This window comes from Mitsuaria sp. PDC51 (assembly GCF_900113225.1).
Lineage (GTDB): Bacteria > Pseudomonadota > Gammaproteobacteria > Burkholderiales > Burkholderiaceae_C > Roseateles.
The window spans coordinates 167791-623547 of sequence record NZ_FOZE01000001.1 but is presented as its reverse complement, the minus strand read 5'-3'; the positions used below and the strand labels follow the sequence as shown (position 1 = coordinate 623547).

The following is a 455757-nucleotide window of genomic DNA, read 5'->3' as shown; positions in this document are numbered from 1 at the left end:
CGCAGCAGCCGCTTGGCGACGAACTCCAGCGGGTGCACGTGCACCAGCACCTGCTTGCCGATGAAGTAGCCGGATAGCACGAAGAACAGCGCCATGCCCAGCATGCCGACCGATTCGTTGAGCCGGGGCCGCAACGCGTTGAGCGGCAGCCAGTGGGCGACCAGCACGGTCGCGATGCTCAGCCCGCGCACGCCGTCCAGGACCGCGGACCGGGTGCCGCCGGCGCTCATGCCGGCCTCACCGACCAGGGACGCGCGCGCCGGCCCAGTGTCCGCGGCGCCCGATGCCCGACATCGGGCCGGACGCGGCAGACGATGGCGCAGCCCGCGCCCATCACGAACCAGAAGAACCAGTTGAAGACGAGGTAGCTCAGCATGTTGTCCGACAGCGAGACCACCACGTAGCCGATGAGCAGCGCGATGAACATCGCCGACAGCAAGGCATCGTCGCGGCGGAAGCGCCAGAAGATCTGCGCCGCGCGCAGGTACTTCCAGTAGTAGGTGGCCAGCCCCACGACGCCGACGTCGAACAGCATCTGCACCGCCACGCTGTGCGCGCCGGTGGTCATGCCGCCGCTCAGGCTGAAGAAGGTCGGCGAGTTGAAGAAGAAGCCGCCCGAGCCGTAGCCGAACAGGTAGCGGGCCGGCGCCATCCAGCTGACGGCATCGGCCCAGAGCACGCGGCGCCAGGTGAAGGAGTTCAGCTTGGCGTACTGCACCACCACGTTGCCCTGGCCGATGTCCAGCACGCGGTCCCGGATGTCGGGCACCAGCAGCGCCAGCAGCGGCACCAGCATCAGATAGAGCAGGAAACGGCGCTCGAAGAGCAGCCCGTACAGGAAGAACATCGCGCCGGCGGCCATCCAGGCGCTGCGGGTCTTGGTCGCCGCCAGCAGCGCCAGCAGGACCAGCAGGTAGCCCGCCATGGCCAGCCGCGTGGCGGTGGTGGTGGTGGCGAGCGTGCGGGCGTTCTTCCACAGGTACAGCAGCACGCCCTGCATCAGCACCAGGTAGAAGGCCAGGATGTTGGGATGGGAGAACGGGCCCTTGTAGCGGCCCATGGCCGCGGGATCGTTGGTGACGTGCACGTCGCCGCGCGCGATCGCGATCAGCGTGTAGATCGCCACCGGCACCGAGGACCAGATGACCAGCTTCAGGATGCGGTCGAACGAGCTCCAGTCGTCCACGACGTAGAAGGCCACCACGAACATCGCCATCGTGCTCAGCGTGCCGAGGAAGGTCCGCAGCTCGGGCAGCTTGTCCGGCGAATAGAGCAGCCCCACCGCCTGCATCGCGATGAAGGGCAGCCACACCATCCACGCCACGCGCGGGATGCGCCGCGGCTCGCGCATCCAGAAGACCGCCGCCAGCAGGATCACCGCCAGGTTCACCAGGCCGCCCAGCCCACCGAAGCTGGCGAAGCGCGCCTCCTCCAGCACCGGGTTGGCGATCGCGCGCAGCAGCAGGATGGTCAGCAGCAGCGCCTTCGGATTGGCCACGAACATGAAGGCGACGATCAGCGCCACCGGCAGCACGACGAAGAACACCGGCTTCTGCGCCACCATGTCGCCCATCACGACGCAGACCAGCCCCATCACCACGCAGCCCGCGGCCAACGCCGCCGCCGCGAACAGGGTGCGCCAGCCCGGCCAGCGCGACGGGCGGTCGTTGCCGTAGGGATTCAGGCCCTGCGGCCGCGGGGTGCCCTTGAGCGGGCTGCTCGTCGCGCTCATCGGACCAGCATCCCGCGGGAGGGCGCCGGCACCGCCGCGACCAGCTCGGCCAGGAAACGCGCCATCAGGCGCTGCGAGCCCGGGGCGGCCGAGGCCTGCGCCAGGCGCTGCGACGCGCGCACCAGGATGCCGTCGGGAATGCGCCCGGCCAGCCCCTCGTTGAGGATGTACCAGCGCGCGCCCAGCCCGTCGCCCCCGTAGTTGTCGCCGATGCGGATCCAGTAGCGCACCGCCTCGAAACCACCGCCACGGGCCTCGGCCAGCAGCTCGGTCGTGGGCACGGGCCTGGCGCGGCCCTCGGTGGCGATCGGCGGGCCCGCCTCGACCCGGCGCAGCGCGAAGCCCTGCGCCGGATAACAGACCTCGGGACGGTGCACCTTGACGTCCTGGCGCTGGCGCTCGCCCCAGGCCAGCGCGAGCATCACCTGCTCGCCCTGGCCGTTGGCATAGGTCCGCATCACGGTCTGGTCGTAGGGCTGCTCCAGCACCGTCTCCACGCCCTGCGCCACGTCGACCTGCGTGGTCGCATCGGCGATCACGCGCCAGTCGCCGAAGGCCTTGGGCACGATGGCGTCCAGGCTGGGCGCGCCGGTCACGGCCTGCAGCCGCGGCGTGGCCAGCCACGCGCCGACCGCGGCCACGCCCATCAGGGCGGCGCCGCCCAGGCAGGCGCGGCGCGACAGGCGCGGCAGCGCGTCGGCCGGGTCGGGCATGCCGGGGGCCACGCCCCGGGGCGTCGGCACGGGGGGATGCAGGGGCGTGCTCATCGCGCCGCCTCCCGACCGCTCAGGCGGTCCCAGCGCGCCGACAGGCCGCGCAGCAGGGTGTCCACGCCCACGATCAGCATCAGCGCCGTCAGGAACAGCGCCATGCCGGAGAACTCGTGCATGAAGCCCTGGCCGACGTCGTCGCCCAGGTGGTAGGTCAGCAAGGCCAGGATCAGGATGCGGATCACGTTGGAGCAGTAGGAAATCGGCACGATCAGCAGCGCCAGCGCGATGTTGCGGAACACCGATTCATGACGCACGACATTCATGTAGAGCAGGCCCAGGGCCTCCAGCGTGAACAGCGAGTTCAGGCCCGCGCAGGCATCCGCGACCATCAGCTGGTACGGGCCGATCTGCAGGATCACGCCGGCCCGGGCGATCGGGTAGCCCAGCGCGTACATGAGGTACTCCGCGCCCCAGGACGCGGCCAGCTTCATCGGCTGGGTGATGACGTCGACGATGGACGCCGGCAGCGGCACCGCGAACAGCAGCAGGAAGAACGCGAAGCCGTAGCGGCGCGCGATCGTCGGCCCGAGCAGCAGCAGCGCCAGGCCCAGCAGCACCGGCATCAGCGAGCCCATCTCCAGCAGCGCGATCGACTGCGAGCGGCCCAGCACGTAGCCCAGCAGCCCCAGCACGATCAGCGTCCAGCCGGCCAGTGGCGCGGGCCGCGGACGGAAGGACTGGCCCTGGCGCGCCATGCGCCGGGTCTGGAAATAGAAGTACCAGGCCGACAGCGCCAGCACGATCGGGCCGTGGGAATTGCGGTCGCCACGCCACGGGCCGCGCATGAAGTCGACGATCGTCGGCACGTAGAGCGCGACCAGGCCGATCGCCAGCGCGATCAGCGCGATCCGGTTGGCGGCCCAGAAGGCCGCGCCCGGGTGACCCGGCGCGCCGGGGAGGACGTTCTGCGACATGGTGTTCACTGCGATCCCTGCTGCTGATTCCGGACATGCGGCGGCGTGGCCTCGCGGCCGTGCCGGTGGTCGATGCTCGCGGCTCTGGCGGCCGCTGTGCCGTCTCGCCCGGGGCCCGGTGTCAGTACTGGTTCATCACGGTGCCCACGAGGGTCGTGGACACCCCGTCCAGGCTGTCGGTGAGGTCCTGCAGCGCGCTCACCCGCGACTGGTTCTGGCGCGCCAGGACCAGTGCCGCGCCGCAGCGCGACGCGACGATGGCCGCGTCCGCGCCGTACCGGCTCGCGGACGTGTCCACCAGGACGTAATCGAACTTGCCCGCCAGCTCCCGCATCAGCATGCCGAACGCAGGGCGCTCGAGCAGCTCCACCGGGTTGGGCGGGACCGCCCCCACCGGCAGGATGAACAGGCTGTTCATGCCCTCCACCTGCTGGATCACGCGCGGCTCGCTGCGCCCGGACAGGATCGAGGACAGCCCGGCCTGGTTGCTGACGTCGAAGATCTCGTGCTGCCGCGGCCGGCGCAGGTCGGCGTCCACCAGCAGCGTGCGGCCGCCCAGCTGCGCCAGCGTCACCGCCAGGTTGGCGGTGAAGTAGCTCTTCCCGTCCAGCGTGTCCGGGCTGATCACCGCCAGCGCGCGGCGCGGTTCGCCTTCGCGATAGAGCCGCATCGTGATCTGGCTGCGGATGCCGCGGAAGACTTCCGACTGCGACGAGAACGGCTGGTTCAGGGCCACCAGTTCCGGGCTGCGGGTCTTGCGCTCGTTCGGGGCGTAGGGGTAGTGGAACTGCTTGGACAGCGCCTCCAGCACGTCCTCGGCGTTCGCGTAGCCCAGCGCCACGGCGGCCTCGCCGAAGCGGATGCCGCGCTCGCGCTGGTACTGCAGCACGCGCTCGACCTGGTCGGCGCTGAGGTTGCGGGTCTCGGCGATGATCGCGCCGATCGAGCGGTCGTGCACGCCGGCGCCGCTGCCGGAAGGCTTGTTCAGAGGTCCGTCCACGGGTTTGCTTTGCGCCAGGGGAATGGGTTCCTTGAGGTCCGACATCAGGCGGCTCCTCGGCTCGCGGCGCCGGGTGCGCCAAGTAGTCGCCGCTCGGCGGACGGAAGCGCCTGCGCGCGCTTGCCGGGCGCGGGCAGCACGCCCAGCATCGGCAGCGGCAGCACGGCCATGACGTCGTCGGCGTCGCGCACCTTGCGGTCACGCAGTTCCAGCAGCAGCGCCAGGCCGATCGCCAGCACCAGGCCGGCCACGAAGGCCAGCGCCGTGTTCAGCGCCACGCGCGGCGAGGCGGGCTTGAGCGGCGGCGTCGCCTCGGCGAGCAGGTTCACGTTGCTCTGCGTCGACTGGCTCTCCAGGCTGGTCTGCGTCAGCCGGGTCGTGATGTTCTCGTAGGCGCGCTGGGCGCTCTCGACCTCGCGCATCAGGCCGCTGGCCTCGTCGCGCGCTTCCTTCAGCTTGATGACCTTGGCGCGCTGCGCCTCCAACTGCGCGCGGGTCTCGGCCTCGCGCTGGCTGTTGATGGTGCTGGTCACCGCCACCGAGCCGGTCACGCGGCGGATTTCGGCGTTGAGCTTGGCGCGGGTGTCGGCCACCGAGGCCTTGGCCTCGATCACCTGGGGATGGTTGTCGCCGTAGCGCGTGCTGAGCTGCTGCAGGTTGGCCTCGGCACGGCTGACGTCGGCCTTGAGCTGCGACACCACCGGGTTGGCCAGCACGTCGGGCAGCTGGTCGCCGCCGCGCGCGGCCTGGCCGGAGCGGCTGCGCGACTCGGTCGCCAGCGAGGACAGCGCCACCAGCTGCGAGGACAGCTCGTTCAGGCGCGCGTTCTCGACGTCCAGGCGCTCGTCGGAGGCCAGGATGCCGTGCTCGCGTTCATAGGCGGAGAGCTTGGTGCGCGCCTGCTCCAGCCGGTCCAGCGCCGCCTTGGCCTGCTGGTCGAAGTAGCCGGCGTACTGCCGCGCGGGTTCGACGCGCAGGTCCAGCGTGGTGGCGATGTAGGCCTTGACGAAGGCATTGGCCATCTGCGCGGCGACCTGGGCCGACGGCGACCGGTAGTTGACCGTCAGCACGTTGCTTTCCTTGGAGGGCTTGACCTCCATGTTGGCCTGCAGGAAGGTGGCGACCCATTGCTCCATCGAGCCCTCGGCGCCCTGCGCCTGCCATTGCTCGCGCAACTCGGGCAGCTCGGTCAGGCGCAGGTCGCGCACGACGCGCAGCGCGACGCGATCGCTGGCGATCACGTCGACCTGCGTGTTCATGTAGGCCGGCGAGGCCATGCCGGGATAGATCAGGGCCGACACCGGGTCGGGCTTGGCGTCAACGACCACCGAGGCGCTGGCCAGGTAGCGCTTGGGCAGCACGAGGCTCACCCCGAGCGCCGTCAGCGTGGTCACCACGACCACCAGCAGCACCAGCTGCCAGCGGGCCAGGATGATCGACATCAATTTGCTGGGCGTCACCATGCACTCCTTCACCGGGACGGGTGCCCGGGGTTACTGCGTCAGAACAGGCTCTCGCGGACGAAGATCACGTCGCCGTCCTTGAGCGGCTCGTCCATGCCGGGCTTGATCTCCTGGACCTTGCCCGACGCATCCTTGCGGTGCACGCGGATGCCGCGGTCGGTGCCGCGCAGCGTCAGGCCACCGCCGGCGGCCAGGCCCTGCAGCAGCGTCATGCCGCGCTCCAGGCGGATCTGGCCGGGCTTCTGGACCTCGCCGTAGATGTAGATCATCGGGAAGCGCTCGACCCACAGCACGTCGCCGTTGAGCACCACCACGTCCTGCTCGCGGCCGTTGGGGCCGAACAGCGTCGGCAGGTCGACCTCGAGACGGAAGGGCTTGCCGCCGCGCTGGCCGGTCAGCACCAGCAGGTCGCCGCCCGCGGGCGAGACGCCGCGCGCGTTGGCCAGCAGGTCGGTCAGGCGGGTGTCGGCGACTTCCAGCGGATAACGCCCCGGCTGGTTCACCTGGCCCAGCACGCTGGCCTGGTTGCCGGTGACCTTGAGCACCAGGATCGTCACCTGCGGCTGCTTGACGAAGTTGCCCTTGCGCAGGCCCTCGGCGATGCGGCTCTCGGCGTCGCTGACGGACAGGCCGCCGATGCGCACCACGCCCAGCAGCGGGAAGCTGATCGTGCCCGCCTCGGACACGCGCGTCTCCAGCGTCATGTCCGGGTTCTGGAACACGCTGATCTTGATCGCGTCGCCCGATCCCAGGCGGTATTCGGCGGCGGCGCCGGTGGACAGGCCGGTCGGCGCCGGCGCGTTGCCGGGACGGGCGGGCGTCTGGGCGACGGCGCCGGTGGCGAGCGAGACCGCCAGCACGGCCGAGATGGCCGTCGAGACGAGCGGGAGGATCGGGAAGCGACGCGTGTTCATCATTTGATGCCGAGGCCCTTGGCGAGTTCGTTGTTGTCCACCGGGCCGCTGGCGCCGGTGGGGCTGTCGGACACGGCGGGCGCTGGGGCCGCCGCGGGCGGGGTGCCGGCGGGCGCGGAGGCCGCGGCCTCGGCGAACTTGCCGACGTATTCGATCTTGGCGTTGTCGCGCATGGACTTGATGTCCTTGGCGACCAGCTCGGCACGGCGCTGGTTCAGCAGGAACATCTCGATCGACGCGCGTGCCTGCGCCTCGGTCGCGGGCTGGCGCTGCGAGCCGGCGAGGAACAGCACGGTGAGGCCGTTGGGATGGCCGTTCATGATGAACTGGCCGTCCTTCAGGCGCGCGATGGCGTCGAGGTTGTTGAGCGGGATCTGCTCGGCCGAGCGCACCATCTGCGAGCCGACGAACTTGAAGTTGTCGGCCTTGAGCGCTTCGAGGAAGTCGGGGAGGGTCTTGGCACCCTGCAGCTTGGCGCGGATCGATTCGAATTGATCCGGCTTCGCCTCGATGTTGATTTCCTGCAAGTTGTAGATACGACGCTCGGCAAAAAGTGCCGGCTTGTCGTTGTAGTACTGCTTGATTTCCTGGTCGGTCGGCTTGGCCGCCGTCTCGCCCAGATGGTCAGCATAGGCCCTGGCGATGATCTCCCGCTTGGCGGTTTCGATCTGTTGCACCACCCGCGGATCGCGATCGAGCTTGAGGTCCTGGGCCTTCTGCACCGCCAGTTCCTGGTCGATCAGGCGCTCCAGGATCTGGCGCGACGCCGCGTCCACCTGCTCGGGCTTGATGTTGGGCTGGCGCTGCAGCACGAAGTTGATCTGGTGGACGGTGATCTCTTCCTTGTTCACCTTGGCCGCGGTCTGCGAGGCCTTCGCGCCGCTGCCGCCGCCGCAGGCGGTGAGCAGGATTGCGGCAAGAACGGCGGTGAAAAACGCGCCGACCGGAGCGGCGCGTCGCGCTGGAATACCGTGGACCCGAGTCCGCTTCACATGCATGTTTCGACCTTGTTTGTTGTGTCTGTCCCGCAGGCCTGTCGAGGGCGGCCAGCGGGCGCTCGCGAGCGGCGAGTGTAGCCCTGCACCATGACGGAACTGCCTCATTCCAGGGGGTCTGGAGGCCTCCATCCCGGGTTCGCAGGGGTCCATAGCAAGAATGGGTCCTGCCCTCGTCGCCATCGGCCTTCCGGCCCCCGCAAACAAGGGGGAGATGACCCGCAAAAACGCGGAGCGGCCGTCTTTGCAACCGCTTGAAAAACGCGCTTGAAAATGCAGGCCGCGCTTCACGCGGGCCTCACATCGCGGCGATCAGGTCGCGGCGCTCGCCGCGCTGCGCCGCAGCGCGCCGGGCGGCTGCCCGACGATGCGCTTGAAGGCGCGGCTGAAGGAGGCTTCCGAGTCGTAGCCGAGCCGGTCGGCCGCCACCGCCACGCGCATCCCTTCCTGTGCGATCCAGCGGCGCGCCTGGAACATCTTGACCTTGGCCACGTATTTGGCGGGGCTCTCGCCGACGGTGCGAGTGAAGGCCTCGGCGAAGCGCGAGCGCGAGGCGCCCATCAGCCCGGCCAGCTCGGGCACGCGCCAGTCGCGCTCCGGCTCGGCATGGATGGCCGCGATGACCTTGCCGATGCTGGGGCACTGCACCGCGGCGATCCAGCCGCTGGCGTCGTTGCAGGCGCACTCGACCCAGGCGCGGATGATGCTGGCGGCCAGCACGTCGGCCATGCGCGCCAGGATGCCGCAGGCGCCGATGCGGTCCATCGCCACCTCGCGCTCCATGGCCTCCAGCAGCGCGGGCACGGTCGGGTCGCGGCGCGCCAGGTCGTTGGCGCGCATCGCGTCCGGCATCATCGCCAGCAGCGGATGCAGCGGGTCCAGGTTGAAGCGCATCGCGCCGCAGAACATCACGTCGACCGGCTCGGCGGACGGCATCGCCTTGGCGGCGGCCTCGGCCTCGGCGCCCACCAGGTAGATGTCGTCGGCGACGGCGCGACGCGACAGCGAATCGATCTCCACCGTCGGCAGGTCCGGCGCGCTCGCCAGCACGTGCGCGCTGCCGCGCGGCAGCAGCACCGCGTCACCGGCATTGAGCCGCACCCATTCGGTGCTGCCGCCGGTCTTCAGCCAGCAGCCGCCGCGCGCGACGAAATGGAAACGCGCCTCGGCCCGCGCCGGAAAGGCGACGGCCCAGGGCGCGCGCAGCAGGCAGCGGCCGTACTCGACGCCTTCCAGTCGCAGGCCCAGCAGGATCTGCGTCAGCAGGTCGGCCGGCTTGAGCGGCGTGGGCGGCAGCGGCCCGGTCACGGGAACGTGAACCGGGGCATGACGGGGGGCACGGACGGCGGCAACGCTGGAGGATTCGTCAAGCATTTCGGCTCTTCCGTCATGGAAACGCCGGGATGCTATCCGTAAGCTGAAAGCCATTGCCACTGACCTGTCTTCCGCCGTGACTTCCCACTGCACCGACTGCCTCGACGCCCGCTCGCCGGTTTCTCCAGCGGCGGCCCCTTCACCCGCCCTTCCCGACGACGGCCACGCCCATTGGAGCGCCATCGCCTCGCTGACGCTGGGCGTCTTCGGCCTGGTCACCGCCGAGTTCCTGCCCGCGAGCCTCCTGACGGCGATGGCCGCCGACCTCGGCATCAGCGCCGGCGCGGCCGGCCAGACGGTCACGGCCACGGCGCTGGTGGGCGCCGTCGCGGCGCCGTCCATCCCGCTGCTGACGCGGCGTTTCGACCGGCGCGCGGTCATGGTCGCGCTGACGCTGCTGCTGGTGCTGTCCAACCTGCTGGCGGTGACCGCGTCCTCGCTGGGCGTGCTGCTGGCCGCCCGGGTGATCCTGGGCGTGGCGCTGGGCGGCTTCTGGTCGATGGCCGCGGCGCTGGCGATGCGGCTGGTGCCCGAGCGCCTGTTCGCCCGCGCGATGTCGGTGATCCTGGCCGGCGTCTCGGTGGCGACCGTCTGCGCCGCGCCGCTGGGCGCCTGGATGGGTGAGGTCTGGGGCTGGCGCAGCGCCTTCGTCGCCGCCAGCGCGCTCAGCCTGGTGACGCTGGTGACGCAGGTCGCGACGCTGCCGGCGCTACCGCCCAAGGACAACCCGGACCTGCGCGTGCTCGGCGAGCTGCTGACGCGACCCGGCGTGCGGGTGGCGCTGCTGGCGGTGCTGCTGGTGATCTCCGGCCACTTCGCCGGCTTCACCTACATCCGGCCGCTGATGGAGAACGTGACCCACCTGCCGGTGTCCGCGATCACCGCGATCCTGCTGGGCTACGGCATCGGCGGCTTCTTCGGCAACCTGGCCGGCGGCCTGCTGGCCGAGCGCAGCGAGCGGCGCGCGATCGTCGCGGGCGGCAGCCTCATCGTGGTGCTCGCCGCCAGCCTGCTGCTGGCCGGATCGTCGACCTGGGTGACCGCGGTGGCGGTGGTGCTGTGGGGCTTCGCCTTCGGCGCCTTCCCGGTGGGCTTCCAGACCTGGATCGTGCGGGCCGCGCCGGACCAGGCCGAGGGCGCCGGCGGCCTGCTGGTCGCCGCGTTCCAGATCGCCATCGCCAGCGGCGCGATCGGCGGCGGCATGCTGGTCGACCACATCGGCGCGCTCGGCGGACCGACCTTCGCCGCCGCCGCGATCACGCTCGGCACCCTGCTCACGCTGCGCCACGGCCCGCGCGCCGCCGCCTGAGCGACGTCCTCACCCCTTTTGAAGGAATCCCGCATGACCACGCCCGTCAACCGCCGCATCGTGCTCGCCGCCCGCCCCGCCGGGCGCCCGGTGCCGGAGGACTTCCGCCTCGAGACCGTGCCCGTGCCGGCCCCCGGCGCGGGACAGGTGCTGCTGCGCACGCTGTCCCTGTCGCTCGACCCGTACATGCGCAACCTGATGGAGGAGGTCGGCCCCGGCTACGCGCCGCCGATCGGGCTGGGCGAAGTGCTGGTCGGCGGCACCGTCAGCCGCGTGGTCGAGTCGCGCCATCCGGACTGGCGCGCCGGGGAGCTGGTGCTGGCGAACGGCGGCTGGCAGGACTACGCGCTGTCGGACGGCCAGGACCTGGTGCCGCTGGGCGACATCAGCCGGCCCTCGCTGGCGCTGGGCGCGGCGGGCATGCCGGGCTTCACCGCGCAGGTCGGCCTGTTGGACATCGGCCGGCCCCGGCCCGGCGAGACCGTCGTGGTCGGCGCGGCGACCGGTGCGGTCGGCGCGATGGTCGGCCAGCTGGCGCGGCGGGCCGGCGCGCGCGTCGTCGGCATCGCCAGCGGCGCTGAAAAGGTCCGGCACCTGGTGGACACCTTCGGCTTCGACGCGGCGGTCGACCGGCGCGATCCGCGCTTCGCCGAGCGTCTGCGCGAGGCCGCGCCCGCCGGCATCGACGTCTACTTCGAGAGCGTCGGCGGCGAGGTGCTCGACGCGGTGTTGCCGCTGCTCAACCTCGGTGCGCGCGTGCCGGTGTGCGGCTTCATCGCGCATTACAACGAGGCGGGCAAGGACGAGGTCCCGGCGCCGGACCGGCGGGCGGCCTTGCTCGCGACGCTGCTGCAGAAGCGCGTCCGCATGGAAGGCTTCATCGTGCTGGACCATTACGGCGACGGGCTGTCGCGCTTCAAGGCCTTCCAGCGCGAGATGCTTGCCGCCATCGCGGCGGGCGAGGTCCGGGCGCTCGAGCACGTCATCGACGGGCTCGAGCTCGCGCCCCGGGGCCTGATCGACCTGCTCGATGGACGGCACCTCGGCAAGGTCGTCGTGACCGTCGCCGCGCCGTGACCGACGGGCCGCGCTGACGGCCTTCAGCGCCTTCAGCGCCCTCAGCGTCCTCGGCACACAACGGGCGGGCGGCCCCGTCCGTGCGGCGGACTTACCCCAGCCGGAACCGCGCCACCGACTGCACCAGCGCATCGGCCTGCTGCCGCAGGCTTTCGGCGGCAGCCGCGGATTCCTCCACCAGCGCGGCGTTCTGCTGCGTCACCTGGTCCATCTGGCTGACCGCCTCGCCGACCTGGTGGACGCCCTGCGACTGCTCGCGCGTCGCGCTGCTGATCTCGCCGACGACGTCGGTGACGCGCCCGATGGCCGAGACGATCTCCTCCATCGTCGCGCCCGCCTCGGCCACCAGGCCGGAGCCCTGCTCGACGCGCTCGACGCTGGTGCCGATCAGCGTCTTGATCTCCTTGGCCGCCTCGGCGCTGCGGCCGGCCAGCGCGCGCACCTCCGACGCCACCACCGCGAAGCCCTTGCCGTGCTCGCCGGCGCGGGCCGCCTCCACGGCGGCGTTGAGCGCCAGGATGTTGGTCTGGAACGCGATCCCGTCGATGGTGCCGATGATGTCGGCGATGCGGCGGCTGCTCTCGTCGATGCCGCGCATCGTGTCGACGAAGCGCGCCACCACCGCACCGCCGCGCTGCGCCACCTCGCTGGCCGAGCGCGCCAGGCGGTCCGCCTGCTGCGCGTTCTCCGAGGTCTGCTGCACCGTCTCGCCGAGCTCGGTCATCGTCGCCGCCGTCTGCTCCAGCGCGCTGGCCTGTTCCTCGGTGCGCTGGCTCAAGTCGCTGTTGCCCATGGCGATCTGCGCGCTGGCGCTGGCCACCGACTCGCTGCCCTGGCGCACGCCGCCCACCACCTGGCGCAGGCTCAGCTGCATCGCATGCAGCGCCGCGATCAGGCTGCGCTGGTCACCGGGACGCACGCGGATGTCGCCGCTGAGGTCGCCCTCGGCGACCTGCCGCACCAGCCGGGCCGCCTCGGCCGGATCGCCGCCCAGCAGGCGGCGGACGTGCCCCAGCAGCAGCAGCGCCAGGCCGACGGCCACCAGCACCGACACCAGCGTCAGCGACACGCTCCAGCCGTGCCCGGCCGCGTAGTCCGCCTCCGCGTCCTTGCGCGACTGCTCGCTGCCGGCGGCGTTGTAGTCGGCGCTGCGCTCGATCGCCCGCACCCAGGCGTTGAAGCTGCTGCGCGACTCGGCGCGGAAGAAGGCCCGCGCCTCCGCGTCGGAGTTCTCGCCGCGCGACAGGTGCAGCAGCTTCTCCTGCGCCTTGAAATAGGTGTCGCGCGCGGCGACCACCTCGGCATAGAGCCGACGCTCCTCGTCGTTGGTGATGAAGGGCTGGTAGGCCTGCTCCGCGGCGGCCAGCTCCTTGCGGGCGTTGGCGATCGCGCCTTCGATCTGGGCGCGCTCCTGATGGTCGTCGGAGAGCAGATGGTCCGGCTCCATGCGACGGATCTGGTTGGCCTTGACCCGGATGGCGGCCATGCTCTGGATGCTGGGCAGCCAGTCCTCCGCGATCTCGGTCGTGTTCTCGTGGACCCGGTTGAGCTGCAGCAGCCCCATGCCGCCGACCAGCGCGCACAGCGCCACCAGCAGCACGAAGGACATGGTCAATTGCGTCGACAGACGCCAGGCGCCGATGTTCATGTGATCCCTCCTCCTGGACAGACTGGATGAATTCCCCCTGGCCGCGGGCGTGGGCTAGCCACCACCCGCCGGGGGTGTTTCCCCCCACATCGGCAGATCCTGCCCGGAAGTTGAGCGCAAGGTGGCGTTGGCCGCCACGCCTGTCGCCCATCGGAGGGACCCGCCGCCGGATTGGCGCGGGGAACGCGGGCGGCGCGACAGGCACAGCAGGCCCGACGGCGCCGCGCCGCACGCACCGGCCCGGCAGGCGCGCAGCACCGGTGCGGGGATGCGGGCGACGCGGGGGCTCATGCGGCCACGGCCCATTCGGAATGCGCGTGGCCGGCGATCTGGATCTGGCCCTTGCCGGTGCGCTTGACCGCGTACATCGATTCGTCGGCCGCGTGGAGCAGCTCGCGGCAGTTGTCGCCGCCGCCGCCGACCACCGCGCCGATGCTGGCGCCGACCGAAACCTTCTCGCCGCAGTCCAACGTGATGCGGCGCTGGATCGAGAACAGGCAGCGCTGCAGCGTCTGCTCGACATCCTCCGGACGCGCGATGCCCGAGAGCAGGATCGCGAACTCATCGCCGCCCAGGCGGGCGACCACGTCGTTGCCGCGCACCAGGGTCTGCAGGCGCTGGCCGATCTCCATCAGCACCTCGTCGCCGGCCTCGTGGCCGTGCTGGTCGTTGATCGCCTTGAAGCCGTCCAGGTCCAGGTAGCAGACCGCGAAACCGCGGCCGGTGCGGCGCGCGCCCTGGATGGCGTCGCCGACCTTCTCCTCGAACAGGCGGCGGTTGGGCAGGCCGGTCAGCACGTCGCGCAGCGCCAGGTGCTGGGCCTGCTCCTCGCTGCGCTTGAGGCCGTCGATGTCCACCAGCATCCACATCGATTCGGTCTCCGAGACGACGGTGCCGTGCAGGTCCACCCAGAACTCGCTGCCGTCCTGGCGGCGCATGCGCAGCTGCGTCTGGAAGCGGCCGCCGGCCCGCATCGTCGCCAGCGCGGTGTCGCGCACGCGGGCATGCTCCTGCGGGCTGAGGAACAGCCGGATGGCAGCCTGGCCGACCATCTCGCCGGGGCCGTAGCCGAACATGCGCTCCAGCGCCGGGTTGCTCCAGACGGCGTGGCCGTCGCGCACGCGCACCATGCCGATCAGGTCGTTCTGCAGCATCGCGTCCTGCTCGCGCGCCAGCTTCGCCAGCGCCTCCCGCGAGCGGCGCTCGCCGCGGTGGATGCGGTGGATCAGCCCCGAGGCGGCGGCCAGCGCCAGCGCCACCAGCGCCGCCAGCAGCGATTGCCGCACGACCTGGGTGCGCCAGCCCGCCAGGAAGTAGTCGCTGCTCATGCCGGTGAACAGCGTCATCGAATACCCCGGCACCTTGCGGTAGGCGGTGATGCGGTCGACCTGGTCGATCGCCGTCGGCGTGATGTAGACGCCGCGTTCGGGGTTCTGCTCGAGCGAGCGCTGCGCCTGCTCCGACAGCGACCGGGTGCCGAAGCCCTTGGTCGAGTTGGGTTCGCTGGCGGAGTAGCGCGCCACCAGGTTCATCGCCTCCGAGCGCAGCGACACCGCGCCGGACGGGCCCAGGGCCACGCCGCTGAAGCGGTCGACGAAGTGCTTGGCGGTGACGACGGCGTACACGATGCCGTCGAAGTTGCCGTCGTGGTCGATCAGGCGGCGGGCCAGGATGATGCACCAGTGGTTCTGGGCGCGGCTGTTCAGCGGCTCGGAGATGACCATCGCGTCGGTCGTGCGGGCCTGCGAGAAATAGGCACGATCGCCCACGTTGAAGGGCCGCTCGCCGGGCATCAGGCCGGTGGTGACGGTGCCGTGGATGTCGGCGATGCGCAGCGCGGTGACCTGCGGCAGCAGGCCGCGCTGCTCCTGCAGCAGCTTGGCGACCATCGCCGCCTGGTCCGGCGACTGGCGCGCGCTGCGGTAGCGCAGCGCGATCGTGGCCAGCGCGTTGTCGGTGTTGCGCAGCTCGGCGTTGATCTCCACGGCCATGTTCTGCGCCAGGTTCTCGACCACGTCGCGGGCGCGGTCGGTCTCGGTCGCGCGGTGGCTCCAGAGGCTCAGCGCCGTCATCCCGACCAGCGCGACGACCACCAGCAGGTTGCCGACCACCAGCCAGGACGCCATGGCGCCGCGCGGCGACCAGGACAGCCTGGGCAGCGTCGGCAGCGGAATGCGGGGCAGCGTCATTGCGAGTTTCATGGCGGGTCCTCCCTGGTGGTCCGGGTCGCGCGGCCTCAGCCGACGGCGACGGCGCGGGGGCCGTCGCTGGTCGGGGCGTGCATGGGAGCGTTGGCCGCGCCGCGCTTGCACAGCTCGTGCAGGTCGCTGAGCAGCTGCTCGAAATCGAAGGCCTTGTCGTAGAAGGCGTCGGCGCCGCGGTGGCGGCACAGGCCGGCGACGACGCCGGAGGATTCGCCGCTGAGGACGAAGACGCGGCCGGGGTAGGCCTGGCCGCGCAGGCGCGTCAGCACCGACAGGCCGCTGCCCTGCGCCAGGCGCAGGTCCAGCAGGACGACGTCGGGGGTGGTGGCCATCACGGCGTCCACCGCCTCGTCCTCGCCGGAGGCCTCGGCGACGACCGTCAGTCCCTCCAGCTTGAGGGCGCGGCGCACCAGCAGCTGGCGCACGGGAACATGGTCTTCGATGACAGCGACTTTCATGGACGCCATGGTCCGCTTCCGTCGCCGCCGGCGCCAGCAAGCGGCTGCCACTCCCCATGAACGCCGCTTGCGGCAGCTGCTGTAGGGACATGCCCTACAGCGCGGGCGCGGCGACGGAGGCCGACATCGCGACGGCGCGGTCGCGTGACATCCTGCGCATCCGAGGGCCCGGCGAGGCAAGCCGCATACCCACCGCCCTCCTGATTTCCCCTCCGTCCCGGCCACGGCGACGGCCGGCATAGTCGCCGGCTCATGCCTCGCACAGAGTCGCCGCAGCGACCACCCGACCTCGGGATCACGGAGACAAGAGATGACCCAGGCCCACCCCACCCCGCGCCGCGCGGACCGTTCCTGGCGCGCGCGCGGCCGCGCGCTGCTGGTCGGGCTCGCCGCCGCCGGGGCGCTTCAGGCCGTCGCGCAGACGACGACGCTGGGCACGCGCGGCACGCTCGCCGCGCCCAATCCGGCGGTGACCGCCAATGCCGGCGCGAGCTGGCCCGCCACCGCGTACACCCGCGCTCCCGACCACCCGCGCGCCGTGACGCTGCCGCTGCGGTTCATCCCGCTCTCGTCGGGCAAGCAGCTGGCGGTGCTGGTGTCGATGCCGGCGGACTTCCTCGGCATTCCCCGGTCGGGCCGCTACCCGGTGGTGCTGACGCAGACGGCCTATCGCATCGATGTCGGCCAGTTCCTGGGCGTCTTCACCCCGGCTGGCGGCAACACGCTGCTGATCGGCGGCCTGGACCAGTTCATGGTGCGCCGCGGTTATGTCACCGTCGCGATCGACGCCCACGGCACCGGCATGAGCGGCGGCGTGACGCAGCTGATCGGCGAGGAGGAACAGCAGGCCTACCGCGAGGCGGTCGAGTGGGTGACGCGGCAACCGTTCTTCAACGGCAGCATCGGCGTGGCGGGGACCTCCTACCTCGGCATCAGCGCGCTGCTGACCGCCGGCCAGCAGCACCCGGCGGTGAAGGCCGCCTTCGCGCAGGTGCCGATGGGGGACGCCTACCGCGGCGTCGCGGCCACCGGCGGAATGTTCAATGCGCAGTTCCTGAGCACCTGGCTGCCGCTGACCCAGTCGCTGAGCGTGGCCAACGCGCCGGAGCTGCTGCTCCATCCCTGGTACGCGAGCCAGATCAACGCCGCGACGGCGGACCACGTCGCCGCGATCGACGGCTGGTACGCGCCGACCTTCGACGGCTTCGTCGGTGGCGCGAGCGGCATCGCCACCGACGACGGCGGCTTCTGGGCCGGCCGGTCGCCGGTGGAGAGCGCCGGGAAGATCCGGGTGCCGACCTTCATCGTCGGCGCGTCGCTGGACATCTTCCAGCGCGACCAGCCGCTGCTGTACGAGCAGCTCAAGCGCAACGTGCCGGCCAAGCTGGCGATCCTGCCGGGGGCGCATCTGCAGTCCGTGCAGGCGGGCATGGGCGGCTATGGCGGCGCGCCGTCGTTCGGGCCGCCGAGCACGACCTCGCTGCTGCTGCAATGGTTCGACCAGTACCTCCAGGGGCGCGAGACCGGCGCGCAGGCGCTGCCGACGGTGACGCAGTTCGTCGACGGTTATGGCGCCGGCGACACGCCGCGCTTCGCGACGGCGAGCGACTGGCCGCATCCGCGCATGGCGCCGCAGCGCTGGTACCTGCAGCCCGACGGCAGCCTGGCCGCGCGCATCCCGGCGGAGGCGGCGGGGCGGACGCTGGCCGAGCCGCCGGCGCCGACCGCCACCCGCGGCACCGCGCTGGGGACGCTGTTCACCGCGAGCGTCCAGGTGCGCGACCACAGCGACTGCTCGGCGAGCCAGGTGCAGTGGACCCTGGGCCTGGCGGGGCTGCTGCCGCGGCCGTGCTACTCGGACAGCGCGCGCGTCGAGTCGCTGCAGGGCGCGGCGGTCTTCGAGACCGCACCGATGGCGCAGGACCTCTACCTGAACGGGCCGATCCAGGCGGACCTCTGGATCTCGACGACGCGCACGCAGGCGGCGCTGTCGGTGCGCATCGACGATGTCGACCCGGCCACCGGCACGGTCAAGCCGCTGACGCACGGGCTGATGTCGGCCGCGCACCGGGCGGTGGACACGAGCCGCTCCCGCTTCGTCAACGGCACGATGATCCAGCCGTGGCACCCGTTCACCACGGCCGCGATGCTGCCGGTGGTGGCCGGCGAGCCGATGCTGGTGCCGGTGGAGGTGTTCCCGGTCGCGGCGCTGATCCGCGCGGGGCACCGGTTGCGCATTGCGATCAGCGCGAGCAACCAGGCCCAGGGCATCTGGCCGGCGCCGCTGCAGCGCCAGGCCGAGGGCAACCTCACGACCCTCCACGCAGGCCCGCTGCGGCCGTCGAGCGTCGTGCTGCCGGTGGTGCCAGCGGGCGAGCTCAACTGAGCATGCGGGTCAGGCGAGCCCTGACCCCGCGGCGTCCATCCCCACTATCGATATGCGTCGGGGGACCGACCTACTCGAACCGGCATCCCCCGACGATGCGCTCTTCCGAGGGAGTGCCTTCCGCCTCGCGCCGATCCAGACTGCAGGCCTTCGGGATGGGTTTGCAGTTTGGAAAGGATCGAGGCGATGAATGCAGTGATCAATGCATGGACGGACCGGGTACCAACGCGGACGCCAGCGGGCGACGACATGCGGGCGAGCGAAGCCTGGGACGCATGGGTGGAGCCACTGGTCGACCTGTTGAAGTCGCCGGCCTCCCGGCTCATCCATCTGATCAGCGAGCGGCCGGCGCCCAGCGCCGCCACGCCGGACTGGGCGTCGATCGCCGTCCAGCTGCGGCACGCCTTCAATCGCAACGAGGTCAGCAGTCGTGAGGCTTATGTTCGGCTGCGCCTGGCGCTGGGCGTGCTCTGGATGCAGCAAGTGCCAATCTGCCAGGGGCCGGCCGGCATCCGGTTCTACGAGGACGACTGCCTCGACGCCCATGTGTTGGTGACCCTGCACGTCGACGTCGATCCCCGCCGTGCCTACGATCTTGGCGGCGAGTTGCGCACGCTGGCCAGCGCCTGCGACGCTTGCGTCCTGGGTTTCCTGGTGCTCTTCCAGTCGATCCATCCGGCCCCTCCTTCGCCCCGCCTGCAGCGATCGGAAGACGACGGGGAGCTCGATGCGCCCGACGAGGTGTTCGAGAAGTGCGCCGCCCCGAACACCTGATTCCGCGCGTTCGCCTATGCTTGCGCCGTCCGGCTGCTCCCGCGGCCGGACCGACTTGCCCATGGACGGTCCTATGCGCCACAGCTTCTCTCACCTCTCCCGCTTTTCCCTCGCCCTTGCCGCCGCCGCCGCGGCCACTGCCCTCATCACCACGCCCGCCCGCGCCGACAGCCTGGTCACCTCGGCCTCCAGCGCCGGCTCGGTGTCGTCGAAGCAGCTGTCCGATTCGATCGGCCAGTCGAGCGACAGCTCCAGCAAGGACCGCAAGGTCGCCGAAGGCGAATACAAGGTCCTCGCCGTCGAAGATGCCGCCGGCCGCGCCGACACGACGCGCCTGCACCTGCAGCCGGTGCGCGCCGAAGGCGGCACCGATTTCTTCCTCTACGTGCCCAAGCAGGCCGTCGCCGCCCAGCCGCTGCGGGTCGGCGACCATGTGCTGGCCCGCCAGCGTGACTACGGCTACGAGTTCGCCCGCGCCGAGAACCGCCAGGCCTTCCTGCTGGCGCTGCGCGACGACTGGCACCGCGAACTGGAATCCCATCCGGTGACCCTGTGACCCCGCGACGGCCGCGCCGCGCCGCGATCCCCGCCGCGGCCGGCCTCGGCCTCGGCCTGCTGGCCGCGCTGGCCCTCGGACTCACGCTCGTCACGAGCGCCCGCGCCGCGACCTTCTGCGACCGCGGCGGCGAGGTCCCCGCCACCGAGCAGGACCGCCAGCTCCAGGTCGTCGCGGTCGCGCGCCGCGAGCTGGTGGCCAGCGGCGTCGACGCCGCGCTGGTGTCGCGCTCCGGCACCGACCTGAGCCGCTTCCAACTGCAGTACTCCCACAGCGGCCTCGCGCTGAAAGACAGCCGCAACAGCCCCTGGTCGGTGCGCCAGCTGTATTACGCCTGCGACGAGTCACGGGCCCGGCTCTACGACCAGGGCCTGGCCGGCTTCCTGCTGAGCGCGGGCAAGACCGCGCCGATCCGGCTCGCCATCGTGACCCTGCCTGGCGAGGCCGGCAGCCGGCTCGCCGCGCGCGCCTTGGACAACCGCCTGGCGCTCGCGTTGCTGTCGCCGCGCTACAGCGCGAGCGCCTATGCCTTCGCCACGCGCTACCAGAACTGCAACCAGTGGGTCGCGGAGTTGATGGGCTTCGCCTGGCAGCCCCGCGAGGACGACGCGTCGACGCCCGACCGCGCCCAGGCGCAACGCGCGCTGCGGGCGCTGGGCTACGACCCGACGCCGGTGGTCGTGCCGTCGCATGCGATGATGTTCGCCGCCCAGTTCGTGCCGCTGATCCACAGCGACGATCACCCGCTCGATGACCTCTACGCGATGCGCCTGAAGGTCTCCACCCCGGCGGCGCTCGAGGCCTTCGTCCACCAGCGGGTGCCTCAGGCGCAGCGCATCGAGCTCTGCGCGACCGGCGGCGAGATCGTCGTGCGACGCGGCTGGGAGCCGCTGCCACCGGACTGCCGCGCCGCGCCAGGCGACGAAATCCTGCCCCTGGCCTCCTGAGCGCCAGCCGCTCAGCGCCCTCCCCCGCCCTCCTCCCCTGTAAGACCTGTTTCAGGGGACTTCCCGCGGTGGGGAGATCATCAAATCTTCATCCGTCAGCGCCTACCCTTCGAGCGCTTCACGTTTCGACCACGCGACCGTCACATCGGCCCGACAGCCTCTGCGCTGGCGGACCTTCGTGACTCGCCCCAACGACACCATCCGCTCGAAGGAGACCCTCGCATGAAGCTGCTCCGTTCCACCCTGCTCGCCGCCGTCGCGGCCGCCTCGCTGGCGTCCACCGCCTGCGCGCACGAGGCCTACCACCCGCCGCGGGCCAAGGAGCCGCTGCTGATCGCGCACCGCGGCGCCAGCGGCTACCTGCCGGAGCACACGCTGGCCGCCTACTGGCTGGCCATCGAGCAGGGCGCGGATTACGTCGAGCCCGACCTCGTGCTGACCAAGGACGGCGTGCTGGTGGCGCGCCACGAGAACGCGATCGCGATCCTGAATCCGGACGGCTCGGTGCGCGAGGCGACGACCGATGTGGCCGAGCGGCCTGAATTCGCCTCGCGCAAGACGACCAAGAGCATCGACGGCGTGGCCATCACCGGCTGGTTCACCGAGGACTTCACGCTGGCCGAGCTCAAGACGCTGCGCGCCCGCGAGCGCATCCCGCAGATCCGGCCGGCCAACAGCCGCTTCAACGACATGTTCGAGGTGCCAACCTTCGAGGAAGTGCTGCAGCTGGTGCAGCAGGCCAACGAGCGCCGCCGCGAGGAGGCCAGCCGCGACGGCCGCGACGGCCGCTGGGGCCACCGCAAGGTCAAGCCGATCGGCGTCTATCCGGAGACCAAGCACCCGAGCTACTTCGCCGGCATCGGCCAGCCGCTGGAGGAGCCGCTGGTGCGCCTGCTCCACAAGTACGGCTACCGCGGCCCGGACGCGGCGGTCTTCATCCAGTCCTTCGAGGTCGGCAACCTGCGCAAGCTCAAGCGCATGACGCGCGTGCCGCTGGTGCAGTTGCTCAGCGCCACGGGCCAGCCCTACGACTTCACGCTCAGCGGCGACAAGCGCAGCTACGCCGACCTGGCCAAGCCGGCCGGCCTGGCCGAGATCTCCAGCTATGCGCAAGGCATCGGCGCCAACACCAACCTGATGATCCCGCTGGTGGCCGGCCGCCTGGGCACGCCGACGACGCTGGTGAAGGACGCGCATGCGGCGGGGCTGATCGTGCACGGCTGGACCTTCCGCGCGGAGAACAGCTTCCTGCCCAACGAGTTCGACAGCAGCGACGACCCGGCGGCGATCGGCAACCTCGCCGGTCAGATCGATGCCTTCCTCAAGCTCGGCATGGACGGCCTGTTCAGCGACCAGTCCTTCCTGGCGCGCAAGGCGATCGACGCGTACGTGAAGCGCTGAGGACCGGCGCGGCGGGGGCGTCGCGCCACTTCGCTAGACTCCCTCCATTCCACTGGAGCCGTCCCGCATGTCCGCCCCCGCGCCCCTGCTGCTGCCCCCGCCCGAATTGAAGGGCGTCGACGAGGTCGTCGCCGACCCCTTGCGATTCAAGGCCAAGCTCGCCATCGGCGAGGCGGCCTATGCCTCGCTGCGCATGATCAAGCGCGGCCGCGAGGTGTGGGACGTCCTCGGCGCCGCCGGCGCGGGCGCGGCGGTCGCCAAGACCGGCATGGTCGCGTCGCTGCTCGGCGCGTCGGCCACGCCGATCGGCTGGGTGGCCTTCGCGGCGCTCGCCTCGGGCGGCGCCTGCTACGGCATGTACCGCCTGCTGAGCTCGACCAAGGGCGACCGCGTCATCGAGATCCCCAAGTACCTCAACACCCCACTGGACACGCTGGGCCTGGCGCTGTTCGACCTGATCGCGCCGCTGTCGCTGCGGCTCGCTGCTGTCGACGGCGCCATCGAGGCCGCCGAGCGCCAGTACCTCGTCGACCACCTGATCGACGACTGGGGCTTGAACCGCGCCTTCGTCGAGCAGTCCGTCGCCGCCGTCGAGGCGCGGCTGGGCGGCAGCGACCTGGCCGCGATGGCGGCCGAGGGCGCCGAGTTCCTGCACCTGAATCCCGACTGCAACCATGCCGCCATCGCCAAGGACCTGGGCGTCTTCATGCGCGGCATGCTCGAGGCCGGCGGGCCGCTGACGCCGGCCGAGGCCGAGGCGCTCGACACCGTCGTGCGGCTGCTCGCCACCGCGCCGCCGGGCGAGCTCTCCAAGCGCTGGAACCAGACCATGGGCCTGGCCGGCGGCGCGGCGGGCCAGGTGCGCACCGTGCTGGTCGACGCCGCCGACTGGACCCAGCAGCGCCTGCCCAGCGCCGACCAGGTGCGCGCGACGACGGCCACCGCCGCGACGACCGCCTGGGACGCCGCGCGCAAGGCCGCGGACTGGACGCAGCAGCAGCTGCCGACCATCGACCAGGTGCGCGCGCAGGCCGGCGACGCCGCCACGCAGGCGGCCGACGCGGCGCGCAAGGCCGCCCAGTGGACGCAGGAGCGGCTACCCAGCGCCGAGCAGGTCCGCAGCACCACCGCCGAGGCCGCCAACCAGGCCATGGGCGTCGCGAAGAAGGGCTTCGCCTGGGCCAAGGACCTGACGACGCGCGCACCCGAGGCCCCCGGCGCCGATCAGCTGCCGCGCGGCGACGTGCCGCCGGCCAAGCGTTAGGCGACGACGACGGCGACCGCGGCGCTGCGCTGCGCTGAGCCGCGGCCGCGATCGTCAGTCGAGGTCGGACAGCTCGCGGCGCCGGATCAGCGTCAGCCCGATCAGCCGCGACACGACGGCCGCCAGGTACATGACGCCGACGAACATCTCGACCGTCGTGACCGCGCGCGCCAGCGGCTTGACCGGGATCACGTCGCCGATGCCGGTGCTGGACAGCAGCGCGAAGCTCAGGAACATCAGCTCGGTCCAGGTGCGCGGCGACTGCGGATCCACCGCCGCCGAGAAGCTGCCCGGATACAGCGCCTGCACCACGACGAACAGGTGGGCGAAGCCCCAGGCCAGCAGCGTGAAGGTGGCGCCGGCGGCGAAGAGCTCGTCGGTGGTCGCATGCCAGTCGCTCATCATGTAGGCGATCAGGCTGGCGGCGGCATAGAAGTAGAACAGCGCCTCCAGCGCGGCGGACCACGGCAGCAGCTGGTCCATGCCCCGGAACGCCTGCAGCAGCAACAGCGCGATCGCCGGCAGCGCGATGGTCACGCTCAGCCAGGTCAGCCCCGGCGTGCTGCGCACCATGCGCGTGGTGAAGACCAGCACCACGATGCCGAAGGCGCTGAGCGCCAGCGGCGCGGCGCGGCTGGACTCGATCAGCGGATACAGCAGCAGTCCCAGCAACTGCACCAGCAACAGGATGGCGGACGGATGGCGCCGCGTCAGGACGAGGACTCGAAGGACACGCATCGACGCATTCTCCACGGGCGCGTGCCGCGAGCCGGGCCTCGGGCCGGCGTCGTCGCCAGAATGCGGTGCCGTCCTACTTGCGCCGCCGCCGGCTTGAGGTCCAATGAGCCACCCCGGCGGGATGGGCGCGAAGCGACGCGGCCGCCGGTCAATCCCTATCGCAAGGACTGGAGGACGTCATGGGTGGCATTCGTTGGGTGGGCGTGATCCTGATCGCAGCGGGCGTGCTCGCGCTGGTCTACGGTGGCTTCTCGTACACGAAGGAGAACACCGCCGCCAAGCTGGGCCCCATCGAGCTCAAGGTCGAGGAGACCAAGCGCGTCAACGTGCCGATGTGGGCCGGCGTGGCCGCCATCGCGCTGGGCGGCGTGGTGCTGCTCGGCGCCGGCCGCAAGTAAGCGGCCCGCGGCTCAGCGCCGGCCGAGGTTCATCAGCGCGGTGCCGGCGATCGCCATCGTGCCGCCGACCAGCAGCGACGCGTCCACGACCTCGCCCAGCCACAGCGCCGAGAACACGACGCCGAACACCGGCACCAGCGTGATGTAGCCGGACGCCGCGCCAGCGCCCAGCGCCTTCACGCCGTCGAAGTACCAGGCGTAGGCCAGCGCCGTCGAGCCGACGGTGATGCCCGCCATGCACAGCCACGCGTTGCGCGGCGCGGCCAGCACGCCGGCCAGGCCGGCCGTGCCGTCGACGGCCAGCGTCAGCGCCAGCAGCATCACCGCGCCGATCGCGGCGGTGACGGCGGTGGTGGTCAGCGCGTCGACGCCGGCCATCACCTTGCGACCGATCAGCGTGTAGGCCACCCAGCAGCCGACGCAGCCCAGCAGCAGCAGCTCGCCGATGCCGACGCGCCCGTCCAGCACATGCCAAGGCTCGCCGCGCGTGATCACGACGGCCGCGCCCACCGCCGCGAGCGCCATGCCCAGGCCGATGCGCTTGTTCAACCGCTCATGGAAGATCCAGGCCGCCAGCAGCAGCGTGATCACCGGGTTCAGCGTGATCACCAGCGCGCCCTTGCCGGCCGGCACATGCTTGAGGCCGCTCATGAAGAAGGTCGCGTAGCCGAAGACGCCGAAGCTCGCCGCCAGCACCATGCCGGCCCAGCGCGAGGCCGTCCAGCTGCGCAGCGCGGCCAGGCGGCCGGTGCTCGCCAGCCACAGCATCAGGATCGCGCCGGCGATCAGGAAACGGCAGGCGGCCGCTGCCAGCGGCGGCATCGCCTGCGCCAGCACCCGCCCCCACGGCCAGGACGCGCCCCACAGCACCGCCATGCCGACCAGGCGCAGGTGGGTGGAGAGATGCGAAGGGGCATGGGTCATCGGGGCGGCGCTCATGGGTGGGAACTATCGGCGTTCGGCGTCACGGGCCGGGCGATGCGCGCCCGTGCCGCGAGGGGTGCCGGAAGGCATGCCGCGGTGAGCGGTGAGCGCCAAGCCTCAATGCGGATAGGCCATCCGTTTCTCCATCCACTTCTGCACCTGCTCGAAGGCGAAGCTCAGCAGCCAGTAGATCGCCGCGGCCGCCATGTAGAGCGGGAAGGGCTGGAAGGTGGTGGAGATCAACTCCTTGGTGGCCAGCATCAGCTCGGTGACCGCGATCACCGACACCAGCGAGGTGTCCTTGATCAGCGAGATGAGGCTGTTGGACAGGCTGGGCACCGCCGCGCGCAGCGCCTGCGGCCCGATCACGAAACGCAGCGTCTGATGGCGGCTCAAACCCAGCGAGGTGCCCGCCAGCCACTGGCCCTGCTCCACCGCGCCGATGGCGCCGCGCATCGTCTCGCTCATGTAGGCGGCCACGTTCAGCGTCAGCGTCAGCACGCCGGCGACCAGCGGGGAGAACTCGATGCCGATGCTCGGGAGGCCGTAGTAGACGATGAACACCTGCACCAGCAGCGGCGTGCCGCGCATCGCGCTCACGTAGACCGCCATCAGCGTGTCCAGGACCGGCACGCGCAGCACGCGCACCAGCGTGATCAGTCCCGCGAGCGGCAGGCCGAAGATCATCGCCATCACCGCGAATAGGAGCGTGTAGCCGGTGCCCTTCAAGAGCACCGGCCAGGCCATCTCGGCCAGGGAAAGCAAGGACGGGAGATCCATGGAGTTCTTCGGGAGCAGCGCGCCTCGCGGCGGAAGTGGCGATGTTGCCATCTTCTCCTCGCCCCCTCTCCGCCTCTGTCGAACTCCCTCTCCCGCTTGCGGGAGAGGGGTGGGGGTGAGGGCCAGCGGCCGTCGCAGGAACCCTCACCCCTTCCCTCTCCCGCAAGCGGGAGAGGGAGTCGGTACAGCCAGGCCTGCGGTCAGTACGCGAGCGCGCGGACCTTGCCCTTGAACACGCGATAGGAAAACAGGCTGTAGGCCAGGATCACCGGGAGGGTCAGCGCCGCGCCGACCAGCAGGAAACGCAGCGACTCGTCCGCCGCGGCGGCCTGCCACAGCGTGATCCGGTCGATCACGACGAACGGATAGAGGCTGTAGGAGAGCCCGAAGAAACTCAGCGTCAGCACCACCACCATCAGCGCGAACGGCGCCCAGCACAGCTTGCCCAGCACGCGATGCGAGTTCAGCAATCCCCGCAGGGCCGCGAGCGCGAGCACCGCCGTCAGCGGCAGCGGAGCCAGCGCGATGATCCCCGGCAGCTCGAACCAGCGCGCCCGCACCGTGCCGCTCAAGCACGGCGAGGCGACCGACACCAGCACCAGCCCCGCGATGACCGCCGGCCACACGCGCCTGGCCCAGACGACGGCGCGCCGCTGGAGCTCGCCCTCGGTCTTGATCAGCAGCCAGCCGGCCCCGAGCGGCGCATAACAGGCCGTCAGCGCCAGCGCGATGCCGGCCGCGAAGACCCGCGCTCCCGCGCCGTCGTCGAAGCCGGTGACGTAGCGGCCCAGCATCCAGCCCTGCGCCAGCGCGGCCAGCGCCGAGCCCCCGGCGAAGGCGGCATCCCACCAGCGCTTGTGCGCCGGGTCGCCCTTGGCGCGGAAGTCGAAGGCCGCGCCGCGCAGGATCAGCCCCAGCAGCATCAGCACGACCGGCGCGTACAGCGCGGTCAGCACCACGCCCTGCGCCTTCGGGAAGGCGATCAGCAACAGCCCGACAGCGAGCACCAGCCAGGTCTCGTTGGCATCCCAGAACGGTCCGATCGACGCGACCATCCGGTCGCGGTCGGCCTCCGGCGCCACCGCGGTCAGCAGGCCGACGCCCAGGTCGTAGCCGTCCAGCACCACGTAGAGCAGCAGCGACACGCCCATCAGGGCCATGAAGATCACCGGCAGCACGCTGCCCTCGACCAGTGGCGTTGCGGCGAGCGCGTTCATGCGAAGGTCCTCGAGATGACGGGAATGCCGGCGCCGTGCGAGGCGCTGCCGGGCTGCGGATCGTCCTGTCCGAGGTGCGCGGGCGCATCGGCGGGACGCTTCTCCGCCATCCGCTTGATGGCGGCGACGTAGGCGATCAGCAGCGCCAGGTAGACGGTAGCGTAGCCGGCCAGCGACGCGGCGATCATCGAGCCGGGGTTGTGCGCCGCCACCTCCTGCGTCCGCAGCAGGCCGTGGACGATGAAGGGTTGCCGGCCGATCTCGGTGACGTACCAGCCGGCGACGGTCGCGATCCAGCCGGAGAAGCTCATCAGCGACAGGCCCCACAGCCAGGCGCGCGGCAGGCGCCGCCAGCCCGAGCGGCGGAACAGCCACCAGCCGCCCCAGGCGAAGCCCAGCATCAGCACGCCCATGCCCACCATCACGCGAAAGCCGAAGAACAGCGGCTTGACCGGCGGATGCGCGCCTTCGAATTGATCCAGGCCGCGGATCTCGCCGTCGGCGTCGTGGGTGAGGATGAGGCTGGCCAGGCGCGGAATGCCGATGGCCAGGCGGTTCTCCTTCGCCTGCTCGTCGGGCAGCGCGAACAGCAGCAGCGGCGCACCGCGCTCGGTGTGCCAGATGCCCTCCATCGCGGCGATCTTGGCCGGCTGGTGCTTGAGCGTGTTGAGGCCATGCAGGTCGCCGGCCAGGATCTGCAGCGGGATCAGCACCGCGCCCAGCGTCAGCCCGAGACGCATCACCCGCCGCGTCTCCGCCCGCTCGACGCCCTTGAGCATCTGCCAGGCGCTGAGGCCGCTGAGCAGGAAGGCCACGGTCAGCCCGGAGGCGAGCAGCTTGTGGGCCAGCCGGTAGGGGAAGGAGGGGTTGAAGATCACCGCCCACCAGTCCACCGCATGCAGGATGCCGTCGCGCATCTCGTAGCCGGCCGGAGTCTGCATCCAGGAGTTGAGGCTGAGGATCCAGAACGCGCTCAGCGTTGTGCCGAAGGCGACCGTGGCTGTGGCGATGAAGTGCAGGCGCGGGCTGACGCGCTCGCGGCCGAACAGCATGATGCCGAGGAAGCCGGCTTCCAGGAAAAACGCGGTGAGGACCTCGTAGCCGAGCAGCGGGCCGGCGATGTTGCCGGCGCGTTCCATGAAGCCGGGCCAGTTCGTGCCGAACTGGAAGCTCATCGTCACGCCGCTGACCACGCCGAGGGCGAAGCTCAGCGCGAAGACCTTGGTCCAGAACTGGTAGGCCGCGAGCCACGCGGCCTCGCCGCTGCGCCGCCAGCGCCAGAGCATGAAGAGCACCACCCAGCCCAGTGCGATGGTGATCGTCGGGAAGAGGATGTGGAAGGTGATGTTGAGCGCGAACTGCATGCGCGCCAGGATGAACGGGTCCATGGCCGCGCAGTGTTGGGCATTGCGCGATCGCAAGGAAGGGACAGATCGTCCTAGGACAGATCGCCCTAGGACAAATTGCCCTCATGCCAAGGCCGCTGGCCCTCACCCCAGCCCTCTCCCGCAAGCGGGAGAGGGAGTCCGCAGGCGCAGTGGCTTCTTCAGCACACGCTCGGTGGAACACCCTCTCCCCCGGCGGGGGAGAGGGAGGGGTGAGGGGTCTCGTCCCGCGTCACCAACCTCCGTCGCCGTCGCGATGCGGCTCGAAGCGCGCCATCAGGAAGTCCACCAGCGCGCGCGTCTTCGCTGCCAGTTGCGCGCGCGGCGGATAAATCAGGTGGATGTCCGCCGGCGGCAGTTCCCAGTCAATCAGCAGCGGCCGCAGCCGCCCCGAGCGCAGCATCGGCGCCGCCTCCCACCGCGAGCGCATCAGCACGCCGTGCCCATCCAGACCCCAGGCCAGCACGCTCTCGCCGTCGTTGGCCGCCAGCGGTCCGCGCACCTTCACCGTCTCCTTGCGCGCTCCCTGCTGGAAGTGCCAGGTGCCGAAGGTCTCGTCGCTCTCGCGGATGAAGAGGCAGGCGTGTCGCGCGAGCTCGCGCGGCGTCGCTGGCTCGCCAGCGCGCTTGAGGTAGGCCGGCGCGGCGCACAGCACGCGACGGTTGCGCGCCAGCAACCGCGCGGTCAGGCGCGCATCCGGCGGCGTGCCGACCAGGACCTGCAGGTCCACGCCCTGCTCGATCAGGTTGACCGACCGGTCGGTGAGTTCGAGCTGCACCTCCACGTCCGGGAACTGCCGCGCGAAGCGCGACAGCGCCGGCGCCACATGCTTGCGACCGAAGCCGAAACTCGCCGACACCCGCAGCAGCCCCTTCGGCGCCGCCCGGCTCCCGGCCACCGTGCGCTCCAGCGCCTCGAGTTCCTCCAGCACGCGCGCGCCGTCAACGAGGTAGGTCTCGCCCTCCGGCGTCAGGCCGATGCGGCGCGTGGTCCGCTGCAGCAGCTGGACGCCCAGCCGGCGCTCGATCGCGGCCAGCCGCTTGCTGACGGCCGGCGGCGTGACGCCCATCTGCTGCGCCGCGGCGGCCAGGCTGCCCTGTTTCACCAACAGCGCGAAGAAGGCCAGGTCGGAGAAGCCGTCCATTAATGAACTCCAGGAATGAAAGAACTTCCAAACCGGAAATTATGTGCCTGCGATTCACTTCCAGAATCGGGGCCGACATGGACCATCGACCGCTGCCCGTCGACCGTCAATCCTCGACGGCGACCCCCTCTGGAGACCGCATGCCGCCCTTCCCCGTCATGGACACCCCACCGGCTTCATCGGCCTTCACCGGAGCGCCGGAAACCATCGCCGGCCGCGGCGCGCTCGACGCGCTGTTCCCCGGCTTCCACCACATTCGCGTTGCCACCGCCAATGGCGTGCAGGTGGAAGCGACCGTCGGCGGCTCGGGCCCGCCACTGCTTCTGCTGCATGGCCATCCGCAAACGCGCGCGATCTGGCACAAGGTCGCGCCGGCGCTGGCGGAGCGTTTCACCGTCGTCGCCGCCGACCTGCGCGGTTATGGCGATTCATCGAAGCCGCCAGCGTCGACATCGACATCGACATCGACATCGGCGTCGACATCGACATCGACATCGGCGTCGGCGTCGGCACCAGGCTCGGCGACCGACGCATCCGCCTACAGCAAACGGACGATGGCGGCCGACATGCTGGCGGTGATGCGGGCGCTCGGTCACCCGCGCTTCGACGTGCTGGCGCACGACCGCGGCGCGCGCGTCGCCCACCGGCTCGCGATGGACGCCCCGACGGCCGTGCGTCGGCTGGCGCTGCTGGACATCGCGCCGACCCTGGACATGTACGCCGGCGCCAACGACGCCTTCGCGCGCGCCTACTGGCACTGGTTCTTCCTGATCCAGCCGGCACCGCTGCCCGAGCGCCTCATCGAGGCCGATCCCGCCGCCTATGTCCGCGACGTGATGGGCCGCCGCAGCGCGGGCCTGGCGCCCTTCGATCCGCTGGCCCTGTCGGAGTATCAGCGCTGCCTCGCACTGCCGGGCACCGCCCGCGGCCTCTGCGAGGACTATCGCGCCAGCGCCGGCATCGACCTGGTCCACGACCGCGAGGACCGCGACGCCGGACGTCGGCTCACCATGCCGCTGCTGGCGCTGTGGGGCGAGCACGGTGTCGTGCATCGCTGCTTCGATCCGCTGGCGCTGTGGCGACCGCTGGCGACGGACCTGCGCGGCGAGGCCCTGCCCTGCGGCCACTACATCCCCGAGGAAGCGCCGCAGGCGCTGCTCGATCGGGTCCTGCCCTTCTTCACCGCGCAGGACCGCGACATCGCCGCCGAAGAGGAGCGCCAGCCATGACCGCCATCAACGCCGTGACCGGCGCGATCCGCGCCACGGGCGCTGCTGACGCCACTGACGCCGCGGACGCAAAGGCCGTCAGCGGCTCGCCCGTCGCGACGCCCGATCCCAAGCCCTCGAACGCCCCGCCGCGCACGCTCTACCGCAAGCTGGTCGACAGCCACACGGTGGCGACGCTCGACGCGCAGAACGTGCTGCTGTTCTGCGACCTGCACCTGATGAACGAGTACACCAGCCCCCAGGCCTTCACCGGCCTGCGTGAGCAGGGCCGCGGCGTGCCGATGCCGGGACAGCAGGTCGCGGTGGTGAGCCACATCATCCCGACGCATGCGGTGCCATCGGCCCTGCGCGTGATCGCCGACCCGCCTTCGGCACTGCAGGCGAGCAACCTCAAGGCCAATTGCGACCGTCACGGCATCCGCCTCTTCGACACGACCGACGCGCTGCAGGGCATCGAGCACGTGGTCGCGCCGGAACACGGGATGATCCGCCCCGGCATGGTCGTCATCTGCGGCGACAGCCACACCACGACCTATGGCGCGCTCGGCGCGCTGGGTTTCGGCATCGGCACCACCGAGGTCGAGCATGTGCTGGCGACGCAGACGCTGGTCTACCGGGTCGCCAGGGACATGCGGATCCGCGTCGACGGCCCCCTCCCCGCGGGCACGACGGCCAAGGACCTGGTGCTGGCGATCATCGGCCGCATCGGCGCGCAGGGCGCGCGCGGCTACGTGGTCGAGTTCTGCGGGACGACGATCGACGCGCTGTCCGTCGAGGCGCGCTTCACGCTCTGCAACATGGCCGTCGAGGCCGGCGCGCGCGGCGCGCTGATCGCGCCCGACGCGACGGCGATCAACTACGTGCTGGCCCGCAGTCCCGACCTCGCCGGCGAATGGCGCGAGCCCGCGCTCGCGCGCTGGCGCACGCTGCGCAGCGATCCGGGCGCCCGCTTCGATGCCGAGCACCGCTTCGACGCGGCCGACATCGGGCCGCAGGTCACCTGGGGCACCAGTCCCGACCAGGTCGCGCCGATCGACGGCCACGCGCCCGACCCGGCCCGGATGGCCGTCGGCCCGGCGCGCGACAGCGCCGAACGCGCGCTGCGCTACACGCGGCTCGAGGCCGGCGCGGCGCTGGCGGGCACGCCGATCCAGCATGTCTTCATCGGCTCCTGCACCAATGGCCGCATCGAGGATCTGCGCGCCGCCGCCGCCGTGCTGCGCGGCCGCCGCGTCGCGCCGGGCGTGCGCGCGATGGTGGTGCCGGGCTCCGGCGCGGTGCGCGCGATGGCGGAGGCGGAAGGCCTGGATCGCGTCTTCCTCGACGCGGGCTTCGAATGGCGCCAGCCCGGCTGTTCGATGTGTCTGGCGATGAACGACGACGTGCTTGCCGACGGCATCCGCTGCGCCTCGACGACCAACCGCAACTTCGAGGGCCGGCAAGGGCGCGGCGCGATCACCCACCTGATGAGTCCGGCGATGGCCGCCGCCGCCGCGGTCACCGGCCGCCTGACCGATGTCCGCCGACTGCCGCCCGTCCTCGGCAAGGAGAGCCCGCGATGAATCCCGTCCGCCGCATCGAGGGCCGCAGCGCGGCCCTGCGCCTGGAGAACCTCGACACCGACCAGATCATGCCCAAGCAGTTCCTGCGCGGCATCGACAAGCAGGGGCTGCGCCAGGGCCTGTTCCACGACCTGCGCTTCGACGGCGAGGGCCGCGAGCGGCCCGGCTTCGTGCTGAACCAGCCCGCCTACGCCGGGGTGTCCGTGCTCATCGGCGGCAACAATTTCGGCTGCGGGTCCAGCCGCGAGCACGCCGTCTGGGGCCTGCAGCAGGCGGGCATCCGCGCTGTCGTCGCGCCGGGGTTCGGCGAGATCTTCTATTCGAATGCGATGGGGAACGGGCTGCTGCTGGTGACGCTGCCGGAGGCCGAGGTGCGCCGGCTCATGGACGAGGCGGACGCGGTGCCGCGGAACACCGTCGAGATCGATGTGGAGACGCTCACGCTGCGGAGCGCCGGGGGCGTCGAGGCGCGCTTCGAGATGCTGCCGCGGCACCAGCGGATGCTGCTCGAGGGGCTCGATGCGATCGGGCTCTCGATGACCTACCGCGATCGGATCGAGGCCTTCGCGGCCGCGCACTGGGCGGCGCAACCGTGGCTCAAGGACGTGGCCCGGGCCAGCGGCGGTGGCCGCTGAAGCCCTTCGATGGAAAAGTCAGGCCGCAGTCAAGCCGGGAACGGCAGGCTGCGCCAGCGCTTGCCGGTGAGCGCCGCCACGGCGTTGGCGATCGCGGGCGCGATCGGCGGCACGCCGCATTCGCCCATGCCGGTCGGGGGATCCGCGGAAGGCACGATGTGCAGGTCCACCGGCGGCGCGTCCACATGGATGGGCACCCGGTAGTCATGCCAATTGCTCTGCTCGACCTCGCCGTTCTTCAGCGTGATCGCCGCACCGGGCAAAGTCATGCCGATGCCCATCACCAGCGCGCCCTGCACCTGCGCCTCGATCGTGCGCGGGTTCACCGCGAGGTTGCAGTGCACCCCCGCCGTGACCCGGTGCAGCACCGGCCGCCCGCCCTTCATCGAGACCTCGACGACATAGGCCACCACCGTGTTGAAGGACTCATGCACCGCCACGCCCCAGGCCCGTCCCTTGGCGAGCGTGGCCTTGCCGTAGCCCGACTTCGCCACCGCCAGGTCCAGCGCCGCCAGATGGCGCGCATGCTTGGCCAGCAGCTGCCGCCGGTAGGCCACCGGATCGAGCTTGCCGGCGCGCGCCAGTTCGTCCACCAGTGTCTCCATCACGAAGGCGGTGTGCGTGTGCCCCACCGAGCGCCACCACAGCACCGGCACGTTGGCCTTGGGGTGATGGACCTCCAGCGCGATCGGGAAGGGATAGGCGCTCTCGGCCACGCCCTCGGTCATCGTCGCATCCGCGCCGTTCTTCACCATGAAGTCCGCGAAGGGCGTGCCCATGGTGATGGACTGGCCCACGATCACATGCTTCCAGGCCAGCACCCCGCCCTGCCGGTCATGCGCGATCTCGACGCGGTGCAGGTGCGTCGGGCGGTAGTAGCCGCCGCGCACGTCGTCCTCGCGCGTCCAGATCATCTTCACCGGCCCGGGCTTGCCCGCGGCATGGCGCGCCTTGGCCACCTGCGCGGCCTCGACGACATAGTCCGAGGTCGGCGTCGCCCGCCGTCCGAAGCCGCCGCCGGCGGTCATCGTGTGCAGCGTGACCTGCTCCGGCTTGAGCCCCAGCACGCCGGCGACCTGCGCCTGGTCCACCGTCTGGAACTGCGAGCCGACCCACACCGTGCAGCGATCGCCCCGGAAGTCGATGGTGCAGTTCAGCGGCTCCATCGGCGTGTGCGCCAGGTAGGGGAAGGTGAACTCGGCGGTGATGAGCGCCGGCGCCGGCTTCGCCGTCAGCGCCGCGGTGTCGGCCCGCTGGACCGCGATGCCCGGCTGCCTGGCCAGCGCGCGGAACTGCGCCAGCTGCGCCGCGCTGTCGACGCGCTCCACCCCGCTCAGGTCCCACTCGACCTTGACCAGCTCGCGCGCCTTGCGCGCCGGCCAGAAGCCGTTGGCCACGACGGCCAGGCCGGTCGCGCCGCCGCTCAGCGGCACCTGCAGCACCTCCTCGACGCCCGGCACCGCGAGCGCCGGCGCCGCGTCGAAGCGCGCGACGCGGCCGCCGAAGACCGGCGGATGGACCATGACGACGGTGCGTTGCCCCGGCAGCTGCAGGTCGATGCCGAAGTCCTGGCGGCCGCTGGACTTGGCGCGCGCATCGAGCCGGTTGACCGGCTTGCCGATCAGCTTGAACTGCGACGGATCCTTGAGCGCCACCGACGCCGGCACCGGCTCGGCGAAGGCCGCCTGCGCCAGCGCGCCATACCCCAGGCGACGGCCGTCCGGCGTGACGACGCTGCCCGACTCGGTGCGCAGCTGCGCGGCTGGCGTGTTGAGCTGCTTCGCCGCGGCGGCGACCAGCATCGCGCGCATGCGGGCGCCGATCTCGCGGTACTGCTGCCAGGACGCCTTGATGCTGGTCGAGCCCCCCACCATCTGGATGTGGAAGAACGGATCCTTGTAGGCCTCGCCCGCCGGCGCGAGCTCGCAGCGGACCTTGCTCCAGTCCGCGTCCATTTCCTCGGCCACCAGCATCGGCAGCGCGGTCTGCACGCCCTGGCCGAAGTCGATCTTGCCGATGGTGACGGTGACGATGCCGTCCGCGTCGATCGCGACGAAGGCCGACGGCTGCTGGAAGGGCTTGAGCGGCTCCGGCGCGCCCGGCGCGGAGCCGCCCACCGACGCGTCCTGCGCGCCGCCGGGCGCCGCGTACAGCGCGAAGCCGACGGCCAGGCCCAGCTTGAGGAAGACGCGGCGACCGAGGCCGCCCTCGCCCGGCGCGGCCGGGGACTCGGGCGCCTCGGCCAAGGCCGCGGGCAGTTCACCGCTGAGGTACTGGAACATGGGGCGCATGGGAGGCTCCTTCAGGCGAGCGAGCGGGCCGCGTCCTTGACGGCGGCATGGATCCGCACGTAGGTGCCGCAGCGGCAGAGGTTGGCGCTCATCGCGGCGTCGATGTCGGCGTCGCTGGGCTGGGGCCGGTGCCGCAGCAGCGCGACCGCGGCCATGATCTGGCCGCTCTGGCAGTAGCCGCATTGCACGACGTCGTGCTTGACCCAGGCCTCCTGCACCGCCTGCCCGATGCGGTCGCCGCCGATGGCCTCGATCGTGGTGATCTGCTGGCCGGCGACGGACTCGATCGGCGTGACGCAGGCGCGCCGCTGCTCCCCGTCCACATGCACCGTGCAGGCGCCGCAGACCGCGACGCCGCAGCCGAACTTGGTGCCGGTCATGCCCAGCGTGTCGCGCAGGACCCAGAGCACCGGCGTATCGCCCGGCACGTCGACTTGCTGCGCTTGGCCGTTCAGGCGGAACGAGATCATGGTTGGCTCCTGCTCACCGTGGCGGTGGCGCTGGTGGGGATGAGGGTGTCGGCCGGGGCGGCGGCGCCGGCCATCGCGCGCAGGTGCTCGACGACCTCGCGCGTCGATGCGGCCTTCGTCGATCCGATGGACTTGCGCAGCGGCTCGGTGGCGTCGCAAGGGGCGCCGTTGCGGATCCAGGCGCGCACCTGCGTGTCGAAGGCCGCCTTGTCCAGCGGCGGCAGCGCGCGGCCCGGCCCCGGCTGCCAGCCCCAGGCGACGAGGTGGTCGGTGACCAGGTGCTGCTCGATCATCGCCAGCGAGCGGTGGCCGTTGGTCGCGGGCTCGCGGAAGACCTTGCACAGCGCCGTGCCCTTCAGGCCGAGCCAGGACATCTTCATGGTCTCGGGCGGCATGTGCCAGCCCGGCTTGCCGTCGGTCTCCAGCCCCGGCGGCGCGTGCTGGAGCGGGCTGTTGCGCGTCGAATGGCAGGTCGCGCACTGCAGCGGCGCGACGCCCTTGCCGTCCGCGCCGCGCTGCACCGGCGGATAGTGGACCCGGCTGAAGTCGCCCTGCAGCGGCGCATTGGGCACATGACAGTTCAGACATCGGGGATGGAGCAGCACGCGCTCGAGCTGCGCGAAGGCGGCCAGGCCTTCCTGCCGGTTCGGCGTGGCCGAGATCGGCGTCGGCTGGAAGGCGGCACCGTCGGCCGCGCTCGCCGGCGCCGCCGCGGCCATGAGGGCCGCCATGCCCATCGCGCCCACCGCGCCCAGCACCGCCGAGCACGCCAGCCTGCATGACGCGGGCATCGAGACATCCGCTGCGAAGCGATCACCCATGTCGACCTCCTGATGGCTGCGTCGGGTTGCCCCGCAGTCTAGAAAGGCGACGGGCGACGCGGCTTGCCTGATCCGACGGAAGACTTGCCCATTTCGACGGCGCGGTCCACGAGCGTTCAGCGGGGGCGCGAGAAGCGGCGCGCGCCCGCCACGCATCCGATCACGGCGACGGTGACCGCGAGCATCGCCGGACTCACCGCTTCCCGCAACAGGCCCGCGGCCAGTGCCAGGCCGAACAGCGGCTGCAGCAGCTGCAGCTGTCCCACCGCGGCGATGCCGCCCTGCGCCAGGCCGCGGTACCAGAAGACGAAGCCGATCAGCATGCTGAACAGCGACACATACCCCAGCCCCGCCCAGGCCGCGGCGCCGACCGGCGCGAAGCTGGCCGGCACGCGCCACGCGGCCAGGGCGAGCATCGGCGGCAGCGCCAGCACCAGCGCCCAGCAGATCACCTGCCAGCCGCCGAGCGTGCGAGAAAGCCGGGCGCCCTCCGCGTACCCCAGGCCGCAGACGAGGATGGCGCCCAGCATCAGCAGGTCGCCCAGCGGCGCGGCGCGCAGGCCCTGCCCCGCCGCGAAGCCGATGACGCACAGGCTGCCCAGCACCGAGAAGATCCAGAAGGCCGCGCGCGGGCGCTCGCCGCCGCGCAGCACGCCGAAGGCGGCCGTCGACAGCGGCAGCAGCGCGATGAACACGATCGAATGGGCCGAGGTGACATGCCGCAGCGCCAGCGCCGTCAGCAGCGGGAAACCGATCACGACGCCGGCCGCGACGATCGCGAGCGGCCCGGCCTGCGCGCGCGTGGGCCGCGGCGCGCGCAGCAGGCGCAGCGCCGCCAGCGCGATCAGCCCGGCGATGGTGGCGCGCGCGGCGGTCAGGAACACCGGGTCGAAGTCGGCCACCGCGACCCGCGTCGCCGGCAGCGAGCCACTGAAGATCAGCACGCCGATGAATCCGTTCAGCCAGCCTCGCGATGCGGTGTCCATGTCCCCGGTGCCTCGATGGAAGAAGGACCGCAGGGTAAGCGGGCTCATCAATACAATCAAAAAATTGTCATGGATACAGGCGATGGCGCATGGCGGAGCCCAGGTACAAGGCGGTGGTGGACCGGCTGGCGGCGGAGATCCGATCGGGCGCCCTGCCCGCGGGCGCGCGGCTGCCGACCCATCGGGACCTTGCGACCCGCGAGGGCTTCGCGCTGGTCACCGCGACCCGCGTCTACGCCGAGCTGCGGGCGATGGGACTGATCAGCGGCGAGACCGGCCGCGGCACCTTCGTCAAGGAGACCGCGCTCGCGCCCGGCCAGGGCGTAGACCTGGACGCGGTGGCGGCGGACATGGTCGACCTCAGCTTCAACTACCCGTCGCTGCCCGGTCAGGCGGAACTGCTGCGCGGCGCCTTGCGCCAGCTGGCCGGCGCGGGCGACCTGGAAGCGCTGCTGCGCTACCAGCCGCATGGCGGCCGGCCCACCGACCGCGCCGCGATCGCGCGCCATCTGCGGCGACGGGGCCTCGAGGTCGAAGGCGACCGGGTGCTGGTCGTGGACGGCGCGCAGCACGGCCTGGCGGTGACGCTGATGGCGATGCTGGAGCCTGGCGACGTGGTCGCCGTGGATGCGCTCACCTATCCCGGCTTCCGCCTCGTGGCCGGGATGCAGCGGCTGGAACTGGCGCCGGTGCCGGCGGCCGGCGCGGGGCCCGACCTCGACGCACTGGAGGCGCTGTGCCGGCGCCGCCGCGTCAAGGCGATCTACACGATGCCGACGCTGAACAACCCGCTCGGCTGGGTGATGGTGGCCACGCGCCGGCGCGAGCTGGTGGCGCTCGCGCGGCGACACGACCTGCTGATCATCGAGGACGGCGCCTACGCCTACCTCGCCGACCATCCGCCGCCGCCCCTGGCGATGCTGGCGCCCGAGCGGACCGTCTACGTGTCGGGGTTCTCCAAGAGCGTCGCGGCGGGGCTGCGGGTGGGGTTCGCCGTCGCGCCGGCCGCGCGGGTCCACGCGCTGGAACGGGCGATCCGCGCGACGACCTGGAACACGCCCGGCGTGATGACGGCCATCACCACCGGCTGGCTGGAGGACGGCACCGTGGCCCGGCTCGAGGCGCACAAGCGCGAGGACGCGCGACGCCGCCAGCGCCTGGTGGCGGAACGCCTCGGGACGATGAAGCGCATCGCGCATCCGTCGTCCTACTTCGTCTGGTTGCCGCTGGGCGAGGCCGTGCGCGCCGACCAGGTGGCGATGGCGCTGCAGCGCGAGCGGGTGTCGGTGTCGACGGCCGAGCCCTTCGCCACCACGCCGCAGGCGCCGCATGCGATCCGGCTGGCACTGGGGTCGGTGGACCTGGTGCGGCTGGGCGCGGCGCTGGACCGTGTCAGGGCGGCGATCGAGGCCAGGACCTTCTGACCGCGGCCGCCCCGCCCGTCAGGCCGCCGGCTGCCGGTAGACGAGCACCTTCAACGACCGCTCCTCCGACTCGTCCGCGAAGGCCGGCGGGTTGGCGACGCGTTCGATGAAGGCGAGTCCGGGCGCCTCGGCGGCGACGAGCTCGCGCAGGAACGCGGTATCCAGCTTGGGCGTGTTCAGGCACACGAGCGCGTGGCCGCCCGGCGCCAGCAGTTCCGGCAGCCGTCGCACCAGGCGGGCGTAGTCCTTGGTCGCGACGAAGCTGCCCTTCTGGTAGCTCGGCGGGTCCAGCACGACCAGGTCATAGGGACCGCCGCGGCGGATCTTCCCCCACGAGCTGAAGATGTCGTGCGCATGGAAGGCGGCGCGCTCCTGCACGCCGTTGAGCTGGTGGTTGCGGCGACCGGTGGAGAGCGCGCCGCGCGCCATGTCGTAGTTCGCCACGGTCGCGGCGCCGGCCTGCAGCGCGACGACCGAGAAGGCGCAGGTGTAGGCGAACAGGTTGAGCACCCGCCCGCCCGGATGCGCCGCCGCCCAGCGCCGCACCCAGCGGCGGCCTTCGGCCATGTCGAGGAAGAAGCCGTGGTTCTGTCCTTGCGCCAGGTGGACCACGAAGCGCGCGCCGTCCTCCTCGACCACATGCTCGTCGGGGATGGCGCCGGCCATCAGGCGGTTGGTGGGACGGTGCTCGTCGCGGTGCTGGAACATCCAGTTCAGCGGCTCGCCCGGCGCGACCTCGGCCCAGCGCGCGGCCAGCGCCGCGCCGATGCGGGCCAGGTCTTCGTCGCTCACCGGCGCGAAGCTGGTCAGCAGCCAGACCGGCGGATAGGCATCGAGGACCCACTGCTCGCAGCCGGGAAACAGGCCGCCGCGACCGTGGAAGAAGCGGCCGGGGCCGCTGGGCCGGGGCAGCGTGGCGATGACGTCGAGGAGCGCTTGCATGGGGAGTCCGGGAACGGGGGCGCCAGTGTAGACAGGCGCCCCGCCATCGTGGGCCTCACGCCACATCGCGCGCCGATTTCGATCACGCCGTGCAGCTGCATGCACCCGGCCTCCCCTTCCACAGCTTGTGGAGACTGCTGCAAATGCGGGAGCACTTCGCCAGGGCCGACCGACAGATCGAAGCATCGATACACCTGCATCCGGCAGTGGGCTGATCAACGCGAGTCAGCCGAAGGCCCGTCCTGTTCGCCGTGCATGCCGCCGCGGCGAAATCAATCCTCATTCGGAGCCACCCCGTCGCCGTCGCGGCCGAGGCCCGCGGTCACCAAAGAATCCTTTCCATGCCGCACCAGCGGCGTCATCGGCGAAGGAGCGGCACATGTTTCGAGCGGCGGTCCAGGAGTTCCAGCAAGCGCCATGGATGGGCACCATCCGCGTCGCGCAGCGGCCGGCCTTCCAGGTGGTGGCCGCGGTGGCGGTGCTGCTGGCGACCGCGCTGATCGCTTTCGCGCTGATCGGCCAGGTCTCGCGCAAGGCCCGCGTGCCGGGACTGCTGATGCCGGTGGGCGGACTGCTGCAGGTGTCCTCGCCGCTGGCGGGGCAGGTCGAGGCGGTGCTCGTCGGCGAGGACGACGAGGTGCGCCAGGGCCAGCCGCTGCTGCGGGTGCGCAGCGAGCGCCGGGTGGACGGCAGCGACATGACCGCGCTCAACCTGCGCGCGATCCAGACGCGCGCCGGCAGCCTGGAGACCGAGCGCCAGCTGCAGCGTCGCCAGGCCGGGGACAGGCAGGACACGCTCAGCGACCGCCTGCGCAGCCTGCGCCTGGAGGCGACGCAGGCGGGCGAGGAGCTGGACATGGTACGCGCCCGCGTCGCGCTGGCGCAGCGCAGCCGGTCGCGTTACGCCGCCCTGGCCGAGAACGGCTTCGTGCCCGACACCCAGGTGCAGCAACGGGACGAGGAACTGCTCGACCTGCGGGCGCGGGAACGCGGCGCGCAGCGGTCGGTCGAGAACCTGAGCCGCGAGGCGCGCGCCATCGAGGCGGAACTCGTCGCGATCCCGACGACGCTGGCGACCTCGCTGGCGCAGCTGGACCGGGCCGCGGCGCAACTCGAGCAGGAGCGCGCGGAGCTCGAGGCCCGGGCCGGTCTGGAGGTGACGGCGCCGCGCGATGGCCGCGTCAGCGCGCTGCCGCTGCATGCGGGCCAGGCGGTGCAGGCCGGCCAGACCCTGGTGACGCTGACGCCGGTCAGCGCCGCGACGACGGACGCCGACGTGCTGGTGGCGCAGCTCTATGCCCCGAGCCGCACGGTCGGCTTCATCCAGCCCGGACAGCAGGTCTGGCTGCGCTACGCGGCCTACCCGTACCAGAAGTTCGGCATGGCGCTGGGCCAGGTGGCCCACGTCAGCCCGACGCCGATCGCGCCGCAGGACCTGCCGTCCGGACAGGCGCAGGCGCTGGTCAGCGCGGCCCAGGCCAACGAGCCGCTGTACCGCATCGACGTGCGCCTGGAGCGCCAGGCGATCGCCGCGTATGGCCGCGATCTGCCGCTGCGCGCCGGCATGGCGCTCGACGCCGACGTGACGCTGGAGCACCGGCGCATCTGGGAGTGGCTGCTGGAACCGCTGCTGGCGACGGCCAGGCGGATCTAGCGGGACATCGATCTTCCGGCGGCGAGTGATCGACGCTGGGGAAACGGCGGCCGACCGTTCTCGGCCCTTCAACTGACGGAGATTGAAATGACGGAACTGACCCAAGACGAGATCGATCAAGTGCATGGCGGCGGCGGATTCCTGTCCAAGTTCGCCAAGTTCATGGTCCGCTGCGCCGCGTCCTACCTCGGCGCGCACTTCGGGCTGGTCGGCCCGGCGGCGGCGCGCATCAGCTGATGCGCCTGCCCAGACCTTGCGTTGACTCGACCTCACCCGCGGCCGGCCACCACCGTGGCCGGCCGCTCACAGCGTCGCGCCGCGACGGCGCATGACAGCCTCCAGCAATGAAACGCACCCTGTTCACCGGCCTGCTCGGGCTGATCGGATTCGCGGTCCTCGGCGGCGCTTCGGCCGAGCCCGAGCTCCGGGACCCGATCCCGCTCCCCCGGTCTGAGATCTCCGGACAGTCCGTCCATCGGCATCACATTCCCTTTCGCGGGGCGGGCCAGGCTCTGGCCTTCGTCAAGTCCTACCCGGGCCCGCAGGACCGGGTGCAGTGGTACCTGCGCCTGCTGCCATCGGATCCCGCCAACTTCTCCTTCGAGCAGCTCGCGCTCGCGGTCGAGGACGCCGACACCCTCATTCCCATCCCGACAAGAAAAGGATGGGCCCCGTTGCCCGCCGCATTCGCGGTCGACGCCGCGAAGGCCCGATTCGTCGTCAATCGGCCGAAAGGCAGCGTGTCGCTCGAATACTGGATTGCGATCGCCCCGCGCGCCGATGACCGCTACCCAGTCGACCTGCTCCGCGAGGCCTGCGCACAGGCGGTGGCCATGTTCAAGGCCCAGGGCTGGCTGCAGGCGCTGCAAGCGCGAGACCTGCAGTGCGCCGATGTGACCTTCCTGCCGCTCGACGATGCGCTGACCGTGACCGGACGCGATGCCAGCGGCGCGCCCGTGAACCTCGAGGTCCGGCGGACCGCCCGCGGCCCCGCGGTGGTCGTGCCTCTGGAGGAACAGGTCCATGAGGTCACGGTGACGCCGGGCGGCGGCTCGTACGTCATCGTCGTGCGGCAGGAGGATTCATGACCCGGCCCACCCCGATCCTTCAATCCGAGGTGGCCGAATGCGGCTTGGCCTGCCTGGCGATGATCGCGACGGCCCATGGCCAGGCCACGACGCTGCAGGACCTGCGCCGGCGCTTCCCGGTCGCGCTCAAGGGCATGAAGCTGCGCGACCTGCTGGAGGTGGCTGCGGGCATTGGTTTCTCCGGCCGGCCGCTGAAGCTGGACCTGCCCTTCCTCGCCAAGCTGTCGCTGCCCTGCATCCTGCACTGGGACATGAACCACTTCGTGGTGCTGGCCCGGGTCCGCCGCGGCAGCGTGACCGTGCTCGACCCGGCCGTCGGCGAGCGCCGGCTGAGCCTGGACGAGGTCTCCGCGCATTTCACCGGCGTCGCCGTCGAACTGACGCCCAACGCCGACTTCAAGCCCGCCGCGCCGCCGCCGCGGGTCTCGCTCGCAGCGCTCACCGGCAAGGTGCTCGGCCTGCGTCGATCGCTGGTGCAGATCCTGCTCGTCGCGCTGGTGCTGGAGCTGTTCGCGATCGTCGCGCCGCTGTGCAACCAGCTCATCATCGACGACGTCCTCACCTCGGGCGACCGCGACCTGCTCAAGGTGCTCCTGATCGGCTTCGGCCTGCTGCTGGTGACCCAGACGGCGCTCGGCCTGGCGCGTTCGTGGATGCTGGTCCTGCTGACGCAGACGCTGTCGCTGCAATGGCGGGGCAACACCTTCGCGCATCTGCTGCGGCTGCCGGTTGGATTCTTCGAGCGGCGCCACCTCGGCGACATCACCTCGCGCTTCGGTGCGGTCGACGCGATCCAAAAGACGCTGACCACCGCCGCGATCGAGGCCCTCCTCGACGGCCTGATGGGTGTGGCCGCGCTGGTCATGATGCTGATCTATGCCTGGCCGCTGGCGCTGGTCGTGATCGCCGCCGTGCTGCTGTACGGCCTGCTGCGCTGGGCCGCCTACCGGCCGCTGCGCGACGCGGCCGCCGAACGGCTGGTCGTCGCCGCGCGGGAAAGCACGCACTTCCTCGAGACCCTGCGGGCGATGACGCCCCTGAAGCTCTTTGGCCGCGAGCAGGAGCGGCGCGCGCAATGGCAGAACCTGATCGTCGAGGTCCAGAACCGCGATGTCCGCACCGCCAAGCTGTCGATGGCGATGAGCACCGCCAACACCTTCCTCTTCGGCGTGGAGAACCTGCTGGTGCTGTTCCTCGGCGCCGGGCTCATCCTGGACGGGCAACAGGCCGGCACGGTCACGATGACGGTGGGCATGCTGTTCGCGTTCCTCAGCTACAAGGGCCAGTTCACCGGCCGCGTGTCGGCGCTGATCAACTACGCGGTGGAACTGCGGATGCTGGGCCTGCATGCCGAACGCCTGGCCGACATCGCGCTCGAGCCGCCCGAACCCGACGAGGTGCCGGACCATGACCTCGCGCACCTGGAGGCCAGCCTGGAACTGCGCGACGTCAGCTTCCGCTACGGCGAGCGCGAGCCCTGGATCCTGCGCCACGTGAACCTGACGGTGCCTGCCGGCCAGAGCATCGCGATCACCGGCCCGAGCGGCTCGGGCAAGACGACGCTGCTGAAGGTGCTGCTGGGGCTGCTGGCGCCCGAGGAGGGCGAGGTGCGCTACGGCGGCATGCCGATGCGGCAGCTCGGATTGAGGAACGTGCGCCGGCAGATCGGCACGGTGATGCAGGAGGATGTGCTGCTGACCGGCTCGCTCGCGGACAACATCGCCTGCTTCGACACGCAGCCCGATCCGGAGCGGGTGCAGGCCGCCGCGATGCTCGCGCAGATCCACGAGGACATCTGCCGGATGCCGATGGGCTACCAGACCCTGGTCGGGGACCTGGGCAGCGGCCTGTCGGGGGGGCAGAAGCAGCGGCTGCTGCTGGCGCGGGCGATCTATCGGCGGCCGAGGATCCTGGCGCTCGACGAGGCGACCAGCCACCTCGACGTCACCCGGGAGCGCGCGGTGACCGCCAACCTGGCCCGGTTGCCGCTGACGCGATTGATGATCGCGCACCGGCCGGACACGATCGCGGCCGCGGAGCGGGTGATCGTGCTGGAGGGCGGCGCAGTCGACGAACTGCCGCGCCCGGCGGTGAGAGACACGCTGGCCACCTGAGCGATGACCATTTGAGCGATGGGCACCCGAGCGATGGTGACCGGAGCGACGGCCACCTGAACGACAGCCAATTGAGCGACGGCCGGCGCCGGCCGGCAGGCGGCGTGGACCGCGCGCCGGCCAGGGATCACTTGTTGTCGATGGGCTTGCTCACGTCGCGCTCGAACCACTTGGTCGAGATCCGGGCGTAGGTGCCGTCGGCCTGGAGATCGGCGATCGCCTTGTCGATGGCGGCCTGGAACTTCGGGCTGCCCTTGCGGAACGGGATCGCGTTGGTGGCGGGCTTGCCGATGGCGGCGCCGGCCTTGATCGGCAGCTTGGTCTTCTCCTTCAGGTAGGGGATGAGCAGGCTGTCGTTGAGCGCGGCGTCGATGCGGCCGGTGGCCAGGTCCTGCAGGTACTCGGTGGCGCCGGGATAGGTGCGCACCTCGGCGCCGTCCCAGGTCTTGGCCAGGTCGGCGAAGTTGCTGCCCTGGCCGACGCCGATCTTCTTGCCCTTGAGGTCGGCCGGCGACTGCAGCGGCCGGGTCTCGTTGGCGCGCACGATCAGTTGCGGATAGGAGGTGACGTAGGGCGCGCTGAAGTCGAAGGTCTTGCGGCGCTCGTCGGTGGCGGCGACCTGGTTGACGATGACGTCGTACTTGCCCGCCTGCAGGCCGGCGAGGATGCCGCTCCATTCGGTGGTGGTGAATTCCGGCTTCACGCCCAGCTTGGCGGCGATCGCCTTGGCGATGTCGACGTCGAAGCCGTCGAGCTGGCCCTTGGCGTCCTTGAAGTTGAACGGCGGGTAGGTGCCCTCGACGGCCACCCGCAGCGTGCCGCGCGACTTCACGTCGTCGAGCAGGTCGGCGGCCTGGGCCGCGAGGGAAGCGCCGGCGAGCAGCGCGGCGGCGATCAGGGAAGTGCGGAAGGCTTTCATGAGGCCCCTCGTTGTTCGTAGGAGGGGCCGATGTTGCCACCAGTCGTCGGCATTCCCCCGCATATGGATATGCCTGGCCGCAATGAGGGACAGGGGCCGCCCGAGGCGCTCACTGGCTCACGCAGAGCACGACCTGCTCCTTCGCAAGCAGGTCCTTGCGCGTCACCACCTGGTTGATGTGCAACAGAAAGGCCTCGTCCCGCTCGTGCTTCGCCAGCAGGGTGTCGTTGACCATGGTCGCGGGAAAGGACTTGAACACGCAGCCTCGGTGCTGGAGCGTCGCCACAGCGGCCTCGATCGCCAAGGTGCCGGCATCGGGATGAAGGGTCCGGTAGAGCAGGAAGCCCGCCATGGCGGCCGCAGCCACCACGCTCCCGATGGCGGCCGTCATCAGGAGCGCCTCCCCGGGCGATCGCTTGACGAAGCCCGCAGTACGCATGCCCCGAGACAACAGCCGGTCTCCGATGATGACCTGCGGCTCCGTGAATCGATGGGCTTCGTCGGGGAGCAGATGGATCGCGATGAACAGCTGCTCGTCCGGATCGAGCTTGTCCAGCCGGAACTCGCTGACCGGGCGGTCGTAGGCCACGGCCATGGCCACGGAGCGGCTCGAGCCTTCGACGTTGGGCTCGTACTCGGGCGCGAACGGCAGTTTGATCCGCACGTTCCTGAGGACGACGGAAGACAGATTGGTGAGGCTGAGCCAGGCCAGCAGGAAGCCCTTCTGACTGTGAATCTTCTTCAAGGCCACGTCGGGGACCCATTGATATCGGGGCTCGACGAAGGTGTAGGCGATCGGCGGCGGGGCTTTCCCGAGTAGGGGGATCAACGAAACGACGGTGTCTACGAGGGCCATGGGTTGCGTGTCGGCAATGCGGGGCGGCCAGTGTCCACGTCGGCCCGAGGCTCGCTCCGCCCGCAAACCCTCACGCGGCCGAATGCCGGCAAGTTTTCACGCCCCTCGGAAGGGTCGACGCCCTGCGTCGATCGGTGCCGCGGAGCCGGTGGGGTGCGCCCGATCCGGGATCAGCGAATCAGAACGCGTGCCGCAGTCCGAGCGCGACCACCGTCGGCTTCTCCCCCGCGCCCACGCCCAGCGGGTTGATGGCGAAGTCGTAGGCCGCGCGGGCCTGGTTGTCGATGCGCGAGACATACGCATAGAGGCCGGTGCGCGGCGAGAGCGTGTAGTCCGCGCCCAGCGTCCATTGCCGTGCACCGGTGGCGTCGCCCGCCGAGACGAAACCGATCCGCGCGCCCGCCGGCCCCTTGCCGTCGGCGGCGTCGGTGAAGCTCGCGCGCAGGTTGAAGCGGTCGACCTGCCAGGTGGCCGCCATGAAGAGCGCGGTGCGGGTCAACGGGCCGAGTGGCGTCTCGTACCGGAGGCGCTCGATGGCGCCGGTCAGGCGGGCCGGACCGACGCGATACGCGGCGCCGAGTTTGGTCGCCGTGTCCGTGCGACCAGGGCCCTGGTAGCCGCGGTGCTGTTCGTGCGCGAGGGAGACGTTCCACGGGCCGTCGTCCCAACTGAGCGAGGCGGACCACAGGTCGGGCTTCGAGCCACCGGGGCCAATCTCGCCGTCGTTGAGGGCGTAGGCGACGCGTCCGGTGAGTCCCTGCCAGGTCGGACTCCAGTACTGGACGATGTTCTGCTGGCGCCGGTCGAAGGACGCGGTGTTGCCGAGGTGGTTGGTGGTGGGCGCGGAGCCGTTGGCCATCAACGCCATGCAGCCGGCGGTGGTCGGGTACCAGGGGTCGAGGGCGCTGGTGGCCAGCAGATACGGCGTTCCCCAATGACCGGCGAAGACCAGCCCGTAAGGCGTCTGCAGGCCGACGCGCGTGTCGCGGTTGGCGAGCGATGTCCCGGCGCCGGTGTCGAGCGCCAGCGAGCCTTCGATCTGGAACACCGCCTGGTAGCCGTCGCCCAGGTCCTCGGCGCCGCGAAAGCCGATGACGGAGCGGTTGTTGGACTCGCGGTTGACCGCGCGATCGCGTGGCGCGCGGGCGGCATCGGCGTGCTCGAGGGAGACGTTCAGTCGGCCGTAGATCGTGACGCTGGATTGGGCCTGGGCGCCAGCCGCGATGAGCGCGAGACCCGCGTGCATGAGCCAAGGGAGGAAGCGGTACTGCATCGGAACGAGGGAGGTGAGGTCATCCCGATGTTGATTCGGCGGCGGCGATTGCGGCTCTCTCGTTCGGGGGAGCGGTGATGGCGCGCCTGCTTGGGCGGCGATGCCAGCACTCGCCCGCGAACGTGGGCCGCAGTGGCTGGCCGGTGAGGTCCTCGTCATCCCGCGCATTGCGGATTCGGAACCAACCGGAGTCGCTCGCGGTGATCTCGACACGGATGCGGATCCAGGTGCCCGAGGCCTTGTCGACCCACACGGGCGGCAGCGTGCCCAGCACGCGGACTTTCGCATTCGGCGCGGCGCGGACGTTCAGGCCGGCGGGGTCGGTTTCCTCGACGAAGGCGACGATCGAGCAGGGCGTGGCGGGCGACGGTGCGTCGGCCCGAGCAGCACCGGCGAATGCAGCGAGCGAGAGCGTCGTGAGGACGCGCAGTGAAGATTCAGCGGCAGTCGACCAGGACATGGAAGAACTTGGGGCATCGCACCGGGCAAGGCAATCACGATGTTTTCAGGCGGATGACTCGTGATGAAGAGCACCGCCCTCCGCGAAACGAGAACTCCATAACGGTCCATTCGCCTCCTCCACGCGCCGGGGCGGCTTCAAGACCACGGTGCTCGCTATGCTTGCCCGAGATCTTCAGGGAGAGAGCCGAATGGCCAGAAAGAAGAAGAGCGACGCGGAGACGGTCATCGACCTCTTCGCGTTGATGCCGTGGTGGGCCTGCGTGGCTCTGGCGGCGGTGGCGTACGTGGCGCTGCATGCGTTGGCGTCGAAGGCGCCGGCGACGGTGGATCCGGCGCAAGCGCTGAATCAGATGGACAAGCTCCTCGTCGGCGCGGCGCTTCGGGGTCTCGCGACCTTCGGGCAGTACCTCGTACCGGTTTTGCTGCTCGCGGCGGCGGCGGTGTCGGCGGTGCGTCGATACCGGCGCGGGAAGCTGCTCGAGGAGGCGCTGCGGTCGCAGGACGCCGCGGCAGTGGACGGCATGACCTGGCACGAGTTCGAGCTGCTGATCGGCGAGGCGTTCCGGCGCAAGGGCTATGCCGTGGTGGAGACGGGCGGCGGCGGCCCGGATGGCGGCATCGACCTGGTGCTCCGCAAGCCGGTCACGAACGGCAACGAGACCTACGTCGTGCAGTGCAAGCACTGGAAGGCCCAGAAGGTCGGCGTCGACGTGGTGCGGGAGCTCTACGGCGTGATGGCGGCCCGAGGCGCGGCGGGCGGGTTCGTGGTGACGTCGGGGAGGTTCACCACCGAGGCGATGGCGTTCGCGCAGGGGCGGAATGTCAGGCTCGTCGATGGGGCGAGGTTGAAGGAGCTGCTGGAAGTCGCGAGGACGGGTGGGCCTGGGAAGGCGGGCACTGTGCGCGATGAGCGGGCGAACGCGGAGATGACGATGGTCGTCTGCCCGCTGTGCTCAAGCGCAATGGTCAGGCGAGTCGCGAAACATGGGCCCAACGCCGGTGAGCAGTTTTATGGGTGCTCGACGTATCCGGTTTGTAGGGGGACGAGGGCGGCGTGAGGCCGGCCCTCGACGATTAAGGCCAAGTGCCTCGGGCGATTGAGAAAGAATCGCCGAAACAGTTCGTCCAACAGGGAGTGACATGAAGAAGAAGCCTTTCAGCTGGCTAGGCGCCAGCATGGTGTTTGCGATCGGCGCGGTCATCGTGCTCGTGCTGGCCATGTTTCTCGGACGCGGCCTCTCGATGAACACCAAGACAGGCGAAATCAAGGTGGATTCGAAACAGGCGGCGGAGGGTCAGCCTGTTGCCGAGACGTTCGGCAAGGCGTCGCCCATCGCGGGCGAGAAAGGCGCATCCGTCGAGGCGTCGATGACCTCCGAAAGCGCCGCCCCGTCCCGCGCCCCAGCAGCCAGCAGCTCGGCCAAGTTCGTCACGCATGGCGACGCATCGCCCATCGCGGTCGGCCCCGAGAGCCACGCCAGCGCAACGCTCAAGACCAAATGAAGGCCTTGCTCCTTCGAGCGATCGCGCTCGCCTCGCTCGCGCCGCTGCTGGCACACGCGGAACCTCAAGTCAGTACCTCTGGGCCGTGCTCGCCGATCGGCGCCTCCGGCGGCTCCGCGGAAGTGCGTTGCACCTTCGCAGCCCCCGCGCCAAAGCGCGCCAAGGTGGTCATCAAAAATGCTTGGCTGCGCCCTTCTCCGGGGTTCATGGTGCCCAGGACCTCTCACTCGAACGAGATCGCGTTCCTCACGGTGGTGTTGAGAAACCTGTCCGACAAGGACATCCTGCTGACCTCCGCCAAGCTGGAGGTCGTCGGGGCGGCGGGGGCGACCCTGCAGGGGCGGCACTTCGGGGCCGGAGTGCTTCAGCCCAGCATCGGAGACACAACTCCGATCCGCGTCCCGGCTGGCGACACCGCGCAAATCACGTTCGGCGACTCCATCGCCTTCCCTGGCTTGCTCGCGTCAATCGAAAAGTCGATCGATACCTCACAGATCATGGTGATCGAGGGCCTGAAACCGCCTCGAAGCAATGGAGATGAATTCTCTGAACAGCTCGCCGGCCTGATCGCGGAGAGCTACGGCAAGAACGCGTTCCTTCGCGCCTCCGTGTTCACGGAGGACTATCAGCTTCTTGAGGCTTTCAAGATTCCGTTGGGCAAGAGTTCGTCGTTCTTCTACGACGGCGAGCGGGTCAACAAAAAGACCGGCCGGCATGTGTTTGAGCCGCTCATTGCTTATGACGCGTTCCTCGGCTGCTACCTGAAGCTGAAGGCGCTGTATTTCCCCGACTTCAAAATCGCGGAGACACCGACAACATGCCTGGAAGGCATCCCCGACGACACGAAGCCCTTCGGCTATCGGTATCAGCAAGGCGAATGTAGGGCTGAGAAGAAGAGCGCGTCTGAAAAGCGGCTTCCGCCAGGATGCTGAAGGCGGGAGGGCTCGAAGAGGTCCATCTGCACTTGCTTGTGTAAGCCAAGGGCCATTTCGTTGACCCATTGATGCTAGTTGGACGCTACATTCGGCTCCCAAGGGAGCAAAAGAATGTCAGAGAGACCAAAGGCGCATTGGTGGGTCAATCACAAGCAGACCTTCGAGCAGGAGTTTGAGGGCGGCTACCTGTGGAGCCCAAAGACCTCGGCGTCCGGCGCGACGAACCAGTTCTACAACAACATGCGGCGCGCCAAGCCAGGCGACGACGTTGTTTCGTATGCCGACGGCCGTATCCGAGCTCTAGGAGTCGTCACGGACACCGCCACCACGGCGCCCAAACCGGCGACCTTCCGATCTGTCGGATCGAATTGGTCGGAATGGGGATGGCTTTTGCCTGTCCAGTGGCAATCCGTTCGAGTTGAAGCGCGGCCCACCGATGATCTCGTGCGCCTCTTGCCGGCCTTACCTCAAAAGTACTCGCCGCTGAATACTGCAACGGGCAAGGGAAATCAAAACGCCTATTTGTCGGAGATCAGTCCGGGCCTCATGGCATTAGCCCTGGAGTGGGCACAAGGCGTCAGCGGCCCGGTACGTCCCCCGTGCGAAAGTGGGGTGATCCTGGACCAGCTCGAAGAGAAGGAATGCGAGGAGATTCAGCGCGACTCCGCGCTATCGCAATCAGAGCGGGAGACGCTCATCCTTGCTCGGAAAGGCCAAGGGGCCTTCCGGGATCAAGTGATCCGTCAGCATGCGCAATGCGTGGTGACAGGCGTCAAAGATCTTCGCCTTCTTCGAGCAAGCCATATCAAACCTTGGCGCTTGTGCTCGACATCAATCGAGCGATTGGATCCTCGCAACGGGCTACTCCTTGCGCCCAATCTGGATCAGCTCTTCGATAAAGGCTTGATCTCTTTCGGAGAGGATGGCTCGTTGTTGGTGTCTTTAACACTGGATGCACAAGATGTGAGTGCATTGGGCCTCGTTCAGCATAGTAATGCCAAGGTTTCACTTGTCCCGCATTCACAATACATCGTCTACCACAGGACACAAATATTCATTCCATAGCATCCATGCTGCTCGCATTGATCGCAATGCAAAATCATCCACCAACGCAGCACGCCGCCGACTTTACGAAAACTTGGCCAATGGTCAAAGATCGCAAGCCCACGAACGTTACTGCATAGTGTCGCGCCGGGGAGGCCGAATGTCGAAACACCACTTCAAGATTTACTTCTCCGATATCTTTGAGGTATCACCCGAGAGCCTCGAAGACTACGGCGCCTTCAACATCTCACTTATTAACGACTTGCCGCTCTTCGTTGATCCATTCCTACTTTTCAATAGCAAGCACCAGGAGTACCAACGCCTTCATTCCGAGATGATTAAATACATGCTCTTTTTGAAGGAGAATTCCAACAACGACTTACCTCCGGGACTCATTAGGGCTTGGTATTATTTTCCGGAAGTTAAGGAAAACTGGTTCGGCTTCAGCGAGAAGGGCAATGGTGGCCGAGGTCTCGGAGCAGACTTTGCGAAATCACTGAAACGAAATATGACCTCGGTTTTTCGAGACTTCGGAGACGAAAAATCGACCGGCACGCATCTTGGTAAACTAACCCTCATCAAGAATGGCGTAGGAAAGGATCAAATTAGCGATTTCACTTGCAATCTCATACGCGGATTCCTTGCAAGTTACACTGAGACATTCGCCACGAAGCACATCGACCGGAAATATTTGCAGCGCTTTAATATTCCCAAAGTTGATTTCAATTACACAACGAGAACATGGGCTTCAGGCCAATACCTCCTTCCAAAGTTTGGAAATGAATTCGTTCTTTTAACTCCAGTCGATATCTTAACCAAGGATGAGGCTTGGATTTCTCACAAAGGATTTGTGGAAGATTTCTCGGCCATCATGTCGAGTGTGGATAACGAGACGCTTAGAAGCCAGATTGAACAATATTTCGTGCAGCAATTGCCTACAGAGGCCACTCGAAGAGAAGTAGAAAAAGCTATCGAGACCGTGGTTAGCAAATACCCCGAACTTCTCGACGTTTATGTGAAGCGCCAAGAAGACGCGGGCGCTCAAGCAACATCAAGCTCCGCGGGAAAGGTTCAAGCAGCTCAACAGTTATTTGTTAAAAGTCTAAAAGCGCTTGTTGAACTCCTCGACAAGACCCAGTTCTATCAGACGGGTCGTACGAGTTACGAAGAGGGGATGCAGCGCGTTCTTTTTCTTAAGCACGTAATTGAAAAGCAGGATGGCTATCGGATCTTCTACATAAAGGGAAAGCCAATAAAACGTGAGAAAGATCTGCAGATCATGTTTAAGCTGACGTGGTTCGCTTCCGACTTTAGCGCTGACGCCGAAGTCAACAACGGGCGAGGGCCAGCCGACTTTCAGGTATCTTATGGAAGTGCCGACAAATCGATAATCGAATTCAAGCTGGCTTCCAATAGTCAAATTGAAAAGAACCTAAGAACCCAGGCCGAAATTTATTCCGACGCTTCCCGAGCGACACATCCCCCGATTAAAGCGATCCTGTACTTCAAGCTTGAGGAGCTTGCCAAGGTTCAAAGGATAATGCGGGACCTGAAACTTGAGAAATGCAAAGACATAGTGTTCATCGATGCCACAGAGAAGGAATCAGCATCAAAGAGCTGACGGGCAAGTCTGAGCCATCTGTCTATCCCGCGCTAGAAGAGTCGTGATACACAGTGCAGTCCCAGATCACATCGCATGCCTGCGAAGAGCTCCCCCGCTCAGTTCCGTACACGAAGTTTGAGCCGGTTCGCTATCGCGCTTGCTTCAGCTCTAGAGTAATCGCTATTCGGCACTAGGACATGGCGCGAAAGGGCAGCGCTATCAGCGTCTTTCACGCCCCAATCGGCCTTTCGAAAAGGCTCGTCGAACTGTGCTGCAACACACATTCACATCGAACCTAATGACGAAGGGTTGAAAATCTATGTTGCGGCGCCATTTCCACAGCTCAGCAGAATAACGGCTCGGCGTCGGATTCCGTCCAAGCGATTCAATAGTTTCATCCGCTGAATGCGTTAACCGCCGGTTGACCGTTAAACACCCCGTCATTGTTCGAAGCGCATGAAAGTGATTTATCGAACTGGTAGGCCGTACAGGACTTGAACCTGTGACCAAAGGATTATGAGTCCTCTGCTCTAACCAACTGAGCTAACGGCCCCCTGGGGGTAATGCGCATATACGAACCCTGGCGGATTCGCGTGTTCCGGCTTTGCACCGGAGGCGCGGATTGTAAGCATGCTTAAGCGCCGCGCTTGAGCATGCTCACTTCTGCGACAACGCATTGCTCACCATCCTCGACGTGATGTCGACGATCTCGATCATCCGGTCGTAGGCCATCCGCGTCGGGCCGATGACCCCCAGCGTCCCGACCACCTCCCCATCGACCTCATACGGCGCCGACACGATGGACAGCTCCTCCACCGGCACCACCTGGCTCTCGCCGCCGATGTAGATCCGCACCCCCTCCGCGCGCGAGGACACATCCAGCAGCCGCATCAGCTGCGTCTTCTGCTCGAAGAGGTCGAACATCCTGCGCAGGCTGCCCATGTCGTGGCTGAAGTCCTGCACCGTCAGCAAGTTGCGCTCGCCGGAAATGATCATCGGCTCGTGCTCCTGCAGCCCCTGCTGGCCCACGTCCACCGCCGCGCTCATCAGCTTGGCGATCTCCCCGCGCAACTGATCCACCTCCAGCCGCAGGCGGTCCCGCACCACGTCCAGGCTCAGCCCCGCGTAATGCGCGTTCAGCCGGTTGCTCGCCTCCGTCAGGTCCGACTGCGACAGGTCCTGCGCCGTGAACACCAGCCGGTTCTGCACGTCCCCGTCCGGCGACACCATGATCACCAGCACCCGGCGCTCGCCCAGCCGCAGGAACTCGATGTGATGGAACACAGCCGTCTTGCGCGGCGACGTCACCACCCCCACGAAACTCGACAGGCTGCTCAGCAGCTGCGCCGCGTTCGCGATCACCCGTTGCGGTTGATCCGGCAGCAGCTGGCTTTCGAAGGACCCCGCCTCGCGCGGCATCCCCGGCTTGGCCGTCAGCAGCGTGTCCACGAACAGCCGGTAACCCCGCGCCGTCGGAATCCGCCCCGCGCTGGTGTGCGGGCTGGCAATCAGACCCAGCTCCTCCAGGTCGGCCATCACGTTGCGGATCGTCGCCGGGCTCAGCTCCAGCCCGGACGCCTTCGACAGCGTGCGGGAGCCCACCGGCTGGCCATCGGCGATGTACCGCTCCACCAGAGCCTTCAGCAGTGTTTTCGCGCGGTCGTCGAGCATGTTTTTCATTCTAGTGAAGCCACCAGCGGCACCCCTTCCCAGCCCCCCGGCCCCGCCACCTCGCTGTGGTGTAATTCCGCGCTATGTCCAAGCGCTTCCGTCACGTGGCCATCGTCGGAAAACCCCAGTCCCGGGGCATCCGGCCCATCCTGGAAGAGATTGCCGATTTTGTCGCCTCCCAGGGATTGGATGTTTCCCTCGAACAGGAAACCGCCGACAGCACCGGCATCACCGCCTTCCCCGCATTGACCCACGCCGAACTCGGCACCCAGTGCGACCTGGCCATCGTGGTCGGCGGCGACGGCACCATGCTCGGCTTCGCCCGCCAGGTCGCCCGCTACGGCCTGCCCCTGGTCGGCATCAACCAGGGCCGCCTGGGCTTCATCACCGACATCTCCGCCGACCAGTTCCGCGACGCCCTCGCCCCCATCCTCGCCGGTGACTTCGAGATCGAGCACCGCTCCCTGCTCGAAGGCGCCGTCTTCCGCGACGGCGAACAGATCTTCTCCGGCGTGGCCCTGAACGACGTCGTGGTCTCCCGCGGCGCCACCGCCGCCATGGTCGAGCTGCGCGTGGACGTCGGCGACGAGTTCGTCGCCAACATGCGCGCCGACGGCGTCATCGTCGGCACCCCCACCGGCTCCACCGCCTACGCGCTGTCCGCCGGCGGCCCCATCCTCCACCCCGGCATCGCCGGCTGGGTGCTGCTGCCGATCGCGTCCCACGCGCTCTCCAACCGCCCCATCGTCCTGCCCGACAGCGGCGAGGTGCGCCTGACCATCGTCGCCGGCCGCGATGCCTCGGTGAACTTCGACATGCAATCCCTGGCCTCGCTGCTGCACGGCGACTGCATCACCGTGCGCCGCTCCCAGCACCGCGCACCCTTCCTGCATCCGCGCGGCTGGTCCTACTACGCCACGCTGCGCCGCAAGCTCCGCTGGAACGAAGGAAACACCTGATGCTGCGCCGCCTGAGCCTCAAGGACTTCGTCATCGTCCCGGCGCTGGAGCTGGATTTCGCCGCCGGTTTCTCCGCCCTCACCGGCGAGACCGGCGCCGGCAAGTCCATCCTGATCGACGCGCTGCAGCTGGCCCTGGGCTCGCGCGGCGACGCCGCCGTCGTGCGCGAGGGTGCCACCCGCGCCGAGATCTCCGCCGAGTTCGACCGCCCCGCCGCCCTCGCCGCCTGGCTGGAGGAAGCCGGCTTCGACACCACCGACGGCGCCGAGGACACGCTGCTGCTGCGCCGCGTCATCGACGCCCAGGGCAAGAGCCGCGCGTGGATCAACGGCGGCACCGCCACCGTCGCCCAGCTGCGCGAGCTGGCCGAACACCTGCTCGACATCCACGGCCAGCACGCCTGGCAAGGCCTGACCCGGCCGGCCAGCGTGCGCGAGTTGCTGGACAGCTTCGCCCAGATCGAGACCCGGTCGATGGCCGCCGCCTTCAGCGAGTGGCGCCAGGCCAGCGAGGCGCTCGGCGCCGCGCAGTCCAGGCAGGCCGACCTGGCGCGCGAGCATGAGCGCCTGAGCTGGCAGATCGGCGAGGTCGACCGCCTCGCGCCCGGCGCCGACGAGTGGGACGAACTCAACGCGGAGCACCAGCGCCTGTCGCATGCGCAATCGCTGATGGACGCCGCGCGCGGCGCGCTGGAGCGCATCGCGGAGGCCGAGATCAATGCCGAGTCGCTGACCGACGAAGCGCTGTCCGCGCTGCAGGACGTGCTCGGCTACGACGCCGGGCTGCAGGACACGGTCAACGCGCTGCTGGGCGCGCAAGCCCAGTTGCAGGACGCCGCGCACAGCCTCGGCGCCTACCTGCATGCCGCCGACCTCGATCCGGACCGGCTGCGGCAGCTCGACGACCGCCTGTCCGCCTGGGTCACGCTCGCCCGCCGCTATCGCCGCCAGCCGGCCGAGCTGCCGGCGCTGCTGGCCGAATGGAAGGCCGAGCTCGCGCAGCTCGACGCCGCCTCCGACCTCGACGCGCTGCAGGCCCGCCAGGCTGACGCGCTCAAGCGCTACCAGAAGGAAGCCAAGGCCGTCAGCACCGCGCGCGCCAAGGCGGCGCCGGCCTTGTCGAATGCGGTGTCGCAGGCGATGCAGCAGCTCGGCATGGCCGGCGGCCGCTTCGAGGTCGCGCTGCTGGCGCAGGACGAGCCGCAGGGCTTCGGGATGGAATCGGCCGAGTTCCTCGTCGCCGGCCACGCCGGCAGCACGCCGCGCCCGCTGGCCAAGGTCGCGTCGGGCGGCGAGCTCTCGCGCATCGCGCTGGCCATCGCCGTCACCACCAGCCAGCAGAACAGCGGCGCCGGCACGCTGATCTTCGATGAGATCGATGCCGGCGTCGGCGGCGCGGTCGCCGAAACCGTCGGCCGCCTGATGAAGCAGCTCGGCCAGCGGGTGCAGGTGCTCGCGGTCACCCACCTGCCGCAGGTCGCCGCCTGCGCCGATCACCACTTCCTCGTCGCCAAGGCGCTCAAGGACGGCAAGACCAACTCCGAGGTCCGCCCCATCGCCGGCGAGGCCCGCACCGCCGAGATCGCCCGCATGCTCGGCGGCGAGCGCCTGTCGTCGACCTCGCTGGCCCATGCGCAGGAGATGCTGGACCTGTCCGCCAAGTCCACGCCTGCCGCGGCCGCCACGCCCGCCGCGCCCGCGGCCGCCGGCAGGAAGGTCAAGCCATGAGCGCGCCCCACACCGCGCCGGTGCCGGCGCCTCAGGCCACGCCCAATGCCAACTCGCCGCGCGGCGAGGTGGTGCTCGTCACCGGCATGTCCGGCGGCGGCAAGTCGATCGCGATGCATGCGCTCGAGGACGCCGGCTTCTTCTGCGTCGACAACCTGCCGCCCGAGCTGCTGCCGCAGTTCCTCGACCTGGAGCGCCAGCGCGGCTGGCGCCGCGTCGCCATCGCGGTGGACGTGCGCAGCGCCGGCTCGCTGCCGCAGCTGCTGGGCCACATCAAGACCATGCGCCAGGAAGGCGTGTCGCTGCGCTCGATCTTCCTGGACGCCGACGACGACACGCTGCTGCGCCGCTTCTCCGAGACGCGCCGCCCGCATCCGCTGCGCGTCGGCAACGAGGACAGCGACACCCACCGCGCGCTGCAGGAGGCGATCGCGCTGGAGCGCGAGCTGCTGACGCCGCTGCGGATGGAATCCACCGTCATCGACAGCAGCCAGCTCCGCCCGGCGCAGCTGCGCGGCTGGTTGCGGGACCTGGTGCATGTCAGCGGCGCCTCGCTGACGCTGGTGTTCGAGTCCTTCGCGTTCAAGCACGGCGTGCCCAGCGACGCGGACTTCGTCTTCGACGTGCGCGTGCTGCCCAACCCGTATTACGACCGCGAGCTGCGGCCCTTCACCGGCCGCGACGAGCCGGTCGCGGCCTATCTGGAAGGCCAGCCGGAGGTGCGCTTGATGCTGAGCCAGATCGGCGCCTTCATCGCGCAGTGGCTGCCCAACTTCGCGCAGGACCAGCGCAGCTACCTGACCGTGGCCATCGGCTGCACCGGCGGCCAGCACCGCTCGGTCTATCTCGTCGAGACGTTGGCCAAGCAGTTCGCGTATCACGGCCAGGTGCTGAAGCGGCACCGCGAGCTGGACGCCCGCTGAGCCGTCCGCTCAGACGGCGCTCGCGCCGCCCTCCTCGCGTGCCTGCTCCATCTCCTGCACCTGGTTGAACAGCAGGATGCCCAGCACCACCGAGGCGAAGGGCATCAACACCAGCATCAGCAGCAGCCACAGCACCACGTTGCGCCCGGCGCGCTTGAGCGCGATGCCCATGTAGGCGAAATGCGCGCACAGGCCGGCGAACAGGCCCAGGCCGAACATGGTCAGCTTGGCGGGATCGCCCTCCCCGGGCACCTGCGTCTCGCTGATCAGGAACCACAGGCACACGCCGCTGGCGAGCACCGCGATGAAAGCCGATTCCAGTGCGCTCTTGAGGGCCGCGGCCCGGCCCGGCTTGACGTCGTTCGACATGGTGTCCCTGAATGCGGTGGTGGCGTGCGCGGGCCTGTCGTGGCCCGTTCTGGCAATCGCGGGAGCATAACGGAGCGGCGCCCGCCGGGAACCGGCGGAACCCCGCGCCCGACCCGGAAACCGGGGGTCGCCGCCCAGCGCGCGGCCGCCTCAGTCCAGCAGCTTCTTCAGCGGCGCCGGCAGCGCGTACTCGCCCAGCCGCTCACGCGCGACCCACACGCCTTCGCCCGCCGGCCGCGTCTCGCGCGGCAGCAGCGCCCGGCGCGGATGCAGCAGCCAGTCGAAATGCGTCAGCACATGCTTGACCCGCGGCAGCGGTTCCGGCGCCGCCACGCCCAGTGCAGCGCTTTGCGCGGTCAGCGTGGCCTCGTCGTCGAACAGCGGCAGCGTCCAGAGCCCGCCCCAGACGCCCTCGGCCGGCCGCTGCTGCAGCCAGACGCGGCCCTCGTGCTCCAGCCACAGCCACCAGCTCTCCCGCTGGCCGCGCTTGAGCTTCTTGGTCTTGACCGGATAGCGGGTGGGCTCGCCCTGCGCCAGCCCGGTGCACAGCGCCGCCACCGGGCACAGCAGGCACTGCGGGCTGCGCGTCGCGCACAGGCTGGCGCCGAGGTCCATCAGGCCCTGCGTGTACGCGGGCATGTCCTCGGGCGACGACGGCAGCAGCGCCTCAGCCTGGCGCCACAGGCGCTTCTCCTGCGCGGCCGAGGACTGGTCGCCGTCGAAGGCCAGCAGCCGGCCCAGCACGCGCTTGACGTTGCCGTCCAGGATGGCCACGCGCTCGCCGAAGCAGAAAGACGCGATCGCCGCCGCCGTCGAGCGCCCGATGCCCGGCAGCTCCGCCAGTTCGGCGGCGCTGCGCGGGAAGGCCCCGCCATGGCGCTCGACGACCGCCTGCGCGCACTTGTGCAGGTTGCGCGCCCGGCTGTAGTAGCCCAGCCCGGCCCAGGCGGCCATGACCTCGTCGCTGGGCGCCGCGGCCAGCGCGGCCACGTCGGGGAAGCGCTCCAGGAAGCGCTTGTAGTAGCCCAGCACCGTCGTCACCTGCGTCTGCTGCAGCATGATTTCCGACAGCCAGACCCGGTACGGGTCGCGCGTGTTCTGCCACGGCAGGTCGTGCCGCCCCTCGCGGCGCTGCCACGCGAGCAGCCGCGGGGCGAAGTCGCCGCGCAGCGCCGCCACGCGGGCGTCCAGGTCGGCATCGGGGATCGGGGAGTCGGGCGTCGTTCTCAAGGCTTGCTTCTTGGCTGGCGTACTGGCGCTCATCGCTTTGGCGCTCATCGCTTCTGGCAGACCGGACAGAAGAAGGTCGAGCGCTGCCCCTGCACGATGCGCCGGATCGGCGTGCCGCAGGCGCGGCAGGGTTCGCCCTCGCGGCCATAGACGCGCGCCTGCATCTGGAAACTGCCCGCCACGCCGTGCGCATCCTTGAAGTCCCGCAGCGTGCTGCCGCCGGCCTCGAGCGCCTCGCCCAGCACCTGCCGCAGCGCCGCCGCCAGCTTGGCGGCGCGCGGCCGGCTCAGCTTGCCCGCCGCCAGGCGCGGATCGACGCCGGCCAGGAACAGCGCTTCGCACGCATAGATGTTGCCCGCGCCGACGACCACGTCGCCGGCCAGGATCGCCTGCTTCACCGCCACGCGCCGGCCGCGGAAACCGTCATGCAGGTAGGGGCCGTGGAATTCGATGTCGAAGGGCTCCAGCCCGATCCGGGCCAGCAGCTTGGCCGCCGGCTCGACGGCCAGTCCGTCCGACCAGACCACCGCGCCGAAGCGCCGCGGATCGGTCAGGCGCAGCACGCCGCGGTCGGTGACCAGCTCGAAGTGGTCGTGCGGCCCCGCGGCGGGGGGCTGCTCGCGGAAGGCCAGCGAGCCCGACATGCCCAGGTGTAGCAACAGGCCGCCGCCGCTCTCGTCCGGATGGCCGGGCTGCTCGGCCGTCGCCACCAGCGGCAGCCAGATGTACTTGCCGCGGCGCTGGGCCTCGCCGACCCGGCGCCCCACCAGCCGTTCCGCCGCCACGCCCAGCGGCCAGCGCAGTGGTTTTCCCAGCCGCACGTCCAGCACGCGCGCGCCGGCGATGGCCGGCGCAAAACTTCGTCGTGTAACTTCAACTTCCGGTAACTCGGGCATCCCGGAATCATAGGCGCGGCGCCCGCGCCGCTTCCCTAGAATGGTCCGCGGCTTGCCCGTCAGGCCTTCCCGCCCAGTTCAGGAGTTCCTCATGCCCGCCCTCGTGCGCCACCGCTGGTGGCTCCCAGCCGCCCTCGCCCTGAGCTGCGCCGCCCACGCCCAGACCCAGCCCCCGCAAGCGCCGGCCGCGGCCGACGCGCCCGCCTCCGCCGCCTCGGCGCCGGTCGTCAATTCCGACCTCGACGCGCCGATGTTCTACCAGCTGCTGATCGGCGAGCTCGAGCTCCAGGGCGGCCAGGCCGGCGTCGCCTACCAGGTGCTGCTCGACGCCGCCCGCCGCAGCAACGACGAGGAACTGTTCCGCCGCGTGGTCCAGATCGCGCTGCAGTCGCGCGCCGGCGACCAGGCCGCCATCGCCGCCCGCGCCTGGCGCGAGGCACTGCCGACTTCGCTGGAGGCGCACCGCACGCAGATCCAGTTGCTCGCGCTGCTGAACCGCCCGGCCGAGATCCCGCCGGTGCTGCGCTCGCTGCTGGCGCTGACGCCGGCCGACGGCCGCGGCGCGCTGATCGCGGCGCTGCCGGCGCTGTTCCAGCGCAGCCCGGAACCGGCGCGCGTGCTGGAGGCCTTCGAGCCGCTGCTGCGCGAGACCGCCGCGAAGCCGGAGACGCGTTTCTCGTCGCTGCTGGTGCTGGCCCAGCTCGCCAAGAACGCGGACCGCTACGAGACCGCGCTGATCCACGTCCGCGCCGCCGCGAAGGACTTCCCCGAGCGCGAGGAACCGCTGCTGATGGCGCTGGAGCTGCTGCCGCGCCGCCCCGAGGCCGAGGCGCTGGTCACCGCCGAGCTGCAGGCCAAGCCCGACAAGCAGGCGCTGCGCCTGGCCTACGCCCGCGCGCTGGCACGGGCCCAGCGGCCCGGCGACGCCGCGCGGGAGTTCCGCGTGCTGACGCAGGAGTCGCCCGAGGACGCGTCCCACTGGCTGGCGCTGGGCGCGCTGGAGCTGGATTTGCAGCATCCCGACGCGGCCGAGACCGCGCTGCAGCGCTATCTGAAGCTGGTGGACAAGCCCGGCGGCGACTCGTCCTCGCTGGCGGAGCGCGCGATCGCGGCAGCCGGCCTGGACAAGGCCGACAAGGAAGCCCGCCTGCAGGGCCAGCTGCTGCTGGCACAGGCCGCGGAGATGCGCGGCGACTTCAAGACCGCCGAGAAGCGCCTGGCCGGCATCGAGGCCGCGCCGGGCAACCTGGACATCGCCTACCGCCGCGCCTCGCTGCTGGCGCGCCAGGGCCGGCTCGACGAGGGCCGCGAACTGCTGCGGCAACTGCCCGCCGACCGCGACCAGGACCGCCGCGCCCGCGTGCTGGCCGAATCCCAGCTGCTGCGCGAAAACAAGCAGTGGCAGGCCGCCTACGACCTGCTCGGCCAGGCGATCAAGCAGTCGCCCGAGGATGCGGACCTGATCTACGAGCAGTCGATGATGGCCGAGAAGCTCGGCCGGGCGCAGGAGATGGAAGCGCTGCTGCAGAAGGTCATCCAGCTCAAGCCGCAGCACTACCACGCGTACAACGCCCTGGGTTACTCGCTGGCCGATCGCAACGAGCGGCTGCAGGAGGCGCGCGACCTGATCTCCAAGGCGCTGAGCTTCGCGCCGGGCGAGCCCTTCATCGTCGACAGCATGGGCTGGGTGGAATTCCGCCTCGGCCGGCTGGGCGAGGCCGAGCGGCTGCTGCGCCAGGCCTACGGCTCGCGCCCGGACGCGGAGATCGCCGCCCACCTCGGCGAGGTGCTCTGGGCCGCCGGCCAGCAGGACGAGGCGCGCCGCGTCCTCGCCGATGCCGCCAGACGCGATCCGCGCAACGAGGCGCTGCAGTCGGTGATGCAACGCCTGCAGGTCCGTCCCTGATGCGGCGGCGGCAATTCCACCTCGGCGCGCTGGCCGTTCTCGGGGCGACGGCGCTCGCCGGTTGCAGCTCGGTGCCCCGGGCCTCGGGCGCGGACGCCGCCGCGCTGGCGCAGGCGCCCCGCCTGACCGGCAAGTTCGGGCTGATCGTGCCGGCCGGCCCCGGTGGCCAGCCGCGCGGGCAGAACGTCAACGCCAGCTTCGAGCTGCTCGGCGATCCCCGCCGCGGCCAGCTCGAAATGAGCACGCCGATGGGCAGCCTGGTCGCGCGGGTGTCGTGGCAGCCGGGCTCCGCCTGGGTCAAGACGCCCGACGGCGACCGCGCCTACGACGACATCGACGCGCTGACGCAGGAGCTGCTCGGCGAGGCGCTGCCCGTGCAGGCCCTGTTCGACTGGCTGCGCGGGCGGCCCTGGCCGCAGGCGCCGTCGCGGGCGGCGGACGGCACCGGCTTCCAGCAACTGGGCTGGCAGGTGGACCTACGCCGCTTCGGCGACCAGCTGATCTCCGCCCAGCGCCTCAACCCGAATGGATCCGAACCGCTGGCGACGCTGCGCCTGAAACTCGACGCGCCCGTCAGCCCTTGATATCCCGGCGTGGCGCCGGGGTATTTTTCGAGCACTTTTCACGAGGGAATCGCGCGCGGCTCGTTAATCGCACGCACGGCCCCTGAATACTCGGCGGCATACTGCGCCGCCATGTCGACGCCCATGATCCCGATTTCCACCGCTGCGCCCTTGAAGGCGCTCTACGACGTGCCGGCGCCGGCCAAACTCAACCTGTTCCTGCACGTGGTGGGCAAGCGGGCGGACGGCTATCACCTGCTGCAGTCGCTGTTCGTGCTGGTCGACTGGACTGACACGCTGCATTTCGAGCGCCGCGAGGACGGCGCGCTGCGCCGCCACGACCGCGGCGACGCGCTGCCGGCGGACGACCTCTGCCTGCGCGCCGCGCGTGCGCTGCAGCAGGCCAGCGGCTGCGCCTTCGGCGCCGACATCCACATCGAGAAGCGCCTGCCCTCGGGCGCGGGCATGGGCGGCGGATCCTCGGATGCCGCCAGCACGCTGCTGGCGCTGAACCGGCTGTGGGGGCTGAACTGGTCCCGTCGGCGGCTATTGCCGATCGCGCTCCAACTGGGCGCAGACGTGCCGTTCTTCGTCGGCGGGCGCAATGCCTTCGTCGAAGGCATCGGCGAGGTCCTCACCCCGGTGGCGGTGCCCGAGTTGCGCCTGGCGGTGGTCAAACCCGCGGTCAGCATCGGCACCAAGGAAATTTTTTCGAGCCCGCTGTTGCAAAGGTCGGAAAGCGTGGCTATAGTAGCGGGCTTTCCTGCAGCGAACGGCAGACGCAGCGAAGATAGTCTGGTTACCCCGGTAGCGGATTTTCCAAGCGACGAAGCCAATAGCTCGGGTGAACGCAAAGGCAATATCTGCCGCGATCACCAAACGCAAGAAATACCCGTGCAGCAGTTGTACGAAGGTTGGGGCAGAAATGATCTGCAACCGCCCGCGGAAGCTGCCAGTCACGAAGTATCGACAGCGCTTGAATGGTTGCAAACCCGCTACGAAAATTCTCGGATGACGGGTTCAGGCAGTGCGGTTTTTGCTATAGTTCGGCCCTCGCGAATTGCAACGCAAACAGCAGTGCAAAACGCGGTGCAGGAAAAGGACACGGTCACCGGCCTGGAGAGCAATCTCAAGGCGACACCGGAAGGTGAGTTCCAGGAACTCCCGGACGGTTGGGTCGGAAGGATGTGTCGCAGTCTGTCGGTCCACCCTTTGCGGGGCTGGGCGGAAGACTGAAGGTTGTAGGGTGTTGTTCCTCGAACAATGTCCTGTGTAGGGGAGTCGCCAAGTTGGTTAAGGCATCGGATTTTGATTCCGACATGCGAGGGTTCGAGTCCTTCCTCCCCTGCCAAATTCTCAGTTTCAATCCGGGACCCGCTGGGTTGGCCACCGGGCCATAAATCTAAGGATGGCCCGTCGTGCTGCTCAATACCGTCCTCTTCACGGGTAACGCTAACCCGTCCCTCTCCAAGGAAATCGCCTCGCATCTGGGCCTCGAGCTCGGCAAGGCCGTGGTCGGTCGTTTTTCCGACGGTGAAGTGACGGTCGAGATCCAGCAGAACGTCCGCGCCCGCGACGTGTTCGTGATCCAGCCCACCTGCGCGCCCACGAACGAGAACCTGATGGAGCTGCTGATCATGGTCGATGCGTTGAAGCGCGCCAGCGCGCGCCGCATCACCGCCGTGATCCCCTACTTCGGTTATGCCCGCCAGGACCGCCGTCCGCGTTCGACGCGCGTGCCCATCTCGGCCAAGGTCGTGGCCAACCTGCTGGAGACCGTCGGCGTCGAGCGCGTCCTGACCATGGACCTGCACGCGGACCAGATCCAGGGCTTCTTCGACATCCCGGTCGACAACATCTACGCCTCGCCGGTGCTGCTGTCGGACCTGAAGGCCCGCAACTACAGCGACCTGGTGGTGGTCAGCCCCGACGTCGGCGGCGTGGTGCGCGCCCGCGCGCTGGCCAAGCAGCTGGGCTGCGACCTGGCGATCATCGACAAGCGCCGTCCGGCGGCCAACGTCTCGGAAGTGATGCACGTCATCGGCGAGATCGACGGCCGCAACTGCGTGATCATGGACGACATGATCGACACGGCCGGCACGCTGGTGAAGGCTGCGGAAGTGCTGAAGGACCGCGGCGCCAAGAGCGTCTTCGCCTACTGCACCCATCCCATCCTGTCGGGCCCGGCGATCGAGCGCATCGCCGGCTCCCACCTGGACGAAGTCGTCATCAGCAACACGATCCCGCTGTCGGAAGCCGCCAAGGCCTGCGGCAAGATCCGCCAGCTGTCCGTTGCCTTCCTGTTCGCCGAAACCATCCGCCGCATTTCGGACGGTGAATCGGTGACCTCCCTCTTCAGCGAGCAGAACAACAACTTCTGATCGCGTTGCCAGTTCCGGCCGCTGTTCGCGAGGACAGCGGCCGTTTCGTGAAGGTGCCTGGTCGCGGGGCCTTCAACCGGAGCGCCATGGGGGTGCTCCGTCAATTTGGAGTCAGATATGAAATTCGTCGCTTTCGAGCGTAAGCAGCAGGGGACCGGAGCGAGCCGCCGCCTGCGTTTCGCCGGCAAGGTGCCCGGCATCGTCTACGGTGCTGGCGAGCCGGCCCTGGTCGAGCTGGACCACAACGCGCTGTACCACGCCATGAAGAAGGAAGCTTTCCACAGCTCCATCCTCGACATGGAAGTGGACGGCAAGACCACGCAAGTGCTGCTGCGTGACTTCCAGATGCACCCGTACAAGCAGCAAGTGCTGCACGTGGACTTCCAGCGCGTCGACGCCACGACCCGCATCACCAAGAAGGTGCCGCTGCACTTCGTCGGTGAAGCCGAGTCGCCGGCCGTCAAGACCGACAAGGGCACCGTGAACCACGTGCTGACCCAGCTGGAAATCACCTGCCTGGCGCAACAGCTGCCCGAGTTCATCGAAGTGGACCTGAGCAACCTGACGATGGGTCACTCGATCCATGTGAACGACCTGAAGCTGGCCGATCACATCAAGGTCGTGACGCACGGCAAGCCGAACCCGGTCGTCGCCACCCCGGTGCCCCCGGTCGTGGAAGAGATCGTGGTGGCCGCCGCTCCGGCCGCGGACGACAAGAAAAAGAAGAAGAAGTAATTTCTTCCTCTGCGACGGGCATGCAGCTGACGAGGCACGTGTCCATCGCCCCGAAGAAGGCCCCGCTTGCGGGGCCTTCTGCATTTGGGCTCGACGCTGATAATTCCTCCCCATGATTCGTCTCTTTGTCGGCTTGGGCAATCCCGGCCCGGAATATGAGGACACGCGGCACAACGCCGGGTTCTGGTGGATCGACGCGCTGGCGCGCGGCCTCAAGGTCACGCCGCAGCTGGACACCAAGTACTTCGGCCTGGTGGCGCGCGTCAACGATGCGCCGGGCGCCGCCGGTCCGATCTGGCTGCTGCAGCCCATGACCTACATGAATCTCTCCGGCAAGTCGGTGGCGGCGCTGGCGCGTTTCTTCAAGATCGCGCCGGAGGAGATCCTGGCGATCCACGACGAGCTCGAGATCGCGCCGGGCGAGCTCAAGCTCAAGCAGGGCGGCGGCAACGCCGGCCACAACGGCCTGAAGGACATGCAGGCCCAGCTGGGCAGCGCGAACTTCTGGCGCTTGCGGCTGGGCATCGGCCATCCGGGCCACAAGGGCGAGGTTGCCGGCTACGTGCTGCGCAAGCCGCCGCTGGCGGAGCGCCAGGCGGTGGAGGACAGCATCGCCAAGTCCTTCGAGGCCTTCAAGCTGATGACCGCCGGCGACATGGCCAAGGCCGTGGCGCTGCTGCATGCCAAGCCGCCCAGACCCAAGCCCCCCCGCCCCGCCCACCTGCCGCCGAAACCGGGCGCCCCGACAGGCGCCCCGGCGGACGCCCCACCGATGGGGGCGTCGGCCGCCGCCACGCCGGCGACGTCCACTCCCCCCGTTCCCGATCCCGTTCCCCCGACCTCCGGAGCCTGACATGCCGACGCGCGCCCCCTCGATCCTGATGACTGTTGTGCTGGTCCTCATGTTCGGCGCGGCGCACGCGCAGCCCGAGAGCGCCAAGCCCAAGCCCGCGCAGGAACGCACCTTCGGCTACTACCGCTGCGGCCCGCAGGGCCTGGACCTGCGCGACAGCCCCTGCCCCGACGGCCCGTCGCAGGCGCTGGACCTGCCGCAGGACCGCGTCGATCCGAAGGAGGCCGCCGCCGCCCGAAAGCGCGCCGCCGACGAGTCCCGCGAGCTCGCAACGCGGCAGCGCGAACGCGAACGCCTCGCGGCGCAATCGCCCGCGCCCGCCGCCGCCGGCATCGACGGCTCCATCGAACCCCGGCCGCCGAAGGCGTCGACGCGCCCCTCCAAGCCCGCCGATCCGAAGAAGCCCAAGCCCAAGGATCCGAAGCAGCCGCCCAGGAAGAAGCCCAAGCTGCCGAAGTCGCCCGACCCGTCGCTGCCGCCCAAGCCGACGACCAAGCCCGGCAAGAAGGCGCCCGCGATGGTCGGCGATGGCGCGCTCCAGCCACTGCCCAGACGCGGCGAGGCGGAAACACCTCGCTAGAATGCGCGCCGTTGGTGCTCGCGCGGACATTGCGTCCGTGCAGTTAAACGGGAATCAGGAAGCGGGCGCATCGCCGATGCGCGAGCCAACCTGAGCTGTCCCCGCAACGGTAAGTGGCCGCCGGCCGCGCGCCCCGGATCCTGACGAAGGACCCGGCGCGCCGCCGGCACTGCCTGTCCCCATGTCCACTGGCGCGCCCGCGCTGGGAAGGACACAGGCAGCGGCCACCAGCCCGGATACCGGCCAACAGGTGGTGCCCGCCAGCCGATCCCGACCCGCCCACCCGGTGGATCGACGACGCAGCCGGCGGCATCGTTCCTCAGACGTCCTGCGGGTGAGCAGGGCCCTGAACCCGTCGTTGGTCCGTTCTCATGCTTCCGTTCGTTTCGCGCGCGCGCGCCGGTGCCCGCTCGCTGCTCGCCTTCACGCCGCTGGCGCTCGCCGCCACGGCCTTCGCGCAGTCCGCGCCCTCCTCCACCCCGGACGTTTCCTCGGCCGACGCCACCGCTCCCGCGAGCCGGCTCGACGAAGTCACCGTCACCGGCTCGCGCAGCCCGATGCGGCTGGGCGACATCGCCGCCGACCTCGCCGTCATCAACCGCGACACCATCGAGCGCCAGGGCTTCGGCAACGTCGCCGCGCTGCTGCGCAACGTCGCCGGCCTGCAGATGACCAACAACGGCGGGCCGGGCAACACCACCTCCGTCTTCATCCGTGGCGCCGAGACCCGCCACACCGTCGTCCTGATCGACGGCGTGCGCATCGACGGCCAGTCCACCGGCGGCGCGCGCTGGGAGAACCTGCCGGTCTCGCTGATCGATCGCGTCGAGGTGCTCAAGGGCCCGGCCAGCGCGCTGTACGGCTCCGACGCCATCGGCGGCGTGGTGCAGATCTTCACGCGCCAGGGCAGTGGCCGGCCGCAGCTGGACCTGGGCGTCGGCGGCGGCAACCTCGGCCAGGTCAAGGCCGACGTCTCGCTGCTGGGCGGCAGTGCGGACTTCGACTACGCCGGCTCGCTGGCCGTCGACCGTGGCACCGGCTTCAACGCCTACGGCCTCACGACCAGCAGGAGCTTCAATGCCGACAAGGACGGCTGGCGCAACTACAACGGCAGCCTGCGCCTGGGCGGCCGCATCGCCGAGGGCCAGCGCCTGGAGCTGCTCGGCCTGAAGAGCCGCAGCGACATCGGCTACGACGCCGGCAAGAACGCCGACGACCGCGGCATCACCGAATCCATCGCCGCCAAGCTCAGCCTGAAGTCGGTCTGGTCGCAGGCGCTGTCGACGCAGCTCTCCGTCGGCCAGTCCGAAGAGAACTACGAGACGCGCCCCAGCGCCCCCTACCTGACCAGAACCCGCATCCGCAGCGCCTCGCTGCTGGGCTTCTACCGGATCAATGCCGCGCACCAGCTCAATGGCGTGCTGGAGCGTCGTGAGGACCGCCTCGTCAACGCCGACCTGGTCGGCGGCGGCGCCGGCACGCGCAGCCAGAACGCGATCGGCCTGAGCTACCTCGGCACGCTGGGCGCGCTGAGCCTGCAGGCGCACGGTCGCCATGACGACGACAGCGAGTTCGGCGGCATCGACACCGGCAGCCTGGCGGCCGGCTACCGGCTCGGTGGCGGCTGGCGGGTGACGGCCTCGGCCGGCAACGCCTTCCGCGCGCCGACGCTGTTCCACCGCGGCAGCGTCTACGGCCCGGACATCAGCCGGGGCTTCCCGGAACTGCGGCCGGAGCGCGGCCACAACCGCGAGGCCGGCCTGGCCTGGGCCCAGGGCGACCTGGACTTCGCCATCACCACCTTCCGCAACCGCGTCAGCGACCTGATCGCCTTCGGCGCCGCGGGCAGCTGCCGCTCCACGACCGGCTGCTACACCAACGTCGCGCGCGCGATGCTCAAGGGCACCAGCCTGAAGGGCGGCGCGACCCTGGGCGCGGTCAAGCTCAGCGCCACCGCCGACTTCCTCGACCCGACCGACGCCAACACCGGCCGCCAGCTGCAGCGCCGCGCCAAGCGCTTCGGCACGCTGCGCGCCGAAACGACGCTGCGCGCCTGGACGCTGGGCGCGAACCTGGTCGGCTCCGGCGAGCGCTTCGACGACGCCGCCAACAAGACCCGGCTCGGCGGCTACGGCCTGCTCAACCTGGACGCGCAGTTCGCGTTCGCCAAGGACTGGCGCCTGCAGCTGAACGTCGACAACGCGTTCAACCGCCAGTACCAGACGGCGAACTTCTACAACCAGGCGGGCCGGACCTGGTTCGTGATGCTGCGCTACGCGCCCACGCTGTGAACGCTGCCCGCCTCGACCGTCGTTCCCCGCCACGCGGACCCTCGCGGTAAGGTCCGCACTTCCCCTTCGCCCCGGAGCCTCGGATGCCTGCTCATCACCTGATCGTCGGCGGCCAGCGCAGCGGCAAGTCGCGCCATGCGGAGCGCCTCGCGCTGCGCTGGGCGCGCACGCCGGGCCATCGGGTCACGGTGGTCGCGACCGCCGAGGCCCATGACGACGAGATGCGCGAGCGCATCGCCCGCCACCGCGCCGACCGTCCGGCCGGCTTCGACACCGTCGAGGCGCCGCTGCGGCTGTGCGAGGCGCTGCGGGCGGCGGCATCGCCCCAGCGGCTGCTGGTCGTCGACTGCCTGACGCTGTGGCTCACCAACTGGCTGATGCCGATGGCCGGCGCGCCGCGCCTGGACGACTGGCGCGCCGAGTGCTCCGGACTGCGGCGCCTGCTGCCGACGCTGGCCTCGCCGGTGATCTTCGTGTCCAACGAGGTCGGATGGGGCGTGATGCCGATGGGCCGCGAGGTGCGCGCCTATGTGGACGAACTCGGCCGGCTCAACCAGCAGGTCGCGCGGCAGTGCGGCGAGCTGACGCTGATGGTGGCCGGCCAACCGTGGACGCGTCCGGTCGAGCCGCTCGACGAGGACCAGGACGACAACGAGGCCGCCGCCCGCGAGCGCGTCGACGCCACGGACAACGAGGAGAACAAGCGATGAAGTCGATGGGACCCCTGAGCCGCGCCGCGTTGTCGCTGGCCACGCTGGTGCTGACCGCGACCTCGGCGGTCGCCGCGCCGATCACGATCCAGGACGACCGCGGGCACACGGTGACCTTGCCGGACGTGCCGCGGCGCATCGTCAGCCTGCTGCCTTCGCTGACCGAGACCATCTGCGAGCTGGGCGATTGCGCCAAGGTCGTGGGCGTCGACCGCTTCTCCAACTTCCCCGCCAGCGTGCAGAAGCTGCCCCGGCTCGGCGGCCTGGACGACACCAGCATCGAGGCCCTGGTCGCGCTCAAGCCCGACGTCGTCGTGGCCGGCGTCTCGGCGCGCGTCATCGATCGCCTGGAGGGCTTGGGCCTGCGTGTCCTGGCGCTGGAGCCCAAGAGCATGAACGACGTCCAGCGGGTGCTGGGCAAGATGGGCCGGCTGCTCGGCAAGGAGGACGACGCGCGCCGCCTGTGGAACCGGGTCGACGGCCACATCGCGCAGAGCGCCGCCACGCTGCCGCCGGCCGCGCGCGGGCTGAGCGTCTATTACGAGGTCGACGCCGGACCCTATGGCGCCGGCACCGCCTCCTTCATGGGCGAGATCCTGGCCCGGCTCGGCGCGAAGAACATCATCCCGGCCGAGCTCGGGCCCTTCCCCAAGCTCAATCCCGAGTTCATCGTCCGCGCCGACCCGCAGGTGATCATGGTCGGCCAGCGCAACGCCGCGGGCCTGCCGCAGCGGCCGGGCTGGTCCGCGATCCGCGCCGTCAAGCAGCAGCGCATCTGCGTCTGGGTGCCGGCCGAGTCCGACGTGCTGGTGCGCCCCGGCCCGCGCATGTCGGAAGCCGCGGCGCTGATGGCGCGCTGCCTGCGCGAGGCGGCGCAGGGGCCGGTGGCCTGGCCGACCACGCCCTTCAACGCCCCGCCCGGAGGCATGCGCTGATGCGCGCCAAGTCCGCTCCGTCGGCTGCATCGGCCGCATCGGCCGCGTCCGCCAGGACCGCCGCGCAGTTCGTCGCGCTGCTCGTGCTGGGCGCGGTGCTGCTCGCGCTGGGCCTGGCGATCGGCAGCCTGGGCTGGAGTCCCTGGACCGAGGCCGGCGACACGATGCGGCTGATCCTCTGGGACATCCGCGCGCCGCGCTCCCTCGGCGCCTGGCTGGCGGGCGCGCTGCTGGCGCTGGCCGGCGCGGTCGCGCAGGGCCTGTTCCGCAACCCGCTGGCCGATCCCTACCTGCTCGGCTGCTCCGCCGGCGCATCGCTGGGCGTGGCCGCGCTGCTCTTCGTCATGGGCATCTCGCCGGCGGCGGCGGCGCTGGCGCTGCGCGTCGGCATGACCGGCGCGGCCTTCGTCGGCGCCATCGGCGCGGTGCTGCTCACGCTGGTGCTGGCGCGCGGCGTCACGCAGAGCCTGCGCCTGCTGCTGGCCGGGGTCGTCGTCGGCGTGGTGCTGGGCTCAGGCGCCGCGCTGCTGACGCTCATGAACCCCGACATCCTGCGCGCGATGCAGGCCTTCATGCTGGGCAGCACCGGTTATGTCGGCTGGAGCGCGGTGCAGGTCATGGCCGTCGCCCTGGGCCTGTGCCTGCTGACGGCGCTCGGCTGCAGCCGCACGCTGGACGCGCTGACGCTGGGCGAGGACACCGCCCGCTCGCTGGGCCAGCGCCTCACGCTCATCCGGCTGCTGCTGATCGCGGCGCTCTCGCTGGCGACGGGCGCGGCGGTCGCGCAGTGCGGGCTGATCGCCTTCGTCGGCCTGGTCGCGCCGCACCTGGTGCGCAGCTGGGGACCGACGACGCATGGCGCGCTGCTGCTGCTGTCCGCGCTGACCGGCGGCGCGCTGCTGCTGGCGGCCGACATCGCCGCCCGCTGGGTCATCGCGCCGCAGGAACTGCCGGTGGGCATCATCACCGCGCTGCTGGGCGGCAGCTACCTGCTGTGGCTGATGCATAGACGCAAGGCGCATTTCGGCGGCGCGGGAGGCGGCCAATGAGCGCCGCCCGATTCGACGACGGCGGCCGGCCAGGCGCTGGCGGCGTGCCCACAAGCTCTGGCGCATCCTTCGCGACCGGGGACGCGAGCACGTCCGCGACCGCGGCCGATGTCGCGTCCGCCACCGTCGCCATGGATGCTGGCCTCACCGGCGGTGCCGCGACGGCGCCCGACGCCGTGACGCTCGGCCACGTGCCCGCGCTGCGCATCGAGCTCCGCGCGCTGTCGCTGGGCCACCGCCAGGTCCTGCACCCGCTGTCGCTGGCGCCCGCGCCGCGCGCGTGGACGGCCATCGTCGGCCCGAACGGCGCCGGCAAGTCCACGCTGCTGCGCGCGATCGCCGGCCTGCTGCCCTTCGACGGCACGCTGACGCTGGACGGCAAGCCGTGGCCGACCTGGCCGGCGAAGGCGCGTGCGCGCCAGGTCGCGTGGCTGGGCCAGAACGAGACCGCGTCCGAGGACCTGACCGCCTACGACATCGCGATGCTCGGCCGCCTGCCCCACCAGCCCTGGCTGGCGCCGGCGAGCGCGGCCGACCATGCCGCGGTCGAGCATGCGATGCGCCAGACGCAGAGCTGGGACTGGCGGGACCGCGCGCTGGGCAGCCTCTCCGGCGGCGAGCGCCAGCGGGTGCTGCTGGCGCGGGCGCTGGCGGTGCATTCCGGCGTGCTGCTGATGGACGAGCCGCTGGCCCACCTGGATCCGCCGCACCAGAGCGACTGGGCGCGCATCGTGCGCGGCCGCGTCGCGGCGGGCGGCGCGGTGGTCAGCGTGCTGCATGAACTCAATGTCGCGCTGCAGGCGGACACGCTGGTCGTCATGGATGGCGGCCGCATCGTCCACCAGGGCCCGCCCCACGACCCCGCCACGCACGACGCGCTGCAGCGCGTCTTCCACCACCGCCTGCTGATCCTGCAGGTGCAAGGCCGATGGGTGGCGCTCAATGCATGAACGACGCGACAACGACGGAGCCGATGCCGCGATGACCGACTGCCCCGCCTTCCTGATCAGCGCGCCGGCTTCTGGCCAGGGCAAGACCAGCGTCACTGCGGCCATTGCGCGCTCGGCGCGCCGGCGCGGCCTGCGCGTGCGCGTCTTCAAGACCGGCCCGGACTACCTGGACCCGATGGTGCTCGCCCGCGCCAGCGGCCACACCGTCTACCAGCTCGACCTCTTCATGGGCGGCGAGGCGCACTGCCGCGAGTTGCTGGCGCAGGCGTCGCGCGAATCGGACCTGGTACTGGTCGAGGGCGTGATGGGCCTGTTCGACGGCAAGCCCAGCAGCGCGGACCTGGCGGCGGCCTTCGGCCTGCCGGTGATCGCGGTGATGGATGCCTCCGCGATGGCGCAGACCTTCGGCGCGCTGGCCACGGGCCTGGCGCGCTTCCGCGACGACATCCAGGTCGTGGGCGTGATCGCCAACCGGGTGGGCAGCGACGCGCACGCGCGCATGGTCGGCGAGTCCCTGCCTGCCGACCTGCCGCTGATTGCCGCGCTCAAGCGCGACGCGTCGCTCTCGCTCCCCGAGCGCCACCTGGGCCTGGTGCAGGCGCTGGAGCTCCCCGACATCGACGCGCAACTGGACACCTGGGCCGATGCCTGGGACGCAGGCACCGTCCTGGCTGCCCCCGCGGCTGCCGCCCGCACATCGACATCCCTGCCCGTCGCCGCACCGGCCCACGCGCCTGCCACGTTGACCGGCGAAGTCCTCGATGGTGGTGGGACGGGCGACCGGGGGCCCCTTTTCGGAACTCAAGGGAGGAATTTGCTTGCCGGTAGGCAAGCAAAGGTAGGAGATGGAGAAAAGGGGCCCCCGGTTGCCTGTCCGTCGCTCGATCCCGTGCAGCCCGGACTGCCGCTCACCGGCCGACGCATCGCCGTGGCGAGCGACGCGTGTTTCTCCTTCATCTACCCCGCCAATCTCGACCTCCTTCGCGCGCTTGGCGCGGAGGTCCTGACGTTCAGCCCGATCGCCGGCGAGCCCTTGCCCGCGTGCGAGGCCGTGTGGCTGCCGGGCGGTTACCCCGAGCTGCACGCCGCGGCGCTGCGTGCGCATGCTGGCTTCTTCAGCGACCTGGCCGCGCACCTGGCGGCGGGCAAGCCGCTGCTCGCCGAATGCGGCGGGATGCTGGTGCTGCTGGATGAGCTGGCCGATGCCGACGGCGTAGCCCATCCGATGGCGGGCCTGATGCCGGGCCGTGCCTCGATGCAGAAGCGGCTGGCTGCGCTGGGCTTGCAGTCGCTCGACTGGCCGGAGGGCGAGTTGCGGGGACACACCTTCCACTACTCGACGATGGCGACGCCGTGGTCGCCGGTGGCCACCGCGCGCAATCCCAACGCGGGTCGCGCGGCCGAGGCGCTCTACATCGCGGGCTCGCTGCGCGCGAGCTACGTGCATCACTACTTCCCTTCGAACCCGGCCGCGGTCGCCGCGTTCTTCGGCGGCGCCACCGCGGCCGCTGCCACGACCGCCGCCACCGCCGAGGCGGCCCCCGCCCACCCCCATCCTCTTGCCACGAACTGAGTTCCCCATGCTGCTCGAATCCGGATTCGCCCACATCGCGCAGGCCCTGCTGTGGCCGGTGCTGATCCTCGTCGCCCTGGGCTTCGTCTATGCGCTGTGGAGCGCCGGCGCCACGCTGATGGAAGCCGTGCAGCGGCGCCGTCCCGGCTACCGGCTGCTGCAGGTGCCGGCCGGCAGCTCGCTCGAGACGCTGGAGCTGCAGGTCGTGCGTCGCCTGGAGGCACCGCGCCTGCTGGGCCGCGTCGCCCCGCTGCTGGGCCTGATCGCGACCATGGTCCCGCTGGGCCCGGCGCTGCAGAGCGTCGCGGCCGGCCAGGGCCAGCAGGCGCTGGCGGTGTTCAGCTCGGCCTTCTCGGGCGTCGTGCTCGCGCTGGCCGCGGCGGCGATCGCGCTGGTCGTGTACTCGATCCGCCGCCGCTGGCTGCTGGCCGAGCTGCTGGCGATCAAGACCGAACAGGGCTGGGCATGAGCACCGGCCGCCGCCTGTCCATCCTCGCCGAGGAGGACGACGACCCGATGCTGTCCGCGGTGAACCTGGTGGACGTGTTCCTGGTGCTGGTCGTCGCGCTGCTGACGGCGGTCGCGCTGCAGCAGCAATCGCATGCGAACGAAACGGTGATCCGCAACCCCGGTCAACCGGGCATGGAGATCGTCGTCCGCAAGGACGGGCAGGAGATCAAGTACCGCGGCAACGGCGGCAGCGCCGAAGGCCAGGGGGAGCGCGCCGGCGTCGCCTACAAGATGAAGGACGGCTCCATCATCTACGTGCCCGAAGCCGGTGAGGCTGGCGCGGCCGGAACGCCGGGCGGCTCGCCCGCGGCCACGCCGGCCGGTCCCACGGGCCCTGCTGCGGGCGGCGGTCGCGGCGCCGCGGCGGCCCCCGCGCCGACGACGGCCGGAACGCCTCAGCCATGAGCGTCCGCGCCCTGCTGGCCCGCTGCCTCGCGGCCGCGGCCGCGGCCCTGAGCTTCTGCGCGGCGGCGTCGTGCGCGCCCGCGACCGCGGGCAGCGCGGCCGCGGGCACCCCGGTGCTCTTCCTCAGCGTCGACATCACGCCCGCGGCCAAGCATGCGCTGCTCGAGCGCGAGGGAAAGGCCGCCGGCTTCGCAGTCCGGCAGATCGAATACCCGCTGCGCGGCGCGCCCATCGAGCAGGATCCCGCGCTCGACCGCGCGCTGCGCGAGGCCGCGCTGGTCTGGGTCGACATCCCGCATGCGACCGCCGAGGCGCGGCTGCGCCCGATCGTCGATGCCGCGCTGCGGCGCGTCGGCAAGCCGGAGGCGCAGGTGCTGTGGATCCCCGCCGGCGAACCCACCCCTAGCGACCGCAGCCTGCGCGCCTACCTGCAGGCCGGCGGACCGAGCAACACGCGCACCGCCTTCGCGCTCGCGCGGGCGCAGCTCGCGGGCGCGCCCGCACCCGACCTCGGCCCACCGCAGTTGATCCCGCAGCGCGGCATCCACTACCCCGGCGCGCCGCGGCTCTTCGCCGACGCCGCCGAGTTCCGCGCCTGGGCCGCGCAGCAGGGCCTGCGCGGCGAGCCCGTGGCGCTGCTGCTGCACCGCTACCACTTCGTCCAAGGCAACACCGCCTGGCTGGACCGCTGGCTCGCGATGTTCCGCGAGCGCGGCCTGCTCGCCTACGCCGCCTTCAGCGGCCAGCTCAGCGACCAGCCGCTGTCGGCGCTGCTGGAGCGCGACGGCCAGGTCCAGGCCCGCGTGATCGTCAACCACAGCCTGCTGCCGCAGGGCGCCAGCCTGCAGCCCACCTTCGAGCGCTGGGGCGTGCCGGTGCTGCAGACGCAGCCCTACCGGCAGGACCAGGCCGCGGCCTGGGAAGGCAGCGAGACCGGCCTCTCGCAAGCCGACATTCCGTTCTACTTCGCGCAGCCGGAGGCGGCGGGCCTGATCGATCCGGTCGTCGTGGTCGCCCATCCGAAACGCGGCGAGCCTGAACTCATCGACCGCCAGGCCGCCAGCGTCGCCGGCAAGGCCGCGCGCTGGATCGCGCTGCAGACCCGGGCCAACGCCGACAAGCGACTGGTGGCCTTCGTCTACAACTATCCGCCCGGCGGCAGCAACTTCGGCGCGTCCTTCCTCAACGTGCCGCGCAGCCTCGCGCGCGTCAGCGAGGGGCTGAAGGACGCCGGCTACGCCGTCACGCCGAAGGCGGAGGCGGACTGGATCGCCGGCCTCAAGCCGCTGCTCTCGGCCTACTACCCCGGCACCGACCTGCAGGCCCTGCTCGACGCCGACCAGGCCGAAGCCTTGCCGCTCGCGCGCTACACCGCCTGGTTCGACGCGCTGCCCGCCGCGGTGCGCGATCCCATCGTCGCCAAGTGGGGCCCGCCCGCGAGCAGCCGCTATGTCGTGCGGCAGCGCGGCGAGCCGGTCTTCGTCATCCCGCGCCTGAAGCTCGGCGCGCTGACCGTGCTGCCGCAGCCGCCGCGCGAGGAGACCCTGCGCAACGGCCAGGATCCTTTCATGCATCGCAGCCGCACGCCGCTGTCGCATCACTACCTCGCCACCTACCTGTGGGCGCGGCAGGCCGACGCGATCCTCCATTTCGGCACGCACGGCACGCAGGAGTGGGCGCCGGGCAAGCTGCGCGGTCCCGACGTGTGGGACCCGGTCTGGCTGCCGCTGGGCGACACGCCGGTGATCTATCCCTACATCGTCGACAACCTCGGCGAGGCGCTCACGGCCAAGCGCCGCGGCCGCGCGCTGATGGTGAGCCACCGCACGCCGAGCTTCGCGCCGGCGGGCTTCAACGCGGGCATGGCCCACATGCATGAGCTGATGCACGAGTGGGAGACGGTCGATCCCGGCCCGACGCGCCAGGGGCTGGAGCGCCGCATGCTGCAGCAGTTCGTCGAGCACAACCTGCACCGCGACCTGGGCTGGAGCGCCGAGCGGATCGCGGCCGACTTCAGCGGCTTCCTGGAGCTGCTGCATCCCTACCTGGACCGCCTGGCGCAGAGCTCGCAGCCCAAGGGGCTGGCGGTCTTCGGCGTGGTCCCCGACGAGGACCAGCGCCGCGGCTCGATCCTGCAGCTGCTGCGCGTGCCCTTGATCGAGGCGCTGGGCGAGGACATCGACGAGGCCTTCCTCATCAACCACGAGGGCGTCGCGAAGGCGCGACCGGCCCGCTGGCTCGATGTCGCGCTCAAGGACGCGCAGGCGGCGAGCCAGCTCGACCTGCGGCCCTCCGCCTGCGTGGCCGTCGGCACGCCGGCGGCGGCATCGGCGGCATCGGCCGTGGCGGCCGAGGCGAAACACGCGGCGTCGGCTGCGGCGTCGACACCGGCGGGCAGCGCCAGCGCCGCGCACGCGCTGCCGGTGACCTGCGGCGACGGCTTCGTGCCCAACCGCGCGGCGCGCAAGCCGATCGACCAGGCGGCGCTGTACCAGCTCGCGCTGCGGGCGCAGGAGATGGCCGCGCGGCTGTCGACCGAAGGCGAGATGCCCGGCCTGCTGCGCGCGCTCGATGGCCGCTTCATCCCCGCGGCCTACGGCGGCGACCTGCTGCGCAATCCGGAGAGCCTGCCGACCGGCCGCAACCTCACCGGCCTCGACCCCGCGCGGCTGCCCACGCGCCAGGCCTTCGAGGCGGCGCAGGCGCTGTTCAAGCGCTGGTACGAGGAGCAGGCCCGGGCCGGCGCGGCGCCGACGCGGCTGGCGCTGTCGCTGTGGGCCGGCGAGACCTTGCGCCATCAGGGCGTGATGGAGGCGCAGGCGCTGGTGGCGCTGGGCGCGACGCCGGTGTGGGACGCCACCGGCCGTCCGACCTCGATCCGGCTGCTGAGCCTCGCCGAGCTGGGCCGGCCTCGGGTGGACGTGCTGCTGTCGATCACCGGCTCCTACCGCGACCAGTTCCCGGCGCTGATGAAGCTGGTGGACCAGGCGGTCGCCGCGGCCGGCGAGGCCGAGGCGGACAACGCCATCGCCGCCAACAACCGCGTCATCGCGGCCGAGCTGCGCCAGGCCGGCGTGCCGGCGGCGCAGGCGCGGACGCTGGCGCAGGCCCGCGTCTTCGGCAACCCGGCCGGCGACTACGGCACCGGCATCGCCGACGCGGTGCAGGACAACGGCCTGCAGGGCGGCGATGGCCGACCCGATCCGCGACTGGGCCAGCTGTTCCTCTCGACGATGAGCCAACCCTATGTCGACGGCGAGCCGCTCGCCGTGCCCGCGGGGCAGGCGCGCCAGGCGCTGGGCGCGCACCTGCGTCACACCGACGCGGCGCTGATGTCGCGCAGCAGCCACCTCTACGCGATGGTCAGCAGCGACGATCCGTTCCAGTACCTCGGCGGGCTGGCCGCGGCCGCGCGGGTCGCCGGCAACACGAAGGGCCTGGCCCTGCACGTGAGCCAGCTGCAGGACGCCGCCGAGGCGCACACCGAGACCGCCACACAGGCGATCGCACTGGAGATGCAGAGCCGCTACCTGCATCCCGGCTGGCTGAAGGCGCAGCAGGCCGAGGGCTGGGCGGGCGCGCTGCAGGTGCTCAAGGCGGTGCAGTACAGCTTCGGCTGGCAGAGCATCGCGCCGGGCACGGTGCGCGCCGACCACTGGCAGAGCTTCTACGACGTGCTGGTGAAGGACAAGCACCAGATCGGCGTGCCCGCGTGGCTCAAGCAGAACCCGCAGGCCTACGCGCAGGCGCTGGAGCGGCTGGTGCAGGCCGAGCGCATGGGCTACTGGCAGCCGGACGCGCAGACGAAGCAGGGGCTCGCCGCGCTGTACCGCGAGCTCACGAAGGACGCGCCGCTGAGCAACGAGCTGGCGGCCGTGCGGCGCTGGACGGCGGATCAACTGCCGCAGGCGGTGCCCGCGCTGCCGGTCGCGCCGGCGGCCGCGCCTCGCCCCGCGGCGAAGGCGCCCGAGCGCGCCCCCGCGGCCGTGCCGCCGACGCCGCCAGTGCCGACCGTGCGCGGCCTCGCGCTGCAGCGCGTGCCCGACGCGCCGAAGCCCGAGCCGCGTGCGGCGACGCAGCGCTCGCTCGAGCAGGCGCTCGCGTGGGTCGCGATGGCGCTGCTGATGAGCGCCGGCGCGATGTGGCAGGCGCGACGGGCGACGAACAACGACAACAACTTGAGCCCACAGGGGACTGCATGAACGCCAACGACTCCCACACACTGCGGGCACATCGCCCGACCGCCGTGGCCATTGCCATCGCCATCGCGATCGCAACAACGGCGACGGGCGCCGCCGCGCAGGCCGACCCATCGGGCACGCTGGACACCGTCCGCATCAGCAGCCGCGCGCAGCTCGGCGAAGCGGGCAGCGCCTCCGAGGGCGAGGTCGGCGTCGAGCGCCTGGCGCTGCGCCCGCTGCTGCGCCCGGCCGAGCTGCTGGAGGCGATGCCCGGCATGACCGTCACCCAGCACAGCGGCGACGGCAAGGCCAACCAGTACTTCCTGCGCGGCTACAACCTCGACCACGGCAGCGACTTCGCGACCTTCGTCCTGGGCATGCCGGTGAACATGGCCAGCCACGCGCACGGCCAGGGCTACATGGACCTGAACTTCCTGATCCCCGAGCTGGTCGAGAGCCTGCGCTACCGCAAGGGCGCCTTCGCCGCCGAGGACGGCGACTTCGCCACCACCGGCGCCTCGCGCATCGGCTACCTGGGCGAGATCGAGCGCCCCTATGCGCAGCTCACCGCCGGCCCCTACGGCTACCAGCGCGCGCTGGCCGCCGGCAGCGCGCGGGCGGGCGGCGGCTGGACGCTGCTGGGTGCCGTCGAGGGCAGCCGGTACGACGGCCCCTGGGACCAGCCCGAGGACCTGCACCGCCGCAACGCGGTGCTGCGGCTGACGCGCGGCGACGAGCGCAACGGCGCGCAGGTCGACCTGCTGAGCTACAGCGCCGGCTGGCGCGCCAGCGAGCACGTGCCCGAGCGCGCCATCGACAGCGGCGAGATCGGCCGCTACGGCACGCTCTCGCCCGACGACGGCGGCCGCACCCACCGCCACAGCCTGAGCGGCGCGCTCGCCTACAACCAGGGCGGCGGCCAGTGGACCGCGCAGGCCTGGGTGATCGATTACGCGCTCAACCTGTTCTCCGCGCCGTCGGGTTTCATCAACGGCCCGGACGGCGATCAGCACGAGCAGGCGGACCACCGCCGGCTCTGGGGCGGATCGCTCAAGCACCAGTTGCCGGCCGCCTGGCTGCCCGCCGACCAGACGCTGACCTGGGGCCTGCAATGGCGCCATGACCGGATCGGCACGCTCGGGCTGTACGACACCGTCGGCCGGGTCCGCACGCACACCGTGCGCGAGGACCGCGTCACGCAGGACAACGCCGGCGCCTTCGTCGAATGGGGCAGCCGCTGGACCGGCTGGCTGCGCAGCACCGTCGGCGCGCGCTGGGACACGATGCGGGCGACGGTCACGCCCACCGGCGGCGAATTCAACCTCGGCAATGGCGGCAAGGCGAGCCAGTCGCAGTTCAGCCCGAAGCTGGGCCTGATCGCGCGGGTCGCCTCGGACACCGAGCTCTACCTGCACTGGGCCCGCGCCTTCCGCTCCAACGACGCGCGCGGCGCGACGACCACGACCAATCCTGCCGACGGCAGCCCGGCCGACACGCTGCCGCTGCTGGCCCGCACGCAGAGCACCGAGCTGGGACTGCGCACCCGGCCGGCGTCGGGCTGGACCACCAGCCTGGCGCTGTGGCAGGCCCGGCTGGCGTCGGAGCTGGTCTTCGTCGGCGACGAGGGCGTGACCGAGGCACGCGGCGCGTCGCGGCGACTCGGCCTGGAGTGGTCCAACGACGTGCAGGTCGGCCGCGACTGGCTGATCGACGCGGACCTCGCCTGGTCGCGGGCGCGCTTCGTCGAAGCGACCTCGAATGAATTCGGCAGCGGCCGGCGCGTGCCCAATGCGGTGCCGGTCTCGGCCTCGCTGTCGGCCAACTGGGCGCCGGCGGGACGCTGGTCCAGCGGCGTCAAGCTGCGCTACCTGGGAGCCTATGCGCTCGAGGAGACCGGCACGCAGCAGTCCAAGGCGGTGTTCACCGCCAACTGGCGGCTCGGGTACCAGGTCAGCGAGCGCTGGCAGGTGGGGCTGGATGTGCTGAACGTCTTCAACACGAAGGCCAACGACATCGAGTATTGGGGCGCCGCCTGCACGCGGGCCGAAGGCGCGGGCTGCAATGGCGGTGCGGGGATCGACGGCCGGCTCGTCCATCCGATGGAGCCGCGCACCTTCCGCCTCAGCCTGCGGGCGCGGATCTGATCGCTTGAGGAGTCCTCCGCCCTTCCACCACCGCTGGCCCTCACCCCTTCCCTCTCCCGCAAGCGGGAGAGGGGGTTCACCGAGTCAATCGTCGATGACCTCGTTTCCGGCAAGCGGGAGTGGGGTCACGGTCTCTCTCTTTCGGAGCACGACATGGAAATCGAACAACTGCCCGTCGACCGCGAACGCATCATCCCCAGCGGCGAGCGCCGCGGCCTGGTGCTGGTCCACACCGGCAACGGCAAGGGCAAGAGCACGGCCGCCTTCGGCCTGGCGCTGCGGGCGCATGGCCGCGGCAAGCGGGTCCACATCTACCAGTTCATGAAGGTGCCGAGCGCGCGCTTCGGCGAGCACCGGCTGTTCGAGCAGATCGGCGTGCCGATCGAGGGACTCGGCGACGGCTTCTCGTGGAAGAGCAAGGACCTGGATCACTCCGCGCAGCTGGCGCGCGACGGCTGGGAGCGCGCGAAGGCGACCATCCTGGGCGGCGAGCACTTCCTGGTCGTGCTGGACGAGATCATGTATCCGCTGCGCTACGGCTGGCTGCCGCTGGAGCCGGTCCTGCAGGCGCTGCGCGAGCGGCCGCCCCATGTGCATGTCTGCCTGACCGGTCGCGGCGCGCCGCAGGAGCTGATCGACCTGGCCGACACCGTCACCGAAATGACGATGGTCAAGCATCACTTCAAGGCCGGTGTCCCCGCCCAGCGGGGCATCGAGGATTGACGGCTAAGCTGCGCGCCTGATTTCGCCCGCCCGCGCCAAGATGTCCACGCTTCCCATGCCCTGGCTGCTCGCTCTCGCGATCCCGATCGCCCTGCTGGTCGACCGCTGGTTCGGCGAGCCACCGGCCGCCGTGCATCCCGTCGTCGGCATGGGCCGCTTCCTGGCGCTCTTCGGCGACCGGCTGTGCGCGATGTCGGCCAAGGCCGCCTTCCTCGGCGGCGCACTCGCCTGGACGATCGGCCTTCTCCTCGCCGCCCTCACCGCCTGGGCCATCGAGCACACCATCATCGCGGGCCTGGAACCGTGGCTCGGCGGCTGGCGCCTGGGCGCCGCGGCGCTGCTGGTGGGACTCGCGCTCAAGCCGATGCTGGCCTGGCGCATGCTGCGCGACGAGGTCGGCGCCGTCGAGACCGCGCTGGCGCGCTCGCTCGACGACGGCCGCGCGCGCCTGTCCCGCCTCGTCAGCCGCGACACGCGCGCGCTCTCGCCGGTGCAGGTGCGCGAGACCGCCATCGAGACGCTGGCCGAGAACCTCAACGATTCGGTCGTGGCGCCGCTGTTCTGGTTCATGGTCGCTGGACTGCCCGGCGCGGCCGCCTACCGCTTCGCCAACACCGCCGATGCGATGTGGGGTTATCGCGGTCGCTGGGAATGGGCCGGCAAATGGGCCGCGCGCGCCGACGACCTGCTGTCCTGGATCCCCGCGCGGCTGACCGGCCTGGCCCTCATCGCGCTGCGGCCGGCGCTGCTCGCGTCCCTGCGGCGCGAAGCCGCCCGCACGCCCTCGCCCAACGGCGGCTGGCCGATGGGCGCGATGGCCTTGCGGCTCGACCGGCTGCTGAGCAAACCCGGCCACTACACCCTGAACCCGTCCGGCACGCCCGTGGTCGCCGGCGACATCGGCGCCGCACAGCGCCTCGCGGCCGGCGCGCTGCTGGGCCTGGCGGCGCTGCTGGCGCTCGGCGCCGCGGCGCTGCGCGGCGCGTTCGCGCCGGGCCTCGGCCTGGCCCTGATCCTCGGAGGCCCGCGATGAGCCGCTTCCCCCTGCCGCTGCACGGCGGCACCGACGCCGGCCCGCCCGTGCGCCACGACTTCTCCACCAACGCCCATCCGCTCGGCCCGCCGCCGGCCGCGCTCGACGCGGTGCTGCGCGCGGACCGGCTGCGGTATCCCGATCCCGCCTACGCGGCGCTGCGCGCGCGCCTGGGCGACTGGCACGGCGTCGACGCCGACCGCGTGCTGCCGGCCTCCGGCGGCTCGGAGGCAATCCGCCGCCTGACGCTGGCCGCGATGCTGTCCGGCGTGACCCGCGTGTGCGTGCCGCAGCCCGGCTTCGGCGACTACGCCGCCGCCGCGCATGCTCTCGGCCTGCAGGTGTGCGGCTACGAGGACGCCTTCCAGCTCGCCGACACGCTGACCCTGCCGTCGCTGGTCTGGGTCTGCGATCCCAACAATCCCACCGGCGCCAGCTTCGGCGCGGCCGAATGGACCGCCGTCGCGCTCGCGCTCGGCCACAGCGGCTCGCAGCTCGTCGTCGACCAGGCCTACGGCGCGCTGCGCCTGGGGGGCGGCTGCGCGCTGCCGCAGGCGATCGCCGACGGCGCCTGGCGCCTGGTCTGTCCCAACAAGGCGCTGGGCATGACCGGCGTGCGCGGCGCCTACCTGCTCGGGCCGCGCGACGGCCTCTGGGTCGACCGCGTCGCGGAACTGGCGCCCAGCTGGGTGCTGTCGGCCGAGGGCCAGGCGCTGCTCGAGGCCTGGACCACGCCGGCGATCCGCGACGAGCTCGAGGCCTCGCTGCCGCTGCTGCGCGAGTGGCGCGCCGCGCAATGGGACCGGATGGCGGCGCTGGGCTTCGACCAGATCGACGGCGGCGTCGCCAACTTCTGGCTCGCGGCGCTGCCGGCGCCCTGGCTGGCGACGCCCGAGCCGCTGCTCGAAGGCCTGCGGGCGCTGGGGATCAAGCTCCGCGACGCCAGCTCCTTCGGCCTGCCGGGCCTGGTGCGGGTGTCGGTGCAGGCGCCGGAAGCCGTCGACGCGCTGGCGGCGGCGATGCAGACCTTCGGCGGGCATCGGGCGCTGCCCGCGGCGCCGTCGGTGCATGGCGCGTTCGACACGACCGTGCCAGTGGAGACCACGCAATGAGCGGCGGCGACAACGACCGCCCCCGCGCGACCACCGGCCGCGGCCGCGCGGTCATGGTGCTGGGCACCACCAGCGGCGCCGGCAAGAGCTTCCTCACCACGGCGCTGTGCCGCTGGTATGCGCGCCAGGGGCTGCGCGTCGCGCCGTACAAGGCGCAGAACATGAGCAACAACGCGCGCGTCGTGCCCGGCCTCGGCGGTCGGCAGGGCGAGATCGGCGCCGCGCAGTACTTCCAGGCGCTGGCCGCCTGCGCCCGGCCCGAGGTGCGCATGAATCCGGTGCTGCTCAAGCCGGAGAAGGACACAGCCTCGCAGGTGGTGGTGCTGGGCGAGGTCGACGAGGCGCTGAGCCGCGCGCCCTGGCGCGAGCGCAGCGAGGCGCTCTGGGTCCGCGCGCGCGGCGCGCTGCACGCGCTGCTGGACGAGAACGACGTGGTCGTCATCGAAGGCGCCGGCTCGCCCGCCGAGATCAACCTGCACAGCAGCGACTACGTCAACATGCGTACCGCCCGCGAGGCCGGCGCGGCCTGCCTGCTGGTGACCGACATCGACCGCGGCGGCGCCTTCGCGCACCTGTACGGCACGCACCAGCTGCTGCCGGCCGAGGAGCGCGCGCTGATCCGCGGCTTCGTGCTGAACCGCTTCCGCGGCGATGCGTCGCTGCTGTCGCCGGGGCCGGAGATGCTGGCGCAGGTGACGGGCGTCCCGACGCTCGCGACGCTGCCGATGTGGCGCGGCCACGGGCTGCCGGAGGAGGACGGCGTCTTCGACGACCGCGCCACCGGCGGCACCGGCGGCACCGGCGGCGGCCGCGCGCTGCGCATCGCGGTGGTCGTTTATCCGCGCCTGTCCAACCTGGACGAGTTCCAGCCGCTGCGCAACCTGGCCGACGTGCGGCTGAGCTGGGCCCGCTCGCCGGCCGAGCTCGACGGCGTGGACTGGATCGTGCTGCCGGGCTCGAAGGCGGTGGCCGCGGACCTGGCCTGGCTGCGCGCGCAGCGGCTGGACGTGGCGATCTCGGCGCACGCGGCGGCCGGCCGGCCGGTGCTGGGCATCTGCGGCGGCCTGCAGATGCTGGGCGAGGCGCTGGTCGACCCGCATGGCCTGGACGGCAACGCCCCGGGCCTGGGCCTGCTGCCGCTGGTGACGCTGTTCGAGCGCGACAAGCTGCTGCGCGAGAGCCGCTGCCGCTTCGCGCCGGCGCTGGCGGCGCCGTGGTCGGCGCTTGGCGGACAGCCGGCGCGCGGCTACGAGATCCATCACGGCCGCACCGCGCAACACCCGGCCCTCCCCGAGGCGCGGCCGGTGCTGTTCGACGACCTCGGCGAACCGGTCGGCTGGCAGCACGGACCGGTGCTCGGCCATTACCTGCACGGCCTCTTCGAGGACGAGCGGGTCCTGACCGCGCTGTTCGACCGGCCGGTCCGCCCGCTCGACCGCGTCTTCGACGAACTGGCCGACTACGTCGATCGCCACTTCGAACCCGGCGCGCTGGCGGGGCTGCTGTCGTCGACGCCTCCCGCCTCATCGCCCTCGTCGCTCCCGTCGACGCCGTCGCCCGCGGCCTCACGCTGAGCGACGCACCCCTCTTCCTTGACGTCACAAGAAGTCCGCATGACCACGCAAGACCTGATCCCCGCGATCCCTTCGCTGCACGACGACGCGCTGGCCGCGGCGCTGCGCCACCGCATCGACCGCAAGACCAAGCCGCTGGGCTCGCTGGGCCGGCTGGAGGCGCTGATGCTGCGCCTGGGGCTGATCCTGGGCACGGAGCAGCCGCGGCTGGTCGATCCGCAGCTGATGGTCTTCGCGGCCGACCACGGGCTGGCGGCGCACGGCATCTCGGCCTACCCGCCGGACGTGACCTGGCAGATGGTGGAGAACTTCCTGGCGGGCGGCGCGGCGGTGTCGGTGCTGGCGCGCCAGCACGGGCTGCAGCTGAGCATCGTCGATGCCGGCGTGCGCCATGTCTTCGAGCCCCGGCCGGGCCTGCTGATCGCGAAGATCGGCATGGGCAGCCGCGACATGCTGGACGGCCCGGCGATGACGATGGACGAATGCGCCACCGCGATCGCGGCGGGCAAGACGCTGCTGCAGAAGCGCCCGGGCAATGTGCTGCTGCTGGGCGAGATGGGCATCGGCAACACCTCGTCGGCGGCGCTGCTGCTGTCGCGGCTGGGCGGGCATGCGCTGGCGGCCTGCGTCGGTCGCGGCACGGGCCTGGACGACGCGCAGCTGCGCCACAAGCTGGAGGTGCTGACGCGCGCCCTGGACAAGCATCCGCGCGCGACCGAGCCGCTGGCCGCGCTGGCCGCGCTGGGCGGCCTGGAGATCGCGATGATGGTCGGCGCGGTGCTGCAGGCGGCGCAGGAGCGCCGGGTGATCGTGGTGGACGGCTTCATCACCGGTGCGGCGGTGCTGGTGGCCTCGGCGCTGCAGCCGGCGGTGCTGGAGCGCTGCGTCTTCGCGCACCGCTCCAACGAACAGGGCCATCGGCTGATGCTGGACACGCTGCAGGCCGAGCCGCTGCTGGACCTGGGCCTGCGCCTGGGCGAGGGCTCCGGCGCGGCGCTGGCCTGGCCGCTGCTGGCATCGGCCTGCCGCCTGCTCGACGAGATGGCGAGCTTCGACTCGGCGGGGGTGAGTGACAAGGCGTGAGCGACAGGGCCTGAGCGGCGCGGCCGGTATCCTCGCCTCTCCGCATCCCGCCTGACGCCTGACGCCCATGCCCGATACCGACCGCTCCCTGCTCGACACCCTCCGCGCGCTGGAGGTCGAGCTGCACCACCCCGGCGTGCGCTGCAGCGCCGAGCGGCTCTCTCAGCTGCTGCATCCCGACTTCCACGAGGTCGGCCGCTCCGGTCGCCAGTACGACCGGCCGACGATCATCGCGTGGCTGGCCGACGACCATGAGCCGCCCAAGGTCGTGCCCGACGACTTCCGCCTCGCGCCGATCTCGCCGGAAGCGGCGCTGCTGACCTACCGCTCGGCGCATCGCCAGGAGGACGGGACGCTGGTCCACCACACGCTGCGGTCCTCGCTGTGGCTGAAGACCGCCGACGGCTGGCAGATGCGCTACCACCAGGGCACGCCGGCGGCGCAGCCCTGGTAAGGGCGCCACTTGGCCGCGAGGCCGCGAGACCCCGAGGCGGCAAAGCCCGAAGGCTCGTGACGACGCCAACTTCCGCGCGCGACACGCCGGCCGCAGGGAGATTGCGGACCTCCCCCGACGCGATGGAATAATCGCCAGCCCCGCCAGCCAACATGAGTGAGCCAGCCGTCGCCTGTCACAAGGACCGCTCCTCATGTCCCGACCGCCCCTGGCGCGCCCCTCGCGGGCGCTGGCGCTGAGCCTGTTCGCCGGCACGTCCGCGTGGGCCGCCGCCGACACCGCGCTCGCCGATCCCCTTTCCCTCCCTCATTCCCTGCTCGCCGCGCCGGACGCGGCGGCCGTGCTGGCCTCGGTCGTCGGCCTGGCCGCCGCGATCGCGCTCTACCGCGCCAGCAGCCACCAGCGCCTCTGGCCCCGCAGCGCGCGGCCGCGCGGCTGGCGCTTCGCCGCGCTCGCGCTGCTCGTGGTCGCCACGGTGCTGGCCGTCCCCGCGCTCGGCGTCACCGCCGCGTTCTCGGTCGCGCTCAGCGCCGCGATGCTCGGCGCGGTCGCCCTGCCTTTCGTCAACGCGTGGCGCGTCCACGCCCAGGGAGGCAGCGATGTGGGCTAGATCCCTGGCAGCCGGCCTGCTCGGCCTGCCGCTGACCGTCGGCGTGGTGGGCCTGGCCGCGCTGCTGTGGCCCGGCCCGCTGCGCGACCACACGCTGGTGCTGCTGGTCTGCGCCTGCCCGATCTGGGTCGGCGCGCTGGCCCTGCCCTTCCAGCTGCGCAGCGCGACGCGCGCCTGGATCGTCATGACCGCGATCACCGCGCTGTGCTTCGCGGCGATCCACGGACTCAAGTTCATCGGCTGGGTGCGCATCGCATGAACGCCAAGACCCTCAAGACCTGGCTCTCGGTGCACAGCGGCATCGGCATCGCCGCCGGCCTGCTGCTGTTCATCGCCTTCTACGCCGGCGCGCTGACGCTGTTCCATCACGAGATCGAGGAATGGTCCGCCGCCGCCGAGCCCCCGGCCGGCCCGCCGCCCACGCTGGCCGACGCGCAGCGGCTGCTGAACGGCGTGCTCGCGCAGGCGCCGAAGATGGCCGCCGACATCCGCCTGCAGCTGCCCCACGACGGCCACGGCCTGCGCGCCTACGGCCAGGATCCCTCGACGAAGACCTGGCGGTCGTTCGAGCTCGGCGCCGATGGCCAGCCCCGCGAGCAGCGGGAGCGCGGCGAGCTCGGCGAGTTCATCTACCGCCTGCACTACACCGTCGGCATTCCCGGCGCCTGGGGCACCTACACGATGGGCGTGGTGTCGCTGCTCTACGGCCTGGCGCTGGTCAGCGGGCTGGTGATCTACCTGCCGGTGCTGGCGCGCGATCTCTTCGCGCTGCGCTGGGGCCGCAACCTGAAGCGGCTCTGGCAGGACGCGCACAACGCCGTCGGGCTGCTCTCCCTGCCTTTCCACATCGTCTTCGCCTGGAGCGGCGCGGTGCTGTGCATCGGCACGCTGCTGCTGGCGCCGTTCCAGTTCCTGGTCTTCGAGGGCAAGCTGCTGGCGCTGATCGGCCCGCAGGCCGGCTTCTCGCGGCCGGTCCAGGCCAGCGGCACGCCGGCATCGCCGCTGAACGTGGAGCAACTGGTCGCCGCGGCCACCCGGGCGGCGCCCGGACTGGAAGTCGAACGCCTGCACATCCGCCATCACGGCGACGCCGCCGCGCAGGTGGAAGCCGACGGCGTCGTGCACGAACGCCACCTCAGCGGGGCCACGCGCGTGGAGCTGTCCGGCACTACTGGCGCGCTGCTGCATCCGGTCCAGCGGCCCACGAGCTACGGCAGCGGCACCGCCCTGCTGCGCGGCTTGCAGACCCTGCATTACGGCGACTTCGGCGGACTGGCGCTGCGCTGGGTGTACTTCGTGCTCGCGCTCGCCGGCGCCTTCCTCTTCTACAGCGGCAACCTGCTGTGGGTCGAATCGCGCCGCAAGCACCGGCAGGCGGCACAGCCGCGCCGCGCCAGCGTGATGGCGCGGCTGACGCTGGGCGTGGCGCTGGGCTGCATCGCGGGCATCTCGGCGCTGTTCGTCGGCACCCGGGTGCTGGGGCCGGACCGTTTCGCCGACGCGGTGCAGCCGGTCTACTTCGCGGTGCTGGGCCTGTGCGTGCTCTGGACGCTGGTCCGCCCGCTGCCGAAGGCAGCCTTCGAGCTGTGCGTCGCCGCCGCGGCGCTCACCGGCTGCATCGCGCTGGCCGACGCCGCGATGCTCGGCCCGCGCCTGCTGCGCGGCGACCTGCTGCTGTGGACCGTCGACCTGACGGCGCTGCTCGGCGCCGCGCTGCTGCTCCTGCTGGCCCGCGCGACGCGGCATCGCGCCCGCAACGGCGCGCCGCACAGCGTATGGGCGCTCGGCGCATGAGCGCATGAGCGCATGAGCGCATGAGCGCGCGACCGGCATCGGCATCGGCATCGGCATCGGCATCGGCATCGGCATCGGCATCGGCGTGAGGGCCGGGCCGGGCCGGGGCCGGGGCCGGCTTCCGGCAGCCGACGGCCGGGCTACTTCGAGTAGCCCGTGTCCTTGATGAACACCGACCGCCGCTCCGGGCCGCTGAAGGCGAACAGCACGCGCTGCTGCTCGCCGTTGTCGCGCTCGACGACCATGGCCCAGCGCTCGAGCCGGTAACGTCCGGTGAAATCGGCCCCGTTGCGGCGCTGCGTCGTCCCGCCGCCGGCGCCGGCGCCGACGGCGCTCACCGACGAGGTCCCCGTGCTGCCGCCGCGCGAGTAGGACGTCGTCGCCATGCCGGTCACGCCGGCCGCGGCGGCCATCGAGCCGGTGCCGAACACCGCGCGGCCGCTCTGCTCGAACTGGCCGTCGCCATGGAAGTGGAAGCGGTTCTGCGAGCTGCTGCCGCCCAGGATCGAGTACCACGAGTGGGTGAAGGTGCCGTCCACGCGCTGCCCCGCCTCGGCGGGCTGCGCCGGCCGGCCCTGCACCGTGCGCCAGTCCTTGTCGTCGTGGTCGCGGATCTGCCACTCGCTGCCCTGGCGGCGCCATTGGATGACGCGCTCGGGCTGGAAGCGGCGCGCGCCGGCCATGTCGAGCTCGTCGGGCGGCAGGTCCAGCCGTTGGTAGCCGGTGCCGTCCTTGAGCAGCAGGTGCACGTGCTCGACCAGGCTCTCGCCGCTGGGCTGGTACCAGGTCCAGAGCAGGAAGGCGATGTCCTTGTCCGCGACGCCCTTGCCCGGCGCGGCCCGGATCGCGCGCTCGGCGGCGGCGCGGCGCTCCAGCGTGGCGCTGCGCTCCGCCTCCTCGCGCCGGCGGCGGTCGTCACCGGCCAGCGCGCGCAGCGTCGACCACAGCTCGTTGGACTTGCCCGTGATGGACTTCAGGCCGTCGCCGTAGCGCTGCAGCAGCGCCTCCTCCTGCGAAAACGCGATGCGCAGCCATTCGACCTTGCCGTCGCGCGGCGGGCGCATGTAGACCTGGGTCTCGACGGCGGCGCCCGCCACCGTCACCACGCAGCTCTGCACCACGACGCCGGCGGTCAACGTCTCGGGCGCGCGGCAGGCGGGCTGGCCGCTCGCGCCCAGCCCGCGCAGCGGCTCACGGATGCGCGCGAAGGCGTCCAGGCCCTGGGCGCGTCCGACCTCCAGCGGCGGCGCCGCCCACAACTGCATCACCTTGCCCGGCGGCAGGTCGGCCGGCTGCTGCAGCAGCCCGTCATCGACCACGCGCATCGTCCAGCCGGTCGGGGCGTCGTACGCGCGGGCGGGCGAGGCGAGCACGAGGAGCATCAGGCCCACCAATGACAACAGCGGCATCGACCGCATCGACGGCATCGACGACGTCGGCGGCACCCGCGACATCCACGACATCAGGCAACGGCGGAAGGCATCCAGGCGCATGACGATCCTGCGGCAATGAGGAGCGCGCAGTGTCACGGCGATGCGTCCGTCCGCCTCTCCCCAGCCCTAGGGAGTGCCAGAAATGCAAAGCGGGCCCTCAGGCCCGCCGGAGTTCCTCGAGCGACGCTCGCGGATCAGATGGAGTAACCCAGCAGCATCGCCACGCCGGCTTCCTTGTTGGGACGCTTGAAGCCGTCGCGGGTCAGGCGGTTCATCGGGATCGACAGCGACGAGGTCTGGAACCACTTGGCGTAGAGCTGGTCGATCTCGCCGCTGGCGTAGATGCGGCTCAGCACGCGGTCCACGATCGAGCCGAGGCGGGTGTCGCCCTTGCGCATCATGATCCCGTAGGGCTCGACCGAGAACGCCATGCCGCCCAGGCTCAGGCTGTCCTGCGCCTTCTCCTTCGAGGTCAGGCCCAGCAGCAGCGCGTCGTCCTGCGCGAACGCGCGGGCCTTGCCCTCGCGCAGCGCCTTGAAGGCGTCGCCGTTGCTGGCGTACTGCACCAGCTGCATCTTGGCTTCGCCCGACTTGTTCAGCTGGTTGAACAGCTTCTCCGACGTCGTGCCCTTGGTCAGCGCGATCGTCATGCCGTCCAGGTCCTTGGTCGTCTCGACCCGGGTGCCGTTGGGCAGCAGCACCCGCATGCCGGCGACGAAGACGGTGTAGCTGAAGTCGACCTGCTCCTGCCGCGCCTTGGTGTTGGTCGTGGAGCCGCACTCCAGGTCGATGTCGCCCTTCTGCAGCTTGGGGATGCGGTCGGCGCCCGAGACGACGACGTACTCGACCTTCAGCTCGGGCAGCTTGAGTTCCTTCTTGATCTCGTCGACGGCCGCCAGGCACAGCTCGACGGTGTAGCCCTGGCCCTGCTTCTGCTCGTTGACGAAGGAGAACGGACGGGACGTCTCGCGCACGCCCAGCGTGATCGTGCGGGTCTCCTTGATGCGGGCCATCGTGTCGATGGTGGAGCCGGCGGCGGTGGCCGACAGCGACGTCAGCGCGGCGGCGGACATGACAAGGACGCCGCTCAGGCGCCGGATCGCGGAGGACATGGTCGAAGTTCGGGTCGGTGAAAACCCTGAATTCTAGGGATACGTCCTCACCGAAGCGTCACCAGCCACCGCCGCTCGACCACCGGTTCCCTACCGCCCAGGCGCAAGCCGAACCCTTCCGTGAAATCAATCACGGGTCGATAACCGGACTCACCGTGAAGGCGCCGTCAAGGGCGCGCCGCCTGCCGGCTGGCCGCGCACCAGCTGGCGCATCAGCAGCGCGGCCACCAGCGTCGATCCGATCACGACGTAGCCCACCTGGCCGAAGTCCTGGACGTGGCCGTCCGGCCCGATGTGGACGATGTGGCCCGCCACCAGCGAGGCCACCCCGCCGGCGAGCTGCTGCAGCGCCGAATTGATCGCGTTGAACGAGCCGCGCTGCTCCGGCGCGGGCACGCCGGCGAGGGTCGCCTGGGCCGGGATCATGCGCGAGAAGATGCCCACGAACATCACCACGTTCACCAGGATCAGCAGCCACAGCGGCGACGGGCCCAGGTGGGTGTAGACCGCGACGGTGGCGATGGTGATGGCGCAGCCGGCGTAGAACACCGGCATCGTGCCGACGCGGTCGGCCATGCGGCCGATCAGCGGCGAGAACACCAGCGTGCACAGGCCGGTCACCAGGTAGATCACCGGCAGGTGGTCCAGCGGGATGCCGACGTTGTGCACCACGAAGGCGCTGGCGAAGGGCATCAGCATGAAGCCGCCCGTCGTCAGCAGCGCGGTCAGCGCGAAGGCCAGCTGCTGGCGCGACACCCGCACCGTCTGCAGCAGGTGCCGCCCGGCGCTGTGCCGGCCGGTGCCGGCCGCGCCGAGGTGCGCATTGACCGGCTGCAGCCGGGTCGCGATCACCAGCGCGGCGAGCAGCCCGAACAGCACGATCGCGATGAACGGCGCATGCCAGTCGAAGCGCGAGGCCAGGAAGATCGAGAACGGCAGCCCCAGCACCTGGCTGGCCGCGAAGCCGCCCTGCAGCAGGCCCATCACGCGGCCGCGCTGCGCGGGCGGGAACAGGTCGGCGGTGATGGCCATGACGATGGAGCCGATGACGCCGCCGAACAGGCCGGTGACGATGCGCGCCGCCAGCAGCGACACGAAGCTGGTGGCCAGCCCGCACCACAGCGTGCCCAGCAGGAAGCCGCCGAAGAAGAACAGCAGCAGCCGCTTGCGGTCGAAGCGGTCGGCGAAGCCGGCGGTCAGCAGGCCGGCGATGCCGGCGCTGAAGGCGTAGGCCGAGACGGCCGTGCCGAACTCGCCGGCGCTCATCCGCAGTGCCGGCATGATCATCACGCCCAGCGGGGACATGATCATGAAGTCCAGCACGACGGCGAATTGCAGCAGCGCCATCAGGCCGGCGGCCAGGCGCTGGTAGGGCGTGAAGGGCTGCATCGCGGCGGGTGGGGCCGTGGATGTCGCCGTGGATGTCGCGGCGGGTGTGCCGGCGGGAGCGGATTGGTGGTCAGGCATGGGGCGCGATTCTGCGCACCGCCTGTCCCGACTGCGTAAAGACATGGCGTAAAGACATCGCCGGCATCCGGAGATTGCCGCGGGCGGGCGGACGTCAACCCCCTTTTCACCAGAAACAGGGGATGAATCGCGGCGGCACGAGGTCTAGACTGGCGCCACGCCGGCAAGGTGGTGCCGCGCATCGACGCACGACAGTGCGCGCGCGGCGGCCGGCAGGGCCAGGGAGCGGTTCTCTTCGGGGCGTTCGATGCCGAGCCGGGAAGCGCTTCTCCGCATCATCGAGATCCACAGCCAGGTCGCCCAGCTGGGACTGGACCTGGCGGGCGTGATGTCGCTGTCGGTCCACGGCACGCTGGAGCTCGTCGACGCCGACGGCGCCGCGATCGAACTGGCCGAGGGCGAGGACCTGGTCTACCGCGCCGTCGCGGGCGCCGCCTCCCACCAGCTGGGCGTGCGGGTGCGGCGCGACGGCAGCCTCTCCGGCACCTGCCTGCGCCAGGGCATCCCGCTGATCTGCGAGGACGTCGAATCCGACAGCCGGGTCGACCTCGAGGCCTGCCGCCGCGTCGGCCTGCGCTCGATGGTCGTGCTGCCGCTGTCGCACCAGGGCACGCCGGTGGGCGTGCTCAAGGCCTTCTCCGCCCGCACCCGTAACTTCGGCAACCGCGAGGTGGAGGTGCTCTCGCTGATGTCCAAGGTGCTGGGCGCCGCGATGTACTGGGCCACGCGCTACGGCCGCGACGACCTCTTCCACCGCGCCACCCACGACGACATGACCGGCCTGGCCAACCGCTCCCTGTTCATGGACCGGCTGCGGCACGCGACCGCGGAGGTCGAGCGCGGCGATCCGCCGATCGCCGTGCTGCTGCTGGACATGGACGGCCTGAAGCTCATCAACGACAGCCTCGGCCATGCCGCCGGCGACGCCGCGCTGATCGAGTTCAGCCGCCGTCTGGCCATGGCCACGCGGGAGTCGGACACGGTCGCGCGGCTGGGCGGCGACGAGTTCGCCGTGCTGCTGACCCACGCGGGCTCGGCCACGACGCTGGCGACCACGCTGGACCGCATCCAGACGGCCGTCGAGGGGCCCTTCGCCTACCTGGACCGCGTGCTGCGGCTGCGCGCCAGCATGGGGGCCTCGCGCTGCCCGGAGGACTGGCGCGATGCGACGGCGCTGATGGAGTGCGCCGACATGCGGATGTACGAGGCCAAGCGCACCCGCCAGGGCCGCGACCGCACCGGGCCCGTGCCGCTGGACCCGCCCTGCTGACCGCGCGCTGGCGGCGGGGCGCCGCGTCGAGCGCCGAAACCGTGCGGGCGGTCACGCGGCGCGCCGCGCCCGCGTGCATGTCCGCATTCCCTTGTCGCGGCCGCTGCTGATAATGCCGGCACATCAAGAGCCCGCAGGGAGGGACCGATGACCGACATGGTGTTCGCCGACGAGCTGCCGGAACCGGGGGAGGAGAGCCGGACCCGCGTGCTCGATCCGTGGGTGGTGATGATCGTCGACGACGATCCCGCCGTGCACCAGGTCACGCAGCTGGTGATGGCGGACTTCGAGTTCGCCGGGCGCCGGCTCCAGTTCCTGAATGCCTACAGCGGCAGCGAGGCGCGCGACGTGCTGCGCGACCGCCACGACATCGCGCTGATCCTGCTGGACGTGGTGATGGAGTCGGAGCACGCCGGGCTGGACGTCGCGCGCTTCATCCGCGAGGAGCTGCGCAACACGCAGGTGCGCATCGTGCTGCGCACCGGACAGCCGGGCCAGGCGCCCGAAGAGCATGTCATCAAGACCTACGACATCAACGACTACAAGGAGAAGACGGAGCTGACCAAGCGCAAGCTGATCACCGTCTTCTACTCGGCGCTGCGTTCCTACCGGGACATCGTGATCCTGTCGCAGTCGCGCGCGGCGCTGCGGCGCTCGATCGATGCGATCACGCAGATCCACGACTCGAGCAACCTGCGCCACTTCGCATCGGCGCTGCTGGAGCAGGTCGGCCACATGCTGGGTTACCAGGCGCAGGGCCTGTGCGCGAGCCGCATGTACGCGGCCTCGCATGCCGAGGGCCGGCTGCAGGTGCTGGCCGCCACCTCCGAGTACCAGGGGCTGCTGGCCGGCAACCGCCTCACCGACCTGCCGCCCGACGTGCGCGACGCGCTGGACCAGGCGCTGGTCACGCGCGAGAGCCGCTTCGAGGACGGGCGCTTCATCGGCTACTACCAGACGCACTCGGGCAACGAGAGCCTGCTGTACATGGTGCTGTCGGATCCCATCGACGACGAAGGGCGCGAGATGCTGGACATCTTCTGCGCCAACGTCGCGATCGCCTACGAGGGGCTGCTGGCACGGGATGGCGCGCGCTGAAGCGGCCTATCATCGCGGCCGCTTTCCCGGCATTCCGGGGGTCCGCGGTTCCGTGTCCATGCATCAGCTTCGCCTCTTCTTCATCGCCCTGCAGTTCTTCACCCGCGTGCCGGTGCCGCGCTGGGTCGGCTTCGAGCCGGCCTGGCTGCAGCAGTGCGCGCGCTACTTCCCGCTGGTCGGCGCGGTGGTGGGCGGCTGCTCGGCGCTGGTGCTGTGGGGCGCGATGCAGCTGTTCCCGGCCACGGTGGCGGTGGGGCTGGCGATGGCCGCCAGCGTCTGGCTGACCGGCGGTTTCCATGAGGACGGGCTCGCCGACAGCTGCGACGCGCTCGGCGGCGCGGTGTCGCGGGAGAAGGCGCTGGCCATCATGAAGGACTCGCGCATCGGCAGCTATGGCGCGCTGGGGCTGATCCTGGTGCTGGGCCTGAAGGCGGCGGTGCTGCTGGGCCTGGCGGACACCGATCCGGCGCTGGCGGCGCTGGCGATCGTGTGGGCGCATGTGGCGTCGCGCGCGGCGCCGGTCTGGCTGCTGCATGCGCTGCCCTATGCCGGCGATGCCGACCATGCCAAGGCCAAGCCGCTGGCGACGCAGATCAGCGGCCCGGGACTGGGCATCGCGCTGGGCCTGGTGGTGCTGGCGACGGCCGTCGGCGCCTGGCTGACGCCGGAGAACGTGCCGCTGATGCTGGGCGCGGTGGTGGTGGCGGCGGGGCTGACCTTCTACATGCAGTCGATGCTCGAGCGCCGCCTGCACGGCTACACCGGCGACACGCTGGGCGCGACGCAGCAGGTCGTGGAGCTGGGCGCGCTGCTGGCCTTCCTGGCGCTGGCGCCGCTGTTCCCGGTGGACTGACGATGGGCGGCGGTGTCGACGCCAACGCCCGTGCTGGCGTCCAGGCGCGTGCGCAGGCGCAAGCCCATGCCTATTCCGATGCCTATTCCCATGCCCAGGCCCGCGCCGACGGGGCCGTCGTTGTCTGGCGGCATCCCCGTCCGGAAGGCGCGAGCGGCCTGTGCGTCGGCGCGCGCTGCGACCTGCCCGTGGCGCGGCGCCGGGCCAAGCGCCTCGCGCGGCGCATCCAGGCCCATGCGCGGCGACACCGGTTGCCGCATGAGGTGTGGACCTCGCCGCTGCGGCGCTGTGCCGACGTCGGTCGATGGCTGAAGCGCTGGGGCTGGCGGCATCGGGTGGATGCGGCGCTCGCGGAACTCGACTTCGGTGAATGGGATGGCCGGCCGTGGGCCGGGATCCCGAAGGCGGAGATCGACACCTGGGTCGCGGACTTCGCGCGCTACGCGCCGGCAGGCGGCGAGACGCTGGTCGCGCTGCTGGCGCGCGCGTCGGGCTGGTCGGGCGGCGCGCTGGTCGTCAGCCATGGTGGCTGGATGCTGGCGCGGCGCTGGTCCATGGCGCATCCCGGAGCACTGCCGCGTGCCGATCAATGGCCACGACCGCCGGCCTACGGCGAGCGCTGGGCGCTCTGAGCGCCGCGGCCGGTCAACGCGGGCTCAGGCGGCCTGCTGGGTCAGGCGGATGTACTTCTGCATCAGGGTCTCGCGCGATTCGACGTGCGCCGGATCGACCGGGATGCAGGCGACCGGGCACAGCGTCGCGCACTGCGGCTCGTCGAAGTGGCCGACGCATTCGGTGCACTTGCCCGGATCGATCTGGTAGTACTCCTCGCCCATCGAGATCGCGTGGTTCGGGCACTCGGGCTCGCACACATCGCAATTGATGCATTCATCCGTGATCATCAACGCCATGGCTTTACTGCTCCATGCGGTTCTTGGCGATGCGGTCTTCCAGCCGTTCGCGCACCAGCGGCGAGACGAACTTGGAGACTTCGCCGCCCAGCGTGGCGATCTCCCGGACGAAGGTCGAGGAGATGAACTGGTAATGGTCCGACGGCGTCAGGAACACCGTTTCCACCTCGGGCATCAGCTGCCGGTTCATGCCGGCCATCTGGAATTCGTATTCGAAGTCCGACACCGCCCGCAGGCCGCGCACCACGACCTTGCCGCCGTTCTCCATCACGAAGTCGCGCAGCAGCCCCTTGAAGGCGACCACCTCGACATTCGGATACGGCGCCACCAGCGCGCGGGCCATGTCCAGCCGTTCCTCGACGCTGAACATCGTCTTCTTGTGGTGCCCGGCCGCGACAGCCAGCACCAGGCGCTCGAACAGGCGGCTCGCGCGACGCACCAGGTCCTCGTGGCCGAGGGTCATCGGGTCGAAGGTGCCGGGGTAGACGGCGGTCAGCAGGGTCTGCGAAGTCATGGGCGCGGATTATCCGCCGCGTCGCAACAGGCGGTAATGCACCGCCCCGGCCCGCCCTTCCTTCCACACGGACAAGCCCAGCGCCGCGGGCGCTTCCACCGGATGCGGCGATTCCAGATAGATCAGCCCGCCCTGCGCCAGCAGCGGCACCGCGGCGGCCAGCGCGGGGAGGAACAGGTCCTGCGCGAACGGCGGATCCAGGAACACCAGGTCCAGCGACGCCGGCGCCGCGCGCCGCATCCAGGCCAGCGCATCGGCGTTCTCGATCACCATCGGCACGGTGCCGTCCTTGTCCAGCCGCTTCAGGTTGGCGCGCAGCGCGCTGGCCAGCGTCGCATCGCGCTCCAGCAGCGTGACCTGCGCCGCGCCGCGCGAGGCGGCCTCGAAGCCCAGCGCCCCGCTGCCGGCGAAGGCATCCAGCACGCGCCAGCCGGCCAGGTCCTGGCCCAGCCAATTGAACAGCGTCTCACGCACCCGGTCGGGCGTGGGCCGCAGCCCCGGGCTGAAGGGCACCGGCAGCTTGGAGCGCTTCCAGACGCCGCCGACGATGCGCACCTCGCCCGGACCGGCGGCCTTGGGCGGACGCGGCTTCACCGCGCCTTCGCCCACCGTCACGCGGGGACCGGGACGGCCGGCGCGGCGCAGGCCGTCGGGCGCAGTCGCCTTGGCGGCGCTCATTGACGCACCGGGATGCCCTGCGACGCCATCAGCGCCTTGGCCTCGCCGACGGTGTGATCGCCGTAATGGAAGATGCTCGCGGCCAGCACCGCATCGGCGCCGCCCTGCGTGATGCCGTCGGCCAGGTCCTGCAGCGAGCCCACGCCGCCCGAGGCGATCACCGGCACGCTCACCGCGTCCGACACCGCGCGCGTCAGCGCCAGGTCGAAACCGTTGCGGGTGCCGTCGCGGTCCATGCTGGTCAGCAGGATCTCGCCGGCGCCGAGCTCGGCCATCTTCGTGGCCCACTCGATCGCGTCCAGGCCGGTGTTCTTGCGGCCGCCATGCGTGTACACGTCCCAGCCGGTACTGCCGTCGGCGTTCTGGCGCCGCTTGGCGTCGATCGCCACGACGATGCACTGCGCGCCGTACTTGTCGGACGCGGCGCGGATCAGCTCGGGATCGGCCACCGCGGCGGAGTTGAAGCTGACCTTGTCCGCGCCCGCGTTCAGCAGCCGCCGCACATCGGCGACCGAGCGCACGCCGCCGCCCACCGTCAGCGGGATGAAGACCTGCGAGGCCACGCGCTCGATGATGGGCAGGATCAGGTCGCGGCCGTCGCTGGTGGCGGTGATGTCCAGGAAGGTCAGCTCGTCCGCGCCCTGCTCGTTGTAGCGGGCGGCGATCTCGACCGGATCGCCCGCATCGCGCAGCTCGACGAAGTTGACGCCCTTCACGACGCGACCGCCGGTCACGTCCAGGCACGGGATGATCCGCTTGGCCAGCACCGCTCAGCCCCCGTTCAGCTCGTCGGCGCGACGCTGCGCCGCGGCGAAGTCGAGGTCGCCGGTGTAGATCGCGCGGCCGCAGATCACGCCGCCCACGCCGTCGGACTCGACCGCGCACAGCGCCTCGATGTCGGCGATGTTGGACAGCCCGCCCGAGGCGATCACCGGGATGGACAGCGCCTGCGCCAGCTTCACCGTCGCGTCGATGTTGATGCCGGTGAGCATGCCGTCGCGGCCGATGTCGGTGTAGATCACGCCTTCGATGCCGTAATCCTCGAATTTCTTCGCCAGGTCGATGACCTCGTGGCCGGTCAGCTTGCTCCAGCCGTCGGTGGCGACCTTGCCGTCCTTGGCGTCCAGGCCCACGATGATGTGGCCGCCGAAGGCCGAGGCCGCGTCCTTCAGGAAGCCCGGGTTCTTCACCGCCGCGGTGCCGATGATCACGTACGAGAGACCGTCGTCCAGGTAGCGCTCGATCGTGTCCAGGTCGCGGATGCCGCCGCCCAGCTGCACCGGGATGTCGTCGCCGACCTCGCGCAGGATGGCCTTGATCGCGGCCTCGTTGACCGGCTTGCCGGCGAAGGCGCCGTTCAGGTCCACCAGGTGCAGGCGACGCGCGCCGGCGTCGACCCATCGTCGCGCCATCTGCGCCGGGTCTTCACCGAAGGTCGTGGAGTCGTTCATGTCGCCTTGCTTGAGGCGGACGCACTTGCCGTCTTTCAGGTCGATCGCGGGAATCAGCAGCATGGCCCGGGGAGCTAGGGGTGGAGGAAGGGGAAGAGAGGGAGGGACGCTCGAGAAGGTGTCGTGCGACGCAGGACCGGAGGCCAGGCCTCAGGGCGTCCAGTGCAGGAAATTGCGGTACAGGGCGAGCCCGGACGCGGCACTTTTCTCGGGGTGGAATTGGGTGGCAAAAATGTTATCCCGCGCCACCGCACAGGTAAAGCGCAGGCCGTAGTCGCTCTGGCCGGCGCTGTCGCGCGGGTCCGACGTCTCGGCATAGAAGCTGTGGACGAAGTAGAACCAGCTCTCGTCCGGCACCTCGCCCCAGACCGGATGCGCCCGCGTCTGGTGCACGCGGTTCCAGCCCATCTGCGGCACCTTGTAGCGGCTGCCGTCGGGCTGCAGCCGGCCCTCGAGCCGGAAGCGCTTCACGCGGCCGGGGATCAGCCCGAGGCCGGGCGTGTCCTGCTCCTCGCTGTGGTCCAGCAGCATCTGCATGCCGACGCACACGCCCATCAGCGGCTTGCGCGCGGCGGCGTCCAGCACGGCTTCCTTCAAGCCGCTGCCCTCCAGCTCGCGCATGCAGTCGCGCATCGCGCCCTGGCCGGGCAGCACGATGCGCTCGGCGGCGTAGACCTCGTCGGGCTCGGCGGTGATGAGCACCCGCACGCCCTGGTCCTGGGCCGCGGCCATCACCGCCTGCGACACCGAGCGCAGGTTGCCCATGCCGTAATCGACGACGGCGACCGTCCTGGGCATGACGCTCACAGCGTGCCCTTCGTCGACGGGATCACGCCGGCCGAGCGCGGATCCGGCGTCATCGCCATGCGCAGTGCGCGGCCGAAGGCCTTGAAGATCGTCTCGCACTGGTGATGCGCGTTGTGACCCTTGAGGTTGTCCACGTGCAGCGACACCAGCGCGTGATTCACGAAGCCCTGGAAGAACTCGTAGGTCAGCTGCGTGTCGAAGGCGCCGACCGATCCGGCGGTGAACTTGACGTCCATCGCCAGCCCCGGACGGCCGGAGAAGTCCACCACCACGCGCGACAGCGCCTCGTCCAGCGGCACGTAGCTGTGGCCGTAGCGGGTGATGCCCTTCTTGTCGCCGATCGCCTGCGCTACCGCCATGCCCAGCGTGATGCCGACGTCCTCGACGGTGTGGTGGCCGTCGATGTGCAGGTCGCCCTTGGCCTCGATGTCCAGGTCGATCAGCCCGTGGCGGGCGATCTGGTCGAGCATGTGGTCGAAGAAGCCGATGCCGGTGTTCAGCGTGGCCTGGCCGGTGCCGTCCAGGTTGACGCGCACGCGGATCTGGGTTTCCTTGGTGTCGCGGCGGACTTCGGCGATGCGTTCGGAGCTCATGGGGATTCCACAGGGATCAGGAAAACAGGGGACCTGCCGGCAGGCGCCAGTCTGGCATCAGCCGGAAACCAGCGCGGCGAGCGAGGCTTCGAGCGCCGCCAGCATCGCCGCGTTCTCGTCGGCCGTGCCGACCGTCAGCCGCAGGCAGCCCGCCAGCAGCGGATGCATGCCCGAGACATTCTTGACCAGCACGCCGCGCGCCTTCATGTCGGCATGCAGCCGGTCGGCCTCGGGCACGCGCACCAGGATCATGTTGGCCTCGCTCGGGTAGGCCCGCACACCCGGCAGCCGGGCCAGCGCGGCCTGCAGCGCGGCGCGCCCGTCGCGCAGCGCGGCGGCCTGGCGCTCGTAGACCTGCGCATGCTCGAGCGCGAACAGGCCGGCTTCCGCGTTCAGCACGCTGACGTTGTAGGGCGGGCGCAGCTTGTCGATGTGATGGATCAGCTCGGCATGGCCCATCAGGTAGCCGATGCGCACGCCGGCCAGCCCGAACTTGCTCATCGTGCGCATGATCAGCACCTGCGGATGACGCGCCATCAGCGCCATCGCGTCGCGCGCGGCAAAGGGCTGGTAGGCCTCGTCGATCACGACCAGCCCCGGCGCAGCCTCGGCGATGCGCTCGATGACGGCGTCGTCCCAAAGGTTGGCGGTGGGGTTGTTCGGATAGGCCAGGTAGACGATGGCGGGCCGGTGCTCGGCGATGGCGGCCAGCATCGCCGCTTCGTCGAGCTCGAAGTCCGCCGTCAGCGGCACGCCGACGAAGTCCAGGTGCTGGTAGGCCGAGGACAGTCCGTACATGACGAAACCGGGCAGAGGCGCCAGCACGGCGACGCGCTGGCCCGGCTTGCTGACGGCCATCGCCAGCAGCGAGATCAGTTCGTCCGAGCCATTGCCCAGCATCAGCGCCTTGCCCTCCGGCAGGCCGGCGTGCGCCGCCAGCGCGCGCGCCAGGTCCTGCGTGCGCTCGCCGGGATAGCGGTTGATCGCGACCGCGCCCAGGCGCTCGCCCAGCGCCCGCTGCAGCTCGGCGGGCAGCCGGAAGGGGTTCTCCATCGCGTCCAGCTTGATCAGGCCGGCGGACGGATGCACCGCGTAGGCGTGCATGGCGCGCAGGTCGTCGCGCAGGACACCGAGGGCTCGATCGAGGGCAGCTTTCATGGGGCGACCGCCAGCGGCGGCGGGGTATCGGAGAGGGGATCGGGATCGAAGGCCGCGCCCGCCGGCAGCGCGCGCAGCGGGTCGACGATCAGGACGCTGTCGTAGAGCTGGCCGTGCGGCAGCGCCAGGCTGAGCAGCGTCTCGCAGCCCTGCGCCTTGGCGGCGGCGACGATCAGCGCATCGGCATAGGGCAGCGCGAAGCGGCTTTCCAGCGACCAGGCGGACTCGACGGTGGCGTGGTCGGTCGACCACGGCGCCCAGCGCTGGTAGCGGCGCACCTCGGCCCGGGCGTCGCCATTGGGCATGGCGGGCGCGATGCGCGTGGTGACGGCGCGGTAGAAGTCGTTGAGCACCTGGCTGGAGGTGCGGCCCAGACGCTGCTGCCACAGCACGCGCAGCCAGCGCATGGCCTGCGCGCGGCGGCCTGGGTCGGCGCCGTCCTCGCTCAGGATCAGCACCGAGGTGTCCACGAACACCGGGGCGGTCAGCTCCAGGCCCGCGCTCACAGCAGCTCCCGGCCCGGATAGGGCTGGCCGTCGGAGGACCAGGTGCGCTCGCGGTGCAGCCAGTCCTGCAGGGCGCGCTCATAGGCGTCGTCGTGACGCATCTTCTCGGCGAGGAGCTCGCCGACCAGCCGCGAGACGCTGGTGTTGCGCCGCGCCGCCTCCAGCCTCGCCCACTCGGCGACGCTGTCTTCCATGGTGACGGTGACGTTCTTCATGAAGGCCGCAGGGTAACACGAAGTTCGTGTTCCACGAACTTCGTGTCCTCGTCAGCCTTCGGGACTTGATGCTCGGCCGTCGCCCGGATGGGGCGGGATTCAGCCGTGCAGACGGAATTGCGCGACCACGTGCTGCAGGCTGCCCGCCTGCTCGCGCAGCGATTCCGAGGCGGCCGAGGATTCCTCGACCAGCGCCGCGTTCTGCTGGGTGACCTCGTCCAGGCGCCGCACGGCCTGGCCGACTTCGATCAGGCTGGTGCTCTGCTCCTGCGTGGCCGAGGAGATCTCCTGGATGATGTCGGTCACCCGCTGCACGGCGGCGACGATCTCGCGCATCGTCTCGCCGGCGTCGCCGACCAGGCGGGCGCCCGCCTCGACGCGCTCGACCGAGGAACCGATCAGGCCTTTGATCTCGCGCGCCGCTTCGGCGCTGCGCTGCGCCAGCGAGCGCACCTCGCCCGCCACCACCGCGAAGCCGCGGCCTTGCTCGCCGGCGCGGGCGGCTTCCACCGCCGCGTTCAGCGCCAGGATGTTGGTCTGGAAGGCGATGCCGTCGATGGTGCCGATGATGTCAGCGATCTTGCGCGAGGACGCATTGATCTGGTCCATCGTGCTGACCACCTCGGACACCACCACGCCGCCGCGGTCGGCGACCTGGCTGGCGTTGAGCGCGAGCTGGCTGGCCTGGCGCGTGGCGTCCGCGTTCATGCGCACCGTGTCGGTCAGCGCCTGCATCGTGGCCGAGGTCTCCTCCAGGCTGGAGGCCATCTGCTCGGTCCGCGCCGACAGGTCGCTGCTGCCCGCGGCCACCTCGCCGCTGGACATCGCGATGCTCTCCGCGCTGGTGCGCACCGTCGACAGCGAGCGGTTGAGCGCCCCCTGCATCGCCGAGAGCGCCTGCGCCAGCTGGCCCAGCTCGTCGCGGCGCGAGGTGTCGATGTCGACGGTCAGGTCGCCCTCGGCGACGCGACTCGCGACGCCGACCATGTCGGTGAGCGGCTTCACCGTGCTGCGCGTCAGGTAGATCGCGATGGCGATGCCGGCGGCCAGCGCGCTGACGATCAGCACCGTCATCGTCGTCAGCACCGCCTTGTAGGCCAGGCGCGATTCCTCGACGCTCTGCCGGCCGCCTTCGGTGTTGATGTCGACCAGCTTCTGCACCGCGCCGACCACCTCGGCGAAGGCGGCGCCGGACTCGCCGGAGACGGTGGCCAGGTACTCGCCGCGATTGCCGGCCTTGCGCGCGGCGATCAGCCGGTCCTGGATGCCCAGGTAGGCGGCGTACTGCGCCTTGGCGTCCTTCCACTGCTCGGACTCCTGCGGCGTGCTGACCATCGTCTCGTAGGTCTTGGCCAGCTCGGGCAGCGTCTTCTCGCGCAGCGTCTTGATGCGCTCCTGCTGCTCCTCGACCTCGAGGACCACTTCCTTCAGGCACATCGACATCTCGGCGCGCCGCAGCTCGTTGAGCTGCCCGCGCAGCGCGTTGATGGCGTTGATCGACGGGATCCAGTCCCCGCCCATGTCCTCGACGTTCTTCTGAATCGCCTGCATGCGGTTGATGGCCACGATGCCCACGAGCACCGTGGCCAGCAGCACCGCTGCAAACCCCAGGGAGATGCGCACACCGACGCGCAGATCGGAGACCTTCATGCTTCGCCGTCCTCTTGTGGAGATGTCGGCGAATCCTAGAACGTCCGCCCCGGCGGGCGAACCTCAAAACAGCGTCAAAAGTGGCGGCTTATCCGCGAGCCAGGGTTTGCCCGGCGCCGCCGCGTGAAATCTGCGCAGGCGGCGGCCTCAGCGCTTGAGCCGGAACTCCGCCGCCTGCGCATGCGCCTGCAGTCCTTCGCCGTAGGCCAGCGTCGCGGCGATCGGGCCCAGCACCTGCGCGCCGGCCTCGCTGACCTCGATCAGGCTGGAGCGCTTCTGGAAGTCGTAGACGCCCAGCGGCGAGGAGAAACGCGCCGTGCCCGAGGTCGGCAGCACGTGATTGGGGCCGGCGCAGTAGTCGCCCAGCGACTCGCTGGTGTAGGCGCCCAGGAAGATCGCGCCGGCGTGGCGCAGCAGCGGCTCCCAGCGATGCGGGTCGGCGCTGGAGACCTCGAGGTGTTCCGGCGCGATGCGGTTGCTGATCTCGCAGGCCTCCTCCATCGAGCGCGTGTGGATCAGCGCGCCCCGCCCTTCCAGCGACGCGCGGATCACGTCACGCCGCGGCATGCCGGGCAGCAGGCGCTCGATGGCCTCACGCACCTGCGCGATGTAGGCGGCGTCCGGGCACAGCAGGATGCTCTGCGCGAGCTCGTCGTGCTCGGCCTGGCTGAACAGGTCCATCGCGACCCAGTCCGGCGGCGTGGTGCCGTCGGCGAGCACGAGGATCTCGCTCGGCCCCGCGATCATGTCGATGCCGACTTGGCCGAAGACATGTTTCTTCGCGCTGGCGACGTAGGCGTTGCCCGGTCCGGTGATCTTGTCCACGCGCGGCACGGTGGCCGTGCCGTAGGCCAGCGCCGCCACCGCCTGCGCACCGCCGATGGTGAAGGCGCGGTGCACGCCCGCCACGTAGGCCGCCGCCAGCACCAGCGGATTCTTCTCGCCGCGCGGCGTGGGCACGACCATGACGATCTCCGGCACGCCGGCGACCTGCGCGGGGATCGCGTTCATCAGCACGCTCGAGGGATACGCGGCCTTGCCGCCCGGCACGTAGATGCCGACACGATCCAGCGGCGTGACCTTCTGGCCCAGCAGCGTGCCGTCCTCGTCGCGATAGCTCCAGCTCTCGCCGCAGGCCTGCTTCTGGCGCTCGTGATAGCGGCGCACCCGCTCGGCGGCCTGGGTCAGGGCTTTCGCCTGCTCCGCGGGCAGGCCGTCGAAGGCGGCCCTCAGCTCCTCGCGCGTCAGCTCCAGCGCGCCGAGCGTCGCGGCGTCCAGGTGGTCGAAGCGGGCGGTGTACGCCAGCACCGCGGCATCGCCACGGGCGCGCACGTCGGCCAGGATCTCGGCGACGCGCGACTCGATCGCGGCATCGGTCTCGGCGGACCAGTGCAGCACGCGCTGGAACTGCGCGTCGAAGTCGACGTCGGTGGTGAAGAGGGTGCGAAGTTGAAGGGCTGGGCTCATGGCGGGGCTCCGGGCAGGCGTCGGGGGCGGTCGGTCGGACGGTCGATCAGGCGTTCGATCAGGCGTTCGGGACGGCCGACCCGATCGCGTCGATCAGCGGCTTGAGCGCCTCGCGCTTGAGCTTGAGCGCCGCCTGGTTGACGACCAGGCGCGAGGAGATGTCCATGATCCGCTCCACCTCGACCAGCCGGTTGGCCTTGAGCGTGCTGCCGGTGGAGACCAGGTCGACGATGGCGTCGGCCAGGCCGGTCAGCGGCGCCAGTTCCATCGAGCCGTAGAGCTTGATGAGGTCCACGTGCACGCCCTTGTCGGCGAAGTGCTGGCGCGCGATCGAGGTGTACTTGGTCGCCACGCGCAGCCGCGAGCCCTGGTGCACGGCGTTCTCGTAGTCGAAGTCGTCCCGCACCGCGACGCTCATGCGGCACTGCGCGATGCGCAGGTCCAGCGGCTGGTACAGGCCCTGGCCGCCGTGCTCGATCAGCACGTCGCGGCCGGCCACGCCCAGGTCAGCGCCGCCGTATTCGACGTAGGTCGGCACGTCGGTCGCGCGCACGAGCACCACGCGCACCTCGGCCTGGTTGGTCGGGAGGATCAGCTTGCGGGAGCTGTCCGGGTCTTCCAGCACGGAGATGCCCGCGGCCGCCAGCAGCGGCAGGGTCTCTTCGAAGATGCGGCCCTTGGAAAGTGCCAGGGTGATCATGCGGTGTCCTCGGTGAACGCGCGCTCCACGCGGAAGCGCTTCGGGCTGTTCAGCGGGACGGCAGCGGGTTCACCGGACGGGCCACACCGCCACCCGCCTCGCAGCCGGGTGGCTTTCAGTGATGGTGATGCGCGCTGCCTTGCTGCGCGAACTCGGCGGGGGTCAGCGTCTTCATCGACAGCGCGTGGATCTGCTCGCGCATGCGATCGCCCAGTGCCTGGTACACGCGCTGGTGGCGCTTGATCCGGCTCAGGCCCTCGAACTCGGCCGACACGATCGTCGCGAAGAAATGGCGTCCATCGCCCTCGACCTGGAGCTCGCTGCAAGCGAGACCCTGGGCGATGTAGCTCTGGACTTCTGCGGGGGTCGGATCGGCCATGATGGGGCGGGATTCTACTCGGGCGCCTCGCGCGGGCGCTTTCGTGCTTGGAGAGGCCCGGCTTGCGAGGGCCGGGCCGGCGCGGTCGTCGCGACGGTTCAGTGGCGGATCTTGTAGCCGCGGCGCAGCAGCTCCAGCGCGACGGCGGCCACCGCGGCGAAGGCGATCGCCACGACGCCCAGGCTCACCCACGGCGAGGCGTCGCTGACGCCGAAGAAGCCGTGGCGGAAGCCGTCGATCATGTAGAAGAACGGGTTCAGGTGGCTGACGCCCTGCCAGAACGCGGGCAGCGAATGCACCGAATAGAACACGCCCGACAGGAAGGTCATCGGCATCACGATGAAGTTCTGGAAGGCGGCCATCTGGTCGAACTTCTCCGCCCACAGGCCGGCGATCAGGCCGAGCGAGCCCATCAGCCCCGCGCCCAGGATCGCGAAGGCCAGCACCCACAGCGGCTTGGCCATGCCCGGCGGCGCGAACCACACGGTGGCGACGAACACGCCCGCGCCGACCATCAGCCCGCGGATCACCGACGCGCCGACGTAGGCCAGGAACCAGGCCCAGTGCGACAGCGGCGTGACCAGCAGGAACACCAGGTTGCCGGTGATCTTGCTCTGGATCAGCGAGGAGCTGCTGTTGGCGAAGGCGTTCTGCAGCACGCTCATCATCACCAGGCCCGGGATCAGGAAGCTGGTGTAGCCCACGGTGCCGTAGACCTTGACGTGGTCCTCCAGCACGTGGCCGAAGACCAGCAGGTAGAGCACCGCGGTCAGCACCGGCGCGCCCACGGTCTGGAAGCCGACCTTCCAGAAGCGCAGCACCTCCTTGTAGAAGAGCGGACGGGCGCCCTCGAGGCGGATCGGGAAATGGCTGGCGCTCATGCGCGGCCCCCTTGCATGATTTCCAGGAAGACGTCCTCGAGGTCGGCGCGGCCGATCTCCAGGTCCTCGATGGGCACGGCGGCCTGGCGCAAGGTGGCCAGGGTCTGCTCGACCTCGGCCGCGTCGTGCGCGGTGAGCTGGACGATGCGGCCGGTGACGCGGGCGCGCTCGGCCAGCGCCAGCGGCAGCGCGGAGTCGGTCTTGAACTGCAGCATGGTCGAGGCAGTGCCGGCGAGCAGCTCGGAGGTGCGGTTCAGCGCGACGATCCGGCCCTGCTTGAGCATCGCGATGCGGTGGCACAGCGCCTCGGCCTCCTCGAGGTAATGCGTCGTGAGCAGGACGGTGTGGCCCTCGCGGTTCAGGCGCGCGATGAACTGCCACAGCGTCTGGCGCAGCTCGACGTCGACGCCGGCGGTGGGCTCGTCCAGCACGATGACCGGCGGGCGGTGCACGAGCGCCTGCGCCACCAGCACGCGACGCTTCATGCCGCCGGAGAGCTGGCGCATGTTGTTGTGGGCCTTGTCGGCCAGGCCGAGGTTGAGCAGCAGCTCGTCGATCCAGTCGTCGTTGTGGCGCACGCCGAAGTAGCCGGACTGGATGCGCAGCGTCTCGCGCACGCTGAAGAACGGGTCGAAGACCAGTTCCTGCGGCACGATGCCCAGCTTCTTGCGGGCGTTGGCGTAGTCGTCCACGACGTCATGGCCCAGCACCGACACCTGCCCGCCGCTGGCGCGCGACAGGCCGGCCAGGATGCTGATCAGGCTGGTCTTGCCGGCGCCGTTGGGGCCGAGCAGGCCGAAGAACTCGCCGGGCTGGATGTCGAAGCTGACGCCGTCCAGCGCGCGGAACTGGCCGGCCCGGTAGGTCTTGCTGACGTTGCTGAATCGCAGGGCGGGCGGACCGCCGGCCGGCGCGGGCATGGCGGCCGGCTGTTGTTGGGGACTTGCGGGCATGGGCGCGGATTGTAGGGAGCGGGGCCGTCCCGTGCCCGCCTGGGGTCATGACAGAATGCGCCCACCTCCCCCCACCACGCCCACGGGCCCATGGCCACCAAGAAGCCGCGCCGCACCGCCGAACGCATCCTCGAAGTCACGCTGGACCTCTTCAATCGCTTCGGCGAGCCGAACGTCTCGACCACGCTGATTTCGGCGGAGCTCGGCATCTCGCCCGGCAACCTGTACTACCACTACCCGGCCAAGGACGAGTTGATCAACGCGCTGTTCAACCGCTACGACAAGTCGCTGTCGGAGCTGCTGGGCGCGGTGGGCAATGTGCGGAACGTGGAGGATGCCTGGCTGTTCTTCCACATGCTGTTCGAGCTGATCTGGCAGCACCGCTTCCTGTACCGCGACCTCAACGACCTGCTGTCCAAGAACCGCAAGCTGGAGACGCACTTCCAGCATGTGCTGGAGCAGAAGACGCAGGCGATGGTGGGCCTGCTGGGCGGGCTGCAGGCCAGCGGCGCGCTGACCATGCAGGTGCGCGAGGCCGTGCCCACCGCCAACGCGATGGTGGTGCTGCTGAGCTACTGGCTGAGCTATGAATACGTGCGCGATCCGCGCAACGCGCTGGAGCCCGACCGCGCCGGCGAGGCGCTGATGCGCGGCGCCTTCCACGTGCTGGGGCTGCTGCTGCCCTACCTGGAGCCGACCTCGCGGGACCACCTGTTCCAGCTGGCGGGCAAGTACCAGGCGCCCGCGGACGGCACGGCCTGACCCCCGGGAGCCGCCCTAGCGCTTCGGCGGACTAGCATCCGGTCCCGCGGCGGGCCTCCGAGGAAACCCTGGCATCGTGCGCGGCCAGCCCCCCCTGGTCGCGGTTGGCGTCGAAAAACGACACCCTATAAATTAGGGATATCGCATTCAACGACCTCTAGGGACCGACTCCATGACGCGCATCCTGATCTCCGCCGCCCTGCTGGCCCTGGCCGCCCCGATGGCGCATGCCGCCGCCGCCTCTGCCGAGAATGCCGACGCCAAGGCCCTGCGCGCCGAGTGCGCCAGCCAGCACGCGGTGCGCTTCGAGCAGCCGGCCGCCGCCAACGAGTACCGCTTCGTCTACAACCGCGGCGAGTACCGCGGCGAGGCCACTTCCGGTCAGCCGGTCGCCTGCGCCCAGACGCAGTACGCCGAGTACCTGGCCAGCGCCGACCCGGTCAAGGTGATGTCCGCCTACCCGACCGCCGCCGGCCGTCCGCAGCCGGCGAAGAAGGCCGCCAAATAAGGCGTCCTGCCCCAGCGACGAACGCCGCCCCCGGGCGGCGTTCTGCATGGCGCGGACGGCGGGCCGGCGCTCAGTCCTTCGTCTCCCACGGGAGCATCAGCGCCAGCGTGAGCAGGTGCTGGAACTCGGGCTCGAAGTGGGCCACGATGGCCTGCGGATCGGGGCACAGCCCGGCGTCGGCGATGAGGCCGAACTGCACTTGGCCGGCGTAGGTCAGGATGCTGATGCCCAGGCTCATGTCGCCGGCCTGCGGCGCCCAGAACATGACGCGCTCGACCGCCGAGTCGCACAGCCGCAGCGTCTGCGCCGGGCCCGGCACGTGGGTCATCAGCGCCGTCGCCTTGCGCGACAGGGTCTTGAGCATCGCCCGCTGCGCCGCCTTCTCCACCGTGCCGGAGGTCGCCATCAGCCCCAGCGACAGCGCCGGCTGCAGGCTGTTCTTGAGCGCCTGCGTCTGCGCGTGCACCGCGTAGAGCCGCTTGACCGGATTCGTGATGCCCACCGGCATCGGCAGCGGCACCATGCCGAAGCGGTTGCCCAGTTGCCAGGCCGTCTCCAGCGGCCGCAGGTTGACCGGCACCAGCGCGCGGATCTCCTGGCCCTCGGTGTCGTCGCCGTGGCCGCGCAGGTAGAGCCCGATCGCGCCGGCGACGCAGCTCAGCAGCACGTCGTTCACCGACACGTTCATCGACTTGCCCACCGCCTTGACGGCGTCCAGCGCCAGAGGCGCGCCCCAGGCCACCCGCTTGGCGCGGCCGGCCTTGCCCTTGAGGCGGGTCTTGGCGTCATCGGGCGCCTCGGTCAGCGCCGCCGCGTCCTCCAGCACCTGGCGGCCGAGCCGCTCGGCCGGCGAGGCGGCCGCGGCGCCCGAGCGGTCCGAGCCGGCGCGTTCCTGGATCTCGCGCACCGTCCAGGCATGGATCGGTTTGACCATCGCGTCGGCGAGCCATTCGGGCTCGGCGTCCTCGGCGCTCGCGACCGAGCCGGCCTTCGCCTTCGCCGCCTTCGCCGCCTTCCCCGCCGGGGTCTTCTTCGGTGCCGCCGCCTGCGCCGGCGGCACCGCGCCGCCATCGGTGATCGACAGCAGCACCGCGATCAGCGCGATGCCGTCGGCGATGCAGTGATGCACGCGCGCGATCAGCGCGCTGCTGCCGTCGTAATGCTCGATCAGGTGCAGCTGCCACAGCGGCCGCGACGGATCGAGCGGCTCGGCGGCCAGCTCGGCCAGGCGGTCCTGCAGCGCGCCTTCCAGCGGTCGGCCGCGGCGGCGCGGCAGCGTCTCGGGCACCACGTGGCGGGCGATGTCGACCTCGGCGTCCTCCACCCACCAGGCGCTGTCGCCGGTTTCGACGACGCGCTGCCGGAAGCGCGGGAAGCGCAGCAGCCGCTCGGCGACGCGGCGACGCAGGTCCTCGAGCGCGATGGTCGGCTTCAGCAGCAGCACCCCGTGGATGACCATGCGGTTGGCCTCGGTGTCCAGGCGCAGCCAGGCGGTGTCGACCTTGGACATCGGCTCCGCGTCACGCGGGAGGCCGGCAGGCTTCGCGGCCCTCGCGGACGACGCCGACCGCGCGGGCGGTGCGGCCGTCTTCGACGGCGTGGACTTGGCGCTCCGGCGGGAGGGCGACGGGCGCGACGCGGCGGAAGTGGGCAATGCGGTCTCCTGGCGGAAGGGGTTCTGGCGGCGGGCGATGCGCTCCCGATGATGCGTCATCTAGAGAGGCGGCCCCAGTCCGCGCCGGGAGGTGGGCTGGGTAACATCGCGGCCGTCCGTCCCGATTGTCGCCAACGGGACGCCCTGCTCATCGCCATGGGAGACACACATGAGCCTCAAGGACCAGTTCGACGCGGCCGTCGCCGATTCCAAGACCCTGCCCGAGCGGCCGGACAACCAGACCCTGCTGAAGCTGTACGCGCTGTTCAAGCAGGCCACCGCCGGCGATGTCGAGGGCGATCGCCCCGGCATGACGGACTTCGTCAACCGCGCCAAGTGGGACGCCTGGAAGACGCTGGAAGGCAAGACCAGCGACGAGGCGATGCAGGACTACATCGACCTGGTCGAAGGCCTGAAGTAAGCAGCCTCGCAAGCGGCTCTCCAAGCGGCTTCGGCCTCAGCGGGACAGCGCCGCCCGGCGCTCGTCCTTGGGCAGCTTGGCCAGTCGCTGGACTTCCGCGTAGAAGCGCGGCCAGTCCCCGTCCAGGCGCTCGAACAACCGGAGGAAGTCCGGCACCAGGTCCGTGTAGCTGCCCTGGATCGCCAGCGCCGGCGTGTTCAGGCCCGAGACCCAGCGATCGAAGCGCGTGTCGCCGCCCCAGCGGTCCCGCTTCATCGCCTCGTAGTCGGCGCGCAGCCGCGCGAAGGCCGCGGCCTTGCCGGCGCGCTTCTCGTCGTCGCTGGCGGCGCTGCGGAAGACCTCGCGCAACTGCTCGCGTGTCGCCTTGAGCAGCGCCTGGACCTCGTCCTGCCGGCTGCGCGACTGCTCGTCCACCCGCAATGCGTCCGGACGGTCCTTCAGCCAGCGCGCGACGCCGATCTGCTCGACCGCGGTCGCGAAGCTCTCGTTGAAGGTGGTGTCGTCATTCGCGTAGGCCACCTGGTGCGCGAGCTCGTGGAAGATCATCCGCGCGAGCTGCCCCTCCGGATACCGGATGAAGGTGTTGAGCAGCGGATCGCCGCCCAGCCAGTTGCTCCAGCCCAGCGAGGAATAGGCCGGCACGCCGTACACATAGGGCTCGTAGCCGTCCTGGCGCAGCTGCTGCGCGAGCGCGCGCGCGGCCTGCGGATCGAAGTAGCCGCGGTAGCCGGCGCAGCCCATGATCGGGTAGCACCAGGTCTTCAGCTGCAGGCTCAGCTCCGGCGTCGCGACGACGTTCCACACCGCGGCGCCGCGCTTGAGGTCGGCGTAGCGGCGGTAGCTGTCGTTGTCCGGCAGCTTCAGCTCCGACGACGCATAGGCGCGCAGCGCCTGCGACAGCACCAGCTGCTGGCGGACTTCCGGATCCAGGTCGGGCTGCGCGAGCCAGTCGTCGACCGGCTTGGCCGCGCGCACCAGCGACAGATGGCCCGACAGCGACTGCCCGTAATAGGACAGCTGCGCGCAACCGCCCAGCGCGAACAGCGCCAGCAGCAGCGGCGCGAGGCACAGCGCCTTCAGTCCGCGAGGGATCCGCGTCGCGATCGGCGTCGTGATCCGCGTCGTCATCGGCGTCGCCGTCCGTGCGCGGCGCTCAGGCCGCGGCGACCTCGACCAGGCAGTCGTAGAAGCACGGCGCGCGGCCCATGTCGGTGAGCCGCTGGTGCGTCACCTCGTTGACATTGCGGCCGTCGGCGCCGAGCTTGCGCCACCAGATGCCCAGTCCGTGCACGACGCCCTCGCGCGCGCGGGCGCTGACGTCCAGCCGGCAGGCATAGCTGCCGCGGTCGTTGAAGACCCGCACCAGCTGTCCATCGGCCAGGCCGCGCGCGGCGGCGTCACCGGCGCTCATCTCGAGCACCTGCTCGCCTTCGATGTCGCGCAGGCTCTTCACGTTCACGAAGGTGCTGTTCAGGTGGTTGCGCGCCGGCGGCGAGATCATCGCCAGCGGATACCGCGCCGCCAGCGCCGGCGCGCTGGACCGGCTCTCGTAGTTGGCCACGTAGTCCGCGCCGCGCGCATCGGCCTTGCCGCTGGCCGACGGGAAGCCGCCCTCGGCGAACGGCGCCTCCTTGAGCGGCAGCTTGAACCAGCCGCGCTCGCGCAGCTGGGCCAGGTCGATGTCGTCGCGGAAGGCCTGGCGCAGCAGCGCCTCGTCGTCATCGTGGAAGGCGGGCTCGTCGAAGCCCATCGCCGCGGCGAGCTCGCGGAAGATCCGCGTGTTGGACCGCGACTCGCCCAGCGGCGCGACCGCCGGCTCGTTGACCAGCACGTCGGTGTGGCCGTAGCTGGTGTGGATGTCCAGGTGCTCGAGCTGCGTGGTCGCCGGCAGCACGTAGTCGGCCAGGTCGGCGGTGTCGGTCAGGAAGTGTTCCAGCACCACGGTGAACAGGTCGGGCCGCTGGAAGCCCGCCACCACCTTCGGCGACTCCGGCGCCACCGCCACCGGGTTGCTGTTGTAGACGACCAGCGCCTCGATCCGCGGCCCGAAGTCGGGCGAGGCCTCGCGCAGCAGGTCGTCGCCGATGGTGCTCATGTTGATCGTGCGGGAGGGCCGGCCGGCGCGCAGCTCGGGACGCTCCAGCGCCGGGTTCTTGAAGGGCGCGAACCAGCCCGAGCTCGACAGCAGCAGCCCGCCCGCGCGATGGCGCCAGGCGCCGGTCAGGCAGGGCAGCAGCGCGATCAGGCGCACCGCGTTGCCGCCGCCGCGCACGCGCTGCATGCCGTAGTTCAGCCGGATCGCCGCCGGCGCCAGCGTCGCGTAGTCGCGCGCCAGGCCGCGCACCTCGTCCGCGCTCAGGCCGCATTCGGCGGCCGTGCGCTCGGGGGGCCAGGCCAGCGCCTTGGCCCGCAGTTCGTCCCAGCCGTCGACATGCCGGGCGATGTAGTCGTGGTCCAGCCAGTCCTGGGCGATCAGCTCGTGCATCAGGCCCAGCGCCAGCGCGCCGTCGGTGCCGGGCAGCAGCGCCAGATGCTGGTGGCACTTGTCCGCGGTCTCGGTCTTGCGCGGGTCGATGCAGACCAGCTTCGCGCCCTCGCGCTTGGCCTGGTTGGCGAAGGTCCAGAAATGCAGGTTGGAGGCGATCGAGTTGCTGCCCCAGATGAGGATCAGCTTCGATTCGGCGAAGTGCGGCAGGTGCATGCCGACCTTGTGGCCGTAGGTCGCGGCCAGCGCCGCGCCGCCGGCCGAAGCGCAGATGGTGCGGTCCAGGCAGGACGCGCCCAGCCGGTTGAAGAAGCGACCCGCCATGGCCTCGCCCTGCAGCAGGCCCATGGTGCCGGCATAGCTGTAGGGCAGGATGGCCTGCGGGTCGCGCGCCGCGATCGCCTTCAGGCGGCCGGCGATCTCGGCGATCGCCTGGTCCCAGCCGATGCGCTCGAAGCGCGGCGGCTCGTGCTTGGCGTTGACGCGCTTGAGCGGGTGCAGCACGCGCTCCGCGTGGTAGGTCCGCTCCGGGTAGCGCGACACCTTGGTGCACAGCGCGCCGTGGGTGCTGGGATGGTCCGGCTGGCCCTGCACCTTGACGACCTTGCCGTCCTCGACGGTGATGCGCAGGGCGCAGGTGTCGGGGCAGTCGTGCGGGCAGGCGCCCTTCACCACCCGCGACGGCGGTGCGGGCGTCCGGGCGAGGGCCGGATCGTCGTGGTGATGGGCCGGTGGCGGAAGATTCACGGTCGGTTCTTGGAGAGCGGGCGAGGAACGTCAACTATTGCACAGGCGCCACACGCTTTCGCTTTCTTACCGAACATGGTGACGACGCTTGGCGCACGAACCGCTAAGCTCGCTTGTTGGGGGCCGAAATAGGTCGTGTCGAGCCTCCTGGCGTCAGTCGCTCAGGCAGGCGCCACAACATCTATCGCACCCCCTGGGAGCCTCTCTTGGATCGCCGCCAACTCCTCGCCTCCGCCAGCGCCCTGGGCGCGCTCGCCACCCTGCCCATCCCGACGGCCGTCCGCGCGCAAGGCAAACGCCTCGTGCTGGGCCAGTCGGCGCCGCTGACGGGCGCGGCCTCGCAGCTGGGCCTGCAGATGCAGGCCGGCGCGAAACTCTTCTTCGACGCGCAGAACGCCGCCGGCGGCATCAACGGCACCCTGATCGAGCTGCGCACGCTGGACGACGGCTACGAGCCGGACCGCTGCAAGGCCAACACCGAGAAGCTGATCGCCGACGACGTCTTCGCGCTGTTCGGCTATGTCGGCACGCCGACCTCGCTGGCCGCGCTGCCGCTGGTCAACCAGGCCAAGATCCCGTTCGTGGCGCCCTTCACCGGCGCCGAGGCGCTGCGCGATCCGTTCAGCCCCTGGGTCTATCACGTGCGCGCCTCGTATTACGACGAGACCGCCCTGATCGTGAAGCAGCTGGCCCACCTGGGCCTGATGCGGATCTCCGTCTTCCACCAGAACGACGCCTACGGCAAGGCCGGCCTGGACGGCGTGCTGCGCGCGATGAAGCCGCTGTCGATCCAGCCGCTGGCCACCTCCACCGTCGAGCGCAACAGCGTCGACGTCGCCAAGGCGGTCAAGGACCTGGTGCAGAACGGCGCGCCACCCGAGGCCATCGTCATGATCAGCGCCTACAAGAGCTGCGCCGCCTTCATCCGCGCCGCGCGCAAGGCCGGCTACGGCGGCGTGTTCTACAACGTCTCCTTCGTCGGCACCCAGGCGCTGCTGGAGGAACTGGGCAAGGACGCGATGGGCGTGGTGGTCAGCCAGGTCATGCCTTACCCGTTCGGCACGCAGGTCGGCGTGGTCCACGAATACCAGCAGGCCGCCACCAAGGCCGGCCAGAAGTTCAACTACACCGCCATCGAGGGCTACATCGGCGCCAAGGTCATCAGCGAGGGCATCCGCCGCGCGACCCGCCCGACCCGCGAGGGCCTGGTCGCCGGGCTGGACAGCCTGCAGAACTACAACCTCGGCGGCTTCAACGTGAACTTCCGGCCCAACAAGCATGTCGGCTCGAGCTTCGTCGAGATGACCCTGCTGACCAGCGACGGACGCGTGAAGCGTTGATCCGGCCTTGATCCGGCAGTGACGCGGCGCTGATCGCCCGGACGGGCGCGGCGGCGTCGGGCACCTTCGCGGTGCGGCGGGTACACTGGCCCGACACAGCGGCGCCGCCCTGAGCGGCGCCGCCGTCTTTCTGGCTCGCGGCAAGCCCGACGCGCTGTCGCGATGACATCGGAGTGCCCGCCCATGAAGCTGATCGAACCCATCCTGGCCGACGCGCCGGCCATCGCCAAGCTGCGACGAGACCTGCACGCGCATCCTGAACTCTGCTTCCATGAAGACCGCACCTCGGACGTGGTCGCGAAAGCGCTGACCGACTGGGGCATCGAGGTCCACCGCGGCCTGGGCAAGACCGGCGTGGTCGGCATCATCCCGGGCCGCGACGGCGGCAGGAGCGGCCGCACGCTGGGCCTGCGCGCCGACATCGACGCGCTGCCCATCACCGAGCACAACACCTTCGCGCACGCGAGCAAGCATCCCGGCAAGATGCATGCGTGCGGCCATGACGGCCACACCGCGATGCTGCTGGCCGCGGCCAAGCACCTGGCCGCGCATCGCGACTTCGACGGCACCGTCTATGTCGTCTTCCAGCCCGCCGAGGAGGGCGGCGGCGGCGCCCGCGAGATGATCAAGGACGGCCTGTTCCGCAAGTTCCCGATGGAGGCCATGTTCGGCGTCCACAACTGGCCGGGCATGGCCGCCGGGCAGTTCGCGCTCAAGACCGGACCGGTCTTCGCCTCGAGCAACGAATTCAAGATCGTGATCAAGGGCAAGGGCGCGCACGGCGCGATGCCGCACCTGGGCACCGACCCGGTGGTCGTGGCCGCGCACCTGGTGCAGGCCTTCCAGACCATCATCACCCGCAACAAGCGGCCGATCGACGCGGGCGTGATCTCGGTGACGATGATCCACGCCGGCGAGGCGACCAACGTGATCCCCGAGCGCTGCGAGCTGCAGGGCACGGTGCGGACCTTCACGCTGGAGACGCTGGACCTGATCGAGCGCCGCATGCGGCAACTGACCGAGGCCACGGGCACCGCCTTCGAGGTCGAGTGCGAGTTCGGCTTCCACCGCAACTACCCGCCGACGATCAACCACCCGGCCGAGACCGAATTCGCCCGCGGCGTGCTGACCGAGATGCTGGGCGCGGCCAACGTGCAGGAGTTCGAGCCCACCATGGGCGCCGAGGACTTCAGCTACTACCTGCAGGAAGTGCCGGGCTGCTACTTCCTGATCGGCAACGGCGACGGCAGCCACCGCGAGGGCGGCCACGGCCTGGGGCCCTGCATGCTGCACAACCCGAGCTACGACTTCAACGACGAGCTGATCCCGCTGGGCGGCTCGATGTGGGTCCGACTGGTCGACGCCTGGTTCAAGCGGCCGCGCCCGGCCCTGGCCTGAGGGCAGCCGCCGCCCTCCGCGCCCCGCCCTCTTCTTCGACTCCAGCCCCACGCCCGATGACCGCCCCGATCGCGCCCGACCAAGAGAAGACCGTCCGCGAGGACACCCAGCGCTGGCTGCAGCGGGCCGTGATCGGCCTGAACCTGTGCCCGTTCGCCAAGAGCGTGGAGGTCAACCAGCGGCTGCGCACCGTGGTCAGCGCGGCGCACACGCCGGAGGAACTGCTCAAGGACCTGGCGCGCGAGCTGCTGGCGCTCAACCGCGCCGATCCGGAGGAGACGGAGACGACGCTGCTGGTCCATCCGTGGGTGCTCAACGACTTCCTGGACTTCAACGACTTCCTGGGCGCGGCCGACGCGCTGGTCGAGGACCTGGACCTGGACGGCGTGCTGCAGGTCGCCAGCTTCCACCCCGACTACCAGTTCGAGGGCACCGACGCGGACGACGTCGACAACTTCAGCAACCGCTCGCCCTACCCGACGCTGCACCTGCTGCGCGAGGAGAGCATCGAGCGGGCCGTCGAGACCATGCCGGACACCGACGCGATCTACGAGGCCAACATCGACACGCTGCGGCGCATCGGCCGCAAGGGCTGGGACGCGCTGGACCTCGAGGCCAAGCTGCCGCTGGCCCAGCGCACCACGCGCGAGGACTGACCGGTCGAGTGGCGAGGCGCCGCGCCGCCTTGCTCCCTCTCCCGCTTGCGGGAGAGGGGCGGGGGTGAGGGCTGCGATCGTGGCACGTCCGATGTCCTGATTTGACCGCGACTGGTCCTGCGACGGCGCGACGCCGCGCACCTGCGCCGGCACGATGGCGTCCATCACCCACTGCTCGATGGAGCCCTCGATGACCGCCGCCACCGCCTTCCGCCCCGACGCCGACACCGCCGTCCTGCTGATCGACGTCCAGGAATCCTTCCGCCACCGCCCCTACTGGGACCCGGCCGGCTTCGAGCCCTACATGGCCCGCACCAGCGCGCTGCTGACCGGCGCCGCCGCGCGCGGCCTGCCGATCGTGCGCATCCTCCACACCGACGGCCCGGCCACGCCGGACAACCCCTTCTCGCTCGTCAGCGGCCATGTGCGTCCAATGGCCGAGCTGGCCAACGTGCCCATCGCCGCCGAGTTCCTCAAGCGCCGCCACAGCGCGCTGGCCGGCACCGGCCTGTCGATCTGGCTGACCGAGCACGGCATCCGCCGCCTGATCGTCGCGGGCATCCGCACCGAGCAGTGCTGCGAGACGACGACGCGCCACGCCAGCGACGAGGGCTGGACCGTCGACTACGTGACCGAGGCGACGCTCACCTTCCCCATCCGGCATGCCAGCGGCGTGGTCGTCGGCGTGGACGAGCTCAAGCTGCGCACCGAGGTGGCGCTGCAGGACCGGTTCGCGCAGATCGTCGACGTCGAGGCGGCGCTCGATCGCGCCACCCAGCGCAGCGCCGTCGCGGCCTGATGGTCGGGGGGTCCACGGCGCGGCGCGCTCGCCCGCGCCGGGAGCCCGCTCTCCCTTGAGCCCCATTCCCGAATGCCCCGGGGGCATACTGCCGCGATGTCCTTTCCTGACTCTCCCCTGGCCGGGCGCCGACCGGACGACAACCCGGTCGACGTCTGGATCCTGGTCGAGCGCCACACGCTGCTGCTGGACCTGGCCGGCGCGGCCGAGGCGCTGCGGCTCGCCAACCAGGCCTTGCGCCGCCGCGGCGAGCCGGAAGCCTTCCGGCTGCGCTACTGCGCCGCGTCGCCGACGGCCTCGAGCTCGGTCGGCCTGACGCTGGCCGCGCTGGAGCCGCTGCCGGCGCTGGGGCCGCGCGACTGGCTGATCCTGAGCGGCCGCCGGCATGCGCATCCGGACGACCCGGCGCCGGGCGCCGTCGAGCGCGAGGAGGAACTGCGCATCGAGCGCTGGCTGCATCGCGAGGGCACGGCGCTGCTGGCCGGCGGCGAAGGCCGGCTGCTGAGCATCTGCGCCGGCGCCCTGCTCGCGGCCCGGGCCGGGCTGCTCGAGGGCCGGCGCTGCACCACGCACCATGAATCGCTCGACGCGCTGCGCGCCGCCGCGCCCGGCGCGGACGTGCAGGCCAACCGGGTGTTCGTGCTCGACGGCCCGCTGGCCAGCAGCGCCGGCATCACGGCCGGCATCGACCTGGTGCTGGCCCTCATCGCCGAGCACTGCGGCGAGGCGCTGGCCGCGTCGGTGGCGCAGGTGATGGTGGTCTACCTGCGGCGCGGCGCGCAGGACCCGGAGCTGTCGCCGATGCTGGCGCACCGCCACCACCTGCATCCCGCGCTGCACCGGGTGCAGGACGCGATCTGCGGCGACCCGCGCGCGGACTGGAGCCTGGCTCGGATGGCCGAGGTCGCCCATGTCACGCCGCGCCACCTCACCCGGCTCTTCACCCAGCACGGCGGCACCACGCCGCTGGACTACCTGCGCGCGATCCGGCTTGAACTGGCCCGGCGTGAGCTGGCGCGGGGCCAGCGGCCGGCGCAGGCGGCACTGGCTGCCGGCTTCAGCTCGGACCAGCAGCTCCGGCGCACGCGACGACGGATGAGCGCGCCGGCCTGAGCCGCTGCGTTCCCCACCGGAGCGGGTCCCGCGCCGGCCCGCTGCGAGTCCGGCCCAGGGCGGGCCCCCGAGGCCCCCTCCGGCCTGCGGATTGCCCGCAAGTTGCGAGGGATTGCCGGCCGTTGACCCGCTGAAGGCCGGTCGATCGCCTCACCCCGCTTAGCACAAACCCGAGAAAGCCAAGTCAAGCGGGATTCGTGCACATCTGTTAACTTGCGCGCCCACATCGAACGAGGAGCGGGTTTTGAGCGATTGGCTGAAGCGACTGGAGGCCCTGGATCCGGCCCGTCTGGCGGGCATGCGCCGCGGCGTGGAGAAGGAAAGCCTGCGCGCGCTGCCGACCGCCGCCTCGCTGGCGCTGACGCCGCATCCGACCGCGCTCGGCTCCGCGCTGACCCATGAGACGGTCACCACCGACTTCAGCGAGTCGCAGCTGGAGCTGATCACCGGCGTGCATGCCTCCGCCGAGGCCTGCCTGGCGCAGCTGACCGAGATCCACCAGGCCGTCTACCGCAGCCTGGGCGAGGAGCTGATGTGGGCGTCGAGCATGCCCTGCCTGCTGCCCGCCGATGAAACCATCCCCATCGGCCGCTACGGCGCCTCCAACATCGGCCGCGCCAAGAGCGTCTACCGCATGGGCCTGGGCCACCGCTACGGGCGGCGCATGCAGACCATCTCCGGCATCCACTACAACTGGTCGATGCCGGGCCTGGACAACGCCGACCACTTCGCGCTGATCCGCAACTTCCGCCGCCATTCCTTCCTGCTGCTGACGCTGTTCGGCGCGTCGCCGGCGCTGTGCGCCAGCTTCGTCGCCGGCCGCGAGCACGGCCTGCAGCCGCTGACCGACGGCACGCTGCACATGCCCCACGGCACCTCGCTGCGCATGGGCCGCCTCGGCTACCAGAGCGACGCGCAGGCCTCGCTGGCGGTCAGCTACAACAGCCTGGACGGCTACGCCGCCTCGCTGCAGGACGCGCTGACCCGCCCCTACCCCGCCTACGAGAAGGTCGGCGTGGTCAATCCGGGCGGCGAATACAACCAGCTGTCGACCACGCTGCTGCAGATCGAGAACGAGTTCTACGGCACGATCCGCCCCAAGCGCACCATCCGCTCGGGTGAGCGTCCCCTGCATGCGCTGCGCGAGCGCGGCGTCGAATACATCGAGGTCCGCTGCATGGACCTGGACCCGTTCGAGCCGGTCGGCATCGCCGCCAGCACGATGCGTTTCCTGGACATCTTCCTGCTGCACTGCTGGCTGACCGACAGCCCCAACGACACGCCGGACGAACTCGGCGCGCTGGCCCGCAACCAGCACCGCACCGCCTCGGCCGGACGCGAACCCGGCCTGAAGCTGGAGCGCCGCGGCGGCGAGATCGCGCTGCGCGACTGGGGCCGCGAGCTGCTGACCGACTTCGCGCCGATCGCCCGCAAGATCGACGAGGCGCTGGGTGGCTCGCTCTACCGCGAGGCGCTCGCCCAGGCCGTCGAGCGCTGGGAGCGGCCGGACGAGCTGCCGTCGGCGCGGGTGCTGGCGGCGATGAGCGCCGGACACCGGTGCTCGCACCTGGACTTCGTCGCGGCCCGCTCCGAGGCCGCCCGCGCCCATGTGCTGGCGCAGCCGATGCCCGAGGGCCTGATGGCCCGCTTCGAACAGTCGGCGCGGGCCTCGCTGGAGACGCAGGCGGCGATCGAGGCGGCCGACACGGTCGACTTCGAGACCTTCCGCCAGCAGTACCTCGATCCGGCGCAGCTGCGCGGCTGAGGCCGCCGGCTCAGCCCGGCAGGGTGGAGCTGCGCAGCTCGTCGTGCCGGCGCTGCAGTTCCTGGCGCAGCTTCTTGCGCTCGATCGCGGCTTCCCAGCGGCGCTTCTCGTCGGGGGAACTCGGCGACAGCGGCGGCACCGGCACCGGCCGGCCGTCCTCGCCGACGGCCACCATCGTGAAGAAGCAGCTGTTGGCATGCCGCACCACCTGGTCGCGGATGTTCTCGGTGACGACCTTGATGCCGATCTCCATCGACGAGGTGCCGGTGTAGTTCACCGAGGCCAGGAAGCTGACCAGCTCGCCGACATGGATCGGCTGGCGGAACATCACCTGGTCCACCGACAGCGTCACCGTGTAGCGGCCGGCGAAGCGGCTGGCGCAGGCGTAGGCGACCTGGTCGAGCAGCTTCAGGATGGTCCCGCCGTGCACGTTGCCGGAGAAGTTGGCCATGTCCGGCGTCATCAGCACGGTCATCGTCAGTTGGTGGGAAGGCAGGTCCATGGCGAAGGCTCCGGAACGGATCGTGAAGGAAGGCGCGGCCGCCATGGTGCCAGAGTCGGCCACCGCCACCCTCCCCCGGACGCGCAGCGGCCGTCCGTCCCCCGCCCGGCGCCGCGCGCCGCGCTCTCCCGTCCGGCGCTTGCCGCTGGCCCGCCCGTCGGTTAGGGTGCGCGCCAGGAGGTCCCATGGCCCAGGTCCAGCAGCCCAGCATCGCCGACACGCGCGGTGCCCAGATGTTTCCCACGCTCGGCGTCGCCGACATCGCGCGCGTCGCGCGCTTCGGCCGGTTCCGGCGCTATTCCCAAGGCGAGTGGGTCGTGCGTGCCGGCGATGCCGGCATGGGCATGACCCTGATCCTCAGCGGCGAGATCACCGTCTCCCAGCGTGACAGCCTCGGCCACGTGACGCCGATCCACCGGCACGGCCCGGGCGGTTTCCTGGGCGAGGTTGGCCAGCTCAGCGGCCGGCCCTCGTTCATCGACGCGATCGCGGAAACCGAGGTCGAGGCGGTCGAGGTCAGCCCGCCGCAGCTGCGCGCGCTGCTGATCGCCGAGGCCGACCTGGGCGAGCGCCTCACCCGCGCCTTCATCCTGCGCCGTGTCGGCCTGATCGAGGCCGGCGCCAGCGGCGCGACGCTGATCGGACGGGCCAAGGCCGCGCCGGTGATGCGGCTGCGCAGCTTCCTCGGCCGCAACGGCTATCCGCACCAGCAGCTCGAGCCCGACCAGAACGACGACGCCAAGGCGCTCGCCGACCAGTACATGACCGAGGGCGTGCAGATGCTGGTCATCTGCCCCGGCGGCGACGTGCTGGTCGACCCGACCGACGAGGAGGTCGCCCGCTGCATGGGCATCGTCGACATGCGCGAGCGCCCCGAGCTCTACGACGTGGCCATCGTCGGCGCCGGCCCGGCGGGCCTGTCGGCCGCGGTGTACGCGGCGTCGGAGGGGCTGTCGGTGCTGGTGATGGACTGCCGCTCGTTCGGCGGCCAGGCCGGCGCGAGCTCGCGCATCGAGAACTACCTCGGCTTCCCGACCGGCATCTCGGGCCAGGCGCTGGCGGGCCGGGCCTTCGTCCAGGCCCAGAAGTTCGGCGCCGACATGCTGATCCCGGCCAAGGTCACCGAGATGAGCTGCGAGCGCCACGGCGAGGACGACGAGCTGCGCCTGGCGCTGGAGGACGGCCGCACGGTGCGGGCGCGCACCGCGGTGATCGCCACCGGCGCGCGCTACCGCCGGCCCGACCTCGACGCGCTGGCGCGCTTCGAGGGCCGGGGCGTCTGGTACTGGGCCTCGCCGATCGAGGCCCGCATCTGCAGCCGGCAGACGGTCGTGATCGTCGGCGGCGGCAACTCGGCGGGCCAGGCGGCGGTGTTCCTGGCCAACCACGCGGCCAAGGTGATCATGCTGGTCCGCGGCCCGGGGCTGGCGGCGACGATGTCGCGCTACCTGATCGACCGCATCCAGGGCACCGCCAACATCGAGCTGCTGCCGCACCAGGAGCTGTGCGAGCTCGAAGGCGGCGACTCGCTGGAGGCCGTCTGCTGGCGCGACCGTCGCAACGGCCAGCAGCGCCGGCTGGCACTGCAGCACCTGTTCATGTTCATCGGCGCGGAACCCGAGACCGGCCTGATCTCGCAGTGCGGCCTCGAACTGGACCAGGCCGGCTTCATCATCACCGGCCGCGCCTGCGCCTGCCCGCTGTCGCAGTACAAGCCGGAGCTGCTCGAGTCGAGCATCCCGGGCGTCTTCGCGGTCGGCGATGTGCGCTCGGGCTCGGTCAAGCGGGTCGGCGGCGCGATCGGCGAAGGCGCGCAGGTGGTGGCCAGCATCCACCAGTACCTCGCCCGCCAGGACGCCGAGCGCGCCGAACGCACCAGCCCGGCGGCGGCCGCCCGCGCGACCGTCTAGCGGTCGCCCGGCCTTCGCCCCCCCTGCCGCCCCCAAAAGGGACGGCAGCGCTTTCAGCCTCCGCTTTCCCACCGCCCAAACGGGAGATCCCGCCACCCAGCCGGGCTGCGCTTCGCTCTAGAATGCGAATAATTGTTATTTGCAAGCTGAGCGTCCGCCGATGTGGTCTCCCGAATCCCGCCGTCTCTGGTCCTGGCCGATCGCGCTGGGCGTGCTGAGCACCTCCGGCCTGCTGTCGGCGCTGGTGTCGGACGCCTGGGGCGACGTCTGGTCGTGGATCGGCCTGGGCGTGCCGGTGGCGGTGATCGCCTGGTTTGCCTGGCGGCCCCGCAAGGCGGCCTGACGCCCGTCACCCATACCGTGCCGGCCCGGCGCCGGCCGCTGTCCCTCCCCGAAGAAGAACTCCCTCCAGGTCCCCGTCCCATGAATCACTTCCCGAAGCGCCCGCTGGCGCTCGCCATCGCCCTGGGCCTGTGCGCCCTCGCCGCCCCTGCCGCCTTCGCGCAGGACGCTCCCAAGGACAAGGACGGCGACGCGCCCTCCCAGTTGCCGGTGGTGACCGTCAGCGCCACTGCGGACAAGCAGGGCCTGTCCAAGGCCTATGCCGGCGGCCAGGTGGCGCGCGGCGGGCGCGCCGGGATCCTCGGCACCAAGGACAACCTCGAGACCCCGTTCTCGATCACCGCCTACACCAACGAGCTGATCCAGGACCGCCAGGCCAGGAGCGTCGCCGAGGTGCTGCAGAACGATCCCGGCATCCGCGCCGCGCGCGGCTTCGGCAACTTCCAGGAGGCCTACTTCATCCGCGGCTTCATCCTGAATTCGGACGACGTCGCCTACAACGGCCTCTACAGCCTGCTGCCGCGCCAGTACATCGCCTCGGAGCTGTTCGAGCGCGTCGAGGTGCTGCGCGGCGCCTCCGCCTTCCTGATGGGCGCGAGCCCCAACGGCAGCGGCATCGGCGGCAACATCAGCCTGCTGCCCAAGCGCGCGCCGGTCGAGCCACTGACGCGCCTCACGGTGAACGCCGGCAGCGGCGGCGCGGGGGGCGCGGCGCTGGACGTGGCGCGGCGCTTCGGTCCGGACAAGGCCACCGGCGTGCGCTTCAACGCCGCCTACCGCGACGGCGGCACCGCGGTCGACGACGAGAAGGCGCGGACCAGCGTCGTCGCGCTGGGCGTGGACTGGCGCAGCCGCGACGTCCGCCTGAGCGCCGACCTGGGCTGGCAGGACAACCAGCTCACCCGCACGCGCCCCAGCGTCACCGTCAACGGCCTGAGCGCGATGCCGGCGCTGCCGGACAACAAGGCCAACTACGCCCAGCCCTGGACCTATTCCAACGAGCGCGACACCTTCGGCACGCTGCGCGGCGAATGGGACCTCAACGACGCCGTCACCGCCTGGGCCGCCTACGGCGCGCGCCGCAGCACGGAAGCGAACCGGCTGGGCAACCTCACGGTCACCGACGCCGCGACCGGCGACGGCACCTTCTACCGCTTCGAGAACGGCCGCAAGGACAGCGTCGACACCGGCGAGGCCGGCCTGCGCGGCAAGCTGCGCACCGGCTCGGTCGGGCATGAATGGGTGGTCTCGGCCGCGGTGTTCTCGCTGGACACGAAGAACGGCTACGCGATGGACTTCCTGAACACGCAGCCGACCAACCTCTACACGCCGGCCCGGAGCGCGCTGCCCGCGTTCTCGGACAGCGTGTACGTCGGCAACAGCGTCGACGACCCGCGGCTCAACACCCGCATCCGCAACCGCAGCGTCGCCATCGGCGACACGCTGTCGCTGCTGGACGACTCGTTGCTGATCACGCTGGGCCTGCGTCACCAGACGCTCAAGGTCGACTCGATCAGCGCCACGGTCCGCTTCCTGGACACGATCACGCCGGGCGGCGTCGTCACCACCTACGACCGCAGCAAGACCAGCCCGGTCGCCGGCGTCGTCTATCGCCTGTCCAGGCAGCTGTCGGTCTACGGCAACTACATCGAGGGCCTGAACAAGGGCGACAGCCTGGCCGCGCAGAACGGCCTGCCGGCGCGCGACCTGGCGCCCTACGCCTCCAAGCAGAAGGAAGTCGGCCTGAAGTACGACGGCGGACGCCTGGGCTTCGGCGCCTCCTACTTCACCACCGACAAGCCGCGCGCGGTCCTGGCGCAGGACACCGCCCAGGGCGAGGACCGCCATCGCGGCGTCGAGCTGACCGCCTTCGGCATGGCCACGCGCGAGCTCAAGGTGCTCGGCGGCCTGACCTGGCTGGACGCCAGGCAGCACGGCACCGGCGTGGCCGCCACCGAAGGCAAGCGCACGCTGGGCATCGCGCGGGTGCAGGCCAACCTGGGCGCCGAATGGGAAGTCCCCGCGCTGCAGGGCCTGGCGCTGGACGCGCGCGTCGTGCACACCGGCCAGGTCTTCGCCGACAGCGCCAACACGCTGCGCGTGCCGGCCTGGACCCGGCTGGACGCGGGCGCGCGCTATCTGTTCGAGGTGCAGGGCACGCTGCTCACGCTGCGTGCGCGGGTCGACAACCTCACCAACCGCAAGTACTGGGCGTCCGCGGGCGGCTATCCGGACCAGAGCTACCTGGTCGTCGGCCAGCCGCGCAGCGTCAACCTGAGCCTGGCGGCCGACTTCTGAGGACACGACGATGCTGAGCTCGCGCGCCATCCGCGTCTGGAGCTGGTTCCACAAGTGGACCAGCCTGGTCTGCACGCTGTTCATGCTGCTGCTGTGCCTGACCGGGCTGCCGCTGATCTTCCATCACGAGATCGGCCACCTGCTCGGCGACGAGATCGAGGCCCCCGTGCTGCCCGCCGCCATGGACGCGCAGCGGGTCTCGCTGGACGTCATGGCCAAGGCCGCGAACGCGGTGCATCCGACCCGTGTCATCCAGTACGCCGGCGAGAACGAGGACGACCCGCGCCTGTGGTGGTTCACGCTCGCGCCGACGCCGGCGCCGACCGAGGACTTCAAGTCCGTCGCCGTCGACGCCCGCACCGGCCTGGTGGTGCGCGAGTACCGCGTCGGCGAGGGCTTCATGGACCTGATGCTGCGCCTGCACGTGGACATGTTCGCGGGCCTGCCGGGCAAGCTCTTCCTCGGCTTCATGGGCCTGCTGCTGCTGATCGCGCTGGTCAGCGGCGTGGTGCTGTATGCGCCGTTCATGCGCAAGCTGGACTTCGGCGCGGTGCGCAAGGACCGCTCCACCCGCGTCAAGTGGCTGGACCTGCACAACCTCGTGGGCATCGTCACGCTGGTGTGGTGCTTCGTCGTCGGCGCGACCGGGATGATCAACACCTGGGCCGACCTGCTGGTGAAGTACTGGCAGTACACCGAGGTCTCCACGCTGCTGGCCCCCTACCAGGGCCAGCCGCTGCTCGCGGCCAGGGACCGCGGACCGCTGCAGGCCTCGCTCGACACCGCGATGCATCACGGCCGGCAGCGCAAGGTCTCGTTCATCGCCTTCCCGGGCACGGCCTTCTCCAGCCCGCACCACAACACGATCTTCCTGAAGGGCACCACGCCGCTGACCTCGCGGCTGCTGCAGCCGCTGCTGGTGGACGCCCGGACGGCGCAGCTGACAGCGGCGCCGGAACTGCCCTGGTACCTCACCGCGCTGCTGGTCTCGCAGCCACTGCACTTCGGCGACTACGGCGGCACGCCGATGAAGATCCTGTGGGCGCTGCTAGATGTGGCGACCATCGTCGTGCTGGGCAGCGGCCTCTACCTGTGGCTGCGCAAGCCGCAGGGCGCCCGCAAGGGCGCCCCGGGCGGCGCCGCGGCCGACGCCTCGCCGGACCCGGACGACGCCCAGAACCCCGAAACCGCGGCCGCCTGATCGCCAGTCCGCAACTGCCCTGCCCGCCCATGCCCGACTCGCACAAGCCCGACTCCCCCAAGCACCAGATCGAGAGCCTGCAATCCAGCGGCCTGAAGGCGACGCTGCCCCGCATCAAGGTGCTGCAGATCTTCGAGCAGTCGAACCAACGCCACCTCAGCGCCGAGGACGTCTACCGCCAGCTGCTGCTGGAGGAGGCCGACATCGGCCTGGCGACGGTGTACCGGGTGCTGATGCAGTTCGTCGAGGCGGGGCTGCTGGCGCGGCAGCATTTCGAGTCCGGCAAGGCGGTGTTCGAGCTCAATTCCGAACAGCACCACGACCACATGGTCTGCCTGGCCTGCGGCCGGGTGGAGGAGTTCTACGACGCCGGCATCGAGCAGCGCCAGCGCGAGATCGCCGAGGAGCGCGGCTACGAGCTGGTGGAGCATGCGCTGGCGCTGTATGGCCTGTGCTCCAACCCGGCGTGCCGGGCCCGGCGCCAAAGGTGATGGACGCGTCGGTCGGCGGGTCGCCGTGGCGCGAGGCGCACAATCCGGCGATTCCCTGTTGAATACTGTATGGGCATACAGTACATTGCCATCCATCGCAGCCACTTCCGGCTGCAGCAGGAGATGGCAATGCAAATGCTCAAGCAAACGGTCTGGACCTCGTTGAACAACGCGGATGCCTGGGTGGTCTGCATCGGCGTCATGTCCTGCGTGGGGTTGGCGACCGGTCTGCTGGGTTGACAGCCTAGCGTCCGCCGCCGCCTTCGTTCCGTCCGCGGAGCCGGGGTCCCCTGTCCAGGGGACCTTTCTTTTCAGTTCTCAAGTCTTCGTCCGCTGCCCCCCGGGGCCGCGGACTTTTTTTTGGCGGCTTCAAAGCGGCGTCAGCACGGCTTCGCCCGCCTCCCAGCGCCGGGCGTTCTCGAGGAACAGGTCGACGGTCGCCTGCACCGACTCGGGCGACCATCCGGCGATGTGCGGCGTGAGGATCACGTTGGGGAAGCCGAGCAGGGCCTCGGGCGGTTTCGGTTCCGATTCATAGACATCGAGCGCCGCGCCGCCGAGCTCGCCGGCCGCAAGCGCCGCAGCCAGCGCGGCGGTGTCGACCAGGCTGCCGCGCGCGATGTTGACGACGTGCCCCTGCGGCCCGAGCGCCTTCAGCACCTCGGCGTTGACGATGTGCCGGGTGGCGGGGCCGCCGGGCGCGGCGACGATGAGGAAGTCGGCCCACCCGGCCAGCGCCAGCGCCGAGTCGAAGTAGCGCGAGCCCAGCGCGTCATGGCGTTCCCGGCGGTTGTGATAACCGACCTCCATGTCGAAGGCCAGCGCCCGCTTGGCGATGCGCAGCCCGATGGTGCCCAGGCCCAGGATGCCCAGCTTGCGCCCGTTGACGCTGGGGCGCAGCGGGAGCGCGTCGCGCCAGAGGCCAGCGCGCAGCGCGCCCTCCTGCTGCGGGAGCGCCCGCACCGAGGCCAGCAGCAGCGCCATCGCATGGTCCGCGACGCAGGAATCGTTGGTGCCCGCGCCGTTCCAGAGGGTGAGGCCGCGGGCCCGGGCGGCCGTCAGGTCGATGGCCTCGTAGCCGGCGCCCTGCGCCGCGACGGCGCCCAGCCGGGGCATCGCCGCCATCTCGTCGGCGCGCAGGCCGACCGCGCCGATGGTCACGACCAGCTCGATCTCCGCGCCCTGCCCGGCGACCGCCTGGGCGCGCGCCTCGGCGGTCGGCGCATAGATCACGTCATAACGCTGGCGGAACTGGGCCAGATGCTCCTCCGCCGTCGGCATCAGCACCAGCAGCTTCCGGCGCGAGGACGTGGGGGCAGGCATCGAGGGATTGGCGGACACGGCGACCTCATGGGGCTGGAAGTTCGCCGGCCATGATAGGAGCGCCCATCCCCCGGGCCGCCGGAGCACGGACGCGTTTCGCACGCGGGGCGCCGGGATGGCCGGCCCGTTCAGGGTGGATCAGCGCTGGACAGGGCCAATCAGGGCCGCTCGCCGCGCGCCATCCGGGCCTCGATCTCCGCGAGCGCCCGCGGCAGCTGCGCGACCGAGTCGATCACCAGGTGCGCGCCCGAGGCCGTCAGCCGCCGCGCCGCGGCGTCACGGCGCGCGGCGAGCTCCGCGTCGGGCAGCGCCCGCAGCTGATCGAGCGTCAAGCCGGTCTCGTTGCCCGACAGGCTCAGGCCCACCGTCCACATGCCGGCCCGCCGGCCTTCCTCGATGCCGGGCGTCGTGTCGTCGACCTTCACGCAGGCGCGCACGTCGCCGATGCCCAGCGCCAGCACGTTGGCCAGGGCCATGAACGGGCCCGGGCGGCCGCCCGCGGCCAGCTCGTCGCCGGCGACGACGTGGTCCGCCCAGACGCCATCGGCCTTGGCCTGCGGCAGCAGCACGTCCATCACCTGGCGCGGATAACCCGAACACGAGCCGATCTTCAGCCCCGCGCCGCGCAGCGCGGCGAGCACCTCCACCGCGCCCGGGATCGGCGCCGAGTAACGACCGACATGCGCGATCTGCATCGGCATGAAGCGCTCATAGATCGCGTCGATGTCGGCGTCGCTCGATGCGCGGCCGAAACGCGCCCGCCATTGCGCCTGCAGGCCGTCGTCCTCCAGCAGCGTGCGGATGTGGTCGCGCTTGGACAGCCCCATCGGGCCGCGCGCCTCGTCCAGCGTCAGTGTGATCCCGAAGGTCGCGAAGGCGTCGACGAAGATCTGCGTCGGCGCCAGCGATCCGTGGTCGACCAGCGTGCCGGCCCAGTCGAAGATCACCGCCTGCAGGCGCGGGTGGCGCTGGGCCTCGGCGGTCGTGGTGCTCGACGCGGCGTGGCTCGTCGAATCCGTCGAATCCGTCGAGTGCGTCGGAACAGGGTTGGCAATCGAAACGTCGTTCATGCGAGGGCCTGGATGAAGTTGCGTCCGCGAGGGCCGCGCAGCGCTTGCGCGACGCGCGAGTCCCAGTCGTCGGGGGAGATGCCGTAGTCGGCGGGATCGGTGGACACGCCAAGCGCGGCCAGGAAACGTTCCAGCGCGGCGACCGCGCCGTCCGCATCGGCCGCGTCGAAGATCGACAGCAGCCGCGCGTCCAGCGTCGCGTCGCGCCCGAAGGCCAGGCGCATCACGCGCGGCAAGCTGAACGAACAGGCGATGCCGTGCGCCGTGCCGCGCGTCAAGGTGATGTCGTAGGACAGCGAATGCGCCAGCGCGGTCCGGGTGTTGGAGAAGGCCATGCCGGCCTGCAGCGCCGCGACGGCCAGCGCCTCCCGCAGGTCGAGCCGGCGCGGCTCGCGCAGCAGCGCCGGCAGCGTCGCGACGATCGCCCGCGCGGCGCTCGCCGCCAGGCTGGAGGACACCGGATTGCGATGCACGTTCCACAGCGCCTCCAGCGCATGCGACAGCGCGTCCAGTCCGCTCGCGAGCGTGGCGCCCACCGGCAGGCTCACCATCAGCGACGGATCGACGATCGCCGCCTCCGGCCAGGTCCAGGGCAGGTGCAGCGAATGCTTGCGGCCGCGCGCGGCGTCCCACAGCGTCGCCCAGGGCGTGACCTCGCTGCCGGTGCCGGCGGTGGTCGGCACCGCGATCAGCGCGCGATGCGGCGCATCCGCCGACAGCGGCGCCGCCTTCGGGTCGACCAGGTGATCGAGCAGTTCATCGAAGCGGCCCGAGGGCGTCGCCGTCAGCATCGCCTTGGCGCAGTCGATGCTGCTGCCGCCGCCCAGCGCGATCACGCAGCGCGCGCCGCGATGCTCGCGCCAGAGTCGCTCGTACAGCGGCGCGAGCCAGCGCAGGTCGGGATTGGGGCGGATGTCGGTCTCGACCGCGACGAGGCGATCGCCGAGCAGCTCGCGCACCCGGCCGACGAGACCGAGCGCCTCGGCCTCCGGGAAGGCGATCAGCAGCGCGTCGCGCGCGCCGACCAGGCGCGGCAGTTGCGCCAGCGCGCCGTTGCCGGCCCGCACGTCGACGGGGTTGTGGAAGGTCCAGGGGGTCATGGGCGGGTCCTCGCGCTCGATGACGGTTCAATGCCGACCGGCATCCTGGATCGCGCGGCGCAGCCGGCTCGACACCAGGTCGGCGCTGACGACCATCGCCGTGATCACGAGGATGCAGGTCGCGGTCTCGGGATACTTGAAGAGCTTGAGGCTGCCCACCAGCTCGAAGCCCAGCCCGCCCGCGCCCACCATGCCCAGCACCGTCGCCGAGCGCAGGTTGACCTCGAAGCGATAGAGCACCACCGCGATCCAGGCGGTGATCACCTGCGGCAGCACGCCGAAGGCGATCACCTGCAGCGGCCGGGCGCCGGTGGCGCGCAGCGCCTCGAGCGGGCCGTCGTCGATCTCCTCGATGGCCTCGGCGAAGAACTTGCCCAGCATGCCCGCGCCATGCACCGCCAGCGCCAGCACGCCGGGGAACGGTCCCAGTCCCACGGCCGACACGAACACCAGCGCCAGGATCAGTTCATTGATGCTGCGCGCCACGTTCAGGCCCTGACGCGTGAGGTGATACAGCCAGCGGGGTCGCTGCAGGTTGCGCGCCGCGAGGAAGGACACCGGGATCGCACCGATCACGCCCAGCAGCGTGCCCCATACGGCGATCTGGACCGTCTCCAGCGCCGGCGCCCACAGCCGCTCCAGGATGCGCCAGTCCGGCGGCCAGGTGCGGCCGAGGAAATCGACGATCTGCGGCAGGCCGCTCGCCAGCTCGGCCGGGCTCAGCTGCGCGCCCCGGGCGCTCCACTGCAGCGCCCACAGGCCCGCGACCACCAGCGCCAGCAGCTTCATCCAGCCGCCCGGCGTCGTGGGCAAAGCCACCAGCCAGCGGGTGCGATCGCGGGCGGCGCGGTCCACAGCGGTCATCGTCGTCATGCGGTTCTCCAGGTCGGGGCGGTAGCGGCCGGCGGCGCCGACGCGGCCATCGAGGCGATGCGCTCCGGGTCATTCGCTGGCGCATTCATCGAGGCATTCACCGGCACGTTCACCGGCGCGATCAGCTGCAGGCCCGCCTGCGCGGCGCTGCCCGCGTAGAGCGCCTCGAGTTCCGCCTCGGAGAGCTCCCGCGGCAGCCGGTCGAAAAGCACGCGCCCCTGCGAGAGCCCGACGATGCGATCGCCGAATTCGCGCGCGTAGTCGACCTGGTGCAGGTTGCAGACCACGGTGATGCCGAGCTCGCGGCAGGCCTGCTTCAGGTAGCCGAGCGCCTGGCGCGCGGTGTGCGGGTCCAGGCTCGCGACCGGCTCGTCGGCCAGGATCACCTGCGGCTGCTGCGCCAGCGCGCGGGCGATGCCCACGCGCTGCATCTGCCCGCCCGACAGCGCGTCGGTGCGCGACGCCGCCTTGTGGACGAGGCCGACGCGGTCCAGGCAGGCCATGGCCAGCGCGATGTCGGACGCGCGGAACAGCTGCAGCACCGAGCGCCAGACGGCCATCGCGCCGAGCCGCCCGCTGAGCACGTTCTTCAGCACGCTGAGCCGCGGCACGACCTGGTGGTGCTGGAACACCATCGCCACGCGCCGACGCAGCGCGCGCAGCTCCGTGGCGCGTTCGGCGCCGCGCGCGTCCAGGCCGGCGATCGTCATCGTCCCGCCGTCGGCCTGGACCAGGCGGTTCATGCAGCGCAGCAAGGTGGACTTGCCGGCGCCGGACGGGCCGAGCACCACCAGGAACTCGCCGGGCCGCACGTCCAGGTCGACGCCGCGCAGCACGTCGTTGTCGCCGAAGCGCTTGGTGACGCCACGCAGCGCGATCACTTCATGCCCCGCAGGTCGAGCTTGAGCACCTTGGCGGTGTCGCGGACCACGTCGTAGGCGGCGTCGCTGGTCGGCTGGAAGCCGTTGAGCACGCCCTGGTCGCCCCACTTCACGTCCTTGAGGTTGGCGAGCGCCTTGGCGAGCTTCTCCTTGAGCGCCGGGTCGAGGTCCTTGCGCCAGACCATCGGCGATTCGGGAATCGGCCTGGAGGACCACAGCACGACGAAGTCGTCCTGCTTGACCGTCCCCTTGGCGACGGCGCTGTTGAAGATGCGGTCCGCGACGGCGGCCGCGTCGACCTTCCTGTTGGCCACCGCCAGGATGCTGGCGTCATGCGAGCCCGAGAACACGACGCGGCCGAAGTAGGTCTCCGGATCCAGCCCCGTCTGCTGCAGTCCTGCCTTGGGGAACAGATGGCCGGAGGCGGAACTCGGATCCACGAAGGCGAAGTTGCGGCCCTTGAGCTCGGCGACGCTGCGCAGGCCGCTGTCCTTGCGGGCGAGGATGACGCTCCGGTAGGCGCTCTGGCCGGTCTTCTTCGTCACCGCGACGGAGAAGGCCTCGACCTCGGCCACCGAGCTCGCCAGCACGTAGGAGAACGGGCCGAGGTAGGCCACGTCCAGCTTCTTCGCGCGCAGCGCCTCGATGACGCCGTTGTAGTCGGTGGCCACGAAGGGCTTCACCGGCATGCCCAGCTGCTGCTGCAGCGCGTCCAGCACCTGCCGGCTGGACTCGATCATGGCCTGGGAGTCCTCGGCCGGGATCAGGCCGATGGTCAGCGCCCGCTGCTGGGCCGATGCGTGCTGCGGCAGGCCCGCGCAGACGGTCAGGACCAGGGCGGCACCCAGCGCGGTGCGGCGCGCGGCGGAGAAGCGGGGATGGGACATGGCGGCATCCAGGAGTGGTGAGCGGATGCCGGCACTCTATGAATCCAACATGACAGCAGATCCATCGATCCCATGTTGATTTCTCGACCGAAGCATTCATGCGATCTATGGATCGTCCGCTCGGCCCTCCGGGCGGCGCCGCAGGGCCGGAGCGTCGAAGGGCCGGAGGGGCCGCGCCTCCTCCGGCCCTTCGTCGGCTTGCCTTCAGCCGGCGCCTTCAGTGGCTGCCGCAAGCGGGGTGCTTGCTTCCGGCCGTGTCGTTGACCAGGCCGAGGAAGTCCAGCACGTGAGGCGTCAGCGCGCCGGTCTGGGGCAGCGGCGTGCCGGTCAGGTCGCCCTGGCAGTAGGCCGGCTTGGTGGGATTGCGGTAGCGGTTGGTCATCACCAGCGCCGCATCGCGCTCGCCAGCGCTCTGGCCGCCATGGCCGCTGCCGGTGCCGCCGTGGTCGGAGACGACGACGATCAGCCACTCCTCCTGCGCATAGGTCGGCCGCGCCGCGAGGGCGTCCAGCACCTGCTGGATCTGCGCGTCCTCGCCGGCGATCTTGGACTGGTAGTACGCGTTGTAGGGGTCGTAGCTGGCGGCGTGGATGTCGACGTTGTGCAGGTAATAGAAGATCGCGGTCGGCGGATTCGTCCACGACAGCCAGCCCTTGACCGCATCCGTCGCCTGCTGCGAATTCTTCGCCGCGTTGGCCACGACGAAGTCCGCCCCCACGGGCTTGAGGTTGCCGGTGATGTTGGCCCAGTCACCGACCACCGCGATCGTGGCGGTCGGATAGGCCAGCTTGATGCGGTCGAAGACATGCGGCTTGCGCAGCGGCAGGCTGGCGTCGTTGCCGGTGACGCCATGCTGGTCCGCCCAGTAGCCGGTGAACAGCGTGCCCCAACCCGGGCCGCTGTAGGTGGACTGCGAACCGCCGGCCAGCACGTTGCCGTGGAAGGCGCCCACCGCGGCGAGCTGGCTCAGCGCCGGCGTGGTCGCGCAACCGGCGCAGAACAGCGCGTCGCCACGCAGGCCGTCGATGCCGATCACCAGCACATGGCGCCGGCCGTAGGGGCCCACGATCGGGTTGGGCACGCCGGGGCCGGGGATCAGCGCGTAATGGTCATACGGGTTGCCGGCGTAGTCGGTCTTGAGCCCGCCCACGTCGGCCGCGCGCTTGTCGCTGAGGTCGCACTGCTGCGAGGCCTTGTAGTAGTCGAAGCTCACGCACCACGACTTGCGCGCATCGGCCAGGCAGGCCGCGGCGCAGGCCTCGGGCGAGACGCCGTTCAGGTGCTCGCGGTTGTAGCCGGAGATCGCGGCGTTGAGCGTGCGCGTGAACGAGGCCAGCGGGCTCGGGGCCGATTGCGCCTGCGCGGGCGGCGGGGCCATGGCGAGCAGCGCCGCGATCGACGCGGTGAACAGGGCGGTGGACAGCGCGGCGAAGCGCGCAGGCGAGCGATGCGCCGGCGGGCGCGGGAAACGGGTCCGGGTCATGGGCACTCCAGGTCGGGTTGAGGGGGAACTGCCCGCGCAGCGTAGGAACGTCACGTGACCGTCACTCGATCGAATCAATATGACCAACCGCAAGAAATCATCGAGAGCGTCTATACATGTCCGCCGCCAAGCTCCGCGCCTTCCTCGCCGTCGCCCGCCATGGCAGCTTCAGCGCGGCGGCGCGGGCGCTCGGGCTCTCGCAGCCGACCCTGACAACGCAGGTGCAGGGCCTGGAGCAGCAGCACAAGGTGGAGCTCTTCCACCGCCGCGGCCATCGCATCGAGCTGACCAGCGTCGGCCACCAGCTGCTGCCGATCGCCCGGCAGCTCGCCGCGCTGGAGGTCGAGGCCTACAACCTGCTGCATGACTGCGGGGAGCTCACCCGCGGGCAGCTCAAGCTCGGCGCGGTGGGTCCCTTCCACGTCATCGAGATGGTCGACGCCTACCGCCAGCGCTATCCCAAGGTGGACGTCTCGATCCGGCTGGGCAATTCGGCGCAGGTCTTCGGCGACCTGGAGAACTACGTGATCGACGTCGGCGTGCTGGCGCGCTTCCACGACGCGCCGGGCTTCGAGACCATGGCCTACGCGCGGCACGCGATCATCCTCTTCGTCCACCTCGACCACCCCTTCGCCGCGCGGGAGCACGTGTCGCTGCGGGAGCTGGCCGAGCAGCCGCTGCTGCAGCGCGAAGCCGGATCGAGCACGCGCCGCGCGCTCGAGTCGGCGCTGCGCCAGGCGGGCATCACGCCGCGCGTCGCGATGGAGATCGGCAGCCGCGAGGCGCTGCGCGAGGCGGCCGCGCGCGGCATCGGCATCGGCGTCGTGTCCGAGGCGGAATTCATCCCCGACGCGCGCTTCCGCCCGGTGCGCATCGAGGGCGACCCGGCCTTCACCGAGACCCACCTGTACTGCCTGAAGGAGCGCCGCGACAGCCTGCTGCTCGGTTCCTTCTTCGAGGTGGCGCAAAGCCTGCGCCGCTGAGGTGCGGGCGGCGCGCGGGTAACGCGCGGGTAGCGCGCGGCCAGACAGCGGACAGACAGCGGACAGGTTTCTGAAGGCCGCCCCAGGCATCCTGCGGACCTTCGCGCGGGGGGCCCCAGGGGGTCGTCTGTTCCCTGGAATCCATGTAGAGAAGAGAGCGCGCATGGACCGCCGCCAATTCTTCCCCCGCCCCGTGGTCGAGGCGGGCACCAATCGCTGGGACTGGGCGCTGCTGCCGCTGGTGCTGGGCCTGCTCGTGCTGCTGGCCTACGGCGCGGCGCAGATGACGCGTCCCTTCGCGCTGGGCGATCCGCTGCCCCTGTCGCTGGACCCGTCCCACCTGCCCTACTACCTGCTGCGCACCAACCTTCGGATGCTGGCCGCGATGGTGCTGGCGCTGCTCTTCAGCGCGGTCTTCGCGGTGCTCGCGGCCAAGGTGCGCGCCGCCGAGAAGGTGCTGGTGCCGATGCTCGACATCCTGCAGTCCATCCCCATCCTGGGTTTCCTGTCGATCACGGTGACCGGCTTCATCGCGCTGTTCCCCGGCAACCTGCTGGGTGTCGAGTGCGCGGCGATCTTCGCGATCTTCACCTCGCAGGCCTGGAACATGGCCTTCAGCCTCTACCAGTCGCTGCGCACCGTGCCTTCGGAGCTCGACGAAGCGGCGCGGGTGTTCCAGCTCTCCGGCTGGCAGCGCTTCTGGCGGCTGGAGCTGCCCTACGCGATGCCCGGGCTGCTGTGGAACATGATGATGTCGATGTCGGGCGGCTGGTTCTTCGTCGTCGCGTCGGAGGCCATCTCGGTATCCGACCAGAGCATCAAGCTGCCCGGCGTCGGCTCCTACATCGCCATGGCGATCGAGGCGCGCGACCTCGGCGCGATCGGCTGGGCGATCGTGGCGATGCTCGTGGGCATCGTGCTCTACGACCAGCTGGTGTTCCGGCCGCTGGTCGCCTGGGCCGACAAGTTCCGCTTCGAGGACAGCGGCACCGACAACGCGCCCAACTCCTGGATGCTGAACTGGCTGCGCCGCACCGCGTTCACGCGCCGCGCCGCGGCGTGGCTGGTGGACCGGCTCGAGGGCAGCCTGATCTGGTTCCGCCGGCACCATGACGGCACCTCGCTCCGCGCGCGCCCGCGCATCGCCGTGGCCGCTTGGCAGCGCGCCTGGGATGCGGTGCTGGCCGCCGCGGTGATGGTGGCGCTGTACCAACTGGTGCGCTTCGTCCATGCCGAGGTCGGCTGGTCCGAGGCGGGCCATGTGCTCGGCCTGGGCCTGGTGACGCTGGCGCGGGTGCTGGTGCTGATCGCGCTGGCGGCGCTGGTGTGGGTGCCGGTGGGCATCTGGATCGGGATGAATCCGCGCTGGTCCGGCCGCCTGCAGGCGGTGGCGCAGTTCCTGGCCGCCTTCCCGGCCAACCTGCTGTTCCCGGTGGTCGTGGTGCTGATCGTGCGCTGGAAGCTCGATCCGGACGTGTGGCTCTCGCCGCTGATGATCTTCGGCACGCAGTGGTACCTGCTGTTCAACGTCATCGCCGGCGCCTCCAACATCCCGGCCGAGTTGCGGCACGCCGCACGCAACCTGGGCCTGAGCGGCTGGCTGAAATGGCGCCGTTACCTGCTGCCGGCGGTCTTCCCCAGCTTCGTCACCGGGGCGATCACCGCCAGCGGCGGCTCGTGGAACGCCAGCATCGTGGCCGAGTACGTGTCCTGGGGCGACACCACGCTCAAGGCGCATGGCCTGGGCAGCTACATCGCGGAGATGACGGCCAAGGGCGACTTCCCGCGGATCGCGCTGGGCATCGGCGTGATGTGCGTCTTCGTGATGGGCCTGAACCACTTCGTCTGGCGCCGCCTGTACCGGCTGGCCGAGGACCGCATGCATCTGTGAGGAGCACCGCATGACCGCATCCATCATCGAACTCCATGGCGTCGGCAAGCGCTTCCGCTCGGCCGACGGGCATCCGCGGCCGGTGCTCGCGGACGTGGACTTCCACCTGCGCGAGGGCGAGATCGTCGCGCTGCTGGGGCAGTCGGGCTCGGGCAAGAGCACGCTGCTGCGCATCATGGCCGGGCTGGTGCCGGCCGATGCCGGCCAGGTCCGTTATCGCGGACAGCCGCTGTCGGGCCCGGCGCGCGGCATCAGCATGGTGTTCCAGTCCTTCGCCCTGTTCCCCTGGCTGACGGTGCAGCAGAACGTCGAGCTGGGCCTGGAGGCGCGCGGCGTGGCCAAGGCCGAACGCTCGGCCAAGGCCGAGGAGGCGATCGCGCTGATCGGCCTGTCCGGCTTCGAGGGCGCCCTGCCGCGCGAGCTGTCGGGCGGCATGCGGCAGCGCGTGGGCATCGCGCGCGCGCTGGTGACGGAGCCGGACGTGCTGCTGATGGACGAGGCCTTCTCGGCGCTGGACGTGCTGACCGGCGAGCGGTTGCGGGAGGACATCCTGGAGTTGTGGGACGGCGGGCACATGCCGACGCAGGCGATGCTGGTGGTGTCCCACAACATCGAGGAGGCCGTGATGATGGCCGACCGCGTGCTGATCTTCGCGAGCGATCCCGGGCGCATCCGCTGCCAGCTGTCGGTGCAGCTGCCGCGACCGCGCGATCCCGAGAGCGCCGACGTGCGCGCGCTGATCGACGAGGTCTACGCGCTGATGACCGCCGGCGCGGCGCGCCCGACGCGCGCGGCCGGCACGGTGGATGCGGCGGCGGCCCCGGCCCCGCTGGCCGAGCGCCTGCCCGCCGCCGACGTGGCGCGCATGGACGGCCTGCTGGAGCTGCTGGCCGATCCGCCCTTCGACGGCCGCGCGGACCTGCCGCAGCTCTGCGAGGAAGCCGGCCTGCCCGACGCGGAGCTGCTGCCGGTGGCGCACGCGCTGGCGCTGCTGGGGCTGGCGCAACTCGACAGCGGCGACCTGCAACTCACCTCGCTGGGCCGGCGCTACGTCGAGGGCTCGCATGGCCTGCGGCGCGATCTCTTCGGGCAGCAGCTGGTCACCCACGTGCCGCTCATCGCGCACATCCGCCACAGCCTGGAGCAGGAGCCCAGCGGCGAGATGCCCGACAAGCCGGTGCTGCGGCTGCTGAGCGAGCACCTGGACGATACCGAGGCCGGCGCCGTGCTGCAGACGGCGGTCAGCTGGGCGCGGCATGGCGAGGTGTTCGAGTACGACTACAACACCGGCGCGCTGCGCCTGCCGACCGGCGAAGAGGAGACCGCGACGCGGTGAGCGGCCGCCGGCCTCGCCAGAAGGCCGGCGGTCCTTGCCACCCGGATGAGCGGCAGGCCCGCGGCGCCGGGCTCGGTAGAGTCGGGGCACTGCGACCGCGAGTCCCTTACCGATGAAGCGCACCGCCCGCCCCCGTTGGAAGTCCCTCGGTGTCGATCGCCTGCTGCGCCATGCGCTGCGGCACTGGCACGCCGACGAGGGCTGGCGCGCGATCGAAGCCCTGCAGCGACGCGGATCGCCCGCGCTGCTGGCGCGGGTCGTCGCGCTGTGCGCGAGCCCGAACGTCCGGCGACGGGCCGTGGGCGTCTCGATCGCCGCGCAGCTCAGTCGCCACACGCAGGCTGGGCTCGCCTTGTACGCCGAGGAGGAGACGCAGCGCCTGCTGCTGCGCGGCCTGGCCGATCCGCATCACGACGTGGTCCGGGCGGCGGTGGGCGGGCTGGGGCTGCGGCCGCATGGCGAGAGCGTTCAAGCGCTGCTGCGACTGGCCTCGCATCCCGACGCCAGGATGCGCTGGCAGGTCGCGGTGGCGCTGGGGTCCTACGAGGAACCCGAGACGATCGCGGGGCTCATCCGCCTGAGCGCGGACCCGTCGGACGAGGTGCGCGACTGGGCCACCTTCGCGCTCGGCTCGCTGCGGATGGAGGACTCGCCGGAGATCCGCGCGGCGCTGCGGCGCAACCTCGACGACGCCGACCTCGACGTGCGCGGGGAAGCGCTGGTCGGCCTGGCCCGGCGGCGGGACGACGGGATCGTCGACCGGCTAATCGAGCGGCTCACGCCCGATTGCCATGTCTATGAACTGGATGCTGCGGAGGCGCTCGCCGATTCACGGCTGGTCGCGCCGCTGCAGACGCTGACGAAGTCCGCCGGCCCGTCATCAACGACCGCGTACTGGCGGGCGCGGCTGGATGATGCGCTGGAGTCCTGTTCGGGTCCGATCACGGGCCGACCTCAGCCGGAGACCTCGCTATAGCGGATTTCTCCGGATGCACGGTTTCTCTAGCAAAATGCCTGATCCTCTAGCGGATTTCACGTGATGGCCGACGTCCACATCGGGTTTCAGCGATTGGCAGAGCAGCGTCTGATCGACGCGGTCAAATCCGCCTTCGAAGGCACCTGACCCATGCTCCCCCGCATCAGCGAAGAGATCACCTTCCGCAAGCTCGAGATCCTGATCACGTTCCTGGAGAGCGGCAGCCTGGCGCGCGCCGCGGAGCGGCTGGGCACGAGCGCGGTCAGCGTGCATCGCGCGCTGCATTCGCTGGAGGCCGGCACGCGCTGCGCGCTGTTCCGGCTGGAGGGCCGCAACCTGCAGCCCACCGACGCGGCCCATGCGCTGGCCGACGTCGCGCGCGAAATCCTGCAGCGCATGGACGAAGGCATCAATGCCACGCGCGCCATCGCCGGCTACGGCGCCGAGCGCATCCGCATCGGCTCGCTGTACTCGCTGACCAGCGGCACCGTGCCGTCGATGATCATGGCGCTCAAGGCCCGCAAGCCCGAGGTGCAGGCCGAGCTGATCCTGGGCTCCAACTCCGACCTCACCCAGCGCCTGCGCGACGGCACGCTCGACGCCGCCGTCATGGGCCTGCCCGAGTCCGCACCGGAACTCGAGACCCACGCCCTCTTCGACGACGACGTCTTCTTCGCCGCGCCGGCCCAGTCGCCCTACGCCGCGCTCGCCGCCATCGACCTGCGGGACTGCGCCGAGGAGCGCTTCGTCAGTCTGCAGGAAGGCTTCGTCACCTACAGCCGCTTCGTCGACGCCTTCCGCATCGCCGGCTTCGAGCCGCAGATCGTGATGAAGACCAACGACATCTTCTCGTTGATGAACCTGGTCGGCGGCGGCATCGGCTGCACGCTGCTGCCCGGGCGCGTGCGCGCCGTGCTGCCGCCCAGCGTCCGGCTGATTCCCCTCCAGGAACGCTACGCGGTGCGCCAGACCATCGCGCTGTGTTTCCTCCGCGCCCGCGAGCGCGACCCCAACCTGCTGGCCCTGCTCGCCGCCAGCCGCACGCTGCGCCTGGGCGGGCACTGAGCCGTCCCGGACGGCCTCGATCATTCCGCTGCGCGTAATCGTCAGGCGCGGCGGTTGATTGATCGGGCGCGGCGGCGCCCGTACCGTCCGTGCCCATGGACCGCATCAACCTGGACACCAAGGCCCGCGACCGCGCCGCGCGGATCGGCGCGGCACGCGAGGCGCTCGGCGCGCGCCTGACCGGCAAGCAGGTCGAGACCGACGCCATCGTCGACCTGCTGCACGCGGTGCTCAAGCCCGGCGACCGCGTCTGCCTCGAAGGCAACAACCAGAAGCAGGCGGACTTCCTGGCCAAGGCGCTTGTGCGCCTGGACCCGGCCCGCATCCACGACCTGCACATGGTCCAGTCGGTGCTCGCCCTGCCGGAGCACCTGGACGTCTTCGAGCGCGGCATCGCCAGCCAGCTGGACTTCAGTTTCTCCGGCCCGCAGGGCGCGCGGCTCGCCAAGCTGCTGTCCGGCGGGCGCGTGCGCATCGGCGCGATCCACACCTACCTGGAGCTGTTCTCGCGCTACTTCGTCGACCTCACGCCCAAGGTCTCGCTGATCGCCGCGCACGCCGCCGACGCGCAGGGCAATCTCTACACCGGCCCCAACACCGAGGACACGCCGGCGATCGTCGAGGCCACCGCGTTCTCCGGAGGCCTGGTCATCGCGCAGGTCAACGAGCGGGTGCCCGACGGCACGCCCCTGCCCCGCGTCGACGTGCCGGCGGACTGGGTCGACTTCGTAGTGCAGGCGCCCACGCCCAACTTCATCGAGCCGCTGTTCACCCGCGACCCGGCGCAGATCAGCGAGATCCAGGTCCTGATGGCGATGATGGCCATCAAGGGCATCTACGCCGAGTACGGCGTGCAGCGGCTCAACCACGGCATCGGCTTCGACACGGCCGCGATCGAGCTGCTGCTGCCGACCTACGGCGAATCGCTCGGCCTGAAGGGCAGGATCTGCCGCCACTGGGCGCTGAACCCGCACCCGGCGCTGATCCCGGCGATCGAGGCGGGCTGGGTCGAGTCCATCCATTCCTTCGGGTCCGAGCTCGGCATGGAGGACTACATCCGCGCGCGCTCGGACGTCTTCTTCACCGGGCCCGACGGCAGCCTGCGCAGCAACCGGGCGTTCAGCCAGGCCGCGGGCCATTACGCCTGCGACCTGTTTATCGGCTCGACGCTGCAGATGGACCTTCTGGGCAACAGCTCGACGGCGACGCTGGGCCGCATCGCCGGCTTCGGCGGCGCGCCCAACATGGGCGCCGACGCGCGCGGGCGCCGGCATGCGAGCCCGGCCTGGCTGAAGGCCGGCGAGGAGGCCCGCAGCCATCGCAGCGGCGCGGCCGCGACGCCGCGCGGGCGCAAGCTGGTCGTGCAGATGGTCGAGACCTTCCGCGAGCACATGCAGCCCGCCTTCGTCGAGCGCCTGGACGCCTGGGAACTGCAGCGCCAGGCCGGCATGGACCTGCCGCCGATCATGATCTACGGCGACGACGTCACCCACGTCCTCACCGAGGAGGGCATCGCCAACCTGCTGCTGTGCCGCAACGACGAGGAGCGCGAACAGGCGATCCGCGGCGTGGCCGGCTACACCGCGGTCGGTCTGGGCCGCGACCGCCGCGCGGTCGAGCAGTTGCGCGAGCGCGGCGTCATCCGGCGCCCCGAGGACCTGGGCATCGATCCACGCGACGCGACCCGCAACCTGCTGGCCGCGCGCGGCATGCGCGACCTGGTGCGGGCGTCCGGCGGGCTGTACCGCCCGCCCAAACGCTTCCGCAACTGGTGAGCCACCCGACGGCGCGAGACGCCTCAACGGCACGACTGAAGCCACGCCCCACGACGAGGACTCCCATGACAGCCATCCCACCGGGTCTCGAGACCCTGGACTTCCGCTTCGCCGGCACGCGCGCCGTGCCGGCCTTCGCGCCGGTGCTGGTCGGCGTGGTCGGCTCCGGCAACCTCGAGGTGATGCTCGAGCCCGGGGACGGCGGCGACTGCGCGGTGCATGTGCAGACCTCCGCGCGCGGCTTCGCGCCGGTCTGGCAGGCGGTGCTCGACGACTTCCACCATCGCCACGACCTGGCCGGCGTGCGGGTGTCCATCAACGACATGGGCGCCACACCCGCCGTCGTCAGCCTGCGCCTGGATCAGGCGGTGCGGGAGCTGCAGCCATGACGGCGACGACGCCCATCGCCCGCGCAAACGCCGTGGCCGCGAGCGCCGCGTCCACCAGCGCCGTGGCCGCGAACTCCTACGCCGAATGCAGCGCGCGCGAGCGACTTGCACAGCTGCTCGATCCCGGCAGCTTCCACGAATGGCTGCCGCCCGCCGAGCGCGTGATGAGTCCGCACCTGGCGCAGCTTGGCGTTCCCTCCGCCTTCGACGACGGCGTGGCGATCGGCCGCGCGCGGCTCGACGGACGGACCGTCTTCGTCGCCGCGCAGGAAGGCGCCTTCATGGGCGGTGGCGTCGGCGAGGTGCATGGCGCCAAGCTCGTCGGCCTGCTGCGCCGCGCACTGCGGGAGCGGCCCGCCGCGGTGCTGCTGCTGCTCGATTCCGGTGGCGTGCGACTGCACGAGGCCAACGCGGGCTTGATCGCGGTCTCCGAGGTGATGCGCGCCGTGCTCGATGCGCGCGATGCCGGCATCCCGGTGATCGCGTTGATCGGCGCGGCCAACGGCTGCTTCGGTGGCATGGGGATCGTGGCGCGCTGCACCGATTTCGTCGTCATGAGCGACCTCGGCCGCCTGGCGATGTCGGGGCCGGAGGTCATCGAGGCGTCCCATGGGGTCGAGGAATTCGACGCCCACGATCGCGCGCTGGTCTGGCGCACCACGGGCGGCAAGCATCGCTGGTTGAGCGGCGACTGCGACGCGCTGGTCGAGGACGAGGTCGCCGCCTTCCGCCGCGCGGCGATCGACGCCATGGACGCGCTGCCCACGGCGCGCGCCGTGACGCTAGAGGCGCTCGAGGCGGAACATGCGCTGCTGGCGCGACGGCTGGCGCTGCTCGATGCGCCGGTCTCCGGCGACGACGCGCTGGCGCTGTGGCGCCGGCTGGGGGTCGAGGACGCCGTGAGCGTGCCGGACCTCGACGTGGCCGAGGTCCTTGCGCTGCGCACCGGCGCGGCCGTCCCCGAGCATCGCTGAGCCGATGAGCCGCTGAACCGCAAAGGAGTTCGAACATGGACTGGAAGACCTTGGCCGAGGCGCTGTTCGGCTCGGACCGCGGGCTGACGCTGGACGGCGAGCTGCTGCACGGCGAAGTCGCGCTCGACGATGAACCGCTGACCGTCGTCGGCACGACCGGGCATGCGCCGATCGGCGTTCGGCTCGCACTGGCGCAGGCGCGCGTGGTGCTGGACACCGTGGCCCGCCATCCGGGCCGGCCGATCCTGCTGTTGATCGACACCCAGGGACAGCAGTTGCGGCGGCGCGATGAGCTGCTGGGCATCAACCGCGCGATGGCCCATCTGGGCATGAGCATCGACCTCGCGCGCCGGCGCGGGCATCGCGTGCTGGGCCTGGTCTACGACCAGGCGCTGTCGGGCGGCTTCATCACGTCGGGCCTGATCGCCGACGCCTGCGATGCGCTGCCGCAGGCGGAGATCCGCGTGATGCGCATTCCAGCGATGTCGCGGGTGACCAAGCTGCCGGAGGCGATGCTGACCGAGCTGTCCCGGACCAACCCGGTCTTCGCGCCGGGCGTCGAGAACTACGTCGCGATGGGCGGTGTGCGGCGCGTGTGGACCGGCGACCTGCGGGCCGCGCTGCGCCAGGCGCTGGCCGATGCACCGACCAAGGACCGCCGCGCGCTCGATGGCGCACAGCGCGGCGGTCGCCGGCTCGCTGCGGCCGTGATGGACCGCGTGCTGGAGGCGCCATGACCCGCCTGCATCGACATCAACTCGTGCATCCGTCGCCCGCGGCCTGGGAGCGCCTGCGCGCGGGCGCTCGCGACGCGGTCGAGCGGGAATGCATGACGCTGTGGGCCGCGCGTGGCCTGCCGCTGGTGGTCACGCAGCAGCGCTGCGACGCCGGCCCGGCCGCCGACTCGACCGCCAGCGGCATCGCGACGGGCCTGTCCGCACCGCTGCGGTGGGAATCGCGCCGGCTTGGCGTGATGCTCGCGCGGAGTGAGGTGCTGTTCTTCGACGAGTTCCCCGTCGCGCGCGCGCTGACCAAACTGCTGCCCACCGCGGCGCGGCCCGCGTGGGATCGGCTGTGCCGGTCCGCCGCCGCGGACGGCGTCCAGTCGCGCGTCTACGGCAGCTACGGCTGGCAGGCCTTGACCGGCATGGCGCATGTGCGCGCGGATTCGGATGTGGACCTCTGGGTGGGCGTCCAGGATGCGGCCCAGGCCGACACGATCGCCGCCCTGCTCGCGCGCACCGAGATCCCCGGGCTGAGGCTCGATGGCGAGCTGATCTTCGACGGCGACACCGCGGTGTCATGGCGCGAGTGGTTGACCTGGCGCGCCGGCGGCAGCCGCTCGATCCTGGTGAAGACCCTCAGCGGCAGTCGACTGGCCAGCGGTCTGGGCGAGATCGTCCGCGACTTGAAGGTGGCGGCATGAGCGCGCCAGCGCAGCAGAGGCCGCAGGGCCGGCGCCCACGCGACGCCGACGCGATCCTGGCGCCCGTGGCCCGCGACCTCGGCCGCGCCGCCGCAGCCGCGCTGTACGACGAGCTGGCGCTGTCGCCCAAACCGGGTCTAGTCACCCTGATCAGCAACGGCAGCCATGACGACATGGACGCGAGGACCTTCTTTCGCAGCATCGCCGCGCTGCGCGGCTACTTCGTCCGGATCGCCAGGCTGGGCATGGCCGGCGCGGACTTCGAGGCCCTGGAGCGAGCCGGCATCGAGGCCGAGGCCCGCATGCTCGCGGCGACCGGAGGCATCAACACCCATCGCGGCGCGATCTTCCTGCTGGGGCTGCTGTGCGCGAGTGCTGGCGCGCTCGTCGCCGCCGGCCAACCGCTGACGCCGGCGGCGCTGCAGGCGATGCTCGACGAGCGTTGGGGCGCGGCGCTGCATCGGCGCGCGCAGCGTCCGTCGATGTTGCCCGGCGGCATGGCCGCGCGGCGGCACGGGCTTCGCAGTGCGTCGGAAGAAGCGGCGCTCGGATTTCCCGCTGTCTTCGACGTGGGCGTGCCCGCGATGCGGTCGGCGCGCACGCGCGGCCTGTCGCACGAGCGCGCACAGCTCGACACCTTCTTCCATTTGATGGCTGCCCTCGACGACAGCAACCTCGCGCATCGCGGCGGCCTGGAGGGTCTGCGATTCGCGCAGCAGACGGCGCGCGGATTCCTCGCCGACGGCGGCGCCGCTCATCCCTTTGCCACCGCACGGGCTGAGGCACTCGGTCAGGAATTCGAGGTGCGCCGGCTATCGCCCGGCGGCTCCGCCGACATGCTGGCCGCCGTCTGTTGGATGGTTCGCATCGGCGCGGTCGATGCGGTCGATGCGGTCGACGGCCGGTGAACACCTCGGGCAGTGCTCGTGAGCGTCGCGATCGTCTTCAGCGGGCAAGGCCACCAACATCCGGCGATGCTGCCGTGGTTGCGGCATGACGCGGCGATCGCCGCGATGGCGGCACGGCTCGACGTCGACGACTGGCGAGGCGCGCTCGCCGACGAGGCATGGGCTCACGCGAACCGACATGCGCAGGTGCTGATCACCGCGACCGCAGTGTCGGCCTGGACTCAACTCCATGCGGCGTTGCGCGTCGCGTCAATCGAGGTCGACGCCCTCGCCGGTTACAGCGTCGGCGAGCTTGCCGCCTGTGCGGCGGCCGGCGTGTTCAGTCCAGAGCGAGCGGTCGCGCTGGCGGCGCGTCGGGCCGCGCTCATGGATGCCGCGGGCAGCGTGGGACGCGGTGGCCTGTGCGGCGTCACCGGCCTCGGCGCGGCCGCGGTGGACGAACTCCTGCACGGCTCGGCGGTGACCGTCGCCATTCGCAATGGCGAGGATTCGGTGGTGATCGGCGGTCCGCTCAGCGACTCGCATGCACACGGACCTGGGGCGATGCCTCCGTCGGACGGATCGCTCGACGCGGTCGAAGCCGCGCTGACTGAACGCGGCGCGCGCTGCACGCGCCTGGCGGTCACGGTGGCGTCGCACACACCGCTGATGCGGACAGCCGCCAAGGCTTTCGCCGTCGAGCTGGCAGGCGCGGCGATCGACGCGCCCACGCTGCCGGTGTTCGACAGCGACGGCAATCGCAGTTGGACCGCCGAGCAGGCGCGTGACGGGCTGTCGCGGCAGATCGCCACGACGGTGCGATGGGATGCGGTGATGGACCAGTTGGCGGCGCGCGCGCCGTCGTGCGTGCTGGAGATCGGCGGCGGCCAGGCGCTTGCTCGGCTCTGGCAGCGGCGTCATCCGGCGATCCCCGCGCGGTCGGCGGACGAGTTCCGCACCGTCGACGGCGTGATCGCGTGGATCGAGCGTTGCAACACCTGAGCGGGGATCAGCGAATGGCAGCCAGCGGTCGACGGTCGACGGTCAACGGTCGGCGATGCGACATGCGAGCAGTGAGCGGTGAGCGGCGACCTGCGCGCGGGTTCACCCTCGATCGTTGCGGCGCGCGTAACGGTCCGCTTGGGAGCTTGATTGAAGCGGGCTCGCGCGCTGGATACCGTGCGACCCGATGAGAAACCGATGAAGAACGGAGCGGCCGGTGCTCGACATGCCGGACCGCCGCAACAGGAGACAGCGATGACCACACACTGGATGTCGATCCTTCCGCTCGGGGCCATGTTCGTGGTGGCCACCGCCCTGCCCATCAACATGGGCGTGCTCGCCTTCGTCGGCGCCTTCCTGGTGGGCACGCTGGTGGCCGGCATGAGCGCGAAGGCGATCATGGCCGGCTTCCCCGCCGAGCTCTTCCTGACGCTCGCCGGCATCACCTACCTCTTCGCCCTCGCGCAGAACAACGGCACGATCGACTGGCTGGTGCGACTGGCCGTGCGCGCGGTGCGGGGCCGCATCGCCGCCATCCCGTGGATCATGTTCCTGGTGGCGGCGCTGCTGACCTCGGTCGGCGCGGTGAGCCCGGCGGCGGTGGCGATCATCGCGCCCATCGCGCTGGGCTTCGCGGCCCGCCACGGCATCCATCCGCTGATGATGGGCCTGATGGTGATCCACGGCGCGCAGGCGGGGGGCTTCTCGCCGATGAGCATCTACGGCGGCATCACCAACAAGATCGTCGCGAAGGCGGGTCTGCCGCTCAGCGAGATCACCACCATGCTGGCCAGCTTCGGCGTGAACTTCGCGGTCGCGCTGGGGCTGTTCGTCGCGCTGGGCGGTTTGAAGCTGATGCGACGGGGCCGAGTCGAGGAGGACGGCGAGCTGGCGCCGATTCCTCCGGTGGCGCGCCCGCAGGGCGGGCCGCAGGTCTTCGGCGGTGCGGAGGCCGAGTCGTATGGTGAAGGGCGGCGTGTCGCGGCGAGTCGTTCGTCGATGCTGGGCCAGGTGCAGACGCAGACTTTCCAGGCCACGAGCGTGCACCAGGTGATCACGGCGCTGGGTCTGGTGCTGCTGGCGGTGCTGACGCTGGGCTACAAGCTGGACATCGGTTTCGTGTCGATCACGATTGGCCTGGTGCTGAGCCTGATGCAGCCGCGGCTGCAGAAGAGTGCGTTGGGCCAGGTGTCGTGGCCGGAGATCATGTTGATCGTCGGTGTGAGCACGTATGTGGGCGTGATGGAGAAGATGGGGACGATCGACTACGTCGGTCACAGTGTCGCGAACCTGACGTCGCCGCTGATGGCTGCGCTGCTGCTGTGTTTCGTGGGCGCGGTGGTGTCGGCCTTCGCGTCGTCGACGGCGGTGCTGGGCTCGTTGATTCCGCTCGGTGTGCCGTTCCTGACGGGAGACAACGCCGGCATGGCGATTGGTTTCATCGCTGCGATGGCGGTGTCCTCGACGATCGTCGACGTGAGCCCCTTCTCGACGAACGGTGCGCTGGTGCTGGCCAATGCCAAGGGCATGGACCGCGACCGCTTCTTCCGCATGTTGCTGCTCTACGGCGCTGCCGTGACGGTGATTGCCCCGATCGTCGTCTGGTCCCTCTTCGTCCTGCTCTGACCACCGCAGTCCGTCGGGTGCTTGGCGGGGCCGCCGGCGAAGCCGAAGCTTCGTCATCTGACTGGGGCGCCGTCTGTCTGAGCAGAGCGAGCCGAAGGTGAGCGTCGCGAGTTGGCGCCCTGAGCTTCGGCTTCGCCGGCGGCCCCGGCCAAGCGCCGAGCTCCTCGCGCTGTGCTTCCCGATCAAGCGTCCACAAACGCCGCCGCGATCATTTCCCCTGCGTTGATGGGTGACGGCTCATCGACCCTCGGTGTGTAGATGAGGTCCCCCGCGCGAATGCTGGCGCCGCTGAGCACGCAGATGCCATCGCGTTTGGACGGCACCATGTCCCAGATTTGATAGCCGTAATGGCAGGCGCCTGCGTCGGACCACGAGATGGCGGCGGTGCGCGGCGTGGGTCGGTCGAGGACGTGGATGGTGGGGGGAGGCCGCAGGGAGAGGCTGGTGCTGTCGTGGTTGCGGTTCGAGCGGGACTTGGAGGATGAGGGGTGAGGCGTATCGGGCACGCCGCCGTTCCCGAGCCAAGACACCGTGCGCAGCCAACCCTCGCGCGTTGGATCGTTTGCCAGATTGCTGTGCATGCCGCACCGCCTTTCACGTCCGCCGACAATCGGCGTCGAAGCCTGAAATAATTCAACGAGTGATGAATATAACAAAGGCAGCCAGCGCATGAACAAGACCCCAAGGACCGTCGGGGCGCCGCGGCGTCGCGGACGGCCGAGCGCGGATTGCGCCCGCGGCGCCGATGAACTGCTGCGCGTCGCGCGGCGCACCTTCGCGCTGCGGGGATATGAAGCCACCAGCGTCCGTGAGATCGCGCGCCAGGCCGAGGTCGATCCGGCGCTGATCGCCCATCATTTCGGATCGAAGGAAGCGCTGTGGCTCGCGGTGGTGGAGCAGATCAGGGAGCTCCTCGAGCCGATGCTGGAGACGACGGCGGCGCTGCGCGCCGACGCCTCGCTGGGACCGCGGCAGCGGGTCGAGCACTGCCTGCTGGCGTTCATCGACCGCGTCTTCGAGCACCCGGACATCGGCATCTTCTTCTCGACGGCGGCGACCGAGGAAGGCGAGCGGCTCAACGTGCTGATCGACGTGATGGTGCGGCCTTTCCACGCCGTCTGCCTGCCGCTGTTCAGCGACGCGATGGATGCCGGCGAGCTGCGCCGCTGCGATCCGGCGCTGCTGTTCTCGGTGCTGATGCAAGGCATCAGCAAGACGGTGGCGTATGCGCATGTGCTGCGCGCGGTCTCCCCGCTGCCGGACGACCCGGGCCGCTTCAAGCGCGAGCTCACGGACGTGGCACTGCACCTGCTGCGCTGATCGCACGATTGCTCAAGCGGGGCGATGTGTCGCTGTCGCCAGTGCGGTGATGTGTCCTCGCGCATCGGATCGTCTTTCCTTCCCAGGCCGGATACACGGGCATACGAAAGCCGTATCGCCCATCGGCCCGCGCTCGAAGAATCCGCTCCATCGCAGCCTCCCGCTGCTGGCCTGGAAAGGATTCCCCATGCGATCGATCTCCCGACGTTCCCTGCTCCCGCTGGCGCTGGCCGGTGCCGCCGCCGCGGCCACCGTGGCACTCTCCCTGCCGAAGATGTCCACCGACGCGGCGGCCGCCTCGCTGCTGGGCGGCGGCGGCATGACCGGCAAGCCGGCGCCCGCCTTCGCCGGCATCAACAGCTGGGTCAACAGCCCACCGCTGAAGATGGAGGAGCTGCGCGGCAAGGTGGTGCTGGTCGACTTCTGGACCTACACCTGCATCAACTGCCTGAACGCCCTGCCCTACGTGAAGGCCTGGCATGAGAAGTACAAGGACCAGGGCCTGGTCGTCGTCGGCGTGCATTCGCCCGAATACGAGGAAGAGAAGTCGCTGGCGGGCTTGAAGGAGGCCATCACGCGGCTGGGCATCACCCATCCGGTGGCGCAGGACAACGACTTCAAGACGTGGAAGAACTACAGCAACCGCTACTGGCCGGCGCTGTATCTCGTCGACAAGCAGGGCAAGGTCGTCTACACCCACTTCGGCGAAGGCGCCTACCAGCAGACCGAAGCGCAGATCCAGGCGCTGTTGAAGCAGCCCGGCTGAGCGTCACAGCCCGCTCCTATACTCGCGCCCCAACAGCGGGCGGGCTGCTTTGACGGACCTCCCCACAAGAATCTTTCAACGGGGAGGTCCCATGGTCTTGAAGACCCACAAGCACGTCGTCGCGTTGGCGGCCCTGTCGGCCCTGCTTGCCGCCTGCGGCGGCGGCAGCGACGGCGGAGTTTCGGAGAAGGCGGGTGCCCAGGCGGCGGACACGCCAGTGCTGAGCGCCAATCAACAGGCCTTCGAGAGCCTGATGCTCGCGCCGGCTTCCGGCAGCTACCTGATGCATTGGAACCTGGCCTACGCCGGCAACCAGACCAGCGGCACGCACTACGCCTACTCGGACGCCAGCGTCATGTCGGCCTCGCCACTGACGAACGGCCCGCAGATCGTCACGCAAGGCGCGCCGCAGAACCTCGCCACCACGCTGGCGCTGGTCGCGCCGGCGCCGACCCGCGTGCTCAAGAACGGCGTGGTCCTGGTCGTCCCGGAGAACGGCGCGGCCAGCAAGGTGAGCTACGTCGGCAACGACGTGCGCGTGGACTCGCTCGCCGCCGATAACGTGACGGTGGCGTACTCCGTCGTGCGCAGCGACTACGAGACGGTCGCGCTGACCGGCACCGTCGGCACGACGCCGGCCGACCTCGCGCACTTCCTGAATTCGTTCTTCTCGAATCCGTCGGTGCTCGATGCGGCCACCAGCTATGCCGCGGGCGCGAGCTACCTGAAGTTCACGCAGAAGAACCTGGACGACCGCTACAACGTCTTCGACTGCACCACGGCCACCACCACCGCCAACGTCACGCCCTGCCGCACCGGCACGACGCTGAACGCGGTGCTGACCAGCGGCATCGCGTCCAACAGCGACGGCACGACCTACCGCTTGGCCGACGGCGCCACCAGCACCGTGGGCGGCGTGCCGGTCTGGGTCGCCACCAAGCCGCGCCCGCTGTCCGCCACGCTGAGCACGACGGTGCAGTACCGGATCTACTTCGAACTGGGCGGCAACGTCTACACCGGCGCGCTGATCAAGGACGGCACGGCGATGGGCGGCAGCTACTACGTCTCGAATCCGAATGGCGCGACGGTCACCGACCGCCTCACCTTCCTGCCCTTCCACATCCGCATGAACAAGGCCGCGCGCGACAGCCTGGCCGCGGCGATGAAGATCTGACGAGCTCGGCCGGCGCCTGCCTGGGAAGGCGGGCGCCGGCCTTGGGATCGATCTCTCAGTCGCGACCCTCGACGGCCATCGACAGCACGTAGCCCTCGCTGCGGACCGTCTTGATGTATTTGGGCTCGCGCGCGTCGTCGCGCAGCCGCTGGCGGATGCGGCTGACGAGCAGGTCGATCGAGCGCTCGAAGAGCTCGGCCTCGCGCCCCTGCGTGAGGCCGAGCAGCTGGTCGCGGCTCAGCACCCGCTGCGGATGGTCCAGGAACACGCGCAGCAGCCGGTACTCCGCGCCGCTGAGCGGCACCACCGTGCCCTGGGCATCGACCAGGTGACGCTCGATCGTGTCCAGCACCCAATCGCCGAAGGCCAGCCGCGGTGACTCGTCGGACGAGCGCATGTTGGGCGGCAGCATGCGCGCGCGCCGCAGCACCGACTTGATCCGCGCCAGCAGCTCGCGCGCCGCGAAGGGCTTGGCCAGGTAATCGTCCGCGCCCATCTCCAGGCCGAGGATGCGGTCGGCCTCGTCGCCGCGCGCGGTCAGCATGATGACCGGCGTCGCCTTGTGCCGGCCGGCGCGCAGGTCGCGGCACAGCGACAGGCCGTCCTCGCCCGGCAGCATCAGGTCCAGGATCACCAGGTCGAAGGGGCCGCCCGTCTCCATCGCGATGCGCATGTGCCGGCCGGTCGGCACGGCGGTGGCGCGCAGGCCGTTGCGGGTCAGGTAGGTGGTGAGCAACTCGCGGATCTCGCGGTCGTCGTCGACGATCAGGACATGGTCCTGGGTGGGCGCGGTCGTCTGCATGGGCGTGGAAGGCGGAACGCTGGGACGGGATGAGCCGGAATGTAGCGGCCCGCGGCCCGCGTGGCGTCGGCCGGGGCAATGTTGTGTCTCCGGTGCGGGACGCGGATACACGCCCATACAAAGCCCGCCACAAATCGGAGCCGCGCGCCTATAAACCAGCCTGCGGCGCCGCCGCCGCCCTTCGACCTCATCCCCAGCGTCACCGCACCGGAGATCCCCGTGAGCCGCGTCATCGACTACTTCCTCGCTCCCCACAGCCCCTGGACCTACCTCGGCCACGAGCGCTTCGTCGCCATCGCGCGCGAGGCGGGCGCCACGGTGCGCCCGATCCCGATCGACCTGCTCAAGCTGTTCTCGGTCTCCGGCGGCCTGCCGCTCTCACAGCGCCCCGCCCAGCGCCAGGCCTATCGTCTGCTGGAGCTGCGGCGCTTCTCGCGCCATCTGGGCATGCCGATGCATGTGGAGCCAACGTTCTTCCCCGTCGTGCCGCATGCGGCGGCGCGGCTGATCATCGCGGTCGACGAGGCCGACGGCGCGGAGGCGGCGCTGCGCCTGACCGGCGCGTTGCTGCGTGCGGTCTGGGAGCAGCAACGCGACATCGCCGACGCCGCCACGCTGACCGCGATCCTGGGCGAGCAAGCCTTGCCTGCCGAGCGCCTGGCCCGCTCCGCCGCCGACGACATCGGCGCGCGCTACGACGCCAACACGCAGCGCGCGATCGATGCCAGCCTGTTCGGCGCCCCCAGCTACGTCATCGATGGCGAGCTGTTCTGGGGCCAGGACCGGCTGGACTTCGTGCAGCGCGCACTGGCCGCCGACCGGCCATGAGCGCCCTCCGCGCTCCGGTCGGCGCCAGCGCGAACCCGCCGCCGCGACCGCGCCGCTTCGGGCCGCGCACGCTCTTCGCGCGCGTGTTCTGGATGATGGTGCTGGGCATCGCGATCGCACAGGCGCTGGCCTACGTCGCGATCCGGCAGGAGCGCTCGATGGCGCTGCGCTCGCTGATGATGTCGGGCATCGAGCGCGACATCGCCACCGGCGTCGCCGTCCTCGACCGCCTGCCGCCCGCCGAGCGCGCCGCGTGGCTGAACCGCCTGGAGCGGCCCAACTTCCGCTTCGCGCTCGCCGACGAGATTGATGCGCAGGCGGGACCGGTCGATCACACCGAATTCAGCGGCGCGTTCGTCGACGCGTTGACGCAGGCGTTGCGGCCCTTCCGCATCGAGCGCGTCGCGCAGGTCGGCGCGCGGCGCTATCAGTTGCTGGTCCGCCTGGGCGACGGCACCGCCGTCACCGTGCATGCACGCCGCGTCGACATGCCCATCCCCGAGTGGGTCACCTGGGTGCTGGTGGCGCAACTGGTCGTGCTGACCTTCTGCACCTGGATGGCGGTGCGGCTGGTGACGCGGCCGCTGAACGCGCTGGCGACGGCGGCCGACGATCTCGGCCCGGACCTCACGCCGCGCCTGATCGCCGAGGACGGCCCGGCCGAGGTGGCCCATGCCGCGCGCGCCTTCAACGCGATGCAGCAGCGCATCGCCGGCTACACCGCCGAGCGGGTGGAGATCCTGGCGGCGATCTCGCACGACCTGCAGACGCCGATCACGCGGATGCGGCTGCGGGCGGACCTGATGGCCGACGAGGCGCTGCGCGACAAGTTCCGGCAGGACCTCGACGCGATGCACGCGCTGGTCCGTGAAGGCGTGACCTACGCGCGGACGCTGCACGGGACTTCCGAGCCGACCGCGCGCCTGGACACCGACGCATTGCTGGCGAGCATCGTCGGTGACTACGAAGACGCCGGCGAATCCGTGACGCTCGACGGCGCGGCGGGCGCGCCCATCGTGGCGCCGCCGCAGGCGCTCAAGCGCATCCTCGTCAACCTGATCGACAACGCCCTGGCCTTCGGCGGCGCGGCGGAGATCCAGGTCCGGCGCGATGACGCGCAAGGCCCGGCCCCGCGCTTGACCATCGCCGTGCTGGACCGGGGGCCCGGCATCCCGGAGGACCAACTGGGCGAAGTCTTCAAACCCTTCCACCGGCTGGAAACCTCCCGCAATCGCGAGACCGGCGGCACCGGGCTCGGGCTGGCCATCGCCCAGCAACTCGCCACCGCGATGGGGGGACACCTCTCCCTCCGCAACCGCCCGGGTGGGGGCCTGGAGGCCAGGCTGAGCCTCCCCGCCTCGCCGCCGACGGCACTGTCCACGACTTCTGTGGACAAGTCTGTTGGCTCAACGGGCAGGGATGGTGCAAGCCGTTGATTCATCACGGAATTCATTGCACTGCCGCGAAATGAGGCAGTGATCCGAATGAGCCATACGGAACGACCCGCGACGGTGCTGCGGCTATCCCCGCGCGCTGTGGACAAGCCTGTTGGCTGCCGCTGCAGGAGCGACGCAAGCTCTTGTCATGCCAGGGAAATTCTTGCTTCGCCTTAAAAACAGGCAGGCCGGCGAGCGGGGCGATCGACGAGCGTCAGGTCTTGACGGCCGGGCCGGGAACCTTGAGCAAGCCACGTTCCCGTCCTGGAGTTGCTCACAGTGCCCACCGGTTGTGCACCGGCGGCTCAGTCTGTCCACGGCTGCTGTGGACAACTCTGTTGGCTGCCCGCGCACGGATGTCGCAAGTGCTTGTCACGGCAAGGAAATGATTGCGGTGCTGCGGAATGAGGCAGCCCCCACAACGGTGGCGTCGGACGCGCGTCTCCCCGCTCGTCAGGCGGTATCGCCAGTCAGCGACTCGACGATCAGCTGCAGGCCCTTCAGCGCCGGCGCGGGATCGTCCGCGAACTGCGCCTGCACGATCGCGCCATCGACGGCCAGGGCGAGCGCGGCCGCCAGCTTCCGGCGTTGCCGCGAAGCGGGCAAGCGCCCGACGATCGCGTCCGTCATGTCCTGCTTGTGGCGCCGCGTGATCTCGACCACCTCCGGCAGCGCGGGTCCCATCTCGCCCACCCCGTTGAGGAAGGCGCAGCCGCGGTAGTCGCCCAGGGCCTCGCCACGGAACCATTCACCCATCGTCGGCACCAGCGCGAGCGCGCCCGGGTGCCTGTCGCCGTGGCGAGCGAGCGCCTCGCTGAACCACGCCATCCAGCGCGCGTGCCGCATGTCGAGGTAGGCCACGATCAGGTCGTTCTTGCTGGGGAAGTGCCGATAGAAGGTGACCTTGGTGACGCCGGACGCGGCGATCACGCGGTCAATGCCGGTCGCGCGGATGCCCTCGCCATAGAACAGGTCGTGGGCGGTGCGCAGGATGCGATCGCGGGCGGGCAGCTCGCCGATGTCCACGCTGCCATCGATGTCGTTCATGCGGCTATTGTAGACAGACCTGTCTACCTCCGACAGAATGCCGACGTAGACAGACCTGTCTACATGATGTCTCCCAATGAAAGGCCAACAACATGGACTCCCGCCCGCCCCTGCCCCCGTTCACCCGCGACACCGCGATCCAGAAGATCCGTCTGGCCGAGGACGCCTGGAACAGCCGCGACCCGGCGCGCATCGTGCTCGCCTACAGCCCGGACACGCAGTGGCGCAATCGCGCCGAGTTCCCGCGCGGCCGCGCGCAGGCGCAGGCCTTCCTGGAGCGCAAGTGGACGCGTGAACTGGACTACCGCCTGATCAAGGAACTGTGGGCCTTCGAGGGCCACCGCATCGCCGTTCGATTCGCCTACGAATGGCGTGACGACGCCGGCAACTGGTTCCGCAGCCACGGCAACGAGAACTGGGAATTCGACGCGCAAGGGCTGATGACCCACCGCCACGCCAGCATCAACGATCAGCCGATCCAGGCCGCGGACCGCAAGTTCTTCTGGCCGCAGGGCCGCCGCCCCGACGACCATCCCGGCCTGAGCGACCTGGGCCTGTGATCCACGGCGACGGCACGCGGCCATCATCAGCGGCCGCGGCCGTCAGCGTCCGCCGCCGTGCTCGCGCCATTCGGTCGGCGCGCGCCCGGTGTGCTTCAGGAAGAAGCGCGTGAAGTAGGCCGGATCGGCGAAGCCCAGGCCGTCGGCGATCTGTCGGACCATCAGGTTGGTGTAGCCCAGCTCGCGCTTGGCCTCCAGCAGCACGCGCTGGTGCAGGACGGCGAGCGCCGAGCAGTGCAGATGGCGACGACACAGGCGGTTCAGCTGCGTCGGCGTGATGCCCAGCGGCGCCGCCAGCTCGGCCACCGGCGGCTGACGCCGGTAGTGACGCTCAACCTGCTCGCGATAGCGGGCCAGGTGCTGCAAGGCGCGGCCCTCGCCGGCCGCATGGGTCGCCGGCTCCGCGGCGCCGAAACGCGCCGCCTGCGTCGCCAGCAGTGCCACCGCGTGGTCCAGCGCCGGACCGCGCCAGGCCGCCGCGCCGGCGTAGTCTTCCCTCAGCCCATGGCCGACCGCGAACAGCGCGCGCGTCACCGTCGCGCCGCGTTCCAGCGGCACCAACCGCGGCTCGGCGAGGCTCTCCAGCAGGTCCGGCAGGTGATCGAGCAGGTCCCGCAGCCGGCCCTGGTCCAGCGTCACGACCAGCCCTTCCGTCTCCGGCGCGAAGCGGAAGCCGTGCACCGCCAGCGCCGGCACCCACACCAGCGCGGGCGCACGCAGTTCTCGCTCGTCCTCGTCCATGCGGACCACGACCCGGCCGCGCTCGATCAGCAGCAGCTGCACCAGCGCGCCGTGCCGATGCGGCTGGATTTCCCAATTGTGCAAGCGGCTGCGCTCGGCGATCGATTCGAGGTGCAGCCCGTCCAGGGCGGGCGCTTGTCCTTCCTCGCCGTAGAGGGAATACACCGGCGTCGCGCCGGCGCGTGATCGGGAAGAGGACTTCGGGCGCGATTCGGGCATAGGTTCGGATTGTGCAAGCGCGCGTCGGCGCCGTCCATTCACCGCGGATCGTCCGCGCCGTAGGCTGCGCCCATCGGAGACAACACCACGCGCCTCGCCAGAAGGCCGGATTGCCATGAAGACCTTGCGAACCCAGGTGCTGATCGTCGGCGCCGGACCCTCGGGCCTGCTGCTGGGCCAGTTGCTGCACCGCGCCGGTATCGACACGCTGATCGTCGAGCGCCAGACCGCCGACCACGTGCTCTCGCGCATCCGGGCCGGCGTACTGGAGCAAGGCACCGCCGACCTGATGGACGACGCCGGCGTCGGCGCCCGCATGCATGCCGAGGGGCTGGTCCACGACGGCTTCGAGCTGGCGGTCGGCGGCGTGCGGCACCGCATCGACCTGCGCCAGCTCACCGGCGGGCATGGGGTGCTGGTCTATGGCCAGACCGAGGTCACCCGCGACCTCATGGCCGCACGTGACGCCGCCGGGCTGCCCACGCTGTACGAGGCGGCAGAGGTCCGCATCGACGGTTTCGACACCGCGGCGCCCCGCGCCCGATGCACGGTGCGCGGCGAGGCGGTCGAGATCCATGCCGATTTCATCGCCGGTTGCGACGGCTTCCACGGCGTGTGCCGCGCGAGCGTCCCGCCGGACGCGATCCGCCTCTACGAGAAGGTCTATCCCTTCGGCTGGCTAGGCCTGCTCAGCGACACGCCGCCGGTGGCCGACGAACTGATCTACAGCCGCCATGCGCGCGGCTTCAGCCTGTGCAGCATGCGCTCGCCGACCCGCAGCCGCTATTACCTGCAGGTGCCGCTGGGCGAGCGCGTGGAGGACTGGACCGATGCCCGCTTCTGGGACGAACTGCGCCTGCGGCTGGATCCCGAGGCGGCGGCCGCGCTGGTCACCGGTCCGTCGCTGGAGAAGAGCATCGCGCCGCTGCGCAGCTTCGTCGCCGAGCCGATGCGCTTCGGCCGCCTGTTCCTGGCCGGCGACGCGGCCCACATCGTGCCGCCGACCGGCGCGAAGGGACTGAACCTCGCGGCCTCCGACGTCCGCTACCTGTCGCAGGCCCTGATCGAGCACTACCGCGAGCGCAGCGATGCCGGGCTGGACCACTACTCCACCCGCTGCCTGGCCCGCGTTTGGAAAGCCGAGCGCTTCTCCTGGTGGCTGACCAGCCTGATGCACAACTTCGACCAGGAACCGGCCTTCCAGGCCAAGCTGCAGGAGGCGGAGCTCGACTACGTCCTCGGGTCGGAGGCCGCCCGCCGCGTGCTGGCCGAGAACTACATCGGCCTGCCGTTCTGACCCACGCGCCGGGCAGTCCCCGATCAGTCCTCGATCAAGCCGAGGAAGTGATCGAGGATCACGAAGTGGTCCTCGAACAAGCGCGACTCCATCGCCGCCAACTCATCGCGATGGAACCAGCGCGCCTCCTTCACGTCGTCGCAGCCGACGACCTCCGGCAGCGTGCCCATGGCCGGGAACTTGAAGTGGTGGGCCATCGTGATCAGCCGGCCGCGCGCGCTGCGCAGCGGGTCCTCGAAGGTGGCGACCCCGTGCAGCGCCGCGAGGATGGAGGCGGGCAGCAAGGGGAAGCGCGTCTCCTCGATCAGCTCGCGGATCGCGCAGGCCACCAGCTTCTCGCCGCGGTCGAGGTGGCCGCCGGGCACGGCCCAGAGGTCCTCGCCGAAGGGGCCCTTGCGCCGCACCAGCAGCACATGGTCGCCGACGGTCACCACCGCGTCGCCGGTCATGTACGCGACCGCGGTGTACTTCTTCCGATAGCTCGCCACGGCCGCATGCTCGGCCTTGCGCCGCGCGTATTCGGGCAGGCGGCTCCAGGCCTGCAGCCATGCGCGCACCGGCGCGCTGACGTAAGGCGTCATGACGGTCAGCGCCGCGTCCGGATCCTCGGCCTCGAAGAACACCTGCCGCATCGCCGTGGCGTCGACGTCGGCCAGGCGGTCCACCAGCTGCTGCCGCCAGCGCGGGAAATTGTTCAGGTAGTAGCTGGTGTGGTCCTTGCGATGCCCCACCAGCACGATGTCGGCCTCCTCGCCCGCCAGTGCCCTCACGCCCAGGGTCACGGCGGCGTTCCAGCGCCGGTCGTCGAAGTAGTCGCGCACCGGCAGCACGTGCAGCCGTTGTCGCTGCGCCTCGCTCAGGTTGGCCAGCAGCATCTGGCGGCGCTCCTCGTGCACGAAGGGATTGCGCGGATCACGCGCCTTGTGCGAGGAGCCCAGCACCGCGATCACCTCGTCCGCCAGGCCGAAGGCGGCCTGGAACAGCGCCTCCTGCCCCTGGTGCACCAGCTGCCAACGGCCCACCACCACGGCGACGGTCTTGCGGGTCATGCCTTGTCCTTTCCCTGGGATTCGACGCGCGCCGATGCGGTCATCGGCGCTTCGGTTCAATAGTGCCGCGCCGCGATCGGCAACTGCCGGCCGCTGCCGAAGGCCCGGGCGCGCAGCCGCACGATCGGCGGCGCCTGGCGGCGCTTGTACTCGTTGCGCGCGATCATGCCCTTGATCCGCGCGAGCAGCGCCTGACCTTCGTCGCTTCCGCGCAGCGCGGCGACGGCCGCCTCGGCCGCGGCGCGTTCGTCGACGGCCAGCCGCTCGCCTTCGATCAGCAGCTTCAGCACCTCGTCCAGCAGCTCGTAGGGCGGCAGGCTGTCGGTGTCGCGCTGGTCCGGCGCCAGCTCGGCGCTCGGCGGCTTGTCGAGGATGGCGGCGGGGATGAGCTCGCGGCCGGCCACCTCGTTGAGGTGGCGGCTCAGCGCGAAGACCTCGGTCTTGTAGAGATCGCCGATCAGGCCGAGGCCGCCGTTGGTGTCTCCGTAGAGCGTGCAGTAGCCGACGGCGATCTCGCTCTTGTTGCCGGTGGTCAGCAGCAGGTGGCCGCGCGCGTTGGACACGGTCATCAGGAGCGTGCCGCGCACCCGCGCCTGCAGGTTCTCGAGCGCCAGGCCGGACGGTCGCAGCGCCAGCGTGCTGGCGGCCAGGGTCTCGTCGACCTGGCCGACGATGTCTTCGATCGGGCAGACCTCGAGCGCGATGCCGAGCCGATCGCACAGCGCCTTCGAATCGTCGACGCTGCCGCTCGACGAGAAACGCGACGGCATGGTGATGGCCATGACCCGGTCCGCGCCCAGCGCCTCGACGGCCAGCGCCAGCGTCAGCGCCGAGTCGATGCCGCCGGACGCGCCGACGACGACGCGCTCGAAGCCGCAGCGCCGCGCGTAGTCCCGCAGTCCCAGCACGATCTGCCGGCGATAGAAGGCCATCGTGTCCAGGCCGGTGGCCGCCGGCGGCAGCGCGCCGCCGTCGAGCGACGCGAAGTGGCCGCGGTCGACCTCGAAGCCCAGGGTCACGACCTGCTCCTCGAAGCGTCGGGCCTCGAAGACGACGCCCGGCTCGGGCTCGATCGCGAAGGATGCGCCGTCGTAGACCAGCTGGTCGTGCCCGCCGATCTGGTTGACGAAGACCAGCGGCAGCCGATGCCGCCAGCAGGCGGCGCGGAAGACCTCGTGGCGGAGCTCGCGCTTGCCGACGTGGCTGGGGCTGGCGTTGATCGACACGATCAGGTCGGGCGCCGAATCCGCCAGGCGCTGGAACGGATTGACGGTGTAGTCCTTGCCGTCGTCGTTCCAGCCGTCCTCGCAGATCATGAAGCCGACCTGCGCGCCGCCGATGCGCAGCACGCGGGCGACGTCCGGCCCGGGCTCGAAGTGCCGGCGCTCGTCGAAGACGTTGTAGGTGGGCAGCAGCTGCTTGTGATAGTCCAGCAGCAGCTCGCCGTCGCGGATCACCAGCAGCGAATTGCGGAAGGCCTTGCCGGCGCCCGGGTTGCGGGTCGGCGCGCCGACGACCCAGTGCAGCGAGCTCACCTCGCGCGTGGCCGCCAGCAGCGCCGCCATCGCGCGGTCGAGGCGCTCGCGGAAGTCTTCGTCGTCGAGCAGGTCGGCCGGGTAGTAGCCGGTCAGCGACAGCTCCGGAAAGACGACCAGGTCCGCGCCGTCGTGCCGGGCGCGGCGCGCCGCGTCCAGGTGCAGCGCCAGGTTGCCTTCGAGGTCGCCAATGGTGGGATTGATTTGCGCGATGGTGATCTTGAGCATGACTTCGCTCCTCAGCTGGCCCTCACTCGAAAGACCTGCCGCAGGTAGTTGAGGAAAGTCTGGTCGTCGCACAGCGTCTTGCCGGGCGCATCGGACAGCTTGGCCACCGGCTGGCCGTTGCAGCGCACCAGCTTCATGACGATGTTCAGCGGCTTGGGCCCGAGGTCGTTGGTGAGGTGCGTGCCGATGCCGAATCCGACCGGCACGCGCCGGGCGAAGTGCGCATGCAAGCGGAAGGCCTCGTCGGTGTCGAGCCCGTCGCTGAACACCAGCCGCTTGGTCCGTGCATCGATGCGCAGCGCCGCGTAATGCGCGAGCGCCTTCTCGCCCCATTCGACCGGATCGCCCGAGTCGTGCCGCAGGCCATCGAAGAGCTTGGCGAAGTAGAGGTCGAAGTCGGCCAGGAAGGCGTCCATGCCGATCACGTCGGTCAGCGCGATGCCGAGGTCGCCGCGGAACTCCTGCACCCATCCCTCCAGCGCCGCCCGCTGCGACAGCCGCAGCTGCACGCCCACAGCCTGCCAGGTCTGCAGGTACTCGTGGGCCATCGTGCCGATCGGCACCAGCCCGTGACGCCGGGCCAGCGCCACGTTGGAGCTGCCCTTGAAGACCTGCGGGGCCTCGCGCTTGAGCGTGGCGACGACCTCGTCGTGCCAGGCGCCGGAGAAGCGGCGGCGCAAGCCGAAGTCGAAGCACTCGAAGGGATGGGCTTCGGCGCCCAGCGTCGCGGGCACGGCCGCGGCGTAGTCGCGCAGGCGGGCCGCCTTTGTTGCGAGCCGCGCGCGGCCCTCGACGAGCACCTCGCGCTCGCGGCCCGCGCACAGGCGGCGGAAGTAGAGCTCGTTGACGATCGCCAGCACGAAGATCTCGAAGCCCATCACGTGGACCTGCGGCCCCTTGGCGACGACGACCAGCTGCCCGGCCTCGGCGCCCTCGCCCGGCCGCGCTTCGATGAAGCGCCGCTGGAAACGGAAGATGCGCAGGAAGTCGATGAAGTCGGCCTTCATGAAGCGCAGTCCGCCCAGGTAGGCGAGTTCCTCGTCACTGAAGCCGAGCGTGCAGAGGTGGTCGAGCTCGCGGTTGACCGCCTCGCAGAGCTCGCTCAGCGGGAAGGCGGGCGTGTTGCGGCAGACGAAGCGGTACTCGGCATCGTTGGCCGGAAATGCGTGCAGCAGCGTCTGCCACATCGTGAACTTGTAGAGGTCGGTCTCCAGCAGGGAGTGGATGACAGGCGTGTCGTTCATGAAGCCACCCCGCTCAGGCAGAGAGCAGGCCGAGCGCCTGCGCCGCCGTCATCGTCCGCACGCCCAGCGCGCGGGCGCGCTCGACGAAGGCCGAGGCGCCGGCCTCGAAGCCGCCCACCGCGCTCATCGCATCCTCGATCAGCACGACCCGCGCGAGCCGCTCGGGCGTCATCGCCGCGAAGAGGTCTTCCGCCGTCGCCGCGACGCAGTGGCTGCTGGCCTCGCCGGCGATGAAGCTCAGGCCGGGGAAGTCGACGATGCGGTCCACCAGCGCCTGATTCGTCTGCGTGCGCGGGTCGCCGTCGACCGGCACCTCGGCGCGCACCGCGCTGTACTGCTCCGTCATCGGATTCAGGCCCTTCAGCACCTTCTCCACCGTGCGCAGGCGCGCCGATTCCCAGCGGCCCAAGGCGTCGGCCAGCGCGCCATGCAGGTTGTGGCCCCAGGTGCCGACGACGCAGTGGGTCGGCCACACCATCAGCACGTACTTCCTCGGGCTGGCCTCGAGCGCGTCGAGATAGCGCAGCACCGCATCCCGCAGCGCCGGGTTACGTGGGGCGTAACGGCCCTCGCGCACGTCGGCCGCGCGGATCTGCGTGAATGGCGCGACCGGCTGCGGCACGCCCTCCGCGCCCGGCTGTTGCCAGAAGGCCGGGCGCTCGATCGCGTAGACCGGGTGCGAGTCCAGCGTCACGACGATGTCGCCGATCGCGTCGCCGGCCTGGTCCACCAGCGCGGCCAGGCGCTTCATGTCCGCGTCCGCGCCGGTCACCGGCAGCGCGGCGCCAGGGATGTCGCAGAAGTCGTTCTGCGGATCGACGATGAGCAGTTGGGCTTGGCGGTCCATGGGAACTCCGTTTCGGTCTTTGTGATGTCGTGGCGACAGCATACCGCTCTTCGTGCTTGTTTGCACTAAGTCGATATCGCAGACGGCGGATCAGAAGCCACGATTTGTATCCGCATATTTCCTGTGTTCCAGGAAACGGTTTGACGTCTGAGGATGTGACCGCCCATAATTCGTGCCCTTTCGCACTAAGCTTGGCGCCGTGGACTTCGAACGCCCCATCGTCACCGTCGACATCGTGCTGCTGACCCTGCTCGACGGCGCGTTGCACGCCGGCCTGGCACGCCGCGACAAGGCGCCGGCGCTTGGCGCCTGGACGCTGCCCGGCGGCTGGGTGCACACCGACCAGGACCAGGACGCCGACGAGGCCGCGGCGCGCATCCTGCGGGACAAGGCGGGGGTGGTCTCGCCCTACCTCGAGCAGCTCAGGACCTTCTCCGGCATGCATCGCGATGCGCGCGGGTGGTCGTTGTCGGTGAGCTACTACGCGGTCGTGCCGGCGCCGGTGGGCGAGCCGTCGGGCGGGCGCTTCCGCTGGGCGCCGGTCGACGGCCTGCGCTCGCTGCCCTTCGACCATGCGCAGATCCTGCGCACCGCCGTCGAGCGCGTGCGGTCGAAGACGCTGTACTCCTCGCTGCCGGTGCACCTGATGCCGGCGCAGTTCACGCTCGGCGAGTTGCAGCGCACCTATGAGCAGGTGCTCGGCGCGGTGCTCGACAAGCGCGGATTCCGCCGCCGCATCGAGGAGCTCGATGTCATCGAGGAAATCCCCGGCGCCTTCACCAGCGGCGGCAGCCACCGGCCGGCGCAGCTCTACCGCAAGAAGGCCCACGCCCCGGCGCTGAAGACGGCGCCCAGCAACCTGCCGGTCAGCTGAGCGGGCGCGCGCGCCGGGATGTCGGCGAGGCCTCGATCCATTTCCGGGTCTTCATCGGGCGGCGAGTCCCTTCAGCAGCGCCTCGTGGAACTCCTTCGGCGACTCGACCTGCGGCGAGTGGCCCAGCGCCGGGAACTCGACCAGCGCGGCGCCGGGAATCATCTTCGCGGTCGTGCGGCCGAGCGTCGCGTAATCGCCCAGCTGCTCGGCGATCGCCTTGGGCGCGCGGTTGGCGCCGGGCGCGGTGCGGTCCTTGCCGCCGATCATCAGCAGCGTCCGCACCTGCAGATGGGGCAGCTCGTGCACCACCGGCTGGGTGAAGATCATCTCGGAGGTCTGGGCCTGGTTCCAGGCGACGAGCTCACGTCCCGGACCGGCATACAGGCCGGCGGCCATCTCGACCCAGCGGTCGTAGGCCGGCTTCCACTGGCCGTTGTAATAGAAGCGCAACTGATAGGCCTTGATGCTGTCGGCCGTCGTCTTCAGTTCCTGCGCGTTCAGCTGGTCGATGGTCGCGTACGGCACGCCCGCCGCCTGCCAGTCCTCCAGCCCCAGCGGGTTGACGGCGACGAGCTGCTCGACCTGCGCCGGGTACTGCAGCGCGTAGCGCATCGCCAGCATGCCGCCCATCGAGTGGCCGATCACCGTCGCCTTGGCGATGCCCAGCGACTGCAGCAGCGCCTGCGTGTTGGCGGCGAGCTGGTTGAAGCTGAACTGGTAACCGCCCGGCTTGGTCGAGGCGCAGAAGCCGACCTGGTCCGGCACCACGACGCGGTAGCCCGCACCGGCGAGCACCGCGATCGTCTCCGCCCAGGTCGCGCCGCAGAAGTTCTTGCCGTGCAGCAGCACCGCGGTCCGGCCATTGGGCGGCGTCGTCGGCGCGACGTCCATGTAGACCATCTCCAGCGCCTGACGCTGCGAATTCAGCTTGAAGCGCTGCTGCGGGTACGGGTACTCGAAGCCCTCGAGCCGGGCGCCGTAGCTGGGAGCGGCCTGCGCCGACGTGGCAAGGGAGAGCGCCGCGAGCGCGGCGGCGAGAAGCATCTTCATCGGGGACTCCAGTGACGGGGAACGGGCGCGCCGAAGCGAGCAAGTGTCGTTCCCTCCGCCCCGCGTGCCGTCTTCAATGCGGATCGAGATATCCGAAGGTGCCGTGGTCGCGGATCTCCTCGGCGGCCAGGCGGGCCGCCTTCATCGCATGCCGGAACAGCGACATCGCCAGGCTCACGCGCTTGACGCCCGCCTCGCCCAGCTCGCGCACGCTGAACGAGCGTCCCGGGATGCCGGCCATGAAGTTCACCGGCCTGGACACCGACGCGCAGACCTGGCGCACCGCGTCCAGGTCGGGCAGCAGCGGCGCGAACAGCACGTCGGCGCCGGCGCGCTCGAAAGCCTGCAGGCGCCGGATCGTGTCCTCGAGGTCGTTCACGCCGTGCAGGAAATTCTCCGAGCGCGCCGTGACCAGGAAGGGGACCGGCAAGGCCCGCGCGGCCTCGACCGCGGCGGCGACGCGCTCGACGGCCAGGTCGAAGTCGAGGATGGGCGCGCCGCCCTCGCTCGACGCATCCTCGATCGATCCGCCGACCGCGCCCGCTTCCGCCGCCAGGCGGATCGTCAGCGCGCAGTCCTCGGGCCGGTGGCCGAAGCCGTTGCCCAGGTCGGCGCTCAGCGGCAGCGGCGTCGCGCCGGCCAGTCGGCGGATGTGGGCCAGGGTCTCGTCGCGGGTCAGCTGGCCGTCGCGCCGGCCGATGGCTTCGGCGGCCGCGGCGCTCGAGGTCGCCAGCGCGGGAAAGCCCGCCGCCTCCAGCATCCGCGCCGACGCGATGTCCCAGGCGTTAGCGATGACGAAGGGACCCGGGCGCTGATGCAACGCGAACAGGGCGGCGGACTTGTCGGCGGCGGTGGGGGATGCGGTGCTCATCTTGAGGGCCTCGTGAAGGGTGTATGGGGCGGTCTTCGGTGGGAAGAACGGCGCATCCTAGGCCCGGGCCCCTGCCGCCGTCTGGCAGGAATCGGACGTCTTCCGACCCCCTCGCTCCCCGCCCCGTTCGCGACGGCCGGCCCGGAGACCCTCGAAACGGTGGTGCTGCCGCCACGGTTTCGTTGCGATTCCACCCGATCGGGGTGCCCGCGCGCGTCCTGCGCACGAAATCCGGCGACCCGAATGTTGCGAACTATTCGCATTTGATAACGTATCGCGTTAGCTGAGCACGCACGGCCCATCGCCGCGCCGCGGGCCACCCCGGCCCGCCTCCGAATCCCTGATCTCCGGTCCCCCCGGTCCACGTCCATGTCGTCCACCGCGTCCCGCGGCGCCTCGCCGCGCCGGTCCCTGATTTCCCTCTCCGTCCTCGCGCTGCTGGCCCCGCTGGCGGCGGCCGCGCAATCCGCAGCGCCATCCGACGGGCCGACGACGGACGCGACAGCGCCCGCCCCCCGCCCCGCCGCCGACGGCCCGGCGCCGGCCAAGCTGCTGGACGAGGTCACGGTCAACGGCGTGCGCAAGAAGACCTTCGCGCCGACGACGGTGCGGGTCGGCGCCTTCCGCGACCAGGACCCGCTGGACGTGCCGCTGACCAACAGCGTGATGTCGCGCGACCTGCTCGACGCGCAGGCCGCGCAGGGCCTGTACGACGCGTTGAAGAACACCGCCGGCGTGACCCGCTCGCAGGTCAGCGGCTCGACCTACGACAACCTGTCGATCCGCGGCATCGTCGTCGAGAACCGCGGCAACTACCGCCTCAACGGCAACCTGCCCATCGTCAACCTGATCGACATCCCGCTCGAGAACAAGGAGCAGGTGGAGGTGCTGAAGGGCGCGTCGTCGATGTACTACGGCATGGTGCCGCCCTCGGGCATCGTCAACTTCGTGACCAAGCGGGCCGGCCCGACGCCGGTCACCTCGCTGACGACCACCTTCAACGACCACGGCGGCATGAAGGCCCACGTCGACATCGGCCGCCGCTTCGGCGCCGACGACAGCATGGGCCTGCGCCTGAACGCCGTCACCAGCAAGGAAGCCACCGGCATCGACCGCTACGAGGGCCACCGCGACCTGGTGTCCGTCGCCTACGACTGGCGTGCGACCTCGTGGGCCAACCTGAAGGTGGACGTCGAGCATTACCGCAAGAACGTCAGCGAGCAGGGCGCGATCACGCTGCCGGCCGCGGTCAACGGCGTGATCACGCTGCCGCGCGTGCCGGACAACACCACCAACATCGCGCCCGAATGGGCCCGCTACGACGCCGAGGCGACCAACGTCCTGGTGCGCGGCGACTTCGCGCTCAGCGACGACTGGGTGCTGAGCGTCGAGTCCGGCCGCGCCAACACCCAGCGCGACCGCAACTACACGACGCTGACCAACTACAACGCGCAGACCGGCGCCGGCACCGCCAACATCTCGGTGCTCAAGGGCCAGGAGTACACCAACACCAACCACCGCGTCGAGGCGATCGGCCGCTTCGACACGGCCGGCATCGGCCACGAACTGACGATCGGCGCCACCTACAACCGGCGCGCCTCGGCCGGCTGGTTCAACGGGACGGCGCGCGCGGCGCAGAACCTGTACGACCCGGTCGACATCGCGCCGGTCAGCCCGACGCTGACGCAGACCGGCTTCCCGTCCGAGGTCAACGACCGCGGCCTCTACGTCTTCGACCGGATGAGCGTCGGCGAGCAGTGGCAGCTGCTGGCGGGACTGCGCAAGACGGTGTACCGCAGCGAGGCGAGCAATCCCTCGTCGCCGGTGCCGACCTACCGCGCCGACAAGGTGACGCCCAACGTCTCGGTGATGTGGAAGCCGCTGAAGGACCTGAGCGTCTACGCCAGCGCGCTGCGCGGCCTGGAAGAGACCGGCACCGCGCCGCTGAACACCGACAACTTCGGCCAGGTACTGCCGCCGGCGGTGAGCCGTCAGCACGAACTCGGCGTGAAGGCCCGCCTGGGCGCGGTGCTGCTGCAGACGGCGCTGTTCCAGACCGACCGCCCGCTCGCCACGACGATCAACCGCATCTACCAGGTCGGCGGCGAGACCCGCTATCGCGGCCTGGAGTTCTCCGCCAGCGGTGAGATCGGCCGCGACTTCGCGCTGGTGGTCTCCGGGGTGGTGCTGGACGCGGAGATCACCAAGGTCGGCACCGGCAACCCGCTGGAGCTGGGCAAGACGCCGGAGAACACGCCGAAGAACACGCTGGGCGTGTTCGGCGAGTACCGGCTGCCGATGGTGCCGGGCCTGGCGCTGAACGCGGGGGTCTATCACGTCGGCAAGCGTGCGGTGAACAACAGCAACCAGGCCTGGGTCGACGGTTACCAGACGCTGTCGCTGGGCGCGCGCTACCAGACGCGGATCTTCGACAAGGCGGTCAACCTGCAGGCCAACCTCGACAACGCGACCAACAAGAATTACTGGAGCACCGCCGGCAACGGCCTGCTGGGCGTCGGCGCCCCGCGCACGCTGCGCCTCACCGCCAAGGTCGACTTCTGACCGCCGGCCCGGGAGCGAGCACGCCATGGCGCTGATGACCGCCCGCCGCGTCTGGATCTGGCTGCACCGCTGGACCGGGCTGACGCTCGGCCTGCTGCTCACCGCGGCGGCGCTGCTGGGCGCGCTGATGACGGTGCTGCGCCCGCTGGACGAGGCGATGCATCCCGAGCTCTTCCGCGCGCCGGTGGCCGCCGCCACAGCGTCCGGCTCCGCGCCCGTCGGGCCCGTCACGCAGGCGTCGGCCACGCCGCTGGAAACGCTGCGCCGTCGCGTCGCCGAAGAATTCGGCCCGAAGTCGACGATGACGATCCGGCCGCCGCGTGAGCTTGGCGAATCGCTGCGCGTGATGGTGCGCGGCCCCGCCTGGGAAGGCACGCTCTACCTGGACCCGGTCACCGTGGCCGAGCTCGGCCGTCGCGGCGAGGCCGAGGGACTCGCGAACCTGGTGTTCGAACTGCACAGCGCGCTGCTGCTGGGGGACACCGGCAAGGCGGTGCTCGCGTTCACCGCGCTGGCCTACCTTGCGCTGCTGGTCACCGGGCTGGTCCTGTGGTGGCCGACAACGGCGGCGCAGTGGCGCCACGCCTTCGGGCTCAAACTCGACAAGGGCACCACCCGCGGCCTCTTCGACCTGCACCGCTTCGGCGGCGCGGTGCTGGGCCTGCTGCTCGCGGTGACCGTCGCCAGCGGGGCATGGATGGCCTGGCGGCCGATCGGCGGCTGGCTCAATGCGCTGGTCGGCGAGGCGGCGCCCAAGCCGCCCCAGGTCGGCAAGGACCACGGCGAGCGCCGCCCGCTCGACGCCATCGTGGCCGAGGCGCAGGCAGCCTGGCCGGACGGCCGGGTCGGCTTCGTGCAGCTCGGCGCCGCGGACACGCGCCCGGTCCGCATCCGCTTCAAGCTGCCCGGCGACCCGCATCCCAACGGGCTGTCCTCGGTCTGGGCCCATCCGGTCGACGGCCATGTGCTGGCGCGCCAGCGCTGGGATGAGCTCGATCTCGCCGGCCGCTCCACCGCGTGGATCTATCCGCTGCACGCGGGCGAGTTGTTCGGCGTGGCGCACCGGGCGATCACCGGCGTGCTCGGGCTCGTGCTTTTCGGCATGGGGGTCACCGGGATCTGGCTGTGGTGGCGCCGGCGGCGCTGAGCGCTTCCGACTGAACGGGACGGCCGACGCCCCGACGGCAGCTTTTTCCGATGGTGCGGCGCCTGGGCAAGACCCGCCCCCGCGTCGCCCGACAGGCGTCCCCCACGATGGCGACGGGCGTCCCCTGCCCCAGGAATCCCACCTGCCCACCAGCGCTCGCGACACCGCTTCTCCACCCCGGTGCGCCTGACCTGATGCCGCTGTACCACCTGCCGCCCTCCCCCGTCCCGCCCTCGCTGGTGGGGCTCCCCGATCTTCCGGCCGGCTCCAGGGAGCCCGCCGACTCCTCCTCCCCCCCCGCGCCGCCACCGGCCGCAGCCCCCGACGCCCGCGGCCTGCGGGCCTTGGAGCGGCGCTGGGCGCAGTCGGTGGCGGCGCACGCGCTCTGGTCGCGCCAGGCGCCGATCGTGCCGCTGCTGCTGGACTGGCTGCGCGACGCCGAGCCCATCGCGCGCGCGCTCGGCCCGGCGATGTGGCGGCACTTCGCACAGCATCTGTTGCAGCACGCCAGCAGCCGCGACCTGCGCGCGATGGGGCTGGACGAGCGCGTCGAGTCCCGCGTCTGGAGCTCCTGGCCCGAATGGCGCAGCGCCGGCTTCCGCATCGCCGACGCGCCGGGGCGCCTGCACCGCGCCGTCGTCTGGTGGGAGGACGGCCGCCTGCCCGAGTTCCCGCAGGACGGCGCCGTCTTCGAAGCGCCCTATGGCGCCGCGCTGTGGCTGGACGGCCGCCTGCTGCCCTACCCGCAGGAGCTGACCTTCGGCTGCTCGATCGCGGGCTCCGGGGAATGGCTGGACGACCGCTACTTCGTGCTGGACGTCGACGGCCCGCCGGAGCATCCCGACTATGTCGAGGAACTGGCCAACGGCCGTGGGTCGGTGCTGAGCCTGCTGGTGGTGGACGCCCGCCATCGCAGCTGCCACCTGCTGAACCCGCGCGCCCACGAGCCCTGGCTGCGCCCGAGGATCACCGTGCAGGCCGACGGCCGCTGGCGCATCGACCCCGGCATCGATGCGGGCGCCGGCGACCCGCGTTATGACGAGGATGCCGACCGGCCGGTCGCGGCCTCCCGGCTGATGCTGCCCTCGGACCTGCCGCCGGCCTCGATCGAAGCGGAGATCCCGGACGACGAGGCCGAGCCGCGCTCGCTCGCGCCGGCCTGGCGCCATGTCGTCGACAGCTGGAACGCGGACCGCGACCGCCTGGTCGCGCTGCTCGGCGAGATGAACTACGAGCTGGCCCTGGACAGCTTCCGCGACGCCGCCCTGGGCGGCTGAGCCGCCGCGACCTCCCGGCAGCAGGCCATGAATTGCTCGGCCGCCGGCGTCGCGCGCCGGTTGCGCAGCGTCAGCAGGCCCACCGGCGGCAACTCGATCGGCACGTCGATGGGCAGCGCCTTCGCCAGCCCCTCGCGCGCCAGGTAACGCGCCACGTTGTCGGCGACGAAGGCGGCCGCGCCGCGCTGGCGCAGGAAGGTCAGCGTCACCAGGAAGGACGCGCTCTCGATGATGTCGCTCGGCGGATCCAGCCGCTGCGCGTAGAACAGCTGGTTCAGCTTGATCCGCGAGGAGGCCCACGGCGGCGGCATCACCCACGGCATCCGCGCGAGCTCGGCCCAGGGCGGCTCGCGCCGCCTGCGGCCGCCGACCAGCGGATGGTCGGGCCGCACGACGATGCGCATCGCCTCCTCCATCAGCGGCTCGGTCGCCAGGTCCGGCGCGGCGTAGCCGGGCTCCAGCCGCGCGACGATCACGTCCAGCTCGCCCACCCGCAGGCGCGGCAGCAGCCGCGTCAGGTCGCCCTCCTCCAGGTGCACCGTCGTCAGCGACGAGTGGCGCTTGAGCCGCTCCACCGCGCCGGCCACCAGGCCCGGCATCGCCACCACCATCGCGCCGACGCTGACGCGTCCCGCCGCGCCGCTGGCCACGGCGGCGATCTCGTCGCGGGTGCGGGCGTAGTCCGACAGCACCGAACGCGCGAAGCGCACCACCGCCTCGCCGAATGGCGTCGGCTCGGTGCCGCGCGTGGAGCGGGTGAACAGCGCCAGGCCGAACATGCGCTCGACCTCCGCCAGCGACTTCGACACCGCCGGCTGCGTCTGCGACAGGAACTCCGCCGCGCGGCCCAGGTGGCGGAACTGGTCGAGCGCCACCAGCATCTGCAGGTGGCGCAGCTTCAGGTTGGAACGCAGCACGCGGTCGATCTGGCTCATGGGCGCGCATCTTAGGCTTCATGCCGTTTCCGGCATGAAGCCTGTCCAGTTCTTCAATTGAGCCGCATGGACCGGATGCCCACAATGCGACGCAAAGAGCCCACGCGACACGACGCGACACGACGCGACACGACGCGACACGACGCGAAACGACGCGAAATGGCGCGACAGGCCCCGCCTTCGATGCCGAGCCAGACCTCGATCCCGAGCCAGGAGACAACGATGACCTTCCGCATGGACCGCCGCCGCGTCCTGCTTGCCGGCGCCGCCGGCCTCGGCGCCAGCGCCCTGTCGCTGCCGCGCGTCGCGCGCGCCGCTGCCTACCCTTCCGAACGCGCCATCACCTTCATCTGCCCCTGGCCCGCCGGCGGCACCGCCGACGTGACGATGCGCGCGCTGTGCCAGGCCGCGGCCAAGGTGCTGGGACAGACCGTCATCATCGAGAACCGCGCCGGCGCGTCCGGCATGCTCGGCACCAAGGTGCTGTCCACGGCCAAACCCGACGGCTACACGATCGGCCAGGTGCCGATCTCGGTGACCCGCTTCGCGCAGCTGCGCACGGTGCAGCTGGATCCGCTCAAGGACCTGACCTACCTCGCCCGCGTCAACGGCCAGACCTTCGGCCTGGCGGTGCGCGCCGACTCGCCGTGGAAGACGCTGGCCGAGTTCGTCGCCGCCGCGAAGGCCAAGCCCGGCCTGATCAGTTACGGCAGCGCCGGCATCGGCGGCGCCACCCATGTCGGCATGGAGGAGTTCAACCTGCTCGCCGGCATCCAGCTCAACCACATCCCCTACAAGGGCGGCGCACCGGCGCTGCAGGACCTGCTCGGCGGCCAGGTGGACGCGGTGGCGGACTCCAGCTCGTGGGCGCCGCACGTCAAGTCCGGCAAGCTGCGCCTGCTCGTCACCTGGGGCGAGACCCGCACCAAGGACTTCCCGGCCGTGCCGACGCTGAAGGAATCCGGCTACGACCTGGTCGTCGACGCGCCCAACGGCATCGGCGCGCCCAAGGGCATGGACCCGGCGATCGTCGCCCGGCTGCGCGACGCCTTCCGCAAAGCGACCGCGGACCCCGAGTTCATCGCCGTCTGCGACCGCATCGATGCGCCGGTGATGTACCTGGACCAACCCGACTACGAGAAGTACATCCAGGCCACCTACCGCAAGGACACGCAGCTGATCGAGCGGCTGAAGCTGCGCGAGCTGCTGGCCAAGGGCTGAGCGTGAGCGACGCCTTCACCGCCCCCGCCGCCGGTGCGGCCGCGCTCGCGACGGCTTCGCCGCTGCTGCGCCTGCATGCCGACGACAACGTGCTGATCGCCCGGCAGGCGCTGGCGCTGGGCCAGGTGCTGCCGGAATTCGGCCTGCGCCTGAAGGCGCAGGTGCCGGCCGGCCACAAGATCGCCGCGCGCCGCATCGCCGCGGGCGAGCCGATCCGCAAGTACAACGCGGTGATCGGCGTGGCCGCGCGCGACATCGAGGCTGGCGACTACGTCCACGCGCACAACATCGCGCTGGTCGAGTTCCACCGCGATCCCGCCTTCGGCGCGGACGTGAAACCGGTCGACTACCTGCCCGAGGCGGAACGCGCGACCTTCCTGGGCATCGTGCGGGCCGACGGCCGCGTCGCGACGCGCAACTTCATTGGGATCCTCGCGTCGGTCAACTGCTCGTCGACGGCAATCAACCGCATCGCCGAGCACTTCACGCCCGAGCGGCTGAAGGACTATCCCAACGTCGACGGCGTCGTCGCCTTCGCGCAGACCACCGGCTGCGGCATGTCCTCGCCCAGCCCCCACTTCGACCTGCTGCGTCGCACGATCGCCGGCTACGTGCGCCACCCCAACCTCGGCGGCGCGCTGATCGTCGGCCTGGGCTGCGAGCGCAACCAGGTCGCCGGCCTGATGGAGTCGCAGCACCTGGTGGCCGGCGAGACGCTGCGCACGCTGGTGATGCAGGAGACCGGCGGCACGCGCGCCACGATCGAGGCCGGCATCCGCGCCGTCGAGGCGATGCTGCCGATCGCCAATCGCGTTGAGCGCCAGTCGGTCAGCGCCGCGCATCTGAAGATCGGGCTGGAATGCGGCGGCTCGGACGGCTTCTCCGGCATCGGCGCGAATCCGGCGCTGGGCGCGGCCATGGACCTGCTGGTGCGCCACGGCGGCACCGCGATCCTGTCGGAGACACCGGAGATCCACGGCGTCGAATACATGCTCACCCGCCGCGCGGTCAGCCCCGAGGTCGGCCAGAAGCTGCTGGACCGGCTGGCCTGGTGGGAGGACTACACCCGCGGCCACAACGGGCAGTTCAACGGCGTCGTCGGCCCCGGCAACCAGGCCGGCGGGCTGGCCAACATCTTCGAGAAGTCGCTGGGCTCCGCGATGAAGGGCGGCACCACGCCGCTGCGGCAGGTCTACGAATACGCGGAGCCGATCGACGAGCACGGCTTCGTGTTCATGGACTCGCCGGGCTACGACCCGGTCGCGGTCACCGGCCAGATCGCCAGCGGCGCCAACCTGATCTGCTTCACCACCGGGCGCGGCTCGATGTTCGGCTCCAAGCCGGCGCCGACGATCAAGCTGGCCAGCAACACGCCGATGTTCACGCGCCTCGAGGAGGACATGGACATCAACTGCGGCCAGGTCATCGACGGCACCTTGAGCATCGAGGAGATGGGCCGGCAGATCTTCGAGCACATCCTGCGCGCCGCCTCCGGCGAGCCGACCAAGAGCGAGCTGCTGGGCCTGGGCGACCACGAGTTCGTGCCCTGGCACCTGGGCATCGTCAGTTGATGGCCGGCCCGCCCGCTTCCCGCGCCATCGCGACCGCCGCCCACGCCGCGGCGCCGGCCGCGTCCTGACTTCGCTTCCCTCCAGGTCCCTTCATGCAGACGCAGAACCACATTGCCGGTCGCTGGTGCGACGCGGCCGCCGGCGACCGTTTCCCGGTCGTCGATCCCGCCGACGACGGCCGCATCGCCGAGGTGCCCGACAGCCGCGCCGAGGACGCGCGCGCCGCGGTCGATGCCGCGCACGCCGCCTTCGCCGGCTGGCGCGCGGTGCCGGCCAAGCAGCGCGCCGCCTTGCTCAAGCGCTGGAACGACCTCCTCCTGCGCGACCAGGAGCGCCTGGGCGCGCTGATCTCGCAGGAGCAAGGCAAGCCGCTGGCCGAAGGTCGCGCCGAGGTCGCCTACGCGGCCAGCTACGTCGAGTGGTTCGCCGAGGAAGCCACGCGCGCCAACGGCGAGGTCATTCCCGCGCCGGTGGCGGGCCGCCGGATGCTGGCGCTGCGCGAGCCGGTCGGCGTCGTCGCCGCGATCACGCCGTGGAATTTCCCGGCCGCGATGATCGCCCGCAAGATCGCGCCGGCGCTGGCCGCCGGCTGCACCGTCGTGGCCAAGCCGGCCGAGGACACGCCGCTGACCTCGCTGGCGCTGGTCGAGCTGGCCGTCGAGGCCGGCCTGCCGCCGGGCGTGCTCAACATCGTCTGCGCGTCGCGCGAGCGCACGCCGGAGGTCGTGGACGTCTGGCTCGCCGATGATCGCGTGCGCAAGATCACCTTCACCGGCTCGACGCCGGTGGGCAAGCACCTGGCGCGCGAATCGGCCGGCACGCTGAAGAAGCTCTCGCTGGAACTCGGCGGCAATGCGCCCTTCATCGTCTTCGACGATGCCGATGTCGACGCGGCCGTCGAGGGCTTGATGGCGGCCAAGTTCCGCAATGGCGGCCAGACCTGCGTGTGCCCCAACCGTGTGTTCGCGCAGGCGGGCATCCATGATCGGTTCGTCGAGCGGCTCGCGGCGCGGGTGAGCGCGCTGCGGGTCGGGCCGGCCAGCCGTGCCGACTCGCAGATCGGTCCGATGATCAACGCCCGCGCGGTCGAGAAGATCGAGCGCCACGTGCGGGACGCGCTGGCGCGCGGCGCGACCGCGGTCGCCGGTGGCCGCCGCCTGCGCGACGAGGTCGCCGCCGGCCCGAACTACTTCGCGCCCACCGTGCTGACCGGCGCGACGACCGACATGCTGCTGTGGCAGGAGGAGACCTTCGGGCCGGTGGTGCCGGTGTTCCGATTCGAGCGCGAGGACGAAGTCATCGCCGCCGCCAACGACACGCCCTTCGGCCTGGCCGCCTACTTCTACACGCGCGATATCGCCCGCGCCTGGCGCGTCGCCGACGCGCTGGAGAGCGGCATCGTCGGCCTGAACGAAGGCGCGATCGCCGCCGAGGCGGCGCCCTTCGGCGGCGTCAAGGAATCCGGCTATGGGCGCGAGGGCTCCACGCACGGGCTCGACGACTACCTGCACATCAAGTACGTTTGCCAGGGAGGCCTGTCATGAGCGCCATGCATTTCGCCAACACCTTCAAGCAGGCCCTGGCCGCGCGCCGGCCGCAGATCGGCCTGTGGCTCTCGATGGCGCAGGCCTACAGCGCCGAGGTCTGCGCGACGGCCGGCTTCCAGTGGCTGCTGATCGACGGCGAGCACGCGCCCAATGAGCTGACCAGCACGCTGCAGCAGCTGCAGGCGGTGGCGCCGTATCCGTCGCATCCGGTGGTGCGCGCGGTCAACGCGGACAAGGACGGCATCAAGAAGCTGCTGGACATCGGCGTGCAGACGCTGCTGGTGCCGATGATCGACACCGCCGAGCAGGCGGCCGCGGTGGTGGCCGCGACGCGTTATCCGCCGCACGGCGTGCGCGGCGTCGGCGCGGCGGTGGCGCGCGCGTCGCGCTGGGGCCTGCGTCGGCACTACCTCGACGAGGCCGACGGCGAGACCTGCGTGCTGGTGCAGGCCGAGACGGTCACCGCGCTGCGCAACCTCGCATCGATCTGCGCGGTGGATGGCGTCGACGGCGTGTTCATCGGGCCGGCGGACCTGGCGGCCTCAATGGGTCATCGCGGCAACCCGACGCATCCGGAGGTGCAGGCGGCCATCGACGCGGCGGTGCGCACCATCGTCGCCAGCGGCAAGGCGGCCGGCACGCTGACCGGTGACGCGGCGCTCGCGCGGCACTACCTGTCGCTGGGCGCGAGCTTCGTCGCGGTGGGCATCGACGTCACGCTGCTCGCACAGGCCACGCGGCGCCTTGCGGCAGACTTCGAGCTCTCGCCGCCGCAACCGGCGCCGACCGGCTCGCCGTACTGATCACGACGGCGGATCGCCCGCGCTGATCGGTCGCCCCTCGCGGCGGCCCGGCGCACCCGGTCCGCTCTTCCGACCTCCGTTGATTTCAAGACCGAAAGCACGACCATGAGCAAGACGTACAGGATCGCCGTCATTCCCGGCGACGGCATCGGCAAGGAAGTGATGCCCGAGGGCCTGCGCGTGCTGGAAGCGGCCGCCCGGCGCTTCGGCATCCGCTTCGAGTTCACCCCCATCGAGTGGGCCAGCTGCGACTACTACCAGCAGACCGGCCAGATGATGCCGGACGACTGGAAGGCGCGGCTGCAAGGCCAGGATGCGATCTTCTTCGGCGCGGTGGGCTGGCCGGCGACCGTGCCGGACCATGTGTCGCTGTGGGGCTCGCTGCTGAAGTTCCGCCGCGAGTTCGACCAGTACATCAACCTGCGGCCGGTGCGGCTCTTCGAGGGCGTGCCCTGCCCGCTGGCCAACCGCAAGCCGGGCGAGATCGATTACCTGGTCGTGCGCGAGAACACCGAGGGCGAGTACACCAACCTCGGCGGCGTGATGTACGCCGGCACGGACCGGGAGATCGTGATCCAGGAGTCGGTCTATTCGCGCTTCGGCGCGGACCGGGTGCTGAAGTACGCGTTCGAGCTGGCGCAGGCGCGTGCGCGCAAGCACCTGACGGTGGCGACCAAGAGCAATGGGATCGCGATCTCAATGCCGTGGTGGGACGGGCGCGCGGACGCGGTCGGTGCGGGTTATCCGTCGGTGACGGTGGACAAGCAGCACATCGACATCCTGTCGGCGCGTTTCGTGCTGCAGCCGGGGCGCTTCGACGTGGTGGTGGCGTCCAACCTGTTCGGCGACATCCTGTCGGACCTCGGGCCCGCGACCACCGGCACGATCGGCCTGGCGCCGTCGGCCAACCTGAATCCGGAGCGGAACTTCCCCTCGCTGTTCGAGCCGGTGCATGGCTCGGCGCCCGACATCTACGGCAGGAACATCGCCAATCCGGTGGCGATGATCTGGTCGGGGGCGCTGATGCTGCAGTTCCTGGGCGAGCATCAGGCGCATGACGCGATCCTCGCGGCGATCGAGCGGACGCTGGCGTCGGGGCCGCGCACCCGCGATCTCGGCGGCGAGGCCAGCACGACCGAGATGGGACAGGCGATCGCGGCGCTCGTCTGACTGCTGGCCTACAGCCACCCCGCCTTGCGGAATCGCCAGAAGAGCACGCCGCAGGTCGCGGCGATGACGCCGAGCGCCGCCGGATAACCCCAGCGCCACTTGAGCTCCGGCATGACCTCGAAATTCATGCCCCAGATGCCGGCGAAGGCGGTTGCCGCGGCGAAGATGCCGGCCCAGGCCGCGAGGCGCTTGGTGACCTCGGACTCCTCGATCGTGGCCATCGACAGATGGACCTGGATCGCCGTCGTCGCGGTATCGCGCAGGGAGTCCAGCGCGGACTGCATGCGCTCGAGGTGGTCGTAGACATCGCGGAAGTACTCGCGCGTGTCCTCGCAGATCGGCGGCACCCGGCCGCGCACCAGCTTGCCCACCGCGTCCAGCAGCGGCGACACCGCATGCTTGACGGTGGTGATGCGCTGCTTGAGCTCATACACGCGGCGGACGTTCTCGCGGGTGACGCCGGGCTCGAAGATCTGCGCCTCGATCGCGTCGAGCTCCGCCTCCAGCGCCTCGATGACGGGGAAGTAGCGGTCCACCACCGCGTCCATGATCGCGTACATCACGAAGCCGGGGCCGCGCTTGAGCATGTGCGGCTCCTTCTCCGCGCGGGCCCGCACGCCCAGCAGGCTCTGCGCGACGCGGTTGCGGATCGACAGCACGAAGTTGCTGCCCGCGAAGATGGACACCTCGCCGGTGCAGAGCTCGTCGGTCGGCGTGAACTGCACCGTCTGCATGACGGCGAACAGGGTGTCGCCGTACTCCTCGACCTTGGGCCGCTGCTGCCCGTGCAACGCGTCCTCGACGGCGAGCTCGTGCAGGTCGAACTCCTCCTTCATCGCGAGGACCTCCTCGGTGGAGGCATCGCGCAACGCGACCCAGACGAAGCAGTCGGGCAGCTTCACGTAGTCGCTGATCTCTTCGGGCTGGATATCGGCCAGCCGGCGGCCGTCGCGGTAGGCGACACAGTTGATGAGCATGGGGCGTCTCACTCGTTCTTGCTTGCGGCGAGCGTAGCCCGGATGGCATCAAGGCGGCATCAAGAGAAACCGAGGGGGCGGCGCGCGGGATCGCGAAAGCACGACAGCTCGAAGCTCATGGGGCTTCGCGGTTCAGCAGGTCGAGGTAGGCGGTGTAGACATAGATCGGCTCGCCAGCCGTGCCGAAGACGGTGCGCAGCAGGCCCAGGCCGGTCAGCACCCGCGCGCCCCGATCGATCGCGGCCGCGTCCTGGCCGTTGAAGGCGGTGATGTCGACCCGGCGTGCCACGGGCCGGCTGAACAGCGCGTGATGCAAGCGCAGCGCGTCCTCGTCGGCCCGCGCCTCCCGGCGGATCCGCGCCCCATCCACCGTGAAGAGCCGGGTGATCGCCAGGGTCATCTCCACCGCCTGCATCGCCGCCACCTGCACCGCGGTCGCGAAGAAGGACAGCCAGGACTCCCAGTCGCCGTGCTCGCGCACCGCCTGGAGCAGGTCGTAGTAGTCGTTCCTGCACGACTTGAAGTAGAGCGACAGGTAGAGCAAGGGCTCGCGCAGCACGCCTTCGCTCACCAGGATCAGCGGGATCAGCAGCCGGCCCAGCCGGCCGTTGCCGTCCAGGTAGGGATGGATGGTCTCGAACTGCAGGTGGGCCATCGCGGCCTTGACCAGCGAGGGATGCCGCTCCGGCTGGTCGTTGATGAACCTCTCCAGGTCGGACAGGCAGTGCTCGAGCCGATGGGGCGGCGGCGGCACGAAGGAGGCCGACGCCGCGGACGCACCGCCGATCCAGTTCTGCGTGCGCCGCAGTTCCCCGGGCGCCTTGCCACGCCCCCGGCCCTGGGTCATCAGCCGCCGGTGCATGTCGTTCATCAGGCGCGTGCACAGCGGCATCCCCTGCCGCATGCGGTCCCGGCCATGCTCCAGCGCCGCGACGTAGCAGGACACCTCCCGCACGTCGTCCAGCGGCGAGCCGGGCGCGCCGTCCGCCTCGTAGATCAAGAGGTCGGCGAGCGACGACTGCGTGCCCTCGATGCGGGAGGACATCACCGCCTCCTTGCGTACGTAGCTGTAGAGCAGCACCGAGGTCTCCGGCATCAACAGCGAAAGTCCATCCAGCCGACCCAGGGCCAGGTGGGCGGCATTGAGCCGCTCCTGCAGGTCGGCGTCGAGGCTCAGCGCAGGCTGCGGCGGCAAGGGCAGCGGCACGAAGGCCTGGCATGTTTCGCCGCCCGCGATCGAATATTCATAGGTGCCGGTGAGTCCGCGTCGCATCGGGTGCTCCGTGATGAGGGAGTCCGTGATGCTGCGCGACCGCGCGATTTCCGCAATCGCAGCTTTGCGCTATTGGACCGCCGCCGCGCGGGTCGGCCGCCATTCGACCAGGCGCCCGCCGTCCATCACGCCGATCCAGTCGCCGATCGTCTCGGCCTCGTCGGGGTCATGGGTGACCATCAACGCGGTCTGGCCGGCGGCGCGCAGGATATCGCGCACCTCGCCGGCCAGGCGGTCGCGGGTGGTCGCGTCCAGGCTGGAGAAGGGCTCGTCGAGCAGCAGCAGCCGCGGCGATGGCGCCAGCGCCCGGGCCAGCGCGATCCGCTGCTGCTGGCCACCGGACAGCTCATGCGGCATGCGCGCGCCCAGCGACTCCAGGCGCACCATCGCCAGCAGTTCGCGCACGCGCTGGTCGCGCTCGGCGCGCGGCCGGCGTCGCAGGCCGAATCCCACGTTCGCCGCCGCGTCCAGGTGCGGAAACAGCGCGATCTCCTGGAAGAGCAGGCCGACGCCGCGCCGCTCGGGCTCGACATGCCGCCCCGGGCTGGACAAGACCTGCCCCGCCAACACGATGCGGCCCGCTTCCAGCGGCTCGAAGCCGGCGATCGCGCGCAGCGCCGTGCTCTTGCCGCAGCCCGACGGACCCAGCAGGCAGGCGATGGTCCCCAGCGGCTGGACCAGCGACAGGCCGCGCAGGACTGGCGTGGCCGCGCCGGGATACCGGACCTGGAGGTCCTCGAGGGCCAGGGTGCTCATGTCGCCTCCTTCATCGGCATGAATGCGGGGGACGCGTCGTCCGCGGGCGACGCGGGCGCGGGCTCGCGGCTCAGCAGCAGCACCGCCGGCAGCCCCACCGCCACGATCAGCAGCGCCGCGAGCGCGCCGTGCTCGTAGCTGCCGCGCGCGGCCTCGGCGTATAGCAGCGTCGGCAGCGTCTCGAAGTTGGCCGGCCGCAGCAGCAGCGAGGCCGGCAGTTCCTTCATCACGTCGATGAACACCAGCAGCGCGCTGGCGGACAGCGCCGGCCTGAGCAGCGGCAGGTGGACGCGTCGCAGCGTGCCCCAGGGCGATTCGCCGAGGCTGCGCGCGACCTGCTCCAGCGGCGCCGGCAGCCGCGCCAGGCCGGCCTCGACGCCACCGATGGGCAGCGCCAGGAAACGCAGCACGCAGGCCAGGACCAGCACCGCGCCCAGGCCCATCAGCGGCAGGCCGGGCCAACCCAGCGCGCCGGCGATCCAGCCGTCCACCGCCAGCGCCGGCGGCAGCAGCCCGATCGCCAGCACCGTGCCCGGGATGCCGTAGCCCAGCGCCGCGCTGCCTAGCCACCAGGCGCGACGACGCCCCGCCCCGCCGGTCGGACGCGAGGCCCAGGCGACGATCAATCCGGCCGCCACCGCGATCGCGGTCACGCCGAGCGCCAGGCCCGCCGAGTGCCTCGCGCCCGCCAGCACCTGGGCGGACAGGCCGTGCCCTTCGGCGGCGCGCTGCCAGGCCAGCACCGTCAGATGGCCGGCCGGCAGCACGAAGCCGATCAGCACGGGCAACGCCGCCGCCGCCGTCGCGAGTCCCGCCCGCAGGCCGCGCAGCCGGCGCCGCTGCGCGGGCCGCATCGCGTGGACCGTGCCGGCGCGACGCCGCCGCCGGCCCTGGCGTTCCAGCCAGACCAGCAGGGCCACCATCGCCAGCATCGCGCAGGCGATCTGCGCCGCCGCGCCCAGGTCCGAGCGCGTGATCCAGGTCGTGTAGACCGTGGTGGTCAGCGTGGTCACGCCGAGGAACTCCGACGCGCCCACGTCGTTCAGCACCTCCAGCAGCACCAGCCCGACGCCGACCGCCAGCGCCGGCCGCGCCATCGGCAGCGCGACGCGCCGGAACGCGCCCCACGGCCCCTCGCCGAGCAGGCGCGCCACCTCCATCAGCCGGGCGGGCTGGGTCGCGAACATGGCGCGCATGCTCAGGTAGACGTAGGGATAGAGGACGGCGGACAACACCAGCACCGCGCCCGTCATCGAGCGCGCATCGGGCAGGCGGAACTGGCGCGGCGACTCGAAGCCCAGCAGCGCCCGCACGGCGCTCTGGAAGGGGCCGATCGGATGCAGCAGGTCGACATAGCTGTAGGCCGCGATGTAAGTCGGCACCGTCAGCGGCAACAGCAGCGCCCATTGCAGGACGGCACGGCCAGGGAAGTCAGTGCGCGTCACCAGCCAGGCGCTGCCGGTGCCCACGAGCGCCGTCAACAGCCCCACCCCGGCCAGCAGGGTCGCCGTCTGCGCCGCCGCGAGCGGCAGCACATGCGCGACGAGGTGCCCCCAGTGCGCGGTCCCGGCGCCCAGCGCCGTCCAGGCGAGCGCGACCAGCGGCGCCAGCACCGCCAGCGCGATCGCGGTGGCCGTCGCGTGCCAGAGCGGACCGACCGCGCGCGGCCGGCCGAGCACCGTCCTCACGCCGTCACTGGTCGAAGGCGACCTTGTCGATCAGCAGGCTGGCCTGCTTGCGATGACGGGCGATCTCGGTGAGCGGCAGGGTGTCCGCCTTGACCGGGCCGATCGCCGACTGGATCAGCGGATCCAGCGCGACGCCGGCGCGCACCGGGTATTCGTAGTTGGTCTGCGCGTAGAGCTGCTGCGCCGGCTCGGACACCAGGAAGGCCAGCAGCGCCCGCGCGGCCGCCGGGTTGGGCGCATGCCTGGCGACTGCGGCGCCGCTGATGTTCACGTGCGTGCCGGCCCCCTTGGCGGCGAAGGTCGGCTTCAGCACCTGGATGCCGTCGCCCCACTTGCGGGCGTCGCTGCCCGGCTTGGACGACTTCATCTGGCCCACGTAATAGGAGTTGGCCAGGCCCACGTCGCAGATGCCGCCCAGGATGTCGCGCGCCACGTCGCGGTCGCCGCCGGTCGGCTTGCGGCCGAGGTTGGCCTTCAGGCCGCGCAGCCACTGCTCGGTCCTGGCCTCGCCGTCGTGCGCGATCATCGCCGCCACCAGCGCGGTGTTGTAGGGATGCTGGCCGGAGCGCGTGCAGACCTTGCCCTTCCACTTCGGGTCGGCCAGGTCCTCGTAGCGGATCGGGCCGGCCTTGAGCGCCTGGTCGGCATACAGCACGCGGGCGCGCATCGACAGCGCGGTCCATTGCCCGTCCGCGCCGCGCAGGTGGGCGGGCACCGCGGCCTCGACCTCGGCCGACTTCAGCGGCTGGGTCACGCCGCCTTCGACGAGGTCGACCAGGTTGCCCACGTCCACCGTCATCAGCAGGTCGGCCGGCGAGCGCGCGCCCTCGGCCTTGACGCGCTCCAGCAGGCCGTCCTTCACGAACACGGTGTTGACCTGGGTGCCGGTGCGGGCGGTGAAGGCCGACAGCAGCGGCTGGACCAGCGCGACCTCGCGCGTCGTGTAGAGCGTCAACTCGCCGCCGGGTCGCGCCTCGGCTTGCGCGACCGCCGGCACCATCACCGTCGCGAGGGCCAGGCCGGTCAGCGCCGCGGCGGTCCCGGTCGGGCGGCGGGCGGGTCGGAAGGAGGTCGTCAGTGAGCGCATCGTGGGTCTCTTTCGCTGGTATCCCGGAGGACGGTGGAACCGGAGCCTGTCGATGAGAATTACTCTCATCTGAGGAGTGGCGCACTTTAGGCGCCGCCCTCCGTCCCGGCAAGGAGACAAATTCTGGGACGGATGCAGGAATTGACGTATCCCGTACGGCGGAGGTAGGCGCCCCGCCGACGGGGCCCCGCAGCGCGGGCAGGGCCCGTCGCTCAGGCCGGCTCGGCGGGCTCCGCGGGCTCGGGCGGTGGTGGGGCCGTCTGCGGCAGCGCCCGCGCACCGGCGGCGATCACGTCCGAGATCTCGCCGATCACCTGCCGCAGCCAGCGCTGGGCGGGATCGGGCTCGGCGCGGACGTGCCAGACCTGGCTGATGTCGATGCCGCGCAGCGCGAACGGCAGATGCCGGCAGGCGAGTTGCCCCGCGAAGCCCGTCGCGGGCACGAAGCTGTCGGGCAGCACCGTGATCAGGTCGGACTGCTGCACCGCCATCGTGCCGGTGAAGAAGCTGTTGACCGTCATCGCGACCGTGCGCTTGCGGCCGATCATCGCCAGGGCGTCGTCGACGAAGCCGTGCGCCCGCCCCGCGAAGCTCACTCGCAGGTGCTGCGCCGCGCAGTAGGCGTCCAGCGTGAGCGCGCCCGGCGCGGCCAGCGGATGGTCGGCGCGCATGACGCAGACATAACGGCTCGCGTAGAGCGCCTCGCGGCGGAAGGCGGCGCTGTCATCCTCGACCAGCAGCTGCTCGGTCAGGTCCGGAAAGAAGCCGATCGCGAGGTCGGCCCAGCCCTGCTCCAGCAGCTCGCGCGGGTCGCGCGTGGTCAGCGGCACCACCCGCAGGCCGACATGGATGCCTTCGTCCAGGAAACGCCGCGCCAGCTGCGGCACCACCAGGGCGGCGGTGGCGTCGGCCATCGCCAGCGTGAAGCTGACCGTGTTGCCGGCGGCGCGCGGATCGAAGACCTGCGGCTCCAGCGCCTGCTGCAGGCTGGAGAGCGCGCGCCGCACCACCGGCCACAGCGCCTGGGCATGCGGCGTGGGCTCGACGCCGGTGGAGGACGGGATGAACAGCTCCTCATGCGTCGCCTCGCGCAGCCGGCGCAGCGCGTTGCTGACCGCCGGCTGGGTGATGGCCAGCCGGTGCGCAGCGCGGGTGACGTGACGCTCTTCCATCACCACGTCGAAGACGCGCAGCAGGTTCAGGTCCAGCGTCCGGAAGTTGACGGGGCGGGGGATGCTCATGCGCCGGATGCTAATTCCGTCACGGGTCATTTCCGGCCGTGATGACCCGATTCCGAAGCGCAATTGGCGTGCCCTACGTAAAAACCGCAATATCTCGGCCATGGCGCAAGGCCACCCGCCCAGCGCCCCCAACACCACCTCAAGAAGGGAACCGCCATGATCACCACCACGCTGAATGTCCAAGTGATGGCTGCCGACGCAGCCCGCGTCCGCGCCGCGAGCGCGGCCGGCGAGCGCCTGGTGAGCCTGGCCCTGCGCGCCGGCCATGCGGTCGTCGAGTTCGTCAACGCCGCCGCCGAGCTCCGTCCCCGCGACGCGGTGCTGCAGGCCGCCGCCGAGCAGTCGGCCGAGCGCCCGGACCTGGCCTTCTCGCTGCGCCGCGTCGCCCGCAACGGCTGGATGATGTATTGACCGAGTCTCCTCCGGACGCCTGACCCGCGTCCGCTCCTGCAAGGATTGAGCCGGACCGCAAGGTCCGGCTTTTTTCTTTGCGCCGGCCGCCGAGTCCGGATCGGTCAAATCCTTCGTTGCTTCCGCGCCTGCGGACCGGGTTTTGGCCGGAAGGCCATCGACGGCCTCTCAACATCGCTGCCTCGTTCCTGTCGAAGGAGGCCAGCCATGCCAGTCGAAAATCTCCACGCCCGGAAGCCGGGAGCCGCTCACGGCGCGCACCCGCCCGCCATCCTGGCGCCCCAGGTCCTGCGCGAGCCGGACGCCAGCTATCTCGCCCCCCGCCCCCGACCGCCCGCCTGGTCCGAGCCGTCCCGGCAGATGTTCGACTTCATGGAGATCCCGGTCGACTACCGCGATGCCGTGTCCTACCGGCGAGCGTTCCTCGATGCCTACGAGCCCAACGTCGATTCGCTGCTGCCCCCGGCCCTCGCGGACTCGCTGTACCGCACCGCGCATTGGGAGAACGGTCCCCATCATTTCGAAGGCGCGCTGAGCATCCTGACCGACTTCATGACGGAGTTCTGCTGGTCCTCGTCGGCGCTGGAGGGTTGCCGATACACGCTGGCGGAAACCGACGCCCTGCTGCGGCTCGACCAGCGTCTCCAGGACCATTCGCTCGATCACGGCGAGGATGCCAGGCTGGTCCTGAACCACGCCCGGGCGCTGGAGCTGATGGTGTTCGACGTGCATCCGCACCGGATCACGCCCGGCCTGCTGATGCGGCTGCAAGGCTGCCTGATGCGAGGCCTCCTGCCCGCGGAACGTTGCGGCCAGGCGCGCGACATCAGCGTCTACATCCATGGATCGGCCTACCAACCGGCGGGACCTCGTGTGCTCCTGGAGGAAATGCTCCAGCAGATCGCCACCAAGGCCGCGGCCATCCGCAACCCGGTCGAAGCCGCCTTCTTCCTGTGGATCCACATCGCCTACCTGCAGGCCTTCGCCGACGGCAACAAGCGCACCGGCCGGGTCGCCGCCAACCTCCCGCTGCTCAGCGGGCATTGCGCGCCGCTGAGCTTCGCCGGTGCGGAGAAGCGCGACTACGTGGTGGCCATGCTGGGCGTCTACGAGCGCAACGACGTGTCGGTCGCCGTCGACCTCTTCGAATGGCTGTATCGGCGTTCGATGCAGCGGTACGTCTGGATGCTGGGATGATCGGCCCATGCCCGATCCGACCGTTCTCCAGGCCGTGCGCTTCGCCGGCGCCCACGCACTGGCGATCTACGCCGCGCTCCTGCTGCTGGTGATGCTCACCGCGGGACTGGTCGCCCGCGGCCTGCTGCCCCTGCGCGGCCCTTCCGCCGCGGCGCCCGAGCCGCTCTCGCCCGTCGCCCTGCTGCTGCGCTTCGCGGCGGGTTTCGCCTGCCTGGTCGGCGGCGCGATGCTCTTCGCCACGATCGCGGAGGAGCTCCACACCGAGCCGACGCTCGGCCAGCTCGACGAGGCCTTCATCGTCGCGATGATCGATCACGTGCCCGAGCTCGCGCTGCGCGCCTTCTACCTGATCACCGTCGTGGGCAACCGGGAGACGCTGATCACGCTGGGCGTGGTGGTCACCGCGGCCCTGCTGGTCCTGCGCCGCCGCGGGCTGGCCCTGGGCTGGGCGCTGGCGATGCTGGGCAACGGCGCCCTCAACCCGACGCTGAAGCACGTCTTCGAGCGCGCCCGCCCGATCCACCCCACCCACTGGCTCACCGAGGACGGCTTCAGCTTCCCCAGTGGCCACAGCTCAGGCGCGGTGATCGCCATGGGCATGCTCGCCTACCTGGCGGTGCGGCTGCTGCCGCGGCGCTGGCACGTGCCGGCCTGGATCGCGGCCGCGGGGCTGGCCTTCTCGATCGGCGCGAGCCGCGTCTTCCTGCGCGTGCATTTCCCCAGCGACGTCCTCGCCGGCTTCGCCTCCGGCACGGCCTGGCTGACGATCTCGATCGCCAGCATCGAGCTCGCGCGCTGGGCCAAGCGCCGGCGCAGAGCGCCTCAGGTCAGCGGCGTCGAGCTCACCCGCTGAAAGAGGCCCACGGTTTCGTCGACATCCCAGCGCTCGACGACCGCCGCCTGCCCCTGCTCGGTCCGGATCAGGTTCACCGAATTCGGAATGCCGCCCCGCACCCGCGTGCTCAGCGCGGTGCCGGCCTGGACGGCCCAGACCGGCCGCGGCAGGTCCGTTCGGCGCTCGTGCAGCGGCAGCACGTAGGGCAGGTGGATGTGGCCGCCGACGATCGCGTCCACGCCCGCCTCCGCCCAGCGTCGGGCGGCCTTCGCATGACCGCGCAGCAGGTTGACCAGGTCCGACGCGCGCGTCACCGCCACCGGCTGGTGGACCGCCACCAGCTTGACCTGACCGGCGCGCGCCGCGGCCAGCCGCTGCGCGGTGCGCTCGATCTGGCGCTCGGACAGCTCCCCGTTCTTGTGCCGGTAGCGCCGCGTGGTGTTGAGCGCGATCAGCAGCAGATCGTCGGTCTCGAACTCGCCGTCCCGGACCGGGCCGAAGGCGCGTTCATACCGCTGGTAGGGATGCAGCAGCCGCGTGGGCAGCGCGTAGAGCGGGATGTCGTGATTGCCGGGAATGACCAGCCGCGCCGGAATGCCGAGCTTGTCGACGAAGGCCCGGGCGCGCGAGAACTCGATCGGCCGCGCCCGCTGGGTGATGTCGCCGGTGATCAGCAGCACGTCGGGCCGCAGCTCGCCGCACAAGCGCTCCAGCGCCGCCAGCGCCATCGGCCGCTCGGTGCCGAAGTGCGGGTCAGACATCTGCAGCACCAGCGTCATCGTCCGGACTCCGCCTCGGCGAGGTTGGCCTGCGCCTGACGGCGCTCCTCCGCCAGGCCGGGGGGACGGATCAGCATCAGCCGATGGGGCGAGACCTCGAAATGCAGCGGCAGCCGCATCCAGAGGACTTCCCCGTCCGTGGCGACCTTCACCCGCCGTGCGCCGATGCGGCGGTCCCGCACCGTGAGCCGGCGGAAGGCGAAGTTGACGATCTGGTCCGCCTCGGCCAGGCGCCCCATGGCGCCGCGCACCAGCAGCTTCAGCAGTCCCCAGCGGCCCACCGGCTTGAGCATCACGCCGGCCAGCGCGCCCTGGTCGATGGCCTGCGCCTCGGGCAGGCCGACCTGCTCCATCTGCAGCGCGTTGTTGCCGACGAAAACCGTCGGTGTGCGGACCTTGCGCGGCGCGCCCTGCGACTCGATCGTCAGCCCGAGGCTGCGATGACCGCGCAGGATGGTCGCGAGCACCGCGCCGATGGCGATGGCGCGGCTGCGGCCGAACTGGCGCTTCCAGACCTCGCGGTCCTCGAGCGACTGCGAGTACAGCCCCAGGCTCGCGTTGACGAGGAAGACCCGGTCGTTGAGCAGGCCGACCTGGACCGGCACCGCGCGCTCCTCCAGCAGCACCCGCAGCGCGGCGTCCAGTTCGGCGGGAATGCCGTGGGTGCGGGCGAAGTAGTTGAAGGTGCCCCGCGGCAGCACGCCGAAGGCGCAGCCGCTGCCGAGCACCGCCTGGGCGACGCAGTTGATGGTCCCGTCGCCGCCCGCGGCCACGACGACGCCGCCGGCCTCGCGCGCGCGCCGCACCGCCTCGCGCGCGGTCTCGACCAGGCGGCCCGGTTCCTCGACGGGCATCAGCTCGCAGACGCGGCCCGCCGCGCGGCAGGCGGCCTCGACGGCCGGACCGAGCTCATCGCGGTCGCCTCGGCCCGAGGCGCGGTTGAACACGACGAAGAGCGGTGCGGAGCGGGGCGCGAGTGGCACGGACATGGGCGTTGGGGCGCGTGGTGGGCGGGAAAGTCGGGACGATACCCGGCTTGGCAAGCGAGGCGCCCGGCCGGCGGACGGCGCCGGGCTCAGCGTTCGGCCGGAGGGCGACGCGAATCGCCTGCCGGGGCGATCGACAGGGCGTCGATCAGGGCCCGCACGCCCGGCAGCGACGGCGCCTGCGCCGTGTGGCACAGCAGCAGCGTGCGGCGCGCCCAGGCGTCGGCGAGCGCCACCATGCGCAAGCCGGCCGTCATCTGCCGCTTCGCCGCGCTGCGCGGCATCACGGCCACGCCCGCGCCAGCCTCGACCAGGCGCGCGATGGCCTCGAAGCTGGACACCCGCACGCGATGCTTCGGCACCCGGCCGCCGCGCGCGGCCTGCGCCTGCAGGAAGCGACTCAATCCGCTCTCGGCGCCGAGGCCGACGAAGGGCTGGTCCAGCAGCTCGACGAACCGGATCGATGCCGCGCGTCGGCGCGGGCTCGCCGGCAGCAACGCGACCAGTTCGTCGTCCAGCCAGGCGTGGGCGCTCAGGCCGGCGGTGTCGACGTGGTCCGCGACCACCGCCACGTCCGCGACGCCGTCGTGCAGCGCCTGCAGCGCGGCGTCGCTGGGCATCTCCTGCAGCTCGAGGTCGATGTCGGGATGCGCGGCCAGGAAGGGCCCCAGGCGCGGCGGCAGCGCCTCGACCACCGCCGCCGTGTTGCCCAGCAGGCGCACCGTGCCGCGCAGGCCGTGCCCGAAGGCCGACATCGCGACATGCAGCGAATCGAGCTCCGCCAGCACCCGGTGGGCCTGCCGCGACAGCGCACGGCCCGCGTCGGTGGCCACGGCGCCGGTCTTGGCGCGGTCGAGCAGCCGCACGCCGACGCGATGCTCCAGCGCCTTCAAGCGCGCGCTGGCCGCTGCGAGCGACAGGCCCATCGCCGCCGCGCCCGCGGTGATTGACCCCTGCGCCACCACCGCCTCGAAGAGCTGCAGGTCGAAGGGATCGACGCGGTAGTCGATCGGTCGCGCGGCGGCGAGGGAGCGGGTATTGGCGGCGGTCATCAGGGCCATCCTCTTGCAGACGCGAAGGATATCCGCCGCACATCGAGATCGACAGCGCCACGGCCGGCCCTGAAGATGCGCCGCATGCAGTCGATCTCCTTCGCGGCGCTCGCGCCATGGCTCGGCATCGGGCTGGTCTTCGTCCTGGCCGGTGGCGTCAAGGGCATCACCGGCATGGGCCTGCCGACGGTCGCCATGAGCCTGCTCGGCCTGTGGATGGCGCCGGCGCAGGCCGCCGCGCTGCTCGTGATGCCCTCGCTGGTGACCAATGTCGCGCAGTGCCGAGGACCGGCGGGACGGGAGCTGGTCGCGACGCTCTGGCCGATGTGGACCGGCCTGGTGCTCACGACCGTCTGGAGTCCGGACCTCGCCACCCTCGCGCCGATCGACGCCCGGCTCCCGCTGGGCGCGATCCTGGTGGTCTACGGGCTGTGGGGCCTGCGGAAACCGGTGCTGCCGCGCGTCGCGCCGGGCGCGTGGTGGGTCGGCCTGGCCGCCGGACTGGCGACGGGTGTCGTCACCGCCGCCACCGCCGTCTTCGCGCTGCCGCTGGTGCCCTACCTGCAGGCCCTGCGGGTGGACAAGGACACGATGATCCAGGCGCTGGGCCTGTCCTTCACGGTCGCGACGCTGGCGCTGGCCGCTCGGCTGCAGGCCTTCGACGGCGGCGCGCTGTGGTCGCTGCCGTCCTTCGTTGCACTGGCCGCTGCCAGCGCCGGACTCGCGCTGGGCGCGGCGCTGCGCGCGCGCATCAGCGCCGCGGCCTTCCAGCGCGGGCTGTTCCTCATGTTCATCGTGCTGGGCGCGGCCAACCTGTGGCGCGGGCTGTGAACAGGGGCCGGTTCGACGACGACCACGCCCTGGGCGCGTTGCTCGAGCGCGCCTACCGGCTCGCGCTCTGGCTCCAGGATTCGGTGGGCGGCGCGGCGTCGAACGGCAAGCGCGTGGACAACGACCGGGTGGACAACAAGCGCTTGAACGACGAGGGCGCGGAGGACGAGCGCCCGTCGGACTTCGCGGCCCGGGTCGCCTCGGCCGAGCTGGTGGAGCTGCTTGACGATGCCCGCGCGCTGCTGGTCACCGCCAGCGGCAACCCTCGCTGACGGATGCCGTGAAGGCTCAGCTGCTCACGCGGACTCGGTGACGATCTCTTCGATAGAGACGCCTGAAGCACGCGCCGGCGAGGCGCTGGCCTGATCAATGCTCCGGCGGATGCTCTCGCCAGCGATTTGATCGTACGCCGCCCGCTGCTCCTCCGGCAGGCTGTCCACATAGCTGCCGATCCGGGCCACCTGCGCCAGCAACTCCTCGGGCGAGCGGGGCGTCATGGTGGCCAGCGTCTGTCCGTCTGGCCCCTTGAACAGGTTGATCACCTGGCTGCCGAGGGCGGCGATCTGCCCGCCGCCCCAGTTCATCGCGAGCTCGGCGCCACGCGCGACAGGCCCCGGCATCGTCATCGCCATGGCGGTCATGACCAGGCTCGCGTAGTAGGGCGCGGAGGCGCTGGATTCGATCATGCCCTTGGGCGTGAACTGCTTGGACAGCTTGTCGGCGGTGAGCGCGATGGCCATCACCATGCTGGTCGCGGCCATGCCCTTGAAGCGCTCCATCGCGTCCTGCCGCGTGGTCTGCCGGTTCCAGGCGCTTTGCGCCATGACCGCGGTGACCACCACGCTGTCGGCCGCGAGGTCCACCGTGCCGATCGGGTCGGGCTGGATCAGGTAGACGGTGGTTCCTGTTACGCCGGCGGCGAAGAGCGTGAGCGCGAGCTTGGACGCGAAGTCCGGGTGGGCCTGCGGCTCGCGCGAGATCGAGGCCGCGGTGGACTCCTGCGCCGCGCCGAGATGGAAGGCCTGGTCCAGGCGCTTGGTGCATTGCGCGATCGATGCCAGCAGGTGCGTGCATTGCGAGTTGAGCGTGCGCGTCAGCTCATGGCCGGACTCCGGATCGGTGAAATCGCGACGCGCCTGCTGCAGCGCCTTGCGTCCGTCCTCCAGCCCTTGCCAGAGCTGGGACAGTTCGGCGTGCACGGCCTCGCCAACCTGACCCGGCGTGAACTGGCGGCGCAGCGTGCCGGCCTGGCTGGAGAAGCCCGCCTTGTCCATGCCGGCCGCCACGGCGTTCGCGCCCAGCGCGACGGCCTTGGCCGCGCCATTCCTGATGCTGCCCCAGACGAAGGGGGCGATCAGGATGGTGCCGGCGGCGGCGGCGAAGCCGGCGTGCGCCACCTTGCTGTGGTCGACCGCCTCGGCGTGGTGGCGGACCGACTCGGAGCCGTAGCGCTTGGACATCTCGACGGACAGGAAGATCGCGTTGAGCAGGGCCGGATAGAAGTGGACCTCGTCGGACTGGCGGCCGAGCTCGCCGCCGCCCAGCGGGAACGGCAGTCCGTCGGCGGTGGGACGCAGCGTGGTGCCCGCCACGCCGACGACCGCCTTGGCCGCGGCGGCCACGGTGTAGGCGAAGGTCTTGGCCTGGTTGGCCAGCAAGGGGCTGGGCACGATCACGGGCCACAGATTGACCAGGTTCAGCAGCGCCTTGGCGGCGCGGCCCGACGCGGAGGTGCCGTGCTGCAGCGGATCGATGGCGCGCTCGATGGCCTCGATGTCCTTCATCAGGGTCTTCTTGAAACGGGGCTCGATCCCCGGCTCGCCCTGGACCACGCCGCGCAATGCGGTCAGTTGTTCGCGGCAGCGGGCGAAGGTGAAGGCCTGATCGGGCCCCGGCTCCGCGCCGCGCAGCACCGCCAGGAAGGACCGGTCGTCGCCATGGGGCTGCAGCATGGTCCGCAGGTCGCTGAGGGACCACAGGACCTCCATGGCGGAGACGACGGCTTTCTGGGTGCTCGACAAGCCTTGAAGGGCCGCGCTGCCTGCGGTGCCCAAGGCGCCGGCCACGCCGCCCACGAGGTCGGTCAGACGGGAGCCCGACGCGCCGGCCTGCGCAGAGGCCCGGCTGTCGACCACGGGCGATTGCGGCGCCGCCGAGCGCGGCGGCAAATCGACCGTGTCGTCTCGGGGCTGCGCCCCGGTGGCGTCGACGGAGCGGCGGCTGGAGATGGGCGACTCCTGTGCGACGGAGGGCGCGGAGGTGGGCGCCGGCGAGACGGGGGACGCGTGCGTCGTGTCTGGGACCGGCAACTCGACGTGGCGCGACGGCGAGGAGGAAGCGGAAGAAATGGGAGACGGCATCAGGGTGTCCTCATGCGGCCGGGAAGCGTGGCACGCCGTGGTGGCGCCGTCTTCCGGCCGTTCTGGGTTGAACGGGGAAGTGGCGCTGTTGCCCGTACTGCAATGGGCGCCAACTCGTGCGAGGGCCCCATGATGGGGAGCGGTGACTGAACACCGCGCCGCGGTGCGAAGCCGGGCGGTGCCGAGCGAAGAAAGCTTGCGTCCGCGACACAAAGCATGTTCGGCAACGTTCACGCTTCTGGGTGCTCAGCGTGGTTGCCGAGCCTGCGGCAAGACGGTGATGTGGCGGGCCCGCTACGGCCAGACCGAACGGATCGTCGCCTGTCTCCGCGCCCCTGCGGCCTCGGCCCGCACCAGCGACCAGCGAGGCACCGCCTCTCCTTCGTTCAGCAGCTCCAGGTAGGCCAACAACGCCTTGTAGTCGTCGAACTCCAGCGTCACATCGGCGCCGCCACGCGTGGCGTTGAGCTCGATCGCGGAAACGCGCACGCCCTCGACGGCCACCGTCTCGAGCGATCGCAGCACCGGCTGGAGCGGAAACGCCGCCGTGCGCGCCACCGCCAGCGCGTCACGCGCGTAGGCCGGTGGCACGGCCGCTTCCGCGGCGCGGTCGGCTCGCACGCGCAGGCTCTCGCGCAGGCGCGCGATCTCCGCCGAATCCGCGGCGGCCCGCGCCGCCAGGTCCGTGCGTCGCTCCCAGGTCTGCCACGCGCCCACGCCCAGACCGATCGTCGCCACCGCACAGAGCGCGCCCCAGACCACCAACGCCGCGATCGGCCGACGCGCCGGTGCGAAGTCCACCTTCAACGGCCTCATGCCACGCCCCCCTTGCGGAAGGCGAGATGCTCGTCGACCCGCTGCCCCGGCAACGCGACCCCATCGAACTCGATGAGCGGAACCCCGTCTGCCGGCCCATCATGCGAGACCAGCGCTCGATTGAGCACCGCCGCAGGCGCCTCACCCTCCAGCGCATACGACTGGGCGACTCGATAGGTGTCGCCCTCAGCGATCAGCAGTACCAGAGACTCGCTGTCCGCAACGGCGAGCCCTGCGCTCCCGCCGTCGGCGCGCGTCGAACCCACCGACTCGATCGCCAGGGCCCACCACGGCCGCACGCCGCGCAGCGATCGCCCCCCGATCGCCTCGATGCCTTGCCGCCACGCTGGATCCATCGCCACCGCCAGCCGCGGCGCCGCTTGCACGCCGTCCAGCCACAGCGGACTCTCCGCCGGCAAACCCGTCGATTCCTCGACCATCGATGCAGCGATCGCCTGCCACTCCGCCTCGCTGGCGACGCCTTCGACGGCGGGTAGCAGGAAGGGCCGGCAAACCGTGCCGCTCACCGTCACCTGCAATCGCGTGCCGCGCGGCAACTCGCGCACCGCGGCCGCGAGCGCTACCAGAGCAGCATCGCGGCCCTCGACCTTCGCCGCCGCCAGCACCGTTCCTCCCGCAGCCACACGCACTGCCTCTTCGCCCACATAGGCGACGGCCGTCCGCGACGCCGACCGCTTACCAGCCCACCACACGCTTGATCTCCTCCGCGCTGCTCTCGCGCCGGCTCACCATGTCGGCGCCCAGTTGCGACAACGTCCTCACGCCTTTGCGATACACGTGCTCGCGCAACGCCGACACCGGCGCCCCGGTGGTCACGAGGTCGCGGAAGCCGTCATCGATCGTGTGCACCTCCGCGATGACTCGACGGCCCTTGTAGCCCGTGCCGCCGCAGTGCTCGCAACCGACCGGTCGTGGCACGGTCTCCGGCCTGGGCAGCCCCATGTCGACCAGCCACTGCTGCTCGCGCGCCGTCGCCGGCCGGTCGGCCACGCAGTGCGGACACAGGCAGCGCACCAGGCGCTGCACGATCACGCCGTTGAGCGCGGCCATGAACCCGAACATGTCCAGGTCGAAGTGCTTGAAGCGTCCGGTCACGTCGAACACGCTGTTCGCGTGCACCGTCGTCAGCACCTGGTGGCCGGTGAGCGCCGACTGCACCGCGATCTCGGCGGTCTCAGCATCGCGGATCTCGCCGACAAGGATGCGATCCGGGTCATGCCGAAGGATGGATCGCAGGCCCTTCGCGAAGGTCAGGCCCTTGCGCTCGTTCACCGGCACCTGCAGCACGCCGGCCAGTTCGTACTCGACCGGATCCTCGATCGTGATGATCTTCTCGATGCCGTTGTTGACCTCGGACAGCGCCGCATACACCGTGGTCGTCTTGCCACTGCCCGTCGGTCCCGTCACGAGCAGCATGCCGTGCGGCAGCCCCGCCAACTCGCGGATCATCGCGGCGCCCGATGCGTCGAAGCCCAGCAGGTCGAGCGACACCTGGTCCGCCGGATCGCGCAGCTGCGCCTTGTCCAGCAGCCGCAGCACCGCGTCCTCGCCGAACACGCTGGGGATGATGGACACCCGCAGGTCCAGCTCTCCGCCACCGAGCGCGATCCGGAAGCGACCGTCCTGCGGCAGGCGGCGCTCGGTGATGTCCAACTGAGCCAGCACCTTGATCCGGGAAATCGCTTCCTCCGCCTGACGCGCGCCCTCCATCCGCTCATGGGGCGTCAGCACGCCATCGCGACGCAGCCGCACGGTGACGCCGTGCCGGTCGCATTCGAAGTGGATGTCGCTCGCGCCGACCTCATAGGCACGCCGTAGCGCCTGGTCGACGAACGCGACGACCGGCCCTTCGGGCAAGGCGCCCCCGGTCGAATTCCCGACCGCGCTGACGGACGAGCTGGCGTCCGACGAGGCGGAGGGCGCCGAGCCCAGCCAGCCGTCGAGTTGCGCCGCGGTCGCGGCGATCGGCGGCACACGGCGGCCCATCGCCTGCGCCGCACGGCGCAGCGTTGCGTCGTCCCAGGGATCGGCCATCGCCAGGCGAAGCCGGCCAGGATCGCCGTCCAGCCGCACCGGCACGGCGCGCAGCGATCGCGCGAGCGCCAACCCCGGCGTCCCGAACAACGTCGGGTCGGGCACAGCGCGCTGGCCGCTGTCGTCGCCCACCATGTCCATGCCGCCGGTCTCGCGCAGCAGCGCGGGCAGCACGTCACGCCAGCTGCCACGCAGGAGCTGGTCGAGCACGGTCTCGGCGCCCGCCTGCGCGGTGTGTCGGCGTGCGGCCTGCAGGGCGGCGCGGAAGCCCGCGCGGATGTCAGCGCTCATATCGGCGCTCATGTCTCCGCTCATGGGGTGAGCTCTTTCGTCACGGGTGGAGCAAGGCAGCGCGCGTTCATCGGATGCTGCTCGCGATGTCGAAGATCGGCAGGTACATCAGCACGACGATGCTGCCGACGAGCAGCGAGACCAGCAGCAGCATCAGCGGCTCGACGATCCGCGTCGCGCGGTCCATGAAGGCGGCGAAGTTGCCGGCGTGGCGTTCGGCGATGGTCTGCAGCACGCGCTCGAAGTTGCCGGAGCGCTCGCCGACGGCCAGCAGCCGCTGGGTCACGGTGTCGGTCAGGCCGGCGTCGGAGAACGCGCTGGACACCCGCACTCCGCGCGTCAACGCGGTCCGGGCGCCGCGCATCGCATCGTCCATCTGCTCGCCGAGCGCCAGGCCCTCGCAGCGCAGCAGCGTCTCGTCGAGCGTGTAGCCGCCACGGAACATCACCGTCATCGAGTGGTACAGCTTGGCGAGCCGGAACTCCCGCAGCGCGCGTTTCACCGGCGGGATCCACCCTGCCGCGCGCATCGCGGCGCGTTGGATCGCGCCTTGTCGCCAAGCCACGACGGCCAGCGCGCCAAGCGCCGCCGCACCCGCCAGAAGGCTGAGCCGATGCTCTCGCACGAACAAGCTCGACAGCGTCAGCAGGTGGGTCGACCAGCTCATCTCGCCGCGCAGGTCCGCATACATCGACGCGAAACGCGGCAGCACTACCACGATCAGGAAGCCGCTGACCAGCAGGCCCAGCCCCAACACCAGGCTGGGATAGATGGCGGCGCTGACGACCTTCTTGCGCAGCGCTTCCACCATCTCGTGATAGCGCAGGTATTCGGAGAGCGCCTCGGCCAGCGAGCTGCTGCGCTCACTGGCGCGCACGCTGGCGACCAGCACCATCGGGAAGCGGTCCAGCGCCTGCATCGCGACGGACAGGGACTTGCCCTGATGCAGCTGCGCCAGCAACGCCGCTTGCAGTTCCGCACGCGCGCCATCGGCGCCGGACTGCGCCTGCAGCGTCTCGATCGCCTCCACGACGGTCATGCCGGCGACCAGCAGCGTGCGCAGCTCCTGGCACCACCAGGCGATGTCCAGCGCACGCTCCCGGGCGCCGGTCGGCCCTTCATGCGAGGCCGCGCCCACGGCCACCGGATCGCGGACCGGCTCGGCGGTCAGCACCTTGCGGCCGTCGGGCAGACGCTGGCCGAGCGACTCGCGCGACGGCGCGTCCATCAGCTCTTCGCTGATGGTCATGCGCACGGGATCGAGCAAGCGGACGCGGAGCTTCATGCCGGTGAGGAGATCGTCAATGAGAAAGAGAAGGCAGAAGGCGCCTCAGCGGTCCTCGTCAGAGCTGGATGTCGGCATCGTCGCCACTGCCACCGGCCACCCGGTCGTGGCCGAAGCTGAACAGCTCGTAGTCCTTGCCCGGCTGCTGCGACGGAATGCGGTACTGGTAGGGCATGCCCCACGGATCGTTGGGCAGCTCGCCCTTGAGGTAGGGGCCGCGCCACCGCGGATCGTTGGCGTCGTTGCGCACCAGCGCGGCCAGGCCCTCGCCGGTGTCGGGATAACGGCCGAGGTCGATGCGATAGCCCTGCAAGGCCTTGTCGATCGCATCGAGCTGCGCCTTCGCGGTCGTGACCTCGGAGCGCGAGATCTGGCTCAGGAAACGAGGGCCGACGATGCCGGTCAGCAGGCCGATGATCAGGATGACCACCAGCAGTTCCAGCAGCGTGAAGCCGCGCGAGCGCCGGCCGACGCGGGAGTCCATGGATTCGATGTGCTTCATGTCTTGGGATCTTGGTCTTCGGGTGCTCGGGTCTGTGGACGCTCAGACGTCGGTGTCCACGACGAATTTCCAATCGGCGTAGCGGCGCGCCGGCTCCAGCCGCAGCCCGGGCCGGCGCACGGCACCGGCGATCAAGGGCTGATCCTCGCTGAGGCTGTAGACGCCGCGGATGCGCCCGTCATCGCCGCGCACCAGGCCCCACTGGCCGGTGGCGCCGACCGGGTCGGGATAGAGCCGGCGCAGGTGCCGCACGGTGCCGACGAAGCGCTGGTCCGTCAGCAGTTCGTCGAGCTCCTGGGGCAGTCGCTTGTCGGTGCCGGGCGAGCTGCGGCGGTAGCGCTCCAGCGCCTGCACGTAGAGCAGGCCGATGCGCAGCAGTTGCTGTTCCTTGTCGCGCCGCGCGGTGTCGGCCCACGACTGCGCCGCCACGGACAGCGCCATCGAGGTCAGCGCGACCAGTACCAGCACGGCCACCAGACCGTAGCCGCCGCTTCGCCCGAGCGGGCCGGAGCGCTCACCACGACGCATAGCTGCTCCCGTCGGCGGCCACCTCGCGCGCGCCGCTGCGGACGTCGGACACGCCCTCCCCATCGACGTTGCCCGCCCGGGGCGGCACGGCGACCCAGGTATCGGCGCGCTGCGTCACCGGATCCAGAGGAATGGCTCGCAGATAACGACGCTCGACGAGCTCCGCCAGCTCCTTCGGATAGCGCCCCTGGTCGCTGTAGAACTTGTCGATCGCATCGCGCATCGCGTGCAGGTTGTGGCGCAGCGCCGTGTCACGCGCGCGGTCCACGTGCTGCACATAGCGTGGCGCGGCCACGCTCAGCAACAGCGCCAGCGCGGCCAGCACCACCAGCAGCTCGATGACGGTGAAGCCTCGTGAGCGGGTGCAGCGGTGGAGCGGCCTCGACATCCCGGTCCTCACCATTGCTTCAGCGGGACGCCGTTCAGGCCGACCGCGGTGGATTTCGAATAGACGTCGTAGACCTCGGGGCCGGGCTGCGGATTGTCCGCATCGGACTGATAGCCGCGCAGGCCCCAGGTCTGCTCGGCGGGCAGGCCCGGCTCCGCGAAAGGATCGCGCGGCACCCGGCGCAGGAAGCGCATCGTCTGCCCTTGCCGATCCGCGCGCGCGTCCACGACCTCCTGTGTCAGGTCCTGCAGCGTGGCCGGATACGGCGGCCGGTCGCCGGGCCCCAAGACCGCCCCGGCTTCCCGGGCTGCACGGTACGCGTCGAGCGCGTCCCGGATCTCCCAGAGCGCCCGCTTGAGTTCGCGCTCCTTTTCGCGCTGCACGGTCATCTCGGCCATCGGCAGCGCCAGCGACGCCAGGAAGCCCAGGATGGCCAGGCACACCAGCAACTCGATCAGCGTGAAGCCGCGCTCGATCGCACCGCGCGAGCGCGCGCCGACCCGGCCGCGTAGGCGGCGGTCGGCGGCTGCGATCAAGCGGCGCGGCGTCATCTCACTTCACCTCGATGACGGCCGGTGCGGGCAGCGCCGGGCGGTCGGCATTCGGTTCCAGCGACACCGGCTGCGCGGTGCCGACCCGCACCTCGGCGCGGCCGGGCGCCGTCGCCTTGAAGCGCAGCTTGAAGACGCCCCCAGCGCCCTCGGCGGCGGTGGCCTGGTTGCGCAGCACGCTGAGGTTGACCCGGCCCGCGTCCACCCGCTTGCTGAAGCTGGTCACCGCGCCGCCCTTGCGGAAGTAGTCGTCTTCGTCGGCATCGACCAGCGTGAGCTTGTCGGCGCTGAACTGCAGCTCGGTCATGAGCCCCCGCAGACGGGCATCGCGAAGGTCCAGGCGGACTTCGACGGTGTCGCCGACCTTGGCCTGCCCCGGTGCCGCGAGCGACAGGGCCGCCTGATGCGACGGCAGATTCGGCGCGACCGGTGCCGGCAGCGCGGTCGGCTGACCGCCCCCCGGCGGCGACGCGACGCCTGGTGCCGCCGGCGAGCCCGCCGCGCCGGCGGCGCCCGGCTTGCTCTCCGGCTGCGGCGTGTTGAACTGCAGGCCGCCGACCTGGCGCAGCTTCGGCGAGGCCTCCGTGCCGACCCACATCTCGGCTTCGCTCGCGTTGAGGCGCTTGACGTTGCGCAGCACGCGCGGCGTGATGGCGAGCAGCAATTCCGAGCGCTTGCCGTCGTCGAGCTGGCTGGAGAACAGCCGGCCGAGCACCGGCAGGTCCCCCAGGCCCGGCACGCGGCTGGAGGTGGAGCGTTCATCGCGGCTGATCAGGCCGGCGAGCAACTGCGTCTCGCCATCGCGCAGGCGCAGCAGCGTGTTGGCGTTGCGCGTCCCGATCTGATACGCGATCGACCCGGCGGACGTCTTGGTCGCGGTGCCGAGCGAGCTGACCTCCAGGCCGATCTTGATGGCCACCTCGTCGTCGGCGAAGACGGTGGGCTCGACATCGAGCTTCAGGCCGACGTCGAGGTAGCTGATGTTCTCCGAGACGAAGCCGCCGGTGCCGGTGGTGGTCGACACGATGGGGATCTTGTCGCCGATCAGGATCTTGGCTTTCTCCTTGTTGCGCACGCGCAGCTTGGGATTGGCCAGCGTGGACGTGTCCCCGACCTCGCGGCGGAGGTTGACCAGCAGGTTGTTGGGATTGAAGCCGACGCCGATGCGGTCGCGGCCGAGGCCATCGAGATTGCCCAGCGTCAGCGAGTCGCTGCCAACGGGCGGCAGCGGCGTGAGCGAGAACGAACTCGGGAACTTGACGCCGAGCTCATTGAGGCGCGAGGCCGCGACCTCGAGGACTTCGACTTCGAGCAGCACCTCGGGCTCGGCGCTGTCGAAGACGGCGAGCAGCCGTTCGGCGAGCTGGATGTTCTCGGGCGAGTCGCGCAGCGCGAGCAGGTTGCTGCGCTCGTCGACGAAGGGCTCGCGGATCTTGAGCATCGCCTTGAGGAAGGCGGCGGCCCCCTTGGGATCGCTGTTGGAGAGGTTGAACACGCGCACCAGTTGCTCCTGGTACTCGCGGTGCTTCTCGGCGGTGTTGGGGTAGATGACGATGGTGCGGGAGTCGATGACCTTCTTGGCCAGCTGGTTGCTGGAGGTGATCAGGTCCAGCGCGTCCTCGACCTTGGCCTGGCGCAGCAGCACGGTGACGCGCACGTCGGCGCGCACGTCGCGGTCGAGCACGAAGTTGATGCCGCTGTGTCGGGTGACGACGTCGAGCACGGTGCGCAGGCTCGCGTCGCGGAAGTCGAGCGAGATCGGGCGGGACTCGGTCAGCACGCCGTTGAGCGCCTGGACCTGGGCGGCGCGCTGCTCGCTGAGCAATCGGCGCTGCAGGTCCAGCAGGCCGCCGTGGCGGGGGTTGTCCTTCAGCGCCTGCTCAAGCGTGCGCAGCGCGCGGTCGGGTTGTCGGGCCTCCACCCACTTCTGCGCGACGGCAAGGTCGGCGGCGCCCTTGCGCTCGAGCTCCATGTCGGACAGCAGCGCCTGAACGCGAGCGTTTGATGGGTCGAGTTCCAACGCCTGGCGCAGCGTGGCGGTGGCCTCGTCGTACTGGCCGGCGGCGCGCTGGGAGAGGGCCTGCGAGATCAGCCGCATCTGCGCGTCGGCGCGAGCCTGCAGCAGGGTGGTCCGCAGGGACGTGCTCTCTGGGTAGTCCCTGAGCCCGTTCTCGAGCGTCGACATCGCCTGCTGGTACTGACCGCCGGCCATGGCCTTGCGCGACTCCTCGCGGATGCGGTTCTCGGCGCAACCGGCGACGAGCAGCAGCGCCGCGATGGCGACGGCAGTGCCGCTGGCCGGGCGCACAGGGGAAGGGAAGAGTCGGGTGCGGAAGAGCATCGGAACAGGCGGATCAGGGCGACGGCGCGGCCGGCGGAATGCGGATCACGGCACGCTGCTGCAGGGAGTCGTAGATGAGGCGGACTTCGTCGTCGGTGATCGCCTCGACGCGATAGCCCTCGTCCAGGCGGGTGCCGGCTTCGACGAGCAGGTCCTTGTCGGCTCGAGCGAGGTAGACCTTGCGCTGGCCCTGCGGGTCGATGAGCTGGCCGAGGTAGCGATAGTTCAGCGGCGGCGCCTGTGGAGGTGGCGGCGGAGGTGGGGGCGGCGGGGGCGGAGGCGGTGGAGGCGCCGGCGGCTGGGGAATGGAGAACGGGTCGCGATCGGCGGCCTCGAGCGGGTGCTCGGGCAGGCGTGCGGGGAGCGCGGCCAGAGGCTGCGCCGCCTGGCCGGGACGGGTCTGCGCCGTCGAGACGGAGGTGGGCGGGCGCGGTGCGGGGGTGCTGGGGCCGCTTTGTCCGGACAGCGGGGGCGTGGTGGCTGCGACGACGGGCGGGTCAGCGGGCGACAGCAGCGCCCAGGCGCTGGCCGCGGCGCTCAGGCCGAGCGCCCAGCGCAAGCCGGGACGAAGACCGGGCGCAGGGGCGGCCGAGGTGGCGGGTGGGGTCGAAGCGCGCTTGAACATCGGGGCGCTTTCAGCGACGGGCCGCAGAGGCCGCATAAGCCGCAGTGGCGGCCGACGGTGCGAGCGCGGGCGCCGATGCCGGAGCGGCAGTGGCGGGAACCGACGCGCCGGACGCGGCCTGCGTGGCGGGCTTCGCCGCCGGCAGTGGCTGCGGCGCGGAGGTCGAGGCGGGCTCAGCGAGCGGGCGGCTCAGCCAGGTCGCAACGACGCGCGCTTCCAGATCACCGCCCGGGGGCGTCGTCATGCCGGTCATCGGCCGTGCGGCGCTCATCGTGTTCATGGCGCCCATCGCGGCCATGCCCGCAGGCGATGCCGGATTGGCGCGGCGCAGCGAGAGCTGCTGCAAGACGGCCTGCTGGGCGTCCCGGGTGAGGACATCGGCCAGCACGGTCTTGATGGCGACGTAGCTGCCTCGGAGCTGGACATCGAGGCTCATGCGGCCGAGGGTGGTGCCGGTCGGCGCCTGATGTGCGGCGGAGATCGCGGTGACCAGGACCGACTGCGCCTCGGCGGCTTCGCGCAGATGGGCGACGGCGCGGGCGGAGGGCTGTGACAGCGGCAGGCGAAGAGCAAAAGGCGATGAGTCGGCGGGAGGCGCGGCGGCGACTCTGGCGCGCAACTGGGCGAGTTCGGCGCGGGTGGCTTGATCGTGTGAGAGCGCGAGGCGCTCGGCGTGCCGCGCGGCCACAAGGAAGCCGCCAGCAACGAGCGGAGGCACGAGGACAGCGATGGCCCAGACGAAAGTCGGCGCCTGGACAAGGCGCCGCTGAAGCGTGGGAAGGTCCGCCAGCGCACGCCAATCGATGGAGGTCAGGCGCATCGCTGGAACGGACGGGAGGCGGGACGTGGGGATCCGGCGGGAACTGCTGCCGAATGCATAGGGGCTCCCGGTTATCTCACCGAGACGGAGATGGCCGCACAGTTGGTGAAGGTGATGCCGGGGCAGTGAAAAGAGGCTGCCGGGTCGTTCACGAAGTACACCAGGGAGTCGCCGCCCCGGGCTCGCGACATCAAAGCCGCCGCGAGCAGGTCCTTGTTGCGATTGGGGATGGCGATGACCCCGCGGCAGGCGGCAGGGAGGTTCGGCACGGAGAAGCAGCTTTGACCGCCGTTCACAGTGTCCGGTCCACCGTTGACGAAGACCTCCTGGATCGGGCCGGTGAGCATGGAGGCGTCCGCCGCGAACGTGGAAAACACACCGCCGACGACGAGCAGCACCCCTGCGGCACGCGCGGGCCGCCACAGCGCGCCCGTTGCGCGCACGACAGAACAACTCATGAATCCCTCCCTCGACTGCGGCGCTGGCACGCCGCCTGGCCCTGCTCTTCTATGGCCAGGGCGCGACTTTACCGTGCCGCAATGGCCAAAAGATTTCGGACGGCGCGCAGCCAGGTAGAGGAATGCCCTAAGTGGCGGATGAGCGACGCGTGCGCGGCCGTGAAAGATTGCCGCTCACACCCAGGACACGCGGGTTCAACGCATCAGTCCGAGGGTCACCACCTTGGGAATCCGCACACGGCCGTCACCCCACAGATCGACACAGCCGTCGACCCACCCGTTGAGCTTTTTCCCGGATGCCGACGCGGCCAGCGCCGTTGCGTACAGGTACTTGAAGCGCGAGTCGGTGCGCTCGATCAGCGTCAGCTTCTCGGCACCTGGCGTGCCGCAGGTTTCCGTGTGGGCGATGGCGGCGTACTCGACGATGGCATGGCCGGTGTCGTGCATGCCGACGCTGACAACGTCCTGCGGTTGGTTGGAACTGCCGGCCCAGCAGGAAGCAGAGCAGGCGGGCAGGAGGACGAGCGCGATGGCACGGGTCTGGCGGTGCATATGCAGTCCTTCAGGAATCCAATCCCACCCACATCAGGCTGCAGCGTCCGCTGAAGGCCCGCAATGCAGGGTCGTCGGTGATGCGCAGACGCACGGGCTTGCCTTTGACCTGCGCGATGGTCAACAACGTGAACATCCGCTGGCTGGCATCTGTCGACTTCAGGGTGGTGATGTACGAGTTGTCGCAGGCCACGCCGTTGGGCACGGTGAAGCCGCCGCGGATCTTGATCTCCATGCTGCCGGCCGGGTAGCCGCCGCCGGCCACTTCCAGCACACCCACGCTTTCGAGCAGCACGGGGCCAACGTCCCCTTCGGCGGCCAGCGCTGACGTTGATAGCGCGGCGGCCGATGCCAGGATCATGGCGGCCGTCGAACCGTGAATGAGCCGATGTATCTTCATCTCATTTTTCCTCCTCGAAATCGCTGGCATCGCGTCGCAAGCCAGTCCCTCTGAATCGCCAGCGCCACGGCGGCGCTCAGGCAAGCGTCAGTTGATCAACATGAGGTTCTTCGCCTCGATGTAATTGCCATGGCAGCCGATCACCCAGAACCTCATTGTCCTGCCCGTGGTCATCGCCAGCATCACGCTGGCCAACGCGCGATTCACGACGTGGTCGTCGCCCGTGATCATCAAGAAGTCCTTTGAGGTGCACGCAAATGTGGTCGAGAACACGCTGCGATGCTTGATGTAAAGGCCTGCGGGCGCATTGTTGAATGTGTTTGCCTGCGCGAGCTCGTACTGAAGCAGGTCTCTGGACTCAAGCGTCACCCATTCCTGCGCCCGCGCAGATGTGCCCGCAAGGAGCGCAAAGACTGTGGCGGTCGCGAGGAGGACGCGTTGGGCGCAGTTCATTTGAGGTTCTTCCAAGTGACTGCAAAGGTCGGACCCGGGATCAACGCTCGACGCCGAGCGTTCGGGCATACGGGACGCGCATGGAACCGTCGCCCCAGACGTCCTGGCAGCCGGAGACCCACGCCGACACCTTCTTCCCGCTTCCCATCGCGAAGAGCAAGGTGGCGTACATGGTCTTGAAGCGAGGATCGGCCTTGTCGATGAGGATCTGGGTGCGATGGCCCGGCGTCGCGCAACCTTCGGTGTTGTCGGCGCCGCTCAGGCTGACGATCGCATGACCGGTGTCGTGAAGGTTGATGGAAAGGACGTCGTGCAAGCCGTTGTTGCTCGACGCGACAGCGGAGAGCGTGAAGCAGCCTGTCGCAAGAAGGGCGGCCATCGTTCTAGTTGTCGCGAGGTAGATGCGCTTCACGGGAGATTTCCATTCATTGAGTCATTCCGACATCTCGATGAAGTAGGCGCTGGACTGATTCGTCCAGGAGCCGATTTGCGAGCATGCGGTCAGGGCCGGATCGTTGTAGTAGATCGTGACCGGCTTTCCAGCCAACCGGTGGGCCAGCAGCGTCGCATAGAACCCCTTGCAGGCTTGCACACCAATCTGGAAGTTTCCTTGCGCCGTTGAGCTGCAAATCGTATGGATGTTGGTGCCAGCGGCAATCACAACGGCACCGTTCTGGTCGTAGCCCAGATAGCCGATCTGACCTTTGCATGCGATGGTGGCGTTGGCGGCCGCAGCGTGCGCCAGTAGCGCGAGCGCTGTGAGCGCTGCTCTCGTGGAGCGCTTCATTGATGAGATCCTCCCTGTTCTAAGCGACATCGACTCGGCTTCGGATTCTCGAGATCCGCTCAGCCCTGCATCGACACATAGCCGATCTTGCAGTAGCCGTATTGGTCCTTGCTGGTATAGATCAGCACCGGCCTGTCCATGGCCCTGGCCATCATCAGCAGTGACACGTAGGTCTTGTAGTTGCTGTCGGAGCCGTTGAGATAGGCCCACGCCGGGCCATTGGTGCACAAGGGGCGGCCATCAAGATAAACGCGGAATCCAAAGTTCTCGGCATTGGTCACGTCGATCGTGGTGATCTGGCCGGTGTTGGAGCCGTCCCATTGTTGGGCGTTGGCGGAAGCGGCGAGGACTAATCCGGCAACAAGAGCAAGCTGTTTGATCATTAAGTATGGTTTGCGGAACATGCTTTGCGTCGCATGAAATTTCAGCTTTCGTACCGCACTCGCCGCTCAGAGTCGGTGTCTGTTCTTGAGCCCAACTGGCCTGAACTGGTCGGATGTTGTTTTCTGCAGGGAAGCACACTCAATCCACCCGCTGATAGACAACGCCAGAGAGGCCGGCATTTTCGAATAGTTTTTTCACATCCTCTGAGACGATCAACGCGATGCTCCATCCGGCCACTCGGAAAATGTGATGCCCTGCAGCGCGATTCGCATCGATCTTCAAGCCAACCACCATCCGGTATTCACCGATTTTCTCCGGTCTTCCGTCAGATGGGGTCCAGCGCGTCACATGACACCTAGTCTCGTCAAGACACTCAACAAGATCGCAAACATTCAGAATCTCAAACGCCTCGTCTGAATCGGTCAAAACCGGAAACCGTTGAATGGCCGCACCGGCAAGCGACCCCAGTTTCTCGTTTATTGCAGCTGGAGTGACCACCATATCAAAAGCTGCAAAGTTGAAGCCAATACGTTCCCCATCTTGGTCGACCGGAACCACCAACGGCGGCTGCGGTTCCACTGCGAAACCATATGTGAAGATTCTCGGATCCACCTGCTCACCAGACAAAGTTTTCGGTGAATCCAAAAACCATCGATGACTGGAATCTGGATCTGCGATCAGTCGATAAAACCGCATTGCATTCACGGATTTGTAACCAAGTGATTAAGGATCGTTCCGGGCGTTTGAATTTCCCTACCGAGCGCGCCCAGCTCCTGTCGGAGGGCGTCTCGATATGCGTCGCCATTCAGGCCACGCGTCGCCGCGGTGAGACGGTCGAAGATTGCCTGATGATACTCCGGTGGATGTGGCCCCTTATGGCCAGGAACAGCGATCTTATTGAGCGCGTCGTCCAAGTTCATTCCGGCCTTATCAAAGATTTGCCTGAAGCGGGGGGTCCAAGGCCCTCCGGAGAAAGGCGATACGCAATTCTTATTGGTACAGATGTGGTGAATCTGCGGTTTTTTTAGATGAGCTGCCCTGCCCATGCGGGAGGCAATCTTCGCCACTCCCCCTGCAACGTCAAAGGTCAATGGTGCCGCAGTCGCACCGAACGCAAATCCGGCAAGCGCCAGATCGGCCGCAGTAGCCTTTCCAAACTGCATCTCGACCGCGACCCACGCAAAGTCCACTCCATCGGGCAACGCACCCAGGACCGGGATCATACCCAGTCCCGCAAGACTAATATGCCCCCACTTGGCAAATGTGTCGTAGTTGAAGGAACTCCAAAGGAACTGCGCCATCTGCATCCCTGGCAACGATCCCATCGCGTTCATTGCGCTGTCCACAAGACGCAGACAATCACCATTCGGACAAGACTGCACAAACGGCTTGCGCTGTTTCGCTGCCAGCGTCATCTCCCAGGCATATTGAGAAATACCCGTTTCGGAACGACCTGCCCACGCGAACGCTTCACGAGGTGTCAACTCGATAGACGTCGAGCCGGAGGGTAAGGAGTCCTCTGGCGTGCGCTTGCCGTTAATGACCTCCACCGGACAAGAACTACCGGCGGGCCCAAGCGTAGATGGGCAACCGGGGTTGCTTGCCGTGTATTGCGGATCTAATCCGCTAAGATCAACTGCGTTGAGCGGGTTATTGAGCACATAGGCATAGGCACTGTAGTTTTGCGTGTTGAACCGATCGCCCAGCAGCGGATCTACCTGCAAGAACATTCCGACTTGATCGTCGTAGATCCGTCCGTTCATGTTGATTAGGCCAACATCGTCCAGTTCTTCGTGGCTGGTAAAACCTCGCCCAGTGCCACCCCGAACGTTCGATCGCCAGTCAACGATCAACCCGTTGTAATCGTCATAGTTCCCATCGATCTGTCGGCGCTTGCCGAAAGGATCATAGGAATATCGTGCAGTGACGGTGCCAGACTGATCCGACGTCGCAACAATTGAGCCCTGATGGTTCTGGTGCCAGTATTCGAGCTTGTTGGCTGCCATCACGCCCGGGTCCGGTGGCGCCACTTGCTGCGTATTCAGCGCCGGCAGGTCGCCGACGCTGGCTAGGACGCCCACCTGTATCGGACCAATGCTTAGGAAGTGTCGATGGCTATTGACCCCGTTTAAAGTCTCAAGCTCGTAGCCCAGGGCGCCCACCGAGTCTGGATGCAGGTACCAGATAGTCCGACTGCCATTCGATCCGTTCCGCGTCTCTTTGATTCGGAAGGTGGACTCATCGTAAGACCAGCTGTACGAAGCCCCCGAGCCGGAAGCGGTCACGACGCGATCAAACTCGTTGTAGGTCAATGAATTGAACTTCGCGCCTGAGCGAGAAAGCACGTTGCCATTCAAGTCGTGCTGCAATAACCCACCTGCAACCGAGACCGGTCGATGAGGTCCCCGCACGCCAGCGCCCTGTGTCGGATAGACATAGCTGCCAACGTCGTTCTTCGACAGCATCATCCCGAGCGCGTTGTACTTGAGCTCAACGCGCCGCTGAAGATTCTGAATCGCAGGCGACGAAACGGTGTAGGCGCCGAGTCGATTCAGCTTGTCGTACTCAAATGATTCGCTGACAGCACCACTTCCATTTCCGATGTTGTCTGAGCGTGAGGCCAGTCGGTCCAGTTCGTCCCAGCTATATCCGAAACTGACGATCGACGAGGTATCCGCAGCCCGGACGTTCTGCCCAGTCACCCGACCATTGGGGTCGACCGTCGTCGTCGCAACTACGCCGCTCGACAGAGACGACTGTTCGACTCGCCCATCCGCGCCCTGCTGACGCAGCGCCCACAGCACCGAGTCAGTCGGCAGAAAGCTGCCGGCCGGCATTGCACCGCCCTCAGTCGCAGGGAGCGGGCTCAAGTTGATCGGCGTCTTCGAACGCAACTCAGCCAGAAATCCTAGTGCGGTGTACGAATAGCCGACCTTGAAGCCGGTCGGATACGTCTCGGTCGCGAGCCGGCCACTGACCGCGTCATACGCCACAGAGGTCGAGAACGAGGGCCCCTGCGCGATGTCGACCCGAGAACTGGTCGGACGGCCAACCGCGTCGTAGAAGTACCTCTTCGTCACCCCCTGAGCTGTCGTCGTTTGGCTCAGTTGACCCAAGGCGCCCGTTCCGGTGTCATACGTCCAATGAGCCGTATCACTATCGGACTTCTTCTCCGCAGTCCGACCGAGTACGTCGTACGCGTAGCTGACCCAACCCGTTCGTGCCACGGCGGCCGTACCAATGGCCTCGTCGTCGGGGCACGAACTCAGGCTGTGACCTCCGCGCTGTCTGGAGTCCTGCGTCGCCTTGGGCTGACCCAGGACGTCGAGGCAGCTCTGAGAGACTCCCTTGTCCGGGTCGTCGATGACCACGGCTCGGCCCAGAACGTCGTAGGTAGTCGTGCTGACGTTCTGCAACGAGTCCCGAGTTTGCAACAGCTCGCCGAAGGCACCGTATCGATACGCGAGCTGCGCGCCACCAGCATCGGTGACACGAACGACCTGGCCCATGCCATCACGCTCTGCCGCGGACTCAAGTCCGTTCGGATTCGTCGTCACTGTCGTCGCTCCGGCGTAGCGATGGCTGGTCAGTGTCGCGGTCCGACTCCCGTAGCTGCCGAAACCGAAGGCCGCCCCGCCGAAAGTCCGGGACAGGCGACCGCTGGGATTCGACTCGTAGGTCCGCACCGGTCGACCAAGATCGTCGTACTCGAAAGCCGTGACCCGAACGTCCTGGTTTCCCTGCAAGGTGCTGGACCCGCTCGCCAAGAAGTATGCGTGGGTCTGAATGAGCTTGACGCCCTGCGCCGAGTAGATGGAATCCGAGGCTACCAGCGCCCCAGAACGCCCACCAGGTTGTGAGGCACCGTCAAAGCTTTCGGTGACCACGCGGATCAAGCGACCGAGGGCGTCGGCGTAATTCCGAACAAATGCGCCCGACTTCCTATCCTGCGCGTCACGTGGCTCACTGTGAACGAAGGTCACGGCGATGGCGGGGCGCTCAGCCTCGCTCACCACCGGGCAGCCGGGACTGTTGGAGGATGTATCGGAATCAGCTGCGGACAATATGCAGTACAGCAAGACCTGCGATGTGCCATCGGGTGCGACCTGCCGCACGACCCGGCCGAAGTCATCCACCTCCGTTCGAGAGACTGCGCCGTTCGGCTCCTCTACTCGTACCGGCGTGCCAAAGCGCGGGTCGAAGGATGTGCGGCGCACATGCGAAAGCGAGTTCTCCACCGAGGTCGCAAAGGTACCGCTTGGAATTGCCACGACGACAGTCGCACCGTTGACTGTCAGTGATTGATTGGCAGCATCGAAATGCTCCAGCACGGTACGAGGCTGGATTCGAGATCTTGCCGGCGCGCCCGCGCAGTGAGACACCGTCTGACTGTCGACATTCCCGAATGCGTCGTAGGTGACCGCTCTCTTCAAGCACAGCTTCGAATTGTCCGGTTCGACAGTGGTCGACGAGAGACGGCCAGTGGACACCTCGTAGCCATTGACGATCGTCCGGCTGTAGTTCGACGGGTCTGCGGGCGCCGTTGACGTGTCTGCCGTCGCGACGCTGGTGGCCAGGAGCCATGCGGTCGACAAAAGCGACAACTTTCCGAGGAGAACTCCCTGACTTCTCATGGTGCGGATTCCAATTTCTTTCTTCTTTGAATGAGTCCGTCCATGGGAGCGGACTGCGGCCGGCAAGAGACCGACTCGACGGACTTCAGTCATCCAGGAGCAACTGCAGAATGGTGGAGAGCACGGCAGGATTCACGCCTTGAGGAACGTTTGGAACAGTGCCACTGGTACTGGATGCCAACGGCTCATTGCCGGCAGTTGTCGTGGGCAAGACGTTCGGTACGGACCTCGCGACGGAAACGCGCTCGGGGCGTCCAATCCACCATCGGCACTCAGTCGACGACGTGCAGTTGGTATCGTCTGGTAGGTACGTGGTCGATTCGACGTTGCGATAGGTCTGCCCGTTGAGCAGATTGACCGTAGTCACCGCCGTCGTATATCCGAAAACATTTACATCGCTGGTGATCGTCTGGCTTGGAAGCGGAGAGCCGTCCAGATCATTTCCGGTGGAGCGACTAAGGCGCGTATAGGGGCGTTTGATCCGCGATGACACCGCCGGGCAAAGTCCTGAGCCCACCACCAACGCGTCGCGCGAGGCGCTGTCGCTGGATGCGTCGCAATAGGCGTACTCCTTGAGCGAAAGCACCTGCCCTTGGTCCGTCGATGCGAGGCTGGCTAGCACATTGGCTGAACTCAGCGGCATGCCCGTGTAAGGGAAGCGCTGTGCGAACCGGGTCACTGTTGTCACCTTTCGACCCGTCGGTGTGTCGGTCTGCGCCTTGAATACGCGAAAGCCTTGGGGCCCGCGGCCATTCTTGTCAAACCTTTGCCCGGCGTAGGAATAGTCCGTGATCGATGGCTGGCCAGGGATGCCAGAAGGACTCGACAAAGACGTGACCACCACGCCGGATGGTGGAACGGCGATCTGGTCAGAGTCGACGTTCGATTCGATGCTTACCCGGTCCGTGCCAGCCGCCGGCTGGTAGGTGATCTCGGTGACACCCGCCACCCCTTCCCGAACAGTCAACAGTCGGTCCGGCGGGATCGGATAGTTCGGTGTGTACAGCACATTAGCCTCACCCTTGCTTGCGTCCCCAAGACTCAAGATCTCCACCTGCGATTTCCCCGTGAAATTGCCGATCAACATCTGACGCTTGTAGCTCCCGGTCCCGGTTCCGGCACCCATGCTGCCAAGTCGATTCAAGGGAATATTGAAGGCCCGATCTTGATTTGACGCTTCGCCCTTGGCCACGTACATGAAGGCCTCGTAGTAGCGCTCGAATCCTTCGCGCGGGTCGTAGTACGGCACGAGGAACAGGGAATCGACCCGCCCATCACCGTTGAAATCCAGCGACACTGGGAATCCGCCACCGATCGTCGGTCGATCACCCGACGACAGCGTCGAGTCTTTCCACTGCGGAGTCGGAAAGAGAGCGTACGTTGGATCCGGAAGGCCATAAATCGCTGCCCCGCTCGAATTCAGATCACCGAATGTCACCCTTAATTCAGATTGGCCGTCGCCCTGATAATCGACCGAATTTGCGGAAAGGATGGCCGCCCCCCGATTCGGAGACGCTTTAAAGTCAAAGTTCCCGTCACCACGCGAGATCGCCACATCACCCAGGAGAGTGTTCGCCGGGTAGTTGCCGCTGTAAATCTCCCCTCGCGGATCTGTGACGAGCAAATCGGCGATTCCATCGCCATTCATATCGAACGTCGCTGAGCCGCCCAGCCCGGTGTAGCCCTTTTGGACTAGTGGGAACGGTGCGAGATTGGTTGAGATCTCAGTGAACGCGCCCTCGCCATTACCGAGGAACGCCTGCGTGCACTGCTGCGACGGGCAGAGGTCGAATGTGGCCGCGCGATAGTCCTTTTCGCCTAGACGAGAATAGACCACGTCCAGAATTCCGTCGCCATTCAAGTCTAGAAAGTAGAAGTTTTCAGCATCTCCCCAACCTTTATAGGGGCTATTTCCTTCGTCGGTATAACTAAAATCTGGGAACCATTCTCGGTAGCGCTGGGGGAAGCCGGCCACGCTCCGCTTCACGAATCCCGTCGGCGTATTCAGGAAGAGCGCTGACACAAGTGCCGGACACGGATTCTCACCGACAGAGAACTCGTATTTATTGACAAAGCGGTAAATATCGGGCCTACCGTCCCCGTTGAAATCGCGCACGAGCAGATCAATGCGACAGTCCGACGGCCAAAATTCGGTGGCGAGTCGCTCATTTGCGAGTACGGGATCGACCATCTGCGTGAACTGTCCATTTCCGATGCTCCGGTAAATGACGTTCAGTGGCGAGCCGCTGGTGCTCACCTTCAGCAAATCCATCTTTCCGTCGGTATCGACATCAAGCGCGTATGTGCCTGCTCCCGCTACATAGAGGCTCGCCGGCAGATTAATTCCGGGGACCTCCGAATAGGAAACCGGTCCGCCCTCGGTATAGGTAAAGGACGTCGCCGGAAGGCATTTACTGCCCGTCGGCGTGGAACACGTGCGTACGTCCTTGAGCCGAGGGCGGCCGCTCACCGAGCCGGTGTCGTAGGAGAGTCGTGTGGTGCGAACGTGCACAGCGCCAGTCACATTTCCCAAGTCCGAGGGCGCGCCAACATAAGTGGAAATGGCGTTGAGCAGCCGGACAGTCACCGATTTATTGGTGCGATAGACCGTTTCGTCTCGCGCGCCCGCAGTCGCAGGCCGATCCGAATAGGAGAAGACCACCTTGTTGCCGGGGCCGTACTGAATCTCCTTGATCGACACGTCTGGGCCGAATGACGAGGATCCGTCGGAAGTCCCGATGGCCATGCCGACAGCGAACGACGGCTGGTCGTAGAAAAAGCGGACGCTATTGCCGCTTCTGTCGAGCGTCTCAGATACCAGCCAAGTCATGGCCTTGCTGGCGTGTATGGACGCGGTGCCATAGACGACAGATCGGCTGCCCGCATCGGCAGGGCCCTGTCCGAGAATGGATCGCCCGCCATCTGCGTGCCAGACCTGGAAGTACAAGGGGCCGGATTCCACCGTTCCACCGGCGACGCCATAGGCTCGCACGCGCGTGCGGCTGTCCGCTTCTACGCGGAATTCTTTGAAAGGAAGAGAGGTCATCCCCTCTGCGTCTCGAGTAGAGAGTCCCGTCGCTGGATTTCCGTTGCTGTCGATTGCAATGAGCCGAGAGCCGTTCAGGCAGAGCTTGTCGGTCACGTCGAAGTTGACCGTGCCTGGCATGCCATCAATCGCCTTGATGCCCGCACATCGCGTGATCTGGGAGCCCACGCTCAGTGTCCAGCCCGCGCCGACCACGCCATTCCGAGCTCCGGAGTAGTTGATCGAGACGCTCGGCGCAGGCCCGCGGCCGGGCGGGGTCTCGACCTTGATGCTGTAACCCGGCTGTCCACTAGGCGATACAGAGACCGCAGCGCCGCTCCAAGTCGGCGCGATTAACAGCGCGATCCCCGCCGCAGCCCCCCATCCCAGACCATTCATCTTCATCGACACACCATTCATTCGAGTTCTATGGACACCCGCTTTTGCGCCCCCGTCATGCACAGGGTCGCTTCGCGCTCCGCTTCTACGCCTGATCACCACACCGTCAAGGCATCACTTCCACCCACAGCAAGCTGCATCGCCCTGGAAACGCCTGAAGCGCTGGATCGTCCGAGATCTGTAGCTTGACGGGCCGTCCGGCCAGATGACCCGCCGTCAACAGCGCAAACATCCGCTTGTCCGCATCGTTCTCCTTACGAGTCGTGATGTACACGCTCTCGCAGTTCACACCCTTCGGTACCGTGAACCCATCGCGAATCTTGATTTCCAGATTCCCCGGTCTGTGGGCCGTCACGCCTGGAATCTGTTGAACGCCGACGCTGTCGAGATAGACAGGACCGACGTAGCCCTCCGCCGCAAAAGCCGACCCACCGGCCATTTGCGAGAGCAAGCCAACGACCAGGAGCCCGCAGTTGCGCCGATTCCGAAGCCACTTCTCCACTCTCATCCTTGTCCTTTCAGCCGCTCAAACCGGCTTGCTGACTGTCACATGTCGCGCCACGCAGAAGCCATTCGCCGTCTCAAGCCCGTCGACGCCCACAGTCACGTTGTGCCCTTTCCCCAGGGCCGACATCACGAAAGCCATCATTTGAAGATCGCGTCCGACGAACAGCACTTCGCCGTTGGAGAACTTCCCGCAGTTCTCGGCCGCGGTGAGTCCCTTCAAGGTGAACCAGAACATTGGTGCTGGCCAGCCGGGGATGCTCGCCGCGTCATGAGTGCGCATGAGGTTGACCTGGCCGGTTACCTGCGTCTCTCCGATCGCGGCACCATGCGCTACGGTCAATGCCACAACGCCCGCAACGCTTCGCAACCAACGCCCGCCGAATCCATTCATACCGATGTCAGCACCGCTTCTCACGCTCAACCGCATGTCTCATTGATGGATCGTGACCGACGTCAGCATGCATGACTGGGGATCACCCCAAGGGCCGCGCGTGTCGGTTTCGATGGAATAGACCAGCTTGTACGAGAGCTTCGAAGTCACGGCTTTCAGCAGCGTGGCATACAGCACGACGTCGGTATCCGAGTACAGATAGACGCTGGTGCAGTTGTCGTCCAGCCCAGGCGCAAAGAGCATTTGCATCCTGTGCACCTTCGCGATTTCGTGATTGCTCGAATGAGCGCGCAATTGCACCGGCGTGCCCGCCGCGATCATGGTCACCTTCTCCCTTGCCCAGGCGCCGGAGACGGCCGCCGCAAGACACACCGTCAAGACGCTGGCCTTCAGCGTAGTCATCTTCTTCATGCTTGATCCTTGAGGAGTCACGTTTGGTAGATGCGGGACGCCGGGCCATGCCGCGACCAAATCCCGGGCGAGGCGCCGAGCCGCCTCAGGGCGTCGGAATCTCGCCGATGTACCTGGGCACAGGCGCCTCGCCATACGTCGGCAAGACCACCGTGTAGTCGCCACGGCCGCTGTGCAGGACGTTCACGGCCCCGTTGCCATAAACGAGCACGTGCTGCAGATTGACGTTGCATTCGTAGGCCGCGAATGACTGCATCGGCAATGACGCAGCCACGACCAGGGCCAGCAGCCTTGCCAGCTTCCTCATGATTCCCTCTCCCTCGATCCTTATCTCTCTATTGGTCGACTCGTCACGCTGCTTGGGCGTCCGGTCCGCATCGCTCACGCCATGCGCTGGGCCGCGAGGCTACCCGCAAGCTACCCATTTGTCGATGCGGACGCCCACCAATGCCCTCGCTCGGCCACTTGTCACCGAGTTCTCACGCCGCCGCTCCCCACTGTCGCCCGTCCCTTAAACTCGCCCGCGCCCACGACAACGCCATCCCGCCCATGAAGAGCTCCAAGTCCGCCCGCCCGTCATCGAAGGTGACGCTGGGCATGGTGGCCGAGGCCAGCGGGGTCTCGCCGAGCACCGTCTCGCGCATCCTCAACGGCACCGCCGTCGTCAGCCAGGAGAAGAAGGACGCCGTCGACCGCGCCATCGCGGAACTCGGCTTCGTCCCCAACCCCATCGCGCGCGTGCTGGCCGGCGGGCGCTCGCTCAGCGTCGGCGTCGTCACGCAGGCGATCGACAGCCCCTATTACGGCGTCGCGCTGCGCGGCATCGAGGAGGTGCTCGACGCCGCCGGCTTCGTGCCGCTCTTCGCCAGCGGGCACTGGAATGCCAAGGAAGAGCAGCGCTGCATCGACACGCTGCGCTCGCGCCGCGTCGACGGGATCATCGTGCTCACCGGCCGCCTCAGCGACGAGTCGCTGCGCAAGCTGGCGAAAGAGCTGCCGGTCGTCGTGACCGGCCGCAGCCTGAAGGCGCCCAGCCTGCATGCGCTGAACTTCAATGACTTCGAGGGCGCGCGCCTGGCGACGCATCATCTGCTGTCGCTGGGACATCGCAAGATCGCGTTCATCGCCGGCGACCCGGTCCACCCCGACGCGCAGGAGCGCCTGAGGGGCTATCGCGCCGCGCTCGAGGCGGCAGGCGTGAAGTACAAGCCGGCGCTGGTGCTGCCCGGCCTGTTCCACGAGGACAGCGGCGTGATGGCCGCCGAGCGCCTGATCGACAGCCGCGAGCCCTTCACCGCGATCTTCGCGGCCAACGACCAGATGGCCTTCGGCGCCTCGCTGGCGTTGTACCGCCGCGGGCTGCGGGTGCCGGAGGACGTCTCCATCGTCGGCTTCGACGACCTGGCCGGCGCCGCGCACTGCATCCCGCCGCTGACGACGATCCACCAGGCCGGCCTCGAGCTGGGACGCTGCGCGGCGCAGGCGCTGCTGGAGCTGCTGGCCGACAAGACGCCGACGACGCAGCTTCCGGAGCCGCGGTTGATCATTCGATCGTCCACGCGGGCGGTCTGAGCGGACTGCGTGAGGACGCTGGCCCTCACCCCTGCCCTCTCCCGCAAGCGGGAGAGGGTGTCATGCTCATGCCCTTCCTACGCCCTCCCACTTGCGGGCAGGGGCGACGCGAAGCCGACTCACTAGCGATAACCCTGGTACGTTCCCGCTCTGACGACCGATATCATGAAAGCGCTTTCATAACGACACCACGACGGAGACACAAAGCATGCGGCAGTGGGCCCGATGGCTATCCACGGCGACATTGACCCTGACCCTGATCCAGGCGGGGTCAGGCGTTGCCGCGCAGCCGGTCGGCGCGACCGCCACGCCCGCGCCCACGCCTGCACCTACGACCACAACCACGCTCACCGTTGCCGCGTTCCCCGCCATCGACGAGATCGTCCGGTCCGCCCTGCCCGCCTGGAAGCAGCTGCATCCCGACATCGAGGTGAAGATCGTGAGCCGCGAGCTCAACGACCACCACACCGCGATGACGACGGCGCTCTCGACCGCGAAGGGCCTGCCGGACGTGATGGCGCTGGAGATCGGCTACCTCGGCCGATTCGCGCAGGGCACCGGGCTCGAGGACCTGTCCCGTCCGCCCTATGAGCTCGGCCGCGAGCGCGCGCGCTTCGTTGGCTACGCCTTCGACCAGGCGACGACCCCGGCCGGCGCCGTGCTGGCCGTCCCCACCGACATCGGCCCCGGCACCCTGCTCTACCGCGCCGACCTGCTGGCCCGCGCCGGCCTCAAGGAAGCCGACCTGACGCGGAGCTGGGAGGGCTACGTCGCCGCCGGCGTGAAGCTCAAGGCCTCGACCGGCGCCTACCTGATGGCGCATGCGCGCGACATGAAGGACATCCTCATCCGCACCGGCCTGCAAGCGGGCGAGGGCCTCTACTTCGACAAGGACTCGCGGCCGCTGGTGACCTCGCCGCGTTTCGTCCGCGCCTTCGAGCTGGCGCGCGCCGTGCGCCGCCAGCAGCTCGACGCCAAGGTCACCGCCTGGTCCTCCGACTGGACCGAGGGCTTCAAGCGCGGCGGCATCGCCACGCAGATGTCCGGCGCCTGGCTGGCCGGCCACCTGAACACCTGGCTCGCGCCCGGCACGCGCGGCAAGTGGCGCGCGGCGCAGCTGCCCGAGGGCGCCTTCGCCGCCTATGGCGGCACCTTCTTCGCGATGGCCCGTCATGGCGACGCCGCCCGCAAGCCGATGGCCTACGCCTTCATCCGCTTCATGACGATGAACCGCGCGCAGCAGCTCGCGGCCTTCAAGGCGCAGGACGCCTTCCCCGCGCTGGTCGATGCGCAGCAGGACGCCTTCTACGACCAGCCGCTGCCCTTCCTCGGCGGCCAGATAGCCCGCCGCGATTGGCGCGATGCCGCCAGCCACATCCGCGCCTTCCCGGTCCACAAGCAGGACGCCTTCGCCCGCGAGGTCATCGACACCGAGCTCGACAAGGTCCTGGACCGCGGCAAGGACATCGCCACCGCGCTCGCCGATGCGCAGCGGCTGCTCCAGCAACGCGCGCGACGCTGACACGGAACGACGACGATGCACTTCCGACTCCCGCCGGCCCTGCGCCTCTCGCCCCGCTACGCGCCCTACGCGCTGCTGGCGCCCTTCCTGCTGCTGTTCGTGGTCTTCGGGCTGTTCCCGCTGCTGTTCTCGCTCTACCTGGCCTTCCACAGCTGGGAGCCGACCAGCGGCCTGGGCGCGATGCACTGGGTCGGACTGGACAACTTCGCCTTCGCGCTGCAGGACGAGTGGTTCTGGAAATCGCTGCGCAACACCGGCTGGCTCGCCATCGCCTCGGGCGTGCCGCAGCACCTGGTCGCAATTCCGCTCGCCACCTTCCTGCACATCGCCTTCAAGCGTTGGCGCAACCCGATGGTCGGGGCCTACTTCCTGCCTTACATCACCTCCTCCGTCGCGATCGCGATCCTGTTCAGCTCGCTGTTCTCGACCGACTACGGCCTGATCAACCTCGCCATCGCGACGCTGCGCGAGATCCCGCTGCTGGGCCAGCTGATGCCGCAGGCCGCGGTGGACTGGCTCAACGATCCCGACGCGCTCAAGCCCGCCATCTCGACCATCGTCTTCTGGCGCTACGTCGGCTTCAACGTCGTGCTCTACCTGGCCGCGCTGCAGACCATCCCGCCCGATCTCTACGAGGCCGCGACCATGGACGGCGCCAGCCGCGTGCAGCAGTTCTTCCACATCACGCTGCCCAGCCTGCGGCCGATGATCTTCTTCGGCGTGACGCTGAGCGTCATCGGCGGTCTGCAGCTGTTCGAGGAACCCTTCATCCTCACCGGCGGCAAGGGCGGCTCCGACCAGGCCGGCATGAGCGCCGCGGTCTACCTCTACCGCAACGCCTTCGACTTCAACGATTTCGGCGCCGCCAGCGCGATGTCCTGGCTGCTGTTCTTCATCGTGGCCGCGCTGACGTGGCTGACGAACCGCGCCTTCCGGCGCAAGGACGACTGAGGACGCCGCGCCATGAGCACCACGATGCCTGCCTCCCTCGACGCCACTGCGCCGCGCGCCGCGCAGCCGCCGCGCATGACCGCCTGGGCCGCCTACCTGCTGGTGGGCGCCGGGGCGCTGATCATGCTGGCGCCCTTCTATTTCATGTTCGTCTTCGCGACGCACTCGCGCACCGAGATCTTCAGCCTGCCGCCGCCGATGTGGTTCGGCAACGACTTCCTGAACAACGTCGACATCCTCACCAAACGCCTGCCCTTCTGGCGCAACCTCGGCCTGAGCCTCTACGTGGGCCTGTGCAACACCGGCCTGACGCTGCTGTTCTGCTCGATGGGCGGCTACGCCTTCGCGATGTACGAGTTCCGCTTCAAGAAGGCGCTCTTCGGCCTCGTCATGGGCACCATGCTGCTGCCCAGCTTCATGAACATGATCCCCAGCTTCATGATCATGGACCTGCTGGGCTGGATCGATCAGCCGCGCGCGCTCTACATCCCCGGCGCGGCCAGCGCCTTCGGCATCTTCCTGATGCGCCAGTTCATCACCTCGGCCGTGCCGCGCGAGCTCGTCGAGGCCGCGCGCATGGACGGCTGCGGCGAGCTCGGCATCTACGCCCGCATCGTGCTGCCGCTGCTCAAGCCGGCGCTGGGGACGCTCGGCCTGATCACCTTCATCTCGTCCTGGAACAACTTCATCGGGCCGCTGGTCGTCATGCGCTCGCCCGACATGTACACGCTGCCGCTGGCGCTGCGCTCGCTGCAGAGCCCCGTCGACACCGAATGGGGCGCGCTGATGGCCGGCTCCGCCATCGCGACGCTGCCGCTGATCGTGCTCTTCGTCCTGTGCTCGCGGCAGCTCATCTCGGGCCTGACCGTCGGCGCGGTGAAGTGACGCGCCACGCATCGCAGCGCATCGCATCGCATCACGCCTTCAGCCTCTCGCCTTCCGCCCTCCAACAACCATAAGCACGCCTGCTCCGATGTCATCCTCCACCCTGCCGACCGCCTCCGCCAAGCGCTTTCCCGACGACTTCGTCTGGGGCGTGGCCACCAGCGCCTTCCAGATCGAGGGCGCCCATGACGCCGACGGCAAGGGCCCGTCCATCTGGGACAGCTTCTGCCGCCAGCCCGGCGTGATCGCCGACGGCAGCAGCGGCGACGTCGCCTGCGAGCACTACGCGCGCTGGGAGCAGGATCTGGACATGATCCGGGACCTGGGCGTCGAGGCCTATCGCTTCTCGGTGTCCTGGCCGCGCGTGCGCCCGACGGGCGACGGCGAGTGGAACGAAGCCGGCCTGGCCTTCTACGAGCGGCTCGTCGACGGCCTGCTGGCGCGCGGCCTCAAGCCCTACCTGACGCTGAACCACTGGGACCTGCCGCAGGCGCTGCAGGACATCGGCGGCTGGGGCAACCGCGCCACCGTCGAGCGCTTCGTCGAGTACGCCGTCGGCATCGCGAAGCGGCTGGGCCACAAGGTGGTCTCCATCGCCACGCACAACGAGCCCTGGGTGGTCGCGCAACTCGGCCACGAGACCGGCGTCTTCGCACCCGGCCTCAAGGATCGCCGCCTGGCCGCGCAGGTCTCGCATCACCTGCTGCTCAGCCACGGCCTGGCCGTGACCGCGATGCGCGAGCTGCAGCTCAAGGCCTCGCTCGGCATCGTGCTGAACATGGCCCCGATGTATCCCGCCACCGACTCCGATGCGGACCGCGCCAAGGCCCGGCTCGAGGACGGCAAGCTGCGCCGCTGGTACATGGACCCGCTGTTCAACGGCCACTATCCCCAGGACGTGATCGAGCACCTGGGCGATGACGCGCCGCACGTCGAGGCCGGCGACATGGACCGCATCCGCGTGCACATCGACTTCGTCGGCATCAACTACTACTCGCGCGGCATGGCCAGCGCGGACAACAGCTTCGACCCGAAGACCGGCGGCCTGGAGCTCACCGACATGGGCTGGGAGGTCTACCCCCAGGGCCTCACCGACCTGCTGGTCTCCGTGCATCGCGACTACCCGGCGGCCAAGCGCCTGTACGTGACCGAGAACGGCGGCGCCTTCCCCGATCCGGTGGGCGCCGACGGCCGCGTGCACGACGACGACCGCACCCGCTACCTGGACACGCACATCGCCGCCGTCGGCGACGCGATCGCGCAGGGCGTGCCCATGGGCGGCTACATGGTGTGGAGCCTGATGGACAACTTCGAATGGGCCTCGGGCTACGAGAAGCGCTTCGGCATCGTGCATGTGGACTACGCGACGCAGCGGCGCACGCCCAAGGACAGCGCGCTCGCCTACCGCGACTTCGTGTTGGCGCGGCGCGCGGCGCGCCAGGCTTGATCGGGAGCACCGTCATGGGACAAGTCACGCTGCGCGGCATCCGCAAGCGCTACGGCGATCACGAGGTGATCCAGGGCATCGACCTGGACGTGCGGGACGGCGAGTTCATGGTCTTCGTCGGCCCGTCGGGCTGCGGCAAGAGCACGACGCTGCGCATGATCGCGGGCCTGGAGGAGATCAGCGGCGGCGACCTGCTGATCGACGGCACCCGCGCCAACGACCTGCGCCCCGCCGACCGCGGCGCGGCGATGGTGTTCCAGAGCTACGCGCTCTACCCGCACATGACGGTGGCCGAGAACATGGGCTTCGCGCTGAAGATGGCCGGCGTCGGCCGCGCCGAGCGCGACGAGCAGGTGCGCCGCACCGCCGAGGTCCTGCGCATCACCGACCTGCTGCAGCGCACGCCCCGGCAGCTCTCCGGCGGCCAGCGCCAGCGTGTCGCCATCGGCCGCGCGATCGTGCGCAAGCCCAAGGTGTTCCTGTTCGACGAGCCGCTGTCCAACCTGGACGCCGCGCTGCGCGTGGACATGCGCATCGAGCTCACGCGGCTGCATCAGCAGCTCGGCACGACCATGATCTACGTCACCCACGACCAGGTCGAGGCGATGACGATGGGCGACCGCATCGCGGTGTTCAACAAGGGCCGCATCGAGCAGCTCGGCGCGCCGATGGACCTCTACCGCCATCCGGCCAATGCCTTCGTCGCGGGCTTCCTCGGCGCGCCGCGGATCAACTTCATCGAACGCCCGGCCGCGCACGCGCCCGGCGCGGCGCGGCGGCTGTGGGATGCGCTCGGCGGCGCCGCGCGTCCGGCGGCGGCCCGCCTGGGCCTGCGGCCCGAGCACCTGCAGCTCGCCGCCGGCCACGACGTGGCCGCGGTGCCAGCGACCGTCGTGCTGGCGGAGCACCTGGGCGACGTGTCCATCCTGCACCTGCGCGTGGACGGCATCCCCGAGCTGCTCACCGCCAAGCTGCCCGCCGGCGCGGCCGCGCTGCACGACGGCGACAGCGTCCGCCTGATCGCCAGCGCCGGGCACGCGCTGGCTTTCGACGCCGAGTCCCGCGCGCTGGACGCGCGCCCCGCCGTCCCCGTCGCGGCCTGAAAGCGCCACGCCGCCCGGCGTCCGCCAGGGCGCCGCGGCCGCCCCATTTCGCAGTACCCCCGCGCCCGGTGTGGCGCGGACCCCTCGCTAGGGAAAGTCAGTAGAGGACCCGGAGCCGAAGCAGTTAAATTCTGAAAGCGCTTTCAAGATGATCCGCCACGCGCCCACCGGGGCGCGGAAAGGAGCGTCCTGGCAGCGAAGGACAGACGGGGCGACGGCCAACGAAGCCGTGCCCCGACGAGATCCGGATCCAGCTTGCCCTGCATCCCTCGGGCCCGCCGTCGCACGTGGGTCATGGCCAAGACTGAGAGACAACAAGGAGACACATGAAACACGTCCACCCCACCCGACAGCGGCAGGGCCGCGGACCGCAACCCCAACCGGTGGCGGCGGCCTGCGCGATGCTGTTCCTGGCCGCCGCGGCGCACGCGCAGCAGGCGCCCGCGGCCCCCGAGGCGGCCGCGTCCGAGGCCCAGCGCAAGACCGCCGACGCGCAGATCGACACCGTCGTCGTGACCGGCATCCGGCAGTCGCTGGACACCTCGCTGAACCTCAAGCGCCAGCAGCGCGGCGTGGTCGACGGCATCGTCGCCGAGGACATCGGCAAGTTCCCCGACACCAACCTGGCCGAGTCGATGCAGCGCATCTCGGGCGTGTCGATCGACCGCTCGATGGGCGAAGGCTCCAAGGTCACCGTGCGCGGCGTCGGCCCCGACTTCAACCTGGTGCTGCTCAATGGCCGCCAGATGCCGGCCTCGACGCTGGCGGACACGGGTCCGTCGAACTCGCGCGCCTTCGACTTCGCCAACCTGGCCACGGAATCGATCGCCGCGCTGGAGGTCTACAAGACCAGCCGCGCCAGCGCCCCGACCGGCGGCATCGGCGCGACGATCAACATCAAGACCGCGCGCCCGCTGGACACCAAGAAGACCATCGCCAGCATCGGCGTCAAGGCGGTGCATGACGGCGGCAACTCGCGCCTGCCGGACAACATCAAGGGCGACAGCGTGACGCCCGAGGTGTCGGGCATCTACAGCACGACCTTCGGCGAAGGCATGTTCGGCGTGTCGGTCTCGGGCAGCTTCCAGAAGCGCGACGCCGGCTACAACAGCGCCGGCGTGCCCAACGGCTGGCTGCCCTTCAAGGGCGACGAGACGGGCAACGGCGCGATCCCGCTGCCGGGCGCGCCGGGTTCGGAACGGATCACCAACCGTCCGGGCGCGAGCGACGTCTACTCGCTGCCGCAGAACGTCAACTACAACATGAACGCCATCAGCCGCGAGCGCACGAACGGCCAGCTGACGTTCCAGTTCGCGCCGACCAAGTCGCTGACGACGACGCTGGACTACACGGTCTCGCAGAACAAGGTGCACACGCGCCGCAACGACCTGTCGGCCTGGTTCAGCTTCGGCCCCTCGTCGAGCTCGTGGACCTCCGGCCCCGTGTCCGCGCCGCTGAACTACACCGAGCTGATCGCCAACGGCGACGCCGACCTGTCCATGGGCGGCGCCGACTTCGCGACCAAGAACGACAACAAGTCGCTGGGCTTCAACGCCGACTGGAAGGTCACCGACAAGCTGCGCTTCGGCTTCGACGCCCACCACTCCACGGCGGAGTCGGGCGCCGACAGCCCCTGGGGCAGCAACAACGTGATCGGCACGGCCAGCTTCAACCGCGGCCAGACCGGCGTGGACTTCAGCCAGGACCTGCCCATCCTGATCATGCCGACGACGACGCGCAACGCGGCGCTGCAACAGGTGACGGGCTCGTCCTTCCGCAACAGCTACATGAAGGCGCAGGTCGACCAGCAGCAGATCAACGGCAGCTGGGAGATCAGCGACGAATCGAAGCTGGACTTCGGCGTCGGCCTGACCAAGGCGAAGAACCGCTCGGCCTACGCCAACGTCCAGCTGGACAACTGGGGTGGCGTGGCCAACGGCCCGGCCAACTACCCGGACGAAGTCTGGATCCCGCAGGACCTGCGAGACTTCTTCGGCAAGATCGGCGGCGTCGGCGATCCGCGCCTGTTCACGCAGTTCTACACCTTCGACTTCGGGACGGTCCGCGACCTGGCCGCCAAAGGCAACGGCGATCCGTCGAAGTACCTCGCGTCCAACGTCTTCTCGACGGACCGCCGCACGACGGAGAAGTCCACCAGCGCCTACGCCGAGTACACCCGCGAGTGGGAACTGGGCGTCCCGATGAGCGCCACGGTCGGCATGCGCTACGAGAAAACCAAGGTCACCTCCAGCGCGCTGGTGCCGATCGCCACCGGCATCACCTGGGGCTCCAACAACGAGCTGACGGTGCTCAAGGGCGACCCGGGCTTCACGACGCTGGACGGCAAGTACAGCTACTGGCTGCCCAACATCGATTACCAGGCCGACCTGACCGACAAGCTCAAGCTGCGCGCCAGCTACGGCACGACGATCGGCCGTCCGGGCTGGGACGCGATCCAGGGCGGGCAGACGCTGAACGACCTGGCGCGCCTGAGCGGCGGCACCGGCTCGCAGGGCAACCCGGGGCTGAAGCCGCTGAAGTCGAAGAACATCGACTTCTCGCTGGAGTACTACTACGCGCGGTCCAGCTATGTGGCGGCGGGCGTGTTCCGCAAGAACATCAGCAACTACATCGGCTCGACGCTCGAGAACGCCACCCCGTTCAACCTCCACACCCCGATCGGCGGCGCGTACTACAACGAGGCCTCGACCACCGGCGGCTGCGGCAGCGACATCACCTGCATCCGCGACTACATCCTCAACCGCTACAACGGCCAGCCGGGCGTGACCAAGACCGGCGAGAGCAACGGCCATGCGCTGGGGACCATCGTCGGACAGCCCGGCGATCCGGTGGCCAACTTCCAGATCACGGTGCCGGCCAACACGCAGTCCAACAGCCTGAAGGGCTTCGAGCTGAACGTGCAGCACGCGTTCGGGAACTCGGGCTTCGGCGTCGCGGCCAACTACACCAAGGTGAAGTCGGGGCTCAAGTACGACAACATGAGCTTCGCGCAGCAGTACGCGCTGGTGGGCCTGAGCGACTCCGCCAACCTGGTGGGCTTCTACGAGGACGCGAAGTTCAGCGTGCGCGTGGCCTACAACTGGCGCGACAAGTTCCTGGCCGCGGTCAACGACGGCAACCAGCTGGGCCGCTCGGCGCCGATCTTCACCGAGCCCTACTCGCAGGTGGACGTCAGCCTGGGCTACAACTTCAGCGAACGCCTGAGCCTGCAGGCCGAAGTCATCAACCTCGGCGATTCGGTCCTGCGCCAGCATGGCCGGACCAAGGAGGAGGTATACGCGGTCACGCAGACGGGACGCCGCTATATGCTGGGCCTCCGCTACAAGTTCTGACCCCGCCGGGGGCGATGCCCGCATGAAGCCGATCCGAGAACTCCACGACCTGGTGCCGGGTCGGCTTCCTTCCCACCTGATCGAGGCCGCGCAGCCGGTGGTGCTGCGCGGCCTCGTGTCGCATTGGCCGATGGTGCGGGAGGCGCGGCGCTCCGACCGCGCCGCGGTCGACTACCTGCACGGCTGCTGGCGCGGCGCGCCGGTGGCGATCATGACCGGCCCGCCGGAGATCGACGGCCGCATCTTCTACAACGACGACCTCACCGGCATGAACTTCGGCCGGGCCGACGCGCCGCTGCCGGCGCTGATGGAGGAGCTGCTCCAGCTCGCCGAGGTCGAGCGTCCGCCCTGCTACTACGTCGGCTCAACGACGGTCGACGAGTGCCTGCCCAGCTTTCGCGCGCACAACGACCTGGACCTGTCCTCGCTGGCGACCGGCGGCACGGCGGCGCCGGAGGCGCTGGCCAGCGTCTGGCTGGGCAATCGCAGCCGCATCGCGCCGCACTACGACCTGCCCGACAACATCGCCTGCGTGGCGGCCGGCCATCGCCGCTTCACGCTGTTCCCGCCGGAGCAGTTGCCCAACCTCTACGTCGGTCCGATCGACTTCACGCCGGCCGGCCAGCCGGTCAGCCTGGTCGACCTCAAGCAGCCGGACTTCGAGCGCTTCCCGCGCTTCGCGACGGCGCTCGAGCACGCGCAGGTCGCCGAGCTCGAGCCGGGCGACGCGCTCTACATCCCCAGCATGTGGTGGCACCAGGTGGAGGCGCTGGACGCGTTCAACGTGCTGATCAACTACTGGTGGCGGCAGTCGCCGGCCCACATGGATCCACCGGTCTTCGCGCTGATGCTGGCGCTGCTGTCGCTGCGCGACCTGCCGACGCCGCAACGCCGCGCCTGGCAGGGGATCTTCGACCATTACGTGTTCAATGCCGACGGCCAGACCTCGGCCCACATCCCCGCGCATGCCCGCCATGCGCTGGCCCCGATCACCGCCGAGGGCGCCGGCCATCTGCGCGCCCACCTGATCCAGCGGCTCCGGCAGCGTTGAGCGACGCGTCCTTGCGGACGCCCGCATCGTCGCGCCGGAAGCCGCCCGACCCCCGACATGGAGGAGACGCCATGAGCTTCACGCCCCCCACCCCGTCCGTTCCCCGCTCGCCGGTGCGACGCGTTGTCATCGCCGGCGGCGGCACGGCCGGCTGGATGATGGCCGCCTGCATCGCCAAGCACCTGGGCAAGCAGCTGGACATCCGCCTGGTCGAGTCGGACGAGATCGGCACGGTCGGTGTCGGCGAGGCGACGATCCCGACGATGCTGACCTTCCACCAGTTGCTCGGACTGGACGAGCGGGAGTTCATGGCCGCGACGCAGGCCACCATCAAGCTGGGCATCCAGTTCGAGGGATGGCGCGACCCCGACACGCGCTACATCCACGCGTTCGGCAGCACCGGCATCGACCACTGGACCGCCGGCTTCCAGCACTTCTGGATGAAGGGCCGCGAGCGCGGCATGGCGTCGGACTACGGCGACTACTGCCTGGAACTGCGCGCGGCGCAGCAGAACCGCTTCGCGCATCTGCCGGGCGACGGCATCAACTACGCGTTCCACCTGGACGCATCGCTGTACGGCGCCTTCCTGCGCCGCTTCAGCGAGGGCTTCGGCGTGCGCCGCATCGAGGGCCGTATCGCCGAGGTGCTGCTGCGGCCCGATGGCGACCTGCGCGCGCTGAAGCTGCAGGATGGGTCCGAGGTCGAAGGGGATCTCTTCATCGACTGCACCGGCATGCGCTCGGTGCTGCTGGGGCAGACGCTGGGCGTCGGCTACCAGGACTGGTCGCACTGGCTGCCCTGCGACAGCGCGATCGCGCTGCAGACCGCGTCGGTGCGGGACGCGGTGCCCTACACGCGCGCGATCGCGCATCCCTGGGGCTGGCAGTGGCAGATTCCGCTGCAGCACCGCGTCGGCAACGGCGTGGTCTTCAGCAGCCGCTACACCGACGACGACACCGCGCGCGCGGCGCTGCTGGGCAACATCGAGGGCGAGGTGCTGACGCCGCATCGCGTGATCCGCTTCAAGCCGGGCCAGCGCGACGTGGTGTGGCAGCGCAACTGCGTCGCCGTGGGCCTGGCCAGCGGCTTCCTGGAGCCGCTGGAGTCCACCAGCATCCACCTGATCCAGCGCAGCGCGATCCGGCTGCTGCAGATGTTCCCGAAGGACGGGATCCGGCAGTCCGACGTCGACGAGTACAACGCCCAGATGCGGCATGAGCTGGAGCACATCCGCGACTTCATCGTGCTGCATTACCACCTGCAGCAGCGGACCGATTCGCCGATGTGGCGCGACCTGCGCGAGATGTCGGTGCCGGCGTCGCTGCAGCACCGGCTGGACCTGTTCCGCGAGAGCGGCCGGGTGTTCCGCGGGCCGAATGAGCTGTTCACCGAGAACTCGTGGATCCAGGTGATGCTGGGCCAGGGCCTGATGCCCGAGCAGCATCATCCGACGGCCGACCTGATGAGCGACCGCGAGCTGGCCGGCTTCCTGGGCGGGATCAAGGCGCGCATCGACCAGACGGTGCAGCAGATGCCGGGGCATCAGCAGTACATCGCGCGTTATGCGCCGGGGACGCAGTGGCAGATGCCGCAGGTGCCGCAGGCGCCGGTGACGGCCTGAGCGCGCGGTGCGCTCCGGACGACGGATGCGCCCACGCGGGAAGCGGTCTAAGCTGCGGCCCTTGGGAGGAACCCAGGAGGACCCATGCCCGACCGCGCCGACGCCAGCTCCGATGACTTCGTCTGTGTCGCCACGCGCGACTCGCCCATCGAGGCCCACCTGCTGATGGGCGTGCTCCGGTCCGCCGCGCTCACGCCGCACCTGGCGGACGAGCACATGGTGCAGAACTACTCGCTGCTCTCGCCGGCCGTCGGCGGCGTGCGCGTGCTGGTGCCGGCCTCCCAGCTCGCCGCCGCGCGCGCGACGATCGCCGATTTCGAGGCGGGGGCGTTCCGGTTGGAGGAGTAGGCGATGGCGCGCACGCGCCGGAACGGTGGTCATTCCCGCTTACTGTTTGGCGACCCCAAACAGTGATTGTGCGAGTCGCTGGTTTATCGGCGGGCGGCGAATTCCTACAGTGAGCACATCGCAATTCGTGCTTCAAAGGAATGCCGGTCATGTTCACTCGAGATGTCGTCTCCCCGCCCGATCGTCACGCGCTCTATGAGCTGCACCGCTACTCCCCCGCCATTCGCGCCAATGGGCTGCTGTTCGTGTCGGGTCAGGTCGGCAGCCGCGCCGATGGATCGCCCGAGCCGGATCGGGACGAGCAGGTCCGCCTCGCGTTCAAGAGCCTCAATGCCATCCTGGCGGCAGCGGGCTGCAGCTTCCACGACGTCATCGACGTGACCGTCTTCATGGTGGATCCCCACACCCACTTCGAGCGCGCCTGGGCCATCGCCGCCGAGTTCTGGGGCGAGGCGCCCTATCCGACCGCCACCGCCATCGGCGTGACCTGGCTGTCCGGGTTCCAGTTCGAGATCAAGGTCATCGCGAAGCTGCCTGACGGCCCGGCGGCCTGACAGTCACGGCGGTGACGGCGGTCGCCGCCGCCTTCAATGAAGGAGGCCGACCGCCAGCTCGGCCCAGACGAGCAGGAGCAAGGCGGCGATGACCACGCCGGCGATCCAGCGCGATCGCCGCTGGGAGGTCAGGCGCATGGCCAGTTCGAAAGCCCCGCAGGCGACCAGCAGCATCCCGCCGAATGCGAGGAAGTCGGCCAGGTCCCACCGGACTTCGCTGGTGAATTGCATGGCCACGCCCGGCGCGAGCAGCGCCAGTGCGGCGAAGCCCCACAGCGCGATGCGCCAGGCCGGCAAGCGGGAGTGGGAAGGAATGATCATGGGTCGCTCCGTCGATGTCCTCCTGGAGTCTCGACGTTCGCCGTGAAGCCAATGAAGGCCGGCGGTGAAGTCAGGGTGAAATGCCGCAGCGCCCCTCATCGCCCCTTGATCAGTTTGACCCCGAGCGCCGCGCTGCACAGGCCGAGTGCCAGCTGCAGGCCCGCGAGCACGCGTTGGCCGATCTCATTGCCCAGCAACTCAGCCGCAATGAGCGACAGGCCACAGAGTGCCCGGCAAGACAGACCCGACGGCGGGTAATCGCCGCTCGCCGTGAAGTCACGGACGGCAAAGCCTATGAGCGCGATGCCAGCGGCGATCGCCAACCAAGCGAACCATTTGATGCGTCGATCCATCGCGCGATGTTAGTCGGGACGCCGATTGATCCCGTCTCGATCCTCCGGCTTCTGCGCGGCGCGAGCAAACGACGCCAAGGAGCGAAGGCGTCGACTCATCGCGCCGTGGGATGATCCCGCACCGCCGCGACCGACGGCGGCAGGCCATTCCTCACTCTCTCTCCGCTGCACCCATGCCGACTTCTCCCGAACTCCTCGATCACCTGGTCAACAACGACGATCCGGACGCCAAGGTGTTGGCGCAGATGGTTGAACTCGGCGCGGATCTGTCCTTGCCACACGTCCCCGAATTCGCCTTCGACGCCGCCGAAGAAGCCGCCGCGATGTCGATCGCGCACGCCCTGGCCGACTTGGATTTCGATGTGCGGATCTTCGGTCCGGAGGACGATGCGCCGACCTGGCAGGTGGTCGCCGCCCGCCGCATGATTCCGGACCTGGATGCGCTCATGGCGTTGTCGGCGCAATTCGAGGCGCTCGCGAAAACCCATGGCGTGGTCTACGACGGATGGGGCGCGGAGATCGTCGACTGACGAGTCGTCGTCAATCCCCTGACGCCTCATCCCGCGTGTTCACTTCACCGTGTAGCTTTGCAGCGCGGTGTCGTAGGCGCCATTGCGGGCCGGGTCCCAGTAGGTGAAGTTGAATCGCACGACATCGCCCTGCTTCATCCCGGTCACCGTGTAGGCATTGCCACTGCCTTCCTTCAGCATCCGCACATTCATCTGGCCGCCGCCATTGATCGTGTAATGCACGTCGGCCCAGGTCCCGGTCGGCTCCGTGAACTTGACCGTGGTCGCCGACGGCTGGGTGATGCCGGCCGGCGTCGGCGGCTCCTGGGTCGTCGTGCCGGACTCCCACACCACGTCATCGATCGCGAACTGGAAGGCCGAGGTCGGCAGCCGGTTGTTGTCGCCCGAGAACATGAAGATGTCGGCGATCGATTGCAGCGCGACCTTCGGTCCGATGAGCGTCGAGACAGGAACCGTCGCCGTCGCCCATTCGCCATTGCGCACCAGGCCAAATGCCGTGGTGTTGGCCGGGAAGTTCACCCAGTTCTGGTTGGTGTAGGTGTCGCCAATGCCGATGTTGAAGGACACGTTGGCCGGGATCTTGATCCGGAACTTCAGTTGACCATTGCGGTAGTTGGTGAGGTCGCGGATCTGGCGGGACTGGATGCCGCCGCCGAACCATTGCCCCGGCGTGTTGTAGCTCCACGCGATCACATTGCCGCCCTCATACGGCAGCGTGTTGCCGGCCGCCGTCGACGCGCCGTTCCACAGGAAGATGTCGGACGTGCTGCCGGCGACCAGCTTGTTGTTGACCACCGTGTTGTCGGTGAACACGCCGAATTTCCCGGCGACTTCCGGCACCACCTGGTTGCCCAGCTTCACCTCGCCCTTGCCGTCGAGTTCATACACCCGGATGTAGTCGACGTACATCGTGGCGGGCAGTGGCGCGTTCACCTGCGAGGGCGTCGCCGCGTCGGTGAAGTTGCCCCCCACCGCCATGTTCAGCAGCAGATAGAACGGCGCCTGCAAGGCCGTTGAGTTCACCGGCAACGGCGCGTCATACATGTCGTGTTCGCCGTCGTTGTCGACGACGGTGAATCGCATCTGGCTTTCGGTCCAGTAGAAGCGGTATTTGACGAAGCGATTCGCCAATGAGGCCTGCGGCTTGTACCAGTTCTTGGTCTGCCAGGCGGTGGAGGCGGCACACGACTCATTGCCCGGCACGCAGGCCGCCTGCGACCAGGTGATCACATTGGCGCCGACGAAATGGTCGGGCGAAGGCGCGCCCGCCGCGGCCCAGGCCGAGGCGCGATGGCCCAGCTCGGCGATGTCGATCTCGCCCTTGCGCGGCCAGACCTGCGGACTGGTTCCCAGCAGCCAGGCGGCCGGCCACAGCCCGGTGGTGACCTGCGGCGTGGCCATGCGGATCTCGATCATTCCGTACTGCACCTGCACCTTGCCGTAGGAATCGACCTTTCCGGAGGTGAACTCATTGCTGCCGATGGTCTGCCGCAGCGCGCGGATCGCCAGGGCGCGCGTGCCGGCTTCAAAGGGCACGTCGGCGATCGAGAGGTTGTTGGGGCTGTAGTACTCGAGCTCGGCATTGCCGTAGCCGCACAGGTTGATCTGGCAGCCATTGCCGTCATAGGGCGTCCAGACACTGGTGTTCAACGACGCGCCGTTGAATTCCTCGGACCACAACAGGCGGCCGATGGTCGGATTGGTGACGCTGGCAAACGCCGGCGCGGCGGCAGTCGCGCACAAGCCCAGGGCGACGGCGCGCAGCATCGGCGCACCCATGCGGTTCGGAAATCCCATTCATGTCTCCAAGAGGTGTCGATGGTGTGCTGGAGGGCACCGATCGGCGCGATCCGGCCAGCGCTCTGCGGCGCGGGTCCAGGGTCGCGACTTCTCTCCGGCGGGACGCATCCTAGGCAATATCGGCCGATTGTGAAAGCGCTTTCACAGCAAGCGGGTTTTTGAATGCAACCGCCCGGAACGCCGATCACGACGAGGCTCTGCCCATACCAAGGTTCAATGCCCAGGCAGCGATGAATTTGGTCTGATCCGTGGCACTGCCCCACTTGCCTGGAAGACCCACATGCATGCCCACCGTCTCGCCTCGATGCTTCTCCTGGCTTCGCTCGCTGCCAGCGCGCTCCCCGCGTTGGCCCAGGGCAAGCCCTCGAAACCCGCCTCGCCGATCTACGGCGTGGTGCTGCCCGACGGCTATCGCCAATGGGAGATGGTGGGTGTCGCCACCGAGGACGCGCCGCTCGACGAATTGCGCGCCGTGGTCGGCAATCCGATCGCGATGAAGGCCTATCGACTGGGCCAGCTGCCGTTCCCCGACGGCGCCATGCTGGTCAAGCTGGCGTGGAAGCGGCAGCGCTCCACCGAGTTCCCGGCCGCGACGGTGCCTGGCGCGCCGACGACGGTGCAGGTGATGGTCAAGGATTCGAAGCGCTACGCCGACAGCGGCGGCTGGGGCTATGGCCGCTTCATCGACGGCAAGCCCGTCGACGCGGCCCAGCACCAGACCTGCTTCGCCTGCCACAACGCGCTCGTGAAGGCGCGCGACGATGTGTTCACGAAGCTCGCGCCCTGAGCGGCCTAGCCGTACACCGCGCGTCGCAGGTCGCGATGCAGGGCGTCGTCGAAGGGCAGCTTCTGGGCGAAGAACACCACCGCGAGCTGGTTCGCTGGATCGATCCAGAACAGCGTCGACGCGGCACCGCCCCAGGAGAACTCGCCCACCGCGCCGGGCGGCTCGTCCCGCAGCGGCGGCGCGATGCGCACCGAGCCGCCGAAGCCGAAGCCCAGCCCCGGGCTCGACAGGAAATGCCGCTGCGTGATCGCCGGGTCCAGGTGGTCGACCAGCATCAAGCGCACCGTCGCCGGGCGCAGCACCCGCACGCCGTCGAGCTCGCCTTCGCCGAGCAGCATCCGGGCGAAGCGCAGGTAGTCGTCGATGGGACCGATCAGGCCGGCGCCGCCGCTGGCGAAGGTGAAGGGCTGGTCGGGCTCGCGCTCCGGCTTGCCGTCGGCGGACAGGCGGTAGGTCGCGGCCATGCGGTCCTGCAGCGCGGCCGGCGCGGTCCAGTCGGTCTCCCGCAGGCCCAGCGGCTGCAGCACATGGCGACGCACATGCGCATCGAAGGGTTCCTCCGCCAGCGCCTCCACCAGCCGGGCGAGGATGTCGGTCGAGGTGCCGTAGTGCCAGGCCGTGCCCGGCTCATGGCGCAGCGGCAGCGCGGCCACCGCGCGGCTGAAGGCGGCCAGGTCGGGTGAGCGCTCGAACGGGCTCGCGGCGCGGAAGGCCCGATCGGCGGCGCCGTCCTCCATCGCATAGGTCAGCCCGGCGGTGTGCAGCAGCACGTCGCGCACGAGGATCGGCCGCTCGGCCGGCCGCTCGCCGCGGCCATCGTCGGCATGGACCCGCATCGAGCTGAACTCCGGCAGGTAGATTGCCAGCGGATCGTCCAGCCGGAACCGGCCCGCGTCCCACAGCCGCATGAGCGCCACCGACGCCACCGGCTTGGTCATCGACCAGATGCGCGCGAGCGTGTCGCGGGCCATCGGCCGCTTCGCTTCCACGTCGGCCAGGCCGTGGGCGCCGAAGTAGCGCTCCACGCCCGCTTGCCAGACCAGGGCCGACACGCCTGCCGCGCGGCCGTCGGCCACCATGCGGCGCAGCGTCTGGTCGATGCGCCGCGGCGAGAGTGTCGAGCCGGGAGCGCCCGGCGCCAAGCGCAGGACGGTCGCGCTGGCGCTGTTGGAGGGTGCGGGAGCGGCGGCCACCACGGCCGGCGCCGCCAGTGCCGCGCCCAGCACCAGGCGTCGGGAAGGAATTTGCGTCATGCGCGCGATGCTAGGGCCGTACCCGCGTGTAATCGCGCCCGGTTCACGGGACGCGGCGGCGCCGGCTACTTCGCCGCGTTCGGGAAGGCCGGCAGCTTGCCGATGTCGCGCGGGTCGTGCTGGATGATGACCGTCGCCTTCAGGTTCTTCTCGATCTCTTTCATGCGCTGGATCGACGCGAGCGTCTGCGCGCGGTCGTCGTTGAAGCCGGGCACGCCGTCATGCTCGTAGTTCTCATGGAAGTGGACCGCGTCGCCGCTCAGCAGCACCGGCCCCATCTCCTTGAGCCGCACCAGCAGCATCGAGTGGCCCGGCGTGTGCCCCGGCGCGCGCAGGATCATGACGCTGCCGTCGCCGAACACGTCCTTGTCGGCGCTCAGCGTCTCGACCTTGCGCTTGTCGGCGATCCATTCGGCGAAGCCCTTGACGTTGGCGCCGCTCATCGGCGGCGTGGCGGTGATGCCTTCCCAGTCGCCCTTGCCGATCAGCAGGGTCGCATTCCTGAGCGGGGCGAGCTGGCCGGTGTGGTCGGCGTGGTAGTGGCTGATGCCGACGTACTTCACCTCGCCGGGCTCGACCTTGATCTGCCGCAGCAGGTCGGCCAGCGGCTTGTTGGTGGCGTTGGGCACCGAGCCCGGCAGGTAGCCGGTGTCCCAGACCATCACGTCGTTGCCATGCCGGATGACGTAGCAGCTGAAGGTGAAGGGCTTGGTGGTCTCGGTGTAGGCGTAGGTGTCGCTGAAGCGTCGCGGGTCGTTGCTGCCGCTGCCGCAGTCCAGCCGCGTCAGGGTGAGGTCCTGGGCCGCGGCCGACAGGCTGAAGAGCGCGCCCACCTGGAGCGCCAACCAGAAGCGTGATGCCATCTCGACTCCTTGTCTGCGGGGGCGATGATAGCGACGACCGCGGCCCCGTGGGTCCCACCGGCGATCGATGTCCCCCGCGGCGCGAGCCGCCTCACTGCCCGAACTTGCGCTTGCGCGCGCCCTGGCCCTGGCCCTGACCTTGGCCCTGGTGCCCCACCTGCTGCAAGGGCGGTGCAGGCTGGGCGGGGAAGACGGGCAACAGCGCGATGGCCTGCTGCTGCAGGTGCTGCGCCTGCTGGAGGGGCGCCACCTGGGGCACACCGATCGGCGCCTGCGGCACCGGGACCGGCACCTGCGCGGGCTGCGCGTTGACCGGGACCACCGCTTGCGGCGGCACGCGCGGCGTGAGGCTGGTGTTGCGCCGGGCGGCCCGGTCGAAACGGGTCTGCGCGAAGGCCTCCCAGTCGTTCTTGGGTTGCCATCCGTCCAGCGCGGAGTAGCCGCGCATCTCGAAGAGCGCCAGGTCGCCATCCATCCCCATCGCACCCATGCCATACCGGAATTTCTTGTTCTCGCCGGACAGCGCGCTGTGGGGCGTGTATCCGGGCGGCGGCGACAACACGTCGCGGCCGGAGGCCGCCGTCGTGATGCTGCTCAGCCAGGCGCGCAGGGTCGGCCCCGCGTTGACCTTCTGCGGCACGTTCGGAGCGCCTTCGTCCAGATAGCCACGGCGGAACAGCTGGCTGTCCAGCTCCATGTCCACGACACGCGTGAGGGTGTTGGCCCTGCTGTCGACCGTACCGGCCGTCGCGGTGCCGTAGAGGATCAGCTTCAGTTGGTCCCGCTCCCCCTGGGTCAGCGAGCGGAACATGCTGCGGAAATCGGTTCGCGCCATCAGCCGGAATGACGCCTTCGGTCCATCCGTGCTGTCCGGCACGGTCGTGCGGGCCCGGTCGATGTACATCACCAGCGCCAGCAGCATGCCTTTCACGTTTGGGAAGACCGCGGTCTGCGGACCCAGCGAGGTGTTGGCGCGGGCGTCGCCGATCACGTCGCGCATGTCGTCATGAATGTCGTCGTGCTCGTCGCCCGCCTCAAGGTGCTCGTCGATCATGCGGGACAGGTCGCCCAGCGCCACCCCTTCCGTCGACTGCACCGCGGCCTCGAACGCCGGATCGTCTACCCTCATCCAGATGCCGTCCTGGGTGAAACCGTCGGCGATGCCGACGGAGAACTCTCCCCGAGGCGCCGCTCCGGCGCGCTGCTCGAGCGTGTCCGCCAAGGCCTTTGCCCCCGTGATCGCCTGGGCGAGCGCGGGCCAGTTGTCATAGGGCTGGGTCACGAACTCCAGGTTGTGGCCCGAATCGGCCTCCAGGCGGAACGCGCTGTTGCCGTTGCCGTAGGCGACGTCCTTGCGATCGAGCGCCTCGGGCGTGGCCGGGTCGTCGGCGGCCGCGTTCGGGTCCTTGATGAAGGTATTGCCGCTCTCGAACTCGAAGCCCATCTTGCGCTGCGCGACCCCACCGGTGGCCAGCGCCGCGAGCGGCGTCGTGCCGCCGGCACGGCCCGCGGCCTGAAGCGGCGGGGTGATTGGTCCGCGCCGGGCCGCGCGCCCGAAAACAGCCTCGATCGTGCGGCGCTGCAGCTGCATGCGCGGCGTGGCCTCGATCGTGGCCTGCCAGCCACTGGCGCGCGGCGCCGCGTCACGGGGGCCGGTCGAGGCGAACCCCGCCGACCGCGGGGCGGTCGCGCGCTGAGCCGGCGCGGCTTCGGTCCGTTCTTCGGCCTGTTCGATCGAGCGCTTCATCGAGGCATCTCCCGCTGCCGGTCGGGTGACCGCGATGGGAAGCTATCGCACCGCCCGCGGCAACGCCATCGGCAGAATGCTGAGTCGCAGCCCGCCCCGCCCGACCCCGCGTCACGGCGGCGTCAGTCGCCCCGCTGCTGCCGCTCCAGGCGCCGGAGCACCTCGCCGATCGCCGCGCCTTCGCGGATCTGCGGATTCGAATAACCGTCGGTCTTGCCGGCCTCGCGCTCGCGGACCTCGATGAGTTGGCGCGCCCGCGCATGGGCCTGCGCGAAGGACCAGGTGTCCTTCAGCGCGTCGACGTAGAGCGCCTGCCCGAAGAAGGTCAGCGGCGAGCGCGACCCGCAGCCATACGAGGTGTGGGTCGCGTCGGCCGCCGTCATCACCAGGGTGTCGTCGCCCGCGAGCGGCTCGATCCAGCTGCCCGAGTAGCAGGCCGAGATCGAGATCACGCGCCAGCGGATGCCGGCCTCGTCCAGCCACTGCTTCAGCAGCGCCGGCGTCACCGGCTCGGATTCGAGCGGCCAGGCCTCGGCGGCCAGTTGCCCGTCGCGGCCGCCGTGCGAGGTGAGATGGAGGAGGAGCACGTCCTTGTCGCGATCCATCACCTGCCCCATGCGGTCCAGCGTCCGGCGCAGGTTGGCCTGCGTCGCCCAGGGCAGCGACTCGGTCGTCGACGGGTTCATCACCAGCTGGACCGTCCTGTCGCCCGCGCCGAAGCGCTCCGCCATCGCCTGGGCGACGACCGCGCTCTCGCGCTTGAAGACGTCCTCGATCGCGTAGGGCGCGTAGGTGACCGCGTAGACCTTGATCCGATCCGGCTCGGAGCGCGGCAAGGCGTCCAGGGCCTCGGCGATCAGGCGCGGCTGCGCGGCCAGCACGGCCTCGGTGAGCTTCAGGCCCGGGTCGGTGGCGGCGTCTTCGTCGGTCGCGGCCGTGCCGGTGGTCTTTGCCGACGGATCGGGCCACCAGAACATCGCCGGCTGCAACCAGCCGGCGATGGCGACGGCCGCGAGCGCCACCAGGCCCGCGAACGCGCGGGGCGCGGCGGAAGGGATGACGCGCCAGAGCAGGCCCGTGGCGGTCGCCAGCAGCCACATCATCGGCAGCAGCCAGACGCCCCAACGGGCGCCGAGCGGCCAGCTTTCCAGCGGGCCGATCAGTCGCAGCAGCGGCACGAGGAGCAGGCTGACCGCGACGGAGATCAGCGCGCTGTTGGCCATCACCAGGGTCAGCACCACCGACGTGTCGGGCGCCGCGGCGGCCCCCGGCCGCTGACGCGCGGCGCGGACGGCGATCCAGCTGATCCAGATCCACAGGACCGTGGCCGCCCAGCCGTTCAGCACCGCCGGCCAATACAGCCGCGCGGGCCCGTCGATGGCCAGGCGCTGGACGCCGAAGGCCAGCAGCAGATGCCCCAGCAGCAGCGCGGCGATCCAGGTCGGGTTGGTGACGAGCCGTTCCCACGGCGGTGCGCGGAAGGTCGCCACGCGGCACGCCGCCAGGCACCAGGCGGCCAGGTCGACGCGGGCCGGCTCGGCGGCGGTCGGCGCCTCTTCGTTCTCGTTCATCCAAGGCCCTCCCCGGCCATGCGTGATCGCGATGTCTTGATCGGGCGGATCATCGCCGTTGCTTCAATCGTTCAATCGGCGCGCCGGGCGGCGCGTCGCGCCCCGATCCCCGCCACCAGCGAGCCGAGCGCCACCAGCGCCGCGCCGCCCCAGAAGATCGGCGGCAAGGGCGCGCTCAGCAGCAGCGACGCGAATAGCGCCGACATCACCGGCGTGCCGTTCGCCGCCAGCCCCAGCAGGTGGATGTTGCCGCGCAGCACGCCGAGGTTCCAGAAGGTATAGGCCAGCGTCACCGCGGTGCTCGCCAGCGCGACCTGGATGACGACGTGCATCGACGCCTGCATCGGCGCTCGCTCCGGGTTGAGCGCGTGCACCACCCAGAAGCCGGCGGCGCTCAGCGCCATGAAGAACCACAGCGCGTTCCGGCCCTCGGCCATGTAGCGGGTGCAGGTGCTGTAGAGCGCCCACACGATCGCGCCGACGAAGGCCAGGCCATAGGCCAGCGGATTCGACGCGGCGTTGTGGAAGAAGCGCGCCAGCGACAGCCCCTCGGGCGGCGAGGACGCGGTGACGACCCCGGTGAAAGCCAGCGCCAGCCCGCCCAGCATCAGCGCATTCAGCCGCTGCCCGCCGGCGATCGCGGAACACAGCACGGTGAGGCTGGGCCACAGGTAATTCACCATGCCGACCTCGATGGCCTCGTGCCGCGTCCGCGCGAAACCGAGCGCGAGCACGAAGCACAGCTCATAACCGACGAACAGCGCGGCGCCCAGCCACAGGTAGCGCCGCGGCAACTCGCGCAGCGCGCTGCGCGTGGGCAGCAGCAGCAGGGCGGACAGGGTGAACATCACCGCCGGCGCGCCGGTCCGGCCGAGGAACTCGATCGTGCTGCGCGTGACGCCGACGGAGGTGCTCCAGAACAGGATGGCGATCAGGCCGAGCAGCGTGGCGCCTTGGGTACTGCGGGACAAGTGGGGCTCTCGAAGCGGGTCGATGGGCGCGTCGACGGACGTGTCGACGGACCAGGTCACGAAGAACGTCTTGCGGTCTCCGGCCAAGCCGGAAGTAGACCATCGATCCGCGCCGGGTCCGGCGAGCGCCGCCGGCGCCCCGCGTTCAGCGCGCCTGCTGATAGACCCGCACGTGGGCCACCTCGTAGCTGACCGGGAAGATCGCGTCGTCGATCTCCCCGCCCAGGTCGCCACCAATGGCGAGGTTGAGGATCAGGAACTGCGGCTTGTCGAACGGCCATTGCGCCGGGCCCTGGCCAAGGTTGGGATAGGCGGCATGCACCTGGCCGTCGATGCCGAAGCGGATCTCCCGGGGCGTCCACAGCATCTGGTAGTCGTGGAACTGGCCGCAGGCGGTCGCGAGCTTGCGGCCGTCGCCGACGCCATGCCCGCCGTGCCCGGAGCTCGTATGAACCGTGCTGAAGACCCAGTCCGGCTTCTGGCCCATGTGCTCGAGGATGTCGAGTTCCCCGGCGGCCGGCCAGTCGCCCTGGCTGCCCAGGGTCCAGATCGCCGGCCAGGTGCCGCGGCCGCAGGGCAGCCGGGCGCGGATCTCGAAGAAGCCGTAGGTCCACTCGGCCTTGCCTTTCGTGATCAGCCGCGTCGAGCTGTATTGCTGGCCGCCCCAGTCGGGCCGCGACGACAGCGCCTCCTTGCGCGCGGTGATGACCAGCCGGCCGTCGCGCACCGCCGCGTTCTCCAGACGCGGACCGGCGTAGTACTGCTGCTCGCGGTTGTGCCAGCCCTGCTGGTTCATGCCGGTGTCGTGGGCCCACTTCGACGGGTCGGGCAACCCGTCCCGGTCGAACTCGTCCGACCACACCAGCGTGTAGCCGGCCGGCAGGGCGATCGGCCCGGAGGCCGCGCCGCCCTTGCCGGTCGCGGTCTGCGCCAGCGCCGCGCCGCCGTCGATCGTCAGGGCCGCCAACAGCGGCACGGCGGCCCAGCGCCGCGTCAATCGTTGCTTCATGAAAGAGCTCCCCTTCCTTCAGCGCTTCGCGCGCCGCAGCAGCAGCTGCTCGGCATCCGCGAGCGCCGCCTTGATCGTCTTGTGCCCGCGCAGCACCTTGTCCAGCTCGGTCTGCACCACTTCCTCGGCGAACTTGTTCTGCTTGTGGACCGGCAAGGCGGTGATGCGCAGGGCATCGTCGCGCCACAGCAGGCGCGCCCGCTGCCCGCCGAGGAAGTCCACCGGCTCGCTGAAGAAGGGATCGTCGTGCACGTCGCGCAGCGCGGGGAAGGCGTCATAGTCCTTGAAGGCCTGCAGCTGCCGCGCCGGGTCCAGCGTCATCAGCTGGATGAACTGCCAGGCCAGGCGCTTGCGCGCCGGCGCCGACCGGCGCGCGATTGCATAGAACGTGCCGCCGTAGGGCACTTGCGAGCCGCCCGGCAAGGAGGCCGCCCGCCACAGGCCCTTGGTCTCCGGCGCGACGAAGGCATTGAGCTGCCCCACCAGCCACGCGCCCGAGAGCTCCGTCGCCAGCCGCCCCTGCTTGAAGCCCGCCCCCCAGTCGTTGGACCAGGCCTGCACCTTCGCATCCAGTCCCTTCTGGCGGGCGCGCAGGGACACCTCGAAGGCGCGCTCGAAGCGCGGCGTGTTCACCAGCACCCGCGACTCGGTGTCGAAATAGACGCCCTCGCCCGGCCGCAGGCCATCGGCCACCAGGATGTCCTTGATCTCCTGCACGTTGGCGACCAGGTAGGCGCCGGTGCGCGCCTTGATGCGCTCGCCGGCGGCGACGTAGGCATCCCAGCTGCGCGTGAGGTCCTCCGGCGCCAGTCCCGCGCGGTCCAGGATGTCCTTGCGATAGAGCAGGGTCCCCGGGCCGATGTCCGCCGGCATCGCCACCACCGCGCCGCTGCGCGCGATCGCCTGGTCGTAGGCATACGGCACCAGCCGCGCGCGCACCGACTCGATGCCGAAGGGCGGCTGCCGCAGGTCCTCCAGCCCGCCGCCCTGCGCGAAGCGGCCGACGAAACTGGCCTCCAGCGCCATCACGTCGGGCAGCCCGACGGCGGTCGACAGCGCGGTCGTCATCGCCGTGTGGTGGTCGCTGTACTGCCGCATCAGGATGCGCAGCTCGACGTCCGGATGCAGCGCCTGCCAGGCCGGGATCGCCGCCTTGGCGATCTCGTCCATCAGCGGAAAGGCGGCGACGGTCAGCACCTCGCGCGGCTGCGCCCGCGCCGGCACGACCAGCATGCCGGTCCAGGCGGGCGCCGTCATCGCCGCCAGCAGCCCGCGGCGGGAAAGTCCGCGGCCGGCGCTCAAAAGTCGAGCTCCATCGTCAGGCTGGCGCCTTGGGCCAGCGAGCCGCCCGCCGGCGGCTGCAGGTAGACCCCGAAGCGCGAGGCCTGTCCCGGCCAGCGCTGCGCGCTGAGCGCCGCGATCGCCGTGTCGATGCCGGCCTGCGCCAGGCCGGTGTCCGGATCGACGTTGGGCACGACGCAGCGCTCGCACGGCATCCGATGCACCAGGCGCCGCCAGGCGCCCTCCCCGTCTTGCCAGACCATCTGCGTCAGGTGCTCCTCGATGAAGGGCATCCCCGCGTCCGGCCCGCCGCCCAGCGCCAGGTTGGGCCGCAGCCGGCGCACGTCCACCGGTCCCAGTCCCAACGTCGCCAGATGCGCGTTGAGCTCCCCCACCGAGGCCGTCGACACCGCATGCAGCGGATTCGGCGCGGTGGCGAGCATCGCCTCACGCTCGAGCTTCACCAGCCGCAGCTCCTCGCCGGTCAGGTCACGCAGGAACTGGGCCGCGAGCGCGCCGGCGTCGCGTCCGGCGTGGCCCAGCATGCGACGCTCGCCGGGATGCCAGATCAGCGCCTGCGTCGCCTCGCCCTCGCCCTCGGGCTCGCGCGACAGCCGCAGCGGCTGCTGCCCGCCGCCGCGCAACAGCAGCGCATCCGGCAGCAGGCTCGGCTGGAGCAGCGCCAGCTTCGGATGCGAGCCCAGCCAGGCCAGCTCGCCACGCGCGTCGACCACGATCCATTCGCGATCGCCCTCGATGCGGCCGTCGGCATCGAAGCGGAGCTCGGACACGCGGGCGCCGGCGCAGGACTTCACCGGGTACAGGTAGAGCGCCTCGACGCGGGCGGAGGCGGTGACATCGGCGACGGTCATGCGGTCGTCCCCGCCTCAGCGCGGCAGCAGGTAGGTCGCGATGCAGCGCGCCGGCAGCGCCGCGACGCCGGCCTGGCCGTCGATGCGCAGCGTGAATCGGTGCGCGCGCTCGCTGCGGTTCATCACGACGACGGCGATGCTGCCGTCCTCGTTGAGCGCGGCGGTGCATTCCAGGTCCTGGCTGCTGGCCGAGCACAGCACCCGATGCGCGCCGGGCCGGATGAAGCGGCTGAAGTGGCCGAGGTAGTCGTAGGCGCTCTGCGGCATCAACCGGTTCTGCTCCCGGTCCGCCAGCATCGGCGCGCTGCACAGGTTGCCGACGTGGTTGGGCCCGCCGGTCTCGTCCAGCAGCAGGTTCCAGTCGATCCAGCCGACCGTCCAGCGATTCAAGTCGTTGATGAGGCTGCGCCCGTAGCGCTCGCCGGTCGCCCAGGAGCCGATGTGCGGGCCGCCTTCCTGGCAGCCCTCGGTGAACAGCAGCTGCTTGTCCGGATAGGCGTCATGCAGCAGGCCGACGTGGTCGAAGTGGTCCTCGACATACCAGTGGAAACCGCAGCCCCAGACGTACTTCGCCGCCTCGGGGTCCGAGTAGACGACGTCGGCGCGCTGCACCATCTGGTCGCGGTTGTGGTCCCAGATCACGATGCGGATGCGCTCGAGGCCGGCCGCGTGCAGCGCCGGGCCGAGGTGATCGCGGACGAAGTCGCGTTCCTCCTCGGCGCTGTAGACGCAGGAGTCCCAGCGCTGCACCGCGTCGGGTTCGTTCTGCACCGAGACGCCCCAGATGGGCACGCCCTCGGCCTCGTAGGCCTGGATGAACTTCACGTAGCACTGCGCCCAGGCCCGGGCGTACCGCGCCAGCAGCTTGCCGCCGTTGTTCATCTCGCCATTGGTCTTCATCCACGCCGGCGGACTCCAGGGCGAGACCAGCAGCTTCATCGGCCGGGCGGCGACCTTCATCGCGGCCTTGATCATCGGCAGCAGCGCGCGGCGGTCGCGATCGATGCTGAAGTCGGCCAGCGCCTCGTCGCCGGGGATCTCCGCATGGGCGTAGTTGCCCAGCGAGAAGTCGCAACTGTTCATGTGCACCCGGTTGAAGGTGTAGCCGTGGCCGGCGCCGACGTCGAAGTAGGCCTGCAGCAGCGCGTTGGCTTCCGCGGGCGGCAGCTGCTGCCAGGTGGTCGCGGCGGCTTCGGTGAACGCGCCGCCGAAGCCCTCGATGCGCTGGAAGCGCCTGGCGCTGTTCACCACCAGCTTGGGCATGCCGGCGATCGCGGCATCGGCCATCAGCTGCGCGACCGGCTGCAGCGCCAGGTCGGGCTGCGCGGCCAGGCGCGTCGAACTCGCCAGGTCCGCGCCTTTGGCGGACAGCGTCCATCGCAGCGAGGCGCTGGCGCGCCCCGTCGTTGTCTCCGTCATGGGAATGCCTTTGTGCTGCGCGCTTATGAAAGCGCTTTCAAGCGCCGAGCATAGAGGCACTCCGTCCGACGGTCAATCCAGGGATGGCCCCAGGAGGACGAGCGCGCGAGGCCGCTCAGATCGCGATCGCGTCGAAGGCGATGGGGACGCCGCTGGTGGTGCCGGCATTGGGATTGCCGCGCGCGCCGGTCGCGAGCGAGGCACCGGCTTCCGGCCACAGGGCGAGGCCGCCGGCCAGGCTCCAGGACTGCGCATGGCCGAGGCGGCGCAGCGCCCGCGCCGCCTGCGCGCTGCGATTGCCGCTGCGGCAGAAGAAGACCACCGGCGTGTCGGTCGGCAAGGCGCGCCAGCGCGGCAATGCGTTGATCAGCGCGGACAGCGGCACCGCCTCGGGCGCGAGCGCCTCGTTCGGGCTCAGCCGCGCCTCGTAGGCCTCGCGCACGTCGACCAGCACCGGCTTCGGATGAGCGCCCTCCACCAGCAGCGCCTGCAGGCCAGCCACGTCCAGCTCGACGCGTTCCGTCGACCGCGCGCAGGCCACGCCCGCGCCGCACGCCATGGTCTGGTACTGGGTCGGCGCGAGGTCGTGCTCCAGCACGCCCTTGCCGATCGCGAAGGCCTCGGCGCTGAGCCGGCCCTTGAGCACGCCGTCGAGCAGCGGCTGCGCCTCGCATTCGACCGCCAGCGTCGTGGCGAAGCGGTCGTCGTAGTCGTGTCCGGGCAGCAGCAGGCCGTCCAGGCCGACATTGCGCTCCAGCGTCTTCAGCGACGGCCCGAAGGCGGCCGGCGCGCTCTGCGCGAAATCGCTGCGGCCGAGCGCGCCCGGCATCACCGTGTCACCGACGAAGGTCGCGACGAGGTCGCCGCCGGCATGCAGGAGATAGGCGGTCGAGTCCTCGGTGTGGCCGGGGGTCGCCAGGCGCGACAGGCGATAGCCACCCAGCGCGATCACCTCGGCGCCCGCGGGCCAGCCCAGGGCATCTACCCGGCCCGGCCGGGCGTCCTCGGCCAGCAACTCCGGCACCGCGTCGCGCAGCGCCTGCGCCGAGGAGGCGTGATCGCCATGGCTGTGGGTGTCGAGCACCGCCGCCAGCGACAGGCCGCGACATCGCAGCCATTGCGCCAGCGTGCCGGTCAGCTCCGGCAGCGGATCGACGACGACGCAGCGGCGGCTGGCGACATCGGCGACGACGTAACAGCAGGCGCCGTCGACGGTAAAGCGCGTCAGCAGGTCCGGCGCCTGCGGGCTGTCGTTCGGCGACGGCGTCTGGCAGGTGGCGCGCAGCGACTCACCGCAGGCGCGCACGCGGCGGCAGGCTTCCTCCAGCGTGGCGTCGGTATCGGCCGCGCCGAAGGACAGGCGCACCGCCGAGGCGGCGCGCCACGCCGGCAGGCCCATGGCCTGGAGCACGTAGCTCGGCGCCGCCTTCGACGCGCCGCAGGCCGATCCGCCGCTGACGCGCAGGCCGGCGGCATCGAAGAGGTCGAGCAGCAGCTTCGCGCCCAGGCCCGGGACGGAGACGTTCAGCGTGGTGGGCAGGCTGATGTCGAACGGCGCGTTGAAGACCACGCCGGGGAAGGCGTCGCGCAGCGCGTCGGCCAGGCGCTGGCGGCGGTCGATCAGCTGGCCGAGCGAGGCGAAGGTGCCGCCCTGCTCGAGCGCGTCCAGCACCGCGCCCAGCGCGGCGATGCCGGCCATGTTCTCGGTGCCGGAACGCAGCGCGCCCTCCTGGCCGCCGCCGGCCATCAGCGGCGTGAACGGCGCGCCTTCGCGGACGTAGAGCATGCCGACGCCCTTGGGCGCGTAGAGCTTGTGGCCGGAGAACGGCGCGTAGTCAATGGCGCGCTCGCCGAGCTGCAGCGGCAGCTTGCCCAGCGCCTGCACGCCGTCGACCAGCCACAGCGCGCCGCTGCCGCGCAACACCTCGGCGATGCCGTCGAGGTCGCTGATGACGCCGGTCTCGTTGTTGGCCGCCATCGTGCAGACCAGGCCGGCGGCGGACACCTGCTCGCGCAGCCAGACGAGGTCATGGCGACCGTCCAGTCCGACCGGGATCGCGACGACCTCCAGCCCCAGGCCGAGCAGCGCGTTCCAATGCTTGAGCGCCTCGGGGACGGCCTTGTGCTCGGTGGCGCCGTACAGCAGCCGCGGCGGGATCGCCTGGCCGGCGTCGCGGCGCTGGCGCAGCGCGGTCAGCGCGGAGAGGACGGCGGTCTGGATGCCTTCGGTCGCGCCGCTGGTGAAGACCAGCCGTCCGCCCGGCGCGCCCAGCACCCGACGCGCGGTGGCGCGGACCTCGTCGAGCCGGGCGCGGGCCTTGAGGCCGCTGCCGTGGATGCTGCTGGGGTTCCCGAACGCGTCCGCCATCACGGAGAGCGCGGCCTCGCGGGCCTGCGGCAGGACGGGGGTGGTGGCGTTGGCGTCGAGATAGATTTCCATGGCCGACGATTGTCAGAAGGCCGCCGTGGAATCCGCATGCAAAATCCACCTGTTCTTCATCGCTTTCAGCAAATGCATTCCAAGGCGGCCTGAAATGACAAAACTGGATTCCATTGACCGCAAGATCCTGCATGTGCTGCAGCGGGACGCCGCGGTCCAGGTCAGCGACCTGGCGGCGGAGGTGGGCTTGTCCACGACGCCCTGCTGGCGCCGGGTGCAGCGGCTCAAGGAGTCGGGCGTGATCACCCGCAACGTGATGCTGGTCGATCCGAAGAAGGTCAACGTCGGGGTGACGGTGTTCGTGTCGGTGCGGACCAGCATGCATTCGCAAGGCTGGTTCGAGCAGTTCCGCGCCGCGGTCGAGGCGATCCCCGAGGTCGTCGAGTTCTACCGGATGAGCGGCGACGTCGACTACCTGCTGCGCGTGGTCGTGCCGGACATCGCGGCCTACGACCAGGTCTACAAGCGGCTGATCGCCAACACGCAGCTGTCGGACGTCAGCTCCAGTTTCGCGATGGAGGAGCTGAAATTCACGACGGCGCTGCCGTTGTCGTATATCCCGTGAGGTAGCGGGAGCCGCGGCCGAGACCGCGACAGCGGACTCGGACCTCCCGCGCGCGGGAGGGAGAAGTCCTCATCCCATTCGTCGCCCCATCAGCCGTGCCACCAGCCGCCTCGTCAGCGGCGCGACGACCAGCACGGTGGGAAACGCGATCACCCAGGCGCTGAGCCACCCCGTCATCCACAGGCCGCCGACGCCGTCGACCAGCCCCACCGCGCGCAGCGTGGTCACCGCCGAGACGAGCAGCGACATCAGCCCCGACAGGATGAAGCCGAACAGCAGGCCGGCGCGGCGCTCGGGCGTCATGCCGGCACGCCCGCCGTGGCGGACGCGGCGACCAAGCTGCCGGCCTCCACGCCGCCCAGGTAGGTCGGCGAGCCCAGCACCAGTCCGTCGTAGGCGATCAGGTCGGCCGCGACGTCGGGCACCTCGCGAGCGCCCGCGCGGATGTGCGACGCGATGTGCTCCGTGTGCCCGTGGGCGCTGTGATAGACGATCGCGAGGCGGCGTGGCGTCCGGACCGGTCGGTCGGTGGGGATGGCAGTGACCTTCATGGGAGTCCTTTCGAGGGAAGAAACGGCGGACAGGCAGACCTCGGGGCAGCGGCGCGGCCGCGCCCGCTCATCGCAGCGCTTGCAGCGCCAGCGCGCTGATCAGCAGGCCGATGCCGAACACGAGGTGGTTGTTCAGGCTGCGCAGCCGGTTCTGGAAGGGCGCGGCGGTGCGACTCGCCGCGATACCGGCGCCCATCGCGGGCTGCATGACGAACCAGGGCATCAGCACCGTGGCGACGCCAACCCCCAACGCCGGCTCCCAGCTCGGCGCGAGGAGCCAGCCGGGTCCGGCGATCACCACGAGCAAGGCCGCGAAGGCGATGCCGACGGCGTAGTGCACCAGCCATCCGAGGACCGCTTCGCCCGGCACGGCCGGCGCCTGTCCGATCGAGGCGTGAGCGAATCGCCCCCGCGCCATGTGTCCGACCCAGCGTCCGATACAGGCCATCGGCTGCGTGGGCACGCCGGCGCGTCGCAGCGCCATCAGCCACATGGGGCAACTCACGGGGATGGGAAGGATTAGCTTCAGACGGCAAGCTCCTTCAGCGAATCACCTTCGATGCACTTAAGGCGCTGGCTCCAGCGGCCAGAATGGCCGAGATTGCAGAGATACTTCAGCTGGCCCGGGTTCGTAGAGCCGCGTGGAAGGCCCCCGGGCTAGATCGAAACTTCGTTCAAATCGAAGCGATGGGGGCGCGGAGAACGCAACGCGGAAGATGCTCGCGCTCAGCGGACACAAGGCGAAGTTCGACTTCATCACCAAGTTCCACGGCATCGCCGCAAAGTACGGTCGAAACATCTGGATGGACTTGGCGGACCCCGATTTCGAGACCTGCATCGCGGTGGACGAACGCGTGAAGGCGATTGCCAAAGCGTTGGGGGTCAGCTCGGCGAAGTACGCGACTGTGGAGGCATTCTTCGTGGAGTGCGCGCGAGAAGCTCACCTCACCCCTTGGGAGGCGGACCGGCTGATGTACAACTTCAACGGATACTTCTTGGCGGTCATCGAGGACGCGGGCAACGAAGCATAGCCACGCGAGCATGATCGGTTCGACCGCGCGTCAGCGCGCGCAGGCAACCGCATGTGGCCGAATCACTTCGGCATAGGAACCGCCTCACAGCGCGGAGGGGCTGCGCTGTTCTTGAGGCAGACCACTACGCGCTGCGTAGCCGTATCTAGGTACCAGGCGGTGGCTGGTAGGCCGCCGTTCGCGCCCGAAACGCCAAGTGGGACGTAGCTGGCCGGATTGACGGCTGCCGCTTTTGCTTCGCCCTTCTCACTTGACTGCGCCGACGCCGAAAAGGTCAGCACACCGGTGAGTGCAACGAGAGAAAGTGCAACGTGACGGATCGACATAGCGGGCTCCTGATGCAGCGTAGCAAGCAACGCTAGCCACTCCCCGCATTTCGCGCATCCTCGATCTTAGGGATGCATCAGCGTCCCGCTCGGCCTGCCCGAACTTATGGCGTTCCTCGTCCGTCAAACGAAAACTGCGCTTGAGAGTTCGCGTGCTTGCCCTCAAAGCGCTTCTTGCGACCTTGGGGTGTCGCGCTCGCCACACCAGTCGCACTCCTCTTTTCGTAGACAAGTGACACGTAGCGGCCGGTAATCACGACTTCGCCAACGGGGTCCAGCTTGCGCTCAACGTGGAGCACGCACACGATGGCATCGCCATGCTGGAAGCTCACGGTGCATGCCGAGACGGCCTCCTTGAATGCGGTGTCCCGCATTGCGAAGCTGATGACCTCGCCGTTGTGCAGCCCCTTCCAGTGCATGTTCCCACCCGTTATGACCGGTGCCACGATTTCGATGACCGCTTCGTCACCCACGAGTTCAGGCAGCTTGTCGGAAGTGATGATGTAGCGGGAGAACTCACTGCGCTGCGTTACCGTCTCCTCGACAGGAGCGGCCGCCCCGGTCGGAACAATCCCGAAGCCTACGGCGAACACCTTCTGATAAGGAATGAGCTGCTTGTAGAAGTTCGAGCGGCGAGTGACCACCTTGTAGTCTTCGTTGAAGGCCTTGGCCGTCTCCCGGATCGTCTGTGCCGCCGGTGGGTCCTGTGCTGCCTCGCGCTGCAGCTTTTGAATCTGGAGCTTCTTCTCCTCGATGCTAAGTTTAGTTAGCTCCTTGGTCAGCGCCTCCTGCTCCTTGTCGGGGGCGGCAGGCATCGACAGCACTTGGACAAAGAGCTGATTGAAGGCCAGTAGGAGCATGGCGACCCCGACAATGGGCGGCCCTTTGGCCGGGTCGATGATGAGTCTGAAGTATTCCCGAAGCCCACCGTCCGCGTATGCAGCAGTCTCGACCGTAACGTCAAGGCCGAGCTCACCAGCGAGGTGTCGAACAAGCGCCAGCAACTCCGCCTCGCACTTGTTGCGGACAAGCGCGTCCATGGAATGCGCGCCATCAAGCAGGTGGTAGTGGACTTCTAAGCGTTCCTCGATCATGGCTTCAGGCCTCATTTCAGAACTCAGCGTCGGCGCGCTGCGCCGCCACACAACCAACACTCCGGCCGACGCCCTGGCTATACCTGAAAGATCGCTAGGCTTAGCGGCGCTTCGGTTGCCGATCAATCCGCAGGTTGACCACCGGCTCCCCGGACCGGTACGACACGTCGCGGACAGCAAGGGTGTAGTCGTATTGCTGGAACGGCATCCAGATGGAGTGACCCTTAGCAATCCGAAGACGATTCCGCGGCTGATCCAAGTTCGTCTCGAAGACGGCCTCGTCGCCATCAAGGCTGACCAAGCGCAGGGATATCTCACTCTCTTTGCTTCGCCAGAATCCACGGAACTCGCTGTCAGAGCCTGCAACCGTGAATGTCCCGTCGAGCGAAAAGCGTACGTCGGCGATGGGATACCAAACGGCCGTGCTCTGCTTCTCGAAGTCGGCGATCTTCTGCTTGAGAGCTGCCACCTCATCTTGCGAAGCTTTGAGCTCCTTGCTGTACTGCATTACCAGACCCTGCGCAGTTACAGCATTCGCCCGGGCTGTCTCGATCTGATCCTTGAGTTTGGTCGTGTACCCAAACTCTTGCCCATAGAACATGAACGGCCCGTCCGTACTCGTCTTGTAGGCGATAGCAACGAGCGTTGCCACGGCCGCGAGGAGCAGCGGAACCAGAAGCTTGAGAGGCAACTTGATGACGTCAACGGCAGACATAGACAACCGACTGAAGGGCTTACAGAAATCTGGAGGAACGCTTCACAAAATCTCGAAGGACGCGCACCCGCTTCGACTTAGAACCTCGGGCGGACCGATCTTCGGCTAGGCCCTTTAGATAGCTAGGCCCACCCCAGTTGTCGTCAATCTCGAAGAGCAGCTCAGCGAACAGGCCGTCGTCGTTCACCACCGAGAGGAGAACATCGCTTGCGACTCGGTCGCTCAGAAGGCGCCTTGCCATCGCCTGGCGAAGGCGAAGTGCAAGATCGTCGGCGCGAGGTCGAGGGGCCCAAGGCAGAGAAGCCTCGAGAGGTCGCCGCACGCTCTCCGGAAGCTCACCGCGAAGAACGGTTTGATGCAGTGGCTCGAATGACAGACTCATCAGCTCGACGGAGCTTTTGGATCGCCAGCCGAGCGCACGCCGGAACGCGTAGGCGTAGAGGTCCACGCTAAGAGGCCCGGTGGATGAGGAAAGCCGCGACAGCGCATGCAGCCATGGGTCGCCGCCTATGTCGTTGGGGACCGCGTCCGGATGAACAGTATCTGCAATCAGCCGAAGCACGCTGAGCGAGGGCCGCTCCATGTGCGCCAGGAAGCCTGCGACGCCTTCCAAGTCGTTGCAAGCGAACCGCACCCACCGATAAATGCGAACCTCGCCAAGTTCATCGAGCTTTTCGTCAAGAAGCGTCTGAGCACACAGCAACACGAAGGGACTTCGGACCATGTGAAGCGCGGAGCTGATCGCTCGTTCGTCACTCAGTCCCTGCATGATTGCGAGGAACACAGGGACGCTCTTAACGTCAACTTCCTCGCTTGCCAACGCTGGTGGCCATGCTTGCGTGACCGCCCAGAACTCAGGCTTGGTAGCAAGCGCCGGGAAGAGATAGAGGAGCGGAGGAGCAAACTCTGAAAGCGTGGGAAGCGCGGCGATCACATCCTCCATGCTCAGTGCACGGGCAGCTCTGGTGAACTCTTCACGGAGTTCGTTGCCACCATCGCGAGTCAGCGCGAGCAGTGCTCTTGGATCGCTTCGCCAAAGTGCCCTGCACAGGATGTCGGCGTAGGTTCCAAGTTCGTGCTCTCCCAACAGATGAAGGTGGTCGAGTACGAACGACGTCGAATCGTCCGATAGGGTCCAGCTCTCGTTCAAGACATAGCGCACAACCAAGGACTTGGCTGCGTCCGAACTCGTAAGTGGCGGAACGGTCTGCACCAGAGACATCGCCATTTTCAGGCCAATTTCTACAGGCCCAGACATGGCCGCGTGCAACGCGCAGATCGGCAGCATCGCCTCTCGTCCCCCGAGCACGTCAGCGCCCAGGACGCGCAACACCCGTCGCAGCGGTCCTCGCCCGGCACTTGAAGCATCGCGGATAAGCTCCTGCAGCCAGATGCCTGACGCCACCGAAGACGCCTCCACGCCTTCGCCGCTTGATGCCATCCTCAGCGTCGACTTCGTTCCGTGACCAGGTGCTAGTTGTAGGTCGAACACGAGGCCATCTTGTGAGCGGTCTCGGGTGGTCAGTGTGCAGAATTTGAAGGATCGTCTAAGCCGGGGCCACTGCTGATCCCACAGCGCCAGGACCGCAGCCTCCGCAGCGAAGTCTTCGCTCCGACGAGCCCAGACCTGCTCCTGGGGGTTCTCATAAAGCGCGGTGGCCATCCGAGAGTACAGCTCGGCTTCTTCCTGACTGGGGAAACCACGAGCGGCGTCGTTGAGCTCGACCGACAACGGTGCTTGATAGACGTGCAGATTGACCGGTTCAGGGCGCTCAAAGAGCTTCTCGATGGCAGAGGGCGTGTCAAGAGCCGCCAAGTCCGAGAACTCAATCAGGATCGTGTGCGTCCACACGCAGCCCGGGCGAGGCATCTCGGGCGCGGGCCACGTCTTCGAGAAGGCGTAGAAACCGGACTCGGTCAGCGGGTAGCCGGTGAGATACGGCTGGCCGGTTTGCGCAACACCTGGCCCTGACACATCGCTCATGACGAGCATGAGCCGCGCGTCGCGGGCTGTCAGCTGGACGGAACAGGCTAGCTGCCGATGACCCTCAGAGTAGCCATGCAGCGCTTGATGGAGAGTCAGCGCCACTACGCGATCCCCTCCAGAAGCCAGACCAGAGGTTCGCTCAGGTCATGCGAAGACGCGTCCCCGTGCACAACCTGGATGCGATGAGACGGAACTCGCAGCGCCTGAAGGCGCTTCGCCTCGGCGCTGGTCTCATCGCCCAGGTTGTCGTAGTCGCCTCCCTGTGCACTGACACCGTAAACGCGAAACTGCCAAGCCTCATCAAGTCCATGTGTCAGGTACTGATGCAAGAGCGGCATGTGGGCCTCAAGATAGTCTGCTGGCGAACGCCCCTCATCTGACGCTTGGTCCCAAGCGGACAGGACGACCGCCAGTTTGCGTGGGCCGACGTGAAGCGGTTCCTCTTGGAGGCAACGGAGCAGATCGACAAGTTGGACTTGAGTCGGCGCCAGGCGAGGTTTCCACGGTACTGGCTCTCCGACCTTGAAGCTGCCGCCCGTCTTGGCGTTCAGCTTGGAGAAGTCCGCAATCCAGTTCGGGGCGTTGTACTCGCTCGAGTGAACGAACAGCATCACGCCTGATGCCGTCAGAGCCCTAATGACTTCCTCCGAGCATGCTCGGTCTTCCCAGATTCCCCCGAAAGCTTCACCCGCTATGTCGGGGAATGCCAGGTCGAAGTCTTTGCCGTCGGCAGTCCGAAGGGTCATGACCGCGGTCCGATTCTTCGAATGGAAGGTGCGGTCCTGCTTTTTCGCTTTCACCCACAGTGCCTCGATGGCTTGCAAATGTTCGCTTTCCACAGCCTTGAGCTTCACAAGCGACAGCTTCGAGGCGACCTTTCCGGCTTTCATCTGGTGCCACAGCGCGGCCAGGAATGTGGTCTTCCCCGATTCAGGCAAACCAAGAACGACGACGGACTCATGCTTCATGGGCGCCCCCCACGACCAGCGGGCGAAGGCGCCCGAACGAGCGCTCTGCAACAACGGCGACCTCGGCGACGGCAGTCACTGGCCGCGGAGGTGCAGCCATCCAGTACGCCAGCAACTTCGCTAAGCCCTCGCCGCGTGGCGCAGCCGCTCCTCGAGGAGACGCGGCAACCGGGAAGCTCTCAATTGCGCTGAACCTTGCGCCATGGAGCTCCCGAACTTCCGCCACGATGGAATCAAAGAACTCACGGGCTGCTGCTCCTTCCTCGGTGTCTGCCGGTACAGCGTCAACTTTTGTCAGCACAAGGGCGAGACGTTGCCAGTCGCTCATCTGACCAGCCTCGAAGAATGCCCGAAGGCTGTCACGAATCTCATTCATGACTTGATGTCGTTCACCAGCATCCAGCAGCTTCTCGCCATCTGCGAGCAACGTCAGGGTGTCGGCCTTTCTCAGTTCTGGGAACGAGCGTGCCAGGTCGGGATCGCTGTGCGTTTCCATGTAGTCCTCACCCGCGCGGTTCGCGAACAAGGCGGCGCGCTTCGTCCGGCAAGTAGTGCGGACAAGGTCGAGGTGGAAGTACGTCGCATCACCTGTCTGCGTACGTTCCTGGTGAGGCCGGTCGCGGTTGGACGCGAGGCGAGAGTCGTGGCAAGCGCGCTCAAAGGCGTGCAGCGTGGAAGACCCGGCAAAGGCGTACTCCCCCACCATCCCACGCTGGAGTAGGTCGTAAATGCCACCAATCAGGCTCGTCTTCCCGCTCTTGTGCGGCCCGACGATTGCGATGAGGCTGGTTGGACGCTGGCGCATCAACGCCTGCGCCGCGGCCGTGTACAGCGCTTCAGCTCCGGGGAGTTGCACGCCACGGTGCACCGCCACGGCAACCTCAGGCTTCACCGCCTCAACGATGAGCGCGCTCTTGCCGTAGTGCGGGCATCCCTTGAGGTCCTCAAATCCTTCGATGCAGCGCCCGCCTCGGGGAACCGAGCATTCGGGGTTGGCGCACTGCTGCGGGCCTGGTTCTTGGTAGAGCGGCATTCTCTTACCCGAGCTGCGCCACGATCAGCTCTCGGTACAGAGCTTGTGCCAACTGCATCGGCGACAACTCCGCCTGGATGCTCATGGCCGTGAGCGCTGCCCAGGGAGTTTCCCAGCCCGCGGCGCCGTCCGTTTCGACACGACGCTCAAACGCGAAAAGGATGGGCGTCCAGTGCTTGGAGGTTGCGCCCTCGGGCAAGGCCTCGAGCGTCGCGTTGATCCACGCGAGGTCGATTCCTTGCACCGCAGAAGCGATGGAGCGGTTTGGACCTTCCGACACTCCGGTTCGGGTCAACATTGAGTCCAGGGCGGTCGGGCCGGGAAGGACCTTGGTGAGTCTGGCCAGTTCGCGAGCGATGACGAAAGGGCGCGAATCAATTGGCACCTCGGCGAACGGCACATCCCGGTCGATGCTGTACCCGTTGTGAAGCCACCAGAGCATGTCGAGCTCCTCGTCCTGCACGGTGACGAAGGTCTTCACGTCCGACTCAAACTTGTTCTGGCGCTTGACGATGGCGCTGACCAGCTTGCTCGTCGCGGCGGCCAAGGCCTTAATGGCCTCCACATGCTGTCCGCTCTCCGCATGCTTGGCTGCGGCCGCGACTTCATTGGCTTCAAGCGTCGTGCGCAGGGCCTTGGTGGGCTCCAGTTCCGGCCGGCGTCGAGACGTCTCGGACAGCTTCCGAAGCGTGTTTTCGCTTGTGCCAATCAGATCAACTGGTTGGTCATAGGCGCGAAGTCCGAAGCAAGAAGTCGACTTGATGAGCGATGCCACCAGCCCGGCATCCGGGTAATTCCCATCCATGTCGTGAAACAGGACAGCAGCCGCGAGCAGTGCAACTTCGCGGTCACCTGGCTGCGGAAGTTCTGGAATCGTGAACTTCGCTTTCAGCACTGAAAGCTCGCTGGGCGCCGTCTTGAGGCCGAACGCGACCTGGACCAAAAGCGACATGTCGGCTTCAGACGTGTCCTCAGTCACATCCACCACGGACGCCCAACGTTTGCCCAGTGCGTCGGCGTCTTCGCCGAGCGAAAGGCTGGCGTACCAGCCAGCAAAATCCTTATGCACCTGGTTTCCTCCCAATGGCCTCAGGCCTTCTTTTCATACTTCGTGACTTGTTCGGCGAGTTCAGCAAGAAGTCCGCGCTCAACGGCGCGTTCAACTGCAATCTCGTACCTCCGATGAGGCGGTAGCGCCATCACTTCCTCGGAGGTAATAAGGCCAAGCTCCAACGCAACATCGCGCATTCGCTTGGCGCCTAGCTGCCAGAACCTAAACACCAACTCGTTCACCGACGTTTCCGACACCTTCGCCTCCGTCAGTGGGAAAGCGTGCTGCACTTCTGCCTCAGGGATGAGTGTCTTGTGCACCGCGTCGACCATTTTCTGCGGACTTTGCGGCGGCGCCTCGTCCGGATCGAGCGACATGAGCGTCGGGGTCGGTGCGGGGACGGTCACTGCCGGAGTAGCAGGACCTACCACCCGACGACGCTTTTGCGGGATCGAAAGCGTGTGCCGCCAAATTTCGTCTTTGGAACCTCTGGGGAACAACGGAATGAACTGTTCAACCGCTCCTGATTGGAGCTGTCGCAACCGAGCTTCAATTTCAAGCTTCCGCTCGATTCCTTCGCCAACGACCTTCAGATCGACGAGGTTGTAACCTGGGCACCAGTTCAGATGATCGCGCTCCGGGTTGACCGCACCTGCCAGGAACCGCATGTACCACCGGTCGGACACACAGCGCTGGTCGTGCTCATGTCCGAACAGCTGAAGGTGGGCGCGCGCGTCGATGGCGTTGGAAACCTCGTTTGGGTCGGTGAACCATGACGGCGGGTGGTGGCTCATGACCATGGACACCACGTTCTCCTCAGGCGTCAGGGTCGTCTGGCCCGTGCCCAGGAAGAGGCGCCCGGCGGCTACGTCGCGGTCCCCGGCGCCGGAGATGAGCGTGGAGGTCAGGCCGAAGACGCGGAGCTTCACTCCGTCGTTCAATTCGAGGTCGTGAGTCCAGAACGGTCGCTCCGGACGGACTGCGCAGCTGAACTGTGCAGCGAAGTTGTTGTACGCCTCGAGCGGCAGGAACAGGGCAGGCCCAGTGTCCTTGTCCCGGAGCTGCCGTTTGAGCGCGTCGTCACGCGCGTGGAAGTCGGGCGCGCGGGCGATGGCTTCCTGGGCATTGAGCACGGCCTGCCCCTGGCAGGCCCTGCGGTTCACATCATGGTTGCCGGGCACCACAAAAATCTGTGAACGTTCACATCCCACGGTGTCGGCGATCCGGAAGAGCCACTCTTGAGCAGCTTGGTACTCGTCTTCCGCGCCCTTGAAGGCGATGTCGCCGCCCACAAAAATTGCCCTCGCGGGGATGTCTTCACACAGCTCCGCGACGTCCTCTTCAACGCGATACCTGAAGGTTGAGTTCTCATCTTGGCCGGGGGTGAGGCACTCGGGAGATTTGAAGTGGATGTCGGACAAGTGCAGGAAGCGCATCCAACAATCTTAACGAAGCGTAACTGTGTTCGTTAACACACCCGACGGGGGGCTTGCCTGGGCGTGAGATGGAGCGTGCAGCGGCGAGGCTACGGAGGGCGGGAAAAGGCTGGTTAAACACCTATTAGCAAATCCAGGAAACGAGTCAGTTAAGAGCCGTTTAGCAAATCGGTTTGGGTTGCCAAGTTATTGATTTACAACGGTTTTCGGTAGGGCGCCGGTTAACAACCTATTTAGCGACATCCAATGCATTCACAAGGCTGGTTCGAGCAGTTCCGCGCCGCGGTCGAGGCGATCCCGGAGGTCGTCGAGTTCTACCGGATGAGCGGCGACGTCGATTACCTGCTGCGCGTGGTCGTGCCGGACATCGCGGCCTACGACCAGGTCTACAAGCGGCTGATCGCCAACACGCAGCTGTCGGACGTCAGCTCCAGCTTCGCGATGGAGGAGCTGAAATTCACGACGGCGCTGCCGTTGTCGTATATCCCGTGAGGTAGCCGCTGCCGCTGCCGCGGCCGGGACCGGGACCGGGACCGGGACCGGGACCGCGACAGCGGACTCGGACCTCGCGCGCGCGGGACGGAAAAGTCCTCATTCCATTCGTCGCCCCATCAGCCGTGCCACCAGCCGCCTCGTCAGCGGCGCGACGACCAGCACGGTGGGAAACGCGATCACCCAGGCACTGAGCCACCCCGTCATCCACAGGCCGCCGACGCCGTCGACCAGCCCCACCGCGCGCAGCGTGCTCACCGCCGAGACGAGCAGCGACATCAGCCCCGACAGGATGAAGCCGAACAGCAGGCCGGCGCGGCGCTCGGGCGTCATGCGGGCACGCCCGCCGTGGCGGACGCGGCGACCAGGCTGCCGGCCTCCACGCCGCCCAGCCGATGCAGGGTCTCCGCGACATGACACCCGAACAAGCGGGCGGTACGCACGTCCCCGGGCGAGAACGCATCCGCTGGCGCGCCGTGTGCGGACTGGGCCATCAGCCCGGACCAGGAGCCGAGCCGGTTGGCCGCCTCCGCCTCAGGTACGCCGCGGTGCTGCTCGGGCAACAGCGGGTTGCCGACCCACACCATGCCGTGCTGCATGCAGAAGACGAACAGCGACATCAGCGTCGACTGCTTGTCGCCGGACGGCAGCGAGGACACCGTGAACGCCGCCGCCAGCTTGCCGCGCAGGCGCTGCGTGCGCCACAAGGGGCCGGTCGCGTCCATGAAGTGCTTGAACGGCCCCGACACGCCGCCCAGGTAGGTCGGCGAGCCCAGCACCAGTCCGTCGTAGGCGATCAGGTCGGCCGGCGTCGCGGCGAGGTCCTCGGCCTTCAGCAGGTCGGCCGCGATGTCGGGCACCTCGCGAGCGCCCGCGCGGATGTGCGACGCGATGTGCTCCGTGTGCCCGTGGGCGCTGTGATAGACGATCGCGAGGCGGCGTGGCGTCCGGACCGGTCGGTCGGTGGGGATGGCAGTGACTTTCATGGGAGTCCTTTCGAGGGAAGAAACGGCGGACAGGCAGACATCGGGGCAGCGGCGTGGCCACGCCCGCTCATCGCAGCGCTTGCAGCGCCAGCGCGCTGATCAGCAGGCCGATGCCGAACACGAGGTGGTTGTTCAGGCTTCGCAGCCGGTTCTGGAAGGGCGCGGCGGTGCGGCTCGCCGCGACACCGGCGCCCATCGGGGGCTGCATGACGAACCAGGGCATCAGCACCGTGGCGACGCCAACGCCCACCGCCGGCTCCCAACTCGGCGCAAGGAGCCAGCCGGGTCCGGCGATCACCACGAGCAAGGCCGCGAAGGCAATGCCGACGGCGTAGTGCACCAGCCATCCGAGGACCGCTTCGCCCGGGACGGCCGGCGCCTGTCCGATCGACGCGTGAGCGAAACGCCCCCGCGCCATGTGTCCGACCCAGCGTCCTATCCAGGCCATCGGCTGCGTGGGCACGCCGGCGCGTCGCAGCGCCATCAGCCAGAGGTCGAGGATGGCGGTCGCACCGATGCCGATCAGCGCGATGTGGCCGAGGGCACCCGGCGGCAGGGAAAGGAGGAGGGGCAGCGGTGGGCTTGTCATCGTGGGCCTCGTGGGCAGTCAGTCGCGGGCACTCGGGGTGGCGGGTTGACGTGTTGCGTCGATGGGCGGCACGATAGAAGTTGAAGTCAACTTCAAGTCAAGCGCTCATGAGCCAATCCCCACCCGGTCCGATGGACATCGCGCAGGTCGCGAAGCGGACCGGCATTGCGTCCTCGACGCTGCGCTACTACGAGCAGCGCGGGCTGATCCGGTCGCTCGGACCGGCCGGTGCGCGGCGCCAGTTCCCGGCGAAGGTGCTGGACGACCTGGCGCTGATCGCGCTCGGTCAGGCGGGCGGTCTGTCGCTGGACGAGATCCAGTCGATGCTGACGCCCACCGGCCCGGTGATCGACCGTCAGTTATTGGCCGCCAAGGCCGACGAGATCGACGCGACGATCCGCCAGCTGCGCGCCATCAGCCGCGGGCTGAAGCACGCGGCGGTCTGCCCCGCCAGAAGCCACGCCGCCTGCGCGACCTTCCGCGGCCTGCTCAAGGCCGCCGCGTCCGGCGCGCTCGATCGGCGCGTGCAATCGCGGTTCCGGCGCGACGAATAGCCGCGACTGCGGCTTGGGGCGCCCACGTGACAATCGCGCGGGCCATCGCTGCGATCGCCCGCTCGCGGGCTCACCATCTCAACCAGTGCCGCCCGGCGAGCGCCCCCAGCGCCGCCGACAGCCCCATGCCCAGCACGTACCAGACGGCGACGAAGGGCGCGGCCATCTCCGGGCAGTGCAGCGAATAGACGCAGGCGCCCACCGCGCCGGCCAGCCAGCCAGCCGCCGCGCCCGTCAACGTGGGCCGCGTCGGCGCCAGGCCGCGCAGCGCCCACAGCAGCGCGATGCCGATCGGCAGCGCGGTCGCCGTCACGTTGAACACGCAACTGCGCCAGGTGGTGCCCAGCACCAGCGGCATGCGCGCGGCCGGCTCGGCCATCCACAGCACGGCCGCGGCCCAGATCCACAGCAGCGACACCGGCAGCCACACGCCCAGCCACCAGCCGCGCACCCGCGCGCCCGGATGGCCCAGCCGGAAGACCACGACCAGCCCGGTGACCGCCACCGCCAGCGGCATCGCGACCTTCTGCCAGAAATCGGCGGTCGTCATCAGCAGCGGCAGATCGGCCCGCAGGCCGAAGGCGGCCTGCACCCAGGCCAGGGCCGCCAGGATGCCCAGCACCAGCGCCGCGGCGAAGCGCCGCTCCCCCACGCCCGTGGGCACCGGGCCGGCATCCCGGGCCAGCAGCGCGATGAGCTCGTCGGTCTTCATGTCATGTCCTTCCACAGGCGCGCCAGCGCCTTCAAGCCGCGATGCACGCCGACCTTCACCGCCGATTCGCTCATGCCGGTGAGACGCGCGGTCTCCTCCACCGACAGGCCTTCCAGCTTGGTGTGCAGGATGGGCAGGCGCTGGCTGGTCGGCAGCCGCTCCAGCAGCCGGCCGAGGTCACGACGGGTGTCGCCGGCCTCGTGGTCGGCGGTCGCGAACACGGCCAGGTCCTCGTCCAGCGGATCGTTCAAGGCCTCCTGCCGCGCGCGCCGGCGCCAGAGGTCCACCAGCTTGTAGCGGGCCACCGCGTGCACCCAGGCCGTCAGCGGCTCGCCGCGGCGATAGGTCTGGCGCTGCGCGTGCACGGCCGTCAAGGTGTCCTGGACCAGGTCCTCGACCTCGTCCGGCAGCTGCTGCAGCCGACGCCGGAAGTACCCGCGCAGCAAGGCCCCCAGGCGTTCGAGGAAGTGGCGGTAGGCCGCCGCGTCCCCGTCCAGCCCGGCCAGGAACAGCTCGTGCAGCTCATGCTCGGTCGCGATCACGGGGTCTATTCGCGTCATGGGACCGGAAGGTTACAGACCGCTCGAAAAAAAGAATCCGGGAAATTTCCCGTGGCGCTGTAACCCGGAGCGCTTCCATCGCGAACTAGCTGCCGGAACGCGACGGAATCGCCGCCGCGTCCGACCCACAACCCGATCCACCGCACAAGGAGTGCCCCCATGAAGTCGACCACCCTGAGCCTCGCCCTGGTCACGCTGACCACCCTGTCCGCTTCCGCGATGGCGCAAGACGCCAAGCCCGCCGCCGCCGAGAAGGAGCGCTGCTACGGCGTGGCGATGGCCGGCAAGAACGACTGCGCCGCCGGCCCCGGCACCACCTGCGCCGGCACCGCCAAGATGGACTACCAGGCCAATGCCTGGAAGTACGTGCCCGCCGGCACCTGCACGACGATCAAGACGCCCAAGGGCATGGGCTCGCTGACCGCCACCAAGTCCTGATCGGCCGGCCATGACGCGCGCGCTGGGCGCCGGCCTGGGCTTCAAGCCCGAGTTCGCGGAGGACGCGCTGGCCGCGCGCGATCCGGGGCTCTGGTTCGAGGTCCATCCCGAGAACTACCTCGTCGCCGGCGGCCCGCGCCTGGCCCTGCTCGAGGCCTTGCGGGCCACGCACCCGCTGTCGCTGCATGGCGTCTCGGCCTCGCTGGGCGGCGCCGCGCCGCCCGATGCCGATCACCTGCGGCGACTGGCGGCGCTGGTCGACCGGGTGGCGCCGGCGCTGGTGTCCGAGCACCTGGCCTGGAGCCGCGCCGGCGGCGCCTACGCGCCGGACCTGCTGCCGGTGCCGCGCACGACCGAAGCGCTGCGGCGCGTCGTGGCCAACGTGTCGCGGCTGCAGGATGCGCTGCGACGCCCGGTCGCCATCGAGAACCCCTCGCACTACCTGCACTTGGACCATGCGTGGGGCGAGGTCGATTTCCTGCACGAGCTGGTCCGACGCAGCGGCTGCGGCCTGCTGGTCGACGTCAACAACGTGTTCGTGTCGGCCAGCAACCTCGGCCTGGACGCCGCGGCATGGATCGACGCGATCGACGGCGACGCGGTGATGGAGATCCATGTCGCCGGCCACCGCCCCGACGCGAATCCGTCGACCGGTCTGCTGATCGACAGCCACGATGCGCCGGTCGCGGCGCCGGTCTGGGCCCTGTTGGAGCGGCTGACCGCCCGCATCGGACCGCGCCCCACCCTGCTCGAGCGCGACGGCCACCTGCCCCCGTTCGCCGAGTTGATCGCCGAGCGCGGCCGTGCCCAGTCGGTGCTCGCGGCCGCCCCGCGCCTTGCGCTGGAGGTGACCGCATGACGCTCGTTGAATTCCAGACCGCCTTCTGGCGCGACCTCTGGGCCGAGGCCGACGGTCGGGCCCCGCCCAAGGGGCCGGCGGCGCAGCCGGGTTTCGCCGTCTATCGCAACACCGTGCTGAAGGGCTGCGCGGAGGCGCTGGTCTCGTTGTACCCGGCCGTCCACCGGCTGGTCGGCGACGACTGGATGCGGGCCGTCGCGCTGGACGCCGCGCGGGCCGCCCCGCCCGCGGGCGGTGACCTGCAGCACTACGGTGCCCATTTCCCGGCCTTCCTCGATCAGGCGCTGGCCGGCGGCGACTGGCCCTGGCTGGGCGAAGTCGCTCGGCTGGACCGCCTCTGGAGCGAATGCCACGTCGCGGCCGACGCGCCGGTGCTCGACCTCCACACGATCGCGGCACTCGATCCTGCGCGGCTCGCCACCACGCGGCTGGTGCCGCATCCCGCGGCCCGCTGGCGCTGGTGCGCGGACTGGCCCGCCTTCTCGCTCTGGCAGGCCGCACGGACCGCGGCCGCCGATCCGAATCCGCCGTGCTGGCACGGCCAGGGCGCGTTGCTGACGCGGCCCGCCGGCGCGGTGCTGGGCCTGGCCATCGACAGCGCCGACTGCGCGCTGCTCGAGGCCTGCGCCGCCGGCCAGACGCTGGGCGAGGCGCTGGACGCGGTCCAGGCCCGCCATGCCTGCTTCGATCCCGGCGCTTCGCTGGGTCGCCTGCTTCAACAAGGCGCTTTCGCCGCCCTCACGGAGATGCCGTCATGAACACCCTGTCCACGTCCTCGTCCCGCGCCCTGAGCGGCGCCTCGTGGTCGCTCGCCGCGCTGCGCGCGCGGCTGGAGCGGTTGATCTCGCACGACCTGATCGCGCTGGCCTGCCGCTTCAGCATCGCGGGCGTCTTCTGGCTGTCCGGCCGCACCAAGGTCGAGGGCTGGTTCACGCTCACCGACACCACCTTCCTGCTGTTCCGCCAGGACTACGCGCTGCCGCTGATCCCGCCCGAATGGGCCGCCTACCTCGCCACCGGCGCCGAGCATCTGCTGCCCATCCTGCTGGTGCTGGGACTGTTCACCCGCCTGGCGGCGCTGGGCGTGCTGGGGATGACGGCGGTGATCCAGCTCTTCGTCTATCCGTCGGGCTGGCCGACCCACCTGAGCTGGGCGGCGCCGATGCTGTATCTGGTGGGCCGGGGTCCGGGGCGCTGGTCGCTGGACCATGTCCTGTTCGAGTCCTCCAGCGGGAGACCCCGACTGCCGTGACGGCCCGCGCCGCGCCGAGCCGGGCCGCGACAACCCGGGCGCGGGCGGGCCCGCCGCCTTCAGCCCGCCCGCCGCGTCGGGCTCATCGCTTGCGCGCGGTGAGCCACTTGTCGGCGCTCAAGGGCTCGCTGCAGATGCGGATCTCGCCCAGGCTGCCGAGGAAGCCGTTCGACGGCGCGTTCGCGTAGACGCCGCCGCCGATGATCATCCGGTCGCTGGCGCTGCTGAACGCGATGCCGTTCGTGTTGGACGCGTTGCGCAGGATGGGCGCGCCCTCCACGTACATGATGGTGCTGTTCTGCGCCGGGTCGTTGACGATGGCGACGTGGATCCAGCGCTCGGTGACGATCTCGCCGGAGAAATTCGCCGCCGGCGAGCGCGTGCCCGGCGTGCTCGGCGTCACTTCCCATTGCACCTCGCGCAGGCTGGAGATCGCGAAGATCAGGGCGCTCTCGTCGCCATCGGCGCTGGCGTCGATGCCGGCGACATCGCCGCGCCGCCCCTCGCGCTCCATGATGTTCATCCACGCGTTGTTGGCCGCCGTCCAGTTGGCGGGCAGCTTGAGGAAGGCCTCGACCGTGTAGCCGGCGCTGAAGCTCAGCCCGTTCAGCGGCGCCGTCACGTCGGTCGCGAACGCGCTCATCCGCAGCGGCGAGTTCACCGAGTTGGAGAAGCGCACGCTGCCCGGCGCGGCCGAGAGGTAGTGGTGGTCGCTCGACCAGGTCAGGTCGCCCTCCTGCGCGGCGCCGCCCTGGGCCAGCGGCTGGCGCGCGATCGGATTGGCGCCGGTCTCGTCCTGGATCACCTGGCCCACCGGCACGACGCCGCCCTCGGTGCCGCCGAAGAAGCGCCAGTGCGCGACGGTCGACGCCACCACCGGGTAGTCGCTCGGGTCCGCCGCCGCCTTCTTGACGCTGGGCGCCGGCTCGGTGAAGTGGGTCAGCAGGGCCGCCTTGGCGCGCTCGTTGATGGGCGCGTTGCCGGCCGCCGGTTGGGCGAAGTCGGGGTTGAAGCGCGCGAAGCGCTTCTTGAAGTCGATGTTGATCTCGAACTGGTGGTTCGCGTCGGAGAGCACCGCCACGTCGAACTCGTTGAGCGTGTCGGTCGGCTTCTGCGTGACCCAGGGCGAGAACGACATCACCTTGATCTTGTTGTTGGTCAGGTCGAATTCGTACAGGCGCATGAGGCCGTTGCCGCCCATGTAGGCCATCTGGTAGTCGACCACCATCTCCTCGACCGCGTTGCCGAAGTCATTGGTCTTCGTCAGGTGGGCGCCGCCGTGGTAATGCCCGTTCAGGGTCATGAAGATCTGGTCGTTGTCGCGGATCAGCTTGTCCCACAGCATCAGCCCGTAGGGGACCTCGAGCGGGCTCACGCCGTCGGCCGCGATGTTGAGCAGCTGGTGGGTCGCGAGGATGGTCGGCAGCGTCGGATGCTTGGCGAGCACGCCGCGCGCCCAGGCGATCGCGGCGTCGGACGCGCGCCAGGACATCGACAGCACCATGAAGGCGTTGCCGTCGACGTTGACGACGTGGTACTCGTGGAAGCCCGACGGGTCGCGCCCGCCGAAGGTGGACTGCTGCTGCGCCCGCGTGGTCGGGAAGGCCTGCAGGTAGGGCTCCTTGGCGAGGTTGCGCTGCGCGTCGGTGTTGGCCGACTGGCTGCTGGCATCGACATAGTCCACGTCGGAGATCACGTCGTGGTTGCCGGCCAGGATGGAGTACGGCATCTTGGCCGACTCCAGCACCTTCATCGCCGAATCCGCGACCTGCCACTGCAGCGGCTTGCCCTGCTGGTCGACGACGTCGCCGAGGTGGATGGTGAACGGGATGCGCAGCGCCGCGGCGTTGTCGGCGATCCACTTCGTCTGCGCCACATACGGCGTCGAGCCGTACTTGCGCTGGAACTGCAGGTTCTCATCGGTGGTGGCGTAGCGCGAATAGAACTGCGTGTCCGGCAGCACGGCCAGCGCGAAGCTCGAGACCTGGGCCGGCGTTCCCGCCGGGGTGCCGCCGCCGGCGTCCGGGCCGCTGCCGCCGTCGTTGTCATCGCCGCCGCCGCCGCAGGCGGTGAGAAGGCTGGCGCCGCCCAGGGACAGGCCCAGGCCCGCGCGCAGCAGCAGTCGGCGCTGGCGGTCGGGAAGGCCCTCGAGTTGACGCAGCGAGGAGAGGGGCAGCGACGAGGCGCTCGGATGCTTTGACGACATGGGCGGTGGTCCAACAACGAAGAACAACAACCCCGTCACCTTGCCTGCCGGTCATGTCATCGGTGTGGCGGAGTTATCACCACGGCGTTCAGGCAGTCGCTGACAGCACTTACCACTTGTCACGCAGTCGCATGGCGAACGCCTCTTAGCATCCGCGCCGCTGACTACGTTGTCAGCGCACAGGGAGCGGAGGCTCCGACTCCCGCATCCGGGAGCGGCACTCCGTCGCAGGAGACGAGGGGCGCCTTTGCATCGGCATGCACGCGGTGCGGCAGCAAGGGCTGGTTTGGGAGCGGACGATCGCCTGGCCGATGGCGAGGCCGGTCCGCGCACATCGAAGATCAAGATCATGACAAGACGCACGCAGGTGGGCCCCGTGGAGTTGGCCCAACTCCGCTACTTCGCTGCCGCAGTGGCGGCCACCAGCCTGATGACCGCCTGCGGCGGGGGCGGCTCCGGCAACGCGGACACCACGGCGAGCACCGCGCCGCCGACCGCGTCAACCCCGACGCCATCGCCGTCGCCCTCACCCTCACCCTCACCCTCGCCGTCGCCGTCGCCCTCACCCTCGCCCGCCCCGGCGCCCGCACCGTCACCGTCACCGTCACCGTCACCGTCACCGTCACCGTCACCGGCGCCGGCGCCGTCGCCGTCGCCATCGCCAGCTCCAGCCCCTGGGCCTGCACCGGCTCCTGCGCCTGCGTCGACTCCTGCACCAGCACCAGCACCGGCACCAGCTCCGGCTCCGGCTCCAGCACCCGCGCCGTCCACCCCGCCGCCCACACCGACCGACAACCACAGCGGCGGTTATGCCGGCACGGTCACCGGCGGCGGCACGGCCAAGCCCGTGGTGGTCACCACGGCCGCGCAGATGCAGGCCGCGGTCGATGCCTACAGCGGCTCCGGTGGCCTGGTGATCACCTACACGGGCAGCTTTGATTTCGGCACCATCCCCGACCCCTGCACGCAATGGAAGAAGCCGGCAGGCGACATCGTGGAGCTCAAGGGCAAGCGCGACATCACCATCCAGGGCGCCACCGGCTCGGCCGCCAACTTCGGCCTGGCCATCAAGGCCGACGCCAGCAACATCATCATCCGCAACATGACGATCGGCCTGCTGCCCGGCTCCATCGACGCCATCGGCATCGAGGGCCTGGGCAGCAAGTTCCCCGCCTACATCTGGGTGGACCACAACACGCTGTTCAGCTCGCTCGCCGAATGCGCCGGCGCGGGGGACCTGGAGTTCGACGGCCTGGTGGACAACAAGGCGGGGGCCCACCACATCACCTACAGCTACAACGCCATCCACGACCACCACAAGGTCGGCCTGATCGGCAGCAGCGACAGCGACTCGAGCGACCGCTACATCACCTTCCATCACAACTACTACCGCAACGTCGGCTCGCGCCTGCCGCTGCAGCGGGGCGGCTACACCCACCTCTACAACAACCTCTACAGCGGCGTGACGGCCTCCGGCATCAACGTGCGCATGGGCGGCTACTCGCTGATCGAGGCCAACTACTTCGAGAACGCCAAGAACCCGGTGACCTCGCGGGACAGCCCGACGCTCGGCTACTGGGAACTGCGCAACAACAACATCACCAAGGTGGCGGACTTCAGCACCTACGGGGTGTCGTGGACCGATTCCGACAGCAGTCCATCGAGGAACGCGTCGGACTGGACCACCACCGCCGCCTACCCGGTCAGCATCTCCTACAGCTACACGCCGGACACGCCCAGCTGCGTGAAGGCCAAGCTGCCCCAGGTGGCCGGGGCCGGCACCTCGCTGGCCAAGCTGAGCTGCCAGTGAGCGGCGGCGCCCGTCACCCCGGGCGGCCTCATTTCGTGAAGGCCATCAGCGCTTGCACAGATCGCTGATGGCGTTGCGACCGACGGCCGTGATCAGGCCCAGCCGATACGGCAGCTCGATGTACTCGTACTTCTTGCCGGGTGTCATGTCCAGGCCCTGGTAGAGGAACTGGAGCGGCTTGCACGGATCGATCGTCAGCGTCTGATCGACGCCCGCGCGGATCATCTCGCCGTGCGAGACGCCCTCCGACCAGACGCGGCCGTTGAACTTGAGGTTCTCGGCGCCCGCGAACCGGTTCATCGCGCTGCCCGGGATCGGCCGCCATTCCCCGTCCAGGCGGTCGGCCAGCCAGGCGCGGAAGTAGCGCCCGGTCGGACCCATGGCCTCGATCAAGGTCAGGTAGTGCCCGGTGCCTTCGATCTTGTAGGTGTTGCTCGCCTCGAACAGGTCTTCACGCCGCTCGGTCTTCATGGCGAGCACGGGCGTGGAGAAGCCTTGAGGGAAACGCTCGATCGAGGTCTCCGCGCGGAAGAAGCTGCCGTTGTCGTTGGTGAAGAAGAGGTGGCACTTCCGGTCGTCGCAGATGATCCAGAAGTCGAGCCAGGCGGCCTGGCCCTTCTCGTCCTTCACGATGTCCGGCGCGGCCGCATAGAACGGCCGCGGCGCCGTCCATGAGCGGGGATCCGCCAGGTTCGTGGTCGTGGAGTACATCGGATCGCCACCCTGGTAGATGAGGTACCAGAGCTTCTGCGGCGCGAAGTAGAAGACCTGCGGCGCCGCCCGGTAGCCGGGCCCAATAGGCGACTGGTCCAGCATGAAGACAGGCGCCTGAGGCGCGTCCTTCCAATCGGCGAAGCTGGTGTAGGCCATGCCCCAACCCTTGGTGCCGGCCGTCGTGAAGAAGACGTGATAGCGCTTGTCGTGGAAGACGACGGACGGGTCCTTGACGCCAAAGAGGCCCTCCGCGTCGGCGGGCGGCTTGATCAGGGGTTCGCTGGATTCCCAGGCGAAAGCAGGCGCCGGCGCCATCGCGGGTTGGGCCGCGGGTTCCGCCGCGTGGGCCAGCGGGCTCAGGGCCGTGCAGAGGGCCAGCCAGAGGGCGGACGGCCAGCCCGGCGTGATGTTGAAGTTGCGCATGGTCGAAGGTCTCCGGCGATCTCGCCTCGCAGCGTGACGGTGCGGAGATCGGGATGGTGATGAGGTGGTGATACCCCACCGGCGTCGACGCATTGCCCGGGGCAACGCGGACGCTGGCGAGGGGCGATCAGGCTTCAGTTGCTGTACAGCAGCCCGCGGCCGGTGCCGCTGAGGTAGACGCGCCCGTAGACGTTCTGGTCGGCAGCCATCACGCCGATGCCGCCGAACTGGTGGGCGTCGTCGTTGAAGCGGGTCCAGGTGGCGCCACTATCGTCGGAGCGGTACACGCCCCACACGCCGCCGACGGTGCCGACCACATAGACCGCCGCCGAGTAGGAGGCGCCGTCCTTCGCTTTGCCCAGAGCCACCACGGTGGCGCCCTGCAGGTCGGGCCAGGCGTTGCTGCCCTGGACCGATGCGAACTGACTGAGCTTCTGCCAGGTGGCGCCCGAGTCCACCGAGTGGTACACGGCATTGCCGTCGGCCATCCAGAGGTCGCCTTCGGCATTGGGGTTGACCGCCATCGAGGTCACCCACCAGCCGTTGGGCGCGAGCGCCGCCGTCACCGAGCCCTGGCTCAGCGCGAAGCTGTGGCCGCCATCGGTCGAGACGTAGACCCGGCCGGCCGACGCCCACCAGGCGCCGCCCGAGTCGTAGGCATAGACCTTGTTCGGATTCTTGCGATCGACCGCCAGCCGGTAGCCGCGGTTCCAGCCGACGGCGGGCAGCGCCGGCAGGTTGGTCGCGGTCCAGGTGGCGCCGTTGTCGGTCGTGTAGGACGGCACCGAATTGGCGGGCGCCCAGACCGCCTTGTTGCGCGCGGTGACGACCAGGCTCGACTCGCTGGAGGTGTTGGTCGCGGCGCCGGCCGGCAGGCTGGCGAAGGTCGTCCAGGTCTTGCCGCCGTCGCCGGACCAGTAGCCGGTGCCGGTGTTGCTCGAGTTGATGGCGCCGGAGGCCGCGATGTACTGCGGATCGGACCAGGCCATGTCGGCCGCGATGCCGTTGCTCCAGCCCAGGCCCGGCGACCGGGTCGGCGTGGTCGTCACATCCGTGTGGATCCAGGTGCCGACGTCGCCCGAGCTGTTGATCAGCAGGTAGGACGCACCGGGCGGCGGCGCCACGATGGCCTGCGCGGCGATCTCCTCGATGCCGGCGATGACGCCGCTCCAGGTCGGCGTGGCCGAGGAGGCGTTGCGCGTTTCGACGACGCCGCCGCCGTGGACGTGCAGGATGTGGTCGCGGTCGGAAGGATCGATCTCGACGTCGTCGACCCAGCCCGAGGCGATCTCGCCCGGCATCTGCGCTTCGATCTCGCGCCAGGTCAGGCCGGCGTCGTCGGACAGCTGCACGATCTGCTGGCCGTTCCAGTTCCCCCAGGAGTTGGTCACGCCCAGCGCGATGCGGGTGCTGGCGCCGCTGCCCTGGACCGAGACCCCGCCCAGGCCGAAGTTGGTCCCTCCCGCCGGGTCCACGCTCTTGAGCAGCGTCCAGGTGGTGCCGTCGAACTTGTAGAGACGGCCGGGGCCGCCGGCGCCGGGTCCCGCGTCCTTGGTGAACACGACGTAGAAGACGCCGTCGGCGGCACGCACCATGTGCGGGATGTGGAAGCCCGAGACCGGCGTCGTGACCGCGGTCCAGGTGGCGCCGCCGTTGGTGGACCGGTACATGTTGGAACCCAGGCCCGCGACGCTGGCGTAGTCCGGCGCGACCGCGGCGTAGAGCGTGGAGGTCGCGGTGCCGGTGCCTTTCGTGCCGGTGTCGTACACGACCAGCTCGATGCCCATCGCGCTGCCGCCCGCGGCCTTGATCTGGTCCTGGGTCATCCTGGCGCTGGACAACGCGCTGACCTGCGCCCAGCTGCGGCCCGAGTCCTCGCTCTTCCACAGGCCGGCGGTGCGCGAGCCGTAGAACAAGGTCGACGGCTTGTTGGGGTCGACCATCAGGCGCTCGCCCATCGCGCGGCCGCCGTTGTTGCCGCCGGTCGAAAACGGCAGGTTGACGAAGGTCCAGTGATCGCCGCGATCGCTGGAGATGTACAGCCGGGCATCGGCCTTGTCGGTGTTGTACATGCCGGCGGCCATGTACACGAGGCGGTCGTCGTTCGGGTCGACGGCCATGCTCTCGATGCCGTGGTAGGAGCTCTCCGCGGCGCTGAAGCCCAGGCCGTCGGTGATCGGCGTCCACGACGAGGCGGCCGGATTCCAGCGGTAGGCGCCGCCGATGTCGGTCCGCGCATACAGCAGGTTCGCCGTGCTGGGGTGGAACACCAGGCCGGTGACGTAACCGCCGCCGCCGAACTTCATGCTGTTCCAGGACGTCGCGTGCGCCGGAGCGGGCGCGGGGGCCGGGGCGGGCGGTGGCGCCGGCGCGGGTTCTGGCGCAGGCGCAGGCGCGGGAGCAGGCCCGGGCGCGGGCGCCGGGGCCGGTGCGCCCGAGCCCGAAGTCGGGCTGGGAGTCGTCGTGGTGCCGCTGTCGCCCCCACCTCCTCCGCAGCCCGACGCGAGGGCTGCAGCGACGAGGGACAGGGCGGCAAGTCGTTGTCTCTTGATTGATGTGTTCATGAGGAGCGGGGAACGAAAGGTAACGGAAGCCCGACCAGGTTATTGATATAACGCTAAATCCCCGGCATGTTAGTTCGGCCGGCGCATGAACTATCGATGGAAAACACCTACCGGGTCACCGGAGGTTGGAGGCGTGAAATGTCCGGCAACAAATTCCCATTCGACGAGGGCGAGGCGCCTGTCAACACCACCCGCCGCAGGCTGTCGGCGGGACTCTTCGGGTTGCCGATGCTGCCGCTGCTGCCCGCCTGTGGAGGCGTCAACGGTGACTCGGAAGGCAAGGCCGCCGGGGGCGAGGCCGTGGCCGATGCGAAGACGCCTGACGGCTCCGGGGGCTCGCCGGCGGGGCGCGTCCCGGCCTCGCAGAGCGGCGTCTTCCGCCACCCGGGGCTGCTGGTGACCGAGGACGACTTCACGCGCATCCGCGCCCACATCAAGGCGGGCCAGGAGCCATGGACGGGCTGGTGGAACAAGCTGAGCGCCGACCGCTTCGCCAGCCTGGACACCCGGCCCTTTCCGCTGCCTGCCGTCTACCGCGCCGACGGCAGCAAGAACAACCTGTACGTCGACATCTGGCGCGCCTGGACGCTGACCCTGCGCTGGAAGCTGTCGGACCCGCCGGACAACCGCTATGCCGACAAGGCCGTGGAGTTCCTGGACGCCTGGGCCAGCACGCTGAAGGAGGTCGGGACGGTGCCGCCCGGATCGACCGCGCATGACGACCACACCTTCATCCTGATGGCCGGCATGCAGGGCCACCAGCTGGCGCAGATCGGCGAGATCCTGCGCACCTATCCGGGCTGGGCGCCGGAGAGCCTGAAGCGCTTCCAGGACATGCTGCTCAAGGTCTTCGGCTCGATCTCGTCCTGGTTCCTCAGCGACGGGCGCATCGGGTCTCATGCCAACTGGGACATGGCTTCGATCGTCGGCGCCATGGCCATCGGCATCTTCTGCGACCAGCCCGACCTGTACCGGCTGGCCTGCGACTGCTACGCGGGCAACAACCGCGGCAAGCTCAGGAACTTCGGCAACGGCTCCATGGTCCACGGCGTGTACTTCATGCACCCGGGCCACTTCGGGCAGTGGGAGGAGAGCGGCCGCGACCAGGGCCACGCGACGCTGGGCATGTCGCTGGGCGGCGACGTGATGGAGATGGCCTGGAACCAAGGCGACGATCTCTATGGGCTGGGCAACAACCGCTTCCTGTCGGCGGCGGAGTACGTGGCGCGCTCCAACCTGCTCGACGAGAACGGCAAGCCCTATCCGATGCCGTTCGCCCGTGAACACAATCCGACGCAGCCTCACACCTCGCTGTGGACGGAGGTGAACCAGTCCTTCCAGCACGGCCGCAACGCCTGGGAGCCGATCTACAACCATTACGTGAACCGCATGGGGCTGGCGGCGCCGAACGTGGCGCGCATGGTGAAGCTGTGCGAGCCGAAGTACGGCGGCAGCAGCGACGACATCTGGTGGCCGACGCTGATCCACCGCCGCGCGGACTACACCGCCCCAATGAAGCCGGCCTCCGGCCTCACGGCGCACACGCGCGGCGATCGCGTCGTGCTGTCGTGGTGGGGCAGCGTGGGCGCCACCGCTTATGCCGTCCGGCGCGGCAGCCGGGCCGCCGGGCCGTTCACGCTGCTGGGCACGGTCTCGGCGAGCGAGGTGCTGACCTACAGCGACGCGCCCCCCAGCGGCGTCTGGTTCTACCAGGTCACCGCGCAGGGCAACGGCGCGAGCGCCGGTTCCCCGGCGGTGCGGGCCGTGATGCCGGGCGAGGACCGCTTGTCGCTGCCGCTGAACGGCCGGAACGGCACGGAGACCTTCGGCGCGCTGCTGGGCGCCGACGGCGTCCGGAGCGTCGTCGAGGGCAAGCTGCTGGACGGCGCGGCCTGGGGCGACGGACGCCGGGATGACAAGGCCATCGTCTTCGACGGCAAGAAGGCGGGCCTGCAGTTGCCCGCGGGGATCTTCAGCGGGCTCGAGGACTTCACGGTGTCGCTGTGGGCGTATGCGAATGCGCTGCGCTGGGACACCTGCCTGTTCTTCGCCGGGAACGACGCTTTCTCCTATATGTGCATTGCGCCCCAGAGCGGCCGGGGCGGGCTGCGATTCGCCATTGCAGGCGCGACCCACAACGACTCGCAAGGCATGGAGGCGCCGGGGCCCTTGCCCATCCGGCGCTGGGCTCATGTGGCGGTGACGCTCCGGGCGGGCACCGGGCGGCTCTACCTCGACGGCGTGGAGGTGGCGAAGGCCGACGACATCCTGCTGTCGCCGCGGCAGGTCGGCGACCAGGTCACCTTCCTGGGTCGCAACTGGGGGCATCCGTCCTTCAACGGCCGCATCCAGGACTTCCGCGTCCAGGTGGGCGCGCTGGGCGCGGCGGAGATCGCGGCGCTGGCGAAGTGACGTCGACTCGTTAGGGAAGTTCTGCACAACACGTTGGCCGATGCCTCGTGGCCGGGATGAAGGGGCCCGCCGTGCCGCGCACCCAGTGGACCAAGCCCGATTCGGCATCCACGCCGATATGCGCCTTCATGCCGAAGTACCACTGCTTGCCCTTCTTGCTCTGCTTCATCTCAGGCTCGCGTTCGCCCGAGGCGTTCTTCGTCGAGCTGGGCGCCGAGATCAACGTCGCGTCCACCGCAGTGCCGGTCTTGGCTTGCGCGTCTTCTTCGTCGAGAGGTTCAGGCTGACCGCCGCCTTCCAGCATGCCCCCAGCACGATGCACGATTTCGCGTTAGGGTGAGGGCCCTTGGGGCCCCGCCATGACCACCCTCCGCACCGACCTCTCCGCCTCTCCCGTCCTCTCCGTTCAGCCCCTGGGCATGCCCTGGGACACGGTCGACCCCTTCCTGTTCTGCGTGCACCACGACGACGCCTATCCGCGCGGCAACGGCCGGTACGGCCCGGATGCTTCGCTGCTGGCGGGCCGGCAGATGGGTTCCGACTTCTCGCGCAAGGACGGCTGGAGCATGTACCACGGCCAGCAGGTGCCTGGCTTCCCCGCCCACCCGCACCGCGGCTTCGAAACCGTCACCATCGTGCGCCAGGGCCGCATCGACCATTCCGATTCGCTGGGCGCCGGCGCGCGCTTCGGCGGCGGCGACGTGCAGTGGCTGACGGCCGGCAAGGGCATCGTCCACGCGGAGATGTTCCCGCTGCTGCACACCGACCGTCCCAACCCGCTGGAGCTGTTCCAGATCTGGCTCAACCTGCCCGCGGACAGCAAGATGGTGGAGCCGCACTTCACGATGTTCTGGTCGCAGGACATCCCGCGGCACACCTTCGTCGACGACGCCGGACGTGCGACGGAGGTGGTGGTCATCGCGGGCGCCCTGCCGGACGCCGCTCATGCCGGCGCGACGGTGACCAAGCCGCTCGCGCCGCCGCCGGACTCGTGGGGCTCGCGGCTGCATTCGGACCTGGCCATGTGGACCCTGCGCCTGGAGCCCGGCGCGCAATGGACCTTGCCCGCGGCACTGGGCGACGGCACGCGACGCAAGCTGTACTTCTTCGCCGGCGGCCGCATCACGATCGGCGACGAGCCCGTGACCGTCGGCCATTCCATCGAGGTGCGGGCCGGCCTCGACGTCGTGCTTGTCAATGGCGACGAACCCGCCGAGTTGCTGATGCTGCAGGGCCGTCCCATCGGCGAGCCGGTGGCGCAGTACGGCCCCTTCGTCATGAACACCGAGCAGGAGCTGCGTCAGGCCTTCGAGGACTACCGTCGCACCGAGTTCGGGGGCTGGCCGTGGCCGGACCCGGCCCCGGTGCACGGCGACCAGGAGGACCGATTCGCGCGGCATGCGGACGGCCGGACGGAGCGGCCGCCGGCGCAGGACTGAGTCACCGCAAGCGAGGCGCCGGTCACACGATCGGACAGGGACCACGGTTAAGCTGGACGCAAGGAGGCAGCGATGAATGTTTCCCAGCGCGTCGGCGCCATCAGCTACCGTTTCGACAGCCTGCGCGAGCTGATGGCCAAGGCCACACCGGAGCGTTCGGGCGACCGGCTCGCCGGCGTCTGCGCCGGGTCTGAGCAGGAACGCGTCGGCGCGCAGATGGCCTTGGCCGATCTGCCGCTGAAGACCTTCCTCAGCGAGGCCCTGATCCCATACGAGGACGACGAGATCACCCGACTCATCGTCGACGGCCACGACGCCGCGGCCTTCCAGCCGATCACCCACCTGACGGTCGGCGGGTTGCGCGAGTGGCTGCTCTCGGACGCGGCGGACACCGCGGCGCTCACGCGCCTGGCGCCCGCCCTCACGCCCGAGATGGTGGCTGCGACCAGCAAGATCATGCGGAACCAGGACCTGATCCTGGTCGCTCGCAAGTGCCAGGTCGTCACACGCTTTCGCAATACGCTGGGACTCACGGGCAGGCTGTCTACGCGCCTGCAGCCGAATCATCCGACCGACGACGCCAGCGGGATCGCCGCGAGCGTGCTTGACGGTCTGATGTACGGCAGCGGCGATGCGGTCATCGGCATCAATCCCGCCACCGACAACCTGACCCAGGTCGCGCATCTGCTACGCCTGCTGGCGGAGGTCATCGAGCGCTTCGAGATCCCCACCCAAAGCTGCGTGCTCACGCACGTGACCAACACGATGCAGTGCATCGAGCGCGGCGCGCCGGTCGATCTGGTGTTCCAGTCCATCGGCGGCACGGAAGCGACCAACCGCAGTTTCGGTGTCGACCTGAAGCTGCTGGCCGAGGCGCGCGCGGCGGCCTTGTCGCTGGCGCGGGGCGCCTACTTCGACGACGGCCAACGCGGGCAGCACGTGATGTACTTCGAGACCGGCCAGGGCAGCGCGCTGTCCGCCGGCGCGCACCACGGTTGCGACCAACAGACCCTCGAGGCCCGGACCTACGCGGTGGCGAGGCACTTCGAGCCGCTGCTCGTGAACACGGTGGTCGGGTTCATCGGGCCGGAGTACCTGTACGACGGCAAGCAGATCATCCGGGCCGGGCTGGAGGACCACTTCTGCGCCAAGCTGCTGGGCCTGCCGATGGGCTGCGACATCTGCTACACGAACCACGCGGCGGCGGATCAGAACGACATGGATGTGCTTCTCACGCTGCTGGGCGTGGCGGGCTGCAACTTCATCATGGGCATCCCGGGCTCGGACGACGTGATGCTCAACTACCAGACCACCTCGTTCCACGACGCGCTGTACGCCCGGCGGGTGCTGGGCTTGCGCGCCGCGCCGGAGTTCGAGCGCTGGCTCGAACGCATGCGCATCGCGCGACCCGGCGCGCCGGGGCATCTGGTCGACGCCATGTCCCCGGCCTTCGCTGCCTTGCTGCCATCGTCGTGAGCGAAACACCATGAGCGACGCGATTACTCCCAATCCCTGGCACACGCTGCGGCGCCACACGCCGGCGCGGATCGGGCTGGGCCGAGCGGGCGTCAGCCAGCCGACGGCGGCGCACCTGGCCTTCCAGTTGGCCCATGCGCAGGCGCGGGACGCGGTGCATCGCGAGCTGGATCACGTGGCGCTCGCGGCGGCCCTGAACGAGGCCGGGTTGGAAACGCTCGATCTGCACAGTGCCGCCGCGGATCGGGCGGCGTACCTTCAGCGACCGGATCTCGGTCGACGGCTCGACGACCGGTCGACGGCCGTGCTGTCCTCGCTCGATGCGCAACAGCAGCCGGATCTGGCGCTGGTCGTGGCCGATGGCCTGTCCGCGTTGGCGATCGAGCGGCATGCGGTCCGGTTCGTCGAAGCGCTCCGGCCGCTGCTCGCCGACGGCTGGCGTTGGTCGCCCGTCGCCATCGTCCGTCAGGCGCGCGTCGCGATCGGAGATCCGATCGGTCAAGCGCTGGAAGCGAAGCTCGTCGTGGTGCTCATCGGCGAGCGCCCTGGATTGAGCTCCCCCGACAGCATGGGCGTCTACGTCACCTGGGCGCCTCGCCCCGGCCGCGTGGACGCGGAGCGCAACTGCATCTCCAACGTGCGACCGGAAGGATTGGCGCCGGCCACCGCGGCGGCGCGGCTGGCGTGGTTGCTCCAGGAAGCGCGGGCTCGTCAGGTGACGGGTGTTGCGTTGAAGGATGAAAGCGTGGAAGTGGCGCCGGCGGTCGAGACTCGGGAGCCGTTCCGGCTCGACAGGCGCTGATCACGGAGGCAGCGGCCGCCGCGGATATCGATGGCTGCGTCCGATGGTTCCGACCGTTGTCAGGTTGATCGGACTCGGTGGGCGGCTCCGGGACGCTAGACGACGAAAGCGCGCAGTTCAGCCAACAAGCCATCACGGAAGCGCCAGACATCGCAGTACTCATGCCGGGAGGCTTCCCCCTTGTCGTCCTTGAGCGTGATCTCGCCGATCGCAATGACGAAGTCGCCCTCTGCCACCATTCGATGGACGTCGAACTCGGGGGGCTCGCGATAGGTGTCGGCCATCCACTTGCGAACGGCTTCCTTGCCCCTGAGCGTCCGCTCGCCGACAAAGGTCCACTCGGTATCCTCGGTGCAGAACTGCAGGAATCCTTCGAAGTCGCGCTTGACGATGGCCGCGTTCGCCTTCTCAAGAATCGATTTATGGGCGTGAGACATGCAGGTTCTCCTGGTCAGATCGGTCCCAACAACAACGGCAACCCGCTTGCCACCTGGATCCGTGTCCGTGTCCTGTCGCAAGGCGTCTCGTTCGATACGACTTCTGTAATTCCCGTTGCGGCGCCGTTACCTCATGTAGCGAATTCCAGGGGCACCGCATTCAACGCCCGACCTATCATGCCGCCGCAACGATTTAACGCTAAATCGCCGCAAACACTCGAGTAGCCCGGCATTTCGCTGCAATCGGTCATCGACGCCAAAAGCGGCTCGACGTCGTGCTGGCTCGCAGCGAGGGGGAGCGCAAGGCGGGTCGCACGACGCGAGAGAGGGGGTCGCCATGGCGACGCTGCAGCCCGGTGTGGCCGGCGCCGCCACCGTGATGCGTGAACCGCGCCAGCCAAGCCATCCGGTTGCGTGACGAAGTGGCGAGATCAGCCACGCGATCACGCGCCGTTATGACTGCCGCGCACGCCGGCCATAGCGTGGCGCACTTCAACAAGACCACCGCAATGACGATATTCAGACCCGGGGCGGAGCACGCGGCCCTTGACGACTTTCCGGACGCGCACCGGCGCCTGCTGACCTTGGGCGTCGGCCTGTTCCCGATCCTGCCGCTTCTGCCGGGATGCGGCGGCGGCCCGGTCAGCGAGGCGGGTACCCCGTTGCTCGGCGGAGCGGATGAAGCGGCGGCGGGCATCGGGACGCCGCCGCCGCCCGACACGACACCGGATCCTCGGCCCGACGATCCGATTCCAGCCCCCGCGCCGGCGCCGGCGCCCCCTCCCGCCCCGACCGAGCCCATGCCGCCCGCCCCGGCTGCGCCTGCACCCGCGCCTTCACCGGCACCCGCACCCGCACCCGCACCCGCACCCGCACCCGCACCTGCGCCTGCGCCTGCGCCTGCACCTGCACCTGCACCTGCACCTGCACCTGCACCTGCGCCCGCACCGGCACCCGCGCCTGCGCCTGCGCCAGGCGGGCTGGTCCATCCGGGGCTGCTTCATACGCAGACGGATCTTCAGCGCATGCGCGATCAGGTCGCCGCCGGCAGGCAGCCCTGGCTCGGCAGTTGGAACCTGCTGCTCGCCGCGCGTCGTGCCGAGCTGGGCGTGAAGCCCTCACCGCTGGAAGTCGTGAGTCGCGGCGGAACCGGCGAGAACTTCTGGGTGATGGTCACCGACATGATGCGCGCGTATCACCTCGCGCTGCGCTGGAAGGTCACCGGCGACGAGGCCTATGCGAAAGACGCGGTGAAGTTCCTCAATGCCTGGTCGTCGACCTTGAAGCGACTGGCCGGCGATTCCAATCGTTACCTGGCGTCAGGCCTCTACGGCAACCAATGGGCCAATGCCGCCGAGGTGATGCGCACCTATCCGGGTTGGGCCAAGGAGGACGTCGCACGGTTCCAGACCATGCTGCTCAACGTGTTCTATCCGGAGTGCCACGCGTTCCTCACCGACCACAACGGCACCGAGATCAGAAAGGTCACGCACTACTGGGCCAACTGGGACCTGGCGAACGTCTGCAGCATGTATGCCATCGGCGTGTTCTGCGACCGACCGGACATCGTCGCTGAGGCCAGCAACTACTACAAGAACGGCCGGGGCTGTGGATCGCACGGCAACAACGTCTACTACCTGCATCCCGGCTACCTGGGCCAGTGGCAGGAAAGCCACCGCGACCAAGGACACTCCACCCTTGGCATCGCGCTGGCCGGCATGCTGTGCGAGATGGCCTGGAACCAGGGCGAGGACCTCTACGGGCTCTGGAACAACCGCCTCCTCGCCGGTGCGGAGTACGTCGCGAAGACCAACGTCCTGGTCGGACCGCCGCCCGACTACATCGCGTACCCGATGCCCTTCACCCCCTACACCGGCGTCCATGGATCCAGCACCACGGTGTCCGGTGGGGACAACCCTCGCCCCTGCTGGGAACTCATCCTCAACCATTACGTCGCCCGCAAAGGCCTGTCGGCCCCATGGACCCAGAAGATGGTGAACAAGCAGCGTCCTGAACGGGTGGACGGTGGGGATTCGCCGGGCCTGGGATCCTTGCTCTACGTCCGTGACGCCGTCGAGCCCGCCCGGCCGAGCGGCCTGAGCGCCGTCCTCCATGAGGGCAAGGTGCTGATGTCGTGGTGGGGCAGCGCCGACGCAACGGACTATCTGGTGCAGCGCGCGAGTTCCTCCGCCGGCCCCTTCACCACCCTTGCGCGAGTCACCGACCCGCGCACCTACACCGACGCACCGGCTGCGGGCCCCTGGTACTACCGCATCAGCGCCGTCACCGGCCAGGGCGAGCGGGTCGGGGCGGACACCCTGCGCGTGGCGGTGCCCGGAGAACTGTGGCTGCATCTGCCACTCAACGGCAGCACCGATGACCTCAGCGGCAACGGCCGATATGGCGTGCTCATGGAAGGCGCGACCTGGGGCGAGGGGCGCAACGGCAGCACCTGCGTCGTGTTCGACGGCCGCCGTGCCCATGTGCGCCTGGTCGATGGCGTGGTGTCGGCGTTGGGCGACTACACGGTGGCGATGTGGGTCTACTGCGACAACACCGGCGCCAGTTCGCGCTTCTTCGATTTCGGCTCCAACGACGTGTCGTACATGGCGCTCACCCCGCGGGAGTCGACGCGCCCGCCCGTCCCCAGCCTGATGCGCCTCATGTCCACACGCAATCAGTTCTGGATGCCGTCGCCCTTGGCGGCGCCCATTCCGCCCAACGGTCGCTGGACCCATGTGGCCATCACGCTCTCTGGCACGGTCGGCACGCTTTACGTCGACGGCTCACCGGTCGCCACCAGTCCCGAAATCTGGATGGCGCCCTATCAGTTCGGCCACACGACGCGGAACTGGCTGGGACGCTCGCAGTACGGGGGCGATCCATTCTTCAAGGGGCGGATGCAGGACTTCCGGATCTACAGCGGAGCGCTGACCGCCGCCGCCGTTGCGAACCTCGCCCGCTGACAGCCTTGCCCCCGCCCTTGGGCGGGGGCAAGGCGAGCGCGGAAGCTTCACGTCAACTCATACGCCAGCTCAGAGAAATGCCGCCCGTCCCGGATGTCGACGCTCAGCTGCCCGCTGAGCCCGGTCAGCCCGCCGGTCCCTGAATCCGGCACCACCTGCACGGTCAGTGTCGGCTGGCCGCAGTTCATCTCGCCGGTGTGCATCAGCACGAAGCTCCCCTCCCAAGTTAGCTGAATGTCGACACCCGCCCTTGAAAGCGCCAAGCCGGTCCATATAATCTCCCTGCTAGCACTCGCTTCGGTCGAGTGCTAACAAGCCCCACGACGTCCCTCGCGGGGCTTACTTCTTGTGGGGTTGGCCAGTGCGAGAACCGCACGGCGGGCCCTTGAAGCAAGTCTGCACAGTCAAGGAGATCTGATGAAACTGCGTCCTCTGCACGATCGCGTGATCGTTAAGCGCCTGGAAAACGAAACCAAGACGGCCTCCGGCATCGTCATCCCCGACAACGCCGCCGAGAAGCCCGACCAGGGCGAGGTGCTGGCCGTCGGCCCGGGCAAGCGCAACGACAAGGGTGAATTCATCGCCCTGAACGTCGCCGTCGGCGACCGCGTGCTGTTCGGCAAGTACAGCGGCCAGACCGTCAAGGTCGACGGCGAAGAGCTGCTCGTGATGCGCGAAGAGGATCTGTTTGCGGTCATCGCCAAGTAATCGGCGACCACCCTCACAGACCCCATTCATCTAGATAGAGATTCGGAGAGATACACATGGCAGCAAAAGACGTTGTCTTCGGCGGCGAAGCCCGTGCCCGCATGGTCGAAGGCGTGAACATCCTGGCCAACGCGGTCAAGGTCACGCTGGGTCCCAAGGGCCGTAACGTGGTGCTGGAGCGCTCGTTCGGCGCCCCCACCGTCACCAAGGACGGTGTCTCGGTCGCCAAGGAGATCGAGCTCAAGGACAAGCTGCAGAACATGGGCGCCCAGATGGTCAAGGAAGTCGCTTCCAAGACCTCGGACAACGCCGGTGACGGCACCACCACCGCCACCGTGCTGGCCCAGGCCATCGTGCGCGAAGGCATGAAGTACGTGGCCGCCGGCATGAACCCGATGGACCTCAAGCGCGGCATCGACAAGGCCGTCGCCGCCCTGGTCGAGCAGCTGAAGAAGGCCTCCAAGGCCACCACCACGTCCAAGGAAATCGCCCAGGTCGGCACGATCTCGGCCAACTCCGATGACTCGATCGGCAAGATCATCGCCGACGCGATGGACAAGGTCGGCAAGGAAGGCGTGATCACCGTCGAGGACGGCAAGTCGCTGGCCAACGAGCTGGACGTCGTCGAAGGCATGCAGTTCGACCGCGGCTACCTGTCGCCCTACTTCATCAACAACCCGGAGAAGCAGTCGGCGATCCTGGACAACCCCTTCGTCCTGCTCTACGACAAGAAGATCTCCAACATCCGCGACCTGCTGCCGACGCTGGAAGCCGTCGCCAAGGCCGGCCGTCCGCTGCTGATCATCGCGGAAGAAGTCGACGGCGAAGCGCTGGCGACCCTGGTGGTCAACACCATCCGCGGCATCCTGAAGGTCGTCGCCGTGAAGGCCCCGGGCTTCGGCGACCGCCGCAAGGCCATGCTGGAAGACATCGCCATCCTGACCGGCGGCAAGGTCATCGCCGAGGAAGTCGGCCTGTCGCTGGAGAAGGTCACGCTGGCTGACCTGGGCCAGGCCAAGCGCGTCGAAGTGGGCAAGGAAAACACCACCATCATCGACGGCAACGGCGCTGGCGGCGACATCGAGGCGCGCGTCAAGCAGATCCGCGTCCAGATCGAGGAAGCCACCAGCGACTACGACCGCGAGAAGCTGCAGGAACGCGTGGCCAAGCTGGCCGGCGGCGTGGCCGTCATCAAGGTCGGTGCCGCCACCGAAGTCGAGATGAAGGAGAAGAAGGCCCGTGTCGAAGACGCGCTGCACGCCACCCGTGCCGCCGTCGAGGAAGGCATCGTGGCCGGTGGCGGTGTCGCGCTGCTGCGCGCCCGTCAGGCCGCTGGCGACATCAAGGGCGACAACGCCGACCAGGACGCCGGCATCAAGCTGATCCTGAAGGCCATCGAAGCCCCGCTGCGCGAGATCGTCTACAACGCCGGCGAAGAAAGCTCGGTCGTCGTCAACAACGTGCTGGCCGGTTCGGGCAACCACGGCTACAACGCCGCCAACGGCACCTATGGCGACATGATCGAGATGGGCATCCTGGACCCGACCAAGGTGACCCGCACCGCGCTGCAGAACGCCGCCTCCGTGGCCTCGCTGATGCTGACGACCGAGTGCATGGTCGCCGAAGCGCCGAAGGACGAGTCCGCCGCGCCCGCGATGCCGGGTGGCATGGGCGGCATGGGCATGGACATGTAAGAGTCCGGCCGAGCCCGCGACGATCGACGCCCGCCGTCGATCGTTGACGCTCAACAAAGGGGTCGCTTCGGCGACCCCTTTTTTTCATTGCGCGGGCCGCAACGGGAAAAAGATCGCCGCCCGGGGGCCGCTCTGTTTCCGTTGGATACGAACCGGGCAACGCGCTTGCTGGTCATCCCGGTCGGCATGCGCCCAGAATTGCCGGACCCGCCAGCCTCTTCGGCTCGGCACCGCAGGGGCTTTCCCCAGGTCGCACGGCCCCACGGGCCTGGGGGATGTCACTTGAATCAGGGGCGACCATAATGCGCTGACAACTTGTCACAAACGATGGCCCACGCCGCTTCGCCTTCCCTTCAAAGCCTGGTCGACGAGACCCTCGCCCACGTGCCCGCGCTGTCGCATGCGGTCTACAACGGCTTGCAGGACGAGCTCAAGAGCCGGCTGGAGCACCACCAGTTGCTGGCCGGATGGTCCAAGCGACGCGCCCACTTCGCCTCCGACCTCGAAGGCTCACTGGGCCGCCTGCTGGGCTTGGCGCGCGAAGGCGGCGATCCGCTGCAGCGCGAGCGGCAGGTGGCGGGCCGCGGGGAGCTGTCGCTGAGCCTGGTCGACGAGGGCCAGGCGCTGAAGGACGTCGCGATCGCGCACGTGATCACCGCCATCGAGGACCAGTCGCGCGCCGAGCTCCACCAGCTCGGCAATTTCTTCGCGGCGCTGCGCGGCATCGCCCGGCCGCTGAAGAACGACAACCCGCTGCGGGCCGCGTTGTTCGCGCAGGCGCTGTCCCGCGCGATCGAGGGCGTGGACCTCGATGCCGAAGGCCGTTATGCGCTGATGCGCATGGCCGCGCTGCCGCTGGCGCTGAAGCTGCAGCCGATCTACGCCTCGCTGTGCCAGGGCCTGCGGCAGGCGCAGCTGAGCGGCATGCTCACGAGCCACGGCGCCGCGCTGAAGGAATCGGACCTGCGGCGGCGCCAATTCAAGAGCATCACCGAGACGCCAACGCAGAACGCGACGCTGGACCAGGTCGCGCTCAAGCTGGACCTGATGAACACCCGCGCGGCCGAGCTGACCCCGGCGATGGCGCACCCGGGCCCCGCCGGCGCCGCGCCGGCCGCTCCGCCGCCCAAGCTCGGCCCCGGCACCGGCGCGCCGGGCACCGACCTGCTGTCGCGTCTGTACGACCAGATCCTGGCCGACGACAGCCTGCAGCCGCCGCTGAAGGTGCTGATGGGCCGGCTGCAGGTCGCGATCGTGCGGCTGTCCCGCGCCGACGCGACGCTGCTGCGGCGCCAGGACCATCCGACCTGGCAGCTGCTGAACCGCATCGCCGCGCACGGCGCGGGTTTCCAGCGGCCGGACGATGTCGACCTGAAGGCCTTCCTGCAATTCCTGGAGCGCGTGATCCAGCCGCTGCTGGACAGCGCCCATCCCTCGGCGCTGCAGTTCCAGCAGGCGCTGACCGAGGTCGACAGCCACATCCGCGCCCAGGCCGAGGCCCGCGGCCAGCGCAGCGCGGTGGCGCTGGAGCGGCTGGATCGCGAGCAGCGCCGGCAGGAGTGGCAGCGGATGCTGCGCGACCAGCTCGAGCACCAGCTCGACGACGCGCAGGCCGGCAAGCTGATGCGGCGTTTCCTGCTCGGGCCCTGGGTCGAGGTCATCGCGCATGCGATGGTCCAGCACGGCCGCGACGCGGTGGAGGCGCAGACCTCGATCGAGCTGGTCGACGCGCTGCTGCACAGCGTGTCGCCGCAGCCGGACGAGGCGGCGCGCCAGCGGCTGCGCAGCCAGTTGCCGGACCTGGTCCGGGCGCTGGAACGTGGCATGGACTCGATCGCGCTGCCGCCGATGCAGCGCCAGACCTTCCTCGACGAGCTGATGCGCCAGCATGGCCGCGTGCTGCGCGGCCTGCCGGCGGTCGAGGAAGCGGCGCCGGCGGCGCCTGCGCCCCGCCGCCCCGCCCAGACGCCGGAGGAGCTGCTGCAGCAGCTGCTGGACGAGCGCGAATCGCAGCTGCCCTCGCGCTGGGCCTACGAGCGGGTCGACCGCGGCCAGCTGCCGACCGTGCCGGTGGCGCTCTACAGCGAGGAACATTCGCCGCACGCGCAGGCCGCGCTGCAGGACTGGATCGCCGGCGTGCACATCGGCGGCTGGTACCACCTGTTCCACCGGAGCGAATGGATCACCGCGCAGATCGCCTGGATCAGCGACAGCCGCCAGATGTTCCTGTTCATCGGCCAGGCGCCGGAGGAGCGCCACTCGGTGACGCGCGGCGCGCTCGAGCAGCTGGTGGCCGCCGGCCTGATCACGCAGCTGGAGGATGCGCCGCTGCTGCAGCGCGCGATCGGCACGCTGATGCTGGACCTGGACCGCGCGCCCGCAGACGGCGACGATCGCTGACGGACACGCGGCCGCCGCCGGGGCCGGTTCGGGTCACAATGCGCGCGCCCCGGGCGCTTGCCGTGGGGCGCTCCGTCCCCCGTCCGCCGTCGATGCCCGCCGTGTTCCGCGATTCCCGAGCCGTTTTCCGCTTCGCCGGTGCCTCCGGCCTGCCCGCCCTGATGCTGGCGACCGTGCTGGCCGCCGCGCTGGCCGCGCCCGCGGTGCTGGCCCAGACCGTGCCGCCCAACCCGCCGCCCGGCCCGGTGCCGACGCCCGCCGCCGACCAGGCGCAGCGGCCCAAGCTGGCGCTGGTGCTGTCCGGCGGCGGCGCGCGCGGGCTGGCCCACGTCGGCGTGCTGAAGGTGCTCGAGCGCGAGCACATCCCCGTCGACATCGTCACCGGCACCTCGATGGGCGCCATCATCGGCGGGCTCTACGCCAGCGGCATGTCCGCCGAGGACCTGGATCGCGAGCTGTCGAGGATCGCGTGGGACCGGCTCTTCGCCAGCCGCGTCGATCGGCAGGACCTGTCGCAGCGCCGCAAGGAGGAGGACTTCGAGTTCTCCGCGACGATCGAATTCGGCCTGCGCGACGGCGAGGTGCGCGTGCCCACCGGCACCCTCTCCAGCCGCGGCCTGGAGGCGCTGCTGCGCCGGCTGACGCTGCCGGTGCGCAACGTGCGCCAGTTCGACCGCCTGCCGACGCCCTTCCGCGCCGTCGCCACCGACATGGAGAACGGCCAGGAGCGCATCCTGGCCGAGGGCGACCTGGCGCTGGCGCTGCGCTCCAGCATGAGCGTGCCCGGCGTGTTCGCGCCGGTCGAGTGGGAAGACCGCATCCTCGGCGACGGCGGCCTGGTCAACAACCTGCCGGTGGACGTGGCGCGCGAGATGGGCGCGACGCGCCTGATCGCCGTCAACGTCGGCACGCCGGTGGGTGGGCGCGAGACGCTGAACTCGCTGATCGGCCTGACGGCGCAGATGATCAACATCCTGACCGAGCAGAACGTGCAGCGCTCGATCGCCAGCATGTCCGCCGGCGAGGACCTGCTCATCACGCCGCAGCTGGGCAAGCTGACCTCAGGCGACTTCGACAAGGCGCGCGACTTCATCCGCGCCGGCGAGGAGGCGGCCCAGGCGCTGCTGCCGCAGCTGCGCGCCTATGCCGTCGACGACAAGACCTATGCCGACTGGCAGTTCGCGCGCATCGGGCTGAAGCCGCCGGCCGTCGTGCTCGCGGCGGTCAAGCTGGAGGGCTCGGACAACACCAATCCGGAGCGCTTCCGCAGCCAGCTCGAATCGAAGCCCGGCCAGGTCTTCAACAACGAGACGGCCGAGCGCGACATGCGCTTCCTCTCCTCCAGCGGCGACTACAACCGCGTCGACTATCACGTCGAGCAACGCGCCGATGGCGAGACGCTGGTCTTCAACATGGAGGACAAGCCCTGGGGGCCGAACTACTTCCGCGTCGGCATGGACCTGTCCACCGACTCGGGCGGCGACAGCTTCTTCAACCTGCGGCTGAGCCACAACCGCCACTGGCTGACCAGCAAGGGCACCGAGTGGCGCAACCAGATCACCATCGGCGAAACGCCGCGGCTCTACACCGAGCTCTACCACCCGCTCGGACTCAAGCTCGGCGTGGCCGACGACTGGTTCGTCAGCGCCTGGGCCGAGGCCAACCAGCGCAAGCAGATCGTCTATGACGACAACGACCCCGACAACGCCAGCCTGGGCCAGGCGCGCCTGGTGCGGCGCGACGGCACGCTGGGGCTGGACGTCGGCCAGCCCTGGGGCCGCTGGGGCGAGGTGCGGCTGGGCGTGATCAGCCAGGTCCGCCATGCCAAGCCCGACCTGATCACCGTCGCCACGCCCGCGATGGGCAAGCTGCGCTGGACCAGCTACGAGCGCGGCTTCCGCCTGCGCACCGTCGTCGACCAGCTGGACTACGCCAACTTCCCGCAGCACGGCTACCGCTTCACCGTCGAGGCCCAGGGCGGCCGCCAGGACAACCGCAACCTCAGCAGCGGCCGTTTCCTGCGCCTGAACATGGACGGCAACATGGTGCGCAGCTTCGGCGGCCACACCGTCAGCCTGTACGCGCGGGCGGTCGGTTCGCAGCAGCCCGACGACACCGGCCTGGGCGGCTACACGCTGGGCGGCTTCCATCAGCTGTCGGGCTACAACCCCAACCAGCTCAGCGGCAACTCGCTGTTGTTCACGCGGGCGACCTACTATCGGCGGCTGAACGACCAGCCCTTCCTGTCCCGCGGCTTCTTCGTCGGCGGCACGCTCGAGGCCGGCAACACCTGGCTGTCGCGCCGCGACATCAACATCAAGGACCTGCGCTACGCGAGCAGCGTGTTCCTCGGCTCGGACACGGGGCTGGGTCCGTTGTACGTGGGCATCGGCTACGCGCCGCGCGGCGGCACCGCGCTCTACGTGTTCATCGGCCGGCCCTGATCGGGCTCGGCGTCGGCGTTCTCATCGGGGTCGGCGTCGGCATCGGCTTCCTCGTCGTCCGATCGCAGCACCGGCTCGCGGTGGGCCCAGTCATAGAGCACCTCGGCGACGTCCTCCAGGCCCTGCTTGTTGAGCGCCGAGAACAGCGTGATGCCGATGTCCGCGTCCTCGGTGGCCAGCACGCCGATGTCCTTCTCGACCTGCGCCAGGACGGCGGCGCCTTCCTTGCGGTTGAGCTTGTCGGCCTTGGTCAGCACGATCAGCAGGCTGACCTCGCCGGCGGTGACGCGGTCGGAGACGAACTCCAGCAGCTGCTTGTCGAGGTCGGTCAGGCCCAGCCGCGAATCGACCATCAGCACCACGCCCGACAGCGATTCGCGCTCGCTGAGGTAGTCGGCCATGACGCGCTGCCAGCGCAGCTTGGCGTCGCGGGCGACCGCGGCGTAGCCATAGCCCGGCAGGTCGGCGAACAGCGCGTCCGGCGCGTCGCGCGGGCCCACCGCGAACAGGTTGATGTGCTGGGTGCGGCCCGGCGTCTTGGACGCGAAGGCCAGGCGCTTCTGCTGCGCCAGCGTGTTGACCGCCGTCGACTTGCCGGCGTTGGAGCGGCCGACGAAGGCGATCTCCGGCAGCTGGCGCGGGGCCAGGTCGTGCGCGAGCGCCTCGCCCTCGCTCGCCAGCGCGGAGCCGGCATCGCCTTCGGGCGCGCCGACGTCGGCGTCGTCCAGGAATTCGTCGAACTCGTCGTCGCCCGCGGCCTCGGCGCGCGCCTGGGCCTCGGCGGGCAGGACGCCGTTGACGGGCAGATGCTTGAGCTGGCTGGCGGTCGTCAGGAAGCGCGCGGTGTGCGTCCACGCCAGCGCGCGCTTGCCGGCCGTCAGCGGTTCGGTGCTGGCCGGCTTGACCGGCGGGGGCAGGCCTTGCGCCTTGAGCTTCTCGTTGGCCTTGGCACGCGCCTTGGCGGCGGCACGCTGACCGGTCTTGCCCGGACCGGGCTTCTTCTTCGGGGCCGCTGCGCGTCCCGCACCACGGCCTGCGGGTTTCCCTGGGGCCGCGGGAGCGGGTTTCTTGTTGGAATCGGTCATCGCGCTGCGGGGCTCAAAAGAGGTGCCATTGTAAGATCCCACGGTTGCGCTCACCCAACCCTCAACAATTCATGAAGACTGCCGCTTTCTTGTTGTCGAGTATGGTTTTGATGTCCGGCGCCGCCAACGCCGCCGAACCGCAAGCAGCCACCAAGCCCGATCTGACCAAGGGCCAGGCCATCAGCTCTCAAGTCTGCGCCGCCTGCCACACGGCGGACGGCTCCCGCGGCAGTCCCGCCAATCCCATCATCGCCGGCCAGCATGCCGACTACCTGGCCAAGCAGCTGCACGAGTTCAAGTCGGGCAAGCGCAAGAACGCGGTGATGTCGGGCATGGCCGCGCCGCTGTCGGATGCCGACATCCGCAACGTCTCGGCCTTCTACGCCAGCAAGGGCGCCAAGCCCGGCTTCGCGAAGAACAAGGAACTGATCGCCCTGGGCGAGAAGATCTACCGCGGCGGCATCGCCGACAAGCAGGTGCCCGCCTGCGCCGGCTGTCACAGCCCCAACGGCGCCGGCATCCCCGCGCAGTACCCGCGCCTGGGCGGCCAGCACAGCGACTACACCGAGGCCCAGCTGACCGCGTTCCGCGCTGGCGGCCGGCCCAACAGCCCACAGATGCTGGCCATCGCCGCGAAGATGAGCGACCGCGAGATCAAGGCGGTCTCCGACTACATCGCCGGCCTGCGCTGAGCGGCCGTCTCCGCCACGCCCCTTTGGGGGCAGGTGCCGACGAACGAGGCCGGTGATCCGATCACCGGCCTTCGTTTTTGCCGGCCCTCGCCCGATTCGTCGTTCCGGGCAACGAGAATGCCGGCCATGACCGAGAAGTCCCCCGACCGTCCCCCCCGGCCCGCCGCCCAGGTGGCGGCCCGTGTCGCGCTCGACGACGCGATGGAGCTGCTGGCGTCGATGCGTTTCGCGATCGCGCTGCTGACGGTGATCTGCATCGCCTCCGTGATCGGCACGGTGGTGCAGCAGCAGCAGCCGATGACGAACTACGTCAACCAGTTCGGGCCGTTCTGGTCGGAGCTGTTCGGCAAGCTCGACCTCTACACCGTCTACAGCGCCTGGTGGTTCCTGCTGATGCTGGGCTTCCTGGTCGTGTCGACCAGCCTGTGCATCGCGCGGCACACGCCCAGGATCCTGCGCGACCTGAAGACCTACAAGGAGACGATGCGGGAGCAGTCCATCCAGGCCTTCAAGCTCAAGGCGCTGGGCTACCTGCACATGAATCCGGAAGCGGCGCTGGGCCAGGTCAACGCCTGGCTGGCGGCCGAGGGCTGGAAGGCCCGCGCGCAGGTGCGCACCGGCGGCGTGATGATCGGCGCGCGCAAGGGCGCGGCGCACAAGATCGGCTACCTGGCGGCGCACTCGGCCATCGTGCTGATCTGCCTGGGCGGGCTGCTCGACGGCAACCTGATCGTGCGCGCGATCATGTGGGCGCAGGGCAAGCAGATCTACCAGGGCGCCGACCTGAACCAGATGACGGCGGTCAACCGGCTGGGCACGTCCAATCCCAGCTTCCGCGGCAACCTGTTCGTGCCCGAGGGCAGCCGCTCGTCGACCGCGCTGCTGTCCATGCCCACCGGCGTGGTGGTGCAGGACCTGCCCTTCGACGTCGAGCTGAAGAAATTCATCGTCGAGTACTACGCGACCGGCATGCCCAAGCTGTTCGCGAGCGACATCGTCATCCACGACCGCCGCGACGGCTCGTCGACGAAGGCGACCGTCAAGGTCAACGAGCCGGTCACCTACCGCGGCGTCACGCTCTACCAGAGCAGCTTCGAGGACGGCGGCTCGGGCATGAAGCTCAAGCTGCGCTCGCTGCAGTCGCCGCACGACACGCCGCTGGACGCCAAGGTCAACGGCACCACGACGCTGACGGTGGACGGCGAGTCCTACGGCCTGGAGTTCACCGGGCTGCGCGTCATCAACGTCGAGAACTTCGCCAACGACGGCAAGGACCAGGCCGGCACCGACGTGCGCAAGGTCGACCTGGTGGGCCGGCTCGAGCAGCACCTGGGCTCGGGCGCGAACGTCAGCGACCGCAAGACGCTGCGCAACGTCGGCCCGTCCTTCAGCTACAAGCTGCGCGACGCCAGCGGCCAGGCGCGCGAGTACAACAACTACATGCTGCCGCTGGAGCTGGAGGGCCACCGGGTCTACCTGCTCGGCGTGCGCGACACGCTGGCCGACAACTTCCGCTACCTGCGCGTGCCGGTGGACAGCAAGGACAGCATGGAGAGCTGGCTGGCGCTGCGCCGCGTGCTGGCCGATCCGGCGCAGCGGCTGCTCGCGGCGCGGCAGTACGCGCTGGGCGCCAGCCCACCCGACAAGCCGGCGATGCAGGCGCAGCTCGAGGCCACGGCGCTGCGCACGCTAACCCTGTTCGCCGGCGCCGAAGGCCTGAAGGCCGATGCGCCCGCGCAGGGCGCGGCGCTGGGCGGCCTGCCGGCGCTGTCGCAGTTCATCGAACGCGAGGTGCCCGAGCCCGAGCGCGCCCGCGTGTCCGAGGTGCTGCTGCGCATCCTCAACGGCAGCCTGTTCGAGCTCCACAAGCAGGCCGAGGAGCAGCTGGGCCGTCCCAAGCCGACGCCCGGCGACGCGACCCAGGCCTTCATGACGCAGGCGGTGCTGTCGCTGTCGGATGCGATGTTCTATCCCGCGCCGGTCCTGATGCAGCTGGACGACTTCCAGCAGGTCCAGGCCAGCGTGTTCCAGGTGACCCGCGCCCCTGGACAGACCCTGGTCTATCTGGGCGCCGTGTTGCTGATCGTCGGCGTGTTTGCGATGCTCTACGTCAAGGAGCGGCGGCTGTGGCTGTGGCTGGAGGCCGCGCCGGGACGCAGCGAACAGACCCGGGTCCGCATGGCCCTGTCCAGCAACCGCGATTCGCCCGACCTGCCCGTCGAATTCCAAGCGCTCAAGCAGCGGCTGCTGCATGAGGAGGCCTGACATGAACAGCACCTACTCCCCCGCCGAGTCGTCGGCCCTGCCCTCGCAGCTGCCGGGCGCCTCCGAGGCGACGCCGCAGCGCTCGCTGGTGATCGGCCGGCGCGGTTACTTCCACGGCCGCAATGCGTTCGACTGGATCTTCGCGGCGCTGGTGCTGATCGGCGCGGGCTTCGCGTTCAGCCGCTATCACGCGTCGATGGACGTCTACGAGAAGGGCATCCTGGCCGGCGCGGCGCCGGCGCTGATCGCGCTGGGCTGGTTCTGGCGGCCGCTGCGGCCGCTGTGCCTGATCGTCGGCGCGGCCAGCCTGTTCGCGATCCAGCTCTACCTGAGACAGACCGACGACTTCGGCGCCGACCTGGCCGCGGCGGACAAGGTCTTCTTCCTGAAGTACATGCTGTCCAGCCAGAGCGCGATCCTGTGGATGAGCGTGCTGGTGTGGATGAGCACCCTTTTCTACTGGCTGGGCTTCTTCCAGAAGGCCGGCGGCCACAGCGCGGCCGAGGCGATCGGCACCCGGCTGGCCTGGGGTGCGGTGGGCATGGCGCTGATCGGCACGATGGTGCGCTGGTTCGAGAGCCACCAGATCGCGCCCGACATCGGCCACATCCCGGTGAGCAACCTCTACGAGGTCTTCGTGCTCTTCACCTGGCTGACGACGCTGATGTACCTGTACTACGAGCAGCGCTTCGCCACGCGCGCGCTGGGCGCCTACGTGATGCTGGTGGTCAGCGCGGCGGTCGGTTTCCTGCTCTGGTACACGGTGGCGCGCGAGGCGCATGAGATCCAGCCGCTGGTGCCCGCGCTGCAGAGCTGGTGGATGAAGATCCATGTGCCGGCGAACTTCATCGGCTACGGCAGCTTCGCGATGGCGGCGATGGTGGCGCTGGCGACGCTGCTCAAGACCGCGACGCCGCGCGCGCTGGTGATCGGCCTGATCGGCGTGCCGGTGGGGCTGGTGGCGGTGCTGCTGGCCTTCCGCTTCGGCGCGAACGTGTCGCCGGAGCTGGCCGCCGGCCTGAACGGCTGGGCCGGCAAGATGGCCGGCGTGGCGGTGTTCCTGGCGGCGAGCGTCGCGCTGCGCGGCCCGCTGACGGCGCGGCTGCCGGACTTGTCGACGCTGGACGACCTGGCCTACAAGGCGATCGCGCTGGGCTTCGCCTTCTTCACGATCGCGACCATCCTGGGCGCCTTCTGGGCGGCCGAGGCCTGGGGCGGCTACTGGAGCTGGGACCCGAAGGAAACCTGGGCGCTGATCGTCTGGCTGAACTACGCGGCCTGGCTGCACATGCGCCTGATGAAGGGCCTGCGCGGCGTGGTGAGCGCCTGGTGGGCGCTGATCGGCCTGCTGGTCACGACCTTCGCCTTCCTGGGCGTCAACATGTTCCTGTCGGGCCTGCATTCCTACGGCACGCTGTAAGGCGGCTCGGATTCGAGCGAGGGCGGCGTCGGGCGAGGAGTCCACGCCGCCCTCCTTCTTTCGAGGTAGGCCGCGCCACGCGCCGGGTCCCCTCCGGGCCCTGAACGAGGGGACTTAAGCGCGATCTCATGAAATCCCGCGGCGGGCGGCGTAAGGTGCGAGGCTTCCCTCCCCCCGAAGGTCAGCCATGCATTTCCACAAGCCACGCGACGGCCAGCGCATCCCCGCTTCCGAGATCACGCCCCGCGAGGTCCACGACGCCCGACGCGACTGGCTGAAGACGGCGGGCGCGCTGGGCCTGACCGGGATCGGCCTGAGCGGCCTGTCCGCGGGCGTCCAGGCCCAGACGGCGGGCCCGGGCAAGCTGGCGAAGCTGCCCGGCGCGAAGAGCGCCGTCGCGGGCGCCACCGTCATGGAGAAGCTGACCGCCTACAAGGATGTCACTTCCTACAACAACTTCTATGAGTTCGGCACCGACAAGTCGGACCCGGCGGAGAACGCCCACACGCTGAAGCCGCGGCCCTGGTCCGTGGTCATCGAGGGCGAATGCGCCAAGCCGGGCCGCTTCGGCCTGGAGGACCTGCTCAAGGTCGCCCCGATGGAGGAGCGCGTCTACCGGCTGCGCTGCGTCGAGGGCTGGTCGATGGTGATCCCGTGGGTGGGGTACTCGCTGTCGGAGCTGCTGAAGAAGGCGGAGCCGACCGGCAAGGCCAGGTACGTCGAGTTCACGACGCTGGCCGACAAGGCGCAGATGCCGGGCGTGCGCTCGGGCGTGCTGGACTGGCCCTATGTCGAGGGCCTGCGCATCGACGAAGCGATGCATCCGCTGACGCTGATGGCCTTCGGCCTGTACGGCGAGGTGCTGCCCAACCAGAACGGCGCGCCGCTGCGGCTGGTGGTGCCCTGGAAGTACGGCTTCAAGTCGGCCAAGTCCATCGTCAAGATCCGCTTCGTCGAGAAGCAGCCGGTGAGCAGTTGGACCAAGGCGGCGCAACAGGAATACGGCTTCTATTCCAACGTCAACCCGACGGTCGACCACCCGCGCTGGAGCCAGGCCACCGAGCGCCGCATCGGCGAGGACGGCCTCTTCGCCAAGCGCCGCCCGACGCTGATGTTCAACGGCTACGAGGCGCAGGTCGGGCAGCTGTACGCCGGCATGGACCTGAAGAAGAACTTCTGAGCGCGGCGCGCCGCCCGGCCCCACCGCGGCCACCGGACGCCGCCGCCGGCCATCGCCATTGCATCCACCGATGACCTCCGTTCCCCCTTCCACCGCTGCCACGTCCACCTCCGCGACGGCGCCGGCTGCCGCGCGCCGCGCGCCGGCGAGGCGTCATCCGCTGCTGCATCCGGCGGCCAAGGTCGTGCTTTTCCTGCTGTGCCTGCTGCCGCTGGCCTGGTACGTCTTCGGCGCCTTCACCGAGCGGCTGGGCGCGAACCCGGCCGAGACGCTGATCCGCGGCCTGGGCGACTGGGCACTGCGCCTGCTGTGGATCACGCTGGCGGTGACGCCGCTGCGCACCTGGACGAACCAGCCGGCGCTGGCGCGCTTCCGCCGGATGCTGGGCCTGTTCGCCTTCTTCTACGCCAGCCTGCACCTGCTGGCCTACGGTTGGCTGGACAAGGGGCTGGACTTGGCCGACATCCTGCGCGACATCGGCAAGCGGCCCTTCATCCTGATGGGCTTCACCGCCTGGCTGCTGCTGGTGCCGCTGGCGGCGACCTCGTTCAACCGCGCGATCAAGGCACTGGGCGCGCCGCGCTGGCAGGCGCTGCACAAGCTGGTGTACGCGATCGCGATCGTCGGGCTGATGCACTTCATCTGGATGCGCGCCGGCAAGAACAACTTCGCCGAGCCGCTGGTCTATGGCTCGATCCTGGCGGTGCTGCTGGGATGGCGGGCGTTTCGGCGGATGAAGCGCTGAACGGGCGCGGCGGTCGCGGTCGCTACGCCGCTATGCTCGGCGACTTCGGCCGCCGTTGACTCATGCTGAGCCTGCACCCCGTCTCCGAGCGCGACGTCGTCGCGCTACGCCGCTTCGAAATCGACAACCGCGCGTTCTTCGAGTCGCACATCAATGCCCGGCCGCCGGCCTATTACGACGCGGGCGGCATCGAGGCCGCCGTCGTCACCGCGCTGCGGGAGGCTGCCGCCGACATCGGCCACCAGTACCTGATCCGCGAGGCGGATGGCGAGCTCGTCGGACGCATCAACCTGAGCCATGTGCGCCGCAGGCATTTCCATTCGTGCGAGCTGGGCTACCGGATCGCGGAGCGGGCCAATGGCCGCGGCCATGCGAAGGAGGCGGTGAAGCTGGTGCTGGCCAAGGCCTTCAACGAGCTCGGCCTGGTCCGGATCGAGGCGAAGGCGCGAGCCGGGAACCTCGGCTCGCTCAAGGTCCTGCGACACAACGGCTTCACCGAGTTCGGCCGATCCATGCGCAGCTTCCAGCTCCACGACGAGTGGGAAGACATGCTGCACTTCGAGCGCCGAGCGCCGGGTCGCTGAGCCGGTCGCTACCGGCGCTCGACCGTCCGCAGCAGGTCGGCCAGGCGCTCCGGCCACACCGTCGCGGGGGTGGACGCGAGTTCCACCGCCGACCACCAGCGGTGGTCCGCCATCACGTCCCGCTCCAGCGCCGTCCAGCCCTCGCGCGACAGCCGCCGATCGGCGATGCGCACGACGAAGAAGCGTTCCTGCGCCCACACGCGTTCGCCGTCGGGCAGCAGCAGTTCGAAGTCGCGCGATGCGATCGCCGCGCCGATCTCGCGCACGACGATCCCCGTCTCCTCGCGCAGCTCGCGGATCGCAACCTCGGCGAAGCTCTCGCCGTCCTCGACGCCGCCACCCGGCGTCGCCCAGAAGTCCTGACCCGCCATCGGGCCAGTCTTGTGCACGAAGCGGAAGAGCAGCACATGGCCCTCAGGATCGAGGACGAGCAGTCGCGCCGAAGGGCGACGTCGCATCGAGGCCGGAGGAACGGTCGGATCGGTCGGATCGGTCGGATCGGTCGGATCGGTCGGATCGGTCGGATCGGTCGGGACGGTCGGGACGGTCGGAGCGGTCATGGGCGGCGATTCTCTGCGCGGCGCGCCTACCGTGTCCTCCGTCCTGTGCGTGCCACACGCCGATACTCGCGCGATCGTCTCTCCTTCACGCGACATGACCGACGACGCCGAGACCGACGACCTCCGTGAGATTCCCGCTTCCGCGCCTTCGCTGCCACCGTCGCTGGCCGGGGCGCTCGCAGGCCGCGAGTGGCACCGCAATCTGGTCGGCGAGGCCGGCGCCCTCGTGCATCGGCTGCGGCGCGAGGGCTCGCCCGATCTCTACCTGAAGCACGGCGATGGGGAAGCCGCAACAGCCATCGTCGATGAATTCGCCCGGCTGCGCTGGCTCAGCGGGCGCTGGCCCGTGCCGGCGGTCGCGCATTTCGAGGCGACCGGCGGGACCGCCTGGCTGCTGACGCAGGCCCTGCCCGGCCGCACCGCCTACGAATGGCTCGAAGCGGCGCCGGATCGCGCGCCGGCGATCGTCGCGTCGATCGGGCGCTGCCTGCGCCGCCTGCATGCGCTGCCGGTGGAGACCTGCCCGTTCAGCGCGAGCCACCGCCTGCAACTGGACCTCGCCCGCCAGCGGCTCGAGGCCGGGTTGATCGACGCCGACGACTTCGACGACGCGCGCCAGGGCTGGACGCCCGAGCAGGTGTGGCGCGCGCTCGGCGAGCTGCTGCCGCTGGAGGAAGACCGCGTCGTCAGCCACGGCGACTTCTCGCTCGACAACCTTCTGATGAGCGCCGAGGGCGAGGTGGCCGGCGTGATCGACGTCGGCCGCGCCGGCATCGCCGACCGCTATCGCGACCTCGCGATCCTGGCCAACTGCCTCGATGAGTTCGGTCCGTCGCTGGGCGAGGTCCTCTTCTCGGCCTACGGCATCGCCGCGCCGGACGCACGCAAGCTCGAGTTCCATCTGCTGCTGGACGAGTGCTTCTGAGGCCGCGGCGCGCCGTCGCCGCCCCTGCCTCCGGCTGAGCCGACCTATACCAACGCAGGATGTCGGCGGCCGCGTCGCGCTCCTACCCTTGCGCCCGGGGTCGACGCTCGGCGCGCGGCCCGCAGGACCGAGTAGAAAGGACGCCCGCCGTGTTCCATGCCGCCTTCGCCCGCATCCAGGTGCGGGTCGCCCATTCCGACCCCGTCGTCGCCGCCGGCCTGGCCAGCCTGCTGTCGCGCGAGGGGGACATCGACGTCCTCGACGACCGCATCGAGCTGCCCGGCGTCGCGCGCGCGGGCCGACGGACCGACGTCGTCATCGCCGACTACGCCCGCGCCATGGCGCTGGCCGCCCTGCGCGCCAGCGACGACGCCGACCGCGCGACCGGCTCGGGCGAGACGTCCGCGCCGCGGGTGATGGTCCTCACCGCCCACGACCGCGAACAGGACGTGCGCAGCGCGCTGGAGGCCGGCGTGGACGGGTATGTCGAGCTGGGCTGCGCGTCGCAGGAACTGGTGGCCGGCGTGCGGCACCTGGCGCGCGGCTCGCGTTACCTGAGCGCGCTCGCCGCCCGGCGCGTCGCCGACAGCATGACGCGCTGCCGCCTGACCGGCCGCGAGCGCCAGGTGCTGCGCCTGGTCGCCGACGGCAAGAGCAACAAGGCGATCGCGCTGGCGCTGGACATCTCGGCCGGCACGGTGAAGACCCACATGAAGGGCATCCTGGGCAAGCTCGCCGCCGCCACCCGCACCCAGGCGGCCACGATCGCGCGGGAGCGCGGCCTGCTCGCGGCCGACAGCGCGGTGCTCTGAGCGCGCGGGCCGTTCGGGAGATCCGACCCGGTCGGCCGTGACACGCGTCACCGGCTGGCGCCCCGTCGCGTCCGCAGAAGGCCCCCGATGGCGGTTTCCGGCGCTCATCCGGGATAATCCCCGGTTTGCTCGGGATGGCGGACGCCGCCTCGCCGGGCCCGGGCCGGGCTGACCGGCCTCCCTGCGCCGGCGCCCCGCCGGCCGACGCCACGCCCGCCCATGTCCCAGAACTCGCCCGACCGCCTGCCCGCCAGCCTGCCCGCGCTCGTCGATGCCGCCATCGTCGGCGGCGGTCCGGCCGGTTGCAGCGCCGCCAGCTGGCTGACCCAGCTGGGCCTGAGCGTCGCGCTGATCGAGCGCGCCCCGCGCCTGTGCGACAGCCTGCGCCCGCTCGAGTACCGCCAGGACTGGTTGCTCGGCGCGCCCGGCGAGTCGCTGGCCGAGCTGGGCGAGCGCTACGCGGCCCATGTCGCTGCCCAGTCCGGCGTGCACGCGCTGACGGACCAGACGATCCACCACCTCGATTGGCAGGCGGAACAGGGCTGGACGCTCTACTTCGACGGCGGCCCGGCCTTCGCCGTCAATGCGCCGGATGCCGCCGACGCCCCCGGCGCACGCGACGCGGCCGGCCTGCGCCCGCTGCGCGCCCGCGCGCTGCTGCTCGCCACCGGCCTGACGCCGCGCCATCCGGCGCCGCTGTACCCCGCCAGCGACCGCCATGGCCGGGTGCTCGACGCGGTCGAGTTGACGGCCGTCCGCGACCGTCTGCCGCCCGGCAAGGTGCTGCTGCTGGGCGGCGGCGACAACGCCGTCGAGAACGCGCTGTACCTCGCCGGTCGCGGCCATGCGGTCACGCTCTGGTCGCGCTCCGAGTGGCGCGCGCAAAGCCACCTGGTCCAGCAGCTGGACAGCCTGCCCGGCCTGCGCCGCCGTCCCGCGCAGGCCTTGCCGACCGCGGTCACCGCCTCGGCCGAAGGGGTGATCGTCACCTCCAAGGCGCACGGCGAGGAAGCGTTCGACCATGTCGCGGTGCTGCTCGGTTACGAGCCCGAGCCCTCCGCCTGGCTCAAGGTCGCCGATGCGCTGCAGCGGGCCGGCGTCACCGCGCCCTCGCAGCCCTTCCGCGACGAACCGCGCTTCGGCGTGCTGGGCCTGTTCGTCGCCGGCGACGCCAGCGGCCGCCAGCATCCCTGCGTGCAGACCGCGCTGGGCGACGGCGTCGTCGCGGCCAAGCAGATCGAGGCCTTCCTGCGCCCGCTGCGCGAGTCGCAGCCGCCGCCCGCGCTGCGCCGCAACAACCGCCAGGTCATCCACATCAACGGGCTGCGCTTCGGCGCCAACCTCGGCGTGCTCGACTTCGAGCGCGAGGGCCCGCAACCGATCCAGGTCGACGCCGAAGTGAACCTCGGCGCCCAGACCATCGTCTCGCGCGATGCCGACATCGGCCACGTGCTGGACTACCGCCGCGTGCGCGCGATCATCATCGACGAGTGCACCGCCGAACACACCGACCTGCTCGAGGCCCTGCTGGGCAAGCTCAGCGTCCGGCTGATGAAGCTGCCGGGCGTGGTGGGCGTGCGCATCAAGGTGACCAAGCTCGAAATCTTCCCCGACTGCCAGGTCGCGATCTCCGCCGAATGCGGGACCTGGTAGGCCCACCCCCTACGCGCTGACGCGCGCCCCCTCAAGGGGGCGGGCCTGGCGGCCCGGCAGAGCCGGCTCCGCGGGCCCCGCTTGATGAATACATTGAGGACAGAACATGACCGACTCGACCACCACCATTGAAGGCCTCGACCTGGCAGCCGCGGACACCGCCGACGCCGCGGCCAAGAAGCACGCGCATGAGATGAACAAGCTCTCCAAGCGCCTGCATCGCCAGGTGGGCCAGGCGATCGCCGACTTCAACATGATCGAGGACGGCGACAAGGTCATGGTCTGCGTGTCCGGCGGCAAGGACAGCTACTCGCTGCTGGACATCCTGATCAACCTGCGCGACCGCGCGCCGATCAAGTTCGACATCGTCGCCGTCAACCTCGACCAGAAGCAGCCCGGCTTCCCGGAGGACGTGCTGCCCGCCTACCTGAAGTCGCGCGGCGTGGACTTCCACATCGAGGAGCAGGACACCTACTCCATCGTCAAGCGCCTGGTGCCGGAGGGCAAGACGACCTGCTCGCTGTGCTCGCGGCTGCGTCGCGGCATCCTGTACCGCGTGGCGGGAGAGCTCGGCGCGACCAAGATCGCGCTCGGGCACCACCGCGACGACATCGTCACCACGCTGATGCTGAACATGTTCTTCGGCAGCCGGATGAAGGGCATGCCGCCCAAGCTGGTCAGCGACGACGGGAAGAACGTCGTGATCCGGCCGCTGGCGTATGTGAAGGAGTCGGACCTGGAACGCTGGGCCGAGCACCGCGAGTTCCCGATCATTCCGTGCAACCTGTGCGGCAGCCAGCCCAACCTCCAGCGCGCGACGGTGAAGGCGATGCTGCAGGATTGGGACCGCCGCTTCCCGGGGCGTGTCGACAACATGTTCACCGCGATGGGGAACATCGTGACCTCGCACATGATGGATCGCGAGCTGTTCCCGTTCCAGACGATCAAGGCCACCGGGGCGCCGGTCGCCGACGGGGACATCGCGTTCGATGAGGATGAGCAGTGCGGCACGCCGGCGCCGGCCACCGGGGTGGTCAAGCTGGTCCGCCCCGGGCAAGTCCCGGCACCGCTGGACGATGCGGGCGAGGCCTATTCGGCGGCGGATGACTGAGCGCCCATCGCTGGAGTGACAACGGTTCATGCGTGAGGGCCAGCGACCGTAGCAGTCATGCCGCACGCCGGCTTCGCGCTTTCATACGAAGAGATACCCCGCATTGACCGTGCCGTCACGCGGCTCCCACACACGGGTCAACCGCGCGAGGCCACAATCGTTGCACCGTCACGCCGCGTACTGGCGTCATCACCGGGCGCGGCAACTGCCCCGGCTGACGACCGTCAGCGGCATTTGACCTGGAGGTTTCCATGTTCACCTTGAATCGTCGACTGGCCCTGGCGAGCCTCGGCGCGGCAGCCGTGCTGTCGCTCACCGCGTGTGCCTCGCTCAATTCCGTTTCGGCCGATGCCCAGAGCTTCGGCTCCTGGCCCGCCGCCCGGCAGGCGGGCACCTTCGCCTTCGAGCGGCTGCCCTCGCAGCAACGCGACGCCGCGGGTCAGGCGACGCTCGAGGACGCCGCCCGTGGCGCGCTGCTGAAGGCCGGCTTCACCGAGGCCAGCGATCCGAAGGCGGCGGACGTGCTGGTGTCGCTCGGTGCCCGCATCACCCGCACCGCCACCGCGCCGTGGGACGACCCGCTGTGGTGGCGCTGGAACGGCAGCTACTGGGGCTGGCGCTACGGCCCGGCCTGGCGGCCGTACTACAGCCGCTGGGGCTACGCCTACCCGATGGACCCGATGATGGAGCGCCGCTACGACCGCGAAGTCGCCATGCTGCTGCGCGACCGCAAGTCCAACGAGCCGCTGTACGAGGCCCGCGCCTCCAGTGACGGCTTCACCGAGGGCGGCAAGGAGCTGTTCGGCGCGCTGTTCGAGGCCTCGATGGCCGACTTCCCGGCCACCCGCCCCGAGCCGCACCGCGTGAGCGTGCAGCTGACGCCTTCCAAGTAAGGCCTTCGGGCGCCGGACCCCGGTGGGTCGCCGCGGACGGCGCCCGCCGCCGGTGCCAACAAACGGCGACAACCGGTCACGGCGCCGCCCTCAGGGGCGTCGCGGGCGACCCCGATAATCGCGGTCTCTCCAACAGGGAACCGCGATTTTTCTTATGTCGCTGAACATCGTCGTCATGGCCGCGGGCAAGGGCACCCGCATGAAGTCCAGCCTGCCCAAGGTGCTCCACAAGCTGGCCGGCCGCGCGTTGCTGCGACACGTGCTGGCCAACACCGCGTCCCTGCAGGCGGACGCGCGCATCGTCATCACCGGCCACGGCGCCGACCAGGTCGAGGCGGCCATCGGTGGCGAAGGCGTGCGCTTCGTGCGTCAGGAGCCGCAGCTGGGCACCGGCCATGCGATCCAGCAGACCGTCCCGGCGCTCACGGCCGGCGGCAGCACGCTCATCCTCAGCGGCGACACCCCGCTCATCAGCACCGCCACGACGCGTGCCCTGGTCGAGGCCTGCGGCGGCGAGCGGCTGGTGCTGCTGACCATCGAATACGCCGATCCCACCGGCTACGGCCGCATCGTGCGCGATGGCGAGCAGGTCAAGGCCATCGTCGAGCACAAGGACGCCAGCGACGAGCAGCGCCGCCTCCGCGAGTGCTACACCGGCATCATGGCCGCGCCGACCGAGGCGCTGAAGCGCTGGGTCGGCCAGCTCGACAACAAGAACGCGCAGGGCGAGTACTACCTGACCGACATCGTCGCGATGGCGGTCGCCGAGGGCGTGCCGGTGGTCGGCGTGAAGACCGCGGACGAGACCGAGGTCCTGGGCGTCAACAGCCCGTCCCAGCTGGCGCACCTGGAGCGCCGCTTCCAGCTCGTGCAGGCCGAGGCCTTGATGACTGCCGGCGTGCGCCTGGCCGATCCTTCGCGCTTCGACCTGCGCGGCACGCTGCACTGCGGCAAGGATGTCGAGATCGACGTCAACTGCGTCTTCGAAGGCGAGGTCACGCTGGGCGACGGCGTGCGCATCGGCGCCAACTGCGTGATCCGCAACGCCACGATCGGCGCCGGCGCCCGCATCCATGAGTTCACCCACATCGATGGCGAGGCCGCTGGCGCCAGCGTCGGCGAGGGCGCGCTCATCGGCCCCTTCGCACGGCTGCGCCCCGGTGCGAAGCTGGGCGCCGAGGTCCACATCGGCAACTTCGTCGAGGTCAAGAACTCCACGCTGGCCAAGGGGGCCAAGGCCAATCACCTGGCCTACCTCGGCGATGCCACGGTCGGCGAGCGGGTCAACTACGGCGCCGGCAGCATCACCGCCAACTACGACGGTGCCAACAAGCACCGCACCACCATCGGCGCGGACGTGCACGTCGGTTCCAACTGCGTGCTGGTGGCCCCGGTCACCCTGGGCGACGGCGCCACCATCGGCGGCGGTTCCACCATCACCAAGGACGTCGAACCGGGCGGCCTCGCTGTGGCGCGCGGCCGACAAACCGTGATTTCCGGCTGGTCCCGCCCCAAGAAGGTGAAGTGATTCACCCAAATAGGCCAGGAACTGCGTAAGCTCTGCCACTCGTGTCACGAAGTGTGACAAGTTCACGGGATTGAGATCCACGGCGTTTGCCGGGTTGGCGTTCCCCCCAAGCTGCGGGAGGCGCGTTTGCCACGGCTTCCCTAGGATCCTTTTCGTTGACCGGCTGACCCGCTGTTCCCAGCTGAATCCTTATGGCGAACTCCAAAACTGCTGCTCTGCTGCTGCCCCAGGATGACGACGTGACAGTCGTGCCGCCGGCGTCTGCCGGGCTGGATGCGTTGGCGGATTGTTCCGAGGATCCGGCGGCGCAGGCGGCTCGTGCCGAGGCGCTGGAGCAGCTCGCGATGTCGCACGCGATGTGCGATCAGGCGGCGGATGCCTGCTTCTACCTGTGCCGTAGCCTGGGATTGGCGCGTCAGCAGCAGACGCCGGATGCGGCGCCTGATCTGGAGTTGCTGTTCCAGCTATTGGGTGCGCTGGCGGATCTGCCGAGCGAGGTCTCGGCGCTGCCGCTGCCGGAAGGTGAGGCCGATGGTCTGGGCGTGGCGGAACTCTGTCATCAGCTGAGCGCAGCCCGTGACCTGACGACCGCCGCGTGGCACGAAGCCACCGAATCCGACGCCTCGATCGCCGCATGCCCTGCGGCGCCCGCTCACGCGCTGCACTGACTCCGTCGCGCCCCACCACGGGCCTTCGGCAACCGCCACTGGCCTTCCGCCACGGCTTTTCGCAACCGCCACGGCAGCGCTAAAAGGCTGCCAATCTAGGCGCAAAGCGCAGCCATAGCGGGGCTATGGCGAGCATTTGCAACGACGAGTGGCAGCCTTTTAGCGCTGCCGTTCGTGGCAGGAGATGAGGCGGCTGACGCGGGATACAGACAAGCCGAGTTCGCGGGCGAGAGCAGTCATGGACTGGCCGCCTTCGGTGTGGGCTCGGTAGAGCGCTTCTTCGCGGCTGGCGGAGGCTTTGAGCCAGTCGCCCCAGCGTCTTGGGCGTGGGGTACGAGGCGGATGCTCGCTCTGCCGCACGGTGCGCTGCACGAAGGCCGCATCCCCAAGAAAGATCTGGTGCCGCAACTGCCCCCAGATATCGAGATCCGGTTCCGACTCCACGATCGCCTGGTAGCGCTGCGCCGCCTTGCGCCGATCCGCCGCGTTCTGCGGTACGCGCCCCAGCACGTTGGTCCACAGCCCCTCGACCTCCAGCCACTCCGGCGCCGCCACCAGCCCCGCATGCGCCTGCAGGCTGCTCCAGCGCCACGCCGCCGGCGACGACGCCAACCCGGCGCGCCGCCCGATCAACTCCACATACCGGCAGGCATCCAGCAGCAGATGCTCCCGATCCACCAGCACCGCCTTGAAGCGCCCCTGGAACACATGCCCGATCTGCCCATGCCGACGGTTGTGCGCCTGCGTATACACCCCATTGAGATGCCGCATCAATCGCGACAGATTCGCCTGCCGCGTGAACAGCAGCAGCTCGTAATGCTCGCGCCCCAGCCCGTAGGCCAGCACCTGGGCATCGAAGCGCTGGGCGGCCTGCTCGATCAGGCCCAGCATCGCCAGCCTGTCCTCGTCATCCGCGAACACGGACGCATCACCACGCGTCGCCACGTGATAAACGGCGCCGGGGAACTCGATGCGAAGCGGCCTGGCCATGCCCAATAACTAGGCGAAGACCGCACAAAAGACAAGCGCCCGGACCGCTGTCGCGGCCACGGGCGCAAGACTTGACCCCTGATCGCGGGGCCCGCGTCGCCGGTCGATAGCCAGAGCGCTATCGGGGGTCAGGACTCAACAGCAAAGCCTGGAACCGGATGCCTGCCTATGCATGGGTCCGCGCCCCGCGAAGGCTGCGCTCAGGACTTGCCCAGCGACTCCAGCACCCGCATCACGGCGTCCTCGCCCATGTTGCGCGCATCGGCGAGCTCGCCACCCTTGGTCGTGCCCAGCACCTGGCCGTCGGCGCCCAGCACCGCGACGGTGGGGATGCCCTTCTTCAGCGTCACGCCCATCTGGTTGGCGAGGTCGACGTTCTTGTCGAAGCGGCCGACATTGACCTTGACCGTGACGAAGCGCTTGTCGACCGCGCCGCCCAGGTGACCCTGCCCGAAGCCCTTGTTCAGCGCCAGGCAGTCCTTGCACCAGTTGGCGCCGTAGACCACCAGCACCTGCTTGCCCTCCTTGGCAGCGCGGGCGACGGCGGTGTTGATGTCGGCGCGGGCGTCGGCCTGTTCGTCGTACGGGCCCGGCCCGCCGGCAGCGGCGTCGGCGGCGTGGACCGCGGTGGCGGACGCCGCGACGAGCGCGGCGGCGAAGAGCTGGGTGGCGGTGCGGCGTTTCATGGCGTCGGAGTTTGCCACCACCGGCAAGACCGCGACGAAGCTGAGGCCCGGCTTCGGGTACAAAGACGGGCTTCGCACAAATCATCACCCTCAGGGAACGGGACACCTCCGCCATGGCCTCCAGCCTGCTCGCACTGCTCGACGACATCACCACGGTCCTGGACGACGTGGCCCTGCTTTCCAAGATGGCCGCCAAGAAGACGTCCGGCGTCCTGGGCGACGACTTGGCGCTCAATGCGCAGCAGGTCACCGGCGTCAGCGCCGACCGGGAACTGCCCGTGGTCTGGGGCGTGTTCAAGGGCTCCCTGATCAACAAGGCCATCCTGGTGCCGGCGGCGCTGGCCATCAGCGCCTGGGCGCCCTGGCTGGTCACGCCGCTGCTGATGATCGGGGGCGCCTACCTCTGCTTCGAGGGCGTCGAGAAGCTCGCCCACAAGTGGCTGCACACCGCCGACGACGACGCCCACGAGGCCGCGCTGGCCGAGGCCGCCCGGAATCCGGCGATCGACCTGGCCGCGCTGGAGAAGGACAAGGTCAAGGGCGCGATCCGGACCGACTTCATCCTCTCCGCCGAGATCATCGCCATCACCCTGGGCACGGTGGCCGAGGCCAGCTTCATGACGCGCGTGCTGGTGCTCTCCGGCATCGCCCTGCTGATGACGATCGGCGTGTACGGCCTGGTCGCCGGCATCGTCAAGCTGGACGACGCCGGCCTGTGGCTCAGCCGCAAGGCCGCGGCCTGGCAGCAGGCGCTGGGCCGCGGGCTGCTCTGGCTGGCGCCGTGGCTGATGAAGGCGCTGTCGGTGGCCGGCACCGCCGCGATGTTCCTGGTCGGCGGCGGCATCCTGACGCACGGCGCGCCCTTCCTTCATCATGCGATCCAGCATGTCGTGGAAGCACTCGGCGCCAGCGGCTTCGCCCGCACCCTCGTCGAACTGCTCGGCGACGCGATCACCGGCATCCTGGCCGGCATCGTCGTCGTGGCCGTGGTCACCGGTATCCAGCGCCTGCGCCATCGCCGAGAATGACGCCCCATGAAGACGCATCACATCGAAGTCCAGAAGTTCAAGGCCGCCTCGAATTCCAGCACCAGCGGCCTGGTGACCTTCAAGGTGGACGCCCTCGTCAAGGAGCGTGAACCGGTCGAGGGCATCGAACCCAGCACGCTGCTGGTCATGACCGAGGCCAACGCCCGCGTCCTGATGGCGCTGCTCAAGACCCAGCTCACCGACATGGACGGCCGCAAGCCCAAGAGCCGTCACGGCCGCCACGGCTGAGCGCCGGCCCTCGCCTCCTCCGCTTCCCCGACTCCGCCCGACTTTCCAGGATCCGACATGGACTTCCCGCAGTACCAGCCCGACAAGGCGCAATACACCCCGCTGACCGACGATGAGCTGTCGGACCTCGACGACTTCCTGTCCGAGATCGACAACGACGCGGCGATGAACATCGAGGCGCTCGACGGCTACCTCAGTGCGCAGCTGCTGAGCCCGCTGTCGCTGAGCGACAAGCCCGGCGCCGAATGGATGAGCCCGGTGTGGGGCGGCGGCGACCCCTTCGCCAGCGGCAAGCAGCGCAAGAAGATCGCCTTGCTGCTGCTGCGCCACGTGCACAGCCTGGCGGTGCAGTGGTCGTCGAAGCAGGACGAATGGGAACCGATCTTCAGCGTCGCCGAGGAAGGCGACCAGCAGCTGGTCGATGCCGAGGACTGGTGCACCGGCTTCATGATCGGCGTGGACCAGGACGGCGAGGCCTGGGCGCCGCTGTTCGAGCACGTCAAGACCGCGGCCGCGCTGGCGCCGATCGCGCTGCTGGGCGGCGACGAGAGCCAGCTCAGCGCCGAGGACCAGGACAAGCTCACCGACCTGCACTGGCGCGACGCGCTCAGCCGCGAAGTGCCCGAGGGCGTCCTGACGCTGTGGACGCTGCGCCAGCAGGCCACCTGAGCGCTCCCCGCCTTGCCGCGGGCGGGCCTCACGCCCGCCGTCCCGCCCTTCCCTTTTCCCTTTTCCCAATTTGCGTCACGCCGAGTTGATCCGATGAAGCGCCACTTTCCGTTCGCGGTGCTGGCCACCGCCGCCTTGCTGACGATCGCCGGCTGCGGCACCCAGGTCGTCAACCCGGTCTCCGGCCGCACCGAGCGCAGCGCGATGAGCCTGCAGCAGGAGGTGGCCGCCGGCCGCGAGGCCCACCAGGGCGTGCTCAAGGAGTACGCGGTCGTCGATGACGCGCGGCTGCAGGCCTACGTCACCGCGCTGGGCAACAAGCTCGCCGCGCAGTCGCACCGGGCCGAGCTCGAGTGGCATTTCACCGTGCTCGACAGCCCGGAGGTCAATGCCTTCGCGCTGCCGGGCGGCTACGTCTACGTCACCCGGGGCATCCTGGCCTACATGGAGAACGAGGCCGACCTGGCCGGCGTCATGGGCCACGAGATCGGTCACGTGACCGCGCGCCACGGCGCGCAGCGGGCGACGCGCCAGCAGAACGCCGGCATCGGCGTGCTTGCCGCGACGGTGCTGGGCGCGGTGCTGGAGTCGCGCGGCGTGGGCGGCGCGACGGACATCGCCGGGCAGCTCTCGCAGAACGCCGCGGCCGGCTACATCGCCTCCTACAGCCGCGAGCAGGAGCTGCAGGCGGACCAGCTCGGCGCCGAGTACCTGGCGCGCAACCGCTACGACCCCAGGCACATGGTCGACGTGATCCAGGTGCTGAAGGACCAGGAGCAGTTCGCCGCCGACCAGGCGCGGGCACAGGGCCGCCAGCCGCAGACGGGCAACAACTGGCTGGCCTCGCACCCGAGCAACGAGCAGCGCCTGCAGCGCATCCGCGACGAGGCCTCGCAGCTGACCGCCGGGCAGGCGGTGGACGAGAACCGCGCCGCCTTCCTGCAGGCGATCGAGGGCATGGTCTTCGGCGACAGCCCGGCGCAAGGGCTGGTGCGGGGACAGCAGTTCCTGCACCCGGACCTGGACTTCGCGCTGACGGCGCCGGCGGGCTGGGCGATCCAGAACGGCAATGACGCGGTGACAGTCATGAGCCCGCAGCGCGACGCGGCGCTGATCCTGCAGCCGGTGCCGGCCAAGGCGGGCAACTCGCACGACGAGATCCTGCGCAACCTGGGCGCCGAGCAGGGCCGCACCGACGCGAAGACGATCAACGGGCTGAAGGCGACCCACTTCGCCGGCGTGCGTCGCAACGCACAGGGCCAGCGCGGCAACGCCGAGCTGACGCTGGTGACGAGTTCGAAGGGCGCGGTCTACGCGCTGGTCTACGCCGCGAAGGACGGCCAGGCGCTGCAGGCGCGGCGCGAGGGCCTCGCGCAGGCGGAGGGCAGCTTCCGCGCGCTGAATGCCGACGACCGCAAGCAGGCCCGGCCGTGGAAGATCGCGCTGCGGCCGTATCCGGCGGGCGGCTTCGCCGAGATGGCGAAGAGCTCGGTGCTGACCGAAGCGCAGCTGAAACTGCTCAACGGCCGTTACGGTGGCGAGGCGCCGCCCAAGCCGGGCGAGCGCGTGAAGACGGTGGTCGCGGCGCCCTGAGCGCGCGCCGTCGCCCGTCCTGCGTCCTCACCCGCGCCCGCGGCAGCCTTACGGCTTCGGCGACTGATCGTTGTCGTTGAGCCGGCGCCGGTGGCCATGGTCATCAAGACCGACATGAATGTGAGACGGGTGGCGCGTCGAGCGTCGCGGAACGTCGGTGGCCCCGGACATGAACCGCGCATGAGCAGCACATGAACAGCGCAAGCAGGGGCTTGCTTTCATGATCCGTTCATCTCTCGCTCACATTCGATTAACTGGGCTCGCCGCTGACGTTCATTGCGGGTTCTGAGAATTCATCCTGCACCGCGCAGTGGTGCGACGTCCGACAGGCAGCACGCCGAGTCCGGCCGTCTGACAGGAAGTGAAAGGAACAGCAAAGTGATGAACCGCAACACTCGAAGCACGACCCGGACGGCCCTGCTGTCGATCCTCGCCGCCGCCGCTGCGAGTGCCTCGATGTGGGCGCATGCCGAAGACGCGACCGCGCGTCCCCCGACCCGGGATGAAGTCAAGGCCGAGCGCGACCGCGCGCAGGCCTCCGGCGCCATCGACGCGGCGTTCGACGAGAACGGTCAGCACTCCAAGGAAGAGCTCGGCGTCAAGGGCAAGAGCACCAAGACGCGCGAACAGGCGCGCCAGGCCCTGACCGAAGCGCGCAAGTCCGGCGCGAAGCGCGACGCCTTCCACGAGTCGGCCGCCCACGCGAAGACCCAGAGCGCGGGTGTCAAGACCAGCGGGCCCAAGACGCGGGCGCAGGTCAAGGCGGAGCTGGCGACCGCGCGCGCCAACGGCGACGTCGACCACGCCTTCCACGAGTCGCGTGCCCACGCGGGGCCTGGCACGGCCGGCGCGGCCAAGAAGCCGGCGACCACACGCCAGGACGTGAAGCAGCAGTTCGACGAGGCGCGCCGCAGCGGCGAGCTGCGCCGCATCAACGACAACGACCAGTCGGCCAAGCCGTGAGGGGCCGCCCGCCGCGAGGCGGGCGGGTGGGTGTCCCTCGCCGACTCCTGGACCTGGCGCTGCCCCGGCTTGACGGGCTGGACCTGTGCCGCCTGCTGCGCGCCCAGGGGAGCCAGGTGCCCGTCCTGATGCTGGCGGATGCCGCGAGCTCCGGACGGCGTGAGCGGCCGGCCGGGCGTCGTGACAGGCGACATCCGCGGCTCAGGGCACGGGTAGGCTTGGCGTCCTACTTGCGCTGCGCCGCCCCCAGGTGCGCCAGCCAGAACGCCTCGTACTTGCGGTGCCAGCCGGCGGGCTTCACCGCGCCGCCGAGGCCGTGCTCCCCATCCGGATCCAGGAACAGCTCGACCAGCCCTTCCTTGCCCGACTCCAGCAGCGCGCGGTACACGTTGACCGTGTCCTGATACAGCACGTTCGGGTCCTGCATGCCGTGCACCAGCAGCAGCGGCTTCTTCAGCTGCCTGGCCAGCGGCAGCAGCGAATACTTGCGCAGCACCGGCTTGGTCCGATCCACCTTGCCGATGGTCCGGCCGCTGTACCAGCTGTTGTAGTTCTCCCATTCCGTCGGCCCCGCGCCCGCGATGCCAGCCGCGAACAGATCGGGCTTCGTGTACATCGTGTACTGGGTCTGGAAACCGCCGAAGCTCCAGCCGTTCAGGCCGATGCGCTGGCCGTCGACACCCAGGTTGGCCTTCATGTAGGCGACCAGGTCTTCCAGGTCCTCGGTCTGCGGCGCGCCCGGCTGCTCCCAGTTGGCATCGGCGAACTTCTCGCCGTAGTTGGAATGCCCGCGCGGATCCACCGTCACCGTGACGTAGCCATGCTTGGCCGCCATGTACATCGCGAAGACATACCCGGTCGGCTGGAAGCTGTCGGTCTCGACCGAATGGCGATCGTTGAGCGGGCCGCCGTAGGTGTAGACGATGGCGGCGCGCTTGTCGCTCGGCGCCCAGCCCAGCGGCTTGAAGACGTAGGCCGGGATCATGTCGCCGTGGCGGTTGCGGAAGCTGAAGCGCTCCGGCCGCAGCACGTCGACCTGGGCCCAGGCCGGGTCGTGGCTCTGCGTCAGCAGCTTGCCGGGCTCGGCACCCGACGCGGCCGCCTGTCCCTTCAGCAGCTTCAACTCGGGACGCTCGGCCCAGTTGCCGGCCACTGCCGCCGCCCACTGGCCATTGCGCGCCACCGCCGCGTTGCGGTGGTAGTCCGGCGAGCGGCCCAGCGCCGTCATGCGGCCGTCCTTGAGCTCGACGCGCCAGACATTCATCGCGGCGTAGTCGTCCTTGTTGGACACGACGAACATCGTCTTCGCATCCGGCGTGAAGCCCAGCACCTGGAAGGCCTCGAACTCGCCCTTGACCAGCGGCGTCACCGACCGGTCGGCGCCCGCCGCCAGGCTCATCGCGTAGGGCTGGCGCCAGCCGTTGTCGGCCAGGATCAGCACCAGCTGCTTCGAGTCCGGCGTGAATGACGGCGTCATCACGTTGACCAGCTCGTGGTGGATGGGCGCGCGGCGCTCCAGCACCATCTCCGGCTTGGCGTCGCCGGGCTTGCCGAGGTAGACGCGCAGCAGGTCCTTCTCACGCTCGAAGGTGGTGAAGGCGTAGCGGCTGCCGTCGCGCGCCCACACGACCGGCGAGATTTCGAACCACGCGTCGCCGCCCGGGTGCGTGAACACCGGTTCGGGCTGGCGCTCCGGCGCCGCGCCGGCGGCCGGCACCTTGCGGATGTAGATCGCCATCGAGGGCAAGCCGCGCTTGTCGTCGGAGACCTCGCGATCGACCTTCTTCGCCGTGGCGAAGCGGTCGCTGTAATTCATGATCTCGACCTGCCGGCCCGGCTTGGGCAGCGGCTTGCCGTCCGCGTTCACCAGCGGCGCGTTGGCCACCAGCGCCATCCAGCGGCCGTCCTCGCTCAGCGCGGTCTGTGCGATGCGGAACTTGCGGTCCTCGTCGTCCGGGTTGAACAGCTCGCGGTTGATCACCTCGATCCCGGCCGTGGCCAGGCGCACGCGCAGCACGCGGGTCTCGTCCTGCACGATCAGCGACTGGTCGTCCGGCGCGTAGGCAACCGGCTTGAGCGTGCGGCCGGTCGACAGCAGCGGCTCGGCGCGGTCGGCGCCCGCCTTCCAGCGCAGCAGTTGGCCGCGATAGGCCAGGACCAGTTCATCGCCCTTGGACGCCCACACGAACTGCGAGACGCCGGGGTACAGGTCCTCGGGCTTGAGCTTCTCGCGCTCGCGCTTCTTCTTCAGCTCGTCGCGCAGCTCCCAGAGCGCCATGTCCTTGGGATCCTTGGCCGGCTTCTTCGCCTCCGCCGCGGACGCGCCCGAGGCCGGCGCCGCGGCGGCGGCCGGTGCGTCGCCCCAGGCCGCCTTCTCGGCCGCCTTGCGGGCGTCCTCGCGCGCCTTGCGCTCGGCCAGCTCCACCTTCAGATCGGCGATCGCCTGGCGCTCCCATTGATCCAGGTCCACCGGCTCGCCGCGCAGGTAGGCGGCCTGCGCCTCCTCGCGGGCCTGGCGCTGGGCCAGCTCGTCGCGCTTCTGCTTGAGCTTGCGGGCGTAGCGCTCCAGGTTCTCCGGCGTCTCCACCACGGCCATCAGCGCCGGCGAGCTCACGCGGACCGTCCTGCCGGTCTGTGTGTCATGGACGTACAGGTCGCTGCCGGGCTCGCCGAACGGGTTCCAGAGGTAAGCGACGTAACGGCCGCTCGCGCTGAATTTCAGGTCCTTGGCGGACTCCCCGCGATAGGACTCGGCACGGAACAGCTGTTCCAGGGTCAGCGGCCGGTTGGCCACCGCGACGGGGGCCGTCGTCGTCTGCGCCAGCGAGGGCTCGCCGGCGCCCAGCCCCGTCGCCAGGGTCGCCAGCGCCAGGGAAGTCAGGATCCATTGCTTCAAATCGTTGCTCCACGCCCCGCAAGGTCAGCAGGGACGCGGGATTCTAGGGAGGGGTCAACAACTGCTTACCGCTGCGCTGTGCACCGGATCCGTCAAGCGCGCGTTAACCGTCCATACTTTCCCTAGGTAGGTCGGAGGTTCCATGAAGCACCTGATCCAACGCATCCTCGGCGCCGTGGCGCTGACCGCCGGCGTGCTGGCTGCGCCAACGGCCTTCGCAGGCGACGTGGGCGTGTCCATCAGCGTCGGACAGCCCGGCTTCTATGGCCGCATCGACGTCGGCAACGTCCGCCCGGACGTGATCTACGCGCAGCCGATGGTGATCGAGCGGGTCTACGACCCCGCCCCGCCGTTGTACCTGCGCGTGCCGCCCGCGCATTACCACGCCTGGTCGCGCCACTGCGGCTACTACCGCGCCTGCGGCCGGCCGGTGTATTTCGTCCGTGAGGACTGGTACACGCGGACCTACGCCCCGGTCTACTACGGTCGCCCGCGCGTGCATCCGATGCCGGTCTATGCCCCTCCGCCGCCGCCCCGGTGGGAGCCGGTGCGCCGGGATTGGGATGGCCGCTGGGATGGCCGCCGCGACTGGCACGACCACCGCGACGACCATCGCGGCTGGGAGGGCCGGCGCTGGGAAGAACGCCGCGATGACCATCGCGGCGGCGGTCGCGGCGGCTGGGACCGCGACGGTGACCGCGGTGATCGTGGCCACGGACATGGACGCGGCCATCATCGCGACTGAGGTTTTCCCCTCGCGTATAGTCGGCCGCTTGCACGCCAGCAAGGCGTGATTCACCGCGCCGACGTATGTTCGCCAAAGTCATCGCCGCCCTTGGACTGCTGATCTGCGTGCTGCTCGCGATCGACATGGCCTTGCCGCGGCGGCACCAGATGGCCTGGCGCGCATGGGTCCGGCGCCCGGGCCTTCTGATGGGCAGCGGCATCGGCCTGAAGGGTCGCTTCAATTCACGCGACCGCCGTCGCGCCGCCCATGACGCGGCCCTCGACGCAATCGCCCGCGCGAAGCACCGCTCAGGCACCTGGGACGGCAACGTCTATCACGGCGACGACTTCGAGCAGCGCCAGCGGCGCAAGCCGCATTGAGCCGGCCTGCGCGTGGCCTGTGGGTCGCGCTTCAGGGCGCAGACGCCGCTCACGACTCAGTCCCGTCAGCTCACTTGCATTCAGCTCGCTCGGTCTCCTTTAAAGTCGTTGATCCGATGAGCTGAGGCCCAACCCTTTGGGGCCGAACGATGCAGACCTGGATTGAGGAGCAAGATGCATGATTCCTGCCTGGAACCTGCAGGGTGTGATCCCACCTGTTCGCCCTGGGGTCGCAGGCCATCACGCCGACCGATCTCCTTACAAGGCCACCTTGGACGCTTTTGTCGACGCGATGGGGAACTCTCCGCCCCGTCTTGCAATCGTGGAAGGCCTGCTCCGCTTCCGCTCGGAAATTCGGGCAGCCGGGATAACAGTCGGATTTCAATGGTTGGATGGGAGCTTCTTGGAGCACGTGGAAGCCACCGAAGGACGGGATCCTCGGGATGTGGACGTGGTCACATTCATAGAAATTCCCCCGGGTGCGACTGAGGCCGCGCTTGTGGCCGCCAACCCGCATCTCTTCGATAACGCCCACGTGAAGAAAACTCATCAGGTGGACTCGTACTGGGACGTGCTAGGCGGCTCAATGAACGAAGCTTCGGTTCAACGGATCGCGTATTGGTACAGCATGTGGTCACACAGGCGGGACGGCCTGTGGAAGGGCTTCGTTCAGATTGATTTATCGCCTGCCAATGATCTGCTGGCGGCACAGGCAGTTGCTCAAGCAAAGCTTGCCTTGGGGATCACGCCATGATTGATCGCAGGGACGCGTTGTCATCGGAGATTCAAGAGCTCGAGCTGATGCTCAATCAGCTTCCCGGCTCCGCAGCAATCCAACGGCTCTCGCTGGAGAATCGCCTGAAATCCGCGCGGGACGCTCTTCTGAGGCAAGAGTCGGTGCCGCGGCCGGAACGCGCGCGGCTGACCTTTCGCGGTCGCCCTGTGACGGGCAGTCGCGGAATCTCGGCAGATTTCGCAGGCAAGGCGTCCAATGCGTTCGCGGATGCCTTCGCGGCGGTGGTCGCAGGTCTCAACGACAGCCTCCGCTTCATGGGCCCCATACCCGATCGAGCAAAGAATCAATTGCTGCTCACGGGCACCGCCGTTGGCTCCTTCGGGTTTGAGTTCGAACTCCCTGCGGGAGGCCTGTTCCCAGATCAAGAGAAGGCTGAAGACGCACTTCAGAAGATGCAAGGACTGTGGGAAGCCGCAGCATTGAAGAGCGACGACGAGGTCGCGGAACTTGTAGACACGATCCATCCCCGAGCGGTGAAAAAGATCTCGGAGTTCCTTGAACTCTTGCAGCAACATCAAGCCTGGTGCGGACTGGAGTTCAAGCAGCGGATTTTTAGGTTTGAGGGTCCTGATCAACTGAAGCAGTCCGCTGACCGATTGGAAGAAGGCAATATCAAGGAGGACCGAGAACAGCACCAAGGCGTATTCGTCGGCGTACTCCCCCACAGCCGCTCCTTTGAGTTCCAGACCAGCAACGCTCTAATCAAGGGAAGAATTGGTAGCGCAGTGGAAGATCCGGACCTCATCAATCGGGAATGGTTGAAGCGTCATACCAATATCACCTTGGACGTGGTGCAAGTCGGCCAGGGGCGTCCGCGATACACACTCAATGCATTGCCAACCTGAATAGAAAACGGCCTCTTGCGAGGCCGTTTCAGTTGGCGGGCTGATCAGCCTCGCGCCAGCACCGGTGCCAGCGCCTTGCCGGTGTGCGTCCCTTGCGCCACCAGCGTCTCCGGCCGGCCCTGCGCGACCACGCGTCCGCCCGCCGAGCCTCCCTCCGGTCCCAGGTCCAGCACCCAGTCGGCTTCGGCGATCACATCGAGGTCGTGCTCGATCACGACCACGCTGTGCCCGCCGTCGACCAGCCGATGCAGCACGCGGATCAGCTTCTCCACGTCGGCCATGTGCAGCCCCACCGTCGGCTCGTCCAGCACGTACAGCGTGTGCGGCGGCTTCTGGCCGCGGCGCGTCACGTCGTCGCGCACCTTCACCAGCTCCGACACCAGCTTGATCCGCTGCGCCTCGCCGCCCGACAGCGTCGGGCTCGGCTGACCCAGCGTCAGGTAGCCCAGTCCCACGTCCTGCAGCAGCTTCAGCGGATGCGCGATCGAGGTCATCGCGGCAAAGAACTCCACCGCCTCGTCCACCTCCATCTGCAGCACCTCGCCGATGCTCTTGCCGCGCCAGCTCACCGCCAGCGTCTCGGGGTTGAAGCGCTGCCCATGGCATTGGTCGCAGAGCACCTTCACGTCCGGCAGGAAGCTCATCGCGATGGTGCGCATGCCCTGCCCTTCACAGCCCGGGCAACGGCCCTCGCCGGTGTTGAAGCTGAAGCGGCCCGGACCATACCCGCGGGCCTTCGCCTCCAGCGTCTCGGCGAACAGCTTGCGGATCGCATCCCAGAAGCCGATGTAGGTCGCCGGGCAGCTGCGCGGCGTCTTGCCGATCGGCGTCTGGTCGACCTCCAGCACCCGGTCCACCTGCTGATGGCCCTCGATGGCGTCGCAGCCCAGCCAGGTCGACGGCGCCCGGCGCAGCGGCACCGCCGCCGCCATGTTGGCCAGCAGCACGTCCCGCGCGAGCGTCGACTTGCCCGAGCCCGACACCCCCGTGATGCCCACCAGCCGGTGCAGCGGCACGTCCACCGTGACGCCGCGCAGGTTGTGCAGCGTCGCGTTGAGCACCGTCAGCTTGGGCGCGTCGGCGTCCATCTCGCGGCGCTCCTTGAGCGGATGCACCAGCGGTTTCGACAGAAAGCGGCCCGTCAGCGAATCGGGGTTCTTCGCGATCTCCGCGGCCGTGCCTTCGGCGATCACGCGGCCGCCGCGCTTGCCCGCGCTCGGCCCGATGTCGATGATGTGATCGGCGCGCCGGATCGTGTCCTCGTCGTGCTCGACGACGACCAGCGTGTTGCCCTTGTCGCCCAGCGTCGACAGCGCCTTGAGCAGGATCTGGTTGTCGCGCGGATGCAGGCCGATGGTCGGCTCGTCCAGCACGTAGCAGACGCCTTGCAGGTTGCTGCCGAGCTGCGCCGCCAGGCGGATGCGCTGGGCCTCGCCGCCGGACAGCGTGGGCGCCGCGCGGTCCAGCGTCAGGTAGCCCAGGCCGACCTCCTCCAGGAACTCCAGCCGCCCCTTGATCTCGCTGACCACGTCGCGCGCGATCTCCGCGTCGCGGCCGGTGAGTGTCAGGCCCGCGATCCACTCGCGCGCCTCGGTCACGCTCCACGAGGCCACCGTGCCGATGGTCTCGTGCTCGAAGCTCACCGCGCGCGCCACGGGATTCAGGCGCGAGCCGTGGCAATCCGGGCAGGGCGCGTCGCTCAGATCCTCGATCTCGGCTTCCTCGGCGGGGAAGCTCTGCTCGCGGCCCCGGTTGTCCTTGTCCTGCTGGCTGTCGTCCAGGGCCTTGCGCTGCTCGCGCGTCAGCGCCAGGCCGGTGCCGACGCAGGTGGTGCACCAGCCGTGCTTGGAGTTGTAGCTGAACAGCCGCGGATCCAGTTCCGGATAACTCGTGCCGCACTGCGGGCAGGCGCGCTTGGTGGAGAACACCCGCAGCTCGCCGATGCCGCGCGTCGGCTTCGCATTGCGCAGCGCGTCGTGCAGTCCGTCCAGCGGCGACAGCACATGCACCACGCCCTTGCCGTGGTCCAGCGCCTTGGCCAGCAGCTCGCGCAACTCGGCCTCGGTCTCCGGCGTGACGGTCATGTCGCCCACCGGCAGTTCGATCGTGTGTTCCTTGAAGCGGTCCAGCCGCGGCCACGGACTGGTCGGCAGGAACTCGCCGTCGACGCGCAGGTGGGTGTAGCCGCGCTGCTTCGCCCACTTCGCCAGGTCGGTGTAGACGCCCTTGCGATTGACCACCAGCGGCGCGAGCAGCCCGATGTGCCGGCCCTTGTAGTCGCGCAGCAGCTGCGCGGCGATGGCCTCGACGCTCTGCGGCTTCACCGGCGTGCCGTCGTTGGCGCAGTGCTGCACGCCGAGCTTCACGTAGAGCAGGCGCAGGAAGTGCCAGACCTCGGTCGTGGTCGCCACCGTGCTCTTGCGCCCGCCGCGCGACAGGCGCTGCTCGATCGCGACCGTCGGCGGAATGCCCCAGACCGCGTCGACCTCGGGCCGGCCCGCCGGCTGCACGATCGAGCGCGCATAGGCGTTCAGCGATTCGAGATAGCGGCGCTGGCCCTCGTTGAACAGGATGTCGAAGGCCAGCGTGCTCTTGCCGGAGCCCGACACGCCGGTCACGACGTTGAACTTGCCGCGCGGGATGCTGACGTCGACCGACTTCAGGTTGTGCTCGCGCGCGTTGACGATGCGGATCGCTTCATCGGCCTTGCGGCGCTGGCGCAGCAGCGATTGCAGCGGCTTGCCTTCGGCGACCTTGACCGGCGCACGGTCCATCTCGGCCGCGTACTCGCGCAGCGCCTGCGCGGTGTGCGAGGTCGGATGGTCCTTCAGCGTCTCCGGCGTGCCGACCGCGACGACCAGGCCGCCGTCCTCGCCGCCCTCGGGTCCGAGGTCGATGACCCAGTCCGACGCGCGGATCACGTCCAGGTTGTGCTCGATCAGGATCAGCGAATGCCCCGCCGACAGCAGCTTGCGCATGGCGCGCATCAGCTTGGCGATGTCGTCGAAGTGCAGGCCGGTGGTCGGCTCGTCGAAGAGGAACAGGGTGCCCTTGGTCGCCGTCGCCTGGCGCGGCTTCGAGGCCGCCTCCGCCAGGTATCCCGCCAGCTTCAGCCGCTGCGCCTCGCCGCCCGACAGCGTCGGCACCGGCTGCCCCAGCGTCAGGTAGTCCAGGCCGACATCCGACAGCGGCTGCAGCTTGTTCAGCACCTCGCGGTCGTCCTTGAAGACGCCCAGCGCCTCGGCCACCGTCAGGTCCAGCACGTCGGAGACGCTGAGCTGCCGTCCGGCGCGCTCCAGCTTGACCTCGAGCAGCTCGGCGCGGAAGCGCTTGCCGTCGCAGTCGGGGCAGCGCAGGTAGACGTCGGACAGGAACTGCATCTCGACGTGCTCGAAGCCCGAGCCGCCGCAGGTCGGGCAGCGGCCGTCGCCGGCGTTGAAGCTGAACATGCCGGCGCCGTAGCTGCGCTCCTTGGCCATCGGCGTGTCGGCGAAGCGCTTGCGGATCTCGTCGAACACGCCGACGTAGCTGGCCGGGTTCGAGCGCGCCGTCTTGCCGATCGGCGACTGGTCGACGAAGACCGCGTCGGCCAGCCAGTCCGCGCCCAGGAGCCGGTCATGCGCGCCCGGCGCCTCGGTGGCCTGGCCGAACCAGCGCGCCAGCGCCGGATAGAGCACGTCCTGCATCAGCGTGCTCTTGCCCGAGCCCGACACGCCGGTGACCGCCACCATGCGCTGCAGCGGGAACTCGACGCTGACGTTCTTGAGATTGTGCTCGCGCGCGCCCTCGAGGATCAGTCGCGGCGTGTTCTCCTCGACGACGCGCTTCAGGCCCATGCCCACGTGCCTGCGCGCGCCGAGGTAGGCGCCGGTCAGCGTGTCGGCGGCGCGGATCTGTTCCGGCGTGCCGTCGAAGACGATCTGGCCGCCCTGCTGGCCGGGGCCGGGGCCCATGTCGATGAGCCGGTCCGCCGCCAGCATCACCGCCGGGTCGTGCTCGACGACCACCAGCGTGTTGCCCGCGTCGCGCAGGCGCTGCATCGCCTCGACGATGCGGTTCATGTCGCGCGGGTGCAGGCCAATGCTGGGCTCGTCCAGCACGAACAGCGTGTTGACCAGCGAGGTCCCCAGCGCCGTCGTCAGGTTGATGCGCTGCACCTCGCCGCCGGACAGCGTGCGGCTCTGGCGGTCCAGCGTCAGGTAGCCGATGCCGACGTCGACCAGGTACTTGAGCCGGTTGCGGATCTCGTCGAGCAGCAGCTTCAGCGCCTCGTCGAGCATCGAGCCCGGCAACTGCAGCTCGTCCATGAAGCGTCTGAGCCGATGGATCGGCAGCTGCATCAGGTCATGGACCGACAGGCCCGGCAACGCCTCGAGCTGCGCGCGCGTCCACTTCACGCCCTCCGGCATGAAGCGCTGCGCGGCCGGCAGTGCCGCGTCGGCCAGCGCCTTGGAACCGATGCGCCACAGCAGCGCCTCGGTCTTGAGGCGCGCGCCGCGGCAGGCCGGGCATTCCGTGTAGCTGCGGTACTTGGACAGCAGCACCCGGATGTGCATCTTGTAGGCCTTGCTCTCCAGGTAATCGAAGAACCGGCGGACGCCGTACCACTGCTTGTTCCAGTTGCCGTTCCAGTTCGGGCTGCCTTCGATGACCCAGTCGCGCTGCGACTGCGTCATCTGGCTCCACGCGGTGTCGCGCGGGATGCCGGCATCGCCGGCGTACTTCAGCAGGTCGTCCTGGCATTCCTTCCAGGCCGGCGTCTGCATCGGCTTGATCGCGCCGCCGCGCAGCGTCTTGCGCTCGTCGGGGATCACCAGGCCCAGGTCCACCCCGATCACGCGGCCGAAACCGCGGCAGGTCTCGCACGCGCCCATCGCCGAGTTGAACGAGAACAGCGCCGGCTGCGGGTCGGCGTAGCGGATGTCGCTCTCCGGGCAATGCAGGCCGGTCGAGTAGCGCCAGAGCACCGGCTCGGCGCCCTCCTCGGCCGGCAGCACGTAGACCGTCATGCGGCCGCTGCCGCGCTTGAGCGCCAGCTCGATGGCTTCCATCGCGCGCGCCTGCTCGACGCCCTGCATGCGGAAGCGGTCCGCCACCACGTCCAGCACCTTGCGGCCGTTGATGACGCGCTCCGACTGCACCCGCGTGAAGCCGGAGGCGGAGAGCCACTGCTCGACCTCGCCGGCGCTGACGGTCTCCGGCAGCTCGACCGGGAAGGTCAGCACCAGGCGCGGATCGCCGTCGACGGTGCGCGCCAGCAGCTCGGCGTGGATGGTCTGCGGCGTGTCGTGGCGCACCGGCAGCGCGGTGTCGCGGTCGAAGAGGTCCGCGCCGCGCGCGAACAGCAGCTTCAGATGGTCGTTGAGCTCCGTCATCGTGCCGACGGTGGAGCGGCTGGTGCGGACCGGGTTGGTCTGGTCGATCGCGATGGCGGGCGGCACGCCCTCCACCTTGTCGACGGCCGGGCGGTCCATCCGGTCCAGGAACTGGCGGGCGTAGGCCGAGAAGGTCTCGACGTAGCGGCGCTGGCCTTCCGCGTAGAGCGTGTCGAACACCAGGCTGGACTTGCCCGAGCCGCTCGGCCCGGTCACCACGGTCAGTTCTCCGGTCCGGAGATCCAGGTCGAGGTTCTTGAGGTTGTGCTGGCGGGCGCCGCGGATGCGGATATCGGCGTCGGACATGAGGTGTGGGCTCGGGAGCCTCGAAAAAGGCAGTGGGCGATGATTCTAGGGAGGGCGGCCGCCATGAATTGGCAGCAGCCGGCGGGACGCGCGCGAGGCGACCGGCGCGACGCAGTGGTAAGCAATTGAAAACAGAAGACCGTTCAGGAAGCCTTCGCATACCTCTTGTCAAGGCCTCCGACCGATGACTTCCGCACACTTGCTAGTCTTCGGGGGGTGCGGCAACAATGGACCCCGTCGCCGCCGAGCAACACCGACCCCGGTTCGACCTGAATGGCGGGCGACGTTTTTCAGGGAATACCTCGCCTCCCGACCGGAGCGGGGACGACAAGCGACATGGACAGAAACGACGGCCATCCCATTTCCGAGACCACGCTGGTCTTGATGACGTCGGACGCGTCCGCCAAGCCGTCGCCCCCTTCCTCGATGACCGATCCGACGATTTCCGGCCAGCGCCCGGCCCCGGGCGAGCCGTTCGTGCTGCTGGTCGAGGACAACCCGATCAATCAGGTGGTGGCGCTGGAATTCCTGGCGCTGATGGGCTTGAAGACGCAGCTCGCGCGCAATGGCCAGGAAGCGCTGGACCTGTGCGAGCACGCGGCGCCCAGCCTGGTGCTGATGGACATCCAGATGCCGGGCATGGACGGCCTGGAATGCGCGCGCCGGCTGCGGGAGCAGCAGGCGCAGGGCAGGCTGCCGCGCTTTCCGATCCTGGCGCTGACGGCGCACGCGCTGGACAGCGACGTGGCCGACAGCCTGAAGGCCGGCATGGACGAGCACCTGACCAAGCCGCTGGACTTCCTGACGCTGCGCCGGCGCCTGGCGCGCTGGCTCGATTTGCCGCAGCTCAACGACTGACCGAAGCTGACAGTCGCCTTCGGCGGCATCCTCGGCTGGCTGATCAAGCGATGAACGCCATGACGCGCACCGACCGTCAGCCCCCCGCCAGGAAACCCTCAACGATCGCGAAGTGCTCCGGCACGTTCAGTGCGGGCGCGTGCCCGCAACCCGGCACCGTCACCACCTCCGCCCGGGGCCCGCGCACCCGCATCGCCTCGGCCGTCTCCGGCAACAGCAGATCGGAGCTCTCCCCGCGCAGGCACAGCACCGGCAGGCTGAGCGAATCCCATTCGGTCCAGCGCTTGTAATCGTCCGGATGGACGAAGAACTGGCGCACCATCGCCGGGTCGTAGTGCGGCGTCACCCGGCCGTCCGGCAGGCGGCGTGTCGAGGTCTCCGTCAGCCGGCGCCATTGCGCCGCGCTCATCCAGCCGTAGGGCTGGTAGATCTGACGGAAATAGCGCTCCAGCTCGCTCACCGTGTCGAAAGCCGCCGGGTCACCGGCATAAGCGCGGATGCGCTGGATCGCGGGTTCGGCGAGCTCCGGCCCGATGTCGTTCAGCACGAGCCGGCGGATGCGGCCGCGCAACGAGGTCGCCGCCGCCAGCAGCCCGATCGCGCCCCCCATCGACGTGCCCACCCAATGGCAGTTGGCCAGCCCGAGCTGGTCCACCAGCGCCACCGCCAGCTTCACGTAGAAGGCCAGGTGGTATTCGTTGTCCGGGTCCGGGCTCCACTGCGACAACCCTCGCCCGATCGTGTCCGGGCAGATCACGCGATAACGCCCGGACTGCACCAGGTGCGCCGCCAGGTCGTCCATGTCGCGCCCGGTGCGCGCCAGGCCATGCCAGGCGATGACCGGCGCCGCGCCCGGATCGCCCCAGTCCATGTAATGGAGTTCGCGGCCCTCGCAGCGCAGGTAGTTCGACGTCGACTTCAAGTGCTTCTCCTCGCCTGCCGCAGGCGCCCCACCAGGCCGTTCGGGAAGTGGTACACGGCCAGCACGAACAGCACGCCCAGCCACAGCAGCCAGCGCTCCGGCGCGATCAGCTGCGACAGCACCGGCACGCCCTCCACCGCCGACGCGCCGACGCGCATCAGGTCCTGCAGGTAGCTCTGCGCGAGCACGAACAGCGCGCTGCCGATCACCGCGCCGTAGATCGTGCCCATGCCGCCGATCACGACGATCAGCAGGATGTCCAGCATGATCTCGAAGGACAGCGAGGTGTCCGGCCCGTTGTAGCGCAGCCAGATCGCGAGCAGCGCGCCCGCGAGCGTCGCGAACATCGCGGCCAGCAGCGTGGACAGCGTCCGGTAGGTCACCAGGCGGTAGCCGATGGCCTCGGCGCGGAAGTCGTTGTCGCGGATCGCCTGCAGCACCCGCCCGAACGGCGAATTGACGATGCGCAGCAAGGCCAGCACCAGCACCAGCGTCACGACGAACAGCAGGTAGTAGCTCAGCAGCCGGCCGTCGACGGACACGCCGAGGAAGGGCTCCTCCAGGAATTCAGTCGACGGCGACAGCAGCGCGGGCAGGCGGAAGTTCAGGCCGTCCTCGCCGCCGGTGAAGTCCGACAGCTGCGACGCCAGGCCCTGGAAGGCCGCGGCGACGGCCAGGGTGATCATCGCGAAGAAGATCGCCTTGACCCGCAGCGAGAACAGGCCGATGACCAGCGCCAGCAGCAGCGACAGCCCCAGCGCGCCGCCGATGCCGATCGCCAGCGCCGTGAAGCCCGGCTCCAGTCGCGTGCTCGCGATGGCCACGCCGTAGGCGCCGATGCCGAAGAACATCGTGTGGGCGAAGCTGACGATGCCGGTGTAGCCCAGCAGCAGGTCGTAGCTGCCGACCAGCACGATGAACACGAGGATCTTGGCCGCCACGTTGAGCGCCTTCGTGCCGGGGAACACGAAGGGCGTCAGCGCCAGCGCCAGCACCGTGAGCAGCAGCAGCGCCGCCAGCACGCGGCTGCGCGGCAGGTCGTGGGACAGCAGGGATCGGATCAGGGACATGAGGGATCCGCTCAACGGCGGCTGACCGGATAGAGGCCCTGCGGCCGCCACAGCAGCACGGCGACCATCAGCGCGATGTTGGAGAACAGCGCCGCCTTGGGCGCCAGGAAGCCGCAGTAGTTGGCCATCAGCCCCACCAGCAGCGCGCCGGCGAAGCAGCCCAGCGTCGAGCCCAGCCCGCCGATGATGATGACGATGAAGATCAGCGTGTTGACCTGCGCCCCGATCTGCGGGATCACGCTCTGCTGGTACAGCCCCCACAGCACGCCGCCCAGCCCCGCCAGACCGGAACCCGCGACGAACACGGCGACGAACAGCCGCCGGATGCGGTAGCCCAGGCTCTCCACCATCTCGCGGTCCTGCACGCCGGCGCGGATCAGCAGGCCCAGCTTGGTCCGGTTCAGCAGCCACAGCAGGCCTGCGAAGACCAGCAGCCCCACGACGACGGCCAGCAGCCGGAACTTCTCGACCGCCACGTCGCCGACGATGAGCGCGCCGCGCAGCGACTCGGGCGGCTGCAGCGGGATCATCTGCGGCCCCCAGACGAGCTTGATCAGTTCCTCGCCGATGATCATCCCGCCCATCGTGATCAGGATCTGCTTCAGGTGCATGCCGTAGACCGGCCGCACCAGCACCCGCTCGAACACCAGCCCGAGCGCCGCCGCGCTGACGATGCCCGCCAGGGCCGCCACGGCGACCGCGCCCAGGTTCGCGGCCAGCGAGGGGCTCGCGACGAACCCGCCCATCGCGCCCATCACCGTCGTCGCCACGAAGGCGCCCAGCGCGATGAACACGCCGTGGCCGAAGTTCAGCACGTCCATCAGGCCGAAGACCAGGGTCAGTCCCGAGGCGATGACGAAGACGATCAGGCCCATCGCCAACCCGGCGATCGTCAGCGTCGCCCAGCTCGACGCCGACCCGATCAGCGGCAGCGCGCCCAGCGCGAGCGCCGCGATCAGCAGCAGCGGGACCCGGTCGAAGCGCGCCTGCGGCACCGCGCCGGTCGCCGGCGACGGCGCGGCGGAGGATGGAGTCGAGAAGCCGCTCATTGGTGCGCCGCCAGCGACAGGCCCAGCAGGCGCTGCTGCAGCGCCTCGTCGGCCGCCAGCTCGGCCATGCGTCCGGCGTGCACGACGCGGCCGTCGTCCATCACCGCGACCCCATCGCCCAGCGCCTGCGCGACCATGAAGTTCTGCTCGACCAGCAGCACCGTCGTGCGCGCGCCGTCACGGCCGCGCTTGATCTCCTGCAGCGCCTCGATCAGGTTGCGGATGATGGCCGGCGCCAGGCCCTTGGTCGGCTCGTCGATCAGCAGCAGCCGTCGCGGCTCCACCATCGCGCGCGCGATCGCCAGCATCTGCTTCTGCCCACCGCTGAGCTTGCCAGCCGGATACAGCCAGAACTTGCGCAGCGCCGGGAACAGGCCGAAGAGCCAGTCCAGCCGCGCGGTGTCCAGCTCGTCCAGCGAGCGCGCCCCGCGCGCGGCCAGCAACAGGTTCTCGCGCACCGTCAGGTCGCCGAAGATGCCCATGTTCTCCGGCACGTAGGCGATGTCCAGGCGCGCGATCTCCGGCGTCGGCAGCGCCTGGATCGGTCGCCCGTCCAACAGCACACGACCGGCGCCCGCGCGCCACAGCCCCATCACGGTGCGCAGCGTCGTCGTCTTGCCGGCGCCATTGCGGCCCAGCAGCATCGTGACCTCGCCCTCGCGCGCCGCGAGGTCGACGCCATGCAGGATGTGATAAGCGCCGATGTGCGTGTGCACGCCCTCCAGCCGCAGCAGCGCGCGATCGGTGGCGGCGCTCATGCGGCCTCCGGCATCGCCAGGCCCAGGTAGGCGTTCTGGACCACCGGCGAGGCGATCACCGCCGCCGGCTCGCCGTCCGCCACCAGTTGCCCGTTGTGCAGCACGACGATGCGGTCGGCCAGCTCGCGCACCACATCCATCTTGTGCTCGACCAGCAGGATCGTGTGGGTCCCCTCCGCCTTCAGCGCGCGGATCAGGTCCAGGATCACCGGCACCTCGTCGACGCTCATGCCGGCGGTGGGTTCATCGAACAGGTAGACCTTGGGCCGCAGCGCCATCAGCATCGCCACCTCCAGCTTGCGCTGGTCGCCGTGCGGCAGGCTGGCGGCCGGCGCGTCGGCGCGATGCCCCAGACGGACGCGCTCGACGATGGCCTGCGCCTCGTCCAGCAGCTCCCGGTGGTGCAGCCAGACCGACAGCATCCGCAGCCCCTCGCCGCGGCGCGACTGCACGGCGAGCCGCACGTTCTCCCGCACGCTCAACGTCGGGAACAGCTGCGTCAGCTGGAAGGCCCGCCCCAGCCCGCGCCGGGTGCGCAGCGGCGCGGCCATGCGCGTCAGGTCCTCGCCGTCGAGCAGCACGCGCCCGGCGCTCGCGCCGAGCTGGCCCGAGATCAGGTTGAAGTAGGTCGTCTTGCCGGCGCCGTTGGGCCCGACGATGGCGGTCAGCGTGCCCGGATGGAAGGCGCAGCTGACGCGGTCCACCGCCGTGTGGCCGCCGAAGCGGATGGTGAGGTCGCGGGTCTCGAGCATGCGTGCAGGGGGTGGCTGGCCGGCGCCTCAGGGGCAGGTGCCGATCACGTAGTAGTTGGGCGCGGTTCGCTTCAGCGTCGTCGTGGCGTAGATGTTCCACAGGCCCATGGCCTGGTTGGAGCCATTCGCGTAGGTCAGGCCGTACAGCGCGTAGGCGCGGCCGGAGACGGTGTGGGTGTAGTTCGACGAGGTGAAGCAGACCGGCGCCGGCGTGCCCGGATCGCCGGGGTCGCCGGGATCGCCGCCCGACACCTGGTCCACCATCGCCTTGATCGCGGCGACCTGCGTCCCGGCCTTCTGCGCGAAGTTGGAGCCGTACCAGCCCACCCAGTCCCAGCAGCCGTTGGGATTGGGCAGCAGGCCGCTGGCGGCCGTCGAGCGCGCGATGTTGTCCACCCGGGTCTGCGGGAACAGCACGACGATGCTGTTGGTGTCGGCCCAGCGCGAGAAGCCGGTGTTCCTCACGAACTTGTCGCCGATGGTCGCGTAGTTCTGCTGGCAGCCATGCAGCGCGACATGCAGCTTGCAGGACTGGCCCGCCGCGCAGTTGGCCGGGATGTAGGCCCAGCCGCTGGTGGCCAGGCCGGGGTTGGTGCTGAACGCGGTCTGGTCGAACTCGACGTAGTTCGCCGCGGCCGGGCTGTCGTTGCGCGCGTTGAGCGGGCCGTACAGCTGCGTCAGCACGGCCTTGGCGCCGTCGTAGCCGCAGTTGGCGATGTAGGGCGAGGCGCTGGTGCCGCAGCTGGTGTTGCCGCTCGCGTCGAAGTCGGTGGGCAGCACGTGCGCGGTGCCGCTGCGCTGCACGTAGGAGAGGTTGGCCGCCGCCACGCCGTTGTCGAGGTACTGCGTCTGCACGGCGTTCATCGGATTGGGCCCGACGGTTGCGTCGCTGGTGCCGACGAACAGGTAGACCTTCTGCGCGGCCACGTTGCTCTTGGCGTCGATCGCGGTGCCGCTCCAGTTGTTGAGGTCGGCCTGCATCGTGCTCAGCGCCGATGCCGGGATCGTCGCGTTGTACATGCAGGCCGTGTAGTTGCTGTGGCCGGCGCACATGTAGGGCCCGCCGGCGAAGACGCCCACGCCCTTGAAGGTCGATGAATGCGCGTAGCCGAGCTGGTTGGCCATGAAGCCGCCCGACGACAGCCCCGAGACGGTGATCTTCGTCTTGTCGATGTTGAGCGCCGGCAGCGGCGCCGCCGCCTGCGCGGCGCCCGCCGCGGCCAAGGCCAGCGTGACCGCCAGGGCGAAGGCCGGCGCGGCGGGCGCCAGCGCCCGGATCGTGGAACCACGGACTGCGGAAGACTTCATGGAAACCTCCTGGACGTCGGGGACGGTGGTGGGTCGCCGGGCCGCGCCGCGACCGGTCGCCACGGGTTGGCGACCAGATCGCGAGCCAGTCGCGGGCGGTGGCGATTCGGCTGCGGCGCTCATGCGCCGGGGATCGGTGGACGGGCGAGGGCCGCGGGAACTTGCAGGACCGGCCGCCCCCGCCACCGGTCAACGCGCGTTGCGGATGGGGATGGCCATCTCCTCCGGCTTGATCTCGCGCACCAGCTCGGGCACGCCCCAGGCGAAGGCGGGATCGACCTTGATCCTGAAGTGATACATCGACTGCATCGCCTGGTGGTCTTCCGCGCGGAAGGTCATGCGGCCCTTGGGCGTCTCGAAGCTCATGCCCTCCATCGCCTTGATGAGCTTCTGGGTCGTCGTGTCGCCGCCGGTCTTCTTGAGCGCCTCCACCACCGCGATCGCGGCGCTCATGCCGCCGGCGGTGAAGAAGTCGGGCGGCGACTGGAAGCGCTTGTAGTGGTTGGCCACCAGCCACTCGTTGACCGGGTTCTTCGGGATGCCGAAGTAGTAGTAGGTCGCGCCCTCCATGCCGGGCAGCGACTTGTAGGCGGCCATCGCCGGCAGGATGTTGCCGCCGGTGGCGATCTCGATGCCGTAGCGCTTGAGGTCGAGGTCGGCGATCTTGAACGGGTTCCCGGCGCCGGCCCAGATGATGAAGATCACCTTGCGACCGGGCTGGTCCTTGAGCTTGTCGATCAGGCGCTGCGCGCCCGCGGTGAAGTCGGTGGTCGTCGTGGGCAGGTATTCCTCATGGACGACCCTGGCCTTCTTGATCGCGTCCTTGAAGGCCTTCACGCCGTCACGGCCGAAGGCGTAGTCCTGGGCCAGCGTCGCGATGACGGTGCCCGGCCGGTCCAGCGCCACCGCATTGGAGATCGCGTCCTGCGAGCTGTTGCGGCCGGTCCGGAAGATGTACTTGTTCCACTTGTCGCCGGTGATCGAATCGGCGACGGCCGGCTCGACCAGCAGGATCTTCTTGTACTCCTCGGCCACCGGCAGCAGCGCGAGCGCCACGCCCGACGAGGACGGGCCCACGGCCAGGTCCGCCTTGTCGTCGCCGTAGGCCGCCGCCAGCTGGCTCTTGCCGACGTCCGGCTTGCCCTGGTCGTCCTTCTCCAGGACGACCAGCTTGCGGCCGGCGACCGTCATCGTGCCGCCGGTCGCGTAGTCCAGGCCCATCAGGAAGCCGGTCTGCGTCTGCTTGCCGTAGGCCTCGAGCGGGCCGGTGCGGCTGTAGACGTGGGCGATACGGATCTCCTTGCCTTGCGCGAACGCGGGAAGGCTCGCGCCGAAGGCGGCGCTCAGCGCCAGGGCCGCGCCAGCGGTGGCGCGGATGAAGCCAGGGGTCATGGGCCGGGTCTCCTGTGGGGCGGACCGGTCGTGCGCCGGTCTCGTGCCCCTCCTTCGCAAGGCCCGTGCCGTGCGGGAGAACCCTCGGATTCACCGCACCCATGGCCACGCCACCGTCCGGACTCCAGACAGTGGCGTGCGGTGGCGAACACAAGCCTGTCCGGACTCCAGACGCTGTGTCCGGAGTCCAGGCGGTGCGCGCGGCCCGGCCGCGCGGGCTCAGGTGCGGAAGGTCGCGACCTGCGCGTTGAGCAGGCGGGCCTGCTGCTGCAGCGATTCGGCCGCGGCGGCGGTCTGCTCGACCAGCGCCGCGTTCTGCTGCGTCATGTCGTCCAGGTGGGCGACGGCCTGGTTGATCTGCGCGAGGCCGTCGGACTGGCCCGCGCTGGACTGGCTGATCTCGGCGACGGTGCCGCTGACCTGCTGCACCGACTGCAGGATCTGGCCCATCGCCTCGCCGGCGCGGCCGACCTGGGCGCTGCCGGCGTCGACGCGCGAGACGGAATCATTAATCAGCGCCTTGATCTCCTTGGCGGCGTTGGCGCTGCGCTGCGCGAGCGCCCGCACCTCGCTGGCGACGACCGCGAAGCCGCGGCCCTGTTCGCCGGCACGCGCGGCTTCGACCGCGGCGTTCAGCGCCAGGATGTTGGTCTGGAAGGCCACGCCGTCGATGACCGAGATGATGTCGGAGATCTTGCGGCTGGCGCCGGCGATGCCGTCCATGGTCTGCACCACCTCGCCCATCACGTCGGCGCCGAGCTTGGCCCGGTCCGCCGCGCCGATGGCGAGCTGGTTGGTCTGGTGCGCCGCCTGCGCGGAGTTCGTCACCTGCTGGGTCAGCTCCTGCATCGAGGCCGCCGTCTGCTGCAGGCTGGAGGCCGCCTGCTCGCTGCGCTGCGACAGGTCCTGGCTGCCCATGGCCACTTCCTGCGAGGCATGCTGGATCGAGTCGGTGGCGTCGCGGATCGCGCGCACCAGGTCGCTGAGCCGGACCTGCATCGCCGCCACCTGCGTGAGCACCACGCCGATCTCGTCGCTGCCGGCCGCCTGGTTGCCAAGCACCTGGGCGCGCAGGTCGCCGTTGGCCACGGCCTCGACGACTTCACGCATCTGGTCGAGCCGGCGCTTGAGGCCGCGCGCGAACCACTCGACCGCCACCATCGCGGCGATGCCCACCGCGATCACCAGCGTCAGCGCGATCGTCGCGTCGCGGCGCGCGATCGCGGAGACATCGTCGATGTAGACGCCCGAGCCGATGACCCAGCCCCAGGGCTTGAAGCCGGCGACGTAGGAGCGCTTGGGCTCGGGATCCTTGGCGCCGGGCTTGGGCCAGAGGTAGTCGACGAAGCCGCTGCCCTGGCTCTTGACCGTGTCGACGAAGGCGACGAACAGCTTCAGGCCGTTCGGGTCCTTGTTGCCGGACAGGTCCTTGTCGTTGAGCTCCGGCTTGATCGGGTGCATGACCATCTTGGGGCTCATGTCGTTGATCCAGAGGTACTCGTTGCCGGAGTAGCGGATCTTGCCGATCTCGGCCGCCGCCTGCTTGCGGGCCTCGGCCTCGGTCAGGCCGCCGGCGCCGACGCGGTCAAAGTAGCGCTTGGCGATCTGCTCGGCGTTCTTGACCTGCTCCACCGTCGTGATCATCTTCACGTCCAGCAGGCTCATCGCCGACCGGTGGCTGAGCCACATCACCAGCACCACGAAGCCGACCACCGCCGCGAGCACCGCGACGCGCAGCTTGGTCGCCAGCGTCCAGGCCCGGCGCGGCGCGGGCCGCGCGGATCCCGTGGCGCCCGCGGAGGACTCGGCGGCAGTGGACGCGGCCGCATGGAAGCCGGGCGCGGGCGTGGTCAGCGTGTTCATGAGGTCTCCTGGGCGGGCCGGTGCGTCCGGTCGTCGTTGTGTTCCCTGCCCTGCAATATGCGCATGCGCCCCGCGCGCGGCAAGCCCTCGAACCCTCGATGAAGCCCATGAACACGGCCCAAACGTGACGATGTGGCGCCGGGCTCGCGCCGGGGTGCAGGCGTACGCGTCAGCCTGAAGCCAGTTCCGGGTACTTGGCGAGCTTCTCGTAGAGCGTGGCGCGGGAGATCGCCAACAGGCGCGCCGCCGCCATGCGGTTGCCGTTGGTGCGGCGCAGCGCCTGCGCGATGGCGGCACGCTCCAGCTCGGCCTTGCGGGCCGGCAGCGTCGCGGCGGGACCGGACGCCGCCATCGACGCCGGCATGAACGCCCCGTCCTCGATCCGGTCGTGCGCCCAGGTCGCTTGTGGCTCGCCACCCGGCGTCCGGTGGAAGGCCGTCGCCGCCGGCGAGCCCGCCGGGGGCTCGGGCATCGCGGCGATCCCGCGCGCGAGCCCCGCGCCCAGCGGGCATGGCATCGGCACGCCGGGATCCCTCAGGCCGAAGTGGCGCGGCTCCAGCTGCGCCTCGTCGCTCATCAGGAAGGCCTGCTCCAGCGCGTTGCGCAGTTCGCGGACATTGCCCGGCCACGGCCGCGCCGTCAGCGCGCGCAGCGCCGCGGGGGTCAGCGTCTTCGGCGCCAGCCCGCCGCGGCGGGCGATGTCCTCGAGCAGCACCTCGACCAGCGATTCGATGTCCTCGGCCCGCTCGCGCAGCGACGGCAGGCGGATCGGCAGCACATGGAGCCGGTAGAACAGGTCGGCACGGAATTCCCCGCGCCGCACCATGGCCTCGAGGTCGCGGCTGGTGGCGGCGATGACGCGCACGTCGACCTTGACCACCTCGTTGCTGCCCAGCGGCTCGAGCTCCTGCTCCTGCAGCACGCGCAGCAGCTTGGCCTGCAAGGCGGGCGGCATGTCGCCGATCTCGTCGAGGAAGAGCGTGCCGCCATCGGCCAGCCGGAACTTGCCGTCGCGTCCCTTGCGCTCGGCGCCGGTGTACGCGCCGGGCGCGACGCCGAAGAACTCGGCCTCCAGCAGCGTCTCCGGCACGGCGGCGATGTTGACCGACACCAGCGGCTTGCCCGCCCGCCGCGAGGCGGCGTGGATCGCATGCGCCAGCAGCTCCTTGCCGGTGCCGGTCTCGCCCAGCAGCAGCACCGTCGCATCGGCCTGCGCGACGCGGCGCGCCTGCCGCTTGACCTCGACCGCCGCGGGGCTCGCGCCGACGAAGTCGATGATGCGGTGCTTGGGCCGGCGGTTGCGCGACTGCTCGGCGGCCAGCTGGCGGCGGGTCTCGTCGAGCTCCGCCTGGAGGCAGGCGAACTTGTTCATCAGCGGCTGCATCGTCGTCTCGGGATGGTCGAGCAGCACCATGCCCATCGCGCCGATCACCTCGCCGCCCGGGCCGCGCAGCGGCAGCCGGCTGACGAGGAAGGTGCCCGCCTTGTTGGTCAGCAGGTCCACCAGGATGGGCTGGCCGGTGTCGATGACCTGCGCCATCAGCGTGTTGGGCACGACCTCCTCGACGCGGCGGCCGACGAACTCGGACTCGTCGCGGAAGCCCAGCGCCGGCAGGAAGCGCTTGTAGCCCTCGCTGATCCAGACGACGCGGTGCGCGCGGTTCACCACCATCGCGCCCTGGGCCGTGCTGGCCAGCACGTCGAACATCGACTGCGCCGCCAGCCGCAACACCGCGTCGGCATCCTGCGGAATGTCGTTCATGGCTTGTCTCCTTGGCTGCACCCAGGCCGCTCCTGGGCGAAGCGTCCGGGCCCTGTCCGGGGCCCTGTCCGGGGCCGTGTTCGGGGCCGTTTCCGGGGCCGTGTCCGGGTCGAGCCGCCACCGCGCGGGGCCGCCTCGGATCTGATGCGAGGCAATGTAGCAGCCGGCCCGGCGGTGCGAGGGCCATCCCACCCGCACGCCCGCCCTGGGGATTCCCTGAGGCGGCGGCCTGCCCGCGTCGCGGCCGATCCAGCTATAAACCGCCCTCATGGCCATCGTGGACTCCTGGACTTCGGCGCGCGCGGCAAGGCAGGTGCTGGCCTTGGCGCGCAAGCTCCTGTCCGAGCGCGGCCAGGCCAACAGCCTGGGCCTGGCGCAGGACCTGATCGGCCGCATGGGCGCGCTGGCCGCGCCCGCCTGGCCGGCCGTCTTCGACAAGCTGGCCGCCGATTTCAATCCCGAGCCGGCCGCCGTGCTGCGCGCCGCGCAGGCCTACGCCGACGCGCCCGGCACCGAGACGCTGCGCGCGCTCACCGAGCTCAGCGAGCCGCCCCGGCAGGAGCTGTTCCGGCGCCTGAACCGGGCGCCGGGCGGCACCGGCACCCTGGTGCGGATGCGGCGCCGGCTGCTGGAGGGCCTCAAGGCCCATCCCGACTGGCGCATGGTCGACGCCGACCTGCTGCACCTGCTGTCCTCCTGGTTCAACCCAGGCTTCCTGGAGATGCGGCAGGTGGACTGGAACTCGCCCGCGCGGCTGCTGGAGCAGGTCATCCACCACGAGGCGGTGCATGCGATCGATGGCTGGGACGACCTGCGCCGGCGCCTGCTGCCGGACCGGCGGCTGTTCGCCTTCTTCCATCCGCAGCTGCCCAGCGAGCCGCTGATCTTCGTCGAGGTCGCGCTGCTGGCGGACATGCCGGACGCGATCGCGCCGCTGATCGCCAAGCGCGCCGAGCCGCTGCCGGCCAGCAGCTACAAGACCGCCGTCTTCTACTCGATCAGCAACTGCGAGCCGGGCCTGCGCGGCGTGTCGCTGGGCAACTTCCTGATCAAGCGCGTCGCCGAGCACCTCAAGCGCGAGCTGCCGCGGATCAAGCAGTTCTGCACGCTGTCGCCGCTGCCCGGCTTCGCCGCCTGGCTGCAGGGCCTGTCGTCGCTGGAGGAGCTGGCGGGCCTCAAGCCGGCGCAGCGCGAGCGCGCCGCGCAGGCGCTCGAGCGCCTGCGGCACCACACGGCCGCGGCGCTCGCGGGGCCGGCCGCGCTCGAGGACGAGGCGCTGCAGGCCGACCTGCGCCAGCTCGCCGCCGTCTACCTGATCGGCCAGACGCCGCTGCCCGGCGGCGATCCGGTCGCGCGCTTCCACCTGGACAACGGCGCGCGGCTCGAGCGCCTGAACCCCGGGGGCGACCGCTCCGCCAAGGGGCTGAAACAGTCGCACGGGATGATGGTCAATTACCTGTACGACCTGGACCGGATCGAGGAGCACCACGAAGCCTTCATCCAAGGGGAGATCGCCACCGCGCGCGCCGTCAGCGGACTGCTGTGAGCCGGCGCCGCGCCGTCCCCCACCGATGCCACATCCCGATTTCCCCCCATCGCCTGCCCTTCATCACGACACCAACGCCCGCAGAGGCCCAGAGGAGACCGCCATGACTTCGACTTCCCCGTCCCGCCGCCGCGTGCTCGGCGCCGCCACCCTGGCCGCCGTCGGCGCGGGCGCCTTCGGTGCCGCGTTCGCGCCGTCGGCCTTCGCGCAGGGCGCCTGGCCGAGCCGGCCGGTCACCATCGTCGTGCCCTTCCCAGCCGGCGGCGGCACCGACGCCTTCGCGCGGCCGCTGACCGCGGTGCTGACCAAGCAGACCGGCAAGCAGTTCATCATCGACAACAAGGGCGGTGCCGGCGGCACCGTCGGCGCGACGCTCGCCTCGAAGGCCGCGCCCGACGGCTACACCTTCTTCATGGGCGCGGTCCACCACGCGATCGCGCCGGCCATGTATCCGAAGCTCGAGTACAAGCTGGAGGAGGACTTCGTCCCCGTCGGCCTGGTTTCCAGCGTGCCGCAGGTGATCGTGATCAACCCGGGCAAGGTCCAGGCGACCGACGTGAAGGGCCTGCTGGACCTGCTGAAGAAGAACCCCGGCAAGCTGAACTACGGCTCGGCCGGCAACGGCACCTCGCACCACCTGGCGGGCGAGCTCTTCAAGCTGCAGACGCAGACCTTCATCACCCACATTCCCTACCGCGGCGCCGGTCCGGCGCTGCAGGACCTGATGGCGGGCCAGGTCGACCTGATGTTCGACGGCCTGGGCTCGTCGGCGGCCCACATCCGCGGCGGCCGCATCAAGGCGCTGGCGGTGGCCTCGGCCAAACGCGCGCCCGGTTTCCCCGACATCCCCAGCGCCGTCGAGGCCGGCATTCCGCAATACCAAGTCTCGACCTGGTACGGCCTGTGGGCGCCCAAGGGCACGCCCAAGGAGGCGGTCGCCGCGATGCAGGCCGAGCTGCGCAAGGCCTTCGCCACCGAGGAGCTCAAGACGATCTGGACCGGCCTGGGCACCGAGATGCCCAACCTCTACGGCGACGCCTTCGGCAAGTACGTGCATGGCGAGGTGGTGCGCTGGGCCGACGTGGTCAAGCGCTCCGGTGCGAAACTGGATTGATGCTTCCTGCCTGACTCCCGCCGACGGACATGACACCCAACGCCAATCTCTTCGCGGCACTGCGCGCGAACTTCTCCGACGACCTGGACGCCTGCGCCATCGAACTGGCCGACGGCCCCGATGCCGGCCAGCGCTACAGCTGGCGCGACATCGACCGCGCCACGGCGATGATCGCCAACCTGCTGGACTCGCTGGACCTGCCCGCCGGCAGCCGCGTCGCGGTGCAGACCGAGAAGAGCGTCGAGGCGCTGCTGCTCTACCTCGCGGTGCTGCGCGCCGGTTATGTCTACCTGCCGCTGAACACCGGCTACCAGGCGGCCGAGCTCGAGTACTTCATCGGCAACGCGGAACCGGCCGTGGTGGTCTGCGCGGGCAAGCACTTCGGCTGGATCAGCAAGCTGGCCTTCCAGGCCAAGGTGCCCTGGGTGTTCACCCTCAACGAGGACCGCAGCGGCACGCTGCTGGACCGCGCGGTGCAGATGCCCGACAGCCACCAGGTGGCGGCGAAGCAGCCGGACGACCTGGCCGCCATCCTCTACACCAGCGGCACGACCGGGCGCAGCAAGGGCGCGATGCTCAGCCACGGCAACCTGCTGTCCAACGCCGAGGTGCTGCGCCATGCCTGGGGCTGGCAGGCGGACGACGTGCTGATCCATGCGCTGCCGATCTTCCATGTGCACGGCCTGTTCGTCGCGTCGCACGGCGCGCTGCTGGCCGGCGCGCGCATGCTCTGGTTCAACCGCTTCGAGCCGCGCGCCGTCATCGCGCGCCTGTCCGACGCGACGCTGTTCATGGGCGTGCCGACGCTGTACGTGCGCCTGCTCGAGCAGGCCACGCTGACCGCGGACGCCTGCGCGCGGATGCGGCTCTTCATCAGCGGCTCGGCGCCGCTGCTGATCGAGACTTTCCAGGAATGGCAGCGCCGCACCGGCCACACCATCCTGGAGCGCTACGGCATGAGCGAGACCGTCATGCTGACCTCCAACCCCTACCGGGCCGAGGACGGCCCGCGCCGCGGCGGCACGGTGGGCTTCCCCTTGCCGGGCGTCGGCCTGCGCGTCGTCGATGACGCCGGCGCGCCCTGCCCCAGCACCGGCGAGGGCGAGATCGGCCACATCCAGGTCCGCGGGCCGAATGTCTTCGCCGGCTACTGGCGCATGCCGGAGAAGACGAAGGAGGAGTTCACCGCCGACGGCTGGTTCAAGACCGGCGACGTCGGCCGCCGCGACGAGCAGGGCTACGTGACGATCGTCGGCCGCAGCAAGGACCTGATCATCAGCGGCGGCTACAACGTCTACCCGGCCGAGATCGAGGGCTGGCTCAACGAATTGCCGGGCGTGGCCGAGTCCGCGGTGGTGGGCGTGCCGCACCCGGACTTCGGCGAGGGCGTGATCGCGGTGGTCGTGCCGCGCGCCGGCGCCGCGCTGGACGGCGCGACCCTGATCGCGTCGCTGAAGGACCGCATCGCCGGGTTCAAGGTCCCCAAGCGGGTGTTCGTCGAGACCGAGCTGCCGCGCAACGCGATGGGCAAGGTGCAGAAGAACCTGCTGCGGGACCGGCATCGGGCGCTGTTCGGCTGACATCGGCCGACAATCCCGCCCCATGAGCACGCCCCCACCGCTCCCCGACAACACCGCCTGCCCGCGCTGCGGCGGCGGTTTCCATTGCGGTGTCGAGGACGGCTGGTGCGCGTGCTTCGGCACGCGCCTGGGGGAGGAACTGAAGCGCGACCTGGCGGCGCGCTGGCCCGGGCAATGCCTGTGCCTGAAATGCCTCGCGGAACTGGCTCGCGACGACCCCGGCAGCCATGTGCCGGACGGGCCCCGAACAGGGCCGCCGGTGCCCCCTTTCTGAGCGTTTGAACCCCGGCGCCGCGCGTCCAAAATGCCGCGGATGGCTCCCTCCCTGTTCAGCCAGTCGGTCGCCGAGCGCCTGCGGATGCGGCGCCTGCTGGTCTACGGCCCTTTCCTCGCGCTGGGCCTGGTGCTGGTGGTGATGTGGGCGCTGGTGCTGTGGTTCGCGCTGCTGTATCCGCGCTCGCTGGTCGAGGACCTCCAGCAGGACCTGCATGCGATCGCCCTCAACGCCGCGCAGGACACCGAGCAGCTGCTGCGCGAGACCGAGGGCAGCCTGCGCACGCTGGACCTGCTGCTGATGACGCGCCGCAACGAGCGGCAGGACCTGGACGCGACGGTGTCGCTGCTGGCCGACTCGCTGCGCGACAACTCGCGCGGCCTGACCGACGTGATGCTGGCCAGCCCCGAGGGCCGCCTGTGGCGCATCCCCTCGGTGACCGGTGAGCCTTACGTGGACCTCGGCCCCAAGAGCTTCCTGTCGGAACTGGGCCGGCCCGGCGGGCCCAGCGTCATCGTCGGCGCGCCGCTGCGGCTGCGACCGGGTGCCCACTTCGTGATGCCGATGGCCACCCGGCTGAGCGCGCCCGCCGGCCCCTTCACCGCCACCGTCGGCTTCATTGATTTGGAAGCGCTGCTGCGCAGCTACCGCGCGCGCTCGATGCGCTCGGGCATGGCCGTGCTGCTGGAACGCGACGACGGCATCGCGATGGCGCGCTGGCCGGAGGTGCCGGGACTGATCGGCAGCAACCTGCGCGAGGTGCCCGGCGACGAGGTGGTGCCGCCCAACCCGCCGGCGAGCGGCCAGTTCATCGTGACCCGCAGCCCCGCCGACGGCCGCGAGCGCATCGTCTCCTACCGCGTGCTGCAGGACTATCCGCTGCGCCTGTTCGTCTCCTTCGAGCGCGACCGCATCCTCGCCGGCTACCTGCAGCAGCGCCGCGCGGTGCTGGTCTTCTCGGTCGTCATCAGCGCCATCGCGGTCGGGCTGATGGCCTGGTTCACCCGGCTGCAGCAGCGCGCGCGGCTGCGCGAGGCGGAGAGCGAGGCCACCGCCGACGCCTCGCCGATGGGGCTGTTCCGCTGCGACCTCGGCGGCCGCACCGTCTACGCCAACGAGACCTACCTGCGTCTGCTGGAGGTCGACCGCGACGCGCTCGCCTGGGGCTGGCTGGAGCGGCTGCCGGCGGCCGAGCGCGAGCCCACGCGCGCGCAATGGGCGGCGCTGGTCGCGCGCGGCGAGCCGGTGGACCGCGTGCACCAGCTCATCCGCCGCGATGGCAGCGCGCTGCTGGTGCGGCTGCGGATGCGGCCAATGCGGCTGGGCGACCGCATCGTCGCCCATGCCGGCACCCTCGCCGACATCAGCGCCGAGCTGGCCGCACGCCGCGAGCGCGAACGCAGCCAGGCCGTCATGGGCGCGATGGCGCAGAGCGTCAACGTCATGATGTTGGCCGTCGACACCGACGAACGGGTGCTGTTCTGCAACAAGGCCTTCGAGCGCCGCTTCGACATCCCGGAGCGGTCCTGGCTGGGCCGGCATGCGTCCGAGGTTTTCGACGAGCTCTACCCGGCGGTGCAGCCGCTGATCCAGCGCGCTTTCGCGGGCGAGACCAGCGTGGTGGAGATGCGCGACGACGACGGCGTCAGCCGGCCCATGCCGCTGGACGGCGACGATCGCGGCGAGACCCGCTACGTCGAGCTCACCTATGCGCCGCTGCTCAACGACGACGGCACCATCCTCGGCGCCTACGGCGTGGCGCGCGACGTGACTGACGTGAAGCAGGAACAGCTGCGACTGCTGCGCGCCTCCAACACCGACCCGCTGACCGAACTGCTCAACCGGGCCGGCTTCGCGTCGCAGGTGCACGCCGCGCTGGGCCGGGCGGTCGACCGCGACGAGCTGGTGGCGCTGCTCTACCTGGACCTGGACCGCTTCAAGCCGGTCAACGACGAGCACGGCCATCCGGTCGGCGACGCGCTGCTCAAGGCTGTCGCCGGGCGGCTGCGGCATGCGCTGCGGCCGCAGGACCTGGTCGCCCGCCTCGGCGGCGACGAATTCGCGGTGTTCCTGACCCACGTCGCCCGGCCCGTCGACGCGCAGGTGGTCGCCGACAAGCTGGTGCATGCGCTGACGATGCCGTTCCGCATCGGGGCGCTGGAGCTCCACATCGGCACGAGCGTCGGTTTCTGCGTTGAATGGGCCCGGCAGGCCGACATCGACGACCTCGTCACCCGCGCCGACGAGGCGCTCTACCGCGCCAAGCGCGCGGGCCGGGGACGGTCCAACGGCAGCCTCTGCGCCGACCGGCTCGGGCCGTCCGGCGAGACGCCGCCCGCAAGCCGGGGCTGACCGCCGAGGAGCGGGCTCAGCCGCATTGGCCGAAGTCGGAGGGATCGCGGCCGTTCAGGCCCGCCGTCGGCGTCGCGGCGCCGTGTTTCAGGCGCATCAGCGTCATCTGCAGCACCTTGGCGTCGGCGCTGGCGCGGTGACGGCGCAATTGCGCCTCGGCGCGTACTTCCTGCTGCACCGCGTTCCAGCGGCCGGCCTCGTCCTCGGACAGCAGCCGGCGTAGGTCCTCGAGACGGAAGCGCGGCAGCCGCCCGGCGCTGTCGAAGAGCTTGGACAGCCAGCTGTAGTCGTGGCCCCAGCTGTCCGAATAGACCGTCTGCCCGGCCAGGCGCCGGTTGAGTTCGTCCGCGACCCACTCGCGCGGCCGGCCATGACGCAGCAGCAGCTCGCGGGAGATGCCGTGCAGCGCCTCGGCCTGCTCGTCCCAGTGCGACCACTCGGGCGCCGGCTGGATCAGCGAGCAGAACGGCAGCCCGCCCGGCTCGACGAAGCCGATCTCGATCGGATAGCTGCCGCGACCGAAGCCCGAGGCTTCCAGATCGAGGATGGTCGGCGCGAGCACCGGGACGGCGGCAGGCAGGGCAGCGACGGTCATGGGGGCGAGTATGCAAGCGGCGCGCCAGCCCCGGCCGTCGTCCCTCCTCAGATCAGGGGACAGCCGGCGCGGCGGTCGGCGCGGACGAGGACGGCGGGTCGACCGCATCGCCGTCGCCGCTGTCGCCGCGATCCCGGCCGCGGCGGCGCTGCAGCGCATGCCAGCCGTCCAGGCCGCCGTCCAGCGCCAGCACCCGCGCATGGCCGCGCTGGAGCAGCTCGTGGGCGCCCTGCACCGCGGAAATCTCGTTCGGGCAGTTGCAATAAAGGACCAGCAGGCGGTCATGGGGCAGCTGGTCGGCGTAGTCGGGCAGGCGCGTCAGCGGGATGTTGAGCGCGCCGGGCAGCGTGCGCGGATCGGCGGCGCGACCGGGGTCGCTGCGCACGTCGATGAACAGCGGCGCCATGTCCTGGTCGACCAGCGCGGCGGCGTCCTCGACGCTGATGCGTTCGACCTCACCCTGCAGCCGCGCCATCTGGCGGCGACGGCGCCAGCGGTTGCCCACCAGCAGCAACAGCACCGCGCCGAGCGCCGCCAGCGCCAGCAGGCCGGCGTTGGACAGCGCGTCCAGCACGTCCTGGATCTGGTCGCTGAAGACCAGGCCCAGGCCGAGGAAACACAGCGTCCACACCAGGCCGGCGACGGCGTCGTAGGCGACGAAGCGCCGCCAGCCCATGCCCAGCGCGCCGGCCATCGGCGCGGCGACCACCGAGATGCCGGGCAGGAACTTGGCCGCCAGCAGCGAGCTGCCGCCCCAGCGCGCGATCAGGCTCTCGCTCTGGCGCACGCAGACGTCCGGCGACAGCGAGACGCGGCACAGCAGCCGCAGCACGCGGTGGCCATGGGTGCGCCCGGCGATGAACCAGATCGCGTCGCCCAGCACGTTGGCCAGCACCGCGGCCACGACCAGCGACAGCGCCGACAGCCGCCCCGCCGCCGCCAGCCCCCCGGCCACCACCAGCAGCGGCGCCGCCGGCAGCGGCGCGCCGATGCGCGCGGCCAGCGTCACGAGGAAGACGAGCAGGAAGTCGTGCTGGATCAGCAGATCGATCAGGGCGCGCATGCGGCGCATTGTCGCGGCTGGCGAGGACTCCGGTCGGCGGTGGGGCGATTGGGCGATAGCGCGAACGCCGCGCGCCCCGCCGGCTCAGGACGCCAGCCGCTGCGGCGCCGGCCGGGCGACGAAGGCGAACTGCACGTACTTCGTCTCCTCCAGCTGCCGCCCGAACAGCCGGAAGGCCAGCCGCCGCTTGATCGACGGCGTGTACCACTGCTCGTTGATGCCCTGCACGCTGAGCACCTCGTAGCCGCACTCGTCGAACATCCTCATCGCGCTGGTGCGAGTGAAGAAGCGCAGGTGGGTGCGGTCGCGGACGCCGCAGCGCTCGTAGCGGAAGTCGCGGTCGTGCAGCAGCGGCCAGATCGTGTCCAGGTGCAGCAGGTTGGGCAGCGAGGCCAGGACCACGCCGCCGGGCGCCAGCAGCGGCGCGGCGTGGTTCAGCGCGGCCCAAGGGTCGGACATGTGCTCGAGCACGTCGTTGAAGACGATGGCGTGGAAATGCGCCTCGGGCAGCGGCAGCGTCGGGTCGAAGTAACCTTGCAGCACGCGGTCCAGGTGCTGGCCGGCGCGCTCGGCGGCGCCGGCGTCGGGCTCCACGCCCCAGACCTCGGTGCCGGGGCGCGCCGTCTTGACCGCCTCGCCGAACGCGCCGGTGTTGCAGCCGACGTCGAGCACCCGCAGGCAGTCCGGCGGCAGGAAGGCCAGCATCTCGCGCCGGGCGATGTGGGGGTAATCGATGCGGACCAGCGGACTGGCGGAATGGGCGGCCGGCATGGGCGTCTCCTCGGCGGCAGGCACCGCGGCGGTGCGGGCAGCATAGTCACGCCCGGCCGCCGACGGCATCCTTTGCTTTCGGGACAGGAAAGTCCCGAGGCGCTAACGGCTCTCGGGCCGGTGCCTGCGGGGCTGCAACTCGCGGGCCGGTGCCTGCGGGGCTGCAACTCGCGGGCCGCTGCATGCGGGGCTGCAACTCGCGGGCTGCGGCTCACGCCGAGCATGGTCGCGCTCGCCTGAGAGGTCGCAGAGCCGGCCGCGATCGCTCTGGCTCGCGCCACGCGAGGGCGGGCTCGCCGGTCAGAAGCTCGTCCAGTCGTCGTCACCGGCGAGGACCGGCTCGGCGATCTTGCGAGAGGCCGGTCTCGTCGGCACCACCAGCAACTCGGGCGCCGGCGCGCCCCGTCTCGCCGGGGTCGCCGTGGCGGCCACGACACGGATGACCGCGTTCGCCGCCGCCACGGGTGCGGGTGCAGGTGCGGAGGCGGGCTTGCGTGGCACCCACGACGTCACCGGGGCTGCCCGTGCCGGCTCGGCGCGCGGGTTGTCGCGGCGCAACGCGGGCGCCGGCGACGTGATGGCCGCAGGACGGCTCGCCTCGATAGCTCGCGGCATCTGCATCGCCTGCGGGAACTGGTGGCCAAGCCGCACTTGGCGGTCCTGCCAGGCCGGCTTTTCCTGCCCGTCCCGCTGCACTGCCTGCACGGGCTGCGCGGAGAGCGGCGACTGCCCATCGGTGCGGAACACCGCGACCGCGCCGACCATGTCGATCGCCTGGCGCTTCATGCTGTCCGCCGCGGCGGCGCTCTCCTCGACCATCGCGGCGTTCTGCTGCGTGGCGCGGTCCATCTGCGTGATGGCTTCACCAATCTGGGCGACGCCGGCGCTCTGCTCGACGCTGGCGGCGCTGATCTCGCCGACGATGTCCGACACCTGCCGGATCGCGCCGACCACCTCGGTCATCGTGGCGCCGGCCTGGTCGACCAGCCCGCTGCCCAACTCGACGCGGGCGACGCTGTCGCCGATGAGCTGCTTGATCTCCTTGGCGGCACCGGCCGAGCGGCTCGCCAGGCTGCGGACCTCGGCGGCGACGACGGCGAAGCCGCGGCCCTGCTCGCCGGCGCGGGCGGCCTCGACCGCGGCGTTGAGGGCCAGGATGTTGGTCTGGAACGCGATGCCGTCGATGACGCCGATGATGTCGGCGATGCGGCGGCTGCTCTCGTGGATGCCACGCATCGTGTCGACCACCTGGCCCACGACCTCGCCGCCGCGGGTCGCGACCTCGCTGGCCTCGCGCGCCCGCTGGTTGGCCTGCTGGGCGTTGTCGGCGTTCTGGCGCACCGTGGCGCTGAGCTGCTCCATCGAGGCGGCGGTCTCCTCGAGCGCCGCGGCCTGTTCCTCGGTCCGCGACGACAGGTCGTTGTTGCCCTGCGCGATGCGGGTGCTGGCGTCGGCGATCTGCTCGGCGGAGCCCCGCACCTGGCCGATCAGCGCGAGCAGTTGACCCTGCATCGCCCCCATCGAGGCGAGCACGCTGGCCGCCGGCGCTTGCGCGGCGCCTTCGACCGGACGCAGGTCGCCGTCGGCGATGCGGCGGGCGGCGTCGGCCAGTTGCGCCGGCTCGGTGCCGAGCGCGCTCATCAGGCGGCGCGTGATCAGCCAGCCCAGGCCGCAGGCGGCCGCCACGGCGGCGAGGCTGAGCAGCGTCAGCCACCAGCGCTGCGCCTGGTACTGGGCGGTGGACGCGGCGATCTCCTCGTCGGCCGCACGGGCGGCGAAGTCGACGTACTCGCGTGTGGCGGCCAGCAGCGCCGCCAGCAGCGGGCGGCAGTCACGGGTCATGGCGGTCATCGCCTCGTCGCGCCGGCCGGAGGACGCCAGCTCGACGATGTTCGCCGCGACCGGGCCATAACGCCCCTCCACCTCCAGGAGACGCGCGACCAACTCGCGTTCGCGGGGGCTGGCTTCGGGCGCGGCGGCCACCGCGTCCTTGAGCTTGCGCAGGTGCTCGCCGATCGCCGAGTGGGCGTCGAGGGCCATCTTTCGGGCGGACTCGACGTCCGCCGCCTCCTTGACGATCACCATGTCCCGCACGCCGATGGCGCGGCGGTTGGCGGCGATGCGCACGTCGACGGCCATCGATTCCCGCTCATCGATGCCGTGCACGAACCCGGCGAACCGTGCATCCGCGGCGGCGAGGCCTCGCAGCGCGACGGCGCTGACCAGCATCACCACCGCGACCAGCGCGGCGAAGGCGAACGACAGCTGCTTCTTGATGGAAAGACCATTCATGGATCTGCTCTTGAGACAAACGGCGCGAAGAAGGCGCGGGCGGCTGCGGTGGGCGGCCGATCAGTCTGGCGGCATGGGTTGGATGAAATGATATTTTTGAAATCACTTCTGCCGATACCACCACTTCGGACGAGCGTGACGCAGTACGGAAGGGGTGGAAACCGGCCCCGCGAACGGGGGGAGGAGCGTCGTGATCGGTGTCACGCCTCGGGGGGATCGGGAATCCCGGCTTCCTATCAAGACCCTCGTCCTGGGTGTCGTTCAGGGCGGAGCGGGGGCGGGGCGGAAGTGGTCCTGACACGGGGATCGTGAGGGGGTTGGCAGGCGCGAAACGAGCGTCCGTGCCGCTGCGCTACGATCGCCCGATAGACCGTGAGCCTGTCATCCCGAAGTCTTCGCCTGGTTTTCCTCCGACGGACGCCGTGCAAGCCCTCGCCTTGATTGCTTGGCGACTCTGTTCGCGCCGCATGTCGCGGCGCGACACGCGCGGAGGTGTTCCATGCCTGTCCCCCAAACCCTCGACGAGCTCCGGGTGTCGTTGCGCCAAAGTGTCGATGCCCTGCAAAGACGCCAGGCCAGCGAGATCCCCGAACAGCTGATCGACCGGCTGGTGGATCTGGACTGGCTGGAATGGCATGGTGGCAATTTGCGTCTCACGACCACCGGGGCCAACATCCACCGTCAGGAGATCGTCCGCGTTCGCGCCCTCGCCGAGTCGTCCTCAGGCTCCTCGATCACCCCCAACCTCACGGAGGCCACCATCGCTACCCCGAACTACCAGTACGAGAAACGTCAACGCGAACTCGCCAAGAAAAAGAAGAAGGAAGAGAAGGCCCAGCGCAAGGCCGCTGGCTCGCCGCCCGCGCCTGCATCGGAGACCCCCGACGGCGAGAAGCCCGGCCCGGCCTGAGCGCCACGGTCCTTTTGGTGAGCTAGTTCGCGTTGCCGACGGCATCGCGAGCGGCCGTTAGGAATTGGTGCTGACTCGCGGTGGGGGGTCTGGGATCCTCCGCCGCCTATGTCCACGTCCCGCCTGGCCTCCCTCAGAGGCGTCGCCTTGCTCGCGGCGCCCTTCCGCCGCATGGCCCGGCTCCTTTCGACCGACGTGCGCCTGGAGCGCAAGGGCCGGCGTATCGGCATCCGCGTGGCGGCCCCTCCGCCCGAACCCTCGCCGCCGGACAGCAGCGCCCTCGAGGCGCAGAAGTCCACCGGCATGGCGCTCAAGAAACTGCTCGACACGCATCGCCAGACACGGCGGGTGATGCGTCATCTCGGCTACGTCGAGCGCGCGCTGGCGGCCCGTGGCCAGGAAGCGCTGAACGATCTGCCGGTGGAAGTGATCGCGAAGGCGCTGAAGCAGTTCGAAGCCCTCGTCAGCAACTGGTCCGATCCCGTGCTCGCGGGCCTGCGGTCGCAGATGGCGGTGGCGGTGCTGCGCCGGTCCGACGATCCCTTCGGTGGACCGGTGTCCGACCGACGCTCCGAGTTCTACACGGATTCGCGGCTGGAAGTCAGGGATGACTCGCCGTCGGCGTTCATGGAGTTCGAGCGCGCGTTCCACGGCAAGGACCTGCGCTCCTGAGAGCGCCGGCCGGCGCGACGCGACACCGGCCAGAGGCGCCTTCGCCGCCCGCCCCCAGCGTCGGCCGGGAGCGGGCATTTGTGCCTCAAGGCTCCGAGATGCGGCCCAGCAGCGCCTGCGCCGGCGCGCCATCCGGCTGGGCCAGCCAGTTCAGGCGGTTGCCGCCCGTGCAGCCCGCGCCGTCCTGGAAGGAGGCGAGCACATTGGCCGCCGTCACCACGCTGCGCTGGTAGCAACTGCCCAGGCTGTCTTCGTAGGTGACGGTCTGGCTGCCCTCCTCGCCCCCACGCTGCGCGGGACCGCCGGTGCTGCTGAAGAGGAGCGCCGATTTGACGGCCAGCGTGTTCCTGAACGCGCTGTGGAAGGCATCGCCCCCGTTCACCGTGCGGGACACGTCGGTGCGGAAGTCCTGCGCGGCCGTGGCGTCCTGCCGGTTCTTGTCGCCGTCATAGGTGTAGTCCATGTCCAGCGGGTAGCTCAACGCGATCCGGTCGACGGTCCGGCGGCCGCTGCCCTCCGTCGTGACGGTGGCCGTGCTGGTGGTCCTCTGCGTCAGCGCTTGGCGGTAGATGGCGCCTGCGATATTGAATTTCTGCTGGTTGCTGAACGTGAGGTCGTGCTGCACGGTCGTGGTGACGCGACCGCTGGAGGTGTTGACGTAGCCCGTGACCGCATAGCTGTGAGCCGCCGTCACCCCCAGCGTGCCGCCGACACTGCTGTCGGCGGCCGTGGTGATGCCGTTGCTCGTGACGGGGGGCGTCAGCGCCGCGCTCGCCAGCGTGTTGCTGCTCAGGGCCCCGCCGGTCTGGCTCGCGGCGGCGTCCTGGTAGACCAGCAGACTGCCGACGACCGCGAAGTGATCCTGCGCGCCCTGCACGGAGATGGCCACGGTGTGCGGCGTGCCATCGCTCAGCGCACCGGCGAAGGGGGTGAGGTCCACGCGCGAGGGGACGAAGGACAGCGTCTCCGCGCCTGGCGTCGGCCGCCACAGGCCCGGATCGACGCCGCCGGTATAGACCCGCGGCACCACCGGCGCCAGGCCGGCCGGCTGCCCGTCGATGCGGACCAGCACCTCGCGGAAGCTGCCGCCGCCGCAACTCTGCAGGACCTGCGCCTGGTCGTCGGGCACGCAGGTGTACCAGAACTCGTCGCCCCCCTGGCTCTCCGCCTGAACGTCCAGGTAGAGGCGCACCATGTTCGTGGGCAGCGACATCGTGCGCTGCAGCGCATCCGCCGCGGACTTGAGATTGGCCGGGTCGCCCGTCTTCAGGTCGCCCGCCAGCGGGATCACGAGGTCCGCGGCCCGATTGCTGGCCGCATCGGCCGAGCTGCCCGCCGGATAGAAGACCAGTCGCGCCGAGCCCGTCAGCAAGCCGGTGTAGGTCGTGTCGACAACGTTGTCCAGACGCACGAAACCATCGGCCGAGGCGGTCAGGGCCTTGGCGTAGTCGGTGACGTCACGCTCGACATGCCAGCTCGGCGCCACGTTGGCCGAGGGCTCCTGCGTGGTGCCGGCGTAGAGGTTGATGCCGCCGATGGAGATCAGGGCGGTACGGTCGAACTGGCGGCCGGCGTTGACGGCGAAGTCCGCTTCCAGCACCACCTTGGCCCAGGGACCGGGGCAGGCGCCCGCGCCGGCATAGGCGAAGGAGTGGGCGTCGAAGCCCTGGAAGCTCATGCCGTCATACAGCTTGACCGTGCAGGCCGCGGTCGTCGGCCGCGGCAGCGGCGCATCGGCGACGACGACACCAGCGGCGCTCGCGGCCGGCGCGAACGCCGCCACGGCCACCAGATCGCCCGGGGGCGGGGCGGCGGCGTCGCGGCCACCGCCGCAGGCGCTGAGCAGACACAAGGGCGCGCACATGGCGAGTACGTGCAGGAACCGGCGCTGCCGGGGCGCTCGAAGCGCCGAAGGGGACGGAAGGAAGAAGAAGGACATCGGGAAGATCCAGGTCAATGACGAAGAAGGTCGCGCGTGAGGCGACCAGGGATCGGGCGCAAGACCTGTGCCACGCCGAAAGGCAGCGTCTGTCGTCCAGGGTTCACCAAGACGGGGCTTGTGCGTCGGTGTGTGTCAAGCCTGTTACCCGCACTGCCCCACAAACCCGCAGGCGGTGCAGAACTCGCACCCATCACGATGAATGAGCGTCGAGTTCCCGCACTCGGGACACTTCTTGCCGGCCATCGCGACGATGCCGCCCGCCTCCGACGCTGAACGCGCCACCGCGCCCGCCTTGCCCGCCTTCAGCGGCGCCTGCTGCATCAGCCCCATGTCCACGAGCGGATAGCCGTTCTCGTCGAGCACGCCCAGCATCGCGTAGCGGTGGATCACCAGCCGCGCGACGTAGGCCACCGTCGACGGCCACACCTGCTGTCTGCGCTCGCCCGACAGCGTCGGCACCGGCGCCATGAAGTGGCCCAGCGGCTCGCCGACATTCAGCAGCTTGCGCAGCTTCATGCCGATCCAGCCCGGATCGAGCACGCGCATGTCCAGCGACAGCAGCCGCGCCAATCCATCCAGCGCCTTCGGATAGTTCCCCGAGAAGCCCATCGCGCACGGCCGCGTGACGCTGCCGCCGTCGGGCGTGGGCAGGCTGACCTCCTTCAGCGTCAGCGTGAACAGCTCGCCGGTCGCGGGGTTGTCGACGTCGACCGCCCACGCCAGCGTCCCCGCCGTGCCGGTGCGCGGTTCCTCGCGCGAGAACATCGCGTCGAGCACCGGCGTCGGGCCGCCTTCCTGGAGCGCGCCGAGCTGCTCGCAGCGCCAGCGGATCACCGCGGCCGTCGCCGCGACCACGCCCGGGAACAGCCGCGGCTCGCCCAGCGGCGGCATCGGCATCTCGAAGGCGCGCTCCTCGGCGACGGTGGCCAGCGCGTCGAGCTTCAGCCGCAGCCACGCGGCGTCGTTGGCGCGCAGGTCCATCGACAAGGTCTTGGCCATCGCACCGAGCCCGCGCGGCTGCTCCGCGCCATTGACCCAGACCTCGAAGGGCAGCGTGCGGCCGAACAGGCCGGCGTCGGGGCCCTCCGCCGGCAACTCGCCGACGAACAGCGCGAAGTCGCCATGCGGGTGGCGGATCATCGTCGACCAGGCGGGATTGCCGCCGGGCATCTCGGGCCGGCTCGGCCAGCGCAGCGAAGCCAGCACCGGCTTGGGCAGCCGCTCGACGCGCAGGCGCTGATTCGGGCCGGTATCGGCCTTCAGCGGCTCGGGCTTGGCGATCGGCTCGACGCTCAGCACCGCGCCGAGCACGCTGTTGGGCCGGTAGGTCGCGAGCCCCTTCAGGCCGCTCTGCCACGCCCAGCGGTAGAGGTCCTGGAAGTCGGCGTAGGGATAGTCCGCCGGCACGTTGACGGTCTTGGAGATCGAGGTGTCGATGCACGGCGCGACGGCCGCGACCATGGCCTCGTGATCGGCGGCCTGCAGCTCCAGCGCAGTGACGAAGGCCTCGGTCAGCGGCGCGTCGGGGCCGAAGAGATGGCGGTAGAGCCGCCAGGCGTGGTCCTCGACGGCGTATTCCTTGAAGCTGTTGTCCGGCATCCGCTTCTTGCGGGTGTAGCTCCAGGAGAACGCGGGCTCGATGCCGTTGCTCGCGTTGTCGGCGAAGGCCAGCGAGATGGTGCCGGTCGGCGCAATCGACAGCAGGTGTGAGTTGCGCAGCCCCTGCGCGCGGATCTTGTCCTTCAGCCATGGCGGCAGCCGCGAAGCGAAGTTTCCCCCCGAGAGATAGAGATCCGCGTTGAACAGCGGGAACGCACCGCGCTCGAGCGCGAGGTCAGCGGAGGCCTCATAGGCGGCATCGCGCATGACCTCGCTGATGCGCCGCGCCATCGCGCGAGCCGCGTCGCTGTCATAACGCAGGCCCAGCATCACCAGCGCATCGCCGAGCCCGGTGAAGCCCAGCCCAACGCGGCGCTTGTTGGCGGCCTCGCGGGCCTGCTGCGGCAGGGGCCAGGGCGTCACGTCGAGCACGTTGTCGAGCATGCGCGTGGCGGTCTTGCAGATGTCGGTGAACTCGGCCTCGTCGAATCTGGCCTGCGAGGTGAAGGCCTGTCTGACGAAGGTCGTCAGGTTGATCGATCCCAGGCAGCAGCAGCCGTAGGAAGGGAGGGGTTGCTCGGCGCACGGATTCGTCGCGCTGATCGACTCGCAGTAATGCAGGTTGTTGTCCGCATTGATCCGGTCCAGGAAGAGCACGCCCGGCTCGGCGTGGTCGTAGGTGGAGCGCATGACCTGGTCCCACAGCTTGCGGGCCCGCATCCGGCGGTAGACCCACAGCCCGTCGGCGCGCTGCGTCGCGCCGGCGGCGCGCAGCTTGGCGCCGGGCGCGGCCTTGTGCACCAGCTCGATGTCGGCATCGGCCTCGACCGCCTCCATGAACGCGTCGGTCACACCCACCGAGATGTTGAAGTTCTTCAGGTCCCCTTGGTCCTTCGCATGGATGAAGGCCTCGATGTCCGGGTGGTCGCAGCGCAGCACGCCCATCTGCGCACCGCGCCGCGAGCCGGCCGACTCCACCGTCTCGCAGCTGCGGTCGAACACCCGCATGTAGCTGATCGGGCCGGATGCGCTCGACTGCGTCGACTTCACGTACGCGCCCTGCGGCCGGATCCGCGAGAAGTCGTAACCCACCCCACCGCCGCGCCGCATCGTCTCCGCCGCTTCGGTCAGCGCGGTGTAGATGCCGGGGTGGCCGTCCTCTTCCTCGGCGATCGCGTCGCCCACCGGCTGGACGAAGCAGTTGATCAAGGTGGCCGACAAGGCCGTGCCCGCCGCCGAGGCAATCCGCCCCGCCGGCACGAAGCCGCGCCGCTGCGCCTCGAGGAACTTCGCCTCCCAGTGCGCGCGCTGCTCCGGCGACTCCGCCGCGGCCAGCGCCCGGGCCACCCGCGCCCGGACCTCGTCCAGACTGCGCTCGCCGTCCTTGGCGTACTTCTCGAGCAGCACCTCCGCGCTGATGTCCTGCGGCGGCAGGGTGTCGACCGTGGCCTGCAGGGGCGAGGCGGCCGGAACCGGCGGCGACAGGTGCTGGGGGGCGGGCTGCTGGCTCATGCGGGTCTCCATCGAACGACGCGGGCCATCCTAGTCCCGCCCCGGCCGGCCCGTCTCCCCCAGGCCACGAATCCGTCATCCCGGCCTCGCCGCCACGTCACGGAACCGTCAACCGCGTGTCCTCCGGTAAGCGCGTACTTGCGGCGCAGACACGGTTTGATGCGTCTTCAGCCCCTTCTCCGCTGGTTAGCCCCCATGGGATGGTCGGATATCGGACGTTATTCTTTGGTGATATGACTCCCGAGAAGGTCTTGCGGTCCAGTCCCGGCACCCTGGGCGATCTGGAACAAGGCTGCGCCGACGCCCACCGTCTCATCCTCGACGGCCAGCTCGACGCGGCCCGTTCCCGCCTGGATGAATTGCGCAAGGTCCATGGCGACGACCATGCGCCCATGCAGGAGACCTTCAGCGCGCTGGCCGAGGCCCATGGCGACTTCAACATCGCCCTGGCCCACTACAAACGCTTCCATGCGCTGGCCGTGCAGGCCGGCGTCTCCTCGCCGCTGGCATCGCGCGATCAGCTGCTGGCGCGGCTGGTCGAGCGCCAGGAGCAGCGCTCCCCCGACATGGCCTGGTGCCTGGTGGCACTGGCCGCCGCACGCGCGCCGGCGGGCGCCCTGCCGCACATGCTGCGCCAGCAGTGCCGCGCGCAGGACGTGCTCGCGCTCGGCCAGGGCGAGGCGATGCTGATGCTGCTGCACGACGTCGACCTGCCCACCGGGCGCAAGGTCTGCGAGCGCTTCCGCGCGGTCTGGATGCAGCAGCAGCCGACGGCCGGTCCGCTCAGCATGGGCCTGACCGCCTGGCGCGGGCCGGGCGACACCGGCAGCGGCCTGCTCGCCCGCGCCGAGCAGGCCCTCACCCGCAGTCAGCGCGAAGGCGCGCCGCTGCGCACCGGCTGAGCGGCGCCGGTCGATCAGAACGGATTGATCGTCTTCTCGCGCCGGTAGTGGATGTAGCCGACGCTGGCCCCGGCACGCAGGCCCACGCCCAGCCGGATCGGCGCCAGCGTGATGCCATCGGCGCGCTGGTAGTTGATGCCCGCGCCGCCGATGTAGTACAGGCTGCCGTCCACCCCGGGGAAGCGGCGGTAGATCGCGCTCGGCTTGGGCAGCTTGTAGACCAGCGTGAAGACCTTGGACGCGTTCGCGCCGAGGTCGAAGCCCACCGACGGTCCGGCCCAGTACACCATCCCGCCGCCGCCGCGCTTCATCAGCAGCTGGCCTTCGCCATAGCGCAGGCCCACGGTGATCGCGCCGCCGGCTTCCTGGCCCTTGATGTAGGCGTTCGGCCGGCCCTGCTCCTTGAAGGCTTTCTCGATCACCTTGGCCAGGCCCTCGGTGGTCTCGCCGAAGAACTCGGTCGCGGCATGCACCACCGAATCCTGGTCGTAGGTGTCGTCCTCGCCTTCGGCCGCCAGCGCGGGGAACACCGCCAGGCCCGGCGGCAACACCAGCCCCGCGGCGGCATAACGCCCCAGGCGGCCCAGCGCGTCGCGTCGCGCCGGCGCGCTCGGCGCCTCGTTCAGCTCCATCGGACCTTCGGTCGAAAAGTCTTGGCGGTCATGGCGATTCATGCGGATCTCCGGGTAAGTCTGGATGGCGTCGGGCAATCGCGTCGCCCGGCGCGTTCCTGGTCCGGCGGGCAAACACAGTGCCCGCTCTACGAACCGATGGATGCTACCCCCGGGCGTGACAAACGGCGTGCGCGCTGCGGCAGCACCCCGATACACTCGGCCTCACGCCGTCGAGAGGGACCGAATCCACAACAAGGAGCGGCGATGCATGCAAACAGCAGTCATGACAAGAGTGCATCAAGGAGGACATGCAGTGAGCAGTGATCTGCCCCGTCTGGCGCGCGCGCTGGAGTACCTGGACATGGCTTCGGCGCTTTACGTCGCCGGCGGCGCGGACCATTCCGCGCAGTTGCTGGCAGCCGCCGGGGAACGCCTGCTCGGCGACCTGGCCCGCCTGATCCAGTCGCCCGAGCACGGCCACGAGGTCCAGCAGCTGCTGGCCCGCCTGACGCAGCAGCATGTGCCGCCGCAGGTGCCGGAAGTCGCCGGGCACAACCAGTCGCGGCAGCTGCAGGCGATGCTGGCCCGCCAGGAATCGCCCGAATCGACCGAGCTCCGCCAGGCCACCTCCGCGCTGCTGCGCGCCTCGTGGTACCTGCTGGAGACGATGGGCCTGGAGCCGCTGGCGCCCTCGCGCCTGCACCAGGCCATCGAGAAGAGCACCATCTACGCCGAGCTCTGAGCTCGCGCCACCCCCACCGAGCGACACCATGAGCTCCGCCGAACGCCGTCATTTCTCCCGCATCGCGTTCGCCGGGCCGGCGCAGCTGGTGACGGTCGAGCAGCGCCTGCCGGTGCAGGTGCTGGACCTGTCGCTCAAGGGCGCGCTGCTGCTGTTGCCGGCGTCATCGGGCGTCGAGCCCGGGGAGCTGTGCCTGCTGGACCTGCCGCTCGCGCCGCACGAAGGGCGCATCACGATGGCGGCGCAGCTCGCCCATGTGAACGGCGACCGCGCCGGGCTGCTCTGCCTGGGCATCGACCTGGAGAGCATCACCCACCTGCGCCGCGTCATCGAGCTCAACCTGGGTGACGCGGCGCTGGCCGAGCGCGACTTCAAGGCGCTGGTGGCGCCCTGAGGGGCGACGGGACCAGCGGGACTTCGTCGGGCGCTGGCCCTCACCCCTGCCCTCTCCCGCAAGCGGGAGAGGGAGCAACACCGCCGTTCATTCGGCGATGAATTTCCTCAGCACGGCGAAGGCCGCGGTCGGGTCGTCGCGCCATGCGCCGTGGCCCACGCCGGGGAAGCGCGCCAGTTGGCGCCACTGCGGCGGCAGCGCCTCGTGGATCTCCAGCGCATCCTCCAGCGGGCAGACGGGATCGTCCTCGCCCACCATCACCAGCACCGGGCAGCGGGCCTGCTCCAGGCCCTGCAGCAGGCCCAGGTCCTGTTTCTCGCCGCCGACGAAGTGCAGCAGGATGTCCAGGTTCACCAGCGTGCGGCCGCTGGCCTCCGGATCGGCGGCCGGGTGCGTGTTGTAGAGGTGGCGCACCCCGGCCCAGTAGGCCTCGAAGGTTTCGCGCGACGGGCGGCTCCAGAAGGCATGCGCCAGCGCGCGGGCCTCGGGGCCGCCGCGCCGCTCGAAGGCGGCCAGCTTGCGTTCCAGCCCCATGTGGTGGGAGGTGCTGGACAGGATCACCTTGGACGCGTGCCCCGGATGCCGCGCGATGTAGCGCTGCGCCACGAAGCCGCCGAAGGACTGGCCCAGCACGATGGGCCGCTCGATGCCCAGCGCGTCGCACAGGCGCACGATGTCGTCGGCCCAGGTGTCGAGCGTCCATTCCGACGACGGTCGCGGATCGCTGCGGCCGTGGCCGCGGTGGTCGTAGTAGACGATCTGCGCCAGGTCCGCGAGCTGGCTGAAGGCCGGCTTGAACGCCGCATGGTCGAAACCGGGGCCGCCATGCATGCAGATCAGCGTCGGCTTCTCTCGCATCCGCGCCCCGTCCGGCACCAGGCCGGGCCCCTCGACGTCGACGAAGAGTCGCGCGCCGTTACCGATATGGATCTTCATGGGCGGCGAGTATGCCGCCTTCGCCCCCCGCAGGCCGGACTCGTCCGGCCCAGGGCGGCTTCGTCGCACGGCCGCTGGCGGGCCCCGGACGCCGCGGCCAGAATGCCGCCCATGTCCGATGCGTCCCCGTCCCCGACCGGCCCCGCCGGCGCGCCGCCCGAGCCCCGCCGTTCGGCGCGCGACGCCGCGCTGCAGCTCTTCAACCTGCGCATGATCGCGGCGGCCTTCTACTTCTGCCTGGCGATGGCGGGCGCGCGCTCGCTGACCTGGCTCACCCATGACGATGGCGTCGGCGACTGGCTCATGGAGTGGCTGCGCTTCACCCGCCAGACGCTGCTGACCGCGCTCAGCGTGCTGGCCGCGCTGGCGCTGGCGGAGGCGCTGCTGGCGCGGATCCGGGTGCGCTGGCCGCTGGCGCTGCGGGCGGTGGCGGTCGCGGCCGGCGCGACGGTGGGCACGCTGCTGCGCTTCCAGGTCGCCAACCTGGGGGTTCCGGACGCGCCGCTGCACTGGGACTGGCTGCTGTCGACCACGCTGCTGTGGCTGGTGCTGGGCGGTTTCTTCGCCGCGCTGCTGCATGGCGTGCGAGAGGAGCGCAGCGCCCAGGCGCGGCTGGCCGAGCTGGCCCGCCAGCACGACCGCCTGCAGGCCCAGCAGCTCGAGGCCCAGTTCTCCGCGCTGAACGCGCAGATCGAGCCGCACTTCCTGTTCAACACGCTGGCCAACGTGAAGCGCCTGTACGAAACCGCGCCCGAGCGCGGCCGCGACATGATGGCCAGCCTGATCGCCTACCTGCGGGCGGCCCTGCCCAGCATGCGCCAGGGCATGTCGACGCTGGGCCAGGAGCTGGAGCTGGCGCGCAGCTACCTGACCATCCTGCAGATGCGCATGGGTGAGCGGCTGCGCTTCGACATCGAGGCCGACGCCGCGCTGTTCGCGACCTCGCTGCCGCCGATGGTGCTGCCGACGCTGGTCGAGAACGCGATCAAGCACGGCCTGTCGCCGCTGCCCGAGGGCGGCCGCATCGACATCTGCGCGCGGCGCGAACCCGCCGGCCTGGGCCTGCTGCTGGAGGTGCGCGACACCGGCCAGGGCTTCGCCGCCAGCGGCGGCAGCGGCGTGGGCCTGGCCAACACCCGGGCGCGGCTGATGGCGATGTTCGGGCGCGACGCCTGGCTGGAACTGGAGGCGGCCGAGCCGCGCGGCGTCATCGCGCGGGTGCGCGTGCCGCTGGCCGGGACGGCGCGCGGCGCGTCCGCGGCCCCGGCGACGCCCGCCGGAGCGCTCCCATGACGGAGGCCCTGCGCGAGCGCGCCGCCCACCTCTGGCACGCGTGGCGCTCGCTGCGCCGCGAGGAGCTGTCGTGGTTCCTGCTGATGGGCGTCTTCTACGGCCTGGTGGACGCGTCGTCGATCTTCTATGTGATGGACAACGCGCGCTGGCCGTCGGCGCTCGCCAACCAGATGCTCACGCCGCTGCTGGTGGCGCTGGTCATCCTCTTCACCTGGCTGCCGGCGTCGCGCAGCGCGCTGGAGAGCCCCTGGCGCGTCGCCCGGCTGGGCATCGCTGTGCTGATCGGCGCGGTGCTCGCCAAGCTGCTCTACGACCAGTTGATGCCGATGCTGGGCTGGCCATCGATCGCCGACCTGGCGCGCGAGCGCAAGGGCGAGATGCCCCATCAGCCCATCCGCTGGCTCAATTTCATCGGCGAGTGCCTGTCGATCTGCGTCACTGCCAGCCTGTCGGTGGCCTGGTACGAGATGGCGATGCGCCGCCGTCGCACCCGCACCCGCCTGGGGGCGCTGCTGCGCGAGCAGAGCGCGATGCAGCGCGACGCCGTGGCCGCGCGCCTGGCGGCGCTGCAGGCGCAGGTGGAGCCGCAGTTCCTGTTCGACACGCTGGTCGACATCGAGCGCGCCTATGAGCGCGCCGACATCGCGGCGCCGGAGCAGATGGAGCGCCTGATCCGCCATCTGCGCGTGGCGCTGCCGCGGCTGCGCGAGCGCGGCGTGACGCTTGAGTCCGAGGCGGCGCTGCTCGACAGCTACCTGGCCGTGGTGGCCGGCCGCCAACGCGGCGCGCTGCCGCTGTCGACCGAGTGGTCCGCCTGGCTGGCCCCGCGGCCGGTACCGCCGATGCTGCTGCTGCCGCTGGCCCAGCTGATGCTGCGCGACGCGGCGCGGCTGCCGACCCAGGCGCGGCTGAGCGCCCAGGAAGCCAGCGGCGGCGGACTGCGGCTGCGGCTGTCCTTCGACCGCGGCGGCCTGTGCGGCGAGGAGACCGCGCTGCGCGCGCTCGGCGAGCGCCTCGAGCGCCTGGACCGCGCGCCCGGCGCGCCGCCACCGCGGCTGCAATGCCGCAGCAATGCCGACGACACCGAATTCACGCTGGAGCTGCCCGCATGAGCCTTCATTCCGCCGCACCGACCGCCGTCGTCGCCGAGGACGAGGAGACGCTGCGCCATGAACTGATGGACCGGCTCGCGCAGCTGTGGCCGGAACTGGTCATCGTCGGCGAGGCCGCGGACGGCGTGCAGGCCCTGCGCCTGCTGCAGGAATGCCGGCCCGACGTGCTCTTCCTCGACATCCAGATGCCCGGCGCCACCGGGCTGGACGTCGCGCGGCAGGTACAGGGGCGCTCGCATGTGGTCTTCGTCACCGCCTACGACCAGTACGCGGTGTCCGCCTTCGACGAGGGCGCGGTCGACTACCTGCTCAAGCCGCTCGAGCCGGCGCGGCTGTTCACCGCGATCCAGCGCGTCAAGCAGCGCATGGCGGGCCCGCCGGCGGACCTGAGCGCGGTGCTGAGCCAGCTCGGCGCCCAGGCCGGCAAGCTGCCGCAGCGGCAGTTCCTGCGCTGGATCAACGCGTCGGTCGGACAGACGCTGAAGCTGATCACGGTCGACGAGGTGCTGTATTTCCAGTCCGACAACAAGTACACCCGCGTCGCCACGCGCCAGGGCGAGGCGCTGATCCGCAAGCCGCTCAAGGAGCTGGTCGACGAGCTCGATCCGCAGCAGTTCTGGCAGATCCACCGCTCGACGCTGGTCAACGCCGCCGCGGTGGCCGGTGTCTCGCGCGACTTCCGCGGCCGCATGCAGGTCAAGCTCAAGGAGAGCGAGGACGCGCTGATCGTCGCGGAAAGCTATACCCACCTCTTCCGGCAGATGTAGGGCCAGCGGTCGAGGCAGTGCGCATCACGTCATCCCGCCCCTGTCGCCTACATGACCACCGCCCCTGCGGCCGCCTCCCACAATCGCCGGCAAACGACGGGAGACACGCCATGGCCCTGGACGCCACAGCCACCGAGCACACCCACACCCGCATCTGCCCGCTGTGCGAGGCCTGCTGCGGCCTCGAGATCCGCACCCGGACCACGCCCGAGGGCAGCTCGGTCGTCTCCATCCGCGGCAACGAGGCCGACCCCTTCAGCCACGGCTACCTCTGTCCCAAGGGCGTCGCGCTGAAGGACCTGCACGAGGACCCCGACCGCCTGCGCCAGCCGATGCGCCGCCGCGCCGACCGCGCCGGTTTCGAGCCCGTCAGCTGGGACGAGGCCTTCGCCGAGGTCGCCCGCCGGCTGCCGCCGCTGCGCGAGCAATACGGCGCCGACGCGGTCGCGCTGACCATCGGCAATCCGGCCTCGCACAAGATCGGCCTGTTCAGCTACTTCCCGCACCTGGCGCGCGCGCTGGGCACGCGCAACCTGTTCTCGGCCTCGACGCTGGACCAGATGCCCAAGCAGCTCGCCTGCGGGCTGATGTACGGCCATTGGCTCAGCGTGCCGGTGCCGGACCTGCCGCGCACCGACCTCTTCATCTGCCTGGGCGCCAACCCCATGGTCAGCAACGGCAGCCTGTGGACCAGCCCCGACTACCGCGGCAAGGCCAAGGCGATGCGTGCGCGCGGCGGGCGCATCGTCGTCATCGACCCGCGCCGCACCGAGACCGCCCAGGCCGCCGACGAGCACCTCGCGATCCGCCCCGGTGGCGACGTCTACCTGCTGCTGGGACTGCTGCACACCGTGTTCGAGGAAGGCCTGGAACGGCTCGGACGCCTGGCCGAACATGTCGAGGGCCTGGACGCGCTGCGGGCCGCCGTCGCCGACTTCCCGCCCGAGCGCGGTGCCGCGCACTGCGGCATCCCCGCCGAGACCCAGCGGCGGCTCGCGCGCGAATTCGCGACCACGCCCAAGGCGGTGCTCTACGGCCGCTTCGGCACCTGCACGCAGCGCTTCGGCTCGCTGAACAGCTGGCTCATCGACGCGCTCAACATCGTCACCGGCCACTTCGACACCGAGGGCGGCCTGATGTTCCCCAAGGCCGCCGCCTTCGCCGCCAACACGCTGGGCCGGCCGGGGCAGGGCAAGGGCGTCGCCACCGGCCGCCGGCACAGCCGCGTCGGCAAGGCGCCGGAGGTGATGGGCGAATTCCCCATCAGCTGCCTCGCCGAGGAGATCGAGACCCCCGGCGATGGCCAGGTGCATGCGCTGATCACCGTGGCCTGCAACCCGGTGCTGTCCTCGCCGAACGGCGCGCGGCTCGCGCGCGCGCTCGACGGCCTGGACTTCATGCTCAGCCTGGACCCCTACATCAACGAGACCAGCCGCCACGCCGACCTGATCCTGCCGCCGCCCTCCCCGCTGGAGGACTGGCATTACGACATGGTCTTCGCGCAGCTCTCGTGGCGCAACCATGCGCGCTGGTCGGGCCCGGTGCTGCCCGTCGACGCCGACGCCCCGGACGCGCCTCGGGCCGAATGGCAGACGCTGCTGCGGCTGGCGGCGATCGCCTCGGGCCTGCCGGCCGACGCGGACCTGCAGGCGGTCGACGATGCCGCGCTGCGCGCCGAGCTGAAGCGCCACGCCGGCGACCAGGCCGAGGCCGTCTTCGGGATGCTCGAGGGCGGCGCCGGCCCGGCGCGCTGGCTCGACCTGGGGCTGCGTTCAGGCCCCTACGGCGACGGCTTCGGCGCGAAGCCGGAGGGCCTCACGCTGGCCAAGGTGAAGGCCGCGCCGCACGGCATCGATCTCGGCGAACTGCAGCCGCGCGTCCCGGAGATCCTGCGCACGAGCTCGGGCCGCATCGACCTGGCGCCGTCGGCGCTGCTGGCCGACCTCGCGCATGCGGACGCGGCGCTGCGTCACCCGACCGGCGACGAGCTGCTGCTGATCGGCCGGCGCGAGACCCGCAGCAACAACAGCTGGATGCACAACCTGCCGGTGCTGGCCAAGGGCCGCGAGCGCTGCACCTTGCTGGTCCATCCCGACGATGCGGCGCGCGCGGGGCTGGTGGAAGGACAGTCCGCGCGCCTGAGCAACGCGCGCGGCAGCGTGATCGCACCGGTCACGCTGAGCCCCGACATGCGGCCGGGCGTGGTCAGCCTGCCGCACGGCTGGGGCCATGACCTGAGCGGCAGCCAGTTGAACGTCGCCGCCCGCCATCCGGGCGTCAACATGAACCTGCTGCTGGACGAGGAGGCCCGCGACCCGGTCTCGGGCACCTCGGTGCTCAGCGGCATCCCGGTGCGGCTGAGCGCGGCCGAGGCCTGAACGGCCTCGCCCCGGCGCCACGTCGGCGGCGCGCCTCAGGCCCGGGCCGCCGCGGGCGCCAGCAGGCTGGTCGGCACGCCGGCGGGACTCGTCCCGGGGAAGCGTCCCGCGAGCACGCCGCTGACCAGCTCGAGGTGGTGCATCAGCTCCCACTGCTTGCTGAGCGCTCGCGACGGCTGGACCCCATCGATGAGGCCGGCCAGGTAGCGCCGCACGGCCTCGGTGGGACCGAAACAGGCGTCGTCGCGGTCGAGCGCCGCCTGGAACACACGGAGCGCGCGGCGGAAGCGCTGGTCGGCGCTGTCCTCGTCGGGCGCGAGCCGGCCGCTCAGGAAGGACTCGAGCCAGATCGCGGCCGGCGCTGGCGCCGCGGCTGGCGCGATGCGCAAATAGCTGAGCCGGAACGCCGCCAGGCGCGAGGGCGCCTCGGGCGTGTCCGGGCGCGAGGGCAGCGTGGTGTAGTCCGAGAAGTCCGCGCCGCCTTCCCGCCGCAGATCGGGCAGCGGATTGGGCAGCGGATCCAGGAACGGGTGGCGGTGGTCCTGGCGCAGGTCGGGGCTGTCCGGCAGGCGCCGGTCCTCGACCCGCACGCAGGCGGTGTCCCCGAGCGCGGCGCGGTCCGCGGCGGTCGGCTCGACGCCCTTGAAGAACACCTGCCGCACCCGCGCCCCGCCGAGCATCGTCATCAACTCGGACAGCGGCGGCGCCTCGGGGCCGACGACCAGCCCCATCGGCCGGGCCCCGAACAGCTGCACGAAGCGCCGCACCACGTCGGGCGTCAGCGCCGGGCCCAGCATCAGCGTCGGATGGATCCACTGGCGCGTCGGCAACGAGGTGAACAGCTGCCGGCCCCAGTCGAAGGCCTCGGCGGGCAGCAGCAGGTCGAAATCCTGCCGCACCGGATTGACCACCAGCCACACCGGCAGGCGATGCGCCTCGCAGGCCTCCAGCGTGTGCCGCATCGAGGTCGCCATCACCCGCACCGGCTCCATCACCGGCTGCACCTGGCCCTCCGCGCCCAGCACCTGCGCCAGGTGGCGCAAGGCCAGCACCTCCTTCTGTTTGCCATGGAGATAGGGGAAGTACATGGTCTTCGCCTCCAACTGTCTCGATTGAGGGAGGGGCGATGATGATGAGCACTGGCTCATCCGTCAGCAGCGATCCCTTCCATCAATGCGCCAGATCAAGGGACCCGGAAAAATCACGGGCCCCGTCGCGCCAAGAAAAAAGGGACCGCGTGGCGGTCCCTTGCTGGGCGGGGCGGCCGGCGCGTCGGCCGGCATCGGCGCGTTTCAGGGCGTGCTCTTCGGCTTGGCCGGCTGCTGGGCCTGGCCCATCGCGGCCAGTTCGGCCTCGCTGATGATCTCCATCGCGCGCACCACCTTCTGCACGCCGCGCACGCCGCGGGCGATCTCGGTCGCGCGGGTGGCCTCGCGCTCGGTCACCCGGCCCATGATGTAGACGTTGCCGCGCTCGACGACGACGTAGAACGCGTTGGTGATCAGGTCCTTCGCGTCGACCAGGCTGGCCTTGACCTTGGCGGCGATGGCCACGTCGTTGGCGCGGCTGGACAGCGAGCTCAGCATGCCCACGCCCACCTCGTTGAGCACGTTGCCGACGTTCTCCACGCCCTGCGCGATGCGCTCGACCGCGGCGCGGTCCTCGTCGTTGCGGGTCTCGCCGGTCAGCAACACCATGCGGTTGTAGCTGTTGACGTTGATGTGCACGCGGTCGCCGAGCTGCTCGCGGATGCGGTTGGCGGTCTTGAGCTCGATGCCCTGGTCCTCGAGCTGCGTGCCGGACGTGCGCCGGTCGGTCGCCACCATCGCGCTGCCCACCGCCGCGCCGCCGACGATCAGCGGCACGCAGGCGGTCTGCAGCAACGCGCCGCCCAGCGCGGCGGCAAGGATCAGGCGGCGGGTCCGGCGGGAGCTTCGGGTCACGGAGGTCATCGGGAGGTCCTTCAAGGTCGGGAGGAGGGTCATTCGCCCGCGCCGAGCAGCTGCAGGTCGATCGCGTCGCTGAGGCAGTGGGAGAGCAGGCGGTGCGCTTCCGCCACCCGCGCGAAGCGGCTGTGCGGCACGCGCAGTTGCACGTCGGTGTCCAGCAGCGTGCCGCGCCAGTCGTCGTCCTGCGTGCCGCTGAGCACGATCACGCTCATCTCCTGCGCATGCGCCACCTGCAGCAGCGCGGCGGCCGCGCCGCTGGCCTGCGCCTCGTACAGCAGCAGCAGATCGCCGGGATGGCCGAAGGTCTGGATCTGGCGCATCAGCGCGGAGGCGGGATCGGCGTAGCCCTGGGCTTGAGCGTCGAGCGCGATGGCGGCGAGGCCGGGGCGCTCCTGCTCGAAGCGGCCGGACAGCAGCGAGGCCATGTAGGTCGCGTCCGCCGCCGAGGTGCCGAGCCCGGCGGTGAGCACGCGGCCGCCGGCGGTGAGCGCGTCCACCATCATCTGCGCCGCGACGGCGAGCGGGCGGGACAGCCCTTCGGCGACCTGGTAGAGCAGGTCCGCGCTCTCGAAGAATTGTTGTTGTATGCGTTGTTCCAACATGAGCGCGGATGATAAAGGGTGCTGCACGGCCATCGGCCGCCGCAGAGCTCAGTGCTCGGCCGGCACGTCGAAGGCCCCTTGCAGCCACTCGACGCGATCGCCATCGATGGCCACCACGTCGAACCGGCAAGGCGGGATCTCCGCCAGCGCGCGCAGGAAACATGTCGCCGCGAAGATCACCTTCCGTTGCTTGGCCCGCGTCACGCTGGCCGCCGCACCGCCATGCGCATCGCGTTCCCTGGCACGCACCTCGACGAACACCAGCGTCCCGTCCCGCGCCCACAGGATCAGGTCGACCTCCCCGCCCCGCGCGGACGGCCCGCGCGCGACCCGATAATTGCGCGCCACCAGCCGCAGCCCCTGCCGCCTCAGGTAGTCCAGGGCGCGCTGCTCGGCGCCGGCGCCCCGTGCCTGCGCATCCGCGCCGTCCCGTCCGATGGAGAGTTTCTTGAACATGTCGACGTCCCCGTCCGCCTCGCTGATCGCCGCCGCTTCCGCCGCGGCCGGTCATCAGCAATTCCCGGGCGGCACGCTCTACGTCGTCGCGACCCCGATCGGCAACCTCGCCGACCTGAGCCTGCGCGCGATCCACGTGCTGGGGCTGGTCGACGCCGTCGCCTGCGAGGACACGCGCGTCAGCGCTCAGTTGCTGCGCTGGCTCGGCCTGCACAAGCCGCTGCTGGCGCTGCACCAGCACAACGAGCAGCAGGCGGCGGAAGGCCTGGTCGCGCGCCTGCTCGCCGGCGAGCGCATCGCCTACGTCAGCGACGCCGGCACGCCGGCGATCTCGGACCCGGGCGCGGTGCTGGTGGCCGCGGCCGCGCGCGCCGGCGTGCGCGTCATGCCGCTGCCCGGCGCGAGCAGCGCGGTAGCGGCGCTCAGCGTGGCCGGCGACGCCCGCGCCCAGGGGTTCCGCTTCGTGGGTTTCCTGCCGACCAAGGCGGCCGAGCGGCGCGCGGCGCTGCAGGCGCTGACCGGCGCGCCCCACAGCCAGGTGCTGTTCGAGGCGCCCCATCGGATCCAGGAACTGATCGCGCTGCTGGCCGAGCTCGCGCCCGAACAGACGCTGACGATCTGCCGCGAGGTCACGAAGCAGTTCGAGACCATCCACACCGCGCCCTGCGCCACGCTGCCCGCCTGGATGGCGGCCGACAAGCAGCGCGAGCGCGGCGAGTTCGTGCTGGTGCTGCATGCCGCGCCCGCGCCGGCAGGCGAAGCCGGCCTGCCCGAGGACGCCCAGCGCACGCTGCGCGTGCTCATGCGCGAGCTGCCGCTGAAGCAGGCGGCGTCCCTCGCCGCGGAGCTGACCGGCGAATCGCGCAAGGCGCTGTACCAGCTGGCGCTGGCCTGGAAGCAGGACGCCGGGGGCGATGCCAACGGCGACGGCGATACCGACTCCGACACCGACACCGGCGCCCGCTCCGACTGAGCCAGCCCTCCACCCCGGGGCCGCCCGGTCCCCATCCTCGCGGCAGGGTCGGCCGCCGCGCCCGGCCCCCGGCCGTCATGGGCGATGCCTACAATCGCCCGATGATTTCGCGCGAACCCACCCTCGCCCGCCTGGTCACCGCCCGTGCCCAGCTGCTCGAACCCTTCGGCCTGACCGACGCGTCGCTGTCGCAGGCGCTGCGGCTGATCACCGAGCACCGCGTCGACGACGCCGACCTCTACTTCCAGACCACCCGCGCGGAGGGCTGGAGCCTGGAGGAAGGCATCGTCAAGAGCGGCAGTTTCTCGATCGACCAGGGCGTGGGCGTGCGCGCCGTCGCGGGCGAGAAGACGGCCTTCGCGTATTCGGACGACATTTCCGAGGCCGCGCTGCTCGACGCCGCGCGCACCGTGCGCGCGATCGCGTCGGCCGGGCAGAGCAAACGCGTCAAGGTGCCGGCCGAGCCGGTGGTGTCCGGAAGCCGGGCCCTCTATGGCGACGCGGATCCCATCGCCAGCCTGGACAGCACGCAGAAGGTCGCCCTGCTGGAGCGCACCGAGCGCCTGGCCCGCGCCAAGGATCCTCGCGTCAAGCAGGTGATGGCCGGCCTGGCCGCCGAGCACGAGGTGGTGCTGATCGCGCGCGCCGACGGCACCCTGGCCGCCGACGTGCGGCCGCTGGTGCGCCTGTCCGTGACCGTGATCGCCGAGAGCGACGGCCGCCGGGAAGTGGGATCGGGCGGCGGCGGCGGCCGCTTCGGCCTGGCCTATTTCACCGACGAGATGATCGCGTCCTACGTCGAGCAGGCGGTCAGCGCGGCGCTGACCAACCTCGAGTCGCGCCCGGCCCCGGCCGGCGAGATGACCGTGGTCCTGGGCCCGGGCTGGCCCGGCGTGCTGCTGCACGAGGCGGTCGGCCACGGCCTGGAGGGCGACTTCAACCGCAAGGGCTCGTCGACCTTCTCCGGGCGCATCGGCCAGCGCGTCGCGGCCAAGGGCGTGACGGTGCTGGACGACGGCACCATCCCCGACCGCCGCGGCTCGCTCAACGTCGACGACGAGGGCTGCGCCTCGCAGCGCAACGTGCTGATCGAGGACGGCATCCTCAAGGGCTACATCCAGGACGCGATGAACGCGCGGCTGATGAAGGTCGCCCCCACCGGCAATGGCCGCCGCGAGAGCTACGCCCACGTGCCGATGCCGCGCATGACCAACACCTACATGCTGGGCGGCGACAAGGATCCGGCCGAGATCATCGCCAGCATCGACAAGGGCCTGTACGCGACCAACTTCGGCGGCGGCCAGGTCGACATCACCTCGGGCAAGTTCGTGTTCTCCGCCAGCGAGGCCTTCTGGGTCGAGAAAGGCAAGATCCAGTACCCGGTCAAGGGCGCAACCATCATCGGCAACGGCCCGGACGCGCTCACCCGCGTGAGCATGATCGGCAACGACATGCAGCTGGACACCGGCGTCGGCGTCTGCGGCAAGGAAGGCCAGAGCGTGCCGGTGGGCGTCGGCCAGCCCACGCTGCGCATCGACGGCCTGACCGTCGGCGGCACGGCCTGACCCCATGCCGGCCGCGCATCCCCACGGTTCCGCGAAGGCTCGCTTGCCCGATGCCGTCGCGCCACACCCGCGGCCGTCCCCTCGCGGCGCTTGACGCGCCGCGACCCGCGCAGGCACTATTGGTCCTTATGCGTTCCGCACCGAAGTTTTACTTTGCTTATTTTTGGTTCTCGCACCGCCCCGGCGGAGGAGAGGCGAACGCATAAGCAAGCGCGCCAAGAATCCTCAAGAAACCGCCGGGCCCACAAGCCCGGCGGTTTTTTTTCGGCCGGGGCCCGAGCGCCACCCCCAGCCCTCATAGAAAGCGTGATTCCCATGAATGCCAAGTCGACCCCGTATCCCAGCGCCCAACAGGCGGAGCGCTGGTATTCGCCGCAGGACAAGACCTCCCAGACCGACGACGAACGCATCCTGGACATCACGCCCTTGCCGCCTCCTGAACACCTCATCCGCTTTTTCCCGATCCGTGGCACGGCCATGGAGCAGCTCGTCGTCGGCACGCGCCAGCGCATCCGCGACATCATGCAGCGCAAGGACGACCGCCTGCTGGTGATCATCGGCCCGTGCTCGATCCACGACCCGGGCGCGGCGCTCGAATACGCCAAGCGGCTGATGACGATGCGGGAGCAGCATGCCGACACGCTCGAGATCGTGATGCGCGTCTACTTCGAGAAGCCCCGCACCACCGTCGGCTGGAAGGGCCTGATCAACGATCCCTACCTCGACGAGAGCTACCGCATCGACGAGGGCCTGCGCATCGCGCGCCAGCTGCTGCTGGAGATCAACCGCCTGGGCATGCCGGCGGGTTCGGAGTTCCTGGACGTGATCTCGCCGCAGTACATCGGCGACCTGATCAGCTGGGGCGCGATCGGCGCGCGCACCACCGAGAGCCAGGTGCACCGCGAGCTGGCCTCCGGCCTGTCGGCACCGATCGGCTTCAAGAACGGCACCGACGGCAACATCAAGATCGCCACCGACGCGATCCAGGCCGCGGCGCGGCCGCACCACTTCCTGTCGGTGCACAAGAACGGCCAGGTCGCGATCGTCGAGACCAAGGGCAACCGCGACTGCCACGTGATCCTGCGCGGCGGCAAGGCGCCGAACTACGACGCCGAGAGCGTCGCCGTCGCCTGCGCGGACCTGGAAGCCTCCAAGCTCGACGCCCGGCTGATGGTCGACTGCTCGCATGCCAACAGCAGCAAGAAGCACGAGCGCCAGCTGGACGTGGCCAAGGACATCGCCGCGCAGATCCGCGCCGGCAGCACCAGCATCTTCGGCGTGATGGTCGAGAGCCACCTCAAGGGCGGCGCGCAGAAGTTCAGCCCCGGCAAGGACGATCCCTCGCAGCTCGAGTACGGCAAGAGCATCACCGACGCCTGCCTGGCCTGGGACGATTCGATCGCGGTGCTGGCCGTGCTCAGCCAGGCCGTGCGGGCCGCCCGTACCGAGACGGTCGCGCGCTGATCACCACGACCAGCGCTGGTTGTCGCCGCCGTTGCAGCGATACAGGATGACGGCCGTGCCCGGACGGGCGCGGCCGCCTTCGATGTCCAGGCACTTGCCGGAGTCGGCGCTGCGGATCTCGCCGCCACGCGCGCGCCAGCGCTGGTTGGCGCCACCGTTGCAGGTGAAGGCCATCACCCGCGCGCCATCGGCGGTGTTGCGGTCGGCGACATCGAGGCACAGCCCCGCGACGCGCAGCTCGCCGTCGCGGTTCCATTCGAAGCGCTGGTTCCCGCCGCCGTTGCAGTCGTAGACGATGAGCTTGCGCCCCGGCCGGGCGCCGCCTTCGATGTCCAGGCACAGGCCGCCCTTGCCGCGGATCTGGCGCGCATTCCAGCCGCCGTCGTCCTGCCAGCCGTCGTCGCGGTCGCGATCCTTGTCCTTGTCCTTGCTGGCGATCAGCGCGATGCCGGCGATCACCGCCGCCGCCGCGACCGCCGCGCCGATGTTGCTCGAGTTATCGGAGCTGCTGGCGCCATCGCCGCTGGCCGCCGCGGAGGTCGTGATCTTGAAGCGGCCGCTGCAGCCGCCATCGACCCACAGCTCCTTGCTTGTCAGGTCATAGCCCCAGGTGCGTCCGAAGCGGCAGCCACCGGCGGTCTGCTGCACGAGTTCCACCTCGGTCGTGCCGTCCGGCAGCCGATGGCTCTGGTAGCCGCCGCGCGAGCTCAGTTCGATGGTCTGGTCCGCCGCCCGCGCGGGCAGGCTGCCGATCAGCAGCCCCGCCGCGATGGGCAGCGCGATGACGCGCCGCGTCCAGCAGCGAGGCCGGTTGTTGGAATCCATGGTCGCCTCCTGCCTCTCCCTGCGTCGCGCGCCATGCGCACGCGACTGCGGGCGATGCTAAGGCGCCTCAGGCGGTGACGTCCAGCACGCGCGGCGTGCCGCCGGCGCGCTCCACCTCGCTGACGAGCAGGGGCCCCAGCGTCACCTGGACCTGCAGGTCGGGAAAGCTCGCGGCGGTGTAGGTGCCCCGCGAATAGGCCGGCGTCTCGACGCGGCTGGCCGGCGGCGCCTCCTGGCCGAGCGGATGCCGGCCATAGGTGACGTCCGCGCGGTTGCGCGCGTACATCTCCTGGAGCGGCCCCTCCGTCCCGATGAACGGGGACAGCTTCAGCACCACCGACGGTGGCGGCCCGTCCAGCATCTCCTGCTGGATCCTGGCGCGGTACTGCTGCAGCGGACTGACATCGAACGGCGACGTCCTGAGCGGCGTCGCCTGTACTTCCGAAAACTTCAAATCGCCCGACGGCGCCCGATCTTCCCGACCGTCCGCCGCCCTCCCTCTTGATGCGTGTGTGCCTGTGGGCGAGCGCCGCGCGCCGCGCTTCATCGAGCGCTCAAGCCGGCGCCGCCCAGGCCGAAATTGTCCGGGGCGAGCCGCTGGAAACCGACATGCGCCGCTGCCCGTCGGACGTCAATCGCCCGCCCGCGCGCCCAGCGTCGCGCCGACGCCGCAGATGTGTTCGAGCATCGGGCGAAGCGCCCGTCGCCCCACCCACAAGCGGGCGCAAGACCTGGCCCGCTCTTGAAAACATCGCTCCCTGAGCGCATGTTCGAAGCTTCGATGCGACGCGCCCCAGGCGCCGAAGCCATGGCCCTGATCTTCCTCGCGCTGACCGCCGCGCTGCTGTGCTTCTGGCTGCTGAGCCAGCCCTGGCGGCAGGCCCGGCGCCGGGCCGCGCTGCGGGCGAAGGCCTTCCCGGCCGCGTGGCGCGCCATCCTGCGCCGCAACGTGCCGCAGGCGGCGCGGCTGCCGGCGGACCTGCAGCTCAAGCTCAAGCGCCAGATGCAGGTCTTTCTGGCGGAAAAATCCTTCATCGGCTGCGCCGGCCAGGTCATCACCGACGAGGTCCGCGTCACCATCGCCGCGCTGGCCTCGCTGCCGTTGCTGGGCCGGGCCCGCGGCTACTACCCGAAGCTGCACACGGTGCTGGTTTATCCCGGCGCCTTCATCGTCGATCGCGTGCGTCATCAAGGCCCGCTGCAGATGCAGGACCGCCAGGTGCTGAGCGGCGAATCCTGGGGCGAGGGACAGGTCGTGCTGTCCTGGGACGACGTGCTGCGCGACGCCTCGCTGCCGGAGCGCGGCCACAACGTCGCGGTGCACGAGTTCGCGCACCAGCTCGATCAGGTCAAGGGATGGGCCAATGGCGCGCCCTGGCTGGGCAATCGCGCGCGGCAGGCGCGCTGGGCGGCGGTGATGCAGCAGAGCTTCGACCTGCTGCGCGCGCGGCTCGCGGCGGGGGAGCCCGATCCGCTGGGAAGCTACGCGGCCACCGAGCCGGCGGAGTTCTTCGCGGTCGCGAGCGAGCGCTTCTTCGGTCAGCCGTGGGCGCTGGCGCAAGCGCATCCCGCGCTCTACGGGGAACTGCGGCGCTTCTACGAGGTCGATCCGCTGCTCTGGTCCTGAGCGCCGCGGCGACGGGGATCAGAACCCCATCTCGGCCAGCAGCGCGTCGACGTCGTCCTGCTGCAGCGCCTTGTCGGGCGTCTGCACGCCGGCGAGCTGCTCCTGCGTCGCGGCGGCGGCCGGCTCGACATGGTCGTGCGTGGCGAGCAGCTGCTGCAGCGGCGCCTCGGCCGGCCGCAGCATGGCCAGCACCTTGTTGATCACCTGGCCGGACAGGTCCTGGAAGTCCTGGGCCATCATGATCTCGGTCTGCAGTCCCTTCACCCGATCCGCGAAACCGGCGGCGCCGGCCGCGTAGGCCGCGCACAGGCGCATCATCGCGCGCGCCCGCTCGACGCTCAGGTCCGGCGCGGCCGCCAGCCGCTGCAGCGACTCGGACAACTCATGCCCTTGTCGGCCCACCGCCTGCGCATCCTCCTGCGCCGATTCCACGATGCCCAGCACCTTGCTGGCGGCCTGGTCGGTCATGCGCTTGACGTAGTCCAGACGCTCGCAGGCATCCGGCAGCTCCTGGGACAGCTTGTGCAGCGCCTGATGCGCAGCGGCCGTGAGCGGGGATTCGGATTGAGACATGGCGGCGGATCGCGGTGGGTGGGCGCGAAGGAAACGCGGGGTTGCGGATGGCACCGGCGCGGTGCGGGCGCCATCGACACTGGCGCTGGGGAGCGGTCTGGAGCGCCGCTTTCAATAGCCGGAAATCTTAGTTCTGCAACTGGTGTAACCAACGGAAAGGGGAAGGGTCACCCGTGCATTTTTGGTGAGGAGTCCTGCATTTAACTCAGCGACTGGCCGGCGCGCCTGTAGCCTTCGCTTCGTCCGTCCGCGGCCCGTCCTTGCTGCCGTCCGTTCTTGGCAAAGCGATCCGTCTCATGAACATGGCCACCACCCGTCCCTCGCCCGGCTTCCATCGCGCTCCCTCGCGGTCCGGCTCGTCCGGCACCGCGCGTCCGTCGTCGTCCTCCCGCGGCGACGGCGCCAGCTTCGCCGCCGCGCCGCGGGCGCAGGCCGCAGCCCCGCAGGCCTCGGCGCTGCGTGACGTGAGCGACGTCATGGTCGGCGTGGTGCTGATCCTGGGCGTGCTGTTCGCGCTGCTGGTGCTGGCGCTCTACACCCGCGACTCGATGGCGGTCGGCAAGGCGCTGACGGAGCAGGGACAGGCGCGCGGCGCGCTGGTCTGCAAGGACGGCCGGATCGCCCGGGGCGATGGCTCCCTGCCCGACCGGATCATCGAGGACGGCGTGTTCGTCTGCACCGACTGGCGCACGCTGCAGGCGATCGAGCAGGAAGAAGCCGAGCGGGGCATGCGCAAGTACTGACCCCGCCGCGCCGACGGTCCGGGCGCGCGCTCAAGTCCACAGGTCCAGCGGCGGCTCGTGCGTCATGCCGCGAAGCAGGTCGCTGCGTGAGAGAAAGCCGATCGGATGGCCGTTGTCGTCGCCGACCGGCAAGCCAGGCAGCCCCAGGTCCAGCAGCAGCTGCGCCGCTTCGCGCAACGGCGTGTCCGGCTGCGCCACCGGCACCGGCGTCCACATCACGTCATCCACCGGCGCGCCCAGGCGCCGCGCGATGACCATCATCTCGGCGATCTCGTCGAGGTCGTCCGCCAAACCCCGCGTGAGATCGCCACGCGACACCAGGCCGCGCACCTCGCCCATCGGACCCAGCACCGGCGCCTGCGCAACGCCAGCGCGCGACATCATCCGCATCGCGCTCCGCAGCGGGGCGCCCGACATGACGCTGATCAGCTTGCGGCTCATCAGCTGATGCACCTGCGTGAGCACCTGGCGCTGCGTGTCGCCGGCATAGGCCGCCAGCGCCTCGTGCGCGACATAGGCCGACGCGCCGCTCGCCATCCCGCCCCCGGCACCGCCCTGACCCACCCCAGCCAGCACGACAGTCGACGGCGTCAGATCCCCCTGGCGCGCGATCGGCGCCACCGCGCGGGTGCGGGCCACGGCCTGCACCGGCGCGAGGTCACGGACCTGCTCCAGTCCACCGGTCAGGATCTTTCCAGAGGTGCCGTAGACGGAAAACATGCGGGGGAGGATGGCATGGGGAGGCGGTGGGGGCCATTGAGGAGAACGCCTAACTCCGGAGGGCCAAGCGCGGGCTCTCCACGACGCGAGGGGGCTCCCTCCTGGACCCCCTCGCATCATTCCGGCCCCATCGCCACTCGCTGCCTTCCAGGAAGAGGTCCGCGGGAGGCGGAGGCGGGAGACGGGGCGTGGCGGTGGGATGGAGGTGGTGGTGGCGTGGGAGGCGATCAGGGAACCGGGTAGGCGGTCTCGTACTTGACCTCGCGGAGCACGACGTTGCTGCGCACGCTCGCGACGCCGGGCACCCTGAAGACCTTGCTCTGCAGGAACTGGTCGTAGACCTTCATGTCGGGCGCGACGATCTTCAGCACGTAGTCCGCCTCGCCGGTGATGGCCTGGCATTCGACGATCTCCGGGCTGCCCGCGACCATCGCCTCGAAGGCCTCGACCGCGCCCTCGGTGTGCCGGACGAGGCTGACATTGGCCAGCACGCAGATCGAGAGCCCCAGTTGCTCCCGGTCCACCAGCGCGACATGGCGGCGGATGACGCCGCGCTCCTCCAGCTCCTTGACGCGCCGCCAGACTGGCGTCGCCGAGAGTCCGACCTTGTCGGCCAGCTGCTGGGTGCTCTGGCGGGCGTCGGCCTGGAGCGCCTCCAGGATCAGGCGCGTCGCCCGGTCGAAACGTTCGTTCTCCATATCCGCCTCTTTTGAGAATGTCCCTATCGATCCTTGCAATGCAGCGAGCAAACGGAGCAAGAAACTGCCGATTGTCTAGGAAAGAATCTCCTCATTCATACATTCGAGCCGACCGGTCCTGCCGGCCGGCTCTTCCCGTTGGGGAGACAAGCCATGACCGAAGTCCGTCCTGCCGCCTCGCCGGCCCTGCGCGCCTACCAGCTTTCGGACAACCTCGCCGCCCAGTCCGGCCAGGTGTTCCTCACCGGGACGCAAGCCCTTGTGCGGCTGCTGCTGGCCCAGAAGGCCCAGGACGAGCGCCAGGGCCTGAGGACCGCCGGCTTCGTCAGCGGCTATCGCGGCAGCCCGCTGGGGATGGTCGACCAGCAGCTGTGGAAGGCGAAGAAGTTTCTCGACCAGGCGCAGGTGAACTTCCTGCCAGCGATCAACGAGGACCTCGCCGCCACCGCCTGCCTGGGCGTGCAGCGCGTGGCGCTGGATCCGAAGCGCACCGTCGATGGCGTCTTCGCGATGTGGTACGGCAAGGGCCCCGGCGTGGACCGCTCCGGCGACGCGCTCAAGCACGGCAACGTCTACGGCACCGCGAAACAGGGCGGCGTGCTCGTCGTCTGCGGCGACGACCATGGCTGCGTGTCCTCCTCGACCCCGCATCAGAGCGACCTCGCGCTGCAGGCCTGGTCGATGCCGCTGGTGCATCCCGGCAACGTGGCCGAGTACCTGGAGTTCGGCCTCTACGGCTGGGCGCTGTCGCGCTTCTCGGGCGCGTGGGTCGGGTTCAAGGCGATCTCGGAAGTGGTCGAGTCGGGCATGACCGTCGACCTGGACGCGGTGCCGCTGGACTTCGAGCTGCCGGTCGACCACAAGCCGCCGACCGACCCGCACATCCGCTCGGTGGACCTGCCGTCGCTGGAGCTGGAGTCGCGCCTGGCGCACAAGATCGACGCGGTGCTGGCGTTCGCGAAGATCAATTCGATCGACAAGCACATCGTGGTGAGCCCGCGCGCATCGCTGGGCATCGTGACCGTCGGCAAGGCGCATTACGACTTCATGGAGGTGCTGCGCCGCCTGGACCTGGACCCGAACGCGCTGGCCGCGGCCGGCGTGCGGGTCTACAAGGTCGGCCTGGTCTATCCGCTGGAGCCGACGCGCATCCGCGAGTTCGCGCAGGGCCTGACCGACATGCTGGTGATCGAGGAGAAGGCACCCGTCGTCGAGCGCCAGATCAAGGAGCTGCTCTATCACCTGCCCGACGCGCAGCGTCCGCGCGTGGTCGGCAAGTCCGATGAACACGGGGCGGCGGTGCTGAGCGCGCTCGGCGAGCTGCGGCCGTCGCGCATCATGCCGACCGTCGCGGACTGGCTGGCGCGGCTGAATCCGGCGCTGGACCGCCGCCATCTGGTCGTCGATTTCCTGACGCCCTGCCTGCTGTCCAACAGCGCCGACGCAGTGCGCCGCCAGCCCTATTTCTGCTCGGGCTGCCCGCACAACACCTCGACGAAGCTGCCCGAGGGCTCGCGCGCGCTGGCCGGCATCGGCTGCCACTTCATGGCGAGCTGGATGGAGCGCGGCACGTCCGGCCTGATCCAGATGGGCGCCGAGGGCGTGGACTGGGCGGCGCACTCGCGCTTCACGACCGAGAAGCATGTCTTCCAGAACCTGGGCGACGGCACTTACTACCACTCGGGCTATCTGGCGATCCGGCAGGCCATCGCGGCCAAGGCCAACATCACCTACAAGATCCTCTACAACGACGCGGTGGCGATGACCGGCGGCCAGCCGGTCGACGGCCAGACCTCGGTGCCGCAGATCGCGCGCCAGGTCGAGGCCGAAGGCGTGAAGCGCCTGGTCGTGGTTTCGGACGAGATCGGCAAGTACGACGGCCATCACGGCCTGTTCCCCGCCGGCACGACCTTCCACGATCGCAGCGAGCTCGACGCGGTGCAGCGCGAGCTGCGCGAGATCCAGGGCGTGACGGTGCTGATCTACGACCAGACCTGCGCCGCTGAGAAGCGCCGCCGCCGCAAGAAGGGCGAGTTCCCCGACCCGGACAAGCGCATCTTCATCAACGAGTCGGTCTGCGAGGGCTGCGGCGACTGCGGCCAGGCCAGCAACTGCCTGTCGGTGGTGCCGGTGGAGACCGACTTCGGCCGCAAGCGCGCGATCGAGCAGAGCAGCTGCAACAAGGACTTCAGCTGCGTGAACGGCTTCTGCCCGAGCTTCGTGTCGGTGCATGGCGCCAAGCTGAAGAAGCGCGCCGGCGCGGCCTTCGGCCCCGCGGACCTGGCGCGCGAGATCGCCGCGATCCAGCCGCCCTCGCCCTGGGCGTGGACCGGCCCGTTCGACATGCTGGTCACCGGCGTTGGCGGCACCGGCGTGGTGACGGTGGGCGCGCTGGTGACGATGGCCGCGCACCTGGAGGGCATGCAGAGCTCGGTGCTGGACTTCATGGGCTTCGCGCAGAAGGGCGGCGCGGTGCTGTCCTTCGTGCGCGTGGCGCCGACGCAGGACCTGCTGAACCAGGTCCGCATCGACACGCAGCAGGCCGACGTGCTGCTGGCCTGCGACATGGTCGTCGGCGCGAGCGCCGACGCGCTCGCGACGGTGAAGGCCGGCCGCACGGTGATCCTGGCCAACACGCATGAGCTGCCGACCGCCGCCTTCGTCCGCAACCCGGATGCGAGCCTGCAGGCGGACTCGCTGCTGGCCAAGATGCGCCACGCCGTCGGCGAGGGCCAGGACCTGCTGGCCAGCATCGACGCGCAGGACATCGCGCAGCGCCTGATGGGCGACACCATGCCCAGCAACATCGTGATGCTGGGCGCGTGCTGGCAACGCGGCCTGGTGCCGGTGTCCTTCGAGGCGCTGATGCGCGCGATCGAGCTCAACGGCGTGGCGGTGGAGAACAACAAGACGGCGTTCGCGCTGGGCCGCCTGGCGATCGCCGCGCCCGAGGCGCTGCGCCGCCTGGCCGGCGAGCAGGCTGGCTCGGCCGTGCAGTGGTTCAACTTCGACCAGCTCGACGACAAGGACGGCCAGCCCGGCCTGATCGCGCGCCGCAAGGCCTTCCTGACCGAGTACCAGGACGCCGCCTACGCGTCGCGCTACGAGGCGCTGGTGCAACGCGTTCGCGCGGCCGAAGCGGCGCTGGGCGAGGCCGGCAAGGGCCTGCGCCTGACCAAGGCGGTGGCGCGCTATTACGCGAAGCTGCTGGCGATCAAGGACGAGTACGAGGTCGCGCGCCTGTACACCGACGGCAAGTTCGAGGCCGCGCTGAAGGCGCAGTTCGAGGACTGGGATCACCTCAGCTTCCACATGGCCCCGCCGCTGATCGCCAAGCCCGGCGCCGACGGCCGCGCGAAGAAGGTCGAGCTGGGCTCGTGGACCTTCAAGGCGCTGAAGACGCTGGCCAAGTTCAAGGGCCTGCGCGGCGGCGCGCTGGACCTCTTCGGCAGGACCGAGGAACGCCGCATCGAGCGCCAACTGATCCGCGACTACGAAGCCCTCGTCGATGAGCTGCTCGCCGGCCTGAGCGCGGAGAAGCTGGACCTCGCGATCAAGCTCGCCCGCCTGCCGGAAGGCATCCGCGGCTACGGCCACGTGAAGCTGGCGAATGTCGTGACAGTGCGCGCGCAGTGGAAGGACCTGCTCGACCGCTTCCACGGCCGCGCGGTCGAGGCGCCCATCGCCGTCGTGCCGCTGGCGAAGGCGCCCGAACGCGTGAAGGGCGTGGCCGAGCTGTGAGCGCCTGATCCCTCGCGCCGCCGTGCGAGGGTTGCAACTGTGAAGTAGCGCAAAGGCCGCAGTCACCGCTGGACACAGCCGACACGGGGGCGGCATGCTTGCCCCATGCCACTGTCCCCGCTCCCGCCGCCCCTGCCCCTTCCCTTGCGCCGGCGCACGCTGCTGCTCGGCGTGACCGCATCGGCGGCGCTGGCCGCCTGCGGCGGCATGGCGACCGCGCCCGACGTGCCGATGGATGCGGCGCAGCGCCTGCGCGCCGCCAACCGCATCGGCTGGGGCGCGACACAGGCGCAGCTGGACGAGATCGAGCGCCTGGGCTGGGGCCGCTACGTCGAGCGCCAGTTGAAGGCCGATCCGCGGGCGCCGATGCCGGCGACTATCCAGGCCCGCATCGAGGCGCTGGGCATCAGCCAGGGCGAGGTCGCCGCGCGCGTGTGGACCGCCGAGTCCTTCCGCCGTGGCGGCGACAAGGGCGCGACCGAGGAGGAACGCAGCGCCGCGCGCAAGGCCTACCAGGACGCCCAGGGCCTGGCCGCGCGGGAGACCGGCGAGCGCCAGCTGCTGCGCGAGCTGTACTCGGAACAGCAGCTGCTCGAGCAGATGACGTGGTTCTGGTTCAACCACTTCAACGTCCACCAGGGCAAGCGCGACATCCGCCTGCTGCTCTCGGACTACCAGGACCGCGCCTTGCGTCCGCACGCGCTGGGCTCCTTCCGCCTCATGCTTGGCGCGGTGGCGCGTCACCCGGCGATGCTGCGCTACCTGGACAACGACCAGAACGCCGTCCGCGCGATCAACGAGAACTACGCGCGCGAGCTGCTGGAGCTGCACACGATGGGCGTCGACGGCGGCTACAGCCAGCGCGACGTGCAGGAGCTGGCGCGGGTGCTGACCGGCTTCGGCGTGCGCGTCGATCCCGACCCGCCGAAGATCGCGCCCCGATTCGAGCCGCTGTACCGCCGCGACGGCCTGTTCGAGTTCCACCCGGCCCGGCACGACTTCGGCGACAAGCAGCTGCTCGGCCGCACGATCCGTGGCCGCGGCGCCGACGAACTCGACGAGGTGCTGGACCTGCTGGTCGCGCAGCCGGCGACGGCGCGCTTCGTGTCCCGCAAGCTGGCGGTGTATTTCCTGAGCGACCAGCCGCCGCCGGCCGTCGTCGACGCCATGGCCACCGCCTTCCAACGCACCAAAGGCGACATCCCGTCCACGCTGCAGCCGATGCTGCGCTCCCCGGCATTCCTCGCGGCCGAAGCGCCCAAGTTCAAGGATCCCCACCGCTACCTGCTCTCGAGCCTGCGCGCCGGTTTCGAGCAGCGCGAACTGCAGAACGCGCAGCCCCTGCAGAACTGGCTGCGCCGACTGGGCCAGGGCCTCTACGACAAGCAGACGCCGGACGGTTACCCGCTGACGGCCGAGGCCTGGAACAGTCCGGGGCAGATGACGCTGCGCTTCGAGATCGCGCGCCAGATCGGCGGCGGCGCGGCCGCGCTGTACCGCCCCGAGGGCACGACCGTCCCGGTACCCCTGCCGGATCTGAGAGTGCTACGCGCGCGCGTCGAGCCCACGCTGGCGATGTCGACGCGTGACGCGCTCGCCCAGACGACCTCCCCACAGCAGTGGCTGACCCTTTGGTTATCCAGCCCCGATTTCATGTATCTCTGAGCCCACCATGCACCGCCGCCATCTCCTGCACGCCCTCGCCGCCGCGCCGCTCACCCTCACTTCGGCGCGCCTTTTCGCGACCCCGCCGACCGCTGCCCTGGAGAAGACGGGGACGCCGGAGCCCCTCCGAGCGATTGCCGAGCGTGCGGAGGCGCTTGAGCGAGGGGGGGCTCCGGCGTCCCCGTCTTCGGGCGCAGTCCAGCGCCCGCGATTCCTGCTGGTCTTCCTCCGCGGCGGTTACGACGCGACCCACCTGCTGGTTCCCACCTCCAGCAGCTTCTACTACGAGCAACGCCCCCGCATCGCCATTGCCCGCCCGTCCCCAACGGACGCCGCTGCCGCGCTACCGCTGGACGCCGACTGGGGCCTGCATCCTGCGCTCAGAAGCAGCCTCTACCCGCTGGCGCAATCGGGCCAGCTCCGTTTCATCCCTTTCGCCGGTACCGAGGATCTGTCGCGCAGCCATTTCGAGACGCAAGACAGCATCGAGCTGGGCCAGCCGCTCGGTGGTTCGCGCGACTACAACTCCGGTTTCCTGAACCGCCTGGCGGCCGAGCTCGATGCGCAGCAGGCGCTCTCGTTCACGGACGAGTTGCCGATTGCGTTCCGCGGTCCGGTGAGGATCGCCAATGCTGGCTTGCGCGAGACGGCGCGCCCGGCGGTCGACGCCAAGAGCCGCGCGCTGATTGCGAGCATGTACCGGGGCCAGGCGCTTGGCGGGGCGGTGGAGGAGGGTCTGGCGCTGCGCGAGGAACTCGCACGCGACCTCTCGCCCGACAAGATGAAGGCGATGACCGACGCGGCCGGCCGCAACGCGATCCCGGCCAAGGGCTTCGAGCTGGAGGCACGTCGCATCGCCACGCTGATGCGGGGCCGCTTCAGCCTGGGCTTCATCGATGTCGGCGGCTGGGACACCCATGTGAACCAGGGCGGCGCGACCGGCCAGTTGGCCAACCGCTTCGAGGAACTCGGCCGCGGCCTGGCGGCGATCGCGGATGAACTCGGTCCGGAGCTCTGGCGCCAGACCACGGTGATGGTGATCAGCGAATTCGGCCGCACCTTCCGCGAGAACGGCAACCGCGGCACCGACCACGGCCACGGCAGCGTGTACTGGCTGCTGGGCGGGGGGCTGGCGAGCGGTGGCCCGGTGGCCGGCGAGCAGGTCGCGCTGAGCGCCAGGACCTTGTTCCAGAACCGCGACTATCCGGTGCTCAACGATTACCGCGTGATGCTGGGCGGGCTCTGGCAACGCCAGTTCGGCCTGTCGCCCGCGGCCCTCGCGCGCGTGTTCCCCGGCGTCCGTCCCAAGGACCTTCACCTCATCTGATTGCCGGGTCGCGCAAAGCCCCCAGCCGGCGCAAGCGCTTGCAGCGACCGCCTTGCAGATGAGAGAAGTTCTCATCTAGCATCCCTGCACCAACGAAAAGACTCCGGCGGGATCCGACGTCGCGGCACAGGCACCTGCCTTGCTGGAGCCTCTTCCGTTGAATGACCCGGAACGAAGGATCCCCGATGACCAAGGCCACCCGCATCGAACGCGACTCCATGGGCGAGGTCGCCGTACCGGTCGACGCGCTCTACGGCGCCCAGACACAGCGCGCGGTCGAGAACTTCGCCATCAGCCGCCAGCCCATGCCCGAGCGCTTCGTGCGCGCGCTGGTGCTGCAGAAGGCCGCCGCGGCGCGCGCCAACATCGCGCTCGAGCAGTTGCCGGCCGACATCGGCCAGGCCATCGACCGCGCCGCGACGCAGCTGCTGCAGGACCCGGCGCTGATGAACCACTTCCCGGTGGAGGTCTTCCAGACCGGTTCAGGCACCAGCTCGAACATGAATGCCAACGAGGTGATCGCCACGCTGGCCACGCGGCTCATCGGCACCGGCGCGGACAACCCGGCGACGGTCAGCCCCAACGACCACGTCAACGCCGGCCAGAGCAGCAACGACTCCATCCCCACCGTGCTGCACATCAGCGCGGCCCAGGCCCTGCACGGCGAGCTGCTGCCGGCGCTGGACCTGCTGGCGCAGACGCTGCAGGACAAGATCAAGAGCGACGGCCATCACGTCAAGACCGGCCGCACCCACCTGATGGACGCGATGCCGCTGCGCCTGGGCCAGGAGCTCGGCGGCTGGTGCGCGCAGATCGACGCCAGGCGCACCCAGCTGCGCGCGCTGCTGCCGTCGGTCTGCGAGCTGGCGCAGGGCGGCACCGCGGTGGGCACCGGCATCAACGCGCATCCCGACTTCGCGCAGCGCTTCTGCGAGGAACTGTCCACCCTGACCGGCCTGGTCTTCCGGCCCGCGCCGGACTTCTTCGCCGCGCTCTCGGCGCAGGACACGGCGGTGGCGCTGTCGGGCGCGCTCAAGGGGCTGGCGGTGACGCTGATGAAGATCGCCAACGACCTGCGCTGGATGAACTCGGGCCCGCTCGCCGGCCTGGCGGAGATCGAGCTGCACGCGCTGCAGCCGGGCTCGTCGATCATGCCGGGCAAGGTCAATCCGGTGATCCCGGAGGCGGTGACCATGGTGTGCGCGCAGGTCATCGGCCACGACGCGGCCATCACCGTCGCCGGCCAGTCGGGCAATTTCCAGCTCAACGTGATGCTGCCGCTGATCGCGACCAACCTGCTGGACAGCCTGGCGCTGCTGGCGGCCGCGTCGCGGGCGCTGGCCGAGCAGGCGATCCGCGACTTCAAGGTCAACACCGCCGGGCTGCAGCATGCGCTGGCCCGCAATCCCATCCTGGTCACCGCGCTCAACCGCGAGATCGGCTACCTGAAGGCCGCCGCGATCGCCAAGCGCGCCTACGCGGAGCAGCGGCCCATCGTCGACGTCGCGGAGGAGATGACCGAGTTCGACCGCGCCACGCTGCTGCAGATGCTGGACCCGGCCAAGCTCACCGATGGCGGACTCTGAGGCCGACACCCCAAGGACACCGATGGCCCACGACCCGACCCACGCCCACGAGGCCGCCGTCGATCCGGCGCAGGCGCTCGCGGCGATCGACCCGGCATTGGCGCGACGCCACCGGATGCGCCAGTGGCTGGGCTTCGCGATCCTGCTGATCGGCGCGGCGCTGCTGCTGCACCAGGGCTGGCGCTGGATCAAGCCGGCCGGCGCCATCGGCCAGGGCTCGGTGATCGCGATGGCGCTGCAGGCGGGCCTGCTCGCCGCGGCGGCCACCGCCTTCGGCACGCTGCCGGCGCTGGGCACGCGCAGCCTGTCGGCGCGCGGACAGGACGCGCTGATGGGCTTCGGCGCCGGCGTGATGCTGGCGGCCTGTTCGTTCTCGCTGATCCTGCCCGGCCTCGAGGCGGCGCGCGCGCATGCGACGCCGACGGGCGCCGCGGCGCAGGTGGCGCTGGCGGTGCTGCTCGGCGCGTGGGCGCTGATGGCGCTGGACCGGTGGCTGCCGCATGAGCACTTCATCAAGGGCCGCGAGGGCATGGACCCGACGCGGCTGCGCCGCACCACGCTGTTCGTGATCGCCGTCACGCTGCACAACCTGCCCGAGGGCCTGGCGATCGGCGTGGCCTTCGCGGCCAACGATCCGGTCGCGGCGGCCAGCCTGAGCCTGGCGATCGCGATCCAGGACCTGCCCGAGGGCTTCGTCATCGCGGTGGCCTTGATGACGGTGGGCTACTCGCGCCGCAAGGCCTTGCTGCTGGGCGCGGCCTCGGGCCTGGTGGAGCCGGTGGGCGCGGTGCTGGGCGCCTGGGTGGTCTCGGCCTGGCCGCTGCTGCTGCCCTGGGGACTGGGGTTCGCGGCGGGCGCGATGCTCTTCGTCATCAGCCACGAGATCATTCCCGAGTCGCACCGCAAGGGCCATGAGCGCTGGGCGACGCAGGGCCTGATGCTGGGCTTCGCGCTGATGATGGTGCTGGACACGGCACTGGGCTGACACGGCGCCGGCGGGCGCGGCGCGGGAGCGCCGTCGCCCGGCACGGGCCTCGCGCGGCCCTCACGCGGCCCTCACGCGGCCCTCACGCGGCCCTCGCGCGGCGGGTCGTGCGATGCGTCACGGGCCCGCCGGCAGGCGCCAAAAGCTGTTTTACAACTCGCCGCGCGCAAGCGGCAAACCGTCACGCCGACCCCGGCGTCATCGGCGGCCGACCGCGCACAAGCGCCCTGCGCCCGTCACCATCGGTGCTCCGCCCTCATCGATCCGCAGGACCCGAGCCGTGATGAAGAAGTTGCCCGCCGCGCTGTTCGCGCTTGCCGCCGTGATCACGGTGTGCTCGACCCCCGCCACGGCCGCGGGCCTGACACCGCTGGAGCAGCGCTGGATCGCGGGCATGACGCCGGTGCTGCAGCATGCGAAGGCGTCCGGCATGCCGGTGGACGTGGTCGTGCAGCCGCAGGATGCGCCGGAGGCCGCGCCGCTGGCGCTGGGCTTCAGGGACGGCCGCTGCAAGCTGGTGCTGAGCCTGCGCGGCAACCCGGAGGGCGAAGCGACGATGCAGCGCCTGCCCGCGGGCCTGGAGGACAGCGCGCTGGAACTGATGGCGGCGCACGAGCTGGGCCATTGCCGCCGCTACCTGGACGGCGTCTGGTTCAACCTGCCGGCCGGCTTCTCGGCCGCGCCGGCGCCCGACGGCCTCAGCCCCGACCTGCAGCGTGCCTATCTCTCGATGAAGTCGGCGCGCCGCGAGGAAGGCTACGGCGACCTCGTCGCGCTGGGCTGGACCGCCCAGCGCCATCCGGCGCAGTACGCCGCGCTGCATGCCTGGCTGAGCGCCGAACGCGCCCGGGACCTGCTGCCCGGCAGCCACCACGACACGCTGGCCTGGCTCAAGCTGGCCCGCGACCCGCAAGCGCTGGGCAGCGCGCCGTCGATGTTCGATGCAGCCCTGCCGGTCTGGCAGCGCGGGCTCAACCTCGACGAGGAGTGAGCGGGCGCACGGATCGACGTGTGGACGAAGTTATTAACGGCACCTTGTCGTTACCTGAACGCAGAGGAAACGCCCAGGGCGCCACACTGCCGCCGCCCGGTTCCCCCACGCGGGGGCCGGACTTCCTCCCACGTCTCACTTGGCGCCCCTCATGAACCTGTCCGCACGCCCGCTGTTCGCCGCCCTGTCGATCGGCCTCCTGTCGTCCACCCTCGCCGTCGCCGCACCGGCGGCGCACTGGGAATACACCGGCGAAAAAGGCGCCGCCCACTGGAGCGAGGTCGACCCGTCCTTCGCCACCTGCGCGCTGGGCCACCAGCAGAGCCCGATCAACATCGACCACGCGGTCAAGGCGGACCTGCCCGCGCTCGCCTTCCATTACGGCAGCGCCGCGCCGACGATCTGGAACAACGGCCACACGGTCCAGGTGAACCTGCCGGCCGGCAACACGCTGGACGTCGGCGGCCAGAGCTACGAGCTGCTGCAGTTCCACTTCCACACCCCCAGCGAGGAGCTCATCAAGGGCAAGTCGATGCCGATGGTGGTGCACTTCGTCCACAAGAACGCCGCCGGCGACCTCGGTGTCGTGGCCGTGCTGGTCCAAGCCGGCCAGGCCAACCCGGCGCTGTCCCCGGTGTTCGAGCACCTGCCCCGCGCCGGCGAGAAGATCAGCGTGGACGGCCTGTCGCTGGACCTGTCCGCGCTGCTGCCCAAGACGCTGGGCTACTACGACTTCACCGGCTCGCTGACCACGCCGCCCTGCTCGGAAGGCGTGCACTGGATGGTCCTGAAGGCGCCGATCACGCTGTCGGCCGCCCAGATCGAGGCCTTCCGCAAGCTGGTCGGCAGCAATGCGCGGCCGGTGCAGCCGCTCAACGGTCGCGAGATCAAGGAAAGCGGCGAATGAGCGCTTCCGGGCCGCGGACCGGCGGCCCGGTGTTCCGGCGCCGCCGCGGGTAGTCCGCCGCGGCCCTCCCGGGCCGCGACGTGGCGCCGGCTTCAGCCCAGCGCGCGTCCGATCAGGATCTTCTGGACCTCGGACGTGCCTTCGTAGATCTGCGTCACCCGGACGTCGCGGTAGATCCGCTCGACCGGGAAGTCGCTGACGTAGCCGTAGCCGCCGTGGATCTGGATGGCGGCGGAGCAGACGCGCTCGGCCATCTCACTGGCGAAGAGCTTGGCCATCGCCGCCTCCTTGAGGCAGGGCTGGCCGGCGTCCTTCAGCGACGCGGCATGCCAGATCAACTGGCGCGCCGCCTCGATCTGCGTGGCCATGTCGGCGAGTTTGTGCTGCATCGCCTGGTGCTCGAAGATCGGCACGCCGAAGGCGACCCGCTCCTTGCTGTAGCGCAGCGCCGCCTCGAAGGCCGCGCGCGCCATGCCCACCGACTGCGATGCGATGCCGATGCGGCCGCCCTCCAGTCCCGACAGCGCGATCTTCAGGCCCTGCCCTTCGTCGCCCAGCCGGTTGGCGGCGGGCACGCGGCAGTTCTCGAACAGGATCTGCGCCGTGTCGCTGGCGTGCTGGCCCATCTTGTCCTCGATGCGCGCCACCACGTAGCCCGGCGTGGACGTCGGCACCAGGAAGGCCGAGATCCCCTTCTTGCCGGCCGCCTTGTCCGTCACCGCCATCACGATCGCGACATCGCCGTTCTTGCCGCTGGTGATGAACTGCTTGACGCCGTTCAGGACGTACTCGTCGCCCTCACGCACGGCGGTCGTCTTCAGCCCGCCGGCCTCCGAGCCCACATGCGGCTCGGTCAGGCAGAACGCGCCCAGCATGTCGCCGCGCGCCAGCGGCTTGAGGAAGCGCTCCTTCTGATCCTCGTTGCCGAAGGCCATCAGGATGCTGCACACCGGGCAGTTGTTGACGCTGACCACCGTCGAGGTCGCGCCATCGCCGGCGCCGATCTCCTCCAGGATGATCGCCAGCGCCAGGTAGTCCAGGCCCGCGCCGTCGTATTCATGCGGCACGGCAACGCCGTAGCAGCCGAGCTCGGCCAGGCCCTTGAGCTCTGCGGCCGGGAAGTGGTGGGACTTGTCCCACTCGGCCGCCTTCGGCGCGATCTGGTCCTGCACGTAGGCGCGGACGGCGTCCTGCACGGCGCGGTGGTCTTCGGAAAGGATCATGGGATCACCAGGGCAGCGGGCTGCCGTCGTAGTTGAAGAAGCCGCCGTTGTCGCCCGGCTTCAGGCCGTCGAGCACCTGGCGCAGGCTGGAGGCGCTGGTGGCGACGTCGATGTCGGCTTCCTGCCCGCCCATGTCGGTCTTGACCCAGCCCGGATGCAGGCTGACGCAGGTCGCGCGACCGTCCAGCGTCAGCGCGACGTCCTTCATCACCGAGTTCACCGCCGCCTTGGAAGCGCGGTAGACCCAGCCCGCCGAATTGGCGCGCAGCGTCAGCGATCCCATCCGCGAGGACAGGATGCCGATGCGCGCGTCCGGCGCCAGCGCGTCCAGCAGCTGCGGCAGCACGCGCATCGGACCCAGCACGTTGGTGTGCATGACGGCGTCGAAGTCCGCCGCGCTCGGCGGCTGCAGGCCGATGGTCTTGGGCCCGTACAGGCCCGCCACGTACATGACGCGGTTGAACTGGTAGCCGTCGAGCTGCCAGGCCAGGCCGGCGATGCTGATCATGTCCGAGACATCCAGCTTGATCGCCGTCGCGCCCTGCGCGCGCAGCTTCTCCAGGCTGGCCTCGTCGCGCGCGGTGGCGACGACGGTGTCGCCGCTCGCGCGATGCTGCTTCACCAGCTCCAGGCCGATGCCGCGCGACGCGCCGATGATGAGGACTTGCGCCATCCGGCCCGTCCTCAGATCAGCTCGACGCCGACGGCCGTCGCTTCGCCGCCGCCGATGCACAGCGCCGCGACGCCGCGCTTGAGGCCGCGATGCTTGAGCGCGCCCAGCAGCGTCACCAGGATGCGCGCGCCCGAGGCGCCGATCGGATGGCCCAGCGCCACGGCGCCGCCGTTGACGTTGACGATCTCGTGCGGCAGCTTGAACTCGGCCATCGCGGCCATCGTGACGGCGGCGAAGGCTTCGTTGACCTCCCAGAGGTCGACGCTCTTGGCATCCCACTGGTTCTTGGCCAGCAGCTTCTGGATCGCGCCCACCGGCGCGGTCGTGAACCACTCCGGCGCGTTGGCATGCACCGCCGTGCCGACGATGCGCGCCACCGGCTTCACGCCCAGCTTGTTGGCGGTCGATTCGCGCATCAGCACCATCGCCGCCGCGCCGTCGGAGATCGACGACGAGGTCGCCGCGGTGATCGAGCCGTCCTTCTTGAACGCCGGCTTGAGCGTCGGGATCTTGTCCAACTTGGCCTTGAACGGCTGCTCGTCGCGCGAGACCACCGTGTCGCCGCCCTTGCCGGCGATCGTCACCGGCGCGATCTCCCAGGCGAAGGAACCGTCCTCGTTGGCGCGCTTGGAGCGCTCGGTCGAGGCGATGGCGAACTGGTCCTGCGCCTCGCGCGTGAAGGCGTACTTGTCGACGCACTGCTCGGCGAAGACGCCCATGGCCTTGCCGCGCTCGTAGGCGTCTTCCAGGCCGTCCAGCGCCATGTGGTCATACATCTGCGCGGCGCCGTACTTCACGCCCTTGCGCGCGAACATCAGGTGCGGCGCGTTGGTCATGGACTCCATACCGCCGGCGACCAGCACGTCGGCGCTTTCGGCCTTCAGCGTGTCGTGCGCGAACATGACCGCGCGCATGCCGGCGCCGCACATCTTGGACAGCGTGACCGCGCCCACCGATTGCGGCAGGCCGGCCTTGAGCACCGCCTGGCGGGCCGGCGCCTGGCCCTGGCCGGCCATCAGGCAGTTGCCCAGGAAGGTTTCCTGGATCGAGTCGGCCGGCACGCCGGCGCGCTCGACGGCCGCCTTGATGGCGACGGCGCCCAGCTCCCACGCGGCCAGGCCGGCGAAGTCGCCCAGCAGGCCGCCGATCGGCGTGCGCGCGGCGGAAACGATGACGATGGAATCGGACATGGGGGTCTCCTTCAAGGGAAGCGGTGCGGCCCCACGGGGCCGCGGCGGATCAGTGGATGGGAAGCTCCCGGTCCTGTGGCTCCGGCACCTTCAGGGCCGGCGCGGCGTCGTGGACGTGGAAGCGCTTGTGCGGGTCGTAGGGGAAGACGTCCTCGACATGACCCGCCAGGATGCGTTCCTTGTGGGTCTGCCAGAACGCCGGATCGAGCAGGTCGGCGTGGTGCGCCATGAAGACGTCGCGCACGCCCGGATGGCCGAGCAGGAAGGGGCCGAAGGTCTCGGGGAACACGTCCAGCTTGTTGACGTGGTACCAGACCTCGCCGGACAGCTCCTCCTCCTCGTTGCGCGGCGCGGGCACCTTGCGGAAATTGCAGTCGGTGAGGTATTCGATCTCGTCGTAGTCGTAGAACACGACCTTGCCGTGGCGCGTCACGCCGAAGTTCTTCCACAGCATGTCGCCCGGGAAGATGTTGGCCGCCACCAGGTCCTTGATCGCGTTGCCGTACTCGACCACCGCATGCGCCAGCTGCGCCGGCGAGGCTTCCTGCAGGTAGATGTTGAGCGGCACCATGCGGCGCTCGATGTACAGGTGCTTGATGACGAGGTCCTCACCCGTCTCCTCCAGCAGCGAGGGGCAGAAGTGCCGGAGCTCGGCGACCAGCTCGTCCTCGAAGCGATGGCGCGGGAAGGCCACGCGGGTGTACTCCAGCGTGTCGGCCATGCGCCCCACGCGGTCGTGCTGCTTGACCAGCAGGTACTTGGACTGGATCTGCTCGCGCGTCGTGTCCTTCTGCGGCGGATAGAAGTCCTTGATGACCTTGAAGACGAAGGGGTAGGACGGCAGATCGAAGACCAGCATCACCATGCCCTTGATGCCGGGCGCGATGCGGAACTTGTCGCTGCTGTGGCGCAGGTGGTTGAGGAAGTCGCGGTAGAACAGGTTCTTGCCCTGCTTCTGCAGCCCCAGCGCCGAATAGATCTCCGAACGCGGCTTGCGCGGCATCAGCGAGCGCAGGAACTGCACGTAGGCGCTCGGGACCTCCATGTCCACGAGGAAGTAGGCGCGCGCGAAGCTGAACAGCATCTGCAGCTCGTCCTCGCCGAACAGCGCCGCGTCGATGTAGAGCCGGCGCGCCGCGGCCGCGTCCTTCGCGCCATCGGTCTTCGCGCCCTTGGCCGGCGCGGCCTCGCCCGGGCCGGGTTCCTTGTGCAGGATGGGCAGCGCGAACGGCGTCTCGCTGAAGCCGTTGACGACCTTGCCCACGATGTACGCGCCCTTGTTGCGGAAGAACAGCGAGGACAGCACCTGCACCTGGAAGTTGGTGCGCCAGCGGAAGGCGCCGAGCTGCTCGCCCACCGCCTTCAGCACCAGGTCGATGTCGCGGCCCAGGTCCTCGAACTCCAGCGCCAGCTGGAAGTTCCAGACGATGCGCATGAAGGTGTCGCGCAGCGTGTCCTGCGAGGGGTAGTAGCAGCGGTAGGTCGGCTGGGCGGCGGGCTCCTCGTTCTCGATGAATTCGGTCGAGATGGCGGGCCGGACGAAGATGAACTCGTTGTGGAAGTAGCTGTGGTGCAGGATGCGCGTCGTGACCGAGTTGAAGAAGGTCTCGGCCAGTTCCGGGCGCAGGTGGCGGGTCAGCAGCCCGATGTAGTGCAGCTTGACCTGCTGCCAGACCTCGCTCGGCAGCTCGCTGGTCTTGTAGCGCGCCTCCAGCAGCGCGACGGCCTCGTCGACGCGCAGGTCGTAGAACTCGATGCGCTCGCGCTGCGCGCGCTGCTGGCCGTGCCAGTCGGCCTGCTCGAAGCGCTGCTTGGCGGTGGCCGACGCGGCGCGGAAGAGCCGGTAGTGCTTGTCGAAGCCCTCGAGCATGGCCTGCGCGATCTCGAAGGCGCGCGGGTCGTTGAGCTCGTGGGGGAACATGGCGCCGCCGTCCGTTCCGCTCATGTCCGGTCCTGGCCGCGCGGGCTCAGCGGCCCATGGCCGCCTCGTAGCGGCGCTGCAGCGCTTCCAGCGCGCGGCGGTAGGCCGGGCCGACGTCCTCGGGTCCCGCGGCGGTGACGCTCAGGTCCTTGAGCAGGCCGTTGTGCAGGCCGTAGACCCAGCCGTGCACCGCCACCGACTGACCGCGCGACCAGGCGTCCTGCACCACCGTCGTCTGGCAGGCGTTGCGGGCCTGTTCCAGCACGTTGAGCTCGCACAGCGCATTGACGCGCTGCTCCTCGGGCAGCTGGTCCAGCCAGTCCTGGTGGTGGTTGCGCACGTCCTGCACATGGCGCAGCCAGTTGTCCACAAGGCCGACGCGCAGGTCCTGCAGCGCGGCGCGCACGCCGCCGCAGTTGCTGTGGCCGACGATGATGATGTGCTGGACCTTGAGCTGGTCGACCGCGAACTGCATCACCGAGAGGCAATTCAGGTCGGAATGGACCACGACGTTGGCCACGTTGCGGTGGACGAAGAGCTCGCCGGGCAGCAGCCCGACCAGCTCGTTGGCCGGCACGCGGCTGTCGGCGCAGCCGATCCAGAGGTACTGCGGGGTCTGCTGCTTCAGCAGGCGCGAGAAGAAACCGGGGCTGCGCTCCTCGGTTTCGGTGGCCCAGCGCTGGTTGTTGTCCAGCAGTCCGTCGATGTGGTCGTTGGTGCTCATGGGGCGGGATTGTCGCGGTTGCGGGCGGACACCGGCCTGTCGCACCCGCGAAGGCCTCACATCGTTTCGGCGAAGAGCTCGCGGCCGATCAGCATGCGGCGGATCTCGGACGTGCCCGCGCCGATTTCGTAGAGCTTCGCGTCACGCCAGAGCCGGCCGAGCGGATATTCATTGATGTAGCCGTTGCCGCCGAAGATCTGGATGCCCTCGCCCGCCATCCAGGTGGCCTTCTCGGCGCACCACAGGATGACGGAGGCGCAGTCCTTGCGGACCTGGCGCACGTGCGCGCCGTCGAGCGCGTCCAGGTTCTTGCCCACCGTGTAGCAGAACGCGCGCGCGGCCTGCAGCACCGTGTACATGTCGGCGACCTTGCCCTGGATCAGCTGGAATTCGCCGATGGACTGGCCGAACTGCTTGCGGTCGTGGATGTAGGGGACGACGTTGTCCATCACCGCCTGCATGATGCCGATCGGACCGGCGGCCAGCACGGCGCGCTCGTAGTCCAGGCCCGACATCAGCACCTTGGTGCCGCCGCCGACCTGGCCCAGGACGTTCTCCGCCGGCACCTCGACGTTCTGGAACACCAGCTCGCCGGTGTGGCTGCCGCGCATGCCGAGCTTGTCCAGCTTCTGCGCGATCGAGAAGCCCTTCATGCCCTTCTCGATCAGGAAGGCGGTCATGCCGCGAGCGCCGAGTTCGGGTTCGGTCTTGGCGTAGACGACCAGCGTGTCCGCATCGGGGCCGTTGGTGATCCACATCTTGGTGCCGTTGAGGACGTAGTAGCCGCCCTTGTCCTCGGCCCGCAGCTTCATCGACACGACGTCGGAGCCGGCGCCCGGCTCGCTCATCGCGAGCGCGCCGACGTGTTCGCCGGAGATCAGCTTGGGCAGGTACTTCTTCTTCTGCGCCTCGTTGCCGTTGCGCTTGATCTGATTGACGCACAGGTTGGAGTGGGCGCCGTAGCTCAGGCCCACCGAGGCGCTGGCGCGGGAGATCTCCTCCATCGCGACCATGTGGGCCAGGTAGCCCAGGCCGGCGCCGCCGAATTCCTCGGGCACGGTGACGCCCAGCACGCCCAGGTCGCCCATCTTGCGCCACAGGTCCATCGGGAACTGGTCGCTGCGGTCGATCTCGGCCGCGCGGGGGGCGATCTCGGCTTGAGCGAATTCGCGCACCGCGTCGCGCAGCGCGTCGATGTCTTCGCCGAGGTGGAAGTTCAGACCGGGCAGGCTCATGGGGGATGTCTCCTCGACCGCCTCCACGCGCGCCGCTCCGGACGCGCGCTGGGCAATTCGTTCTCTTACGTTTACGTAAACGTCAATTGTAGGGCAGGTCTGTACCGTTTCGGCTATTGCATAAATGCGTAAGGGTGGCCCCGGAACTGATGGATCGGCGTTAGAGGAATCGCTCGAGCAGCTTGCGCGAATGCCGGTCCAGCGAAAAGCGGTCCGGCACCAGGAAGTGCAGGCCGTGGGAGCTGGCGATCAGCAGCCGCCCTTCCCCGATGCGCCGGATGTCTTCCTCGCTCTTGAGGATGAATTCGGTGGCGCCGCGATCGGTCTCGACGGTCCATTGCGACGGCGTCGAGAAGGTCGACACCGCCAGCAGCTTCAGCACCGTGGGCGTGACCTCGCGGTGATCGAGTTCGTCGCGCAGCAGCGTGCGCTGCGCCTCGGGCAGGTCGCCGAGGCGGTCGATCCAGGCGATCTCATGGCCGTCGGTGCCGACCAGCGAGATGCCCTCCTCCGGCGCGGACAGCGGATGCGCCCGCACCGGCGTGACGTTGTCATGGGTCTGGCCGGTCGCGTCGACCAGGACCAGCCGGCCGAACGGATTGCGCGCCAGGGACTGGATGTTGCTCATGAAGACACCTCGGCGCGATCAGGCCTGCGTGGCCGTGTGGACATTGACGTTGGGCGCGACGACGACGACGCTGTCCTGCTCCTCCGCGTCGACGCGGCGGGCCTGCGCCTCCCACAGCCGCCAGTAGGCGCCCTGCTTGGCGATCAGCTCGTCGTGCGGCCCGACCTCGACGATCTCGCCGCGGTCCATCACCACCAGCCGGTCGGCCTTGCGCAGCGTCGAGAGACGGTGCGCGATCGCGATCGTCGTGCGGCCCCGCACCAGGTTGTCCAGCGCCTTCTGGATCTCCTTCTCGGTCTCGGTGTCCACCGCCGAGGTGGCCTCGTCCATGATCAGGATGCGGGGATCGATCAGCAGCGCCCGCGCGATCGAGATGCGCTGGCGCTCGCCGCCGGACAGGCCCTGGCCGCGCTCGCCCACCAGCGAGTCGTAGCCCTGCGGCAGCCGCAGGATGAATTCATGCGCGTGCGCGGCGCGGGCCGCGGCGACGATCTCCTCGCGCGTCGCGTCGGGCTTGCCGTAGGCGATGTTCTCCGCGATGGTGCCGAAGAACAGGAAGGGCTCCTGCAGCACCAGGCCGATGTGGCGGCGGTAGTCCGCCAGCGAGAAGCGGCGCAGGTCCACGCCGTCCAGCTTGATCGCGCCTTCGGTGACGTCGTAGAAGCGGCAGATCAGGTTGACCATCGTGCTCTTGCCCGAGCCGCTGTGGCCGACCAGGCCGATCATCTCGCCGGGCTGGATCTCGAGATTCAGGTCGCGGATCACCGTCCGGTTGCCGTAGCGGAAGCCGATGTCCTGCAGCGTCAGCCCGCCGCGCACCTTCTCCAGCCGGACCGGCTGGGCCGGCTCGGGCACGTTGGAATGGTGGTCGAGGATGTCGAAGATCCGCTTGGCGCCCGAGGCCGCCTTCTGCGTCACCGAGACGATCCGGCTCATCGAGTCCAGCCGCCCGTAGAAGCGGCCGATGTAGGCGAGGAACGCGGTCAGCGTGCCGACCGTGATCTGCGAATGCGCGATCAGCCAGATGCCGAAGGCCCACACGACCAGCAGGCCGATCTCGGTCAGCAGCGACACGCTGGGCGTGAACAGGCTCCAGGTCTTGTTGAGCCGGTCGTTGACCAGCAGGTTGTGCTTGTTGGCGCTGCGGAAGCGCTCGGCCTCGCGGCGCTCCTGCGCGAAGGCCTTGACCACGCGGATGCCGGGGATGGTGTCGGCCAGCACCGAGGTCACCTCGCCCCAGACGCGGTCGATCTTCTCGAAGCCGGTGCGCAGCTTGTCGCGCACCAGGTGGATCAGCCAGGCGATGAAGGGCAGCGGCACCAGCGTGGCCAGCGCCAGCCAGGCGTTGTTGGAGAACAGGATCACCGTGATCATCAGCAGCATCAGGCAATCGGTGATGAAGTCCAGCGCATGCAGCGACAGGAAAACGCTGATGCGGTCGGTCTCCGAGCCGATGCGGCTCATCAGGTCGCCGGTGCGCTTGGAGCCGAAGTACTCCAGCGACAGGCCCAGCAGGTGGTCGAAGGTCGCCGTGCGCAGGTCCGCGGCGATGCGCTCGGAGACCAGCGCGAGGATGTAGGTCTTGGCCCAGCCCAGGACCCAGGACACGATCGCCGCGCCCAGCAGGCCGCCCAGGTAGAGCGCCACCAGCCCGGTGTCGATCTGGCGGCCCTGCTGGAACGGGATCAGCACGTCGTCCATCAGCGGCATGGTCAGGTAGGGCGACACCAGCGTCGCGCCGGTGGCGCCCAGCATCAGCAGGAAGCCCAGCAGCAGCTGGCCGCGATAGGGCCGGGCGAAGCGCCACAGCCGCAGCAGTACCCAGGTCGAGGGCGGCGTGTGCAGCTCCCGCGCGCAGGAGGGGCATTCCTCGCTGTCCTCGGGCAGCACGGCCTGGCAGCTCGGGCAGAGCTCAGGTTCGGCGTCCTGGGTCAGCGCCGGTTCATCGCGGCGGTTGAAGGCGTCCTGGAAGCGCTGGGCCTGCAGGTTGACCTTCATCGTGAAGCGCCACTGGGCCAGCCGGCCGCGCTCGTCGACCAGTTCCAGCAGGCCCAGCCCGGCATGGTCCGACAACGCCAGGCGCAGCGCCGGCGTCAGCGGCCATTCGCGCTCGACCAGCGCGCCGGCGCCGTCCTCGGAGGGCTCCAGCGACAGCAACCGTTGATCGGTGAGTTGCAGACCGCCCCGGGCAAAGCGCAATCGCGCATCGAGGTCAACCTCCAGCGTGGCCCGGACGTTCTCGCCACGCCGCAGGCGTGACGCGAAGGCCTCGGCGAGCGAAACGCCGCCGGCACTGGCCGACGCGACAGGATGTTGATGCTGCATTTGTGTTGTTCTGCGATCTTCGAAACCGGACGTTCTTCGCCGCTTCCCTGGTCAGGGCAAGACCCGGACCAACCCGGATGCGGCATTTTTCGCGGGATTTTCGCTTAAGCGCACAATTGTGCTTCGCATTCCTCTCCGGTGGTCCGCCGGGCGGCCCCCTTCCACGTTCCCACCCCTCATGAGCCGACACGACGACATCAAGCTCCTGCGCATCAACTACCTGCGCGGCCCCAACATGTGGACCTACCGTCCGGTGCTGGAAACCTGGTTGGACCTGGGTGGCCTGGAGGAACATCCCTCGAACCTGATCCCCGGCTTCACCGAGCGCCTGTGCAAGCGGCTGCCGGCGCTGGAAGAGCACCACTGCGGCGTGGGCGAGCGCGGCGGCTTCCTGCAGCGCCTGACCGAAGGCACCTGGATGGGCCATGTGCTGGAGCACGTCGTCATCGAGCTGCTGAACCTGGCGGGCATGCCCACCGGCTTCGGCCAGACCCGCTCCACCTCGCAGCATGGCGTCTATCGCATGGTCTTCCGCGCCCGCGACGAGCAGGTCGCCCGCTGCGCGCTGGAGCAGGGCCATGCGCTGCTGATGGCCACCATCAACGGCGACGACTTCGACGTCGGCGCCGCCGTCGAAGCGATCCGCGACAAGCTCGACGACTGCTACCTCGGTCCCTCCACCGCCGCCATCGTGGCCGCCGCGACCGATCGCCGCATCCCCCACATCCGCCTGAACGACGGCAACCTGGTCCAGCTCGGCTACGGCGCGCGCCAGCGCCGCATCTGGACGGCCGAGACCGACATGACCAGCGCGATCGCCGAGGGCATCGCGCGCGACAAGGACCTGACCAAGGAACTGCTGAAGTCGGTCGGCGTGCCGGTGCCCGCCGGCCAGGCGGTCAAGACCGCCGCCGAGGCCTGGGACGTCGCCCAGGACCTGGGCCTGCCGGTCGTCGTCAAGCCCTCGGACGGCAACCACGGCCGCGGCGTCACGCTGGACCTGCGCCACCAGGCCGATGTCGAGGCCGCCTTCCACCTGGCCGACAAAGAAGGCTCGGAAGTGCTGGTCGAGAGCTACATCCCCGGCATGGAGCACCGCCTGCTGGTGGTCGGCGGCCAGGTGGTCGCCGCCGCGCGCGGCGAGGAAGCCTGGATCACCGGCGACGGCACGCACAGCGTCGTCGAGCTGATCGACCTGCAGATCAACACCGATCCGCGCCGCGGCACGACCGAGGACTTCCCGCTCAACCGCATCGACATCCGCGACGACCCGGTCGTGCTGCTGGACCTGCAGCGCCAGGGCCTGTCTGGCGACGGCGTGCCCGAGGCCGGCCGGCGCGTGCTGATCCAGCGCAACGGCAACGTCGCGATCGACTGCACCGCGCAGATCCACCCCGAGGTCGCCCATGCGGTCTCGCTGGCGGTGCGCACCGTTGGCCTGGACATCGCCGGCGTGGACCTGGTCTGCAGCGACATCTCCCGGCCGCTGTCCGAGACCGGCGGCGCCATCGTCGAAGTCAACGCCGGCCCCGGCCTGCTGATGCACCTGAAGCCGGCCGAGGGCATGCCCCAGCCGGTGGGCCAGGCCATCATCGACCACCTGTTCGCCGAGGACGAGAACGGCCGCATCCCGATCGTGGGCGTGGCCGGCTCGCGCGGCACGGCGCAGATCGCGCGCCTGGTCGGCTGGCTGCTGCACCTGAACGGCCGCCACGTCGGCCTGGCCTGCGGCGCCGGCCTGTTCCTGGGCACCCGCCGCGTCGAGCGCAAGCCCAGCGCGACCTGGGCCGCCAGCCACCGCCTGCTGATGAACCGCGCGGTCGACGCGATCGTCGTGGAGAACGGCGCCGGCACCATCCTGGGCGACGGCCTTGCCTACGACCGCTGCCAGGTCGGCGTCGTCACCGACATGGGTCGCGTGCCCGAGCTCGACCAGCACGACATCCAGACCGAGGACCAGCTCTTCAAGGTCTTGCGCACGCAGGTCGACGTGGTGCTGTCCGACGGCGTCGCCGTGCTCAACGCCGACGAGGCCAAGGTGGCCGAGATGGCGGAGCTCTCCGACGGCGAGGTCATCTTCTACGCCCTGGACGCCGCCAACGAGGCGCTGTCCGCGCACCGCGCGCGGGAAGGCCGCGGCGTGTTCCTGCGCGGCGGCGCCGCGATGCTGGCGCAGGGCACGGCGGAAACCTCGGGCGCCAATGTCGACTCGCTGCAGGCCCGCTTCCGCGCGGCCGGGCAGGAGATCGGCACCGACTCCGTGCTGGCCGCCGTCGCCACCGCGTGGGCGATGGGCATCTCGCCCGAGCTGATCTCCGCCGGCCTGGACACCTTCGTGCCGGACCTGCCGCAGTAAGCGCGCGGCCGCCGTTCCGATCGCCCCTTCAAAGAACAGTCGAACCGAAAGACGACAGATGGAAGTCTCCCGCACCCGCGCCCTCCGCGGCCCCAACATGTGGAGCCGCCACACCGCCATCGAGGCGGTCGTGCACTGCAGCGAGACCGAGCGCGCGCTCGCCGACATGGCCGGCTTCGAGGCCCGCCTGCGCGAGCGCTTCCCCGGCATCGGCCCGCTGCGGCCGGCCAGCAGCGCCAAGTCGCCCATCACGCTGGCCCATGTGCTGGAGCAGGCGGCGCTCGCGCTGCAGGCCCAGGCCGGCTGCCCGGTGACCTTCAGCCACACCCACACCACGTCCGAGCCGGGCACCTACCAGGTCGTCGTCGAGTACAGCGAGGAAGACGTCGGCCGCATGGCCTTCGACAAGGCCGTCGAGCTGATCGCCGCGGCCCAGTCCGGTGGCGCCTTCGACGCCGACGCCGCCATCAAGGCGCTGCGCGAGACCGACGAGGACATCCGCCTCGGCCCCTCGACCGGCTCCATCGTCGACGCCGCCTGCAAGCGCGGCATCCCGTTCCGTCGCCTGACGCAGGGCTCGCTGGTGCAGCTGGGCTGGGGCGTCAAGCAGCGCCGCATCTGGGCGGCGGAGGTCGACGCCACCAGCGCGGTGTCGGAATCGATCGCGCAGGACAAGGACCTGTCCAAGCGCCTGCTGCAGTCGGCCGGCGTGCCGGTGCCGATCGGCGCGCCGGTGAACTCGGTCGACGAAGCCTGGGAGCTGGCGCAGGAGATCGGCCTGCCGGTCGTGGTCAAGCCGCTGGACGGCAACCAGGGCAAGGGCGTGACGGTGAACGTCGCCACCCGCGAGCATCTGGAGATGGCCTACAAGGCGGCCGACGAGATCGGCACGGTGATGGTCGAGAAGTTCCTGCCCGGCAGCGACTACCGCCTGCTGGTGGTCGGCGACAAGCTGGTGGCCGCGGCCCGCCGCGATCCGCCCAACGTGATCGGCGACGGCGTGCACACGGTGCGCCAGTTGGTCGACAAGGTCAACGAGGACCCGCGCCGCGGCGACGGCCATGCGACCTCGCTGACGAAGATCCGCCTGGACGACATCGCCATCGCGCGCCTGGACCTGCAGGGGCTGACGCCGGAGTCGGTGCCCGACAAGGGCCGCCGCGTGATCCTGCGCAACAACGCCAACCTGTCCACCGGCGGCACCGCCACCGACGTGACCGATGACGTGCATCCCGAGGTCGCGGCGCGCGCGATCGCGGCGGCCACGGTCGTCGGCCTGCATGTCTGCGGCGTCGACGTGGTGGCCGAGAGCGTGCACAAGCCGCTCGAGGAGCAGAGCGGCGGCATCGTCGAGGTCAACGCCGCGCCGGGGCTGCGCATGCACCTGAGCCCGTCCTACGGCAAGGGCCGCGACGTCGGCGAGGCCATCATCTCGAGCATCTACGGCCCGGGCAACCGCGGCAGCGCGAACGAGGACGGCCGCATCCCCATCGTCGCGGTCACAGGCACCAACGGCAAGACGACGACCTCGCGCCTGGTGGCGCACATGTTCGCGACGCAGGGCCTGCGCGTGGGCATGACCAACACCGACGGCGTCTACGTCGACGGCCGCCAGACCGACAGCGGCGACTGCTCCGGCCCGAAGAGCGCCCGCAACGTGCTGATGCATCCGGACGTCGAGGCGGCGGTCTTCGAGACCGCGCGCGGCGGCGTGCTGCGCGAGGGCCTGGGCTTCGACCGCTGCCAGGTGGCGGTGGTGACCAACCTGGGCGAAGGCGACCACCTGGGCATGAACTTCCTCAACACCGTCGAGGAACTGGCGCTGGTCAAGCGCGTGATCGTGCAGAACGTGGCCGACAACGGTTATGCGGTGCTCAACGCCGCCGACCCGGTCGTGGCCAAGATGGCCGAGGTCTGCCCGGGCCAGGTGATCTTCTTCGCCAGCGACCGTCACCATCCGCTGATGGCGACCCACCGCGCGCAGGGCAAGCGCTGCGTCTACATCGACGGCGACGCGCTGGTCGCGGCGCAGGGCGCGTGGCGCGAGTCCATCCCGCTGCGCGACATCCCCTTCACCCGCGGCGGCGCGATCCCGTTCCAGAACGAGAACGCGATGGCCTCGGTGGCGGCGGCCTGGGGCGTGGGCCTGGACTGGGACACGATCCGGCGCGGGCTGGCCAGCTTCATGAGCGACCCGGACAGCGTGCCGGGCCGCTTCAATGTGATGGACTACCGCGGCGCGACCGTCATCGCCGACTACGGCCACAACGGCGACGCGATGCGCGCGCTGGTGCAGGCGGTGCAGGCGCTGCCGGCCAACAAGCGCTCGGTGGTGATCTCGGGCGCCGGCGACCGCCGCGACGAGGACATCCGCATCCAGACGCAGATCCTGGGCGAGGCCTTCGACGAGGCCATCCTGTTCCAGGACGCCTGCCAGCGCGGGCGCGAGGACGGCGAGGTCCTGGCGCTGCTGCAGGAAGGCCTCAAGGGCGCGACCCGGACGAAGCACATCGAGGAGATCCGCGGCGAGTTCGTCGCGATCGACCGCGCGCTGGAACGCCTGCAGCCGGGCGACCTGTGCCTGGTGCTGGTCGACCAGGTCGAGGAAGCCCTGGCCCACCTGAACCAGCGCGTCCGGGAAGCCTGATGGCGGCCGGTCGCTGGCGTCACTGGCCGGCGCACTGGTGGAACGGCCTCAGCGTCGCCCTGGGGGTGATGCTGGTGCAGGCGATCGTGTCGCACGCGGCGCCCGCCGCGCTGTCGCACGTCGCCTCGCAGCTGGCGATGGCCTGCGCCATCTGTGCCAGCCTGGCCGATCTGCCGGGCACCGTCCGGCGCAACCGCAACCGGGTGCTCACCGCCGGCGCGATGTCGCTGCTGGCGGTCGGGCTGGTCGCGGTGCTGCATCCCTACCGCATCGCGATGGGCGTGCTGGTGGCCGCGCTCGCCTTCGGCAGCGCCTTGCTGCTGAGCTGGGGCCCGCGCGCGGGCCCGGTCTCGTTCGCACCCATCCTGGCCATGGTCTTCGCGCTGGCCTGGCCGCCGCAGCCGCTGCCGGTGGTGCTGGCCAGCGGCGCGGCCGGCATCGCGCTCTACCTGCTGTGGAGCGTGCTGACCAGCGCGCTGCTGCAGCGGCGCTTCCATCGCCTCGCGCTGGCCGAGGCGCTGCACGGCCTGGCCCAGCTGCTGACCGCTCGCGCCGAGCTGCTGGGCAGCGGCGGCGCGGCCCATGCGATGCGCGACTGGCTGGGCAACGAGGCCCAGCTCGCCGAGCTGCTGCAGACCGCGCGCGACCAGGTGTTCCCGCGCGCCCGCACCGATCCGCGCAGCGCCGCCGTGCTGCTGCACGTGGTGGAGCTGCGCGACCTGATGCTGGCCAGCCGGCTCGACCTGGAACTGCTGGGCGAGGACCCGGTCGGGCAGCAGATGCGCGCGGCGCTGGTGGGCCGGCTCAAGGCGCTGGGCGTGCTGCTGGACGAGTACCGCGATGCGCTGCTCGACGAGCGCGCCCCCGCGATGAACACGGTGCGGCCGACACGCTGGCCGGAGCTGCCGCCGCAGGATCCGCGCACCCGATTGCAGCTGGTGCTGCAGGACCGGCTCTCGCACCTGGACGGCGAGGTGCTGGCGATGGGCCGCGCGCTCGACCTCGCCCAGCCGGTGCCCCCGCTGGCGCTGGACGCCGGCACGCTGCGCCAGTTCGTCACGCCGGTCGGCTGGCCCATGGGCCTGCTGCGGGCGCAGCTGCACCTGGACTCACCGGTGCTGCGGCACGCGCTGCGCAGCACGCTGGCGCTGGCCTCGGCCTACTTCATCGCGCTGGCGCTGCCCTGGGCCTCCCATCCGCACTGGCTGGTGCTGTCGGTGGCCGTCGTGCTGCGCGGCAGCCTGGACCAGACGCTGGAGCGCCGCAACCTGCGGGTGCTGGGCACGGCGATCGGTTGCGGGCTGATGCTGGCGCTGTCGCTGATCCCCAGCCAGACGCTGTGGATCGTCGTGCTGCAGGTGGCGGTCGGCATCGCGCATGCGTTCGTCACCCGCCGCTACCTGGTCACCGCCATCGCCGCGACGATGCTGGCCCTGCTGCAGTCGCACCTGGCCGATCCGTCGCACGGGATCGCGGTCTCGGAGCGGCTGGCCGACACGGTGCTGGGCGCGGTCCTGGCCTGGGCCTTCAGCTACGTGCTGCCGGCCTGGGAGCGGCGCAACCTGCCGCGCGCGCTGAAGCGGGCGCAGCACGCGCTGCAGCAGTACGCGCTGCAGGCGATGACCGCGGCGATGACGCCCGCGGGCGCGCTCACCCAGCGCATGGCGCGGCGCCAGGCCTATGACGCGCTGGCGGCGCTGTCCGCGGCCCTGCAGCGCAGCGCGGCGGAACCGCGCCGGGTGCGGCCGCCGCAGGACGAACTCAATGCGGTGCTGGACCACGGCTACCGCCTGATGGCCCACCTGTCGATGATGCGGCAGAGCCTGATGCGGCGCGGCAAGGAGCTGGACGGCGACCTGATGGCCGAGATGCCGGCCGCGGCCGCGAAGCTGCAGCGCGCGCTGGCCGGCCAGGAGCCGGTGCCGCACGCGGTGCAGGCGCTGCAGGACTGGAGCCTGCTGCCGGACGTCGGCCCGCTGGAGGACATCCGGCCGTGGATGCGGCGCCGCATGCAGGTCAGCCTGGACGACGCGGCGCGCGCGGGCCAGGCCGCGGAGGCGGCGTTCGCCGCGATGGCGACGCCGCCCGAGGCGGAGATGCCGGTGTCGCGGCTGAACTGATCGCCCGGCGACGCCGCGCGGGCGATCACGCCGCGGCGATCACGCCACCGTGATCACTCCACCGTGATGTGCCGCTCCTTGATGAGGGTCGACATCCGCTTGAGCTCGGCCTCGACGAACTTGCCGGACTCGGCGACGCCGCCGGCGAAGGGCTCGCCGCCCAGTTCCACGATCCGGGCCTTCACTTCCGGCGCGGCCAGCGCCTGCTGGACGGCCCGCGACAGGCGCTCGACCACCGGTGCCGGCGTCCCCGCCGGCGCGAACAGGCCGTTCCACTCGTACATCTCGAAGCCGGGCAGGCCGGCCTCGGCGCCGGTGGGCACCTCGGGCAGCGCCGCCGAGCGCTGGCGGCCGCTCACCGCCAGCGGGCGCAGCTTGCCCTGCTTCACGTACTGCAGCGTCGAGGCCACGTTGCCGAAGAACACCGGCACCTGGCCGCCGATGACATCGGTCAGCGCCGGACCGCCGCCCTTGTAGGGCACATGCATCATCTCGACCTTCGCGGCCTGCTCGAACAGCACGCCGGCGATGTGCTGCGCCGAGCCGTTGCCCGACGACGCGAAGGCCACCTGGTCGGTCTTCACCCTGGCCGCGGCGACCAGCTCAGCGGCCGTCTTCGCGGGGAACTGGGCGTTGACCAGGACCACGTTGGGGAACAGCGCCGTGACCGCGACCGTCTTGAAGGCCTTGCCCTGCTTGTAGGGCGAGTTCGGGAACAGCGTCGGCGTGACCGCGTAGGACGAGGCGTCGAACAGCAGCGTGTAGCCGTCGGCCGGCGCGCGCGCCACGGCGCCGGCGGCGATCTGGCCGCTGCCGCCGGGGCGGTTCTCGATGATGACGGTCTGGCCGAGCGCCTCGCCCAGCTTGGGCGCGATCAGCCGTGCGATCAGGTCGGCGCCGCCGCCCGGCGGGTAGCTGACCATCAAGGTCACCGGCTTGCTGGGCCAGGCTTGCGCCCAGGCACCCGTCGACAGGCCGCAGGCCAGGGCAAGTGCCGTCATCACGGCAGGGCGTCGTCCGATCATCGTGGTCTCCTGATAAAGCGATCAGCGCATCTCGGCGCTGTAGTGGAAGGCGGTCGCGTCGCCCCAGGTGGTGCGCAGCTCGATGCAATGGCCGCCCAGGTCGAAGGCCTGCCGGTCGACCCGGATCGCGGGCGCGCCCTCGGGCAGGTCCAGCAGCGCGGCGGTGGCCGCGTCCAGGTGCCCGAAGCTCAGCTCGTCATTGGCCCGCGCCACGGTCACGCCGCAGAGCCGAGCCAGCATCGGATAAAGCAGGTCCTCCCACTCGCGGGTCGGGAGCGCGCGCAGCGCCTCGAAGCGGGCCAGCGGCAGCAGCAGGTCCTCGGCCAGCACCGGCCGCCCCGCCAGCAGCCGGACCCGCTGCACCCGCAGCGCCGCGTCGCCGGTCTGCTGGCCCAGGGCCAGCGCTTCGGCCGCGCGCAGCCGCACCGTCTGGCAGCGATGGACGCGAGCCGTCGGCGGCTCGTCCGTCGGCCCGCGGAAGCGGAAGAAGCGCAGCAGCGACGGGCCGTTCAGCCCCTGCGTGACGAAGGTCCCCTTGCCATGCACGCGCTGGACGATGCCTTCGGCGGCAAGCATGGCCACGGCCTGACGCACCGTGCCCAGCGCCACGCCGAAGCGTTCCGCCAGTTCGGTCTCGGCGGGAATGGCCGCGCCGGCAGCCCATTCCCCACCGACGATGCGCTGGCGCAGCTCCTGCGCGAGCTGGGCATACCGGCTCACGCCGGCCGCGTTCGGAAGTCCTGTGTCCAAGGTGGTTTTCCTATAGTCCTCTATAGGACTAGAATCCGCGCATGATGCCGACGCCCCCTTCCGACGTCAAGCCCGCGCCCGGCGCGGGCGTGGTCGACGCCCATTTCCACGCCTTCCCGCTGACCAGCACGGGCGCGCCCGGCGCGCGGTATGTGCCGGCCTACGCGGCGCCGCTGGAGGCCTGGGTCGCGGCGACGGTGCCTCATAGCGTCACGCAGGGCGTGCTCGTGCAGCCAAGCTTCCTGGGCACCGACAACACCCACCTGCTGCGGCTGCTGGCGGAGCAGGCCGGACGACTGCGCGGCGTGGTCGTGGTCGCGCCAGACATCGCCATGGCTGAACTTGAGCGCATGCAGACGCTGGGCGTGCGCGGCGTGCGGCTCAATCTCGTGGGCGGCGATCACCGGCTGGGCGCGGAATGGCATCCGCTGTTCGAGCGCCTCCAGGCGCTGGACTGGCATGTGCAGGTCCACACGGACCACGGCCGGCTGGCGGAAGTCCTGGCCCGGATACCGCAGGCGCTGACCGTCGTCGCGGACCACTTCGGCAAGCCCGCGGCGGCGTCGGAGCTCAAGGCCTTGGCACCCGCCCAGCGGGATCGGCTGCATGTGAAGCTCAGCGCGCCCTATCGCCTGGCGGCCGGCTGCGAGGCGACGGCGCTGCTGTCCCGCTGGCGGGACCTGATCGGCCCGGGGCGCCTGATGTGGGGCAGCGACTGGCCCTGCACCGCGCACGAGCAGGCGCGGGACGCGTCGACCTCGCCCGCATGGCTCGAGGACGCGGTGGGAACGAGCGGGACGCTCGATGCGCTGCGGGCCGGCAACGCGCGTCGGCTGTACCGGTTCTGAGAACGCGCCGCACACGTCGCGCGGCGTCCGATCCAAACCGACAGAGGTCGGGGCCCCGGACGCGACACGGGCTCCCGACTGGGAGCCCGTGTCATGTCGACGATCGCGGCCGGCCCGAGGCAGGCCGGCGCGCCCGGCGAGATCAGCTCAGCTTGACGTCGATCTTGCGCGGCTGCGCGTGCGCTGCCTTGGGGATGCGCACCCGCAGCACGCCGTGATTCAGTTCGGCGCTGATCTGGTCGGCGTCGAGTTCCTTGCTCAGCGTGAACGCGCGGCGATAGAACTGGCGCGACACCTCGACATGGCCGGCGGCCAGTCCGGCGGGCAGGTCCAGCTGCATCTCGGCCTCGATGACCAGGCGGTCCTGGTCGACGCGCAACTGCAGCTGCTCGCGCGGCACGCCGGGCAGGTCGGCGAACAGCGTCAGGCCTTGCGCGTCCTCGATCACGTCGACGGCGGGCTGGATCGCGTAGTCGTCGCGTCGGCGCGCGGCCTGCGTCGAGGCGGCGGTGGCGGTGGCGGTCGAAGCCGACACGCTGGCGGTGTCGGTGGCGGGGGTGTGAACGGCGGTCGTGCTCATGAAATGCTTTCGTCTCGGGTTCCGGGGACTTGATCGCGGCGGGCGTGGATCAGTGGATGTCGATGCGGCGGGGCTGCGGCGCGGGACGGCGCTTGACGCTGACGCGCAGCACGCCGTCCTTGTAGGACGCGGTCACCTGCTCCGGATCGATGTCATCGGGCAGGCTGACGACGCGGCGGAACTTGCCGGCGAAGCGCTCGCGCTGGTGGACGATGGTCTTGCCGGCCGACGCGGCTGGTTGGGCCGCGGTCTCGCCGTCGCCCTCGGTCGCGGACGGCTTGGCGGCCAGCGGCGACACGCGCTCGCCGGACAGGCTCAGCACGCCGCGGTCCAGGTCCACGCCGATCGTGGCCGGGTCCAGGCCGGGGGCGAAGGCATAGACCTCCACCGCCTCCGGCGACAGGCCCACGTTGAGGGCCGGATAACCCCCGCGCGCGACGCCACGGCCGGCAGTGGCTTCGAACAGGCTGCTCATCTCGCGCTGGAAGCGGTCCAGGTCGTTGAACAGTTCACGGGCAAACAGTTGACGGTACATGCGGGGCTCCTTGGCTTCCTGCGGATGGGTCGCGGCGGGGTGTCCGCCATGACTCCCCAACTAGGAGCGCCCGGTCGCGCTTCAAGATCTTGAAATCGAGGGTGGCCCGTCCCCATATGCCGCGCCCGCCGCGCGGAGCCCGAACCCCGCCACAGGCACGCTATGTTGGACAGTGCGCGCCGCTGTCCGCCCAGGCTTTGATCAGATCGGTGAATTCCTTCTGGGTGCCCGGCGCCGGCGCGCGGCCGGCACCGGGAGACCAGGCCCAGCCGACCAACTCATCGCGCGCCATGTGGTCGATGATCTGGTCCATCGTCTTGCCACCGTTGCGTGATCGGTCTTTCAGCTGCTTGCAGATCTCGCCGAGGGCACGGCCGTGCCAGGCCATCTCGAGCGGCGCCAGGTGCCAATGCTCGTTGCCCGGCACGCTGAAACTCCGCGTCGCTTGGAAGTTCTGGGCGCCGTGGCAGCTGGCGCAACGCATCGCCGTGGTGCCGAAACCGTCCTTGCCGCGCAAGACCAACGGCTGGTGCAGCTGCATGCCGTCGCCCTGCAGTGGGCGGTTGCCATTCGGATGGCAGTTCAGACAGCGGGGATGCTGGATCACCTTGCCCGCTTCGACAAACAGGGCCTGCGACCGTGCCTTGTCATCCGCGATGCTCGAGAACTGCGACGGCGAGCGCAAGGTGGTGGCCGGCGCACTGGCGGCGGCGGGCTGTGCCTGAACCCAGCCGGCCACCAGCAGCCAGCCGCCGGCGACGAGCATCCCGGCGGTTTTCATGCGGCCCACGCCGAAGCCGCGGGTGGGTGGGAATGTCGACATGCTCTCTCCCGAAGGTGGCCGTGGGTGCCGGTCCGCTCACGCTGCGGCCATCGCGGCCGCTTGATGGATGGCCGCACGGATGCGCGGGTAGGTACCGCAGCGGCAGATGTTGCCGGCCATGGCGGCGTCGATGTCCGCATCGGTCGGCTTGGGGTTCTGCCTCAGCAGCGCAGCCGCGGCCATCAGTTGCCCGCTCTGGCAGTAGCCGCACTGCACCACGTCGACATCGGTCCACGCCGCCTTCAGCGTGGCCACCTGCGGCCCGGACAGCCCTTCGATGGTGGTCACCTCGCGCAGGCCGACCGCCGAGATCGGCGTGACGCAGGAGCGCGTCGGCTCGCCATCGATGTGCACGGTGCATGCGCCGCACAGCGCCATGCCGCAACCGAACTTGGTGCCGGTCAGCTGCAGCTCGCCACGCAACACCCACAACAGCGGTGTGTCGGGCTCGGCCAGCACTTCCACAGGCTTGCGATTGATCGTCAACGGGGTCATGAGACTTCTCCGGGTCAAGCCAGCTTCAGTGGCAGGCGGCGCAGCCGCTGGCCGGTGAGGGTGAACAGGGCGTTCGCCACGGCCGGGGCGACCGGCGGCGTACCGGGTTCGCCGACGCCTTCGGGGTTTTCGTCGCTGGCGATGACTTCGGTGTCGATCACCGGACATTCATCGAAGCGCAGCACGGGGTTGTTGTGGAAGTTGGTCTGCTGGACCTGCCCCTTCTCGATGCGCACCTCATCGTTCAACGCGGCCGACAAGCCGTAGACGATGCCGCTTTCCATCTGTTGGCGCACCAGGTTCGGGTTGATGGCGAGGCCGCAGTCGATCACGCAGGTCACACGGTGGACGCGGATGCGCTTGTCGGGGGACACCGACACCTCCGCCACCTGCGCCACGATGGAGCCGAAAGACTGATGCAGGGCCACGCCACGGGCACGCTGGGTGCCATCGGCGGCCGCAGGCAGGGGCTGGCCCCAGCCCGACAACTCGGCAGCGCGCTGCAGCACCTTCAAGTGCCGAGGATGCCTGGCCAGCAGCGCGGCGCGGAAGGCCACTGGATCGCGCCCGGCGGCGTGGGCCACTTCATCGAGGAAGCTCTCCTTGAAGAAGGCGTGGTGCGAATGCCCGACGGAGCGCCAGAAGCCGACCGGCACGGGCAACTCCACGGCCTCGTGGCCGATGCGTGCCGAGGGCCACTCGTAGGGCTGGTCGAAGGCGCCTTCCGAGGTGGTCCGGTCGGGCACGGCGGCGCGCAAGCCGAGCATGCGCTCGATGACCTGCGGCATGATGGCCTGACCGGCCGAGGTGTTCAGCCAGCCCAGCAACTGGCCGGAGGCGTCAAGCCCGGCCTGGAAACGCGAGACGCATGCCGGACGGTAGAAGTCATGCGTCGTGTCCTGCTCGCGCGACCAGATCACCTGGACCGGCGCTCCGCCCGACTCGCGGGCGATGGCCGCCGCCTGGGCGATGACGTCGACTTCACAGCGCCGGCCGAAACCGCCACCAAGCAGCTGCGTCTGCACGTCGACCTGTTCGACCGCGAGGCCCAGAACCTTGGCCACGGAGCGACGCGCCATGTCGGGAACCTGCGTAGCGGCCCATACGGTGGCGCGCCCCTCCTTGAACTGGACAGTGCAGTTCATCGGCTCCATCGTCGTGTGGGCCAGATATGGCGCGCGGTACTCGGCCTTGACGGTCTTCACGGCGCTCTTGAGCGCGGCATCGACGTCACCATGCTTGTAGAAGTGGAAGCCTTCGTCTGTGTCCAGCGATTGCGCCAGACGCTGATAGATCTCATCGGAGGACAAGTTCGCCGCCACCCCATCGTCCCACTCGACGCGCACCGCCTTGACGGCGCGCATCGCGTGGTAGGGCGTGTCGGCAATCACCGCGACGCCACCGGTGCTGCCGTAGAGCGGCGGCAGCGCAAGCACCTTCCTCACACCAGGCAACTTCTGCGCGTCGGTGGCGTCGAAGCTGGCGACGCGACCGCCCAGGGTCGGGCACATTTCCACGCTGGCGTATTGCATGCCGGGCTGCAGCACGTCGATGCCAAAGCGTGCGCTGCCGTCCATCTTCGACGCGGCTTCGAGGCGTTTACGCGGTTTGCCAATCAACTTGAAGGTCTTGGGATCCTTCAGCACAACGGCATCGGGCAATGGCTGGCTCGCCGCTGCGGCCGCCAATTCTCCGAAGGATGCGCTCCTGCCGGACGGGTGCATCACGCGGCCTGCCTCAACGCGGCATTCCCTCGCCTTCACTCCCCATTCCTGGGACGCGGCGGCCAACAGCATCGCTCGCGCTGACGCGCCGGCTTGGCGCATCGGCAACCAGAGATCCCTCATGCTGGAGGAAGTCCCCGTGAGCATCAGACCGAACTCGCGCATCGCCTTGCCGGTGATCCGCTCGGCGATGGCCTTCAGCGTGCCATGGTCATCGGGGTGGAAGGGCAGGCTTTCGACGATTCCAGCGACGTTCTGATAGATCTTGTCGATGGGCGCCTGTTCAACGCGAACCTGCGCCCAATCGGCATCAAGTTCCTCCGCCAGCACCATCGCCAGACCGGTGTAGATGCCCTGCCCCATCTCGGCCTTGCACATCACGATGCCGACCGTGTTGTCCGCTCCGATCTTGACCCAACCGTTCAGCGCCGACTGTCCCGGGCCGGTCGGCAGCGGATCGGACGTGACCAGGCGCGGCCTGGGCGGCATCGCCGTCCAGCCCACCATCAGCGCCCCCAGCGCGCCCGCCAAGCCGGCACTGCCGAGCAACACAGTTCTTCGCGTAACCATGGCCAAACCCCTGCGTCGCTCGTCGTCGAGCAAATAAGAGACCGATGGTCCTCAGTTTAGCAGACCGGCAGTCTCTTGTGTTGTTTCTAAGATACAGGGATGAAGCCGCCACCACCTTATTTACGCGCGCGATCTCCTGAGCAAAAGGAGGAGCGCCGGCGTCAGCTGCTCGACACAGCAAAGTCCCTGCTGCTGGAGATCCCGGACGTGCACGCCCTGGGCATCAATGAGCTGGCCCGCAAGGCCGGCATGACCAAGTCCAATGTCTACCGCTACTTCGAGAGCAGCGAAGCCGTCCTGCTCGATGTCCTGGTCGAGGAGTTCATGGCCTGGCAGGGCGAACTGGTCCAGGCGCTCAACCGCGGCGGCAAGCGCAAAGGGACCATCGAACACATCGCCGGGGTGTTCTCGTCGACCTTCGTGGCACGTCCGCTGCTGTGCCGGCTCACCAGCATCTTCCCGTCCATCCTCGAGCGCAACGTCTCCTTCGAACGCATGGTCCAGTTCAAGCACGGCCTGCTGGCGGTGCGTCAAGAAACTGCGATGGCTTTCCATGTCAGCGTGCCAAGCATTTCGGCCGCGACGTTCGACAGGTTCATCCACCTCGCACTGCCGCTGCTGATCGGTCTGTGGCCACTGGCTGTCCAGGGGGAAGTCGCCGCGGCGGTCATCGCACGCGAGGAACTGGCGCCACTGCGGTATCGATTCCAGGAGGACCTGGAAGAAGGCATGTCGATGCTGCTGCGCAGTCTTGCGGTCAGTCAGGGTGGCTCGCCCAGGCGAAAGGCGCCCGTTCAGCCCGCTCGGAGAGCAGCCCCTCGGGGGCCGTGAATCATCTCAAGCGCAGCACGTCCTGCGCCGTCACCGCCGGCGCCTGGTTGCCCCAGCTCTGACGGATGACCGTCGCGACCGCGGCCATCTCCTCCTCGCTCAGCACCTGCCGCCACGGCGGCATGCCGTAGGGCCGGGGGTGGGCGGCGGTGGTCGGCGCGTAGCCGCCGTCGGCCAGCGTCTGCAGCAGGTTCTGCGGCGCGTCGAGCGTGACGGCGCGGTTGCCGGCCAGCGGCGGATAGGCAGGCTGGCCGTCGATGCGCCGTCCCTGGCCCTGGTCGCCGTGGCAATCGGCGCAGTGCTTCGCATAGACCTGGCGGCCGAGGTCCAGCTGCGCCGGCGGCGCCGGCTTGAATTCGGCCGGCGTGGTCGCCTCGCGGGGCAGGCCGCGCAGGTAGACGGCGATCGCGCGCGCGTCCGCTTCGCTCAGATGCTGCAGGCTCTCGGCGACGACATCGGCCATCGGCCCCAGCGCCGCGCCGCGCGGCGACCAGCCGGCGCGCAGCCAGTGCGCCACCTCGTCCTCGGACCAGTCCTGCACGCCCGCGGCCCGCGGATTCGCCAGCGACGGCGCCGTCCAGCCCTGCACGCCGACCCAGCCGCCGCGCAGCCCCGTCGCGTCCCGCAGCGCGCCCAGCCGGTTGCGCGGCGCATGGCATTCGGCGCAATGACCCACCGCCTGGACCAGATAGCGGCCGCGCGCGATCACCGCCTGGGGGCCCTCCCCGCGCGACGCGCCGCGATCGGCGCCGGGCTCGTCCTGCGACGGCGCATCGCCGGGCGTGAAGTACATCAGGCGCCACACCGCCAGCGCGGTCTGCCAGCGATAGGGCCAGCCGAGCTGGTGGGCCGGCGCGGCCTGCCGGACCGCCGGCTGCTGGCGCAGCCACGCGAAGATCGCATCGGCATCCTCGCGCGACATCGCCGTGTAGCTGGTGTACGGAAAGGCCGGATAGAGCAGCCGTCCATCGCGGCTGCGGCCGTGGTGCATCGCGCGCCAGAAGTCGTCGGCGGACCAGCGACCCAGGCCGGTTTCCGGATCGGGCGTGAGGTTGCTGCTGAACAGCGTGCCGAAGGGCGTGCCCAGCGGCAGCCCGCCCGCCAGCGGCGCGCCGCCGCGCGGACTGTGGCAGCCGGCGCAGTTGGCGATGCGCGCCAGGTAGGCGCCGCGCGCGATCAGCGCGGGGTTGGTGTCCTCGGCGCCGGACAGGGCCGGACGGCCGGACAGCCAGAGCTCCCGTCCCCAGGCACCCGCGATCAACAGCAGCGCCATCACGGGCAGCGCGATCGCCAGGCCGAGCAGTCCGCGCAGGAAGGTCTTCATCGGCCGCGCCGGGTCCTGCGCCGGCCACGTGCCGGCGTCGCGGGGCGCCGCCCCCGATGCGTGTTCCGGCCCGCTCATGGCGCGAGGCCTCCGCAAGCCACCGGGAGCGGCGCCGATGACGGCGGCTCCGGATGCGCACCCGCCGGTCGTGCCGCGAGCCAGCTCGCGACCACGGCGACGTCGTCGGCCGACAGCGCCCGGGCCACGTCGGCCATGCAGTCCGGTGCGTGCGCGCGCCGCAGTCCGTTGCGCCAGGCGCCGAGCTGCCCGACGAGGTAGTCGCGCGGCAATCCCAAGAGGCCAGGGATCGCCGGCTGGCGACCCGCCATCGACGGCCCGTGGCAGGCGGTGCACGCCGGCACGCGGCGCGACGGATCGCCCTGCGTCACCAGCCGCTCGGCCCGGGCCTGCTGCTCGGCGCCGAGCCCGGACGGCGCGGGCGCCGGATACGGGACGTCGAGCGCGGCGAAATAGCCGGCGATCTCGCGCAGGTAGTCGTCGCTCATGTTGCGCAGCAGCCCGGCCATCAGCGCGTGATGGCGACGCCCGTCGCGGAAGGCCTGCAGCTGGTTGAAGAGATAACCCGCCGGCTTGCCCGCCAGCCGCGGGAAATAGCCCTGCGGCGTCGCCCGGCCCTGCGGGCCGTGGCACAGCGTGCAGGCCTGGACGCGCTCCGCGATGTCGTTGCTCAGCGGCCGCAGCGGACGGCCGCCGGGCGCGGCTTCCTCGTCCGTGCCGATGGCGGAGGCCGCCGGGGCGGCCGGTACTGCTGGCGCGATCCGTGGGACCGGCGCGACCGTCGCGGTCGGAGCGGGCTTCGCCGCCGGGACGGGCTTCGCGGCCGGGGCGACCTGGGAGGAAGAGGTCGGCGACGCCTGCGCGAACGCGACGGAGGCGGTGGACGGTCCCAGGCCCAGTACGGCGGCGATGAGGACGCCCGTGACGATTCGGGTGCGATTCATCGGGCCATCATCGCCGCTGGTCCTGTGCCGGCCATCGCAGCGCGGTCCAGCCGTCGCGCCCCTGGTGCTTGGCCTGGTACAGCGCGCGGTCGGCCAGGGCGATCAGGTCCATCGCCGGCGCCTCGACGTCGGCGACGGTGGCGATGCCGATGCTGGTCGTGATCGCCACCTCGGCCGGCCGCGCCGCGCGCACCGCGTCGACGATCTTGGCGGCGACCTGCTCCGCCTCCTCGGGCCGGTTCAGGCCCTCCAGCACCGCGACGAACTCGTCGCCCGCGATGCGGGCCACGTGGTCGCTGCCGCGCACCGCGCGACGCAGCACCGCCGCGAACTCGCGCAGCACGACATCGCCCACGCCGTGACCGTGCGTGTCGTTGATGGCCTTGAAGCGGTCGATGTCCAGGAACAGCAATGCCATCACGCGGCCCTCGCGCGCGAGCCGACGCTGCCGCGCCAGCGCCGCGGCCAGCGCCTGGTCGAACTCGCGCCGGTTGGGCAGCCCGGTGAGCGCGTCCGAGCTGGCCAGCCGCGCCAGCTGCGCCTCGGCCTGCTTCATGACGGTGATGTCGACGGACAGGGTGAAGATGCCCTGCACGCGACCGTCCGCGACCACGTCGGGCACGTACACGGTGCGCAGGTGCCGCTGCTTGCCCAGCATCACCGAGGTGATCTCGAATTCGACCCGCTCGCCGCTCAGCGCCAGGTCCAGCTGCGCGCTGCGCTGACGGGTGCTGGCCTGCCCGAACACGTCGTCGATGTGCAGGCCGATCGCCGCCTGCGGGTCCAGGCCGAACCAGGTGCGCAGGGTCTCGTTGACGTAGCGCATCCGGCGCTCGGCGTCGATGTAGGTGATGAACACCGGCAGGTTGTCGGTGACGGCCTTCATGCGACGCTCGCTCGCGGCGACCAGCGCCTCGGCGCGCTTGCGCTCGGTGATGTCCATCGAGCAGGCGTAGAAGCCCTCGACGCGGCCGTCGACCAGCTCCGGCACGAAGCGCTGGTGGAAGTGCAGCGTCTCGCCGTCGATCACCTGCTCGGCGTCGAAGGACACCGCCTCGCCGCGCATCACGCGCTCGACGAAGGGGCGCATCTGCGCCGCGTTCTCGGTCCCGCGCACCTGCTCGAGCGTGCGGCCCCGCAGCGCGGCGGGATCGGCGTGGAAGACGCGGCCGACCTCGGCATTGGCGAAGCGCAGCAGGCCGTCGGCGTCGTAATGGCTGATCAGCGCGGGCACGTTGTCGGTGATGCCCTTGAGGCGCTTCTGCGTCCGCATCAGCTCGCGCGAGCGCAGGACGACCTGGGAGGTCGCCATCACGGTGAACAGTCCCAGCATCGCCAGCCCGGCCAGCATCAGCAGCTCGGTGTGGCCGGCCTCGCGCGACAGCCGCTCGCTGATCGCGGCGCGCTCGGCGCGCAGCGACGAGGTCAGCTCGCCCAGCACGTCGCGCAGCTCGTCCATGTGGTGCAGGCCCTGGTCGTTGAGCACCAGTTCCAGCGCCTCGTCCTGCCGGCCCGAATCGTGCAGCCGGATCGTCTGGTTCATCTCGCCGAGCTTGAGGTTCACCAGCTCGCGCACACGCGCCAGCTTCGGCGCGTGGGCGGGGTCCTGGTCGCGGGCGCCGAGCTCCTCGACGCGGCGGTCGAGGTTGCGCACGGCGTCGCGGTAGGGCTGCAGGTAGCTGGCGCGCTGGGTCAGCAGGTAGCCGCGCTGGCCGGTTTCCGCATTGAGCAGGTCCTCCATCAGCGTGGTCATCGACGGCAGCACGTTGTTGATGCGGTCGGCGCGGCGCAGGTCGTCCAGCGTCGCCCGCGCCCGCCAGGCCAGCAGCGCCACGATCACGCCCATGGCCACCAGGGCCACCATCAGGAGCCCCACGCCGCGACCGAGGCTGGTGCGGTGGATCGGCTCGGCGGAGGAACGCATGCGACGTCTCGGGCGGGTCGGTCTCTTGAAGGCGGATCGGCGGGACGGGTCCGGCGGGTGCCGGCGGTAGAGAGGAGTGCGGGCGATTATGGGTGCGGCCGTGCGATCTGCGTCAAGCTGGCATCGGCCCCGGTGGAGGGCTCATGGCCGCGTGCGACAGTCCGGGGATGTCCCGGATTCCCCTCCTGCGCCGTCCCGACCCGCACGGCCATGCCAAGGTCAGCTTCGTCGAGCTGTTCTTCGACCTCGTCTTCGTCTTCGCCGTCACGCAGCTGTCGCACACGCTGATCGGGCATTTCGCCCACGACGGCGTCACGCTGCGCGGCGCGGCGCAGACCGGTTTCCTGATGCTGGCGGTCTGGTGGGTGTGGATCTTCACCTCCTGGGTGACGAACTGGCTGGACCCGGAGCGGCTGCCGGTGCGGCTGTGCCTGTTCGCGATGATGCTGGCCGGGCTGCTGATGTCGGTGTCGCTGCCCGAGGCCTTCGGCGAGCGCGCGCTGATGTTCGCGCTGTCCTTCACCGCCCTGCAGGTCGGCCGCACGCTGTTCTTCCTCTGGGCGGCGCGCGGCGCCGACCTGGCCCTGGTACGCAACTTCCAGCGCATCGGCGCATGGCTGTCGGTGTCGGCGGCGCTGTGGATCGCCGGCGCGCTGCATGAGGACCTGCGGGTGCCGCTGTGGGTCGTGGCCCTGGGCATCGAGGTGATCGGCCCGTCGGCCGGGTTCTTCGTGCCGGGGCTGGGCCGGTCGACGACGGCGGACTGGAATGTCTCCGGCGGCCACCTGGCCGAGCGCTGCGCGCTGTTCGTGATCATCGCGCTGGGCGAATCGCTGCTGGTCACCGGCGCGACCTTCGCCGCGGCGCCGCTGACGCCGATGAGCCTGCTGGCCTTCCTGGTCTCCTTCGCCGGCAGCCTGGCGCTGTGGTGGCTCTACTTCGACACCACCAACGACTTCGCCACCGGCCGCATCACCCACAGCGACGATCCGGGGCGGCTGGCGCGGCTGGCCTACACCTACATCCACCTTCCCATCGTGGCCGGAATCATCGTCAACGCGGCGGCGGACGAGTTCGTGCTCGCCCATCCCGACGGCCACACCGACCTGAAGACGGCGCTGTGCCTGCTCGGCGGCGTGGGGCTGTATGCCGTCGGCGTCGGGCTGTTCAAGCGCGCGGTGGTCGGGCACTGGCCGTGGTCGCACGGCGTGGCGGTGCTGGTGCTGGCGGCGGCGGGTCCGTTCGTGCAGGCCTGGCCGCCGGTGGCGACCAGCGCCTTCGCCTGCGCCGTGCTGGTGGCGCTGGCGGCCTGGGAGCGGCGCTCGCGGGCGCAGTGTCTCGTGCCCGACAGCGCGACCGAGGACAGCGACCCTAGCATCGGCCCATGAGCGCTCCTTCCTTCACCGCGAAGTTCATCGCCGAGCCGCATCCGGCCGATGCCCTGTTCCCGCCGGCCGCGCGGCGCCTGTCCGTCGAGGTCGAGCCCGGCGTGCGCATCCATGCGCGCGTCTGCGGCGAGGGGCCGCCGCTGCTGCTGATCCACGGCCATCCGCAGACGCTGGCGATCTGGCACCGCGTGTTGCCGGCGCTGGCGGCGCAGTTCAGCGTCGTGATGCCGGACCTGCGCGGTTATGGCGATTCGTCCAAGCCCGCCGGCGCGTCGGACCACGCGAACTACAGCAAGCGGCGCATGGCGCTGGACCTGGTCGCGGTGATGGCCGCGCTGGGGCATGGGCGCTTCCGCGTGCTGGCGCACGACCGCGGCGCGCGGGTGGCGCACCGCATGGCGGCGGACCATCCGGCGGTGGTCGAGCGGCTGGCGCTGCTGGACATCGCGCCGACGCTGGCGATGTACGAGCAGACCACCGAGACCTTCGCGCGCGCGTATTGGCACTGGTTCTTCCTGATCCAGCCGGCGCCGATGCCGGAGCGGCTGATCGAGGCCGACCCTGCCGCCTATGCACGGGACACGATGGGACGCCGGCATGCGGGCCAGGCGGCCTTCGACCCACGCGCATTCGTGGAGTACCAGCGGGCGCTGGCGCTGCCCGGCACCGCGCACGGCATGTGCGAGGACTACCGCGCAGCGGCGGGCATCGACCTCGAACACGACCGGGCGGACCGCGATGCGGGCGTCAAGCTGGCAATGCCGCTGCGCGTCTACTGGGGCGCGCAGGGCGTGGTGGCCAAGTGCTTCGATCCGCTGGCGGAATGGCGGCGTGTGGCCTCGGAGGTCGACGGCGAGGCCCTGCCCTGCGGTCACTACATCCCCGAGGAGGCGCCCGACGCGCTGCTGGCGGCGGTGATGCCGTTCCTTCGGGCGGGGCTTTGACCGAAGGAAGCGGCGCCGCGACCGTTACGCTGCGTCCTTTGACGACATCCGGAGTGAAGGCATGAACAAGCTGGTCGCCCTTGGGCAGTTGGCGGGCGGCGCGGTGCTGTGGATCGCGGCGGTGGTGGCGGGCGTGAATGCGCTGAGCCCCTTGATCGGCGCCGCGGAAGGCGCGGGCGCGCCGAGCGACGCGACAGGCGCGCTGGTGATCGTGCTGCTGCTCGCGGGCGTCGGGACCTGGCTGATGCGCAACGGCTGGCGGCGGTTGCGGGCGAAAGCGGGCGGGCATTGCTGATCGGTAGATCGGTTGATCGGCTGATTGGCGAATCGGCTGATGGATTGGCGGGTCCACGGATCGATCAGCCAAGCATGGCCAGCGGCTAGGTGGCCAGCGCCTGCATGTCGGCGATGAGTTCCGGCCTCGACGCGTGGGCATAGGACTCGCGCTTCAGCTCGAGCGCCTCGATCATCGCCAGGTTGTTCAGCAGGAAGTTGTCGAGCACGGTGTACCAATTCAGGACGAAGCGCTTCATGCGGTTGTCGTCGCTGACCAACCCCGTCAGGCCCTTTTGCAACTGGCCCTGCATCCGGCTGCGGATCTCTGTATCCGCCTCCGAGATCTTCCGCCCGATCAGGATCAGCTCGAAGTGCATGGCCTCACTGCCGAACTCCGCATGCTTCTTGATCAGCTGTGCATAACCGTCGAGTTGCTGGAGGTGCCGGTAGTTGAGGGCGACGCTTGGGCGCTTGATTTCCACCACGATGCAGCGATAGATCCTCCGGCCCATCGAGTCGTAATGCGGCACCTTGCGAGCAAGGAACAAGTCCGCCTGCTTGTTCGCGCCGTCGATGAACGCTGACTCGCTCTCATCCAGGTCGCTCACGTCGACGTCGTCGATGCCCTTCACCGCATCGCGGAGCGACTTGGCGATCTTGGTGAACGTATCCTCCTCGGCCCCGAGGGTCTCGTAGGCACTGCCGAACAGCCAGGTGTTGGCTTCGATGATGCCCTGCAGGTCCGGTGTCTCAAGCGTGTCGAGGTAGTGGTCGTTCATCAGCGCCCTCAGCTTCTCGGCCACCTCGTGCCTGCGGCGGAGGATCTCGATCGCGGAGACGACGCTTTGCAAGGACACGCTCTTGAGCTGCATGGCGAGCCGCTTCGTCGTGGCATCGTCCAGCTCGAGCACGCTGTTCAGCACCTCGAAGATGGCGTCGTTCTCGTTGGAGACGGCCAGCTTGTCGAGGAGCAGCACGATGATCTTCTTCTGATTCTTCTTCAGTGACGTCCACGCCGTCGGATCCGCCGTGTAGATGGCCCGCAGGATGCTCTTCGTGTTCTCGAACCGCCACTGCTTGTAGTCCTCGGGCAGTCCTTCGTAGCTGGGGAAGACGCCGTCGGCAAGATGGCTCGCCATCTCCCGGTCGAAGGGATCATCGGGGACCTCCTCTCGGAAGGACGTGGTGGGTGCCGTTGGTGCGGGGAGGTCTTGCGTCGCCATGTCGGAGCCTGGTCGCTTGGGGGTTCGATGCGGCAGATGATCTCCGTGACGCGACGGGCGAGCCATCACCTCCATTGGCGGAGAAACCAGCGACACCCACGGCAACATGCCGTGGCGCTGACTGGAATCATGAAAAAAGGGCATGCATCCCTGCACGCCCAAAGGGGCACCGGTCATGAGCCGGTCGCGAATGAAGGGGGCCGGGTCTTGCCCGGCCGCGGGTTTCAGGCCGGAGCGTTCCAGCCGCCGCCCAGTGCACGGACCAGGCCCACCGTCGCCTGGTACTGCGCGGCCTGCACCTGCAGCGCCGCGCGGCGGTTGCGCAGCTCGCTGCGGCGCGCGTCCAGCAGGTCCAGCTGGCTGACCAGCCCGTTGCGGTAGCGCGAGTCCGACAGCGCCGTCGCGCGCGCCGACGACTGCACCGCCTGCCCTTGCACATCCGCCTGCTGCGACAAGGTCTGCAGACCCACCAGCGAGTCCTCGACCTCGCGCAGCGCCTGCAGCAACTGCTGGCGGTAGCTCGACATCGCCAGGTCCAGCCCGGCCGTCGCCGATTCGACGCCCGCCTTGCGCCGGCCACCGTCGAAGATCGGCAGCGACAGCAGCGCGTCGACCGACCACGCCCGCGCCGACCACCGGAACACATCGCTCAGCTCCGGCGAGGCATAACCGCCGTTGGCCGTCAGCGTCAGGCTCGGGAACCACGCGGCCTGCGCCACGCCCACCCGCGCCTGCGCCGCCAGCAGGCCGCGCTGCGCCGCGGCCACGTCCGGACGACGCGCCAGCATCGCGCTCGGCAGGCCCGACGGGATCGCCGGCAGGGCCGCCAGCGCCGTGTCCTCGGCCACCTTGAAGCCCGAGGCCGGCTCGCCCAGCAGCACCGACAAGGCGTTCTCCAGCTCGGCCCGGCGGCGGTCCAGGCTGATCGCCTCGGCCTCGGTCGCGGCCACCTCGGTCTGCACCCGTGCCAGGTCCAGCTCGGCCACGTCGCCCGCCTGGTAGCGGCGCTGCGTCAACGCCAGCGTCTCGCGGTAGGCCGCCACCGTGTCTCGCACCAGGCGACGCTCCTGGTCGGCGAAGCGCAGCGCCAGGTAGGTCTGCGCCACGTCGGCCTGCACCATCAGCCGGGTCGACTGCAACAGCGCCTCGCGCGATTGCGCATCCAGCGAGGCCGCGCGGCTGGCCTGCGACAGGCGGCCGGAAATGTCGACCTCCCAGCTCGCGGCCAGGCCGGCGTTCCAGACCGTCGCCGCGGCCGGGCCCTGCCCCGCCACGGTGCCGCGCGCCGCGCCGGCGCTGGCGCCGACCTGCGGCAGGCGGTCGGCGTTGGCGCTGCGCAGCAGCGCGCGGGCCTGCGCCAGCCGGGCCGCGGCGCCTTGCAGGTCGGTGTTGCCGACCAGCGAGCGGCGGATCAGGTCGTTCAGCGTGGCATCGCCGAAGGCCAGCCACCAGTCGCCGCGCGGCTCGGCATCGGCCGGCGGGACCACCGCCCAGCGCGCCTCGCCCACCGTCGCGGGGGCGGTCGACTTGAAGGCCGCCGGCGTGGCCGGCAGGCGCGACTCGTCGATCGGCGGCGGCGTCGCGCAGCCGGCCAGCACCAGCGCGGCCAGCAGCGTCGTCATCATCAGTTTCGTTTTCATGGCATCGACTCCTTGGCGCCCCCGCAAGCGGCGGGAAGCGCTCCGCCGGCCCCGGCGCCCGCGCGGTGGCGGGACGCCGGCAGTCCGGGGATCAAGATTGCGGGATCACTCGTGCTCGTGGCGCGGCGCGGCCGGGTGCGGACGGGCGTTGCCGCCCGGGCCGAAGTCGTGGCCCGCGCCCTGCTCGGGCTGGACGAAGGCCTCGACGTCATGCGGCACCTCGCCATGCTGCTTGAGCGGCTTGTTGCCGGTCAGGCGGCGCACCACCACGTAGAACACCGGCGTCAGGAACAGGCCGAAGGCCGTCACGCCGATCATCCCGGCGAACACCGCCACGCCCATCGCGTTGCGCATCTCCGCACCGGCGCCGGAGGCCAGCACCAGCGGCAGCACGCCCATCACGAACGCCATCGAGGTCATCAGGATCGGACGCAGCCGCAACCGGCTCGCCTCGATCGCCGCCTGCAACGGCGTCCTGCCGGCGAATTCGAGCTCCCGGGCGAACTCCACGATCAGGATCGCGTTCTTCGCCGACAAGCCCACCAGCACGATCAAGCCGATCTGCGTGAAGACGTTGTTGTCTCCATGGCTCAGCCAGACGCCGGTCATCGCCGCCATCAGGCCCATGGGCACGATCAGGATGATCGCCACCGGCAGGGACAGGCTCTCGTACTGCGCCGCCAGCACCAGGAACACCAGCAGGATCGCGAGCGGGAACACCCACACCGCGGAGTTGCCGGCCAGGATCTCCTGGTAGGTCAGCTCGGTCCACTCGTAGCTGATGCCCGGGGGCAGCGTCTCGGCGGCGATGCGCGCGATCGCGTCCTGCGCCTGGCCGGTCGAGTAACCGGGGGCCGGGCCGCCGTTGATGTCGGCGGAGAGAAAGCCGTTGTAGCGCATCGCGCGTTCCGGGCCGAAGCTCGGCTGGACTTTCATCAACGCCGACAGCGGCACCATCTCGCCCGAGGCCGAACGCACCTTCAGCAGGCCCACGTCCTCGGCGCGCGCGCGGTAGGCGGCGTCCGCCTGCACCCGCACGGTGTAGGTGCGGCCGAACTTGTTGAAGTCGTTGACGTAGAGCGAGCCCAGGTAGATCTGCATCGTGTCGAACACGTCCGTCACCGCCACGCCCAGCTGGCGCGCCTTGGTGCGGTCCAGGTCGGCATACAGCTGCGGCACGTTGACCTGGTAGCTGGTGAACATGCCGGCCAGCTCGGGCGCCTGCTGGGCCTTGGCCATGAAGGCCTTGACCGCCTGGTCGAGCGCCTCGTAGCCCAGGCCGCCCTTGTCCTCGAGCTGCAGCTTGAAGCCGCCGGTCGTGCCCAGGCCCTGCACCGGCGGGGGCGGGAACATCACGACGAAGGCGTCCTGGATCTGCGCGAACTGCGCGTTCATGTTGCCCGCGATCTCGCCCGCGGACAGGCCCTTGCCGGTGCGCTGGTCGAAGGACTTGAGCGACGCGAACACGATGCCCGAGTTGGAGCTGTTGGTGAAGCCGTTGATCGACAGGCCCGGGAAGGAGATGGCGTGCTCCACGCCCGGCGTCTTCATCGCGATCTCGCTCATGCGGCGGATCACGTCCTCGGTGCGGTCCAGCGTGGCGCCGTCGGGCAGCGTCGCGAAGCCGATCAGGTACTGCTTGTCCTGCGCCGGCACGAAGCCGCTGGGCACCGCCTTGAACAAGCCCACGGTCAGGCCCAGCAGGCCGCCGTAGACCACCAGCATGATCACCTTGCGCGAGATCGCCTTGGTCACGCCGCCGCTGTAGGCCTTGGCACCGCGGTTGAACAGCTTGTTGAAGCCGCCGAAGAAGCGGCCCAGCACCTTGTCCATCGCGCGGGTCAGCCAGTCCTTGGGCTCGTCATGGCCCTTGAGCAGCATCGCGGCCAGCGCGGGCGACAGCGTCAGCGAGTTGACCGCCGAGATCACCGTCGACATCGCGATCGTCAGCGCGAACTGCTTGTAGAACTGGCCCGTCAGGCCGGTGATGAAGGCCAGCGGCACGAACACGGCCACCAGCACCAGCGCGATCGCGATGATGGGCCCGGAGACCTCGCGCATCGCGCGGTAGGTGGCTTCACGCGGACTGAGGCCGGCCTCGATGTTGCGCTCCACGTTCTCGACGACCACGATCGCGTCGTCCACCACGATGCCGATCGCCAGCACCAGGCCGAACAGCGACAGCGCGTTGATCGAGAAACCGAAGAGGTGCATCACCGCGAAGGTGCCGATGATGGACACCGGCACGGCCAGCAGCGGGATGATCGACGCGCGCCAGGTCTGCAGGAACAGGATCACGACCAGCACGACCAGCGCCACCGCTTCCAGCAGCGTGTGGATCACCGATTCGATGGACGCCCGCACGAACTGCGTCGGGTCGTAGACGATCGAGTAGTCGACGCCTTCGGGCATCGCCTTCTTCAGCTCCGCCATCGTGGCGCGCACGTTGTTGGAGATCTCGATCGCGTTGGAGCCTGGCGCCTGGAAGATCGGGATCGCCACCGCGGACTTGTTGTCCAGCAGCGAGCGCAGCGCGTATTCCGACGCGCCCAGCTCGATGCGGCCCAGGTCGCGCAGCCGCGTCACCTGGCCGCCCGCGCCGGACTTGACGATGATGTCGCCGAATTCCTGCTCGCTGTTCAGGCGGCCCTGCGCGTTGATCGGCAGCTGCAGGTCGATGCCCTGCAGGCCGGGCGACGCGCCGACCACGCCGGCCGCGGCCTGCACGTTCTGCTCACGGATCGCCTGGACCACGTCGCTGGCCGACAGGCCATGCTCGGCGACCTTCTGCGGGTCCAGCCAGATGCGCATCGAGTAGTCGCCCGAACCGAATAGCTGCACCTGGCCCACGCCCTGGATCCGCGCCAGGCGGTCCTTGACGTTGAGCACCGCGTAGTTGCGCAGGTAGGTCATGTCGTAGCGGTCGTTGGGCGACAGCAGGTGCACGACCATGGTCAGGTCGGGACTGCTCTTGACCGTGGTCAGACCGAGCCGGCGGACCTCCTCGGGCAGGCGCGGCTCGGCTTGCGAGACGCGGTTCTGCACCAGCTGCTGCGCCTTGTCCGGGTCGGTGCCCAGCTTGAAGGTCACGGTCAGCGTCATGAGGCCGTCGGTGGTGGCCTGGCTGCCCATGTAGAGCATGCCTTCGACGCCGTTGATCGATTCCTCGAGCGGCGTGGCCACGGCTTCGGCGATGACCTTGGGGTTGGCGCCGGGGTACTGCGCGCGGACCACCACTTGGGGCGGCACGACCTCGGGGTATTCCGAGATCGGCAGCACCCGCACCGCGAGCAGGCCCGCGACGAAGATCAGCACCGACAGCACGCCCGCGAAGATCGGGCGGTCGATGAAGAATTTGGAGAGATTCATGTCAGTCTTTCAGATCGACTGGGAATGGAAGGCGGTGCCGGGCAGCGCCGAGGCGCTCCCGACCCGCTGACGGCCACGACGGCGGACCGGAGGCGATCCGGTCCGCGGCGTGCCGTCAGGATTTGTCGGCCTTCGCCGCGCCGTCCTTGGCCTGGAGTTCCGCCTTGGCGTTCATCGGGACCAGGGTGGGCGCCACCAGAGCGCCGGGACGCACCCGCTGCAGGCCGTTGACGACCACGCGCTCGTTGGGCTTCAGCCCGGTGGTGACGATGCGCAGCCCATCGACATTGGCGCCGAGCTGCACCTCGCGGTAGCTCAGCGTGTTGTCCGCGCCGACCACCATCACGAAGCGCTTGCTCTGGTCGGTGCCGACGGCGCGCTCGTTGACGAGCACCGCCGGACGCGACTTGGCCTGGCCCAGGCGGATGCGGGCGAACTGGCCCGGGATCAGCGCGCCGTCCTTGTTGTCCAGCACCGCGCGCACCCGCACCGTGCCGCTGCGGGCATCGACCTGGTTGTCGATCAGCTGCAGCCGGCCGTTGAAGGGCGTGTCGGCGGTGGCGGCGGTGCCGATCTGCACCGGGATGCTGGACAGGTCGCCCGTCGCGCCCGCTCCGCCCGTCCCGCCCTTGGCGCTGCCGTGCAGCTCGCCCAGCGCGCGGGCGACGGTGCGCTCGTCGGCGTCGAAGCTGGCGTAGATCGGGCTGACCGAGACCAGCGTCGTCAGCACCGGCGCGCCGGGGCCGGCGGCCACCAGGTTGCCCTGCGTGACTTCCAGCTTGCCGACGCGGCCGGCCACCGGCGCGCGGACCTGCGTGTAGCCCAGGTTCAGCTTGGCCGATTGCAGCGCCGCCTGCGCCGCGCGAAGGTTGGCGTTGGCCTCGTTGGCGGCGTTGCTGCGCTCGTCGAGCTCGCGCTGCGCGATGGCGCGCTCGCTCCACAGGCGGGTGGAGCGCTCCAGCTCGCTCTTCGTGTAGCTGACGCGGGCCTGCGCGGCCAGCACCTGCGCCTCGGCGCGGTCGACCTCGGCCTGGTAGGGCGCGGGGTCGATGGTGATCAGCAGATCGCCGGCCTTGACCAGCGCCCCTTCCCGGAAGTGCACCGACTGCACCGCGCCCGACACCCGGGCGCGGACGTCGACGCGCTCGACGGCCTCGAGGCGGCCGGAGAACTCGTCCCAGGCCGCGACGTCCTGGCTGGCGACGGTGGCGACGGACACGGGGATCGCCTGCGGCGCGCCCGACGGTTGATTGGCGACCGCCTGCTGGCTGTGCAGGCCGACGACGAGAGCCCCGACGACCGCGGCGACGGCGGTGAGCGAGGTGGCAAAGATCTTCTTGTTCATGGTGGTGCTCCGTGGACGGGGGTAGACGTTGGGAGTTCGGGACGGCTGGGAAATCGGTGGATCGGTCAGGGGAAGGCTCGATGGGCCGGTCAGGCGGGTTGCGGCCGGCGCGGGCCGGCGGGAGGAATCAGGGTCAGGAAATCGGCGAGCTTCTGGCGCAGCGCGCTCGCCCAGGGCTGCGGCGGCGCGGCCAGCGAGGGCCGCTTCATCAGGCTGCAGGGCCAGCCGCTCGGGCCGGCGATCAGCGCCTGCTGGACGTCGACGCCGGCGCGCTTCATCGCGCGGGCGTAGGCCAGGGCCTCGTCGCGCATCGGGTCGTCCTCGGCGCTGACGACCAGCGCCGGCACCAGGCCGGCGAGGCGGCTGGTGTTGGCCGGCGCGGCATAGGGATGGTCGCCGTCCTCGCCCTCGCCGAGGTAGGCGCGCCAGCCGTGCATCCAGCGGCACTCGCCGTAGCCGGCCTCGGCCTGGCGCAGCGAGGCCGTCGCCATGCAGGGATTGAGCATCGGCCCGATCAGGATCTGGCCGGCGAGTTTGCGGTGGCCTTGGTCGCGCGCCATCAGCGCCAGGGCCGCGGCGAGGTTGCCGCCGGCCTCCTCGCCGGCGACCACCAGCGGCGCGCCCTTGCCGGACAGCCGCGTGCGCGCCTTGTGCAGGCCGGCCAGCAACGCGTCCAGCATCTTCAGCGCGGCCGGGAAGACGTGGTCGGCGCCGGTCGGATAGTCGACGTCCACCACCACCGCGCCCGCGTCGGCCAGCAGGCGCGACACCAGTTCGCCGCTGTCCAGGTCGCCGCAGGTGAAGGCGCCGCCGTGCAGGTGCATGACGACCGGCGCGTCCTTGCGGCGCGCGGCACCCTTGTAGACGCGCACCGGCACCACGCCGTCGCCGGCGGGCAGGAGGTCGTCTTGGCAGGAGGTCAGCGGCAGCGCATCCATGGCAGGAGCAAAGGCCTGCTCCGCGTGGGGGCAGGCCGGTTCATGTTGCAATGCAGCGAAATTTAGAGATCGGACGCCGTCCGATAAACAGGGCCCGGCGCGAATCAGCGTTTCATCGACGAAACAATCGATCGGGCAGGATGGCGACCTCGCGCGCGCACGAAGACGCGCCGATCAGCAGCCGATCGGCAGCCGATGGGCAGCCGATCAACAGCAGCTCAGAAGCACATCAGCAGTCGCGGCCTCGCGCCGACATCAGGGGTTCAGGATGGACAAGCTCAATGCCATGCAGGCTTTCGCGCGCGTCGTGGAAGCGGGTACCTTCACGCGGGCGGCGGAATCGCTGGACCTGCCCAAGACCGCGGTGACGCGGCTGATCCAGTCGCTCGAGGAGCACCTCAAGGTCAAGCTGCTGAACCGCACCACGCGGCGCGTCAGCGTCACGCCCGATGGCGCCGCCTATTACGAGCGGGTCACGCGGCTGCTATCGGACATCGAGGAGCTGGAGGGCTCCGTGTCGCACGCGCGCGCGGCGCCGAAGGGGCGGATCCGCGTGGACGTCGCGTCGAGCGTGGCGCGGCTGCTGCTGATTCCTGCACTTCCGGAGTTTTATGCAAGACATCCGGACATCCAGATCGACCTGGGCGTATCGGACCGGCCGGTGGACCTGATCGGCGACAACGTCGACTGCGTCGTGCGCGGCGGCGAGATCACCGACCAGTCGCTGGTGGCGCGGCGCATCGGCGACTGGGGCTACGGCTGCTGCGCCTCGCCCGCCTACATCCAGCGCCACGGCATGCCGCAGCATCCGCTGGACCTGGAGTCCGACCAGCATCACGTGGTGAGCTATTTCTCGACGCGCACCGGCAAGCGCTTCCCGTTCGACTACAGCAAGAACGGCCAGCGCTACGAGATCTACGGCCACTACAAGGTCTCGGTCAACGACGGCAACGCGTACATGACGGCGGGCCTGACCGGGCTGGGCGTGATCCAGGCGCCCTACTTCATGATCAAGCCGCACATCGACGCTGGCGAGCTCGTGCCCTTCCTGTGCGACTGGGAATCGGACCCGCTGCCGCTGTACGTGGTGTACCCGCCGAACCGGCACCTGAGCACCAAGCTGCGGGTCTTCGTCGACTGGATCGCGGAGCTCTTCGACCGCCACTCGCAATGGCAGAAGCAGCTGGTGGCCAGCTGCGAGGCCAAGCGCGCCGAGTCCGATCAGGCCTACATCCCGCTGGAGGCGAATGCGGCGAAGCAGGCAGTGCTGAGCGCGGCGTGATGCTCGCGCGGTGAGGGCGCGCGTGCTCGGGAACGTCCTCACGCGGCCTGAACGCCGGCTTGAGCGCACTCGCGGCCCGCACCCATAATCGCCGCCGACCTCCGGCGCCGCCAAGCCTTTCGGAAGCGTTCGCGCCTCCGGCCGCGGGGCATCCTCGCGGCGCTCTCCACAGTCAGACATCCGGCGCGGATTCGGCGCCGCGCTGCCGCGCGGACCTGAATCGGCGGGACCGGTGAGTTGGCGGTCGCTGGAGGTCACCCCTTGCCGTCCGCCGCGGACCGAGCCCTTTTCCCCGGTCGCGTCGCTGATCCTGGAGAGCCTCCACGCCAATGAGCCTTGCCGCGCCGCTGACCTATCCCCGCTGGATCGCGCTGGCGCTCGCGCGGGCGCTGCAGACGGACGACGACGCGCCACGCGGCCGCGAGGCCCATGCGCTGCAGGCGCGCGCGGAGCAATGCCTTGGCGCCGAAGCGCGCCCTTGGCTCACGCCCTTGTGCGCCGAGCTGGCGCGCTGGGCGGGGCCCGTGTGGCTGGCCCACTCGGTGGCGAGCCTCGCCGACGCGCTGCAAGCGCTCGAGGCATTCCACGCCGGCTTCGATCCGGAGCGCCCACGGCCGACGGTGCGCCGCCTGCTGCTGCGACCGTCTCGCCTGCGGCCGCCTCCGCTGGCGCTGGCATCGCTGGTGCGGCCGGACTGGTCGACCGAGGCGGATCTCGCGGCCTGGCTCGGCCTCACGCTCGACGAGCTGGATCACTTCGCCGGTCCCGCGCGCCAGTACCGCGAGCGCACCGCGACGCCACGCCAACCGCATGCGCATCCGACGCCCCATTACCGTGGCCTGCTCGTGCCCAAGCGCCGCGGCGGGCTGCGCCTCATCGAGGCCCCGATGCCGCGGCTCAAGACCCTGCAGCGCCGCCTGCTCGACGACTTCCTGCAGCAGTTGCCCTGCCACGAGGCGGCGCACGGCTTCGTGCGCGGCCGCAACGTCGCGACGCACGCGGCCGGCCACGCGGGCCAGGACTTCGTGATCCGCTTCGACCTGCGCGACTTCTTCCCGAGCATCGGCCGGGCGCGGGTCCGCGCGACGCTGCGCACGCTGGGCCTGCCGGACGCGGTGGTGGAGCGCCTCGTGCTTCTGTGCCTGACCCGCACGCCCGCGCCGCTGCGCGAGCGACTGCGCGAGGACGACTCGATCGATGCCGACGGCGCCCGGCGCCTCGCGTCCTTCCACCTGCCGCAGGGCGCGCCCACCTCGCCGGTGCTGGCCAACCTGTGCGCGTTCCCGATGGACCTGCGACTGGACGGATTGGCGCGGCGCTTCGGTGCGCGCTACACGCGCTACGCGGATGACCTGGTGTTCTCGGGGCCCGCCTCGCTGCGCCGCGATCAACGCGCGCTGCGCGCCTGGGTCACGGCCATCGTCGAGGACGAGGGCTTCCGCCTGCGGCGCGACAAGACGCGCGCGATGCCGGCGGGCGGGCGCCAGTCCGTCACCGGCGTCGTCGTCAACACGCGGCCGAATCTCGCGCGCGAGCGCTACGACCGCCTCAAGGCGGAACTGCACCAGCTCGGCCTGCGGTCGCGATCCGTCCCGGTGGATCCGGCCTTGCGCGCGCCGCTGCTGGGCCGGCTCGCCTGGGCGCGGCAGTTCCTGGCGGCGTCGCGCGTCGAGAAGCTGACGCGCATGCTTGCGGCAATCCAGTTCAACGCGGATCGCTGACCGGGCTCAGTCGGCGCGCAGCGCGGCCCCGCGCTCCTCCAGCAGCTGCGTGAGCAGGCTGCGGTGGCAGCGCTTCGGGTCGTCGCAGTAGCAGCCCACCGACAGGTTGGCCGAGTGCGACAGCGCCGCCAGCGCATCCAGCAGCTGCGACGGCGCGGACTCGCCCATCTCCTTGCGGTAGGCCTTGGCGAAGGCGGCCCATTGCCGGTCGTCCTCAGCCGCCTTGCCCTGCGCCATCAGCTCGGCGCTGGGCGCCAGCAGCGGCAGCCAGCTGTCGTAGTAGCCCAGGCGGGCGTAGTCCTCCTTGCGGATGCCGCGCGGCGGGCGACGCACGGTGCCGAGGCGGGCGCCCTCGTCGGGCAGGCGCGGCGTGACGCCGAGTTGGACGATGCGGATGGACATGGCGATGCAGGTGCGCAGGACTGGGAACCGGCCAGCTCCGAGCCGCGATTGTGCCGCCCGGACGACTGGCGGCTCGCCAGCGACGCGCGCCCAGCGCGAGCCCGCGTCGCGCGCCTCACTTCACGGTGACGAAGATCGGGTTCGAGTAGAACCACAGGCTGCCGTAGTTGCGGTCGTTGATCTGGTCATGGCGCGTCGCGTTGTCGGCCGTGTTCACCGGCTGGTCGGCGAGCGGCTCGCCACCGGCGCTCAGGCCGGGCACGTCCTCGGCCAGGTTGGTGCCGCGCAGGCGCAGGTACTGGCTCCGGCTCGCCGGCAGCGTCGTCGTGACGCTGTAGTAGCCGTCCGCGCCCAGGGTCCAGTCGGCGCTGGTGAAACGCTTGAGCACCCGCGTCGACGGATTCGTCGCCACGTCGTAGGCCGGCGTGCCGGGCACTGCCTTGGGGCCGACGTCGCCGACGATCAGGTCGACGTGATGCACCTTGGGCACCATGTTGCCGAGGTTGCCGCTGTTGACCGGCCGCTGATAGTTGTTCACCGCCGGGCTCTTGAAGCGCAGGGTGACGGTCACCGTCTGCCCCGCGCTGGCGACCAGCTCCTGACCCATGGTCGCCTGGCCGCCGCCGGCCGAGGCGCGGAAGTCCAGCGCGTTGATCAGGTCGCCGAACACGCCGAAGCCGCGGCCCGCGCGCAGGCTGCCCAGCAGGCCGGCGACGCCGGTGCTGCCCTTGGGCTGCCACACGTAGTTCTTCGCGTACTCGCCGGGGTAGTAGCCGCTGCTGTTGCCGGCGGCATCGATCTCGAAGTGCGAGTCGGAGTTCGCGACGTTCCAGATGCGACGCCCTTCCCCCAGCAGCGCGTCCCACACGCCGCCGAGCTGGGCGACGACGTAGTCGGTGCCGCCGTAGGTGCGGTTGGGCTTGTTGGCGTCGATGTAGGCCGAGGTGTAGCCGCCGCGGTTGGGCTCCATCTGGTTGCCCACCATGCCCTCGATCGCGAAGACGATCTTCGGCGCGAGGTCATTCATCTGCCGGAAGTCGGCGATCGTGTACTTGCCGGGATTGCGCGACGGATGGTTGATGACCGCGTAGCTGGTGTCCGGGTAGTTGTCCTTCAGCCAGGCGATGCCCTTGAGCGCGTCGGCGGCCGTGGCGTTGGCGCGCTGGCTGTACTTGGCCTTCCAGCGGGCCAGGTCGTCCGCCTGGAACAGCGACTCGTCGCCGTTGGTGAAGACGTACTGGAACTCCTTCATCGCGCTGGCGGAGGTGGCGAGCGTCGGGTCGCCTTCGAAGATGCCGATGCCGATGTGGTCATGGGTGGGCGTGTCCCACTCGAAGCCGGAGAAGATCAGCTTGCCGGTGTAGCTGCCGGCTGCCTGCAGCGCCTTGACGCGGGGCATCTCGTAGGCGGCCATGCCATAGGCGAAGGCCACCGGCGCCGGCAGCAGCTTCGCGTCGTTGTCGTACTTGGACGAACGCAGGTGGTTGGTGACCGCCATCCAGTCCAGCCCGTGGGTGGTGAAGGCCTTGCCGAGCACGAAGTCCAGCGTCTGCGTCGTGCGCGAATCGTCGGACTGGACGGTGTGCACGTGCAGGTCGCCGGTGGTCCAGGCGCCGGCTTCTGGCTCGGGACCGCCGCTGCCGTTGCCGCTGCCGCCGCAGGCGGCCAAGGCGAGGGACAGCAGGCCGGCCATGGCGCCCGCCGCGGCGAGGCGGCTGCGGTCAGCGTTGGCGGTGGCGTTCGCCGTGACGTCGGTGTTGGTCGTGACGTTGGAGACGATGGCGTCGACGGGTTCGGTGGAGTCGGTGCGGACAGTGTTCACGAGGAGGAGGCCGCCCAAAGGCGGGGCACAGGAGGGAGGAAGCCCGCGAGTCTGTCCACGCGCGATGACGACCCCATGAACGACGCCCCGGAGATGCCTTCGTTGCACCTCCGTTGCGATTGCCCACCGTGATCGGGCGCCTTGCGCCCGGCGCGCGTTCAGTTCGCCCCGTCGGCGCCCGCCCTCGGCACGCTCAGCCGCACCCGCAGCCCGGTGCCCGTGCCGGCGTCCAGCAGCTCCAGCCGGCCGCGGTGCCGCTGCGCGATGTCCAGCGCGATGGCCAGGCCCAGGCCGCTGCCGGTGCCCTTGGACTCGCTGCCGCGCTCGAAGCGGCGCAGCGCGCGCTCGCGCTCCTGCGGCGGGATGCCGGGACCGTTGTCCTCGACCTCCATCCGCGACCACTCCCCGTCACAGCCGGTGCGCACCGTGATGCGCGGCGCCGGTCCGGCGTAGTTCAGCGCGTTGTGCAGCACATTCGCCAGCAGCTCGCGCAGCAGGAAACCCTGGCCCAGCGCCGGCGCGCTGTCCAGCTCGAACTCGATGTCCGCGCCCGACTGCAGCGCGCGCGGCACCCAGTCCTCGGCCACCTGGGCCGCGATGTCGCGCAGGTCCAGCGGCTGCTCGCGGCCGCCGGGTTCGGCCTCGGCGCGCGCGATCGAGAGCATCTGCGTCGCCAGCCGCGCGCTGCGGTCCACCGAGCCCTGCAGGCGCTTGAGCACCGGCTCCATCTGCGGGTCGTGCGGCTCCAGCAAGGCCAGATCGATCTCGGTGCGCAGCGAGGTCAGCGGCGTGCGGAGCTGGTGGGCCGCGTTGGCCAGGAAGTCCTGCTGCGCCGACGACGCCCGCCGCAGCCGCTCGAACAGCCGGTTGAAGGCCGCGATCAGCGGCCGCAGCTCGCCCGGCACGTCCGGCTGCAGCGGCTCCAGGCGCGCCAGGTCGCGCTGCTCCAGCTCTGAGCTCAACCGCGCCAGCGGCCGCAGGCCGCGATAGGTCGCCCACCAGCCCGCGCCGGCCAGCAGGATCGCCATGCCGCCGATCAGCAGCACCACGACGACCGCCAGCTGCCGCTGCAGCGCATCGCGCTTGTTGAGGGTCTCGGCGACCAAGATCTGGCAGACCGAGCGGCCGCAAGTGGCGCCCAGTGCCGCGGCGCGCAGCGACTCGCCGTCCAGCGTCGCCAGCGTGAAGAACCATTCGTTGGGCTTGCGCCGTGGCAGCTGGAGCCGCGCCAGTTGCGCGTCGCCGAGCAGCACCTCGCCGGCCGGGTCGAGGACGAGGTAATAGATCCGGTCGGTGCGGTCGAAGCGCAGCGCGCGGTCGGTCGCGCCGGAGACGTCGACGAACACGGTGCCGTCGCGCTCGCGCAGCAGGCTGGCCACGGCCAGCGCGGTGTCGCCCAGCGCCTGGTCCAGCCAGGAGATGGCCGTGTCGTGCATCACGTCGTAGAGCACCAGGCCGGCGGCCGGCACCGCCACCAGCACCGGCGCCATCAGCCAGATCAGCAGCCGCTGCTTGAGGCTGAAGGTGCGGTGGCGCGGCGTGTCGCTCATGCCGCGGGTCAGGCCTTCGCCGCCGGCGCGGCGGGCATCTCCTCGAGCAGGTAGCCCAGGCCACGCACGGTGCGCAGCTGCAGCCCGGCCGGCTCGATCTTGGCGCGCAGCCGCGAGACGCAGACCTCGATGGCGTTGTCGCTCACGCCCTGCTCCCAGCCGTTGCTGGCCGAGGCGATCTGCTCCTTGGCCACCACCTTGCCGGCACGCGCCAGCAGGAAGCCCAGCACGTCCCACTCGCGCGCCGACAGCGCCAGCGGTTCCTCGGCGATGAAGGCGCGGCGCGCCTCCAGGTCCATGCGCAGCGTCGACAGCCGCAGCTCGTTGCCGGTGCGCGCCTGGCTGCGGCGCACCAGCGCGCGGGCGCGGGCGATCAGCTCGCTCAGGGCGAAAGGCTTGACCAGGTAGTCGTCGGCGCCGCCCTCCAGGCCGCGCACGCGGTCCTCGACCGCGTCGCGCGCCGTCAGCAGCAACACCGGGGTCGTGCTGCCCTGGGAACGCACGCGTCGCAGCGTCTCGAAGCCGTCGATGCCGGCCAGGCCGATGTCCAGGATCAGCAGGTCGTAGCGGTCCTCGCGCAGCGACAGCGGCACCGGCTCGCCACGGGCGCTGACGTCCACGACCCAGGACTGCGAGCGCAGCGCCCGGGCGGTGGATTCCGCCAGGAATTCATCGTCTTCGACCAGGAGGATTCGCATGGAGCGGCAGCATAAGCCTTGAGCCTTGCGGGGGCCAATCCGAGACCTGTCAGAAACCTGAGGGCAACGGCGCCGACAGCTTTCCGACAGCTTCGCGTCAAGTCCGCAACAGCGAGCTTGGACAGACTGCCGCCCATGCCGAACATCGTTGCCCCGTTCTCCACGACCGCCGCGGCCGCAGAGCCGCCGCCGGCGCCCGCGCTGGATCCGCGCCCGGCCGTGCTGCTGCTGCACGGCCTGTGCGCGAACCCGCTGGAGATGATGCCGCTGGCCCGCGCGCTGCGCGATGCCGGCTACGTCGTGGAGGCGCCCGCGCTGGACGGCTACGGCGTGGTGCCGCCGGTGGCCGGGGCGCCCGCGCCGGCGCGCCGCCGCGCGGTCCCGCCCTTCGAGGCCTGGGTCGAGATGGCCGCCGCGCATTTCGACGCGCTGGCCGCCCGGCATGCCCGCGTGGCCGTGGGCGGCCTATCGATGGGCGCGGTGCTGACGCTGGCGCTGGCGCTCGAGCGGCCCGCGGCGGCGCTGATGCTGCTGTCCACCAGCCTGCACTTCGACGGCTGGAATGTCTCGCCCTGGCGGCGCCTGCTGCCGCTGGCCTATGTGCCGCCACTGCGCCAGTGGCTGAGCTTCCGCGAGACGCCGCCTTACGGCATCAAGAACGAACGGCTGCGCGAATGGGTCGCGCAGGCGATGAACGCGAGCCATGTCTCCGCCGCCGGCGCCGACCGGCTGCCGGCGGCCTCGCTGCATCAGGCGTCGCGGCTGATCCGCCACGTGCGCCGGAACCTGCACCAGATCGCCGCGCCCGCCGTGGTGCTGCACGCGAGCGAGGACGACGTCAGCGGCGCGCGCTCGGTGCTGGAGCTGCAGCGGCGCCTGGGCACGACGCCCGAGGTGCACTGGTTCCACCACAGCTATCACATGCTGACCCTGGACAACGAGCGCGGCGCGGTCACGCAGACCGCCCGTCAGTTCCTGCTTCGCCAGGTGCCCGTCGCCGCGCCGGCCGAGCGTTTTTCCCTTTGACCGCGACCGAGGACCTCCCCCATGAGCAACACGCTTGAAGAACTCCGCCAGCTGGCCTGCCACGACCTGGGCATGTCGGCCGACGACCTGAAGAACGACGTCACCTTCGCCGAACTGGGGCTGGACTCGCTGATGCTGGTCGACTTCATGTTCGCGGTCGAGGACAAGTTCCACATCGAGATCGACCACGACGCCGCGATGAAGCAGCCGACGATCGCCGGCCTGGCGGCACTCGTGGATGCGCTGCTGGCGGGCGACGGCGATGCCGGCACGCCGGCGGCGTCCGCCACCGCGGTCGCGGCCTGAGCGCCGCCAGCCGCATGAACGCGGAAGCGGTATGGATCACCGGCATCGGCGCCTGCAGCGCGCTTGGCCCGGACGCGGCCTCGTTCGCGGACGCGCTGGCGCAGGGACGGTCGGGGATCGCGCTGCAGCCGGGCGATCCGGCGCGCGGCGTGGCGCCGTTCGCGGCGGCGGCGGTGACGCAGGCGCTGGGCCAGGACATGCCGCCGGCGCAGCGCAACCTGCACGACCGGCACAGCCTGATGGCCTTGCAGGCAGCCAGCGAAGCCTGGGCCCAGTCCGGCCTGCCGGCGACGGCGCCCCAGCCCGAGCGGGCGGCGGTGGCCTGGGGCACGGGGCTGGGCGGGTCGAATGCGCTGCAGCAGTCCTATGGCGAGCACCTGACCAAGGAGACGCCGCGCATCCATCCCTACACGGTGGTGCGGGTGATGAGCAACTCGGCGGCCTCGCACCTGGCGATGCGGCACGGGCTGAGGGCGGCGATGCTGACGATCTCCAACGCATGCGCGTCATCGGCGCAGGCGATCGGCGAGGCGCTGATGCTGCTGCGCCAGGGCCGCGCGGACCTGGCGCTGGTGGGGGGCTCGGAGGCGATGCTGAATCCGGGCTCGGTGGCCGCGTGGCAGGCGATGGGCGTGATGGCGCCGCCGGATCCGGAGGAGGTCTCGCACAGTTGCCGGCCCTTCGACGACGGCCGGCGTGGCTTGGTGCTGGGCGAGGGCGCGGCGGCGCTGGTGCTGGAGACGGCCTCGCACGCCCGCGCACGCGGCGCGTCGGCGCTTGCCGTGCTGGCCGGCTACGGGCATAGCGTGGACGCGGTGCATCTGTCGCGGCCCGATGCCGACGGCCAGGAGCGCGCGCTGCGCGCCGCGCTGGCCGACGCGGGGATCGATCCGGCGCAGGTCGGCTACGTGAACGCGCACGGCACGGCCACGGACGTGGGCGATGCGGTCGAGGCCGAATCGCTGGCGCGCGTCTTCGGTCCGCGCGGCGTGCCGGTGAGCGCGACCAAGGCGCTGCACGGTCACCTGATCGGCGCCGGCGGCGCGCTGGAGCTGATCGCCTGCGTGCAGGCGCTGCGCCGGGGCGAGCTGCCGCGCAGCGCGAATGTGCGCACGAGCGCGCTCGAGGAGATCGCGGATGTGGTCCGCGAGCCGCGGGCCTTCGACCCATCCAAGTCGATGGTCAGCAATTCCTTCGCATTCGGCGGGAGCAACGTGTCGCTGGTGGTCCAGTCACCGGATTGACTCAGAACAGTGGGGAGTCCTCACGGCCGTACAGCCTTGAGCCATCGATCGCAAGTAGCGCATAAACTACAGTGATCGGGTGATCACCGTCCAGTCCACCCGCACGTTCGACAAGTGGCTTCTTCGTCTCAAGGACTTTGAAACGAAGCAACGCATCAACGCGCGCATCTCGCGCCTGATGCACGGCTACCCTGGCGACGAGAAAGCCCTCGGCCACGGTGTTCGCGAGCTCCGGATCCATGTGGGTCCTGGCTATCGCCTGTACTACGTCAAGCGTGGTGATCGGCTCATCGTCCTGCTGTGCGGCGGGAACAAGTCGTCACAGGAATCGGACATTCGTACCGCGATGGCACTCGCGAAAGGGGAGTTTCAAGATGGCTGAGAAGGTGCGGACCTATGACCCGGCAGAACTGCTGACGTCCGAAGAGTCGATCGCGATCTTCATGGCAGACGCATTCGAAACGAATGACGCGGGTTACATCGCATTTGCCCTGGGCATGGTGGCGCGAGCCAAGGGAATGTCCCAGGTCGCCGAGCAGACGGGCCTGTCCCGCGAGCATCTGTATCGCTCTTTCAGCGAAAAGGGGAATCCGACGCTACGCACGCTCCTGGCTGTGCTCAACGCGCTCGGCATCGAGTTGACGGCCCGACCGGCCGTCGCTCACTGAGCGCCCTTCTCCCGCTTCACCTCAAACCGCTCCAGCAGCGTCGCCAGTTCCGCCGCGGAGCGCAGGCCCAGCTTCGTGAACGCCCTCGCGCGGTGGACCTCCACCGTGCGGATCGCGATGCCCAGTTCATCCGCGACCTGCTTGTTCAGCTTGCCGGCCGCCACCAGCACCGCGACCTCACGTTCGCGGTCGGTCAGGCTGGCGAGCCTGCCGGCCACGTCCGCATGAGCGCGCGATTCGCGCCAGCGGTGGACGTCCGTGGCGATCGCGCGCTGCACCTTGTTCACCAGCGCCTGGTCGTTGAACGGCTTCTCGACGAAATCGACCGCGCCCTTCTGCATCGCATCCACCGCCATCGGGATGTCGCCGTGACCGCTCAGGAAGATCACCGGCAGCGGCACCCCGCGCGCGATCAGCTCGTCATGCACCTGCAGCCCGGACAGCGGCTCCATCCGCACATCCAGCACGATGCAGCCATGCGGATCGATCGCCTGGTCCAGCGCCTCGAACAGCGCCGGCCCGCTCGCATGCGCGTCCACCCGCAGACCGTGCGAGCGCATCAAGAAAGCCAGCGCGTCGCGCACCGCCGCCTCGTCGTCCACCAGGTGGACCGTCGCCTGTGGGTCGCTCATCGCGCGCCCTCCTTGTATGAATCGACGCCCGCCTCGCCCGCGCCGCACGGCCCGGTCTCCTGACACAGCGGCAGCGTGAAGCTGATCCTCGCCCCACCCAGCGCGCCTGCGCCGGCCTCCATGCCGCCGTGGTGCGCCTCGATCACCGAGCGGCAGATCGCCAGCCCCATGCCCATGCCTTCGGCCTTGGTCGAGTAGAACGCCGTCGTCAGCTGATCGATGCCGCGCCCCTGCAGCCCGGGCCCGTTGTCGTCGACGTCCACGCGCACGAAGCGCTCGCCCACGCGCTGCGCGGCGATGCGCACTTGCGCCCCTGGCCGATGGTGCAGTTCATCCAGCGCGTTGCGCACCAGGTTGATCAGCACCTGCTCGATGAGCACCGCGTCGGCCTGCACCTCCGGCAACCCGGCGGGCATCTCGACGTCCACCCGCACGCCGCGCAGGTCGCGCTTGAGCAGCGCCAGCACCCGCGCGACGAGTTCCGGCACCGCGCAGCGCTCCGGCTGCGGGGCGCGGCGCGTCAGGAAGGCGCGGATGCGCTGCACGATGCGCCCCGCCTCCTGCGCCTGCTCGCCCAGCCGCCGCAGCGCCTCCATGACGATGTCGTCGTCCGGATGCCCGGCCCGCTCCAGCGAGCGCAGCGCGCCCGCGTTGTAGCCCGCGATCGCGGCCAGCGGCTGGTTGAGCTGGTGCGCCAGCGCCGAGGCCACTTCACCCAGCGTGCTCAGCCGCGCCTGATGGGCCAGCGCCTCGGTGCGGCGGCGCTCGCGCTCCTCGGTCTGCTTGCGCGCGCTGATGTCGACGATCGACCCCATCCAACCGATTTGCACGCCGTTCGCATCCACCAGCGGCGCCTCGAAGATCATCACGTCCAACTCATGGCCGTCGCGATGCATCCAGCGCGCCTCGTAGCCCTCGCGCGGCGCGCCGCCCGCCATGTTGCGCTGGTGCCGGCGCAGGCTGTCGGCCATCTCGTCAGGCAACCAGTACGGCATCGGCGGCAGGCGGCCCAGCAGCTCCTCGGCGCCATAACCCACCAGGTCGCAGAACGCGCGGTTCACATGGGTCAGGCGGCCGTCCAGGTCCCGCCCGCGCAGGCCCACCGTCAATGAATCCTCGACCGCGCGCCGCCAGGCGGCCTCGGTCCGCGCCTCGCCTTCGGCGCGCCGCACCTCGCGCATCTGCCGGCGCAGCATCGCGCTGGCCAGCGCCGACAGCAGCAGGAACACCCCCATCAGCCCCGCCGCCAGCGTGTACCACCAGGGCCGGTGCGGCACGCGCGTGTTGAGCTCGAGCCAGGTCTCGCGCATCGCGGGATCGACGCTGACGCGGTAGCTCTGCGTCCCGGGCAGCGCGATCGCATCGCCCGTCTGCGCGAGCCGCTGCCCGAGTCCGTCGACCAGGCGCACGTCGTACTTCTGCGCCAGCCACCACGGCAGCGTCTGGCGCAGCAGCGCGCTCGGCGCGAAGCGCACCACCAGCCGCCCACCCTGCGGCCGCGCCGCGCTCCAGTGCGCGGTCAGGCCGCCCTCGTCCAGGCTCACGCCACTGCGCTCCTTCGACGGCGCCGTCGCCTGCGGCACCTGCTGCGGCACATGCGCGATCACGCGGTTGTTGGCGTCCAGGACCGTCGCGCTGACCCACAGCCGGCGCAGGCCCTCGGCCACCGCGCGGTGGTTGAGCAGCATGCGGTCGTCGACCGCGCCCGGCAGCTGCTGCGCGAGCCGGTCCACCGCCGCGTGCTCCGCGTTGAGCCAGTCCGAGATGCGCGCCTCCAGCGACAGCGCGTCGGTGATCAGCGTGAGCCGTTCCTCCTCCAGGTCGCGGACGTCGCTCAGCCGCAGCCACACGCCCACCGAGGCGGCAAAGGCCAGCGCCAGCAGCAGCGGCAAGGCCCAGCTGGCGCGCTTGAGCATCTGGAGCAGTCGTCGGGACACGGCCATGGCGGCAGTCTAGGCGCTACGCGGCGCGCGGGCCGGGCCGCGGGCGCTGCGGGCTCCCCCAATGTGGAAGTCCACAACTGGCCGCGCGCAGGCCGGATTTCCACAATCCGCTCCATCCCGCAGACCGGCCCCGCGCCGGCGCCTTGGATCCCGAGAACACCAGGAGACCCCCATGTCCGCCACCTTCCATCGCCGCGCGCTGCTGTCCGTCGCGCTCGCCACCGCCGGCCTGTGCGCCGCGATCGGCACCGCCACGAGCGCCTTCGCCCAGGCGCCGATCGTGATCAAGCTGAGCCACGTCGTCGCCCCCGACACGCCCAAGGGCAAGGGCGCGCAGCGCTTCAAGGAGCTGGCCGAGGAACGCAGCAAGGGCCGCCTGAAGGTCGAGGTCTATCCCAACAGCCAGCTCTACAAGGACAAGGAAGAGCTGGAGGCGCTGCAACTGGGCTCGGTGCAGATGCTGGCGCCGTCGCTGGCCAAGTTCGGCCCGCTGGGCGTGAAGGAGTTCGAGGTCTTCGACCTGCCCTTCCTGTTCAAGGACGACGCCTCGTTCCGCAACACCACCAACACGCTGGGCATGGAGCTGTTCAAGAAGCTCGAGCCCAAGGGCATCAAGGGCCTGGCCTTCTGGGACAACGGCTTCCACATCATGAGCGCCAACAAGCCGCTGCACCACGTGGCGGACTTCAAGGGCCTGAAGATGCGGATCCAGTCGTCCAAGGTGCTGGACGCGCAGATGCGCGCGCTGGGCGCGATCCCGCAGGTGATGGCCTTCTCCGAGCTGTACCAGGCGCTGCAGTCGGGCGTGGTCGATGGCACCGAGGGCGTGCCGTCCAACTTCTACACGCAGAAGACCTACGAGGTGCAGAAGCACACGACGCTGAGCAACCACGGCCACCTGGCCTACGCGCTGATCATCAACAAGAAGTTCTATGACGGCCTGCCCGCCGACCTGAAGGCGGTGGTGGACAGCAGCGTCAAGGACGCCACCATCTACGCCAACGCGATCGCGCAGACCGAGAACCAGCAGGCGCTGGAGAAGATCAAGGCCAGCGGCAAGACCACGATCTACACGCTGACGCCGGCCGAGGTGAACGAGTGGAAGCTGGCGCTGATGCCGGTCCACAAGGAGATGGAAGGCCGCGTCGGCAAGGCCACCGTCGAGGCTGCCTACAAGGCCGCCGGCTTCGTCCCGCCGACTAGATAAGTTCCCCCCTACCGGCTCACGCCGGCCCCCCGAGGGGGCGGACCCCAGGAGCCCGGCAAAGCCGGTTCTCCGGGCTCCCGCTTGATAGGTCCGCCCGCCTGGGGCGGCGTCCCGTATGCCGCGCCCCTGTTCTGGGCGGCGCGGCCTTCTTTTGTCTGAAGGAGATCGCCATGTCGCTGAGATGGTTGGATCGATTGGAGGAGAGCCTGATCGCTTTCCTCATGGGCGCTGCGACGCTGGTCATCGCGATGGCCGTTCTGCATCGTTTCCTGGCCGGCGTGCCGCATCTGCAGGACCTGGTCATCCGCATCGACGTGAGCTGGGCGCAGGAGCTGTGCATCTACATGTTCGTGTGGATGGCCAAGTTCGGCGCCGCCTACGGCGTGCGGGCCGGCACCCACGTGGGCGTGGACGTGCTGGTGCGCAAGCTCAAGCCGGAGCACGCGAAGTACCTGGTGATCTTCAGCCTGCTGGCCGGCGCGGTGTTCACCGCGACCATCGGCACGCTGGGCGCGACCTTCGTGTGGGAGAACGGCGCGCACTACGCGTTCACGCATGCCTTCGGCATCGAGAACCCCGACCTCTTCGAAGGCCCGACCTCGCCCGACCTGGAGATCCCGACCTGGATCGCCTACTCCTGCGTGCCGCTGGGCTCCTACCTGATGTGCTTCCGCTTCCTGCAGGTGTGCTGGCACTTCATCCGCACCGGCGAGGCGCCGCACGCGGACCACGGCCACGTCGAGGGCATCGAGGATGACGTCGCCGCGGTCGGCGCGGCCAAGACAGCCGAGGAAGCCGCCAAGGGCTCGAACGGCTCGAAGGGAGATCGCACATGAACACCCTGATCATCTTCTCGCTGCTGGTGGTGCTGATGCTCACCGGCATGCCGATCTCGATCTCGCTGGGCCTGACGGTCCTGACCTACCTCTTCACGATGACGAACGTGCCGATCGAATCGGTCGCGCTCAAGCTGTTCACCGGCATCGAGAAGTTCGAGATCATGGCCGTCCCGTTCTTCATCCTGGCGGGCAACTTCCTGACCCATGGCGGAGTGGCGCGGCGGATCATCCACTTCGCCACGACCATGATCGGCCACTGGTACGGAGGCCTCGGCCTGGCCGGCGTGCTGGCCTGCGCGATGTTCGCGGCGATCTCGGGCTCATCGGTCGCGACGGTCGTCGCGGTCGGTTCCATCATCCTGCCGGCGATGACCAAGCAGGGCTATCCGAAGCAGTTCGGGGCGGGCGTGATCACGACGTCCGGCGCGCTGGGCATCCTGTTCCCGCCGTCGATCAACCTGGTGATGTTCTCGATCGCGACGGCAGGCATGAGCGCCACCGGACCGAATGGCGAGGTGGTCGGCACCGCGTCGGTGGGCCAGCTGTTCATGGCCGGCGTCGTGCCCGGCGTGTGCCTGTCGCTGCTGCTGGGCATCACCACCTGGTACCGCGCCAAGAAGTACGACTACCCGCGCATGGTCAAGGCGACCTGGGCCGAGCGCTTCAAGGCCTTCCGCGAGAGCTTCTGGGGCCTGATGCTGATCGTCGTCGTCATCGGCGGCATCTACAGCGGCAAGTTCACGCCCACCGAAGCCGCCGCCGTGGCCGCGGTGTACGCCTTCATCATCTCGGTCTTCGTCTACAAGGACATGGGCCTGAAGGACGTGCCCAAGGTGCTGCTGAAGGCGGCGGCGATGAGCTCGATGCTGCTGTACATCATCACCAACGCGGTGCTGTTCAGCTTCCTGATGGCCTCCGAGCAGATCCCGCAGACGATGGCGGCGTGGATGTCGGCGCAGGGCTTCGGGCTGATCGTCTTCCTGCTGCTGGTCAACCTGATCCTGCTGGGCGCGGGCAACTTCATGGACCCGGCGGCGATCGTGCTGATCATGGCGCCCATCCTGTTCCCGGTCGCGGCCAAGCTGGGCGTCGATCCGGTGCACCTGGGCATCCTGATGGCGGTCAACATGGAAGTCGGCCTGTGCCATCCGCCGGTGGGGCTCAACCTCTACGTGGCGTCGGGCATCACGAAGATGGGCATCACCGAACTCACCGTCGCTGTGTGGCCGTGGCTGCTGACAATGCTGGGCTTCCTGCTCGTCGTGACCTACTGGCCGGGCCTGTCGCTGGCGCTGCCGAGGGCGCTGGGGTTGGTCGGCTGACAGTCCCCTGCAACGCCTGCTTCGCCAGGCATCGACACCGCGAAAGCGCCGACAGTCCTGTCGGCGCTTTTTTCATGGGACGTCCGAAGTGCTCCGCCGCGGCCTCCCCCCAGACTGAAGGGGTGGGCCGATTTCCCGACCGCCTTACGATTCGCCGCCGCCGAAGCCCCTGGGGCAACCGGTACTCGACCTGTTCGAAAGGAACTGCCTTGCCTTTCCGGAACCGTCTTTTGGCCGTCGGCTTGGCGGCGATGCTTGCGGGCTGCGTCAACCTGCAGGCCATCAGCACCTACGCCGAATCGGCGGCCGGCGTGGCCGGCGCCACCGATGCCGCCAAGCGCTGGCGTGATTCCGACAAGAAGCTGCGCGAGCAACGCCTCGATGGCGACGTGTGTCCCATCGGCTACACCGGCCGGCTTCCCCAGGCGCAGTTCGACGCTGCCTATGACGACGCGGAGAAGCTGCACCAGGCGATGAGCGCGTACTTCACCGCCCTCGGTGAGCTCGCCTCGGACCAGTTGCCCGACCTCGCCAAGACGGCCGCTCCTTCGCTCGAGGGCATCAAGGGCGCCGGCGCCAAGGTGTCGCCCGAAGAGGAGGCCGCCGTGCAAGGACTGTTCGCGCTGCTCCAGCGGGGGCTCGACGCCTACCGCCACAAGAAGCTCCGCGAGTTGATGACGTCCTCGCATGGCGACGTCGCTCGCGTGCTGGGCCTCATGCGCAAGCTCGCCGACGTCTACGCCGAAGGCCTGCGGGGCGAACGCATCCAGGCGATCAACTTCGTGAAGTGCGAGATCGGGCAATCCGATCTCGGCGACAAGTACCTCGGCCGACGGGAGCTCGTTCGCGTCGGGGCGGACTACGACAAGGCACTGAGCGCGATCGCCACCTACAAGGCGGCACTTCAAAAGCTCGCCGACGACCACGACCGGATTCGCGGCGCGCTGGCGATGGACCGCGACGCGATGACGCGCACGCTGAAGGCGATCGCCGCGACGGCCAAGGAACTCGACAAGGCCCACGACGCCGTGGCCAAGCTCTAGGGAGGGCGCATGACCGACACGACCCTGGCGTACAGCGCCGACGAACTGGTACAGCTGGCCAAGGCCCTCGACGACATGGCCGAGGCCATGCCGGTCGGCACGCCCGGCCCCGACGGTCTGACAGCGATGCGATGGAGCCAGTCGCTCGGCGGAGCGGCGCAGAACCTGCTGTTGATGGCCCAGCGGGACTACCTCGCCGACACCACCGAGCCGCTGGCGGACATCGTCGTCACGACGAAGGAGGCCACCGCGGCGCTGGCGAAGATCAAGGCCATCGACAAGATCGTCGAGGTGGTGGGGGACGTGATGCTGCTGGCCACCGTCATCTGGCTGCAGAAGTGGAACCTGGTGCTGCCGACCGTCAAGGAGCTGCGGAACGACATTCGTTCGGTGTGAGCGGGCTCGTCAGCGCCGAGGGCGCGCGCCTTTGAGCCCCGCACTGGCTGGCGCAGCGGCCTTCAAGTCGTCCGCGCGGCAGAGCCATCGCGCCAGCCACAAGCCTCGACGCATGGCGTTCAACTCCTCGATGCGGGAGGTGGTGAACCGCTGACCGGTACGCCGCTCCAGCGCCCGGAGTGCCTGGATACGAGCGAGCGATGGGCCGATCCCGGTGGTCAGCACGTAGGTCACCGCGGCGCCCAGGACGGGCATGGCGAGCCACAGCACGTCGTCGCGTTGCAGTCCGTTCAGTTGGAGCAGCAGTGGCAGGTTGAGCGCCAAGGCGGCCAGGAAGGCGACCCGACCCATCGTTGGTGGACTGCCGGCGATCGGCAGCGGACGAAGTCGATGCTGCTCCAGGTCGATGATGGGCATCAGCGCGACGGGGATGCCGTCCTTGGACGGAGACAGTCGCCGCCGCTCCGCGAGGTAGCCCAGCAGCAGTCCACCAGTGCCGATCGCCGCGGCCACGGCCACTGCGACGCCATGGAGCTCGGGCCGCCCCATTCGCCATACCAGCGAGGTGGTCGACGCCACCAGCAGGCTGCCGAAGAAGATCAACGCCAGGAAGAAGCTCCACAGCGCCTCCGCGGGCGAGAAGCGGCTTCGGTAAGTCATGTGCACGCCCGACAGCAGAAACAGCAAGCCGGTGAACGGCGCCACCGCCAGCACGATGCGCGGCGCCAGCAGGAACGCCCACATCGCCGGCACGATCAGCACGCCGGCAATCGCCATGGCGCCCGGCGTTCCTTTCAGGGTGGCGAGGTTGTCCGGAGGCCTCACCGAGACATCCCGAGCGCGGCGCGCGCCTGGTTCTCCGCGAAATCGGCGCCGCCAGAAGCGTTCCAGATGACTTGCACCGCAACGCCCGCCGCCAAGCCGATCAGCACGAGAGGGGCGCCCACCACAGTCAGGCCCAGACCAGCGGTGATCGCTACCGCCACGGGGACCGCGGCGACGCTGGCGACCAGTCCCAGGGCGTTGCCGCTTTGGTTGCGGGCAGAGGCGACCAGGAACTTGTTGGTGTCGAAGGACCGGATCTGCCGCTTGCCGTTCGCGTCCAGGTCGAATTCAATGCTGCTCCACGCGTCGAGGGCGGCTGTGGGGGCAAAGGTGATCAGGCCGGTCCCCAACTTCCCCGTGGACCAGCCCATGCTCCGGGCCCATCGGCTTTCCGCGGCGACCGCCCCCGCGCCTTTGACCTGACTGGCCGTTGGAGCGGCCCAGCGCGTGGAGTGAGTCGTGCCTTTTGCGTTGGTACGCCATTGGGCGCCTGGAATCGGCGCGGCAACAGTCAATGGCAGATTGCGGATTCTCAGCCGTAGACGCGGCAGCCCCTTTCCCTGGTTGGCGTTGTACAGGTCCATGAACTGATTGATGCGGACCGTACGCGAAGCGCCAGAGGTGATCTGCTGCGCGGCGGTACTGAGGCGCGCGGCTGTCTGGCCCTGCATGCCCATCATGGTCGCGGTCTGCGCCGCGGCGAGACCGTTGCCAATGATGTTGCCGGGTCCCACACCGGCAGAGCGGATTTCGGACTGCACGCCGGCGCCGCCCCATTGCCCGAAAAGATAGTCTTTGAGCCATGGTGGGAGATCGTCTTCGGGGCGCGGTCCGGGGCCGGGACGGGGCGCAGCGACGGACATTGGCACTCGGGCGACCGGCATGGTCGGCTCCCAGCTTCGCAACGTGTGCAAGACGCTGGGCTGTTGAGCGAGCAGTCCCCGCAACAGACCCTGACCGACGGGCGTGTCCAGGTCAAACTCACCACTGAAGGTCTCAGCGCAAAGATCCCAACCGTCAGCAGCACATTGACCAGCGGCCAGGCCTTGCCGGGCAAAGGCCTGTCGATGCGCCAGCACTTGCAGCCTGCATTCAGCCGCCTTGTTTTGTGCGATCTGTTGCGCGGGACTCGTCATTCCTGTCTCCCTGATCCGTGTCGGAGGAACCATCGATTCTGAGTGCTGCAACGGTGCGGGAAACAGTCGAAGGTCACACCGCCCTCGCATGCCCGCGCACCGCGGTCGGCGCGAAGCCGAATCGATCGCGGAAGCGCACCGCGAATCGCGACGGCGAGTCGTACCCGACCGCCGATGCGATGTCGGAGACCGGCCGGGAGGTGGCCTGCAGCAGGACCAGCGCAGAGGCCATGCGCACATCCGCGATCAACTCGCGCAGCGTCACGCCCTCGGCCGCCAGACGGCGTCGCAGCGTGGCCTCCGACATGGCCAGCGACCGGGCAACGGCGTCGGAACTCCACTCGCCGTCCAGCCGCGCCGACAGCATGGCGCGGATCCGTCCCGAGATCCTCGCGTCGTCAGGTGGCATGCGCAGCACCATGCCCGCCGCGAGCAACCAGTGCGCCACCTCCAGCATCTGCTGGCGCACCACCGCCTCAGGCCGCGACGGATCCGGGGCGAGGCCATGCCGCGCGCGCTCGAAGGCCTCGGCCAGGCCATCCGGCACGCGGCGCAGCACCCGCGCCGGAGGCGGGGCCACCTCGGACGCGTCGGCAGAGGACTGGCGCTGCGCGGTGGCCAGGTAGTAGGGATCGTCCAGCACCGTCCCGCCGAACATGAGCCAGCGCGCCTCGTAGCGCTCGCCATCGGTGATGCGGTTGTGGAAGTCGACCGTGTGCCCGCCGGCCAGCAGCAGCACCTGGCCGGGCAAGGCCCGGACGGCGCCGCCGCGCGCGGGCTTGACGGTCTTGATGCCCCGGTCGACGACGATGACGGCCGGCCGCTCGACGCGGATGCGCACGATCTCCAGCCCTTCGCCCTGCACGACATGCGCGGCCACGCCCAGGCCGGGCCTGACATGCAAGGTTCGCGCGAGCTCGGCCCCGGTGGCCAGGCTCACGCTGCCGCGGGCGACGCTCAAGGCGATGTCTTCACGCGATGCAGGGCGCACAGCTTGTTGCCGTCGGGGTCACGGACGTAGGCCAGGTAGAACTGCCCGAGCGAATCGACGCGCAGGCCGGGTGGCTCCTCGATCGAGACGCCGCCATGGGCCACCGCCGTGTCGTGGAAGGCATGGACCTGCTCCGGCGACGCGCAGCGGAAGGCAATGGTGCCGCCGTTGGCGAAGGTCGCGGGCTCGTCGTTGATCGGCTGCGCGATGCCCAGCGTGCCGCCGTCATGGCGGTAGAACAGCCGCTGGTGGCCGGACTTGGCCTGGTGCGGCATGGCCCCGCCCACCCCGAGCACGCCCAGCACCTGGTCATAGAAGCGCCGCGCGCGGTCGATGTCGTTGGTGCCGATGACGATGTGGTTGAACATGAACGCTCCTTGTGGATGACGCAGCCAGTGTAGGCAGCGCCGGCGCCGGCTCCTCGCCGCGTCCGTTCAAGTTCGGTGCCGATCCGATCAGGCGTCCGTCGCTCAGCCTTCAGCATCGGACGTCAACGCGCCGCTGCCGGTTCGCCCGAGTCGCGATGCAGCGCGCTCACATACGCCCTCGGCGTCATGCCGACCAACTGGCGGAAGTCCCGGATGAAATGCGCCTGGTCGAAATAGCCCAGGCGCTGGGCCAGTTCGGCGTCGGGCTTCGCTTCACCGCTCTGCAGCAAGGCGAGCGCCTCATGCAGCCGGTAACGAGCGATCACCCATTTCGGACTCGCTCCGACGTAATGCCTGAAGTCCCGCTGCAAGCGACGTGCGGACTCTCCCGTCATCGTGCACAGCTGTTCGACCGAAGTGATGCCCGCGTCACGGCCTATGACGTCGACGATCTCCGCCAGCCTCGCCCCGCGCGCATCCACCACCGGCGGAACTCGCGCGCGCAGCACAGCCTCGATGCGCGTCTTCCCCGCCTCGGGAGCGTCAGCCAGCGGCGGATCCAGCAACCGATCCACATCGTCGCCCAGCAGGCCGCGGGCATCGACCTGCCGGTCCATCAGGTCGGCCGCCGGCGATCGCAGGAATGCCGGCAGCGCTCCGACCTTGAACTTGACGCCATGCACCCAACCGCGACCGGCAAGCGTCCGGTTGAAACGTGCTCGTTGGACGCCCCACAGGCGCACCGCGCCGTCTTCCACGACCAAGTGGACATTGGGATGGGGCAGCGTCGATTGAACCTGCGGCGGACATGCCCGGAGATCCCAGCTCACGAACCAGTGATGCTCGATCCAAGGCGCCAGATCGGCGCTGGGCGGCTGCTGGTCATGGTGGAAGCGCCCTGGCGCCAGTCCGGGGTAGAGAACGCCTCGCGCGCCGCGAGGGGCGTGTGCTGTCATGCGATGCCGATGTCGTGTTTTTCCTATCGCCGGGATGGCGGTTCCGGTGCAATGGGACGAAATCAACTCCGTCCCGATCACCATGCCAGCTCTTGCGACGAGTATCGCCGCGCTCCTGTCCGCAGGTTCCGCGATGGCCGCCCCGGCGCCCGAGGCCTCAGCGCCTGCCGTTTCCGCGAGTGCGCCGATGGCGCCGGCCCGCGTCGCGCGCGGCCTCTTCGACCTGCGACTCACCGCCCAGCCACTGGAACCCAACGAGGCGCCGGCTCAACCGGCCCGGACGCTGATCCACAAGCAGTTCCGCGGCGACCTCGAGGCCAGCGGCATGGGACAGATGCTGTCCTTCCGCAGCGCGACACCCGGCTCGGCGGGCTATGTCGCCATGGAGCGCGTGGAAGGGCGTCTTGCGGGTCGCAGCGGCTCCTTCGTGCTGATGCACCTCGGCGAGATGACGCGCGGTGCACCTCAGCTGTCGGTTCGCGTCGTGCCCGACTCCGGCACCGGCGAGCTGGCCGGCCTGAGCGGCGACATGAGCATCGAGGCCCGCAACGGACAGCACCTCTATGTCTTCACCTATCGCCTGCCCGGCGAGTAACGCGGACTGCGCCGCGCCGCCGGATCAGGCGTAGGTGTTGATGTTCCGCCCGAGCGTGCCCTCGGTGGCCAGGGCCGGCGCCTGCGGCAAGGCGGCGAGCAGGGCGGCGGCGCCGGCTTCCTGGACGTCCATGGCCTTGCGCAGCACCAGCAGGCTGGCGGCATTGCCGGCCGTGCCCGGCGTGCCGTTGGAGGCCTGCCTGACGGCGGCGTCGACGCTGGGGGAGTTGGTGATGACCATGCAGGCACTATCGGCCGATTCCGCGCCGACTTGAGCGGAATTTCACGAAGTGGCCGCCGCTCCCGCGCCCTGCCACCTCATCCGCCACCTGGCCCGCGGCCCGAACGCCGCCTCAGACGCCGCCGCGGTAGCTGCCCTGCTCCGCCGACAGACCCGCCTTCACCGCGCGCGTCATGTCATCGGCATAGACCTCGTCCTTGCCGTCGGCCAGCGCCGCCAGCACCTGCCGGGCGACGTCCAGCGGGTCGGTCTTCGGTGCGTCGATGCCCGCGGTCATATCGGTGTCCATGAAACCGACGTGCAGCCCCAGCACCGCCGTGCCCTGGTCCTTCAGCTCCTGGCGCAGTCCGTTGGTGACCGACCAGGTCGCCGCCTTGGACACGCTGTAGGTCGCCGCGCCGGTCAGGTTGAGC

The 455757-nt window shown here is 69.9% G+C and carries 412 protein-coding genes, 2 tRNA genes, 3 pseudogenes and 1 riboswitch (2 of these 418 cut by a window edge); of the genes and pseudogenes, 206 read left to right on the top strand and 211 right to left on the bottom strand.

Annotated features, from left to right (window positions below; genetic code table 11):
- From BM393_RS02805 to BM393_RS02765, 9 genes are all read right to left on the bottom strand, one after another.
- Positions 1-230: the 5' portion of an acyltransferase gene (locus BM393_RS02805; protein WP_091721521.1), read on the bottom strand. 766 nt of this gene lie to the left of the window's left edge; the window shows 230 of its 996 coding nt (coding positions 1-230); its start codon is at positions 228-230; its stop codon lies off the left edge, out of view.
- Positions 227-1732 carry an O-antigen ligase gene (locus tag BM393_RS02800; protein ID WP_091721516.1) on the bottom strand — a complete coding sequence of 502 codons (1506 nt, stop codon included), beginning with the start codon at positions 1730-1732 and terminating at the stop codon, positions 227-229. Before BM393_RS02800 ends, BM393_RS02805 begins: the two co-directional genes overlap by 4 nt.
- On the bottom strand, positions 1729-2499 hold the full coding sequence (locus tag BM393_RS02795) for an exosortase C-terminal domain/associated protein EpsI (protein ID WP_091721513.1): 771 nt from the start codon (positions 2497-2499) through the stop codon (positions 1729-1731). Before BM393_RS02795 ends, BM393_RS02800 begins: the two co-directional genes overlap by 4 nt.
- The gene (gene xrtB / locus BM393_RS02790; protein ID WP_091724975.1) at positions 2496-3419 is read right to left on the bottom strand and encodes an exosortase B; all 924 of its coding nucleotides are present in this window, start codon (positions 3417-3419) and stop codon (positions 2496-2498) included. The genes BM393_RS02795 and xrtB overlap by 4 nt, the downstream gene beginning before the upstream one ends.
- Before the next feature lie 121 nt (positions 3420-3540).
- A complete protein-coding gene (locus tag BM393_RS02785; RefSeq protein WP_091721508.1) occupies positions 3541-4464 on the bottom strand; it encodes a polysaccharide biosynthesis tyrosine autokinase in 924 nt (307 codons plus the stop codon).
- Positions 4464-5879: a chain length determinant protein EpsF gene (gene epsF / locus BM393_RS02780; RefSeq protein WP_091724972.1), complete on the bottom strand. Its 1416-nt coding sequence runs from the start codon at positions 5877-5879 to the stop codon at positions 4464-4466. Before epsF ends, BM393_RS02785 begins: the two co-directional genes overlap by 1 nt.
- Before the next feature lie 41 nt (positions 5880-5920).
- On the bottom strand, positions 5921-6796 hold the full coding sequence (gene epsE / locus BM393_RS02775; protein ID WP_091721504.1) for a polysaccharide export protein EpsE: 876 nt from the start codon (positions 6794-6796) through the stop codon (positions 5921-5923).
- Complete coding sequence (locus BM393_RS02770; protein WP_254783187.1) at positions 6796-8082, bottom strand: EpsD family peptidyl-prolyl cis-trans isomerase; 1287 nt, start codon at positions 8080-8082, stop codon at positions 6796-6798. The genes epsE and BM393_RS02770 overlap by 1 nt, the downstream gene beginning before the upstream one ends.
- Before the next feature lie 21 nt (positions 8083-8103).
- Positions 8104-9099, bottom strand: coding sequence for an AraC family transcriptional regulator (locus BM393_RS02765; protein WP_254783186.1), 996 nt, complete (start codon positions 9097-9099; stop codon positions 8104-8106).
- Between the two features lie 142 nt (positions 9100-9241).
- On the opposite strand from BM393_RS02765, the gene BM393_RS02760 reads away from it, so the two are divergent.
- A complete protein-coding gene (locus tag BM393_RS02760) occupies positions 9242-10474 on the top strand; it encodes an MFS transporter (protein WP_254783185.1) in 1233 nt (410 codons plus the stop codon).
- Between the two features lie 33 nt (positions 10475-10507).
- Positions 10508-11551, top strand: coding sequence for an NADP-dependent oxidoreductase (locus tag BM393_RS02755; protein WP_091721488.1), 1044 nt, complete (start codon positions 10508-10510; stop codon positions 11549-11551).
- A gap of 91 nt (positions 11552-11642) precedes the next feature.
- Here BM393_RS02755 and BM393_RS02750 read toward each other — a convergent pair whose 3' ends face one another.
- The 3 genes from BM393_RS02750 to BM393_RS25570 form a co-directional block, all read right to left on the bottom strand.
- A complete protein-coding gene (locus BM393_RS02750) occupies positions 11643-13199 on the bottom strand; it encodes a methyl-accepting chemotaxis protein (RefSeq protein ID WP_091721486.1) in 1557 nt (518 codons plus the stop codon).
- 287 nt (positions 13200-13486) lie between these two features.
- Entirely contained in the window at positions 13487-15400 is a 1914-nt protein-coding gene (locus BM393_RS02745; RefSeq protein ID WP_091721483.1) for a diguanylate cyclase domain-containing protein, read from the bottom strand.
- 35 nt (positions 15401-15435) lie between these two features.
- Positions 15436-15861 (bottom strand): response regulator transcription factor, encoded by a 426-nt coding sequence (locus BM393_RS25570; protein ID WP_175538162.1) that lies wholly within the window; start codon positions 15859-15861, stop codon positions 15436-15438.
- 310 nt (positions 15862-16171) lie between these two features.
- Between BM393_RS25570 and BM393_RS02735 the strand changes: the two genes are divergently transcribed.
- From BM393_RS02735 to BM393_RS02710, 6 genes are all read left to right on the top strand, one after another.
- Positions 16172-18247 carry a CocE/NonD family hydrolase gene (locus BM393_RS02735; RefSeq protein ID WP_091721474.1) on the top strand — a complete coding sequence of 692 codons (2076 nt, stop codon included), beginning with the start codon at positions 16172-16174 and terminating at the stop codon, positions 18245-18247.
- Between the two features lie 186 nt (positions 18248-18433).
- Positions 18434-19021: a hypothetical protein gene (locus BM393_RS02730; protein WP_141225210.1), complete on the top strand. Its 588-nt coding sequence runs from the start codon at positions 18434-18436 to the stop codon at positions 19019-19021.
- Positions 19022-19082: 61 nt separating this feature from the next.
- Positions 19083-19577: a hypothetical protein gene (locus BM393_RS02725; RefSeq protein ID WP_254783184.1), complete on the top strand. Its 495-nt coding sequence runs from the start codon at positions 19083-19085 to the stop codon at positions 19575-19577.
- A complete protein-coding gene (locus BM393_RS02720) occupies positions 19574-20524 on the top strand; it encodes a DUF2145 domain-containing protein (protein WP_254783183.1) in 951 nt (316 codons plus the stop codon). Before BM393_RS02725 ends, BM393_RS02720 begins: the two co-directional genes overlap by 4 nt.
- Before the next feature lie 222 nt (positions 20525-20746).
- On the top strand, positions 20747-21925 hold the full coding sequence (locus tag BM393_RS02715) for a glycerophosphodiester phosphodiesterase (protein ID WP_091721467.1): 1179 nt from the start codon (positions 20747-20749) through the stop codon (positions 21923-21925).
- Between the two features lie 67 nt (positions 21926-21992).
- Positions 21993-23189, top strand: coding sequence for a hypothetical protein (locus BM393_RS02710; protein ID WP_091721462.1), 1197 nt, complete (start codon positions 21993-21995; stop codon positions 23187-23189).
- Positions 23190-23243: 54 nt separating this feature from the next.
- On the opposite strand, the gene BM393_RS02705 is transcribed toward BM393_RS02710, so the two are convergent.
- Entirely contained in the window at positions 23244-23927 is a 684-nt protein-coding gene (locus BM393_RS02705; protein WP_091721459.1) for an ion channel, read from the bottom strand.
- Between the two features lie 179 nt (positions 23928-24106).
- On the opposite strand from BM393_RS02705, the gene BM393_RS02700 reads away from it, so the two are divergent.
- Positions 24107-24325 (top strand): hypothetical protein, encoded by a 219-nt coding sequence (locus BM393_RS02700; RefSeq protein ID WP_091721456.1) that lies wholly within the window; start codon positions 24107-24109, stop codon positions 24323-24325.
- A gap of 12 nt (positions 24326-24337) precedes the next feature.
- On the opposite strand, the gene BM393_RS02695 is transcribed toward BM393_RS02700, so the two are convergent.
- The 5 genes from BM393_RS02695 to BM393_RS02675 form a co-directional block, all read right to left on the bottom strand.
- Positions 24338-25264: a DMT family transporter gene (locus tag BM393_RS02695; protein ID WP_254783182.1), complete on the bottom strand. Its 927-nt coding sequence runs from the start codon at positions 25262-25264 to the stop codon at positions 24338-24340.
- A gap of 102 nt (positions 25265-25366) precedes the next feature.
- Complete coding sequence (locus tag BM393_RS02690; RefSeq protein ID WP_091721452.1) at positions 25367-26029, bottom strand: amino acid ABC transporter permease; 663 nt, start codon at positions 26027-26029, stop codon at positions 25367-25369.
- 200 nt (positions 26030-26229) lie between these two features.
- Positions 26230-27246 carry a cytochrome d ubiquinol oxidase subunit II gene (locus BM393_RS02685; RefSeq protein WP_091721447.1) on the bottom strand — a complete coding sequence of 339 codons (1017 nt, stop codon included), beginning with the start codon at positions 27244-27246 and terminating at the stop codon, positions 26230-26232.
- Positions 27243-28634 (bottom strand): cytochrome ubiquinol oxidase subunit I, encoded by a 1392-nt coding sequence (locus BM393_RS02680; protein ID WP_091721443.1) that lies wholly within the window; start codon positions 28632-28634, stop codon positions 27243-27245. The genes BM393_RS02685 and BM393_RS02680 overlap by 4 nt, the downstream gene beginning before the upstream one ends.
- A 229-nt stretch (positions 28635-28863) precedes the next feature.
- Positions 28864-29775, bottom strand: coding sequence for a LysR family transcriptional regulator (locus BM393_RS02675; protein WP_091721439.1), 912 nt, complete (start codon positions 29773-29775; stop codon positions 28864-28866).
- 158 nt (positions 29776-29933) lie between these two features.
- Here BM393_RS02675 and BM393_RS02670 point away from each other — a divergent pair, with 158 nt between their 5' ends.
- Genes BM393_RS02670 through leuD form a run of 3 tightly spaced genes read left to right on the top strand, consistent with a single transcriptional unit; the run spans position 29934 to position 33201 of the window.
- Positions 29934-31004, top strand: a complete 1071-nt coding sequence (locus tag BM393_RS02670; protein ID WP_091724960.1) for an alpha/beta fold hydrolase — start codon at positions 29934-29936, stop codon at positions 31002-31004.
- Positions 31001-32566, top strand: coding sequence for a 3-isopropylmalate dehydratase large subunit (leuC, locus tag BM393_RS02665; RefSeq protein WP_091721434.1), 1566 nt, complete (start codon positions 31001-31003; stop codon positions 32564-32566). The genes BM393_RS02670 and leuC overlap by 4 nt, the downstream gene beginning before the upstream one ends.
- The gene (gene leuD, locus BM393_RS02660; RefSeq protein ID WP_091721430.1) at positions 32563-33201 is read left to right on the top strand and encodes a 3-isopropylmalate dehydratase small subunit; all 639 of its coding nucleotides are present in this window, start codon (positions 32563-32565) and stop codon (positions 33199-33201) included. The genes leuC and leuD overlap by 4 nt, the downstream gene beginning before the upstream one ends.
- 29 nt (positions 33202-33230) lie before the next feature.
- Here leuD and BM393_RS02655 read toward each other — a convergent pair whose 3' ends face one another.
- From BM393_RS02655 to BM393_RS02640, 4 genes are all read right to left on the bottom strand, one after another.
- The gene (locus BM393_RS02655; RefSeq protein ID WP_091721427.1) at positions 33231-35492 is read right to left on the bottom strand and encodes a xanthine dehydrogenase family protein molybdopterin-binding subunit; all 2262 of its coding nucleotides are present in this window, start codon (positions 35490-35492) and stop codon (positions 33231-33233) included.
- A gap of 11 nt (positions 35493-35503) precedes the next feature.
- The gene (locus BM393_RS02650) at positions 35504-35962 is read right to left on the bottom strand and encodes a (2Fe-2S)-binding protein (RefSeq protein WP_091721422.1); all 459 of its coding nucleotides are present in this window, start codon (positions 35960-35962) and stop codon (positions 35504-35506) included.
- On the bottom strand, positions 35959-36783 hold the full coding sequence (locus BM393_RS02645) for a cytochrome c family protein (RefSeq protein WP_254783180.1): 825 nt from the start codon (positions 36781-36783) through the stop codon (positions 35959-35961). The genes BM393_RS02650 and BM393_RS02645 overlap by 4 nt, the downstream gene beginning before the upstream one ends.
- A gap of 116 nt (positions 36784-36899) precedes the next feature.
- Positions 36900-37769, bottom strand: a complete 870-nt coding sequence (locus BM393_RS02640; RefSeq protein WP_091721418.1) for a DMT family transporter — start codon at positions 37767-37769, stop codon at positions 36900-36902.
- A gap of 89 nt (positions 37770-37858) precedes the next feature.
- Between BM393_RS02640 and BM393_RS02635 the strand changes: the two genes are divergently transcribed.
- Entirely contained in the window at positions 37859-39193 is a 1335-nt protein-coding gene (locus BM393_RS02635; protein WP_091721415.1) for a PLP-dependent aminotransferase family protein, read from the top strand.
- A gap of 18 nt (positions 39194-39211) precedes the next feature.
- On the opposite strand, the gene BM393_RS02630 is transcribed toward BM393_RS02635, so the two are convergent.
- Positions 39212-40135: a class I SAM-dependent methyltransferase gene (locus tag BM393_RS02630; RefSeq protein ID WP_091721412.1), complete on the bottom strand. Its 924-nt coding sequence runs from the start codon at positions 40133-40135 to the stop codon at positions 39212-39214.
- 379 nt (positions 40136-40514) lie between these two features.
- On the opposite strand from BM393_RS02630, the gene BM393_RS02625 reads away from it, so the two are divergent.
- The 4 genes from BM393_RS02625 (at position 40515) to BM393_RS02615 (ending at position 44991) form a co-directional block, all read left to right on the top strand.
- Complete coding sequence (locus BM393_RS02625) at positions 40515-41789, top strand: HlyD family secretion protein (protein ID WP_091721408.1); 1275 nt, start codon at positions 40515-40517, stop codon at positions 41787-41789.
- 87 nt (positions 41790-41876) lie between these two features.
- A complete protein-coding gene (locus tag BM393_RS25565) occupies positions 41877-42026 on the top strand; it encodes a hypothetical protein (protein WP_175538161.1) in 150 nt (49 codons plus the stop codon).
- Between the two features lie 107 nt (positions 42027-42133).
- Positions 42134-42877, top strand: a complete 744-nt coding sequence (locus BM393_RS02620; RefSeq protein WP_091721404.1) for a hypothetical protein — start codon at positions 42134-42136, stop codon at positions 42875-42877.
- A complete protein-coding gene (locus BM393_RS02615; RefSeq protein ID WP_091721400.1) occupies positions 42874-44991 on the top strand; it encodes a peptidase domain-containing ABC transporter in 2118 nt (705 codons plus the stop codon). Before BM393_RS02620 ends, BM393_RS02615 begins: the two co-directional genes overlap by 4 nt.
- Before the next feature lie 127 nt (positions 44992-45118).
- On the opposite strand, the gene BM393_RS02610 is transcribed toward BM393_RS02615, so the two are convergent.
- The 4 genes from BM393_RS02610 to BM393_RS02595 all read right to left on the bottom strand — a co-directional run bounded on the left by BM393_RS02610 (position 45119) and on the right by BM393_RS02595 (position 48499).
- Positions 45119-45910 (bottom strand): transporter substrate-binding domain-containing protein, encoded by a 792-nt coding sequence (locus BM393_RS02610; protein WP_091721396.1) that lies wholly within the window; start codon positions 45908-45910, stop codon positions 45119-45121.
- Between the two features lie 109 nt (positions 45911-46019).
- Complete coding sequence (locus tag BM393_RS02605; RefSeq protein WP_141225209.1) at positions 46020-46766, bottom strand: hypothetical protein; 747 nt, start codon at positions 46764-46766, stop codon at positions 46020-46022.
- Between the two features lie 178 nt (positions 46767-46944).
- Positions 46945-48039, bottom strand: a complete 1095-nt coding sequence (locus tag BM393_RS02600) for a porin (protein ID WP_254783179.1) — start codon at positions 48037-48039, stop codon at positions 46945-46947.
- 19 nt (positions 48040-48058) lie between these two features.
- Positions 48059-48499, bottom strand: coding sequence for an SH3 domain-containing protein (locus BM393_RS02595; RefSeq protein ID WP_091721387.1), 441 nt, complete (start codon positions 48497-48499; stop codon positions 48059-48061).
- Between the two features lie 190 nt (positions 48500-48689).
- Here BM393_RS02595 and BM393_RS02590 point away from each other — a divergent pair, with 190 nt between their 5' ends.
- From BM393_RS02590 to BM393_RS02570, 5 genes are all read left to right on the top strand, one after another.
- The gene (locus tag BM393_RS02590; protein WP_091721382.1) at positions 48690-49559 is read left to right on the top strand and encodes a restriction endonuclease; all 870 of its coding nucleotides are present in this window, start codon (positions 48690-48692) and stop codon (positions 49557-49559) included.
- Positions 49560-49641: 82 nt separating this feature from the next.
- Entirely contained in the window at positions 49642-50004 is a 363-nt protein-coding gene (locus tag BM393_RS02585; protein WP_091721378.1) for a hypothetical protein, read from the top strand.
- The gene (locus BM393_RS02580; protein ID WP_141225208.1) at positions 50001-50936 is read left to right on the top strand and encodes a hypothetical protein; all 936 of its coding nucleotides are present in this window, start codon (positions 50001-50003) and stop codon (positions 50934-50936) included. The genes BM393_RS02585 and BM393_RS02580 overlap by 4 nt, the downstream gene beginning before the upstream one ends.
- Positions 50937-51050: 114 nt before the next feature.
- Positions 51051-52004: an HNH endonuclease gene (locus tag BM393_RS02575; RefSeq protein ID WP_091721369.1), complete on the top strand. Its 954-nt coding sequence runs from the start codon at positions 51051-51053 to the stop codon at positions 52002-52004.
- Positions 52005-52143: 139 nt separating this feature from the next.
- Positions 52144-53604: a hypothetical protein gene (locus BM393_RS02570; RefSeq protein WP_091721365.1), complete on the top strand. Its 1461-nt coding sequence runs from the start codon at positions 52144-52146 to the stop codon at positions 53602-53604.
- 458 nt (positions 53605-54062) lie between these two features.
- Here BM393_RS02570 and BM393_RS02565 read toward each other — a convergent pair.
- Both BM393_RS02565 and hrcA read right to left on the bottom strand, forming a co-directional pair.
- A tRNA-Ile gene (locus tag BM393_RS02565) sits at positions 54063-54139 on the bottom strand.
- 104 nt (positions 54140-54243) lie between these two features.
- On the bottom strand, positions 54244-55257 hold the full coding sequence (hrcA, locus tag BM393_RS02560) for a heat-inducible transcriptional repressor HrcA (RefSeq protein ID WP_091721362.1): 1014 nt from the start codon (positions 55255-55257) through the stop codon (positions 54244-54246).
- 83 nt (positions 55258-55340) lie between these two features.
- Here hrcA and BM393_RS02555 point away from each other — a divergent pair, with 83 nt between their 5' ends.
- The 3 genes from BM393_RS02555 to rapZ are packed head-to-tail and all read left to right on the top strand — an operon-like array spanning position 55341 to position 58866.
- Positions 55341-56216: an NAD kinase gene (locus BM393_RS02555; protein ID WP_091721359.1), complete on the top strand. Its 876-nt coding sequence runs from the start codon at positions 55341-55343 to the stop codon at positions 56214-56216.
- On the top strand, positions 56216-57943 hold the full coding sequence (recN, locus tag BM393_RS02550; RefSeq protein ID WP_175538160.1) for a DNA repair protein RecN: 1728 nt from the start codon (positions 56216-56218) through the stop codon (positions 57941-57943). The genes BM393_RS02555 and recN overlap by 1 nt, the downstream gene beginning before the upstream one ends.
- A complete protein-coding gene (gene rapZ / locus BM393_RS02545; RefSeq protein WP_091721353.1) occupies positions 57940-58866 on the top strand; it encodes an RNase adapter RapZ in 927 nt (308 codons plus the stop codon). Before recN ends, rapZ begins: the two co-directional genes overlap by 4 nt.
- Positions 58867-58875: 9 nt before the next feature.
- On the opposite strand, the gene BM393_RS02540 is transcribed toward rapZ, so the two are convergent.
- From BM393_RS02540 to mutM, 3 genes are all read right to left on the bottom strand, one after another.
- Positions 58876-59235: a hypothetical protein gene (locus tag BM393_RS02540; protein WP_091721350.1), complete on the bottom strand. Its 360-nt coding sequence runs from the start codon at positions 59233-59235 to the stop codon at positions 58876-58878.
- 150 nt (positions 59236-59385) lie between these two features.
- Positions 59386-60498 carry an A/G-specific adenine glycosylase gene (mutY, locus tag BM393_RS02535; protein ID WP_091724955.1) on the bottom strand — a complete coding sequence of 371 codons (1113 nt, stop codon included), beginning with the start codon at positions 60496-60498 and terminating at the stop codon, positions 59386-59388.
- An 11-nt stretch (positions 60499-60509) separates the two neighbouring features.
- On the bottom strand, positions 60510-61361 hold the full coding sequence (gene mutM / locus BM393_RS02530; RefSeq protein WP_091721346.1) for a bifunctional DNA-formamidopyrimidine glycosylase/DNA-(apurinic or apyrimidinic site) lyase: 852 nt from the start codon (positions 61359-61361) through the stop codon (positions 60510-60512).
- 91 nt (positions 61362-61452) lie between these two features.
- Here mutM and BM393_RS02525 point away from each other — a divergent pair, with 91 nt between their 5' ends.
- From BM393_RS02525 to BM393_RS02395, 27 genes are all read left to right on the top strand, one after another.
- Positions 61453-63267, top strand: coding sequence for a tetratricopeptide repeat protein (locus BM393_RS02525; RefSeq protein ID WP_091721343.1), 1815 nt, complete (start codon positions 61453-61455; stop codon positions 63265-63267).
- Entirely contained in the window at positions 63267-63851 is a 585-nt protein-coding gene (locus BM393_RS02520) for an outer membrane lipoprotein LolB (protein ID WP_091721340.1), read from the top strand. Before BM393_RS02525 ends, BM393_RS02520 begins: the two co-directional genes overlap by 1 nt.
- A gap of 111 nt (positions 63852-63962) precedes the next feature.
- Entirely contained in the window at positions 63963-65066 is a 1104-nt protein-coding gene (gene ispE / locus BM393_RS26405) for a 4-(cytidine 5'-diphospho)-2-C-methyl-D-erythritol kinase (RefSeq protein ID WP_091721337.1), read from the top strand.
- A gap of 38 nt (positions 65067-65104) precedes the next feature.
- Positions 65105-65181: transfer RNA gene (locus tag BM393_RS02510), tRNA-Gln, on the top strand.
- 67 nt (positions 65182-65248) lie between these two features.
- The gene (locus tag BM393_RS02505; RefSeq protein ID WP_091721334.1) at positions 65249-66211 is read left to right on the top strand and encodes a ribose-phosphate pyrophosphokinase; all 963 of its coding nucleotides are present in this window, start codon (positions 65249-65251) and stop codon (positions 66209-66211) included.
- A 117-nt stretch (positions 66212-66328) separates the two neighbouring features.
- The gene (locus tag BM393_RS02500) at positions 66329-66946 is read left to right on the top strand and encodes a 50S ribosomal protein L25/general stress protein Ctc (RefSeq protein WP_091721331.1); all 618 of its coding nucleotides are present in this window, start codon (positions 66329-66331) and stop codon (positions 66944-66946) included.
- A gap of 112 nt (positions 66947-67058) precedes the next feature.
- Entirely contained in the window at positions 67059-67799 is a 741-nt protein-coding gene (pth, locus tag BM393_RS02495; protein WP_091721328.1) for an aminoacyl-tRNA hydrolase, read from the top strand.
- 1 nt (position 67800) lies between these two features.
- A complete protein-coding gene (locus BM393_RS02490) occupies positions 67801-68379 on the top strand; it encodes a hypothetical protein (RefSeq protein WP_091721325.1) in 579 nt (192 codons plus the stop codon).
- Positions 68375-68642, top strand: a riboswitch (cobalamin riboswitch). Its footprint overlaps the gene before it by 5 nt.
- Positions 68643-68750: 108 nt before the next feature.
- On the top strand, positions 68751-70670 hold the full coding sequence (locus BM393_RS02485) for a TonB-dependent siderophore receptor (RefSeq protein ID WP_091721322.1): 1920 nt from the start codon (positions 68751-68753) through the stop codon (positions 70668-70670).
- 83 nt (positions 70671-70753) lie between these two features.
- Positions 70754-71380: a bifunctional adenosylcobinamide kinase/adenosylcobinamide-phosphate guanylyltransferase gene (gene cobU, locus BM393_RS02480; protein WP_091721319.1), complete on the top strand. Its 627-nt coding sequence runs from the start codon at positions 70754-70756 to the stop codon at positions 71378-71380.
- Positions 71377-72315 (top strand): ABC transporter substrate-binding protein, encoded by a 939-nt coding sequence (locus BM393_RS02475; protein WP_310732142.1) that lies wholly within the window; start codon positions 71377-71379, stop codon positions 72313-72315. Before cobU ends, BM393_RS02475 begins: the two co-directional genes overlap by 4 nt.
- On the top strand, positions 72315-73364 hold the full coding sequence (locus tag BM393_RS02470) for an iron ABC transporter permease (protein ID WP_091721315.1): 1050 nt from the start codon (positions 72315-72317) through the stop codon (positions 73362-73364). The genes BM393_RS02475 and BM393_RS02470 overlap by 1 nt, the downstream gene beginning before the upstream one ends.
- Positions 73361-74314: an ABC transporter ATP-binding protein gene (locus BM393_RS02465; protein WP_310732141.1), complete on the top strand. Its 954-nt coding sequence runs from the start codon at positions 73361-73363 to the stop codon at positions 74312-74314. Before BM393_RS02470 ends, BM393_RS02465 begins: the two co-directional genes overlap by 4 nt.
- Before the next feature lie 31 nt (positions 74315-74345).
- The gene (locus BM393_RS02460) at positions 74346-75887 is read left to right on the top strand and encodes a cobyrinate a,c-diamide synthase (RefSeq protein ID WP_091724948.1); all 1542 of its coding nucleotides are present in this window, start codon (positions 74346-74348) and stop codon (positions 75885-75887) included.
- A 7-nt stretch (positions 75888-75894) separates the two neighbouring features.
- Positions 75895-76356: a hypothetical protein gene (locus BM393_RS02455; RefSeq protein ID WP_091721312.1), complete on the top strand. Its 462-nt coding sequence runs from the start codon at positions 75895-75897 to the stop codon at positions 76354-76356.
- Positions 76353-76802 (top strand): DUF2149 domain-containing protein, encoded by a 450-nt coding sequence (locus BM393_RS02450; protein ID WP_091721308.1) that lies wholly within the window; start codon positions 76353-76355, stop codon positions 76800-76802. Before BM393_RS02455 ends, BM393_RS02450 begins: the two co-directional genes overlap by 4 nt.
- Positions 76799-81004, top strand: a complete 4206-nt coding sequence (gene cobN, locus BM393_RS02445; RefSeq protein WP_091721304.1) for a cobaltochelatase subunit CobN — start codon at positions 76799-76801, stop codon at positions 81002-81004. The genes BM393_RS02450 and cobN overlap by 4 nt, the downstream gene beginning before the upstream one ends.
- 44 nt (positions 81005-81048) lie before the next feature.
- Positions 81049-83127, top strand: a complete 2079-nt coding sequence (locus BM393_RS02440; protein ID WP_217648375.1) for a TonB-dependent receptor — start codon at positions 81049-81051, stop codon at positions 83125-83127.
- 153 nt (positions 83128-83280) lie between these two features.
- A complete protein-coding gene (cobO, locus tag BM393_RS02435; RefSeq protein ID WP_091721297.1) occupies positions 83281-83850 on the top strand; it encodes a cob(I)yrinic acid a,c-diamide adenosyltransferase in 570 nt (189 codons plus the stop codon).
- Positions 83851-83890: 40 nt separating this feature from the next.
- The gene (gene cbiB / locus BM393_RS02430) at positions 83891-84883 is read left to right on the top strand and encodes an adenosylcobinamide-phosphate synthase CbiB (protein ID WP_254783178.1); all 993 of its coding nucleotides are present in this window, start codon (positions 83891-83893) and stop codon (positions 84881-84883) included.
- The gene (locus BM393_RS02425) at positions 84880-85995 is read left to right on the top strand and encodes a histidinol-phosphate transaminase (RefSeq protein ID WP_091721290.1); all 1116 of its coding nucleotides are present in this window, start codon (positions 84880-84882) and stop codon (positions 85993-85995) included. The genes cbiB and BM393_RS02425 overlap by 4 nt, the downstream gene beginning before the upstream one ends.
- Positions 85992-87569, top strand: coding sequence for a cobyric acid synthase (locus BM393_RS02420; RefSeq protein WP_254783177.1), 1578 nt, complete (start codon positions 85992-85994; stop codon positions 87567-87569). The genes BM393_RS02425 and BM393_RS02420 overlap by 4 nt, the downstream gene beginning before the upstream one ends.
- Before the next feature lie 39 nt (positions 87570-87608).
- The gene (gene cobT / locus BM393_RS02415) at positions 87609-88652 is read left to right on the top strand and encodes a nicotinate-nucleotide--dimethylbenzimidazole phosphoribosyltransferase (protein ID WP_091721287.1); all 1044 of its coding nucleotides are present in this window, start codon (positions 87609-87611) and stop codon (positions 88650-88652) included.
- Between the two features lie 67 nt (positions 88653-88719).
- Entirely contained in the window at positions 88720-89106 is a 387-nt protein-coding gene (locus BM393_RS02410; protein ID WP_091721282.1) for a DUF4440 domain-containing protein, read from the top strand.
- 193 nt (positions 89107-89299) lie between these two features.
- Positions 89300-89716 carry a hypothetical protein gene (locus BM393_RS02405; RefSeq protein WP_217648374.1) on the top strand — a complete coding sequence of 139 codons (417 nt, stop codon included), beginning with the start codon at positions 89300-89302 and terminating at the stop codon, positions 89714-89716.
- Complete coding sequence (locus tag BM393_RS02400) at positions 89706-89975, top strand: DUF3649 domain-containing protein (protein ID WP_091721279.1); 270 nt, start codon at positions 89706-89708, stop codon at positions 89973-89975. Before BM393_RS02405 ends, BM393_RS02400 begins: the two co-directional genes overlap by 11 nt.
- On the top strand, positions 89972-91510 hold the full coding sequence (locus tag BM393_RS02395; protein ID WP_091721276.1) for a PepSY domain-containing protein: 1539 nt from the start codon (positions 89972-89974) through the stop codon (positions 91508-91510). The genes BM393_RS02400 and BM393_RS02395 overlap by 4 nt, the downstream gene beginning before the upstream one ends.
- A 140-nt stretch (positions 91511-91650) precedes the next feature.
- On the opposite strand, the gene BM393_RS02390 is transcribed toward BM393_RS02395, so the two are convergent.
- From BM393_RS02390 to BM393_RS02380, 3 genes are all read right to left on the bottom strand, one after another.
- The gene (locus tag BM393_RS02390) at positions 91651-93003 is read right to left on the bottom strand and encodes a hypothetical protein (protein ID WP_091721273.1); all 1353 of its coding nucleotides are present in this window, start codon (positions 93001-93003) and stop codon (positions 91651-91653) included.
- Between the two features lie 134 nt (positions 93004-93137).
- Positions 93138-94055 carry an amino acid ABC transporter substrate-binding protein gene (locus BM393_RS02385; protein WP_091721270.1) on the bottom strand — a complete coding sequence of 306 codons (918 nt, stop codon included), beginning with the start codon at positions 94053-94055 and terminating at the stop codon, positions 93138-93140.
- A 150-nt stretch (positions 94056-94205) separates the two neighbouring features.
- A complete protein-coding gene (locus BM393_RS02380) occupies positions 94206-95522 on the bottom strand; it encodes an MFS transporter (RefSeq protein ID WP_091721266.1) in 1317 nt (438 codons plus the stop codon).
- 247 nt (positions 95523-95769) lie between these two features.
- On the opposite strand from BM393_RS02380, the gene BM393_RS02375 reads away from it, so the two are divergent.
- From BM393_RS02375 to BM393_RS02360, 4 genes are all read left to right on the top strand, one after another.
- Complete coding sequence (locus tag BM393_RS02375) at positions 95770-96792, top strand: sensor domain-containing diguanylate cyclase (RefSeq protein ID WP_091721260.1); 1023 nt, start codon at positions 95770-95772, stop codon at positions 96790-96792.
- A 147-nt stretch (positions 96793-96939) separates the two neighbouring features.
- Positions 96940-97890: a DUF3369 domain-containing protein gene (locus BM393_RS02370; RefSeq protein WP_091721257.1), complete on the top strand. Its 951-nt coding sequence runs from the start codon at positions 96940-96942 to the stop codon at positions 97888-97890.
- Positions 97891-97948: 58 nt separating this feature from the next.
- Positions 97949-98743 carry an adenosylcobinamide-GDP ribazoletransferase gene (locus BM393_RS02365; RefSeq protein ID WP_091724941.1) on the top strand — a complete coding sequence of 265 codons (795 nt, stop codon included), beginning with the start codon at positions 97949-97951 and terminating at the stop codon, positions 98741-98743.
- A gap of 2 nt (positions 98744-98745) precedes the next feature.
- The gene (locus BM393_RS02360; RefSeq protein WP_091721254.1) at positions 98746-99375 is read left to right on the top strand and encodes a histidine phosphatase family protein; all 630 of its coding nucleotides are present in this window, start codon (positions 98746-98748) and stop codon (positions 99373-99375) included.
- A gap of 24 nt (positions 99376-99399) precedes the next feature.
- Here the strand turns inward: BM393_RS02360 and BM393_RS02355 are convergent, their stop codons facing one another.
- The 16 genes from BM393_RS02355 to BM393_RS02280 all read right to left on the bottom strand — a co-directional run bounded on the left by BM393_RS02355 (position 99400) and on the right by BM393_RS02280 (position 111606).
- Positions 99400-99654: a YfhL family 4Fe-4S dicluster ferredoxin gene (locus BM393_RS02355; protein WP_091721249.1), complete on the bottom strand. Its 255-nt coding sequence runs from the start codon at positions 99652-99654 to the stop codon at positions 99400-99402.
- A 4-nt stretch (positions 99655-99658) separates the two neighbouring features.
- Positions 99659-100168, bottom strand: coding sequence for a pantetheine-phosphate adenylyltransferase (gene coaD / locus BM393_RS02350; protein ID WP_175538158.1), 510 nt, complete (start codon positions 100166-100168; stop codon positions 99659-99661).
- A 9-nt stretch (positions 100169-100177) separates the two neighbouring features.
- Positions 100178-100846, bottom strand: a complete 669-nt coding sequence (rsmD, locus tag BM393_RS02345; protein WP_091721246.1) for a 16S rRNA (guanine(966)-N(2))-methyltransferase RsmD — start codon at positions 100844-100846, stop codon at positions 100178-100180.
- Positions 100843-101613 carry an imidazole glycerol phosphate synthase subunit HisF gene (gene hisF / locus BM393_RS02340; RefSeq protein WP_091721243.1) on the bottom strand — a complete coding sequence of 257 codons (771 nt, stop codon included), beginning with the start codon at positions 101611-101613 and terminating at the stop codon, positions 100843-100845. Before hisF ends, rsmD begins: the two co-directional genes overlap by 4 nt.
- Before the next feature lie 3 nt (positions 101614-101616).
- Entirely contained in the window at positions 101617-102360 is a 744-nt protein-coding gene (gene hisA / locus BM393_RS02335; protein ID WP_091721239.1) for a 1-(5-phosphoribosyl)-5-[(5-phosphoribosylamino)methylideneamino]imidazole-4-carboxamide isomerase, read from the bottom strand.
- A gap of 87 nt (positions 102361-102447) precedes the next feature.
- Positions 102448-103095 (bottom strand): imidazole glycerol phosphate synthase subunit HisH, encoded by a 648-nt coding sequence (gene hisH / locus BM393_RS02330; protein ID WP_175538296.1) that lies wholly within the window; start codon positions 103093-103095, stop codon positions 102448-102450.
- Between the two features lie 5 nt (positions 103096-103100).
- A complete protein-coding gene (gene hisB / locus BM393_RS02325; protein ID WP_091721233.1) occupies positions 103101-103697 on the bottom strand; it encodes an imidazoleglycerol-phosphate dehydratase HisB in 597 nt (198 codons plus the stop codon).
- 57 nt (positions 103698-103754) lie between these two features.
- Positions 103755-104855 carry a histidinol-phosphate transaminase gene (hisC, locus tag BM393_RS02320; protein WP_091721230.1) on the bottom strand — a complete coding sequence of 367 codons (1101 nt, stop codon included), beginning with the start codon at positions 104853-104855 and terminating at the stop codon, positions 103755-103757.
- Positions 104852-105361, bottom strand: a complete 510-nt coding sequence (locus tag BM393_RS02315) for a PIN domain-containing protein (RefSeq protein ID WP_254783176.1) — start codon at positions 105359-105361, stop codon at positions 104852-104854. The genes hisC and BM393_RS02315 overlap by 4 nt, the downstream gene beginning before the upstream one ends.
- The gene (locus BM393_RS02310) at positions 105358-105576 is read right to left on the bottom strand and encodes a CopG family transcriptional regulator (protein WP_088408424.1); all 219 of its coding nucleotides are present in this window, start codon (positions 105574-105576) and stop codon (positions 105358-105360) included. Before BM393_RS02310 ends, BM393_RS02315 begins: the two co-directional genes overlap by 4 nt.
- A gap of 99 nt (positions 105577-105675) precedes the next feature.
- Complete coding sequence (locus BM393_RS26340) at positions 105676-107226, bottom strand: methyl-accepting chemotaxis protein (protein ID WP_091721227.1); 1551 nt, start codon at positions 107224-107226, stop codon at positions 105676-105678.
- Positions 107227-107373: 147 nt separating this feature from the next.
- Complete coding sequence (gene hisD, locus BM393_RS02300) at positions 107374-108693, bottom strand: histidinol dehydrogenase (protein WP_091721222.1); 1320 nt, start codon at positions 108691-108693, stop codon at positions 107374-107376.
- A 58-nt stretch (positions 108694-108751) separates the two neighbouring features.
- The gene (gene hisG / locus BM393_RS02295) at positions 108752-109393 is read right to left on the bottom strand and encodes an ATP phosphoribosyltransferase (protein WP_091721218.1); all 642 of its coding nucleotides are present in this window, start codon (positions 109391-109393) and stop codon (positions 108752-108754) included.
- A gap of 115 nt (positions 109394-109508) precedes the next feature.
- Positions 109509-109772: a BolA family protein gene (locus BM393_RS02290; RefSeq protein WP_091721214.1), complete on the bottom strand. Its 264-nt coding sequence runs from the start codon at positions 109770-109772 to the stop codon at positions 109509-109511.
- 98 nt (positions 109773-109870) lie between these two features.
- Positions 109871-110653 (bottom strand): ABC transporter permease, encoded by a 783-nt coding sequence (locus BM393_RS02285; protein WP_091721209.1) that lies wholly within the window; start codon positions 110651-110653, stop codon positions 109871-109873.
- Complete coding sequence (locus tag BM393_RS02280; RefSeq protein ID WP_254783175.1) at positions 110650-111606, bottom strand: ABC transporter ATP-binding protein; 957 nt, start codon at positions 111604-111606, stop codon at positions 110650-110652. The genes BM393_RS02285 and BM393_RS02280 overlap by 4 nt, the downstream gene beginning before the upstream one ends.
- Before the next feature lie 90 nt (positions 111607-111696).
- Between BM393_RS02280 and BM393_RS02275 the strand changes: the two genes are divergently transcribed.
- Positions 111697-112368, top strand: coding sequence for a TetR/AcrR family transcriptional regulator (locus BM393_RS02275; RefSeq protein ID WP_091721202.1), 672 nt, complete (start codon positions 111697-111699; stop codon positions 112366-112368).
- Between the two features lie 172 nt (positions 112369-112540).
- Positions 112541-112876 (top strand): hypothetical protein, encoded by a 336-nt coding sequence (locus BM393_RS02270; RefSeq protein WP_091721197.1) that lies wholly within the window; start codon positions 112541-112543, stop codon positions 112874-112876.
- Positions 112877-112946: 70 nt separating this feature from the next.
- Here the strand turns inward: BM393_RS02270 and BM393_RS02265 are convergent, their stop codons facing one another.
- Positions 112947-114386 (bottom strand): wax ester/triacylglycerol synthase family O-acyltransferase, encoded by a 1440-nt coding sequence (locus tag BM393_RS02265; protein ID WP_091721191.1) that lies wholly within the window; start codon positions 114384-114386, stop codon positions 112947-112949.
- 313 nt (positions 114387-114699) lie between these two features.
- On the opposite strand from BM393_RS02265, the gene BM393_RS02260 reads away from it, so the two are divergent.
- Positions 114700-114951, top strand: a complete 252-nt coding sequence (locus BM393_RS02260) for an acyl-CoA-binding protein (protein WP_091721188.1) — start codon at positions 114700-114702, stop codon at positions 114949-114951.
- Positions 114952-114987: 36 nt separating this feature from the next.
- Here BM393_RS02260 and BM393_RS02255 read toward each other — a convergent pair whose 3' ends face one another.
- Both BM393_RS02255 and BM393_RS02250 read right to left on the bottom strand, forming a co-directional pair.
- On the bottom strand, positions 114988-116079 hold the full coding sequence (locus BM393_RS02255) for an aminopeptidase (RefSeq protein ID WP_091721184.1): 1092 nt from the start codon (positions 116077-116079) through the stop codon (positions 114988-114990).
- Positions 116080-116104: 25 nt separating this feature from the next.
- The gene (locus BM393_RS02250) at positions 116105-118111 is read right to left on the bottom strand and encodes a molybdopterin-dependent oxidoreductase (RefSeq protein ID WP_254783378.1); all 2007 of its coding nucleotides are present in this window, start codon (positions 118109-118111) and stop codon (positions 116105-116107) included.
- 278 nt (positions 118112-118389) lie between these two features.
- Here BM393_RS02250 and BM393_RS02245 point away from each other — a divergent pair, with 278 nt between their 5' ends.
- The 6 genes from BM393_RS02245 to gshA all read left to right on the top strand — a co-directional run bounded on the left by BM393_RS02245 (position 118390) and on the right by gshA (position 125254).
- The gene (locus BM393_RS02245) at positions 118390-119523 is read left to right on the top strand and encodes an ABC transporter substrate-binding protein (RefSeq protein ID WP_091721178.1); all 1134 of its coding nucleotides are present in this window, start codon (positions 118390-118392) and stop codon (positions 119521-119523) included.
- A gap of 183 nt (positions 119524-119706) precedes the next feature.
- Positions 119707-120921 carry a M20 aminoacylase family protein gene (locus tag BM393_RS02240; RefSeq protein WP_091721175.1) on the top strand — a complete coding sequence of 405 codons (1215 nt, stop codon included), beginning with the start codon at positions 119707-119709 and terminating at the stop codon, positions 120919-120921.
- A gap of 56 nt (positions 120922-120977) precedes the next feature.
- Entirely contained in the window at positions 120978-121577 is a 600-nt protein-coding gene (locus BM393_RS02235) for a DUF1415 domain-containing protein (protein WP_091721170.1), read from the top strand.
- A gap of 190 nt (positions 121578-121767) precedes the next feature.
- Entirely contained in the window at positions 121768-122376 is a 609-nt protein-coding gene (locus BM393_RS02230) for a cysteine hydrolase family protein (RefSeq protein WP_091721165.1), read from the top strand.
- Positions 122377-122472: 96 nt separating this feature from the next.
- Positions 122473-123489, top strand: coding sequence for a GlxA family transcriptional regulator (locus BM393_RS02225; protein ID WP_091721162.1), 1017 nt, complete (start codon positions 122473-122475; stop codon positions 123487-123489).
- A 298-nt stretch (positions 123490-123787) separates the two neighbouring features.
- On the top strand, positions 123788-125254 hold the full coding sequence (gshA, locus tag BM393_RS02220) for a glutamate--cysteine ligase (protein ID WP_254783375.1): 1467 nt from the start codon (positions 123788-123790) through the stop codon (positions 125252-125254).
- A gap of 10 nt (positions 125255-125264) precedes the next feature.
- Here the strand turns inward: gshA and BM393_RS02215 are convergent, their stop codons facing one another.
- Entirely contained in the window at positions 125265-125756 is a 492-nt protein-coding gene (locus tag BM393_RS02215) for an acyl-CoA thioesterase (protein WP_091721154.1), read from the bottom strand.
- A 185-nt stretch (positions 125757-125941) separates the two neighbouring features.
- Here BM393_RS02215 and BM393_RS02210 point away from each other — a divergent pair, with 185 nt between their 5' ends.
- The 5 genes from BM393_RS02210 to fur all read left to right on the top strand — a co-directional run bounded on the left by BM393_RS02210 (position 125942) and on the right by fur (position 131998).
- Entirely contained in the window at positions 125942-127666 is a 1725-nt protein-coding gene (locus BM393_RS02210) for a cyclic nucleotide-binding domain-containing thioredoxin-disulfide reductase (RefSeq protein ID WP_091721150.1), read from the top strand.
- A 160-nt stretch (positions 127667-127826) separates the two neighbouring features.
- Positions 127827-128009, top strand: coding sequence for a hypothetical protein (locus BM393_RS02205; RefSeq protein ID WP_091721147.1), 183 nt, complete (start codon positions 127827-127829; stop codon positions 128007-128009).
- Positions 128010-128089: 80 nt separating this feature from the next.
- On the top strand, positions 128090-130306 hold the full coding sequence (locus tag BM393_RS02200) for a TonB-dependent siderophore receptor (protein WP_091721142.1): 2217 nt from the start codon (positions 128090-128092) through the stop codon (positions 130304-130306).
- Between the two features lie 10 nt (positions 130307-130316).
- Positions 130317-131507 (top strand): PepSY domain-containing protein, encoded by a 1191-nt coding sequence (locus BM393_RS02195; RefSeq protein WP_175538157.1) that lies wholly within the window; start codon positions 130317-130319, stop codon positions 131505-131507.
- Between the two features lie 29 nt (positions 131508-131536).
- Complete coding sequence (gene fur, locus BM393_RS02190; RefSeq protein WP_091721138.1) at positions 131537-131998, top strand: ferric iron uptake transcriptional regulator; 462 nt, start codon at positions 131537-131539, stop codon at positions 131996-131998.
- A gap of 369 nt (positions 131999-132367) precedes the next feature.
- On the opposite strand, the gene BM393_RS02185 is transcribed toward fur, so the two are convergent.
- From BM393_RS02185 to BM393_RS02155, 7 genes are all read right to left on the bottom strand, one after another.
- Positions 132368-133321, bottom strand: coding sequence for an NAD(P)-dependent oxidoreductase (locus BM393_RS02185; protein WP_091724933.1), 954 nt, complete (start codon positions 133319-133321; stop codon positions 132368-132370).
- Between the two features lie 158 nt (positions 133322-133479).
- Complete coding sequence (gene phnX, locus BM393_RS02180) at positions 133480-134391, bottom strand: phosphonoacetaldehyde hydrolase (protein ID WP_091721135.1); 912 nt, start codon at positions 134389-134391, stop codon at positions 133480-133482.
- Entirely contained in the window at positions 134388-135491 is a 1104-nt protein-coding gene (psrA, locus tag BM393_RS02175) for an iron-containing alcohol dehydrogenase PsrA (RefSeq protein WP_091721132.1), read from the bottom strand. Before psrA ends, phnX begins: the two co-directional genes overlap by 4 nt.
- A gap of 27 nt (positions 135492-135518) precedes the next feature.
- Positions 135519-136364 (bottom strand): phosphonate ABC transporter, permease protein PhnE, encoded by an 846-nt coding sequence (gene phnE, locus BM393_RS02170; RefSeq protein ID WP_217648373.1) that lies wholly within the window; start codon positions 136362-136364, stop codon positions 135519-135521.
- Complete coding sequence (gene phnC, locus BM393_RS02165) at positions 136361-137245, bottom strand: phosphonate ABC transporter ATP-binding protein (protein ID WP_091721127.1); 885 nt, start codon at positions 137243-137245, stop codon at positions 136361-136363. The genes phnE and phnC overlap by 4 nt, the downstream gene beginning before the upstream one ends.
- Positions 137242-138132, bottom strand: coding sequence for a phosphonate ABC transporter substrate-binding protein (gene phnD, locus BM393_RS02160; RefSeq protein WP_091721123.1), 891 nt, complete (start codon positions 138130-138132; stop codon positions 137242-137244). Before phnD ends, phnC begins: the two co-directional genes overlap by 4 nt.
- A 217-nt stretch (positions 138133-138349) precedes the next feature.
- Complete coding sequence (locus tag BM393_RS02155) at positions 138350-139615, bottom strand: alkaline phosphatase family protein (RefSeq protein ID WP_091721120.1); 1266 nt, start codon at positions 139613-139615, stop codon at positions 138350-138352.
- A gap of 116 nt (positions 139616-139731) precedes the next feature.
- Between BM393_RS02155 and BM393_RS02150 the strand changes: the two genes are divergently transcribed.
- The 13 genes from BM393_RS02150 to BM393_RS02090 all read left to right on the top strand — a co-directional run bounded on the left by BM393_RS02150 (position 139732) and on the right by BM393_RS02090 (position 153945).
- Positions 139732-140598: a LysR substrate-binding domain-containing protein gene (locus tag BM393_RS02150; protein ID WP_091721117.1), complete on the top strand. Its 867-nt coding sequence runs from the start codon at positions 139732-139734 to the stop codon at positions 140596-140598.
- A 163-nt stretch (positions 140599-140761) separates the two neighbouring features.
- A complete protein-coding gene (locus tag BM393_RS02145; protein ID WP_091721114.1) occupies positions 140762-142489 on the top strand; it encodes an ABC transporter permease subunit in 1728 nt (575 codons plus the stop codon).
- A gap of 10 nt (positions 142490-142499) precedes the next feature.
- A complete protein-coding gene (locus tag BM393_RS02140; RefSeq protein WP_091721111.1) occupies positions 142500-143825 on the top strand; it encodes a nitrate/sulfonate/bicarbonate ABC transporter ATP-binding protein in 1326 nt (441 codons plus the stop codon).
- 112 nt (positions 143826-143937) lie between these two features.
- Positions 143938-144801 carry a HEAT repeat domain-containing protein gene (locus BM393_RS02135; protein ID WP_091721107.1) on the top strand — a complete coding sequence of 288 codons (864 nt, stop codon included), beginning with the start codon at positions 143938-143940 and terminating at the stop codon, positions 144799-144801.
- Between the two features lie 150 nt (positions 144802-144951).
- Complete coding sequence (locus BM393_RS02130; RefSeq protein WP_091721103.1) at positions 144952-145866, top strand: LysR substrate-binding domain-containing protein; 915 nt, start codon at positions 144952-144954, stop codon at positions 145864-145866.
- A gap of 95 nt (positions 145867-145961) precedes the next feature.
- Complete coding sequence (gene mdcA / locus BM393_RS02125) at positions 145962-147641, top strand: malonate decarboxylase subunit alpha (RefSeq protein ID WP_091721098.1); 1680 nt, start codon at positions 145962-145964, stop codon at positions 147639-147641.
- A gap of 65 nt (positions 147642-147706) precedes the next feature.
- Positions 147707-148030: a malonate decarboxylase acyl carrier protein gene (gene mdcC, locus BM393_RS02120; protein WP_091721093.1), complete on the top strand. Its 324-nt coding sequence runs from the start codon at positions 147707-147709 to the stop codon at positions 148028-148030.
- Positions 148027-149004: a biotin-independent malonate decarboxylase subunit beta gene (locus BM393_RS02115; protein ID WP_091721090.1), complete on the top strand. Its 978-nt coding sequence runs from the start codon at positions 148027-148029 to the stop codon at positions 149002-149004. Before mdcC ends, BM393_RS02115 begins: the two co-directional genes overlap by 4 nt.
- A 35-nt stretch (positions 149005-149039) precedes the next feature.
- Positions 149040-149741, top strand: coding sequence for a biotin-independent malonate decarboxylase subunit gamma (locus tag BM393_RS02110; RefSeq protein ID WP_091721086.1), 702 nt, complete (start codon positions 149040-149042; stop codon positions 149739-149741).
- Positions 149738-150430, top strand: a complete 693-nt coding sequence (gene mdcG, locus BM393_RS02105) for a malonate decarboxylase holo-[acyl-carrier-protein] synthase (protein ID WP_091721081.1) — start codon at positions 149738-149740, stop codon at positions 150428-150430. The genes BM393_RS02110 and mdcG overlap by 4 nt, the downstream gene beginning before the upstream one ends.
- Complete coding sequence (gene mdcB / locus BM393_RS02100) at positions 150427-151338, top strand: triphosphoribosyl-dephospho-CoA synthase MdcB (RefSeq protein WP_091721078.1); 912 nt, start codon at positions 150427-150429, stop codon at positions 151336-151338. Before mdcG ends, mdcB begins: the two co-directional genes overlap by 4 nt.
- 18 nt (positions 151339-151356) lie before the next feature.
- On the top strand, positions 151357-152319 hold the full coding sequence (locus BM393_RS02095; protein ID WP_091724929.1) for an ACP S-malonyltransferase: 963 nt from the start codon (positions 151357-151359) through the stop codon (positions 152317-152319).
- Between the two features lie 255 nt (positions 152320-152574).
- On the top strand, positions 152575-153945 hold the full coding sequence (locus BM393_RS02090; protein WP_091721074.1) for an SLC13 family permease: 1371 nt from the start codon (positions 152575-152577) through the stop codon (positions 153943-153945).
- Between the two features lie 182 nt (positions 153946-154127).
- On the opposite strand, the gene BM393_RS02085 is transcribed toward BM393_RS02090, so the two are convergent.
- Positions 154128-154526: a DUF3331 domain-containing protein gene (locus tag BM393_RS02085; protein WP_175538156.1), complete on the bottom strand. Its 399-nt coding sequence runs from the start codon at positions 154524-154526 to the stop codon at positions 154128-154130.
- A gap of 88 nt (positions 154527-154614) precedes the next feature.
- On the opposite strand from BM393_RS02085, the gene BM393_RS02080 reads away from it, so the two are divergent.
- The 3 genes from BM393_RS02080 to BM393_RS02070 all read left to right on the top strand — a co-directional run bounded on the left by BM393_RS02080 (position 154615) and on the right by BM393_RS02070 (position 157205).
- Positions 154615-155265 (top strand): TetR/AcrR family transcriptional regulator, encoded by a 651-nt coding sequence (locus BM393_RS02080; protein WP_091721065.1) that lies wholly within the window; start codon positions 154615-154617, stop codon positions 155263-155265.
- A 187-nt stretch (positions 155266-155452) separates the two neighbouring features.
- Positions 155453-156031, top strand: coding sequence for a thioredoxin family protein (locus BM393_RS02075; protein WP_091721062.1), 579 nt, complete (start codon positions 155453-155455; stop codon positions 156029-156031).
- 91 nt (positions 156032-156122) lie between these two features.
- Positions 156123-157205, top strand: a complete 1083-nt coding sequence (locus tag BM393_RS02070; protein ID WP_091721059.1) for a hypothetical protein — start codon at positions 156123-156125, stop codon at positions 157203-157205.
- Positions 157206-157260: 55 nt separating this feature from the next.
- Here the strand turns inward: BM393_RS02070 and BM393_RS02065 are convergent, their stop codons facing one another.
- Entirely contained in the window at positions 157261-158007 is a 747-nt protein-coding gene (locus tag BM393_RS02065) for a response regulator (protein ID WP_091721057.1), read from the bottom strand.
- A gap of 219 nt (positions 158008-158226) precedes the next feature.
- Between BM393_RS02065 and BM393_RS02060 the strand changes: the two genes are divergently transcribed.
- Positions 158227-158835, top strand: coding sequence for a 2-hydroxychromene-2-carboxylate isomerase (locus BM393_RS02060; RefSeq protein WP_091721055.1), 609 nt, complete (start codon positions 158227-158229; stop codon positions 158833-158835).
- Positions 158832-160271, top strand: a complete 1440-nt coding sequence (locus tag BM393_RS02055) for an ATP-binding protein (RefSeq protein WP_091721053.1) — start codon at positions 158832-158834, stop codon at positions 160269-160271. Before BM393_RS02060 ends, BM393_RS02055 begins: the two co-directional genes overlap by 4 nt.
- Positions 160272-160724: 453 nt before the next feature.
- Here the strand turns inward: BM393_RS02055 and BM393_RS02050 are convergent, their stop codons facing one another.
- Positions 160725-161318, bottom strand: a complete 594-nt coding sequence (locus BM393_RS02050) for a TetR/AcrR family transcriptional regulator (protein ID WP_091721051.1) — start codon at positions 161316-161318, stop codon at positions 160725-160727.
- A gap of 92 nt (positions 161319-161410) precedes the next feature.
- Here BM393_RS02050 and BM393_RS02045 point away from each other — a divergent pair, with 92 nt between their 5' ends.
- The gene (locus tag BM393_RS02045) at positions 161411-161878 is read left to right on the top strand and encodes a nuclear transport factor 2 family protein (RefSeq protein WP_091721049.1); all 468 of its coding nucleotides are present in this window, start codon (positions 161411-161413) and stop codon (positions 161876-161878) included.
- A 42-nt stretch (positions 161879-161920) separates the two neighbouring features.
- Here the strand turns inward: BM393_RS02045 and BM393_RS02040 are convergent, their stop codons facing one another.
- Positions 161921-162838: a helix-turn-helix domain-containing protein gene (locus BM393_RS02040; RefSeq protein ID WP_175538155.1), complete on the bottom strand. Its 918-nt coding sequence runs from the start codon at positions 162836-162838 to the stop codon at positions 161921-161923.
- A 124-nt stretch (positions 162839-162962) separates the two neighbouring features.
- On the opposite strand from BM393_RS02040, the gene pobA reads away from it, so the two are divergent.
- Positions 162963-164135, top strand: coding sequence for a 4-hydroxybenzoate 3-monooxygenase (pobA, locus tag BM393_RS02035; protein ID WP_091724926.1), 1173 nt, complete (start codon positions 162963-162965; stop codon positions 164133-164135).
- 23 nt (positions 164136-164158) lie between these two features.
- Here pobA and BM393_RS02030 read toward each other — a convergent pair whose 3' ends face one another.
- From BM393_RS02030 to BM393_RS02015, 4 genes are read right to left on the bottom strand one after another with little or no spacing between them, the layout of a single operon-like run.
- Positions 164159-165184: an NUDIX domain-containing protein gene (locus BM393_RS02030; protein ID WP_091721045.1), complete on the bottom strand. Its 1026-nt coding sequence runs from the start codon at positions 165182-165184 to the stop codon at positions 164159-164161.
- Between the two features lie 56 nt (positions 165185-165240).
- On the bottom strand, positions 165241-166947 hold the full coding sequence (locus BM393_RS02025) for an NAD+ synthase (protein WP_091721042.1): 1707 nt from the start codon (positions 166945-166947) through the stop codon (positions 165241-165243).
- Between the two features lie 11 nt (positions 166948-166958).
- A complete protein-coding gene (pncB, locus tag BM393_RS02020; protein ID WP_091721039.1) occupies positions 166959-168191 on the bottom strand; it encodes a nicotinate phosphoribosyltransferase in 1233 nt (410 codons plus the stop codon).
- A 13-nt stretch (positions 168192-168204) separates the two neighbouring features.
- Positions 168205-169038: an isochorismatase family protein gene (locus tag BM393_RS02015; protein ID WP_091721036.1), complete on the bottom strand. Its 834-nt coding sequence runs from the start codon at positions 169036-169038 to the stop codon at positions 168205-168207.
- Between the two features lie 199 nt (positions 169039-169237).
- Here BM393_RS02015 and BM393_RS02010 point away from each other — a divergent pair, with 199 nt between their 5' ends.
- Positions 169238-169912, top strand: a complete 675-nt coding sequence (locus BM393_RS02010) for an NrtR DNA-binding winged helix domain-containing protein (protein ID WP_091721032.1) — start codon at positions 169238-169240, stop codon at positions 169910-169912.
- Positions 169913-169963: 51 nt separating this feature from the next.
- Here BM393_RS02010 and BM393_RS02005 read toward each other — a convergent pair whose 3' ends face one another.
- Positions 169964-170962, bottom strand: a complete 999-nt coding sequence (locus tag BM393_RS02005) for an alpha/beta fold hydrolase (RefSeq protein ID WP_091721029.1) — start codon at positions 170960-170962, stop codon at positions 169964-169966.
- Positions 170963-171035: 73 nt separating this feature from the next.
- Positions 171036-171833: an isocitrate lyase/phosphoenolpyruvate mutase family protein gene (locus BM393_RS02000; RefSeq protein ID WP_091721024.1), complete on the bottom strand. Its 798-nt coding sequence runs from the start codon at positions 171831-171833 to the stop codon at positions 171036-171038.
- A gap of 369 nt (positions 171834-172202) precedes the next feature.
- On the opposite strand from BM393_RS02000, the gene BM393_RS01995 reads away from it, so the two are divergent.
- The 3 genes from BM393_RS01995 to BM393_RS01985 all read left to right on the top strand — a co-directional run bounded on the left by BM393_RS01995 (position 172203) and on the right by BM393_RS01985 (position 176819).
- On the top strand, positions 172203-174395 hold the full coding sequence (locus tag BM393_RS01995) for a TonB-dependent siderophore receptor (protein WP_091721019.1): 2193 nt from the start codon (positions 172203-172205) through the stop codon (positions 174393-174395).
- A gap of 25 nt (positions 174396-174420) precedes the next feature.
- Positions 174421-175542 (top strand): PepSY domain-containing protein, encoded by a 1122-nt coding sequence (locus BM393_RS01990; protein ID WP_175538154.1) that lies wholly within the window; start codon positions 174421-174423, stop codon positions 175540-175542.
- A gap of 194 nt (positions 175543-175736) precedes the next feature.
- Complete coding sequence (locus BM393_RS01985) at positions 175737-176819, top strand: hypothetical protein (protein WP_141225207.1); 1083 nt, start codon at positions 175737-175739, stop codon at positions 176817-176819.
- On the opposite strand, the gene BM393_RS01980 is transcribed toward BM393_RS01985, so the two are convergent.
- Positions 176771-177754, bottom strand: a complete 984-nt coding sequence (locus BM393_RS01980; protein WP_091721011.1) for a LysR substrate-binding domain-containing protein — start codon at positions 177752-177754, stop codon at positions 176771-176773. The genes BM393_RS01985 and BM393_RS01980 overlap by 49 nt on opposite strands.
- A gap of 222 nt (positions 177755-177976) precedes the next feature.
- Between BM393_RS01980 and BM393_RS01975 the strand changes: the two genes are divergently transcribed.
- From BM393_RS01975 to BM393_RS01955, 5 genes are all read left to right on the top strand, one after another.
- Entirely contained in the window at positions 177977-178975 is a 999-nt protein-coding gene (locus BM393_RS01975; protein ID WP_254783174.1) for a tripartite tricarboxylate transporter substrate binding protein, read from the top strand.
- 2 nt (positions 178976-178977) lie between these two features.
- Complete coding sequence (locus BM393_RS01970; protein ID WP_175538153.1) at positions 178978-180546, top strand: UxaA family hydrolase; 1569 nt, start codon at positions 178978-178980, stop codon at positions 180544-180546.
- 92 nt (positions 180547-180638) lie between these two features.
- Positions 180639-182090: an NAD-dependent succinate-semialdehyde dehydrogenase gene (locus BM393_RS01965; protein WP_091721007.1), complete on the top strand. Its 1452-nt coding sequence runs from the start codon at positions 180639-180641 to the stop codon at positions 182088-182090.
- 5 nt (positions 182091-182095) lie between these two features.
- The gene (gene hpaI / locus BM393_RS01960) at positions 182096-182896 is read left to right on the top strand and encodes a 4-hydroxy-2-oxoheptanedioate aldolase (RefSeq protein ID WP_091724916.1); all 801 of its coding nucleotides are present in this window, start codon (positions 182096-182098) and stop codon (positions 182894-182896) included.
- A 105-nt stretch (positions 182897-183001) separates the two neighbouring features.
- A complete protein-coding gene (locus BM393_RS01955) occupies positions 183002-184066 on the top strand; it encodes a tartrate dehydrogenase (protein WP_091721003.1) in 1065 nt (354 codons plus the stop codon).
- Positions 184067-184074: 8 nt separating this feature from the next.
- Here BM393_RS01955 and corA read toward each other — a convergent pair whose 3' ends face one another.
- From corA to BM393_RS01925, 6 genes are all read right to left on the bottom strand, one after another.
- Entirely contained in the window at positions 184075-185043 is a 969-nt protein-coding gene (gene corA / locus BM393_RS01950; RefSeq protein ID WP_091720999.1) for a magnesium/cobalt transporter CorA, read from the bottom strand.
- Positions 185044-185158: 115 nt separating this feature from the next.
- Positions 185159-186316: a Fic family protein gene (locus BM393_RS01945; protein ID WP_091720995.1), complete on the bottom strand. Its 1158-nt coding sequence runs from the start codon at positions 186314-186316 to the stop codon at positions 185159-185161.
- A 69-nt stretch (positions 186317-186385) separates the two neighbouring features.
- Complete coding sequence (locus BM393_RS01940; RefSeq protein WP_091720992.1) at positions 186386-187072, bottom strand: ABC transporter ATP-binding protein; 687 nt, start codon at positions 187070-187072, stop codon at positions 186386-186388.
- Positions 187069-188751 carry an iron ABC transporter permease gene (locus tag BM393_RS01935; RefSeq protein WP_091720987.1) on the bottom strand — a complete coding sequence of 561 codons (1683 nt, stop codon included), beginning with the start codon at positions 188749-188751 and terminating at the stop codon, positions 187069-187071. Before BM393_RS01935 ends, BM393_RS01940 begins: the two co-directional genes overlap by 4 nt.
- A 13-nt stretch (positions 188752-188764) precedes the next feature.
- Positions 188765-189847 (bottom strand): extracellular solute-binding protein, encoded by a 1083-nt coding sequence (locus tag BM393_RS01930; RefSeq protein WP_404932365.1) that lies wholly within the window; start codon positions 189845-189847, stop codon positions 188765-188767.
- Between the two features lie 212 nt (positions 189848-190059).
- A complete protein-coding gene (locus tag BM393_RS01925) occupies positions 190060-191088 on the bottom strand; it encodes a LysR family transcriptional regulator (RefSeq protein WP_175538151.1) in 1029 nt (342 codons plus the stop codon).
- A 156-nt stretch (positions 191089-191244) separates the two neighbouring features.
- Here BM393_RS01925 and BM393_RS01920 point away from each other — a divergent pair, with 156 nt between their 5' ends.
- From BM393_RS01920 to BM393_RS01910, 3 genes are all read left to right on the top strand, one after another.
- Positions 191245-191499, top strand: a complete 255-nt coding sequence (locus BM393_RS01920; protein ID WP_091720983.1) for a hypothetical protein — start codon at positions 191245-191247, stop codon at positions 191497-191499.
- Positions 191500-191706: 207 nt separating this feature from the next.
- Positions 191707-192696, top strand: coding sequence for a Fic family protein (locus BM393_RS01915; RefSeq protein WP_091720979.1), 990 nt, complete (start codon positions 191707-191709; stop codon positions 192694-192696).
- 7 nt (positions 192697-192703) lie between these two features.
- Positions 192704-193549 carry a phosphatase PAP2 family protein gene (locus tag BM393_RS01910; protein ID WP_091720972.1) on the top strand — a complete coding sequence of 282 codons (846 nt, stop codon included), beginning with the start codon at positions 192704-192706 and terminating at the stop codon, positions 193547-193549.
- On the opposite strand, the gene BM393_RS01905 is transcribed toward BM393_RS01910, so the two are convergent.
- The 3 genes from BM393_RS01905 to BM393_RS01895 form a co-directional block, all read right to left on the bottom strand.
- A complete protein-coding gene (locus BM393_RS01905; protein WP_091720968.1) occupies positions 193519-194310 on the bottom strand; it encodes a metallophosphoesterase in 792 nt (263 codons plus the stop codon). The two genes, BM393_RS01910 and BM393_RS01905, sit on opposite strands and share 31 nt — an antisense overlap.
- Positions 194307-195299 carry a diacylglycerol kinase family protein gene (locus tag BM393_RS01900; RefSeq protein ID WP_091720965.1) on the bottom strand — a complete coding sequence of 331 codons (993 nt, stop codon included), beginning with the start codon at positions 195297-195299 and terminating at the stop codon, positions 194307-194309. The genes BM393_RS01905 and BM393_RS01900 overlap by 4 nt, the downstream gene beginning before the upstream one ends.
- Positions 195300-195385: 86 nt before the next feature.
- The gene (locus BM393_RS01895) at positions 195386-196348 is read right to left on the bottom strand and encodes a LysR family transcriptional regulator (RefSeq protein WP_175538150.1); all 963 of its coding nucleotides are present in this window, start codon (positions 196346-196348) and stop codon (positions 195386-195388) included.
- 84 nt (positions 196349-196432) lie between these two features.
- Between BM393_RS01895 and BM393_RS01890 the strand changes: the two genes are divergently transcribed.
- Together BM393_RS01890 and BM393_RS01885 are read left to right on the top strand one after the other, a co-directional pair.
- The gene (locus BM393_RS01890) at positions 196433-197179 is read left to right on the top strand and encodes a TSUP family transporter (protein ID WP_091724913.1); all 747 of its coding nucleotides are present in this window, start codon (positions 196433-196435) and stop codon (positions 197177-197179) included.
- Positions 197176-197451, top strand: coding sequence for a hypothetical protein (locus tag BM393_RS01885; protein WP_091720957.1), 276 nt, complete (start codon positions 197176-197178; stop codon positions 197449-197451). The genes BM393_RS01890 and BM393_RS01885 overlap by 4 nt, the downstream gene beginning before the upstream one ends.
- 24 nt (positions 197452-197475) lie before the next feature.
- Here the strand turns inward: BM393_RS01885 and xopX are convergent, their stop codons facing one another.
- The 26 genes from xopX to BM393_RS01770 all read right to left on the bottom strand — a co-directional run bounded on the left by xopX (position 197476) and on the right by BM393_RS01770 (position 222449).
- Entirely contained in the window at positions 197476-199539 is a 2064-nt protein-coding gene (xopX, locus tag BM393_RS01880; protein WP_141225206.1) for a XopX family type III secretion system effector, read from the bottom strand.
- A gap of 294 nt (positions 199540-199833) precedes the next feature.
- Positions 199834-200355 (bottom strand): hypothetical protein, encoded by a 522-nt coding sequence (locus BM393_RS01875; RefSeq protein ID WP_141225205.1) that lies wholly within the window; start codon positions 200353-200355, stop codon positions 199834-199836.
- Positions 200352-201068: a hypothetical protein gene (locus BM393_RS01870; protein WP_141225204.1), complete on the bottom strand. Its 717-nt coding sequence runs from the start codon at positions 201066-201068 to the stop codon at positions 200352-200354. Before BM393_RS01870 ends, BM393_RS01875 begins: the two co-directional genes overlap by 4 nt.
- Positions 201052-202701: a GspE/PulE family protein gene (locus BM393_RS01865; RefSeq protein ID WP_254783173.1), complete on the bottom strand. Its 1650-nt coding sequence runs from the start codon at positions 202699-202701 to the stop codon at positions 201052-201054. Before BM393_RS01865 ends, BM393_RS01870 begins: the two co-directional genes overlap by 17 nt.
- A gap of 67 nt (positions 202702-202768) precedes the next feature.
- Entirely contained in the window at positions 202769-203986 is a 1218-nt protein-coding gene (locus BM393_RS01860; protein WP_091720937.1) for a type II secretion system F family protein, read from the bottom strand.
- Positions 203987-204044: 58 nt separating this feature from the next.
- The gene (gene gspG, locus BM393_RS01855) at positions 204045-204488 is read right to left on the bottom strand and encodes a type II secretion system major pseudopilin GspG (RefSeq protein ID WP_254783172.1); all 444 of its coding nucleotides are present in this window, start codon (positions 204486-204488) and stop codon (positions 204045-204047) included.
- Positions 204489-204530: 42 nt separating this feature from the next.
- Entirely contained in the window at positions 204531-205016 is a 486-nt protein-coding gene (locus BM393_RS01850) for a type II secretion system protein (RefSeq protein ID WP_141225203.1), read from the bottom strand.
- The gene (locus BM393_RS01845; RefSeq protein ID WP_091720928.1) at positions 205003-205404 is read right to left on the bottom strand and encodes a type II secretion system protein; all 402 of its coding nucleotides are present in this window, start codon (positions 205402-205404) and stop codon (positions 205003-205005) included. The genes BM393_RS01850 and BM393_RS01845 overlap by 14 nt, the downstream gene beginning before the upstream one ends.
- An 8-nt stretch (positions 205405-205412) precedes the next feature.
- Entirely contained in the window at positions 205413-205955 is a 543-nt protein-coding gene (locus BM393_RS01840) for a type II secretion system protein (RefSeq protein WP_091720925.1), read from the bottom strand.
- A 1-nt stretch (position 205956) separates the two neighbouring features.
- Positions 205957-208296, bottom strand: a complete 2340-nt coding sequence (locus BM393_RS01835; protein WP_091720922.1) for a secretin N-terminal domain-containing protein — start codon at positions 208294-208296, stop codon at positions 205957-205959.
- 13 nt (positions 208297-208309) lie between these two features.
- Positions 208310-208921, bottom strand: coding sequence for a hypothetical protein (locus BM393_RS25560; RefSeq protein ID WP_091720918.1), 612 nt, complete (start codon positions 208919-208921; stop codon positions 208310-208312).
- A gap of 10 nt (positions 208922-208931) precedes the next feature.
- On the bottom strand, positions 208932-209741 hold the full coding sequence (locus BM393_RS01825) for a hypothetical protein (RefSeq protein ID WP_091720914.1): 810 nt from the start codon (positions 209739-209741) through the stop codon (positions 208932-208934).
- A gap of 71 nt (positions 209742-209812) precedes the next feature.
- Positions 209813-210199 carry a hypothetical protein gene (locus BM393_RS01820; RefSeq protein WP_141225202.1) on the bottom strand — a complete coding sequence of 129 codons (387 nt, stop codon included), beginning with the start codon at positions 210197-210199 and terminating at the stop codon, positions 209813-209815.
- A 195-nt stretch (positions 210200-210394) separates the two neighbouring features.
- Complete coding sequence (locus tag BM393_RS01815; protein WP_091720906.1) at positions 210395-210751, bottom strand: hypothetical protein; 357 nt, start codon at positions 210749-210751, stop codon at positions 210395-210397.
- Between the two features lie 10 nt (positions 210752-210761).
- Complete coding sequence (locus BM393_RS01810; RefSeq protein WP_141225201.1) at positions 210762-211151, bottom strand: hypothetical protein; 390 nt, start codon at positions 211149-211151, stop codon at positions 210762-210764.
- 87 nt (positions 211152-211238) lie between these two features.
- A complete protein-coding gene (locus BM393_RS01805; RefSeq protein WP_091720900.1) occupies positions 211239-211604 on the bottom strand; it encodes a hypothetical protein in 366 nt (121 codons plus the stop codon).
- 40 nt (positions 211605-211644) lie between these two features.
- Positions 211645-212016, bottom strand: coding sequence for a hypothetical protein (locus BM393_RS01800; RefSeq protein ID WP_141225200.1), 372 nt, complete (start codon positions 212014-212016; stop codon positions 211645-211647).
- Between the two features lie 21 nt (positions 212017-212037).
- Positions 212038-212391, bottom strand: a complete 354-nt coding sequence (locus BM393_RS25045) for a hypothetical protein (protein WP_141225199.1) — start codon at positions 212389-212391, stop codon at positions 212038-212040.
- Positions 212392-212450: 59 nt separating this feature from the next.
- A complete protein-coding gene (locus tag BM393_RS25040) occupies positions 212451-212774 on the bottom strand; it encodes a hypothetical protein (RefSeq protein ID WP_141225198.1) in 324 nt (107 codons plus the stop codon).
- Between the two features lie 139 nt (positions 212775-212913).
- Positions 212914-213471, bottom strand: coding sequence for an imm11 family protein (locus BM393_RS25035; protein ID WP_404932582.1), 558 nt, complete (start codon positions 213469-213471; stop codon positions 212914-212916).
- A gap of 5 nt (positions 213472-213476) precedes the next feature.
- Positions 213477-217502 carry an AHH domain-containing protein gene (locus BM393_RS25920; RefSeq protein WP_091720892.1) on the bottom strand — a complete coding sequence of 1342 codons (4026 nt, stop codon included), beginning with the start codon at positions 217500-217502 and terminating at the stop codon, positions 213477-213479.
- Positions 217495-220839 (bottom strand): FG-GAP-like repeat-containing protein, encoded by a 3345-nt coding sequence (locus BM393_RS01790; RefSeq protein WP_175538149.1) that lies wholly within the window; start codon positions 220837-220839, stop codon positions 217495-217497. Before BM393_RS01790 ends, BM393_RS25920 begins: the two co-directional genes overlap by 8 nt.
- 100 nt (positions 220840-220939) lie before the next feature.
- The gene (locus BM393_RS01785) at positions 220940-221335 is read right to left on the bottom strand and encodes a hypothetical protein (RefSeq protein ID WP_141225196.1); all 396 of its coding nucleotides are present in this window, start codon (positions 221333-221335) and stop codon (positions 220940-220942) included.
- Positions 221336-221359: 24 nt separating this feature from the next.
- Entirely contained in the window at positions 221360-221761 is a 402-nt protein-coding gene (locus tag BM393_RS25030) for a hypothetical protein (protein WP_217648372.1), read from the bottom strand.
- A gap of 9 nt (positions 221762-221770) precedes the next feature.
- Entirely contained in the window at positions 221771-222142 is a 372-nt protein-coding gene (locus BM393_RS01775) for a hypothetical protein (protein WP_091720875.1), read from the bottom strand.
- Between the two features lie 85 nt (positions 222143-222227).
- Entirely contained in the window at positions 222228-222449 is a 222-nt protein-coding gene (locus BM393_RS01770; protein WP_091720846.1) for a hypothetical protein, read from the bottom strand.
- Positions 222450-222691: 242 nt separating this feature from the next.
- Between BM393_RS01770 and BM393_RS01765 the strand changes: the two genes are divergently transcribed.
- From BM393_RS01765 to BM393_RS01715, 11 genes are all read left to right on the top strand, one after another.
- On the top strand, positions 222692-223714 hold the full coding sequence (locus BM393_RS01765; RefSeq protein ID WP_091720842.1) for a LacI family DNA-binding transcriptional regulator: 1023 nt from the start codon (positions 222692-222694) through the stop codon (positions 223712-223714).
- 244 nt (positions 223715-223958) lie between these two features.
- Positions 223959-225236 (top strand): ABC transporter substrate-binding protein, encoded by a 1278-nt coding sequence (locus BM393_RS01760; RefSeq protein ID WP_254783171.1) that lies wholly within the window; start codon positions 223959-223961, stop codon positions 225234-225236.
- 15 nt (positions 225237-225251) lie between these two features.
- Entirely contained in the window at positions 225252-226187 is a 936-nt protein-coding gene (locus BM393_RS01755; RefSeq protein ID WP_091720835.1) for a carbohydrate ABC transporter permease, read from the top strand.
- A 12-nt stretch (positions 226188-226199) separates the two neighbouring features.
- Positions 226200-227072, top strand: coding sequence for a carbohydrate ABC transporter permease (locus BM393_RS01750; protein WP_254783170.1), 873 nt, complete (start codon positions 226200-226202; stop codon positions 227070-227072).
- An 88-nt stretch (positions 227073-227160) separates the two neighbouring features.
- A complete protein-coding gene (locus tag BM393_RS01745) occupies positions 227161-228519 on the top strand; it encodes a GH1 family beta-glucosidase (RefSeq protein WP_091720832.1) in 1359 nt (452 codons plus the stop codon).
- A 14-nt stretch (positions 228520-228533) separates the two neighbouring features.
- Positions 228534-229622 (top strand): ABC transporter ATP-binding protein, encoded by a 1089-nt coding sequence (locus BM393_RS01740; protein WP_091720829.1) that lies wholly within the window; start codon positions 228534-228536, stop codon positions 229620-229622.
- 326 nt (positions 229623-229948) lie between these two features.
- A complete protein-coding gene (locus tag BM393_RS01735) occupies positions 229949-232975 on the top strand; it encodes a TonB-dependent receptor (RefSeq protein ID WP_254783169.1) in 3027 nt (1008 codons plus the stop codon).
- Positions 232976-232997: 22 nt separating this feature from the next.
- Complete coding sequence (locus BM393_RS01730; RefSeq protein WP_091720826.1) at positions 232998-234026, top strand: cupin-like domain-containing protein; 1029 nt, start codon at positions 232998-233000, stop codon at positions 234024-234026.
- 71 nt (positions 234027-234097) lie between these two features.
- A complete protein-coding gene (locus BM393_RS01725; protein ID WP_091720823.1) occupies positions 234098-235648 on the top strand; it encodes a tryptophan halogenase family protein in 1551 nt (516 codons plus the stop codon).
- An 84-nt stretch (positions 235649-235732) separates the two neighbouring features.
- Complete coding sequence (locus tag BM393_RS01720; RefSeq protein WP_091720819.1) at positions 235733-235996, top strand: DUF2007 domain-containing protein; 264 nt, start codon at positions 235733-235735, stop codon at positions 235994-235996.
- Between the two features lie 149 nt (positions 235997-236145).
- Positions 236146-236550: a RidA family protein gene (locus BM393_RS01715; protein WP_091720816.1), complete on the top strand. Its 405-nt coding sequence runs from the start codon at positions 236146-236148 to the stop codon at positions 236548-236550.
- Positions 236551-236583: 33 nt separating this feature from the next.
- On the opposite strand, the gene BM393_RS01710 is transcribed toward BM393_RS01715, so the two are convergent.
- Both BM393_RS01710 and BM393_RS01705 read right to left on the bottom strand, forming a co-directional pair.
- Positions 236584-236871, bottom strand: a complete 288-nt coding sequence (locus BM393_RS01710) for a hypothetical protein (protein ID WP_141225194.1) — start codon at positions 236869-236871, stop codon at positions 236584-236586.
- Positions 236872-236966: 95 nt separating this feature from the next.
- Positions 236967-237224, bottom strand: coding sequence for a hypothetical protein (locus tag BM393_RS01705; RefSeq protein ID WP_091720810.1), 258 nt, complete (start codon positions 237222-237224; stop codon positions 236967-236969).
- 173 nt (positions 237225-237397) lie between these two features.
- Here BM393_RS01705 and BM393_RS01700 point away from each other — a divergent pair, with 173 nt between their 5' ends.
- Positions 237398-237754, top strand: a complete 357-nt coding sequence (locus BM393_RS01700) for a ribonuclease E inhibitor RraB (protein ID WP_175538148.1) — start codon at positions 237398-237400, stop codon at positions 237752-237754.
- 39 nt (positions 237755-237793) lie between these two features.
- Here BM393_RS01700 and BM393_RS01695 read toward each other — a convergent pair whose 3' ends face one another.
- Positions 237794-239551 (bottom strand): glycoside hydrolase family 16 protein, encoded by a 1758-nt coding sequence (locus BM393_RS01695; protein ID WP_254783168.1) that lies wholly within the window; start codon positions 239549-239551, stop codon positions 237794-237796.
- Between the two features lie 283 nt (positions 239552-239834).
- Here BM393_RS01695 and BM393_RS01690 point away from each other — a divergent pair, with 283 nt between their 5' ends.
- Complete coding sequence (locus BM393_RS01690; RefSeq protein ID WP_091720799.1) at positions 239835-240341, top strand: cytochrome P460 family protein; 507 nt, start codon at positions 239835-239837, stop codon at positions 240339-240341.
- A gap of 5 nt (positions 240342-240346) precedes the next feature.
- Here the strand turns inward: BM393_RS01690 and BM393_RS01685 are convergent, their stop codons facing one another.
- From BM393_RS01685 to BM393_RS01640, 10 genes are all read right to left on the bottom strand, one after another.
- Positions 240347-241594 (bottom strand): serine hydrolase, encoded by a 1248-nt coding sequence (locus tag BM393_RS01685; RefSeq protein WP_091720796.1) that lies wholly within the window; start codon positions 241592-241594, stop codon positions 240347-240349.
- Between the two features lie 65 nt (positions 241595-241659).
- Positions 241660-242457, bottom strand: coding sequence for an N-acyl homoserine lactonase family protein (locus BM393_RS01680; RefSeq protein WP_091720793.1), 798 nt, complete (start codon positions 242455-242457; stop codon positions 241660-241662).
- Positions 242458-242548: 91 nt separating this feature from the next.
- Entirely contained in the window at positions 242549-244204 is a 1656-nt protein-coding gene (locus BM393_RS01675) for a hypothetical protein (protein WP_091720790.1), read from the bottom strand.
- Positions 244205-244326: 122 nt separating this feature from the next.
- A complete protein-coding gene (locus BM393_RS01670; protein WP_091720787.1) occupies positions 244327-245775 on the bottom strand; it encodes a C13 family peptidase in 1449 nt (482 codons plus the stop codon).
- A gap of 71 nt (positions 245776-245846) precedes the next feature.
- A complete protein-coding gene (gene yddG / locus BM393_RS01665; protein ID WP_175538147.1) occupies positions 245847-246746 on the bottom strand; it encodes an aromatic amino acid DMT transporter YddG in 900 nt (299 codons plus the stop codon).
- Between the two features lie 145 nt (positions 246747-246891).
- Positions 246892-247755, bottom strand: a complete 864-nt coding sequence (locus BM393_RS01660; RefSeq protein ID WP_091720777.1) for a family 16 glycosylhydrolase — start codon at positions 247753-247755, stop codon at positions 246892-246894.
- Between the two features lie 18 nt (positions 247756-247773).
- Positions 247774-249057, bottom strand: coding sequence for an extracellular solute-binding protein (locus BM393_RS01655; protein ID WP_254783167.1), 1284 nt, complete (start codon positions 249055-249057; stop codon positions 247774-247776).
- The gene (locus BM393_RS01650; protein WP_091720773.1) at positions 249054-249908 is read right to left on the bottom strand and encodes an MOSC domain-containing protein; all 855 of its coding nucleotides are present in this window, start codon (positions 249906-249908) and stop codon (positions 249054-249056) included. Before BM393_RS01650 ends, BM393_RS01655 begins: the two co-directional genes overlap by 4 nt.
- Positions 249909-249923: 15 nt before the next feature.
- On the bottom strand, positions 249924-251327 hold the full coding sequence (locus tag BM393_RS01645) for a glycoside hydrolase family 30 beta sandwich domain-containing protein (protein WP_254783166.1): 1404 nt from the start codon (positions 251325-251327) through the stop codon (positions 249924-249926).
- A gap of 115 nt (positions 251328-251442) precedes the next feature.
- On the bottom strand, positions 251443-253767 hold the full coding sequence (locus BM393_RS01640) for an aminotransferase class V-fold PLP-dependent enzyme (RefSeq protein WP_091720769.1): 2325 nt from the start codon (positions 253765-253767) through the stop codon (positions 251443-251445).
- 103 nt (positions 253768-253870) lie between these two features.
- Here BM393_RS01640 and BM393_RS01635 point away from each other — a divergent pair, with 103 nt between their 5' ends.
- Positions 253871-254332: an Lrp/AsnC family transcriptional regulator gene (locus tag BM393_RS01635; RefSeq protein WP_217648425.1), complete on the top strand. Its 462-nt coding sequence runs from the start codon at positions 253871-253873 to the stop codon at positions 254330-254332.
- A 69-nt stretch (positions 254333-254401) separates the two neighbouring features.
- Here the strand turns inward: BM393_RS01635 and BM393_RS01630 are convergent, their stop codons facing one another.
- The 3 genes from BM393_RS01630 to BM393_RS01620 form a co-directional block, all read right to left on the bottom strand.
- On the bottom strand, positions 254402-254635 hold the full coding sequence (locus BM393_RS01630) for a DUF2798 domain-containing protein (protein ID WP_091720762.1): 234 nt from the start codon (positions 254633-254635) through the stop codon (positions 254402-254404).
- Positions 254632-254883: a hypothetical protein gene (locus tag BM393_RS01625; protein ID WP_217648371.1), complete on the bottom strand. Its 252-nt coding sequence runs from the start codon at positions 254881-254883 to the stop codon at positions 254632-254634. Before BM393_RS01625 ends, BM393_RS01630 begins: the two co-directional genes overlap by 4 nt.
- A gap of 67 nt (positions 254884-254950) precedes the next feature.
- The gene (locus tag BM393_RS01620) at positions 254951-255376 is read right to left on the bottom strand and encodes a DUF2938 family protein (RefSeq protein WP_091720758.1); all 426 of its coding nucleotides are present in this window, start codon (positions 255374-255376) and stop codon (positions 254951-254953) included.
- A 223-nt stretch (positions 255377-255599) separates the two neighbouring features.
- Between BM393_RS01620 and BM393_RS01615 the strand changes: the two genes are divergently transcribed.
- Positions 255600-255914, top strand: a complete 315-nt coding sequence (locus tag BM393_RS01615; RefSeq protein WP_091720755.1) for a hypothetical protein — start codon at positions 255600-255602, stop codon at positions 255912-255914.
- Positions 255915-255976: 62 nt separating this feature from the next.
- On the opposite strand, the gene BM393_RS25025 is transcribed toward BM393_RS01615, so the two are convergent.
- The 8 genes from BM393_RS25025 to BM393_RS01580 all read right to left on the bottom strand — a co-directional run bounded on the left by BM393_RS25025 (position 255977) and on the right by BM393_RS01580 (position 264524).
- Positions 255977-256240 (bottom strand): hypothetical protein, encoded by a 264-nt coding sequence (locus BM393_RS25025; protein ID WP_141225193.1) that lies wholly within the window; start codon positions 256238-256240, stop codon positions 255977-255979.
- A gap of 104 nt (positions 256241-256344) precedes the next feature.
- Positions 256345-257334, bottom strand: a complete 990-nt coding sequence (locus BM393_RS01610) for a hypothetical protein (protein ID WP_091720751.1) — start codon at positions 257332-257334, stop codon at positions 256345-256347.
- 100 nt (positions 257335-257434) lie between these two features.
- A complete protein-coding gene (locus BM393_RS01605; RefSeq protein ID WP_141225192.1) occupies positions 257435-258049 on the bottom strand; it encodes a hypothetical protein in 615 nt (204 codons plus the stop codon).
- Between the two features lie 19 nt (positions 258050-258068).
- Positions 258069-260138 carry a hypothetical protein gene (locus BM393_RS01600; RefSeq protein ID WP_091720743.1) on the bottom strand — a complete coding sequence of 690 codons (2070 nt, stop codon included), beginning with the start codon at positions 260136-260138 and terminating at the stop codon, positions 258069-258071.
- A complete protein-coding gene (locus BM393_RS01595; protein WP_141225190.1) occupies positions 260138-261004 on the bottom strand; it encodes a TRAFAC clade GTPase domain-containing protein in 867 nt (288 codons plus the stop codon). The genes BM393_RS01600 and BM393_RS01595 overlap by 1 nt, the downstream gene beginning before the upstream one ends.
- Complete coding sequence (locus tag BM393_RS01590; RefSeq protein ID WP_091720737.1) at positions 260994-262037, bottom strand: TRAFAC clade GTPase domain-containing protein; 1044 nt, start codon at positions 262035-262037, stop codon at positions 260994-260996. The genes BM393_RS01595 and BM393_RS01590 overlap by 11 nt, the downstream gene beginning before the upstream one ends.
- Before the next feature lie 4 nt (positions 262038-262041).
- Entirely contained in the window at positions 262042-263106 is a 1065-nt protein-coding gene (locus tag BM393_RS01585; RefSeq protein ID WP_091720734.1) for a GTPase-associated system all-helical protein GASH, read from the bottom strand.
- A 20-nt stretch (positions 263107-263126) separates the two neighbouring features.
- Entirely contained in the window at positions 263127-264524 is a 1398-nt protein-coding gene (locus BM393_RS01580; RefSeq protein ID WP_091720729.1) for a metallophosphoesterase, read from the bottom strand.
- A gap of 255 nt (positions 264525-264779) precedes the next feature.
- Here BM393_RS01580 and BM393_RS01575 point away from each other — a divergent pair.
- Positions 264780-265016, top strand: a pseudogene (locus BM393_RS01575) (Lrp/AsnC ligand binding domain-containing protein); the annotation flags it as partial.
- Positions 265017-265115: 99 nt separating this feature from the next.
- On the opposite strand, the gene BM393_RS01570 reads toward BM393_RS01575, so the two are convergent.
- The 3 genes from BM393_RS01570 to BM393_RS01560 form a co-directional block, all read right to left on the bottom strand.
- Positions 265116-265349 carry a DUF2798 domain-containing protein gene (locus BM393_RS01570; protein WP_091720723.1) on the bottom strand — a complete coding sequence of 78 codons (234 nt, stop codon included), beginning with the start codon at positions 265347-265349 and terminating at the stop codon, positions 265116-265118.
- Positions 265346-266002 (bottom strand): flavodoxin family protein, encoded by a 657-nt coding sequence (locus tag BM393_RS01565; protein ID WP_091720720.1) that lies wholly within the window; start codon positions 266000-266002, stop codon positions 265346-265348. Before BM393_RS01565 ends, BM393_RS01570 begins: the two co-directional genes overlap by 4 nt.
- Before the next feature lie 67 nt (positions 266003-266069).
- Positions 266070-266591 carry a DUF2938 family protein gene (locus BM393_RS01560; protein ID WP_091720717.1) on the bottom strand — a complete coding sequence of 174 codons (522 nt, stop codon included), beginning with the start codon at positions 266589-266591 and terminating at the stop codon, positions 266070-266072.
- Between the two features lie 131 nt (positions 266592-266722).
- On the opposite strand from BM393_RS01560, the gene BM393_RS01555 reads away from it, so the two are divergent.
- Positions 266723-267145, top strand: coding sequence for a helix-turn-helix domain-containing protein (locus tag BM393_RS01555; RefSeq protein WP_091720713.1), 423 nt, complete (start codon positions 266723-266725; stop codon positions 267143-267145).
- 70 nt (positions 267146-267215) lie between these two features.
- Here BM393_RS01555 and BM393_RS01550 read toward each other — a convergent pair whose 3' ends face one another.
- The gene (locus BM393_RS01550; protein WP_091720708.1) at positions 267216-267857 is read right to left on the bottom strand and encodes an NrsF family protein; all 642 of its coding nucleotides are present in this window, start codon (positions 267855-267857) and stop codon (positions 267216-267218) included.
- Complete coding sequence (locus BM393_RS01545) at positions 267854-268417, bottom strand: sigma-70 family RNA polymerase sigma factor (protein ID WP_091720703.1); 564 nt, start codon at positions 268415-268417, stop codon at positions 267854-267856. The genes BM393_RS01550 and BM393_RS01545 overlap by 4 nt, the downstream gene beginning before the upstream one ends.
- A gap of 159 nt (positions 268418-268576) precedes the next feature.
- Here BM393_RS01545 and BM393_RS01540 point away from each other — a divergent pair, with 159 nt between their 5' ends.
- From BM393_RS01540 to BM393_RS01525, 4 genes are read left to right on the top strand one after another with little or no spacing between them, the layout of a single operon-like run.
- Positions 268577-268855 carry a DUF2282 domain-containing protein gene (locus tag BM393_RS01540; RefSeq protein WP_091720700.1) on the top strand — a complete coding sequence of 93 codons (279 nt, stop codon included), beginning with the start codon at positions 268577-268579 and terminating at the stop codon, positions 268853-268855.
- Positions 268856-268865: 10 nt separating this feature from the next.
- Positions 268866-269714, top strand: coding sequence for a DUF692 domain-containing protein (locus BM393_RS01535; RefSeq protein ID WP_091720697.1), 849 nt, complete (start codon positions 268866-268868; stop codon positions 269712-269714).
- The gene (locus BM393_RS01530; protein ID WP_091720694.1) at positions 269711-270472 is read left to right on the top strand and encodes a DNA-binding domain-containing protein; all 762 of its coding nucleotides are present in this window, start codon (positions 269711-269713) and stop codon (positions 270470-270472) included. The genes BM393_RS01535 and BM393_RS01530 overlap by 4 nt, the downstream gene beginning before the upstream one ends.
- The gene (locus BM393_RS01525; protein WP_091720690.1) at positions 270469-270966 is read left to right on the top strand and encodes a DoxX family protein; all 498 of its coding nucleotides are present in this window, start codon (positions 270469-270471) and stop codon (positions 270964-270966) included. The genes BM393_RS01530 and BM393_RS01525 overlap by 4 nt, the downstream gene beginning before the upstream one ends.
- 82 nt (positions 270967-271048) lie before the next feature.
- Here BM393_RS01525 and BM393_RS01520 read toward each other — a convergent pair whose 3' ends face one another.
- The gene (locus tag BM393_RS01520) at positions 271049-273172 is read right to left on the bottom strand and encodes a LamG-like jellyroll fold domain-containing protein (protein ID WP_091720687.1); all 2124 of its coding nucleotides are present in this window, start codon (positions 273170-273172) and stop codon (positions 271049-271051) included.
- Positions 273173-274019: 847 nt separating this feature from the next.
- On the opposite strand from BM393_RS01520, the gene BM393_RS01510 reads away from it, so the two are divergent.
- Positions 274020-274982, top strand: a complete 963-nt coding sequence (locus BM393_RS01510; RefSeq protein WP_141225188.1) for a polysaccharide lyase family 1 protein — start codon at positions 274020-274022, stop codon at positions 274980-274982.
- A 45-nt stretch (positions 274983-275027) separates the two neighbouring features.
- Here the strand turns inward: BM393_RS01510 and BM393_RS01505 are convergent, their stop codons facing one another.
- The gene (locus BM393_RS01505) at positions 275028-276119 is read right to left on the bottom strand and encodes a non-reducing end alpha-L-arabinofuranosidase family hydrolase (RefSeq protein WP_217648370.1); all 1092 of its coding nucleotides are present in this window, start codon (positions 276117-276119) and stop codon (positions 275028-275030) included.
- 134 nt (positions 276120-276253) lie between these two features.
- Positions 276254-278425, bottom strand: a complete 2172-nt coding sequence (locus tag BM393_RS01500; protein WP_091720675.1) for a VPS10 domain-containing protein — start codon at positions 278423-278425, stop codon at positions 276254-276256.
- Between the two features lie 396 nt (positions 278426-278821).
- Here BM393_RS01500 and BM393_RS01490 point away from each other — a divergent pair, with 396 nt between their 5' ends.
- Positions 278822-281095 carry a LamG-like jellyroll fold domain-containing protein gene (locus tag BM393_RS01490; RefSeq protein ID WP_091720666.1) on the top strand — a complete coding sequence of 758 codons (2274 nt, stop codon included), beginning with the start codon at positions 278822-278824 and terminating at the stop codon, positions 281093-281095.
- A 64-nt stretch (positions 281096-281159) separates the two neighbouring features.
- On the opposite strand, the pseudogene BM393_RS01485 reads toward BM393_RS01490, so the two are convergent.
- Positions 281160-281339 (bottom strand): annotated as a pseudogene (locus BM393_RS01485) (transposase); the annotation flags it as partial.
- Between the two features lie 115 nt (positions 281340-281454).
- On the opposite strand from BM393_RS01485, the gene BM393_RS01480 reads away from it, so the two are divergent.
- The 3 genes from BM393_RS01480 to eutC all read left to right on the top strand — a co-directional run bounded on the left by BM393_RS01480 (position 281455) and on the right by eutC (position 284812).
- A complete protein-coding gene (locus tag BM393_RS01480; RefSeq protein WP_091720662.1) occupies positions 281455-282534 on the top strand; it encodes a pirin family protein in 1080 nt (359 codons plus the stop codon).
- A 72-nt stretch (positions 282535-282606) separates the two neighbouring features.
- Positions 282607-284010 (top strand): ethanolamine ammonia-lyase subunit EutB, encoded by a 1404-nt coding sequence (locus BM393_RS01475; protein ID WP_091720657.1) that lies wholly within the window; start codon positions 282607-282609, stop codon positions 284008-284010.
- 10 nt (positions 284011-284020) lie between these two features.
- The gene (eutC, locus tag BM393_RS01470; protein ID WP_091720654.1) at positions 284021-284812 is read left to right on the top strand and encodes an ethanolamine ammonia-lyase subunit EutC; all 792 of its coding nucleotides are present in this window, start codon (positions 284021-284023) and stop codon (positions 284810-284812) included.
- A gap of 95 nt (positions 284813-284907) precedes the next feature.
- Here the strand turns inward: eutC and BM393_RS01465 are convergent, their stop codons facing one another.
- Positions 284908-285249, bottom strand: a complete 342-nt coding sequence (locus BM393_RS01465; RefSeq protein WP_091720650.1) for a nuclear transport factor 2 family protein — start codon at positions 285247-285249, stop codon at positions 284908-284910.
- A gap of 1025 nt (positions 285250-286274) precedes the next feature.
- Between BM393_RS01465 and BM393_RS01455 the strand changes: the two genes are divergently transcribed.
- Positions 286275-288215, top strand: coding sequence for a LamG-like jellyroll fold domain-containing protein (locus tag BM393_RS01455; RefSeq protein WP_091720645.1), 1941 nt, complete (start codon positions 286275-286277; stop codon positions 288213-288215).
- A 47-nt stretch (positions 288216-288262) separates the two neighbouring features.
- Here BM393_RS01455 and BM393_RS01450 read toward each other — a convergent pair whose 3' ends face one another.
- A complete protein-coding gene (locus BM393_RS01450) occupies positions 288263-288424 on the bottom strand; it encodes a DUF3224 domain-containing protein (protein ID WP_256382266.1) in 162 nt (53 codons plus the stop codon).
- Positions 288425-288632: 208 nt separating this feature from the next.
- Between BM393_RS01450 and groES the strand changes: the two genes are divergently transcribed.
- From groES to BM393_RS01430, 4 genes are all read left to right on the top strand, one after another.
- Complete coding sequence (gene groES / locus BM393_RS01445; RefSeq protein WP_091720640.1) at positions 288633-288923, top strand: co-chaperone GroES; 291 nt, start codon at positions 288633-288635, stop codon at positions 288921-288923.
- 56 nt (positions 288924-288979) lie between these two features.
- Positions 288980-290617 carry a chaperonin GroEL gene (groL, locus tag BM393_RS01440; RefSeq protein ID WP_091720635.1) on the top strand — a complete coding sequence of 546 codons (1638 nt, stop codon included), beginning with the start codon at positions 288980-288982 and terminating at the stop codon, positions 290615-290617.
- A gap of 327 nt (positions 290618-290944) precedes the next feature.
- Entirely contained in the window at positions 290945-293017 is a 2073-nt protein-coding gene (locus BM393_RS01435; protein WP_091720631.1) for a DUF1631 family protein, read from the top strand.
- A 92-nt stretch (positions 293018-293109) separates the two neighbouring features.
- Positions 293110-295461, top strand: a complete 2352-nt coding sequence (locus BM393_RS01430) for a patatin-like phospholipase family protein (RefSeq protein WP_217648369.1) — start codon at positions 293110-293112, stop codon at positions 295459-295461.
- Here BM393_RS01430 and yihA read toward each other — a convergent pair.
- Positions 295437-296141, bottom strand: coding sequence for a ribosome biogenesis GTP-binding protein YihA/YsxC (yihA, locus tag BM393_RS01425; protein ID WP_254783365.1), 705 nt, complete (start codon positions 296139-296141; stop codon positions 295437-295439). The two genes, BM393_RS01430 and yihA, sit on opposite strands and share 25 nt — an antisense overlap.
- Positions 296142-296656: 515 nt before the next feature.
- Here yihA and BM393_RS01420 point away from each other — a divergent pair.
- The 6 genes from BM393_RS01420 (at position 296657) to BM393_RS01395 (ending at position 303432) form a co-directional block, all read left to right on the top strand.
- Complete coding sequence (locus BM393_RS01420) at positions 296657-297238, top strand: cytochrome c (protein ID WP_404932364.1); 582 nt, start codon at positions 296657-296659, stop codon at positions 297236-297238.
- A 126-nt stretch (positions 297239-297364) separates the two neighbouring features.
- Positions 297365-299503 carry a cytochrome c biogenesis protein ResB gene (locus BM393_RS01415; protein ID WP_254783165.1) on the top strand — a complete coding sequence of 713 codons (2139 nt, stop codon included), beginning with the start codon at positions 297365-297367 and terminating at the stop codon, positions 299501-299503.
- 1 nt (position 299504) lies between these two features.
- Positions 299505-300923, top strand: coding sequence for a c-type cytochrome biogenesis protein CcsB (gene ccsB / locus BM393_RS01410; RefSeq protein WP_091720615.1), 1419 nt, complete (start codon positions 299505-299507; stop codon positions 300921-300923).
- 187 nt (positions 300924-301110) lie between these two features.
- Positions 301111-302103: a protein-methionine-sulfoxide reductase catalytic subunit MsrP gene (gene msrP, locus BM393_RS01405; protein WP_091720610.1), complete on the top strand. Its 993-nt coding sequence runs from the start codon at positions 301111-301113 to the stop codon at positions 302101-302103.
- Positions 302104-302173: 70 nt separating this feature from the next.
- Positions 302174-302848, top strand: coding sequence for a sulfite oxidase heme-binding subunit YedZ (locus BM393_RS01400; protein WP_091720606.1), 675 nt, complete (start codon positions 302174-302176; stop codon positions 302846-302848).
- Positions 302849-302910: 62 nt separating this feature from the next.
- Positions 302911-303432, top strand: a complete 522-nt coding sequence (locus tag BM393_RS01395; RefSeq protein WP_091720603.1) for a GNAT family N-acetyltransferase — start codon at positions 302911-302913, stop codon at positions 303430-303432.
- Positions 303433-303440: 8 nt separating this feature from the next.
- Here the strand turns inward: BM393_RS01395 and BM393_RS01390 are convergent, their stop codons facing one another.
- Entirely contained in the window at positions 303441-303992 is a 552-nt protein-coding gene (locus BM393_RS01390; protein WP_254783164.1) for an NUDIX hydrolase, read from the bottom strand.
- 94 nt (positions 303993-304086) lie between these two features.
- Here BM393_RS01390 and BM393_RS01380 point away from each other — a divergent pair, with 94 nt between their 5' ends.
- The 8 genes and pseudogenes from BM393_RS01380 (at position 304087) to BM393_RS01350 (ending at position 311582) form a co-directional block, all read left to right on the top strand.
- Positions 304087-304917, top strand: coding sequence for an APH(3') family aminoglycoside O-phosphotransferase (locus BM393_RS01380; protein ID WP_091720594.1), 831 nt, complete (start codon positions 304087-304089; stop codon positions 304915-304917).
- Positions 304918-305066: 149 nt separating this feature from the next.
- On the top strand, positions 305067-305729 hold the full coding sequence (locus BM393_RS01375; RefSeq protein ID WP_175538144.1) for a response regulator transcription factor: 663 nt from the start codon (positions 305067-305069) through the stop codon (positions 305727-305729).
- 219 nt (positions 305730-305948) lie between these two features.
- Positions 305949-306929 (top strand): annotated as a pseudogene (locus BM393_RS26015) (NAD(P)/FAD-dependent oxidoreductase); the annotation flags it as partial.
- A gap of 84 nt (positions 306930-307013) precedes the next feature.
- Positions 307014-307382, top strand: a complete 369-nt coding sequence (locus BM393_RS26010) for a dihydroneopterin aldolase (RefSeq protein WP_254783363.1) — start codon at positions 307014-307016, stop codon at positions 307380-307382.
- Between the two features lie 106 nt (positions 307383-307488).
- The gene (gene ttcA, locus BM393_RS01365; protein WP_091720582.1) at positions 307489-308493 is read left to right on the top strand and encodes a tRNA 2-thiocytidine(32) synthetase TtcA; all 1005 of its coding nucleotides are present in this window, start codon (positions 307489-307491) and stop codon (positions 308491-308493) included.
- 251 nt (positions 308494-308744) lie between these two features.
- Complete coding sequence (locus BM393_RS01360; protein WP_091720579.1) at positions 308745-309386, top strand: DUF4136 domain-containing protein; 642 nt, start codon at positions 308745-308747, stop codon at positions 309384-309386.
- A gap of 154 nt (positions 309387-309540) precedes the next feature.
- Positions 309541-310914: a bifunctional UDP-N-acetylglucosamine diphosphorylase/glucosamine-1-phosphate N-acetyltransferase GlmU gene (gene glmU / locus BM393_RS01355; RefSeq protein ID WP_091720576.1), complete on the top strand. Its 1374-nt coding sequence runs from the start codon at positions 309541-309543 to the stop codon at positions 310912-310914.
- 191 nt (positions 310915-311105) lie between these two features.
- Complete coding sequence (locus BM393_RS01350; RefSeq protein WP_091720571.1) at positions 311106-311582, top strand: hypothetical protein; 477 nt, start codon at positions 311106-311108, stop codon at positions 311580-311582.
- A 159-nt stretch (positions 311583-311741) separates the two neighbouring features.
- Here BM393_RS01350 and BM393_RS01345 read toward each other — a convergent pair whose 3' ends face one another.
- Positions 311742-312572 (bottom strand): transposase, encoded by an 831-nt coding sequence (locus BM393_RS01345; RefSeq protein ID WP_091720566.1) that lies wholly within the window; start codon positions 312570-312572, stop codon positions 311742-311744.
- Between the two features lie 200 nt (positions 312573-312772).
- Positions 312773-313258: a thioredoxin family protein gene (locus tag BM393_RS01340; protein WP_091724904.1), complete on the bottom strand. Its 486-nt coding sequence runs from the start codon at positions 313256-313258 to the stop codon at positions 312773-312775.
- A gap of 113 nt (positions 313259-313371) precedes the next feature.
- Here BM393_RS01340 and BM393_RS01335 point away from each other — a divergent pair, with 113 nt between their 5' ends.
- From BM393_RS01335 to BM393_RS01315, 5 genes are all read left to right on the top strand, one after another.
- A complete protein-coding gene (locus BM393_RS01335) occupies positions 313372-314286 on the top strand; it encodes a DUF808 domain-containing protein (protein ID WP_091720558.1) in 915 nt (304 codons plus the stop codon).
- A gap of 6 nt (positions 314287-314292) precedes the next feature.
- Positions 314293-314535, top strand: coding sequence for a hypothetical protein (locus tag BM393_RS01330; RefSeq protein WP_091720554.1), 243 nt, complete (start codon positions 314293-314295; stop codon positions 314533-314535).
- 57 nt (positions 314536-314592) lie between these two features.
- Entirely contained in the window at positions 314593-315204 is a 612-nt protein-coding gene (locus BM393_RS01325; RefSeq protein WP_091720550.1) for a UPF0149 family protein, read from the top strand.
- A gap of 93 nt (positions 315205-315297) precedes the next feature.
- Complete coding sequence (locus BM393_RS01320) at positions 315298-316797, top strand: M48 family metalloprotease (RefSeq protein WP_091720547.1); 1500 nt, start codon at positions 315298-315300, stop codon at positions 316795-316797.
- A gap of 381 nt (positions 316798-317178) precedes the next feature.
- Positions 317179-317760 carry a DUF4148 domain-containing protein gene (locus tag BM393_RS01315; protein ID WP_091720544.1) on the top strand — a complete coding sequence of 194 codons (582 nt, stop codon included), beginning with the start codon at positions 317179-317181 and terminating at the stop codon, positions 317758-317760.
- Between the two features lie 226 nt (positions 317761-317986).
- On the opposite strand, the gene BM393_RS01310 is transcribed toward BM393_RS01315, so the two are convergent.
- Positions 317987-320656: a prolyl oligopeptidase family serine peptidase gene (locus BM393_RS01310; protein WP_091720542.1), complete on the bottom strand. Its 2670-nt coding sequence runs from the start codon at positions 320654-320656 to the stop codon at positions 317987-317989.
- A 142-nt stretch (positions 320657-320798) separates the two neighbouring features.
- On the opposite strand from BM393_RS01310, the gene BM393_RS01305 reads away from it, so the two are divergent.
- From BM393_RS01305 to BM393_RS01290, 4 genes are all read left to right on the top strand, one after another.
- Entirely contained in the window at positions 320799-321401 is a 603-nt protein-coding gene (locus tag BM393_RS01305) for a hypothetical protein (RefSeq protein ID WP_217648368.1), read from the top strand.
- A 65-nt stretch (positions 321402-321466) separates the two neighbouring features.
- The gene (locus tag BM393_RS01300; protein WP_091720540.1) at positions 321467-321763 is read left to right on the top strand and encodes a hypothetical protein; all 297 of its coding nucleotides are present in this window, start codon (positions 321467-321469) and stop codon (positions 321761-321763) included.
- 178 nt (positions 321764-321941) lie between these two features.
- Positions 321942-322517 carry a DUF6932 family protein gene (locus tag BM393_RS01295; RefSeq protein WP_091720537.1) on the top strand — a complete coding sequence of 192 codons (576 nt, stop codon included), beginning with the start codon at positions 321942-321944 and terminating at the stop codon, positions 322515-322517.
- Positions 322514-323404 (top strand): hypothetical protein, encoded by an 891-nt coding sequence (locus BM393_RS01290; RefSeq protein ID WP_091720534.1) that lies wholly within the window; start codon positions 322514-322516, stop codon positions 323402-323404. Before BM393_RS01295 ends, BM393_RS01290 begins: the two co-directional genes overlap by 4 nt.
- A 44-nt stretch (positions 323405-323448) precedes the next feature.
- On the opposite strand, the gene uvrA is transcribed toward BM393_RS01290, so the two are convergent.
- Complete coding sequence (gene uvrA, locus BM393_RS01285) at positions 323449-329085, bottom strand: excinuclease ABC subunit UvrA (protein WP_091720531.1); 5637 nt, start codon at positions 329083-329085, stop codon at positions 323449-323451.
- 336 nt (positions 329086-329421) lie between these two features.
- On the opposite strand from uvrA, the gene BM393_RS01280 reads away from it, so the two are divergent.
- A complete protein-coding gene (locus tag BM393_RS01280) occupies positions 329422-329943 on the top strand; it encodes a response regulator (protein WP_175538143.1) in 522 nt (173 codons plus the stop codon).
- Positions 329944-330019: 76 nt separating this feature from the next.
- Here BM393_RS01280 and BM393_RS01275 read toward each other — a convergent pair whose 3' ends face one another.
- The 9 genes from BM393_RS01275 to BM393_RS01235 form a co-directional block, all read right to left on the bottom strand.
- On the bottom strand, positions 330020-330865 hold the full coding sequence (locus BM393_RS01275; RefSeq protein WP_091720521.1) for an alpha/beta fold hydrolase: 846 nt from the start codon (positions 330863-330865) through the stop codon (positions 330020-330022).
- Positions 330862-331929 (bottom strand): branched-chain amino acid ABC transporter permease, encoded by a 1068-nt coding sequence (locus BM393_RS01270; protein ID WP_217648423.1) that lies wholly within the window; start codon positions 331927-331929, stop codon positions 330862-330864. The genes BM393_RS01275 and BM393_RS01270 overlap by 4 nt, the downstream gene beginning before the upstream one ends.
- 17 nt (positions 331930-331946) lie before the next feature.
- Positions 331947-332984: a branched-chain amino acid ABC transporter permease gene (locus BM393_RS01265; RefSeq protein ID WP_091720514.1), complete on the bottom strand. Its 1038-nt coding sequence runs from the start codon at positions 332982-332984 to the stop codon at positions 331947-331949.
- Entirely contained in the window at positions 332981-333742 is a 762-nt protein-coding gene (locus BM393_RS01260) for an ABC transporter ATP-binding protein (protein ID WP_091720511.1), read from the bottom strand. Before BM393_RS01260 ends, BM393_RS01265 begins: the two co-directional genes overlap by 4 nt.
- Positions 333739-334494, bottom strand: a complete 756-nt coding sequence (locus BM393_RS01255) for an ABC transporter ATP-binding protein (protein ID WP_091720508.1) — start codon at positions 334492-334494, stop codon at positions 333739-333741. Before BM393_RS01255 ends, BM393_RS01260 begins: the two co-directional genes overlap by 4 nt.
- Positions 334495-334521: 27 nt before the next feature.
- Positions 334522-335802: a PHB depolymerase family esterase gene (locus tag BM393_RS01250; protein ID WP_091720503.1), complete on the bottom strand. Its 1281-nt coding sequence runs from the start codon at positions 335800-335802 to the stop codon at positions 334522-334524.
- Between the two features lie 189 nt (positions 335803-335991).
- Positions 335992-337194 carry a substrate-binding domain-containing protein gene (locus tag BM393_RS01245; RefSeq protein WP_091720499.1) on the bottom strand — a complete coding sequence of 401 codons (1203 nt, stop codon included), beginning with the start codon at positions 337192-337194 and terminating at the stop codon, positions 335992-335994.
- Positions 337195-337413: 219 nt separating this feature from the next.
- Positions 337414-339057, bottom strand: a complete 1644-nt coding sequence (locus BM393_RS01240) for a methyl-accepting chemotaxis protein (protein WP_091720496.1) — start codon at positions 339055-339057, stop codon at positions 337414-337416.
- A 169-nt stretch (positions 339058-339226) separates the two neighbouring features.
- Entirely contained in the window at positions 339227-340819 is a 1593-nt protein-coding gene (locus BM393_RS01235; protein WP_091720491.1) for a sigma-54-dependent Fis family transcriptional regulator, read from the bottom strand.
- A 268-nt stretch (positions 340820-341087) separates the two neighbouring features.
- Here BM393_RS01235 and BM393_RS01230 point away from each other — a divergent pair, with 268 nt between their 5' ends.
- The 5 genes from BM393_RS01230 to BM393_RS01210 all read left to right on the top strand — a co-directional run bounded on the left by BM393_RS01230 (position 341088) and on the right by BM393_RS01210 (position 347685).
- The gene (locus BM393_RS01230) at positions 341088-342365 is read left to right on the top strand and encodes a malonyl-CoA decarboxylase domain-containing protein (RefSeq protein WP_091720488.1); all 1278 of its coding nucleotides are present in this window, start codon (positions 341088-341090) and stop codon (positions 342363-342365) included.
- A gap of 103 nt (positions 342366-342468) precedes the next feature.
- Entirely contained in the window at positions 342469-343479 is a 1011-nt protein-coding gene (locus BM393_RS01225) for a tripartite tricarboxylate transporter substrate binding protein (protein ID WP_091720485.1), read from the top strand.
- A gap of 29 nt (positions 343480-343508) precedes the next feature.
- Complete coding sequence (locus BM393_RS01220) at positions 343509-345059, top strand: malonyl-CoA synthase (protein ID WP_091720483.1); 1551 nt, start codon at positions 343509-343511, stop codon at positions 345057-345059.
- A gap of 22 nt (positions 345060-345081) precedes the next feature.
- Positions 345082-345333 (top strand): cysteine-rich CWC family protein, encoded by a 252-nt coding sequence (locus BM393_RS01215; protein WP_091720480.1) that lies wholly within the window; start codon positions 345082-345084, stop codon positions 345331-345333.
- A gap of 39 nt (positions 345334-345372) precedes the next feature.
- Positions 345373-347685 carry a diguanylate cyclase domain-containing protein gene (locus BM393_RS01210; protein WP_091720477.1) on the top strand — a complete coding sequence of 771 codons (2313 nt, stop codon included), beginning with the start codon at positions 345373-345375 and terminating at the stop codon, positions 347683-347685.
- A gap of 16 nt (positions 347686-347701) precedes the next feature.
- Here the strand turns inward: BM393_RS01210 and BM393_RS01205 are convergent, their stop codons facing one another.
- From BM393_RS01205 to BM393_RS26335, 4 genes are all read right to left on the bottom strand, one after another.
- Positions 347702-348280, bottom strand: a complete 579-nt coding sequence (locus BM393_RS01205) for a hypothetical protein (protein WP_091720474.1) — start codon at positions 348278-348280, stop codon at positions 347702-347704.
- A 52-nt stretch (positions 348281-348332) separates the two neighbouring features.
- Positions 348333-349343, bottom strand: a complete 1011-nt coding sequence (locus BM393_RS01200) for a VTT domain-containing protein (protein ID WP_091720471.1) — start codon at positions 349341-349343, stop codon at positions 348333-348335.
- Positions 349344-349427: 84 nt separating this feature from the next.
- Positions 349428-350114 (bottom strand): bifunctional 2-polyprenyl-6-hydroxyphenol methylase/3-demethylubiquinol 3-O-methyltransferase UbiG, encoded by a 687-nt coding sequence (locus BM393_RS01195; protein ID WP_217648367.1) that lies wholly within the window; start codon positions 350112-350114, stop codon positions 349428-349430.
- A gap of 300 nt (positions 350115-350414) precedes the next feature.
- Complete coding sequence (locus BM393_RS26335; RefSeq protein WP_091720467.1) at positions 350415-352406, bottom strand: methyl-accepting chemotaxis protein; 1992 nt, start codon at positions 352404-352406, stop codon at positions 350415-350417.
- 499 nt (positions 352407-352905) lie between these two features.
- On the opposite strand from BM393_RS26335, the gene BM393_RS25550 reads away from it, so the two are divergent.
- On the top strand, positions 352906-353316 hold the full coding sequence (locus BM393_RS25550; protein WP_175538127.1) for a hypothetical protein: 411 nt from the start codon (positions 352906-352908) through the stop codon (positions 353314-353316).
- A gap of 147 nt (positions 353317-353463) precedes the next feature.
- Positions 353464-353988, top strand: coding sequence for a hypothetical protein (locus BM393_RS01180; RefSeq protein WP_091720463.1), 525 nt, complete (start codon positions 353464-353466; stop codon positions 353986-353988).
- Between the two features lie 85 nt (positions 353989-354073).
- Here BM393_RS01180 and BM393_RS01175 read toward each other — a convergent pair whose 3' ends face one another.
- The gene (locus BM393_RS01175) at positions 354074-355852 is read right to left on the bottom strand and encodes a peptide-N4-asparagine amidase (RefSeq protein WP_175538142.1); all 1779 of its coding nucleotides are present in this window, start codon (positions 355850-355852) and stop codon (positions 354074-354076) included.
- Between the two features lie 219 nt (positions 355853-356071).
- Positions 356072-359041 carry an adenosylcobalamin-dependent ribonucleoside-diphosphate reductase gene (locus BM393_RS01170; protein ID WP_091720455.1) on the bottom strand — a complete coding sequence of 990 codons (2970 nt, stop codon included), beginning with the start codon at positions 359039-359041 and terminating at the stop codon, positions 356072-356074.
- 251 nt (positions 359042-359292) lie between these two features.
- On the opposite strand from BM393_RS01170, the gene BM393_RS01165 reads away from it, so the two are divergent.
- Positions 359293-359943, top strand: coding sequence for a hypothetical protein (locus tag BM393_RS01165; RefSeq protein WP_141225187.1), 651 nt, complete (start codon positions 359293-359295; stop codon positions 359941-359943).
- Between the two features lie 14 nt (positions 359944-359957).
- Here the strand turns inward: BM393_RS01165 and BM393_RS01160 are convergent, their stop codons facing one another.
- Entirely contained in the window at positions 359958-360617 is a 660-nt protein-coding gene (locus BM393_RS01160; protein ID WP_254783163.1) for a DUF1134 domain-containing protein, read from the bottom strand.
- Positions 360618-360870: 253 nt separating this feature from the next.
- Between BM393_RS01160 and BM393_RS01155 the strand changes: the two genes are divergently transcribed.
- Both BM393_RS01155 and BM393_RS01150 read left to right on the top strand, forming a co-directional pair.
- Positions 360871-361299, top strand: a complete 429-nt coding sequence (locus BM393_RS01155) for a hypothetical protein (RefSeq protein ID WP_091720446.1) — start codon at positions 360871-360873, stop codon at positions 361297-361299.
- Positions 361300-361327: 28 nt separating this feature from the next.
- Positions 361328-361693: a PilZ domain-containing protein gene (locus tag BM393_RS01150; protein WP_091720443.1), complete on the top strand. Its 366-nt coding sequence runs from the start codon at positions 361328-361330 to the stop codon at positions 361691-361693.
- Between the two features lie 87 nt (positions 361694-361780).
- Here BM393_RS01150 and BM393_RS01145 read toward each other — a convergent pair whose 3' ends face one another.
- Positions 361781-362629: an alpha/beta fold hydrolase gene (locus tag BM393_RS01145; RefSeq protein ID WP_091720440.1), complete on the bottom strand. Its 849-nt coding sequence runs from the start codon at positions 362627-362629 to the stop codon at positions 361781-361783.
- 111 nt (positions 362630-362740) lie between these two features.
- On the opposite strand from BM393_RS01145, the gene BM393_RS01140 reads away from it, so the two are divergent.
- The 4 genes from BM393_RS01140 to BM393_RS01125 all read left to right on the top strand — a co-directional run bounded on the left by BM393_RS01140 (position 362741) and on the right by BM393_RS01125 (position 368179).
- Entirely contained in the window at positions 362741-363922 is a 1182-nt protein-coding gene (locus BM393_RS01140; protein ID WP_091720435.1) for a sensor histidine kinase, read from the top strand.
- Entirely contained in the window at positions 363919-365034 is a 1116-nt protein-coding gene (locus tag BM393_RS01135; protein WP_091720430.1) for a histidine kinase, read from the top strand. The genes BM393_RS01140 and BM393_RS01135 overlap by 4 nt, the downstream gene beginning before the upstream one ends.
- Positions 365031-365801 (top strand): LytTR family DNA-binding domain-containing protein, encoded by a 771-nt coding sequence (locus tag BM393_RS01130; protein WP_091720425.1) that lies wholly within the window; start codon positions 365031-365033, stop codon positions 365799-365801. Before BM393_RS01135 ends, BM393_RS01130 begins: the two co-directional genes overlap by 4 nt.
- 110 nt (positions 365802-365911) lie before the next feature.
- The gene (locus BM393_RS01125; RefSeq protein ID WP_091720420.1) at positions 365912-368179 is read left to right on the top strand and encodes a molybdopterin-dependent oxidoreductase; all 2268 of its coding nucleotides are present in this window, start codon (positions 365912-365914) and stop codon (positions 368177-368179) included.
- A 35-nt stretch (positions 368180-368214) separates the two neighbouring features.
- Here the strand turns inward: BM393_RS01125 and BM393_RS01120 are convergent, their stop codons facing one another.
- From BM393_RS01120 to BM393_RS01105, 4 genes are all read right to left on the bottom strand, one after another.
- On the bottom strand, positions 368215-369267 hold the full coding sequence (locus BM393_RS01120; RefSeq protein WP_175538141.1) for a sce7725 family protein: 1053 nt from the start codon (positions 369265-369267) through the stop codon (positions 368215-368217).
- Positions 369268-369471: 204 nt separating this feature from the next.
- Positions 369472-370131, bottom strand: a complete 660-nt coding sequence (locus tag BM393_RS01115) for a BON domain-containing protein (protein ID WP_091720414.1) — start codon at positions 370129-370131, stop codon at positions 369472-369474.
- 29 nt (positions 370132-370160) lie between these two features.
- A complete protein-coding gene (locus tag BM393_RS01110) occupies positions 370161-370730 on the bottom strand; it encodes an SIS domain-containing protein (RefSeq protein WP_091720410.1) in 570 nt (189 codons plus the stop codon).
- Positions 370731-370778: 48 nt separating this feature from the next.
- On the bottom strand, positions 370779-371186 hold the full coding sequence (locus BM393_RS01105; RefSeq protein ID WP_091720405.1) for a YraN family protein: 408 nt from the start codon (positions 371184-371186) through the stop codon (positions 370779-370781).
- Between BM393_RS01105 and rsmI the strand changes: the two genes are divergently transcribed.
- From rsmI to BM393_RS01090, 3 genes are all read left to right on the top strand, one after another.
- Positions 371185-372159, top strand: a complete 975-nt coding sequence (rsmI, locus tag BM393_RS01100) for a 16S rRNA (cytidine(1402)-2'-O)-methyltransferase (protein ID WP_091720401.1) — start codon at positions 371185-371187, stop codon at positions 372157-372159. The genes BM393_RS01105 and rsmI overlap by 2 nt on opposite strands.
- 101 nt (positions 372160-372260) lie before the next feature.
- Positions 372261-373724, top strand: coding sequence for a metalloprotease TldD (gene tldD / locus BM393_RS01095; RefSeq protein ID WP_091720397.1), 1464 nt, complete (start codon positions 372261-372263; stop codon positions 373722-373724).
- Positions 373725-374039: 315 nt separating this feature from the next.
- Entirely contained in the window at positions 374040-375188 is a 1149-nt protein-coding gene (locus tag BM393_RS01090) for a 3-deoxy-7-phosphoheptulonate synthase (protein ID WP_091720392.1), read from the top strand.
- Here the strand turns inward: BM393_RS01090 and BM393_RS01085 are convergent, their stop codons facing one another.
- Positions 375189-376013, bottom strand: coding sequence for a lectin (locus tag BM393_RS01085; RefSeq protein WP_091720389.1), 825 nt, complete (start codon positions 376011-376013; stop codon positions 375189-375191). It abuts the gene before it with no gap.
- A gap of 67 nt (positions 376014-376080) precedes the next feature.
- Positions 376081-376467 (bottom strand): hypothetical protein, encoded by a 387-nt coding sequence (locus BM393_RS01080; RefSeq protein WP_141225185.1) that lies wholly within the window; start codon positions 376465-376467, stop codon positions 376081-376083.
- A gap of 354 nt (positions 376468-376821) precedes the next feature.
- On the opposite strand from BM393_RS01080, the gene BM393_RS01075 reads away from it, so the two are divergent.
- The gene (locus BM393_RS01075) at positions 376822-377640 is read left to right on the top strand and encodes a zinc-dependent peptidase (RefSeq protein WP_091724900.1); all 819 of its coding nucleotides are present in this window, start codon (positions 376822-376824) and stop codon (positions 377638-377640) included.
- A gap of 18 nt (positions 377641-377658) precedes the next feature.
- On the opposite strand, the gene BM393_RS01070 is transcribed toward BM393_RS01075, so the two are convergent.
- Positions 377659-378213, bottom strand: a complete 555-nt coding sequence (locus BM393_RS01070) for a protein phosphatase CheZ (RefSeq protein ID WP_091720381.1) — start codon at positions 378211-378213, stop codon at positions 377659-377661.
- A 296-nt stretch (positions 378214-378509) separates the two neighbouring features.
- On the opposite strand from BM393_RS01070, the gene BM393_RS01065 reads away from it, so the two are divergent.
- A complete protein-coding gene (locus BM393_RS01065) occupies positions 378510-378956 on the top strand; it encodes a hypothetical protein (RefSeq protein ID WP_091720377.1) in 447 nt (148 codons plus the stop codon).
- Positions 378957-378986: 30 nt separating this feature from the next.
- Here BM393_RS01065 and BM393_RS01060 read toward each other — a convergent pair whose 3' ends face one another.
- Together BM393_RS01060 and BM393_RS01055 are read right to left on the bottom strand one after the other, a co-directional pair.
- Positions 378987-379676: an HPP family protein gene (locus BM393_RS01060; protein ID WP_175538140.1), complete on the bottom strand. Its 690-nt coding sequence runs from the start codon at positions 379674-379676 to the stop codon at positions 378987-378989.
- 227 nt (positions 379677-379903) lie between these two features.
- Positions 379904-380374: an Lrp/AsnC family transcriptional regulator gene (locus tag BM393_RS01055; RefSeq protein ID WP_091720369.1), complete on the bottom strand. Its 471-nt coding sequence runs from the start codon at positions 380372-380374 to the stop codon at positions 379904-379906.
- A gap of 153 nt (positions 380375-380527) precedes the next feature.
- Between BM393_RS01055 and BM393_RS01050 the strand changes: the two genes are divergently transcribed.
- The 7 genes from BM393_RS01050 (at position 380528) to BM393_RS01020 (ending at position 391576) form a co-directional block, all read left to right on the top strand.
- Positions 380528-384115: an indolepyruvate ferredoxin oxidoreductase family protein gene (locus BM393_RS01050; protein ID WP_091720366.1), complete on the top strand. Its 3588-nt coding sequence runs from the start codon at positions 380528-380530 to the stop codon at positions 384113-384115.
- A 105-nt stretch (positions 384116-384220) separates the two neighbouring features.
- Positions 384221-385780: a DUF1800 domain-containing protein gene (locus BM393_RS01045; RefSeq protein ID WP_091720363.1), complete on the top strand. Its 1560-nt coding sequence runs from the start codon at positions 384221-384223 to the stop codon at positions 385778-385780.
- Between the two features lie 7 nt (positions 385781-385787).
- On the top strand, positions 385788-387107 hold the full coding sequence (locus tag BM393_RS01040; protein ID WP_091720360.1) for a DUF1501 domain-containing protein: 1320 nt from the start codon (positions 385788-385790) through the stop codon (positions 387105-387107).
- 185 nt (positions 387108-387292) lie between these two features.
- Complete coding sequence (locus BM393_RS01035; RefSeq protein ID WP_091720357.1) at positions 387293-388693, top strand: lyase family protein; 1401 nt, start codon at positions 387293-387295, stop codon at positions 388691-388693.
- Positions 388694-388808: 115 nt separating this feature from the next.
- Positions 388809-389678, top strand: a complete 870-nt coding sequence (locus tag BM393_RS01030) for a ZIP family metal transporter (RefSeq protein ID WP_091724899.1) — start codon at positions 388809-388811, stop codon at positions 389676-389678.
- 283 nt (positions 389679-389961) lie between these two features.
- Positions 389962-390669, top strand: a complete 708-nt coding sequence (locus BM393_RS01025) for a hypothetical protein (RefSeq protein WP_091720354.1) — start codon at positions 389962-389964, stop codon at positions 390667-390669.
- Between the two features lie 151 nt (positions 390670-390820).
- Entirely contained in the window at positions 390821-391576 is a 756-nt protein-coding gene (locus tag BM393_RS01020) for a carbonic anhydrase (protein WP_091720351.1), read from the top strand.
- Positions 391577-391668: 92 nt separating this feature from the next.
- On the opposite strand, the gene BM393_RS01015 is transcribed toward BM393_RS01020, so the two are convergent.
- The 8 genes from BM393_RS01015 to BM393_RS00980 form a co-directional block, all read right to left on the bottom strand.
- A complete protein-coding gene (locus BM393_RS01015) occupies positions 391669-392799 on the bottom strand; it encodes an acyl-CoA dehydrogenase family protein (RefSeq protein ID WP_091720348.1) in 1131 nt (376 codons plus the stop codon).
- 4 nt (positions 392800-392803) lie between these two features.
- Positions 392804-393472 carry an SDR family oxidoreductase gene (locus BM393_RS01010; protein WP_091720345.1) on the bottom strand — a complete coding sequence of 223 codons (669 nt, stop codon included), beginning with the start codon at positions 393470-393472 and terminating at the stop codon, positions 392804-392806.
- A gap of 11 nt (positions 393473-393483) precedes the next feature.
- Positions 393484-394662, bottom strand: coding sequence for an acetyl-CoA C-acyltransferase (locus BM393_RS01005; RefSeq protein ID WP_091720342.1), 1179 nt, complete (start codon positions 394660-394662; stop codon positions 393484-393486).
- A gap of 49 nt (positions 394663-394711) precedes the next feature.
- Positions 394712-396583 (bottom strand): bifunctional isocitrate dehydrogenase kinase/phosphatase, encoded by a 1872-nt coding sequence (gene aceK / locus BM393_RS01000; protein WP_091724898.1) that lies wholly within the window; start codon positions 396581-396583, stop codon positions 394712-394714.
- Positions 396584-396629: 46 nt separating this feature from the next.
- Positions 396630-397307, bottom strand: a complete 678-nt coding sequence (gene can / locus BM393_RS00995; RefSeq protein ID WP_091720339.1) for a carbonate dehydratase — start codon at positions 397305-397307, stop codon at positions 396630-396632.
- 56 nt (positions 397308-397363) lie between these two features.
- Entirely contained in the window at positions 397364-398542 is a 1179-nt protein-coding gene (locus BM393_RS00990; protein WP_091720335.1) for an isovaleryl-CoA dehydrogenase, read from the bottom strand.
- A gap of 160 nt (positions 398543-398702) precedes the next feature.
- Positions 398703-399170 (bottom strand): DUF1854 domain-containing protein, encoded by a 468-nt coding sequence (locus BM393_RS00985; protein WP_091720330.1) that lies wholly within the window; start codon positions 399168-399170, stop codon positions 398703-398705.
- Between the two features lie 18 nt (positions 399171-399188).
- Positions 399189-401495, bottom strand: a complete 2307-nt coding sequence (locus tag BM393_RS00980; RefSeq protein WP_091720326.1) for an ABC transporter ATP-binding protein — start codon at positions 401493-401495, stop codon at positions 399189-399191.
- Between the two features lie 178 nt (positions 401496-401673).
- Between BM393_RS00980 and cphA (BM393_RS00975) the strand changes: the two genes are divergently transcribed.
- Genes cphA (BM393_RS00975) through BM393_RS00965 form a run of 3 tightly spaced genes read left to right on the top strand, consistent with a single transcriptional unit; the run spans position 401674 to position 408618 of the window.
- Positions 401674-403851 carry a cyanophycin synthetase gene (gene cphA / locus BM393_RS00975; RefSeq protein ID WP_091720323.1) on the top strand — a complete coding sequence of 726 codons (2178 nt, stop codon included), beginning with the start codon at positions 401674-401676 and terminating at the stop codon, positions 403849-403851.
- A 58-nt stretch (positions 403852-403909) separates the two neighbouring features.
- Positions 403910-406498: a cyanophycin synthetase gene (gene cphA / locus BM393_RS00970; protein WP_091720319.1), complete on the top strand. Its 2589-nt coding sequence runs from the start codon at positions 403910-403912 to the stop codon at positions 406496-406498.
- Entirely contained in the window at positions 406498-408618 is a 2121-nt protein-coding gene (locus BM393_RS00965; RefSeq protein ID WP_091720315.1) for an FUSC family protein, read from the top strand. The genes cphA (BM393_RS00970) and BM393_RS00965 overlap by 1 nt, the downstream gene beginning before the upstream one ends.
- Before the next feature lie 53 nt (positions 408619-408671).
- Here the strand turns inward: BM393_RS00965 and BM393_RS00960 are convergent, their stop codons facing one another.
- Entirely contained in the window at positions 408672-409619 is a 948-nt protein-coding gene (locus BM393_RS00960; protein WP_254783162.1) for a tripartite tricarboxylate transporter substrate binding protein, read from the bottom strand.
- Between the two features lie 45 nt (positions 409620-409664).
- Entirely contained in the window at positions 409665-410393 is a 729-nt protein-coding gene (locus BM393_RS00955) for a GntR family transcriptional regulator (RefSeq protein ID WP_091720306.1), read from the bottom strand.
- Positions 410394-410434: 41 nt separating this feature from the next.
- Here BM393_RS00955 and BM393_RS00950 point away from each other — a divergent pair, with 41 nt between their 5' ends.
- Positions 410435-411241, top strand: coding sequence for an amidohydrolase (locus BM393_RS00950; RefSeq protein ID WP_091720303.1), 807 nt, complete (start codon positions 410435-410437; stop codon positions 411239-411241).
- A 142-nt stretch (positions 411242-411383) separates the two neighbouring features.
- Here the strand turns inward: BM393_RS00950 and BM393_RS00945 are convergent, their stop codons facing one another.
- The 5 genes from BM393_RS00945 to BM393_RS00925 form a co-directional block, all read right to left on the bottom strand.
- Positions 411384-411821, bottom strand: a complete 438-nt coding sequence (locus tag BM393_RS00945; protein ID WP_175538139.1) for an Hsp20/alpha crystallin family protein — start codon at positions 411819-411821, stop codon at positions 411384-411386.
- 49 nt (positions 411822-411870) lie between these two features.
- Positions 411871-412356 (bottom strand): Hsp20/alpha crystallin family protein, encoded by a 486-nt coding sequence (locus tag BM393_RS00940; protein WP_091720300.1) that lies wholly within the window; start codon positions 412354-412356, stop codon positions 411871-411873.
- A 160-nt stretch (positions 412357-412516) separates the two neighbouring features.
- The gene (locus BM393_RS00935; protein ID WP_217648366.1) at positions 412517-413179 is read right to left on the bottom strand and encodes an Isoquinoline 1-oxidoreductase subunit; all 663 of its coding nucleotides are present in this window, start codon (positions 413177-413179) and stop codon (positions 412517-412519) included.
- A gap of 36 nt (positions 413180-413215) precedes the next feature.
- Positions 413216-413674 carry a (2Fe-2S)-binding protein gene (locus tag BM393_RS00930; protein WP_091720293.1) on the bottom strand — a complete coding sequence of 153 codons (459 nt, stop codon included), beginning with the start codon at positions 413672-413674 and terminating at the stop codon, positions 413216-413218.
- A 14-nt stretch (positions 413675-413688) separates the two neighbouring features.
- Positions 413689-415968 carry a xanthine dehydrogenase family protein molybdopterin-binding subunit gene (locus BM393_RS00925; protein WP_091720289.1) on the bottom strand — a complete coding sequence of 760 codons (2280 nt, stop codon included), beginning with the start codon at positions 415966-415968 and terminating at the stop codon, positions 413689-413691.
- 99 nt (positions 415969-416067) lie between these two features.
- Here BM393_RS00925 and BM393_RS00920 point away from each other — a divergent pair, with 99 nt between their 5' ends.
- Positions 416068-416799, top strand: a complete 732-nt coding sequence (locus BM393_RS00920; protein ID WP_091720278.1) for a TetR/AcrR family transcriptional regulator — start codon at positions 416068-416070, stop codon at positions 416797-416799.
- Between the two features lies 1 nt (position 416800).
- On the opposite strand, the gene BM393_RS00915 is transcribed toward BM393_RS00920, so the two are convergent.
- The 3 genes from BM393_RS00915 to BM393_RS00905 are packed head-to-tail and all read right to left on the bottom strand — an operon-like array spanning position 416801 to position 421009.
- Positions 416801-418201, bottom strand: coding sequence for a c-type cytochrome (locus BM393_RS00915; RefSeq protein ID WP_254783161.1), 1401 nt, complete (start codon positions 418199-418201; stop codon positions 416801-416803).
- A complete protein-coding gene (locus BM393_RS00910; protein ID WP_254783160.1) occupies positions 418198-419085 on the bottom strand; it encodes a cytochrome c4 in 888 nt (295 codons plus the stop codon). The genes BM393_RS00915 and BM393_RS00910 overlap by 4 nt, the downstream gene beginning before the upstream one ends.
- Before the next feature lie 7 nt (positions 419086-419092).
- Entirely contained in the window at positions 419093-421009 is a 1917-nt protein-coding gene (locus BM393_RS00905; protein ID WP_091720269.1) for a diguanylate cyclase domain-containing protein, read from the bottom strand.
- Between the two features lie 167 nt (positions 421010-421176).
- Between BM393_RS00905 and BM393_RS00900 the strand changes: the two genes are divergently transcribed.
- The 3 genes from BM393_RS00900 (at position 421177) to BM393_RS00890 (ending at position 423636) form a co-directional block, all read left to right on the top strand.
- Positions 421177-422397, top strand: a complete 1221-nt coding sequence (locus tag BM393_RS00900; protein ID WP_091720266.1) for a low temperature requirement protein A — start codon at positions 421177-421179, stop codon at positions 422395-422397.
- The gene (locus BM393_RS00895; protein WP_091720263.1) at positions 422394-423341 is read left to right on the top strand and encodes an alpha/beta fold hydrolase; all 948 of its coding nucleotides are present in this window, start codon (positions 422394-422396) and stop codon (positions 423339-423341) included. Before BM393_RS00900 ends, BM393_RS00895 begins: the two co-directional genes overlap by 4 nt.
- Before the next feature lie 61 nt (positions 423342-423402).
- Positions 423403-423636, top strand: a complete 234-nt coding sequence (locus tag BM393_RS00890; RefSeq protein WP_091720260.1) for a hypothetical protein — start codon at positions 423403-423405, stop codon at positions 423634-423636.
- An 85-nt stretch (positions 423637-423721) separates the two neighbouring features.
- Here BM393_RS00890 and BM393_RS00885 read toward each other — a convergent pair whose 3' ends face one another.
- The 5 genes from BM393_RS00885 to BM393_RS00865 form a co-directional block, all read right to left on the bottom strand.
- Complete coding sequence (locus tag BM393_RS00885; protein ID WP_175538138.1) at positions 423722-425017, bottom strand: hypothetical protein; 1296 nt, start codon at positions 425015-425017, stop codon at positions 423722-423724.
- 47 nt (positions 425018-425064) lie between these two features.
- Positions 425065-426480 carry an efflux transporter outer membrane subunit gene (locus tag BM393_RS00880; RefSeq protein ID WP_091720257.1) on the bottom strand — a complete coding sequence of 472 codons (1416 nt, stop codon included), beginning with the start codon at positions 426478-426480 and terminating at the stop codon, positions 425065-425067.
- A gap of 105 nt (positions 426481-426585) precedes the next feature.
- Positions 426586-429849: an efflux RND transporter permease subunit gene (locus tag BM393_RS00875; protein ID WP_091720254.1), complete on the bottom strand. Its 3264-nt coding sequence runs from the start codon at positions 429847-429849 to the stop codon at positions 426586-426588.
- Between the two features lie 115 nt (positions 429850-429964).
- Positions 429965-431194, bottom strand: coding sequence for an efflux RND transporter periplasmic adaptor subunit (locus tag BM393_RS00870; RefSeq protein WP_091720251.1), 1230 nt, complete (start codon positions 431192-431194; stop codon positions 429965-429967).
- An 89-nt stretch (positions 431195-431283) separates the two neighbouring features.
- Complete coding sequence (locus tag BM393_RS00865) at positions 431284-432132, bottom strand: alpha/beta hydrolase fold domain-containing protein (RefSeq protein ID WP_091720246.1); 849 nt, start codon at positions 432130-432132, stop codon at positions 431284-431286.
- Positions 432133-432400: 268 nt separating this feature from the next.
- Between BM393_RS00865 and BM393_RS00860 the strand changes: the two genes are divergently transcribed.
- Both BM393_RS00860 and BM393_RS00855 read left to right on the top strand, forming a co-directional pair.
- Positions 432401-433414, top strand: a complete 1014-nt coding sequence (locus tag BM393_RS00860; RefSeq protein WP_091720242.1) for a LysR family transcriptional regulator — start codon at positions 432401-432403, stop codon at positions 433412-433414.
- Positions 433415-433743: 329 nt separating this feature from the next.
- Positions 433744-435135 carry a reverse transcriptase family protein gene (locus tag BM393_RS00855; protein WP_091720238.1) on the top strand — a complete coding sequence of 464 codons (1392 nt, stop codon included), beginning with the start codon at positions 433744-433746 and terminating at the stop codon, positions 435133-435135.
- Between the two features lie 6 nt (positions 435136-435141).
- Here the strand turns inward: BM393_RS00855 and BM393_RS00850 are convergent, their stop codons facing one another.
- The 4 genes from BM393_RS00850 to BM393_RS00835 all read right to left on the bottom strand — a co-directional run bounded on the left by BM393_RS00850 (position 435142) and on the right by BM393_RS00835 (position 439607).
- Complete coding sequence (locus tag BM393_RS00850; protein WP_091720234.1) at positions 435142-435537, bottom strand: DUF488 domain-containing protein; 396 nt, start codon at positions 435535-435537, stop codon at positions 435142-435144.
- 115 nt (positions 435538-435652) lie between these two features.
- Complete coding sequence (locus BM393_RS25545) at positions 435653-437359, bottom strand: S-layer protein (RefSeq protein WP_254783159.1); 1707 nt, start codon at positions 437357-437359, stop codon at positions 435653-435655.
- Between the two features lie 158 nt (positions 437360-437517).
- Entirely contained in the window at positions 437518-438909 is a 1392-nt protein-coding gene (locus tag BM393_RS00840) for a sensor histidine kinase (protein ID WP_091720229.1), read from the bottom strand.
- Between the two features lie 8 nt (positions 438910-438917).
- On the bottom strand, positions 438918-439607 hold the full coding sequence (locus BM393_RS00835; RefSeq protein WP_091720224.1) for a response regulator transcription factor: 690 nt from the start codon (positions 439605-439607) through the stop codon (positions 438918-438920).
- 135 nt (positions 439608-439742) lie between these two features.
- On the opposite strand from BM393_RS00835, the gene BM393_RS00830 reads away from it, so the two are divergent.
- From BM393_RS00830 to BM393_RS00810, 5 genes are all read left to right on the top strand, one after another.
- On the top strand, positions 439743-440633 hold the full coding sequence (locus BM393_RS00830) for a carboxylesterase (protein ID WP_091720222.1): 891 nt from the start codon (positions 439743-439745) through the stop codon (positions 440631-440633).
- Positions 440634-440654: 21 nt separating this feature from the next.
- Complete coding sequence (locus tag BM393_RS00825) at positions 440655-440939, top strand: acyl carrier protein (RefSeq protein WP_091720218.1); 285 nt, start codon at positions 440655-440657, stop codon at positions 440937-440939.
- A gap of 14 nt (positions 440940-440953) precedes the next feature.
- Positions 440954-442183 (top strand): beta-ketoacyl synthase, encoded by a 1230-nt coding sequence (locus BM393_RS00820; RefSeq protein ID WP_091720214.1) that lies wholly within the window; start codon positions 440954-440956, stop codon positions 442181-442183.
- A gap of 79 nt (positions 442184-442262) precedes the next feature.
- Positions 442263-442565 carry a type II toxin-antitoxin system RelE/ParE family toxin gene (locus tag BM393_RS00815; RefSeq protein WP_091720210.1) on the top strand — a complete coding sequence of 101 codons (303 nt, stop codon included), beginning with the start codon at positions 442263-442265 and terminating at the stop codon, positions 442563-442565.
- Positions 442558-442851 (top strand): addiction module antidote protein, encoded by a 294-nt coding sequence (locus BM393_RS00810; protein WP_091720205.1) that lies wholly within the window; start codon positions 442558-442560, stop codon positions 442849-442851. Before BM393_RS00815 ends, BM393_RS00810 begins: the two co-directional genes overlap by 8 nt.
- On the opposite strand, the gene BM393_RS00805 is transcribed toward BM393_RS00810, so the two are convergent.
- Both BM393_RS00805 and BM393_RS00800 read right to left on the bottom strand, forming a co-directional pair.
- Positions 442845-443483, bottom strand: coding sequence for a response regulator transcription factor (locus tag BM393_RS00805; protein ID WP_091720200.1), 639 nt, complete (start codon positions 443481-443483; stop codon positions 442845-442847). The genes BM393_RS00810 and BM393_RS00805 overlap by 7 nt on opposite strands.
- The gene (locus tag BM393_RS00800) at positions 443480-445426 is read right to left on the bottom strand and encodes a sensor histidine kinase (protein WP_091720196.1); all 1947 of its coding nucleotides are present in this window, start codon (positions 445424-445426) and stop codon (positions 443480-443482) included. Before BM393_RS00800 ends, BM393_RS00805 begins: the two co-directional genes overlap by 4 nt.
- Before the next feature lie 172 nt (positions 445427-445598).
- Between BM393_RS00800 and BM393_RS00795 the strand changes: the two genes are divergently transcribed.
- The 5 genes from BM393_RS00795 (at position 445599) to BM393_RS00775 (ending at position 450233) form a co-directional block, all read left to right on the top strand.
- Positions 445599-446633 (top strand): TRAP transporter substrate-binding protein, encoded by a 1035-nt coding sequence (locus BM393_RS00795; RefSeq protein ID WP_091720192.1) that lies wholly within the window; start codon positions 445599-445601, stop codon positions 446631-446633.
- Between the two features lie 176 nt (positions 446634-446809).
- Positions 446810-447469 (top strand): TRAP transporter small permease, encoded by a 660-nt coding sequence (locus BM393_RS00790; RefSeq protein ID WP_091724894.1) that lies wholly within the window; start codon positions 446810-446812, stop codon positions 447467-447469.
- The gene (locus BM393_RS00785) at positions 447466-448794 is read left to right on the top strand and encodes a TRAP transporter large permease (RefSeq protein WP_091720188.1); all 1329 of its coding nucleotides are present in this window, start codon (positions 447466-447468) and stop codon (positions 448792-448794) included. The genes BM393_RS00790 and BM393_RS00785 overlap by 4 nt, the downstream gene beginning before the upstream one ends.
- A 230-nt stretch (positions 448795-449024) precedes the next feature.
- Entirely contained in the window at positions 449025-449837 is an 813-nt protein-coding gene (locus tag BM393_RS00780) for a hypothetical protein (RefSeq protein WP_091720183.1), read from the top strand.
- A gap of 9 nt (positions 449838-449846) precedes the next feature.
- Entirely contained in the window at positions 449847-450233 is a 387-nt protein-coding gene (locus BM393_RS00775) for a hypothetical protein (protein ID WP_091720178.1), read from the top strand.
- A 9-nt stretch (positions 450234-450242) separates the two neighbouring features.
- On the opposite strand, the gene BM393_RS00770 is transcribed toward BM393_RS00775, so the two are convergent.
- From BM393_RS00770 to BM393_RS00750, 5 genes are all read right to left on the bottom strand, one after another.
- Positions 450243-451010, bottom strand: a complete 768-nt coding sequence (locus tag BM393_RS00770) for a hypothetical protein (protein WP_091720174.1) — start codon at positions 451008-451010, stop codon at positions 450243-450245.
- A gap of 44 nt (positions 451011-451054) precedes the next feature.
- A complete protein-coding gene (locus BM393_RS25010; protein ID WP_141225183.1) occupies positions 451055-452194 on the bottom strand; it encodes a hypothetical protein in 1140 nt (379 codons plus the stop codon).
- 73 nt (positions 452195-452267) lie between these two features.
- Positions 452268-453155, bottom strand: a complete 888-nt coding sequence (locus BM393_RS00760) for a helix-turn-helix transcriptional regulator (RefSeq protein ID WP_091720167.1) — start codon at positions 453153-453155, stop codon at positions 452268-452270.
- Positions 453152-453553, bottom strand: coding sequence for a VOC family protein (locus BM393_RS00755; RefSeq protein ID WP_091720163.1), 402 nt, complete (start codon positions 453551-453553; stop codon positions 453152-453154). Before BM393_RS00755 ends, BM393_RS00760 begins: the two co-directional genes overlap by 4 nt.
- 122 nt (positions 453554-453675) lie before the next feature.
- Positions 453676-454593: a helix-turn-helix domain-containing protein gene (locus tag BM393_RS00750; RefSeq protein ID WP_091720159.1), complete on the bottom strand. Its 918-nt coding sequence runs from the start codon at positions 454591-454593 to the stop codon at positions 453676-453678.
- 103 nt (positions 454594-454696) lie between these two features.
- On the opposite strand from BM393_RS00750, the gene BM393_RS00745 reads away from it, so the two are divergent.
- Positions 454697-455104, top strand: a complete 408-nt coding sequence (locus tag BM393_RS00745; protein WP_091720155.1) for a DUF3224 domain-containing protein — start codon at positions 454697-454699, stop codon at positions 455102-455104.
- 24 nt (positions 455105-455128) lie between these two features.
- On the opposite strand, the gene BM393_RS00740 is transcribed toward BM393_RS00745, so the two are convergent.
- Both BM393_RS00740 and BM393_RS00735 read right to left on the bottom strand, forming a co-directional pair.
- Positions 455129-455344 (bottom strand): putative motility protein, encoded by a 216-nt coding sequence (locus BM393_RS00740; RefSeq protein ID WP_091720151.1) that lies wholly within the window; start codon positions 455342-455344, stop codon positions 455129-455131.
- Positions 455345-455456: 112 nt separating this feature from the next.
- Positions 455457-455757 carry the 3' portion of an SDR family oxidoreductase gene (locus BM393_RS00735; protein ID WP_091720148.1) on the bottom strand. Its footprint extends 401 nt past the window's final position, so only the last 301 of its 702 coding nucleotides appear in the window; its start codon lies beyond the right edge, outside the window; it ends in the stop codon at positions 455457-455459.

Coding starts and splice junctions, on each gene's coding strand:
- BM393_RS02800 (WP_091721516.1), bottom strand. CDS start 1,732: ATGAGCGCGACGAGCAGCCCGCTCAAGGGCACCCCGCGGCCGCAGGGC.
- BM393_RS02795 (WP_091721513.1), bottom strand. CDS start 2,499: ATGAGCACGCCCCTGCATCCCCCCGTGCCGACGCCCCGGGGCGTGGCC.
- xrtB (WP_091724975.1), bottom strand. CDS start 3,419: ATGTCGCAGAACGTCCTCCCCGGCGCGCCGGGTCACCCGGGCGCGGCC.
- BM393_RS02785 (WP_091721508.1), bottom strand. CDS start 4,464: ATGTCGGACCTCAAGGAACCCATTCCCCTGGCGCAAAGCAAACCCGTG.
- epsE (WP_091721504.1), bottom strand. CDS start 6,796: ATGAACACGCGTCGCTTCCCGATCCTCCCGCTCGTCTCGACGGCCATC.
- BM393_RS02755 (WP_091721488.1), top strand. CDS start 10,508: ATGACCACGCCCGTCAACCGCCGCATCGTGCTCGCCGCCCGCCCCGCC.
- BM393_RS02750 (WP_091721486.1), bottom strand. CDS start 13,199: ATGAACATCGGCGCCTGGCGTCTGTCGACGCAATTGACCATGTCCTTC.
- BM393_RS02745 (WP_091721483.1), bottom strand. CDS start 15,400: ATGAAACTCGCAATGACGCTGCCCCGCATTCCGCTGCCGACGCTGCCC.
- BM393_RS25570 (WP_175538162.1), bottom strand. CDS start 15,861: ATGAAAGTCGCTGTCATCGAAGACCATGTTCCCGTGCGCCAGCTGCTG.
- BM393_RS02735 (WP_091721474.1), top strand. CDS start 16,172: ATGACCCAGGCCCACCCCACCCCGCGCCGCGCGGACCGTTCCTGGCGC.
- BM393_RS02730 (WP_141225210.1), top strand. CDS start 18,434: ATGAATGCAGTGATCAATGCATGGACGGACCGGGTACCAACGCGGACG.
- BM393_RS02725 (WP_254783184.1), top strand. CDS start 19,083: ATGGACGGTCCTATGCGCCACAGCTTCTCTCACCTCTCCCGCTTTTCC.
- BM393_RS02715 (WP_091721467.1), top strand. CDS start 20,747: ATGAAGCTGCTCCGTTCCACCCTGCTCGCCGCCGTCGCGGCCGCCTCG.
- BM393_RS02710 (WP_091721462.1), top strand. CDS start 21,993: ATGTCCGCCCCCGCGCCCCTGCTGCTGCCCCCGCCCGAATTGAAGGGC.
- BM393_RS02705 (WP_091721459.1), bottom strand. CDS start 23,927: ATGCGTGTCCTTCGAGTCCTCGTCCTGACGCGGCGCCATCCGTCCGCC.
- BM393_RS02700 (WP_091721456.1), top strand. CDS start 24,107: ATGGGTGGCATTCGTTGGGTGGGCGTGATCCTGATCGCAGCGGGCGTG.
- BM393_RS02695 (WP_254783182.1), bottom strand. CDS start 25,264: ATGAGCGCCGCCCCGATGACCCATGCCCCTTCGCATCTCTCCACCCAC.
- BM393_RS02690 (WP_091721452.1), bottom strand. CDS start 26,029: ATGGATCTCCCGTCCTTGCTTTCCCTGGCCGAGATGGCCTGGCCGGTG.
- BM393_RS02685 (WP_091721447.1), bottom strand. CDS start 27,246: ATGAACGCGCTCGCCGCAACGCCACTGGTCGAGGGCAGCGTGCTGCCG.
- BM393_RS02680 (WP_091721443.1), bottom strand. CDS start 28,634: ATGGACCCGTTCATCCTGGCGCGCATGCAGTTCGCGCTCAACATCACC.
- BM393_RS02675 (WP_091721439.1), bottom strand. CDS start 29,775: ATGGACGGCTTCTCCGACCTGGCCTTCTTCGCGCTGTTGGTGAAACAG.
- BM393_RS02670 (WP_091724960.1), top strand. CDS start 29,934: ATGGACACCCCACCGGCTTCATCGGCCTTCACCGGAGCGCCGGAAACC.
- leuC (WP_091721434.1), top strand. CDS start 31,001: ATGACCGCCATCAACGCCGTGACCGGCGCGATCCGCGCCACGGGCGCT.
- leuD (WP_091721430.1), top strand. CDS start 32,563: ATGAATCCCGTCCGCCGCATCGAGGGCCGCAGCGCGGCCCTGCGCCTG.
- BM393_RS02655 (WP_091721427.1), bottom strand. CDS start 35,492: ATGCGCCCCATGTTCCAGTACCTCAGCGGTGAACTGCCCGCGGCCTTG.
- BM393_RS02650 (WP_091721422.1), bottom strand. CDS start 35,962: ATGATCTCGTTCCGCCTGAACGGCCAAGCGCAGCAAGTCGACGTGCCG.
- BM393_RS02645 (WP_254783180.1), bottom strand. CDS start 36,783: ATGGGTGATCGCTTCGCAGCGGATGTCTCGATGCCCGCGTCATGCAGG.
- BM393_RS02640 (WP_091721418.1), bottom strand. CDS start 37,769: ATGGACACCGCATCGCGAGGCTGGCTGAACGGATTCATCGGCGTGCTG.
- BM393_RS02635 (WP_091721415.1), top strand. CDS start 37,859: ATGGCGGAGCCCAGGTACAAGGCGGTGGTGGACCGGCTGGCGGCGGAG.
- BM393_RS02630 (WP_091721412.1), bottom strand. CDS start 40,135: ATGCAAGCGCTCCTCGACGTCATCGCCACGCTGCCCCGGCCCAGCGGC.
- BM393_RS02625 (WP_091721408.1), top strand. CDS start 40,515: ATGTTTCGAGCGGCGGTCCAGGAGTTCCAGCAAGCGCCATGGATGGGC.
- BM393_RS25565 (WP_175538161.1), top strand. CDS start 41,877: ATGACGGAACTGACCCAAGACGAGATCGATCAAGTGCATGGCGGCGGC.
- BM393_RS02620 (WP_091721404.1), top strand. CDS start 42,134: ATGAAACGCACCCTGTTCACCGGCCTGCTCGGGCTGATCGGATTCGCG.
- BM393_RS02615 (WP_091721400.1), top strand. CDS start 42,874: ATGACCCGGCCCACCCCGATCCTTCAATCCGAGGTGGCCGAATGCGGC.
- BM393_RS02610 (WP_091721396.1), bottom strand. CDS start 45,910: ATGAAAGCCTTCCGCACTTCCCTGATCGCCGCCGCGCTGCTCGCCGGC.
- BM393_RS02605 (WP_141225209.1), bottom strand. CDS start 46,766: ATGGCCCTCGTAGACACCGTCGTTTCGTTGATCCCCCTACTCGGGAAA.
- BM393_RS02600 (WP_254783179.1), bottom strand. CDS start 48,039: ATGCAGTACCGCTTCCTCCCTTGGCTCATGCACGCGGGTCTCGCGCTC.
- BM393_RS02595 (WP_091721387.1), bottom strand. CDS start 48,499: ATGTCCTGGTCGACTGCCGCTGAATCTTCACTGCGCGTCCTCACGACG.
- BM393_RS02590 (WP_091721382.1), top strand. CDS start 48,690: ATGGCCAGAAAGAAGAAGAGCGACGCGGAGACGGTCATCGACCTCTTC.
- BM393_RS02585 (WP_091721378.1), top strand. CDS start 49,642: ATGAAGAAGAAGCCTTTCAGCTGGCTAGGCGCCAGCATGGTGTTTGCG.
- BM393_RS02580 (WP_141225208.1), top strand. CDS start 50,001: ATGAAGGCCTTGCTCCTTCGAGCGATCGCGCTCGCCTCGCTCGCGCCG.
- BM393_RS02575 (WP_091721369.1), top strand. CDS start 51,051: ATGTCAGAGAGACCAAAGGCGCATTGGTGGGTCAATCACAAGCAGACC.
- BM393_RS02570 (WP_091721365.1), top strand. CDS start 52,144: ATGTCGAAACACCACTTCAAGATTTACTTCTCCGATATCTTTGAGGTA.
- hrcA (WP_091721362.1), bottom strand. CDS start 55,257: ATGCTCGACGACCGCGCGAAAACACTGCTGAAGGCTCTGGTGGAGCGG.
- BM393_RS02555 (WP_091721359.1), top strand. CDS start 55,341: ATGTCCAAGCGCTTCCGTCACGTGGCCATCGTCGGAAAACCCCAGTCC.
- recN (WP_175538160.1), top strand. CDS start 56,216: ATGCTGCGCCGCCTGAGCCTCAAGGACTTCGTCATCGTCCCGGCGCTG.
- rapZ (WP_091721353.1), top strand. CDS start 57,940: ATGAGCGCGCCCCACACCGCGCCGGTGCCGGCGCCTCAGGCCACGCCC.
- BM393_RS02540 (WP_091721350.1), bottom strand. CDS start 59,235: ATGTCGAACGACGTCAAGCCGGGCCGGGCCGCGGCCCTCAAGAGCGCA.
- mutY (WP_091724955.1), bottom strand. CDS start 60,498: ATGAGCGCCAGTACGCCAGCCAAGAAGCAAGCCTTGAGAACGACGCCC.
- mutM (WP_091721346.1), bottom strand. CDS start 61,361: ATGCCCGAGTTACCGGAAGTTGAAGTTACACGACGAAGTTTTGCGCCG.
- BM393_RS02525 (WP_091721343.1), top strand. CDS start 61,453: ATGCCCGCCCTCGTGCGCCACCGCTGGTGGCTCCCAGCCGCCCTCGCC.
- BM393_RS02520 (WP_091721340.1), top strand. CDS start 63,267: ATGCGGCGGCGGCAATTCCACCTCGGCGCGCTGGCCGTTCTCGGGGCG.
- ispE (WP_091721337.1), top strand. CDS start 63,963: ATGTCGACGCCCATGATCCCGATTTCCACCGCTGCGCCCTTGAAGGCG.
- BM393_RS02500 (WP_091721331.1), top strand. CDS start 66,329: ATGAAATTCGTCGCTTTCGAGCGTAAGCAGCAGGGGACCGGAGCGAGC.
- pth (WP_091721328.1), top strand. CDS start 67,059: ATGATTCGTCTCTTTGTCGGCTTGGGCAATCCCGGCCCGGAATATGAG.
- BM393_RS02490 (WP_091721325.1), top strand. CDS start 67,801: ATGCCGACGCGCGCCCCCTCGATCCTGATGACTGTTGTGCTGGTCCTC.
- BM393_RS02485 (WP_091721322.1), top strand. CDS start 68,751: ATGCTTCCGTTCGTTTCGCGCGCGCGCGCCGGTGCCCGCTCGCTGCTC.
- cobU (WP_091721319.1), top strand. CDS start 70,754: ATGCCTGCTCATCACCTGATCGTCGGCGGCCAGCGCAGCGGCAAGTCG.
- BM393_RS02475 (WP_310732142.1), top strand. CDS start 71,377: ATGAAGTCGATGGGACCCCTGAGCCGCGCCGCGTTGTCGCTGGCCACG.
- BM393_RS02470 (WP_091721315.1), top strand. CDS start 72,315: ATGCGCGCCAAGTCCGCTCCGTCGGCTGCATCGGCCGCATCGGCCGCG.
- BM393_RS02465 (WP_310732141.1), top strand. CDS start 73,361: ATGAGCGCCGCCCGATTCGACGACGGCGGCCGGCCAGGCGCTGGCGGC.
- BM393_RS02460 (WP_091724948.1), top strand. CDS start 74,346: ATGACCGACTGCCCCGCCTTCCTGATCAGCGCGCCGGCTTCTGGCCAG.
- BM393_RS02455 (WP_091721312.1), top strand. CDS start 75,895: ATGCTGCTCGAATCCGGATTCGCCCACATCGCGCAGGCCCTGCTGTGG.
- BM393_RS02450 (WP_091721308.1), top strand. CDS start 76,353: ATGAGCACCGGCCGCCGCCTGTCCATCCTCGCCGAGGAGGACGACGAC.
- cobN (WP_091721304.1), top strand. CDS start 76,799: ATGAGCGTCCGCGCCCTGCTGGCCCGCTGCCTCGCGGCCGCGGCCGCG.
- cobO (WP_091721297.1), top strand. CDS start 83,281: ATGGAAATCGAACAACTGCCCGTCGACCGCGAACGCATCATCCCCAGC.
- cbiB (WP_254783178.1), top strand. CDS start 83,891: ATGTCCACGCTTCCCATGCCCTGGCTGCTCGCTCTCGCGATCCCGATC.
- BM393_RS02425 (WP_091721290.1), top strand. CDS start 84,880: ATGAGCCGCTTCCCCCTGCCGCTGCACGGCGGCACCGACGCCGGCCCG.
- BM393_RS02420 (WP_254783177.1), top strand. CDS start 85,992: ATGAGCGGCGGCGACAACGACCGCCCCCGCGCGACCACCGGCCGCGGC.
- cobT (WP_091721287.1), top strand. CDS start 87,609: ATGACCACGCAAGACCTGATCCCCGCGATCCCTTCGCTGCACGACGAC.
- BM393_RS02410 (WP_091721282.1), top strand. CDS start 88,720: ATGCCCGATACCGACCGCTCCCTGCTCGACACCCTCCGCGCGCTGGAG.
- BM393_RS02405 (WP_217648374.1), top strand. CDS start 89,300: ATGTCCCGACCGCCCCTGGCGCGCCCCTCGCGGGCGCTGGCGCTGAGC.
- BM393_RS02400 (WP_091721279.1), top strand. CDS start 89,706: ATGTGGGCTAGATCCCTGGCAGCCGGCCTGCTCGGCCTGCCGCTGACC.
- BM393_RS02395 (WP_091721276.1), top strand. CDS start 89,972: ATGAACGCCAAGACCCTCAAGACCTGGCTCTCGGTGCACAGCGGCATC.
- BM393_RS02390 (WP_091721273.1), bottom strand. CDS start 93,003: ATGCGCCTGGATGCCTTCCGCCGTTGCCTGATGTCGTGGATGTCGCGG.
- BM393_RS02385 (WP_091721270.1), bottom strand. CDS start 94,055: ATGTCCTCCGCGATCCGGCGCCTGAGCGGCGTCCTTGTCATGTCCGCC.
- BM393_RS02380 (WP_091721266.1), bottom strand. CDS start 95,522: ATGCCTGACCACCAATCCGCTCCCGCCGGCACACCCGCCGCGACATCC.
- BM393_RS02375 (WP_091721260.1), top strand. CDS start 95,770: ATGCCGAGCCGGGAAGCGCTTCTCCGCATCATCGAGATCCACAGCCAG.
- BM393_RS02370 (WP_091721257.1), top strand. CDS start 96,940: ATGACCGACATGGTGTTCGCCGACGAGCTGCCGGAACCGGGGGAGGAG.
- BM393_RS02365 (WP_091724941.1), top strand. CDS start 97,949: ATGCATCAGCTTCGCCTCTTCTTCATCGCCCTGCAGTTCTTCACCCGC.
- BM393_RS02360 (WP_091721254.1), top strand. CDS start 98,746: ATGGGCGGCGGTGTCGACGCCAACGCCCGTGCTGGCGTCCAGGCGCGT.
- BM393_RS02355 (WP_091721249.1), bottom strand. CDS start 99,654: ATGGCGTTGATGATCACGGATGAATGCATCAATTGCGATGTGTGCGAG.
- coaD (WP_175538158.1), bottom strand. CDS start 100,168: ATGACTTCGCAGACCCTGCTGACCGCCGTCTACCCCGGCACCTTCGAC.
- rsmD (WP_091721246.1), bottom strand. CDS start 100,846: ATGAGCGCCGCCAAGGCGACTGCGCCCGACGGCCTGCGCCGCGCCGGC.
- hisA (WP_091721239.1), bottom strand. CDS start 102,360: ATGCTGCTGATTCCCGCGATCGACCTGAAAGACGGCAAGTGCGTCCGC.
- hisH (WP_175538296.1), bottom strand. CDS start 103,095: ATGCCCAGGACGGTCGCCGTCGTCGATTACGGCATGGGCAACCTGCGC.
- hisB (WP_091721233.1), bottom strand. CDS start 103,697: ATGAGCTCCGAACGCATCGCCGAAGTCCGCCGCGACACCAAGGAAACC.
- hisC (WP_091721230.1), bottom strand. CDS start 104,855: ATGAAAGCTGCCCTCGATCGAGCCCTCGGTGTCCTGCGCGACGACCTG.
- BM393_RS02310 (WP_088408424.1), bottom strand. CDS start 105,576: ATGAAGAACGTCACCGTCACCATGGAAGACAGCGTCGCCGAGTGGGCG.
- BM393_RS26340 (WP_091721227.1), bottom strand. CDS start 107,226: ATGAAGGTCTCCGATCTGCGCGTCGGTGTGCGCATCTCCCTGGGGTTT.
- hisD (WP_091721222.1), bottom strand. CDS start 108,693: ATGAGCCCAGCCCTTCAACTTCGCACCCTCTTCACCACCGACGTCGAC.
- hisG (WP_091721218.1), bottom strand. CDS start 109,393: ATGATCACCCTGGCACTTTCCAAGGGCCGCATCTTCGAAGAGACCCTG.
- BM393_RS02290 (WP_091721214.1), bottom strand. CDS start 109,772: ATGGCCGATCCGACCCCCGCAGAAGTCCAGAGCTACATCGCCCAGGGT.
- BM393_RS02285 (WP_091721209.1), bottom strand. CDS start 110,653: ATGAGCGCCAGCCATTTCCCGATCCGCCTCGAGGGCGCCCGTCCGCTC.
- BM393_RS02280 (WP_254783175.1), bottom strand. CDS start 111,606: ATGCCCGCAAGTCCCCAACAACAGCCGGCCGCCATGCCCGCGCCGGCC.
- BM393_RS02275 (WP_091721202.1), top strand. CDS start 111,697: ATGGCCACCAAGAAGCCGCGCCGCACCGCCGAACGCATCCTCGAAGTC.
- BM393_RS02270 (WP_091721197.1), top strand. CDS start 112,541: ATGACGCGCATCCTGATCTCCGCCGCCCTGCTGGCCCTGGCCGCCCCG.
- BM393_RS02265 (WP_091721191.1), bottom strand. CDS start 114,386: ATGTCCAAGGTCGACACCGCCTGGCTGCGCCTGGACACCGAGGCCAAC.
- BM393_RS02260 (WP_091721188.1), top strand. CDS start 114,700: ATGAGCCTCAAGGACCAGTTCGACGCGGCCGTCGCCGATTCCAAGACC.
- BM393_RS02255 (WP_091721184.1), bottom strand. CDS start 116,079: ATGACGACGCGGATCACGACGCCGATCGCGACGCGGATCCCTCGCGGA.
- BM393_RS02240 (WP_091721175.1), top strand. CDS start 119,707: ATGAAGCTGATCGAACCCATCCTGGCCGACGCGCCGGCCATCGCCAAG.
- BM393_RS02235 (WP_091721170.1), top strand. CDS start 120,978: ATGACCGCCCCGATCGCGCCCGACCAAGAGAAGACCGTCCGCGAGGAC.
- BM393_RS02230 (WP_091721165.1), top strand. CDS start 121,768: ATGACCGCCGCCACCGCCTTCCGCCCCGACGCCGACACCGCCGTCCTG.
- BM393_RS02225 (WP_091721162.1), top strand. CDS start 122,473: ATGTCCTTTCCTGACTCTCCCCTGGCCGGGCGCCGACCGGACGACAAC.
- gshA (WP_254783375.1), top strand. CDS start 123,788: ATGCGCCGCGGCGTGGAGAAGGAAAGCCTGCGCGCGCTGCCGACCGCC.
- BM393_RS02215 (WP_091721154.1), bottom strand. CDS start 125,756: ATGGACCTGCCTTCCCACCAACTGACGATGACCGTGCTGATGACGCCG.
- BM393_RS02210 (WP_091721150.1), top strand. CDS start 125,942: ATGGCCCAGGTCCAGCAGCCCAGCATCGCCGACACGCGCGGTGCCCAG.
- BM393_RS02205 (WP_091721147.1), top strand. CDS start 127,827: ATGTGGTCTCCCGAATCCCGCCGTCTCTGGTCCTGGCCGATCGCGCTG.
- BM393_RS02200 (WP_091721142.1), top strand. CDS start 128,090: ATGAATCACTTCCCGAAGCGCCCGCTGGCGCTCGCCATCGCCCTGGGC.
- BM393_RS02195 (WP_175538157.1), top strand. CDS start 130,317: ATGCTGAGCTCGCGCGCCATCCGCGTCTGGAGCTGGTTCCACAAGTGG.
- fur (WP_091721138.1), top strand. CDS start 131,537: ATGCCCGACTCGCACAAGCCCGACTCCCCCAAGCACCAGATCGAGAGC.
- BM393_RS02185 (WP_091724933.1), bottom strand. CDS start 133,321: ATGCCTGCCCCCACGTCCTCGCGCCGGAAGCTGCTGGTGCTGATGCCG.
- phnX (WP_091721135.1), bottom strand. CDS start 134,391: ATGAACGACGTTTCGATTGCCAACCCTGTTCCGACGCACTCGACGGAT.
- psrA (WP_091721132.1), bottom strand. CDS start 135,491: ATGACCCCCTGGACCTTCCACAACCCCGTCGACGTGCGGGCCGGCAAC.
- phnE (WP_217648373.1), bottom strand. CDS start 136,364: ATGACGACGATGACCGCTGTGGACCGCGCCGCCCGCGATCGCACCCGC.
- phnD (WP_091721123.1), bottom strand. CDS start 138,132: ATGTCCCATCCCCGCTTCTCCGCCGCGCGCCGCACCGCGCTGGGTGCC.
- BM393_RS02155 (WP_091721120.1), bottom strand. CDS start 139,615: ATGACCCGGACCCGTTTCCCGCGCCCGCCGGCGCATCGCTCGCCTGCG.
- BM393_RS02150 (WP_091721117.1), top strand. CDS start 139,732: ATGTCCGCCGCCAAGCTCCGCGCCTTCCTCGCCGTCGCCCGCCATGGC.
- BM393_RS02145 (WP_091721114.1), top strand. CDS start 140,762: ATGGACCGCCGCCAATTCTTCCCCCGCCCCGTGGTCGAGGCGGGCACC.
- BM393_RS02140 (WP_091721111.1), top strand. CDS start 142,500: ATGACCGCATCCATCATCGAACTCCATGGCGTCGGCAAGCGCTTCCGC.
- BM393_RS02135 (WP_091721107.1), top strand. CDS start 143,938: ATGAAGCGCACCGCCCGCCCCCGTTGGAAGTCCCTCGGTGTCGATCGC.
- BM393_RS02130 (WP_091721103.1), top strand. CDS start 144,952: ATGCTCCCCCGCATCAGCGAAGAGATCACCTTCCGCAAGCTCGAGATC.
- mdcA (WP_091721098.1), top strand. CDS start 145,962: ATGGACCGCATCAACCTGGACACCAAGGCCCGCGACCGCGCCGCGCGG.
- mdcC (WP_091721093.1), top strand. CDS start 147,707: ATGACAGCCATCCCACCGGGTCTCGAGACCCTGGACTTCCGCTTCGCC.
- BM393_RS02115 (WP_091721090.1), top strand. CDS start 148,027: ATGACGGCGACGACGCCCATCGCCCGCGCAAACGCCGTGGCCGCGAGC.
- BM393_RS02110 (WP_091721086.1), top strand. CDS start 149,040: ATGGACTGGAAGACCTTGGCCGAGGCGCTGTTCGGCTCGGACCGCGGG.
- mdcG (WP_091721081.1), top strand. CDS start 149,738: ATGACCCGCCTGCATCGACATCAACTCGTGCATCCGTCGCCCGCGGCC.
- mdcB (WP_091721078.1), top strand. CDS start 150,427: ATGAGCGCGCCAGCGCAGCAGAGGCCGCAGGGCCGGCGCCCACGCGAC.
- BM393_RS02090 (WP_091721074.1), top strand. CDS start 152,575: ATGACCACACACTGGATGTCGATCCTTCCGCTCGGGGCCATGTTCGTG.
- BM393_RS02085 (WP_175538156.1), bottom strand. CDS start 154,526: ATGCACAGCAATCTGGCAAACGATCCAACGCGCGAGGGTTGGCTGCGC.
- BM393_RS02080 (WP_091721065.1), top strand. CDS start 154,615: ATGAACAAGACCCCAAGGACCGTCGGGGCGCCGCGGCGTCGCGGACGG.
- BM393_RS02075 (WP_091721062.1), top strand. CDS start 155,453: ATGCGATCGATCTCCCGACGTTCCCTGCTCCCGCTGGCGCTGGCCGGT.
- BM393_RS02070 (WP_091721059.1), top strand. CDS start 156,123: ATGGTCTTGAAGACCCACAAGCACGTCGTCGCGTTGGCGGCCCTGTCG.
- BM393_RS02065 (WP_091721057.1), bottom strand. CDS start 158,007: ATGCAGACGACCGCGCCCACCCAGGACCATGTCCTGATCGTCGACGAC.
- BM393_RS02055 (WP_091721053.1), top strand. CDS start 158,832: ATGAGCGCCCTCCGCGCTCCGGTCGGCGCCAGCGCGAACCCGCCGCCG.
- BM393_RS02050 (WP_091721051.1), bottom strand. CDS start 161,318: ATGAACGACATCGATGGCAGCGTGGACATCGGCGAGCTGCCCGCCCGC.
- BM393_RS02045 (WP_091721049.1), top strand. CDS start 161,411: ATGGACTCCCGCCCGCCCCTGCCCCCGTTCACCCGCGACACCGCGATC.
- BM393_RS02040 (WP_175538155.1), bottom strand. CDS start 162,838: ATGCCCGAATCGCGCCCGAAGTCCTCTTCCCGATCACGCGCCGGCGCG.
- BM393_RS02030 (WP_091721045.1), bottom strand. CDS start 165,184: ATGACCCGCAAGACCGTCGCCGTGGTGGTGGGCCGTTGGCAGCTGGTG.
- BM393_RS02025 (WP_091721042.1), bottom strand. CDS start 166,947: ATGCTCAAGATCACCATCGCGCAAATCAATCCCACCATTGGCGACCTC.
- pncB (WP_091721039.1), bottom strand. CDS start 168,191: ATGAACGACACGCCTGTCATCCACTCCCTGCTGGAGACCGACCTCTAC.
- BM393_RS02015 (WP_091721036.1), bottom strand. CDS start 169,038: ATGGACCGCCAAGCCCAACTGCTCATCGTCGATCCGCAGAACGACTTC.
- BM393_RS02005 (WP_091721029.1), bottom strand. CDS start 170,962: ATGAAGATGCTTCTCGCCGCCGCGCTCGCGGCGCTCTCCCTTGCCACG.
- BM393_RS02000 (WP_091721024.1), bottom strand. CDS start 171,833: ATGAGCACCGCATCCCCCACCGCCGCCGACAAGTCCGCCGCCCTGTTC.
- BM393_RS01995 (WP_091721019.1), top strand. CDS start 172,203: ATGTCGTCCACCGCGTCCCGCGGCGCCTCGCCGCGCCGGTCCCTGATT.
- BM393_RS01990 (WP_175538154.1), top strand. CDS start 174,421: ATGGCGCTGATGACCGCCCGCCGCGTCTGGATCTGGCTGCACCGCTGG.
- BM393_RS01985 (WP_141225207.1), top strand. CDS start 175,737: ATGCCGCTGTACCACCTGCCGCCCTCCCCCGTCCCGCCCTCGCTGGTG.
- BM393_RS01980 (WP_091721011.1), bottom strand. CDS start 177,754: ATGAGCCAGATCGACCGCGTGCTGCGTTCCAACCTGAAGCTGCGCCAC.
- BM393_RS01975 (WP_254783174.1), top strand. CDS start 177,977: ATGACCTTCCGCATGGACCGCCGCCGCGTCCTGCTTGCCGGCGCCGCC.
- BM393_RS01965 (WP_091721007.1), top strand. CDS start 180,639: ATGCAGACGCAGAACCACATTGCCGGTCGCTGGTGCGACGCGGCCGCC.
- hpaI (WP_091724916.1), top strand. CDS start 182,096: ATGCATTTCGCCAACACCTTCAAGCAGGCCCTGGCCGCGCGCCGGCCG.
- BM393_RS01955 (WP_091721003.1), top strand. CDS start 183,002: ATGAGCAAGACGTACAGGATCGCCGTCATTCCCGGCGACGGCATCGGC.
- corA (WP_091720999.1), bottom strand. CDS start 185,043: ATGCTCATCAACTGTGTCGCCTACCGCGACGGCCGCCGGCTGGCCGAT.
- BM393_RS01945 (WP_091720995.1), bottom strand. CDS start 186,316: ATGCGACGCGGACTCACCGGCACCTATGAATATTCGATCGCGGGCGGC.
- BM393_RS01940 (WP_091720992.1), bottom strand. CDS start 187,072: ATGAGCACCCTGGCCCTCGAGGACCTCCAGGTCCGGTATCCCGGCGCG.
- BM393_RS01930 (WP_404932365.1), bottom strand. CDS start 189,847: ATGCGCTCACTGACGACCTCCTTCCGACCCGCCCGCCGCCCGACCGGG.
- BM393_RS01925 (WP_175538151.1), bottom strand. CDS start 191,088: ATGAGCATCCCCCGCCCCGTCAACTTCCGGACGCTGGACCTGAACCTG.
- BM393_RS01920 (WP_091720983.1), top strand. CDS start 191,245: ATGATCACCACCACGCTGAATGTCCAAGTGATGGCTGCCGACGCAGCC.
- BM393_RS01915 (WP_091720979.1), top strand. CDS start 191,707: ATGCCAGTCGAAAATCTCCACGCCCGGAAGCCGGGAGCCGCTCACGGC.
- BM393_RS01910 (WP_091720972.1), top strand. CDS start 192,704: ATGCCCGATCCGACCGTTCTCCAGGCCGTGCGCTTCGCCGGCGCCCAC.
- BM393_RS01905 (WP_091720968.1), bottom strand. CDS start 194,310: ATGACGCTGGTGCTGCAGATGTCTGACCCGCACTTCGGCACCGAGCGG.
- BM393_RS01900 (WP_091720965.1), bottom strand. CDS start 195,299: ATGTCCGTGCCACTCGCGCCCCGCTCCGCACCGCTCTTCGTCGTGTTC.
- BM393_RS01895 (WP_175538150.1), bottom strand. CDS start 196,348: ATGACCGCCGCCAATACCCGCTCCCTCGCCGCCGCGCGACCGATCGAC.
- BM393_RS01890 (WP_091724913.1), top strand. CDS start 196,433: ATGCAGTCGATCTCCTTCGCGGCGCTCGCGCCATGGCTCGGCATCGGG.
- xopX (WP_141225206.1), bottom strand. CDS start 199,539: ATGCCGTCTCCCATTTCTTCCGCTTCCTCCTCGCCGTCGCGCCACGTC.
- BM393_RS01875 (WP_141225205.1), bottom strand. CDS start 200,355: ATGAGGCCGTTGAAGGTGGACTTCGCACCGGCGCGTCGGCCGATCGCG.
- BM393_RS01865 (WP_254783173.1), bottom strand. CDS start 202,701: ATGAGCGCTGACATCCGCGCGGGCTTCCGCGCCGCCCTGCAGGCCGCA.
- BM393_RS01860 (WP_091720937.1), bottom strand. CDS start 203,986: ATGAAGCTCCGCGTCCGCTTGCTCGATCCCGTGCGCATGACCATCAGC.
- gspG (WP_254783172.1), bottom strand. CDS start 204,488: ATGAAGCACATCGAATCCATGGACTCCCGCGTCGGCCGGCGCTCGCGC.
- BM393_RS01850 (WP_141225203.1), bottom strand. CDS start 205,016: ATGCGTCGTGGTGAGCGCTCCGGCCCGCTCGGGCGAAGCGGCGGCTAC.
- BM393_RS01845 (WP_091720928.1), bottom strand. CDS start 205,404: ATGTCGAGGCCGCTCCACCGCTGCACCCGCTCACGAGGCTTCACCGTC.
- BM393_RS01840 (WP_091720925.1), bottom strand. CDS start 205,955: ATGACGCCGCGCCGCTTGATCGCAGCCGCCGACCGCCGCCTACGCGGC.
- BM393_RS01835 (WP_091720922.1), bottom strand. CDS start 208,296: ATGCTCTTCCGCACCCGACTCTTCCCTTCCCCTGTGCGCCCGGCCAGC.
- BM393_RS25560 (WP_091720918.1), bottom strand. CDS start 208,921: ATGTTCAAGCGCGCTTCGACCCCACCCGCCACCTCGGCCGCCCCTGCG.
- BM393_RS01825 (WP_091720914.1), bottom strand. CDS start 209,741: ATGCGCCTGACCTCCATCGATTGGCGTGCGCTGGCGGACCTTCCCACG.
- BM393_RS01820 (WP_141225202.1), bottom strand. CDS start 210,199: ATGAGTTGTTCTGTCGTGCGCGCAACGGGCGCGCTGTGGCGGCCCGCG.
- BM393_RS01815 (WP_091720906.1), bottom strand. CDS start 210,751: ATGCACCGCCAGACCCGTGCCATCGCGCTCGTCCTCCTGCCCGCCTGC.
- BM393_RS01810 (WP_141225201.1), bottom strand. CDS start 211,151: ATGAAGATACATCGGCTCATTCACGGTTCGACGGCCGCCATGATCCTG.
- BM393_RS01805 (WP_091720900.1), bottom strand. CDS start 211,604: ATGAACTGCGCCCAACGCGTCCTCCTCGCGACCGCCACAGTCTTTGCG.
- BM393_RS25045 (WP_141225199.1), bottom strand. CDS start 212,391: ATGAAGCGCTCCACGAGAGCAGCGCTCACAGCGCTCGCGCTACTGGCG.
- BM393_RS25040 (WP_141225198.1), bottom strand. CDS start 212,774: ATGATCAAACAGCTTGCTCTTGTTGCCGGATTAGTCCTCGCCGCTTCC.
- BM393_RS25035 (WP_404932582.1), bottom strand. CDS start 213,471: ATGCGGTTTTATCGACTGATCGCAGATCCAGATTCCAGTCATCGATGG.
- BM393_RS25920 (WP_091720892.1), bottom strand. CDS start 217,502: ATGACTGAAGTCCGTCGAGTCGGTCTCTTGCCGGCCGCAGTCCGCTCC.
- BM393_RS01790 (WP_175538149.1), bottom strand. CDS start 220,839: ATGAAGATGAATGGTCTGGGATGGGGGGCTGCGGCGGGGATCGCGCTG.
- BM393_RS01775 (WP_091720875.1), bottom strand. CDS start 222,142: ATGAAGAAGATGACTACGCTGAAGGCCAGCGTCTTGACGGTGTGTCTT.
- BM393_RS01770 (WP_091720846.1), bottom strand. CDS start 222,449: ATGAGGAAGCTGGCAAGGCTGCTGGCCCTGGTCGTGGCTGCGTCATTG.
- BM393_RS01765 (WP_091720842.1), top strand. CDS start 222,692: ATGAAGAGCTCCAAGTCCGCCCGCCCGTCATCGAAGGTGACGCTGGGC.
- BM393_RS01755 (WP_091720835.1), top strand. CDS start 225,252: ATGCACTTCCGACTCCCGCCGGCCCTGCGCCTCTCGCCCCGCTACGCG.
- BM393_RS01750 (WP_254783170.1), top strand. CDS start 226,200: ATGAGCACCACGATGCCTGCCTCCCTCGACGCCACTGCGCCGCGCGCC.
- BM393_RS01745 (WP_091720832.1), top strand. CDS start 227,161: ATGTCATCCTCCACCCTGCCGACCGCCTCCGCCAAGCGCTTTCCCGAC.
- BM393_RS01740 (WP_091720829.1), top strand. CDS start 228,534: ATGGGACAAGTCACGCTGCGCGGCATCCGCAAGCGCTACGGCGATCAC.
- BM393_RS01735 (WP_254783169.1), top strand. CDS start 229,949: ATGAAACACGTCCACCCCACCCGACAGCGGCAGGGCCGCGGACCGCAA.
- BM393_RS01730 (WP_091720826.1), top strand. CDS start 232,998: ATGAAGCCGATCCGAGAACTCCACGACCTGGTGCCGGGTCGGCTTCCT.
- BM393_RS01725 (WP_091720823.1), top strand. CDS start 234,098: ATGAGCTTCACGCCCCCCACCCCGTCCGTTCCCCGCTCGCCGGTGCGA.
- BM393_RS01720 (WP_091720819.1), top strand. CDS start 235,733: ATGCCCGACCGCGCCGACGCCAGCTCCGATGACTTCGTCTGTGTCGCC.
- BM393_RS01715 (WP_091720816.1), top strand. CDS start 236,146: ATGTTCACTCGAGATGTCGTCTCCCCGCCCGATCGTCACGCGCTCTAT.
- BM393_RS01710 (WP_141225194.1), bottom strand. CDS start 236,871: ATGATCATTCCTTCCCACTCCCGCTTGCCGGCCTGGCGCATCGCGCTG.
- BM393_RS01705 (WP_091720810.1), bottom strand. CDS start 237,224: ATGGATCGACGCATCAAATGGTTCGCTTGGTTGGCGATCGCCGCTGGC.
- BM393_RS01700 (WP_175538148.1), top strand. CDS start 237,398: ATGCCGACTTCTCCCGAACTCCTCGATCACCTGGTCAACAACGACGAT.
- BM393_RS01695 (WP_254783168.1), bottom strand. CDS start 239,551: ATGGGATTTCCGAACCGCATGGGTGCGCCGATGCTGCGCGCCGTCGCC.
- BM393_RS01690 (WP_091720799.1), top strand. CDS start 239,835: ATGCATGCCCACCGTCTCGCCTCGATGCTTCTCCTGGCTTCGCTCGCT.
- BM393_RS01685 (WP_091720796.1), bottom strand. CDS start 241,594: ATGACGCAAATTCCTTCCCGACGCCTGGTGCTGGGCGCGGCACTGGCG.
- BM393_RS01680 (WP_091720793.1), bottom strand. CDS start 242,457: ATGGCATCACGCTTCTGGTTGGCGCTCCAGGTGGGCGCGCTCTTCAGC.
- BM393_RS01675 (WP_091720790.1), bottom strand. CDS start 244,204: ATGAAGCGCTCGATCGAACAGGCCGAAGAACGGACCGAAGCCGCGCCG.
- BM393_RS01670 (WP_091720787.1), bottom strand. CDS start 245,775: ATGAACGAGAACGAAGAGGCGCCGACCGCCGCCGAGCCGGCCCGCGTC.
- BM393_RS01660 (WP_091720777.1), bottom strand. CDS start 247,755: ATGAAGCAACGATTGACGCGGCGCTGGGCCGCCGTGCCGCTGTTGGCG.
- BM393_RS01650 (WP_091720773.1), bottom strand. CDS start 249,908: ATGACCGTCGCCGATGTCACCGCCTCCGCCCGCGTCGAGGCGCTCTAC.
- BM393_RS01645 (WP_254783166.1), bottom strand. CDS start 251,327: ATGACGGAGACAACGACGGGGCGCGCCAGCGCCTCGCTGCGATGGACG.
- BM393_RS01640 (WP_091720769.1), bottom strand. CDS start 253,767: ATGGAAATCTATCTCGACGCCAACGCCACCACCCCCGTCCTGCCGCAG.
- BM393_RS01630 (WP_091720762.1), bottom strand. CDS start 254,635: ATGACGCCCGAGCGCCGCGCCGGCCTGCTGTTCGGCTTCATCCTGTCG.
- BM393_RS01625 (WP_217648371.1), bottom strand. CDS start 254,883: ATGAAGGTCACTGCCATCCCCACCGACCGACCGGTCCGGACGCCACGC.
- BM393_RS01620 (WP_091720758.1), bottom strand. CDS start 255,376: ATGTGGCTGATGGCGCTGCGACGCGCCGGCGTGCCCACGCAGCCGATG.
- BM393_RS01615 (WP_091720755.1), top strand. CDS start 255,600: ATGCTCGCGCTCAGCGGACACAAGGCGAAGTTCGACTTCATCACCAAG.
- BM393_RS25025 (WP_141225193.1), bottom strand. CDS start 256,240: ATGTCGATCCGTCACGTTGCACTTTCTCTCGTTGCACTCACCGGTGTG.
- BM393_RS01610 (WP_091720751.1), bottom strand. CDS start 257,334: ATGATCGAGGAACGCTTAGAAGTCCACTACCACCTGCTTGATGGCGCG.
- BM393_RS01605 (WP_141225192.1), bottom strand. CDS start 258,049: ATGTCTGCCGTTGACGTCATCAAGTTGCCTCTCAAGCTTCTGGTTCCG.
- BM393_RS01595 (WP_141225190.1), bottom strand. CDS start 261,004: ATGAAGCATGAGTCCGTCGTCGTTCTTGGTTTGCCTGAATCGGGGAAG.
- BM393_RS01590 (WP_091720737.1), bottom strand. CDS start 262,037: ATGCCGCTCTACCAAGAACCAGGCCCGCAGCAGTGCGCCAACCCCGAA.
- BM393_RS01580 (WP_091720729.1), bottom strand. CDS start 264,524: ATGCGCTTCCTGCACTTGTCCGACATCCACTTCAAATCTCCCGAGTGC.
- BM393_RS01570 (WP_091720723.1), bottom strand. CDS start 265,349: ATGACGCCCGAGCGCCGCGCCGGCCTGCTGTTCGGCTTCATCCTGTCG.
- BM393_RS01565 (WP_091720720.1), bottom strand. CDS start 266,002: ATGAAAGTCACTGCCATCCCCACCGACCGACCGGTCCGGACGCCACGC.
- BM393_RS01560 (WP_091720717.1), bottom strand. CDS start 266,591: ATGACAAGCCCACCGCTGCCCCTCCTCCTTTCCCTGCCGCCGGGTGCC.
- BM393_RS01555 (WP_091720713.1), top strand. CDS start 266,723: ATGGACATCGCGCAGGTCGCGAAGCGGACCGGCATTGCGTCCTCGACG.
- BM393_RS01550 (WP_091720708.1), bottom strand. CDS start 267,857: ATGAAGACCGACGAGCTCATCGCGCTGCTGGCCCGGGATGCCGGCCCG.
- BM393_RS01545 (WP_091720703.1), bottom strand. CDS start 268,417: ATGACGCGAATAGACCCCGTGATCGCGACCGAGCATGAGCTGCACGAG.
- BM393_RS01540 (WP_091720700.1), top strand. CDS start 268,577: ATGAAGTCGACCACCCTGAGCCTCGCCCTGGTCACGCTGACCACCCTG.
- BM393_RS01535 (WP_091720697.1), top strand. CDS start 268,866: ATGACGCGCGCGCTGGGCGCCGGCCTGGGCTTCAAGCCCGAGTTCGCG.
- BM393_RS01530 (WP_091720694.1), top strand. CDS start 269,711: ATGACGCTCGTTGAATTCCAGACCGCCTTCTGGCGCGACCTCTGGGCC.
- BM393_RS01525 (WP_091720690.1), top strand. CDS start 270,469: ATGAACACCCTGTCCACGTCCTCGTCCCGCGCCCTGAGCGGCGCCTCG.
- BM393_RS01520 (WP_091720687.1), bottom strand. CDS start 273,172: ATGTCGTCAAAGCATCCGAGCGCCTCGTCGCTGCCCCTCTCCTCGCTG.
- BM393_RS01505 (WP_217648370.1), bottom strand. CDS start 276,119: ATGCGCAACTTCAACATCACGCCGGGCTGGCCGTCCGCCCTCTGGCTG.
- BM393_RS01500 (WP_091720675.1), bottom strand. CDS start 278,425: ATGAAGTTCGGCGGCGGCGGTTACGTCACCGGCCTGGTGTTCCACCCC.
- BM393_RS01490 (WP_091720666.1), top strand. CDS start 278,822: ATGTCCGGCAACAAATTCCCATTCGACGAGGGCGAGGCGCCTGTCAAC.
- BM393_RS01480 (WP_091720662.1), top strand. CDS start 281,455: ATGACCACCCTCCGCACCGACCTCTCCGCCTCTCCCGTCCTCTCCGTT.
- BM393_RS01475 (WP_091720657.1), top strand. CDS start 282,607: ATGAATGTTTCCCAGCGCGTCGGCGCCATCAGCTACCGTTTCGACAGC.
- eutC (WP_091720654.1), top strand. CDS start 284,021: ATGAGCGACGCGATTACTCCCAATCCCTGGCACACGCTGCGGCGCCAC.
- BM393_RS01465 (WP_091720650.1), bottom strand. CDS start 285,249: ATGTCTCACGCCCATAAATCGATTCTTGAGAAGGCGAACGCGGCCATC.
- BM393_RS01455 (WP_091720645.1), top strand. CDS start 286,275: ATGCGCGATCAGGTCGCCGCCGGCAGGCAGCCCTGGCTCGGCAGTTGG.
- groES (WP_091720640.1), top strand. CDS start 288,633: ATGAAACTGCGTCCTCTGCACGATCGCGTGATCGTTAAGCGCCTGGAA.
- groL (WP_091720635.1), top strand. CDS start 288,980: ATGGCAGCAAAAGACGTTGTCTTCGGCGGCGAAGCCCGTGCCCGCATG.
- BM393_RS01435 (WP_091720631.1), top strand. CDS start 290,945: ATGGCCCACGCCGCTTCGCCTTCCCTTCAAAGCCTGGTCGACGAGACC.
- BM393_RS01430 (WP_217648369.1), top strand. CDS start 293,110: ATGCCCGCCGTGTTCCGCGATTCCCGAGCCGTTTTCCGCTTCGCCGGT.
- BM393_RS01420 (WP_404932364.1), top strand. CDS start 296,657: ATGTCCGGCGCCGCCAACGCCGCCGAACCGCAAGCAGCCACCAAGCCC.
- BM393_RS01415 (WP_254783165.1), top strand. CDS start 297,365: ATGACCGAGAAGTCCCCCGACCGTCCCCCCCGGCCCGCCGCCCAGGTG.
- ccsB (WP_091720615.1), top strand. CDS start 299,505: ATGAACAGCACCTACTCCCCCGCCGAGTCGTCGGCCCTGCCCTCGCAG.
- msrP (WP_091720610.1), top strand. CDS start 301,111: ATGCATTTCCACAAGCCACGCGACGGCCAGCGCATCCCCGCTTCCGAG.
- BM393_RS01400 (WP_091720606.1), top strand. CDS start 302,174: ATGACCTCCGTTCCCCCTTCCACCGCTGCCACGTCCACCTCCGCGACG.
- BM393_RS01395 (WP_091720603.1), top strand. CDS start 302,911: ATGCTGAGCCTGCACCCCGTCTCCGAGCGCGACGTCGTCGCGCTACGC.
- BM393_RS01390 (WP_254783164.1), bottom strand. CDS start 303,992: ATGACCGCTCCGACCGTCCCGACCGTCCCGACCGATCCGACCGATCCG.
- BM393_RS01380 (WP_091720594.1), top strand. CDS start 304,087: ATGACCGACGACGCCGAGACCGACGACCTCCGTGAGATTCCCGCTTCC.
- ttcA (WP_091720582.1), top strand. CDS start 307,489: ATGACCGACTCGACCACCACCATTGAAGGCCTCGACCTGGCAGCCGCG.
- BM393_RS01360 (WP_091720579.1), top strand. CDS start 308,745: ATGTTCACCTTGAATCGTCGACTGGCCCTGGCGAGCCTCGGCGCGGCA.
- glmU (WP_091720576.1), top strand. CDS start 309,541: ATGTCGCTGAACATCGTCGTCATGGCCGCGGGCAAGGGCACCCGCATG.
- BM393_RS01350 (WP_091720571.1), top strand. CDS start 311,106: ATGGCGAACTCCAAAACTGCTGCTCTGCTGCTGCCCCAGGATGACGAC.
- BM393_RS01345 (WP_091720566.1), bottom strand. CDS start 312,572: ATGGCCAGGCCGCTTCGCATCGAGTTCCCCGGCGCCGTTTATCACGTG.
- BM393_RS01340 (WP_091724904.1), bottom strand. CDS start 313,258: ATGAAACGCCGCACCGCCACCCAGCTCTTCGCCGCCGCGCTCGTCGCG.
- BM393_RS01335 (WP_091720558.1), top strand. CDS start 313,372: ATGGCCTCCAGCCTGCTCGCACTGCTCGACGACATCACCACGGTCCTG.
- BM393_RS01330 (WP_091720554.1), top strand. CDS start 314,293: ATGAAGACGCATCACATCGAAGTCCAGAAGTTCAAGGCCGCCTCGAAT.
- BM393_RS01325 (WP_091720550.1), top strand. CDS start 314,593: ATGGACTTCCCGCAGTACCAGCCCGACAAGGCGCAATACACCCCGCTG.
- BM393_RS01320 (WP_091720547.1), top strand. CDS start 315,298: ATGAAGCGCCACTTTCCGTTCGCGGTGCTGGCCACCGCCGCCTTGCTG.
- BM393_RS01315 (WP_091720544.1), top strand. CDS start 317,179: ATGAACCGCAACACTCGAAGCACGACCCGGACGGCCCTGCTGTCGATC.
- BM393_RS01305 (WP_217648368.1), top strand. CDS start 320,799: ATGAAGCACCTGATCCAACGCATCCTCGGCGCCGTGGCGCTGACCGCC.
- BM393_RS01300 (WP_091720540.1), top strand. CDS start 321,467: ATGTTCGCCAAAGTCATCGCCGCCCTTGGACTGCTGATCTGCGTGCTG.
- BM393_RS01295 (WP_091720537.1), top strand. CDS start 321,942: ATGATTCCTGCCTGGAACCTGCAGGGTGTGATCCCACCTGTTCGCCCT.
- BM393_RS01290 (WP_091720534.1), top strand. CDS start 322,514: ATGATTGATCGCAGGGACGCGTTGTCATCGGAGATTCAAGAGCTCGAG.
- uvrA (WP_091720531.1), bottom strand. CDS start 329,085: ATGTCCGACGCCGATATCCGCATCCGCGGCGCCCGCCAGCACAACCTC.
- BM393_RS01280 (WP_175538143.1), top strand. CDS start 329,422: ATGGACAGAAACGACGGCCATCCCATTTCCGAGACCACGCTGGTCTTG.
- BM393_RS01265 (WP_091720514.1), bottom strand. CDS start 332,984: ATGAGCGGCTTCTCGACTCCATCCTCCGCCGCGCCGTCGCCGGCGACC.
- BM393_RS01260 (WP_091720511.1), bottom strand. CDS start 333,742: ATGAGCGCCGCCACCGATCGCGCGCTGCTGCGGCTGGAGGGCGTGCAC.
- BM393_RS01255 (WP_091720508.1), bottom strand. CDS start 334,494: ATGCTCGAGACCCGCGACCTCACCATCCGCTTCGGCGGCCACACGGCG.
- BM393_RS01250 (WP_091720503.1), bottom strand. CDS start 335,802: ATGAAGTCTTCCGCAGTCCGTGGTTCCACGATCCGGGCGCTGGCGCCC.
- BM393_RS01245 (WP_091720499.1), bottom strand. CDS start 337,194: ATGACCCCTGGCTTCATCCGCGCCACCGCTGGCGCGGCCCTGGCGCTG.
- BM393_RS01240 (WP_091720496.1), bottom strand. CDS start 339,057: ATGAACACGCTGACCACGCCCGCGCCCGGCTTCCATGCGGCCGCGTCC.
- BM393_RS01235 (WP_091720491.1), bottom strand. CDS start 340,819: ATGAACGACATTCCGCAGGATGCCGACGCGGTGTTGCGGCTGGCGGCG.
- BM393_RS01230 (WP_091720488.1), top strand. CDS start 341,088: ATGGCCATCGTGGACTCCTGGACTTCGGCGCGCGCGGCAAGGCAGGTG.
- BM393_RS01225 (WP_091720485.1), top strand. CDS start 342,469: ATGACTTCGACTTCCCCGTCCCGCCGCCGCGTGCTCGGCGCCGCCACC.
- BM393_RS01220 (WP_091720483.1), top strand. CDS start 343,509: ATGACACCCAACGCCAATCTCTTCGCGGCACTGCGCGCGAACTTCTCC.
- BM393_RS01215 (WP_091720480.1), top strand. CDS start 345,082: ATGAGCACGCCCCCACCGCTCCCCGACAACACCGCCTGCCCGCGCTGC.
- BM393_RS01210 (WP_091720477.1), top strand. CDS start 345,373: ATGGCTCCCTCCCTGTTCAGCCAGTCGGTCGCCGAGCGCCTGCGGATG.
- BM393_RS01205 (WP_091720474.1), bottom strand. CDS start 348,280: ATGACCGTCGCTGCCCTGCCTGCCGCCGTCCCGGTGCTCGCGCCGACC.
- BM393_RS01200 (WP_091720471.1), bottom strand. CDS start 349,343: ATGCGCGCCCTGATCGATCTGCTGATCCAGCACGACTTCCTGCTCGTC.
- BM393_RS01195 (WP_217648367.1), bottom strand. CDS start 350,114: ATGCCGGCCGCCCATTCCGCCAGTCCGCTGGTCCGCATCGATTACCCC.
- BM393_RS26335 (WP_091720467.1), bottom strand. CDS start 352,406: ATGAATGGTCTTTCCATCAAGAAGCAGCTGTCGTTCGCCTTCGCCGCG.
- BM393_RS25550 (WP_175538127.1), top strand. CDS start 352,906: ATGCCTGTCCCCCAAACCCTCGACGAGCTCCGGGTGTCGTTGCGCCAA.
- BM393_RS01175 (WP_175538142.1), bottom strand. CDS start 355,852: ATGTGCGCGCCCTTGTGTCTGCTCAGCGCCTGCGGCGGTGGCCGCGAC.
- BM393_RS01170 (WP_091720455.1), bottom strand. CDS start 359,041: ATGAGCCAGCAGCCCGCCCCCCAGCACCTGTCGCCGCCGGTTCCGGCC.
- BM393_RS01160 (WP_254783163.1), bottom strand. CDS start 360,617: ATGAATCGCCATGACCGCCAAGACTTTTCGACCGAAGGTCCGATGGAG.
- BM393_RS01150 (WP_091720443.1), top strand. CDS start 361,328: ATGAGCTCCGCCGAACGCCGTCATTTCTCCCGCATCGCGTTCGCCGGG.
- BM393_RS01145 (WP_091720440.1), bottom strand. CDS start 362,629: ATGAAGATCCATATCGGTAACGGCGCGCGACTCTTCGTCGACGTCGAG.
- BM393_RS01140 (WP_091720435.1), top strand. CDS start 362,741: ATGTCCGATGCGTCCCCGTCCCCGACCGGCCCCGCCGGCGCGCCGCCC.
- BM393_RS01135 (WP_091720430.1), top strand. CDS start 363,919: ATGACGGAGGCCCTGCGCGAGCGCGCCGCCCACCTCTGGCACGCGTGG.
- BM393_RS01130 (WP_091720425.1), top strand. CDS start 365,031: ATGAGCCTTCATTCCGCCGCACCGACCGCCGTCGTCGCCGAGGACGAG.
- BM393_RS01125 (WP_091720420.1), top strand. CDS start 365,912: ATGGCCCTGGACGCCACAGCCACCGAGCACACCCACACCCGCATCTGC.
- BM393_RS01120 (WP_175538141.1), bottom strand. CDS start 369,267: ATGTACTTCCCCTATCTCCATGGCAAACAGAAGGAGGTGCTGGCCTTG.
- BM393_RS01115 (WP_091720414.1), bottom strand. CDS start 370,131: ATGACCTCCGTGACCCGAAGCTCCCGCCGGACCCGCCGCCTGATCCTT.
- BM393_RS01110 (WP_091720410.1), bottom strand. CDS start 370,730: ATGTTGGAACAACGCATACAACAACAATTCTTCGAGAGCGCGGACCTG.
- rsmI (WP_091720401.1), top strand. CDS start 371,185: ATGTCGACGTCCCCGTCCGCCTCGCTGATCGCCGCCGCTTCCGCCGCG.
- BM393_RS01105 (WP_091720405.1), bottom strand. CDS start 371,186: ATGTTCAAGAAACTCTCCATCGGACGGGACGGCGCGGATGCGCAGGCA.
- tldD (WP_091720397.1), top strand. CDS start 372,261: ATGATTTCGCGCGAACCCACCCTCGCCCGCCTGGTCACCGCCCGTGCC.
- BM393_RS01090 (WP_091720392.1), top strand. CDS start 374,040: ATGAATGCCAAGTCGACCCCGTATCCCAGCGCCCAACAGGCGGAGCGC.
- BM393_RS01085 (WP_091720389.1), bottom strand. CDS start 376,013: ATGGATTCCAACAACCGGCCTCGCTGCTGGACGCGGCGCGTCATCGCG.
- BM393_RS01075 (WP_091724900.1), top strand. CDS start 376,822: ATGGCCCTGATCTTCCTCGCGCTGACCGCCGCGCTGCTGTGCTTCTGG.
- BM393_RS01070 (WP_091720381.1), bottom strand. CDS start 378,213: ATGTCTCAATCCGAATCCCCGCTCACGGCCGCTGCGCATCAGGCGCTG.
- BM393_RS01065 (WP_091720377.1), top strand. CDS start 378,510: ATGAACATGGCCACCACCCGTCCCTCGCCCGGCTTCCATCGCGCTCCC.
- BM393_RS01060 (WP_175538140.1), bottom strand. CDS start 379,676: ATGTTTTCCGTCTACGGCACCTCTGGAAAGATCCTGACCGGTGGACTG.
- BM393_RS01055 (WP_091720369.1), bottom strand. CDS start 380,374: ATGGAGAACGAACGTTTCGACCGGGCGACGCGCCTGATCCTGGAGGCG.
- BM393_RS01050 (WP_091720366.1), top strand. CDS start 380,528: ATGACCGAAGTCCGTCCTGCCGCCTCGCCGGCCCTGCGCGCCTACCAG.
- BM393_RS01045 (WP_091720363.1), top strand. CDS start 384,221: ATGCCACTGTCCCCGCTCCCGCCGCCCCTGCCCCTTCCCTTGCGCCGG.
- BM393_RS01040 (WP_091720360.1), top strand. CDS start 385,788: ATGCACCGCCGCCATCTCCTGCACGCCCTCGCCGCCGCGCCGCTCACC.
- BM393_RS01035 (WP_091720357.1), top strand. CDS start 387,293: ATGACCAAGGCCACCCGCATCGAACGCGACTCCATGGGCGAGGTCGCC.
- BM393_RS01030 (WP_091724899.1), top strand. CDS start 388,809: ATGCGCCAGTGGCTGGGCTTCGCGATCCTGCTGATCGGCGCGGCGCTG.
- BM393_RS01025 (WP_091720354.1), top strand. CDS start 389,962: ATGAAGAAGTTGCCCGCCGCGCTGTTCGCGCTTGCCGCCGTGATCACG.
- BM393_RS01020 (WP_091720351.1), top strand. CDS start 390,821: ATGAACCTGTCCGCACGCCCGCTGTTCGCCGCCCTGTCGATCGGCCTC.
- BM393_RS01015 (WP_091720348.1), bottom strand. CDS start 392,799: ATGATCCTTTCCGAAGACCACCGCGCCGTGCAGGACGCCGTCCGCGCC.
- BM393_RS01010 (WP_091720345.1), bottom strand. CDS start 393,472: ATGGCGCAAGTCCTCATCATCGGCGCGTCGCGCGGCATCGGCCTGGAG.
- BM393_RS01005 (WP_091720342.1), bottom strand. CDS start 394,662: ATGTCCGATTCCATCGTCATCGTTTCCGCCGCGCGCACGCCGATCGGC.
- aceK (WP_091724898.1), bottom strand. CDS start 396,583: ATGTTCCCCCACGAGCTCAACGACCCGCGCGCCTTCGAGATCGCGCAG.
- can (WP_091720339.1), bottom strand. CDS start 397,307: ATGAGCACCAACGACCACATCGACGGACTGCTGGACAACAACCAGCGC.
- BM393_RS00990 (WP_091720335.1), bottom strand. CDS start 398,542: ATGAGCCTGCCCGGTCTGAACTTCCACCTCGGCGAAGACATCGACGCG.
- BM393_RS00985 (WP_091720330.1), bottom strand. CDS start 399,170: ATGAGCAACATCCAGTCCCTGGCGCGCAATCCGTTCGGCCGGCTGGTC.
- BM393_RS00980 (WP_091720326.1), bottom strand. CDS start 401,495: ATGCAGCATCAACATCCTGTCGCGTCGGCCAGTGCCGGCGGCGTTTCG.
- cphA (WP_091720323.1), top strand. CDS start 401,674: ATGAGCCGACACGACGACATCAAGCTCCTGCGCATCAACTACCTGCGC.
- cphA (WP_091720319.1), top strand. CDS start 403,910: ATGGAAGTCTCCCGCACCCGCGCCCTCCGCGGCCCCAACATGTGGAGC.
- BM393_RS00965 (WP_091720315.1), top strand. CDS start 406,498: ATGGCGGCCGGTCGCTGGCGTCACTGGCCGGCGCACTGGTGGAACGGC.
- BM393_RS00960 (WP_254783162.1), bottom strand. CDS start 409,619: ATGACGGCACTTGCCCTGGCCTGCGGCCTGTCGACGGGTGCCTGGGCG.
- BM393_RS00950 (WP_091720303.1), top strand. CDS start 410,435: ATGATGCCGACGCCCCCTTCCGACGTCAAGCCCGCGCCCGGCGCGGGC.
- BM393_RS00945 (WP_175538139.1), bottom strand. CDS start 411,821: ATGAGCACGACCGCCGTTCACACCCCCGCCACCGACACCGCCAGCGTG.
- BM393_RS00940 (WP_091720300.1), bottom strand. CDS start 412,356: ATGTACCGTCAACTGTTTGCCCGTGAACTGTTCAACGACCTGGACCGC.
- BM393_RS00935 (WP_217648366.1), bottom strand. CDS start 413,179: ATGTCGACATTCCCACCCACCCGCGGCTTCGGCGTGGGCCGCATGAAA.
- BM393_RS00930 (WP_091720293.1), bottom strand. CDS start 413,674: ATGACCCCGTTGACGATCAATCGCAAGCCTGTGGAAGTGCTGGCCGAG.
- BM393_RS00925 (WP_091720289.1), bottom strand. CDS start 415,968: ATGGTTACGCGAAGAACTGTGTTGCTCGGCAGTGCCGGCTTGGCGGGC.
- BM393_RS00920 (WP_091720278.1), top strand. CDS start 416,068: ATGAAGCCGCCACCACCTTATTTACGCGCGCGATCTCCTGAGCAAAAG.
- BM393_RS00915 (WP_254783161.1), bottom strand. CDS start 418,201: ATGAGCGGGCCGGAACACGCATCGGGGGCGGCGCCCCGCGACGCCGGC.
- BM393_RS00910 (WP_254783160.1), bottom strand. CDS start 419,085: ATGAATCGCACCCGAATCGTCACGGGCGTCCTCATCGCCGCCGTACTG.
- BM393_RS00905 (WP_091720269.1), bottom strand. CDS start 421,009: ATGCGTTCCTCCGCCGAGCCGATCCACCGCACCAGCCTCGGTCGCGGC.
- BM393_RS00900 (WP_091720266.1), top strand. CDS start 421,177: ATGTCCCGGATTCCCCTCCTGCGCCGTCCCGACCCGCACGGCCATGCC.
- BM393_RS00895 (WP_091720263.1), top strand. CDS start 422,394: ATGAGCGCTCCTTCCTTCACCGCGAAGTTCATCGCCGAGCCGCATCCG.
- BM393_RS00890 (WP_091720260.1), top strand. CDS start 423,403: ATGAACAAGCTGGTCGCCCTTGGGCAGTTGGCGGGCGGCGCGGTGCTG.
- BM393_RS00885 (WP_175538138.1), bottom strand. CDS start 425,017: ATGACCGGTGCCCCTTTGGGCGTGCAGGGATGCATGCCCTTTTTTCAT.
- BM393_RS00880 (WP_091720257.1), bottom strand. CDS start 426,480: ATGAAAACGAAACTGATGATGACGACGCTGCTGGCCGCGCTGGTGCTG.
- BM393_RS00875 (WP_091720254.1), bottom strand. CDS start 429,849: ATGAATCTCTCCAAATTCTTCATCGACCGCCCGATCTTCGCGGGCGTG.
- BM393_RS00870 (WP_091720251.1), bottom strand. CDS start 431,194: ATGAACAAGAAGATCTTTGCCACCTCGCTCACCGCCGTCGCCGCGGTC.
- BM393_RS00865 (WP_091720246.1), bottom strand. CDS start 432,132: ATGGATGCGCTGCCGCTGACCTCCTGCCAAGACGACCTCCTGCCCGCC.
- BM393_RS00860 (WP_091720242.1), top strand. CDS start 432,401: ATGGACAAGCTCAATGCCATGCAGGCTTTCGCGCGCGTCGTGGAAGCG.
- BM393_RS00855 (WP_091720238.1), top strand. CDS start 433,744: ATGAGCCTTGCCGCGCCGCTGACCTATCCCCGCTGGATCGCGCTGGCG.
- BM393_RS00850 (WP_091720234.1), bottom strand. CDS start 435,537: ATGTCCATCCGCATCGTCCAACTCGGCGTCACGCCGCGCCTGCCCGAC.
- BM393_RS00840 (WP_091720229.1), bottom strand. CDS start 438,909: ATGAGCGACACGCCGCGCCACCGCACCTTCAGCCTCAAGCAGCGGCTG.
- BM393_RS00835 (WP_091720224.1), bottom strand. CDS start 439,607: ATGCGAATCCTCCTGGTCGAAGACGATGAATTCCTGGCGGAATCCACC.
- BM393_RS00830 (WP_091720222.1), top strand. CDS start 439,743: ATGCCGAACATCGTTGCCCCGTTCTCCACGACCGCCGCGGCCGCAGAG.
- BM393_RS00825 (WP_091720218.1), top strand. CDS start 440,655: ATGAGCAACACGCTTGAAGAACTCCGCCAGCTGGCCTGCCACGACCTG.
- BM393_RS00820 (WP_091720214.1), top strand. CDS start 440,954: ATGAACGCGGAAGCGGTATGGATCACCGGCATCGGCGCCTGCAGCGCG.
- BM393_RS00810 (WP_091720205.1), top strand. CDS start 442,558: ATGGCTGAGAAGGTGCGGACCTATGACCCGGCAGAACTGCTGACGTCC.
- BM393_RS00805 (WP_091720200.1), bottom strand. CDS start 443,483: ATGAGCGACCCACAGGCGACGGTCCACCTGGTGGACGACGAGGCGGCG.
- BM393_RS00800 (WP_091720196.1), bottom strand. CDS start 445,426: ATGGCCGTGTCCCGACGACTGCTCCAGATGCTCAAGCGCGCCAGCTGG.
- BM393_RS00795 (WP_091720192.1), top strand. CDS start 445,599: ATGTCCGCCACCTTCCATCGCCGCGCGCTGCTGTCCGTCGCGCTCGCC.
- BM393_RS00785 (WP_091720188.1), top strand. CDS start 447,466: ATGAACACCCTGATCATCTTCTCGCTGCTGGTGGTGCTGATGCTCACC.
- BM393_RS00775 (WP_091720178.1), top strand. CDS start 449,847: ATGACCGACACGACCCTGGCGTACAGCGCCGACGAACTGGTACAGCTG.
- BM393_RS00770 (WP_091720174.1), bottom strand. CDS start 451,010: ATGGCGATTGCCGGCGTGCTGATCGTGCCGGCGATGTGGGCGTTCCTG.
- BM393_RS25010 (WP_141225183.1), bottom strand. CDS start 452,194: ATGACGAGTCCCGCGCAACAGATCGCACAAAACAAGGCGGCTGAATGC.
- BM393_RS00755 (WP_091720163.1), bottom strand. CDS start 453,553: ATGTTCAACCACATCGTCATCGGCACCAACGACATCGACCGCGCGCGG.
- BM393_RS00750 (WP_091720159.1), bottom strand. CDS start 454,593: ATGGTGATCGGGACGGAGTTGATTTCGTCCCATTGCACCGGAACCGCC.
- BM393_RS00745 (WP_091720155.1), top strand. CDS start 454,697: ATGGCGCCGGCCCGCGTCGCGCGCGGCCTCTTCGACCTGCGACTCACC.
- BM393_RS00740 (WP_091720151.1), bottom strand. CDS start 455,344: ATGGTCATCACCAACTCCCCCAGCGTCGACGCCGCCGTCAGGCAGGCC.